At 61.3% G+C, this 458,041-nt stretch carries 401 protein-coding genes, 8 tRNA genes, 3 rRNA genes, 1 other RNA gene, 7 pseudogenes and 1 riboswitch (2 of these 421 cut by a window edge); of the genes and pseudogenes, 223 read left to right on the top strand and 197 right to left on the bottom strand.

Annotation, left to right across the window (positions count from 1 at the left end; genetic code table 11):
* From LOY67_RS24145 to leuS, 5 genes are all read right to left on the bottom strand, one after another.
* Positions 1-935, bottom strand: the 5' portion of a protein-coding gene (locus tag LOY67_RS24145; RefSeq protein ID WP_265064754.1) for a lytic murein transglycosylase. It extends 388 nt beyond the left edge of the window; 935 of the gene's 1,323 nt are visible here — the first part of the coding sequence; it begins with the start codon at positions 933-935; its stop codon lies beyond the left edge, outside the window.
* Between the two features lie 72 nt (positions 936-1,007).
* Positions 1,008-1,172: an alternative ribosome rescue factor ArfA gene (gene arfA, locus LOY67_RS24140; RefSeq protein ID WP_053151769.1), complete on the bottom strand. Its 165-nt coding sequence runs from the start codon at positions 1,170-1,172 to the stop codon at positions 1,008-1,010.
* 233 nt (positions 1,173-1,405) lie between these two features.
* Entirely contained in the window at positions 1,406-2,443 is a 1,038-nt protein-coding gene (gene holA, locus LOY67_RS24135) for a DNA polymerase III subunit delta (protein WP_265067822.1), read from the bottom strand.
* A 39-nt stretch (positions 2,444-2,482) separates the two neighbouring features.
* Positions 2,483-3,088, bottom strand: coding sequence for an LPS assembly lipoprotein LptE (gene lptE, locus LOY67_RS24130; RefSeq protein WP_265064753.1), 606 nt, complete (start codon positions 3,086-3,088; stop codon positions 2,483-2,485).
* A gap of 90 nt (positions 3,089-3,178) precedes the next feature.
* The gene (gene leuS, locus LOY67_RS24125; protein ID WP_265064752.1) at positions 3,179-5,785 is read right to left on the bottom strand and encodes a leucine--tRNA ligase; all 2,607 of its coding nucleotides are present in this window, start codon (positions 5,783-5,785) and stop codon (positions 3,179-3,181) included.
* A gap of 292 nt (positions 5,786-6,077) precedes the next feature.
* On the opposite strand from leuS, the gene LOY67_RS24120 reads away from it, so the two are divergent.
* Positions 6,078-6,398, top strand: coding sequence for a hypothetical protein (locus tag LOY67_RS24120; protein ID WP_265064751.1), 321 nt, complete (start codon positions 6,078-6,080; stop codon positions 6,396-6,398).
* A 115-nt stretch (positions 6,399-6,513) separates the two neighbouring features.
* Positions 6,514-7,275: a YdcF family protein gene (locus LOY67_RS24115; protein WP_265064750.1), complete on the top strand. Its 762-nt coding sequence runs from the start codon at positions 6,514-6,516 to the stop codon at positions 7,273-7,275.
* 179 nt (positions 7,276-7,454) lie between these two features.
* Here the strand turns inward: LOY67_RS24115 and lnt are convergent, their stop codons facing one another.
* The 5 genes from lnt to miaB all read right to left on the bottom strand — a co-directional run bounded on the left by lnt (position 7,455) and on the right by miaB (position 12,888).
* Positions 7,455-8,978: an apolipoprotein N-acyltransferase gene (lnt, locus tag LOY67_RS24110; protein WP_265064749.1), complete on the bottom strand. Its 1,524-nt coding sequence runs from the start codon at positions 8,976-8,978 to the stop codon at positions 7,455-7,457.
* A 26-nt stretch (positions 8,979-9,004) separates the two neighbouring features.
* Positions 9,005-9,844, bottom strand: coding sequence for an HlyC/CorC family transporter (locus LOY67_RS24105; RefSeq protein WP_025215634.1), 840 nt, complete (start codon positions 9,842-9,844; stop codon positions 9,005-9,007).
* Between the two features lie 40 nt (positions 9,845-9,884).
* Positions 9,885-10,343 (bottom strand): rRNA maturation RNase YbeY, encoded by a 459-nt coding sequence (gene ybeY / locus LOY67_RS24100; RefSeq protein WP_265064748.1) that lies wholly within the window; start codon positions 10,341-10,343, stop codon positions 9,885-9,887.
* Positions 10,336-11,343: a PhoH family protein gene (locus tag LOY67_RS24095; RefSeq protein ID WP_265064747.1), complete on the bottom strand. Its 1,008-nt coding sequence runs from the start codon at positions 11,341-11,343 to the stop codon at positions 10,336-10,338. Before LOY67_RS24095 ends, ybeY begins: the two co-directional genes overlap by 8 nt.
* Before the next feature lie 216 nt (positions 11,344-11,559).
* Positions 11,560-12,888: a tRNA (N6-isopentenyl adenosine(37)-C2)-methylthiotransferase MiaB gene (gene miaB, locus LOY67_RS24090; protein WP_265064746.1), complete on the bottom strand. Its 1,329-nt coding sequence runs from the start codon at positions 12,886-12,888 to the stop codon at positions 11,560-11,562.
* Between the two features lie 132 nt (positions 12,889-13,020).
* Between miaB and LOY67_RS24085 the strand changes: the two genes are divergently transcribed.
* Positions 13,021-13,350, top strand: a complete 330-nt coding sequence (locus LOY67_RS24085; RefSeq protein ID WP_024780849.1) for a DUF1820 family protein — start codon at positions 13,021-13,023, stop codon at positions 13,348-13,350.
* Between the two features lie 146 nt (positions 13,351-13,496).
* Here LOY67_RS24085 and LOY67_RS24080 read toward each other — a convergent pair whose 3' ends face one another.
* The 4 genes from LOY67_RS24080 to LOY67_RS24065 all read right to left on the bottom strand — a co-directional run bounded on the left by LOY67_RS24080 (position 13,497) and on the right by LOY67_RS24065 (position 17,031).
* Entirely contained in the window at positions 13,497-14,051 is a 555-nt protein-coding gene (locus LOY67_RS24080; RefSeq protein WP_265064745.1) for a tetratricopeptide repeat protein, read from the bottom strand.
* Positions 14,052-14,268: 217 nt separating this feature from the next.
* Complete coding sequence (hemL, locus tag LOY67_RS24075) at positions 14,269-15,552, bottom strand: glutamate-1-semialdehyde 2,1-aminomutase (RefSeq protein WP_265064744.1); 1,284 nt, start codon at positions 15,550-15,552, stop codon at positions 14,269-14,271.
* Between the two features lie 23 nt (positions 15,553-15,575).
* Positions 15,576-16,202 (bottom strand): thiamine phosphate synthase, encoded by a 627-nt coding sequence (gene thiE / locus LOY67_RS24070; protein WP_265064743.1) that lies wholly within the window; start codon positions 16,200-16,202, stop codon positions 15,576-15,578.
* 31 nt (positions 16,203-16,233) lie between these two features.
* A complete protein-coding gene (locus LOY67_RS24065; RefSeq protein ID WP_265064742.1) occupies positions 16,234-17,031 on the bottom strand; it encodes a hydroxymethylpyrimidine/phosphomethylpyrimidine kinase in 798 nt (265 codons plus the stop codon).
* 300 nt (positions 17,032-17,331) lie between these two features.
* Here LOY67_RS24065 and LOY67_RS24060 point away from each other — a divergent pair, with 300 nt between their 5' ends.
* The 5 genes from LOY67_RS24060 to LOY67_RS24040 all read left to right on the top strand — a co-directional run bounded on the left by LOY67_RS24060 (position 17,332) and on the right by LOY67_RS24040 (position 25,149).
* The gene (locus LOY67_RS24060; RefSeq protein WP_265064741.1) at positions 17,332-19,716 is read left to right on the top strand and encodes a hybrid sensor histidine kinase/response regulator; all 2,385 of its coding nucleotides are present in this window, start codon (positions 17,332-17,334) and stop codon (positions 19,714-19,716) included.
* Between the two features lie 72 nt (positions 19,717-19,788).
* Entirely contained in the window at positions 19,789-21,438 is a 1,650-nt protein-coding gene (locus LOY67_RS24055; protein WP_265064740.1) for an acyl-CoA dehydrogenase family protein, read from the top strand.
* Positions 21,439-21,754: 316 nt separating this feature from the next.
* Entirely contained in the window at positions 21,755-22,723 is a 969-nt protein-coding gene (locus LOY67_RS24050) for an IS110 family transposase (RefSeq protein ID WP_265063452.1), read from the top strand.
* A 217-nt stretch (positions 22,724-22,940) separates the two neighbouring features.
* Positions 22,941-24,440: an AMP nucleosidase gene (gene amn, locus LOY67_RS24045; protein WP_175363881.1), complete on the top strand. Its 1,500-nt coding sequence runs from the start codon at positions 22,941-22,943 to the stop codon at positions 24,438-24,440.
* 73 nt (positions 24,441-24,513) lie between these two features.
* A complete protein-coding gene (locus LOY67_RS24040; protein ID WP_265064739.1) occupies positions 24,514-25,149 on the top strand; it encodes a pseudouridine synthase in 636 nt (211 codons plus the stop codon).
* Here LOY67_RS24040 and LOY67_RS24035 read toward each other — a convergent pair.
* A complete protein-coding gene (locus LOY67_RS24035) occupies positions 25,144-25,353 on the bottom strand; it encodes a DUF2788 domain-containing protein (RefSeq protein ID WP_003185724.1) in 210 nt (69 codons plus the stop codon). The two genes, LOY67_RS24040 and LOY67_RS24035, sit on opposite strands and share 6 nt — an antisense overlap.
* 205 nt (positions 25,354-25,558) lie before the next feature.
* Positions 25,559-26,038, bottom strand: coding sequence for an Lrp/AsnC family transcriptional regulator (locus LOY67_RS24030; protein WP_024780290.1), 480 nt, complete (start codon positions 26,036-26,038; stop codon positions 25,559-25,561).
* 415 nt (positions 26,039-26,453) lie between these two features.
* Here LOY67_RS24030 and LOY67_RS24025 point away from each other — a divergent pair, with 415 nt between their 5' ends.
* Positions 26,454-27,473 (top strand): DUF6515 family protein, encoded by a 1,020-nt coding sequence (locus LOY67_RS24025; protein ID WP_265064738.1) that lies wholly within the window; start codon positions 26,454-26,456, stop codon positions 27,471-27,473.
* A 49-nt stretch (positions 27,474-27,522) separates the two neighbouring features.
* On the opposite strand, the gene LOY67_RS24020 is transcribed toward LOY67_RS24025, so the two are convergent.
* Together LOY67_RS24020 and LOY67_RS24015 are read right to left on the bottom strand one after the other, a co-directional pair.
* Entirely contained in the window at positions 27,523-28,416 is an 894-nt protein-coding gene (locus tag LOY67_RS24020) for a cation diffusion facilitator family transporter (protein WP_265064737.1), read from the bottom strand.
* A 28-nt stretch (positions 28,417-28,444) separates the two neighbouring features.
* On the bottom strand, positions 28,445-28,864 hold the full coding sequence (locus tag LOY67_RS24015; RefSeq protein WP_265064736.1) for a polyribonucleotide nucleotidyltransferase: 420 nt from the start codon (positions 28,862-28,864) through the stop codon (positions 28,445-28,447).
* Positions 28,865-28,959: 95 nt separating this feature from the next.
* Here LOY67_RS24015 and hrpB point away from each other — a divergent pair, with 95 nt between their 5' ends.
* Together hrpB and LOY67_RS24005 are read left to right on the top strand one after the other, a co-directional pair.
* Positions 28,960-31,476 carry an ATP-dependent helicase HrpB gene (gene hrpB / locus LOY67_RS24010; protein WP_265064735.1) on the top strand — a complete coding sequence of 839 codons (2,517 nt, stop codon included), beginning with the start codon at positions 28,960-28,962 and terminating at the stop codon, positions 31,474-31,476.
* A 494-nt stretch (positions 31,477-31,970) separates the two neighbouring features.
* Entirely contained in the window at positions 31,971-32,897 is a 927-nt protein-coding gene (locus tag LOY67_RS24005; protein ID WP_265064734.1) for a Fic family protein, read from the top strand.
* Here the strand turns inward: LOY67_RS24005 and LOY67_RS24000 are convergent.
* Together LOY67_RS24000 and LOY67_RS23995 are read right to left on the bottom strand one after the other, a co-directional pair.
* On the bottom strand, positions 32,874-34,817 hold the full coding sequence (locus tag LOY67_RS24000; protein ID WP_265064733.1) for an ATP-binding protein: 1,944 nt from the start codon (positions 34,815-34,817) through the stop codon (positions 32,874-32,876). The two genes, LOY67_RS24005 and LOY67_RS24000, sit on opposite strands and share 24 nt — an antisense overlap.
* A 59-nt stretch (positions 34,818-34,876) precedes the next feature.
* Positions 34,877-35,572, bottom strand: a complete 696-nt coding sequence (locus tag LOY67_RS23995) for a response regulator (RefSeq protein WP_265064732.1) — start codon at positions 35,570-35,572, stop codon at positions 34,877-34,879.
* 192 nt (positions 35,573-35,764) lie between these two features.
* Here LOY67_RS23995 and LOY67_RS23990 point away from each other — a divergent pair, with 192 nt between their 5' ends.
* Both LOY67_RS23990 and LOY67_RS23985 read left to right on the top strand, forming a co-directional pair.
* Entirely contained in the window at positions 35,765-42,466 is a 6,702-nt protein-coding gene (locus LOY67_RS23990) for a YDG domain-containing protein (RefSeq protein WP_265064731.1), read from the top strand.
* Between the two features lie 29 nt (positions 42,467-42,495).
* Positions 42,496-44,148, top strand: coding sequence for a ShlB/FhaC/HecB family hemolysin secretion/activation protein (locus LOY67_RS23985; RefSeq protein ID WP_265064730.1), 1,653 nt, complete (start codon positions 42,496-42,498; stop codon positions 44,146-44,148).
* Positions 44,149-44,287: 139 nt separating this feature from the next.
* Here the strand turns inward: LOY67_RS23985 and LOY67_RS23980 are convergent, their stop codons facing one another.
* Together LOY67_RS23980 and LOY67_RS23975 are read right to left on the bottom strand one after the other, a co-directional pair.
* Positions 44,288-45,367, bottom strand: coding sequence for an endonuclease/exonuclease/phosphatase family protein (locus tag LOY67_RS23980; RefSeq protein WP_265064729.1), 1,080 nt, complete (start codon positions 45,365-45,367; stop codon positions 44,288-44,290).
* On the bottom strand, positions 45,364-46,023 hold the full coding sequence (locus LOY67_RS23975) for a YciC family protein (protein WP_265064728.1): 660 nt from the start codon (positions 46,021-46,023) through the stop codon (positions 45,364-45,366). Before LOY67_RS23975 ends, LOY67_RS23980 begins: the two co-directional genes overlap by 4 nt.
* 177 nt (positions 46,024-46,200) lie before the next feature.
* Here LOY67_RS23975 and LOY67_RS23970 point away from each other — a divergent pair, with 177 nt between their 5' ends.
* The 6 genes from LOY67_RS23970 to LOY67_RS23945 all read left to right on the top strand — a co-directional run bounded on the left by LOY67_RS23970 (position 46,201) and on the right by LOY67_RS23945 (position 52,089).
* On the top strand, positions 46,201-46,971 hold the full coding sequence (locus LOY67_RS23970; protein WP_265064727.1) for a DUF2076 domain-containing protein: 771 nt from the start codon (positions 46,201-46,203) through the stop codon (positions 46,969-46,971).
* Positions 46,972-47,099: 128 nt separating this feature from the next.
* The gene (locus LOY67_RS23965) at positions 47,100-47,579 is read left to right on the top strand and encodes an NYN domain-containing protein (protein WP_030140338.1); all 480 of its coding nucleotides are present in this window, start codon (positions 47,100-47,102) and stop codon (positions 47,577-47,579) included.
* Between the two features lie 22 nt (positions 47,580-47,601).
* Positions 47,602-48,213 carry a PolC-type DNA polymerase III gene (locus LOY67_RS23960; protein WP_265064726.1) on the top strand — a complete coding sequence of 204 codons (612 nt, stop codon included), beginning with the start codon at positions 47,602-47,604 and terminating at the stop codon, positions 48,211-48,213.
* Positions 48,214-48,506: 293 nt separating this feature from the next.
* Positions 48,507-49,409: a drug/metabolite exporter YedA gene (gene yedA / locus LOY67_RS23955; protein WP_265064725.1), complete on the top strand. Its 903-nt coding sequence runs from the start codon at positions 48,507-48,509 to the stop codon at positions 49,407-49,409.
* A gap of 58 nt (positions 49,410-49,467) precedes the next feature.
* Positions 49,468-50,805 carry a DEAD/DEAH box helicase gene (locus LOY67_RS23950; RefSeq protein WP_265064724.1) on the top strand — a complete coding sequence of 446 codons (1,338 nt, stop codon included), beginning with the start codon at positions 49,468-49,470 and terminating at the stop codon, positions 50,803-50,805.
* A gap of 114 nt (positions 50,806-50,919) precedes the next feature.
* On the top strand, positions 50,920-52,089 hold the full coding sequence (locus LOY67_RS23945; protein WP_265064268.1) for an IS4 family transposase: 1,170 nt from the start codon (positions 50,920-50,922) through the stop codon (positions 52,087-52,089).
* Positions 52,090-52,249: 160 nt separating this feature from the next.
* Here LOY67_RS23945 and LOY67_RS23940 read toward each other — a convergent pair whose 3' ends face one another.
* Positions 52,250-53,485: a TIGR03862 family flavoprotein gene (locus LOY67_RS23940; RefSeq protein WP_265064723.1), complete on the bottom strand. Its 1,236-nt coding sequence runs from the start codon at positions 53,483-53,485 to the stop codon at positions 52,250-52,252.
* A gap of 281 nt (positions 53,486-53,766) precedes the next feature.
* Positions 53,767-54,687 carry a histone deacetylase gene (locus LOY67_RS23935; RefSeq protein WP_265064722.1) on the bottom strand — a complete coding sequence of 307 codons (921 nt, stop codon included), beginning with the start codon at positions 54,685-54,687 and terminating at the stop codon, positions 53,767-53,769.
* A gap of 83 nt (positions 54,688-54,770) precedes the next feature.
* On the opposite strand from LOY67_RS23935, the gene LOY67_RS23930 reads away from it, so the two are divergent.
* The 3 genes from LOY67_RS23930 to LOY67_RS23920 all read left to right on the top strand — a co-directional run bounded on the left by LOY67_RS23930 (position 54,771) and on the right by LOY67_RS23920 (position 56,897).
* Complete coding sequence (locus tag LOY67_RS23930; RefSeq protein WP_265064721.1) at positions 54,771-55,340, top strand: GNAT family N-acetyltransferase; 570 nt, start codon at positions 54,771-54,773, stop codon at positions 55,338-55,340.
* Between the two features lie 97 nt (positions 55,341-55,437).
* Positions 55,438-56,307 (top strand): acyl-CoA thioesterase II, encoded by an 870-nt coding sequence (tesB, locus tag LOY67_RS23925; protein ID WP_024780306.1) that lies wholly within the window; start codon positions 55,438-55,440, stop codon positions 56,305-56,307.
* The gene (locus LOY67_RS23920; RefSeq protein ID WP_265064720.1) at positions 56,304-56,897 is read left to right on the top strand and encodes an HAD family hydrolase; all 594 of its coding nucleotides are present in this window, start codon (positions 56,304-56,306) and stop codon (positions 56,895-56,897) included. Before tesB ends, LOY67_RS23920 begins: the two co-directional genes overlap by 4 nt.
* A gap of 125 nt (positions 56,898-57,022) precedes the next feature.
* Here LOY67_RS23920 and LOY67_RS23915 read toward each other — a convergent pair whose 3' ends face one another.
* Both LOY67_RS23915 and LOY67_RS23910 read right to left on the bottom strand, forming a co-directional pair.
* On the bottom strand, positions 57,023-57,970 hold the full coding sequence (locus LOY67_RS23915) for an alpha/beta hydrolase (protein WP_265064719.1): 948 nt from the start codon (positions 57,968-57,970) through the stop codon (positions 57,023-57,025).
* On the bottom strand, positions 57,971-58,858 hold the full coding sequence (locus LOY67_RS23910; RefSeq protein ID WP_265064718.1) for a neutral zinc metallopeptidase: 888 nt from the start codon (positions 58,856-58,858) through the stop codon (positions 57,971-57,973).
* A 182-nt stretch (positions 58,859-59,040) separates the two neighbouring features.
* On the opposite strand from LOY67_RS23910, the gene LOY67_RS23905 reads away from it, so the two are divergent.
* Positions 59,041-59,817, top strand: coding sequence for an IclR family transcriptional regulator (locus LOY67_RS23905; protein WP_265064717.1), 777 nt, complete (start codon positions 59,041-59,043; stop codon positions 59,815-59,817).
* A 45-nt stretch (positions 59,818-59,862) separates the two neighbouring features.
* A complete protein-coding gene (locus tag LOY67_RS23900) occupies positions 59,863-60,741 on the top strand; it encodes a DMT family transporter (RefSeq protein WP_265064716.1) in 879 nt (292 codons plus the stop codon).
* Positions 60,742-60,916: 175 nt separating this feature from the next.
* Here the strand turns inward: LOY67_RS23900 and LOY67_RS23895 are convergent, their stop codons facing one another.
* Positions 60,917-62,251 carry an MFS transporter gene (locus LOY67_RS23895; RefSeq protein WP_265064715.1) on the bottom strand — a complete coding sequence of 445 codons (1,335 nt, stop codon included), beginning with the start codon at positions 62,249-62,251 and terminating at the stop codon, positions 60,917-60,919.
* A gap of 272 nt (positions 62,252-62,523) precedes the next feature.
* Between LOY67_RS23895 and quiC the strand changes: the two genes are divergently transcribed.
* Positions 62,524-64,425 (top strand): 3-dehydroshikimate dehydratase QuiC, encoded by a 1,902-nt coding sequence (gene quiC / locus LOY67_RS23890; protein ID WP_265064714.1) that lies wholly within the window; start codon positions 62,524-62,526, stop codon positions 64,423-64,425.
* 102 nt (positions 64,426-64,527) lie between these two features.
* A complete protein-coding gene (locus LOY67_RS23885; protein ID WP_265064713.1) occupies positions 64,528-65,205 on the top strand; it encodes a TetR family transcriptional regulator in 678 nt (225 codons plus the stop codon).
* 107 nt (positions 65,206-65,312) lie between these two features.
* Here LOY67_RS23885 and LOY67_RS23880 read toward each other — a convergent pair whose 3' ends face one another.
* From LOY67_RS23880 to LOY67_RS23865, 4 genes are all read right to left on the bottom strand, one after another.
* A complete protein-coding gene (locus LOY67_RS23880) occupies positions 65,313-66,164 on the bottom strand; it encodes a shikimate dehydrogenase (protein WP_265064712.1) in 852 nt (283 codons plus the stop codon).
* 5 nt (positions 66,165-66,169) lie between these two features.
* Complete coding sequence (aroQ, locus tag LOY67_RS23875) at positions 66,170-66,610, bottom strand: type II 3-dehydroquinate dehydratase (RefSeq protein ID WP_047702651.1); 441 nt, start codon at positions 66,608-66,610, stop codon at positions 66,170-66,172.
* 310 nt (positions 66,611-66,920) lie between these two features.
* The gene (trmA, locus tag LOY67_RS23870) at positions 66,921-68,000 is read right to left on the bottom strand and encodes a tRNA (uridine(54)-C5)-methyltransferase TrmA (RefSeq protein WP_265064711.1); all 1,080 of its coding nucleotides are present in this window, start codon (positions 67,998-68,000) and stop codon (positions 66,921-66,923) included.
* Entirely contained in the window at positions 67,997-69,292 is a 1,296-nt protein-coding gene (locus LOY67_RS23865) for an NCS2 family permease (RefSeq protein ID WP_265064710.1), read from the bottom strand. The genes trmA and LOY67_RS23865 overlap by 4 nt, the downstream gene beginning before the upstream one ends.
* 213 nt (positions 69,293-69,505) lie before the next feature.
* On the opposite strand from LOY67_RS23865, the gene LOY67_RS23860 reads away from it, so the two are divergent.
* Entirely contained in the window at positions 69,506-69,949 is a 444-nt protein-coding gene (locus LOY67_RS23860) for a DUF4879 domain-containing protein (RefSeq protein ID WP_413776153.1), read from the top strand.
* Between the two features lie 149 nt (positions 69,950-70,098).
* Positions 70,099-70,665 carry a DJ-1 family glyoxalase III gene (locus tag LOY67_RS23855; RefSeq protein WP_265064709.1) on the top strand — a complete coding sequence of 189 codons (567 nt, stop codon included), beginning with the start codon at positions 70,099-70,101 and terminating at the stop codon, positions 70,663-70,665.
* Between the two features lie 6 nt (positions 70,666-70,671).
* Here LOY67_RS23855 and LOY67_RS23850 read toward each other — a convergent pair whose 3' ends face one another.
* Both LOY67_RS23850 and LOY67_RS23845 read right to left on the bottom strand, forming a co-directional pair.
* Entirely contained in the window at positions 70,672-70,959 is a 288-nt protein-coding gene (locus tag LOY67_RS23850; protein WP_092459784.1) for a HigA family addiction module antitoxin, read from the bottom strand.
* Positions 70,960-70,973: 14 nt separating this feature from the next.
* The gene (locus LOY67_RS23845; RefSeq protein WP_265067820.1) at positions 70,974-71,252 is read right to left on the bottom strand and encodes a type II toxin-antitoxin system RelE/ParE family toxin; all 279 of its coding nucleotides are present in this window, start codon (positions 71,250-71,252) and stop codon (positions 70,974-70,976) included.
* 202 nt (positions 71,253-71,454) lie between these two features.
* Here LOY67_RS23845 and LOY67_RS23840 point away from each other — a divergent pair, with 202 nt between their 5' ends.
* Genes LOY67_RS23840 through LOY67_RS23830 form a run of 3 tightly spaced genes read left to right on the top strand, consistent with a single transcriptional unit; the run spans position 71,455 to position 75,163 of the window.
* Entirely contained in the window at positions 71,455-71,979 is a 525-nt protein-coding gene (locus tag LOY67_RS23840) for a (2Fe-2S)-binding protein (protein WP_055129692.1), read from the top strand.
* Positions 71,976-72,962, top strand: a complete 987-nt coding sequence (locus LOY67_RS23835) for an FAD binding domain-containing protein (protein WP_265064708.1) — start codon at positions 71,976-71,978, stop codon at positions 72,960-72,962. The genes LOY67_RS23840 and LOY67_RS23835 overlap by 4 nt, the downstream gene beginning before the upstream one ends.
* On the top strand, positions 72,962-75,163 hold the full coding sequence (locus LOY67_RS23830; RefSeq protein ID WP_265064707.1) for a xanthine dehydrogenase family protein molybdopterin-binding subunit: 2,202 nt from the start codon (positions 72,962-72,964) through the stop codon (positions 75,161-75,163). The genes LOY67_RS23835 and LOY67_RS23830 overlap by 1 nt, the downstream gene beginning before the upstream one ends.
* Here the strand turns inward: LOY67_RS23830 and LOY67_RS23825 are convergent.
* Positions 75,141-76,391: an MFS transporter gene (locus LOY67_RS23825; RefSeq protein WP_265064706.1), complete on the bottom strand. Its 1,251-nt coding sequence runs from the start codon at positions 76,389-76,391 to the stop codon at positions 75,141-75,143. The genes LOY67_RS23830 and LOY67_RS23825 overlap by 23 nt on opposite strands.
* A 527-nt stretch (positions 76,392-76,918) precedes the next feature.
* On the opposite strand from LOY67_RS23825, the gene LOY67_RS23820 reads away from it, so the two are divergent.
* The 3 genes from LOY67_RS23820 to LOY67_RS23810 are packed head-to-tail and all read left to right on the top strand — an operon-like array spanning position 76,919 to position 79,555.
* Positions 76,919-78,358: a cytochrome ubiquinol oxidase subunit I gene (locus LOY67_RS23820; RefSeq protein WP_265064705.1), complete on the top strand. Its 1,440-nt coding sequence runs from the start codon at positions 76,919-76,921 to the stop codon at positions 78,356-78,358.
* Between the two features lie 3 nt (positions 78,359-78,361).
* Positions 78,362-79,369, top strand: a complete 1,008-nt coding sequence (gene cydB / locus LOY67_RS23815; protein WP_265064704.1) for a cytochrome d ubiquinol oxidase subunit II — start codon at positions 78,362-78,364, stop codon at positions 79,367-79,369.
* 21 nt (positions 79,370-79,390) lie between these two features.
* The gene (locus tag LOY67_RS23810) at positions 79,391-79,555 is read left to right on the top strand and encodes a DUF2474 domain-containing protein (protein ID WP_265064703.1); all 165 of its coding nucleotides are present in this window, start codon (positions 79,391-79,393) and stop codon (positions 79,553-79,555) included.
* A 51-nt stretch (positions 79,556-79,606) separates the two neighbouring features.
* On the opposite strand, the gene LOY67_RS23805 is transcribed toward LOY67_RS23810, so the two are convergent.
* The 4 genes from LOY67_RS23805 to LOY67_RS23790 all read right to left on the bottom strand — a co-directional run bounded on the left by LOY67_RS23805 (position 79,607) and on the right by LOY67_RS23790 (position 82,629).
* A complete protein-coding gene (locus LOY67_RS23805) occupies positions 79,607-80,113 on the bottom strand; it encodes a GNAT family N-acetyltransferase (protein ID WP_265064702.1) in 507 nt (168 codons plus the stop codon).
* A gap of 9 nt (positions 80,114-80,122) precedes the next feature.
* The gene (locus LOY67_RS23800; RefSeq protein ID WP_265064701.1) at positions 80,123-80,524 is read right to left on the bottom strand and encodes a hypothetical protein; all 402 of its coding nucleotides are present in this window, start codon (positions 80,522-80,524) and stop codon (positions 80,123-80,125) included.
* Positions 80,525-80,606: 82 nt separating this feature from the next.
* Entirely contained in the window at positions 80,607-81,737 is a 1,131-nt protein-coding gene (locus tag LOY67_RS23795; RefSeq protein ID WP_265064700.1) for a methyltransferase, read from the bottom strand.
* A 178-nt stretch (positions 81,738-81,915) separates the two neighbouring features.
* Entirely contained in the window at positions 81,916-82,629 is a 714-nt protein-coding gene (locus LOY67_RS23790) for an autoinducer binding domain-containing protein (RefSeq protein WP_265064699.1), read from the bottom strand.
* Between the two features lie 294 nt (positions 82,630-82,923).
* Here LOY67_RS23790 and LOY67_RS23785 point away from each other — a divergent pair, with 294 nt between their 5' ends.
* A complete protein-coding gene (locus LOY67_RS23785; RefSeq protein ID WP_265064698.1) occupies positions 82,924-83,700 on the top strand; it encodes a ferredoxin--NADP reductase in 777 nt (258 codons plus the stop codon).
* Between the two features lie 123 nt (positions 83,701-83,823).
* On the opposite strand, the gene mscL is transcribed toward LOY67_RS23785, so the two are convergent.
* Positions 83,824-84,237 (bottom strand): large-conductance mechanosensitive channel protein MscL, encoded by a 414-nt coding sequence (mscL, locus tag LOY67_RS23780; RefSeq protein WP_265064697.1) that lies wholly within the window; start codon positions 84,235-84,237, stop codon positions 83,824-83,826.
* Between the two features lie 280 nt (positions 84,238-84,517).
* Here mscL and katB point away from each other — a divergent pair, with 280 nt between their 5' ends.
* The 3 genes from katB to radA all read left to right on the top strand — a co-directional run bounded on the left by katB (position 84,518) and on the right by radA (position 88,095).
* On the top strand, positions 84,518-86,059 hold the full coding sequence (katB, locus tag LOY67_RS23775) for a catalase KatB (protein WP_265064696.1): 1,542 nt from the start codon (positions 84,518-84,520) through the stop codon (positions 86,057-86,059).
* 77 nt (positions 86,060-86,136) lie between these two features.
* Positions 86,137-86,685 carry an ankyrin repeat domain-containing protein gene (locus LOY67_RS23770; RefSeq protein ID WP_265067819.1) on the top strand — a complete coding sequence of 183 codons (549 nt, stop codon included), beginning with the start codon at positions 86,137-86,139 and terminating at the stop codon, positions 86,683-86,685.
* Positions 86,686-86,727: 42 nt separating this feature from the next.
* The gene (radA, locus tag LOY67_RS23765; RefSeq protein ID WP_265064695.1) at positions 86,728-88,095 is read left to right on the top strand and encodes a DNA repair protein RadA; all 1,368 of its coding nucleotides are present in this window, start codon (positions 86,728-86,730) and stop codon (positions 88,093-88,095) included.
* A 217-nt stretch (positions 88,096-88,312) separates the two neighbouring features.
* Here the strand turns inward: radA and LOY67_RS23760 are convergent, their stop codons facing one another.
* Positions 88,313-88,669, bottom strand: coding sequence for a PilZ domain-containing protein (locus tag LOY67_RS23760; protein ID WP_265064694.1), 357 nt, complete (start codon positions 88,667-88,669; stop codon positions 88,313-88,315).
* Between the two features lie 159 nt (positions 88,670-88,828).
* Between LOY67_RS23760 and LOY67_RS23755 the strand changes: the two genes are divergently transcribed.
* From LOY67_RS23755 to yjiA, 3 genes are all read left to right on the top strand, one after another.
* The gene (locus tag LOY67_RS23755) at positions 88,829-90,895 is read left to right on the top strand and encodes a carbon starvation CstA family protein (protein ID WP_265064693.1); all 2,067 of its coding nucleotides are present in this window, start codon (positions 88,829-88,831) and stop codon (positions 90,893-90,895) included.
* 16 nt (positions 90,896-90,911) lie between these two features.
* On the top strand, positions 90,912-91,109 hold the full coding sequence (locus LOY67_RS23750; protein WP_265064692.1) for a YbdD/YjiX family protein: 198 nt from the start codon (positions 90,912-90,914) through the stop codon (positions 91,107-91,109).
* A gap of 173 nt (positions 91,110-91,282) precedes the next feature.
* Positions 91,283-92,251 (top strand): GTPase, encoded by a 969-nt coding sequence (gene yjiA / locus LOY67_RS23745; protein WP_265064691.1) that lies wholly within the window; start codon positions 91,283-91,285, stop codon positions 92,249-92,251.
* Here yjiA and LOY67_RS23740 read toward each other — a convergent pair.
* The 6 genes from LOY67_RS23740 to LOY67_RS23715 form a co-directional block, all read right to left on the bottom strand.
* Positions 92,243-92,956: a GntR family transcriptional regulator gene (locus LOY67_RS23740; RefSeq protein ID WP_265064690.1), complete on the bottom strand. Its 714-nt coding sequence runs from the start codon at positions 92,954-92,956 to the stop codon at positions 92,243-92,245. The genes yjiA and LOY67_RS23740 overlap by 9 nt on opposite strands.
* Positions 92,957-92,978: 22 nt before the next feature.
* Positions 92,979-93,680: a FadR/GntR family transcriptional regulator gene (locus tag LOY67_RS23735; protein WP_265064689.1), complete on the bottom strand. Its 702-nt coding sequence runs from the start codon at positions 93,678-93,680 to the stop codon at positions 92,979-92,981.
* A 61-nt stretch (positions 93,681-93,741) separates the two neighbouring features.
* Positions 93,742-95,055 (bottom strand): C4-dicarboxylate transporter DctA, encoded by a 1,314-nt coding sequence (locus tag LOY67_RS23730; RefSeq protein ID WP_265064688.1) that lies wholly within the window; start codon positions 95,053-95,055, stop codon positions 93,742-93,744.
* A gap of 293 nt (positions 95,056-95,348) precedes the next feature.
* Positions 95,349-95,873 carry a hypothetical protein gene (locus LOY67_RS23725; protein WP_265064687.1) on the bottom strand — a complete coding sequence of 175 codons (525 nt, stop codon included), beginning with the start codon at positions 95,871-95,873 and terminating at the stop codon, positions 95,349-95,351.
* A gap of 198 nt (positions 95,874-96,071) precedes the next feature.
* Positions 96,072-97,325 (bottom strand): serine hydroxymethyltransferase, encoded by a 1,254-nt coding sequence (gene glyA / locus LOY67_RS23720; protein ID WP_265064686.1) that lies wholly within the window; start codon positions 97,323-97,325, stop codon positions 96,072-96,074.
* A gap of 224 nt (positions 97,326-97,549) precedes the next feature.
* Complete coding sequence (locus LOY67_RS23715; RefSeq protein WP_265064685.1) at positions 97,550-101,398, bottom strand: bifunctional diguanylate cyclase/phosphodiesterase; 3,849 nt, start codon at positions 101,396-101,398, stop codon at positions 97,550-97,552.
* 272 nt (positions 101,399-101,670) lie between these two features.
* On the opposite strand from LOY67_RS23715, the gene ettA reads away from it, so the two are divergent.
* The gene (gene ettA, locus LOY67_RS23710) at positions 101,671-103,335 is read left to right on the top strand and encodes an energy-dependent translational throttle protein EttA (protein ID WP_265064684.1); all 1,665 of its coding nucleotides are present in this window, start codon (positions 101,671-101,673) and stop codon (positions 103,333-103,335) included.
* A gap of 142 nt (positions 103,336-103,477) precedes the next feature.
* Here ettA and LOY67_RS23705 read toward each other — a convergent pair whose 3' ends face one another.
* The 6 genes from LOY67_RS23705 to LOY67_RS23680 form a co-directional block, all read right to left on the bottom strand.
* Positions 103,478-103,969 (bottom strand): GreA/GreB family elongation factor, encoded by a 492-nt coding sequence (locus LOY67_RS23705; RefSeq protein WP_265064683.1) that lies wholly within the window; start codon positions 103,967-103,969, stop codon positions 103,478-103,480.
* A 70-nt stretch (positions 103,970-104,039) separates the two neighbouring features.
* Entirely contained in the window at positions 104,040-104,393 is a 354-nt protein-coding gene (locus LOY67_RS23700; RefSeq protein ID WP_265064682.1) for a hypothetical protein, read from the bottom strand.
* A 112-nt stretch (positions 104,394-104,505) separates the two neighbouring features.
* Positions 104,506-105,075: a hypothetical protein gene (locus tag LOY67_RS23695; RefSeq protein WP_265064681.1), complete on the bottom strand. Its 570-nt coding sequence runs from the start codon at positions 105,073-105,075 to the stop codon at positions 104,506-104,508.
* Positions 105,072-106,334, bottom strand: coding sequence for an AAA family ATPase (locus LOY67_RS23690; protein ID WP_265064680.1), 1,263 nt, complete (start codon positions 106,332-106,334; stop codon positions 105,072-105,074). The genes LOY67_RS23695 and LOY67_RS23690 overlap by 4 nt, the downstream gene beginning before the upstream one ends.
* 113 nt (positions 106,335-106,447) lie before the next feature.
* Complete coding sequence (locus LOY67_RS23685) at positions 106,448-108,301, bottom strand: DUF4105 domain-containing protein (protein ID WP_265064679.1); 1,854 nt, start codon at positions 108,299-108,301, stop codon at positions 106,448-106,450.
* 89 nt (positions 108,302-108,390) lie between these two features.
* The gene (locus tag LOY67_RS23680; RefSeq protein WP_024780764.1) at positions 108,391-108,879 is read right to left on the bottom strand and encodes a DUF3015 domain-containing protein; all 489 of its coding nucleotides are present in this window, start codon (positions 108,877-108,879) and stop codon (positions 108,391-108,393) included.
* A gap of 294 nt (positions 108,880-109,173) precedes the next feature.
* Between LOY67_RS23680 and LOY67_RS23675 the strand changes: the two genes are divergently transcribed.
* The 4 genes from LOY67_RS23675 (at position 109,174) to LOY67_RS23660 (ending at position 113,680) form a co-directional block, all read left to right on the top strand.
* Positions 109,174-111,612, top strand: coding sequence for a Lon protease family protein (locus LOY67_RS23675; RefSeq protein ID WP_265064678.1), 2,439 nt, complete (start codon positions 109,174-109,176; stop codon positions 111,610-111,612).
* Positions 111,613-111,925: 313 nt separating this feature from the next.
* Positions 111,926-112,264 (top strand): hypothetical protein, encoded by a 339-nt coding sequence (locus LOY67_RS23670; protein ID WP_265064677.1) that lies wholly within the window; start codon positions 111,926-111,928, stop codon positions 112,262-112,264.
* Between the two features lie 114 nt (positions 112,265-112,378).
* Positions 112,379-112,867, top strand: a complete 489-nt coding sequence (locus LOY67_RS23665; RefSeq protein WP_265064676.1) for a TIGR00645 family protein — start codon at positions 112,379-112,381, stop codon at positions 112,865-112,867.
* A 195-nt stretch (positions 112,868-113,062) separates the two neighbouring features.
* Complete coding sequence (locus tag LOY67_RS23660; RefSeq protein ID WP_041022757.1) at positions 113,063-113,680, top strand: FKBP-type peptidyl-prolyl cis-trans isomerase; 618 nt, start codon at positions 113,063-113,065, stop codon at positions 113,678-113,680.
* A gap of 119 nt (positions 113,681-113,799) precedes the next feature.
* Here LOY67_RS23660 and LOY67_RS23655 read toward each other — a convergent pair whose 3' ends face one another.
* The 3 genes from LOY67_RS23655 to LOY67_RS23645 form a co-directional block, all read right to left on the bottom strand.
* On the bottom strand, positions 113,800-114,057 hold the full coding sequence (locus LOY67_RS23655; RefSeq protein WP_265064675.1) for a hypothetical protein: 258 nt from the start codon (positions 114,055-114,057) through the stop codon (positions 113,800-113,802).
* A gap of 203 nt (positions 114,058-114,260) precedes the next feature.
* A complete protein-coding gene (locus tag LOY67_RS23650; protein ID WP_265064674.1) occupies positions 114,261-114,602 on the bottom strand; it encodes a zinc ribbon domain-containing protein YjdM in 342 nt (113 codons plus the stop codon).
* Between the two features lie 117 nt (positions 114,603-114,719).
* Positions 114,720-115,688 (bottom strand): polyprenyl synthetase family protein, encoded by a 969-nt coding sequence (locus LOY67_RS23645; RefSeq protein WP_265064673.1) that lies wholly within the window; start codon positions 115,686-115,688, stop codon positions 114,720-114,722.
* A 239-nt stretch (positions 115,689-115,927) separates the two neighbouring features.
* Between LOY67_RS23645 and rplU the strand changes: the two genes are divergently transcribed.
* From rplU to LOY67_RS23620, 5 genes are all read left to right on the top strand, one after another.
* A complete protein-coding gene (gene rplU, locus LOY67_RS23640; protein WP_007950961.1) occupies positions 115,928-116,242 on the top strand; it encodes a 50S ribosomal protein L21 in 315 nt (104 codons plus the stop codon).
* A gap of 35 nt (positions 116,243-116,277) precedes the next feature.
* Positions 116,278-116,535, top strand: coding sequence for a 50S ribosomal protein L27 (gene rpmA / locus LOY67_RS23635; protein ID WP_003176049.1), 258 nt, complete (start codon positions 116,278-116,280; stop codon positions 116,533-116,535).
* Between the two features lie 190 nt (positions 116,536-116,725).
* Entirely contained in the window at positions 116,726-117,949 is a 1,224-nt protein-coding gene (gene cgtA, locus LOY67_RS23630; protein WP_265064672.1) for an Obg family GTPase CgtA, read from the top strand.
* 278 nt (positions 117,950-118,227) lie between these two features.
* Positions 118,228-119,346, top strand: coding sequence for a glutamate 5-kinase (proB, locus tag LOY67_RS23625; protein ID WP_265067818.1), 1,119 nt, complete (start codon positions 118,228-118,230; stop codon positions 119,344-119,346).
* 9 nt (positions 119,347-119,355) lie between these two features.
* On the top strand, positions 119,356-119,820 hold the full coding sequence (locus tag LOY67_RS23620; RefSeq protein WP_258627995.1) for a CreA family protein: 465 nt from the start codon (positions 119,356-119,358) through the stop codon (positions 119,818-119,820).
* A 278-nt stretch (positions 119,821-120,098) separates the two neighbouring features.
* Here the strand turns inward: LOY67_RS23620 and rpsT are convergent, their stop codons facing one another.
* Positions 120,099-120,377: a 30S ribosomal protein S20 gene (gene rpsT, locus LOY67_RS23615; RefSeq protein WP_020798646.1), complete on the bottom strand. Its 279-nt coding sequence runs from the start codon at positions 120,375-120,377 to the stop codon at positions 120,099-120,101.
* Positions 120,378-120,631: 254 nt separating this feature from the next.
* Here rpsT and murJ point away from each other — a divergent pair, with 254 nt between their 5' ends.
* From murJ to ispH, 6 genes are all read left to right on the top strand, one after another.
* Positions 120,632-122,170: a murein biosynthesis integral membrane protein MurJ gene (gene murJ / locus LOY67_RS23610; RefSeq protein WP_265064671.1), complete on the top strand. Its 1,539-nt coding sequence runs from the start codon at positions 120,632-120,634 to the stop codon at positions 122,168-122,170.
* A gap of 129 nt (positions 122,171-122,299) precedes the next feature.
* Positions 122,300-123,238 carry a bifunctional riboflavin kinase/FAD synthetase gene (gene ribF / locus LOY67_RS23605; protein ID WP_265064670.1) on the top strand — a complete coding sequence of 313 codons (939 nt, stop codon included), beginning with the start codon at positions 122,300-122,302 and terminating at the stop codon, positions 123,236-123,238.
* Positions 123,239-123,251: 13 nt separating this feature from the next.
* Entirely contained in the window at positions 123,252-126,083 is a 2,832-nt protein-coding gene (gene ileS / locus LOY67_RS23600) for an isoleucine--tRNA ligase (protein ID WP_265064669.1), read from the top strand.
* Positions 126,076-126,588, top strand: coding sequence for a signal peptidase II (gene lspA, locus LOY67_RS23595; protein ID WP_265064668.1), 513 nt, complete (start codon positions 126,076-126,078; stop codon positions 126,586-126,588). Before ileS ends, lspA begins: the two co-directional genes overlap by 8 nt.
* Positions 126,581-127,018, top strand: coding sequence for an FKBP-type peptidyl-prolyl cis-trans isomerase (gene fkpB / locus LOY67_RS23590; protein ID WP_047702610.1), 438 nt, complete (start codon positions 126,581-126,583; stop codon positions 127,016-127,018). Before lspA ends, fkpB begins: the two co-directional genes overlap by 8 nt.
* A gap of 186 nt (positions 127,019-127,204) precedes the next feature.
* On the top strand, positions 127,205-128,152 hold the full coding sequence (gene ispH / locus LOY67_RS23585; protein ID WP_265064667.1) for a 4-hydroxy-3-methylbut-2-enyl diphosphate reductase: 948 nt from the start codon (positions 127,205-127,207) through the stop codon (positions 128,150-128,152).
* Here ispH and LOY67_RS23580 read toward each other — a convergent pair.
* Complete coding sequence (locus tag LOY67_RS23580; protein WP_265064666.1) at positions 128,129-128,644, bottom strand: GspH/FimT family protein; 516 nt, start codon at positions 128,642-128,644, stop codon at positions 128,129-128,131. The genes ispH and LOY67_RS23580 overlap by 24 nt on opposite strands.
* Before the next feature lie 281 nt (positions 128,645-128,925).
* Here LOY67_RS23580 and LOY67_RS23575 point away from each other — a divergent pair, with 281 nt between their 5' ends.
* The 7 genes from LOY67_RS23575 to thiO are packed head-to-tail and all read left to right on the top strand — an operon-like array spanning position 128,926 to position 135,718.
* Positions 128,926-129,399: a GspH/FimT family pseudopilin gene (locus LOY67_RS23575; RefSeq protein WP_265064665.1), complete on the top strand. Its 474-nt coding sequence runs from the start codon at positions 128,926-128,928 to the stop codon at positions 129,397-129,399.
* The gene (pilV, locus tag LOY67_RS23570; protein ID WP_265064664.1) at positions 129,396-129,854 is read left to right on the top strand and encodes a type IV pilus modification protein PilV; all 459 of its coding nucleotides are present in this window, start codon (positions 129,396-129,398) and stop codon (positions 129,852-129,854) included. Before LOY67_RS23575 ends, pilV begins: the two co-directional genes overlap by 4 nt.
* Entirely contained in the window at positions 129,851-130,564 is a 714-nt protein-coding gene (locus LOY67_RS23565) for a PilW family protein (RefSeq protein WP_265064663.1), read from the top strand. The genes pilV and LOY67_RS23565 overlap by 4 nt, the downstream gene beginning before the upstream one ends.
* Before the next feature lie 11 nt (positions 130,565-130,575).
* Positions 130,576-131,055, top strand: coding sequence for a PilX N-terminal domain-containing pilus assembly protein (locus LOY67_RS23560; RefSeq protein ID WP_265064662.1), 480 nt, complete (start codon positions 130,576-130,578; stop codon positions 131,053-131,055).
* A complete protein-coding gene (locus tag LOY67_RS23555; protein ID WP_265064661.1) occupies positions 131,042-134,149 on the top strand; it encodes a pilus assembly protein in 3,108 nt (1,035 codons plus the stop codon). Before LOY67_RS23560 ends, LOY67_RS23555 begins: the two co-directional genes overlap by 14 nt.
* 11 nt (positions 134,150-134,160) lie before the next feature.
* Positions 134,161-134,562 (top strand): type IV pilin protein, encoded by a 402-nt coding sequence (locus LOY67_RS23550; RefSeq protein ID WP_265064660.1) that lies wholly within the window; start codon positions 134,161-134,163, stop codon positions 134,560-134,562.
* 55 nt (positions 134,563-134,617) lie between these two features.
* Entirely contained in the window at positions 134,618-135,718 is a 1,101-nt protein-coding gene (thiO, locus tag LOY67_RS23545; protein WP_265064659.1) for a glycine oxidase ThiO, read from the top strand.
* Between the two features lie 90 nt (positions 135,719-135,808).
* Here thiO and LOY67_RS23540 read toward each other — a convergent pair whose 3' ends face one another.
* Entirely contained in the window at positions 135,809-136,777 is a 969-nt protein-coding gene (locus LOY67_RS23540) for an IS110 family transposase (RefSeq protein WP_265063452.1), read from the bottom strand.
* A gap of 846 nt (positions 136,778-137,623) precedes the next feature.
* Positions 137,624-138,771, bottom strand: a protein-coding gene (locus LOY67_RS23535; protein ID WP_265063257.1) for an IS3 family transposase whose coding sequence is annotated in 2 segments (ribosomal slippage) — positions 137,624-138,516 and positions 138,516-138,771 — 1,149 coding nt in all. Because the reading frame shifts where the segments join, the coding sequence is not laid out codon by codon here.
* A 418-nt stretch (positions 138,772-139,189) separates the two neighbouring features.
* Between LOY67_RS23535 and LOY67_RS23530 the strand changes: the two genes are divergently transcribed.
* On the top strand, positions 139,190-139,555 hold the full coding sequence (locus tag LOY67_RS23530) for a DUF6124 family protein (RefSeq protein ID WP_265064658.1): 366 nt from the start codon (positions 139,190-139,192) through the stop codon (positions 139,553-139,555).
* A 205-nt stretch (positions 139,556-139,760) separates the two neighbouring features.
* On the opposite strand, the gene LOY67_RS23525 is transcribed toward LOY67_RS23530, so the two are convergent.
* The 4 genes from LOY67_RS23525 to LOY67_RS23510 all read right to left on the bottom strand — a co-directional run bounded on the left by LOY67_RS23525 (position 139,761) and on the right by LOY67_RS23510 (position 144,055).
* Complete coding sequence (locus LOY67_RS23525; protein WP_265064657.1) at positions 139,761-141,104, bottom strand: sigma-54-dependent transcriptional regulator; 1,344 nt, start codon at positions 141,102-141,104, stop codon at positions 139,761-139,763.
* A complete protein-coding gene (locus LOY67_RS23520) occupies positions 141,101-142,690 on the bottom strand; it encodes a two-component system sensor histidine kinase NtrB (RefSeq protein ID WP_265064656.1) in 1,590 nt (529 codons plus the stop codon). The genes LOY67_RS23525 and LOY67_RS23520 overlap by 4 nt, the downstream gene beginning before the upstream one ends.
* Positions 142,680-142,913, bottom strand: a complete 234-nt coding sequence (locus LOY67_RS23515; protein ID WP_265064655.1) for a PP0621 family protein — start codon at positions 142,911-142,913, stop codon at positions 142,680-142,682. The genes LOY67_RS23520 and LOY67_RS23515 overlap by 11 nt, the downstream gene beginning before the upstream one ends.
* Positions 142,914-143,038: 125 nt before the next feature.
* Positions 143,039-144,055, bottom strand: a complete 1,017-nt coding sequence (locus tag LOY67_RS23510; RefSeq protein WP_265064654.1) for an outer membrane protein assembly factor BamD — start codon at positions 144,053-144,055, stop codon at positions 143,039-143,041.
* 150 nt (positions 144,056-144,205) lie between these two features.
* Here LOY67_RS23510 and rluD point away from each other — a divergent pair, with 150 nt between their 5' ends.
* The 9 genes and pseudogenes from rluD (at position 144,206) to LOY67_RS28695 (ending at position 151,271) form a co-directional block, all read left to right on the top strand.
* Positions 144,206-145,168 (top strand): 23S rRNA pseudouridine(1911/1915/1917) synthase RluD, encoded by a 963-nt coding sequence (gene rluD, locus LOY67_RS23505; RefSeq protein ID WP_265064653.1) that lies wholly within the window; start codon positions 144,206-144,208, stop codon positions 145,166-145,168.
* Positions 145,165-145,890 carry a peptidoglycan editing factor PgeF gene (pgeF, locus tag LOY67_RS23500; protein WP_265064652.1) on the top strand — a complete coding sequence of 242 codons (726 nt, stop codon included), beginning with the start codon at positions 145,165-145,167 and terminating at the stop codon, positions 145,888-145,890. Before rluD ends, pgeF begins: the two co-directional genes overlap by 4 nt.
* Before the next feature lie 320 nt (positions 145,891-146,210).
* The gene (gene clpB, locus LOY67_RS23495; protein ID WP_265064651.1) at positions 146,211-148,775 is read left to right on the top strand and encodes an ATP-dependent chaperone ClpB; all 2,565 of its coding nucleotides are present in this window, start codon (positions 146,211-146,213) and stop codon (positions 148,773-148,775) included.
* A 309-nt stretch (positions 148,776-149,084) separates the two neighbouring features.
* Positions 149,085-149,160: transfer RNA gene (locus LOY67_RS23490), tRNA-Asn, on the top strand.
* Positions 149,161-149,167: 7 nt separating this feature from the next.
* Positions 149,168-149,244, top strand: a tRNA-Pro gene (locus tag LOY67_RS23485).
* Positions 149,245-149,249: 5 nt separating this feature from the next.
* Positions 149,250-149,325: transfer RNA gene (locus LOY67_RS23480), tRNA-Lys, on the top strand.
* Between the two features lie 94 nt (positions 149,326-149,419).
* A tRNA-Pro gene (locus LOY67_RS23475) sits at positions 149,420-149,496 on the top strand.
* Positions 149,497-149,606: 110 nt separating this feature from the next.
* Positions 149,607-150,416: pseudogene (locus LOY67_RS28700) on the top strand (MCP four helix bundle domain-containing protein); the annotation flags it as partial.
* Positions 150,408-151,271, top strand: a complete 864-nt coding sequence (locus LOY67_RS28695; RefSeq protein WP_413776229.1) for a methyl-accepting chemotaxis protein — start codon at positions 150,408-150,410, stop codon at positions 151,269-151,271. The pseudogene LOY67_RS28700 and the gene LOY67_RS28695, both read left to right, overlap by 9 nt.
* Positions 151,272-151,421: 150 nt before the next feature.
* Here the strand turns inward: LOY67_RS28695 and LOY67_RS23465 are convergent, their stop codons facing one another.
* The 3 genes from LOY67_RS23465 to LOY67_RS23455 form a co-directional block, all read right to left on the bottom strand.
* On the bottom strand, positions 151,422-152,720 hold the full coding sequence (locus tag LOY67_RS23465) for an NAD(P)/FAD-dependent oxidoreductase (RefSeq protein WP_265064649.1): 1,299 nt from the start codon (positions 152,718-152,720) through the stop codon (positions 151,422-151,424).
* A 79-nt stretch (positions 152,721-152,799) separates the two neighbouring features.
* Positions 152,800-152,973 (bottom strand): DUF3094 domain-containing protein, encoded by a 174-nt coding sequence (locus LOY67_RS23460; protein WP_003185543.1) that lies wholly within the window; start codon positions 152,971-152,973, stop codon positions 152,800-152,802.
* Positions 152,974-153,074: 101 nt separating this feature from the next.
* Positions 153,075-153,701, bottom strand: a complete 627-nt coding sequence (locus tag LOY67_RS23455) for a DUF1780 domain-containing protein (protein WP_024779575.1) — start codon at positions 153,699-153,701, stop codon at positions 153,075-153,077.
* A gap of 328 nt (positions 153,702-154,029) precedes the next feature.
* On the opposite strand from LOY67_RS23455, the gene LOY67_RS23450 reads away from it, so the two are divergent.
* The gene (locus LOY67_RS23450) at positions 154,030-154,716 is read left to right on the top strand and encodes an energy-coupling factor ABC transporter permease (RefSeq protein ID WP_265064648.1); all 687 of its coding nucleotides are present in this window, start codon (positions 154,030-154,032) and stop codon (positions 154,714-154,716) included.
* Between the two features lie 47 nt (positions 154,717-154,763).
* Here the strand turns inward: LOY67_RS23450 and yacG are convergent, their stop codons facing one another.
* From yacG to pilB, 5 genes are read right to left on the bottom strand one after another with little or no spacing between them, the layout of a single operon-like run.
* Positions 154,764-154,970, bottom strand: coding sequence for a DNA gyrase inhibitor YacG (gene yacG, locus LOY67_RS23445; RefSeq protein ID WP_265064647.1), 207 nt, complete (start codon positions 154,968-154,970; stop codon positions 154,764-154,766).
* Positions 154,967-155,590, bottom strand: a complete 624-nt coding sequence (gene coaE, locus LOY67_RS23440; protein ID WP_265064646.1) for a dephospho-CoA kinase — start codon at positions 155,588-155,590, stop codon at positions 154,967-154,969. Before coaE ends, yacG begins: the two co-directional genes overlap by 4 nt.
* A gap of 10 nt (positions 155,591-155,600) precedes the next feature.
* Positions 155,601-156,470, bottom strand: a complete 870-nt coding sequence (locus tag LOY67_RS23435; protein ID WP_265064645.1) for a prepilin peptidase — start codon at positions 156,468-156,470, stop codon at positions 155,601-155,603.
* Between the two features lies 1 nt (position 156,471).
* Positions 156,472-157,689 (bottom strand): type II secretion system F family protein, encoded by a 1,218-nt coding sequence (locus LOY67_RS23430; RefSeq protein ID WP_265064644.1) that lies wholly within the window; start codon positions 157,687-157,689, stop codon positions 156,472-156,474.
* A 2-nt stretch (positions 157,690-157,691) separates the two neighbouring features.
* Complete coding sequence (gene pilB / locus LOY67_RS23425) at positions 157,692-159,392, bottom strand: type IV-A pilus assembly ATPase PilB (RefSeq protein ID WP_265064643.1); 1,701 nt, start codon at positions 159,390-159,392, stop codon at positions 157,692-157,694.
* A 223-nt stretch (positions 159,393-159,615) separates the two neighbouring features.
* On the opposite strand from pilB, the gene LOY67_RS23420 reads away from it, so the two are divergent.
* Together LOY67_RS23420 and LOY67_RS23415 are read left to right on the top strand one after the other, a co-directional pair.
* A complete protein-coding gene (locus LOY67_RS23420; protein ID WP_265064642.1) occupies positions 159,616-160,026 on the top strand; it encodes a pilin in 411 nt (136 codons plus the stop codon).
* Positions 160,027-160,381: 355 nt separating this feature from the next.
* Positions 160,382-160,735, top strand: a complete 354-nt coding sequence (locus tag LOY67_RS23415; protein ID WP_265064641.1) for a BON domain-containing protein — start codon at positions 160,382-160,384, stop codon at positions 160,733-160,735.
* A 302-nt stretch (positions 160,736-161,037) separates the two neighbouring features.
* Here the strand turns inward: LOY67_RS23415 and LOY67_RS23410 are convergent, their stop codons facing one another.
* The 15 genes from LOY67_RS23410 to dksA form a co-directional block, all read right to left on the bottom strand.
* Positions 161,038-161,334, bottom strand: a complete 297-nt coding sequence (locus tag LOY67_RS23410) for a DUF2845 domain-containing protein (protein ID WP_265064640.1) — start codon at positions 161,332-161,334, stop codon at positions 161,038-161,040.
* 1 nt (position 161,335) lies between these two features.
* Positions 161,336-164,269, bottom strand: a complete 2,934-nt coding sequence (locus tag LOY67_RS23405) for a DUF748 domain-containing protein (RefSeq protein ID WP_265064639.1) — start codon at positions 164,267-164,269, stop codon at positions 161,336-161,338.
* 117 nt (positions 164,270-164,386) lie between these two features.
* The gene (locus tag LOY67_RS23400; RefSeq protein WP_265064638.1) at positions 164,387-165,403 is read right to left on the bottom strand and encodes a class I SAM-dependent rRNA methyltransferase; all 1,017 of its coding nucleotides are present in this window, start codon (positions 165,401-165,403) and stop codon (positions 164,387-164,389) included.
* A gap of 175 nt (positions 165,404-165,578) precedes the next feature.
* Positions 165,579-167,516 carry an acetate--CoA ligase gene (acs, locus tag LOY67_RS23395; RefSeq protein WP_265064637.1) on the bottom strand — a complete coding sequence of 646 codons (1,938 nt, stop codon included), beginning with the start codon at positions 167,514-167,516 and terminating at the stop codon, positions 165,579-165,581.
* 193 nt (positions 167,517-167,709) lie between these two features.
* On the bottom strand, positions 167,710-169,374 hold the full coding sequence (gene pgi / locus LOY67_RS23390; protein ID WP_144929973.1) for a glucose-6-phosphate isomerase: 1,665 nt from the start codon (positions 169,372-169,374) through the stop codon (positions 167,710-167,712).
* 355 nt (positions 169,375-169,729) lie between these two features.
* A complete protein-coding gene (panD, locus tag LOY67_RS23385; RefSeq protein WP_265064636.1) occupies positions 169,730-170,110 on the bottom strand; it encodes an aspartate 1-decarboxylase in 381 nt (126 codons plus the stop codon).
* A gap of 121 nt (positions 170,111-170,231) precedes the next feature.
* Positions 170,232-171,092, bottom strand: coding sequence for a pantoate--beta-alanine ligase (panC, locus tag LOY67_RS23380; RefSeq protein ID WP_265064635.1), 861 nt, complete (start codon positions 171,090-171,092; stop codon positions 170,232-170,234).
* The gene (gene panB / locus LOY67_RS23375) at positions 171,089-171,889 is read right to left on the bottom strand and encodes a 3-methyl-2-oxobutanoate hydroxymethyltransferase (protein ID WP_265064634.1); all 801 of its coding nucleotides are present in this window, start codon (positions 171,887-171,889) and stop codon (positions 171,089-171,091) included. Before panB ends, panC begins: the two co-directional genes overlap by 4 nt.
* Positions 171,890-172,252: 363 nt before the next feature.
* The gene (gene folK / locus LOY67_RS23370; protein WP_265064633.1) at positions 172,253-172,738 is read right to left on the bottom strand and encodes a 2-amino-4-hydroxy-6-hydroxymethyldihydropteridine diphosphokinase; all 486 of its coding nucleotides are present in this window, start codon (positions 172,736-172,738) and stop codon (positions 172,253-172,255) included.
* A gap of 3 nt (positions 172,739-172,741) precedes the next feature.
* A complete protein-coding gene (locus tag LOY67_RS23365; protein ID WP_265064632.1) occupies positions 172,742-174,142 on the bottom strand; it encodes a polynucleotide adenylyltransferase PcnB in 1,401 nt (466 codons plus the stop codon).
* An 813-nt stretch (positions 174,143-174,955) separates the two neighbouring features.
* Entirely contained in the window at positions 174,956-176,389 is a 1,434-nt protein-coding gene (locus LOY67_RS23360) for a sigma-54-dependent transcriptional regulator (protein WP_265064631.1), read from the bottom strand.
* 22 nt (positions 176,390-176,411) lie between these two features.
* Entirely contained in the window at positions 176,412-179,366 is a 2,955-nt protein-coding gene (locus tag LOY67_RS23355; RefSeq protein WP_265064630.1) for a sensor histidine kinase, read from the bottom strand.
* Positions 179,350-179,526 (bottom strand): hypothetical protein, encoded by a 177-nt coding sequence (locus tag LOY67_RS23350; RefSeq protein ID WP_003176118.1) that lies wholly within the window; start codon positions 179,524-179,526, stop codon positions 179,350-179,352. The genes LOY67_RS23355 and LOY67_RS23350 overlap by 17 nt, the downstream gene beginning before the upstream one ends.
* A 78-nt stretch (positions 179,527-179,604) precedes the next feature.
* On the bottom strand, positions 179,605-180,495 hold the full coding sequence (gluQRS, locus tag LOY67_RS23345) for a tRNA glutamyl-Q(34) synthetase GluQRS (protein WP_265064629.1): 891 nt from the start codon (positions 180,493-180,495) through the stop codon (positions 179,605-179,607).
* 206 nt (positions 180,496-180,701) lie between these two features.
* Positions 180,702-181,145 carry an RNA polymerase-binding protein DksA gene (gene dksA, locus LOY67_RS23340; RefSeq protein ID WP_024779597.1) on the bottom strand — a complete coding sequence of 148 codons (444 nt, stop codon included), beginning with the start codon at positions 181,143-181,145 and terminating at the stop codon, positions 180,702-180,704.
* 351 nt (positions 181,146-181,496) lie between these two features.
* Between dksA and LOY67_RS23335 the strand changes: the two genes are divergently transcribed.
* Both LOY67_RS23335 and sfsA read left to right on the top strand, forming a co-directional pair.
* On the top strand, positions 181,497-182,669 hold the full coding sequence (locus LOY67_RS23335; RefSeq protein ID WP_265064628.1) for a pyridoxal phosphate-dependent aminotransferase: 1,173 nt from the start codon (positions 181,497-181,499) through the stop codon (positions 182,667-182,669).
* On the top strand, positions 182,669-183,424 hold the full coding sequence (gene sfsA / locus LOY67_RS23330) for a DNA/RNA nuclease SfsA (RefSeq protein WP_265064627.1): 756 nt from the start codon (positions 182,669-182,671) through the stop codon (positions 183,422-183,424). Before LOY67_RS23335 ends, sfsA begins: the two co-directional genes overlap by 1 nt.
* On the opposite strand, the gene LOY67_RS23325 is transcribed toward sfsA, so the two are convergent.
* The 4 genes from LOY67_RS23325 to LOY67_RS23310 all read right to left on the bottom strand — a co-directional run bounded on the left by LOY67_RS23325 (position 183,380) and on the right by LOY67_RS23310 (position 186,549).
* Entirely contained in the window at positions 183,380-183,697 is a 318-nt protein-coding gene (locus LOY67_RS23325; RefSeq protein ID WP_265064626.1) for a Rieske (2Fe-2S) protein, read from the bottom strand. The two genes, sfsA and LOY67_RS23325, sit on opposite strands and share 45 nt — an antisense overlap.
* A gap of 382 nt (positions 183,698-184,079) precedes the next feature.
* Positions 184,080-184,352 carry a TfoX/Sxy family protein gene (locus LOY67_RS23320; protein WP_024779602.1) on the bottom strand — a complete coding sequence of 91 codons (273 nt, stop codon included), beginning with the start codon at positions 184,350-184,352 and terminating at the stop codon, positions 184,080-184,082.
* Positions 184,353-184,559: 207 nt separating this feature from the next.
* Complete coding sequence (locus LOY67_RS23315; RefSeq protein ID WP_265064625.1) at positions 184,560-184,901, bottom strand: pentapeptide repeat-containing protein; 342 nt, start codon at positions 184,899-184,901, stop codon at positions 184,560-184,562.
* A 91-nt stretch (positions 184,902-184,992) separates the two neighbouring features.
* Complete coding sequence (locus LOY67_RS23310) at positions 184,993-186,549, bottom strand: AAA family ATPase (RefSeq protein ID WP_265064624.1); 1,557 nt, start codon at positions 186,547-186,549, stop codon at positions 184,993-184,995.
* A 140-nt stretch (positions 186,550-186,689) separates the two neighbouring features.
* Between LOY67_RS23310 and mrcB the strand changes: the two genes are divergently transcribed.
* Genes mrcB through LOY67_RS23295 form a run of 3 tightly spaced genes read left to right on the top strand, consistent with a single transcriptional unit; the run spans position 186,690 to position 190,073 of the window.
* Positions 186,690-189,008: a penicillin-binding protein 1B gene (gene mrcB / locus LOY67_RS23305; RefSeq protein ID WP_265064623.1), complete on the top strand. Its 2,319-nt coding sequence runs from the start codon at positions 186,690-186,692 to the stop codon at positions 189,006-189,008.
* Positions 189,009-189,024: 16 nt separating this feature from the next.
* A complete protein-coding gene (locus tag LOY67_RS23300; RefSeq protein ID WP_265064622.1) occupies positions 189,025-189,744 on the top strand; it encodes a tetratricopeptide repeat protein in 720 nt (239 codons plus the stop codon).
* On the top strand, positions 189,744-190,073 hold the full coding sequence (locus LOY67_RS23295; RefSeq protein WP_265064621.1) for a YqcC family protein: 330 nt from the start codon (positions 189,744-189,746) through the stop codon (positions 190,071-190,073). The genes LOY67_RS23300 and LOY67_RS23295 overlap by 1 nt, the downstream gene beginning before the upstream one ends.
* Before the next feature lie 6 nt (positions 190,074-190,079).
* On the opposite strand, the gene LOY67_RS23290 is transcribed toward LOY67_RS23295, so the two are convergent.
* Positions 190,080-190,502 (bottom strand): DUF4124 domain-containing protein, encoded by a 423-nt coding sequence (locus LOY67_RS23290; protein WP_265064620.1) that lies wholly within the window; start codon positions 190,500-190,502, stop codon positions 190,080-190,082.
* 400 nt (positions 190,503-190,902) lie between these two features.
* Between LOY67_RS23290 and LOY67_RS23285 the strand changes: the two genes are divergently transcribed.
* The 6 genes from LOY67_RS23285 to msrQ all read left to right on the top strand — a co-directional run bounded on the left by LOY67_RS23285 (position 190,903) and on the right by msrQ (position 196,882).
* Positions 190,903-192,627, top strand: coding sequence for an acetolactate synthase 3 large subunit (locus LOY67_RS23285; protein WP_265064619.1), 1,725 nt, complete (start codon positions 190,903-190,905; stop codon positions 192,625-192,627).
* A gap of 2 nt (positions 192,628-192,629) precedes the next feature.
* On the top strand, positions 192,630-193,121 hold the full coding sequence (gene ilvN / locus LOY67_RS23280; protein WP_057450890.1) for an acetolactate synthase small subunit: 492 nt from the start codon (positions 192,630-192,632) through the stop codon (positions 193,119-193,121).
* A gap of 45 nt (positions 193,122-193,166) precedes the next feature.
* Positions 193,167-194,183 (top strand): ketol-acid reductoisomerase, encoded by a 1,017-nt coding sequence (ilvC, locus tag LOY67_RS23275; protein WP_265064618.1) that lies wholly within the window; start codon positions 193,167-193,169, stop codon positions 194,181-194,183.
* Between the two features lie 144 nt (positions 194,184-194,327).
* The gene (pssA, locus tag LOY67_RS23270; RefSeq protein ID WP_053153452.1) at positions 194,328-195,173 is read left to right on the top strand and encodes a CDP-diacylglycerol--serine O-phosphatidyltransferase; all 846 of its coding nucleotides are present in this window, start codon (positions 194,328-194,330) and stop codon (positions 195,171-195,173) included.
* Between the two features lie 75 nt (positions 195,174-195,248).
* Positions 195,249-196,262 carry a protein-methionine-sulfoxide reductase catalytic subunit MsrP gene (gene msrP, locus LOY67_RS23265; RefSeq protein ID WP_265064617.1) on the top strand — a complete coding sequence of 338 codons (1,014 nt, stop codon included), beginning with the start codon at positions 195,249-195,251 and terminating at the stop codon, positions 196,260-196,262.
* Positions 196,262-196,882, top strand: a complete 621-nt coding sequence (msrQ, locus tag LOY67_RS23260) for a protein-methionine-sulfoxide reductase heme-binding subunit MsrQ (RefSeq protein ID WP_265064616.1) — start codon at positions 196,262-196,264, stop codon at positions 196,880-196,882. Before msrP ends, msrQ begins: the two co-directional genes overlap by 1 nt.
* 79 nt (positions 196,883-196,961) lie before the next feature.
* Here msrQ and LOY67_RS23255 read toward each other — a convergent pair whose 3' ends face one another.
* Positions 196,962-197,288, bottom strand: coding sequence for a hypothetical protein (locus LOY67_RS23255; RefSeq protein ID WP_265064615.1), 327 nt, complete (start codon positions 197,286-197,288; stop codon positions 196,962-196,964).
* Positions 197,289-197,423: 135 nt separating this feature from the next.
* Between LOY67_RS23255 and LOY67_RS23250 the strand changes: the two genes are divergently transcribed.
* From LOY67_RS23250 to LOY67_RS23215, 8 genes are all read left to right on the top strand, one after another.
* Positions 197,424-198,960 (top strand): 16S ribosomal RNA (locus LOY67_RS23250).
* Between the two features lie 122 nt (positions 198,961-199,082).
* A tRNA-Ile gene (locus LOY67_RS23245) sits at positions 199,083-199,159 on the top strand.
* 10 nt (positions 199,160-199,169) lie between these two features.
* Positions 199,170-199,245, top strand: a tRNA-Ala gene (locus tag LOY67_RS23240).
* Positions 199,246-199,490: 245 nt separating this feature from the next.
* Positions 199,491-202,382 (top strand): 23S ribosomal RNA (locus tag LOY67_RS23235).
* A gap of 156 nt (positions 202,383-202,538) precedes the next feature.
* Positions 202,539-202,654 (top strand): 5S ribosomal RNA (gene rrf, locus LOY67_RS23230).
* The 16S, 23S and 5S rRNA genes sit together here with 2 tRNA genes alongside, the layout of an rRNA operon.
* A 149-nt stretch (positions 202,655-202,803) precedes the next feature.
* Positions 202,804-203,463: a paraquat-inducible protein A gene (locus LOY67_RS23225; RefSeq protein ID WP_265064614.1), complete on the top strand. Its 660-nt coding sequence runs from the start codon at positions 202,804-202,806 to the stop codon at positions 203,461-203,463.
* Positions 203,450-204,073, top strand: a complete 624-nt coding sequence (locus tag LOY67_RS23220; RefSeq protein ID WP_265064613.1) for a paraquat-inducible protein A — start codon at positions 203,450-203,452, stop codon at positions 204,071-204,073. Before LOY67_RS23225 ends, LOY67_RS23220 begins: the two co-directional genes overlap by 14 nt.
* Positions 204,066-206,369, top strand: a complete 2,304-nt coding sequence (locus tag LOY67_RS23215) for a PqiB family protein (protein ID WP_265064612.1) — start codon at positions 204,066-204,068, stop codon at positions 206,367-206,369. Before LOY67_RS23220 ends, LOY67_RS23215 begins: the two co-directional genes overlap by 8 nt.
* Positions 206,370-206,578: 209 nt before the next feature.
* On the opposite strand, the gene mksF is transcribed toward LOY67_RS23215, so the two are convergent.
* From mksF to mksB, 3 genes are read right to left on the bottom strand one after another with little or no spacing between them, the layout of a single operon-like run.
* The gene (mksF, locus tag LOY67_RS23210) at positions 206,579-209,419 is read right to left on the bottom strand and encodes an Mks condensin complex protein MksF (protein ID WP_265064611.1); all 2,841 of its coding nucleotides are present in this window, start codon (positions 209,417-209,419) and stop codon (positions 206,579-206,581) included.
* Positions 209,416-210,117 carry an Mks condensin complex protein MksE gene (gene mksE, locus LOY67_RS23205; RefSeq protein WP_265064610.1) on the bottom strand — a complete coding sequence of 234 codons (702 nt, stop codon included), beginning with the start codon at positions 210,115-210,117 and terminating at the stop codon, positions 209,416-209,418. Before mksE ends, mksF begins: the two co-directional genes overlap by 4 nt.
* Positions 210,107-211,384, bottom strand: coding sequence for an Mks condensin complex protein MksB (gene mksB / locus LOY67_RS23200; protein ID WP_139644713.1), 1,278 nt, complete (start codon positions 211,382-211,384; stop codon positions 210,107-210,109). Before mksB ends, mksE begins: the two co-directional genes overlap by 11 nt.
* Before the next feature lie 180 nt (positions 211,385-211,564).
* Between mksB and LOY67_RS23195 the strand changes: the two genes are divergently transcribed.
* Entirely contained in the window at positions 211,565-212,350 is a 786-nt protein-coding gene (locus LOY67_RS23195) for an energy transducer TonB (protein ID WP_265064609.1), read from the top strand.
* The gene (gene rimI, locus LOY67_RS23190; protein WP_047701427.1) at positions 212,343-212,795 is read left to right on the top strand and encodes a ribosomal protein S18-alanine N-acetyltransferase; all 453 of its coding nucleotides are present in this window, start codon (positions 212,343-212,345) and stop codon (positions 212,793-212,795) included. The genes LOY67_RS23195 and rimI overlap by 8 nt, the downstream gene beginning before the upstream one ends.
* Before the next feature lie 184 nt (positions 212,796-212,979).
* Here the strand turns inward: rimI and LOY67_RS23185 are convergent, their stop codons facing one another.
* Positions 212,980-213,384 (bottom strand): serine kinase/phosphatase, encoded by a 405-nt coding sequence (locus LOY67_RS23185; RefSeq protein ID WP_265064608.1) that lies wholly within the window; start codon positions 213,382-213,384, stop codon positions 212,980-212,982.
* Between the two features lie 131 nt (positions 213,385-213,515).
* Here LOY67_RS23185 and can point away from each other — a divergent pair, with 131 nt between their 5' ends.
* Complete coding sequence (can, locus tag LOY67_RS23180) at positions 213,516-214,160, top strand: carbonate dehydratase (protein ID WP_041023284.1); 645 nt, start codon at positions 213,516-213,518, stop codon at positions 214,158-214,160.
* Positions 214,161-214,171: 11 nt separating this feature from the next.
* Here the strand turns inward: can and LOY67_RS23175 are convergent, their stop codons facing one another.
* The 3 genes from LOY67_RS23175 to LOY67_RS23165 all read right to left on the bottom strand — a co-directional run bounded on the left by LOY67_RS23175 (position 214,172) and on the right by LOY67_RS23165 (position 217,603).
* Entirely contained in the window at positions 214,172-214,699 is a 528-nt protein-coding gene (locus LOY67_RS23175; RefSeq protein ID WP_265064607.1) for a lysine methyltransferase, read from the bottom strand.
* 213 nt (positions 214,700-214,912) lie between these two features.
* On the bottom strand, positions 214,913-216,073 hold the full coding sequence (locus LOY67_RS23170; RefSeq protein ID WP_265064606.1) for a hypothetical protein: 1,161 nt from the start codon (positions 216,071-216,073) through the stop codon (positions 214,913-214,915).
* 111 nt (positions 216,074-216,184) lie between these two features.
* On the bottom strand, positions 216,185-217,603 hold the full coding sequence (locus LOY67_RS23165; protein WP_265064605.1) for a short-chain fatty acid transporter: 1,419 nt from the start codon (positions 217,601-217,603) through the stop codon (positions 216,185-216,187).
* A gap of 95 nt (positions 217,604-217,698) precedes the next feature.
* Between LOY67_RS23165 and LOY67_RS28690 the strand changes: the two are divergent.
* From LOY67_RS28690 to LOY67_RS23145, 4 genes and pseudogenes are all read left to right on the top strand, one after another.
* Positions 217,699-218,598, top strand: a pseudogene (locus LOY67_RS28690) (PAS domain-containing protein); the annotation flags it as partial.
* Positions 218,599-218,706: 108 nt separating this feature from the next.
* Positions 218,707-219,138, top strand: a complete 432-nt coding sequence (locus LOY67_RS28685) for a methyl-accepting chemotaxis protein (RefSeq protein WP_413776228.1) — start codon at positions 218,707-218,709, stop codon at positions 219,136-219,138.
* 93 nt (positions 219,139-219,231) lie between these two features.
* Positions 219,232-219,786 carry a DUF2975 domain-containing protein gene (locus LOY67_RS23150; RefSeq protein WP_265064604.1) on the top strand — a complete coding sequence of 185 codons (555 nt, stop codon included), beginning with the start codon at positions 219,232-219,234 and terminating at the stop codon, positions 219,784-219,786.
* A 7-nt stretch (positions 219,787-219,793) separates the two neighbouring features.
* Complete coding sequence (locus LOY67_RS23145) at positions 219,794-220,012, top strand: helix-turn-helix domain-containing protein (RefSeq protein ID WP_265064603.1); 219 nt, start codon at positions 219,794-219,796, stop codon at positions 220,010-220,012.
* Between the two features lie 17 nt (positions 220,013-220,029).
* Here LOY67_RS23145 and ggt read toward each other — a convergent pair whose 3' ends face one another.
* From ggt to LOY67_RS23130, 3 genes are all read right to left on the bottom strand, one after another.
* Positions 220,030-221,871 (bottom strand): gamma-glutamyltransferase, encoded by a 1,842-nt coding sequence (ggt, locus tag LOY67_RS23140; RefSeq protein ID WP_265064602.1) that lies wholly within the window; start codon positions 221,869-221,871, stop codon positions 220,030-220,032.
* Positions 221,872-222,134: 263 nt separating this feature from the next.
* A tRNA-Met gene (locus LOY67_RS23135) sits at positions 222,135-222,211 on the bottom strand.
* A gap of 103 nt (positions 222,212-222,314) precedes the next feature.
* Entirely contained in the window at positions 222,315-224,372 is a 2,058-nt protein-coding gene (locus LOY67_RS23130) for a methyl-accepting chemotaxis protein (RefSeq protein WP_265064601.1), read from the bottom strand.
* 483 nt (positions 224,373-224,855) lie between these two features.
* Here LOY67_RS23130 and LOY67_RS23125 point away from each other — a divergent pair, with 483 nt between their 5' ends.
* Complete coding sequence (locus LOY67_RS23125; RefSeq protein ID WP_265064600.1) at positions 224,856-226,427, top strand: TerC family protein; 1,572 nt, start codon at positions 224,856-224,858, stop codon at positions 226,425-226,427.
* Here the strand turns inward: LOY67_RS23125 and gcvA are convergent.
* Positions 226,309-227,274, bottom strand: coding sequence for a transcriptional regulator GcvA (gene gcvA, locus LOY67_RS23120; protein WP_265064599.1), 966 nt, complete (start codon positions 227,272-227,274; stop codon positions 226,309-226,311). The genes LOY67_RS23125 and gcvA overlap by 119 nt on opposite strands.
* Positions 227,275-227,367: 93 nt before the next feature.
* Here gcvA and LOY67_RS23115 point away from each other — a divergent pair, with 93 nt between their 5' ends.
* From LOY67_RS23115 to LOY67_RS23105, 3 genes are all read left to right on the top strand, one after another.
* Positions 227,368-227,976, top strand: a complete 609-nt coding sequence (locus LOY67_RS23115; protein WP_265064598.1) for a LysE family translocator — start codon at positions 227,368-227,370, stop codon at positions 227,974-227,976.
* A 67-nt stretch (positions 227,977-228,043) separates the two neighbouring features.
* Positions 228,044-228,487 carry a DUF3592 domain-containing protein gene (locus tag LOY67_RS23110; protein ID WP_265064597.1) on the top strand — a complete coding sequence of 148 codons (444 nt, stop codon included), beginning with the start codon at positions 228,044-228,046 and terminating at the stop codon, positions 228,485-228,487.
* 2 nt (positions 228,488-228,489) lie between these two features.
* Positions 228,490-229,074 carry a hypothetical protein gene (locus LOY67_RS23105; RefSeq protein ID WP_265064596.1) on the top strand — a complete coding sequence of 195 codons (585 nt, stop codon included), beginning with the start codon at positions 228,490-228,492 and terminating at the stop codon, positions 229,072-229,074.
* Positions 229,075-229,257: 183 nt separating this feature from the next.
* Here the strand turns inward: LOY67_RS23105 and ychF are convergent, their stop codons facing one another.
* The 8 genes from ychF to LOY67_RS23065 all read right to left on the bottom strand — a co-directional run bounded on the left by ychF (position 229,258) and on the right by LOY67_RS23065 (position 236,164).
* Positions 229,258-230,358: a redox-regulated ATPase YchF gene (gene ychF / locus LOY67_RS23100; RefSeq protein WP_024778156.1), complete on the bottom strand. Its 1,101-nt coding sequence runs from the start codon at positions 230,356-230,358 to the stop codon at positions 229,258-229,260.
* A gap of 21 nt (positions 230,359-230,379) precedes the next feature.
* Positions 230,380-230,964 (bottom strand): aminoacyl-tRNA hydrolase, encoded by a 585-nt coding sequence (pth, locus tag LOY67_RS23095; RefSeq protein ID WP_024778155.1) that lies wholly within the window; start codon positions 230,962-230,964, stop codon positions 230,380-230,382.
* Positions 230,965-231,126: 162 nt separating this feature from the next.
* The gene (locus LOY67_RS23090) at positions 231,127-231,726 is read right to left on the bottom strand and encodes a 50S ribosomal protein L25/general stress protein Ctc (protein ID WP_265064595.1); all 600 of its coding nucleotides are present in this window, start codon (positions 231,724-231,726) and stop codon (positions 231,127-231,129) included.
* Between the two features lie 137 nt (positions 231,727-231,863).
* Positions 231,864-232,805 carry a ribose-phosphate pyrophosphokinase gene (locus tag LOY67_RS23085; protein ID WP_003205529.1) on the bottom strand — a complete coding sequence of 314 codons (942 nt, stop codon included), beginning with the start codon at positions 232,803-232,805 and terminating at the stop codon, positions 231,864-231,866.
* Between the two features lie 47 nt (positions 232,806-232,852).
* Positions 232,853-232,927 (bottom strand) — tRNA-Gln (locus LOY67_RS23080).
* 37 nt (positions 232,928-232,964) lie between these two features.
* Positions 232,965-233,816, bottom strand: a complete 852-nt coding sequence (ispE, locus tag LOY67_RS23075) for a 4-(cytidine 5'-diphospho)-2-C-methyl-D-erythritol kinase (protein WP_265064594.1) — start codon at positions 233,814-233,816, stop codon at positions 232,965-232,967.
* Position 233,817: 1 nt separating this feature from the next.
* On the bottom strand, positions 233,818-234,435 hold the full coding sequence (gene lolB / locus LOY67_RS23070) for a lipoprotein insertase outer membrane protein LolB (RefSeq protein ID WP_265064593.1): 618 nt from the start codon (positions 234,433-234,435) through the stop codon (positions 233,818-233,820).
* Between the two features lie 4 nt (positions 234,436-234,439).
* Complete coding sequence (locus tag LOY67_RS23065; protein WP_265064592.1) at positions 234,440-236,164, bottom strand: tetratricopeptide repeat protein; 1,725 nt, start codon at positions 236,162-236,164, stop codon at positions 234,440-234,442.
* A gap of 172 nt (positions 236,165-236,336) precedes the next feature.
* Here LOY67_RS23065 and hemA point away from each other — a divergent pair, with 172 nt between their 5' ends.
* The 7 genes from hemA to LOY67_RS23030 all read left to right on the top strand — a co-directional run bounded on the left by hemA (position 236,337) and on the right by LOY67_RS23030 (position 243,443).
* The gene (gene hemA / locus LOY67_RS23060; RefSeq protein ID WP_265064591.1) at positions 236,337-237,623 is read left to right on the top strand and encodes a glutamyl-tRNA reductase; all 1,287 of its coding nucleotides are present in this window, start codon (positions 236,337-236,339) and stop codon (positions 237,621-237,623) included.
* The gene (gene prfA / locus LOY67_RS23055) at positions 237,623-238,705 is read left to right on the top strand and encodes a peptide chain release factor 1 (protein ID WP_265064590.1); all 1,083 of its coding nucleotides are present in this window, start codon (positions 237,623-237,625) and stop codon (positions 238,703-238,705) included. The genes hemA and prfA overlap by 1 nt, the downstream gene beginning before the upstream one ends.
* 15 nt (positions 238,706-238,720) lie before the next feature.
* Positions 238,721-239,551, top strand: coding sequence for a peptide chain release factor N(5)-glutamine methyltransferase (gene prmC, locus LOY67_RS23050; protein ID WP_265064589.1), 831 nt, complete (start codon positions 238,721-238,723; stop codon positions 239,549-239,551).
* Positions 239,545-240,300 (top strand): molybdopterin-synthase adenylyltransferase MoeB, encoded by a 756-nt coding sequence (locus LOY67_RS23045; protein WP_265064588.1) that lies wholly within the window; start codon positions 239,545-239,547, stop codon positions 240,298-240,300. The genes prmC and LOY67_RS23045 overlap by 7 nt, the downstream gene beginning before the upstream one ends.
* Positions 240,293-241,084 carry a glutamate racemase gene (gene murI / locus LOY67_RS23040; protein WP_265064587.1) on the top strand — a complete coding sequence of 264 codons (792 nt, stop codon included), beginning with the start codon at positions 240,293-240,295 and terminating at the stop codon, positions 241,082-241,084. The genes LOY67_RS23045 and murI overlap by 8 nt, the downstream gene beginning before the upstream one ends.
* A 116-nt stretch (positions 241,085-241,200) precedes the next feature.
* Entirely contained in the window at positions 241,201-241,719 is a 519-nt protein-coding gene (locus LOY67_RS23035) for an acyloxyacyl hydrolase (protein ID WP_265064586.1), read from the top strand.
* Positions 241,720-241,925: 206 nt separating this feature from the next.
* Positions 241,926-243,443 carry a type III helper protein HopAK1 gene (locus LOY67_RS23030; RefSeq protein WP_265064585.1) on the top strand — a complete coding sequence of 506 codons (1,518 nt, stop codon included), beginning with the start codon at positions 241,926-241,928 and terminating at the stop codon, positions 243,441-243,443.
* A 4-nt stretch (positions 243,444-243,447) separates the two neighbouring features.
* Here the strand turns inward: LOY67_RS23030 and LOY67_RS23025 are convergent, their stop codons facing one another.
* From LOY67_RS23025 to LOY67_RS23000, 6 genes and pseudogenes are all read right to left on the bottom strand, one after another.
* On the bottom strand, positions 243,448-243,753 hold the full coding sequence (locus LOY67_RS23025) for a YkgJ family cysteine cluster protein (protein WP_265064584.1): 306 nt from the start codon (positions 243,751-243,753) through the stop codon (positions 243,448-243,450).
* A gap of 28 nt (positions 243,754-243,781) precedes the next feature.
* Entirely contained in the window at positions 243,782-244,540 is a 759-nt protein-coding gene (locus tag LOY67_RS23020) for an SDR family NAD(P)-dependent oxidoreductase (RefSeq protein WP_265064583.1), read from the bottom strand.
* Positions 244,541-244,661: 121 nt separating this feature from the next.
* On the bottom strand, positions 244,662-246,122 hold the full coding sequence (gene phrB, locus LOY67_RS23015) for a deoxyribodipyrimidine photo-lyase (protein ID WP_265064582.1): 1,461 nt from the start codon (positions 246,120-246,122) through the stop codon (positions 244,662-244,664).
* Between the two features lie 13 nt (positions 246,123-246,135).
* On the bottom strand, positions 246,136-247,074 hold the full coding sequence (locus LOY67_RS23010; RefSeq protein WP_265064581.1) for a MerR family transcriptional regulator: 939 nt from the start codon (positions 247,072-247,074) through the stop codon (positions 246,136-246,138).
* Positions 247,074-247,586, bottom strand: a pseudogene (locus LOY67_RS23005) (YbgA family protein); the annotation flags it as partial. The gene LOY67_RS23010 and the pseudogene LOY67_RS23005, both read right to left, overlap by 1 nt.
* A 237-nt stretch (positions 247,587-247,823) precedes the next feature.
* On the bottom strand, positions 247,824-248,810 hold the full coding sequence (locus LOY67_RS23000) for an NAD(P)/FAD-dependent oxidoreductase (protein ID WP_265064580.1): 987 nt from the start codon (positions 248,808-248,810) through the stop codon (positions 247,824-247,826).
* 196 nt (positions 248,811-249,006) lie between these two features.
* Here LOY67_RS23000 and LOY67_RS22995 point away from each other — a divergent pair, with 196 nt between their 5' ends.
* Together LOY67_RS22995 and hemH are read left to right on the top strand one after the other, a co-directional pair.
* Complete coding sequence (locus LOY67_RS22995; RefSeq protein WP_265064579.1) at positions 249,007-249,906, top strand: TIGR01777 family oxidoreductase; 900 nt, start codon at positions 249,007-249,009, stop codon at positions 249,904-249,906.
* Positions 249,907-249,919: 13 nt separating this feature from the next.
* The gene (gene hemH, locus LOY67_RS22990) at positions 249,920-250,945 is read left to right on the top strand and encodes a ferrochelatase (protein ID WP_265064578.1); all 1,026 of its coding nucleotides are present in this window, start codon (positions 249,920-249,922) and stop codon (positions 250,943-250,945) included.
* A gap of 171 nt (positions 250,946-251,116) precedes the next feature.
* Here the strand turns inward: hemH and LOY67_RS22985 are convergent, their stop codons facing one another.
* Together LOY67_RS22985 and upp are read right to left on the bottom strand one after the other, a co-directional pair.
* A complete protein-coding gene (locus LOY67_RS22985) occupies positions 251,117-252,391 on the bottom strand; it encodes a uracil-xanthine permease family protein (RefSeq protein ID WP_265064577.1) in 1,275 nt (424 codons plus the stop codon).
* A gap of 2 nt (positions 252,392-252,393) precedes the next feature.
* Positions 252,394-253,032, bottom strand: coding sequence for a uracil phosphoribosyltransferase (upp, locus tag LOY67_RS22980; RefSeq protein ID WP_265064576.1), 639 nt, complete (start codon positions 253,030-253,032; stop codon positions 252,394-252,396).
* Positions 253,033-253,207: 175 nt separating this feature from the next.
* Here upp and LOY67_RS22975 point away from each other — a divergent pair, with 175 nt between their 5' ends.
* Both LOY67_RS22975 and LOY67_RS22970 read left to right on the top strand, forming a co-directional pair.
* Entirely contained in the window at positions 253,208-253,765 is a 558-nt protein-coding gene (locus LOY67_RS22975) for a hypoxanthine-guanine phosphoribosyltransferase (RefSeq protein ID WP_265064575.1), read from the top strand.
* Between the two features lie 3 nt (positions 253,766-253,768).
* Entirely contained in the window at positions 253,769-254,242 is a 474-nt protein-coding gene (locus LOY67_RS22970; RefSeq protein WP_265064574.1) for a WbuC family cupin fold metalloprotein, read from the top strand.
* Positions 254,243-254,426: 184 nt separating this feature from the next.
* Here LOY67_RS22970 and dauA read toward each other — a convergent pair whose 3' ends face one another.
* Complete coding sequence (gene dauA / locus LOY67_RS22965) at positions 254,427-256,151, bottom strand: C4-dicarboxylic acid transporter DauA (protein ID WP_265064573.1); 1,725 nt, start codon at positions 256,149-256,151, stop codon at positions 254,427-254,429.
* 288 nt (positions 256,152-256,439) lie between these two features.
* Here dauA and LOY67_RS22960 point away from each other — a divergent pair, with 288 nt between their 5' ends.
* The 3 genes from LOY67_RS22960 (at position 256,440) to LOY67_RS22950 (ending at position 257,927) form a co-directional block, all read left to right on the top strand.
* A complete protein-coding gene (locus LOY67_RS22960; protein ID WP_265064572.1) occupies positions 256,440-256,925 on the top strand; it encodes a hypothetical protein in 486 nt (161 codons plus the stop codon).
* Between the two features lie 61 nt (positions 256,926-256,986).
* Positions 256,987-257,274, top strand: coding sequence for a PA4642 family protein (locus LOY67_RS22955; RefSeq protein WP_265064571.1), 288 nt, complete (start codon positions 256,987-256,989; stop codon positions 257,272-257,274).
* A 191-nt stretch (positions 257,275-257,465) separates the two neighbouring features.
* Complete coding sequence (locus LOY67_RS22950; protein ID WP_265064570.1) at positions 257,466-257,927, top strand: hypothetical protein; 462 nt, start codon at positions 257,466-257,468, stop codon at positions 257,925-257,927.
* Positions 257,928-257,985: 58 nt separating this feature from the next.
* On the opposite strand, the gene mqo is transcribed toward LOY67_RS22950, so the two are convergent.
* Positions 257,986-259,491: a malate dehydrogenase (quinone) gene (gene mqo / locus LOY67_RS22945; protein ID WP_265064569.1), complete on the bottom strand. Its 1,506-nt coding sequence runs from the start codon at positions 259,489-259,491 to the stop codon at positions 257,986-257,988.
* Between the two features lie 737 nt (positions 259,492-260,228).
* Positions 260,229-260,462 carry a hypothetical protein gene (locus tag LOY67_RS22940; protein WP_265064568.1) on the bottom strand — a complete coding sequence of 78 codons (234 nt, stop codon included), beginning with the start codon at positions 260,460-260,462 and terminating at the stop codon, positions 260,229-260,231.
* Between the two features lie 201 nt (positions 260,463-260,663).
* On the opposite strand from LOY67_RS22940, the gene LOY67_RS22935 reads away from it, so the two are divergent.
* A complete protein-coding gene (locus LOY67_RS22935) occupies positions 260,664-261,248 on the top strand; it encodes a YajG family lipoprotein (protein ID WP_047701387.1) in 585 nt (194 codons plus the stop codon).
* 133 nt (positions 261,249-261,381) lie between these two features.
* Here the strand turns inward: LOY67_RS22935 and LOY67_RS22930 are convergent, their stop codons facing one another.
* Positions 261,382-261,588 carry a hypothetical protein gene (locus LOY67_RS22930; RefSeq protein ID WP_041020607.1) on the bottom strand — a complete coding sequence of 69 codons (207 nt, stop codon included), beginning with the start codon at positions 261,586-261,588 and terminating at the stop codon, positions 261,382-261,384.
* A gap of 188 nt (positions 261,589-261,776) precedes the next feature.
* Here LOY67_RS22930 and LOY67_RS22925 point away from each other — a divergent pair, with 188 nt between their 5' ends.
* Positions 261,777-262,061, top strand: a complete 285-nt coding sequence (locus tag LOY67_RS22925; RefSeq protein ID WP_265064567.1) for a hypothetical protein — start codon at positions 261,777-261,779, stop codon at positions 262,059-262,061.
* Positions 262,062-262,261: 200 nt separating this feature from the next.
* Here LOY67_RS22925 and LOY67_RS22920 read toward each other — a convergent pair whose 3' ends face one another.
* Positions 262,262-263,428, bottom strand: coding sequence for a 1-acyl-sn-glycerol-3-phosphate acyltransferase (locus tag LOY67_RS22920; protein WP_265064566.1), 1,167 nt, complete (start codon positions 263,426-263,428; stop codon positions 262,262-262,264).
* Positions 263,429-263,568: 140 nt separating this feature from the next.
* Here LOY67_RS22920 and LOY67_RS22915 point away from each other — a divergent pair, with 140 nt between their 5' ends.
* From LOY67_RS22915 to LOY67_RS22905, 3 genes are read left to right on the top strand one after another with little or no spacing between them, the layout of a single operon-like run.
* The gene (locus tag LOY67_RS22915) at positions 263,569-263,751 is read left to right on the top strand and encodes a CPXCG motif-containing cysteine-rich protein (protein WP_265064565.1); all 183 of its coding nucleotides are present in this window, start codon (positions 263,569-263,571) and stop codon (positions 263,749-263,751) included.
* A gap of 11 nt (positions 263,752-263,762) precedes the next feature.
* Complete coding sequence (locus LOY67_RS22910; RefSeq protein ID WP_265064564.1) at positions 263,763-264,023, top strand: DUF2007 domain-containing protein; 261 nt, start codon at positions 263,763-263,765, stop codon at positions 264,021-264,023.
* A 35-nt stretch (positions 264,024-264,058) separates the two neighbouring features.
* Positions 264,059-264,682: an SOS response-associated peptidase gene (locus tag LOY67_RS22905; protein ID WP_265064563.1), complete on the top strand. Its 624-nt coding sequence runs from the start codon at positions 264,059-264,061 to the stop codon at positions 264,680-264,682.
* A gap of 130 nt (positions 264,683-264,812) precedes the next feature.
* Here LOY67_RS22905 and LOY67_RS28680 read toward each other — a convergent pair whose 3' ends face one another.
* Positions 264,813-265,556 (bottom strand): methyl-accepting chemotaxis protein, encoded by a 744-nt coding sequence (locus tag LOY67_RS28680; protein ID WP_413776227.1) that lies wholly within the window; start codon positions 265,554-265,556, stop codon positions 264,813-264,815.
* Positions 265,557-265,670: 114 nt separating this feature from the next.
* Positions 265,671-265,865, bottom strand: a pseudogene (locus tag LOY67_RS28675) (HAMP domain-containing protein); the annotation flags it as partial.
* Positions 265,866-267,167: 1,302 nt separating this feature from the next.
* Here LOY67_RS28675 and LOY67_RS22895 point away from each other — a divergent pair.
* Entirely contained in the window at positions 267,168-267,983 is an 816-nt protein-coding gene (locus LOY67_RS22895) for a M48 family metallopeptidase (protein WP_144927627.1), read from the top strand.
* A gap of 136 nt (positions 267,984-268,119) precedes the next feature.
* Here LOY67_RS22895 and LOY67_RS22890 read toward each other — a convergent pair whose 3' ends face one another.
* From LOY67_RS22890 to LOY67_RS22880, 3 genes are all read right to left on the bottom strand, one after another.
* Positions 268,120-268,704: a TMEM165/GDT1 family protein gene (locus tag LOY67_RS22890; RefSeq protein ID WP_265064561.1), complete on the bottom strand. Its 585-nt coding sequence runs from the start codon at positions 268,702-268,704 to the stop codon at positions 268,120-268,122.
* A gap of 90 nt (positions 268,705-268,794) precedes the next feature.
* Positions 268,795-268,913: riboswitch (yybP-ykoY riboswitch) on the bottom strand.
* Between the two features lie 51 nt (positions 268,914-268,964).
* On the bottom strand, positions 268,965-269,963 hold the full coding sequence (locus LOY67_RS22885; protein WP_265064560.1) for a class I SAM-dependent methyltransferase: 999 nt from the start codon (positions 269,961-269,963) through the stop codon (positions 268,965-268,967).
* Positions 269,964-269,996: 33 nt separating this feature from the next.
* Entirely contained in the window at positions 269,997-270,962 is a 966-nt protein-coding gene (locus LOY67_RS22880) for a 2-hydroxyacid dehydrogenase (protein WP_265064559.1), read from the bottom strand.
* A 268-nt stretch (positions 270,963-271,230) separates the two neighbouring features.
* Between LOY67_RS22880 and LOY67_RS22875 the strand changes: the two genes are divergently transcribed.
* The 6 genes from LOY67_RS22875 (at position 271,231) to LOY67_RS22850 (ending at position 281,145) form a co-directional block, all read left to right on the top strand.
* Complete coding sequence (locus LOY67_RS22875) at positions 271,231-271,860, top strand: LysE family translocator (protein ID WP_265064558.1); 630 nt, start codon at positions 271,231-271,233, stop codon at positions 271,858-271,860.
* Between the two features lie 248 nt (positions 271,861-272,108).
* Positions 272,109-273,791, top strand: a complete 1,683-nt coding sequence (locus tag LOY67_RS22870; RefSeq protein WP_265064557.1) for a fatty acid--CoA ligase — start codon at positions 272,109-272,111, stop codon at positions 273,789-273,791.
* Positions 273,792-274,123: 332 nt separating this feature from the next.
* Positions 274,124-276,016, top strand: a complete 1,893-nt coding sequence (locus LOY67_RS22865; protein WP_265064556.1) for a DUF1302 domain-containing protein — start codon at positions 274,124-274,126, stop codon at positions 276,014-276,016.
* Positions 276,017-276,040: 24 nt separating this feature from the next.
* Positions 276,041-277,405, top strand: a complete 1,365-nt coding sequence (locus LOY67_RS22860) for a DUF1329 domain-containing protein (protein WP_265064555.1) — start codon at positions 276,041-276,043, stop codon at positions 277,403-277,405.
* 351 nt (positions 277,406-277,756) lie between these two features.
* The gene (locus LOY67_RS22855; RefSeq protein ID WP_265064554.1) at positions 277,757-280,492 is read left to right on the top strand and encodes a LuxR C-terminal-related transcriptional regulator; all 2,736 of its coding nucleotides are present in this window, start codon (positions 277,757-277,759) and stop codon (positions 280,490-280,492) included.
* A gap of 152 nt (positions 280,493-280,644) precedes the next feature.
* Positions 280,645-281,145, top strand: a complete 501-nt coding sequence (locus LOY67_RS22850; protein WP_265064553.1) for a methylated-DNA--[protein]-cysteine S-methyltransferase — start codon at positions 280,645-280,647, stop codon at positions 281,143-281,145.
* 94 nt (positions 281,146-281,239) lie between these two features.
* Here the strand turns inward: LOY67_RS22850 and LOY67_RS22845 are convergent, their stop codons facing one another.
* Complete coding sequence (locus LOY67_RS22845; RefSeq protein WP_024778106.1) at positions 281,240-281,674, bottom strand: YhcB family protein; 435 nt, start codon at positions 281,672-281,674, stop codon at positions 281,240-281,242.
* Positions 281,675-281,822: 148 nt separating this feature from the next.
* Between LOY67_RS22845 and LOY67_RS22840 the strand changes: the two genes are divergently transcribed.
* The 3 genes from LOY67_RS22840 to zapE all read left to right on the top strand — a co-directional run bounded on the left by LOY67_RS22840 (position 281,823) and on the right by zapE (position 285,030).
* Entirely contained in the window at positions 281,823-282,452 is a 630-nt protein-coding gene (locus tag LOY67_RS22840; protein ID WP_265067816.1) for an alpha/beta hydrolase, read from the top strand.
* 25 nt (positions 282,453-282,477) lie between these two features.
* Positions 282,478-283,833 carry a tryptophan--tRNA ligase gene (locus LOY67_RS22835; protein ID WP_265064552.1) on the top strand — a complete coding sequence of 452 codons (1,356 nt, stop codon included), beginning with the start codon at positions 282,478-282,480 and terminating at the stop codon, positions 283,831-283,833.
* A 102-nt stretch (positions 283,834-283,935) separates the two neighbouring features.
* A complete protein-coding gene (gene zapE, locus LOY67_RS22830; protein ID WP_265064551.1) occupies positions 283,936-285,030 on the top strand; it encodes a cell division protein ZapE in 1,095 nt (364 codons plus the stop codon).
* A 172-nt stretch (positions 285,031-285,202) separates the two neighbouring features.
* Here zapE and LOY67_RS22825 read toward each other — a convergent pair whose 3' ends face one another.
* Complete coding sequence (locus LOY67_RS22825) at positions 285,203-286,099, bottom strand: GlxA family transcriptional regulator (RefSeq protein ID WP_265067815.1); 897 nt, start codon at positions 286,097-286,099, stop codon at positions 285,203-285,205.
* 243 nt (positions 286,100-286,342) lie between these two features.
* Here LOY67_RS22825 and LOY67_RS22820 point away from each other — a divergent pair, with 243 nt between their 5' ends.
* Entirely contained in the window at positions 286,343-287,479 is a 1,137-nt protein-coding gene (locus tag LOY67_RS22820) for an acyl-CoA dehydrogenase family protein (protein ID WP_265064550.1), read from the top strand.
* Positions 287,480-287,568: 89 nt separating this feature from the next.
* Here LOY67_RS22820 and LOY67_RS22815 read toward each other — a convergent pair whose 3' ends face one another.
* Positions 287,569-288,609, bottom strand: a complete 1,041-nt coding sequence (locus LOY67_RS22815; protein ID WP_265064549.1) for an NADP(H)-dependent aldo-keto reductase — start codon at positions 288,607-288,609, stop codon at positions 287,569-287,571.
* A gap of 244 nt (positions 288,610-288,853) precedes the next feature.
* On the opposite strand from LOY67_RS22815, the gene rplM reads away from it, so the two are divergent.
* The 8 genes and pseudogenes from rplM to LOY67_RS22775 form a co-directional block, all read left to right on the top strand.
* Entirely contained in the window at positions 288,854-289,282 is a 429-nt protein-coding gene (rplM, locus tag LOY67_RS22810) for a 50S ribosomal protein L13 (RefSeq protein WP_024781110.1), read from the top strand.
* A gap of 14 nt (positions 289,283-289,296) precedes the next feature.
* On the top strand, positions 289,297-289,689 hold the full coding sequence (rpsI, locus tag LOY67_RS22805; RefSeq protein WP_003228056.1) for a 30S ribosomal protein S9: 393 nt from the start codon (positions 289,297-289,299) through the stop codon (positions 289,687-289,689).
* A gap of 256 nt (positions 289,690-289,945) precedes the next feature.
* Positions 289,946-290,539 (top strand): ubiquinol-cytochrome c reductase iron-sulfur subunit, encoded by a 594-nt coding sequence (gene petA / locus LOY67_RS22800; RefSeq protein WP_265064548.1) that lies wholly within the window; start codon positions 289,946-289,948, stop codon positions 290,537-290,539.
* Positions 290,539-291,750, top strand: a complete 1,212-nt coding sequence (locus tag LOY67_RS22795) for a cytochrome b (protein ID WP_042732149.1) — start codon at positions 290,539-290,541, stop codon at positions 291,748-291,750. The genes petA and LOY67_RS22795 overlap by 1 nt, the downstream gene beginning before the upstream one ends.
* A complete protein-coding gene (locus tag LOY67_RS22790) occupies positions 291,750-292,532 on the top strand; it encodes a cytochrome c1 (RefSeq protein WP_265064547.1) in 783 nt (260 codons plus the stop codon). The genes LOY67_RS22795 and LOY67_RS22790 overlap by 1 nt, the downstream gene beginning before the upstream one ends.
* 148 nt (positions 292,533-292,680) lie before the next feature.
* A complete protein-coding gene (locus LOY67_RS22785) occupies positions 292,681-293,298 on the top strand; it encodes a glutathione S-transferase N-terminal domain-containing protein (protein ID WP_047701361.1) in 618 nt (205 codons plus the stop codon).
* A 16-nt stretch (positions 293,299-293,314) separates the two neighbouring features.
* Positions 293,315-293,728, top strand: a complete 414-nt coding sequence (locus LOY67_RS22780; protein ID WP_265064546.1) for a ClpXP protease specificity-enhancing factor — start codon at positions 293,315-293,317, stop codon at positions 293,726-293,728.
* 196 nt (positions 293,729-293,924) lie between these two features.
* A pseudogene (locus tag LOY67_RS22775) lies at positions 293,925-294,038 on the top strand (nucleoid-structuring protein H-NS); the annotation flags it as partial.
* A gap of 328 nt (positions 294,039-294,366) precedes the next feature.
* On the opposite strand, the pseudogene LOY67_RS22770 reads toward LOY67_RS22775, so the two are convergent.
* The 5 genes and pseudogenes from LOY67_RS22770 to LOY67_RS22750 form a co-directional block, all read right to left on the bottom strand.
* Positions 294,367-294,510, bottom strand: a pseudogene (locus LOY67_RS22770) (DUF6124 family protein); the annotation flags it as partial.
* 780 nt (positions 294,511-295,290) lie between these two features.
* Positions 295,291-295,869 (bottom strand): BON domain-containing protein, encoded by a 579-nt coding sequence (locus LOY67_RS22765; RefSeq protein ID WP_024781263.1) that lies wholly within the window; start codon positions 295,867-295,869, stop codon positions 295,291-295,293.
* Positions 295,866-296,459, bottom strand: coding sequence for a phosphoheptose isomerase (locus LOY67_RS22760; RefSeq protein WP_024781264.1), 594 nt, complete (start codon positions 296,457-296,459; stop codon positions 295,866-295,868). The genes LOY67_RS22765 and LOY67_RS22760 overlap by 4 nt, the downstream gene beginning before the upstream one ends.
* Positions 296,460-296,569: 110 nt before the next feature.
* On the bottom strand, positions 296,570-296,932 hold the full coding sequence (locus LOY67_RS22755; RefSeq protein ID WP_265064545.1) for a YraN family protein: 363 nt from the start codon (positions 296,930-296,932) through the stop codon (positions 296,570-296,572).
* A complete protein-coding gene (locus LOY67_RS22750; protein ID WP_265064544.1) occupies positions 296,932-298,743 on the bottom strand; it encodes a penicillin-binding protein activator in 1,812 nt (603 codons plus the stop codon). Before LOY67_RS22750 ends, LOY67_RS22755 begins: the two co-directional genes overlap by 1 nt.
* 357 nt (positions 298,744-299,100) lie before the next feature.
* On the opposite strand from LOY67_RS22750, the gene rsmI reads away from it, so the two are divergent.
* The 18 genes from rsmI to lpxC all read left to right on the top strand — a co-directional run bounded on the left by rsmI (position 299,101) and on the right by lpxC (position 318,545).
* A complete protein-coding gene (gene rsmI / locus LOY67_RS22745) occupies positions 299,101-299,973 on the top strand; it encodes a 16S rRNA (cytidine(1402)-2'-O)-methyltransferase (protein ID WP_265064543.1) in 873 nt (290 codons plus the stop codon).
* A 74-nt stretch (positions 299,974-300,047) separates the two neighbouring features.
* An RNA gene (rnpB, locus tag LOY67_RS22740) (RNase P RNA component class A) lies at positions 300,048-300,401 on the top strand.
* A gap of 307 nt (positions 300,402-300,708) precedes the next feature.
* Positions 300,709-301,164, top strand: a complete 456-nt coding sequence (gene mraZ / locus LOY67_RS22735; RefSeq protein ID WP_003205355.1) for a division/cell wall cluster transcriptional repressor MraZ — start codon at positions 300,709-300,711, stop codon at positions 301,162-301,164.
* Positions 301,161-302,108 (top strand): 16S rRNA (cytosine(1402)-N(4))-methyltransferase RsmH, encoded by a 948-nt coding sequence (gene rsmH / locus LOY67_RS22730; protein ID WP_413776152.1) that lies wholly within the window; start codon positions 301,161-301,163, stop codon positions 302,106-302,108. Before mraZ ends, rsmH begins: the two co-directional genes overlap by 4 nt.
* On the top strand, positions 302,105-302,398 hold the full coding sequence (ftsL, locus tag LOY67_RS22725; protein WP_041020575.1) for a cell division protein FtsL: 294 nt from the start codon (positions 302,105-302,107) through the stop codon (positions 302,396-302,398). Before rsmH ends, ftsL begins: the two co-directional genes overlap by 4 nt.
* Entirely contained in the window at positions 302,398-304,137 is a 1,740-nt protein-coding gene (locus LOY67_RS22720; protein ID WP_265067813.1) for a peptidoglycan D,D-transpeptidase FtsI family protein, read from the top strand. Before ftsL ends, LOY67_RS22720 begins: the two co-directional genes overlap by 1 nt.
* Positions 304,137-305,600 (top strand): UDP-N-acetylmuramoyl-L-alanyl-D-glutamate--2,6-diaminopimelate ligase, encoded by a 1,464-nt coding sequence (locus LOY67_RS22715; protein WP_265064542.1) that lies wholly within the window; start codon positions 304,137-304,139, stop codon positions 305,598-305,600. Before LOY67_RS22720 ends, LOY67_RS22715 begins: the two co-directional genes overlap by 1 nt.
* Positions 305,593-306,960, top strand: a complete 1,368-nt coding sequence (locus LOY67_RS22710) for a UDP-N-acetylmuramoyl-tripeptide--D-alanyl-D-alanine ligase (protein ID WP_265064541.1) — start codon at positions 305,593-305,595, stop codon at positions 306,958-306,960. The genes LOY67_RS22715 and LOY67_RS22710 overlap by 8 nt, the downstream gene beginning before the upstream one ends.
* The gene (gene mraY, locus LOY67_RS22705) at positions 306,960-308,042 is read left to right on the top strand and encodes a phospho-N-acetylmuramoyl-pentapeptide-transferase (RefSeq protein ID WP_265064540.1); all 1,083 of its coding nucleotides are present in this window, start codon (positions 306,960-306,962) and stop codon (positions 308,040-308,042) included. Before LOY67_RS22710 ends, mraY begins: the two co-directional genes overlap by 1 nt.
* A 5-nt stretch (positions 308,043-308,047) precedes the next feature.
* Positions 308,048-309,394, top strand: a complete 1,347-nt coding sequence (gene murD, locus LOY67_RS22700; RefSeq protein ID WP_265064539.1) for a UDP-N-acetylmuramoyl-L-alanine--D-glutamate ligase — start codon at positions 308,048-308,050, stop codon at positions 309,392-309,394.
* Complete coding sequence (gene ftsW / locus LOY67_RS22695; protein ID WP_413776151.1) at positions 309,391-310,608, top strand: putative lipid II flippase FtsW; 1,218 nt, start codon at positions 309,391-309,393, stop codon at positions 310,606-310,608. The genes murD and ftsW overlap by 4 nt, the downstream gene beginning before the upstream one ends.
* The gene (gene murG / locus LOY67_RS22690) at positions 310,598-311,668 is read left to right on the top strand and encodes an undecaprenyldiphospho-muramoylpentapeptide beta-N-acetylglucosaminyltransferase (RefSeq protein WP_265064538.1); all 1,071 of its coding nucleotides are present in this window, start codon (positions 310,598-310,600) and stop codon (positions 311,666-311,668) included. The genes ftsW and murG overlap by 11 nt, the downstream gene beginning before the upstream one ends.
* Positions 311,661-313,121 carry a UDP-N-acetylmuramate--L-alanine ligase gene (murC, locus tag LOY67_RS22685; protein ID WP_139644912.1) on the top strand — a complete coding sequence of 487 codons (1,461 nt, stop codon included), beginning with the start codon at positions 311,661-311,663 and terminating at the stop codon, positions 313,119-313,121. The genes murG and murC overlap by 8 nt, the downstream gene beginning before the upstream one ends.
* Positions 313,118-314,083: a D-alanine--D-alanine ligase gene (locus LOY67_RS22680; protein WP_265064537.1), complete on the top strand. Its 966-nt coding sequence runs from the start codon at positions 313,118-313,120 to the stop codon at positions 314,081-314,083. Before murC ends, LOY67_RS22680 begins: the two co-directional genes overlap by 4 nt.
* A 3-nt stretch (positions 314,084-314,086) precedes the next feature.
* The gene (locus LOY67_RS22675) at positions 314,087-314,953 is read left to right on the top strand and encodes a cell division protein FtsQ/DivIB (protein ID WP_265064536.1); all 867 of its coding nucleotides are present in this window, start codon (positions 314,087-314,089) and stop codon (positions 314,951-314,953) included.
* Positions 314,954-314,967: 14 nt separating this feature from the next.
* A complete protein-coding gene (gene ftsA, locus LOY67_RS22670; RefSeq protein WP_003205342.1) occupies positions 314,968-316,227 on the top strand; it encodes a cell division protein FtsA in 1,260 nt (419 codons plus the stop codon).
* Between the two features lie 100 nt (positions 316,228-316,327).
* Positions 316,328-317,521 carry a cell division protein FtsZ gene (gene ftsZ, locus LOY67_RS22665; RefSeq protein WP_047701346.1) on the top strand — a complete coding sequence of 398 codons (1,194 nt, stop codon included), beginning with the start codon at positions 316,328-316,330 and terminating at the stop codon, positions 317,519-317,521.
* A 112-nt stretch (positions 317,522-317,633) separates the two neighbouring features.
* Entirely contained in the window at positions 317,634-318,545 is a 912-nt protein-coding gene (gene lpxC / locus LOY67_RS22660) for a UDP-3-O-acyl-N-acetylglucosamine deacetylase (RefSeq protein ID WP_010452622.1), read from the top strand.
* Positions 318,546-318,797: 252 nt separating this feature from the next.
* On the opposite strand, the gene LOY67_RS22655 is transcribed toward lpxC, so the two are convergent.
* From LOY67_RS22655 to LOY67_RS22635, 5 genes are all read right to left on the bottom strand, one after another.
* Positions 318,798-320,291 (bottom strand): sensor domain-containing diguanylate cyclase, encoded by a 1,494-nt coding sequence (locus LOY67_RS22655; RefSeq protein WP_265064535.1) that lies wholly within the window; start codon positions 320,289-320,291, stop codon positions 318,798-318,800.
* A 136-nt stretch (positions 320,292-320,427) separates the two neighbouring features.
* A complete protein-coding gene (locus tag LOY67_RS22650; RefSeq protein WP_265064534.1) occupies positions 320,428-321,789 on the bottom strand; it encodes a heavy metal sensor histidine kinase in 1,362 nt (453 codons plus the stop codon).
* On the bottom strand, positions 321,782-322,456 hold the full coding sequence (locus tag LOY67_RS22645; protein WP_265064533.1) for a heavy metal response regulator transcription factor: 675 nt from the start codon (positions 322,454-322,456) through the stop codon (positions 321,782-321,784). Before LOY67_RS22645 ends, LOY67_RS22650 begins: the two co-directional genes overlap by 8 nt.
* Before the next feature lie 9 nt (positions 322,457-322,465).
* Positions 322,466-325,579, bottom strand: a complete 3,114-nt coding sequence (locus LOY67_RS22640) for a multidrug efflux RND transporter permease subunit (RefSeq protein WP_265064532.1) — start codon at positions 325,577-325,579, stop codon at positions 322,466-322,468.
* Positions 325,576-326,733, bottom strand: a complete 1,158-nt coding sequence (locus LOY67_RS22635; RefSeq protein ID WP_265064531.1) for an efflux RND transporter periplasmic adaptor subunit — start codon at positions 326,731-326,733, stop codon at positions 325,576-325,578. The genes LOY67_RS22640 and LOY67_RS22635 overlap by 4 nt, the downstream gene beginning before the upstream one ends.
* 243 nt (positions 326,734-326,976) lie before the next feature.
* On the opposite strand from LOY67_RS22635, the gene LOY67_RS22630 reads away from it, so the two are divergent.
* Complete coding sequence (locus tag LOY67_RS22630; RefSeq protein WP_265064530.1) at positions 326,977-327,207, top strand: hypothetical protein; 231 nt, start codon at positions 326,977-326,979, stop codon at positions 327,205-327,207.
* Positions 327,208-327,237: 30 nt separating this feature from the next.
* On the opposite strand, the gene LOY67_RS22625 is transcribed toward LOY67_RS22630, so the two are convergent.
* The gene (locus LOY67_RS22625) at positions 327,238-328,206 is read right to left on the bottom strand and encodes a LysR family transcriptional regulator (protein ID WP_265064529.1); all 969 of its coding nucleotides are present in this window, start codon (positions 328,204-328,206) and stop codon (positions 327,238-327,240) included.
* 331 nt (positions 328,207-328,537) lie between these two features.
* Here LOY67_RS22625 and LOY67_RS22620 point away from each other — a divergent pair, with 331 nt between their 5' ends.
* Genes LOY67_RS22620 through LOY67_RS22605 form a run of 4 tightly spaced genes read left to right on the top strand, consistent with a single transcriptional unit; the run spans position 328,538 to position 333,286 of the window.
* Entirely contained in the window at positions 328,538-330,019 is a 1,482-nt protein-coding gene (locus LOY67_RS22620) for an efflux transporter outer membrane subunit (protein WP_265064528.1), read from the top strand.
* A 10-nt stretch (positions 330,020-330,029) separates the two neighbouring features.
* Positions 330,030-332,222 (top strand): FUSC family protein, encoded by a 2,193-nt coding sequence (locus LOY67_RS22615; protein WP_265064527.1) that lies wholly within the window; start codon positions 330,030-330,032, stop codon positions 332,220-332,222.
* On the top strand, positions 332,212-332,412 hold the full coding sequence (locus LOY67_RS22610; protein ID WP_265064526.1) for a DUF1656 domain-containing protein: 201 nt from the start codon (positions 332,212-332,214) through the stop codon (positions 332,410-332,412). Before LOY67_RS22615 ends, LOY67_RS22610 begins: the two co-directional genes overlap by 11 nt.
* A 10-nt stretch (positions 332,413-332,422) precedes the next feature.
* Positions 332,423-333,286, top strand: a complete 864-nt coding sequence (locus LOY67_RS22605) for an HlyD family secretion protein (protein ID WP_265064525.1) — start codon at positions 332,423-332,425, stop codon at positions 333,284-333,286.
* A 430-nt stretch (positions 333,287-333,716) separates the two neighbouring features.
* Here the strand turns inward: LOY67_RS22605 and LOY67_RS22600 are convergent, their stop codons facing one another.
* Positions 333,717-334,541, bottom strand: coding sequence for an SDR family oxidoreductase (locus LOY67_RS22600; protein ID WP_265064524.1), 825 nt, complete (start codon positions 334,539-334,541; stop codon positions 333,717-333,719).
* A 36-nt stretch (positions 334,542-334,577) separates the two neighbouring features.
* Positions 334,578-335,042, bottom strand: a complete 465-nt coding sequence (locus LOY67_RS22595) for a multidrug transporter (protein ID WP_265064523.1) — start codon at positions 335,040-335,042, stop codon at positions 334,578-334,580.
* A 167-nt stretch (positions 335,043-335,209) separates the two neighbouring features.
* Here LOY67_RS22595 and LOY67_RS22590 point away from each other — a divergent pair, with 167 nt between their 5' ends.
* A complete protein-coding gene (locus LOY67_RS22590; RefSeq protein ID WP_265064522.1) occupies positions 335,210-337,912 on the top strand; it encodes an RHS repeat domain-containing protein in 2,703 nt (900 codons plus the stop codon).
* A gap of 66 nt (positions 337,913-337,978) precedes the next feature.
* Here LOY67_RS22590 and LOY67_RS22585 read toward each other — a convergent pair whose 3' ends face one another.
* The 13 genes from LOY67_RS22585 to yaaA all read right to left on the bottom strand — a co-directional run bounded on the left by LOY67_RS22585 (position 337,979) and on the right by yaaA (position 356,206).
* Positions 337,979-339,430 carry a mannose-1-phosphate guanylyltransferase/mannose-6-phosphate isomerase gene (locus LOY67_RS22585; protein ID WP_265064521.1) on the bottom strand — a complete coding sequence of 484 codons (1,452 nt, stop codon included), beginning with the start codon at positions 339,428-339,430 and terminating at the stop codon, positions 337,979-337,981.
* Between the two features lie 215 nt (positions 339,431-339,645).
* The gene (locus LOY67_RS22580) at positions 339,646-340,311 is read right to left on the bottom strand and encodes an alginate O-acetyltransferase AlgF (RefSeq protein WP_265064520.1); all 666 of its coding nucleotides are present in this window, start codon (positions 340,309-340,311) and stop codon (positions 339,646-339,648) included.
* A 14-nt stretch (positions 340,312-340,325) separates the two neighbouring features.
* Positions 340,326-341,501, bottom strand: a complete 1,176-nt coding sequence (locus tag LOY67_RS22575) for an alginate O-acetyltransferase (RefSeq protein ID WP_265064519.1) — start codon at positions 341,499-341,501, stop codon at positions 340,326-340,328.
* A gap of 11 nt (positions 341,502-341,512) precedes the next feature.
* Positions 341,513-343,078, bottom strand: coding sequence for an MBOAT family O-acyltransferase (locus LOY67_RS22570; protein ID WP_265064518.1), 1,566 nt, complete (start codon positions 343,076-343,078; stop codon positions 341,513-341,515).
* Between the two features lie 205 nt (positions 343,079-343,283).
* Positions 343,284-344,405 (bottom strand): mannuronate-specific alginate lyase, encoded by a 1,122-nt coding sequence (locus tag LOY67_RS22565; protein ID WP_265067811.1) that lies wholly within the window; start codon positions 344,403-344,405, stop codon positions 343,284-343,286.
* Positions 344,406-344,428: 23 nt separating this feature from the next.
* On the bottom strand, positions 344,429-345,877 hold the full coding sequence (locus tag LOY67_RS22560) for an alginate O-acetyltransferase (protein ID WP_265064517.1): 1,449 nt from the start codon (positions 345,875-345,877) through the stop codon (positions 344,429-344,431).
* Between the two features lie 11 nt (positions 345,878-345,888).
* Positions 345,889-347,478: a mannuronan 5-epimerase AlgG gene (gene algG, locus LOY67_RS22555; RefSeq protein WP_265064516.1), complete on the bottom strand. Its 1,590-nt coding sequence runs from the start codon at positions 347,476-347,478 to the stop codon at positions 345,889-345,891.
* A 26-nt stretch (positions 347,479-347,504) separates the two neighbouring features.
* Positions 347,505-348,989 (bottom strand): alginate export family protein, encoded by a 1,485-nt coding sequence (locus tag LOY67_RS22550; protein ID WP_265067810.1) that lies wholly within the window; start codon positions 348,987-348,989, stop codon positions 347,505-347,507.
* A gap of 5 nt (positions 348,990-348,994) precedes the next feature.
* Positions 348,995-350,503 (bottom strand): alginate biosynthesis TPR repeat lipoprotein AlgK, encoded by a 1,509-nt coding sequence (algK, locus tag LOY67_RS22545; RefSeq protein ID WP_265064515.1) that lies wholly within the window; start codon positions 350,501-350,503, stop codon positions 348,995-348,997.
* A gap of 9 nt (positions 350,504-350,512) precedes the next feature.
* Positions 350,513-351,682 (bottom strand): alginate biosynthesis protein Alg44, encoded by a 1,170-nt coding sequence (locus LOY67_RS22540; RefSeq protein WP_265064514.1) that lies wholly within the window; start codon positions 351,680-351,682, stop codon positions 350,513-350,515.
* Positions 351,683-351,717: 35 nt separating this feature from the next.
* Positions 351,718-353,199: a mannuronan synthase gene (alg8, locus tag LOY67_RS22535; RefSeq protein ID WP_413776150.1), complete on the bottom strand. Its 1,482-nt coding sequence runs from the start codon at positions 353,197-353,199 to the stop codon at positions 351,718-351,720.
* A gap of 100 nt (positions 353,200-353,299) precedes the next feature.
* Complete coding sequence (locus LOY67_RS22530) at positions 353,300-354,616, bottom strand: nucleotide sugar dehydrogenase (RefSeq protein WP_265064513.1); 1,317 nt, start codon at positions 354,614-354,616, stop codon at positions 353,300-353,302.
* 810 nt (positions 354,617-355,426) lie between these two features.
* Positions 355,427-356,206: a peroxide stress protein YaaA gene (gene yaaA, locus LOY67_RS22525; RefSeq protein ID WP_265064512.1), complete on the bottom strand. Its 780-nt coding sequence runs from the start codon at positions 356,204-356,206 to the stop codon at positions 355,427-355,429.
* Between the two features lie 331 nt (positions 356,207-356,537).
* On the opposite strand from yaaA, the gene LOY67_RS22520 reads away from it, so the two are divergent.
* From LOY67_RS22520 to LOY67_RS22490, 7 genes are all read left to right on the top strand, one after another.
* Positions 356,538-357,662: a polysaccharide deacetylase family protein gene (locus tag LOY67_RS22520; protein ID WP_265064511.1), complete on the top strand. Its 1,125-nt coding sequence runs from the start codon at positions 356,538-356,540 to the stop codon at positions 357,660-357,662.
* Between the two features lie 43 nt (positions 357,663-357,705).
* Positions 357,706-357,912 carry a hypothetical protein gene (locus tag LOY67_RS22515; RefSeq protein ID WP_265064510.1) on the top strand — a complete coding sequence of 69 codons (207 nt, stop codon included), beginning with the start codon at positions 357,706-357,708 and terminating at the stop codon, positions 357,910-357,912.
* An 86-nt stretch (positions 357,913-357,998) separates the two neighbouring features.
* A complete protein-coding gene (locus tag LOY67_RS22510) occupies positions 357,999-359,393 on the top strand; it encodes a PhoH family protein (protein ID WP_265064509.1) in 1,395 nt (464 codons plus the stop codon).
* A 183-nt stretch (positions 359,394-359,576) separates the two neighbouring features.
* Positions 359,577-360,050: a cyclic pyranopterin monophosphate synthase MoaC gene (gene moaC, locus LOY67_RS22505; protein WP_265064508.1), complete on the top strand. Its 474-nt coding sequence runs from the start codon at positions 359,577-359,579 to the stop codon at positions 360,048-360,050.
* Positions 360,047-360,289, top strand: coding sequence for a molybdopterin converting factor subunit 1 (moaD, locus tag LOY67_RS22500; RefSeq protein ID WP_265064507.1), 243 nt, complete (start codon positions 360,047-360,049; stop codon positions 360,287-360,289). The genes moaC and moaD overlap by 4 nt, the downstream gene beginning before the upstream one ends.
* Before the next feature lie 3 nt (positions 360,290-360,292).
* Positions 360,293-360,745 carry a molybdopterin synthase catalytic subunit MoaE gene (gene moaE / locus LOY67_RS22495; RefSeq protein ID WP_265064506.1) on the top strand — a complete coding sequence of 151 codons (453 nt, stop codon included), beginning with the start codon at positions 360,293-360,295 and terminating at the stop codon, positions 360,743-360,745.
* Between the two features lie 244 nt (positions 360,746-360,989).
* Positions 360,990-361,766 carry an ABC transporter substrate-binding protein gene (locus LOY67_RS22490; RefSeq protein ID WP_265064505.1) on the top strand — a complete coding sequence of 259 codons (777 nt, stop codon included), beginning with the start codon at positions 360,990-360,992 and terminating at the stop codon, positions 361,764-361,766.
* Between the two features lie 70 nt (positions 361,767-361,836).
* Here LOY67_RS22490 and LOY67_RS22485 read toward each other — a convergent pair whose 3' ends face one another.
* The 6 genes from LOY67_RS22485 to LOY67_RS22460 all read right to left on the bottom strand — a co-directional run bounded on the left by LOY67_RS22485 (position 361,837) and on the right by LOY67_RS22460 (position 368,341).
* Positions 361,837-362,805: an IS110 family transposase gene (locus tag LOY67_RS22485; protein ID WP_265064504.1), complete on the bottom strand. Its 969-nt coding sequence runs from the start codon at positions 362,803-362,805 to the stop codon at positions 361,837-361,839.
* A gap of 249 nt (positions 362,806-363,054) precedes the next feature.
* Positions 363,055-363,681 carry a transcriptional regulator gene (locus LOY67_RS22480; RefSeq protein WP_265064503.1) on the bottom strand — a complete coding sequence of 209 codons (627 nt, stop codon included), beginning with the start codon at positions 363,679-363,681 and terminating at the stop codon, positions 363,055-363,057.
* 88 nt (positions 363,682-363,769) lie between these two features.
* Positions 363,770-364,897, bottom strand: a complete 1,128-nt coding sequence (locus LOY67_RS22475) for an NAD(P)/FAD-dependent oxidoreductase (protein WP_265064502.1) — start codon at positions 364,895-364,897, stop codon at positions 363,770-363,772.
* Between the two features lie 149 nt (positions 364,898-365,046).
* Positions 365,047-366,000: an ornithine cyclodeaminase family protein gene (locus tag LOY67_RS22470; RefSeq protein WP_265064501.1), complete on the bottom strand. Its 954-nt coding sequence runs from the start codon at positions 365,998-366,000 to the stop codon at positions 365,047-365,049.
* Positions 366,001-366,126: 126 nt separating this feature from the next.
* The gene (gene rhlB / locus LOY67_RS22465; RefSeq protein WP_265064500.1) at positions 366,127-367,593 is read right to left on the bottom strand and encodes an ATP-dependent RNA helicase RhlB; all 1,467 of its coding nucleotides are present in this window, start codon (positions 367,591-367,593) and stop codon (positions 366,127-366,129) included.
* Between the two features lie 91 nt (positions 367,594-367,684).
* Positions 367,685-368,341, bottom strand: coding sequence for an alpha/beta hydrolase (locus LOY67_RS22460; RefSeq protein ID WP_265064499.1), 657 nt, complete (start codon positions 368,339-368,341; stop codon positions 367,685-367,687).
* A gap of 474 nt (positions 368,342-368,815) precedes the next feature.
* Between LOY67_RS22460 and LOY67_RS22455 the strand changes: the two genes are divergently transcribed.
* The 4 genes from LOY67_RS22455 to LOY67_RS22440 all read left to right on the top strand — a co-directional run bounded on the left by LOY67_RS22455 (position 368,816) and on the right by LOY67_RS22440 (position 372,977).
* Positions 368,816-369,847 (top strand): amino acid ABC transporter substrate-binding protein, encoded by a 1,032-nt coding sequence (locus tag LOY67_RS22455; protein WP_265064498.1) that lies wholly within the window; start codon positions 368,816-368,818, stop codon positions 369,845-369,847.
* Positions 369,848-369,912: 65 nt separating this feature from the next.
* Positions 369,913-371,094, top strand: coding sequence for an amino acid ABC transporter permease (locus LOY67_RS22450; protein WP_265064497.1), 1,182 nt, complete (start codon positions 369,913-369,915; stop codon positions 371,092-371,094).
* A gap of 10 nt (positions 371,095-371,104) precedes the next feature.
* On the top strand, positions 371,105-372,202 hold the full coding sequence (locus LOY67_RS22445) for an amino acid ABC transporter permease (RefSeq protein ID WP_265064496.1): 1,098 nt from the start codon (positions 371,105-371,107) through the stop codon (positions 372,200-372,202).
* A 10-nt stretch (positions 372,203-372,212) separates the two neighbouring features.
* Positions 372,213-372,977 carry an amino acid ABC transporter ATP-binding protein gene (locus LOY67_RS22440; protein WP_042730176.1) on the top strand — a complete coding sequence of 255 codons (765 nt, stop codon included), beginning with the start codon at positions 372,213-372,215 and terminating at the stop codon, positions 372,975-372,977.
* Between the two features lie 58 nt (positions 372,978-373,035).
* On the opposite strand, the gene LOY67_RS22435 is transcribed toward LOY67_RS22440, so the two are convergent.
* Entirely contained in the window at positions 373,036-373,518 is a 483-nt protein-coding gene (locus LOY67_RS22435; RefSeq protein ID WP_265064495.1) for a type II TA system antitoxin MqsA family protein, read from the bottom strand.
* Positions 373,515-373,826: a type II toxin-antitoxin system MqsR family toxin gene (locus LOY67_RS22430; RefSeq protein WP_265064494.1), complete on the bottom strand. Its 312-nt coding sequence runs from the start codon at positions 373,824-373,826 to the stop codon at positions 373,515-373,517. Before LOY67_RS22430 ends, LOY67_RS22435 begins: the two co-directional genes overlap by 4 nt.
* A 387-nt stretch (positions 373,827-374,213) precedes the next feature.
* On the opposite strand from LOY67_RS22430, the gene LOY67_RS22425 reads away from it, so the two are divergent.
* From LOY67_RS22425 to LOY67_RS22410, 4 genes are all read left to right on the top strand, one after another.
* Positions 374,214-375,542, top strand: coding sequence for a CynX/NimT family MFS transporter (locus LOY67_RS22425; RefSeq protein ID WP_413776149.1), 1,329 nt, complete (start codon positions 374,214-374,216; stop codon positions 375,540-375,542).
* An 88-nt stretch (positions 375,543-375,630) separates the two neighbouring features.
* The gene (locus tag LOY67_RS22420; protein ID WP_265064493.1) at positions 375,631-376,101 is read left to right on the top strand and encodes a nuclear transport factor 2 family protein; all 471 of its coding nucleotides are present in this window, start codon (positions 375,631-375,633) and stop codon (positions 376,099-376,101) included.
* Positions 376,102-376,142: 41 nt separating this feature from the next.
* Entirely contained in the window at positions 376,143-376,475 is a 333-nt protein-coding gene (locus tag LOY67_RS22415; RefSeq protein ID WP_265064492.1) for a GIY-YIG nuclease family protein, read from the top strand.
* Between the two features lie 57 nt (positions 376,476-376,532).
* A complete protein-coding gene (locus tag LOY67_RS22410; RefSeq protein ID WP_265064491.1) occupies positions 376,533-377,468 on the top strand; it encodes a glutathione S-transferase family protein in 936 nt (311 codons plus the stop codon).
* 188 nt (positions 377,469-377,656) lie between these two features.
* On the opposite strand, the gene LOY67_RS22405 is transcribed toward LOY67_RS22410, so the two are convergent.
* Both LOY67_RS22405 and yejK read right to left on the bottom strand, forming a co-directional pair.
* Positions 377,657-378,013: a glutaredoxin family protein gene (locus LOY67_RS22405; RefSeq protein ID WP_265064490.1), complete on the bottom strand. Its 357-nt coding sequence runs from the start codon at positions 378,011-378,013 to the stop codon at positions 377,657-377,659.
* Entirely contained in the window at positions 378,013-379,017 is a 1,005-nt protein-coding gene (yejK, locus tag LOY67_RS22400) for a nucleoid-associated protein YejK (protein WP_024777637.1), read from the bottom strand. The genes LOY67_RS22405 and yejK overlap by 1 nt, the downstream gene beginning before the upstream one ends.
* A gap of 396 nt (positions 379,018-379,413) precedes the next feature.
* Between yejK and LOY67_RS22395 the strand changes: the two genes are divergently transcribed.
* Entirely contained in the window at positions 379,414-379,698 is a 285-nt protein-coding gene (locus LOY67_RS22395) for an HU family DNA-binding protein (protein WP_024777638.1), read from the top strand.
* 77 nt (positions 379,699-379,775) lie between these two features.
* Here LOY67_RS22395 and rlmF read toward each other — a convergent pair whose 3' ends face one another.
* The 5 genes from rlmF to LOY67_RS22370 form a co-directional block, all read right to left on the bottom strand.
* Positions 379,776-380,801, bottom strand: a complete 1,026-nt coding sequence (rlmF, locus tag LOY67_RS22390; protein ID WP_265064489.1) for a 23S rRNA (adenine(1618)-N(6))-methyltransferase RlmF — start codon at positions 380,799-380,801, stop codon at positions 379,776-379,778.
* Between the two features lie 255 nt (positions 380,802-381,056).
* The gene (locus LOY67_RS22385) at positions 381,057-383,903 is read right to left on the bottom strand and encodes a valine--tRNA ligase (protein ID WP_265064488.1); all 2,847 of its coding nucleotides are present in this window, start codon (positions 383,901-383,903) and stop codon (positions 381,057-381,059) included.
* Between the two features lie 232 nt (positions 383,904-384,135).
* The gene (locus tag LOY67_RS22380) at positions 384,136-384,501 is read right to left on the bottom strand and encodes a DNA polymerase III subunit chi (RefSeq protein ID WP_265064487.1); all 366 of its coding nucleotides are present in this window, start codon (positions 384,499-384,501) and stop codon (positions 384,136-384,138) included.
* 7 nt (positions 384,502-384,508) lie between these two features.
* Positions 384,509-384,937, bottom strand: a complete 429-nt coding sequence (locus tag LOY67_RS22375) for a DNA polymerase III subunit chi (protein ID WP_047701300.1) — start codon at positions 384,935-384,937, stop codon at positions 384,509-384,511.
* 60 nt (positions 384,938-384,997) lie between these two features.
* Positions 384,998-386,488, bottom strand: coding sequence for a leucyl aminopeptidase (locus LOY67_RS22370; RefSeq protein ID WP_265064486.1), 1,491 nt, complete (start codon positions 386,486-386,488; stop codon positions 384,998-385,000).
* Between the two features lie 286 nt (positions 386,489-386,774).
* Between LOY67_RS22370 and lptF the strand changes: the two genes are divergently transcribed.
* The 8 genes from lptF to pdxJ all read left to right on the top strand — a co-directional run bounded on the left by lptF (position 386,775) and on the right by pdxJ (position 395,271).
* Positions 386,775-387,896 (top strand): LPS export ABC transporter permease LptF, encoded by a 1,122-nt coding sequence (gene lptF, locus LOY67_RS22365; RefSeq protein ID WP_265064485.1) that lies wholly within the window; start codon positions 386,775-386,777, stop codon positions 387,894-387,896.
* Positions 387,889-388,950 (top strand): LPS export ABC transporter permease LptG, encoded by a 1,062-nt coding sequence (lptG, locus tag LOY67_RS22360; protein WP_265064484.1) that lies wholly within the window; start codon positions 387,889-387,891, stop codon positions 388,948-388,950. Before lptF ends, lptG begins: the two co-directional genes overlap by 8 nt.
* Positions 388,951-389,205: 255 nt before the next feature.
* Positions 389,206-391,005 carry a translation elongation factor 4 gene (gene lepA, locus LOY67_RS22355; protein WP_265064483.1) on the top strand — a complete coding sequence of 600 codons (1,800 nt, stop codon included), beginning with the start codon at positions 389,206-389,208 and terminating at the stop codon, positions 391,003-391,005.
* A 5-nt stretch (positions 391,006-391,010) separates the two neighbouring features.
* Positions 391,011-391,865, top strand: a complete 855-nt coding sequence (gene lepB, locus LOY67_RS22350; RefSeq protein ID WP_265064482.1) for a signal peptidase I — start codon at positions 391,011-391,013, stop codon at positions 391,863-391,865.
* A gap of 168 nt (positions 391,866-392,033) precedes the next feature.
* Positions 392,034-392,723: a ribonuclease III gene (gene rnc / locus LOY67_RS22345; RefSeq protein ID WP_041022961.1), complete on the top strand. Its 690-nt coding sequence runs from the start codon at positions 392,034-392,036 to the stop codon at positions 392,721-392,723.
* On the top strand, positions 392,716-393,618 hold the full coding sequence (gene era / locus LOY67_RS22340; protein ID WP_265064481.1) for a GTPase Era: 903 nt from the start codon (positions 392,716-392,718) through the stop codon (positions 393,616-393,618). Before rnc ends, era begins: the two co-directional genes overlap by 8 nt.
* A 168-nt stretch (positions 393,619-393,786) precedes the next feature.
* Positions 393,787-394,476 carry a DNA repair protein RecO gene (recO, locus tag LOY67_RS22335; RefSeq protein ID WP_265064480.1) on the top strand — a complete coding sequence of 230 codons (690 nt, stop codon included), beginning with the start codon at positions 393,787-393,789 and terminating at the stop codon, positions 394,474-394,476.
* A gap of 51 nt (positions 394,477-394,527) precedes the next feature.
* Complete coding sequence (gene pdxJ, locus LOY67_RS22330) at positions 394,528-395,271, top strand: pyridoxine 5'-phosphate synthase (protein ID WP_265064479.1); 744 nt, start codon at positions 394,528-394,530, stop codon at positions 395,269-395,271.
* A gap of 200 nt (positions 395,272-395,471) precedes the next feature.
* Here the strand turns inward: pdxJ and mltF are convergent, their stop codons facing one another.
* The gene (mltF, locus tag LOY67_RS22325; RefSeq protein WP_265064478.1) at positions 395,472-396,932 is read right to left on the bottom strand and encodes a membrane-bound lytic murein transglycosylase MltF; all 1,461 of its coding nucleotides are present in this window, start codon (positions 396,930-396,932) and stop codon (positions 395,472-395,474) included.
* A gap of 288 nt (positions 396,933-397,220) precedes the next feature.
* On the opposite strand from mltF, the gene purL reads away from it, so the two are divergent.
* Together purL and LOY67_RS22315 are read left to right on the top strand one after the other, a co-directional pair.
* Positions 397,221-401,117, top strand: coding sequence for a phosphoribosylformylglycinamidine synthase (purL, locus tag LOY67_RS22320; RefSeq protein WP_265064477.1), 3,897 nt, complete (start codon positions 397,221-397,223; stop codon positions 401,115-401,117).
* 4 nt (positions 401,118-401,121) lie between these two features.
* Entirely contained in the window at positions 401,122-401,433 is a 312-nt protein-coding gene (locus LOY67_RS22315) for a YqfO family protein (protein WP_265064476.1), read from the top strand.
* A gap of 228 nt (positions 401,434-401,661) precedes the next feature.
* Here LOY67_RS22315 and LOY67_RS22310 read toward each other — a convergent pair whose 3' ends face one another.
* The gene (locus LOY67_RS22310; RefSeq protein ID WP_265064475.1) at positions 401,662-402,540 is read right to left on the bottom strand and encodes a hypothetical protein; all 879 of its coding nucleotides are present in this window, start codon (positions 402,538-402,540) and stop codon (positions 401,662-401,664) included.
* A 920-nt stretch (positions 402,541-403,460) separates the two neighbouring features.
* On the opposite strand from LOY67_RS22310, the gene LOY67_RS22305 reads away from it, so the two are divergent.
* Together LOY67_RS22305 and LOY67_RS22300 are read left to right on the top strand one after the other, a co-directional pair.
* Positions 403,461-403,913 carry a hypothetical protein gene (locus LOY67_RS22305; RefSeq protein ID WP_265064474.1) on the top strand — a complete coding sequence of 151 codons (453 nt, stop codon included), beginning with the start codon at positions 403,461-403,463 and terminating at the stop codon, positions 403,911-403,913.
* Positions 403,914-404,399: 486 nt separating this feature from the next.
* Positions 404,400-404,744, top strand: coding sequence for a DUF6124 family protein (locus tag LOY67_RS22300; protein ID WP_265064473.1), 345 nt, complete (start codon positions 404,400-404,402; stop codon positions 404,742-404,744).
* Between the two features lie 231 nt (positions 404,745-404,975).
* On the opposite strand, the gene LOY67_RS22295 is transcribed toward LOY67_RS22300, so the two are convergent.
* Together LOY67_RS22295 and LOY67_RS22290 are read right to left on the bottom strand one after the other, a co-directional pair.
* On the bottom strand, positions 404,976-405,482 hold the full coding sequence (locus tag LOY67_RS22295; protein WP_265064472.1) for a L,D-transpeptidase family protein: 507 nt from the start codon (positions 405,480-405,482) through the stop codon (positions 404,976-404,978).
* A 41-nt stretch (positions 405,483-405,523) separates the two neighbouring features.
* Positions 405,524-406,075: an NUDIX hydrolase gene (locus LOY67_RS22290; RefSeq protein ID WP_265064471.1), complete on the bottom strand. Its 552-nt coding sequence runs from the start codon at positions 406,073-406,075 to the stop codon at positions 405,524-405,526.
* 145 nt (positions 406,076-406,220) lie between these two features.
* Between LOY67_RS22290 and LOY67_RS22285 the strand changes: the two genes are divergently transcribed.
* The 3 genes from LOY67_RS22285 to LOY67_RS22275 are packed head-to-tail and all read left to right on the top strand — an operon-like array spanning position 406,221 to position 407,565.
* The gene (locus LOY67_RS22285; RefSeq protein ID WP_265064470.1) at positions 406,221-406,820 is read left to right on the top strand and encodes a CoA pyrophosphatase; all 600 of its coding nucleotides are present in this window, start codon (positions 406,221-406,223) and stop codon (positions 406,818-406,820) included.
* Between the two features lie 14 nt (positions 406,821-406,834).
* Positions 406,835-407,359, top strand: coding sequence for a gamma carbonic anhydrase family protein (locus LOY67_RS22280; protein ID WP_265064469.1), 525 nt, complete (start codon positions 406,835-406,837; stop codon positions 407,357-407,359).
* Positions 407,356-407,565: a DUF1289 domain-containing protein gene (locus LOY67_RS22275; protein WP_265064468.1), complete on the top strand. Its 210-nt coding sequence runs from the start codon at positions 407,356-407,358 to the stop codon at positions 407,563-407,565. The genes LOY67_RS22280 and LOY67_RS22275 overlap by 4 nt, the downstream gene beginning before the upstream one ends.
* A 161-nt stretch (positions 407,566-407,726) precedes the next feature.
* On the opposite strand, the gene LOY67_RS22270 is transcribed toward LOY67_RS22275, so the two are convergent.
* Entirely contained in the window at positions 407,727-408,359 is a 633-nt protein-coding gene (locus LOY67_RS22270) for a Pr6Pr family membrane protein (protein WP_265064467.1), read from the bottom strand.
* 3 nt (positions 408,360-408,362) lie between these two features.
* Positions 408,363-408,593, bottom strand: a complete 231-nt coding sequence (locus LOY67_RS22265; RefSeq protein ID WP_024780901.1) for a VF530 family DNA-binding protein — start codon at positions 408,591-408,593, stop codon at positions 408,363-408,365.
* 416 nt (positions 408,594-409,009) lie between these two features.
* Here LOY67_RS22265 and LOY67_RS22260 point away from each other — a divergent pair, with 416 nt between their 5' ends.
* Complete coding sequence (locus tag LOY67_RS22260; protein ID WP_265064466.1) at positions 409,010-411,424, top strand: glucose/quinate/shikimate family membrane-bound PQQ-dependent dehydrogenase; 2,415 nt, start codon at positions 409,010-409,012, stop codon at positions 411,422-411,424.
* Between the two features lie 157 nt (positions 411,425-411,581).
* Here the strand turns inward: LOY67_RS22260 and purT are convergent, their stop codons facing one another.
* The 4 genes from purT to LOY67_RS22240 form a co-directional block, all read right to left on the bottom strand.
* Entirely contained in the window at positions 411,582-412,763 is a 1,182-nt protein-coding gene (gene purT, locus LOY67_RS22255) for a formate-dependent phosphoribosylglycinamide formyltransferase (protein ID WP_265064465.1), read from the bottom strand.
* A gap of 102 nt (positions 412,764-412,865) precedes the next feature.
* A complete protein-coding gene (locus LOY67_RS22250; protein ID WP_265064464.1) occupies positions 412,866-413,333 on the bottom strand; it encodes a VUT family protein in 468 nt (155 codons plus the stop codon).
* A 241-nt stretch (positions 413,334-413,574) separates the two neighbouring features.
* Positions 413,575-414,360, bottom strand: a complete 786-nt coding sequence (locus tag LOY67_RS22245) for a siderophore-interacting protein (RefSeq protein ID WP_265064463.1) — start codon at positions 414,358-414,360, stop codon at positions 413,575-413,577.
* Positions 414,353-414,934 (bottom strand): PadR family transcriptional regulator, encoded by a 582-nt coding sequence (locus LOY67_RS22240; RefSeq protein WP_265064462.1) that lies wholly within the window; start codon positions 414,932-414,934, stop codon positions 414,353-414,355. The genes LOY67_RS22245 and LOY67_RS22240 overlap by 8 nt, the downstream gene beginning before the upstream one ends.
* Positions 414,935-415,352: 418 nt before the next feature.
* Between LOY67_RS22240 and LOY67_RS22235 the strand changes: the two genes are divergently transcribed.
* From LOY67_RS22235 to LOY67_RS22205, 7 genes are all read left to right on the top strand, one after another.
* Positions 415,353-415,838, top strand: a complete 486-nt coding sequence (locus LOY67_RS22235) for a fimbrial protein (protein WP_265064461.1) — start codon at positions 415,353-415,355, stop codon at positions 415,836-415,838.
* A 116-nt stretch (positions 415,839-415,954) separates the two neighbouring features.
* Positions 415,955-418,489 carry a CS1-pili formation C-terminal domain-containing protein gene (locus tag LOY67_RS22230; RefSeq protein ID WP_265064460.1) on the top strand — a complete coding sequence of 845 codons (2,535 nt, stop codon included), beginning with the start codon at positions 415,955-415,957 and terminating at the stop codon, positions 418,487-418,489.
* A 92-nt stretch (positions 418,490-418,581) separates the two neighbouring features.
* Entirely contained in the window at positions 418,582-419,838 is a 1,257-nt protein-coding gene (locus LOY67_RS22225) for a hypothetical protein (protein ID WP_265064459.1), read from the top strand.
* 44 nt (positions 419,839-419,882) lie between these two features.
* On the top strand, positions 419,883-421,130 hold the full coding sequence (locus LOY67_RS22220; RefSeq protein WP_265064458.1) for a hypothetical protein: 1,248 nt from the start codon (positions 419,883-419,885) through the stop codon (positions 421,128-421,130).
* A 52-nt stretch (positions 421,131-421,182) separates the two neighbouring features.
* Positions 421,183-421,926, top strand: coding sequence for a molecular chaperone (locus tag LOY67_RS22215; protein ID WP_265067807.1), 744 nt, complete (start codon positions 421,183-421,185; stop codon positions 421,924-421,926).
* 44 nt (positions 421,927-421,970) lie between these two features.
* Positions 421,971-422,453, top strand: coding sequence for a CS1 type fimbrial major subunit (locus tag LOY67_RS22210; RefSeq protein WP_265064457.1), 483 nt, complete (start codon positions 421,971-421,973; stop codon positions 422,451-422,453).
* 107 nt (positions 422,454-422,560) lie between these two features.
* Positions 422,561-423,055, top strand: a complete 495-nt coding sequence (locus LOY67_RS22205) for a fimbrial protein (RefSeq protein ID WP_265064456.1) — start codon at positions 422,561-422,563, stop codon at positions 423,053-423,055.
* A 12-nt stretch (positions 423,056-423,067) separates the two neighbouring features.
* Here LOY67_RS22205 and LOY67_RS22200 read toward each other — a convergent pair whose 3' ends face one another.
* Positions 423,068-426,175: a transglycosylase domain-containing protein gene (locus LOY67_RS22200; RefSeq protein ID WP_265064455.1), complete on the bottom strand. Its 3,108-nt coding sequence runs from the start codon at positions 426,173-426,175 to the stop codon at positions 423,068-423,070.
* A gap of 264 nt (positions 426,176-426,439) precedes the next feature.
* Complete coding sequence (locus LOY67_RS22195; protein WP_265064454.1) at positions 426,440-426,901, bottom strand: REP-associated tyrosine transposase; 462 nt, start codon at positions 426,899-426,901, stop codon at positions 426,440-426,442.
* A gap of 577 nt (positions 426,902-427,478) precedes the next feature.
* On the opposite strand from LOY67_RS22195, the gene LOY67_RS22190 reads away from it, so the two are divergent.
* From LOY67_RS22190 to LOY67_RS28670, 5 genes are all read left to right on the top strand, one after another.
* Positions 427,479-428,915 (top strand): amino acid permease, encoded by a 1,437-nt coding sequence (locus LOY67_RS22190; RefSeq protein ID WP_265064453.1) that lies wholly within the window; start codon positions 427,479-427,481, stop codon positions 428,913-428,915.
* Between the two features lie 308 nt (positions 428,916-429,223).
* Complete coding sequence (locus tag LOY67_RS22185; protein WP_265064452.1) at positions 429,224-429,598, top strand: GtrA family protein; 375 nt, start codon at positions 429,224-429,226, stop codon at positions 429,596-429,598.
* The gene (locus LOY67_RS22180; RefSeq protein ID WP_265064451.1) at positions 429,595-430,545 is read left to right on the top strand and encodes a glycosyltransferase family 2 protein; all 951 of its coding nucleotides are present in this window, start codon (positions 429,595-429,597) and stop codon (positions 430,543-430,545) included. The genes LOY67_RS22185 and LOY67_RS22180 overlap by 4 nt, the downstream gene beginning before the upstream one ends.
* A complete protein-coding gene (locus LOY67_RS22175; protein WP_265064450.1) occupies positions 430,545-432,065 on the top strand; it encodes a glucosyltransferase domain-containing protein in 1,521 nt (506 codons plus the stop codon). Before LOY67_RS22180 ends, LOY67_RS22175 begins: the two co-directional genes overlap by 1 nt.
* A gap of 146 nt (positions 432,066-432,211) precedes the next feature.
* Positions 432,212-432,394 (top strand): DNA repair protein RecO C-terminal domain-containing protein, encoded by a 183-nt coding sequence (locus LOY67_RS28670; RefSeq protein WP_413776226.1) that lies wholly within the window; start codon positions 432,212-432,214, stop codon positions 432,392-432,394.
* On the opposite strand, the pseudogene LOY67_RS28665 reads toward LOY67_RS28670, so the two are convergent.
* The 6 genes and pseudogenes from LOY67_RS28665 to LOY67_RS22145 form a co-directional block, all read right to left on the bottom strand.
* A pseudogene (locus tag LOY67_RS28665) lies at positions 432,346-433,368 on the bottom strand (FMN-binding glutamate synthase family protein); the annotation flags it as partial. The gene LOY67_RS28670 and the pseudogene LOY67_RS28665 sit on opposite strands and share 49 nt — an antisense overlap.
* A 763-nt stretch (positions 433,369-434,131) precedes the next feature.
* Positions 434,132-435,538 (bottom strand): ATP-binding protein, encoded by a 1,407-nt coding sequence (locus LOY67_RS22165; protein ID WP_265064448.1) that lies wholly within the window; start codon positions 435,536-435,538, stop codon positions 434,132-434,134.
* Positions 435,535-437,337 carry a DAHL domain-containing protein gene (locus tag LOY67_RS22160; protein WP_265064447.1) on the bottom strand — a complete coding sequence of 601 codons (1,803 nt, stop codon included), beginning with the start codon at positions 437,335-437,337 and terminating at the stop codon, positions 435,535-435,537. The genes LOY67_RS22165 and LOY67_RS22160 overlap by 4 nt, the downstream gene beginning before the upstream one ends.
* Entirely contained in the window at positions 437,334-438,293 is a 960-nt protein-coding gene (locus tag LOY67_RS22155; protein WP_265064446.1) for a cytochrome-c peroxidase, read from the bottom strand. The genes LOY67_RS22160 and LOY67_RS22155 overlap by 4 nt, the downstream gene beginning before the upstream one ends.
* 36 nt (positions 438,294-438,329) lie before the next feature.
* Positions 438,330-440,204, bottom strand: coding sequence for a GGDEF and EAL domain-containing protein (locus LOY67_RS22150; protein WP_265064445.1), 1,875 nt, complete (start codon positions 440,202-440,204; stop codon positions 438,330-438,332).
* Positions 440,201-442,492, bottom strand: coding sequence for an EAL domain-containing protein (locus tag LOY67_RS22145; RefSeq protein WP_265064444.1), 2,292 nt, complete (start codon positions 442,490-442,492; stop codon positions 440,201-440,203). The genes LOY67_RS22150 and LOY67_RS22145 overlap by 4 nt, the downstream gene beginning before the upstream one ends.
* 229 nt (positions 442,493-442,721) lie before the next feature.
* Between LOY67_RS22145 and LOY67_RS22140 the strand changes: the two genes are divergently transcribed.
* The 4 genes from LOY67_RS22140 (at position 442,722) to LOY67_RS22125 (ending at position 445,866) form a co-directional block, all read left to right on the top strand.
* Positions 442,722-444,089: an HD domain-containing phosphohydrolase gene (locus tag LOY67_RS22140; RefSeq protein ID WP_265064443.1), complete on the top strand. Its 1,368-nt coding sequence runs from the start codon at positions 442,722-442,724 to the stop codon at positions 444,087-444,089.
* A 207-nt stretch (positions 444,090-444,296) separates the two neighbouring features.
* The gene (locus LOY67_RS22135; RefSeq protein ID WP_265064442.1) at positions 444,297-444,725 is read left to right on the top strand and encodes an NUDIX hydrolase; all 429 of its coding nucleotides are present in this window, start codon (positions 444,297-444,299) and stop codon (positions 444,723-444,725) included.
* Between the two features lie 5 nt (positions 444,726-444,730).
* Complete coding sequence (locus LOY67_RS22130; RefSeq protein ID WP_265064441.1) at positions 444,731-445,369, top strand: LysE family translocator; 639 nt, start codon at positions 444,731-444,733, stop codon at positions 445,367-445,369.
* Positions 445,366-445,866 carry a GNAT family N-acetyltransferase gene (locus LOY67_RS22125; RefSeq protein WP_265064440.1) on the top strand — a complete coding sequence of 167 codons (501 nt, stop codon included), beginning with the start codon at positions 445,366-445,368 and terminating at the stop codon, positions 445,864-445,866. Before LOY67_RS22130 ends, LOY67_RS22125 begins: the two co-directional genes overlap by 4 nt.
* A gap of 128 nt (positions 445,867-445,994) precedes the next feature.
* On the opposite strand, the gene metR is transcribed toward LOY67_RS22125, so the two are convergent.
* On the bottom strand, positions 445,995-446,912 hold the full coding sequence (gene metR / locus LOY67_RS22120) for a transcriptional regulator MetR (protein ID WP_265064439.1): 918 nt from the start codon (positions 446,910-446,912) through the stop codon (positions 445,995-445,997).
* A gap of 109 nt (positions 446,913-447,021) precedes the next feature.
* On the opposite strand from metR, the gene metE reads away from it, so the two are divergent.
* Both metE and LOY67_RS22110 read left to right on the top strand, forming a co-directional pair.
* Positions 447,022-449,334, top strand: coding sequence for a 5-methyltetrahydropteroyltriglutamate--homocysteine S-methyltransferase (gene metE, locus LOY67_RS22115; RefSeq protein WP_265064438.1), 2,313 nt, complete (start codon positions 447,022-447,024; stop codon positions 449,332-449,334).
* Positions 449,335-449,630: 296 nt separating this feature from the next.
* Complete coding sequence (locus LOY67_RS22110) at positions 449,631-450,650, top strand: alpha/beta fold hydrolase (RefSeq protein ID WP_265064437.1); 1,020 nt, start codon at positions 449,631-449,633, stop codon at positions 450,648-450,650.
* 166 nt (positions 450,651-450,816) lie between these two features.
* On the opposite strand, the gene LOY67_RS22105 is transcribed toward LOY67_RS22110, so the two are convergent.
* Complete coding sequence (locus LOY67_RS22105; protein WP_265064436.1) at positions 450,817-451,698, bottom strand: LysR substrate-binding domain-containing protein; 882 nt, start codon at positions 451,696-451,698, stop codon at positions 450,817-450,819.
* A gap of 115 nt (positions 451,699-451,813) precedes the next feature.
* Here LOY67_RS22105 and LOY67_RS22100 point away from each other — a divergent pair, with 115 nt between their 5' ends.
* Positions 451,814-453,448, top strand: a complete 1,635-nt coding sequence (locus LOY67_RS22100; protein WP_265067806.1) for a 5-guanidino-2-oxopentanoate decarboxylase — start codon at positions 451,814-451,816, stop codon at positions 453,446-453,448.
* A 108-nt stretch (positions 453,449-453,556) separates the two neighbouring features.
* Here LOY67_RS22100 and LOY67_RS22095 read toward each other — a convergent pair whose 3' ends face one another.
* Positions 453,557-454,486, bottom strand: coding sequence for an AraC family transcriptional regulator (locus LOY67_RS22095; protein WP_265064435.1), 930 nt, complete (start codon positions 454,484-454,486; stop codon positions 453,557-453,559).
* A gap of 325 nt (positions 454,487-454,811) precedes the next feature.
* Between LOY67_RS22095 and LOY67_RS22090 the strand changes: the two genes are divergently transcribed.
* Together LOY67_RS22090 and LOY67_RS22085 are read left to right on the top strand one after the other, a co-directional pair.
* On the top strand, positions 454,812-455,156 hold the full coding sequence (locus tag LOY67_RS22090; RefSeq protein ID WP_265064434.1) for a putative quinol monooxygenase: 345 nt from the start codon (positions 454,812-454,814) through the stop codon (positions 455,154-455,156).
* A gap of 41 nt (positions 455,157-455,197) precedes the next feature.
* Positions 455,198-455,431, top strand: coding sequence for a hypothetical protein (locus LOY67_RS22085; RefSeq protein ID WP_265064433.1), 234 nt, complete (start codon positions 455,198-455,200; stop codon positions 455,429-455,431).
* Between the two features lie 51 nt (positions 455,432-455,482).
* Here the strand turns inward: LOY67_RS22085 and LOY67_RS22080 are convergent, their stop codons facing one another.
* A complete protein-coding gene (locus LOY67_RS22080; protein WP_265064432.1) occupies positions 455,483-456,103 on the bottom strand; it encodes a flavin reductase family protein in 621 nt (206 codons plus the stop codon).
* A gap of 156 nt (positions 456,104-456,259) precedes the next feature.
* On the bottom strand, positions 456,260-456,592 hold the full coding sequence (locus tag LOY67_RS22075; RefSeq protein ID WP_265064431.1) for a hypothetical protein: 333 nt from the start codon (positions 456,590-456,592) through the stop codon (positions 456,260-456,262).
* Between the two features lie 341 nt (positions 456,593-456,933).
* On the opposite strand from LOY67_RS22075, the gene LOY67_RS22070 reads away from it, so the two are divergent.
* On the top strand, positions 456,934-457,689 hold the full coding sequence (locus LOY67_RS22070; RefSeq protein WP_265064430.1) for a hypothetical protein: 756 nt from the start codon (positions 456,934-456,936) through the stop codon (positions 457,687-457,689).
* A 151-nt stretch (positions 457,690-457,840) separates the two neighbouring features.
* Here LOY67_RS22070 and LOY67_RS22065 read toward each other — a convergent pair whose 3' ends face one another.
* A protein-coding gene (locus LOY67_RS22065) for an MFS transporter (protein WP_265064429.1) crosses the window boundary here: on the bottom strand, positions 457,841-458,041 show its final stretch. 1,119 nt of this gene lie beyond the right edge of the window; the window shows 201 of its 1,320 coding nt (coding positions 1,120-1,320); the start codon falls outside the window, past its right edge — the gene reads right to left on this strand; it ends in the stop codon at positions 457,841-457,843.

The following is a 458,041-nucleotide window of genomic DNA, read 5'->3' as shown; positions in this document are numbered from 1 at the left end:
ACCTGGCCGCCATTGGGCAGGCTGACGCCCAGTTGCAGCCATTCGGACACAGGCTTGCGGATCGCGCCGTCGGCCAAGGGGTAGTTGAACCCCTCCTTCAGCCGGACCTCGAAGCCCCACGGTTGACCGCGCTGCCAGCCGGAACTTTGCAGGTAGTGCGCGGTGGAGGCCAGGGCGTCGGTAGCGCTGCCCCAAATGTCGCGGCGACCGTCGCCGTCGAAATCCACCGCATGGGTGTTGTAGGTGGTGGGAATGAACTGGGTCTGGCCCATGGCGCCGGCCCAGGAGCCGAGCATTTTTTCCGGGGCGATATCACCCTGTTGCAGAATTTGCAGGGCGGCGATCAGTTGCGCATGGGCAAAGCCCGGGCGACGGCCTTCATAGGCCAGGGTCGCCAGGGAGTTGATCACCGACTTGGTGCCCTGGAACTGACCGAAATTGCTCTCCATGCCCCATACCGCCACAAGTGCCTGGCGATCGACGCCGTAGCGCTGTTCGATGCTTTGCAGGATCTCGGCATGTTCCTGGATCAGGCTCTGGCCCTTGCGCACCCGCAGGGGCGACAGTGCGCCATCGAGGTATTCCCACACGGGCCGGGTGAATTCCGGCTGGCTGCGATCGGCCTTGATCACGCTCATGTCGGGGCTCACGCCGATAAAGGCGCGATCGAACAGGTCGGCGCGGATCCCGGCGGCCAATGCCTCCTTGCGAAACCCGGCCTGCCATTCGGCGAAGGTCTGGGTCGGCACGATGTCCAGGTTTTCACCGGTTGGCACTACCGGCGGCAGCATGGCCGGGGCGGTCACGGCTGGAACGGTCTGGAGGGGTTGGGCATCGGCGGCGGTGGGTTTTTCTGCGCAGGCGACAAGCAGCGCGAAGCTTGTGGCGGCAATCAATTGGCGCAGTGGCCAGCGGCGGGTAAGACAAAAGGGCATGCAGGGGTCCAGAAATACAAATCAGGTGCTGACCTTATCATGGGCAGGGTGCAAAGGGCTTGTCCGGATGTTTCAAGCCGCCATAAAGCAAGAAGCCTCCCAGTTGTCAGACTGGAAGGCTTCGCGGCGGTAGCTGCCTTTACCCTTGGCGGGCCGTTCCTGACGGCTGCGGAACAGGGGCTGGGCGATGATGGACTTGGCCTTGTTGGGGCCATGCCTGGATGGCTTTTTGCTCATGGCTGGATCTCTCGTGGGGGGAGTTTTGCGCGGAGAATCATGGGGCAGAGTTGGGGAGCTGTCCAGCCCCGGCGGCCTGCTTCAATTGTCAGCAAATCGGACAAAGTTGTGGCGAGGGGATTTATCCCCGCTGGGCTGCGCAGCAGACCTGAAACCTGCCACTGCGGTGCATCAGACCGTTCGAATGGGGCCGCTTCGCGCCCCAGCGGGGATAAATCCCCTCGCCACAGGGATCACTCGGCAGGCAACGCCAGCCGCTGGCCGGCCATCAGCAGGGACAGGCGACTGAGGCTCATCCATGGCGAGCCGGCCGCCTGGCCCTTGATCTGTGCGTCGATGCGCTGGGCCTCCAGCAGCAATTGTGCCCAGCGCGGCGCCGAGTAGCGTTGCAGCGCCTTGCTCATCAGTGGCTTGCGTTTGTCCCACACCGGCGGCCGGGCCTGGCTGAAGGCTTTGTCCAGCGGTACGCCCTGGCTGTATTGCAATGACAGGTTGGCCAGCAGGCGCAGCTCCCGGGCCAGGGCCCAGAGGATCACCGGCGGCTCGACGCCTTCGCCCCGCAGGCCTTCAAGCATGCGCAGGGCGTGGGCGGCTTCGCCGTTGAGGATCGCATCGGTCAGCCCGAAGACGTCGAAACGCGCGCTGTCGGCCACGGCCGCCTGTACCGTTTCCACGGTGATCTGACCGCCCTCGGCCATCAGCTTGAGCTTCTCGATTTCCTGGGCGGCGGCCAACAGGTTGCCTTCGACCCGGGCGGCGATCAGCTCCACCGCGTCCTGGCTGGCCGACAAGCCGGCCTGGGACAGGCGCTGGCGGATCCAGCTCGGCAGTTGGCTGACGTCCACCGGCCAGATCTGCACGAACTGGGTCTGCGGACCTTCGGCCAGGGCCTTGCCCCATTTGGTCTTTTGCGCGCTGCCGTCGAGTTTCGGCAGGCTGATGAGCAGCACTGTGTCCTCTGCCGGCCGTGAGCAGTACTCGATCAGCGCGGCAGCGCCCTTGTCACCGGGCTTGCCCGAGGGCAAGCGCAGTTCCAGCAAGCGTTTTTCGGCGAACAGCGACATGCTCGCCCCGGCCTGCAGCAACGTACCCCAATCGAAACTGGCGTCGGCGGCGAACACCTGGCGTTCGTCAAAGCCTTGCTGGCGGGCGGCAGAGCGGATGGCGTCGGCGGCTTCCTGGCAGAGCAGCGGATCATCGCCACTGATGACATAGACCGGCGCGAGGGCGCCTTGCAGGTGTTTGCCGAGTTGGGCGGGGGCGAGCTTCATAAGAGAAGGCATGCGGGGCGCCGGAGCGCCCCACGAAGCTTATTCAGCCGGGATTTGCATCGGTGACTGCTGCGGGGTTTCCGCCTCAGCCTTGCGTGCCGCTTCCAGCGCCTCGGCCTCAGCCTTGGCCCGGGCGTCGGCGGTCTGCTGCAACTGTTCCAGTTGAGCCGGGCTCAGCTGTTGCAGGCGCAGCATCATGCGCTGTACAAGGTCGCGGCGCATTTCGTCACGCACCTCGGTCGACTCCTGGTCGGAACCGGCGATGTTGTTGCCATCGTGCAGGTAGACCTTTTGCACCTGAAGCTTGTCGTCCAGCAGCAACAGGTTGTTCTGGCCGCGGATCTCATAGCTCAGCACGTTGTTGAGCTCGTACTCGGCCGAACGACCGGCACCGGCGTAGCTCAGGCTGCGCTGGTTCTGTAGTTCGCGGGTCAACACCAGCTTGTACGGCGCACCGCTATAGACCTTCACTCCGCTGTTTTCCAGCGTCTCGCGCAGCATCTTCACGGTGTCGCCGTAGGCGTCACGTGCGCTGAGGTCCAGTTCCTTGATGGCCAGTTCGGTGGTGCCGGTGCCGCGCAGCTGGAAGCCACAGGCGCTCAGCAGGACCGCCAGGCCCACTACCAGCAGATTACGTTTGATCATCTTGTTGCTCCCCTTGAAACCTATGGGCCGACAGTGCGGCCCCTGCAGGTCATATTCGGCGCCCGACCCGTGGCCGGGCGCCCGATCCCATTAGCTTGCGACGATGTTGACCAGTTTGCCGGGCACGACGATCACTTTACGGATCGTCAGGCCATCGACGAAGCGCAGCACGTTTTCATTGGTCCGTGCGGCAGCTTCGACTTCTTCGCGGGTTGCAGTGGCCGGCATGTCGATCTGGCCGCGCAGCTTGCCGTTGACCTGGATGACCAGGGTCAGGCTGTCCTGCACCAGCGCGCTTTCGTCCACCACCGGCCAGCCGGCATCAATCACCGGGCCAGCGTGGCCCAGCTGATTCCACAGCTCGTGGCTGATGTGCGGCGTGATCGGAGCCAGCAACAGCGTCACGGCTTCCAGACCTTCGTGAACCAGTGCGCGATCCTGTTCGGTCGCCTGTGCGGCTTTTTCCAGCACATTCATCAGCGTCATCACCTGGGCGATGGCGGTGTTGAACTTGTGATTCTGGCCGACGTCGTGGCTGGCCTGCTTGATGGCCAGGTGGATCGAGCGGCGAATGGCTTTCTGTTCGTCGTTCAGGCTTGCGACGTCCAGTTTCCCCGGCAGGCCCTGGGTGACATGGGCCTGAGCCAGACGCCAGACGCGTTTGAGGAAGCGGTGCGAACCCTCGACGCCGGAGTCGGACCATTCCGCGCTCATGTCAGGTGGCGAGGCGAACATCATGAACAGGCGGCAGGTGTCCGCGCCGAACTGGTCGATCATCGACTGAGGGTCGACGCCGTTGTTCTTCGACTTGGCCATCTTCTCGGTGCCGCCGATTTCTACCGGCAGGCCGTCTGCGATCAGTTTGGCGCTGATGACCTTGGTTTTGCTGTCGCGTTCGAGTTCGACGTCGGCCGGGTTGAACCAGGTGTAGGCACCGTTGGCTTCGCGACGATAGTAAGTCTCGGCGACCACCATGCCCTGGGTCAGCAGGTTCTTGAACGGCTCGTTGGAGCTCACCAGGCCTTCGTCACGCATCAGCTTGTGGAAGAAGCGCGCGTAGAGCAGGTGGAGGATGGCGTGTTCGATGCCGCCGATGTACTGATCCACCGGCAACCAGTGGTCGGCGGCGGATTTTTCCACCAGGCCGCCTTCATAGTGCGGCGAGGCGTAGCGGGCGTAGTACCAGGAGGACTCGACGAAGGTGTCCATGGTGTCGGTTTCACGCTTGGCCGGTGCGCCGCATTTCGGGCAGCTGCACTCGTAGAACTCGGGCATGCGGGCCAGGGGCGAACCGGCGCCGTCGGGTACGACGTCTTCCGGCAGGACCACGGGCAGTTGATCTTCCGGCACCGGCACGTCACCGCAAGCAGAGCAATGCACGATCGGGATCGGGCAACCCCAGTAACGCTGGCGGCTGATGCCCCAGTCGCGCAGGCGGAACTGGGTGCGGGAGGCGCCCAGGCTTTTCTTGATCAGGGCCACTTCGATGGCGTCGAACGCACCGGCGAAATCCAGGCCGTCGAATTCGCCGGAGTTGATCAGCTCACCGTGTTCACCGTAGGCGTCCTGCCAGGGGGCAGGGGTCTGGTCACCGGCACTGGTGCGGACCACGGTCTTGACCGGCAGGTTGTACTTGTGGGCGAATTCGAAATCGCGCTCGTCGTGGGCCGGTACCGCCATTACAGCGCCATCGCCGTAATGCATCAGGACGTAGTTGGCGACCCACACCGGGAGTTTTTCACCGGTCAGTGGGTGTTCGACGAACAGCGAGGTTGGCACGCCTTTCTTTTCCTGGGTGGCGACATCGGCTTCGGCGACGCTGCCGCCCTTGCATTCGGCAATGAATGCCTGCAACGCGGGATCGCTCTGTGCCGCCAGGGTCGCCAGATGATGCTCGGCGGCCACGGCCACATAGGTGGCGCCCATCAGGGTGTCCGGACGGGTAGTGAAGACTTTCAGGGTGCCGGCTTCGCCGATGGAGGCGACGTCGTACGGGAACTGCACTTCCATGCCCCGGGACTTGCCGATCCAGTTGCGTTGCATGGTCTTGACCTGCTCGGGCCAGCCGGTCAGTTCGTCAAGGCTCTCCAGCAGCTCATCCGCGTAGGCGGTGATCTTGAAGTAGTACATCGGGATTTCGCGCTTTTCGATCAGCGCGCCGGAACGCCAGCCGCGACCGTCGATCACTTGCTCGTTGGCCAGTACGGTCTGGTCCACCGGGTCCCAGTTCACGGTGCCGTTCTTGCGGTAGATCACGCCTTTTTCGAACAGGCGGGTGAACAGCCACTGCTCCCAGCGGTAGTAGTCGGGCTTGCAGGTGGTGACTTCGCGGGACCAGTCCACCGCCAGGCCCAGGCTGCGCAGCTGGGACTTCATGTAGGCGATGTTTTCGTAGGTCCACTTGGCAGGCGCCACGTTGTTCTTCATCGCGGCGTTTTCCGCCGGCATGCCGAAGGCGTCCCAACCCATGGGTTGCAGGACATTCTTGCCTTGCATGCGCTGGTAGCGGGAGATCACGTCGCCGATGGTGTAGTTGCGCACGTGCCCCATGTGCAGCTTGCCGCTGGGGTAAGGGAACATCGACAGGCAGTAGTAGGTTTCCTTGCCTGGCTGTTCACTGACTTCAAAGGACTTTTGCTCGTCCCAGAACGACTGGGCGGCGGCTTCGATTTCACGGGGCTGATAGTGTTCGTGCATGGCTACTTTTGTACTGAATGGGGTGGCCCAATCCTCTTCGTTGCCATGCTGGACGCAGACGACGCCGAATGCGGCGCTTTCGATGCCCAGCGGAGCTGGAAGTGGAGTTACAGGAAGCGCCGTAGCATACATGACCGCACTCCGCCGAGGGAAACCCTGATTGCGTGTCGGGCAGTGTCGACAGCCGGCGCCGCTGGGCGTTCAGGGCCGTTGGTCGCGGCGTCCTGCCGGTTTGCCCAACGAAGCTAAGCTTCTCAATGGGGAGTGAGTCTTATCTTCAATGAGGTGAGGGATGGTTGAATCACAACGAAAAGTCGCTACACCGGAGTTGTATGAAAAACTGATCGATCGTCTCGGGGTGGCCCTGGACGCTGCAAGAACCGCCGGACGCTTGCGTGATGAACGTCCGGCAGAGCTGGAGCTGCGTGGCTTGAGCCCCGCAGAGTTCGAACTGGTCAAGGCTTACCTCGAACAGGTCGGACATCAGGCCCGCACAAGCGGGGCCCAGGTACTCCAGCGTCTTGATGCGCCCCATTCGGCCAAGGTTGTCTGGCTCAAGGATCGGACGCCCGACAAGGATGCTGTAAAAGTCCGGTCACTGCAGTTCAAGTAAAGCCGGATTCACGGGTTTCGCTTCTTTGGTCCAAGCTTTTGATTCAGGCTTCTTTCGAATCTGTTGTCGCTTTGCGTCAACCCACCTAGGCTTCGGGCATCTATGGAGATGCCCGATGCCGTTTCGCTATTTCATCAAACAACTGTTACTGCCGCCCGGCATTCTTTTGCTGCTGCTGGCGCTTGCCTGGTGGTGGCGCAACTCCCGGCCGCGCCTGGCCCGGCTGTGTTTTATCGCCGGGTTGGGTGGTTTCTGGCTGATGAGCCTGCCCGTCGTGGTGCAATGGAGTGCCAGGATGCTGGAGCGTGAGCCGCCGCTGCCGAGCAGCGAGTGGGCGAGCCTGGCCCAGCGTGCCGATGCCATCGTGGTGCTGGGCGCGGGCCGCGAACGCGGTGACCGGGCCTGGGGCGCCGACCAACCCACCGGCATCGGGCTGGAGCGCCAGCGTTATGCGGCGCGGCTGGCCAAGGCGTCGGGGTTGCCCGTGCTGACCACCGGCGGCTTGCACTACGGCACGCCGCCCAGTGAGGCGAAGCTGATGGCCGATTCGCTGCGGGACGATTTCGGCGTCACCGTGCGCTGGCAAGAGGGACGCAGCCGCACCACCTGGGAAAACGCGCAGATGAGCGCCGAGATTTTGCTGCCGGAAGGGATCCGTCGTGTCGTGGTGGTAACCCAGGCGGGGCACATGCCGCGAGCGGTCTGGAGTTTCCAGCGATCCGGGTTTGAAGTGGTACCGGCGCCGGTGGGCTTCCTGGGGCAGGACAATGCCCGGCCGCTGGGCGGCTGGATGCCGGAGTTCAAGTCGATCTGGCAGTCGGGGCAGTTGATGAATGAGGCGGTGGGGTTGGTGGGGTATTGGGTGTTCTATCGTTAGCGGCTCAGAGGCGAGACTGTCCTTGTGGCGAGGGGATTTATCCCCGCTGGGGCGCGAAGCGCCCCCATTCAACCTGCCTGATACACCGCAGCGTCAGGTTTTTGGGACTGCTTCGCAGCCCAGCGGGGATAAATCCCCTCGCCACAAATGCGTTCACACAAACTTGGGGGGCGCGCGCTTCAGACCGTCTTGGCTATCCGGCTCGTCACCAACGCCCAGCCCAACAGCAACACGCACAGGATGATCAACGGCCACGAGCGCCATTGCAGGTACGGCGTCAGGTCATGCATCGGCACCACTTCGCCGTACAGGATGCCGCGTTCGAATTGCGGGATCCGCGCGGTGATCTGGCCGAAGGGGTTGATCAGGCCGGTCACGCCGTTGTTGGTGGCGCGGATCATCCAGCGGCCGGCTTCCAGGGCGCGCATCTGGGCCATCTGCAGGTGCTGCAGCGGGCCGATCGAGGTGCCGAACCAGGTGTCGTTGCTGATGGTCAGCAGCAGGTCGCTGCGCGCCGAGAGGCTGGCGGCAAACTCCGGGTACACCACTTCATAACAGATGAACGGCGCGATCTGGTAACCCTTGGCTTGCAGCAACGGCTGATCGGCCGGGCCCCGGGCGAAGTCCGACATGGGCAGGTCGAAGAAGGCGATCAGGCCGCGCAGCAGGTCCTGCAAGGGCACGTACTCACCGAACGGCACCAGTTTCTGCTTCAGGTAGGTGCCGTCACCTTCGCCGGTCACGGTGATGCCGTTGAAGTAGCGCTTTTCATGCCGCACCAGTTGGCGAATCGGCACGCCGGTGATCAGCGCCGAATGCCGCTCGGCGGCGAAGCTGCCCATCATGTCCAGGTAGCCCTGGGCAGACTCCTTGAGTACCGGGACCGCGGTTTCCGGCCAGATCAGCAGGTCGACGCGCTTGGAGGTGAAGCTCATGTCGCGGTACAGCGCCAACTGCGCGTTGAGCTGCTCCGGATCCCACTTCATGCTTTGCTCGATGTTGCCCTGGATGGCGGCGACGCTGAGCGGCTCGCCCGAGGGGCTGGTCCAGGCATGGCCCTTGAGCGCCATACCGGCCACCCACGGGCCGATCAGCAGGGCCACGCCCGCCGCGATGAAGCCTTTGCGTGCGGCGCGGAGCAAGCGGGGGGTGTTGTACAGCAGCGCGGCGGTCAGGGCCAGGGTGAAGGAAATCAGCCACATCCCACCCACCGGCGCGAGGCCAGACAGGGGGCCATCGAGCTGGCTGTAACCGGAATAGAGCCACGGGAAGCCCGTGAGGAACCAGCCGCGGAAGGCTTCCTGGCCCAGCCACAGCGCGGCGAATGCCAGGGCGTCGGCCAGCGGGGCTTCGTTGCGCCGCAGCCAGCGTGCCCAAAGCCAGGCGGGCAGGGCGAAAAACCAGGCGACAGCGGCCACGAACAGTAGCATTAACAGCCCGGCGAGCAGCACCGAGGCGCCACCGAAGTTATGGATGCTGACGTAGATCCAACTGGTGCCGGCGCCAAACAGGCCAAAGCCGAAGCACCAGCCGCGGCCCAGGGCCTGGCGCGGCGAGAGTTCGCGCAGCCCGGCATAGAACAGCCCGACCGCCAGCAATGCCAGCGGCCAGATGTCGAACGGCGCCAGGGCCAGGGTGGTGATCGCACCGGCCGCCACGGCCAGCAGGTTACCGGGCCAGCCGGGGCGGGTTATCCAGCGCATGTGTGTCCTTAGCGGTCTCGCAGGGGTTATCGGGCAATGGGCGACAGGCGCAGCAGGTGGATCCGGCGGCTGTCGGCGTTCAGGATGCGGAAGCGCCAGGAACCGATTTCCGTGGTTTCGTTGCGCTTGGGCAGGTGCCCGAAAGCACTCATCACCAGGCCGCCGACGGTGTCGAATTCGTCGTCGGAGAATTGGCTGTCGAAGAATTCGTTGAAGTTCTCGATCGGCGTCAGGGCCTTGATCAGGAAATCGCCGCTGGGCAGTGGCTTGATGTAGCTGTCTTCCTCGACGTCATGCTCGTCCTCGATGTCGCCGACGATCTGCTCGAGCACGTCCTCGATGGTGACCAACCCGGCCACGCCGCCGTACTCGTCGATGACAATGGCCATGTGGTTATGGTTGGCGCGGAACTCGCGCAGCAGCACGTTCAGGCGCTTGGACTCGGGCACGAAGGTGGCCGGGCGCAGCAAGTCCTTGATATTGAAGCTGTCGCCGTTCTCCTGAAGGATCAGTGGCAGCAGATCCTTGGCCAGCAGCACGCCCATGACGTCATCATGGCTCTCGCCGACCACCGGGTAGCGCGAATGGGCGGAGTCGACCACGGCAGGCAGGAATTCGCGGGGTGTCTGGGTCGCCTTGATGCTGACCATCTGCGAGCGCGGGACCATGATGTCCCGTACCTGCAGGTCAGCGACCTGGATGGCGCCTTCGACGATGGCCAGCGCTTCGCTGTCCAACAGTTTGTTCTGGTGTGCATCGCGCAGCAGCTCCAGCAGCTCCTGGCGGTTTTTCGGCTCATGGGCAAAAGCCTGGGTGAGCTTGCCCAGCCATGACTTCTGCCCGTTGCTCGATCGATCTTCGCTCATAGCGATTACTCTGAATCCTTTGTCGTTACAGGTTGATGTATCAATGTTCGTCGCCGGCGTAGGGATCGGCATGACCCAGCTCTGCTAGCAACGTTCGTTCCAGTGCTTCCATTTCTTCGGCTTCGTCATCTTCAATATGGTCGTAACCGAGCAGATGCAAGCAGCCGTGAATGACCAGATGGGCCCAGTGGGCCTCGCAAGGTTTGCCTTGTTCCGTGGCTTCACGCTCCACCACCGGGACGCAGATCACCAGGTCCCCCAGCAGCGGGATGTCGAGCAGTTCGTCGGGCACGTCGGCGGGGAAGGACAGCACGTTGGTCGCGTAGTCTTTCTGGCGCCAGGTATGGTTCAGTTCGCGGCCTTCGGGTTCGTCCACCAGGCGGATTGTCAGTTCCGAGTCGGCGCTGCGCTGGCGCAGGGCCAGCTCGCACCACTGGCGGAACTGGGCTTCGCTGGGGACGGCGTGCTCGCTGGCCAGTTGCAGGTCAAGTTCAAGCATCTTGGCGGCTGCCTTTGCTTTCCTGCTGGTCCTCGGCGCGCTGTTCGAAGCGCTCGTAGGCTTCGACGATGCGTTGCACCAACGGATGGCGCACGACGTCCTTGGGCAGGAAATGCGTGAAGCTGATGCCCGGCACATCCTTGAGCACCTGGATCACATGGTTCAGCCCGGACTTGGTGCCACGGGGCAGGTCGACCTGGGTGATGTCCCCGGTGATGACGGCGGTGGAGCCGAAGCCGATCCGGGTCAGGAACATTTTCATTTGCTCCACCGTGGTGTTCTGGCTTTCGTCGAGGATGATGAAGCTGTTGTTCAGGGTCCGGCCACGCATGTAGGCCAGTGGCGCGACTTCGATGACCTGGCGTTCGATCAGCTTGGCGACGTATTCGAAGCCGAGCATTTCATACAGCGCGTCATAGAGTGGGCGCAGGTACGGGTCGATCTTCTGGGCCAGGTCGCCGGGCAGGAAGCCGAGTTTTTCCCCGGCTTCGACCGCCGGCCGCACCAGCAGGATGCGTCGCACCTGTTCGCGTTCCAGGGCATCGACCGCGCAAGCCACGGCCAGGTAGGTCTTGCCGGTACCGGCCGGGCCGATACCGAAATTGATGTCGTTGCCGAGGATTTCCTTCACGTAGCGCTGCTGATTCAAGCCGCGAGGGCGAATCATGCCTTTCTTCGTGCGCAGGGCCACGGCGGGCTCCGCGGGGGCGTGGTTGTTGAGCTCTTCGACAGCCGACTCCTGCAGGAACAGGTGGACGGTGTCCGGCGACAGCTCGCTCCCCTTGGTTTCCCGGTAGAGGCGGCGCAGCAGGTTTTCCGCGGAGGTGGTGTGCTTGGGTTCGCCGATCAGCTCGAACTGGTTTCCGCGGTTGCGGATCTCGATGGCCAGGCGCTGTTCGATCAAGCGCAGGTGCTCGTCGAATTGCCCGCACAGATTGGCGAAGCGGCGAGCCTCAAAGGGCTCGAGAATGAAACGATGAGGTTCGATGGGTGCGTTCAAGGTCGTTTTTAGCCGCCCGGGGGCAATTGAGATGAAATCAAGGATAACGCCAGTAGGCTGGGTGCGAAAGGTCTTAAGCAGGGCAATCTGATCACAGGGCTTGGCGTGGTCATTGTGGGAGCGAGCTTGCTCGCGATGAGGGCGTCACATTCAACACAGATGCTGAGTATTAAACCGCCATCGCGAGCAAGCTCGCTCCCACAGGGCATTGAGGTGTTATTGGATCAACGAGCCGCGCAGCGAGTGCGGTTGCGCGGCGTCGATGTGCACGTCGGCGAACTGGCCGATCAGCGCCGGAGTGTCGCAGCGGAAATTGACGATCCGATTGTTTTCGGTCCGGCCTTGCAGTTCACCCGGGTCTTTTTTCGAGTAATCGGTGACCAGGATCCGTTGGACGGAGCCGACCATTTGTCGGCTGATCTCGAAACCTTGCTGGTTCAGGCGGTGTTGCAAGGCGTTGAGCCGTTCTTTTTTCAGTTCTTCGGGGGTGTCGTCCGCCATGTCGGCCGCCGGGGTGCCGGGGCGCTGGCTGTAGACGAACGAGTAGGAGAAGTCGAAACCGACGTCTTCGATCAACTTCATGGTCTGCTGGAAGTCTTTCTCGGTTTCGCCGGGAAAGCCGACGATGAAGTCCGAGCTGATGCAGATCCCCGGCACCGCCGCCCGCAGTTTGCGCAGCTTGGATTTGTATTCCAATGCCGTGTGGTTGCGCTTCATGGCTGCCAGGATCCGGTCGGAGCCCGACTGCACCGGCAAGTGCAGGTGCTTGACCAGCTCCGGGACCTCGGCATGGGCGCGGATCAGGCTGTCGGAGAACTCCAGCGGATGGGAGGTGGTGTAGCGAATGCGGTCGATGCCGTCCACCGCCGCCACCACCCGGATCAGTTCGGCGAGGTCCGCCAGGCGTCCGTCGTGGGTCAGGCCGCGATAACCGTTGACGTTCTGTCCCAGCAAGGTCACTTCCCGCACGCCGTTTTCCGCCAGGTGGATGATCTCGGCGATCACGTCGTCGAAGGGCCGGCTGACTTCTTCGCCCCGGGTGTAGGGCACCACGCAGAACGTGCAGTACTTGCTACAGCCTTCCATGACCGAGACATAGGCGCTCGGGCCATCGATACGCGGCTCGGGCAGGTGGTCGAATTTTTCGATTTCCGGGAACGAAACGTCCACTTGCGGCAGCCTGGTGACACGCGCCGCGTCGATCATCTCCGGCAGGCGGTGCAGGGTCTGCGGGCCGAAGACCACGTCCACATACGGCGCACGGTCCCGAATGGCGGCGCCTTCCTGGCTGGCCACGCAACCGCCCACGGCGATGACCATCTCCGGATTGGCCAGCTTCAGTTCGCGCCAGCGGCCGAGCTGGGAATAGACCCGGTCCTGGGCGCGTTCGCGGATCGAACAGGTGTTGAGCAGGATCACGTCCGCGTCTTCGGCGCGTGCGGTGACTTCCAGGGCCTGGTGCTCACCCAGCAGATCGACCATGCGCGAGCTGTCGTACTCGTTCATCTGGCAACCGTGGGTTTCGATGTAAAGCTTCTTGGCCATGGACGGGTCATCACGTGATTCAAAGAACCGCGCATTATAGGGAACAAGTCCCGCGGTTCCTACCGCTGTGCGAGCAGTGGCTATGCTATAGTTCGCGCCCTCATTTTTACCTGCCGATGTGTTTCGCCCGCCATGACCAAACGTGAAGCTCCAATCTACAAGGTGATTTTCCTCAACCAGGGCCAGGTGTTCGAAATGTACGCCAAGCAGATCTATCAGAGTGATCTGTGGGGCTTCCTGGAAGTGGAAGAGTTCGTCTTTGGCGAGCGCACGCAAGTGGTCGTCGACCCGAGCGAAGAAAAGCTCAAGGCGCAGTTCGAAGGCGTGGTGCGCAGCTTCGTGCCGATGCACTCGATCGTGCGCATCGACGAAGTCGAGCGCCTGGGTACGCCGAAAATCAGCGAAGCCCGGGGAACGGTCGGCAATGTGATGCCGTTTCCGATGCCGATGCCGGAAAAGTAAATCTGGCCTTTGTGGCGAGGGGATTTATCCCCGCTGGGGCGCGAAGCGGCCCTGACCCTGCCACTTCGATATTTCTGGTTGGCTTCAAGTTTTCTGGGGCTGCTGCGCAGCCCAGCGGGGATAAATCCCCTCGCCACAAGGGGCCGTCAGGGTAAGGGCGAGAAAGGCGTACGCCCATCGGCGTTCTGCAGTTCCATCAGGTATTTTCGGAAGATCTGCCCCAGCACCTGGGTCGCCACTTCCAGTTCGGCACGGGGCATCTGCTCGGCGACTTCGTCGGCGGTGTCCAGCGCATCTTCGGCGCCATTGACCGCCGCCATCTTCAGCACGATGTAGGCCTGGACGTTGTTGGCAGGTACGCCTTCGCCATGAAAGAACATGCCGCCCAGCTTGAATTGCGCCTGGGCATGGCCTTGCAGCGAGGCTTTTTCGAAATAGTTGAGGGCTTGCTTGAGGTCGCGCGGCGCAGACTTGCCTTCGTAGTAGAACTCACCCAACTCGTATTGTGCTTGTGCATCGCCTGCATCCGCCGCTTTTTGACAGGCGTCGAGGGCTGGTGCGAGATCTTGTGGCTGGGTGTTGAGCGTGCAACGGCCCATCGCCGGGATCAACAACGAGTTACCGCCTGCCTGTGCGTTCGCGAGCAGCGGCTGAAGGAGCAACAGGCAGCCCAGGGCAAGGGTGCGGCCGGTGCGGTTCATGGGAATCGACTTACCTCTGAGGGGCGCGCGGACCCTCCGGGGGATCCAATAAGCGCGCATTATGAAATAAGCAGGGGCTTCCTTACAAAGTCTTTACTCGTTTTTCTGCTGCCAGAGCGTGTCGATGGCTGCTTTATAGATCAATACGTAGGAAAAGAGGCGAGGCTTGTCGGTAATCACTGACGCTGGTGTCAGCCAGCGTCAGTTATCCACAGGTTTATTTCATTGCGGCGAAGGCTCGCTCAGCGGCGTCGAGGGTGATCTTCAGCTCGGCCTCGCCATGGGCGATGGAAGTGAAGCCGGCCTCGAACGCACTCGGTGCCAGGTAAACGCCGCCTTCGAGCATCAGGTGGAAGAAACGCTTGAAGCGATCCGCGTCGCTGGCCATCACGTCTTCGAAGGTCACGATGTCGTCGGCGCCACTGAAATACAGGCCGAACATGCCGCCGGCCTGGGTGGTCACGAACGGGATGCCGGCGGCGTCGGCGCGAATCTGCAGGCCGTCGAGCAGGCGGGTGGTAAAATCGGTCAGCTCGGCATGGAAGCCCGGGCGGCTGATCAGGCGCAGCGTGGTCAGGCCGGCGGCCATGGCCAGTGGGTTGCCCGACAGGGTGCCGGCCTGGTAGACCGGGCCCAGTGGCGCGATGCATTCCATGATGGCGCGCTTGCCGCCGAAGCAGCCCACCGGCATGCCGCCGCCGATGATCTTGCCGAAGGTGCTCAGGTCCGGCGTCACGCCGTAATGGGCCTGGGCGCCACCGAGGGCGACACGGAAACCGGTCATCACTTCGTCGAAGATCAGGACCACGCCGTGTTTGTCGCACAGGCTGCGCAAGCCTTCGAGGAAGCCCGGCGCCGGCGGTACGCAGTTCATGTTGCCAGCCACTGGCTCGACGATGATGCAGGCCACTTCCTGGCCGACGTCAGCGAGCATCTTCTCGACTTCTTCGAGGTCGTTGAACGGCAGGGTCAGGGTGTGTCTGGCGAACGCCGCCGGCACGCCGGCGGAACTCGGTACGCCCTGGGTCAATGCGCCGGAACCGGCCTTGACCAGCAGGCTGTCGGAGTGGCCGTGGTAGCAACCTTCGAACTTGATGATGCTGTCACGACCGGTGTAGCCCCGGGCCAGGCGGATCGCGCTCATGGTCGCCTCGGTGCCGGAGCTGACCATGCGCACCATCTCCATCGACGGCACGAGGGAGCAGACCAGGTCGGCCATCTCGGTTTCCATGGCGGTCGGGGCGCCGTAGGACAGGCCGTGCTCCAGTTGCTTGCGCACGGCATCCAGCACGTCCGGGTGGCTGTGGCCCAGGATCATCGGACCCCACGAGCCCACGTAATCCACGTAGCGCTTATCGTCTTCGTCCGTTACGTACGCGCCTTCGGCGTGTTTGAAGAACAACGGGGTGCCGCCGACGCTCTTGAACGCACGGACGGGCGAGTTCACACCGCCGGGGATATGTTTCTGGGCGTTGGCAAACAGGGTTTCGGAACGGGACATGGTCGGTCTCTCGAAAACGGAAATTATTTGATCTTCAACAGATCGTTGAATGCGCGGGCGCGGCGCGTCACTTCCTGAGTGCTGTCGGCGCCGAACAGGCCATGGACCACGGCCAGCAGATCGACGCCGTGGGCCACCAGCGGGGTGGCGTTGTCCAGGGTGATGCCGCCGATGGCGCACACCGGTACATGCAGTTTGAGGCGGGCCTGGTCGAGCAGTTCAAGGTTCGCACTGGGCGCGCCGGGCTTGGTGTTGGAGTTGAAGAAGCGGCCGAAGGCGACGTAGCTCGCGCCCTCGGCGGCGGCCTGTGCGGCCAGGTCCAGGCTGGAGTGGCAGGTGGACCCGATGATCGCCTTGTGCCCGAGCAATGCCCGTACCGGCGCCAGCGGCCCATCGGTCTGTCCCAGGTGCACACCGACGCCCAGGCGCGCGGCCAGTTCGGCGTCGTCGTTGATGATCAGTTGGGTTTTGTAGCGCTCGCACAGGTCGCGCAGGGCTTCGGCTTCCCGCAGGCGCCGGGCCTCGTCGCTGCTTTTATCGCGGTATTGCAGCAGGGTGACGCCGCCTTCCAGCGCCGCTTCTACATAGGCGAGGAATTTGCCGGCCAGCAACTGGCTATCAGTGATGGCATAGAGGCCACGTAATTTCATTCCACAGCCCTCCGGCGTACAGGCAAAGATGTTACGAACAGAAATCCAGCGGCAGGCGGCGTGGAACGAACTGGCCTTTGCCCAGTTGTTCGGCGTCGCGCAGGGTCCGCCAGGTGTAGTCCAGGGCTGTGCGCACGGCGCTGGCGAGCTGTTCGCCCTGGGCCAGTCGACCGGTCAGGGCGCTGGCCAGGGTGCAGCCGGAACCATGGTAGCTGCCGGGCAAGCGCTGGCAGGTGAATGTCTCGCGGCGACCGTCACGGCTGTACAGGCGATTATGGACTTCATGTTCGTCGCCATGCCCGCCGGTGATCAACAGGTGCTTGACGAAGGGCAGCAGTTTTTCCGCGCACTCGTCGGCGCTGCCCTCGGGCAGCTCGGCGAGGATGCGGGCTTCCGGCAGGTTCGGGGTGGCGATGATCGCCAGGGGCAGCAAGCGTTCACGCATGGCGTAGCCGACTTCATCCTTGCCCAGTCGCCCGCCACCGCCGGCGCGCAGTACCGGGTCGCAGACCATGGGCAGGTGCGGATGCGCCTGGAGCAGTTCGACCACCGTGTCGACCATCTCCAGGGAGCCGAGCATGCCCAGCTTGACCGCGGCGACCGGCGAATCGTTGAGCACGGCATTGGCTTGGGCCAGGACCCACTCGCGATCGAGTACACGGAAGTCGCTCACGTTCACCGTGTCTTGCACGGTCAGCGCGGTAACGGCCGGGGCGGCGTGGCAACCCTGGGCAAGCAGGGCTTCGATATCTGCCTGCAAGCCGGCGCCACCACTGGGATCATGGCCGGAGAGACAGAGGACAACGGGGCGAGAGCTGTAGATATTCATGGTGCGCGAGCTTACCACCAAACCCCTTCGGTCGGCGCCACCGATAAATTTCCCCGTCACGGGGAGAACGATGTTCCAGGGTTGCGCGACAACCTGACCAAAGCAACAGCTCTATCTCAATGCTTTACTCTGGAATGCCCGTTCTAGAGCCTTCTTCGAAAGAAATTTCAATGGTGCAAATTGGCCATCAACGGCTATGCTAAGGATGGATCCAACTCATAACAGGTAATGCCGGTTTTACGTCTACTCAGGGAATGGGGGGCTTCCTGACTCAACCGGACAGGCCACGCTGGGGCTTAAATGCGCTATTTGCTGATGTTGCTGCTGTGCTTGTCCCCCTTGGCAAGCGCCCTCGAATTCGACGAATTCACCCAAAGCCTGCCCCTGGGCCAGGCGCTGCAAGTGTTCGAAGACGCCAACGGCACCGCCACCATCGACGACGTGCTGGCGGAGGCTGCAACCGGTCGCTTCAAACCCCACGACAAGGAAACCCTGAACGCCGGTTACTCGCGGTCGGCGTTCTGGCTGAAGATCGACCTGCACTACCGCCCCCACAATGTGAATGCCCAGCGCACCTGGTTGCTGGAGCTGGCCTATCCGCCATTGGATCACCTTGATCTGTATCTGCCTGATGCCGATGGCGTTTATCGCCTGGTTCGGCAGACCGGCGATGCGCTACCGTTCAGTGCCCGGGAGATTCGTCAGAACAGCTACCTGTTCAGCCTGGATTTTCTCGCCGATCAGCGCCAGACCGTTTACCTGCGCCTGCAAAGCCAGGGGTCGATCCAGGCACCGCTGACGCTGTGGTCCAGCACTGCTTATCTTGAACAACAACCGGTGCGCCTGTACGTGCTGGGGATCATCTATGGCGTGCTGCTGGGCATGCTGGTGTACAACCTGTTCATCTACCTGAGCGTGCGGGACACCAGTTACCTCTATTACATCGTTTATATCGCCTCGTTCGGCCTGTACCAGTTGTCGGTCAACGGTGCCGCGGCCGAGTATTTCTGGCCGGACAACCCTTGGTGGACCAACGCCGCGACACCATTCTTCATCGGCTGCGCGGGCTTGTTCGGCAGCCAGTTTGCCCGCAGTTTCCTGCAAACCGCTCAACACAGCAGCTGGCTTGATCGCCTGTTGCTGGCTCTGATGGTATTCAGTGCGGTGGTGGTGGGCCTGTCGCTGATGGCCAGTTACGCCCTGGCATTGCGTCTGGCGACGGCGCTGGCGCTGGTGTTCACAGTGGTGATTTTTGCCGCCGGACTGCTCGCCTGGTGGCGCGGGCTTAGGGTGGCGCGTTATTTCATCATCGCCTGGTCGGCGTTTTTGCTGGGGGGCATCGTCAACACCCTGATGGTGCTGGGTTATCTGCCGAACGTATTCCTGACCATGTACGCCAGCCAGATCGGCTCGGCCATTGAAGTGGCATTGCTGTCCCTGGCCCTGGCCGACCGCATCAACGCCATGCGCGAACAACAGGCCCAGACCCTGCTGGACGCCGGGCAGAAGCTGGAATTGCTCAACCAGCAACTGGCCCACGGCAACAAGCTCAAGGACGAGTTCCTCGCGACCCTGACCCACGAGCTGCGCACGCCCATGAATGGCGTGATCGGCTCGCTGGAGTTGATGGAAACCGTCGAGATGGACGAGGAACTGACCCAATACCAACAGACCGCCGCCGGTTCGGCGCGGGACATGATGCGTATGGTCAACGGCATGCTCACCCTCACTGAGTTGCAGGCCGGCAAGCTCAAGGTCAATCCGAAGCCGTTCAGCCTGCGCGCGGTGGTCGATGTCTTGCAGGTGCAGTTCGCGGCCAATGCCCAGGCCAAGGGCCTGGATTTCAAGGTTGATGTGGCGCCGGGTCTGGCGGATCGCTTGCTCGGTGACAGTTGCAAACTGACCCAGTGCCTGGAATGCCTGCTGGACAACGCCATCAAGTTCACCCGGGTGGGCGGCCTGGCGCTGCGGGTCAGCGGCAAGCCGATGGAGCATGATCGCTGGAGCTTGTCCTTCGCCGTGATCGACACGGGGATCGGCTTCACCGATCTGGGCGAGGCGACCTTGTACCAGCGCTTTTTCCAGCTCGACGGTTCCATGACCCGTGCGTACGGTGGCCTGGGCGTGGGGCTGGCGATTTGTCGGCAACTGGTGGGGTTGATGGGTGGACGCTTGACCCATACCTCCGAGCCCGGTCGCGGCAGTCGTTTCCAGCTCGATATCGAGTTTGAAATGGCCTTGCCGATGGCGGTTCCCACGCCGTTTTCGTTCAGCGGAAGGCAAGATGCGCGTCAGCCTCAGGACTGCACAGTGTTGCTGGCCGATGATGACAGCATCGATCAATTGGTCATGCGCGGCATGCTGCTCAAGCTGGGCTACCGGGTGCGCACCGTCGACAGTGGTCGTGGGGCGCTGGAGATGTTGCGCGGCGAGAGTTTCGATGCGGTGGTGCTCGATTGCCAGTCGCCCCCGCTGGACGGTGTGTCGGTCTGCTGCCAGATCCGCACCCTGGTGGGCTGTGAGGACATGCCGGTGCTGGTGGTTGGCCCGAACCTGAGCCCGAATGGTTGCCCGGCGGGTGCCTTGGTCGATTACCTGGGCAAACCGGTGAAATTCGAGGTGTTGCAGGCGACTCTGCAACGCCGCGTACTCTGTCCGAAACAGGGTGAAAGCGCCGACATTTAGGCGGGTATGACACTTTGTTCAGCCAGGAGGCGGTGCTTAACTGGTTCCTGCTGGCCGACCGAGGACCCCGTCATGAACCTGCACCAGTTCGCCGAAACCCACGACGTCACCAATCAGCCGCTGTCCCTGGACGGTGCCAACCTGTATCGCATCGACCTGCCGCTGCAACAATGGTCTCAGCGTTTTGGCGCCGGCTGGGCCCAGGCGCGGATCGATGAGTATGGCGCGCTGGCCGGCGGGCCGCTGATGGAGGCGGGGTTCCTGGCGAACCAGAACAAGCCGGTGTTCTCCAGCCATGATCGTTATGGTCATCGCATCGACCTGGTGGAATTTCATCCTGCGTATCATCAGTTGATGCGTACTGCCGTCGAGCATGGCCTGCCCAGTTTGCCCTGGGCCCATCCGCAAGCCGGTGCTCATGTGGCCCGTGCTTCGCTGACTTATCTGCACAGCCAGGCAGAAGCCGGCACCGGTTGCCCGCTGACCATGACATTTGCCAGTGTCCCGGCGTTGCGCCTGCAACCGGATCTGGCTGAGCGTTGGCTGCCGAAGGTGCTCGCCACCGAGTATGACCCGCGCAATGTCGGCATGGCCCACAAGGCCGGCGTCACCCTCGGCATGGCAATGACCGAGAAACAAGGTGGTACCGATGTCCGGGCCAACACCACCAAGGCTTTTCCGGTGGGGGCCAGGGGGCCGGGCCAGGCCTATGAGCTGGTGGGTCACAAGTGGTTCTGTTCGGCGCCGATGTGCGATGCCTTCCTGACCCTGGCCCAGACCGACAAGGGCCTGACCTGTTTCCTGTTGCCGCGCCATCGCCCGGACGACACCCGCAACCAGTTCTACATCCAGCGGTTGAAAAACAAGCTGGGCAACTGTTCCAATGCGTCCAGCGAAGTCGAGTTCCGCGGTGCCCTGGCCTGGATGGTCGGTGAAGAAGGGCGCGGCGTGCCGACCATTATCGAGATGGTCGCCATGACCCGCTTCGATTGCATGGTCGGCTCCAGCGCCCTGATGCGCCAGGCGCTGACCCAGGCCAGTCATCACTGTGCCCATCGCAAGGTCGGCGGCAAGCTGTTGAGCGAGCAGCCGTTGATGCAAAACGTGTTGGCCGACCTGGCCCTGGAAAGCGAGTCCGCGTTGGCCTTGAGTTTGCGCATGGGCCGGGCGCTGGATCACCTGAGTGACGAGCACGAGGCCAAGTTCGCCCGGCTGGTGACGGCGGTGGGCAAGTACTGGATCTGCAAGCGCGCGCCCGCGATGATCAATGAAGCTGCCGAGTGCATGGGGGGCGCCGGTTATGTCGAAGACAGTATTCTGCCGCGCCTGTATCGGGAGGCGCCGGTCAATTCAACGTGGGAAGGCTCCGGCAACGTGCAATGCCTCGATGTGTTGCGGGCCCTGTCCAAAGAACCAGGGGTACTTGAGGTGCTGTTCAGCGAATTGGGTGACGGTCATGGCGATAAACGCTTGGCGGCCCATATCGATCAACTGCATGGAGCGTTCAAGGACACCGACGACATCCAGTACCGCGCCCGGCAATTGACCGAAGACATCGCCGTGGGCCTGCAAGCCAGGTTGTTGCTCGAAGCGGGCAACAGCGACGTCAGCGACGCCTTCATCGCCAGCCGCCTGGGTTCGACTGGTCGGGTCTACGGCGCCTTGCCGCGAGGTTTGAACGTGGAAGCCATCGTGACGCGCTCGACCCCGCAAGGGTTTTGAGAAGCCAGCGACAGACACCAGCCCAATGTGGGAGCGAGCCTGCTCGCGATGGCGCCGGCTCATCCAGCATCGATGCAAGCTGACCCACCGCCATCGCGAGCAGGCTCGCTTGTATGGTAGGACTTGAAGGGAGGAGGAGGGACAAGGTTCGCTTCTGACTGTTAGCCGCAGTACAGACCGTGGGAGATTTTACCCCTCCTCCTTTCACACCCAAGCGCCGATAAAGAATGCATCTGGCCTAGACCGACGATAGGAACAAGCCTGCGCCTCTGGGTGAACCCTTCAAGTGTTCAAACCTTAGCCCGGAGAGTTTTCAATGGCAATGCCGATTCCCCTCGTCAAGCCGATTGTGGGTGTGGATGTCGCCAAGGATGAGTTGGTGATGTATCACGCCGAAACCGATCAGCTTGAGATAGTCCCCAATAACAAAACTGCGATTAAGAAGTGGCTCAAGGCCTTGTCCATGCAGGTGGATATTGCCATCGAAGCCACCAATATCTATCACCTGGAGTTCGCCGATCTGGCTCACAAGGCCGGCTGCGTGATCTACATGGTCGGTGGCTATGAGCTCAGTCACTACCGCAAAGGCGTGAACGTGCGCGCCAAAACCGATGCACTGGATGCTCGCCTGTTGGCCCGTTACCTGAAGAACGAAGGCCAGGAACTGCATCCCTGGAACCCGCCATCGCCCTTGTATCGCCGGCTCGTAAGCCTTTTCCGACGCCGTGCGGCTGTGGTCCAGGCCCGTGTCAGCCTGAGCCAAAGCTGGGCGAACGAGCCGTTACTCAAAGCCGCGTTCAAACGCCAGATAGGCGCGATGCAACGGCTGGAAACCCTGGTCGAAAAAAAGATCCAGGATGAGCTGAAGGACGCAGGCTTGCTGGGTCAGCTCAAGCGCTGCATGAAAGTTGAAGGCATTGGCCTGTTGACCGGCGCCCGGTTGCTCACCTCGTTTCAGCGGGGGGATTTCAAAAATGCCGATGCCTTCATCGCTTTTCTGGGGCTGGACCTGCGCATATCGCAATCAGGGCGAAAACAGGGTCGCCGCTGCTTGACCAAACGAGGTGATCCAGAAGCTCGCCGACTGCTGCACAACGCAGCGATGTCGGCAAGGCGCACGGAGCGATGGAAGGGGTTCTATGAGGCGTTGCTGGCACGGGGACTAAGTACAACTCAGGCCATGGTGGCGCTGTCGCGCAAGCTTGCCCGCGTAGTATTCGCTCTGCTGCAGAATCAGAGCGAATACCTGCCAGAAAGGCATTTGAAGGCTAGTCATGCACCATAGAATCTCCCACAGGAGATTTGTGTCGAGCACAGATGTCTTGTTCAGCGAAGATCCCAATGTGGGAGCGAGCTTGCTCGCGATGGCGTCGGCACATCCAGCATCGATGCAGGCTGACCCACCGCTATCGCGAGCAAGCTCGCTCCCACATTGACTCTTCGGTGAGTGATCGACGGTGTCCAACACGCCACTGTTCCCGTCGGACGACGATGCAGGCAAGATGAAGGTCTGCAAGTCAGAACACAGGAAGCTGATCGTGACCGAAGCGTTTATTGTCGTTCAAACCGCCGAACAAGCTGTGGATCGCCTGGCGGCCCTGCACGAGCGTGCGACCACCGCGTTGAACCAGGCGCTCATGCGCTATCTCAAGGACCGCATCGAGCCGGATGCCGAGCAACGTGCGCTGTTCCGCTATCCGGCCCTGCGCCTGACCTACCATTGCCACGGCGAGGTCCCGCAAACCACCCGCGCCTACGCCAAGGTCCAGTTGCCGGGCACCTACAGCGTCACCGTCACCCATCCTGCCGCGTTCCGTAAATACCTGCTGGAGCAACTCGTCCCGCTGATGCACGACTTCACCGTCACCGTGGAAGTGGGTGTCAGCGAGCAGAACATTCCCTACCCTTACGTGGTGGAACAGGGCGATGAGCTGGCCGGTTCCGGTGTGACGGCGGCAGTGCTGGCGCGGGTATTCCCCAGCACCGACCTGTCGGCCGCCACCGATGGCATCGCCGATGGCCTGTATGACTGGGAAAACACCGACCCGCTGCCCCTGTCGCTGTTCGACGCGGCCCGTGTGGACTTCTCCCTGCGCCGTCTCGTGCACTACACCGGCAGTGACTGGCGCCATGTGCAGCCGTGGATCCTGCTGACCAACTATCACCGCTATGTCGACCAGTTCATCGTCCATGGCCTGGAGCAGTTGCGCAGTGACCCGCGTTTCGTGCGCATGGTCCTGCCGGGCAACGTGATCATCGACAAAAACATGGACCACAGCGAAGCCTCGGCCATCGCCGCCGGCGTGGTCTGGCACCGCTACCAGATGCCGGCCTATCACCTGCAAGCCAATGATGGTCATGGCGTGACTCTGGTGAACATCGGTGTCGGTCCTTCCAACGCCAAGAACATCACCGACCACCTGGCCGTGCTGCGACCTCATTGCTGGCTGATGATCGGCCACTGTGGCGGGCTGCGGCAGTCACAGACCATCGGCGACTATGTGCTGGCCCACGCCTACATGCGCCGTGATGGCATTCTCGACCGGGTGGTACCGCCGAATATCCCGATTCCCGCCTTGGCGGAAGTGCAGTTGGCGCTTCAGCAGGCCGCGGCGAACATCACCGGCGAAAAGGGCGATGAGCTGAAGAAACGCCTGCGCACCGGCACCGTGCTGACCTACGACGACCGCAACTGGGAATTGCGCTGGGCCCAGGAGCGTCCGCTGATCAACCTGTCCCGCGCCGTGGCGGTGGACATGGAGAGTGGCACCATCGCCGCCCAGGGTTATCGCCTGCGAGTGCCGTATGGCACGTTGCTTTGCGTCTCGGACAAACCGCTGCACAGTGAGATCAAGCTGCCGGGCTCGGCCAACGCGTTCTATGAGCGGGCGGTCAACCAACACCTGAAAATCGGCATCGAGGCGCTGGATCTGTTGCGCAACCAGCTCAATTCCTTGCATTCGCGCAAACTGCGCAGCTTCGATGAGCCGCCGTTCCGCTGATACCGTTCGGACGGTGGTCATTTAACGGTCGGGCCACTAGCATGGTCGGCCCTGACCGTTAGATGTTGCTGCCATGTCCCGTCCTCCACGTCCCGCTTCCCGCCGCCCTGGCGTGAAGCCCCCTGCATCCGCTTTGCGCCGGGTCGCGAAGGCACCCCCGGTCGAGCCGAAGCTGATCCTGTTCAACAAGCCTTTTGACGTGCTGACCCAATTCAGCGATGGCGAGGGGCGGGCGACGCTCAAGGATTTTATCGACATCCCGGGCATTTACCCGGCCGGGCGGCTGGATCGCGATAGCGAAGGGCTGTTGTTGCTCACCAATGACGGGCAATTGCAGGCGCGTATCGCTGATCCCAGGCACAAGCTGGCGAAGACCTACTGGGTGCAGGTGGAAGGTGAGCCGAGCGCCGAACAGCTCCAGCGTCTGCGCGAAGGTGTCGAGTTGAACGACGGCATGACGCTGCCCGCCGAGGCGCGACAGCTGGACGAGCCGCAGCTATGGCCGCGCAACCCGCCGGTGCGCTTTCGTAAAAGCGTGCCTACGAGCTGGCTGGAACTGGTGATACGCGAGGGACGCAATCGCCAGGTGCGGCGCATGACCGCTGCCGTGGGCTTGCCGACGCTGCGACTGGTGCGGGTCAGGATCGGCGACTGGACGATCGAAGGGCTCGATCAGGGCCAGTGGAAAGAGGTCCCGGCGCGTTTATAACGCCCCGGACTCGATCAGGCCGATCACCACGCTCTTGATGACGAACGCCGCCACGCCGAGTCCCAGCACGAAAAACAGGATGAACGAACCGAAGCGCCCGGCCTTGGACTTCTTCGCCAGATCCCAGACGATGAAACCCATGAAAATGATCAGGATGCTGACCAGGCCGGTCATCATCCACTCTTCGAAAACGGCAGGATCCATCGGAACACTCCGGCGTGGGCGGGGTTGAAAAGGCGGGGCGAGTATACGGCATGGGGGCAGGGCGAAGAGTTGACCTGCGGCGGTGTGTCGCAGCTATTCATCGCCTGGGAGGACGCTTTCGCGAGCGGGCTCGCTCCCACAGGGGATCGCGGAGCCTGCTTTCACTGCAATCCTTGTGGGAGCGAGCCTGCTCGCGATGGCGTAATCAGCTGCGCAGATGGGTCAACGGCAGCTCGGTACTGCTGAGCACCTGGTTCAGCACAAAGCTCGAGCGCACGCTGGTGACCCCGTCGATCCGGGTCAGGTGGCCCAGCAGCAGTTTCTGGTAGTGGTCCATGTCCGGCACCACCACCTTGAGCTGGTAATCCGCGTCCATGCCGGTCACCAGGCTGCACTCCAGCACCTGCGGCAGGTTGCGAATCGCGGCTTCGAAGTTTTCGAAACGTTCGGGGGTGTGACGGTCCATGCCGATCAGTACGTAGGCGGTCAGGCTCAGGCCGAGCATCTTGCGGTCGAGCAGGGCGACCTGGCGGGTGATGTAGCCGTCGTCCTCCAACTGCTTGACCCGCCGTGAACAGGGCGAGGGCGACAGGCCGATGCGTTCGGCCAGTTCCTGGTTGGAGATGCGTGCGTCGCGCTGCAATTCCGCCAGAATGCTCAGGTCGTAACGGTCGAGTTTGCTCATCGGTCAGGCCTTTATCTGGATAATTGCGGCAGATTATCTATCCTGAGTTAAAAATTGCGCAAGTGATGTTTATTTCCGCAATCTTAGCAATCCCCTGTCGGCGCCCCAGGCTTATTCTTATCACCAAGATCACTGCTCGGACAAACAGTCCAGTGCGGCCCGCCCAATCAGGCCGGCTGCGGTCGCGGCACCCACCGGTGTCGGCAGACCCCCGAGCTGCACACTGTCCAGAAGACGGCGTGAGGTGAGCCGACGTCAAAAGCGTCGAGCACGGACGAAGTTCTCAAGGGGAGGCCGACGGGTCTCCCTTTTTTAATGCCTGCGAAATAAATCTCGCGCCTGATAACCTGTTGCAGAACCGGCCTGGGCTTTTCCCAGTCTTATCATCAGGCCCTGAACCGTTGTGAGGAATAACATGAAGTCGCGCATCTGGCGTTTGGCAGGTGTTGGTCTGTTGTGGGCAAGTGTCAGTGCGCAAGGGATGGCCGATGATCAGCAAAACCGTGGTGGCCCGGACGGCGGGCGTGACCACGACCAGCGCGGCGGCAATAGCCAGGGTCATGCTGAACAACCCCGGCCTCGGAACAACGAAATCATCCGCGGTGACAACAGCCGCCAGTTCGAACCCGGCGCCCAGCGCCAGGGTGGGCAATGGCATGACCGATCACCTCAGGATCCCAACGGTCATGGTCGTCCACCGCAGCAGCAGCAACAGCAGCAGCCGGGCAATAACCTGCCGATCCAGGGCCGTCCCGACAGCGTGACCCAGACCCGTGAACCGCAACCGGGCTACTACCGCGATATCCCGCGCCGCAGCGACGGCTATCCGAGCAATCGACCACGCCCCGAGCATGACAATCGCCCCGACCAGCACTGGGCCGGTCGTCCGGACGGACATGGAAATGGTTGGGGACCGGGGCCGCAATATCGTCCCGGTTATGTGATCGACCGCTTCCCGGATCGCAATTACCGCGTGCCTTATCGCGGCCAGGACTATTTCTTCTCGGGCGGCTATTGGTATCGCCCACAAGGGCCGCGCTATGTCGTGGTGCAGCCGCCACGGGGCATCCGTACCCGTTACCTGCCCGATTATGCCCGGGAGGTCTGGATCGGCAGTTCGCTGTTTTTCCTCGCCGCCGGCGCCTATTACATCTACGAGGCCAACACCCAGGATTACGTCGTGGTCGACGCGCCGGTCGCCAACCCGCAGCCTCAACCCCAGGGCAATGGCTACGACGTGGTGGCGTATCCAGCCAACGGCCAGTCACCCGAGCAAGTCAACCAGGACGGCTACGACTGTTATCGCTGGGCGGTGCAGCAAAGCGGCTTCGACCCGCGCAACTACACCTACCCACCGGCGCCGGAAGTGGTGCAGACCTACCGGCAGGCCCAGGGGAGTTGCTTGAGCAGTCGTGGGTATCAGGTGAGTTACTGAGCATTCAGCCTGGAATGCAGTCCCCTCGCCACAATGACTCCTGCAGACATCAGGCGCTGGCCGCTTTCACCACCTCTGAAGGATCGGCATGCACCAGCACCTCGGCCTTCGGATAAGCACGATGAATCGCATCGGCCGCCTGGTCGCTGATGCCGTGGGCCACTGACAAGGTCAGTTCCCCAGGCAACTCCAGATGCAATTGCACGAACCAGTGGTTGCCCGAGATCCGCGTGCGCAGGTCATGGGCGCCGAGTACACCGGGCACGGCGCAGGCCAGTTCCAGCATGTGCTGGCTGACGTCGGGTGGCAGTTCTTCATCCATCAGCACGGCAAAGCTTTCCCGGCCAATCTGGATGGCGCTCCACAAAATGTACGCGGCGATGCCCAGGCCGAACCAGGCGTCGAGTTGATACCAGCCGAACCCGGCCAGCACCAGCGCCACCAGGATGCTGCCGTTGAGCAACAGGTCGGAACGGTAGTGCAGCGAGTCGGCGCGCACGGCGGTGGAGCCGGTAACGCGAATCACCCGATGCTGCAACGCCAGCAGCGCCAGGGTCAGCACCAGGGAAAACACGATCACGCCGACACTGAGCCAGGGCGCATCCACCGGGACCGGGTTCTTCAGGCGTTCGAAGGCTTGCAAGGCAATCAACACGGCACTGCCGCCGATGAACAGCGCCTGGGCCATGCCGGCCAGGGACTCGGCCTTGCCGTGACCGTAGCGATGATCGGCATCGGCGGGGCGCAGGGCGTAATGCACCGCCAGCAGGTTGAGCAGCGACGTGACGCCGTCCAGTGCCGAGTCGGTCAGGCCGGCGAGCATGCTCACCGAACCGCTCAGCCACCAGGCCAGTGCCTTGGCGATAATCAGGATCGACGCCACGGCCACCGAGGCGCGGGTGGCCAGGCGTAGCAGGCGAGCGTGTTCGGTGCCGGTGGTCATGGCGCGGTCGTTCCTTGCGTAGCGCCCGTTATGCGGCCGGTTTGAGTCCGAGGGCGGCCAGTTGCTGCGCGCTGCCCTTGTGCTGGATCAGCCGTGGATCGTCCAGGGGGAAGCTGCGGCCCAGTTCGCTTTCCAGGATGGCTTGCAGTTTATGGTTGTCGACGCTGCCGTCAGGGTTGACGGCCTGCTTGAGTTTTTCCGGGGCGACCTGGGCGGTCTTGCCCGGCTCGAAGTAAATGGCGCCGGTGGCGAAGTCCACCGCGAACGCGATCAGGCCGGGGATGATGTAGAACAGCAGGCCGACGGCGTCGAGCGCGGCAATGGTCGGGTCGATCTTGCCGTCGATCTGGCCGCGACGGTCAGGGTAGAAGATCGAGCCGCAGGCACTGATTTGGGTCAGCAGGGTGGCGACCAGAACGCCGCCGATCACGCGAAAGGGAATACGCATAACAATCTCCTGAGCAAGTAGAGGCGTTGTTGGTTTGAGTCCAGACCACGCCAAACAGTTCGCCGTTATACTCGGCCCTCTGTTTTGGAGCCAGCATGATTTCTTTGCCGATTGATGAAGTTTTACCCGCCCTGCGTCAAGCCTTGGCGTCGCGCCATGAAGCCGTGCTTGAAGCGCCGCCCGGCGCCGGTAAAACCACCCGCGTTCCGCTGGCCTTGCTGAACGAGTCCTGGCTGGCCGGGCAGACCATTCTGATGCTCGAACCCCGACGCTTGGCGGCACGGGCGGCGGCGGAGCGATTGGCCAGTGAGTTGGGCGAGAAGGTGGGTGAAACCGTCGGCTACCGGATTCGCCTGGACAGCAAGGTTGGCCCCAGGACCCGCATTGAAGTGGTCACCGAAGGCATTCTCACTCGCCGTTTGCAGGACGATCCGGCGCTGGAAGGCGTGGGGCTGCTGATATTCGATGAGTTTCACGAGCGCAGCCTCGACGCCGACCTGGCCCTGGCCTTGAGTCTCAACGGCCGGGAGCTGTTTCGTGAAGACCAGCCGCTGAAGATTCTGTTGATGTCCGCGACCCTGGAAGGCGAGCGCCTGGCCGGGTTGCTGGACGACGCGCCGATCCTGCGCAGTGAAGGCCGGATGTTCCCGGTGACCGTGCGCTGGGGCCGACCGTTCCAGCCTGGCGAGTTCATCGAGCCGCGGCTGGTGCAGACCGTGCTCGAAGCGCTGCACGATGAAACCGGCAGCGTGCTGGTGTTCTTGCCCGGGCAGGCGGAGATCCGTCGTGTCCACCAGCAACTGGCCGATGCCCTGGGCGAGGGCGGCAACGTGTTGCTCTGTCCATTGCACGGTGAATTGGACCTCGCGGCGCAACGTGCCGCCATCGACCCGGCACCTCCTGGCCTGCGCAAAGTGGTGCTGGCGACCAACATCGCCGAAACCAGCCTGACCATCAACGGCGTCCGGGTGGTGGTCGACGCCGGGCTGGCCCGTGTCCCACGCTTCGATCCGGGCAGCGGCATGACCCGCCTCGACACCCAGCGGATTTCCCGGGCCAGCGCCACTCAGCGGGCCGGCCGGGCCGGGCGATTGGAGCCGGGGGTGTGCTATCGATTGTGGTCCGAGGATCAGCATGAACAACTGGCGGCTTACGGCAGCGCGGAGATTTTTTCCGCGGACCTGGCCGGACTGGCCTTGCAACTGGGACGTTGGGGCGTGACGCCGCAGCAATTGATCTGGCTCGACGTTCCACCCGCCGCCGCTTACGCCCAGGCCCAGGATCTGCTGCAACGCCTGGGTGCGCTGGACGGCGAGCAACTGACCCGCCACGGCCAGGCCATGGCCGAACTGCCCGCGCATCCCCGTATCGCTCATTTGCTGTTGCGCGGGCAGGCGCTGGGGTTGGCGGACATGGCCTGCAGCGTTGCGGCGCTGTTGGGCGAACGGGACATTCTCAGGGGCGCCGGCGCGGACCTGCACAGTCGCCTGGCCTTGCTGTCCGGCGAAGAACGGGCGGCGCGAGGCGCGCAAGGCGGCGTGACGCGGGCGCGGCAACTGGCCCGGCAGTATCGCGGCTACCTGCGGGGCAAGGCCGAGGAGGCCGTGGCCGATCCCGATCACCCACGCTGGCTCGGTGCGCTGCTGGCGCTGGCTTACCCTGATCGTGTCGCGCAACAGCGCCGGCCCGGCGGCGCTGAGTACCGCCTGGCCAACGGTCGTGCGGCGTTGTTTGCCGAGGCCGACAGCCTGATGAAACAAGCCTGGCTGGTGATCGCCGATCTCGGCAGCCGCCAGGGCCAGCGGGAAGAGCGGATCTACCTGGCAACGGATTTCGACCCGGCGCTGTTCGATTCCGTGCTGGCCGAGCAGGTGCATGCGGTGGATCAACTGGACTGGGACGAACGCGAGGGCGTATTGCGGGCTGAGCGCCAGCGCAAGGTTGGCGAACTGGTGCTCAGCCGCGAACCGTTGACCGGCCTCGATGAGTCGGCGCGCAGCCAGGCGCTGGTCAATCTGGTCCGGCGCAAGGGCCTGGAACTGCTGCCCTGGACCCCGGAGCTGCGGCAATGGCAGGCGCGGGTAGCACTGCTGCGTCGGCTGGACCTGGACGCCAGGGGCGAAAGCGAATGGCCCGACGTCAGCGATGCAGCGCTGCTCGGAAGTCTTGAGCACTGGTTGATGCCGTACCTGGGACGGGTATCGCGGCTCAGTCATTTTGCCAACTTGGACCTGTCGAGCATCGTCCACAACCTGCTGCCCTGGCCCTTGCCGCAGCGGCTGGACGAGTTGGCACCCCACCACCTGAGCGTGCCCTCGGGCTCGTCGATCCGCCTGGACTACAGCGAGCACCCACCGATCCTCGCGGTACGCTTGCAGGAACTGTTCGGCCTGGCCGACACCCCACGCATCGCCGGCGGACGCCAGGTGGTCAAGCTGCACCTGCTGTCCCCGGCACGCCGGCCGGTGCAGGTGACCCAGGACCTGGCGAACTTCTGGCGCAGCACCTACGCCGAGGTGAAGAAGGATCTGAAAGGGAGATATCCCAAGCATTACTGGCCGGATGATCCGTTGGTGGCGGAGGCGACGGCGCGGGTCAAACCGCGTAAGTGAAGGGTTGCAGGTAATGCAAACTTCACATTTCCGGGGCCGATCGAAGGTGGGAAATTTCCCACCAGAAAATCCGAAATAATTTACGAAAAAAAATCCGAAATTATTTCTCGAAAAAATCTATAGTCCCACCACCCGGGCCAGGGAATAAAGGGGCTCTGGTTAGAACGGTTTCCGAATAGAAATCCGAATATAGCGCTGAAAAGTTTGAGGCCGGACAGATGCCGCAGGAGTTCATTTCAGGAGTTAGATGGCTCGAGCCTATTCTTCCCTCTCCCGCTTTCCCTCAAAGCTTACTGGATACTGCAGAGCGGCTGCCGATCCAGGCGGGACGGCTTAGCGGCCTATTGCCCTCAGCAACAGCCACGAGGTTGGCAGGGCTTATCCGTATTACGAACAGCTACTACAGCAACCTGATTGAGGGGCAGTACACTGAGCCGGCAGAACTCTCTCCGCGGGCACCCCGGCGTAACGCCAAGGAACTGAACGAGTTGGCCATGAGCCATATCGGTGCCCAAGAGGCATTTGAGCGCCTGTCTCGACAGGCCGGTGCCATTCTGGAATGGCGAGATTTTTTTGATCCAGGTCTGCTCAGTCGTGTGCACAGGCGTCTCTTCGAGACCGCCAGTCAGGATGATCTGAGGTTGATCGACGGAACGATGCTGGTTCCAGGGCAGCTTCGGGACGCGGCCCAGAGAAACGTACTGGTTGGTGATCATGCAGCCCCCCATTTCGACTCTGTGGTGTCAATGCTGGGTCGCCTGCAGGACGTATACGGTCGGCTGGGTGATCCTCGACAGAAAATATTGGCCTGCCTGGCCTATCATCATCGTTTGGCGTTCGTGCATCCCTTTGCAGATGGCAATGGGCGCGTGGTGCGTATGGTGACGCATCTGCAATTGCATAAGCTTGGGCTGGCTTCTCCGCTGTGGTCGCTCTCTCGCGGACTCGCTCGATGCCAGGACGAGTATTACGCCCGGTTGCGGGCAGCTGATCAGTCTCGACGAGGTGATCTTGATGGGCGGGACCTACTCTCACAGGCTGCACTTATCGAATTTGTCGAGTTCATGCTCCAGGTCTGCGTCGATCAGATGGGCTATATAGAGAAACAGGTGGATTTGGGCGAACTGCGTATGCGCCTTGAGAGGGTCATCGGCCTGGAGCCTCGCTTCATACAGGCGGGTATCAAGCAAGACGCAGCGAGGGCATTGCACATCTTGCTGACTCAGGGAGAGGTCAGCCGGGCTGATTTCAAGATCTACACAGGTCTCATCGACAAGACGGCAGGCGAGCAGCTAAAGAAACTCATCGAATTGGGTGTGGTAGAGGCGCCGTCCCCAAAATCTCGGCAAATTTATCCGGCTCTCCCCGTCTGGTTCGCACAAATAGTCTTCCCCGATCTACACAGACGATTTCACCCCTGACGCCAGCGGCAACCGCAGCATGAACCGCGTACCTGTTGCCCCGGACTCCCAGGCGACTGCTCCGCCAATGGCCTGGGCGCGGCGTTGCTGGTTGTGCAGGCCGCGTCCCGTGGCGGTTGCCAGGGCTTTTCTGACATCGAAGCCGTGGCCATTGTCCTCGATGCTCACTTGCACGCCCGTTGCTTCCAGCGCGGTGCTCACGCGGATCTCGGTGGCGTGGGTATGGCGCAGGATGTTGGCGATGCTTTCCTGGATGATGCGCAGGATGTGCAATGCGCTGGAGGGGTCGAGCCAGGTGAGCGTGGGAAGCTCCTGCACTTCCCACCGCAAACTGACGCCAGTGCCTTCCAGACGAGGTTCCAGGCGAAAGCGCAGGGTCGCCAGCAACAGCAGCAGATCGGCTTCGACCGGCTCCATTGAGTCGATGGTCAGCTTCAGGTCGTCCAGGCAGTCCTTGAGGACCTGGGAAACCCTGCTGTCGCTCATGCCGCCGCTTTCCACCGAGCGTATGGCGTTGATCAGCGACGAGCCCAGGCCGTCGTGCATGTCTTGCATCAGGCGCTGGCGTTCGTCGCTGATGGTTTGTCGCATCTGCGTTTCGCGCAGTTGCTGGTGGCTGAGTTCAAGCTCGGCTTCTCGCGCTTGCAGACGCTTTGCCAGGCTGGCGCTGGCCTGTTCCGCATCGTCAATGGCCTTGATATAGCGCCGATACATCAGGACCCCGAAGATGCTGAAGCAGACGGCATTGGTGTAGGCACCCAGGTACCAGCCTTCGGGGCTGATGAAGTTGTTCTGCAGCAGCCAGTCCGCTATGCCGAACAAGGTGCATGCGCCGATGCCCAGGGCCACCAGCCGTCCATCCCTGGAGCAGCGCCAGGCACTGATGCCCCCGACCAGGCCAACGGTGCTGCCCATCAGTGCTGCGATCATATAAATCAGCGGGGTGACCTTGGGAGTGTTCGGCAGCACTGCCAGCACCGGTAGCGTCAGCACGCCAAGCAGGACCGTGACGCCCACCAGGCTGCGAGACAGCCATTTAAGCGGACGGCCATGCAATTGGCAGAGGAAAAAGTGTACGACCATGACCAGCCAGAACAGGGAGTTGACCGTCAGCCAGGCAAACCAGTCGTTGGCGATCGGTAAATCCACATAGAAATGCAGGCCGCGCAAGAAAGACGTGGCGGCGAGGTTGAAAAAGAGCAGGTAGCCGGTTTCCTGGCGGCGCTTGAACCAGACGAACAGCGCAAAGATACCCACCGCCAGGAACGCCGAACTGAGCATCGCCGGCAACTCCCGCTGCAGCCACTGGCGCATGTAATAGCGACTGCGCAGCGACTCGGCGGAGCCCAGCCACAACGACGATACCGCCACCTGGGTTTTTTGCGTGTGCTCCAGGCGGATAAGTATTTCGCGCACGGGTGTGCCATCGGGCTCTTTTTCCAGGACCACCCACAGCGGGGTACGCGTGCCATTCCACAGCGGGCCTTGCTGCTGTGCCCGATGCACCAGGCGGCCGTTGACATAGACCGCGATGGTGCCATCCGTCTTGATGCGGGCAGCGTACAGCGCCAGTGGCCAGGAGGCGGTGGATACACCTTGGGGGGACAGTTTGAGCCAGGTGGTGCGGGTTGCGCCGGTCGCGGCATACGCATCGGCCTGGCGCAGCAAAGCGATGGACGGTGCCAGAGGCAGCTCGGCGGGTTGCCAGTTATCCGCCAGGGCCTTGCTGTCCAGCAGGGGCGGCGGCGGGTTGAAACCCGGCGAATCCGAAGCCTGCCATTGGGCTTGGGTCATATGCAGGCTGGCGGCGGGCGGCTGCCGGTCACCTGCATTCATGTACAGGACGCCCACCAAGGCCAGCAACGCCACGGAGAAGATGAGCACCAGATGGGCGAATAGCGGGGTGGAGCGGTTTTTCATGGGCAATGTGTCACTGGGTGGAAGTTGGCGCGCAAAGGTGAAACTCATCCGCGTGCCGTTCAGTCGGCCAATAGCCCCAGCGTCCTTGCCTCATAGATGGCTTGCGCCTTGGAGGTCACTTTCAACTTGCTGTAGATGCGTCGTACAAAAGATCGCACCGTGAAATGGGATAACTGCATGAGCCGGGCGATTTCATTCGCGGTAAAGCCCTTGGTGATGTAGTCCAGCACCTCTTTCTCCCGCACCGACAGCAAGGGCGCAGGTTCCGCGCCCGGTTCCTGGTCTGCGGCGAGAGGCGCCGGGGCTTGCCGGAAGCGGGCTAATATCTGCCGCGCGATGATCGGGCTGATCGGGCTGCCACCGCTGGCAAGGCTGCGGATTTCATCGAGTATTTTTGCCGGCGAGCTGTCCTTGAGCAGGTAGCCCGCCGCACCGGCCTCAATCGAGCGCATGACATGGGTTTCGTCGCCGAAGTTGGTGCTGACCATGATGTTGCAGCTCGGCCACAGCCGCGAGGCGGCCCGGATCACGTCGATTCCAGAACCATCGGGCAAACCGAGGTCAACCAGCAGCACGTCAGCCGGCGGGCCTTCGAGCATGGCAAGCCCTTCTGCGCAGTTGCCGGCCATGCCTGCCAGGCGCATGTCCGGAGCGAGGTGCACGATCTGGATCAAGGCTGTGCTGAAGCAGGAGTCGTCCTCCACGATGGCAACGTGGATGCGGGGCTGTTCAGAGTCGGTACGGGTGGGTAGCATAGGGCCATTATGCGCTGGGCGGGCATGAAAAGTCGGGCGAATTTTACCGGGCGCTGTAGCTCATTCGTTCTACAGACAGTCTTGCCCACCGTTAATACCATGCTTCGCGCAGCGGCACAGGAGAGGCGCAGCCAGGGATTAAAGGACTGAGTTTTCCCACTTTCTCACCTTCTTCCCAAGAAAGGCCTCGCTGTGAACCATACCTACCGCCTTGTCTGGAACGACTCTGTCCAGCGTTATGTCCCTGCTCCCGAAACGGCCAAGAGCCGGGGCAAGGCCGCCGGTCGTAGCGCCGTGGTCGTGGGTTTCACGGCGGCCCTGCTGGGCAGCGGTGCCTGGGCCAGTCCGGTCGGCGGTACGGTCAGTGCCGGCAGCGGCAGCATTGCCCAGAACGGAAGCAACACGACCATCACCCAGGGCAGCCAGAACCTGGCTATCAACTGGGCCAGCTTCGGCATCGCCGCCGGCGAGAGTGTGAACTTCATCCAGCCCAATGCCAGCGCCATTGCCCTGAACCGCGTGCTCGGTTCTGACGCCAGTTACATCAACGGCAGCCTCAGTGCCAACGGCCAGGTGTGGATACTCAACCCCAACGGGGTGCTGTTCGGCAACGGCGCCAGCGTCAACGTCGGTGGGCTGGTGGCGTCGACACTCTCCTTGGGCGACGCGGAGTTCATGGCCGGCAAGGCCCGATTTACCGGCGACGGCAAGCAAGGCAACGTCGTCAACCAGGGCAGCCTCACCGGTGGCTATGTCGCCCTGCTGGGCAAGCAGGTCAGCAACCAGGGCACGATCACCTTGGCCAATGGCACCGCCGCGCTGGCCGCCGGCGACAGCGTCACCCTGGATTTCAGCGGCAACAAGCTGCTGTCGGTGCAGGTCGACGCCGGCACTTTGAACGCCCTGGCCGAAAACAAGGGCCTGATCCGCGCCGACAACGGCACCGTGATCCTCACCGCCAGCGCCAAGGACGCGCTGCTCGATACCGTGGTCAACAACGAGGGCGTGATCGAAGCGAAGGGCATCGACGCCTCGGGCGGCACCATCGTTTTGCTCGGTGGCGCCAACGGCGGCACGGTCAAGGTCGCCGGCACCCTGGACGCCTCGGCCAGCGGCAGCCATGGGGGCGGCTTCATCGAAACCAGTGGCGCCCATGTGCAGGTGGCCGATGGCGCGAAGCTCAACACCCAGTCCGCCAAGGGCAAGACCGGCACCTGGCTGGTCGACCCGACCGACTTCACGATTGCCGCCGGCAACGCCGTCCAGACCAGCAGCGGCATCGGCGCGACCACGCTGGCGAACAACCTGGCGACCACCAACGTCACGCTGACCACCGACAACAGCAGTGGCAGCGACAGCGGCGACATCAACGTGAATGCCGCGGTGAACTGGGCCGCCAACACCACGTTGACGCTGAACGCGTATAACAATATCAACATCAATGCGGCCATCACTGCCACTGGGGCCAGCGCCGGGCTGGCGTTGAATCATGGCAACTCTGCCGCGACGGGCACCGCCAGGGCCGGCACCGATTACAACGTCAAAGCCCCCATCACCCTCAGCGGCGCCAACGCCATGCTGGCGATCAATGGCACCGGCTACACGCTGCTCCACAGCATGGCCGAACTCGATGCCATCGACAGCACCGGCCTGGGCGGCAAGTACGCGCTGGCGCAGAACCTGGATGCCAGCGGCACGACCTATACCAGTGCGCTGGTGGGTGACGGCAACAATGCGTTTACGGGTACGTTTGCCGGGTTGGGGCATACCCTCAGCAACCTGACGATCGACGCCAGTGGCGCGAGTAACGTCGGTCTGTTCGGTCTGGCCAGCAACAGCGTGATACGTGACGTCGGATTGCTGGGTGGCAGCGTGGCGGGCGACACGCATGTCGGCGCATTGGCGGGACAGAGCCAGAACAGCGCCATCAGCAATGCCTACGCCACCAGCAGCGTGAGCGGCACCTTCTATGTCGGTGGGCTGCTGGGCTGGAGTCAAGGCGACACGATCAGCGATGTTCACGCCACGGGCAGTGTGAGCGGTGAAAATACTGTCGGCGGGCTGGTGGGGCTTGGCGCAGGCAGCACTCTGACCAATGTCTATGCCACCGGCAACGTCACCAATACGAGCTTCGGTGGTAGCGCCTTTGGCGGTCTGGTGGGCTATGACCTGTTCAGCACCATCAACAGTGCCTATGCCGCCGGCAACGTGATTGGTAGCTATACCGATACTGACCCTGACAGCCCCACCTACGGTGCTGTCTATAGCATCGCTAATAATGTCGGCGGCCTGGTGGGCACTGCCGCCGGCAGCGTGATCAGCAACGCCTACGCCACCGGCAGCGTGAGCGGCTCGCGCAGTGTCGGCGGCCTGGTTGGCGAGGCCACCAACGTGGGCACTAAAATCAGCAAGACCTACGCTACCGGCAGTGTCACTGGCAGTTCCGATGTCGGCGGTCTGGTGGGTGTTAAAAACGGCAGCACCAGCGTCACCAACAGTCTCTGGAACATCGAAACCACCGGCCAGGCCAGCAGCGCCGGCGGCACCGGGTTCACCACGACGCAGATGATGCAGGCCGGCGGTTTCAACGGCTGGGACCTGGCCAGCAGTGGCGGCAGCTCTGCCATCTGGCGCATCTACGAAGGCCATACCGCGCCGCTGCTACGCAGCTTCATGACCGAACTGGCGGTTACCACCGATGACGTCAGCAAGACCTACGACGGCGGCACCGCCTTCAGCGGCGGCAGCTACACCATCGGCGACAGCAGCGCAAACCTCGGCCTCGTCTTCGGCACGGCGGCCTACGGCAACAGCAGCGGCAAGAACGTCGGCAGCCACAGCATCGACATCGGTGGGTTGTATTCCAGTCAATTCGGCTACGACCTGGACATCGTCGATGGCACCGCCACGATTACTCCTCTTGCGCTGACCAACACCGGCGCTACCGTCACCACCAAGACCTATGACGGCACGACGGCGGCCGTCGTAACCGGCGGCACCCTGAACGGCGTCATCAGCGGCGACACGGTGAACCTGAGCGGTAGCGGCGTCTTCGACAACAAGAACGCGGGCAGCGGCAAGACGGTGAGCGTCGGCCTCGACGGCGCCGATGCCGGCAACTACCTCGTCAGCACCACCGGCAGCATTACAGCGGCCACATTGACGCTCAACGGCGCCACGGCGGCCAGCAAGACCTACGATGGCACGACGGCGACCACCGTCACCGGCGGTACCCTGAGTGGGGTGCTCAGTGGCGATACCGTGGGCCTGAGTGGCAGTGGCGTCTTCAACAGCAAGAATGTGGGTATCGGCAAGAGTGTGACAGCAGGCCTTTCCGGCGCCGATGCGGGCAACTACGTCGTGGCGGCGGGCAGCACCACCGCCAACATCACGGCGGCCGCGTTGACGTTCAACGGTACCCTCTTCACGTTCAACAAGGTCTACGACGGCACGACCGCCGCTACTTCCTTCATCCCCGACCCGACGCTGGGTGGGGTTGTCAATGGCGATAGGGTGAGCCTGAGCGGCAACGTCACCTTTGCCGACAAGAATGTGGGCAGCAACAAAGCCTTGATCCTGGGCCTCACCGGTAGCGACGCCGGTAACTACACCTTGGGCGCGTACACCTCCACCGCCAGGATCACTGCCGCCGCACTGAACGTCAGCGGTACAAGCGCCGCCAGCAAGACCTACGACGGCACGACCGGCGCCACCCTCAGTGGCGGCAGCTTGAACGGCCTGTTCGGCGGCGACACGGTCAGTCTGAGCCAGAGCGGTACGTTCAGCGACAAGAACGCGGCGACCGGCAAGACAGTCAACTACACCAGCAGCATTTCGGGCAGCGATGCCGGCAACTACGTACTCATCCCCAGTAGTGGTACGACCACGGCCGATATCACGGCGGCGACCCTGACGGTCAACGGCACCACGGCGGCCAACAAGACCTACGACGGCACGACGGCCGCCACCCTCAGCGGTGGTGCGTTGAGCGGCATTGTCAGCGGCGACACGGTCACGCTCGCCCAGAACGGCACGTTCAGCGACAAGAACGCGGCGAGCGGGAAAACCGTCAACTACACCAGCAGCCTCGGCGGCTCCGGTGCCAGTAACTATGTGCTGGCGTCCGGCAGCGGCACGACCACGGCGAATATCTCCGCAGCGACACTGGCGGTCAGCGGCACGACGGCCACCAGCAAGACCTACGACGGCACGACCGCCGCCACGCTCAGCGGTGGTGTGTTGAGCGGTCTGTTTGGTGGCGACGCGGTCACCCTGGGCCAGAGCGGCACCTTCAGCGACAAGCATGCGCAGACCGGCAAGACGGTCAGCTACACCAACAGTCTTTCCGGCAGCGACGCGAGCAACTACGTGCTCGCCGCCGGCAGCGGCACGACCACGGCGGATATCACCGCAGCGACGCTGGCGGTCAACGGCACTACAGCGGCCAGCAAGACCTATGACGGCACGACGGCCGCTACCCTCAGCGGCGGTGCGCTGAGCGGTATCGTCAGCGGCGACAGTGTCATGCTCGGCCAGAGCAGCACGTTCAGCGACAAGAACGTGGCGACCGGCAAGACTGTCAGCTACATCAACAGCCTTTCCGGCGGTGATGCCAGCAACTATGTGTTGGCGTCTGGCAGCGGCACAACCACGGCCGATATCATGGCGGTGACGCTGGCGGTCAACGGCACCACGGCGGCCAACAAGACCTATGACGGCACCACGGTCGCGACCCTCAGCGGCGGCGCGCTGAGTGGCGTCATCAGCGGCGACAGCGTGACGCTCGGCCAGAGCGGTACGTTCAGCGACAAGAACGTGGCGACCGGCAAGACCGTGACCATCGGCAATAGCCTGGGCGGCAGCGATGCCAGCAACTACATCGTGACTGCGGGCAGCACCACGGCCGACATCGGTGCCGCGACGTTGACGGTCAGCGGCACCACCGCTGCGAACAAGATCTATGACGCCACCACGGGTGTCATCCTCAGCGGTGGCAGTTTGGGCGGGGTGATCAGCGGCGACAGCGTGACACTGAGCCAGATTGGCACCTTCAGTGACAAGAACGTCGGCACCGCCAAGACGGTGACCCTCGCCAACAGCCTGGGCGGCAGCGACGCCAGCAACTACATCGTCGCCGCAGGCAGCACCACGGCCAACATCAGCGCCGCGACGTTGACCGTCAGCGGCACGAGCGCTGCCAGCAAAACCTACGACGGCATGACAACCGCCAGCCTCAGCGGCAGTGTGTTGAGTGGTGTGATCGCGGGTGACACCGTCGGCCTCAGCCAAAGCGGCAACTTCAGCGACAAGAACGCAGCCACCGGCAAGACGGTCACTTATACCAACAGCCTGAGCGGCAGCGGTGCCGGCAACTACCTGCTCGCCTCGGGCAGCGGGACGACTACGGCGGATATCAGCGCCGCCACCCTGAGCGTCAGCGGCACAAGCGCGGCGAACAAGGTCTACGACGGCACCACTGGCGTTACCCTCAGCGGCACCAGCCTGGGTGGAGTGGTCAGCGGCGACAGCGTCACGTTGAGTCAGAACGGTTCGTTCAGCGACAAGAACGCCGCGACCGGCAAGACGGTGAGCTACACGAGCAGCTTGTCCGGACTGGACGCGAACAACTACGTCCTCACATCGGGCAGCGGCACGACGCTCGCTGACATCACCGCCGCCACATTGACGGTCAACGGCACAAGTGCCGCGAACAAGACCTACGACGCCACCACCGGCGTCATCCTCAGCGGTGGCAGCCTGGGCGGGGTGGTCAGCGGCGACAGCGTGACGCTGAGCCAGAGCGGTAGCTTCAACAACAAGAATGCCGGGACGGGCAAGTTGGTCAGCTATACCAACAGCCTCTCGGGCAGCGGTGCCAGTAACTATCTGCTGGCGACCGGCAGCGGCACGACCACCGCCGACATCGCGGCGGCTACATTGACCGTCAGCGGCACGAGCGCTGCCAGCAAAACCTATGACGGCACGACGACCGCCCTTGTCAGCGGCGGGGCACTGAGCGGTGTCATCAGTGGTGACAGCGTGGCGCTCGGCCAGAGCGGCAGCTTCAGCGACAAGAACGCCGCCCTCGGCAAGACCGTGACCGTCGCCAACAACCTGAGCGGCAGCGATGCCGGCAACTACGTCGTGGCCGCCGGCAGCACTACCGCCGACATCACCGCCGCGACGCTCAGCGTCAGCGGGACCACGGCAGCCAACAAGCGCTACGACGGCACCACTGTCGCAGCCCTCAGTGGCGGCGTGCTGGGCGGTGTGATCGCTGGCGACAGTATCCTCCTCAGCCAAAGTGGCAGCTTCAGCGACAAGAATGCCGGCACCGGCAAGACTGTCACCTACACCAATGGCCTCAATGGCGGCGACGCCGGCAACTACTTGCTGGCTTCGAACAGTGGTACGAGCACGGCCGACATCACCCCCGCGGCACTGACCGTGACGGCCAACAATGACAGCCGTCGCGTCGGCGGCGGTGCCTACAGCGGTGGCAACGGCGTGAGTTACAACGGTTTGGTGAACGGCGAGAGCAGCAGCGTGCTGGGCGGCAGCCTGGTCTACGGCGGCAGCGCCCAGGGCGCCAGCCAGGCGGGTCGCTACAACATCAGCGCGAGCGGCCTGAGTTCGGGCAACTACAACCTGACGTATGTGGACGGCACGTTGCTGATCAACGCGGTACCGGTACCGACTGTCAGTCCGGCGCTGGCCCAGGCCCAGCAAGGCCTGCAAGCCAGTCCGCCGGGGTCGCAACTGGAGCCTTCCGCGTCAGTCGCCAAAATCCCCGTCGTCGCTTCGAGAGGCCTGGCCCCGCTCGATGATGGCCACGGGATCGTGCGCATCCGCGACTGTGGTCTGCGCCTGGACGCTGGCCAGGTCTGCAACTGATTTCCTACTTTCCCAGAGCATACGTCTCGATGTGTTGCACATTCCGCCTGTCCCGTTTTCCACTGAGCTCGTTATCCGTGGTCCTGACCCTGGCGACCGCCCAGGCCGTCGCCGCCACCCCGGATGCCGGGCAGATCCTGCAAGAGCCGCGTCAGCCCCTGGTGGCGCCCAGCAGCGAAGCCCCCGCGCTGACCATCGACAAGCCCCGTTTCGGCAGTGTGCCCGAGGGTGGTCCCCGGCTGCGCCTGACGGCTGTTCGCTTCAGCGGCAACACGGCTTTCAGCGCTGAGGTGCTGCAAGGCGTGGTGACCGATGCCGTGGGCAAGGAGCTGACCTTTGCTGACCTGAGCCGCCTGACCGATCGCGTCAGCCGGTATTACCGGGATGCGGGTTACCTGGTGGCCCGTGCCTATCTGCCGGCCCAGGAGGTCAAGAACGGCGAACTGGAAATTGCCCTGCTGGAAGGCAACCTGGGCCAGGTGAGCGTCACCAATACCGCGGGTTTGAAGGACTCGGCGCTGGCACCCGTGCAGGCGTTGCCGCTCAATGCCCCGGTGCAGGAAAGCAGCCTGGATCGGGCGCTGCTTACCTTGTCGGACCTGCCCGGCACCCGCGTTCAATCGACCTTGCGTCCCGGTAGCACGCTGGGGGCTTCGGACCTTCTGGTCGAAGTCCAGAAGACCCGCAGCGTTCAAGGCAGCGCCGACGTCGACAACTTCGGCAGCACCTACACCGGCGAATACCGTGCGGGCACCAGCCTCTACTGGAACAATCCCCTGGATCGCGGCGACCAGCTCAGCCTGCGGCTGCAAACCAGTGATGCCGACATGCACTACGAGCGCCTGGGTTATCAGTTGCCCATCGGCAGCTATGGCACCCGCGTCGGTGTGGCGGTTTCGCATATCGACTATCGGCTGGGCAAGAACTTCGAAGCGCTGGACGCCGATGGAGCCGCCAACACCGCGAGCCTGTATCTGCGCCAGCCCTTGTTGCGCAGTCCGACGAGCAACTGGTATGGCCAGCTCCAGCTGGATGCCAAGAACCTGCGTGACACCGTGGGCATTACGTCTACCGTCACCGAGCAACGCTTGCGCAATACCGTGTTGGGCCTCAACGGTGACTGGCAGGACCGGTTGCTGGGCAGCAACAGCCTGGGCGTGAACCTGACGACGGGGCGTTTGCAACTGGATGATGACAGCCAGGCACAAGACGCCGCCAGCGCCAGGAGCGCCGGGCACTTCAACAAGCTTGGCTACCAGGTGCAACGGGTCCAGGCGCTGCTGCCGAACTGGTCGCTGGCTTTCAACTTCAGGGGGCAGAAGGCCGATGAGAACCTCAGCTCGGCGGAAAAATTCAGCCTCGGCGGCAGCGATGGCGTTCGGGCGTTCGCCCAGGGCGAGGCCATTGGCGACGAAGGCTGGCTGGCCAACCTGGCGCTGCGCTGGCAGCCGGCGCCGGGCTGGCAATTGCAGACGTTCTATGACGCCGGCACGGTGGCGATCAATCATCGCCGCTGGACTTCCGACGACAACCGCACGCACCTGGGCGGCGCAGGCCTGGGGTTGGGTTGGGGCACGGAAAAACTGGCGTTCTCGCTCACCTCAGCCTGGGCCACCGAAGGCAAGGACAGTGCCGATCAGCATGGCGCCAGGCTGTGGGCGCAGGCGGCGATAGGGTTCTAAGCGACAGTTCCAGGCTCAGCAATCCCCCTGTGGGAGCGAGCCTGCTCGCGATAGCGATATGTCAGCAACCTTGCGATTGACTGACACGCCGCCATCGCGAGCAGGCTCGCTCCCACATTTGTTTGTGGTGAGCTTCAGATCAAGGCGTAACCGGCAACAAAAAACGCGCAATCACCGGCAAATGATCGGAGATGCGCAAGGTGTCGTCCTGCCGCACCTGGGCCTCGACCCGTTTGATGCGCGGGCTGTAGAACAGGTAGTCGACGGTGCGGTCCGGGCCGTTGAGACCGGGGTCGTTCGGGTAGTGGGTCAGCCAGTGTGCACGGTCGATGCCGCTGGCCTCGTTGTTGGTGGGAATCATCGGGTACTTGTCCCACAGCAGGTGCAGCGGGCTGTCGGCGGCGTAGGGTGTGCGCTGTTCGGGCGGCAGGCGCAGGTACTGGCCCAGGGGCAGCAGGTTGAAGTCACCACCGATCAACCAGGGCATGCCTTGGGATTCGAACCGGTCCAGGGCCGTGGCCACGGCAGTGACTTGCTTGGGCAGGGTTTCGTCCGGCTGCATGGCCCGCTCCAGATGCGTGTTGAGCACGGCCAGTTGGCTGCCGTCGTTCAGCGCAATGTGGCTCACCAGCAGGGCATTCTTCGGTTGGAACTGACGGCTGATGAAGTTGGCCTCGGCCACCGGCAGTTGCACCCGTTCGGCGTGATCGATGCGGTAGCGGCTCAGCGTTGCCAGTTGCCGGCCGACGCTGCCGAAGATATGCGGGGCGGGTATGAAGTCGGCCTTCCAGTCAAAGGCGCTGGTGCTGCAGGGGTAAAGGTCGGCGAGCCGTTCCTGCAGTAGCTTGAGCTGGTTCTGGTAGTCGCTGGCCTTGGCGCCGTTGTCCAGTTCCTGCAACAGGACGATGTCCGGTTGCTCGTCGCGGATGACCCGTGCCACTTCGTCGAGGCTGAAAGCCATGTCTTCCAGGGTCGGGCTTTCATCGTTGCCCTGGGCCAGGTCGTGCCAGAACACGTAGCGCTTGCCGGCCAGGAACTGGACGTTCCAGGTCATCACCTTCACGGCCTGGCCGGGCATCAGCGGCGCGGCGTTGGCGGTGCAACTGACCGGCAGTGTTTCCCGGGCTTGGGGGCGCCAGGTCAGGCCGTAGATGGCCAAGGCGGCCAGGCAAAGGACCGATAACAGCGCCAGCAGGGTGTAGCGCAGTAAACGGGTCATGGCTCGGATTTGTCCCCGACCAGCATGAAGATCCGGAACAGCACCACGCTGGTGAACAGTTGCAGGAAGCTGTGAACGCTGTCGATCAACAGGCCGAGCAAGGGGTTCTGGGGCGGTGGATACACCGAGACGCTGACGCCCTTGAGCAGCCATAGCGGGCCCATCACGCCCATGATGCACAACAGGATCCGCCCGAACTGGCCGCGGCTCATGCGCAGGCTTTCCTTCATCGCCGACAGCGGTGCCAGGCCCCGGAGCACCAGCAGGTATTCGCTGAACGCCAGGGTCACCATCAGCCACAGGCCCGGCAGGATGTACAACGAAATACCCAGCAGGATCAGCAGTGTGTTGAGGGCGGTCAGCAACGCGAAGCGCGGCCAGAGGGTGAGGGACGCAGCGAGGAGGTCCCGGATGTGCGGCGATTCGCCGCGACTGCGGGCGTCGAGAAACAGGATCAGCGCAGCGGTGTACACCGGGTACACCAGCAGCCCGACGATCACGCTATAGCCGGGAAAACCGTCGGGGCCGACGGCGCTGTCGACGGCTTGTTGCAGCACGGCCTCGAGTATCACCAGTGGCAGGCACAGCTGGGCGATCCGGCCCAGATGGCGCTTGAAGAAATACAAAGAGTCGCGCAGCACGTCAAACGGATTCATGAGTCGGGATCGCAGGTCCAGAAGCGGTCCGACACTTTAACCGATCAGGCACCCGCACAAGCAAACGTAAACATCAGGTAAAGACCATTGAAACCTCCGTGGCAAGCCCCATTACTGGTGGGCACCGGTTCTGCGGAACCGGCTTGGTTTTCTACCCGGCAATCTGATGAGGTCGCCATGAACAGCGAAGAACAAACCCTGATCGATGGACTGTTTTCACGGCTGCAACAGGCCGAAAAGGATTCAGCCCCGCGCGACGCCCAGGCCGAGGCGCGGATCAAGGAGCACCAGGCCAATCAGCCTGCGGCCGGTTATTTCATGGCCCAGGCGATTCTGGTGCAAGAGGCGGCAATCAAGCGCCTCGATGAGCAGAACAGGCAGCTGACCGAGCAGGTCCAGCAACTGCAAACCGATCTGCAGAACGCCCGCAGCCAGCCTTCGGCGCCGAGCGGGGGCGGTGGTTTTCTCTCGAGCATCTTCGGTGGCAGCAGTCGCGATTCGCGGCCGGCTCCCGCGCCAGGTGCTCCGGCAACCGGTGGCGGCGGCTGGCGTGAACCGGCGCGACCTGCCTTCAACAATGCCCCGGCCCAGCAGGGCTTCGGCGCGCCGCCGGCGGGCTATGGCGCACCGCAACAACCAGCCCCGGCGGCGAGCAGCTTCCTGGGCGGCGCCCTGAAAACCGCGGCCGGCGTGGCCGGTGGTGTGATGCTGGCGCAAGGTATCAGCAGCCTGTTCCACAGCGGCCAGCAGCCCCAGGAGATCGTCGAGGTCATCAAGGAAGAGCCCGCCCAACCGGTCAATGACGTCGGCAGCAGCGGCGACAACGGTTGGGGCGACGACCAGCGCATGGCCGACAACGACAGCTACGGCAACGACCAGGGCGGCTTCAGCGACGCGGATTACAGCGACGACTCTTCCTTCTTCGGCGACGACGATTCCTTCGTCTGACCTGCCATTCGTCCGGGGCGTCCACGCGCCTCGGACCGATTATTCGCGGAAGCCTCCTTCGGGCTGGCATACTGGGTGCCTTTTCGGGCCTGGTGGCCTGTACGCTTGTGCATTCAAGAGGAACCGCGGTGAAGAAAATCGCAGTGTTCGCCGATGTCCAGAACCTCTATTACACCGTGCGCCAGGCCTATGGTTGTCACTTCAACTACGCCGCCTTGTGGGCCGATGTCAGCAAGCAGGGGCAGATCGTCGAGGCCTATGCCTATGCGATCGATCGTGGCGACAGCAAGCAGCAGCAGTTCCAGCAGATCCTGCGCAACCTGGGTTTCACCGTGAAGCTCAAGCCCTACATCCAGCGCAGCGACGGCTCGGCCAAGGGCGATTGGGACGTGGGCATCACGCTCGACATCATGGACGCCGCCGACCACGTCGACGAAGTGGTGCTGGCCTCGGGTGACGGCGATTTCGACATGCTGCTCGAGCGCATCATCAGCAAGCACGGTGTGCAGGCGGTGGCGTACGGCGTGCCGGGGTTGACGGCCAACTCGCTGATCCGTGCCGCCAGTCGCTACGTGCCCATCGAAGGCGCGCTGCTGCTCAAGAATTGATCGTTACGGAGTTCAGACAGGTTTGGAACGCATCGCAGTCATCGACTTTGAAACCACCGGCATCACCCCGAGCAGCAGTTGCCGAGCCACGGAAATCGCCGTGGTGATGCTCGAGCAAGGCCGGATCGTCGACCGCTACCAGAGCCTGATGAATGCCGGCGTGCGGGTGCCGGCGTTCATCGAGCAACTGACCGGCATCAGCAACGCCATGCTGCGCAGCGCGCCGCCGGCCGAGCGGGTGATGAACGAGGTCAACGAGTTCGTCGGCATCACGCCGCTGCTCGCCCATAACGCCGCGTTCGACCAGAAGTTCTGGGACTTCGAGCTGGGGCGGATCAAGCGCACCCGCCTGCAGAATTTTGCCTGTTCGCTACTGCTCGCCCGACGCCTGATGCCGGCCGCGCCGAATCACAAGCTCGGCACCCTCAACGCCTTCGCCGGCCTGCCCCATACCGGCCAGGCCCACCGGGCCATGGCCGACGCCGAAATGGCCGCCAACCTCACCGCGCACCTGGCGTCGGAACTGCGACAAAAGCATGGGCTGCGGGAGTTGTCCCATGATCTGCTGTGCAGTTTGCAGAAGGTCCCGGCGGCGAAGATCAATGAGCATCTCAAGCGCCATCGCGGATTCTAAGACCGCCGCGATCCCCCTGTGGGAGCGAGCCTGCTCGCGATAGCGGTGTGTCAGGCACCGCAAATATTGACTGACTTGACGCTATCGCGAGCAGGCTCGCTCCCACAAGTTAGGGCGTCTACTTCCCGTTGCCCTCCAACTGCCCCAATGGCACCCGCTTTCAATGGCGCTGGACAGCACGATCGAGGTTTTGCTGAGACCTGTATGGGTTGGATAAACAGGTTTTGTAGCTTATTTTTCGTTCGTCGCCTTTCTAGAATATCGCCTCTCATTGTCCTGACTTCGAGCTGACCATGCCTGGCCCACGCCGTTTTCCATTGCCGCTGATCGCTGCCTTCTTCGCCCTGTATGTCATCTGGGGATCGACCTACCTGGTGATCCGCATCGGCGTGGAACATTGGCCGCCGCTGTTGCTGGCCGGGATTCGTTTCGTGCTGGCCGGCTCGCTCATGTACGGCTTCCTGCGCTGGCGCGGGGCACCGGCGCCGACCTGGGCGCAGTGGAAGGCCGGGGCCATTATCGGCGTGCTGTTGCTCAGTTTCGGCAACGGCGCGGTCAGTGTCGCCGAGCACACCGGCGTGGCGTCCGGGGTGGCGGCGTTGGCGGTGGCGACGGTGCCGCTGTTTACCTTGCTCTGCGGCTATTTCTGGGGAACGCGTAATACCCGCCTGGAATGGGCGGGGATTGTGCTGGGGCTGATCGGCATTGCCATGCTCAACCTGGGTTCCAACCTGCAATCCAGCCCGCTGGGTGCAACCTTGCTGGTGTTCGCGGCGGCGTCGTGGGCTTTCGGGTCGGTGCTGAGCAAGCATCTGCCGCTGCCAGCGGGGGCGATGGCCAGTGCCGTGGAAATGTTGACGGGTGGTGTGGTGCTGTTGATCGGCAGCTTCGCCAGCGGCGAACACCTGGAGCGCATCCCGCCGTTCGAGGGCTGGTTTGCGCTGGCCTACCTGACCTTCTTCGGTTCGATCATCGCCTTCAACGCCTACATGTACCTGCTCAAGCATGTACGACCAGCAGCGGCCACCAGTTATGCCTACGTCAACCCGGCCGTGGCGGTGCTGCTGGGGATCGTGTTCGCCGGCGAAAGCATCGGCGTCGAAGAGTCCCTGGCGATGCTGGTGATCATCAGCGCCGTGGTGTTGATCGGGCTGCCCCAATGGCGCAAGCCCAAGCCTGCGCCGGTTGAATCCTGAATTGAGGTAAACTGCCGCGCATTGCACACCCTGCGCTGATTTTTCCTACGGTACTTCCATGACTTTCGCCACCCTTGGCCTGATCGAACCCTTGTTGCGCGCCCTCGAGACGCTCGGCTACCAGACCCCGACCCCGGTGCAGGCCCAGGCCATGCCGGCAGTGCTGGCCGGTCGCGACCTGATGGCGGCGGCCCAGACTGGCACCGGCAAGACCGCCGGTTTCGCCGTGCCGCTGTTGCAGTTGCTGACCACCGAAGGGCCGAAGGTTGCCGCCAACTCGGTACGGGCGCTGATCCTGGTGCCGACCCGCGAACTGGCCGAGCAGGTCCATGAAAGCGTGCGTCAGTACGCGCAGAACCTGCCGTTGAGCACTTACGCCGTGTACGGCGGCGTCAGCATCAACCCGCAGATGATGAAGCTGCGCAAAGGTGTCGACCTGCTGGTCGCCACGCCGGGGCGATTGCTCGATCTGTTCCGGCAGAACGCACTGAAGTTCAACCAGTTGCAGACCCTGGTGCTGGACGAAGCCGACCGCATGCTCGACCTGGGCTTCTCCGAGGAACTGGCGAATATCTACAAGGCACTGCCGAAAAAGCGCCAGACCTTGCTGTTCTCGGCGACCTTTTCCGATGCGATCCGCTTGCTGGCCGGGCAGATGCTCAACGATCCGCTGAGCATCGAAGTGAGCCCGCGCAACGTCGCCGCCAACACCGTCAAGCAATGGGTGGTGACGGTGGACAAGAAGCGCAAGCCGGAATTGTTCGTGCACCTGCTGCGCAAGAACAAGTGGAAACAGGTACTGGTGTTCGCCAAGACCCGCAACGGTGTCGATGCGTTGGTGGAAAAACTCCAGGGCCTGGGCGTCAACGCCGATGGTATCCACGGCGATAAGCCCCAGGCCACCCGCCAGCGCGCACTGGACCGTTTCAAGCTCGGTGAAGTGCAGATCCTGGTCGCCACCGACGTTGCCGCCCGTGGGCTGGATATCGAAGACCTGCCGTTGGTGGTGAATTTCGACCTGCCGATCGTCGCCGAAGACTACATCCATCGCATCGGCCGGACCGGTCGGGCGGGCTCCACAGGGCAGGCGATTTCCCTGGTGTGTGCCGATGAAGTGAACCTGCTGTCGGCCATCGAGATGTTGACCCGCCAGACCTTGACTCGCCAGATGGAACAGGACTTCGAGCCTGAGCACCGGGTGCCGGATACCGACGCCAGTGGCCAGGTGATCAAGAAGCCGAAAAAGCCGAAGAAGCCAAAAGCTTCGGGCGGTGGCGGCAAGCGCAACCTCGGCAAGTGGGTGGACAGCGGCGATTCGGGACCTGTGGAGCCTTCAGTCAAGCCGGTACGCAAAGTGCCGGTATTCAATACCGGGCCGCGTAAGCGCAAGCCTTGATCGTTCCCACGCGACGCGTCACTAGTGTCCGGTAAAAACTGAAGGGGGAGCTTGCTCCCCCTTGCTGTACCTGCCTTTGAGCGATACTCGGCTTTTTCAGACTCGATTCCGGCTATGTTCAGCAGCACTCGCTTTTCACAAATGCTCCAAGCACTCCCTCATCAGTTGTTCAAAAATGCAGTCAAACGCTGTGGCGCTGATCGTTATGCCAAGCAATTCAGCTCTTGGGATCTGCTCGTCACGCTGATCTTTGGTCAGATAACACAAGCCAGCAGCCTGCGCGCCTTGGCGACAGCATCGCAATCGCTGGAACCTCACCATTATCATCTCAACGCTCGCAGCATGGTTCGCTCAACGCTTTGTGATGCCTTGAGCAAACGCAGTTCAGAGCCTTTTCGGCTGGCCTGCGAGCACTTGCTGCAGGGCGTTGGCCGCAAGCAGCGCAAGTCCCTGGAAGCGATGGTCACGCTGATCGACTCGACCTCAATCACCTTGCGCGGTCCCGGCTTCGACGACTGGACCGCTGCGACGAAAACCCGCATAACACAAGGCCTGAAGGTGCATGTGGCAATTGATCCACGACAAACAGCACCCACTTACGTGAACATCACTGCCGCCAACGTCAATGACCTGAGTGACGCCCTGACCATGCCGCTTGAAGCAGGCATCACGTACGTTTTCGACAAGGGATACTGCGATTACAACTGGTGGCACCAGATTGATCAGGTGGGGGCGTTCTTCGTCACACGACTCAAAAAAAATGCCAATGTGAATCACGTAGAGGATCTGAACAGAGGGGAAAATGCCGACTTCATAGAGTCGGACGAAGCCGTGCGATTTGGCAAAAAACACCTGAATACACGACGGTTAAATCACTATCACGACCAAACCGTACGTCGGGTCCAGGTTCGTCGAGATGATCACGAAACGCCGCTGATCCTGGTGACTAATGATTTTTCACGCTCAGCTGAAGAAATTGCCGACCTGTACAAGCAGCGCTGGCAGATCGAGTTGTTCTTCAAGTGGATCAAGCAAAAACTCAAGCTCAAACGGTACTTCGGATTCTCTGAAAACGCGGTGCGTCTACAAATCTACAGCGCGCTGATCACATACCTTTTGCTGCTCCTGTATCAACAACGCTCGGCCTGCTCAGACTCACTTTCAAACTTCACTATCCGGCTGGCTCATAGCTTGTTTGAGCGCCCGCTCAGCGACACACACCGCGGATATCGAAGGCAAGAACGAACAGAGCTGAAGGCTGCCCAGGGTAGCCTTCAGCTATGAAAAGGTTTTACCGGACACTAGTGACGCTCCGCGTGGGAATGCATCCGGGGACGCTCTGCGTTCCATCCTCCGCGTGGGAACGCATCCGGGGACGCTCCGCGTCCCAAAAGCCGAACGCGGAGCGTCCGTTGAGGCATTCCCACGCAGAGCGTGGGAATGATCACTGCCTTAAGAACTCCAGCATCCCCAACCCCGCCGCCCGCCCACTGGCAAAGCACGCCGTCAGCAGATAGCCGCCGGTCGGCGCTTCCCAGTCGAGCATCTCCCCCGCGCAGAACACGCCGGGTATCCGCTTGAGCATCAGGCTTTCGTCCAGGGCTTGGAACATCACGCCGCCGGCGCTGCTGATGGCTTCGTCCAGGGGGCGGGTTTTCACCAGAGTGATGGGCAGTGCCTTGATGGCCTGGGCCAGGCGTGCCGGGTCGGCGAAGCCATCGGCAGGGGTGAGCTCGCGTAACAACGCAGCCTTGACCCCATCGATCCCCAACTGGCTGTGCAGGTGCTTGGCCATCGAGCGTGAACCGCGCGGTTTGCTCAGGGCCTGGAGTACTTTATCCACAGGTCGGCCCGGCAGCAGGTCCAGATGGATCGTCGCGCTGCCATGGCGATTGATGGCCTCGCGAATCGGTGCCGACAGCGCATAGATCAGGCTGCCTTCGACACCGGTGGCGGTGATCACGCATTCGCCGAGACGGGGGACGTCGTCGTTCAGGCCGATGGCGATGTTTTTCAGCGGGGCGCCGGCGAATTTGCTGACCAGCAGATCGCTCCAGGCCTGCACGTCGAAGCCGCAGTTGCTGGGTTGCAACGGCGCAAGGGCGACGCCGCGCTGTTCCAGCGCCAGCATCCAGGCTCCGTCAGAGCCCAGGCGCGACCAACTGCCGCCGCCCAGCGCCAGCAGCGTGGCGTCGGGCTGGAGCGTCTTTTCACCTTCCGGGCCGGCTATTCGCAAGCTGTTGTCGGGGTTCCAGCCGAGCCAGCGATGCCGCGTGTGGATCGTCACGCCGGCATCGCGCAGGCGCTTGAGCCAGGCACGCAGCAGCGGGGCGGCTTTCATGTCGGTGGGAAACACTCGCCCGGAACTGCCGACAAAGGTGTCGATGCCCAACCCATGAATCCAGGTGCACAGCTCATCCGCGCCGAATGCCCGCAACAATGGGGCGATATCCGGTGCGCGTTCGGCGTAGCGGGACAGGAACGCCGGGAAGGCTTCCGAATGGGTGATGTTCATGCCGCCGACACCGGCCAGCAGAAACTTCCTGCCCACCGAGGGCATGCCGTCATACAGGTCGACCCGAATGCCGGCCTGGCTCAACACCTCGGCCGCCATCAGGCCGGCAGGGCCGCCGCCGATGATGGCGATGGTTGGGGTGGTGGATGGGGCGGTCGAGGTCATGGCGTGGACTGCAGAGATGGGAATAAGCGCGGCATTCTATCAGCACAAAAATCCTGTGGGAGCGAGCCTGCTCGCGATTGCGGTGGATCAGCGACATCAATGTTGGATGGTCGACTGCTATCGCGAGCAGGCTCGCTCCCACAGGGGGATGAGGGTGTTGCTGAAATGTGGTTAAAAAACAGCCAGACCTCTACAAACTATACGCAGCATGGGCTACAGGCCGTTTCGCTCAGGTTATCCACAGGCCGCTCCACAGCGAATGTGGGTAACGCACCCAGGTTTCAATGACAACCTGATGACGTCCAGACCTTTTGTGCGCTGTGATGCAGGATCCCATGGCGCCGGGCCAGGGCCTTGCGGTCCTTGCTGTAGCCGCCGCCGATCACCCCGACCACCGGGATGTCGCGCCCCAGGCAATGGCGCATGACGCTCTCATCCCGGGCGGCGAGGCCTTCGTCTGTCAGCTTCAGGTAGCCGAGGGCGTCGTCCTTGTGAACATCGACACCGGCGTCATACAGCACCAAGTCGGGCTGGTAGAGCGGCAGCAGGTAGTTGAGGGCGTCGTCCACCACCTTCAGGTAGGCGGCGTCTTCCATGCCCATCGGCAATGGAATGTCCCAGTCGCTTTGGGCCTTGCGCGCGGGAAAATTCTTTTCGCAGTGCAAGGAAACTGTCACGGCGTCCGGGGTGTCATGGAGTATTCGGGCGGTACCGTCGCCCTGATGCACGTCGCAGTCGAAGATCAGCACCCGCGAGACCCGGCCAGTAGCGAGGAAATAGCGGCTGATCACTGCCAGGTCGTTGAAAATGCAAAAACCGGCGGGGTGGTCGTAATGGGCATGATGGGTGCCTCCGGCCAGATGACAGGCCAGCCCGTGTTCGAGGGCCTGCTCGGCCGCCAGCAGTGAACCGCCCACGGCGCGAACCGTTCGCCGGGCCAGGGCCTCGCTCCAAGGTAGACCGAGGCGCCGTTGGTCTTCGCGGGACAACTCACCACCCATGTAGCGTTCGATATAGACGCGATCATGGGCCAGGGCGAGGATTTCGGCTGGGCACAGCGACGGGCGCAACAGGTCCGCGTCGCGGGTCAGCCCGCTGTCCACCAGGTGGTCGCGCAGCAAGCGGAATTTGTCCATGGGGAAGCGGTGTTCCGCCGGGAATTCGGGACTGTAGTCTTCGTGATAGATAAGCGGCAGCGGCATGGTGTTTTCAGCGGTGATTGAGTGACGGATCCTACCAGCGATGTAGACTCTAGTGGCCCGTGTGGCATGGAAAGGGAGTGAAGATGGAGCCGATACTGGAACTGGAAAGTGCACGGCTGCTGATGCGGCAGTGGCGCGATGAGGATTTGCCGGAGTTTGCGGCCATGTCTGCCGATCCCCAGGTGATGCGTTACTTCCCGGCGCCCCTGAGTCGCCTTGAAAGCGCCGCGCTGATCGGACGCGTGCGTGGGCATTTTGCCGAACATGGTTTTGGCTTGTGGGCACTGGAGCGCAAGGACACCGGTGCCTTTATCGGTTTCACCGGGTTGGGTGTGGTGGGATTCGACGCGCACTTCACGCCGGCCATCGAGATCGGCTGGCGCCTGGCCCGGGAGCACTGGGGCCTGGGTTATGCCAGCGAAGCCGCCTGGACAGCGCTGCGCTGTGGGTTCGACCGCCTGGGGCTGGACGAAGTGGTGGCGTTCACCTCGACCGATAACCTGCCGTCGCAGAAGGTCATGCAGGCGATCGGCATGCACCATGACCCGGCTGACGACTTCGAACATCCAAAACTCGCGGTCGGTCATCCATTGCGTCACCATGTGCTCTATCGCATCAACCGCGAGCAGTGGTTGCAGACCCTGCACGGTTAACCCGACACGGACGTCTACACTGCCCGCGAGAAGTGGGCCAACAATTGATCCACCGTCGTAGCGCAGACTGCGCGGTGTGCTGTGTGAGGAAGTCTGAATGAGCCACGTGTTGGAAGATCTGGTCGACCTACTGACCCTGGAACCGATCGAAGAGAACCTGTTCCGCGGTCGCAGCCAGGACCTGGGGTTCCGCCAGTTGTTCGGCGGCCAAGTGCTGGGCCAGTCGCTATCGGCGGCCAGCCAGACCGTGGAAGAAGCGCGCCATGTACATTCGATGCATGGCTATTTCCTGCGTCCGGGTGACGCGGCGTTGCCGGTGGTCTATCAGGTGGACCGGGTGCGTGACGGCGGCAGCTTCAGCACCCGCCGGGTCACGGCGATCCAGAAAGGCAATCCGATCTTCACCTGCAGTGCCTCGTTCCAGTACGACGAGCAGGGTTTCGAGCACCAGAGCACCATGCCCCAGGTCGTCGGGCCGGAAAACCTGCCCTCCGAACTGGAGCTGACCCAGCAGCGGGCGCACCTGTTGCCCGAGCACATGCGCGAAAAACTGCTCTGCCCCAAGCCGATCGAGGTGCGCCCGGTCACGGAAAAAGACCCGTACAACCCGCAACCGGCCGACCCGGTCAAATACGTGTGGTTCCGCGCCGATGGCGCCCTGGCGGATTCTCCGGCGCTGCATAAATACCTGCTGGCCTACGCTTCGGACTTCGGCCTGCTGACCACCTCGATGCTGCCCCATGGCAAATCGGTCTGGCAGAAGGACATGCAGGTCGCCAGCCTTGACCATGCCTTGTGGTTCCATGCCGACCTGCGTGCCGATGATTGGTTGCTCTACGCCATGGACAGCCCCTGGGCCGGCAATTCTCGCGGGTTTTCCCGTGGCAGCGTGTTCAACCGCGCCGGGCAACTGGTGGCATCGGTGACCCAGGAAGGCCTGATCCGGCATCGCAAGGACTGGGCATGAGCCTGGTTGATATACGGCACTGGGTGTTCGACATGGATGGCACGCTGACCATCGCCGTGCATGATTTCGCGGCGATTCGCGTGGCCCTGGCGATTCCGGCCGAAGACGACATCCTGACCCACCTGGCGGCATTGCCGGCCGAAGAAGCCGCGGCCAAACATGCCTGGCTGCTGGAGCACGAGCGCGACCTGGCGCTGGGTTCGAGGCCGGCGCCGGGGGCGGTCGAGCTGGTGCGTGACTTGGCCGGGCGTGGCTATCGCCTGGGGATCCTGACCCGCAACGCCCGGGAACTGGCCCATGTGACGCTCGAAGCCATCGGCCTGGCCGATTGTTTCGCCGTGGAGGACGTGCTGGGCCGTGACGAAGCACCACCCAAGCCGCACCCGGGTGGCCTGTTGAAACTGGCCGAAGCCTGGAACGTGGCGCCCGCGGCCATGGTGATGGTCGGCGATTACCGTTTTGACCTGGATTGTGGTCGTGCGGCGGGGGCGCGGACGGTGCTGGTGAACCTGCCGGACAATCCGTGGCCGGAGCTGACGGATTGGCATGCCCGGGATTGTGGCGAGTTGCGGCGGATGCTTTCGGCTTGAGAGACAGGTTGACAGGTCAATCGCTATCGCGAGCAGGCTCGCTCCCACAATAGATCCGCTGTGATCGCAGGTTTTGTGACCGACACCGATCTTCTGTGGGAGCGAGCCTGCTCGCGATGAGGGCTTCACTGCCCGAATAAAGCCCTCAGCCCCTCAGCCGAATTGAACATCCCATCCCCATCATGCCCCACCCCCGGCACTTCGATCAGCCGCTGGTTCAGCCCCACAGGGTGGCGTCGGGTCAGGTAGTCGAAGAAGAAATGCCCGCGCAGCAACCGATACGGCCCCTGGGTCTGTGCTTCACAGCTTTTATCCAGCGCCGGGTGCTCGGGGTCGACGTCCTGTTGCCCGAGCAGGTAGGTGATGTCGCGCTTGATGTAGTTCTCTTCCAGTTGGGCGGCTGTCTGTCCGACGGCATAGGCGGGGAGGTTGTGCAGGCCGTATTTCCAGCGATTGAAACCGGGACAGCCGCCAGGGTCGAACGCCATCGGCCGTTGTGCATCGAAGTAGGCATAGGACGACGGGTTGGCGATGACGAAGCGTGGAGCGATCCGGTATTGCCCATGGGCGAGCAAGGCATAGCGCTGGGCCACCTGGGCACCGCCAGAATGACCGGCAATGACGATTTCCTTCACATCGGGAAACTGCTGCCGGTCGCTGACCCGCGCGACGATGTCGTCGAGAACCTGGTAGGCACTGACCGGTTTCGGCCCTGTGGATAAGCCACCGGCCATCCAGTCGTTACCTTGCCAGCGCAGCAGGTCGCTGGGGAGTTGATGGCGGGTGACATCCTGCTCGTTGAGAAACTGCGGAGCGATGATCAGTGTGGTGGATAGCTGTCCAGCCTGATTGGCCGCTTTCTCGGCGCTGTGCAGGTAGGTGTCGGCATTGCGCAGCCGCCCGTGGAGGACGATCAGCACGCGCTGGATAGACGCCGGGGGCGGGCTCACCCCGACCACCATGCTGCCGCCCTTGAGCTGCAGCCGCCCCTGCGCCACCGTGTTCACGCCGTGTTCGTCAGCCTGGGCGAAGAGGCTGTACAGCACCAGTGCGAGCAACGCTGCCCATTTCATCTACAGGTTTTTCGCCGCAAAGGTGTCGCATTGGCTGACCTGACCCTGGGCGAAGCCGGCCTTGAACCAGCGCACCCGCTGCGCCGACGTGCCGTGGGTGAAGGAGTCCGGCACCACACGGCCCTGGCCTTGTTGCTGCAAGCGATCGTCACCGATGGCGTTGGCGGCATTCAGCGCTTCTTCGACGTCTCCCGGCTCCAGCCAGTTCAGGCGCTTCTGCGCATGGTTGGCCCAGACGCCGGCCAGGCAATCGGCCTGCAATTCCTGGCGCACCAGCAAACCGCCGTCGCCTTCCATCTGCCGACCTTGCTGGCGAGCCTCCTGGATTTTCGCCGACACACCGAGCAACGTCTGTACATGGTGGCCGACTTCATGGGCGATGACATAAGCCTGGGCGAAGTCCCCGGCGGCGGAGAAGCGTTGGGACATCTCCTTGAAGAAGCTCATGTCCAGGTAGACCTGCCGATCCGCCGGGCAATAGAACGGCCCGGTTGCCGACGAGGCGAGGCCGCATGCCGAGTTGACCCGACCGCTGAACAGCACCAGTTTGGGTTGCTGGTATTGGCGTCCGGCCTGCTGGAAGACCTGGCCCCAGGTGTCTTCGGTGTCGCCGAGGATCGAACGCACGAATTCGGCCTGTTCATCGTTGGCCGGTGGCGCCTGGCGGGTTTGAGAAGAGGAGGGCGGGGACTGGTCCATCTGCCCGGCCAGTTGCCCGAGGATCTGCATCGGATCCTGGCCGGTGATCCAGCCGATGCCGACGATCAGCAGAATGGCCGTCAGGCTCAGTCCCTTGCCACCGCCAAAGCGCATCCCGCCACCGCCTCCGTCACCATCGCCACGGGCGTCTACCACGTTGTCACTGCGGCGACCTTTTTTCCATAGCATGTGGGAGTCCTCTGATTGACCGTGTGGACAGTGTTGCCGTTGAGTCGGAATGCCGCCAGTTTACTAACAGATTTCTGACATAAGCACCCTGTGGGAGCATCGGTCGATGAATGTGTACTTGGTTCCAGAATCTGAATTAGACTTCGCATATTCTGGAATCGACAACATTACATCAGGGTCCCATGGCCGGAAGTCAAATTGAACGGGTTTTCGATGTGCTGGAAAGTCTTGCCAGCGAACCTCGCGGCTGGCCGCTTCAAGGGCTGGCCGAACAACTGCAGATCCCCAAGAGTGCCACCCACCGCTTGCTCGCCGAGCTGATGCGCTTGGGCTACGTGCGTCAGAACCCCGAGAACCTGCGCTATCACGTGTCCACCCGGTTGATCGCCCTGGGCTTTCGCTACCTCTCGCGCAGCGGTGCCGACATCGTGCAGCCGGTGCTGGACCGTCTGGCCCGGGAAACCGGTGAGCTGGTGCGCCTGGGCGTCATCGAAGGGGATCGCCAGACCTGGATTGCCAAGTCCCAGGGGGCCCGGTCCGGTTTGCGCTACGACCCGGACATGGGCCGCGAGACGCCGCTGTTCTATACGGCGTCGGGCCATGCCTGGCTGGCGTGCATGAGCGATGCCGAGGCGCTGGCGCTGGTGGAGCGCCAGGCGGCGCAGGTACCTGCGGACGTGGGCCCAAACGCGCCCCACAGCACCCATGAACTGCTCGAATACCTGCGCTCGGCCCGCGTGCAGGGGTATGCCTGTGTCGAGGAAAGCTCGGCGGTCGGCACTTCGGCCATTGCCGCCGTGGTGCGACATCCGCTGGACGGCCGGATCGTCGGCGTACTCAGCGTTGCCGGGCCCAGCGCACGGATGACGCAGGCGCGGTTGCATGAGTTGGCCCCGACCTTGCTGATGTTTGCCGAGGAACTGTCGCAAGCGAGCCAGGCATCGGAGCTGTTCAACTGACACTCGCAGATATTGGCCCCTACATTACGTAACCCAGGATCCCCCATGACCGTCAGCACCCCGCTTTCCGGTGTCAATCAGGCCCTCAAGGGCATCCTGCTGATTGTCTTCGCGACGTTCCTGTTTTCCAGCCACGACGCGCTGTCGAAATACCTCTCGGGTTTCTATCCGATCATCATGGTGGTGTGGGCCCGTTACGTGGTGCACACGCTGCTGATGGCGGGCATCTTCCTGCCGCGCTCGGGGTTGCGGGTGCTGCGCACGAAGCGTCCGCTGTGGCAGTTGGCGCGGGCGTTGTGCCTGCTGGGCACCAGTCTGTTTTTCACCACGTCGCTGCTGTACATCCCCTTGGCCGAAGCGACGGCGGTCAACTTTCTGGCCCCCGTGCTGGTCACCGCGTTGTCGGTGCCGTTGCTGGGTGAACGGGTGACGCGTGGGCAATGGGTGGCGGTGATTTTCGGCTTCATCGGCGTGTTGATCATCGTCCATCCGGGCGGAGACCTGTTCACTCCGGCGGTGCTGCTGCCGTTCTGCTCGGCGCTGTTCTTCTGTTTCTATCAGTTGCTCACGCGCAAGCTCAGCGAAGTCGACAGCCCGACCACCAGCAATTTTTTCGCCGGCCTGTGCAACACCTTGGTGATGAGCGTGCTGGTGCCGTTCTTCTGGCAGGTGCCGAGCCTGTTGCATGGGGCGATGATGTTGGCGCTGGGGGCCTGTGGAATGACGGCGCACCTGATGCTGACCCAGGCCTTTCGCGTTGCCGCCCCGGCGCTGCTGGCGCCCTTCAGTTATTGCCAGATCGTGTTCGCCGGCCTGCTGGGTTGGCTGCTGTTCAGCCACACACCGACACTGACCACAGTGCTGGGTATTGTGCTGATCTGTCTCAGTGGATTGGCCGCTGCCTGGCAGCAGCGGCGCAAATGACCCGGACCACCTGTGGCGAGGGGATTTATCCCCGCTGGGCTGCGAAGCAGCCCCAAAATCCTGGGAATGCGGTGAGCCAGATCAATCGCGTTCTCAATTCTTGGGGCTGCTTCGCAGCCAGCGGGGATAAATCCCCTCGCCACAAAGACAGGGTGTCTGCTTGAGCTGACGGATATCAATCCAGCGTCGGAATCTTGCGCGGTGCCATGAAGTACAGCCAGATCAGGGCCGTGAAGTACATCGCCGGAATCAGGGTGAACAACACCGTGTAGTTGTTATTGGTCACCGTCAGGATGTGCCCCACCAGCTGGGTCATGAACATCCCACCGATGGCCGCGCACATGCCGCCGAAGCCGAACACCGTGCTCATCATGTGCTTGGGCGTGTAGTCCATCACCAGGCTCCAGATGTTGGCGGTCCAGGCCTGGTGCGCGCCGATGGCCAGGGAAATGGCGAACACCGCCATCCACAGGTTGCTGGCACCGGCGGCCATGATCACACCGACGATGCAGCAGGCGAACAGCAGCATGGAGACCAGTCGTGCCTTGATCGGATTGAGGCCACGGCCGATCAGGAACGAAGAGAGGATGCCGCCGCCCACGCTACCGAAGTCGGCGGTGAGGTAAATGATGATCAGCGGGATGCCCATCTGGGTCACGTTGATGCCCAGGCTGTATTGCTGGTTCAGGAACGGTGGCAGCCAGTAGAGATAGAACCAGAACACCGGTGCCGTGATCGAGTAGGCCAGGGCGAACGCCCAGGTGCCGCGCATGCGCAGAATGCGGGAGAAGGGCACGCGGGCCTGTTCCGGTTCGCTCTCACGTTGGATGTAGTCCAGTTCCGACTGTTTGACGCTGGGGTGGTCTTCAGGGTTGAAGTATTTCAGGCCCCAGAACAACAACCAGATCCCGCCCAGTGCAGCCATGCACAGGAACGCCGCCTGCCAGCCCCATACTTGCAGGACCAGTGGCAGCAGCATGGGCGTGAACATGGCGCCGACGTTGGTCCCAGCGTTGAAGATGCCGGTGGCCACGGCCCGCTCACCCGCCGGGAACCACAGCCGGGTGGTCTTCACACAGGCCGGGTAGTTGGCTGCTTCGGTGAGGCCCAGGATGAAGCGGCAGACCATGAAGCCCGCCGCGGAAGTCGCCAGGCCATGGGCGCCGGTCGCCAGGCTCCAGAGCAGCACGGCGAAGAAGAACACGCGCTTGACGCCGATCCGGTCGATCAACCGGCCCTGCAGGATGAAGCCGACGGCATAGCCGACCTGGAACCAGAAGTTGATGTTGGCGTAATCCATCGCCGTCCAGCTCATTTCCTTGGCGAGAATGGGCTGCATCACGCCCAGGGCGGCACGGTCGATGTAGTTGAGGGTAGTGGCGAAAAACACCAGCGCGAGCATGCCCCAACGGGTCTTGCCTACGGCGAGGGCGCCGCGGATCTTGTCGCCGACGCCGCCGGTCGTGGCACCCACGCCTGGGGTCAGGGAGGAACTTTGGGAAGGATTCATAGGGTGTACCCGTTTTTGAAATTCTTATGGGGTGGTCGGGGTTTCATCCATTGATGCCGGCGCTTTGGGCCTGCGTCAATGTGGTGCTGATGGTGCGCAGTGGACGAAAAGTCGTCAATTCGCCCCAGGGCATTTTGTTCGATAATCGCCCAAAAAACTAACTGGGTGGTACATATTAAATTGCTGAAAGGCTTTGGCGCCTCAATAATCTCTCCACTCTTTCAAAAGCGGCGAACCTTCTGTAGCCGATGCCTGTCCCGGGAGCCGAACCCATGCAGCGTTCCATTGCCACCGTATCCTTGAGCGGTACCCTGCCGGAAAAGCTCGAAGCCATTGCCGCCGCCGGTTTCGACGGAGTGGAAATATTCGAGAACGACCTTCTGTATTACGACGGCAGCCCTCGGGAAATCCGGCAGATGTGCGCCGACCTGGGCATTGCGATCACGCTGTTCCAGCCGTTTCGTGACTTTGAAGGTTGTCGCCGTGATCGCCTGTCCCGCAACCTCGAGCGTGCTGAGCGCAAATTCGACCTGATGCTAGAACTCGGCACCGACCTGGTGCTGGTGTGCAGCAACGCCGCGGCCGACAGCCTGGGCGACGAGCGGATTCTGGTGGACGACCTGCGGCTGCTGGCCGAGCGGGCTGGGGCGCGGGGCTTGCGCATCGGTTACGAGGCGCTGGCCTGGGGGCGGCACGTGAATACTTATCAACAGGTCTGGAACATTGTGCGCCAGGCCGATCACCCCAGCCTGGGTGTGCTGCTCGACAGCTTCCATACCTTGTCCCTCAAGGGAGACCCGAGTGCCATCGCCGAGATCCCTGGCGAGAAGATTTTTTTCGTGCAGATGGCCGACGCGCCGATCCTGGCGATGGACGTGCTGGAGTGGAGCCGGCATTTCCGTTGCTTCCCGGGGCAGGGCGAATTCGACCTGCCGGGCTTCCTGGCGCCGATCATCAAGAGCGGCTACACCGGGCCGCTGTCGCTGGAGATCTTCAACGACGGTTTCCGTGCCGCGCCGCCACGGGCCAATGCCGCCGATGGCCTGCGTTCGTTGCTGTACCTGGAGGAGAAGACCCGCCAGCGCCTGGCCGCGGAAGCTGCGCCGGTGGCCAACCTCGATACATTGTTTGCCCCGCCATCGGCCAGCGAATACGACGGCATCGAGTTTCTTGAGTTTGCCGTGGACGATAACCTCGGCGCCAAGCTGTCCCACTGGCTGGAACGGCTGGGCTTCGTCAAGGCCGGTCAGCATCGCTCCAAGAATGTGAGCCTGCTGCGCCAGGGCGATATCAACCTGATCCTCAACTGTGAACCGTATTCCTTTGCCCACAGCTTTTTCGAAGCCCATGGACCGTCGCTGTGCGCCACCGCGGTGCGGGTGAAAGACAGTGCCAGCGCCCTGAAGCGGGCGGTGGATTACAAGGGGCAGCCTTATCGCGGCCTGGTGGGGCCCAACGAGTTGGAGTTGGCGGCGGTGCGCGCACCGGACGGCAGCCTGATCTACCTGGTGGACCAGGAAGCGGACGTCTACGGAACGGATTTCAACCTGCAACCGGGTGCGGTCATCGGCGCGGGCCTCAAGCGTATCGACCACATGGCAATGGCACTGCCGGCCGACAGCCTCGACAGTTGGGTGCTGTTCTACAAGAGCCTGCTGGATTTCGAGGCCGACGACGAAGTGGTGTTGCCCGACCCTTATGGCCTGGTGAAGAGCCGTGCCCTGCGCAGTCGCTGCAGTTCGATCCGCTTGCCCCTGAATATTTCCGAGAACCGCAACACCGCGATCTCCCACGCGCTGTCGAGTTATCGCGGTTCCGGTGTGCATCACATCGCCTTCGACTGCGATGATATCTTCGCCCAGGTCAGCCGCGCCAAAGAGGCCGGCGTGCCGTTGCTGGATATTCCGCTCAACTATTACGACGACCTGGCGGCACGTTTCGATTTCGACGATGAATTTCTCAGCGAACTGGCCTACTTCAACGTGTTGTACGACCGTGACGCCCAGGGCGGCGAGCTGTTTCATGTCTACACCGAACCGTTCGAAGGGCGATTCTTCTTTGAAATCATCCAGCGCAAGAACGGTTATGCCGGGTATGGCGCGGCCAACGTCGCGGTACGGTTGGCGGCCATGGCCAAGTCCCGCAGCGGTGGCTTGCGGCACGCCAAGTTGTAGGGAAATCGTAAACGCGGCAGTAAACGGCAACCCTGTGCCTTCCTTCACTGCACGGCGCAGCCCATAATCGCCAGCCTGTGCAGTGATGGCCGTGAGCCCGCAATGACTATGAATCCAGAACTGTCCGCCGCCCTCGACGAGCCTCTCGTCGCGCCGCGCAAGAGTCGCAAGAACAACCCGGAAAAGACCCGGGAAAACATTCTTCAGGAAGCCATCGTCGAGTTTGTCCAGCAGGGCCTGGCCGGCGCCCGGGTCGATGCCATCGCTGAACGCATCCACACCTCCAAGCGGATGATCTACTACTACTTCAATAGCAAGGAGCAGTTGTACATCGAGGTGCTGGAAAAACTCTACGGCGATATCCGCAGCACCGAAAGCCGCCTGCACCTGGCAGAGCTGGCACCGGTCGACGCAATCCGACGCCTGGTGGAGTTCACCTTCGACCACCACGACCGCAACGTGGATTTCGTGCGCATCGTCTCTATCGAGAACATCCACAACGCCGAGTACGTCAAGCAATCAAGCGTGATCAAGGCGATGAACAGCAGCATCCTCGACGCCCTGGACCTGATTCTGCGCCGCGGCGCCGAAGAAGGTGTATTCCGTACCGGCCTCGAACCGCAGGATGTGCACCTACTGATCAGTTCGTTCTGTTTTCACCGGGTGTCCAACCGTCACACCTTCGGCGAGATTTTCCAGATCGATCTGTCGGACGCAGCGATCAAGCAGCGCCATCGCCAGATGATCTGCGAGTCGGTGTTGCGCTACCTGCAAGCCTGACGCCGAACCCTTTGTGGGAGCGAGCCTGCTCGCGAAGCGGTGTGTCAGTCATTGATATTTCGACTGACACACCGCTATCGCGAGCAGGCTCGCTCCCACAGGGTTTTTCAGTGATTCATGCTCTGGAAATGCTCCAGCATCCGCTGTGCATCCGGCGCGATACCGCTGAACAGTTCAAACGCCTTCACAGCCTGGAACACTGCCATGTTGCCGCCATCCAGCGTGCGGCAACCCAGGGCCCGGGCATTGCGCAGCAGTTCGGTTTCCAGCGGGAAGTAGACGATTTCCGCGACCCACAATTCGCCCCGCAAAAACTCCACCGGCACCGGCATGCCGGGCAGTTTCGCCATGCCCATCGGCGTGGTATTGACCAGGCCGTCCGCCTCGGCCATGGCCGTGGGCAAATCGTGCCCGGCACGGGCGCGACCGGCGCCGAAGTGTTGGTTTAAATTGTTTGCCAGTGCTTCGGCGCGGCTGAACTCGACGTCAAAAATGCTCAGCGTCTGCACTCCTTCCGCCAGTAGCGCATGGGCGACGGCTGCACCGGCACCTCCGGCGCCCATCTGCACCACGGATCGACGCGCAACATCGCTGAGGCCGCGGCGAAAACCCTCGGCAAACCCGAGGCAGTCGGTGTTGTGACCGATGCGCTTGCCGTCCTTGAGCACAACGGTATTCACCGCGCCAATGCCGCGGGCCTCGGCCGAGAGCTCATCCAGCAACGGGATGATTGCCTGCTTGCAGGGGAAGGTGATGTTCAGGCCGGTGAAGTTCATGCGCTCGGCGGCCGTCAGCAGATCGGGCAGGGCACTGCTGTCGAGTTTCAACGCGTCAAGGTCGATCAATCGGTACAGATAACGGATGCCTTGGGCATCGCCTTCATGCTCATGGAGCGCGGGGGTGCGAGACGCCTGGATGCCTGCGCCGATCAGGCCGGCCAGTACGGTGCTATTCGACATGCGCTTCAACCTTTCAACCGCTGACTGAAATGTTCCAGGGCCAGGCGATAGCCATGGCTGCCAAAGCCGCACATCACACCGATGGCGACGGATGAAACGAAGGAGTGGTGACGGAACGTTTCCCGGGCATGGACGTTGGACAGGTGGACTTCGATCACCGGTACTTCGCTGGCGACCAGCGCATCGCGGATCGCCACAGACGTGTGGGTCCAGGCTGCCGGGTTGATGACGATACCGGCACAGCGGCCACGGGCGCCGTGAATCCAGTCCAGCAACTCGCTTTCCTGGTTGGTCTGGCGAAACTCCACCGCCAGGCCGAACTCTTCAGCGGCACGGCCGCACAGCGCCGAGATATCCGCCAGGGTTTCATGGCCGTAGGTGGCGGGCTCGCGGGTACCGAGCAGGTTCAGGTTCGGGCCGTTCAGCACCAGAACGATCGGAGGCATTGCAGTATCTCCACATTGTTATTGTCGGCTTCGGTTGATTCAGCCGGTGGAGATAAATTGTACTAGATGGTTAATTTGGTCAAATAAACCCGACGTCCATAGCCATTAAGTGTTCGATGATCGAACACCAGCTCTCAATCAGGCAGGGGAGATTGTGGCGAGTGATGAAATGTGGCGAGGGGATTTATCCCCGCTCGAGTGCGCAGCGCTCGCAAGCTTTTGCTGGACTGAAGAGCTTGGGGCTGCTTAGCAGCCCAGCGGGGATAAATCCCCTCGCCACAGAGTAATCCTTCACCTCAAAAGGAAGGACTTACCGCCGGCTCAACAACACCCCGGATTCCATGTGGTGGGTCCATGGGAACTGGTCGAACAACGCGCAGCGCGTGATGCGGTGGGTGTCGTGCAGTTGCGCGATGTTCGCGGCGAGGGTGTCGGGGTTGCAGGAGATGTACAGGATGTTCTCGAAGCGCCGGGTCAGCTCGCAGGTGTCCGGGTCCATGCCGGCGCGGGGCGGGTCGACGAAGACGCTGCCGAATGCGTAGCTTTTCAGGTCGATGCCGTGCAGGCGACGGAATGGCCGGACTTCGTTCAAGGCTTCGGTCAGTTCTTCGGCCGACAGGCGCACCAGGGTCACGTTATCCACCGCGTTTTCGCTGAGGTTGCTCAGCGCCGCGTTCACCGAAGTCTTGCTGATTTCGGTGGCCAGCACTTTGCGCACACGGGTCGCCAGGGGCAGGGTGAAGTTGCCGTTGCCGCAGTACAGCTCCAGCAGATCGTCGCTGCGATCGCCCAAGGCTTCATAAGCCCAGTTGAGCATCTTCTGGTTCACGGTGCCGTTGGGCTGGGTGAAGGCGCCTTCCGGCTGGCGATAGCTGAAGGTGCGACCGCCCACGTCGAGTTTCTCCACCACATAGTCGTGGCCGATCACTTCGCGCTTGCCCTTGGAGCGACCAATGATGCTGACGCCCAGGTCGCTCGCCAGTTTCGTTGCCGCGGCGTGCCAGTGCTCATCCAGTGGACGGTGATAACACAGGGTGATCATCGCATCGCCCGCCAGGGTGGTCAGGAACTCCACCTGGAACAGCTTGTGGCTCAGGGGCGCGCTGGCTTGCCAGGCGGCCTTGAGTCGGGGCATCAACTGGTTGATGCGCAGGCTGGCGATGGGGAATTGCTCGATGAGGATCGGCGTGCGCTTGTCGTCCTGGGAGAACATCGCGTAATGCCGCTCGCCGGCCTCGCGCCAGAGGCGGAATTCGGCGCGCAAACGGAAGTTCTGCAGCGGCGAGTCGAACACGGCCGGCTCCGGTGCATCGAACGGCGCCAACAGGTCGCGCAAGCGGGCGACCTTGTCCTGGAGCTGGGCGGTGTAGGCCTGGGTATCAAAAGTCATGCGTTGAACCAACCCAACTTGATCACGAACAGGATCGACAGGATGACCAGCGCCGGGTTCAGCTCACGGCCACGGCCGGACACCAGCTTGATGGCGGTCCAGGCGATGAAACCGAAGGCAATGCCGTTGGCGATGGAGTAAGTGAACGGCATCGCCAGTGCGGTAATCACCACCGGAGCGGCGACGGTGATGTCGTCCCAGTCGATTTCCGCCAGGCCCGAGGTCATCAGCACGGCCACGAACAGCAAGGCCGGGGCGGTGGCAAAGGCGGGCACGCTGGCGGCCAGTGGCGAGAAGAACAGCGCCAGCAGGAACAGGATCGCCACGACGATGGCGGTCAGCCCGGTGCGGCCGCCGGCACTGACGCCCGCCGCCGACTCGATGTAGCTGGTGGTGGTGGAGGTGCCCAGCAGCGAACCGGCCATGGCGGCGGTGCTGTCGGCGATCAGCGCACGGCCCATCTTCGGCATGTGCCCGTCCTTGCCCATCAACCCGGCGCGCTTGGCGACGCCGATCAGGGTGCCGGAGTTGTCGAACAGGTCGACGAAGAGGAAGGCGAAGATCACGCTCACCAGACCGATGTCCAGGGCGCCCTTGATGTCCAGTTGCAGGAAGGTCGGGGCCAGGGAGGGCGGCATCGACATCACGCCGCCGAACGGGGTGAAGCCCATCAGGATCGAGACGATGGTCACCGCGAGGATGCCGATCAGCACCGCCCCGCGCACTTTCAGTGCTTCGAGGGCGACGATCAGGACAAAACCGAGCGTGGCGAGAATCGGTGCCGGTTGTTTCAGGTCACCGAGGCCGACCATGGTCGCCGGGTTCTTCACCACGATGCCGGCGTTGCCCAGGGCGATCAGCGCCAGGAACAGGCCGATGCCGGCGGCAATGGCCGAGCGCAGGGGCAGGGGGATGCTGTTGATGATCCATTCGCGGATGCGAAAGATCGACAGCAGGAAGAACAGCACGGCGGACACGAACACCGCGCCCAGCGCCACTTGCCAGGTGTGGCCCATGTGCAGGACCACGGTGTAGGTGAAGAAGGCGTTCAGGCCCATGCCCGGTGCGAGGGCGATCGGGTAGTTGGCGATCAGGCCCATGACCGTGGAACCGATGGCCGCCGCCAGGCAGGTGGCGACGAACACCGCGCCCTTGTCCATGCCGGTTTCGCCGAGGATGCTCGGGTTGACGAACAAAATGTAGGCCATGGCCAGGAACGTCGTGACGCCCGCCAGGATCTCGGTCCGCACGTTGGTGTTGTGTGCCTTGAGTTGAAACAGCCTTTCCAGCATGTCTGCTCCCCGTGGCGCGCCGGGCGCCGTGAATGTATCGACCTCAACAGCAAAGCACAGACGGCCAATGGCGTCCGGGAGTTTTCTGCGGGTCGGAAAAAGCCGCGCATCATACCAGCAGCGTGGCGATGTGACTGCGATCGTCGTCGATGTTTTACCGAAGCAAAAAGAGGGCCATACTGCGTGCGGTTCCCGGAGGTCGATAGGTGTCGCATGAAAAGAAATCTGCTGGCGATGGCATGTGCGTTGGGCCTGTGGCTGCCCGGGCAGGCCGTCAACGCCGCATCGGCTCCTCCCTTGAGCCAGGTCAAGGTGCTCAAGGTCGAATCGCCGACTTGTGGTTTTGAAGACATTACCGAAGGGCAGGCCCAGACCCGATGCGATCACAGCGGTCCGAATATCAAGGTCTACGTGCTGGAGGTTGGCTATGGCCACCAGCCCAACGTCACGCTCGACGGTTTTGAAGTCGACGGCACCCGTTCGCCGGTGTGTGCGTTCAGCAATGGCAATCTCAACGATTGTTCCACCCGGACCAAAGTGGTCGGCTACCTGTACATCTTCGATCTGAAGGGCAAGCAGGAAGGCACTTTCAGCTTCAGCAATACGTCGATCAACGCCCCGGGCAATCGCCTGTCGACCCAGCTGTACATCAAATAGCCCGCCGCACTCCGTAGGCGCTGTCGAGCGAAGCGAGGCTGCGATCTTTCCCCGGCCAGTTGAGTCCAGAGCGCAAGCTCAAGATCAAAAGATCGCAGCCTTCGGCAGCTCCTACTAGGCTTTCAGTAATCACCCAGCGGAGAGTCGCCATGATGCCTGGAACCAAGATCCCCAGGGCCCTGATCGCCGTTGCCGAAGGTGTCGACGACTTGCAGGCCGTTACCCTGATCGACGTGCTGCGCCGGGCCCAGGTCGAAGTCGTCGTGGCGAGCATCGAAGGGCGACGGATGCTGACCTGTGCCCGCGGCACGCGCCTGACGGCCGATGGGATGTTGGTGGACATGCTGGTGCAGGACTTTGACCTGATCGTCCTGCCCGGCGGCATCATCGGCGCCCAGCACCTGGCGGCCCATCAGCCCCTGCAACAGCTGGTCAAGGACCAGGCCGCCGCCGGGCGTTTCTTCGCCGCCATTGCCGAAGCGCCGGCACTGGCGCTGCAAGCGTTCGGCGTCCTGCGCCAGCGGCGCATGACCTGCCTGCCGGCGGTAAGCCAGCAACTGTCCGGTTGCAGCTTCGTCGATCAACCCGTGGTGGTGGATGGCAACTGCATTACCGCCCAAGGCTCGGCGGCTGCTTTGGCGTTTGCCCTGACGCTGGTGGAACAGCTCAGTGGCAAGGGCGTGCGGGCTGTGGTGGCGGCGGAGTTGCTGGCCTGACAGGCATCAGGCGTGTTGTAGGAACGGCTCGATAAGAGGTTGTTCGCGCTGTTCGGCTTGCCACAAATCATAGTCGGTCTGGACCCCCAACCAGACTCTGGCCTTGCCGATTCCTGCGCGTTCCAGGCGAACAGCCAGATCCGGGCTGACAGGCGCATGGCCATGCAGTACTCGCGAGAGATGAGGCCGGGCGAAGCCCAGGTGCCGCGCCAGTTCGGTGACGGTGATACCCAGTTCGGGCAGCACATCCATCAGGAGCGTTTCGCCAGGGTGTGGCGGGTTGTGCATGGGCATGTTCCAGCCTCCTGTCAGTGGTAATCCAGATAATCGACCAGTTCGATATCCGATCCGATAAAACGAAAAATGATTCGCCAGTTTCCCGAAACGCTCAGGGACCAGTATTCAGCCAGTTCTCCCCTGAGTGGGTGCAGACGCCATCCCGGAACATCAAGGTCGTTCGGTACTGTCGCCCTGTCCATGAACTGAAGCATGCGAGCCAGGCGCTTTCCATGGTCGGCCCGGATGCCACGAGTCGAACCCGTTTCATAGAAAATGCGAAGACCTTTGTGCTGGAAGGATTTAATCATGGAAACGAGTGTAAGGCGATACATTACACTCGGTGCGGTATCCATATACCGCACATGGCCGACAAATGTATGCGTCATGCCGCGTCAGCGCTTATACCCGACCTGCGCAATTACCTTGAACACTCACCCCACCCCGAAGTCGTACCCCTTATGACGGCGGTTTTTCAAAACGCCGCGTGTACGACTAACCGTGAGGTGTTCCATGAGCGCGACCCTGTCCGAAGCGACGCAGGCGTCCTTCGTCCGCCATCCGATCCGTCTGACACTCAATGGACAAGAGCGTGAGTTGCAAGTGTTGCCCTGGACCACACTGCTGGACCTGTTGCGCGAGCAGTTGGATCTGGTGGGCAGCAAGAAGGGCTGCGATCACGGCCAATGCGGTGCCTGTACCGTGTTGCGCGATGGCAAACGGATCAATGCATGCCTGACCTTGGCGGTGATGTGCGACGGCGTCGAGCTGACCACCATTGAAGGCCTGGCCGACGGCGATCGATTGCACCCCTTGCAGCAGGCTTTCATCAAGCACGACGCCTTTCAGTGCGGTTACTGCACGCCCGGGCAGATCTGTTCGGCGGTGGGGCTGGTCAACGAGGGGCGGGCGCAGACGAGCGCGCAGATCAGCGAGCTGATGAGTGGCAATCTCTGTCGCTGCGGCGCCTACAACAACATCCGTGACGCCATCGAAGAGGCGCTGCCGCTGTGCCAGCAGCCAGGGGATGACCAATGAACCCCTTCCATTACAGCAAGCCCGACACCGTGCAGGCGGCCATCGACTTGTCGAGCCCGACTTCACGTTTCATCGCCGGCGGCACCAACCTGCTGGACCTGATGAAAGAAAACCTCACCCGTCCCGGACATCTGATCGACATTACCGGCTTGCCCCTGGCGGACCTCAGTGAAACCCCTTCCGGCGGGGTGATGATCGGTGCCTTGGTGAGCAATGCCGACCTGGCCTGGCATCCGTGGATCGAACGCCGTTATCCACTGTTGTCCCAGGCGATCCTGGCGGGCGCCTCGCCGCAGTTGCGCAACATGGCCAGCACCGGCGGCAACCTGCTGCAACGCACCCGCTGTTATTACTTCTATGACGCCAACGTGCCGTGCAACAAGCGCCGGCCCGGCAGTGGCTGTCCGGCGCACGATGGCTTGAACCGGATCCATGCGATTTTCGGCGCCAGCGAACACTGTGTCGCGACCCATCCCTCGGACATGTGTGTCGCACTGGCCGCCCTCGAAGCGGTGGTCCATGTCCTCGGTCGAGGCGGGGCGCGGACCATCGAGTTCGCCGACTTCCATCGCCTGCCCGGCGATGCACCGGAACGAGACAATCAACTGGCCGACGATGAACTGATCACCGCCATCGAGTTGCCTGCCGCCGGTTTTGCCGAACACAGCCACTATCTGAAGATTCGAGACCGGAGCTCCTACGCGTTTGCGCTGGTTTCCGTCGCGGCGGCATTGGAGCTGGCTGGGCCGGTCATCCGCCAGGCGCGTCTGGTCCTGGGCGGCGTGGCCCACAAACCTTGGCGCGACCGGGCCGTGGAGAGTTGGCTGGCCGGCCAGACCGTCAGCCGCGAAACCTTCGCGGCTGCCGCCGATGCGCTGCTGCAGAACGCCGAGCCGTTGGAACACAACGGCTTCAAGGTCCGATTGGCGCGCCGGGCGATTGTCCGCGCCTTGAGTGATGCCGCACTGGGAGGGCACTCCTGATGAACGCTCCGAGCAAATCCATAGGACAACCGCTGGACCGGGTCGACGGCCTGCTCAAGGTGACAGGTCAGGCCCGTTATGCGGGCGAATACCCCGAGGACGGCCTGCTGCACGGCAGCGTTGTGTCCGGCACTGTCGCCCGTGGCCGCGTGTTGCGCATCGATTCCTCCCGAGCCCTGGCGCTGCCCGGCGTCGTCGCGGTAATCGACCATACCAACCGGCCCAGGATCGCCAGCTATGACGAGCCCTACCAGGACGCCGACGCAGCGGACGGTTCGCCGTTCCGGCCGTTGTACAACGACCAGGTGCGCTACAGTGGCCAGCCGCTAGCGCTGGTGGTGGCGGAAAATCTCGAACTGGCCCGTTACGCCGGCTCACTCATTGAAATTGAATATGAAGCCCAAGACCATCAGACCGATCTGACCATCCTGCAAAACGAAGCCCATCCGGCACCGGCCGAACTGCCCAAGCCTCGTGGGAATTTTCAGGGTGAGTACGCCAGTTCTGCGATCAATGTGGATGTCTCCTACAGCACCCCGGTGGAACATCACAACCCGATGGAGCCCCATGCCAGCACCGTGCTGTATCAACCCGATGGCAGCCTGCACATTCATGACAAGACCCAGGGCACGCAGAACTGCCAGGCCTATGTGCAAAAGGTGTTCGGACTCGAGAAAGAGCAGGTGCGCGTATTCGCCGCGTTCGTCGGCGGTGCCTTCGGTTCCGGGTTGAGGCCGCAATACCAACTGCCCCTGGCGGTGATGGCCGCGCTGGCGCTCCAGCGCTCGGTGCGGGTCAGCCTGACGCGCCAGCAAATGTTTACCTTCGGCTACCGGCCGCGGACCTTCCAGCGCTTGCAATTGGGCGCTGCGGCCAATGGACGGTTGCTGGCCGTGGCCCACACCGCCATCGGCCAGACGTCGCATTTCGAAGACTTCACCGAGCACGTGGTGGAGTGGAGCGGCATGCTCTATCACTGCGACAACGTGCAGTTGACCTACAAACTGGTGCCGTTGGATGTCTACACGCCGCTGGACATGCGTGCGCCCGGCGCGGCCCTCGGGCTGATCGGCCTGGAGTGCGCCATGGACGAACTGGCCTGTGCCCTGGCGATCGATCCGCTCCAGTTGCGGTTGATCAACTACGCCGAGCGTAACGAGAACGAAGGCAAGCCTTATTCCAGCAAGGCGCTGCGCGAGTGCTACGCCGAGGGCGCCCGGCGTTTCGGCTGGGACAAGCGCAATCCGGAACCGCGCAGCATGCGCACAGGCCGGCAACTGGTGGGCTGGGGCATGGCGGGTGGTGTCTGGGAAGCGATGCAGCAGAAGGCCAGCGCACAGGCTTCGCTGGCGGCTGATGGCAAGCTGACTGTCAGCAGTGCTACCACGGACATTGGCACTGGCACCTACACGGTCATGACTCAGATCGCCGCCGAGACGTCAGGGGTTTCCCTGGAAAATGTCAGTTTTATCCTCGGCGATTCGTCCCTGCCTACCGCGCCGCTGCAAGGCGGCTCGTTCACCGTCTCGTCGGTGGGCACGGCGGTGCAGCAGGCGTGTGAAGCCCTGAAGGAGAAACTGCTGGCCGTGGCCCGGCAGACCTGTCCGGCCTTCAGCGGTGCGACCCTTGAGCAAGTGACGTTCGCTGACGGTCAGTTGCGCCTGGGCGATGCCGGCGTGTCGTTGGCGGAGCTGGCGCAAAACAGTAGCGAAACACCGTTGCAGGCCCAGGTGACCGCCGAGCCGGATAAAAAACGCCAGGCCTATGCCACCGCCACGCACTCGGCGGTGTTCGTTGAAGTGTGGGTGGACGAGGACCTGGGGACGGTGAAGGTCAATCGGGTGGTCAGTGCCATTGCGGCAGGAAGGGTGATCAACCCGAAGACCGCCCGCAGCCAGATCCTCGGCGGTGTGGTCTGGGGCGTCGGCATGGCACTGCATGAAGAGACCCTGACCGATCATGCCCTGGGCCGGCACATGAACCACAGCCTGGCCGAGTATCACGTACCGGTGAATGCTGACATCGGCGAAATTAATGTGGTTTTCGTCGAAGAACAGGATGAAGTCGTCAACGCCCTCGGTTCCAAGGGCGTCGGTGAAATCGGTATCGTCGGTGTGGCAGCGGCGGTGGCCAATGCGATTTATCACGCCACCGGCAAGCGGGTGCGGGACTTCCCCATCACCCTGGATAAGTTGCTTTAGCGTCGTCCGCCGGTTCATGCATCCGGTCGCGGTTGGCCAGGGTCGGGAACAGTTTGATCCAGACCCCGGTCACCAGCAGCGTACCGACACCGCCCATGACCACCGCCGGCACTGTGCCGAACCAGTGGGCGGTCAGGCCGGACTCGAACTCACCCAACTGGTTCGAAGCGCCGATGAACAGCCCGTTCACCGCGCTGACCCGGCCGCGCATCTCATCCGGTGTTTCCAACTGCACGAAGGATGCACGGATGACCATGCTGATCATGTCCGCCGCGCCCAGCACCACCAGCACCGCCAGGGAAAACCAGAACGACGTGGAAAGGCCGAACGCAATGGTGGCGACCCCGAACACGCCCACGGCGGTGAACATCACCCGGCCGACCTTGCGCTCCACGGCGAACCGCGCCAGCCACAGTGACATCAGCAGGGCGCCGACCGCCGGGGCCGAGCGCAACAGGCCAAGGCCCCAGGGGCCAGTGAGCAGGATGTCCTTGGCGAACACCGGCAGCAGCGCCGTCGCGCCGCCCAGCAGTACCGCGAACAGATCCAGGGAAATGGCGCCGAGAATGTCCGGGCGGCTGCGGATGAAGCGAATCCCGGCCAGCAACGAATCCAGGGTCGCCTTGCCTTTGTTCAGCGGCGTCTGGCGAGCGGGCAGGTTGAGCATCAGGCAGCAGGCAATGAGGTAGAGCACCACGGTCGGCCCGTAGACCCAGACGCTGCCGAAGGCATACAACAGGCCACCGAGGGCCGGAGCGACGATGGTCGCCGATTGCTGGGCCGATTGCGCGGCGGCCACGGCACGGGGAAACAGCGTGGCCGGCACGATGCTCGGCAGTAGCGCCTGAGTGGTCGGCATTTCAAAGGAGCGGGCGGCGCCCAGCAGGAAGGCGAGGATAAAGATCATCTCGCGGGTGACGTGGTCGGTGGCGCTGCCGATGACTAGCGCCAGGGCGATCATCGCTTGCATCGACTGACAGATCGCCGCGACCTTGCGCCGGTCATAACGGTCCGCCACATGCCCGGTGTGCAACATGAACAGCACCCGTGGCGCGAACTCCACCAGCCCGACGAGGCCCAGGTCCAGGACGTTGCCGGTCAGTTGATAGAGGTTCCAGCCGATGGCCACGGTGAGCATCTGAAAACCGCTGGCGGTGAATACCCGGGCCAGCCAGAACGCGATGAAAGGGCGGTGGTGACGGAGCAGCAACGGCGCTTGGCTGGGCATCTAGACGGGTCCGGTGATGAAGGCAATGAGATTATCACCGAGCTGTAACTGGAGGTTGCGACCGGCGCAAAAATAGTTAGCCAAGCATCGATGTGGATCTGGATCTGGATCTGGATCTGGATCTGGATGTGATTTTTGTGGCGAGGGGATTTATCCCCGCTGGGTCGCGAAGCGGCCCCAAAATTTTTGGTAACCGTGAAATTTTGGCGAGTGCTGCGCACTCGAACGGGGATAAATCCCCTCGCCACAAAGATTTCCGTTGGCACACGGTTTCCTGCAACCGCACTGAGTCAACCTGTCACGCGACAAAAGACCACGCCGTTCATCGGCGAGAATGCGACTACTCTTTGAACATTGCTTGATCCAGATCAACTCCGCTTGGGGCGTCGATCTGGTGGCCATCCGGCCAGGCTCCTGCGTTGTGACGGTTTTAAAAAGAACGATTTGAAAAGCATCGCACTCCATATCCCTGGGGGCAGCGATGCAGGCCCCGCCCGCAGCCGGTTTTACCTGACAGAGGAAGACTTATGTTCGGTTTGGAGGCGCTCGATCTCGCCCGGATCCAGTTCGCATTCACGATCTCGTTCCACATCCTGTTCCCGGCCATCACCATCGGCCTGGCGAGTTACCTGGCGGTGCTCGAAGGCTTGTGGCTCAAGACCCGCGATGATACGTACCGCGATCTGTACCACTTCTGGTCGAAGATATTCGCCGTCAACTTCGGCATGGGGGTGGTCTCCGGATTGGTCATGGCTTATCAGTTCGGTACCAACTGGAGCCGATTCTCGGACTTCGCCGGTGCGGTGACCGGGCCACTGCTGACCTACGAAGTGCTCACGGCGTTTTTCCTCGAAGCGGGTTTCCTCGGCGTGATGCTATTCGGCTGGAATCGCGTCGGCCGTGGGCTGCACTTCTTTTCCACGGTGATGGTGGCGATCGGCACGCTGATCTCGACATTCTGGATCCTGTCTTCCAACAGCTGGATGCAAACACCCCAAGGCTACGAAATCATCGACGGTCGGGTGATACCGGTGGACTGGCTGGCGGTGGTGTTCAACCCTTCGTTCCCCTATCGCCTGCTGCACATGTCGACGGCGGCGTTTGTTGCCACGGCGTTCTTCGTCGGCTCGTCGGCGGCCTGGCATCTGCTGCGCGGGCGCGACAACCCGGCGATCCGGCGCATGCTGTCGATGGCGATGTGGATGGCCTTGGTAGTGGCACCGATACAAGCGGTCATTGGCGACTTCCACGGCCTCAACACCCTCAAGCACCAGCCGGCGAAGATCGCGGCCATTGAAGGCCACTGGGAAAATGTCGGCAACGAGCCCACGCCGCTGATCCTGTTCGGCCTGCCGGACATGAAGGCGGAGAAGACCCGCTTCGCCGTAGAGATTCCTTACCTGGGCAGCCTGATCCTGACCCACAGCCTGGACAAGCAGGTCCCGGCCCTCAAGGAATTCCCGCCTGAGGACCGACCGAATTCAACCATCGTGTTCTGGTCGTTCCGGGTCATGGTGGGCCTGGGGCTGTTGATGATTTTCACCGGCCTGTGCAGCCTCTGGCTGCGGCGCAACGACCGGCTCTATCAATCGCGGCCGTTCCTCCACCTGGTGCTGTGGATGGGCCCGTCCGGCCTGGTCGCGATCCTGGCCGGCTGGTTCACCACCGAGATCGGTCGCCAGCCGTGGGTGGTCTACGGCCTGATGCGTACGGCCGATGCTTCGTCCGGGCACAGCTTCGCCCAGATGAGCATCACCCTGGTGTTGTTCGTCGTGGTCTATTTCGCGCTGTTCGGTGCCGGCTTGAGTTACATGATGCGCCTGGTGCGCAAGGGGCCGGTGGCCCACGAGGCCGAGCCGACCGATGGCGGCCCGGGCCAGAAACGTACCCCGGCCCGGCCGTTGTCGGCCGCCAACGAGGGCGACGAAGAGATGGACCACAACGACCGCTCGAACAAGGGGAATTGAGTCATGGGTATTGATCTTCCGCTGATCTGGGCCGTGGTGATCATCTTCGGCATCATGATGTACGTGATCATGGACGGTTTCGACCTGGGAATCGGCATTCTCTTCCCCTTCATCAAGGGCGAGCGCGACCGCGACGTGATGATGAACACCGTGGCGCCGGTCTGGGACGGTAACGAAACCTGGCTGGTGCTGGGCGGCGCCGGTTTGTTCGGGGCGTTTCCATTGGCCTATTCGGTGGTGCTGTCGGCGCTGTACCTGCCGTTGATCCTGATGCTCATCGGGCTGATCTTTCGCGGTGTCGCCTTCGAATTCCGCTTCAAGGCCAAGGCCGAGAAGCGGCATCTGTGGGACAAGGCGTTCATCGGCGGATCGTTGACGGCCACCTTCTTCCAGGGCGTGGCGCTGGGCGCGTTCATCGACGGGTTCCCGGTGGTCAATCGGCAGTTCGCCGGCGGCTCCCTGGACTGGTTCACGCCGTTCACGATGTTCTGCGGCCTGGCCTTGATCGCGGCCTATGCCTTGCTCGGGTGTACCTGGTTGATCATGAAGACCGAGGGCAAATTGCAGGAGCAGATGCATGACCTGGCCCGACCGCTGGCGTTCGTGGTGCTGGCGGTGATCGGCATCGTCAGTATCTGGACACCGCTGGCCCACGCCGATATCGCTGCGCGCTGGTTCACCCTGCCGAACCTGTTCTGGTTCCTGCCGGTGCCGATCCTGGTACTGGTGACCATGTACGGGTTGTTCCGCGCGGTCGCCCGCAACGCACACTACACGCCATTCATCCTGACCCTGGTGCTGATATTCCTCGGCTACAGCGGTCTGGGCATCAGCCTGTGGCCGAACATCATTCCGCCTTCCATCTCGATCTGGGACGCCGCCTCACCGCCCCAGAGCCAGGGGTTCATGCTGGTGGGCACGTTGTTCATCATTCCGTTGATCCTGGTGTACACCTTTTGGAGCTACTACGTATTCCGGGGCAAGGTGACCCATGATGACGGCTACCATTGATCGACTGCGGGGTGTTTTGAGATGGCCAGGCCGGATTTGAAAGACATCGAAGCCGCCGAACGCAAGCCGCTCTGGCAGCGTCTCGGTTGGCTGGCGGGGATTTGGGCAGGTAGTGTGCTGGCGCTGTTCATCGTCGCCAGCCTGATGCGGATGTTCATGAATGCTGCGGGGTTGACGACTCATTGAGGAAGTAGTCGTGTGCGCAATGATGTTATTGGTTGGGTGTTTGGACTGAACTCAACCCTGCTTGAACGCCTGAATCAGAGTTGCGGTGGAAAGCAGCAGCCGCAGTGGGCTGTTTGTGGATGGTACAAAACCAAGCTTGTTCCGGTAGTAATCGGCGGCATCCAGATCTTTCGCGTCGACGACAATAAACGCCACACCTGACTGCTTGGAAACCGCGTACACGTGTCGGAAGAAATCAGACATCAGCCGCTGGCCAAGCCCCTTTTTTCTCATACCCTTGTCAACAGCCAGGCGACTCAGCAGCACCGCTGGCATAGGATACCGAGGCACCTTCTTTCTTTGTTCTTCGTTGAGCTCACTGAGGGCTACAGAGGTATTCGCCAAGCTATAGTAGCCTCGCAATACTCTGTCTTCGACGTACATGAGTGTGCGTGAGATATTGCGCTTTTCGTCTTGCCCAGCATGTTGGGCAATGTATGTGTTTAAAGCGGGATGTACTTCGCAGTCAAACGCAGAGCGATCAATCGACCTGTCGAAGTCGATGGTGATGAAATCCATTGAAAGCCCTTATCGCAAGGTAAGCAGGTTGCGAAGTGCCTCAGTGGGCTCTGGAGGGTTGTCGAGTAGTTGATATGCCGTATTGGCATCAAGCAGGGTCATCCCCTCGACGTCAAAGTCAAGAGCCTTTTCTTCATGCGCAACAGAGCGGACGGCCAGTGCCGCAACTACCCTCTTGAGCTCTGCAAGCTCGCGCTCAACGTCTGACAAGTGGAGCGCACGCGCTGAACGCCCCTTGGGTATCCCATGCCCTAGTATTCGACCTGCGAGGCTTTGTGTTGCATGCCGCTCAACCACGGCATCAGCATTTGACAAGAAAGCCGTCACCCTACCGTCCTTGTCTCGGATGGTAATTGACGTTTTTTTGCCCGCTGCGAGCCGCGTCGTTTTCCGTTGAGCTGGTTTGTTCACGCTGTGCCCCTCTAAATATGCTCTGGACTCTAGCATATTTCCCTTGAGGCTTAATTCCTTGCCCTCAAACAACAATGGCAAATTATTTCCGAGCCTTGAGAACCACGAACTTCGGCGTGGCGGCCACCTGCTCGACGCTGCGGAACAGCCGCGCCAGTTTGCTGTGATAGCCCAGGTGCCGGTTGCCGACGATGTACAGCGCGCCGCCGACCACCAGCGCTTCACGGGCCTGCTGGAACATCCGCCAGGCCAGGAAATCGCCCACCACCTGCTGTTGATGGAACGGTGGATTGCACAGCACCACGTCCAGGGACTGCGCCTGTTGTCCGGCCAGACCGTCGCCGGCCCGTACGGTTACCTCGCGCTCGCCCAGGGCGGCTCGCCAGTTCTCGGTGGCCGATTGCACGGCCATGAAGGATTCGTCGACCAGTGTGTAGCGAGCGTCGGGGTTGCGCAGGGCGCTGGCTATGGCCAGCACGCCGTTGCCGCAACCCAGGTCCGCGACCTGGGCCGTCCCCAGGTTGGCGGGCAGATGCGGCAGGAAAGCCCGGGTGCCGATGTCCAGGCCCTCGCGGCAAAACACATTGGCGTGGTTGAGCAGTTCAATCTTCGGTTCATCCAGCGAATAGCGAGTGGGGTAGGGCGACACGTGGATTGCCGGTGTGACGGTTTGCGGCGTGGCGATCAACAGGCGAGCCTTCTTCACCGCCAGCGAGGCCTGCACCGGGCCGACGTAACGCTCCAGCAGGTCGCCGGCTGCCCGGGGCAGATGTTTGATCATCGCGCCGGCAACCACTTGGGCGCCGGGGGCCAGTTGGCCTTGCAGGCGAATCAGTTGTTCTTCCAGCAGGGCCAGGGTTTTCGGCACTTTGATCAGGACCTGGTCGAAGGGCCCGGTCAACGGTTCGCTGGCCGGCAATATCGGCACCGCATCGAAGGGACGCCCGTTGCGGACCAGATTCTTCTGCAACGCTTGCAAGGCCAGGAACGAGTCGCTGCTGCTGATCACTTCAACCTGCCCGGCCAGGCTGGCGGCGAGGGCGCCGAAGCCGTCATTGAGCACCAGGACCCGCGTACTTGCAGTCGGTTGCTGTTCGGCCAGGTGGGCGAGCAGGTATTCGTCGGCTGCATCGAACGCTTGCAGCGGTTCGTTTGGCTGTTCGGGTTGGCGGATCAGATCGAGTTGGGCGAAAGGGCTGGCAAGCAACGGCATGGTTGGGACTCTGGCAATCGACGAATGTCCCGCTGCCCTGGGGCAGGTGTTTCAGCGGGGCCGCCTGAATGAACTGCGTCGGGTGCTGAGGGCGACATCATTCAAGTGGGGCCGTGATGGTACGTTTTTTTCTTGCGCATTACCCGAGGGTTTTCAACATCGACAAGGCTGGTCCGTATCAGATCACATGGATGTGAGCCGCCTTGGCCACGGCTGAAATCTTGTTGCTGACATTCAGCTTTCGCATGCAACTGCAAACATGGAAGTTCACCGTACGCTCGGAAAGACACAGAATCCTGCCCACCTCCGATGCGGTCTTTCCTTCGGCAGACCATCTCAGCACTTCGATCTCCCTCGGCGACAGATGGCATTTCTGCGTGGTTGCAGTGGTGTCGGCCATTTTCTTGCTTGCCAGGGCATGCAGTCTTTGACTGGCGAAGATGGCATAGCCGAGATTCCCATAATGTTCCTCGATATCGATGGGGCAGTGAGTCCTAGCGAGGCTGAAGAGACTGCAATAACCCCCATTATCGTCATGCACGGCTTGTGTCCAGCCATATCTGAGACCTTGTCGATTCAGTTCGAGCCATAACTTGGGCGCCTGGGCAAAAAGACTTTCATCCCAAAGAATGGGAAGAGGCGATTGATTGCAGTGTGCTACTACTGGGTCATTGGAGGCATAACCGTTCTGTTCGTACAGCCTGTCCCACCCATAGGGGTAGTTATTCAGGTTCACCTTGCTGGTATGTTTATCCGGACTGCCGAGATAAGCCGTAAATGCGCAAAACTCAAATCCTTGATTATTAAAGAAATTCAGGACCAGGCGATAGGCAGTCTGCAGGTCTTTTTCGCAAGATAACTTCCTCAACTGTAAGTCCTTCCACTTGTCCATCACCTTCTCCTGGATTGACGTTCAACTGCGTGGATCCAATCTGTGGTGCGAAGCACAGTGTAGGACTTTTCCTACGTTGTAGTTAGAATTTTTAATTTTACTTATACCAGGCGGTATTTACGAAAATAGGTCGTGGAGTTGTTTTCTGTTACAGGTTTTTTATATTTGTATAGCTTTGGTAGATGTTCTAAATGGGTAGTGGTGCAGCTGTAATTAAAGTGCCATTACTCATTGTCGGTGGTTAAGGTGCTGACTTTGCGGGACACTGTGATCCTCGTCCCCTTGGAGTGGCTCATGACCGACAACGCAGAGAAGTTCACCCGTCAAACCCTGCTGGACGTGCAGCCATTGACCTCCCATTTGTTTACTTTGCGTATCTCCCGGGATCGTGGCTTTCGTTTCCGGGCAGGCCAGTTCGCCCGGTTGGGGGTGGTCAAGGCGGACGGTAATACCGTCTGGCGGGCCTATTCCATGGTGTCCTCACCGTTCGACGAGTTTCTCGAATTTTTCTCCATTGTCGTTCCGGATGGCGAGTTCACCAGTGAACTCAGTCGCTTGAACCCGGGTGACAGCCTGTTGGTGGATCGCCAGGCGTTTGGTTATCTGACGCTGGACCGCTTCGCTGACGGACGGGATTTATGGCTGCTGGCCACCGGGACGGGTGTGGCGCCGTTTCTTTCGATTCTCCAGGATTTCGAGGTATGGGAAAGGTTTGAGCGGATCATCCTCGTTTACAGCGTCCGCGAGGCCGAGGAGCTGGCGTATCAGGACCTGATCGAAGGGCTGGGCCGACGCGACTACTTGGCCGAGCACGCCCATAAGTTTCGTTTCATCGCGACCGTGACCCGGGAGCAGCATCCTGGCGCGCTGAACGGACGCATCACGGCGCTGATCGAAAACGGCGAGCTGGAGCGTGAGGCCGGGGTCACGCTGACACCGGAGCATTCGCGGGTCATGTTGTGTGGTAATCCGCAGATGATCGATGACACGCGCAAGCTGCTCAAGGCCAGGGGGCTGCAACTGAGCCTTTCCCGGCGGCCGGGCCAGGTGGCGGTGGAAAACTATTGGTAGGCCAACCCATGAACCAAGGCCTGTGGCGAGGGCGCTTGCTCCCGCTGGGCTGCGCAGCAGCCCCAATCAGGGCCGCTTGATGCACAGATTCAGTCGCAACGAAACCATTCCGGTAAAGACCGCTCAGGACCTCTCGTTCTGGGCCTTGAGCAAATCGCGAATCTCGCCCAGTAGCAGTTCTTCCTTGCTCGGAACCGGTGGCGCACTCGGGGCGACGGCTTCTTCGCGCTTGAGACGGTTGATCGCCTTGACGCCCATGAAGATGGCGAACGCGACGATGATGAAATCAATGGTGCTCTGGATGAATTTGCCGTAGGCCAGCACCACCGCCGGGGCGTCACCTTGGGCAGCCTTGAGGGTGATGGCCAGGTCACTGAAGTCCACCCCGCCAATCAGCAGGCCAATGGGAGGCATGACGACGTCGCCAACGAATGACGAAACAATTTTGCCGAAAGCGGCCCCGATGATGATCCCGACGGCCATGTCGACGACATTGCCTTTGACCGCGAAGGCCTTGAACTCGCTTAGCACGCCCATGAGTTGTTCCTTGTGACAGATGAGTTTGAATGGCAGTGTAATTCAGCCAGATGGGTCCCGCTCGACACGTCTACTTACAAAGCTCCCAACTATCGACCCGGCGCCCTTCTAAAAGTTTACAAAGTGCCATCAATCGCGCGCGATACGCGGTTTCATGCGGTTTCCCCACAACGTTTTTTCTATCAGTGCGGTATGGCATTTCTATTTAGGTTTTGCTTTTTCGAGCACTAGCCTCTGAAAAGCGCACACGGATGCGCTCTATAACATCAGAGGAAATTCTATGAACACTTCCCTTGGCGGCGGGACTTTTCCCCAACGTCGTGCTCTTTTTGTGCTGACCGCTGGCCTGCTGTCCTTTTCCGTCAACGCTGCCACCCTGACCCGCGACAACGGGGCGGCCGTCGGCGACAACCAGAACTCGCAAACCGCCGGCCCCAACGGGCCGACCTTGTTGCAAGACGTGCAACTGATCCAGAAACTCCAGCGTTTCGACCGTGAGCGTATCCCCGAGCGTGTGGTGCATGCCCGTGGCACCGGCGCCCATGGCACCTTCACGGTGTCCAATGACCTCAGTGACCTAACCAAGGCAAAAGTCTTCGCGGCAGGGCAGGCCACTCCTGTGTTCGTGCGTTTTTCTGCCGTGGTGCACGGCAATCATTCGCCGGAAACCCTGCGTGATCCCCGTGGCTTTGCCACCAAGTTCTACACGGCTGACGGTAACTGGGACCTGGTGGGGAACAACTTCCCGACCTTTTTCATTCGCGATGCCATCAAGTTTCCGGACATGGTCCATGCGTTCAAACCCGATCCACGGACCAATCTGGACGATGACTCACGTCGTTTCGACTTCTTCTCCCATGTACCAGAAGCAACTCGGACACTGACCGAGCTGTACTCCAACTCCGGTACGCCGGCCAGTTATCGTGAAATGGACGGTAATGGTGTGCATGCCTACAAGTTGGTGAACGCCAAGGGTGAAGTTCACTACGTCAAGTTTCATTGGAAAAGTTTGCAGGGTCTGAAAAATCTCGATCCGAAAGAAGTAGTGAAGGTTCAAGGTCAGGATTACAGCCATATGACCAACGATCTGGTGAGTCATATCAACAAGGGCGACTTTCCGAAGTGGGACTTGTATGTCCAGGTCCTGAACCCGCAGGACTTGGCCAAGTTCGATTTCGACCCGCTGGATGCAACCAAGATCTGGCCGGGCGTGCCTGAGCGCAAAGTCGGGCAAATGGTCTTGAACCGCAATCCGGCGAATGTCTTCCAGGAAACCGAACAGGTGGCGATGGCACCGGCCAATCTGGTTCCGGGCATCGAGCCTTCGGAAGACCGTCTGTTGCAGGGGCGGGTGTTTTCCTATGCCGATACGCAAATGTACCGGATAGGCGCCAATGCCCTGCAATTGCCGATCAACGCCCCCAAGGTGGCGGTGAACACCGGTAACCAGGACGGTGCGATGAATCCGGGGAGCACCAGCACCGGCGTGAACTACCAGCCGAGCCGCCTGATGCCCCGCGAGGAGCTGCAATCGGCACGCTACAGCCAGACCGCGCTGAGCGGCAGCACCCAGCAGGCGAAGATTCAGCGTGAGCAGAACTTCAAGCAGGCCGGCGACCTGTACCGCTCGTTCAACCAGAAGGAACGCAATGACCTGATCGAAAGCTTCGGCGGGTCGCTGGCAACCACCGATGACGAGAGCAAGCACATCATCCTGTCGTTCCTCTACAAGGCCGATCCGGAATACGGCACCGGCGTGGCCCGTGTCGCCAAGGGTGACCTGTCCCGGGTCAAGGCGCTCGCGGAAAAACTGACCGACTGATCCATAGGCCTGGCAGATACATGCCCTGTGGGAGCAAGGCTTGCTCCCACAGTCTTGTGTCAAAAGGAGACACCATGATGCGTTATTTCCTGTGTTCGCTGCTCGCGACCTGGTCACTGGCCGCCTTGGCCGATCAGCCTCTGCCGACCGACCCGGCAGCCGTGCAAGAAGAGTTGCAGACCTATTATTTCGACGCCGCCCGTCGGGGTGACGTGTCCATGCTCGATGCCTTCATCGATGCGCATTATTCGCTCAATACCCAGGATGAGAAGGGCTACACCGCCCTGATCCTGGCGGCCTATCACGGCCACGGCCCTGCGGTGGAGCGGCTGTTGGCCGCGGGGGCCGATGCCTGTGTCCAGGACAAGCACGGCAACACGGCGCTGATGGGCGCCATTTTCAAGGGCGAAGTGCAGATCGCGCGGCGTCTGTTATCCACCGATTGCAGCCCCGACCAGCGCAACGGCGCCGGGCAGACCGCGGCGATGTACGCCGGTTTGTTCAAGCGTACGGAGCTGCTCGATGCCTTGAAGGCCAAGGGCGCTGACCTGCAGGCCGAGGACCCGTTGGGCAATACGGCGACGGATCTGGCGCGAGGTGAAATCAGAATGCCGGCCCCGCGCTGATGCCCGCCTGAGCTATCATCGCGATTTTTCCCCGGAGTTCAGATGGCCAAGGCAAAGCGCATGTACGGCTGCACCGAGTGCGGCTCGACCTTTCCCAAATGGGCCGGCCAGTGCGGTGAGTGCGGCGCCTGGAACACGTTGACCGAAACCATGGTGGAAAGCGGCGGTGCCGCGGCGCCCACCGGCCGCACCGGGTGGGCCGGCCAGCAGGCGCAGATCAAGACCCTGGCCGAAGTCAGCGTCGAGGAAATCCCCCGGTTTTCCACCGCGTCCGGTGAACTGGACCGTGTGTTGGGTGGCGGTCTGGTGGACGGCTCGGTGGTCTTGATCGGCGGCGACCCGGGCATCGGCAAATCCACCATCCTGCTGCAAACCTTGTGCAACATTGCCACGCGCATGCCGGCGCTGTACGTCACGGGCGAAGAGTCACAGCAGCAAGTCGCCATGCGCGCCCGCCGCCTGGGACTGCCCCAGGATCAGTTGCGGGTGATGACCGAGACCTGCATCGAAACCATCATCGCCACGGCCCGCCAGGAAAAACCCAAGGTGATGGTGATCGACTCGATCCAGACGATTTTCACCGAGCAGTTGCAATCGGCGCCGGGCGGTGTGTCCCAGGTGCGCGAAAGCGCGGCGTTGCTGGTGCGTTACGCCAAGCAGAGCGGCACGGCGATCTTCCTGGTGGGCCACGTCACCAAGGAGGGCTCGCTGGCGGGGCCACGGGTGCTGGAGCACATGGTCGATACCGTGCTGTATTTCGAGGGCGAGTCCGATGGCCGCCTGCGTTTGTTGCGGGCGGTGAAGAATCGCTTTGGCGCCGTGAACGAGCTGGGTGTGTTCGGCATGACCGACAGGGGGTTGAAAGAAGTCTCCAACCCTTCGGCGATCTTTCTGACGCGTGCCCAGGAAGAAGTACCGGGCAGTGTGGTCATGGCTACGTGGGAAGGGACTCGACCGATGTTGGTGGAGGTGCAGGCGCTGGTGGATGACAGTCACCTGGCGAACCCGCGCCGGGTCACCCTGGGGCTGGATCAGAACCGACTCGCCATGTTGTTGGCCGTGCTGCATCGACACGGTGGTATTCCGACCCACGACCAGGACGTTTTCCTCAACGTGGTGGGCGGTGTGAAAGTGCTGGAAACCGCGTCCGACCTGGCGTTGATGGCGGCGGTCATGTCCAGCCTGCGCAACCGGCCGCTGCCCCATGATCTGCTGGTGTTCGGTGAAGTCGGCCTGTCGGGCGAAGTCCGGCCGGTGCCCAGTGGGCAGGAGCGACTGAAAGAAGCGGCCAAACATGGTTTCAAACGTGCCATCGTGCCCAAGGGCAACGCGCCGAAGGAGGCGCCGCAGGGGTTGCAGATCATTGCCGTGACGCGATTGGAGCAGGCGTTGGATGCGTTGTTCGAATAGTGCGGCGGCTCCCTTGTGGCGAGGGGATTTATCTGTGGCGAGGGGATTTATCCCCGCTGGGCTGCGCAGCAGCCCTGAACCTGCCCCCGGTAAGTCAGATTAATCGAGTCGCTTCTTTTGGGGCTGCTACGCAGCCCAGCGGGGATAAATCCCCTCGCCACAATGAACCGCAACAGCCTAAAAAGAACAGCATGGCCTACCATCCAGGGGCCATGTGTCAGATCTGAATCAACGCCGCCAATTCCCGATCCAGCTCATCGGGGTCGGCGAGATTCAGCTCCACCAGCCGGCGCAGGTGCGCGATGGAGTCCAGGTCGATATGTTCGCAGGCAAACCCCAGGTGGCCGTTGTCGTCGTGGGCGAGCCGAACCTCCATTTTCACCTCGACGTCCTTGCCCAGGTGGATATCGGCTTGGAAAGGCTTCTCAGGATCGCCGAGCCATGGCTCGGGCTTCTCGATCAGCAGGCCTTTCAGGGACAGGTCCAGCAGCTTTACCGGCCAGATGTACTCGCCCTGGCTCAGTTCGGTCCTGGCATGAAACTCGATTCGTACGAAGCGGCGGCGTTCGCTCATTACCCAATCCCTCTGAAGATTCACTGACTATAGACCCAACTGGAGCGTCATCGTCACCGATCGACCGCTGACAGACGAATGTCGGGTATGGCCTTTGCTGTCGTTAGCGCTAAACTCCGGTAGCGGTCTTTCTTGTCCACCCCTGGCTGGAATATAAAAATGACAAACAATAATAGCCTGCTGCGCCATATACCCTGGCTCCTGCTGGCCGTTGTAGGAGCATGCGCCCTGGGCGTAGTGGCCTTGCGCCGCGGCGAACCCATCAACGCCCTCTGGATCGTCGTCGCAGCCGTGGCCATCTACCTGGTCGCCTACCGCTACTACAGCCTCTTCATCGCCAACAACGTGATGCAACTCGATGCGCGCCGGGCCACCCCCGCCGTGCTCAACAACGATGGCCTGGACTTCGTCCCGACCAACAAGCACATCCTCTTCGGTCACCACTTCGCCGCCATTGCCGGCGCGGGGCCGCTGGTCGGGCCGGTTTTGGCGGCGCAGATGGGCTACCTGCCCGGCACGCTCTGGCTGATTGCCGGCGTGGTGCTGGCCGGGGCCGTGCAGGACTTCATGATCCTGTTCCTGTCCACCCGCCGTAACGGCCGTTCCCTGGGCGACATGGTCCGCGAGGAAATGGGCCGTATTCCCGGCACCATCGCGCTGTTCGGCTGCTTCCTGATCATGATCATCATCCTCGCGGTGCTGGCGCTGATCGTGGTCAAGGCCCTGGCCGAGAGCCCGTGGGGGATCTTCACGGTGATGGCGACCATCCCGATCGCGATGTTCATGGGCATCTACATGCGCTACATCCGCCCGGGCCGCATCGGTGAAATCTCGCTGATCGGCGTGCTGTTGCTGCTGGGTTCGATCTGGCTGGGCGGGCAGATTGCCGCCGATCCGGTCTGGGCCAAGGCCTTCAGCTTCACCGGGATCCAGATCACCTGGATGCTGATCGGCTACGGTTTCGTCGCGGCGGTGCTGCCGGTGTGGCTGATTCTGGCCCCGCGGGACTACCTGTCGACCTTCCTCAAGATTGGCACCATCGTGGCCCTGGCGATCGGCATCCTGATCACCATGCCCGAGCTGAAAATGCCGGCGCTGACCCAGTTCACCAACGGCATGGGCCCGGTGTGGAAGGGCGGGCTGTTCCCGTTCCTGTTCATCACCATCGCCTGCGGCGCGGTCTCGGGTTTCCACGCGCTGATCTCCTCGGGCACCACGCCCAAGCTGCTGGATAACGAAACCAACGCCCGCTACATCGGCTACGGCGGCATGCTGATGGAGTCCTTCGTGGCGATCATGGCGATGGTTGCCGCGTCGGTGATCGAGCCGGGCGTGTACTTCGCCATGAACAGCCCGGCGGCGGTGGTCGGCGGTGACGTCGTGGCCGTGGCCCAGACCATCAGCGGCTGGGGCTTTGCCATCACCCCCGATGCGCTGCAGGCGGTCGCCCGGGACATCGGCGAAACCACCGTCCTGGCCCGTGCCGGCGGTGCACCGACCCTGGCGGTCGGTATCGCGCAGATCCTGCACTCGGTGCTGCCGGGTGAGAACACCATGGCGTTCTGGTACCACTTCGCGATCCTGTTCGAAGCGCTGTTCATCCTCACCGCGGTGGACGCCGGCACCCGTGCCGGGCGCTTCATGCTGCAGGACCTGCTGGGCTCGTTCGTGCCATCGCTCAAGCGCACCGAATCCTGGACCGCCAACCTGATCGCCACCGCCGGTTGCGTGGCGCTGTGGGGCTACCTGCTGTACCAGGGCGTGATCGATCCGCTGGGCGGCATCAACACCTTGTGGCCGCTGTTCGGCATCTCCAACCAGATGCTGGCCGGTATCGCCCTGATGCTCGCCACCGTGGTGCTGATCAAGATGAAGCGCCAGCGCTACATCTGGGTCACGCTGCTGCCGGCGGCCTGGCTGCTGATCTGCACCACCACGGCGGGCCTGATCAAGCTGTTCGACGCCAACCCGGCGATCGGCTTCCTGGCCCTGGCGCGCAAATACAACGAGGCCCTGGCGGCCGGCCAGGTCCTGGCCCCGGCCAAGAGCATCGAGCAGATGCAGCACGTGGTGTTCAACGCCTACACCAATGCGACGCTGACGGCGCTGTTCCTGTTCGTGGTGCTGAGCATCCTGTTCTACGCGCTCAAGGTCGGCGTCGCCGCCTGGGGCACGAAAGAGCGCACGGATAAAGAAGCGCCATTCCAGGCCCTGCCGGACGCCTGAAACGAGGATTGCAACGATGTTCAATGACTTGAGTCGCCTCGGTAAATACCTCGGTCAGGCCGCCCGCCTGATGGTCGGCATGCCCGACTACGACACCTACGTCGAGCACATGCAAACCAAACACCCGGACAAACCGCTGATGGACTACGAGGCGTTCTTCCGCGAACGCCAGGAGGCCCGTTACGGTGGCAAGGGTGGGCCGAAGTGCTGTTGAAGGCCTTGTAATACCCCCTGTGGGAGCGAGCTTGCTCGCGAAGGCGCCGGGTCAGTCGATGAGATGTCGACAGACCCACCGCTATCGCGAGCAGGCTCGCTCCCACAGTGTTATTTGGCGGGCTTGGGATGTGTGTCTGCCACCCACAAAAATCTGCATCAAGGAGATTCTGTTTGTCCGCTCCCATTCCCGTGACGATCCTCAGCGGCTTCCTCGGTGCCGGCAAGACCACGTTGCTGCGGCACCTGCTCAAGGCCGAGCACGGCCTGAAAATAGCCGTGATCGAAAATGAATTCAGCGACGCGGGCATCGACACACAACTGCTGGGCGACGAGCCGGTGCAGGTCATGACCCTGGCCAACGGCTGCGTGTGCTGCACCATTCACACCGACCTGACCAAGGCCCTGTACCTGCTGCTCGAGCGGCTGGACAGCGGTGAGATCGCCTTCGATCGCCTGGTGATCGAGTGCACCGGGCTGGCCGATCCGGCCCCGGTGGCCCAGACGTTTTTCATCGATGAGGAGCTGCGCGAGCGCTACATTCTCGACGGCATCCTGACCCTGGTGGACGCCGCCCACGCCGAGGTCCACCTGACCCAGGCCATCGCCCAGGCCCAGGTCGGGTTTGCCGACCGCCTGCTGCTGAGCAAGACCGACCTGGTGGACACGGCCCATGTCGAGGCGCTGGGTGAGCGCTTGACCCGCATCAACCGGCGGGCGCCTATCAGGATCGTGGAGCACGGCCAGATCGATCTGGCCGAACTGCTCGATATCCGCGGCTTCAACCTCAATGCGGACCTGGGCGCGGGGTTCAGCTTGCGCCCGGTCGCCAAGGCCGCCACGGCCGACCGCATCAGCAGCCTTGTACTGCGCACCGATAAACCGCTGGATATCGACAGACTCAGCGAGTTCATGAACCAGTTGCTGGAAGAGCATGGCAAACAGTTGCTGCGCTACAAGGGCGTGCTGAACATCGCCGGCGAACCCCGGCGCTTGGTGTTCCAGGGCGTGCTCAAGTTGTACGGCTTCGATTGGGACACCGAATGGGCTCCCGATGAGGCCCGGGAAAGCGTGATTGTGTTCATTGCCGACGAGCTGCCCGAGGAGAAGATCCGCGCGGGTTTCGAGGCCGCTTCAGTTTGACGTCGCCGTGCCTGCGACCATCAACAGCCTTTGCTCAAGATGGTCCAGGTGCTCATCCATCAGGCGCACGGCTTCATCTCTATTGCCGTTTTCCACGGCGTCCACGATCGCCAGATGTTCCTGCCAGGCGCAATGCCGGCGGGACTTGATCTCGTGCCGGGCCAGGGCCAGCGAGGTCAAGGGCACCAGGCTGCCGAGAAACTGCGCCAACGGCGCGTTGCCGGCCATGGCGGCGAGGTGCAGGTGAAACTCGCCGGAAAGGCGTATCGCCGGGCCGCGCTCGCCGCGTTCCAGGCACTGCTGCTCCCGTGCCACCAACTCCCGTAGATGCTGCAGGTCCTTCGGTTGCGGTGCCTTGCAGGCCAGCCGCACCAGCGTCTGTTCGGTCAGCCGGCGGGCATGCAGGATCTGCCGGGTCTGCTCCAGGTCCGGGGCCGCGACTTGTGGCCGGTGATTGGGCCGCAGGATCACCACTTGCTGGTGGGACAGGCGCGCCAGTACCCGACGAATGATGCTGCGGCTGACGCCGAACACATCCCCGAGGCCTTCCTCGGTGAAACGGCTGGCGGGAGCAATGCGCTGTTCGAGGATGGCGTCGAAGATCCGCGGATAGATATCGTCCACCGACGGCTTGCCGACTGCGCCCGGCAGCGGCAGGGCGGCCAGCACATTGCGTTGATGTTGATGGGACATGACGTTGTTCATGGCGGTCTCCGCAAGGTATGGCTCAGGTACCGAGGTTGTCGTCCGGAATATTCAGTTCGATGCCCATGCGCTGGCCTTCCCTGAGAATGTGCCGGCGCATTTCGGCGCTGGCCTGGGCGCTGTTCTTGCCACGAATGGCGCGTACCACGGCTTCGTTCTCTTCCAGTCGTTCGGCCAGGTGCTCGGGAGAATTGCGCAACACATCGGCACTTTGCTTGAGGGCATTGCTGGTCTGCTGCACCACACTGTGAAAGATCGGGTTGGACGTCAGGGCAAACAGTTCCTCGTGGAACGCGATGTAGGCGCTGGCGCAGGCATCGTTGTCGTTGGCTTCCAGGGCTTCGCGCATGTCCATGAGGGTCAGGCGCAACTGTCCGACTTCCTTGCTGCTGATGGACTGGGCGACCAGGCCGACGATGAAGGGTTCCAGGGTGTAGCGCAGTTGCAGTACGTCCTCCAGACTCGCACCGGCCACCGCGCTGCCTTCATGGATATCGCTGGCGCTGGCCTCCAGCACCACCACGCCTTTGCCGGGCATCGAGCGCACGAGCCCGAGGGTTTCCAGCACGATGACCGCTTCGCGCAGGCTTGGCCGGCTGATGCCCAGCTGTTCGGCCAACTCCCGTTGGCCCGGCAGCATGTCGCCCGAACGCCACTGGCCCCGGGCCAGGGCCGCGCGTAGTTTCTCTACCACGGAGTTGACGACGGTTGATGAACTGATCACTTTGGAGCTCCTTCAAAAATCAATCAGGCGCTGCCGGCCCGCTGGCCGGCAGCGCGGTCTTTCAGAATTGCTGCTGATGGGCGCTGCCCACCGGTTTTCTCGGTTGGAAGGTATAGCCCTGTTGGCCGGACAGTACCTTGCGCGCACGAGGCACATCGATATCTTTTTCCCAGCGGCCGATTGCCACGGTGGCCACGCAGTTGCCGATCAGGTTGGTCAGGGCGCGACCGATGCCCATGAACCAGTCGACCGCCAGCACCAGCACCAGGCCGACCACCGGAATCGCCGGGATCGCCGTCAGCGTGGCGGCCAGGATCACCAAGGCCGAGCCGGGAATCCCATGGGCACCCTTGGAGGTGATCAGCGACACCAGCAGGATGGTCAGCAGGTCAGTCAGGGCCAGGGGCGTACCAGTGGCGTTGGCAATGAAGACGATGGCCAGGGTCAGGTAGATCGAGAAGCCGTCCAGATTGAACGAGTAGCCGGTCGGGATGACCAGCCCCACGGTGGAGCTGCCGATCCCGAGGTGCTCGAGCTTGCGCATGACCTGTGGCAGCACGGCGTCGGAAGAAGCGGTGCCGAGCACGATGAGCAGTTCTTCACGCAGGTACTTGAGGAACGGCAACATCGGCAGGCCCGACGCCCGCATCACCAGGCCCAGGACCAGGGCAACGAAAGCAATGCAGGTCAGGTAGAACAGACCGACGAGGCTGCCCAGGTGTTGCAGCGAGTCCAGGCCATACTTGCTGGTGGTGAAGGCAATGGCACCGAAGACACCGATGGGGGCCAGGCGCACGATCATGCCCATGATGCGGAAGATCACGTGGCTGAGTTCGTTGATCAACCGGGAGATGCCGGAGGCGGCGTCGCCCACCAGGTTCAGCGCGCTGCCGAACAGCACCGAGAACAGCAGCACTTGCAGGATGTTGTTATCCGCGAAGGCACCGAGCACCGAAGTCGGGATCAGGTTCATCAGGAACTGCGTGGTGGTCACCATGTGCTGGCCGCGCTGGGCGATATCACCCATGTCGGCACTGGAAAACTGCTCCAGATGGATGTTCGCACCACTGCCGATACCGGTGCTGAAGGCCAGCACGAGGCCGATCACCAGGGCGATGGTGGTCAGCACTTCAAAGTAGATGACGGACTTGAGGCCGATGCGCCCGACCTTCTTGAGATCGCCGGCGCCGGAAATACCACTGACCACCACGCAGAATACGATCAGGCCGATGAGCATTTTGATCAGTTTGATAAAGCCGTCGCCCAGGGGTTTGAGCTGTGCGGAGTATTCGGGAAGGGTAAGCCCGCAGACGATGCCGAGCACCAATCCGAGGACAACTTGAAGGAAGATCGAACGCGAGCACCATTTGAGCATGGGAGGGATTCCTGGTCGGTGTCCTTGTTCGCCAGGGTCGAGAGCTGGCGTCGGGACTTCATTATTGTGGTCTTACCGGTTTGTCCAGTGCAGGCGCAGTCTAGGCGAGCTTTTCAGGAATTCGCAAGGCGATTCTTGATATTTGGCTTGACCGGTCTTACCAGTAGGGATGGAACCCTTGTTCTTGAGCCTTTCTTGCCCCGAAAAAAATTGCAGCGCCTGTGGCGAGGGATAAGCCCTCACCACAACGGCGCGCAGATCCATGCTGGTTGAAGGTGCTCGAGCACTTCTGTTCAAAGGATGCTGAATAGAAAGGTCAACTTTGAGCGTTCATCCGTTTCCGCCAGATAAACAAAAGGCGAACCACGGGTCCGTAAGCCACCTACATATTTATTGTTCTTCGTTCTGAGCGACAGCGGGGCGTGTTTGGCGGTTATGTTCTCCAGCGTAATCGCTCTGTTCTTGTGATCAACTAATGTGAAGACGGAGGGGGTACCCGTTTTTTTGGCGCCTAATACTTCAAGCCAGCTTTTGCCGATGAAGTTATCGTAGTGTTCGCCTTGGTTTTTTATCGACAGGATGTAGCCATCGTCCGTGTGACGAAAGTGCAACTTCAGTGGCTGCGGCAGGCCTTCTTTGGCTTTGGTCTGCATGCCCAGCAAGCTGGAATGATCATAGGTGTGTGCCTTGCCGCTGAAAAAGCCGCCGCTGAAAGCCGTAATGGTCGCCAGTGCCGGTTTCCCATGCAGCGTTCCAAGCAAATTGATGTTTTTGTCGGGCAGGCTGATCGCAGCGGTAAAAGAGAGTTTACTGTCCATGTAGTGATTGCATCCTTTATTGGGCGTTATTGATTGCCGTGAATGATGAAATCGATGCTAGGGGGTTTCCGGTTTTTTGTGTGGAGGGGTGTGTTTCAAAGATTGAAGTGTGTACTGGCTGGATCTTGTATTTTGATGCACAAACAAAAAGGCCCACATCTTTCGATGTGGGCCTTTGGCTGTAACTGAACGGGCTGATCAGGCGCCGTACACCGGCAGCTTCTTGCAGATCGCCTTGACCTTCTCACGAACGGCGTCGATCACCGCTTCGTTGTTCAGGTCGGCCAGGATGTCGCAGATCCAGCCGGCCAGTTCCTTGCACTCGGCTTCCTTGAAACCACGAGTGGTCACGGCCGGGGTGCCGAAGCGCAGGCCGGAGGTGACGAACGGGGAGCGTGGGTCGTTCGGCACCGAGTTCTTGTTCACGGTGATGAACGCCTTGCCCAGCGCCGCGTCGGCGTCTTTGCCGGAAATGTCCTGCTTGATCAGCGACAACAGGAACAGGTGGTTCTCGGTACCGCCGGACACCACGTCGAAGCCACGCTCGATGAACACGCCGGCCATGGCCTTGGCGTTTTTCACGACCTGCTGCTGGTAGGCCTTGAACTCAGGTTGCAGGGCTTCCTTGAAGCAGACGGCCTTGGCGGCGATGACGTGCTCCAGCGGGCCGCCCTGGGCGCCCGGGAACACGGCGGAGTTGAGCTTCTTCTCGATGTCGGCATTGGCGCGAGCCAGGATCAGACCGCCACGTGGACCGCGCAGGGTCTTGTGCGTAGTGGTAGTCACGACGTCGGCGAATGGCACCGGGTTCGGGTAGACGCCCGCGGCGATCAGGCCGGCAACGTGGGCCATGTCGACGAACAGGTAGGCACCGACCTTGTCGGCGATGGCGCGAAAACGCGGGAAGTCGAGGACCTGGGAGTAGGCGGAAAAACCGGCCACGATCATTTTCGGCTTGTGCTCGACGGCCAGGCGCTCGACTTCGTCGTAGTCGATCAGGCCGTTGCCGTCGATGCCGTACTGGATGGCGTTGTACAGCTTGCCGGAGGACGAAACGCTGGCGCCGTGGGTCAGGTGACCGCCGTGGGCCAGGCTCATGCCCAGGATGGTGTCGCCAGCCGACAGCAGCGCCAGGTAGACGGCCGCGTTGGCCTGGGAACCGGCGTGGGGCTGGACGTTGGCGTAATCGGCGCCGAACAGTTCCTTGGCCCGGTCAATGGCCAGTTGCTCGACCACGTCGACGTATTCGCAACCGCCGTAGTAGCGCTTGCCCGGATAGCCTTCGGCGTACTTGTTGGTCAGTACCGAGCCTTGAGCTTCCATCACCGCGGGGCTGGTGTAGTTTTCCGAAGCGATCAGCTCAATGTGCTCTTCCTGGCGCTGGGCTTCTTGCTCCATGGCGGCAAAGAGATCGGCGTCGTACTTGGCAATAGTCAAATCACGGCTGAACATGGCGGTCCTCAAGGATCGGGGGCAGAAAAGGGAGGCATTCTAACCCAACCGCTTTTGGAAGGGGTATGAAAGGACGTCATGTGGTGGACGAATGGGATTCACCCAGGTTTCGGCGTTGCCCGGACTGGCCTCATCGCGAGCAGGCTCGCTCCCACAGGGGAACGCATTTCAAAATGTGGGAGCGAGCCTGCTCGCGATGAGGTCGGTAGCAACCCCGCAAAGCCTCAGTCGAGCATGAACAACGCATCATTGCTGAACTGCGCTTCGAACCGGTGGGCGGGCATCGGGCGGCCGAACAGGTAGCCCTGGACTTCGTCGCAGCCGTGTTCGCGCAGGAAGTCGAGTTGTTCATGGGTCTCGACGCCTTCGGCGATCACCGCGAGGTTGAGGCTGTGGGCCATGGCGATGATCGCCCGGGCGATCTGCGCGTCCTGTTCGCCGGACGGCAGGCCGTCGACGAAGGTGCGGTCGATCTTCAGCACATCGATGGGGAATTGCTTGAGGTAGTTGAGCGACGAATAACCGGTGCCGAAGTCATCTACGGCGATGCTCAGGCCCAGGTTTTTCAATCCGGCGAGGATCTGCATCGCCTCACTGACTTCGCGCATCAGGATACTTTCGGTCAGCTCCAGTTCCAGGCACGCCGGCGACAGGCCGGTGGTGCGCAGGATATTGGCGATCCGCGTGCCCAACTGACCATCGGAGAACTGCCGGGCTGAAATGTTGACCGAGACTTTCGGCACCCGGACCTTGGCCTGGTGCCAGGTCTTGAGCTGCCGGCAGGCCTCGTCGATCACCCAATCGCCGACGTCCACCACCAGCCCGAGTTCTTCGAGCACCGGGATGAAGTCCCCTGGCGGCACCAGCCCGCGTCGCGGATGGCGCCAGCGCAGCAGGGCCTCGGCGCCGGTCAGGCGTTTGCCGTCGCCGCTGAACTGCGGCTGGTAATACAACACGAATTCGTTTTGCTCGAGGGCGTGGCGCAGGTCGCTTTCCAGTTCCAGTCGTTCCAGGGCACTGGCGTTCATGTCGGCCTGATAGAACTGGAAGTTGTTCTTGCCGCGCTCCTTGGCGTGATACATCGCCGTGTCGGCGTTTTTCATCAACTGGCTCAGTTCGTTGCCGTCCTGGGGGCTCAGGGCGATACCGATACTGGCCGTGACGAAGAACTCCCGGCCTTCGAGCACGAAGGGCCGGACCAGGCTGGCGAGGATCTGCTCGGCCACGGTAATTGCCCGGTTCAGCGCCATTTCCCGGCTGGCGCGCGGTTCCAGCAACAGGGTGAACTCGTCGCCACCCATGCGCGCCACGGTGTCGTCGTCGGTGACGCAGCCGAGCAGGCGTGTCGCCATGTCCTTGAGCATCCTGTCGCCGGCGGCATGGCCCAGGGAGTCGTTGATCGGCTTGAACCGGTCCAGGTCGAGGAACATCAGCACCACCCAGTTCTTCTGCCGCTCGGCCGATTGCAGCGCGGTGTGCAGGCGATCCTGGAACAGCGTGCGGTTGGGCAGGTGGGTGAGGGCGTCGTAATAGGCCAGGCGATGGATGCGTTGTTCGCTGGCCTTGCGCTCGCTGATGTCGCTGAAGAAGCACACGTAGCTGGCCAGGTCGCCTTCATCGTCCAGCACTGCGGTGATACCGACCCAGGCCGGGTAATGTTCGCCGTTGCGGCGCTTGAGCCAGACTTCGCCTTCCCAGGAACTGTGCTGTTGCAGTTGCTTGAGCACATAGCGCAGGTGGGCTTCCTGCTGCTCGTCCACGGTGAGCATGTTCGGCAACTGATCCAGCACCTGCGACACCGCGTAGCCACTGACCCGGCTGAAGGCTTCGTTGGCCTGGACGATGTAACCGGCCGGGTCGGTGATCAGGATCGCCGAGGTCGAATGCTCGAATACCGTGGCGGCCATGCGCAGGTCTTTTTCGGCGCGCCGTTGCTGGCTGATGTCGCGACCGACGCCCAGCACGCCTTCGAACCCGCCGAAATCATCCCAGACCAGCACCAGCCGCAGTTCGATGGGGATCTTGCGTCCGTCGGCACGCAGGCAGTCGAACAGGAACAACTGGGTCTGCATCTGGTTGCGCAGCTCGGCCAGTTGCCCGGGCTTGTCGAGGGCCTTGCTGACCCGGTCCATCAGGGTATAGATGCCGGTCAGTTGTTGCGGGTTGGCGATGGTCGACTGCCAACCGTTCTGGAAGATCCAGTCGGCGTTGTAGCCCAGCACCGCTTGCACCGACGGGCTGACGTAGTTGAGCGACAGTTTGCTGTCGGTGGAGAAAATCACGTCGCTGATGCTTTCGGCGAGCATCCGGTAGCGCTGTTCACTGTCACGCAGCGACTCGCTGGCCTCGATCTGCTCGGTGATATCCTTCGCCACGCCGATGATCCGCGTCACCTGGTCGTGCCGGTCCCGGGCCAGGGCCTGTTCACGGATGTCGAAACGTCGCCATTTGCCGTCGCGATGGCGGAAGCGCAGTTGGCATTGCAACAAATGCGCATACCCGCCCCGACGTTGTTCCTGGCGCAGCGTGTGGTAGTGGTCGGCGTCATCGCTGTGCAGCAGGATTTCCCAGAAGTACTCACCCATCTGGTGCAGTTCGGTGCGGTCATACCCCAGGGTCTGGCCCAGGTGGTGGTTGCTGAAGATCATCCGCTGGCTGATGACGTCCTGCACGTAGAGATGATCCGGCACGGTGCGCACCACGTCGGACCAGAAGCCTTCGCGTTCGAGCAGCGAGAGTTCGATCAGCTTGCGGCTGGTGATGTCGTTGATGCTCAGGATGACGGCGTTATAGTCCTGCTGTTTTTCCGGCAGACGCAGGACCAGCCAGAGGTGCTGGTCACGGCCATGGGCGTCCTGGAGCTTGATCTCCAGTTCCAGTTGCTTGTGCGGGTCAAGTAGCGCTTCGAGCAGTTGCGGGCCGACGGGGTTGTTGTCCTGGGGGCCTTTGCCCACCAGCAACTGCCAGGCCTGTTCACAGGAGTCGACGTTGAGCAACTGCAACGCCATCTGGTTGACTTCGGTGATGCGTACTTCCTGTTGCAGTTGTTCGAGCTGGTGCGGGACTTTCATCCACGCCCGCAATTGATCGCCATTGTGCAGGCCGGCCCGGGCAAAGAATGACTTGAGACTCGACAGGTCGAGTACACACAGGGCGACGCCGGTGCCTTCGAAAATGTCCTGGTAACGACGGCGCCCCTCGTGCAGTTGGCGCTGGCGCCGACGCATGTTCAGCAACGCGATCACCGGCAGCATCGAAAACGCCAGGCCCAGCAGGCATTTGCCAATGAAGGCCGGTAGCAGTTGCTCGAGCACCTGGCGACGGTCGAACAGCCCTCGCAGTTGCCAGTCGCTGCTGCTCAGGGGCACGGTCAGTACGGTGTTATCCAGGTCGTCCGTCGACAGGCGCGTGGGGCTGATCGACGGCAGGCTCTCGTCGCGGCTGACAATTTGCTGGTTGAGGCGGTTTTCCACCAGCCACAGCGGGCGCAAACCCGTATCGGCCTGTTTGATCAGGGTGGAAAAGAAATTCGGAGTCAGGCGCAGGGCCCAGTAGCCGCGAGTGCCGCCGCTGGCCTGGTGCAACAGCAGATGCACCACGGAGCCGTCGTCAGCGTTACTGAAGTAGTGCGCCTGGTCATGACTGCGCTGCACCAGCTCACTGAGATAGGGGGCGTCGTGGCTGTCGGGGTCGGTGTCGCCGAGCACCATGCCGGACGGGCTCAGCAAGGCCAGGCTGCGCAGCTGAGGCAACGATTGCTGGAGTTTGTGCAACAACACCTGCTGTTCGTCGGCTGTTTGCGGTTGTTCGACGATCGGTAGCAGGTTGAGGGCGATCTGCGCATTCAGGGCCATGTTCAGGCTGGCTTGCGCGGCCAGGTCGGCGGTGTAATCAATGGTGTACTGGCGCTGTTGCTGCTGGGTGACGCGCAGTTGGTCGAGCAACTGCCAGAAGAGCAATCCGAGCAACAGCAGCACCAGAGTGGCCAGCGCGCCCTTCAATGTCCCGCGCAGGGGCGAGCCGGGCACGGTATCCGGTGCGCGTGGGGACAGGGTCGGCGTGACGTTGGACAAGCTGTAATCCTGCGGTTTGCTGGACTGGCGCGACACGCACTATAAGCCGGACGCCCGAAGGGCGGCTAGCATGCCTTGAGTTGTGGCAAAGTGCCAGTCCCTGATGGCTGGACCTTGACGGACGGTTGAGGTAGCTTTGCCGGTCAAACAAGAGCGTTCCAGCTCCGGATTCCCAGGCTTTATCTGCCCCGCAGGCATTGATGACCATCAACTGCCGGTGCCGTGCATGGCCTGGCTCGTTCTTTTCACCTGTCACAGACGCTAGGTTCTCCATGGCTCAATACGTCTTCACCATGCATCGGCTGAGCAAAGTTGTTCCGCCGAAGCGGGAAATCCTGAAAAACATTTCGCTCTCATTCTTCCCCGGCGCCAAGATCGGCGTACTGGGCCTCAACGGTTCGGGTAAATCCACGCTGCTGAAGATCATGGCCGGCGTCGATAGCGAATTCGACGGCGAAGCCCGTCCGATGCCGGACCTGAACATCGGCTACCTGCCCCAGGAGCCGCAGCTGGATCCGACCAAGACCGTGCGTGAAGTGGTCGAGGAAGCGGTCAGCGTGATCAAGGACGCCCAGGCGCGTCTGGACGAGGTCTATGCCGCCTACGCCGACCCGGATGCCGACTTTGACAAGCTGGCCGCCGAACAGGCCAAGCTCGAAGCGATCCTGCAGGCCAGCGACGGCCACAACCTGGAGCGCCAGCTGGAAGTCGCCGCCGATGCCCTGCGCCTGCCGGCCTGGGAAGCGAAGGTCGAACACCTGTCTGGCGGTGAGAAGCGCCGTGTGGCCCTGTGCCGCCTGTTGCTGTCCGCCCCGGACATGCTGCTGCTCGACGAACCGACCAACCACCTGGACGCCGATTCCGTCGCCTGGCTCGAACACTTCCTGCACGACTTCCCGGGCACCGTCGTGGCGATTACCCACGACCGTTACTTCCTGGACAACGTCGCCGGCTGGATCCTGGAACTCGACCGCGGCGCCGGCATTCCGTACGAGGGCAACTATTCGGGCTGGCTGGAAGCCAAGTCCGATCGTCTGGCCCAGGAATCCAAGCAGCAGTCGGCCCATGAGAAGGCCATGAAGGAAGAACTGGAGTGGGTGCGCAAAGGCGCCAAGGCCCGTCAGTCCAAATCCAAGGCTCGTCTGCAACGCTTCGAGGAAATGCAATCCCAGGAATTCCAGAAGCGCAGCGAAACCAACGAGATCTACATCCCGGCCGGTCCGCGCCTGGGTGACAAGGTCATCGAGTTCAAGAACGTCACCAAGGGCTACGGCGACCGCGTGTTGATCGACAACTTGTCGTTCTCCATGCCAAAAGGCGCGATCGTCGGTGTAATCGGTGGTAACGGCGCGGGTAAATCCACGCTGTTCCGCATGCTGATGGGCAAGGAAACCCCGGATTCGGGCAGCATCGAAGTGGGCGAAACCGTGCAACTGGCCTGCGTCGACCAGAGCCGCGAAGACCTGGACGGCAGCAAGACGGTGTTCCAGCAGATCTCCGACGGTTCCGACCAGATCCGCATCGGCAACTACGAAATCCCGTCGCGCACCTACGTGGGTCGCTTCAACTTCAAGGGCGGCGACCAGCAGAAGTTCGTCAAGGACCTGTCCGGTGGTGAGCGCGGTCGCCTGCACCTGGCGCTGACCTTGAAGGAGGGCGGCAACGTCCTGCTGCTCGACGAGCCGTCCAACGACCTCGACGTCGAAACCCTGCGTTCCCTGGAAGAAGCCCTGCTGGACTTCCCGGGCGCCGCCATTGTGATCTCCCACGATCGGTGGTTCCTCGACCGCGTGGCGACCCACATCCTGGCGTACGAAGACGACTCCCAAGCGGTGTTCTTCGAGGGCAACTACACCGAGTACGAAGCCGATCGCAAGAAGCGCCTCGGCGAAGCCGCTGCCCAGCCGCACCGGGTACGGCACAAGAAGCTGGCCTGATTCCATCTGCCGGTAAGCCACAAAACCTGTGGGAGCGAGCCCTGCTCGCGATAGCGTCGGATCAATCAACATTCATGTTGCCTGACCCACCGCCATCGCGAGCAGGGCTCGCTCCCACAGTGGTTTATCGGCAGGGCAGGAGTCACTCCGGCTCTATCGCCACCACCTCAATCGCCATATCCCCCACCGGTCGCTTCCAGACCACCTCGTCCCCCACCTTGCTCCCCAGCAACGCCCGCCCCAGCGGCGAGCCCCAGTTGATCAGCCCACTGGCCGCATCGGCCTGGTCCTCACCCACCAATTGCACGCGTTGTTCATGGTCGTGCTCATCGACAAAGGTCACCCAATGGCCGATCCGCACCTGATCCGCTGACGTCGTCGTAATGACTTGGGCGCTTTGCAGGCGCTGATTGAAATAGCGCAGATCCCGTTCCAGGTCCGCGATGCGCTGTTTGTCCGCCAGGTCTCTGCGGGCTGTCTGCTGGCTGTGCAGCGCCTGCAACTCGGCGACCCGGGCCTGCAACTGGGCGAGCCCGGCGGGCGTGACGTAGTTGGGTTGCGCACTGACCTGGCGTTCGACCGGTTGATCGGCCTGGGCCGCGGCGCTGTCTTCGTTGACGAAGGCACGACTCATGGTGTTCTCCTCTATTGGAGTTTGGGCCATGGTCGCAGGCTTTTGGTTTCGATGGATATCTGTACGCGACTCACTGCGAACGATAGGCCCGGGCGGCATCGCGATCCTTTTCCTGCTGCCAGGCGCGTTCGCGCTCATCCCAGTGACGGTCGCGGTAGGCGTCACGGTCTTCACTTTCACGCATGGCCTGGCATTGCCGGAACCCGTCGCTCCAGCCTTCAGCGTAGCGTGCATCCTTGAGGTAGCGTGGGACGTCTTTCCTGAACTGGCCGGTGATCGCGCCGGCTGCTTGCCGGCCACTGCTGCAACCGTCATCGAAGCCGTCGGCGAATGCGGGTGGATATCCCCTCGCAATCAAGTCTTCGTGGGTGCTCTCACAGCCACCGAGCAACATCAATACACCCAGCACTACCGCGCACCTCATCTCGACTCCCAGCCCTTTAACGGATCTATAAGGGAAGTGTAGAAGTACCGTTGTCGATGGGCAGTGAAAGAATCATCAAAAAGGTCTGGCATCGTTGCCAATGACTGCGGGTTCAGACGCCCGCTTTCTCAACGGCATCTGCGATCAGTGGCGCAACTTCACGCAACCCCTCGAGGGGCAGCTTCTTTCTTTTGTACATGCTGTACCAGCTTTGACGCCAACGAATAATTCGTTCGCCATCACGCAAGTTGAGCCGCTTGAGGGTGTATTCGGCCTTGGCGCGATACGCTGCGGGGATGGCATCTGTGGTGCACATCTGAAGCGACGGCAAGATAATTTCAAACCAGCCCGCACCGACTTCATGTGGGTCGAGCACTGTGTCATCAGCCGTTTTCTTGATGGAATTGAGCGTCCCGGATGCGAAGCGGTAATTGCTCCACTCATACGCCAGTTCCGGATGATGTTTGTAGCTCAGGTAATGGTCGAGCGTTCCGCCGGTAGGGTCGAGCATGGCTGCATAGCCGCACAGGTTGGAGTAATGATCTGCCAACTCCGTAGCGCATTTGTTCCAGAACGGTGAAGGACGAGCGGCTCCAGGATTGTCCTTGAGCCATTGATTTCCAGGTGTCCTGACATTCTTTTCGAAGTCATCAGGTTCATCGGGCTTGGCCACCGGGATCATTGATCAGCACCAGGGCCGAAGTGTCTTACGCCGCCCTCGATCAGCCAGCGTGGCCAGAATTCATCATGGGCAGGAAGCAGCCTCTGCAGTGCCTTGTGAATGGATGCTCGGGTTCTAAGCCCTTCAGGCAGTTGCTTTTCTCCGCGCATGAATGCTTCGGCGGCCTCTATGGCTTTTTCTGCCTCCAGGGAGCGGGCCTGGTCCAGGCCAAAGGTGTCGGAGACCAGCCAACTGCTGGCGTCACCCTGTGCTGCCCAATGCCCTTGTGTCAACGAGACCTTGTGGTCCTGGATCGATAACTGGATCTGATCGTCCTGTTCTTCGTCGAATACAGGTTCGAGGGACGCTGCGACAAGCGGCGAATGCGTAGCGATCAGCAACTGCGGCGGGGCGGTGCCGTGGTGCTTGCGCAACGTCTTGATCGCTTGCAGCAGGCTGGGCATGAGCGTGCGTTGCCACCTGGGGTGCAAGTGGGTTTCCGGTTCATCGAACAGGATGACAAACCGGCGTTCGGGTTTTTTGTCGAGTATCGCGGCGGCTGCCTGGTGTTCATACCAGGCCCATACGAGAAAGTAAGCCAGCCCCAATATGCGGCGTACCCCGGCAGATGCCAGCGCGACAGGAATGTTCTGATTGCCGATAGTGAGTGTCGGTCGTTCTCGGCCTTCACCCAGATAGACTCTTTTGGGCTCTCCGATGCAGAGTGGCTCAGCGGCAGGGGAGAGATCGCGCAGCGCATTTGCCAATGCTTCGAATTGGGGTTTTCGGCCGTTTTGCCAATTGACCCAGTCGCGCTCCAGGCCTTCACAAACCCTTTGCCCGTTGACGTCGAGACCATCCCATACGGCGTCGGCAGAAAAGTGATACGCGGCGGGTCGATCCTTATCGGTGCGCCAGTAATTGCGTGCCGGATCCCATACGGAGAAGCCGCCGTCGATCCTGACGTAAACCACAATGCCGGGCATGGTGGGTCGGCTTTGCTTCAAGGGCCAGGAACTGTCTTCCCGTTTATAGGTAGATACAACGGGCTGCGCGACCCCCGATTTGCCTTTTACAACATATTCAATGGAGGACTTCCCCGGATTCACCGGCAAGGCTGGCGTATTGGCCCAGGTACGCGTCAGCGCCCACCAGGCCAGGTCCAGCAGAAAACTCTTTCCCAGTCCATTGTCACCAGTGATCAGATTGATTCGTGGCGCCCAATTGACTTCGAGCTCAGGAGCAGGCCCCACGTTTTTCATGTGCAGATAATCAAGCATCGCAGCATTCAATTCCGATTAAAGGTTTATCCCGGCCAATCTACTTGATTTCGGCTGACTTCGAAACGAGTCCGAAAACGCGTCCCGCCTTGGATTCTTCTTCGGCTCAGATATCAATAGTGATACCACTTCACCTCAAGCATCACCTCGTTCTCCGGTGAGGCCAGGTGGCTGAACTCCCGCTGGGCGCTCAGGCGCAGGCCGAGGTTGCGCGACAGTTCCCATTGTTGATTCAGGCTCAGGCTGCGGCGCACCTCGCCGTTGACGAAGTAGTCGCCCTTGGCTTCCAGGCTCAGGTTGCCCAGCGGATTTTTCCACAGCACGCCGCTGTTGAACCCGGTGGCCGGGGCGATGAATTGGGCGAAGTCGTTGTTGTGTTCCACCCGCACGGTGCCCAGGGCAAACCCCAGCACATCCTCGCCCAACGCCCAGGTACCGCCGGCGCCGCCATTGACGTGGCTGACCAGGGTTTCATCGTCGTGCTTGCCCGGCACCCGTTCCAGGCCCCCGGTGACCTGCCAGGACAGCGGTTGCAGCAGCTCGTTGCGCGGGGTCAGGGAGCGGATGGTCGCCAGGTCCAGTTGCTGCACCTGCCAGTCATTGCCTTCGTACTGGCGCAGCTTCAATTGCAGGATTTCTATTTGCGCCCCCAGCGGGAAACTTTCGCCGTTGTCGTTGAGGTCGTGATAGGCCATGCGCAAGCCGTATTCGCCGAACGCCCGGTCGCCCCGGGCACCCAGGCCGGCCTGCCAGGTGCGCGACTCATGACCGTCTTCGGGCAGGCCCGGTTGCGGGATGTCGAGTTCCGGCGCGGGGTTCTGGTTGATCGCCCGCAGCAGCTCGAAGCTGCGCTGGGCGCGTTGCGGGTCGCGCTCCTGGCCGTTGGCGCGGTAACGTTCCAGACGGTAGGCCGCATCGACAATCAGTGCCTGGCGTTCGCGGGGCAGAGCCTTGAATTCGGCGACCTGCAATTGCTTCTGGTCGGCGCTGACCTTCAGCACCCACTGTTGTTCGTCATCGGTGAGCGGCTCGGCGCGGCTGAGCAGTTCCCGCTCGCGGGACGGACGATATTCGATGCTCTCCACCAACCCGGCTTCCTTCACCGCCTTGACGGTGTCGGTGGGGATCGCCGTCAGCGGGAATTGTTCGGTCAGGCGCAGGCTCGGACGGGCCACTTGCAGCAGCTCAAGCAGGCGATAGGAGCAGTTTTCGTCGAAGAAAAAATAGTCGAACCGGATCTGCTTGAGTTCCCAGACGTGCTCGACCATGCGCTCGGTTTCCGCCTGGCTCAGGTTGAGGCGGTACTCCCACAGGTCGCGGTTCTCCAGGCTGCGGTATTCGGACAGTTTCTCCTGGTAGGGCACCAGGGCGAACAGGCCGGGATAGCCGCCCATCAAGCCTTTCCAGGCGTAGATGATGCTGTTGTCCGAGCCTTCGATGTAGGCGCCGAAATTGATCGCGTAGCTCAGCAGGGCAGTCTTGTCCCGTTGCACGTCGGCCTGGTCGATGCGCAACAGGGTATGGCCGAACATCGACGACGGGCTGTTCAGGTAGGCGGCCGGGAAAATCATCACCGCGCTGTGGGGCGAGACGTCCTTGAACCATTGGTTGAAGTCGCTGCAGTCGACGGCCGGTAGATCCGTCAGGTTGAGCTGCGCCTTGAGCCAGCGCGTGCGCGCCGGGTACACGCACTGGGCGTGTTGCTGGCCGGCGCTGGCCGGGCCGTAGAGGGCCTGTAGCGTGGCGGTCAGTTCATGGTCGGGATGTTCGTTGCCGTCGGGTGCGAGGAAAAATTTCCTGTCGCTGACATAGCTGCGCCAGCCGCCGAGCTTGGCGGTTTCGTAGTGGCCCAGGGAAATCCAGAAGCGGTCATTGGCCAGTTGCTGCAAACGTTGAGGGTCGACATGAGGTGCGGCGGACAATGGGGCGCACACACAGAGCGCCAGCCAGGCAAGGCGTTTGAGCATAGTCGGCTACTTGGAAAGTCGAAAAATAAAAGACCGGATGGGCCCAAAAAAGAAAACCCGCTCCCCGAAAGGAGCGAGTGGGGTCGAGCTTAAGCTTGAGTGGCGTACTTGGCCAGGCGAGGATCGTTTTTCAGCACGGCCAGGGTGTTGGTATGCACGTCTTCTGCGGTCACGTCAGCCTTGCTGAAGATCTGCTGGAAGTGCTCGTGGGTGACAGCGGAGAAGTGCGCGCGATCCTCCGGCGCCACACCCAGTACCACGGCATAGGTGGTCAGCGCTTCGCCCTGACCCTTGGCCATGTCTTCGGACAGCTCGTTCATCATGCCATTCATGGCCAGCCAGGACTTGCCACCGTAGGTCAGTGCCGCGTTGGTCGAGCAACCGTTGGTGCCCGAGGTCATGCCGAAGGTGGCGTTGCCGGAGGTGCCGTTGGTGGTGGAGGCGAGGAAGTGAGCCGGGGTGCCACGCTGACCTTCGAACAGCATGTTGCCCCAGCCGCAATCCGGACCGCCCGGCGCCTGAGCCATGGCGTTGAGGGATACAGCGGTGAAGAGAGTACCGAGAAGAATCCGTTTCATAGCTATGTTCTCTTTATGTGCATACCAATGGACAGGGTCTGACACCTTCGTGGCTTCAACCACTCGTGCCAGGGGGCCGGTTATTGTTCCAGCCGCGCAGTTTGGAGTTTAGGCACGATCCGAGGGTTCCGTGACATTTTGCAAAAACTATCCTCCAAGTCATGGAGTTACAGGCCTCGACTGCTGCTCGGACCTGGCCGGTTGACTATGCTTTGACCTGAGGCGCTCCTTGCCAGTCAGGTACGGGCGGCGCCAGAATGCCGTTATCTGCCCCGCCTGATGTAAGGAAGCCCGATGCCTGATCCTGTTGCTGCCAGCTTGCGTCTAGCGCCCGAAGCGCTGACCCGTCCGTTTTCCGCTGAACAGTTCAGCTTCTCTACCACCAATGATCTGGAGCCCTTCCGCGGTGTGCTTGGCCAGGAGCGTGCGGTCGAAGCATTGCAGTTCGGTGTGGCCATGCCGCGCCCCGGTTACAACGTATTTGTCATGGGCGAGCCCGGCACTGGCCGGTTTTCGTTCGTCAAACGCTACCTCAAGGCCGAAGGCAAGCGCCTGCAGACCCCGGCGGACTGGGTCTACGTCAACAATTTCGATGAGCCCCGTGAACCCCGTGCCCTGGAGCTGCCATCGGGCACCGCCGGTGCCTTCATCAGTGATATCAACGGCCTGATCGACAACCTGCTGGCGACGTTTCCGGCGGTGTTCGAGCATCCGTCCTACCAGCAGAAAAAAAGCGCCATCGACCGCGCATTCAACCAGCGCTACGACCGCGCCCTGGATGTCATCGAGCGCCTGGCCCTGGAGAAGGATGTCGCGCTGTACCGTGACAGCAGCAACATCGCCTTCACGCCGATGAGTGAAGGCAAGGCCTTGGATGAAGCGGAATTCGCCCAATTGCCGGAATCCGAACGCGAGCGTTTCCATGAGGACATCTCCGGCCTGGAAGAGCGCCTGAACGAAGAGCTCGCCAGCCTGCCGCAATGGAAGCGTGAATCCAGCAACCAGTTGCGTCAGCTCAACGAAGAAACCATCACCCTGGCCCTGCAACCCTTGCTCGCGCCGCTGTCGGAAAAGTACGCGGAGAACGCGGCGGTCTGCGGCTACTTGCAGGCCATGCAGGTCAACCTGCTCCGGACGGTGGTCGAGCAACTGGTGGACGACAGCAAGACCGACGCCATCGCCCGCAAGATGCTGGAAGAGCAATATGCGCCGAGCCTGATCGTGGGGCATCCGGCGAGCGGCGGCGCCCCAGTGGTGTTCGAACCGCACCCGACCTACGACAACCTGTTCGGGCGTATCGAATACAGCACCGACCAGGGCGCGCTCTACACCACCTACCGGCAGTTGCGGCCCGGTGCCTTGCATCGGGCCAACGGTGGCTTCCTGATCCTCGAAGCGGAAAAAATGCTCGGTGAGCCGTTCGTGTGGGACGCGCTCAAGCGTGCCCTGCAATCGCGCAAGCTGAAAATGGAATCGCCCCTGGGCGAACTGGGCCGCTTGGCCACAGTGACCCTCACGCCGCAGCACATCCCGTTGCAGGTCAAGGTCGTGATCATCGGCGCTCGCCAGCTCTACTACGCCTTGCAGGACCTGGACTCGGACTTCCAGGAAATGTTTCGCGTGCTGGTGGACTTCGACGAAGACATCCCGATGGGCGACGAGAGCCTGGAGCAGTTCGCCCAGTTGCTCAAGACCCGCACTTCGGAAGAAGGCATGGCGCCGCTGACCGCCGATGCGGTGGCGCGCCTGGCGACCTACAGTGCGCGCCTGGCTGAACACCAGGGACGCTTGTCGGCCCGTATCGGCGATCTGTTCCAATTGGTCAGCGAGGCGGATTTCATCCGTCAACTGGCCAGTGACGAGATGACCGACGCCGGCCATATCGAGCGCGCCCTCAAGGCCAAGGCCACCCGCACCGGGCGCGTTTCGGCACGGATCCTCGACGACATGCTGGCGGGGATCATCCTGATCGACACCGCCGGCGCCGCCGTGGGCAAGTGCAACGGGTTGACGGTGCTGGAGGTGGGCGACTCGGCGTTCGGTGTGCCGGCGCGGATCTCCGCCACGGTGTACCCGGGCGGCAGCGGCATCGTCGACATCGAGCGGGAGGTCAACCTCGGCCAGCCGATTCACTCCAAGGGCGTGATGATCCTCACCGGTTACCTGGGCAGCCGTTATGCCCAGGAGTTCCCGTTGGCGATCTCGGCCAGTATCGCCCTGGAGCAGTCCTACGGTTATGTCGACGGCGACAGTGCCTCCCTGGGCGAGGCGTGCACGCTGATTTCAGCGCTGTCGAAGACCCCGTTGAAGCAGTGCTTCGCCATCACCGGCTCGATCAACCAGTTCGGTGAGGTGCAGGCGGTGGGCGGGGTCAACGAGAAGATCGAAGGCTTTTTCCGTCTCTGTGAAGCCCGTGGGCTGACCGGCGAGCAAGGGGCGATCATTCCCCAGGCCAACGTCGCCACCCTGATGCTCGATGAGAAGGTGCTGGCCGCCGTGCGAGCGGGGCAGTTCCACGTCTATGCCGTGCGCCAGGCCGACGAGGCCCTGAGCCTGCTGGTGGGTGAGCCTGCCGGTGAGCCGGATGAGAATGGCGAGTTCCCCGAGGGCAGCGTCAACGCCCGGGTGGTGGAACGGCTGAGGGTGATTGCCGAGATGATCAGCGAGGACGATATCAAGGAAGCGGAGAAGGAGTTGGCGCAGGCGGCGTTGGCGGAGGCCAAGCCGGCTTGATGGAAGTGAAGACCTGAATGTGGGAGCGAGCCTGCTCGCGAAAGCGGTGGATCAGCATCATTGATGTTGACTGACCCAACGCATTCGCGAGCAGGCTCGCTCCCACATTTGGTTTCGCACAGATTCAAAAAATGCTTCAGCACGCCGCCGATTTGGCGCCAATATTCACACTATGACCATTCGGCGCATTCTGGTCTCGCTTGGCTTGCAAGCGGAACTTTTCTTCTATCCTCAGTTCAAGGATAACGAGAGTCATCATCGGATCGAAACAGCCTCCCCGGGGCTGAATACCGTATCACTGAGGGGCGCCGCCATGTCGCGCAACCTTTGCCTCACCCGCCAATGCCTGGGTCTTGTCACTCGTATCGAATGCGCTATCCGCCCGCTGGCGGGGGATACCGGCATGTGGACCCTGCTTTTCGCCGCCGGTATGGCCGGCGAACAACCTTCCGCCCTCAAGGCCCAGGGCCCTTTTCCCGGCCCGAACGCCGCCGAATCCATCCTCGACACCATCGTCCAGGCGTTGACCTTGCACGGTTATGAACTGGCTAACGATCCGCAGATCTGGTGCCTGCACATGCAAGCCCAATTGCGTGAAATCAACGGCGGGCGCAGTCACAGCGCAGGCTTCGAGTTCCGTCCGCCTCATTGAGGGCCGGCCCCTGGCATCAGGACCTTACACAAGGGGCAAGGATGGCCCTGGCGTTTGTGGGGCACGTGGTGGCTGATATACTCGCCGCCATTTTCAGCCCTGGTGTGAGATTCAATGGAACGCTTTATCGAAAATGCAATGTACGCCTCCCGTTGGCTGCTGGCGCCGATCTACTTCGGGTTGTCCCTGGGCCTACTGGCCCTGGCGCTGAAATTCTTCCAGGAAGTTTTTCACGTCATCCCCAACGTATTTTCCATGGCCGAGGCCGATCTGATCCTGGTGCTGCTGTCGCTGATCGACATGGCGCTGGTGGGCGGCCTGCTGGTGATGGTGATGATTTCCGGCTACGAGAACTTCGTCTCGCAACTGGACATCGATTCCGACAAGGAAAAGCTCAACTGGCTCGGCACCATGGACTCTTCATCGCTGAAGATGAAAGTCGCGGCCTCCATCGTGGCCATTTCCTCCATCCACCTGCTGCGCATTTTCATGGACGCCAAGAACGTCGATCCCGAGCACCTGAAGTGGTACGTGATCATCCACATGACCTTCGTGGTGTCGGCGTTCGCCATGGGTTACCTGGACAAGCTGACCAAGCACTGAAACCCCGTTGGCACAGCGCCCGTCTGTTGAGAAGCAGGCGGGCGTTGTCGTTTCCGGCGGGGCACTTTGACGTGGGCGCTCGTCATCCGTCATGGCATCTGTGCTAGTCTGCTCGCCCTTTTGGTTCCGGGCGCTCCGGGAGGCGCTGTGTCACCCACGGCCATTCTCGAGTCGTCCGCACAGCGGAGCAGCAGCATGTCCGAAGTTAACCTGTCCACCGACGAAACCCGCGTCAGCTACGGCATTGGTCGTCAACTGGGCGACCAGTTGCGCGACAACCCGCCACCGGGCGTCAGCCTGGACGCGATCCTGGCCGGCCTGACCGACGCTTTCGCCGGCAAACCAAGCCGTGTGGGCCAGGAAGAAATGTCCGCCAGCTTCAAGGTCATCCGCGAAATCATGCAGGCCGAAGCAGCCGCCAAGGCTGAAGCCGCCGCGGGCGAAGGTCGTGCGTTCCTGGCTGAAAATGCCAAGCGCGACGGCATCACCACCCTGGCTTCGGGCCTGCAATTTGAAGTGCTGACCCAGGGCGAAGGCGCCAAGCCGACCCGTGAAGACCAGGTGCGTACCCACTACCACGGCACCCTGATCGACGGCACCGTGTTCGACAGCTCCTACGATCGTGGCCAGCCAGCCGAATTCCCGGTAGGCGGCGTGATCCCGGGCTGGACCGAAGCGCTGCAACTGATGAATACCGGCAGCAAATGGCGCCTGTACGTGCCGAGCGAACTGGCTTACGGCGCCCAGGGCGTTGGTAGCATCCCGCCGCACAGCGTTCTGGTGTTCGACGTCGAGCTGCTGGACGTTCTGTAAGGCAATAGCAGGCCTTTGTGGGAGCGGGCTTGCTCGCGATGGCGGTCAGTCAGTCGATATTGATATTGATTGACACACCGCTTTCGCGAGCAGGCTCGCTCCCACAGGGTTTGTGCGCTTCATCCGTGAAATTTTCCGTTGAAATCACCCGTCGGGCGCAACGCCCGGGCATAGCAGAACAGGAACAGATTGCGCACCAGTTCCTTGAGCACCAGCGGTTCGCTGGAGTTCAGGCTGTTGAGGTCCAGGTCCCCCTGATCCTGTAGTTCGCTCAAGGCTTCTTCTTCAAGCACCGCGCAGACTTCCCCGGTTTCCCGATGCAGTATCCTGAGGTAGGGGTGTGGGCGGTCCAGCCAGGCATCGATCAAATAAGTCATGGTTCTCATCTCCTTGATGGATTTGATGAGAATAATTCTTATTATCGAAATAGCAAGGTTCTATTTGTATTCCGGTTTGTTTTCTGACGATGGGTTGTCGCAGCTCACGACGGCTGGCGTTTCGCTGGCATTTGCAAAGCGGGGCTGAAGCGGGGAGGGCGGGGCTCCATCCCACGCAAAGCGCGGGATGGGCTACAGAAGACTCAGACTTTTCTGACGAACTCGGATTTGAGTTTCATAGGGCCGATGCCGTCGATCTTGCAGTCGATGTCGTGATCGCCGTCGCACAGGCGGATGTTCTTGACCTTGGTGCCCACCTTGACCACCAATGACGTGCCCTTGACCTTGAGGTCCTTGATCACGGTGATGGTGTCGCCGTCTTGCAGGACGTTGCCGACCGAGTCTTTCTTCACGCTGTCAGCGGACGCCGCTTCAACTTCACCGCTGGCGGACCATTCGTGGGCGCACTCCGGGCAGACCAGTTGGGTACCGTCTTCGTAGGTGTATTCGGAATTGCATTTCGGGCAGGGTGGCAACGTGCTCACTAAGGTTCCTTGGGTATCAGGAGGGCAAAAGGGCGCACATTGTATAGGGTTTTACGTCGGGTAGGGGAGTGAGCCTGTAGCCAGGGAGCAAGCTCCCTAGCCAGAAAAGCCTTTGGATCAGTGGGTGCGGGCGACCGCAAACTCGCTCAGTTCCACCAGCGCATCGCGGTATTCGCTGGCCGGCAGGGCATCGAGGCATTTGATTGCGCGGGCGACGTAGTCCCGGGCCAGTTGCGCGGTGTAGTCCAGCGAGCCGGAAGCTTCGACCGCTGCGCGAATGCTTTCCAGGTCTTCGATCCCGCCTTTCTGGATCGCCTGGCGGACCAGGGCCGCCTGTTCAGGCGTGCCTTCGCGCATCGTGTAGATCAGCGGCAGGGTCGGCTTGCCTTCGGCGAGGTCGTCACCGACGTTCTTGCCCAGGGTTTCGGCGTCGCCCTTGTAGTCCAGCAGGTCGTCGACCAACTGGAAGGCCACGCCCAGGTGATCGCCGAAGGTGCGCAGCGCGTCGCTCTGCTTGGCAGTGGCGCCGGCCAGCGCGGCGGCGCTGTGGGTCGAGGCTTCGAAGAGCATCGCGGTCTTGCCGCGGATGACCTCCATGTAGGTTTCTTCCGTGGTGCTGGCGTCGCGCACCTTGGACAATTGCAGTACTTCGCCTTCGGCGATGATGCGAGTGGCCTGGGACAGGATCTTCATCACCGGCATCGAGCCCAGCTCGACCATCATTTCGAACGAGCGCGAATACAGGAAGTCGCCCACCAGCACGCTCGGGGCGTTGCCCCACATGGCATTGGCGGTCGAGCGGCCACGGCGCATGCCAGACATGTCGACCACGTCGTCATGCAGCAGGGTGGCGGTATGCAGGAACTCGATGGTGGCAGCCAGCAGGCGCAGGTCGTCGCCTTCGCGGCCCAGGGCCTTGCCGCACAGAAGCACCAATAAAGGACGCAAGCGCTTGCCGCCGGCCGAGGTAATGTAGTCGCCGATTTTCGATACCAGCGGTACTCGGGAAGTCAGCTGCTTCTTGATGATGCCGTCGACGGCACTAAAATCGTCCGCCACTGCGCGGTAGAAAGCTTGGGGTTGCATCAGCGACAGGCGCTCCAGAAGGGTTGCGCGGCATGCTAGGACCCACGTCCGGGGCTGTCAAGGCACGATGGACGGCTACTTGCAACGCCAGGACAGCTTGCGTACAATCGCGCACCCTGAACTTCCTGGGCAGCACCTGCCTTACGCAATTGCATCCGGGCCTTCCAGCCCATGCAGCCATGCCAGCCAATACCTCTTCTTCTAAAGCGCTGGGTGAGCAGGATTATCGGAGAAATACCATGTCTTATGCAGTAATCGTTACTGGTGGCAAGCAATACAAGGTCGCCCCAGGTGAATACCTGAAGATCGAAAAACTGGAAGTCGCTACTGGCGAATCCGTGACTTTTGATCGCGTTCTGTTGGTCGCCAATGGCGATGACGTGAATATCGGTGCTCCAGTTGTTGCTGGCGCGACCGTTGTGGCTGAAGTGATCTCCCAAGGTCGTCACGATAAAGTCCGCATCATCAAGTTCCGTCGTCGTAAGCACCACATGAAGCGTATGGGCCACCGCCAGTGGTACACCGAGATCAAAATCACCGGTATTCAGGCTTAATTTCAGCCTAATTCCTCACTAGGAGAATTGAACTCATGGCACACAAAAAAGCTGGTGGTAGTACCCGTAACGGTCGCGACTCAGAAGCCAAACGCCTTGGCGTGAAGATGTATGGCGGCCAGAAAATCATTCCGGGCAACATCATCGTGCGTCAGCGCGGCACCCAATTCCACGCCGGTTACGGTGTAGGCATGGGTAAGGATCACACCCTCTTCGCTAAAATCGAAGGCGTGATCAAGTTCGAAGTAAAGGGCGCGTTCAACCGCCGTTACGTGAGCGTTGTCGCGGCTTAATCGCGAGGATGCTGGAGAAGCCCTGTCTTGCGACGGGGCTTTTTCGTTTGTGGGGTGAGTCTCTTGCAAAGCTGTTTGTATGGGCTGCCGGCGCTGCTATCGGGCGCTTGATCTGGTCGCTGCGTTCATTTTTGCAAGAGTCTTATGTCTTGTTTTTTTCGACTCGTCCGTATGGCGAGAGGCGTGTGTCATGAAGTTTGTTGATGAAGTATCGATTCGAGTAAAGGCTGGCGACGGCGGCAATGGTTGCATGAGTTTCCGTCGGGAAAAATTCATTGAAAACGGCGGTCCGAACGGTGGTGACGGCGGCGACGGCGGCTCGATCTTCATGCTCGCCGACGAAAACCTCAACACCCTGGTGGACTACCGTTACACCCGGCACTTCGATGCCGAGCGTGGCTCCAACGGCGGCAGCACCGACTGCACCGGTAAAAAGGGCGAAGACCTGGTCCTGCGCGTGCCGGTCGGCACCACAGTGATCGACTCCGCGACCCAGGAAGTCATTGGCGACCTGACCAAGCCAGGCCAGCGTCTGCTGGTGGCCCATGGTGGTTGGCACGGCCTGGGCAACACCCGCTTCAAGTCCAGCACCAACCGCGCGCCGCGCCAGACTACGCCAGGCAAGCCGGGCGAGCAGCGTGACTTGAAGCTGGAAATGAAGGTGTTGGCCGATGTGGGCCTGCTGGGCTTGCCGAACGCCGGTAAAAGTACCTTCATTCGCTCGGTGTCGGCCGCCAAGCCGAAAGTCGCGGACTACCCGTTCACCACTCTGGTGCCGAACCTGGGCGTGGTCAGTGTCGATCGCTGGAAGAGCTTCGTGGTCGCGGACATTCCGGGGCTGATCGAGGGGGCTTCCGATGGCGCCGGCCTGGGGATTCGTTTCCTCAAGCACTTGTCCCGCACCCGTCTGCTGTTGCATCTCGTGGACATGGCGCCTCTGGATGAAAGCAGCGCTGCCGATGCCGCCGAAGTCATCGTCAGTGAACTGACCAAGTTCAGCCCGGCCCTGGCCGAGCGTGATCGCTGGCTGGTGCTGAACAAGTGCGACCAGATCCTCGAAGAAGAGCATGAAGAGCGGGTCAAGGAAATCGTCGACCGCCTGGAGTGGGAAGGTCCGGTCTACGTGATCTCCGCCATTGCCAAGGAAGGTACCGAGCGCCTGTGTCACGACATCATGCGCTACCTGGAAGATCGCGCCGATCGCCTGGCCAATGACCCTGTCTACAAGGAAGAACTGGCCGAGCTCGACCAGCGCATCGAAGACGAAGCGCGTGCGCAACTGCAGGCGCTGGACGACCAGCGTGCCCTGCGTCGCAGTGGCGTGAAGTCGGTCCATGACATCGGCGAAGATGACTGGGATGAGGAGGATGTGGATGACGAAGATGGTCCGGAGATCATCTACGTTCGCGACTGATCCTGAAAATGTTCGTCAGTTAAGCTGCAAAACCTGTGGGAGCGAGCCTGCTCGCGAATGCGTTATATCAGCCAATATCCATGTTGCTGATCCACCGCTTTCGCGAGCAGGCTCGCTCCCACAGGGTTTAAGTGGCTCGGCGCGGTGTTATCATCGCAGCCAGCCGGTTTCCAGGGCGCCGCTCATTCGAGCGGCGTTTTGGTGTCTGCAAAACGCAAATACGAATAATCCCATGGGCGGCGCTGGGTCGCGCCGTTCGCTGGCAAAGGTTGAAGATGATGCGGAGCAAGGTGACGGGTGCGCAGCGCTGGGTCGTGAAGATCGGCAGCGCACTGCTGACAGCGGATGGCAAGGGCCTGGATCGCAAGGCGATGGCGGTGTGGGTCGAGCAGATGGTGGCCTTGCATGAGGCCGGCGTCGAGCTGGTGCTGGTCTCTTCGGGGGCTGTGGCGGCCGGCATGAGCCGTCTGGGCTGGACGTCGCGACCCAGCGCGATGCACGAACTGCAGGCCGCTGCCGCTATCGGTCAGATGGGCCTGGTGCAGGCCTGGGAGTCCAGCTTTGCCGAGCATGGTCGTCATACGGCGCAGATTCTCCTGACTCACGATGACCTCTCCGACCGCAAGCGCTACCTCAATGCCCGCAGTACCTTGCGCGCGCTGGTGGAGTTGAAAGTCATCCCGGTGATCAACGAGAACGATACCGTGGTCACCGACGAAATCCGTTTTGGTGACAACGACACCCTGGCTGCGCTGGTGGCGAACCTGGTAGAGGCCGATCTGCTGGTGATTCTCACTGACCGCGACGGCATGTTCGACGCTGATCCGCGCAACAACCCCGATGCCAAGCTGATCTACGAAGCCCGCGCCGATGATCCGGCCCTGGATGCGGTGGCGGGCGGGACCGGCGGCGCGCTCGGGCGCGGTGGTATGCAGACCAAGCTGCGCGCTGCACGTCTGGCGGCACGCTCCGGCGCTCACACCATCATCATCGGTGGCCGCTTGGAGCGGGTGCTGGATCGCCTGAAAGCGGGCGAGCACATTGGCACCTTGCTCTCCCCTGAGCGTGGCATGTTGGCGGCGCGCAAGCAGTGGCTGGCCGGGCATCTGCAAACCCGCGGCACGCTGGTGCTGGATGCGGGCGCCGTGGCGGCATTGTCCCAGGGCAACAAAAGCCTGCTGCCGGTGGGGGTGAAGCTGGTCCAGGGCAGCTTTCGTCGTGGCGAAATGGTGGTGTGCGTGGCGCCGGACGGTCGCGAGATCGCCCGTGGCCTGGCCAACTACAGCGCACTTGAAGCACAGAAAATCATCGGTCAGTCGTCTGATGCGATTGTCGGTCTGTTGGGTTACATGGCGGAGCCTGAGCTGGTGCACCGCGACAACCTGATTCTTGTCTAAGGAAATCACATGGGTTTGGCAAAAGGATTGATCGGCCTGCTGTTGGCGATGCCGCTGCTGGCTTCGGCCGAGGAGATTGGCCAGGTGTCGACGGTATTCAAGTTTGTCGGGCCGAACGACCGGATCGTGGTCGAGGCGTTCGACGATCCCAAGGTGGATGGGGTGACCTGTTACCTGTCCCGGGCCAAGACTGGTGGCGTGAAGGGTGGCCTGGGTCTGGCCGAGGATCGTGCCGAGGCCTCCATCGCCTGTCGCCAGGTCGGGCCGATCAGCTTCAAAGGGGAGCTCAAGGATGGCGAGGAAGTGTTTCGTGAGCGCACCTCGCTGGTGTTCAAGACCATGCAGGTGGTGCGCTTCCTCGACAAGAAGCGCAATACGCTGGTGTACCTGGTCTACAGCGACCGCGTGATCGAGGGTAGCCCGCAGAACGCGGTGACGGCGATTCCGATTTTGCCGTGGGCTCGTCCTCAATAATCAGCACATAACCCCTGTGTGCTGCTTGTTTAAGGTTTATCGATTCATTGTGGCGAGGGGATTTATCCCCGCTGGGTCGCGAAGCGACCCCTGAACCTGAGTATGTGATGTGTCAGGTTGAGGGGACTGCTTCGCAGTCCAGCGGGGATAAATCCCCTCGCCACAGATTTAGCTACTTCCTTAAGTGGGCAGCATTACCCGCATAATTCTGCGTGGTGTGAAAAATCACAGGCAATAAAAAACCGACCCTGAGGTCGGTTTTTTAACGAGCGCGTCGCTTAGGCAGCAGCGGCAACGTTCAGGGCCTTTACGTGGCCATTCAGGCGGCTCTTATGACGAGCAGCCTTGTTCTTGTGGATGATGCCTTTATCGGCCATGCGGTCGATAACAGGCACAGCCAGAACGTAAGCAGCTTGAGCTTTTTCAGCGTCTTTTGCGTCGATGGCCTTAACTACGTTTTTGATGTAGGTACGAACCATGGAACGCAGGCTGGCGTTGTGGCTGCGACGCTTCTCAGCCTGTTTTGCACGTTTTTTGGCGGAAGGTGAGTTGGCCACCGTCGAGCTCCTCGAAAGACTTTTTGGGAAATAGCAAACAAAATAGGCCGCGAATCATGCCGATGAGTTGGGGTCTTGTCAAGGGCGGGTGACGCGTTCCGCTGAATGGCAGGTACAACGCACCGGGTGATTTCTTTCCGGCGTGTGACCTGTAAACTCGCGGGCTTTGGCGCTGTGCTGTTTAGCGGCGCGCAGTATCGCACAAGTGGGCGCGTTGTTCGCCTGCTGTTTATCGACAGGCTGAAACTCTTTTCATGAATCTGCTCAAATCGTTGGCTGCCGTCAGCTCTATCACGATGCTTTCCCGTGTCCTGGGATTTGTTCGCGACACGCTCATCGCACGGATATTCGGCGCCGGAATGGCCACCGACGCCTTCTTCATCGCCTTCAAGCTGCCCAACCTGCTGCGTCGGATCTTTGCCGAAGGGGCATTTTCCCAGGCCTTCGTGCCGATCCTGGCGGAGTACAAAAGCCAGAAGGGCGACGAGGCGACCCGCACCTTCATTGCCTATGTCACCGGTCTGCTGACCCTGGTGCTGGCGCTCGTCACCACAGCCGGCATGCTCGCCGCGCCCTGGGTGATCTGGGCCACGGCACCGGGCTTTACCGACACCCCGGAAAAATACCAGCTCACCACTGACCTGTTGCGGGTGACCTTTCCTTATATATTGCTGATTTCCCTGTCGTCCCTGGCCGGGGCGATCCTCAATACCTGGAACCGGTTTTCGGTACCGGCCTTCGTACCGACCCTGCTCAACGTCAGCATGATTGTGTTCGCGGTGTTCCTGACGCCGTATTTCAATCCGCCGGTGATGGCCCTCGGTTGGGCGGTGCTGGTGGGCGGCCTGGCGCAACTGCTGTATCAACTGCCCTACCTGAAAAAGATCGGCATGCTGGTGCTGCCGCGCCTGAATCTGCGCGACAGCGGCGTCTGGCGGGTGCTCAAGCAGATGCTGCCGGCGATCCTCGGGGTGTCGGTGAGCCAGATTTCCCTGATCATCAACACTATTTTCGCCTCGTTCCTGGTGGCCGGCTCGGTATCGTGGATGTACTACGCCGACCGCCTGATGGAGTTGCCATCCGGCGTGCTGGGCGTGGCGCTGGGTACGATCCTGTTGCCGACCCTGGCCAAGACCTATGCCAGCCGGGATCGCCAGGAATACTCGCGCATCCTCGACTGGGGCCTGCGCCTGTGCTTCGTGCTGGTGCTGCCCTGTGCGGTGGCGCTGGGGATTCTCGCTGAACCGCTGACCGTCTCGCTGTTCCAGTACGGCCAGTTCAAGGCGTTCGATGCCCTGATGACCCAGCGGGCCCTGATTGCCTACTCGGTAGGACTGCTGGGGATCATTCTGATCAAAGTGCTGGCGCCAGGTTTCTATGCCCAGCAAAACATCCGCACGCCGGTGAAGATTGCCATTTTCACCCTGGTGATGACGCAATTGTTCAACCTCTTGCTGATCGGTCCCCTGGCTCACGCCGGCCTGGCCCTGGCGATCAGCATCGGCGCCTGCCTCAACGCCGGGCTGTTGTTCTATCAGTTGCGCAAGCAGAAGATGTATCAACCGCAGCCGGGCTGGGGCAAGTTCGGTCTCAAACTGCTGGTGGCCGTGGGGGTGATGTCGGCGGTGCTGTTCGGGGCGATGCATTTCATGCCGGCCTGGGGCGAAGGGCAGATGCTCGAGCGTTTCCTGCGCCTGGGTGTGCTGGTCGTCGCGGGTGTGGTGGCGTATTTCGGCATGTTGCTGCTGATGGGGTTCCGCCTGAGGGACTTCAATCGCAAGGCCTTGAGCTGAGGGAATAGCGTCGTCAAGGCCGGGCCGGGCAGTGGTTTTGTCGGTTCGATCACTTTGGGTTACGGTGTTGCCTGTCGTTGGCCGCCGGGTGTGGTTATAATCGGCCACTTTATGAGCAAGAAGCGCGTTATGCAGCTGGTTCGAGGCCTCCACAACCTGCGTCCCCGGCATCGGGGCTGTGTCGCCACCATTGGCAACTTCGACGGTGTTCACCGTGGCCACCAGGCTATCCTGGCGCGGCTGCGCGAGCGAGCGCTGGAGCTGGGCCTGCCCAGTTGCGTGGTCATTTTCGAGCCGCAACCCCGGGAATTTTTCGCCCCGCAGACTGCCCCGGCCCGCCTGGCCCGTTTGCGGGACAAACTGCAACTGCTGGCCGCTGAAGGCGTCGACCGGGTCCTGTGCCTGGCCTTCAACGAGCGTCTGAGCCGGCTCAGCGCCGCTGAATTCGTCGAAACCATCCTGGTGGACGGGCTCGACGTGAAGCACCTGGAAGTCGGTGACGATTTCCGTTTCGGCTGCGACAGGGCAGGGGATTTCGCTTACCTGCAACAGGCCGGCCTTGCCCGTGGCTTTACCGTTGAAGCGGCGCAGACCGTCGAAATGGATGGCTTGCGTGTCAGCAGCACCCAGGTCCGCAATGCCCTGGCCGCGGCCGACTTCGAACTGGCCGAGCGCCTGCTCGGCCGCCCGTACCGGATAGCCGGGCGGATCCTGCACGGACAGAAGCTGGCGCGCCAATTGGGCACGCCGACCGCCAACGTGCAACTCAAGCGCCGTCGCGTGCCGCTGACCGGGGTGTTCCTGGTCAGTGTCGAGATCGACGGCAAGGCCTGGCCCGGCGTCGCCAATATCGGCGTACGACCCACGGTCCAGGGGGATGGCAAGGCCCATCTCGAAGTACATGTTCTGGATTTTGCCGGCGATCTGTATGACCGGCGTTTGACGGTGGTTTTCCACCAGAAGCTGCGTGAAGAGCAGCGTTTTGCCTCCCTGGAGGCGCTCAAGACGGCGATCCATGCAGATATCGCCGCCGCCCGTGCCCTTGTCGCAACCAGCGCCAATCGCTAATGAAGAGCCTTAAATGACCGACTATAAAGCCACGCTAAACCTTCCGGACACCGCCTTCCCGATGAAGGCCGGCCTGCCTCAGCGCGAACCACAGATTCTGCAGCGTTGGGACAGCATTGGCCTGTACGGAAAGTTGCGCGAGATTGGCAAGGATCGTCCGAAGTTCGTCCTGCACGACGGCCCTCCGTACGCCAACGGCACTATTCACATCGGTCACGCGCTGAACAAGATTCTCAAGGACATGATCATCCGCTCCAAGACCCTGTCGGGTTTTGACGCGCCGTATGTCCCAGGCTGGGATTGCCACGGCCTGCCGATCGAGCACAAGGTGGAAGTGACCCACGGCAAGAACCTGGGCGCGGACAAGACCCGCGAGCTGTGCCGTGCCTACGCCACCGAGCAGATCGAAGGGCAGAAGTCCGAGTTCATCCGCCTCGGCGTGCTGGGCGACTTCGCCAACCCCTACAAGACCATGGACTTTACGAACGAAGCCGGTGAAATCCGGGCCCTGGCGAAAATCGTCGAGGGTGGCTTCGTGTTCAAGGGCCTCAAGCCGGTGAACTGGTGCTTCGATTGCGGTTCGGCCCTGGCCGAGGCGGAAGTCGAGTACGAGAACAAGAAGTCGTCGACCATCGACGTAGCGTTCCCGATTGTCGATGAAGACAAGCTCGCCGCCGCTTTCGGCCTGGGCAAGCTGGCCAAGCCGGCCGCTATCGTGATCTGGACCACCACCCCGTGGACCATCCCGGCCAACCAGGCGCTGAACGTCCATCCGGAGTTCAACTACGCCCTGGTCGATGTTGGCGACAAGTTGCTGGTGCTGGCCGAAGAGCTGGTCGAGTCCTGCCTGGCCCGCTACAGCCTCGAAGGCTCGGTGCTGGCGACTGCGCCGGGTTCGGCGCTGGAACTGATCAATTTCCGTCACCCGTTCTATGACCGCCTGTCGCCGGTGTACCTGGCCGACTACGTGGAACTGGGCGCAGGCACCGGCGTGGTTCACTCCGCGCCAGCCTATGGCGTCGACGACTTCGTGACCTGCAAGAAATACGGCATGGTCAACGACGACATCCTCAACCCGGTCCAGAGCAATGGCGTGTACGCGCCGTCCCTGGAGTTCTTCGGCGGCCAGTTCATCTGGAAAGCCAACCCGGCCATCGTCGACAAGCTGACCGAAGTCGGTGCACTGCTGCACACCACCGTCATCGAACACAGCTACATGCACTGCTGGCGCCACAAGACTCCGCTGATCTACCGCGCCACCGCGCAGTGGTTCATCGGCATGGACAAGCAACCCACCAGCGGCGACACCCTGCGCCAGCGGTCGCTCAAGGCCATCGAGGACACTCAATTCGTCCCGGCCTGGGGCCAGGCGCGCCTGCACTCGATGATCGCCAACCGTCCGGACTGGTGCATCTCCCGCCAGCGCAACTGGGGCGTGCCGATCCCGTTCTTCCTGAACAAGGAAAGCGGCGAGCTGCACCCGCGCACCGTCGAACTGATGGAAGAAGTGGCCAAGCGCGTCGAAGTCGAAGGCATCGAAGCCTGGTTCAAGCTGGACGCCGCCGAGCTGCTGGGTGACGACGCGCCGCTGTACGACAAGATCAGCGACACCCTGGACGTCTGGTTCGACTCCGGCACCACCCACTGGCACGTGCTGCGCGGTTCGCACCCGATGGGCCATGAGACCGGTCCGCGTGCCGACCTGTACCTGGAAGGTTCGGACCAGCACCGCGGCTGGTTCCACTCGTCGCTGCTGACCGGTTGCGCCATCGACAACCACGCGCCGTATCGCGAGTTGCTGACCCACGGTTTCACCGTCGACGAGTCCGGTCGCAAGATGTCCAAGTCCTTGGGCAACGTGATCGCGCCGCAGAAAGTCAACGACACCCTGGGCGCCGACATCATGCGCCTGTGGGTCGCCTCCACCGACTACTCCGGTGAGATGGCGGTTTCCGAGCAGATCCTGCAGCGCAGCGCGGACGCCTACCGGCGCATCCGTAATACCGCGCGCTTCCTGCTGTCGAACCTGACCGGTTTCAACCCGGCCACCGACCTGCTGCCGGCCGAAGACATGCTGGCGCTGGACCGCTGGGCCGTGGACCGTACCCTGTTGCTGCAACGCGAATTGCAGGAACACTACGGCGAGTACCGTTTCTGGAACGTCTACTCCAAGATCCACAACTTCTGCGTGCAGGAGCTGGGCGGTTTCTACCTCGACATCATCAAGGATCGCCAGTACACCACCGGCGCCAACAGCAAGGCACGCCGTTCGTGCCAGACCGCGCTGTTCCACATCAGCGAGGCGCTGGTGCGCTGGATCGCGCCGATCCTGGCGTTCACCGCCGACGAACTGTGGGAATACCTGCCGGGCGAGCGCAACGAGTCGGTGATGCTCAACACCTGGTACGAAGGTTTGACCGAGCTGCCGCAAGGCTTTGAGCTGGACCGCGCCTACTGGGACCGGATCATGGCGGTCAAGGCTGCGGTCAACAAGGAAATGGAGATCCAGCGCGCGGCCAAGGCCGTCGGTGGCAACCTCCAGGCCGAAGTGACCCTTTATGCCGAAGAGGCCCTGGGCGTCGACCTGGCCAAACTGGGCAACGAGTTGCGCTTCGTGTTGATCACCTCCACCGCCAGTGTTGCGCCGTTGGTGCAGGCGCCAGCCGATGCCGTGGTCACCGAAGTGGCTGGCTTGAAGCTGAAAGTGGTCAAGTCGGGCTTCGTCAAGTGTGCCCGTTGCTGGCACTGCCGCGAAGACGTCGGCGTGAACCCGGAACATCCGGAAATCTGCGGGCGTTGCGTCGACAACATCAGCGGCACTGGCGAGGTTCGCCACTATGCCTAACGCAGCGGGCCGTTTCGGACGGCTGGGCTGGCTCTGGTTGAGCGTGCTGGTCCTGGTCATCGACCAGGCCAGCAAGTTCTACTTCGAAGGCTCGTTGACCCTGTACCAGCAGATTGTGGTCATCCCCGACTACTTCAGCTGGACCCTGGCGTATAACACCGGCGCGGCATTCAGCTTCCTGGCCGACAGTTCCGGCTGGCAGCGCTGGCTGTTCGCACTGATCGCCGTTGTGGTCAGTGGCGTGCTGGTGGTCTGGCTCAAGCGCCTGGGCCGCGACGAAACCTGGCTGGCCGTGGCGCTGGCACTGGTGCTCGGCGGCGCGCTGGGTAATCTCTACGACCGCATCGCCCTGGGCCACGTGATTGATTTCATCCTGGTGCATTGGCAGAACCGCTGGTATTTCCCGGCGTTCAACTTCGCTGACAGCGCCATCACCGTGGGCGCCATCATGCTCGCCCTGGACATGTTCAAGAGCAAGAAAACCGGAGAAGCCGTCCATGACTGAGCAGCGTATCGCTCAAAACACCGAAGTGAAGCTTCACTTCGCCCTGCACCTGGAGAATGGCGACACCGTCGACAGCACCTTCGACAAGGCCCCGGCCGTGTTCAAGGTCGGTGACGGTAACCTGCTGCCAGGGTTCGAGGCGGCGATCTTCGGTTTCAAGGCCGGCGACAAGCGCACCGTGGTGGTTACTCCGGAAAACGCCTTTGGTCAGCCCAACCCGCAAAACGTACAGACCATGCCACGCTCGCAGTTCCAGGACATGGAGCTGTCCGAGGGCCTGCTGGTGATCTTCAACGACGCCGCCAACACCGAGCTGCCGGGTGTGGTGAAGGCTTTTGACGACGCCCAGGTGACCGTGGATTTCAACCATCCGTTGGCGGGCAAGACCTTGAACTTCGAAGTGGAAATCCTCGAGGTCAAGGCGGTTTAAAGAGCTGGCAGGCAAGTCCTGCCACTACTCGGTTTACTGTGGGAGCGAGCTTGCTCGCGATTGCGGAATCACTTCCAGCAAAGAGGTGACTGATCCACCGCCATCGCGAGCAAGCTCGCTCCCACAAGGTATCTCCATTGTGTTCGAGCCCTTCGTTCGATCAACAGGCAAGACACGAGGCACAGCATGCAAATCAAACTCGCCAACCCCCGTGGCTTCTGCGCCGGCGTGGACCGGGCGATCGAAATCGTCAACCGCGCCCTGGAAGTCTTCGGGCCGCCGATCTATGTGCGCCACGAAGTGGTCCACAACAAATTCGTCGTCGAGGACCTGCGCAGCCGCGGGGCGATCTTCGTCGAGGAACTGGACCAGGTGCCGGACGACGTCATCGTGATCTTCAGTGCCCATGGCGTTTCCCAGGCGGTACGTACCGAAGCAGCCGGCCGTGGTCTGAAGGTGTTCGACGCGACCTGCCCGCTGGTGACCAAGGTGCACATCGAAGTGGCGCGCTACAGCCGCGACGGTCGTGAATGCATCCTGATCGGCCACGAGGGGCACCCGGAAGTCGAAGGCACCATGGGCCAATACGATGCCAGCAATGGCGGCGCGATCTACCTGGTCGAGGACGAGGACGACGTCGCAGCCCTGCAGGTACGCAACCCGGAAAGCCTGGCTTTTGTTACCCAGACCACCCTGTCCATGGACGATACCAGCCGGGTGATCGACGCCCTGCGTTCGCGCTTTCCTGCCATCGGCGGCCCACGCAAGGACGACATTTGCTACGCCACCCAGAATCGTCAGGACGCGGTCAAGCAATTGGCCAACGAATGCGACGTGGTCCTGGTCGTCGGCAGCCCGAACAGCTCCAACTCCAATCGCCTGCGTGAGCTGGCCGAGCGCATGGGAACCCCGGCCTACCTGATCGACGGTGCCGAGGACATGCAGCGCAGCTGGTTCGACGGCATCGAGCACATCGGCATTACCGCGGGTGCTTCGGCACCGGAAGTCCTGGTGCGCGGCGTGATCCAGCAATTGCAGGCCTGGGGTGCCATCGGTGCCGATGAGCTGGCCGGCCGGGAGGAAAACATCACCTTCTCCATGCCCAAGGAACTACGCGTCCGCTCCCTGCTTTAAGTTCTTTTCGCACAAAGCCTGTTCGGCGACCTTGTTGCGCAGGCTGACGCGACCGGTAGGTGACAGTACCACCTGATGATGGCTGACCGGTTCGTGCCGGGCGCACACGTGCAAAGTGCCCGCCTGAAAGGCACCGCTGGGCAGTAGTGCCGCACCGTGGCCGGCGAACGTTACCCGGTGCTTCACCGGCCAGTTACCCACCACCAGGGCGCGGCTGCTGCGCTGTTCCAGCAATGTCTGCTCATCGCCGTCCAATCTGATTTGCCACCCTTGGCTCCAATCGTTGTCTATCCCTTGAATAGTCACTGTCCGGTTACGCGTGATGGCTTCGCTGCGGGCACTGCGCAAGCCGCTGGCCAATAGTTGCGCGGTGTCATTGCGTTCCGTGGATTCGACCAGCGCCTTGAAGCTTGAACTGGCCCACGGCAGAACAATTGCGGCAATCGCCAGTCCCATGAGCAGTTCGATCAGGCTGAAACCCTGTTGGTGCATGGTGTTCTCCTCCCTGGAGAGTGTGAAGCGGTCCTTAAGACTTGTGAGTTTCATTGTGGCGAGGGGATTTATCCCCGCTGGGCTGCGAAGCAGCCCCAAAACAGTCAACACAATCTGTCTGACACACCGAGGTATCAGGATTTAGGGCTGCTGCGCAGCCCAGCGGGGATAAATCCCCTCGCCACAGGTCACTGCCCAGTGATGAACTGCATCAAGCACACGGCAATGGTTTGTTCTAGCGTTACAGAAGCAGGTATAGCCGACGGCAACGGAGGGCATCGATGGATCTTCGTACAAAAGGTTTCACGCTGATCGAGGTGCTGGTCGCCCTTGGCGTACTGCTGATCCTCATCACGATGGCGGTGCCGGCCTTCACCGGCTCGATGCAGAGCACCAAGGCGGACACCGAGATCGGCGATCTGCGTCGGGCCCTGAACTTTGCCCGCATGGAGGCGATCGACCGGGGTGTCACCACGCGCATTCGCCCCACCGCCCAGGGCAGCGTCTGGAGCGGAGAACTGACGGTGTACGACGGTACTGGCAATCCGGCCAATGTATTGCGGGTTGTTCCAGCAATGAGCAGTGGGACGACTCTGACGCTAACCTCAGACGTGACCAACATCGATTTCAACAATCTGGGTGGGTTATCGGCACCGGCCACGCCGGTGAGCTTCAATTATGTACGGGGGACGCAGAGCAGGACGCTGAGTGTTTGCCTCAATGGACGAATCGTATTGGGTGGAAGTTGCGGATGAAGGGTTGCAGTAGAAAGCCACAGGCGGGCATGACGCTGATCGAAGTGCTGGTGGCCGTGCTGATTCTCGGTGTGGGCTTGCTGGGGGCGGCGATGGTCCAGCTCAATGCCCTGAAGTACACCGACAGCTCGCGGATGACCAGCCAGGCCAGCTTCATCGCCTACGATATGCTGGACCGCATCCGCGCCAACTCCGCTGCCGATTACACCGTCACGCCGCCCAGTTCACCCAACCTCAACGTGACCCGGGACCAGGACCTCTACGATTTCAAGACCAACATCGTCAGCTTCGGCGGCGCCACGGCCACCGGGACCATCGCGCTGAACCAGCGGGTCTACACCATCACCATTTCCTGGGACGATGCCCGGGCCGCCAACACCACCAACGCGGCCGATGCACGGCGCAGTTTCGTGCTGACCAGCCGCGCCGCCGTCGATCCGGTGGGGACGCCATGAACAGACGTAGCCGGGGCTTCGGCCTGATCGAGTTGATGATCGCGCTGGTCATCAGTCTCATCGTGGTGCTGGGTGTGGTGCAGATCTTCATCGCCGCCAAGAACACCTACATCAGCCAGAGTGCGGCGGCGGTGATGCAGGAGGATGCACGCTTTGCCCTGAGCAAGATGGTCCAGGAGATTCGCATGGTGGGGATGTTCGGTTGCCTGGGTAGCATTACCGACGCGTCCTCGGCAGGGGACTTCAATGCCAGCCAGATCACGCCGATCCGCTGGGACAACGCCAACCTGAAAATGACCCTGGTGACGACGGATGTGGGCAACAGTGGCGGCGTGCCGACCTGGACCGTCCTTTCCGACTGCCGTACCTCGGCCACGGCCTACACTGGCGCACGGGCCCCGGCGGCCGGACAGTTGGTTTTTCCGGTACGCCGGTTGATCTACAGCTTCAGCAACAACCAGTTGTCGATGGGCACCGGGGCCGGCAACCCGACCCTGGCGGTGTTGGTGGACAATGTGCGCACATTCAACGTGACCTTCGGTGTGGCCGGCAGCTCGACGGACGTTGCGGCCGCGAGCTACAGCAGCAACCCGACTGACCCGGCACTGATCCGCAGCGTGCGCCTGACCCTGACGCTCTTCGATCCGAAGAACAACGTGCGCGACCAGACCTTCAATGTGGTTGCCGCCTTGCGTAACCGGCTCTTGTGAGGGGGCGCTTGATGAAATCCGGCCCCTTCGAGCACCGTCAGCGCGGCATGGCATTGCTGGTCAGCCTGGTTTTTCTGTTGTTGCTCACGCTGATCGGCCTGTCGTCGATGCAAAGCGCCACCCTCCAGGAAAAAATGACCAGCAGCGTCATGCTGCGCAACCAGTCGTTCCAGACGGCCGAGGCGGTGCTGAGAATGGGCGAGAACGCCGTGCAGGTGGAGACGTATGCGCTGGCAGTCTGCACCACTGTTATTCAATGTGCGCCACCGGCGGAGTCCGCCACGCTGACGGGGGCTGGGCGCAACTCATCGTCGGGGGTCACCTGGGTCGCCGCCGCGGGTGGGTTTTATGGCGTGCAGAACATTGGTACCACTCTCGCGGCGGTCAATGTGCCGAACGGTACCTCGGCGACGCTGTACCGGATCACAGCAGTAGCGGTGGTGGGGAATAACCAGCGCAGCGTGGTGGAGAGCATCTATGCGAAATATTGAAGCTCGCCACGGCTGGAGACAGGCGCTGTGGGGTGTATTGCTCAGCCTCTACCTGGCTGCCCCGGTCTATGGGTTCACGCCTTCGGATTCGCCGTTGTTGAGTGCTGCTGCGGTGACGCCGAACGTGATGCTGCTGATCGACGACTCGGGGAGCATGAACAACATTATCTGGGCGGCGGGGTTTGATCCGACGGTGACGCGGCCGACCATTTACACCTGCGACTCGAGCAATAACTGCAACAGCGTTAGTGAGCTGGATATGGACGATGGCAATGTCTTGCTGGCAAGCCTCACCCGTGGCGGCTGCTCGAACGGCGGCAACTGGTACGGTTTCTATCGAAATAATTTCGGGCGGGTCTGTCTGCGGTTGCCGGACCCGGTGGGCAACGGCAACACCCGCTACACAGCCAACTACCTGTCTTATCTGGTGATGCTGGCCAACAGCTCAAGTCGCGACTTTACCTCTGGCACGATCCCCAATGATTACCGAATCAATGTGGCCCGGGATGTCTCCAACGACCTGGTCGCCAGCAACCGTGCCCTGCGCATCGGCCTTGCGACCTTCAACCCGCCCAGCAGCAGTAACTCTGGCCCGGGAGGCTTTATCGCCCGCTCTGTCAGCGACCTGTCGCCCGTCACCGGCAGCGTTACCCAGACCCAGGCCAATAGCAACTACACCGCGTTGATCAACGCCATCAACGGCCTGGGCGCCATTGCCAATACACCGCTGGCCGAGAGCTATTACGAAGTCACCCGCTATTTCCGGGGCATGGCGCCGTACTACAACGGCACGCCCAGTACCTACACCAGCCCGATCCAGTACCGTTGCCAGAAAAACTTCGGCGTAGTGATTACCGACGGCTTCCCCACCTATGACCGGACGTTCCCTACCAACGACCCGCAGGGCGGCTCCCGCCTGCCAAACTGGGACGGTATCAGCACCAATGACGGCGACAACCCCAGTGGTGATGGCGAGGGCGACACGCTGTACCTGGACGACATCGCCAAGTTCGCCTTCGACATCGACATGCGCTCCACCGGTACCGATGCCACCGGCAAGAGCTGGGACACTGCGGATTTCCCCCGGCAGTACCTCAACACCTACACCGTCGGTTTCACCGCGACCAACCAGATGCTGTCCGACGCCGCTCGCTACGGTGCAGGCAGGTATTACCAGGCGACCGACAGCGAAGGCCTGAGCTCGGCCCTGTCGTCGGCCCTGAGCGACATCACCTCCAAGGCCGGGTCGGGTGGCGGCGGCGCCACCAACGGTGCGACGTTATCCAGCACCTCCAGCTTCTACCAGACCACCTATGACCCAAAGGACTGGCGCGGGATCATCCGGGCCTTTGGCTTCACTTCAACTGGCACTGTCGACAAGGCTGCGGTGCAGTGGAGCACCGACACCGCCATTGTTCCCGGTGCCACGGCACCGCTTTATCAATCGTGGAACACCACGACCAATACGCCGGTGACCCTGTCCTACGGCAACTTTTCAATGGCCCAGCAAACCAGCCTCAACCAGAACCTGCCCGCGGGAATCACCGGCAACGATCTGGTGGAGTGGAGCAAGGGCACCAACAAGACCGGCTTGAAGGTACGCAGTGTGTTGCTGGGGGACATCATCAACTCGCCGCTGGTGCTGGCGTCGCCCAATGACCAGACCGCCGCGGACCTGCTGAACGACACCAGCTACAGCACATACCTGGCGACCAAGGCGGCGGGTATGAACACCAGCCTCGTGGTGAACGCCAATGACGGCTTCTTCAGCGTCATCAACGCCGCCAATGGCACGCGGCGCTACGCCTACATGCCTTCGAGCGTGTTGCCGGCGCTGGATGACATTGCCGATATCAACTACATCAATGGGGTGAGCCACCGGTTCCTGGTGGATGGGCAGGTTGGCGTATTCGATACGCAGTCGGGCAGTGCCTGGAAAACGCTGGCCGTGGGGGGGACCGGGGCCGGGGGCAGGACCTTCTTTGCGGTGCAACTGTTCGATGCGACGGCCGGCAATACCATTCGAGCGTTATGGGAGATCAGCGCGCCGAGCGTTGCCAACACGACCAATACCTTCAACGACCTGGGCTACGCCTATGCCCGCCCCGAAGTCGCTCGGCTGGCGGACGGCCGTTGGGCGGCGTTCATTTCCAATGGCTACGGCAGCAATAGCGGTGTGGCGGCGTTGTACGTGGTGGATATCCGCGACGGTTCGCTGATCCGCAAAATCGTCATCAACAGCAGCGAGACCGATAACGGCCTGTCCTCGGTCAAGCTGCGGGTCAACTCCCAGAATGTGGTGCAGGCGGCCTACGGCGGTGACTTGAAAGGGCGGATGTGGAAGTTCGACCTCAGCGGCACGTCCCCAACCACCTGGGGGCTGGCGTTTGCCGGCCAGCCTTTGTTCACCACGTCCGGTGGAGCGACCCAGCCCATCACCGTTCAACCGTTGCTGGCAGACAATCCCCAGGGTGGGGTCCAGGTCTTTTTCGGTACCGGTAAATTCAATGAGGCAACGGACAAGCTCAACAAGGATCTGCAAGGCTTCTACTCGATCTGGGATGCCACCGGTGGTGCTGGGCAGATCACGGTGTCGAGCTTGCAGGCCCAGTCGATCACCGGCGTGTTCTCGGGCAGTACGGGGCAATTCGTGACCACCAGCCAGACTGACGTGACCTACCCGGCAAAAAAGGGCTGGTATCTGCCCTTGGTGTACAACAACGCGCTGACTGGGGAGCGGGTGATCAATCCGGCCAACCTGGTGCTCGGGCGCGTGGTCTTCACCACGGCAGCCGTGGACACTACCGACCCCTGCGCCAGCTTCGGCACCGGCAAATTGATCGAAGTGGATGCGTTCAGCGGTAAGATGCTCAACTATGCGGTGCTCGACACCAATGCTGACGGCAAGCTCAGTAGCCTCGACACGATCTCCGCCGGGGTGGTGTTCACTGGTGGTATCCCGACCTTGAGCGCCGTCGTCAACGCCAACGGAGCCACCAACATGATCGTGAACGACTCCAGTGGCGGTATCACCGACCTGGTGGGCAAATCCGTGGGCGGCAGTCGTCGCGTCATGTGGCGGCAAATACAGTGAGGGGTAAGGGAATGCGCAGAACCAACCGGGGCTTCACCTTGATCGAAATCATGATCGTGATCGCGATCATCGGTATCGTGGTCACCGTCGGCTACCCGAGCCTGACCGAGTACATGAAAAAAGGCCGACGCGCTGAAATCGCCGGGCTGTTGTCGGAGCAGGCGCAGATACTTGAGCGCTTCTATTCGAAGAACAACGTCTATACCAATGCGACTGGGCTGAGTAACGGTAATGACTTCTACACCATCAACCGGACATTGGCGGACCAGAGCTTTACCCTGACCGCGGTACGTAAAAGCGGCTCATCCATGGCGACGGACAAGTGCGGTGATTTCACCATCAACAATACCGGCGTGCGCAGCATGCTCAATGCCGCTTCCGGGCTGACCACCAAGGATTGCTGGGGCCGCTGAGTTTCCTTTTCGGGCGCCCTGTCGCGCCCTTCAGTTTTATGAGTCGAATCAGAACATGACCAGGCAACAGCAAGTGGTGATTGTCGGCGGCGGAGTCATTGGCCTGCTGACCGCGTTCAATCTGGCGTCCGAAGGGCAGCGTGTGGTGCTGCTGGAGCGCTCCAATGTCGGCAAGGAATCATCCTGGGCCGGTGGCGGCATCGTTTCTCCGTTGTACCCGTGGCGCTACAGCCCGGCGGTTACGGCGCTGGCGCACTGGTCGCAGGATTTTTATCCACAGCTGGGCCAGCGTTTGTTCGCGGCTACCGGGATCGATCCCCAGGTGCATGTCACCGGATTGTATTGGCTGGATCTGGACGACCAGGACGAGGCGCTGGCCTGGGCCGCGCGGGAAGGGCGGCCGCTGCGGGCTGTGGATATCTCGGCGGTCCATGACGCGGTGCCGGTACTGGGTTCAGGGTTCTCCCGGGCGATCCACATGGCTGACGTGGCGAACGTGCGCAATCCCCGGTTGGTGAAGTCCCTCAAGGCTGCGTTGCTGGCGCTGCCCGGGGTCACGCTGCATGAACAATGCGAGGTCAGTGGCTTCATCCGCGACGGCGGGCGTGTCGTGGGAGTGGACAGCTCGGCCGGGGCTATTCGTGGCGATCAGGTGGTGCTGGCCGCTGGCGCCTGGAGTGGGGAGTTGCTCAAGAGCCTGGGCCTGAAGTTACCGGTCGAGCCGGTCAAGGGGCAGATGATCCTGTACAAGTGCTCGTCCGACTTTTTGTCGAGCATGGTCCTGGCCAAGGGCCGTTATGCGATCCCGCGTCGTGATGGGCATATCCTGGTGGGCAGTACCCTGGAGCGCGAAGGCTTCGACAAGACCCCGACCGATGTTGCGCTGGAGAGCCTGAAGGCTTCGGCGCAGCAGTTGATTCCGGCGCTGGCCGAGGCTGAGTTGGTCGGGCATTGGGCGGGGCTGCGGCCGGGATCGCCAGAGGGTATTCCTTATATCGGTGAGGTGCCGGGGTTTGCGGGGCTGTGGTTGAACTGTGGGCATTATCGCAATGGGTTGGTGTTGGCGCCGGCTTCGTGTCAGTTGTTCGTGGATGTGATGTTGGGGCGTGAGCCGGTGATTGATCCTGCGCCGTATTCGCCGGCGGGGCGCTTGTAGGGTCTGGCTGTGGAGCAACGCCTGGTGACGAGGCGGCCTTACAGCCGGCCTGGCTCTTTCGGCTGTACTCCGATTCAAGTGTGGGAGATTCTATGGTGCATGACTAGCCTTCAAATGCCTTTCTGGCAGGTATTCGCTCTGATTCTGCAGCAGAGCGAATACTACGCGGGCAAGCTTGCGCGACAGCGCCACCATGGCCTGAGTTGTACTTAGTCCCCGTGCCAGCAACGCCTCATAGAACCCCTTCCATCGCTCCGTGCGCCTTGCCGACATCGCTGCGTTGTGCAGCAGTCGGCGAGCTTCTGGATCACCTCGTTTGGTCAAGCAGCGGCGACCCTGTTTTCGCCCTGATTGCGATATGCGCAGGTCCAGCCCCAGAAAAGCGATGAAGGCATCGGCATTTTTGAAATCCCCCCGCTGAAACGAGGTGAGCAACCGGGCGCCGGTCAACAGGCCAATGCCTTCAACTTTCATGCAGCGCTTGAGCTGACCCAGCAAGCCTGCGTCCTTCAGCTCATCCTGGATCTTTTTTTCGACCAGGGTTTCCAGCCGTTGCATCGCGCCTATCTGGCGTTTGAACGCGGCTTTGAGTAACGGCTCGTTCGCCCAGCTTTGGCTCAGGCTGACACGGGCCTGGACCACAGCCGCACGGCGTCGGAAAAGGCTTACGAGCCGGCGATACAAGGGCGATGGCGGGTTCCAGGGATGCAGTTCCTGGCCTTCGTTCTTCAGGTAACGGGCCAACAGGCGAGCATCCAGTGCATCGGTTTTGGCGCGCACGTTCACGCCTTTGCGGTAGTGACTGAGCTCATAGCCACCGACCATGTAGATCACGCAGCCGGCCTTGTGAGCCAGATCGGCGAACTCCAGGTGATAGATATTGGTGGCTTCGATGGCAATATCCACCTGCATGGACAAGGCCTTGAGCCACTTCTTAATCGCAGTTTTGTTATTGGGGACTATCTCAAGCTGATCGGTTTCGGCGTGATACATCACCAACTCATCCTTGGCGACATCCACACCCACAATCGGCTTGACGAGGGGAATCGGCATTGCCATTGAAAACTCTCCGGGCTAAGGTTTGAACACTTGAAGGGTTCACCCAGAGGCGCAGGCTTGTTCCTATCGTCGGTCTAGGCCAGATGCATTCTTTATCGGCGCTTGGGTGTGAAAGGAGGAGGGGTAAAATCTCCCACGGTCTGTACTGCGGCTAACAGTCAGAAGCGAACCTTGTCCCTCCTCCTCCCTTCAAGTCCTACCATACAAGCGAGCCTGCTCGCGATGGCGTCCTGACAGACGGCCAGGATGTTGTTGATCGGGTACATATCCGTTGCTGCGGCAACGGCCACTTAGGGTTCCGCTTTTACAGCGGGTCACTTTCGAAAAGCCGGAATGCCGGCCCAGGCGAAAGTAACCAAAGCGCTACATGCCCCACCACTCGGTGCCTCGCTAAGGCTCGGCATGCCCTCACTCCGGCATTGCTCCGTGGGCCCGCCGCGAAGGGCCATCCATGGCCCAGCGCGGCTATCCCGGCATCCATGCCGGGATGCCCACTACGCAATACCTGCGTTCGGCCAGCGTGGTTAACGGGGCGCCGAGATCAACGTCCACCGCGAGGCGGCCTTACAGCCGGCCTGGCTCTTTCAGGTGTACTCCGATCCAACTGTGGGAGCGGGCTTGCTCGCGAAGGCGGCCTTACAGCCGGCCTGGCTCTTCCGGTTGACTCAAGCCCACTGTGGGAGCGAGCCTGCTCGCGATGGCGTCGGTACATTCAACATGTATTCAAACTGACCCGCCGCTATCGCGAGCAGGCTCGCTCCCACGGGGATTGGCGTTGGCTGAGAAATAACCGGCCGCCACAGAGTGAGGTGGTCAACTTTTTCCGGACACCTCAATCGGTGTTTTTCAGGCTGCTTGCCGCTCATACTGATTGGGCGGTAAATAGCCCAAGGATGAATGGATTCGCCTTCCGTTGTAGAACCGCACGATGTAGTCCGTGATGTCCTTGATCGCTTCGCCATGGTTGGCGTAATCCTTGCGCCAAACACGCTCCATCTTCAGATTCAAGAAGAAGCGCTCCATGACCGCATTGTCCCAGCAGTTGCCCTTGCGACTCATGCTGCAACGCATTCCATGTCGCGTCAGCAAGTCCTGGTAATCCGTACCGGCATACTGGCTGCCTCGATCCGAGTGTGCGATCAGGCCCGGTTCAGGTTGCCTCTGCGCGATGGCCAGTTGCATCGCACTGCATACCAACTCTGCCCGCATGTGGGGTGCCATGGCCCAGCCCACGATTTTGCGTGAGTACAGGTCCATGACGGCCGCCAGGTACAACCAGCCGCTGCGGGTACGGATGTAAGTGATGTCAGCGACCCACGACTGGTTGATGCGCTCGGGGTTGAACTGGCGATTGAGCAGGTTTTCAGCCACCGGAAAATTGTGATTGCTGTCAGTGGTATGAACGAACTTGCGTTTCCAGATCGGGCGCAAATCCTGTTGTTTCATCAGGCGGCGGACCTTGTTCCGCCCAACGGAGACGCCAGTGTCACGCAGCGCTTTCACCAAACGACGACTGCCATAACAGTGTTCATTGGACACGAAGGCAGCCTTGAGCTGAGCGGCAACCGAGCACACAGGTTTTGGCTTCAAACGCCTCTGACGAGCTTCGTAAAACCCCGAACGACTGATCCGCAACACCCGGCAGATACGCGCCACCGGGTAGGCCTTGCATTGAATTTGGTGAACCAACTGGTGGATCACTTCAACTCGCGGGCAAAGAAGGCCGTAGCTTTTTTTAATATGTCATTATCCGTCTTCAGTTCGCGGACTTGCTGTTCAAGCTGGCGAATACGCTGCTGGTCGCTGGTCAATGGTTTGCCAATCCCCGTACCGCCCGACTGCTCGGTTTGATACTGCTGAACCCAGCGGCGCACGGCGGTGTCGCTCAGGCCTAAATCGGTACAAACCGAGTTCACGCTCAGACCTTGATCAACAATCATCTTGCAGACCTTCAGCTTGAACTCGGCGTCGAATTTTCTGTATTTCTTAGTCATGGAATATTCCTCAATGGGTGTAGTTTCACCCATTGAGGTGTCCGGGGCCATTAGACCAGCTCAGAGTCGTTGTGAGTGAGCTGACGGCTGTTCGAGATTTGTGGGAATGGTCGGACAACGTCCAAGCTTAAGCTGATTTTTCCGACGAGCTTTGGCGGTTGCCGGGTGGGAAGGCTTATCGCTAACCTTTTTCGGTCGCTGCCAATTCAGCGTCCGGGCGTCGCGGCCCGCTAACTTGGTGCATAATTCCAGCCTACGATGGTGCTTCGGCATCTATCGTTCTGTCATGGCTGGCTGTGCGTGGGATACCTTCGGGTATGCCGGGTACCAAGGTCTCGGTCCGCGAACCCGCGTACAGCTGCCACCTCCAATTGCGTCGCGGCGATCGGTGGCAGCTCCAAAACCTTGGAGATGCACGATGATCAAAGTCACACCCAATCCCCCTGAAACAGATTCCTCATCAGCCCATGGCGGGCTCGATCCTCAAAAGCTCGATGAAGCCGCCAAGCGGGCCCTAGACTATTACCTGGCCCCTGCACCTGAAGTCAAAAAGAAGCCAGCCTCGAACCAACTGTTCACCGTCGTAGAGGGCATTGACGCCGAATGCCTCCTCGCCAACCTAAGCGAAACCCTGGCATCCGCGAACGCAACGCTCAGCGACCTTGCTTTCGAGCTTGACGGTTCGCGCCGGCATGTTGCTTTGGGTGTGCAACAGCTGATCGAGCTGAGCGAATTGCTGGCCAATCGGGTGTTGGATGAGCGGGTGCCGGTGACGGCGAATTAGGAACTGATCAATAGAACTGGCGGGCTAAATACGATTGTGGCGAGGGGATTTATCCCCGCTGGGCTGCGAAGCGGCCCTAGATCCTTACATCTCGGTGTATCAGGCAGATTTGTATTGGCTGTCTTGGGGCTGCTACGCAGCCCAGCGGGGATAAATCCCCTCGCCACAGGGGCGGTGAGAGCCCAGCCATTGGTGGCGGCTTCCCTCAATCCAACCCCAACTTCTTCAACCGATACCGCATCGACCGAAACGACAGCTTCAATCGCTGCGCTGCGGCGGTGCGGTTCCAGCGGGTTTCCTCCAGGGCCTGGAGGATGACTTTGCGTTCGACGTCTTCCAGATAGTCTTCCAGGTTGTCGACCCGCATCAGATCGGGGTTGCTGGCATCGGTGATGCCATTGCCTTCGGCCAGGCGCAGGTCGTCGGCTTCGATCTGCTGGTGTTCGCAGAGGGTGTAGGCCCGTTCGAGCATGTTTTCCAGCTCTCGCACGTTGCCGGGGAAACGGTAGTTGCGAAGGGCTTCGAGGGCTTGGGGATGAAGCTTGGCCGCAGGGTTGCTGGTGGTGGCAGCCAGGCGCTGGAGCATGTGGTTGGCCAGCGGTTCGATGTCTTCGCGGCGTTCGCGCAGGGGCGGGACGCGCAGTTCGATGACGTTCAGGCGATAGTACAGATCCTGGCGGAAGCGCCCGGCGGCGACTTCGGCGTCCAGGTCCTTGTGGGTTGCGCAGAGGATGCGTACATCCACCACTTCCTCCTGCTGGCCGCCCACGGCGCGCACGGCTTTTTCCTGGATCGCCCGCAATAGCTTGACCTGCATTGCCAGGGGCAGGTCGGCCACTTCATCAAGAAACAGGGTGCCACCGTGGGCGGCCTGGAACAGTCCGGGCTTGTCCTCGATGGCGCCGCTGAAGCTGCCTTTTCGATGGCCGAAAAACTCGCTTTCCATCAGCTCTGTCGGAATCGCCCCACAGTTGACTGGCACAAAGCCTCGGCTGGAGCGGGGGCCTTGTTCGTGGATCAGTCGTGCCACCAGTTCCTTGCCGCAGCCGGATTCCCCGCTGATGTACACCGGCGCCTGGCTGCGGGCCAGTTTTTCGATCTGTTTGCGCACGCTGCGCATCGGCGGGGAGTCGCCCAGCAGGCAGCGTTCGAGGGTGGCCGGGGCGGCGGCGGACGGCAGACGCAGGGCGCTGGTGACCAGTTCCCGCAGCCGACCCAGGTCGACCGGTTTGGTCAGGAAGTCAAAGGCTCCGGCCTTGAGGGCGTCGATGGCGGTTTCCAGGCTGCCGTAGGCGGTGATCATCGCCACGGGGAGTTGGGCATAACGTTGCTGGATGTGTTGCACCAGTTCCAGGCCAGTGCCGTCGGGCAGGCGCATGTCGGTCAGGCACAGGTCGAAGGTTTCGTCCGCCAGCAGGGATTGGGCCTCGGCAAGATTCCTGGCGCTGCGGGTGTCGAGTTTCATCCTGCCCAGGGTGATGTCCAGGAGTTCGCGGATGTCCGGTTCGTCATCGACGATCAGGATTCGTTGCCGTGAGCGTGTATTCAAATCTGTTTCCGTCCGTGAGCAAAAGTGATGCGAAAGCAGCCGCCGCCTTGGCGTGGTTTGAAGTCTAGGCGGGCCTGGTTGCTTTCGCACAGCTCACGGGACAGATAGAGCCCAAGGCCGGTGCCCTGGCTGCTGGTGGTGAAGAACGGTTCAAACAGATGCGCCTGCTGGTCCGGTGTTACGCCGGGGCCGTTGTCGATGATGTCTAACGTGGATAAACGGCTGTGTGGGTCGACGAACAGGTTCAGCCAGGCCTCGGCCTTCTCATGGGCCAGTGCACTGTGACGCCAGGCGTTTCGCAGCAGGTTATCGAGCACCTGGGTGAGTTGGTCGGGATCCATGAGGGTGATGTAGTCCCCCGGTTCGATACTCAGGTGCAGTTGCTGGTGCTCGGCCGCGTGTTCATGGGCTTGCCTTGCGAACTGTTCGAGCCAGGCCCGCAGATCCAGGCGTTGGGGCGTGGTTTGCTGGCGCCGGGACAATTGCAGGACGTTTTCAATGACGCGATTCATTCGTTGGGAGTGGTCTTGAATAATCTGCGTCAGACGCCGGTCGGCGTCGTTCAGTTCCTCGGACTCGCGCAGTAATTGTGCCGCATGGCTGATCGCTCCCAGGGGGTTGCGGATTTCATGGGCGATGCCGGCCGTGAGGCGCCCCAGCGAAGCGAGTTTCAGTTGTTGGGCATGCTGGGCAACCTGGGCCAGGTCTTCGAGGAATACCAGGATCTGATGCTGTTCGTTGTACCCAAGGACGATGAAGCTCGGTTGCAGGGTCAGGCCCGTGCCGGCAATGGTCAGGCTTGACGGGCGCAGGCTGGGGTTGTTCAGCCACAGTTGCAGGCGTTCGACCAGGGCGCTGGAATAGTCATCGATTTGTTGGCCGATCAGGTCGTGCATGCCCAGCAGGTTCAAGGCGCTTTCGTTGGCCAGTTGCACCCGGCGTTGACGGTCGAGGACCAGGATGCCGGTGCGCATGCGCTGCAGGATCAGGGCGTTGAGGGTTTCGAGGCTGGTCACCTCGCTGGCCCGCTGCTCGGCCAGGGTTTCGCTGGCTTCCAGTCGCCGGGTCAGGCCCTGTACCAGCAGCGCGGCGGCGAAGCACAGCGCGCCCAGGGTGCCGGCCTGCAAATAACTGCCGGGAAGGCTCGAGTCGTTCAGGCCAAGGAAGAAACTCGATCCGACGATGCCGATTGTGGCGACGGCGGCGATCAACAGGCCGATCCGGCCGCGCAACAGCGTATTGCCGATGGCGACCGAGACGATGAGCAGGTTGCCGATGGCGCTGGGGGCGCCGCCCGCAACAAAGAACAGCCACGACAGCAGCAGCACATCGGTGAGCGCCAAGCCGAACAGTCGCGCAGGGCGCCGGGTGTTTTCCAGGAACACCACCAGCAGGATGTTCAGCACCAGGTATAGCCAGCTGCCACTGCGCAGCAGGTCATCGTTGGCGAACGCCAGCAGGCGGTTGTCCATGTTGCTGGAGATCAGCAGTACCAGGGTGATGCCGATACTCAAGCGGTACAGGTGATACAGGCGCAGCAACCGCTGCGTCTGTCTGACGCGAGGACTTGATGCCTCAGCGATCACGAGGGCCCGGGCCTTGCTCCAGATGAGCCTGGCTGCAATACCACTGTTGTTCGAGGGGGAGCGCCCGGTCGCGGGGCAGGTGCACGCCACAGTGGGCGCAACGCACCATGGGCGGCGCATCCTGCTCCCGGGAGGGCCTTGTTGCGGAGGCCTTGGGCTTCATGTTGCGAAAGATCCATATGGCAGAGGCGACGACGGCGAACAAGATCAATAGACGAAGCATGATGGGCGGCTTTCTGGCGAGAGATGAGGCAGTTTAGCCAAGGACTGGAGCGGCGCACAGTTCAATAGGATCCAGGCACAAAAAAGGGAGACCGTCGGGTCTCCCTTTTTGCTGGTGCCCTGTGCTCAGTCGAACAGGCCGAAGGTCATGTAGCTGAACCAGGAGCGGTCACCGGATTTGTTCTCAGGCTCCGGCTCTTCGATCACATCGCCATTCTCATCCTTGGGCTTGAGCTCATTAGGAATGGCTTCCTTGGCGTCCTGGAATTGACGCTGTATGTCCTGGTTGGCGCGGGTTTCGCCCGGTGGCAGGGGTGGACGAGACTCGATCAGGCCCAGGGTTGCCTTGCTCAGCCATGAACGGTTGTCGGCTTCTGCAACGCGTGGGGTGAACTGGCCGTCGGCCAGGGAAGGGTGATCCGGGTAGTTCAGCTTGAGGGTTTCCAGGCTGCTGGCCGCCAGTTCGTCCAGGTGCAGGCGTTGGTACGCTTCGGTCATCACCGCCAGGCCGTCGCCCACCGATGGGGTTTCCTGGAAGTTTTCCACCACGTAGCGGCCACGGTTGGCGGCGGCGACGTAGGCCTGACGGGTCAGGTAGTAGTCGGCCACGTGGATTTCGTAGGAGGCCAGCAGGTTGCGCAGGTAGATCATGCGCTGCTTGGCATCCGGTGAGTAGCGGCTGTTGGGGAAACGACTGGTCAACTGGGCGAACTCGTTGTAGGAGTCGCGCGCGGCGCCCGGATCACGCTTGGTCATGTCCAGCGGCAGGAAGCGCGCCAGCAGGCCGACGTCCTGGTCGAAGGAGGTCAGGCCCTTGAGGTAATAGGCGTAATCGACATTCGGGTGCTGTGGATGCAGACGAATGAAGCGTTCGGCAGCGGACTTCGCCGCTTCCGGCTCGGCGTTCTTGTAGTTGGCGTAGATCAGCTCCAGTTGGGCCTGATCGGCGTAGCGACCGAACGGATACCGCGACTCCAGGGCCTTGAGCTTGGCGGTAGCACTGGTGTAGCTGTTGTTGTCCAGGTCGTTCTGCGCCTGTTGGTACAGTTCGACTTCGCTCAGGTTTTCGTCTACGACTTCCTTCGACGAGCAAGCAGCAGTCAATGCGAGGATGGCGATCAGCAGCAGGTGTTTCACTTGCATGGCGGCTTGCGTCCCTATGACGGCCGCTGTCTTGGGCGGGGCCGTCCTGTTATGATGAGCGCCCCGTTGAAAGCCTCGGGGCAAAAGACGCCGTATTTAACCACAAGCGCGCAGCCGAAACCAAAGGCTGTGCCGACGCCCAGTCCGAGCATGTCCGATAAAATAGAACTTCGCGCAGAGGTGCCGTCCGAATTGGGCGGCCAACGCCTCGATCAAGTCGCTGCCCAACTCTTCACCGAGCATTCGCGCTCGCGCCTTTCCGCCTGGATCAAGGACGGCCGCCTGACGGTGGATGGGGCGGTCATCCGTCCGCGCGACATCGTCCATGGCGGCGCCATCCTCGAGCTGACGGCCGAACAGGAGGCCCAGGGAGAATGGGTTGCCCAGGACATTGCCCTGGACATCGTCTATGAAGACGACGACATCCTGGTGATCAACAAGCCTGCGGGCCTGGTGGTGCATCCGGCCGCCGGTCATGCCGACGGCACCCTGCTCAATGCCCTGCTGCACCACGTGCCGGACATCGTCAATGTGCCCCGGGCCGGTATCGTCCACCGTCTCGACAAGGACACCACTGGTCTGATGGTGGTGGCCAAGACCATCCAGGCGCAGACCCAACTGGTCGCACAACTGCAAAGCCGCAGTGTCAGCCGCATCTATGAATGCATCGTGATCGGTGTGGTGACCGCCGGCGGCAAGATCAATGCGCCCATCGGTCGTCACGGCCAGCAACGCCAGCGCATGGCGGTGATGGAAGGCGGCAAGCCGGCGGTCAGTCACTACCGCGTGCTCGAACGCTTCCGCTCTCACACCCATGTGCGGGTCAAGCTGGAAACCGGTCGTACTCACCAGATCCGCGTGCACATGGCCCACATCAACTTCCCGTTGGTGGGCGACCCGGCCTATGGCGGCCGTTTCCGCATTCCGCCGGCTGCCAGCGTGACCATGGTCGAATCCCTTAAACACTTCCCGCGCCAGGCGCTGCATGCGCGTTTCCTGGAACTGGATCATCCGACCACCGGTAAGCGCATGAGCTGGGAGTCGCCGTTGCCGGATGACTTCGTCTGGCTGCTGACGTTGCTCAAGCAGGACCGCGAGGCATTCATCGGATGAGTGACTGGCTGCTACCCGACTGGCCCGCGCCGACCCGGGTCAAGGCCTGCGTCACCACCCGTGCGGGCGGCGTCAGCCTGGCGCCGTTCGACAGCCTCAACCTCGGTAACCATGTGGATGACGACCCTGCGGCCGTTGCCGAGAACCGTCGCCGTCTCACCGATCGATTTGCCATGCGTCCGGCCTGGCTGCAGCAGGTCCACGGAATAGACGTGGTCGAGGCCGATCCGACCCAGGTGGTGACCGCCGATGCCAGCTGGACCGCCACACCGGGTATCGCCTGTACGGCGATGACGGCGGATTGTCTGCCTGTGCTGTTCTGTAATCGCGCCGGCACTCGCGTCGCGGCCGCCCATGCCGGTTGGCGCGGGCTGGCGAATGGCGTGCTGGAGGCCACCCTCGACAGCCTTGCGCTGCCTGCGGATGAAATTCTCGTCTGGCTCGGCCCGGCCATCGGCCCGCAAGCCTTTGAGGTTGGGCCGGAGGTGCGTGAGGCGTTCGTCGCGCAGTTGCCCGAGGCGGTGCAGGCCTTTGTGCCGAGCCACAATGCTGGCAAGTTCCTGGCCGACATCTATGCGCTGGCGAGTCTGCGGCTGGCGGAGCGGGGTGTCACGGCGGTCTACGGCGGCGGGCTGTGCACCGTGACCGATCCCCGCTTCTTTTCCTACCGTCGCAACCCGCGTACCGGCCGCTTCGCTTCGCTGGTCTGGATCGAACGGTAGAGGGTTGTTCGGCGTGCCGCCGCTATCGCGAGCAGGCTCGCTCCCACAAGTCCCGCGTTGTCCATAAGTACTGTATGCACCACAGACCCACTGTGGGAGCGAGCCTGCTCGCGATGGCGTCCTGTCAGCTTGCACGATGTTTTGAAGGCGCCACCGTCATCGCGGGCAATCCCGGCTCCTCACAGCCCCTCATCTGACTGATCTGAGTCAACGATTCGCGCTTGAATCTTCCATAATCGACCACATCTATATCGGTATCTGGCAGGTTTCTTCATTCAGGATGTTTTTCGGTCCGGCCTGCTCAATAGGAAGGTGACCTTATGCGTATTGACCGTTTAACCAGCAAGTTGCAATTGGCGCTGTCCGATGCCCAGTCCCTGGCCGTCGGCCTGGACCATCCCGGCATTGAACCGGCGCATTTGATGCAGGCCATGCTCGAGCAGCAGGGCGGCTCTATCAAGCCTTTGCTGATGCAGGTGGGCTTCGACGTCAACAGCCTGCGTAAAGAGCTGGCGAAAGAGCTCGACCACCTGCCCAAGATCCAGAATCCGACCGGCGACGTGAACATGTCCCAGGATCTGGCGCGGTTGCTCAACCAGGCCGACCGTCTGGCCCAGCAGAAGGGCGACCAGTTCATTTCCAGCGAACTGGTACTGCTTGCCGCCATGGACGAGAACAGCAAGCTGGGCAAATTGCTGCTCGGCCAGGGCGTGAGCAAGAAAGCCCTGGAGAATGCCATCAACAACCTGCGTGGCGGCGAAGCGGTCAACGACGCCAACCACGAGGAGTCCCGTCAGGCGCTGGATAAATACACCGTTGACCTGACCAAGCGTGCCGAGGAAGGCAAGCTCGACCCGGTGATCGGCCGCGATGACGAGATCCGCCGCACGATCCAGGTGCTGCAACGCCGCACCAAGAACAACCCGGTGCTGATCGGCGAACCTGGCGTGGGCAAGACCGCCATCGCCGAGGGTCTGGCCCAGCGCATCATCAATGGTGAAGTGCCGGACGGCCTCAAGGGCAAACGGTTACTGTCCCTGGACATGGGCGCGTTGATTGCCGGTGCCAAGTACCGTGGCGAGTTCGAAGAGCGCCTCAAGGCCCTGCTCAACGAACTGTCGAAGCAGGAAGGACAGATCATTCTGTTCATCGATGAGTTGCACACCATGGTCGGCGCCGGCAAGGGCGAAGGCTCGATGGACGCCGGCAACATGCTCAAGCCCGCGCTGGCCCGTGGCGAGTTGCACTGCGTCGGCGCGACCACGCTCAACGAGTACCGCCAGTACATCGAGAAGGACGCGGCCCTTGAGCGGCGCTTCCAGAAAGTACTGGTGGACGAGCCGAGCGAAGAGGACACCATCGCTATCCTGCGCGGCCTTAAAGAGCGCTATGAAGTCCACCATAAAGTGGCGATCACCGACGGCGCGATCATCGCGGCGGCCAAGCTCAGCCACCGCTACATCACCGACCGCCAGTTGCCGGACAAGGCCATCGACCTGATCGACGAGGCCGCCAGCCGCATCCGTATGGAAATCGACTCCAAACCGGAAGTGCTGGATCGCCTGGAACGGCGCCTGATCCAGCTCAAGGTCGAATCCCAGGCCCTGAAGAAAGAAAGCGACGAAGCGGCGAAGAAGCGCCTGGAGAAATTGCAGGAGGAAATCATTCGTCACGAGCGCGAGTATTCCGATCTCGAGGAAATCTGGAACTCGGAAAAAGCCGAGGTCCAGGGCTCGGCGCAGATCCAGCAGAAAATCGAACAGTCCCGCCAGGAGCTGGAAGCGGCCCGCCGCAAAGGCGACCTCAATCGCATGGCCGAGCTGCAATACGGAGTGATCCCGGACCTGGAGCGCAGCCTGCAGATGGTCGACCAGCACGGCAAGAGTGAAAACCAGTTGCTGCGCAGCAAGGTCACCGAGGAAGAGATTGCCGAGGTGGTGTCCAAGTGGACCGGCATTCCGGTGTCGAAAATGCTCGAGGGCGAGCGCGACAAACTGCTGAAGATGGAAAGCCTGCTGCACCAGCGCGTGATCGGCCAGGATGAAGCGGTCGTGGCGGTCGCCAATGCCGTGCGTCGGTCCCGAGCAGGTCTGTCGGACCCGAACCGTCCGAGTGGTTCGTTCATGTTCCTCGGCCCGACCGGTGTCGGTAAAACCGAGTTGTGCAAGGCATTGGCCGAGTTTCTCTTCGACACCGAGGAAGCGATGGTGCGCATCGACATGTCCGAGTTCATGGAGAAGCACTCCGTGGCCCGGCTGATCGGCGCACCGCCGGGTTATGTCGGCTATGAAGAGGGCGGTTACCTGACCGAAGCGGTGCGCCGCAAGCCGTACTCGGTGATCCTGCTCGACGAAGTCGAGAAAGCCCACCCGGATGTGTTCAACATCCTGCTGCAAGTGCTGGAGGACGGCCGCCTGACCGACAGCCACGGGCGCACGGTGGATTTCCGCAACACCGTGATCGTGATGACCTCCAACCTGGGCTCCGCGCAGATCCAGGAACTGGTGGGGGATCGCGAGGCGCAACGGGCTGCGGTGATGGACGCGATTTCTACCCACTTCCGGCCGGAGTTCATCAACCGGGTCGACGAGGTGGTGATCTTCGAACCGCTGGCCCGCGATCAGATTGCCGGCATTACCGAGATCCAGCTGGGTCGCCTGCGCAGCCGCCTCACCGAGCGCGAGCTGAAACTGCAACTGAGCGACGAGGCCCTGGACAAGCTGATTGCCGTGGGTTACGACCCGGTCTATGGGGCGCGGCCGTTGAAGCGGGCCATCCAGCGCTGGATCGAAAACCCGTTGGCGCAGTTGATCCTGTCCGGGCGCTTCATGCCGGGCGAAACCGTAACCGGAGCGGTGGAGAACGACGAAATCGTCTTCCACTGACAGGTCGCATCGCTGTTGACCGAATGGCCTCGCACTGCGAGGCCATTTTTTTCATCAGGCCGTTGAACTCAAAGGAAAAGGCTTGTAAAGTGCGCCCCGCAGTCAGTCACCCCAAGGGTCACTTCTCCCTGAGAAGGAATCCAAAATAAGTTGCAAATCATTGTCTTGAAAGCAATTTAAGGGGTTGACAGAGGTTTTTAAGATTGTAGAATAGCGCGCCTCAGACACACGAATGCAGCGATGCAGACGGGTAGAAGAGGTTGAAGCTGGACTCAATCGAGCTTCAAGGTTGTAACTTGAAATATCAGTTCCGTGATAGCTCAGTCGGTAGAGCAAATGACTGTTAATCATTGGGTCCCAGGTTCGAGTCCTGGTCACGGAGCCATTTCAATCGGGGTATAGCGCAGTCCGGTAGCGCGCCTGCTTTGGGAGCAGGATGTCAGGAGTTCGAATCCCCTTACCCCGACCATATTTGGGTCGTTAGCTCAGTTGGTAGAGCAGTTGGCTTTTAACCAATTGGTCGTAGGTTCGAATCCCACACGACCCACCATTTTTGAGACCAGTTCGCTGGAATCGAATCTTAAGATCAGAGGCCAAAAGCGCTGATCGAAGAAGGCGACTTGAAGAGGTCGCCTTTTTATTACCGGGGTATAGCGCAGTCCGGTAGCGCGCCTGCTTTGGGAGCAGGATGTCAGGAGTTCGAATCCCCTTACCCCGACCATATTAAGAATCCTCGTATCGAAAGATACGGGGATTTTTTTTGCGTGCGTGAAAAGCTGGCTGAAAGTCTTAAGTTATCGTACAACCTGCCGATAGCCCACCGACAGGGGCATGCCCCATTTCAGGCCAATAACAATAAAGGCGCCCGTTATGTTTCTTCGTCAACTGAATATCGCCCCTCGCGCGGCGCTGGGTTTCGCCTTGATCGCCGTGTTGGTGGCACTGCTCGGAATGTTTGCGCTAGGGCAGATGTCGAGTATCCGTGACAGCGAGGTCGCGGTGGAAACCCAATGGCTGCCCAGCATTCGCGGTGGTGACGAGATTCGCGAATGGATGCTGCGCATTCGCACCATCTCCCTGCGCATGGCCCTGGACCAGGACCCTAAGAACACCTCGGTCTACCGTGGGCAAATGGATGTCCGTGACAAGGAACTGAGCGAAAAAATCGCCAGTTACGAAAAACTCGTCGTGACCCCTGAAGGCAAAGCGCTCTACGATCAGTTCAAGCAGAATTTTGCCACCTACCGCGCGGGTATCGCGCAATCCTTCATCCTCGCGGAGCAGGGGCGCCGCGACGAGCTGATCAAGCTGCTGCTGGTGGATATGAAAACCGTGGTGGACGGTTCCGGCAAGCAGCTCAACGATCTGGCGGAGTTGTTCTCCAAGCAAGTGTCCCTCGAGAGCCAGAAATCCCAAGAGCACTACGCCAATTCCCGCATGATCGTCAGCCTCTTCATCGTGCTGGCCGCCCTGGCTACGGTGGCCCTGGCAATGTTGCTCACCCGCAGCATCGTCAAGCCCCTGGGTGAAGCGCTGAGCGCCGCAGAAAGCGTGGCTGAAGGTGACCTGACCCGGCCGATCGAAACCCATGGTAACGACGAAGTGAGCCGCTTGCTCAAGGCCCTGGCGACCATGCAGAAAAACCTGCGCGATACGTTGCAGAGCATCAGTGGTTCGGCGACGCAGTTGGCAACGGCAGCCGATGAGCTGAACGCCGTCACCCTTGACAGCACCCAGAGCCTGCAACAGCAGAACAATGAAATTGAACAAGCCGCCACGGCCGTCACCGAAATGACCACTGCCGTAGAGGAAGTGGCGCGCAACGCGGTTTCCACCTCCGACGCCACGCGTCAGTCCAGTGAGTCGGCATCCCTCGGGCAGCAGCGGGTCAGCGACACGGTTGACGCGATTGGTGCCCTCGCCAGCGACGTGAAGGTGACGGGTGGGCTGGTGCAATCCTTGGCCAACCAATCGCAGGATATCGGCAAGGTCCTGGACGTGATCCGGGCCATTGCCGAGCAAACCAATTTGCTGGCCCTCAACGCCGCCATTGAAGCGGCCAGGGCCGGCGAAAGCGGTCGAGGGTTTGCGGTGGTGGCTGATGAAGTGCGAGCGCTGGCTTATCGCACGCAGCAATCGACCCAGGAAATCGAACAGATGGTCCAGGGCATGCGCAGCGGCGCCGCCCAGGCCCTGGATTCCATGCAGGCCAGCTCGACACGCGCCGCCAGCACCCTGGCGATGGCGGAACGGGCGGGGGAGGCGTTGCAGACCATCACCGCGTCGGTCAGCGAAATCCACGAACGTAACCTGGTCATCGCCAGCGCCGCCGAAGAACAGGCACAGGTGGCCCGCGAGGTTGATCGCAACCTGGTGAATATCCGTGACCTGTCGGTGCGCTCGGCCACTGGTGCAGACCAGACCAGCGCGTCCAGCCATGAACTGTCGCAACTGGCGAATTCGTTGCGCACGATGGTGCAGCGGTTTCAGGTTTGAGGGCGGGGCTTTAAATCAGCATCGACGGCACTTCACTGCCGTCTTCGCGAGCAGGCTCGCTCCCACAGTTGACCGAGTATTCTCAGGAGAATGCGATCAATGTGGGAGCGAGCCTGCTCGCGAAAGCGGTATTTCAGGCAACCACTGTCTTCAGTGCAACTTGAGCCGCGGCTCGGTCCCACGTCCTATCTTGCTGCCCAGCATCAACATCGCCGTACGGAACATCCCATACAACGCCATCTGGTGCATGCGGTACAGCGACACATAGAACATCCGCGCCAGCCAGCCTTCGAGCATCACGCTGCCGGTGAGATTGCCCATCAGGTTGCCCACCGCCGAGAACTTCGACAGCGAGATCAGCGAGCCGTAGTCGGTGTACTTGTAATGCGGCAACGCCTTGCCTTCGATCCGCAGCTTCAAGGATTTGGCCAGCAGCGATGCCTGCTGGTGCGCGGCCTGGGCACGGGGTGGCACGTTGCGGTCACTGTCCGGTTGCGGGCAGGCGGCGCAGTCGCCGAAGGCGAAGATGTTCTCGTCGCGGGTGGTCTGCAGGGTCGGCAGCACGTGCAGTTGATTGATCCGGTTGGTCTCCAGGCCGTCGATGTCCTTGAGAAAATCCGGTGCGCGGATCCCGGCGGCCCAGACCTTCAGGCTGGCGTCGATCACCTTGCCATCGACGGTGATCAGGCTCTCGGCCGTGACCCGACTGACAGCGGCGTTGGTCATGACATTGACCCCGAGTTTCTCCAGGGTCTTGTGCACGGGCCCGCCGATCCGCTCCGGCAACGCCGGCAGCACCCGTGGCCCGGCTTCGATCAGGGTGATGTGCATGTTTTCCGGCTTGATCCGGTCCAGGCCATAGGCCGCCAGTTCATGGGCGGCGTTATGCAGCTCGGCCGCCAGTTCGACGCCGGTGGCACCGGCACCGACGATGGCGACGCTGATCCGCTCCACCGCATCGGTCTGACCGGCATGGGCGCGCAGGTAATGGTTGAGCAATTGCTGATGGAAACGCTCGGCCTGCTTGCGGGTATCGAGGAACAGGCAATGCTGCGCCGCACCCTCGGTGCCGAAGTCGTTGGTGGTGCTGCCGACAGCAATCACCAGGGTGTCGTAGCCCAGCACACGGGCCGGCAGCAGTTCCAGACCGGCTTCGTCGTAAGTGGCGGCCAGTTGGATACTTTTTCGTTCGCGGTCCAGACCGCTCATGCGCCCGAGCTGGAACTCGAAGTGGTTCCATTTCGCCTGGGCGACGTAGTTGAGTTCGTCTTCGGAAGAGTTCAGGGAACCGGCCGCGACTTCGTGCAGCAGGGGTTTCCAGATGTGGGTCAGATTCGCGTCGACCAGCATCACACTGGCCGTGCCACGCTTGCCCAGAGTCTTACCCAGGCGGGTAGCCAACTCCAGGCCGCCGGCGCCGCCGCCAACGATGACAATACGATGAGTCATGGGGATATCTCGCAAGGCTAAAGGAAATCGGTGCCGTTACCCTCGCGAGCGGTGTCGTGTGAAACGCGACACCCATGGCTCATAGCGTCAGGTAACTGATCAGTCGGCTCAGCAGGCCCAGGCCGATGGTCACGGCCAGTACCACCACCAGGAGCATCCACGGCCGAAAGGGCCGGCGCTCGACTCGGTGCTGGGACAGTTGCAGGTACTCTTCGACATGCTTCTGGTCGTCAGGGTTCAGGCGGCTGGTCATAAAGGCCTCGTCAGGTAGACGTTGCGAAGTGTGCACACGTTACAGGGGTTTGCTTGCGGCAGCGAACAGCATAGTCGTTCGGTGTTGGGCACGGTGATGATTCACAGGCTGATCCCCACATCGAATACGATGCTGCGCCCCAGGTTGCCCCGCAGGAAATCCGGCGCATCGGGGTGGGCGAACAGCACCCGGGCGAAGGTCGGTCCTACCAGCGACAGTGAGCGCCAGCCCTGGCGCAAGTATTCGGTGGGCGGTGGGAAATGGCTGTTGAGGTCCAGCACTTCACGCTTGAGGCTGGCGAAGGCGATGATGTCCAACTCGCCCAGGTCCATGCCGCGTTCGGTGTAGTTGTGGGCTTTCTTGCGCAGGGTCGGCGCCAGCCTCAGCAGGAACTCATTGGCCGGGATCCGCCTGGGCTTGGCTTCGCGGCGCACCAGTTGGCTCAGGGAGAATGCGCTGCGGCGGCGTTGCAATTCATCGCGCCATTCGTCGTTGAGCCGACGGCCTTCGTCGAGGACGAAGAATACTTCGAAGTTGGCATCCCGGAACAATACGTCCGGCGGCTCTCCGGCGGGGGTGAATTCATCGGCGCGGTAGGGCACGTTCAACCCTTGCAGCAGTCGTTGGCAGACCCAACGCTCACGCTCCCATTTGCGGGCATTGGAGAGAAAGGCGTTGGCTTGCTCGGCCGCGATGGTCAGCAGGCGTAAATAATCGGAATCATCCATGAGCTCAAGCTTAGCGTTCAATTGCGACAAGCTGGAAGCGTTGCGTTGATGAATGAGGCTTATGGGGAGGGGTGTAGACTCTGTGCGTCAATAGAGACATAAAGCTGTGCACAATTTTGTGGTGAGGGGATTTATCCCCGCTGGCGTGCGTAGTGCGCCCAAAAGGGTTGTAGGCGCTGGAGAAGCCTGCGATCTTTTAATCTTTCACTTGGGATTCAAGTGTCAGGGGAAAGATCGCAGCCTCGCTCCGCTCGACAGCTCCTACGCAGTCCAACGGGGACTGCGCTGTGCTGGCTGTTGGAAAAGGCAAGCGAAAAGGTGTAGTCCCATGATCGGAGCCGAACTGCTCTCACCCCAGACGCTGACGGTTGGCTGGCTGATCTATGTCCCGGTGCTGGCCTGGGCTGCGTGGCGAGCGCCGTGGGTGGAGCTGTTTACCGACAACCGTCGCCAGCACCTGCTGTTCGGCACGGTGCTGGCACTGTTCCTGTTGTGGCTCGTGCGCCGGGACTTCGACACCGGTGTGTCCTACCACTTCATCGGCATGACCGCCGTGACGCTGCTGCTGGACTGGCCGCTGGCGATCCTCGGCGGCCTCGTTGCCCAGCTTGCCCTGGTGCTGCTGGGGCGCCAGGACATGCTGGCGCTGGGCGTCAACGGGGGGCTGTTGATCCTGTTGCCGGTGCTGGTCACCGAATGCTGCGCGATCCTGGTGGAGCGCGCCCAGCCGCGTAATCTGTTCGTGTATATCTTCTGCTCGGGGTTCCTCGCCGCGGCCCTGTCGGCGTTGCTGTGCCTGCTGCTGGGGCTGGGTCTGTTGTGGTACGACGGGGTGTTTGTCATGCCTTACTGGCTGAGCGACTTCGTCGGCTATCTCTGGTTGATCATTTTTCCCGAGGCGTTCATCAACGGCATGGTGATCAGTGCGCTGGTGGTATTCAGTCCCGAATGGCTGGAAACCTTCAACCGCACGCGGTACCTGTCGGCACCCTGGAAGGATGACGACAAGTCTTGACTCGCACCCAGGCCGCGCCGGTGGAAGCGTTACAAGCTCTGGAAATTTCAGTGGTGTGAGCGGGGGTTGAAATCTTCGCTGAACAGTTCGTCCTCGGCATCCGGGCTGACGGGGATCTTGTGTTCCTCCGACGCCCAGGCGCCCAGGTCGATGAGTTTGCAGCGGTCGGAACAGAATGGCCGGAACTGGCTCTCAGGGCTCCATTCGACAGGCGCGCCGCAGGTCGGGCATTCAACGGTTGGGGTCTGGCTCATGATTGGCCTCCACGCAAGGTAAGGTAAGTGTGATGCAGGCGTTCGACCTCGCTGTGCAGCCAGGCGAGGTCGCGGTCGTTGACCACCACATCGTCGGCGTGGCTCAGGCGGTCCTGGCGGCTGGACTGTGCCTTGAGGATCGCCTGGACCTGTTGCTCGCTGATCTGGTCGCGCTGCAAGGTCCGTTCGATCTGAAGTTGTTCCGGTACGTCGATCACCAGGATGCGCTGGGTCATGGCGTACTGCCCCGACTCGATCAGCAGCGGCGACACGAGAATCGCGTATGACGATCGGGCCTGGGCCAGGTGGTGGGCAATTTCGTCGGCAATCAGCGGATGCAGCAGTGCCTCGAGCCAGCGACGCTCATCGGCGTTTTCGAAGATCAGTTTGCGCAGGGCTGCACGATCCAGCGTACCGTCGGCCTGCAGCACGCCGGCGCCAAAGTGTTCGGCGATTTCCGCCAGCGCCGGGCGCCCTGGTTCGACCACCCAGCGCGCCGCATGATCGGCGTCGATCAGATGTACACCCAGGTCGATGAAATGCTGGGCCGCCGCACTTTTGCCGCTGCCGATGCCGCCGGTCAGGCCAAGAATCCAGGGTTTTTCCACGGGATTGTTCATAAGGAAATCGTTAGAAACCGACAGAGTGCCAATAGAAGTCGGTTATTTGACCACCCCAGAGCAAGGCAATCCAGCCGGCAATGGCCAGATAGGGCCCAAAGGGGATCTGTGTCGAGGCGGGAGCATCGCGTATACGCAATACAACGACCCCGACGACGGCGCCCACCAGCGATGACAGCAGCAGCGTCAGCGGCAGGATCTGCCAGCCGCCCCAGGCTCCCAGCATCGCCAGCAGCTTGAAGTCTCCGTAGCCCATGCCTTCCTTGCCGGTGATCAACTTGAAGATCCAGAACACCGACCACAGCGCCAGATAACCGGCCACCGCCCCCCACATCGCCTGGTTCAATGAAACGAACAACCCGAAGCTGTTGACGATCAGCCCCAGCCACAACAAGGGCAGCACCAGGGTATCGGGCAGCAATTGATGCTCGGCATCGATCAGGCTCATGCCCAGCAGGCCCCAGCTCAGCACCATCACCAGCGCGGCTTGCCAGCCAAAGCCGAAATGCCAGGCGACGAAGGCCGACAGGGCGCCGCAGGCCAGTTCCGTCAAGGGATAACGCCGGCCAATCGGGGTGCCACAGCTGGAACAGCGGCCACGCAGCGCGAGGTAGCTGAACAACGGGATATTTTCCCAGGCCCGAATGCGGTGGCCGCAGTGAATGCACTGGGAATGAGGCAGCATCAGGTTGTAGGCCGGGCCGGGCGTTTCGGCCGGCAGGCCCAGCAGGTCGTGGGCCTGCAGCCGCCATTCCCGGGTGAGCATCTTGGGCAGGCGCCACACCAGGACATTGAGGAAACTGCCGACGATCAGCCCGAGCAATAACGCCGTCAGCACGAAGGCCAGGGGGTAAAGCACGAAAAATTCGGTCAGGGGCATGTCAGATCGCAGAGCCGAGTTGAAAGATGGGCAGGTACATGGCCACCACCAGGCCGCCGACGACCACCCCCAGGACCACCATGATGAACGGTTCCATCAGGCTGGTCAGGTTGTCCACCAGGTTGTCGACCTCGGCCTCATAGAAACTTGCCACCTTGTCGAGCATGTCGTCCAGTGCCCCGGACTCCTCGCCGATGGCGGTCATCTGGATCGCCAGGTTGGGGAATATGCCTGAGGCGCGCATGGAAAAATTCAACTGCATACCGGTTGAGACATCCTGCCGGATGCGCTGGACCGCACGTTTGAACACCACGTTGCCGGTGGCACCGGAGACCGAGTCCAGCGCCTCCACCAGCGGTACGCCGGCGGCGAAGGTGGTGGACAGTGTCCGGGCGTAACGGGCCACGGCGGATTTGTACATCAGCGCGCCTACCAGCGGCAGCTTGAGCAGCCACTTATCGCGCCAGTCACGAAAGCCCTGGGAGCGCTTGAGCGCATACTTCACGCCAAAAAACGCGCCCACTACCCCGCCCAGCAGCAGCCACCACCACTCCTGCATGAACTCCGACAGGCCGATGACCATCAGGGTGAAAGCCGGCAGTTGTGCGCCGAACCCGGAGAACACCGATTCGAACTGCGGCACCACCTTGACCAGCAGGATGCCGGTAACCACTGCCGCGACGAGCACAACGGCCGTCGGATAGGTCATGGCTTTCTTGATCTTGGCCTTGAGGGCTTCGCTCTTTTCCTTGTAGGTCGCGACCCGGTCCAGCAGGGTGTCCAGGGCGCCGGCCTGTTCACCGGCGTCCACCAGGTTGCAGTACAACTCGTCGAAATACTGCGGGCACTTGCGCAACGACGCGGCAAAGCTGTTGCCGGCGGCGACTTCCTGTTTCACCTCGTCCACCAGCTTGCGCATGTTGGCGTTATCGAAGCCTTCGCCAATGATGTCGAAGGCTTGCAGCAAGGGAACACCGGCCTTGAGCATCGTTGCCATCTGGCGGGTGAAGAGGGCGATATCCAGTGGCTTGATGCGTTTGCCCTTGCTGAATATCGAGGTGGATTTCTTGCGAACCTTGTCCGGGTTGATCCCTTGCTTGCGCAATTGCGCCTTGACCAGCGCCGGGCTCTGGCCGGTCAGCTCGCCGGACATCTTTGTGCCTTTGCGGTCCTTGCCTTCCCAGGTGTAGGTATCGGTTTTTACTGCCTTGACCGCCATGTTCAATCCTTGGTGACCCGGTTGATTTCTTCGAGGCTGGTCACGCCTTGCATCACTTTGAGCAGCCCCGAAGTGCGCAGGTCATTGAAGCCGTCCTTGCGCATCTGCAGATCGATTTCCAGGGAATTGCCTTCGGCCATGATCAGCCGTTGCAGCTCAGGCGTATTTTTCACCACTTCATAAACCCCCACGCGTCCCTTGTAGCCGCTGTTGCACTGTTCGCAACCGACCGGCTCATAGATCGTGAATGAGCCGATGCGTTCCTTGGGGAAGCCTTCCTTGAGCAGGGTTTCCTCGGGAATCTCCGTGGCTTTCTTGCATTGGTTGCACAGTTTTCGCGCCAGACGCTGGGCGATGATCAGGTGGACCGCCGTGGCGATGTTGAAGCCGGGGATGCCCATGTTCTGCAAGCGGATTAGGGTTTCGGCGGCGCTGTTGGTGTGCAGGGTGGAGAGCACCATGTGCCCGGTCTGGGCTGCCTTGATGGCAATTTCAGCCGTTTCCAGGTCGCGGATCTCACCCACCATGATCACATCCGGGTCCTGGCGCAGGAACGAGCGCAGGGCCTGGGCAAAGTCCATTCCCTGACGTGGGTTCACGTTGACCTGATTGATGCCTTCCATGTTGATTTCCACCGGGTCTTCGGCGGTGGAAATGTTGATGTCCACGGTATTGAGGATATTCAAGCCGGTGTAGAGCGAGACAGTCTTGCCCGAGCCGGTCGGTCCGGTCACCAGGATCAGCCCTTGTGGTTGCTTGAGGGCCGCGAGATAGAGGTCTTTCTGATCCGGCTCGTAGCCCAGGGCATCGATGCCCATTTGCGCGCTGGAAGGGTCGAGGATCCGGATCACCACCTTTTCGCCCCAGAGCGTGGGCAGGGTATTGACCCGGAAGTCGATGGATTTGGTTTTCGACAGGCGCATCTTCAGCCGGCCGTCCTGCGGTTTACGCCGCTCGGAAATATCCAGGCTGGCCATGACCTTCAGGCGCGCGGCGATGCGGGTGGCCAGTTGGGTCGGCGGCCTGGCCACTTCCCGCAGCATGCCGTCGGTACGCACCCGCACCCGATAGGATTTTTCATAGGGTTCGAAGTGCAGGTCCGAAGAGCCGCCCTTGATCGCGTCCAGCAGCATCTTGTTGACGAACCGCACCACCGGCGCGTCATCGGTGTCCTGGCCGGTGATGGCGTCCTGCTTGCGATCGTCGTCCGACTCGATGTCCAGGCCATCGAGGTCGACATCACCCATGCCTTCCAGGCCCGTGGTGCTGGATTCGAAAAACTTCTCGATGGCATCGCTGAGTTTGTCATCCTCCACCAGGATGGCTTCGGTGGTCAGGCCGGTACTGAACTGGATGTCGTTGATGGCCTGGTGGTTGGTGGGGTCGGAGATCCCCACGAACAGCTTGTTACCGCGCCGCCACAGCGGCAGGGCATGGTGTTGCCGGACCAGTTTCTCACTGACAAGGCCAGTGGGCTGGCTTTCCTTGTCCAGGCTGTTGAGGTCCAGCAGGGCGACGCCAAAATGCTCCGAGGCGATTTCCGCAACCTGGCGGCTCTGGACCAGTTTGTTCTGCACCAGATAGCTGACCAGGGGCATGCGATTGCGTTGGGCTTGCTGCTGCGCCTGCTGCGCGCTTTGCTCGGTGATCAGCTCGGCCAGCACCAGTTGCTTGGTCAAACCGCTGAGGGTGATGTCATTCATGGGGATACCAACTGCTGACAGTTCATGACTTATAGCCTAGTCAAGCATCGACGCCAAACCAGCGGGGCGGGGTGACAAAAAGTGTCAGATAGTGCGGATGTTGGGGTAGGACGTTGGGATTACGTGGACTCAAACCCCTTGCTGGCTGGGTGCCAAGGGTTGGCATATGCCGTGCAATACCCCCTCCAACCATGAGATTTCGCCTCATGTAATGGAGATGTCTATGAGCAAGCAGAATGGTTTTACTCTGATCGAGCTGCTGATCGTCGTGGCGATTATCGGCATTCTGGCGACATTTGCGTTGCCGCAGTATTCCAAGTATCAGGCGCGGGCCAAGGTAACGGCAGCGGTGGCGGAAGCGACCGCGTTGAAGGTGCCGTTCGAGGATATGATCAACCAGGGTACTGATCCAACCCTGGCGACCGTCGGTGGAACGGCAACAACCGGCAATTGCACCATGACCGCTTCCGGCACCGCCTCTACGGGCTTGGGTAGCATTGGCTGCACCCTGCTCAATGCTCCCGGCCCGGTGCTGGGCAAGACAATTACCCTCAGTCGTGATGGGAACGGCGTATGGACTTGCGCTACCACGGCGGCTAAAGAGTTCGCCCCTAAAGGGTGCCCAGGCGTATAAGGCCAACAGTCTGTGACGAGGGAGCGTACTCCTGCTGGGTCGTGTAGCAACCCCATAATCAGGGCCGCTGCGCGCTGAAGCGGCAACCAAGCCCCCGCGGGAGTAAGCCAAATTCCCTCGTCACAAAAAATCTCCTTATTTCATAAGGTTAGGGGTAGCCAAAACCCGCAAGTTGCATGTCTGGAATCAATAAGTCATGCATTTTGCATGATCAGGGAAATTAGCGTTTCGCTTAACTTATTGATTTTAAGGAAAATAATTTATTTCTCAAAACTGGCACACCCTTCGCACTACTCCTGATAACCCTGCCGGGAAGCACCTCCGGCAGTTTCTGAGAAAAACAGGAGTTACTCGTATGAAGAAGTTCGCTATCACTGCCGCTGCTGCTGCCGCACTGACCTTGACCATGGCTAACGCATTTGCCGAGACTGCTCAAGCGACCCAGGCTCCAATGATGTTGGCTGCTGGCGAAGTGACCAAGGCGAAGGAAGCCACCTCCGACACCTGGATCACCACCAAGGTCAAGGCTGACCTGGTTACCGAAAAAGGTATCCCTGGTTCCGATATCAAAGTTGAAACCAACAAAGGCGTTGTATCCCTGTCTTCGACTGTTGCCGTAACTGAGACTCAGAAAGACACTGCCGTGGCGATCGCCAAGAAAATCAAAGGCGTCAAAGCCGTATCGGCTGATGGCCTGAAGGCCGATTAAGGCCAAGACTTCTCGCCTGGACTGGGAGAGGGCACGGCAAACGGGCTGAGTCATACGTTTGCCGTTGCTTTGGAGTTCATGCGAAAGGCCACAGGGACGTGGCCGCCACAGGCCCTCGGTGTTTGCCGGGGGCCTGTTCTATTCCGGATGAAAGTCAGCCGACCCTTGTATTGACTGGTCTACCGCCATCGCGAGCAGGCTCGCTCCCACATTGGTTGTGGGTTGTCCTAAAAATGTACGGTCGGCGCCGATCCCTGTGGGAGCGAGCCTGCTCGCGATGGCAGTGTCACTGCCAGCCTCATTCAGGGCCCCCGCCGGCTGGTGATCTGCACCAGCCGATTGCCCTCGAAACGCAGGAACTGGTACATGCCGCTGTTGGGGCCGTAGGTCCATTCCTCCACCGGGTATTCCTCCCGACGATTGACGCTGCGTTTGTAGCCCAGGTCGTCTCGCGCAACGGGTTGCCCGCACTTTTGCAGCACTTCGCTCGAGCGGTCGCCGACACTGATCAACTGACTGCCGCAGCGCAATGTGTCGGCCGCCGATGCGGGGCCGGTGGCGAGCAGCAAGCCCAGGCCGAGCCAGTGGAGGTGCTTCATCTTATTCGGCATCCAGATGCAGAGGGGTGATCACACGCCCGTCGCTTTCGGCCTGGCCGAGGCTGGCGTCGATGAAGTAGACACGGTCATCGGCCAATTGGCCTTTGTCCACCAGGAAGTCCTTGATGCTGCTGGCTCGCTCCTGGCCCAGCTCGCGCAGCAATACATCGCTGCCGCTCCAGAACTTGATGACGCCTTCACGCAGTTTCTCGATGCGGGCCTTTTTATCCAGTTGTGTCCATTCGGCCGGCGGCTGGGTCTTGAGACGGGTTCGGTAGATGCCTTCCAGCAGCGGGGCCTTTTCATCTTCCGGTACTTGCAACAACGCCGCCTTGGCCGGAACCTTGTCGCCCCGGCGTTGCAGCATCTTGTAGTAGTTGTACTGGTATTCGCGCTCCAGGCGCTGGCCGGCGAGCAGTGGGCCATCGCTGCTTTCGGCGGCGGTGCCTTCGATTTCCAGGCGCAACTCAGGACGCTTGGCCAGTGCCTCGGAGAGTTTGAGCAGCACGCCTTCATTTTCCTGGCTCAGGTCGCTGGAGCCGGGTGCGAAGGCGACGCTGCCTAGGTCTTCCGAGCCACCGCCGGCCACCAGCCCGCCGATGAGTTTGAACGGCGCCTGGGCGGCCCGCACCACCAGGTTGCGCAGGGTCTGCCAGACAATCGGCATCACACTGAATTGCGGGTCGTTGAGGTTACCGGACACCGGCAGCTCGATGGAGATCCTGCCCTCGGAGTCCTTCAGCAGCGCGACGGCCAGTTTCAGTGGCAGGCTCACGGCATCCGGGCTGTCGACCTTTTCCCCCAGTTGCAATTGTTCGACCACCACCTTGTTCTCGGCCTGGAGCTGACCCTTGGTGATCCGGTAATGCAGGTCGAGATTGAGTCGGCCCTTGCGGATGCGATAGCCGGCGAACTTGCCGGAGTACGGTGTCAGGGTCGTCAACTCGACCCGTTTGAAACTGGTGGCGATGTCGAGGCTTTCCATCGGGTTGAACGGGTTGAGGGCGCCCTTGATGGTTACCGGAGCATAGCGGTCGACCTTGCCCTTGACGTCCACGCTGGCCGGTTTGGCCTGGCGGCTGTCGATGGTGCCGATCTGGCCGTTGAGCTGCTGGATGGCCGTGGCGAAATTCGGCGTCAGGCTGAAGTCGGCGAAGTTGGCCGAGCCGTCGTTGATCGCAATCGCGCCGATGTGGATACCCAGCGGCTTCTCCTGGGAGGCCGGTTTTGCTGCCGTGCTTTTCGTGCCGTTGTCCGGTGGCTGCGGGATCAGCAAGTCATCGACGTTAGTGGTGCGATCGTCGTTGATCATGAAGCGCGCATAAGGCTGGAACAGGTTGACCTTGTCGATGGACAGGCTGTCGCCATGCTGATAATTGAGGCCTTCGAGTACCAGGCTCTGCCATTTGACGAAGTCGCGGGTCTTGAGGGTGTCGAGGGTGTGCAACTGGTCGACCTGGGCGCGGCCGGTGACCGCGAAGGCCAGCGGCGCGGTGCTCTTGAGGTCGACCGCCAGGTCGCTGCCGAGCATCCCGGAGCGCAGTTCCAGGCGAATGAATGGCGTGATATAGGCCTGGGCGACGCGCAGGTCGATGTCCTGGGTCTTGACCTTGAGCCTGGCGGTGACCGGGTTCAGGTTGACTTCGCCGTCGGCCAGGAGCTTGCCCTGTTTACCCACGCCACTATCGAGCTTGAGGGTGAAAGGCGAGCCGTTGAGGGTGTCGTAGTTCTGCAGGTCGAGGTTCAGCGGACCGACGTCCAGTGCCACGGCGGGTTGCGCCTGGCGGTCGGCCAGGTGCACCCGATAATCGCGCAGTTGCACATCCTTCAACAGCACCTGCCACGGTTTATCCGGCGTCTTTGGTTCGGGTTTAGGGGAATCGGCCGCTGCCGGGGCCGAGGCCGGTTCGACCTTGACCTGCGGTTTTGCCGGCTGGCTGGCAAAGAGTTTCTGCCAGTCCAACTGACCATCGGCCTCGCGTGCGGCCCAGGTTTCGAGCTTCTGGCTGCGGATCTTGCCCACGACCACCTGTTGTTTGGCCAGGTCCACCGTGGTTTCGCTGACATCCAGGCGTTCGAGTTTCGCCAGGGGACGGCCATCGGGGGCCTTGATGGCGAACGGTGCGACGCTGACGGCCACGTTGTTGAGCAGCAGTTCGGTACCCTTGGCCAGGTTGAGCTTGTAATCGGTGCTCAGGTTGAGGATGCCGTTCTCCAGCACCAGGGGGACCGCATCGCGTACATAGGGCCACCAGAATTTCATCTGGCCATCGGTGACCTTGAGCTTGCCTTCGGACGCGATCGGCGAAAGGCTGAAATTGCCGGTCCAATCGATCTGCCCACCTTCGGGGCCGGCGGCCACCAGGGTCATGTCGGCGCTGTCGTCGGGCAGGGTGCTGAGGTGCTTCAGCTCGAAATCGAGGGCGTCGTAGAGAAATTCGATGGGCTCGCTGGGACGAAGGTCCTGGAAATGGACATAACCGGTGGCCAGCTTGATCCGGTCGACCCGCAGGGGAAACGGCTTGGCCTCGGGATCGGCCGGGGTCGGCTCGCTGGGCGGCAGCTTGAACAGGCCCAGCAGGTTCAACTGGCCGTCCTTGGCGAACACCACCTCGGTCTTGGGTTTGTCCAGCTCGATGTCGGCCAGGTGCAGGGCGCCGGACCACAGGCTGTCGATCTGCAGGTTGGCGTACAGCCGTTCGAAGCCGACCTGCTCCTTGCCCGGTTCACCGATATTCACGCCCCAGACGGTGACTTCAAGGCTGAAAGGATTGAGTTCGATGCGCTGGATCTGCGCCGGCACCGTGGCATGGTTGGCCAGTTGCTGATTGGCGATTCGCAGGGCGATGCCCGGCAGTATCAGAAAACCCAGCAGGCTGTAGAGGGCCAGTGCGGTGAACAGGGCGCCGAGGGCGCGCAGCAATCCTTTGGGCATGTGTGGCTTCATCTGATGGAATCGGAGTGCCTTGGAGTATGGCATGCGTTTACGGTTCCGAAGCCACTGGGATTTATGAGATTTGTCCGTTTTTTTCGTAGGAGTCCTGAGGTCGGCTTAGAACTGCAGGACCAGGGTCTTGAGCGGGGGATTACGGTCCATGGAAGGAAAGTCCTCGGCGGGCGTCAGCACGCTCCATTCGCGCACCGGCCGACCGGCTTTTTCCGCACAACGCAACACCTGCTCGCGCCAGTCGTCCATGGACACCTTCGCCAGATTGTTGCAGCAGATCAGCACGCCATTGTCGGCGGTAGTGAGCAGCGCCGGCTTGAGCAGGCTCTGGTAGTCGCGCAACAGGTCGACCGTACCGAAGGCGCTCTTGGCCCAGGCCGGTGGGTCGAGCAGCACCAGGTCGTACTGGCGTTGCTCCAGGCGTACGTAGCTGGGCAGTTTCTGCCCGCGTCGCTGGCTGATGGGCAGGCCGGCCAATTGGCGGATCGCCGGGAAGTAGTCCGATTGCACGAATTCCATGGGAGGTAACGCGGGGTTGAGCAGCCCGTTCTCGCGACCCACCGCCAGGTTGCCTTCGGCAAAGTCCAGGTTGCACACTTCCCGCGCGCCACCGGCTGCGGCGCTCAGGCCAACGCCGCAGGTGTAGGCGAACAGGTTCAGTACGCTTTTGTTGCGGCTGTGCGCCTTGACCCAGCCCCGGGCGTTGCGCAGGTCGAGAAACAGCAGCGGATCCTGCCCGGCATGGCGCCCGCGAACGCGATAGTTCAGGCCCCACTCGTGGCCGATCAGGTCTTGCAGGGCGGCCTCTTCGGCTTGATAGACCGTGTCCTGGCGGTCGATTCGCGAATTGCCCCGGGCGCGGTCGTTGTAGACCAGCAGGGTCTCCAGGCCGAGGGTTTCGTTGACGATGCCGTGCAACTGCAACAAGGCATCGCGTTCCAGCGATTGATGGAAGCTCTGCACCAGCAGTTGCGGGCCGTAGCGGTCGACGGTCAGGCCGGGCGCGCCTTCCTGGCTGCCATGGAACAGGCGGTAGCAATCGGTGCCTTGCTGGTGCAACTGGCTGAGCAGGTCCTGACGCTGGTCGAGGGCGGCGCGCAGCGCCTGATTCAAGGAAGACATGCCAAGCGCGCCTTAAGGAAATGAGGCGCGGGAGTTTAGCAGCTTCGAGAGGGATCGTTCCCACGCTCTGCGTGGGAACGCCGCAACGGACGCTCCGCGTTCGGCCTTTGGGGACGCGGAGCGTCCCTGGCTGCATTCCCACGCAGAGCGTGGGAACGATCAGTACGGTGGTCGTTTAGCGATTCAGGCGCTTGTCGATCAGCCCCTCCACCACGCTCGGGTCGGCCAGGGTCGAGGTGTCGCCGAGGCTGTCGAGTTCGTTGCAGGCGATCTTGCGCAGGATCCGTCGCATGATCTTGCCCGAGCGGGTCTTGGGCAGGGCGGGAGCCCACTGGATCAGCTCCGGTTTGGCAAAGCTGCCGATTTCCTTGCTGACCAGGGCCAGCAGTTCCTTCTTCAGGTCCTCATTGGCCTCGACACCGTTCATGGGCGTGACAAAGGCATAGATGCCCTGGCCCTTGAGGTCATGGGGATAACCGACGACCGCCGCTTCGGCGATGCTGTCGTGCAGCACCAGGGCGCTTTCCACCTCGGCGGTGCCGATGCGGTGGCCGGAGACGTTGATCACGTCATCGATACGCCCGGTAATCCAGTAGTCGCCGTCCTCGTCGCGACGGGCGCCGTCGCCGGTGAAGTAATAGCCGGGGTAGGGCTTGAAGTAGGTGTCGACCATGCGTTGATGATCGCCGTAGACGCTGCGGATCTGCCCCGGCCAGCTGGATTTGATCGCCAGCACGCCGCTGCCGGGGCCGCTGATTTCCTTGCCCGTTTCATCCAGTAATACCGGTTGCACGCCGAACATCGGGCGAGTGGCGCAGCCCGGTTTGAGCCGTTGGACGCTCACCAGCGGGCTGAGCATGATGCCGCCGGTTTCGGTCTGCCACCAGGTATCGACAATCGGGCAGCGTTGCTCGCCCACCGCGTTGAAATACCATTCCCAGGCTTCCGGATTGATCGGCTCGCCGACACTGCCGAGCAAGCGCAGGCTTTTGCGCGACGTGGCCTGCAATGGCCCGGCGCCTTCGCGCATCAGTGCGCGCAGGGCGGTGGGGGCGGTGTAGAAGATGTTGACCTGGTGCTTGTCGATGACCTGCCAGAAACGCGAGCTGTCGGGATGGCTCGGTACGCCTTCGAAGATCAGCGTGGTAGCGCCGTTGGCCAGCGGGCCATAGACGATGTAGCTGTGGCCGGTGACCCAGCCGACATCGGCGGTGCACCAGAACACTTCGTTGTCGCGATAGTCCAGCACGTACTTGAATGTCATCGCCGCTTGCAGCAGATAGCCGCCGGTGGTGTGCAGCACGCCCTTGGGTTTACCGGTGCTGCCGGAGGTGTAGAGGATGAACAGTGGATCTTCGGCGTCCATCGGTTCGGGTGGGCAGTCGTCGCTGGCGTCATGCATGGCCTGGTGATACCAGAGATCGCGGTCTTCGACCCAGCTCACTTCGGCCTGGGTACGCTCGACCACCAGGACCGTGCTGACGTTCGGGCAGCTTTCCAGGGCTTTGTCGACGTTGCGCTTGAGCGGGACGAAGCGCCCGCCGCGCACGCCTTCGTCGGCGGTGATCACGGTGCGGCAATCGGCGTCGAGAATCCGGTCACGCAACGAGTCCGGCGAAAAGCCCCCGAACACCACCGAATGCACCGCGCCGATGCGGGTGCAGGCGAGCATCGCGTAGGCCGCTTCCGGAATCATCGGCATGTAGATGCAGACCCGGTCGCCTTTCTTCACGCCACGGCTTTTCAGCACGTTGGCCAGGCGGCAGACATGATTGTGGAGTTTTCGATAGGTGATTTCTGCCGACTCGGCGGGGTTGTCGCCTTCCCAGATGATTGCCGTCTGGTCGCCGCGTTTTTCCAGATGACGGTCGATGCAATTGGCGCTGACGTTCAGTTTGCCCCCCGCGAACCAAGTGGCGTCGCCGTTCTTGAGGTCATAGCGCTGGACGGTTTGCCAGGGTGTCATCCAGTCGAGAAACCGGGTGGCCTGTTCAGCCCAGAAGGTGCTGGGGTGTTCGATGGATTCTTTGTAGAGGCGCTGGTATTCGTCCTGACTCAGTTGCGCAGCCCGGCGGACGGCATCGGCTTGGGGGTACTGGCTGATATCGAACATGACGGTTCCTTATTCTTGTTTTTGCGACAAGCCATAAAGATGCGCCGAGTAGCCGGAGGGTTCAAGTCATGCACAAATGACTGTGGGAGCGAGCCTGCTCGCGATGGCGGTGTGTCAGTCAATGGAGAGGTTGACTGATCTACCGCCATCGCGAGCAGGCTCGCTCCCACAGGGGGTAATGCAGGCCTATGGATCAGCCGCGATGGCGTCCACGGAAATAGTTGATCAGGCCCTGGGTCGAAGCGTCTTCGGCGGCGCTTTCTTCGCTGCCCACCAGACGGTTGTAGACACCCTTGCCCAGCTCCTTGCCCAGCTCCACGCCCCACTGGTCGAAGGCGTTGATGCCCCAGACCACGCTTTGCACGAACACTTTATGTTCATACAGTGCCACCAATGCGCCAAGGCGCCGCGGGCTGATGCGTTCGACCACCAGGGTGTTGCTCGGACGGTTGCCCGGGATGACCTTGTGAGAGGCGAGTTTCTGCACGTCCGCTTCGCTGGCACCCTTGTCCCGCAGCTCGGCTTCGGCCTCGGCGCGGGTCTTGCCCAGCATCAGCGCCTGGCTCTGAGACAGGCAGTTGGCGTACAGCCACTGGTGATGGTCGGAAACCGGGTTGAAGCTGACGACCGGCACGATGAAGTCGGCCGGGATCAATTGGGTGCCTTGATGCAGCAACTGATGGTAGGCGTGCTGGCCGTTGCAGCCGACGCCGCCCCAGATCACCGGTCCGGTGTCGGTGGACACCGGTGTACCGTCCTGGCGCACGCTCTTGCCGTTGGATTCCATGTCCAGTTGCTGCAAGTGCTTGGTGATGTTGCGCAGGTAGTGGTCGTAGGGCAGGATCGCGTGGCTTTGCGCGCCCCAGAAGTTGCCGTACCACACGCCCAGCAAGGCCAGCAGCACCGGCATGTTCTGTTCGAACGGCGCGCTCTGGAAATGCTGGTCCATGGAATAGGCGCCGGACAGCAGTTCCTTGAAGTTCGACATGCCGATGGCGAGGGCGATCGGCAGGCCGATGGCCGACCACAGCGAGTAACGCCCGCCGACCCAGTCCCACATCGGGAAGATGTTCTCTTCGCGGATGCCGAACGCCACGGCGGCCGCGTTGTTGCTCGATACGGCGATGAAGTGGCGATACAGTTCCGCTTCGGAGCCGCCCTGGGCGAGGTACCAGGCGCGGGCGGCCTGGGCGTTCTTCAGGGTTTCGAGGGTATTGAAGGATTTCGACGAGACGATGAACAGCGTGGTCTCGGCGCGCAGCTTCATGGTCAGCTCATGGAACTCGCTGCCGTCGATGTTCGCCAGGTAGTGGCAGCGAACGCCTTTTTGCGCGTAGGACAACAGCGCTTCGGACACCAGCTCCGGGCCGAGGAACGAGCCACCGATGCCGATGTTCACCACGTCGGTGATCGGCTTCTCGGTGTAGCCGCGCCACAGGCCGTCATGAATGCGGCCCACCAGGTCGGTGATCTGGTTCAGCACCTTGTGCACATCCGGCATCACGTTGACGCCGTTCACCAGCAACCGGTCGCCCACCGGCCGACGCAGGGCGGTGTGCAGGGCCGGGCGGTTTTCCGAGGCGTTGATGATTTCGCCTTCGAACAGTGCCTTGATCGCGCCCTTGAGGTCGACTTCATTGGCCAGGCCCACCAGCAGGTCGCGGGTCTGGGCGGTGATCAGGTTCTTTGAATAGTCGAGAAACAGGCCGCAGCTCGACAGGGTGAATTGATTGAAACGCTGCGGATCGGCATTGAACGCTTCGCGCATGCTGAAATCCTGCATGGCTTTGCGGTGGTCATTCAGCGCCTGCCAGGCGGGCAGGGCGGTCACGTCATGAGGGTTTCGGTAGTACGCCATCGCTGCGGGTTTCCTTTTACTTGAACGACCTTTTGTACACTAAAAATTCCGGCATGGCCCGCGGCGGGCGTCCGGACAACTGCGTCGACACGATCTGCGGGCGCAGGGCGACTACAGTAAACCTCGCGTTGCGATCTGTCTTGGCTTTGTCAGACCGGTTCCCGGTACTTTTTTATACAACGGGGCTGGGAAAGGTCCGACAGACGGGGGAGTGATGCGTTCTTTTGGACAAAGAATACCCACTGTGGGAGCGAGCCTGCTCGCGATAGCGGTGGTTCAGTCGACATTCATATTGACTGGCCCACCGCTATCGCGAGCAGGCTCGCTCCCACAGTTGTAGTGATGTGTAGGGCCGTCAGGCAACCTGCACCGCAATGGCATTGCTGGTATGGCTCAGTTCGTTGCCCGGGGCCATGTACAGCATGCGGGGCTTGAAGTTGACCAGTTCGGCTTCGCTGTAGTGGGCGTAGGCGCAGATGATGACGCGGTCACCCACCTTGGCCTTGTGGGCTGCGGCACCGTTGACAGAGATCATTCGCGAACCTTCTTCGCCACGGATGGCGTAGGTGGTGAAGCGCTCGCCGTTGTCGATGTTGTAGATCTGGATCTGTTCGTATTCACGGATTCCCGACAGGTCCAGCCACTCACCATCGATGGCGCAGGAGCCTTCGTAGTCGAGCACGGCGTGAGTGACTTCGGCGCGGTGCAGCTTGGCCTTGAGCATGATGGCGTGCATGGATGTTTCCTCTGGTCAGGTCCGAACGGCGGGCAGTTTGCCCGAAGGCTGCCGAGGCGGCAATAACACCTCTGGTCCCTCCGCCTTCGCGAGCAGGCTCGCTCCCACAGGGTTTTTATGTTCAGGCGGGTGCGTCGAGGTCCAGGTGCAGGTTGTCGATCAGTCGGGTGGTGCCGAGGAACGCGGCGACCAGGATCACCAGGTCGCGGTCTTCAGGCGTGGCCGCGCGCAAGGTCCGGGCCTGGCGGATTTCCAGGTAATCGGGGCGCATACCCGCGGCTTCGAGCTGCTTGATCTGCCCGGCAACCAGGGCCGGGAAGTCCCGCTGCCCTTGGCGGATCGCCTCGGCGATGCTGTTCAGGCTGCGGTAGACCACGGGCGCGACGGCGCGTTGTTCGGGGCTGAGGAAACCGTTGCGCGACGACAGCGCCAAGCCGTCTTCGGCGCGGACGGTCGGTTCACCGATGATCTGGATCGGCATGTTCAGGTCGTGGACCAGTGCACGGATCACCGCCAGTTGCTGGAAGTCTTTCTGGCCGAACACCGCAAGGTCGGGCTGGACCATGTTGAACAGCTTGCTGACCACCGTCGCCACACCCTCGAAATGCCCGGGACGGCTGGCGCCGCACAGGCCTTCTGACAATTGCGGCACGCTGACCCGGGTCTGCCCGGTCATGCCATCGGGGTACATTTCTTCGACGGTTGGCGCGAACAGCAGGTGGCAGCCCGCCTGGAGTAGCTTTTCCTGGTCGGCCGCGAGGGTGCGCGGGTATTTGTCCAGGTCTTCGCCGGCGCCGAACTGCAGTGGGTTGACGAAAATGCTCGTTACCACGAAGTCGGCCCGCTGCGTCGCCTTGGTCACCAGCGCCACGTGGCCGCTGTGCAGGTTGCCCATGGTCGGCACGAAGGCGATGCGTTTTCCTTCGCTGCGGGCGCGGGCCACGGCGGCCCGCAGTTCACGTACGGTCTTGACGGTGTTCATGCGGAGAATCCGTGTTCAGCGCCAGGGAAAGTGGCCGCTTTGACTTCAGCCACGTAAGCGCTCAGGGCTGCCTGGATGCTCGGTTGGCCGGTCATGAAGTTCTTCACGAACTTCGGCGCACGGCCCGTGAGCGACAGCCCGAGCATGTCGTGCAGCACCAGCACCTGACCATCGGTGGCGTTGCCGGCGCCAATCCCGATGACCGGGATCTTCACTGCCTGGGTGATTTCTTCGGCCAGTTCGCTGGGCACGCATTCGAGCAACAGCATGGCCGCCCCGGCCTGCTCCAGCGCGATGGCATCGGCGCGCATCTGCCGCGCCTGGTTTTCATTGCGGCCCTGGACTTTGTAGCCACCCAGGACGTTCACCGCTTGGGGTGTCAGGCCCAGGTGCGCGCACACCGGGATCCCACGTTCGGCCAGCAGCCGGATCGACTCGGCCAACCACAACGCGCCTTCGACTTTCACCATGTGGGCGCCGGCCTGCATCAGCAGGGCGCTATTGGTCATGGTCTGTTCGAGGGTGGCGTAGGCCATGAACGGCAGGTCGGCGAGGATCAGCGCATCGGTGTTACCGCGTTTGACGCAGGCCACGTGGTAGGCCATGTCGGCGGTGGTCGCCGGCAGCGTGCTGTCGTGACCTTGCAGCACCATGCCGAGGGAATCGCCCACCAGCAGCACTTCGACACCGGCCTCGTTGCAGGCGTGGGCGAAGGTTGCGTCATAGCAGGTCAGCATGGCGATCTTTTCGCCTTTCTGCTTGAGACCTTGCAGCGTGGTCAGGGTAATAGCTGGCATGAAAAAGTCCTCATTAGGCGCTCGTGAACTACTGCGAGTAACGCGCATGATTCGTCATTTATACAGGCGCACCTTCTATGCGTGGTGCTTGTAAGGCCTGGATTGCGCCCTTCAATGCCGCGTTGGCGGCAACGGGACGCCTATAGTCGTGAGGAGCACCCGGGAAGTCAATTGGATGTGTTACCGGCGGGTGTTACCGAGGTTACTGATGCGTTTCAGCCGGGAGAGGTATTCAGGATGTGACCGCCTGGTACCGGATCCTGTGGGAGCGAGCCTGCTCGCGATGGCGGTGTGTCAGTCAACATCTGCATTGATGGATCCACCGCTATCGCGAGCAGGCTCGCTCCCACAAGGGGGTCTGCGTCAGTGAGGCGGGAGGCGTTCCAGGCCGACAAACGGGCAGGCTGCGAGCAGGTCCTTGAGCAGGCGCCCGTCGGCCAGGCGCAGGTCGGCGGGTGCCAGTTCTGCCAATGGATACAGCACAAACGCCCGGGCTTGCATGTGGTAGTGCGGGACCTTGAGGCGGGGTTCGTCGATCAGTCGGTCGCCGAATAGCAGAATGTCCAGGTCCAGGGTGCGCGGCCCCCAGCGCTCCAGGCGTTCGCGGCCCTGGCCGGTTTCGATGGCTTGCAGCGCGTCGAGCAGGTCCAACGGCGCCAGTTGGCTGTCCAGCGTCGCTACCGCATTGGTGTAGCGTGGCTGGCCGGGCAACAGGGAATCGCTTTGATAGAACGCCGAGACTCCGACGAATCGGCTGTCGGGCAGGTTTGCCAGCGCCTGGAGGGCGCTGCGCAATTGCTCGGCGGGTTCGGCCAGGTTGCTGCCCATGCCGATGTAGATGCGTTCCATCGATTACTCGCCCGACTCGCTCGAAGCCCCGGCACGTTTACGCTTGGCACCGCCACTGCTGCGACGCCGCTTGCGTGGGCCGCTGGCGCCGTCTTCCTTGCCGCTGAGTTCGCGGATCATGTCGCGACGTTCGCTGTCGTTGGCGTCCTGGTAATCGGTCCACCACTCGCCCAGGCCATCGGTCTGTTCGCCGGCGCTTTCGCGCAGCAGCAGGAAGTCGTAGCCGGCGCGGAAACGCGGGTTGTCCAGCAACAGGTCGGCACGCTTGCCGCTGCGCCGTGGCAGGCGTTCCTGCATGTCCCAGATCTCGCGGATCGGCATGGTGAAGCGCTTCGGAATCGCGATGCGCTGGCACTGTTCGGCGATCAACTCGTGGGCGGCTTCCTGCATGGCCGGGATCGGCGGCATGCCACGGTCCTGCAGGCGCAGTACCCGGGCCGGCAGGGCAGGCCAGAGCAGAGCGGCGAACAGGAAGGCCGGGGTCACCGGTTTGTTCTGCTTGATGCGCAGGTCGGTGTTGATCAGCGCTTCGCTGATCAGGGTGTGGGTGTAGGTCGGGTTGTGCTCCAGCGCCTCGGCACTGGCCGGGAACAGCGGATCGAACAGCTGCAGGTCCACCAGCATTTCGAAGGTGTCCGCCGCGTTGCCCGACAGGAACAGCTTGAGCACTTCTTCGAACAGCCGTGCCGAAGGGATTTCCCGCAGCATCGGCGCCAGGTCGCGAATCGGCGCGGCGCTGTGTTTTTCGATGCCGAAGTTCAGCTTGGCGGCGAAACGCACGGCCCGCAGCATCCTTACCGGGTCTTCCTGGTAACGCTGCTGGGGATCGCCGATCAGGCGGATCAGGTGATTGCGGATGTCGTGTACGCCGTTGGCGTAATCGAGGATGCGCTCGCTGACCGGATCGTAATACAGGGCGTTGATGGTGAAGTCGCGGCGTTGCGCGTCTTCTTCCAGGGTGCCGTAGACGTTATCCCGCAGGATGCGCCCGCTCTCGTTGCGCGAAGACTGGTTGCTGTCTTCTTCTTCGTCGTTTTGCGGGTGGTTGGCGCGGAACGTCGCCACTTCGATGATTTCGCGGCCGAAGTGGATGTGGACCAGTTTGAAACGCCGGCCAATAATCCGTGCGTTACGAAACTCGGCCCGGACCTGTTCCGGCGTGGCGCTGGTGGCCACATCGAAATCCTTGGGGGTGATGTTGAGCAGCATGTCACGCACGCAGCCACCGACCAGGTAAGCCTGGTAGCCGGCGTTCTGCAGGCGTTCGACGATGTTCACCGCATAACGGCTGAACTGGGCCTTTTGCAATGAGTGCTGGCCGCTGTTGAGCACTTCAGGCGTGCTGCGGATGTGTTGCGTACGACGCAAGGGAGAACGGAATGACTGGAACAGCTTCTTCAGCATGGGATGCACTGTTTGAAGGAATGTTCGGCCAAAACGAAGAATGACCGCATGATGGGCGGGGATTCTAGCATTTAGTCAGGGGATCGTGTAGGACGCAGCAGATTTGAGCTGCAAGCTTAAAGCGACGAGCCTTGTAGGCTGTTGGAAACGGAAACGACAGAAACCACAAGGGGAGCCGAAGCTCCCCCAGAATTAGTTGCGTGCTCTGTTTTTATTATTGGTTTCGGGCTTCTTGTTTTTGTTGAGTGCCCGCGCCACGAGGTTTTCCCTGCGTGACCCTCCCAATCGGGAGCCAAGAGCAAACGGATTGCTTTGGTCGCTGTGTTGCAGTGATCGATCGATCCAACCAGTTCAGGCACCTGTCTTGAGACAGTTTTATTGTTCTCGGCCTGGTTGTGGGGCAAGCCCCAAATACAACGCCTCTCCAAAAGAATCAGTTAGCTACGCCTCTCGCCGTCTTGTTTTTATTGTGCGTGAGTCGATTCGTCTTATTCTTATTGTCTTGTGCATTGCTTGTTATTGTTCTTGTACCAAAGCTATAGCAGGGTGCGTGCCAACTTTTGCGAGACCCAGCGAAACCGGGCGTTCTAAGGTTATAGCCATTTTTCCAGGGCGAAAAAAAGCCGGGGTTTCGTTACCGTAAACCCCGGCTTCTGTTACGTGAAAAAGCTGGGGTAACAGTTTTTTCACATTCACGGCGTTGTAACCGTCTACCCCTGTGGGAGCGAGCCTGCTCGCGATTGGGGTGTGCCAGTCACCCGGAATGCAAGCTGACACACCGCCATCGCGAGCAGGCTCGCTCCCACCCTGATCTCAGCTTTCGCTGGCCACCCCGGTCTTGCGCCGTGGAATCCCCAGGCGCTGACGGCGTTCCCACAGGCACTTGCGACTCACCCCCAGCTTGCGTGCCAGTTCGGTCTCGGTCATGTGGTCCTGATGCTCCAGGACGAAATGCTGGAAGTAGTCTTCCAGGGACAAGTCCTCGGTAGGCTCGTGGCTGGTGTTGTTGGCTGCGCCACCCTGTTGAGGGGCCAGGCCGATGAACTCTTCGTCGTCGAGATCACTGAGCTCGATGTCGATGCCCAGCAGGTCGGCAGAGATTTCCGGGCTTTCGCACAGGATCACGGCTCGCTCCACTGCGTTTTCCAGCTCCCGGACGTTACCCGGCCAAGCGTAATGACGAATGGCCTGTTCTGCATCGGGAGCGAATTTCAGGTCGGTGCGGTTGACCCGCGCGCTCTGGCGGGCGAGGAAGGCATTGGCGATTTCGTTGACGTCCGCACCCCGTTCGCGCAGGGCCGGCAGTTTCAGTGCAATCACGTGCAAGCGGTAATACAAGTCCTCACGGAACTGGCCGATTTTCGCCAGGCTCTTGAGGTCTCGGTGGGTGGCGGCGATCAGTCGGACGTCGACCTTTTGCGACTGCACCGAGCCGACTCGGCGGATTTCACCTTCCTGAAGGACTCGCAGCAAGCGTGCCTGGGCTTCCAGCGGCAGTTCGCCGATTTCATCGAGGAACAGCGTGCCACCGTCCGCCGCTTCCACCAGCCCAGCGCGCCCGGCGCTGGCACCGGTGAAGGCACCTTTTTCATGACCGAACAGCTCGGACTCGATCAGGCTTTCCGGAATCGCCGCGCAGTTCACCGAGATCATCGGCGCCTTGGCCCGACGGGACAGGTTGTGCAGGGCACGGGCCACCAGCTCCTTGCCGGTCCCGGACTCGCCCTGGATCAGCACGTTGGAATCGGTGGGGGCCACCTTGCGGATCTTGACGTACAGGTCCTGCATGGGCGGACAGGAGCCGATGATGCCGATTTCGCCGTTATTATTGCTGGCGGTGCCTTTCGTGGCGGCAGCTTTACCGTTCGTCGGTTCCGACGGATTGCTGGTCGCCGTCTGTCGGTCACGCAGGATGCGCGCCACGGCCTGGAGCATTTCGTCGTGGTCGAACGGTTTGGCGATGTAGTCCACCGCGCCCATTTTCATGGAGTCGACCGCCGAGCGCAGGCTGGCGTAGCTGGTCATGATCAGCACTGGTGTGCCCTGGCCGAGCTTGATCAGCTCGGTACCGGGGGCGCCGGGCAGACGCAGGTCGCTGACGATGAGGTCAAACGTGGGGATGCTGAAACGCTCTTGTGCTTCCTGCACGGAACCGGCTTCGCTGACCTGGTACTGGTTGCGTTCCAGCAGGCGGCGCAAGGCGGAGCGGATAATTGTTTCGTCTTCGACGATCAAAATGTGCGGCATTGATTCGATTCTCTCGACGGTCTCAGTTCACAGCGGACGTCGCTTCGACATGACGCGGCAAGGTCACCCGTATACGGGTGCCGCGTTGGCCTTGAACATCGGCCGGGCTGTCGATGGTGATTTGTCCATAATGCTCTTCAACGATGGAATAGACCAGTGCGAGGCCCAGTCCGGTGCCTTCGCCAGGATCCTTGGTGGTGAAGAAGGGTTCGAACAACCGGTCCATGATGTTCTGTGGGATGCCGCTGCCTTCGTCTTCAACGATCAGGTCGATCGTGTGTTCGCTGGCTTCGCTCTTGACCCGCACCGCACTACCGGCCGGTGAAGCGTCGCGGGCGTTGGACAGCAGGTTGATCAGTACCTGGGCGAGCCGCTGGGGATCGCCGTCGACCCAATGATCCGGGTCGCACAGGTTGAAGAATTGCACTTCGAAGTTGCGCCGGTTGAGGGCCAGCAGGCCAATGGCATCCTGGGCCACTTCGGCCAGGCAGACGGGCTCGTCGTTGTGTTGGTGGCCGCCGGCGTGGGCAAAACTCATCAGCGACTGCACGATACGCGACACGCGGCGGGTCTGTTCAAGGATCTGGCTGCTGATTTCCGTCAGTTCGCCATCTTCTTCGCGCTCTTCGCGCAGGTTCTGCGCCAGGCAGGCGATACCGGTGATCGGGTTGCCGATCTCGTGGGCCACCCCGGCCGCCAGTCGGCCGATGCTCGCCAGTCGTTCGGAGTGGACCAGTTTGTCTTCGAGCATCTGCGTGTCGGTCAGGTCTTCCACCAACAGCACCAGGCCGCTGTTACCCGGGGCGAGCGGCTCGTCGATGGCCGCCTTGTGCAGGTTCAACCAGCGGGTCTGGCCGTCGAGGGCCAAGTGCTGCTTGTGCAGGTGCTCGTCCGGCAAGTCGATGAAGCCTTGCAACAAGCCTTTCCATGGCTCGCCCAGGGTGCTCAGGCGTGAACCAACCACACGCTGGGCGGCGATTCCGGTCAGTTCTTCCATGGCCTTGTTCCACATCAGGATTTCCTGATCCTTGGCCAGGGAACACACGCCCATCGGCAGTTCCTGCAGGGTTTGGCGGTGATAGCGGCGCAGGGCATCGAGTTCGGCGGCCAGGCCGGTGAGGCGTGAGTGGTAATCCTCGAGGCGGCTTTCGATGAAATGGATGTCTTCGGTGACGTAGTTTTCGCCGCCGGCCTTGTAGGGCAGGAAGGTCTCGACCATGTCCTGGGCTACGCTGGGGCCCATCAGGCCGGACAGGTTGGCCTCGATCCGGTCTCGCAGGCGGCGCAAGGCATAGGGGCGGCGCTCGTCGAAAGGCAGGTAAAGGTCGCGCAGGGCCTGTTCGACTTCCTTCTGCGCGGCCTTCGCACCCAAGGGCTTGGCCAGTTGCGTGGCGAACTCCTGGGGCGAGGCGGCGTGCAGCTCACGGCGTTGCGGGCGGCGAACGTTGTCCACCGCGCAGGCTTCGGCGGCGCTGGCTTCTTCGCTGCTGGCGTTGGTGAACAGCGAGATCAGGGTGAACATCAGCACGTTCGCCGCCAGCGAGGCGATAGCTGCCATGTGCCAACTGGTGTCGTCGAGCACATAGATCATGTTCAGCAGCGGAATGTAGAAACCTTGCAGGTTGCCCAGCAGCGGCAACAGCATGGCAACCAGCCAGACCAGGATGCCCGCCAGCAGGCCGGCGATAAAGCCACGGCGGTTGGCGGTCGGCCAGTACAGCACCGACAGCACGCCCGGCAGGAACTGCAAGGTGGCAACGAAGGCGACAATGCCCAGGTTGGCCAGGTCCTGTCCGTCACCCAGCATCAGATAGAAGCCGTAGCCGGCCATGATGATCGCGACGATCAGGGCCCGCCGGGTCCATTTCAGCCAGCGGTAGATATTGCCCTCGGCCGGTGGCTGGTAGAGCGGCAGCACCAGGTGGTTGAGGGCCATGCCCGACAGCGCCAGGGTGGTCACGATGATCAGGCCGCTGGCCGCCGACAGGCCACCGATATAGGCCAGCAGGGCCAGGGCCTGGTTGTTGGCGGCGATGCCGATGCCGAGGGTGAAGTATTCGGGGTTGGTACTGGCCCCCAGCTTCAACCCGGCCCATAGGATCAGCGGCACCGCCAGGCTCATCAGCAGCAGGAACAGCGGCAGGCCCCAGCTCGCGCTCACCAGCGAGCGCGGGTTGAGGTTTTCGGTAAAGGTCATGTGGTACATGTGCGGCATCACGATCGCCGAGGCGAAGAACACCAGCAACAGCGTGCGCCACGGGCCTTCCTGCAACGGCGTGTGCAGGGCCGCGAGGGCGGTCTGGTTCTGCAGCAGCCACAGTTCAAGCTGCTGCGGGCCGTTGAACACACCGTACAGCGCGTAGAGGCCGACGCCACCGATGGCGATCAGCTTGATCACCGACTCGAAGGCGATGGCGAACACCAGGCCCTCGTGTTTTTCCCGGGTGGCGATGTGCCGGGAACCGAAGAAAATGGTGAACAGGATGATCAACACGCAGAAGCTCAGCGCTACCCGGTGCTGCACCGGCTCGTGGGTGAGGATGCTGATGGAGTCGGCCACGGCTTGCATCTGCAGGGCCAGCAACGGCAACACACCCACCAGCATGAAGATCGTGGTCAGTGCGCCGGCCCAGGTGCTGCGAAAGCGAAAGGCGAACAGGTCGGCCAGGGACGACAGCTGGTAGGTGCGGGTGATTTTCAGGATCGGGTAAAGCAGCACCGGCGCCAGCAGGAACGCCCCCGACACACCGAGGTAACTGGACAGGAAGCCATAGCCGTACTGGTAGGCCAGCCCGACCGTGCCGTAGAACGCCCACGCACTGGCGTAGACACCCAGCGACAAGGTGTAGGTCAGCGGGTGGCGGATGATCGCCCGGGGGATCATGCCCCGTTCGCTGATCCAGGCCACGCCGAACAGCATGGCCAGGTAGGCCGCGCTGATCAGGATCATCTGGGTCAGGCTAAAGCTCATCGGCATCTTTTTGGCTCTGCAGGATGAAGGTCACGACGATCAGGATCAGCCAGAGCAGATACGGCCGATACCAGGCACCCGTGGCGTCGATCCACCAATCCATGATGGCCGGGGAGAACAGATAAATCCCCACTACCAGGAGCAGGACCAAGCGATAGATGTACATCCCGGCCTCTCTTTTTTTAAGCGCGTGCCCGAAAACGTGCGGCGATGGTAACGGATGGGCGCCAAGCTGCAAGGGCCGTCAACGTATTTGCGCTTCGGGCAGGGTCATTGTGCGCGGGATCTTGGCCGCATCCCAGTGGTGAACGCCCCACGCGAGCAACTCCCGGGGGCTGGCATCGAGCAGTTCGCGGCCTGGTTCCTGGCCCAGTGCTCGCAAGGCCCTGCCCAGCAGTGGCGTGGCCTGATCGGCCGCAAGCGGTGGCGAACGGTAGGATTTGCCCAGCTTGTGCCCGTCCGGCTGGGTGATCAATGGCACGTGCAGGTAACGCGGTTGCGGCAGCCCGAGCAGTTCTTGCAGATAGAGTTGGCGGGGTGTGGAGTCCAGCAGGTCGGCGCCGCGCACGATATCGGTCACTCCTTGCCAGGCGTCGTCCAGCACCACGGCCAGTTGATAAGCATAGAGCCCGTCGCGGCGACGGATGACAAAATCGCCGACCTCGCGGCCCAGGTGCTGGCGGAGCTCGCCTTGTACGCGGTCGATGAAGTGGTACTCGAGCTCGGGAACACGCAGGCGGATGGCGGCGTCTTCAGTGCCGTGCCCGGCGTTGCGGCACAACCCCGGATACACACCCTGATACGCCTCCAGTTGTTTGCGCGAACAGGTGCAGGCATACGCCAGGCCTTGGCTGAACAGGCGATTGATCACCTGATCGTAGGCCTCATGGCGCTCGCTCTGGCGGACCATTTCGCCGTCCCATTCGAAGCCGTAGCTTTCCAGGGCCTTGAGAATCGCCATCTGTGCGCCGGGTTCTTCCCTGGGCGGATCGAGGTCTTCCATGCGCAACAGCCAGCGCCCGCCGACGGCCCGGGCATCCAGGTACGACGCCAGCGCGGCGACCAGCGAGCCGAAATGCAGATGGCCGCTGGGAGTGGGGGCGAAGCGGCCGATGTAGGAGGAGGTGGCAGTCATAGGGAAATAATAGTGGAGGAACACTGTCCCTTGTGGGAACGAGCCTGCTCGCGATAGCGGTGTGCCTGTCACCGCAGAGGTGACTGATCCGGCGCAATCGCGAGCAGGCTCGCTCCCACAGGGGGTTCATATGTTCTAAATGAGAACTGATGCAAACAAAAAACGGAGCGTATGAACGCTCCGTTTTTTGGTAACAGCCCAGGCAATTACTTGCCGACCTGTTTTTCCTTGATTTCCGCCAGGGTCTTGCAGTCGATGCACAAGTCGGCCGTCGGGCGGGCTTCCAGGCGGCGGATGCCGATCTCGATGCCGCAGGACTCGCACCAGCCGTACTCTTCGTCTTCGATCAACTGCAACGTCTTGTCGATTTTCTTGATCAGCTTGCGCTCACGGTCACGTGCACGCAGTTCCAGGCTGAACTCTTCTTCCTGACTGGCCCGGTCGGCCGGGTCGGGGAAGTTGGCCGCCTCGTCTTTCATGTGATCCACGGTGCGGTCGACTTCCTGCATCAAGTCCTGTTTCCACTTGTTCAGGATCTTGGTGAAGTGCGCGCGCATGGGGGCGCCCATGTACTCTTCGCCCGCTTTAGGGACATAAGGCTCAAACCCGCTGAGCGACTGGTTTTGATTCTGCTTTGCTTGGGTGGGCATGAATGGACCGCCTCTACTCTTGTAATCCACTACGCAGGATTGCTCCATCACCGACACCTGCCGGCCCTGCGGCTGCAAGCGGGCGAACTTACCAGATCGAATCGGGCCGCGCCACTCCCGGTTGTCGAGCCTGCGGCGGGCGGGGCTTCGCAAAGCATGGCCGGGTTCAGTCCGGTGAAGAGGTCATCCTGCTCAATGCTTGATTCTAGTCAAGCCTGGGCCAATCGCCGGAGTCATTTCCTGCAATCCGCGGGCTATGACCATTTCAGGCTCGCGCTCGTTCCCACAGTTGTTTCTGACTTGGGCGGAGAGTTGGGTAGAATCGGTTCTTTTTTATGCGAAGGAAGGCTAATGGCTCAGCCCTACAGTGCGCGCAGTCGCGCCATCGAACCTTTCCATGTGATGGCGCTGCTGGCCCGTGCCAATGAACTGCAGGCCGCCGGACACGACGTCATTCACCTGGAGATCGGCGAGCCGGACTTCACCACGGCCGAGCCGATCATCCAGGCCGGCCAGGCCGCGCTGGCGGCGGGCAAGACCCGCTACACCGCCGCCCGTGGCATCCCCGAGCTGCGTGAAGCCATTGCCGGCTTCTATGGGCAGCGCTACGGGGTGAGCATCGATCCCCGACGTATCCTGATCACCCCGGGCGGCTCCGGTGCGTTGCTGCTGGCCAGTGCCCTGCTGGTGGATCCGGGCAAGCACTGGTTGCTGGCGGACCCTGGCTACCCCTGCAACCGGCACTTCCTGCGGTTGGTGGAAGGCGCGGCGCAACTGGTGCCGGTGGGGCCGGACGTGCGTTACCAGTTGACCCCCGAGCTGGTGAACCGTCATTGGGATCAGGACAGTGTCGGTGCGCTGGTGGCGTCGCCGGCCAACCCGACCGGAACGCTTCTCTCCCGGGACGAGCTGGCCGGGCTGTCGAAGGCAATCAAGGCCCGTAACGGCCATCTGGTGGTGGATGAGATCTATCACGGCCTGACCTATGGCACCGAGGCCGCCAGCGTGCTGGAAGTCGACGACGATGCCTTCGTCCTGAATAGTTTTTCCAAGTATTTCGGCATGACCGGCTGGCGACTGGGCTGGCTGGTGGCACCTTCGGCCGCCGTCAGTGAACTGGAAAAACTTGCGCAGAACCTCTACATCAGCGCGCCGAGCGTGGCCCAGTACGCGGCTCTGGCCTGCTTCGAGCCGGCGACCATCGAGATCTTCGAGCAGCGTCGGGCCGAATTCGCGCTGCGCCGTGATTTCCTGCTGCCGGCCTTGCGCGATCTGGGTTTCGGCATTGCTGTGGAGCCGGAAGGCGCGTTCTACCTCTATGCCGATATCCGCGCATTTGGTGGCGATGCCTTTGCCTTCTGCCAGCACTTCCTGGAAACCGAACACGTGGCGTTCACCCCCGGGCTGGACTTCGGCCGTCATCAGGCCGGGCACCATGTGCGCTTTGCCTACACCCAGAGCCTGCCGCGGCTACAGGAAGCAGTGGAGCGAATCGCGCGCGGACTGCGGAGTTGGCAAGGCTGATGCATTTTTCTCCTGCTCTGGAAGAAGGTCGACTGATTCGCCGCTACAAGCGTTTCCTTGCCGATATCGAAACCGCGGATGGCGAACTGCTGACCATTCACTGCCCCAATACCGGCTCGATGCTCAATTGCATGGCTGAAGGCGCACGGGTCTGGTTCAGTCGCTCCAGCGACCCCAAGCGCAAGCTGCCCGGAACCTGGGAAGTCGGCGAAACCCCGCAGGGACGGCTGGCCTGCATCAATACCGCGCGGGCCAATGGCTTGATCGAGGAGGCGTTGCGCGCCGGGGTGATCAGCGAGCTGAACGGCTTCATCGGGTTGAAGCGAGAGGTGGCCTATGGTGTGGAAAACAGTCGTATCGACTTTCGCCTGGATTACGAACACGGCTCGGCCTGGGTCGAAGTCAAAAGCGTCACGCTGGGTTTTGATGGCACCAACGTCGCCGCATTTCCTGATGCGGTGACCCAGCGCGGCGCCAAGCATCTTAGGGAACTGGCCTGTCTGGCCCGCGAAGGTGTGCGTGCGGTGCAGTTGTATTGCGTGAACCTGAACGGCATCGACGCGGTGCGCCCGGCCGAGGAAATCGATCCGGGCTACGCGGCTGCCTTGCGCGAAGCGGTGGCGGCGGGTGTAGAGGTGCTGGCCTATGGGGTCACGCTGACGCCCGAGCAGATGTGGGTGGACCGTGCGCTGCCGGTGTTGCTTGAGCCGTTACATCTTGATCCAGATGCCTTGCTCGTCCTCCCGGCTGTCTAGTGCCACCAGGAACTGACCGGCACAAGGACCGGCCACGCATTCGCCGCTTTCGATCAGGAACAGCGCGCCATGGGTGGCGCACTGGATCAGGCTGGCGCTGGCGTCGAGAAACCGGTCGGGTTGCCATTCCAGCGGTACGCCACGGTGCGGACAGCGGTTGAGATACACGTGGACCTGACCCGCACGCCTTACCGCCAGCACCTTGCGCCCCTCGATGTCGAAACCGCGACTGTCGTTGTCGGGCAGGTCGGCGTTGGTGCACAGAAGTTTCATGTATGTCTCGATGTTTATATATGGAATGCCCCTTGTGGGAGCGAGCTTGCTCGCGATGGCGTCGAGCCTGCCAACATCGAAGCGACTGACCTGCCGCCATCGCGAGCAGGCTCGCTCCCACAAGGGATTATTGCGTGCAAATGGGCGGACAGGTGAAAAAGCTTGGGTTTCGTGCAGGCAAAAAAAGACCCGGCAAAAGCCGGGTCAAATAACCGTGATTAGCCTGATGAGGAGATATCTGAGAGTCCGAACCAAGGGCTTTTCAAATATCGACCAGTCTCGCGACCGGATGTGGTAATCATAGCGATTCTCATTACCATGTCAAACCTTGTTTTCCATTTCGTCGAAATAACCGCGACGGCTACCTCGACCAATCAAAAGGTCAGGCTTTGTGACGTGTGGAAATAGCGTCCAGTTGCTTGTTCAACGCTTCCTTGCGTTCGGCGGGAATGTCGTTCCAGTGCATATCCATCAACGCGCCTTCAATCGCGTACAGCAACACCTTGGAAGCCCGGAAACCGCGGGTACGCACAGCACGGTAGGCGTCGACCGCTCCGAGCCGACGCAGATCCGAGGCGCTGTGGATGCCCACGGCGTGGAGCCATTGGGCCGACGTCTTGCCCAGATTCTTCAGGTGCTGCAGTTCATCATTCATCGAGCCTCCTTGCGACGGCCGACTGTTCAGTGGGCAAGCTTCTCAGGAGTGTAGCGCTCAGTAGGAAAAGCGTGATTCTTTGGCAGGATTGTCGCAAAAACTTCTAAGGCATAACGCACGATAAGGGGAAAACCAGCGGCAGCCCGCGACCATCCAGCGCGGGCGGGGGCGCTGGAATCAGTCGTGTGGGCTTGCCCTATCGGTGGGTCAGCGGGTGCGGTAGCGCAACCGGGTACCGAAGTTCATCGACATCAGGATTTCGTCGGCCGACAGCTCGGGTGGGAAATAGGCGCCGGAGATCTGCGCATGGGCCAGGCTGGCGCCTTCCAGCTTCGATTTGCGGAAATCCACGCCGCGCAGATCGGCGGAGCGGAAGTAGGCGTCCGTAAAGTCGATGTCGTCCACGTTCAGTTCCCGCAGGTCAAGGCCGCGGAAGTCACCGCCGCACAGGTCGACGGGACCTTGAGGGCGTTCTTTGTTGAAGCCTGAAATGTCGTCTTTGCGCAGCAAGGCATACAGCGGGGTGTTGAGAATCTTTGGACGGTTCATGTCATGTCGCCTGTTGGTTTTATGACGCCAGTATAGTGCCACTATTTGGCGGCCGTGAAGCCGGGTGTCGCTTCACGGTCGAAATAGTTGTTTACAGACCTGGCAGGCGCTGGCGGATTTGCGCAACCACGTTGTCGAGAGTCCCGCTTTCATTGGTCTGGACCGGTTTGCTGCACAGGATCTCTTCCGGTGTCAGGGCTTCGCGGCTGGCCTGCTGTGCAGCGATGACGGCCAGGGTGGCGTCGGAAGGATCCTTCTGGTCGGCCTGACGTTGCGCCAGCCTGTTTTCGACCACCGCTTGCGGTGCGTTGCAGTCCAGGATCAGGAACGGAGTGCCTGTCGCTTCGGCGATTTTCGCTGCGGCTTCACGCTGATCGCGCTTGAGGTAAGTGGCATCGATCACCACCGGGAACCCGGCACGCAGGATTGCGCCGGCGATTTCATGCAAGCGCGCATACGTGGCGCTGCTGGCATCGCTGCTATAAATGCCGGCCTGGGGATCGTTCGGCACTTGTTGCTCGCCGAACAGGCGCTTGCGCTCCACGTCCGAACGCAGGCGAATCGCACCCAGTGCCTCTACCAGGCGCATCGCGACGTGGCTTTTGCCCACGGCCGAAACGCCGTGGGTAATGGCCAGGAACGGCGAAGGAATGGTGCTGTAGCTCTCAGCCAGGTTGGCGTAGTTGCGGTACTGGCGCAGGGTGGTGGCGCGTTGCACCGGGTCGGCTTCGGCCGGCATGCTGAACAGCGCGATCTTGGCCCGGACCAGTGCCCGGTAGGCTTTATAGAAGTTCAGCAACTCCAGCCCCTGGTAATCGCCGGTCAGCTCCAGGTATTGGCTGACGAATCGCCGCGCCAGGGATTTGAGCCCACGGTCTTCCAGATCCATCGCCAGGAACGCCGTGTCGCCGTAGACGTCGGTGAAACGGAACGGTTCGTTGAACTCGATGCAGTCGAAAATCACCACGTTGCCATCGATCACGGTGGCGTTACCCAGATGAATGTCACCGTGGCATTCGCGGATGAAGCCTTCAGCCTTGCGCTGGATGAACAGCGGTTTGAGGCGTTCGAAACTGCTTTCAGCCCAGGCTTGCAGGGCGTCGAGTTGCGTCAGGTCAGCTTTGTCGCTGAGGAACGGCAGGATCTGCTCGAAATTCTGCCGCACCGGTGCCATCACGCTGTCCGGGGTGCCGGCCGGGTTTTCGGCGGGGACCTTGGGCGTGGAGAGGTGGAACCTGGCGATCTGCTCGGCCATCTCGTCGACATGGACGGTGGTCAGCTCACCGTTGGCCTGCAACGTGCTGAGCAGTTGGCTCTGCGGGAACTGCCGCATCTTCAGGGCATATTCGATCGCCGGCCCGTCACCGCCCAGTTGTGGCGCCTCGGCGCTGCCGGTGATCGGCAGCACTTCCAGGTACAGGTCCTGGGTCAAGCGCTGGTTCAGGCGCAGCTCTTCGCCGCAGAAATGCTTGCGGGCGTCGAGATCGGTGAAGTCGAGAAAGCCGAAATTGACCGGCTTTTTGAATTTGTAGGCGTAAGGACCGGTGAGCAAGACCCAGGAAATGTGGGTTTCGATGACCTGGAACCCTTCGACGGGGTGCGGGTAGAGGGCCGGGTTTTGCAGGGCAGCGATCAGGGACTGGCTCACAGGCGATCCTTCAGAGTCTGGAAAAATTCAAGGCCGTCATTATGGCGGCAAGCTGCGCTAACGCAAACCGGATGGACTATGCATCACGCAGGTTATCGGGCTCATGTTGAACCAGCACAAAGTGCGTATAATCCGCCGCCATGACTCGTACCCGAACCCCCCGTACCCCCAAGAAACCACCCGCCAGCCGCCTGCGGCCCTGGCTGGGCTGGGCCCTTAAACTCGGCCTGGTAGGCCTTGTCGTGCTTGCCGGTTTTGCCGTCTATCTCGATGCCGTGGTCCAGGAGAAGTTCTCCGGCAAGCGCTGGACGATCCCGGCCAAGGTCTACGCCCGGCCGCTGGAGCTGTTCGTCGGACAGAAGCTGAGCAAGGACGATTTCCTCACCGAGCTCGATGCCTTGGGCTATCGCCGTGAAAGCGTGGCCAACGGTCCGGGCGAGGCCTCTGTCAATGGCAACACCGTCGATCTCAATACCCGTGGCTTCCAGTTCTATGAAGGCATGGAGCAGGCGCAAGCGGTGCGCGTGCGTTTTTCCGGCGATTACGTGGCGGCGTTGACGGGGGCCAACAATGCGAGTCTTTCGGTGGTGCGCCTCGAGCCGCTGTTGATCGGCGGCCTGTACCCGAAGAACCTCGAAGACCGGATCCTGATCAAGATCGACCAGGTGCCGCCGTTCCTGATCGATACGCTGGTCGCTGTCGAGGACCGGGATTTCTATCATCACTTCGGCGTCTCGCCCAAGTCGATTGCCCGGGCGGTCTGGGTCAACACGTCCTCGGGGCATATGCGCCAGGGCGGCAGTACCCTGACCCAGCAATTGGTCAAGAACTTCTACCTGACCAACGAGCGCAGCCTCTCCCGCAAGCTCACCGAAGCCATGATGGCGCTGCTGCTGGAGTTGCATTACGACAAGCAGGAGATCCTGGAGGCGTACCTCAACGAGGTCTTCATCGGCCAGGACGGTCAGCGGGCGGTGCACGGTTTCGGCCTCGCCAGCCAGTTCTTCTTCAGCCAGCCATTGTCCGAGCTCAAGCTGCATCAGGTGGCGCTGCTGGTGGGCATGGTCAAGGGGCCGTCCTCCTACAACCCGCGGCGTAATCCGGAGCGGGCCCTCGAGCGTCGCAACCTGGTGCTCGACCTGCTGCAACAACAAGGCGTGGCGACGGCCGAGCAGGTCGAAGCGGCGAAGAAGATGCCGCTGGGCGTGACCAAGCGCGGCAGCCTGGCGGACAGCTCGTTCCCCGGCTTCCTCGACCTGGTCAAGCGTCAACTGCGTGAAGACTACCGCGACGAGGACTTGACCGAAGAAGGCCTGCGAATCTTCACCAGTTTCGACCCGATCCTGCAGATGAAAGCCGAAGCGTCGGTCGAGGACACCTTCAAGCGCCTGGGTGCGCGCAAGGGCGCCGAGGACGTGGAAGCCGCCATGGTGGTGACCAATCCGGAAACCGGCGAAGTCCAGGCCATGATCGGCAGTCGCCAGGCCAGTTTCGCCGGTTTCAACCGGGCCCTGGATGCGGTGCGCCCGATCGGCTCGCTGATCAAGCCGGCGGTGTACCTCACCGCCCTGGAAAAACCCAGCCAGTACACATTGACCAGTTGGTTGTCGGACGAGGTGTTCTCGGTCAAGGGCGCGGACGGCCAGGTCTGGAAACCGCAGAACTATGACCGGCGTTCCCACGGTACGGTGTTCCTGTATCAGGGGCTGGCGCATTCCTACAACCTGTCCACGGCTCGCCTGGGGCTGGAAGTCGGTGTGCCGAATGTGCTCAAGACGCTGGCGCGCCTGGGGGTGAGCCGCGAACTTCCTGCCTTCCCATCGATGCTGCTGGGGGCTGGTGGTCTCACGCCGATCGAGGTCGCGGCGATGTACCAGACGCTGGCCAACGGCGGTTTCAATACGCCGATGCGCGGGATCCGCAGCGTGCTCACCGCCGACGGCGAGCCACTCAAGCGTTATCCGTTCCAGATCCAGCAGCGTTTCGATCCGGGTTCCATCTACCTGATCCAGAGCGCCATGCAGCGGGTCATGCGTGAAGGCACCGGCAGTTCGGTCTATAACGTGCTGCCCCGGACCCTGACGCTGGCGGGCAAGACCGGTACCAGTAACGATTCGCGTGACAGCTGGTTCGCCGGCTTCAGCCAGGACCTGCTGGCGGTGGTCTGGCTCGGCCGCGATGACAACGGCAAGACGCCGTTCACCGGCGCCACCGGCGCATTGCAGGTCTGGACCAGCTTCATGCGCAAGGCCGACCCATTGCCGCTGGACATGCCGCAGCCGGACAACGTCGTCCAGGCCTGGGTCGATTCACGCACCGGACAAGGCTCCGATGCCAATTGCCCGGGCGCGGTGCAGATGCCGTATATTCGCGGCAGCGAACCGCCACCCGGTGCCGCCTGCGGCGGACAGAATCCAGCCGAGTCGGTGATGGATTGGGTCAAGGACTGGATGAATTAAGCAAAGAGGGTTTCACGTGAACAAGTGGTTGATTCCAGCGGTAACTGCCGTGGCTTTGCTCAGTGGTTGCTCGACCGTACAGCGCGGCTCGATTCCGGTTGTCGACTCCGGTACTGCCGTTTCCAACAGTGAGAGGGTGTCGGCCAACGGTGGTTTCCGGCAAACGACGGTGAAGCGACCGGTGCAAGGTCAGGCCCAGGCTATTCCTCAAGGCGACACAGGTGTGGTCGTGATGGTGCCCGGTGGCGGTGCCACGACCTCGGCGCCGATCAGCAGTACGCCGATCACGCCGGGCCCCATCACACCCGGCCCGATCGAAACCTCGCCGATCAATCAGGGCAGCTACAGCATGCCGCCGTCGCCAGGCAGCATTCCGTCGGCCGGCTCCGGTGGCCTGTCCGCCGATGAGCAACTGGACGGTCCGGTGTTGGCCCTGCTGACCACCGCGCAACAGCAACAGGCCAGCGGCGACCTCAACGGTGCGTCTTCCAGCCTTGAGCGTGCCCAGCGCGTAGCGCCGCGTGAACCCCAGGTTCTTTATCGCCTGGCTCAGGTGCGCATGGCCCAGGGCGATGCGCCGCAAGCCGAACAACTGGCCCGTCGCGGTCTGACGTTCACCAGCGGTCGTCCGGCCCTTCAGGCCAGCCTGTGGGAACTGATCGCCCAGGCTCGTGAGAAACAAGGCGATTCGGCCGGCGCGGCGCTGGCCCGTCAGAAGGCCAAGGTTTCGCTCTGATGGACACGCGTTTTCCCCAGATCGCCGATCAGTTGCTGCTGATCGAACGGGAGTTGCGGGTCCAGGGCTGGTGGGCCAGCGTTTCGCCTTCGGCCGAAGCGCTGGCCAGTGTCGAGCCGTTCGCGGTCGACACCCTGGACTTCGAGCAATGGCTGCAGTGGATTTTCCTGCCGCGGATGAAGGCCATCCTGGAAAATGACCTGCCGCTGCCCAACGCCTCGGGCATCCTTGCCATGGCGGAAATGGTCTATGCCCAGCGACCAGGGCGGGGCATCGAGTTGCAGCGGTTGCTGGCGCAGTTCGACCGACTGATCAGCGACGTCAGCTGACCGCCATCACTGGCAGTGTTCCTCGATCTGCTTGCGCGTTTCGTCGATTCGCTGGCGTCGTTCCTCGTCCGTAAGACGGCGCATTTCCCCCTCCACGTCCTCGCGAACCCGCGGGTTGTTTTTCAGCTGCGCCAGGTTGGTCCGGGCCTGCTCACAAAAAACCTTGAGCTGGGCTTCCTGGTCGGCAACCTGCTGCTTGACCTGTTCGTCAATGGCCTTTTGATCGCCGATGGTACCGGCCGGCGGTGGCGCGGGCGGTTTGCCGACGGACGGTGAGGACTTGATCACGGTCGCGTCGCCTGGGCCTTCGGGTGGCTGGGCGCCAAAATGGGTGACTCCCTGGGCGTCCACCCATTTGTAGATCTGACCGGCCATGCACATCGGGCTCAGGCCAGCCAGCAGGCTGGCCGTCAGTAGGAACATTCGCATGCTGTTTCCTTGTCATGGGTTGCGCAATTGAAGCTAACACAGTTGCCGTTTAAAGGTTTTTTCTTGCGTTCTCATGCGCTTACTTCGAATAAAGCACATAGACGACTTGACTTGCAGAAGGCGAAACAGAAGAATCCAAAGTCCGCTGTAGAGGGACTGCCAGAAGCAGGCCCACTCGGCAGATCATGAGGCGCATATCCGCGTCGACCTGTTACACCCGCAACGCGTTACCTCGCGCTGGGTGGGAAAGGCCCGCAACACTTGGGACGATCCCAATACTTGCTCAGTCAGTGCTGACGTAGTCGGCGACCACCGTCGCTCATGCTCTGCCGAGAAGTAAACCTATTAAGACCCGTCCCCTGCTGAGGGTCGGTATTCTGGCGTTTTAGAGGTGAACAACGTGGAGCTTTTATCTGGCGGTGAGATGCTCGTCCGCTTCTTGCGTGACGAAGGCGTCAAGTATATCTACGGGTACCCGGGCGGTGCTCTTCTTCATGTCTATGATGCCCTGTTCAAAGAACCGGAAGTGACCCACATCCTGGTTCGTCATGAGCAGGCGGCAACCCACATGGCTGACGGCTACGCCCGCGCCACCGGCAAGGCCGGCGTGGTGTTGGTGACTTCCGGTCCAGGCGCCACGAACGCCATCACCGGTATCGCCACGGCCTACATGGACTCCATCCCGATGGTGATCATCTCCGGTCAGGTGCCCAGCACCATGGTCGGTACCGATGCGTTCCAGGAAACCGACATGATCGGTATCTCCCGGCCGATCGTGAAGCACAGCTTCATGATCAAGCACGCGTCGGAAATCCCGGAGGTCATGAAGAAGGCTTTCTACTTGGCCGAATCCGGTCGTCCGGGCCCGGTGGTGGTCGATGTCCCGAAAGACATGACCAACCCGGCCGAGAAGTTCGAATACATTTTCCCGAAAAAAGCCAAGCTGCGCTCCTACAGCCCGGCCGTACGCGGCCACTCCGGGCAGATCCGCAAGGCAGCCGAAATGCTCCTGGCGGCCAAGCGCCCGGTGCTGTATTCGGGTGGTGGTGTAATCCTCGGTGGTGGCTCCGCGCCGCTGACCGAACTGGCGAAAATGCTCAACCTGCCGGTCACCAATACGCTGATGGGCCTGGGCGCCTTCCCGGGCACCGACCGTCAGTTCATCGGTATGCTCGGCATGCACGGCAGCTACACCGCCAACCTGGCGATGCACCATGCCGACGTGATCCTGGCCGTCGGTGCGCGTTTCGATGACCGGGTCATCAACGGTGCGTCGAAGTTCTGCCCGAACGCCAAGATCATCCATATCGACATCGACCCGGCGTCCATTTCCAAGACCATCAAGGCAGACGTGCCGATTGTCGGTCCCGTGGAGAGCGTACTGACCGAAATGGTCGCGATGCTCAAGGAAATCGGCGAGACCCCGAACAAGGAGTCCGTGGCCAGTTGGTGGAAGCAGGTCGATGAGTGGCGTGGCGACCGTGGCCTGTTCCCTTACGACAAGGGCGACGGCAGCGTGATCAAGCCGCAGACCGTGATCGAAACCCTCTGCGAAGTGACCAAGGGCGATGCCTTTGTGACCTCCGACGTGGGCCAGCACCAGATGTTCGCCGCGCAGTACTACAAGTTCAACAAGCCCAACCGCTGGATCAACTCCGGTGGCCTGGGCACCATGGGCTTCGGTTTCCCGGCGGCCATGGGCATCAGTTTGAGCTTCCCGGATGCCGACGTCGCCTGCGTCACCGGCGAGGGCAGCATCCAGATGAACATTCAGGAGCTGTCCACCTGCCTGCAATACGGTTTGCCGGTGAAGATCGTGATCCTGAACAACGGCGTGCTGGGTATGGTTCGCCAGTGGCAGGACATGAGCTACGGCAGCCGTCACTCGCACTCCTACATGGAGTCGTTGCCTGATTTCGTCAAGCTGGCCGAGGCCTATGGTCACGTCGGCGTGCGCATCACCGAATCGAAGGACCTGAAGTCGAAGATGGAGGAGGCGTTCGCCATGAAGGATCGCCTGGTGGTCATCGATATTTCGGTCGACACCAGCGAACACGTCTACCCGATGCAGATCAAAGACGGTTCCATGCGCGATATGTGGCTGAGCAAGACGGAGCGTACCTAATCATGCGACATATTATTTCCCTGCTTCTGGAAAACGAACCGGGTGCTCTGTCTCGCGTAGTGGGCCTGTTCTCGCAGCGCAACTACAACATCGAAAGCCTGACGGTGGCGCCAACCGAAGACCCGACCTTGTCGCGTCTGACGCTGACGACCGTGGGCCACGATGAAATCATCGAGCAGATCACCAAGAACCTGAACAAGCTGATCGAGGTGGTCAAGCTCGTGGACCTGTCGGAAAGTGCTCACATCGAGCGCGAACTGATGCTGGTCAAGGTCAAGGCCACCGGCGCCCAGCGCGCCGAGATCAAACGCACTACCGATATTTATCGTGGGCAGATCGTCGATGTCAGCGCCAGCGTCTATACCGTTCAGTTGACCGGTACCAGCGATAAGCTCGACAGCTTCATTCAATCGATCGGCACTGCCTCGATTCTGGAAACCGTACGCAGTGGCGTCACCGGGATTGCCCGTGGCGACAAAGTACTGAGCGTCTAAACCAAATTAGCGAATGGCCTGAACGGCCGGATATAGGGGAAATTCATGAAAGTTTTCTACGATAAAGACTGCGACCTGTCGATCATCCAGGGCAAGAAAGTCGCCATCATCGGCTACGGTTCCCAGGGTCACGCCCAGGCGTGCAACCTGAAGGATTCCGGCGTTGACGTGACCGTCGGCCTGCGCAAAGGCTCGGCCACCGTCGCCAAGGCAGAAGCCCATGGCCTGAAAGTGGCTGACGTGGCTTCCGCCGTTGCCGCTGCCGACCTGGTCATGATCCTGACCCCGGACGAGTTCCAGGGCGCGCTGTACCGCGACGAAATCCAGCCGAACATCAAGAAGGGCGCTACCCTGGCCTTCTCCCACGGTTTCTCGATTCATTACAACCAGGTTGTGCCACGCGCTGACCTCGACGTGATCATGATCGCGCCGAAGGCACCAGGTCACACCGTGCGTTCCGAATTCGTGAAAGGCGGCGGCATCCCTGACCTGATCGCGATCTACCAGGACGCTTCGGGCAACGCCAAGAACGTGGCCCTGTCCTATGCTGCCGGCGTTGGCGGCGGTCGTACCGGCATCATCGAAACCACCTTCAAGGACGAGACTGAAACCGACCTGTTCGGTGAGCAGGCCGTTCTGTGCGGCGGTACTGTCGAACTGGTGAAAGCCGGTTTCGAAACCCTGGTTGAAGCCGGCTACGCGCCGGAAATGGCCTACTTCGAGTGCCTGCACGAACTGAAGCTGATCGTTGACCTCATGTACGAAGGCGGTATCGCCAACATGAACTACTCGATCTCCAACAACGCCGAATACGGCGAGTACGTGACCGGTCCGGAAGTGATCAACGCCGAGTCCCGTCAGGCCATGCGCAATGCCCTGAAACGTATTCAGGACGGCGAATACGCCAAGATGTTCATCAGCGAGGGCGCAACCAACTATCCTTCGATGACCGCCAAGCGTCGCAACAACGCTGCCCACGGCATCGAGATCATCGGCGAGCAACTGCGCTCGATGATGCCTTGGATCAGCGCCAACAAGATCGTCGACAAAGCCAAGAACTGAGTCGCGAGCTTGATCGAAAAACGCGGCCTCGGCCGCGTTTTTTCGTTTGGGTAGCGGCTTCTGGTATAAAGCTGCATCGTTTGCGGCCGAACCGTTGGCCCAGACACCTGTCGAACTTTTTCAAACCGTTGCAAGGTACTGTCCATGAGCGAACGTCCCGACGAGCCAAACCAGGCTCCTGACGCCGAAAGCATGCTGCCCATCGATGAACACGTCGAGGAAGGTCATGACGCTGAAGGCCGCAAGGTCCGGCATCGTGGCATTTATCTGCTGCCTAATCTGTTTACCACCGCCAACCTGTTTGCCGGCTTCTATTCCATCATCAGCTCCATGAGCGCCCAGGCTGCATTGAGTGCCGGTGACAGCGCGGGGGCGAGCCGGTATTTTGCTTTCGCCGCCATTGCGATCTTTGTCGCGATGGTGCTCGACGGCCTGGACGGGCGCGTGGCCCGCATGACCAATACCCAGAGCGCGTTCGGCGCCGAGTACGATTCGCTGTCCGACATGGTCGCCTTCGGCGTGGCCCCGGCCTTGCTGGCGTTCGGCTGGGCGCTGGGGGATATGGGCAAGGTCGGCTGGATGGTCGCCTTCATCTATGTGGCGGGCGCGGCATTGCGCCTGGCCCGTTTCAATACGCAGGTTGGCAAGGCGGACAAGCGCTACTTCATCGGTCTCGCCAGTCCCGCCGCTGCGGGCGTTGTCGCGGGTGTAGTCTGGGCATTCAGCGATTACGGCATCCAGGGTTCGAAGATGTCTTTCCTGGTTGCGCTGCTGGTCGCGGCGGCCGGGATGCTGATGGTCAGCAACATCAAGTACAACAGCTTCAAGGAGCTGGATCTGAAGGGGCGCGTGCCGTTCGTTGCGATCCTGGCGGTGGTGCTGGTGTTCGCGGTGGTCTTCAGTGATCCGCCGCGTATCCTGTTGCTGGTGTTCCTCGCCTATGCCGCCTCCGGGCCGGTGCAATATTTGCTGCGTCTTCGCCGACGCTAAACGTTGCCTTAATGTAATTTCCCCCATACTCCGCAGTCTATTGGTGCACCTGCCCTCCAATACTGCGGAGTTGCCATGCTGATCAAGATCCCCAAGTCGTCCGACTGCCGTGAATCGGACGTAACAGCCGAATCCTTCTATCTTTCCCGTCGCCAGATGCTCGGTGCATCCATGGCTGGCCTTGCCTTGAGTAGCCTTCCCCGTTGGGCGAGCGCTGCCGATGCGGCACGCTATGCCGACGTGGAGCCTGGGAAGGCACCGTCCTGGTTTGCCGAAAAACTGCCGTCTACCCAGTGGGGCGCGGTGACGGTCAAGAATGAGCCGATCACGCCGTTCAAGGACGCCACCCACTACAACAACTTCTATGAGTTCGGAACCGACAAGGGCGATCCGGCGGCCAATGCCGGAACCTTGAAAACCGAGCCCTGGAGCGTGGTGGTGGATGGGGAGGTCGATAAGCCGGGACGTTATGGGCTGGAAGACTTCATGAAGCCTTATCAGTTGGAGGAGCGAATCTACCGGCTGCGCTGCGTGGAGGCCTGGTCGATGGTCATTCCGTGGCTCGGTTTCCCTATCTCTGCGTTGCTCAAGCAGGTCGAGCCGACCTCCAAGGCCAGGTACATCCGTTTTGAAACGCTGCAGGATCCGAAGACCATGCCCGGCCAGCGTTCCGGCTTCGCCTTGATCGACTGGCCTTATGTAGAAGGCTTGCGACTGGATGAGGCGATGAATCCGCTGGCCATTCTCGCGGTTGGCATGTATGGGCGCGAGTTGCCGAACCAGAACGGCGCACCGCTGCGGTTGGTGGTGCCGTGGAAGTATGGTTTCAAAAGTGTGAAATCCATTGTGCGTATCAGCCTGGTCAGCGAACAACCCAAGACGACCTGGCAAAGTATTGCATCGGATGAGTATGGCTTCTATGCCAACGTCAACCCGACGGTCGATCATCCGCGTTGGACCCAGGCCCATGAACGTCGCCTGCCGAGCGGGCTGTTCAGTCCCAATGTACGCGATACGTTGATGTTCAACGGCTATCAGGATGAAGTCGCTTCTTTATATGCAGGGATGGACCTGAGGAAGGACTACTGATGCGTTTTCCAGTGTGGCGGATTGGCGTCTTCGTCGCGGCGGCGATCTGGCCGCTGCTCTGGCTTTACGAGGCGTTGATGAATGCGTTGGGGCCCGACCCCGGCAAGGTGTTGGTGGATCGGTTGGGGCTGGGTGCGCTGATCCTGCTCTTGATCACCTTGAGCATGACTCCTTTGCAGAAGTTGACGGGGTGGGCGGGGTGGATCGCGGTCAGGCGCCAGCTCGGATTATGGTGCTTCACCTATGTGGTGCTGCACCTGAGTGGCTACCTGGCTTTCATCCTGGGGTTCGACTGGTCGCAGTTGGGTGTCGAGTTGAGCAAGCGGCCCTACATCATCGTCGGGGTACTTGGGTTTCTCGGCTTGTTGGCCCTGGCGGTTACGTCCAACCGATATAGTCAGCGACGCCTTGGTGTGCGCTGGAAGAAACTGCATCGCCTGGTTTATCTGATCCTCGGGCTTGGGTTGCTGCACATGCTGTGGATCGTGCGGGCGGATCTGAAGGAGTGGGCTATTTACGCCTTTATAGGTGCTGTCTTGATGATGTTGAGGGTTCCTTCGATAACACGCCGGATTCCCCGTTTGATGGGTAGGAAAGTTTCCTCTGCAACAAAAGTGTAATTAAGGGTTGACGGCAGATTCTGAGTCTCTATAATTCGCCCCACTTCCGGCGCAGTCGAAGCGGAAAACTCCTTGAGTTTCAATGAGTTAAACGTTTTAAGGCGGCGCAGGACTTCAGTTCATCGAAGTCCGGAAGGAGTTGGCGGGGCGTGTTGTTTGGCTCGGTTGACGGTTCGATCTTCTCGGTCGAAAGCGGTGAAAAAGAGGTGTTGACAGCAGCGAGTAACGCTGTAGAATTCGCCTCCCGCTGACGAGAGATCGAAAGCGCAAGTGGTTGAAGTTGAAAAGGAAACTTTGAAAACTTCTTAAAATAACCGCTTGACAGTAACGCCAGGCGCTGTAGAATGCGCGCCTCGGTTGAGACGAAAGACTCAGCCAGCCGCTCTTTAACAACTGAATCAAGCAATTCGTGTGGGTGCTTGTGGAGTCAGACTGCTAGTCAACAGATTATCAGCATCACAAGTTACTCCGCGAGAAATCAAAGATGTAACCAACGATTGCTGAGCCAAGTTTAGGGTTTTCTCAAAACCCAAAGATGTTTGAACTGAAGAGTTTGATCATGGCTCAGATTGAACGCTGGCGGCAGGCCTAACACATGCAAGTCGAGCGGTAGAGAGGTGCTTGCACCTCTTGAGAGCGGCGGACGGGTGAGTAATGCCTAGGAATCTGCCTGGTAGTGGGGGATAACGTTCGGAAACGGACGCTAATACCGCATACGTCCTACGGGAGAAAGCAGGGGACCTTCGGGCCTTGCGCTATCAGATGAGCCTAGGTCGGATTAGCTAGTTGGTGAGGTAATGGCTCACCAAGGCGACGATCCGTAACTGGTCTGAGAGGATGATCAGTCACACTGGAACTGAGACACGGTCCAGACTCCTACGGGAGGCAGCAGTGGGGAATATTGGACAATGGGCGAAAGCCTGATCCAGCCATGCCGCGTGTGTGAAGAAGGTCTTCGGATTGTAAAGCACTTTAAGTTGGGAGGAAGGGCCATTACCTAATACGTGATGGTTTTGACGTTACCGACAGAATAAGCACCGGCTAACTCTGTGCCAGCAGCCGCGGTAATACAGAGGGTGCAAGCGTTAATCGGAATTACTGGGCGTAAAGCGCGCGTAGGTGGTTCGTTAAGTTGGATGTGAAAGCCCCGGGCTCAACCTGGGAACTGCATTCAAAACTGTCGAGCTAGAGTATGGTAGAGGGTGGTGGAATTTCCTGTGTAGCGGTGAAATGCGTAGATATAGGAAGGAACACCAGTGGCGAAGGCGACCACCTGGACTGATACTGACACTGAGGTGCGAAAGCGTGGGGAGCAAACAGGATTAGATACCCTGGTAGTCCACGCCGTAAACGATGTCAACTAGCCGTTGGGAGCCTTGAGCTCTTAGTGGCGCAGCTAACGCATTAAGTTGACCGCCTGGGGAGTACGGCCGCAAGGTTAAAACTCAAATGAATTGACGGGGGCCCGCACAAGCGGTGGAGCATGTGGTTTAATTCGAAGCAACGCGAAGAACCTTACCAGGCCTTGACATCCAATGAACTTTCCAGAGATGGATTGGTGCCTTCGGGAGCATTGAGACAGGTGCTGCATGGCTGTCGTCAGCTCGTGTCGTGAGATGTTGGGTTAAGTCCCGTAACGAGCGCAACCCTTGTCCTTAGTTACCAGCACGTTAAGGTGGGCACTCTAAGGAGACTGCCGGTGACAAACCGGAGGAAGGTGGGGATGACGTCAAGTCATCATGGCCCTTACGGCCTGGGCTACACACGTGCTACAATGGTCGGTACAGAGGGTTGCCAAGCCGCGAGGTGGAGCTAATCCCATAAAACCGATCGTAGTCCGGATCGCAGTCTGCAACTCGACTGCGTGAAGTCGGAATCGCTAGTAATCGCGAATCAGAATGTCGCGGTGAATACGTTCCCGGGCCTTGTACACACCGCCCGTCACACCATGGGAGTGGGTTGCACCAGAAGTAGCTAGTCTAACCTTCGGGGGGACGGTTACCACGGTGTGATTCATGACTGGGGTGAAGTCGTAACAAGGTAGCCGTAGGGGAACCTGCGGCTGGATCACCTCCTTAATCGACGACAGCAGCTGCTCCATGAGCTCCCACACGAATTGCTTGATTCATTGAAGAAGACGATAGAAGCAGCTTTAAGCTCCAAGCTGATAGCTCACGCTAACAGTTACAAGCTCGAAATTGGGTCTGTAGCTCAGTTGGTTAGAGCGCACCCCTGATAAGGGTGAGGTCGGCAGTTCGAATCTGCCCAGACCCACCAATTTTGTTATGGGGCCATAGCTCAGCTGGGAGAGCGCCTGCCTTGCACGCAGGAGGTCAGCGGTTCGATCCCGCTTGGCTCCACCATAAACTGCTTCTGCTGCTGAAAGCTTAGAAATGAGCATTCCATCGACGATGGTGAGTGTTGATTTCTAGTCTTTTGATTAGATCGTTCTTTAAAAATTTGGGTATGTGATAGAAAGATAGACTGGATGGCACTTTCACTGGTGTTGTTCAGGCTAAGGTAAAATTTGTGAGTTCTCGTAATTGAGAAATTCGAATTTTCGGCGAATGTCGTCTTCACAGTATAACCAGATTGCTTGGGGTTATATGGTCAAGTGAAGAAGCGCATACGGTGGATGCCTTGGCAGTCAGAGGCGATGAAAGACGTGGTAGCCTGCGAAAAGCTTCGGGGAGTCGGCAAACAGACTGTGATCCGGAGATGTCTGAATGGGGGAACCCAGCCATCACAAGATGGTTATCTTGTACTGAATACATAGGTGCAAGAGGCGAACCAGGGGAACTGAAACATCTAAGTACCCTGAGGAAAAGAAATCAACCGAGATTCCCTTAGTAGTGGCGAGCGAACGGGGACTAGCCCTTAAGCTTCTTTGATTTTAGCGGAACGCTCTGGAAAGTGCGGCCATAGTGGGTGATAGCCCTGTACGCGAAAGGATCTTAGAAGTGAAATCGAGTAGGACGGAGCACGAGAAACTTTGTCTGAATATGGGGGGACCATCCTCCAAGGCTAAATACTACTGACTGACCGATAGTGAACCAGTACCGTGAGGGAAAGGCGAAAAGAACCCCGGAGAGGGGAGTGAAATAGATCCTGAAACCGTATGCGTACAAGCAGTGGGAGCCCACTTTGTTGGGTGACTGCGTACCTTTTGTATAATGGGTCAGCGACTTATTTTCAGTGGCGAGCTTAACCGAATAGGGGAGGCGTAGCGAAAGCGAGTCTTAATAGGGCGTCTAGTCGCTGGGAATAGACCCGAAACCGGGCGATCTATCCATGGGCAGGTTGAAGGTTAGGTAACACTGACTGGAGGACCGAACCGACTACCGTTGAAAAGTTAGCGGATGACCTGTGGATCGGAGTGAAAGGCTAATCAAGCTCGGAGATAGCTGGTTCTCCTCGAAAGCTATTTAGGTAGCGCCTCATGTATCACTGTAGGGGGTAGAGCACTGTTTCGGCTAGGGGGTCATCCCGACTTACCAAACCGATGCAAACTCCGAATACCTACAAGTGCCGAGCATGGGAGACACACGGCGGGTGCTAACGTCCGTCGTGAAAAGGGAAACAACCCAGACCGTCAGCTAAGGTCCCAAAGTTATGGTTAAGTGGGAAACGATGTGGGAAGGCTTAGACAGCTAGGAGGTTGGCTTAGAAGCAGCCACCCTTTAAAGAAAGCGTAATAGCTCACTAGTCGAGTCGGCCTGCGCGGAAGATGTAACGGGGCTCAAACCATACACCGAAGCTACGGGTATCACGTAAGTGATGCGGTAGAGGAGCGTTCTGTAAGCCTGTGAAGGTGAGTTGAGAAGCTTGCTGGAGGTATCAGAAGTGCGAATGCTGACATGAGTAACGACAATGGGTGTGAAAAACACCCACGCCGAAAGACCAAGGTTTCCTGCGCAACGTTAATCGACGCAGGGTTAGTCGGTCCCTAAGGCGAGGCTGAAAAGCGTAGTCGATGGAAAACAGGTTAATATTCCTGTACTTCTGGTTATTGCGATGGAGGGACGGAGAAGGCTAGGCCAGCTTGGCGTTGGTTGTCCAAGTTTAAGGTGGTAGGCTGGAATCTTAGGTAAATCCGGGATTCCAAGGCCGAGAGCTGATGACGAGTTACCCTCTGGGTGACGAAGTGGTTGATGCCATGCTTCCAAGAAAAGCTTCTAAGCTTCAGGTAACCAGGAACCGTACCCCAAACCGACACAGGTGGTTGGGTAGAGAATACCAAGGCGCTTGAGAGAACTCGGGTGAAGGAACTAGGCAAAATGGCACCGTAACTTCGGGAGAAGGTGCGCCGGTGAGGGTGAAGCACTTGCTGCGTAAGCCCACGCCGGTCGAAGATACCAGGCCGCTGCGACTGTTTATTAAAAACACAGCACTCTGCAAACACGAAAGTGGACGTATAGGGTGTGACGCCTGCCCGGTGCCGGAAGGTTAATTGATGGGGTTAGCTAACGCGAAGCTCTTGATCGAAGCCCCGGTAAACGGCGGCCGTAACTATAACGGTCCTAAGGTAGCGAAATTCCTTGTCGGGTAAGTTCCGACCTGCACGAATGGCGTAACGATGGCGGCGCTGTCTCCACCCGAGACTCAGTGAAATTGAAATCGCTGTGAAGATGCAGTGTATCCGCGGCTAGACGGAAAGACCCCGTGAACCTTTACTATAGCTTTGCACTGGACTTTGAATTTGCTTGTGTAGGATAGGTGGGAGGCTTTGAAGCGTGGACGCCAGTCTGCGTGGAGCCATCCTTGAAATACCACCCTGGCAACTTTGAGGTTCTAACTCAGGTCCGTTATCCGGATCGAGGACAGTGTATGGTGGGTAGTTTGACTGGGGCGGTCTCCTCCTAAAGAGTAACGGAGGAGTACGAAGGTGCGCTCAGACCGGTCGGAAATCGGTCGTAGAGTATAAAGGCAAAAGCGCGCTTGACTGCGAGACAGACACGTCGAGCAGGTACGAAAGTAGGTCTTAGTGATCCGGTGGTTCTGTATGGAAGGGCCATCGCTCAACGGATAAAAGGTACTCCGGGGATAACAGGCTGATACCGCCCAAGAGTTCATATCGACGGCGGTGTTTGGCACCTCGATGTCGGCTCATCACATCCTGGGGCTGAAGCCGGTCCCAAGGGTATGGCTGTTCGCCATTTAAAGTGGTACGCGAGCTGGGTTTAGAACGTCGTGAGACAGTTCGGTCCCTATCTGCCGTGGACGTTTGAGATTTGAGAGGGGCTGCTCCTAGTACGAGAGGACCGGAGTGGACGAACCTCTGGTGTTCCGGTTGTCACGCCAGTGGCATTGCCGGGTAGCTATGTTCGGAAAAGATAACCGCTGAAAGCATCTAAGCGGGAAACTTGCCTCAAGATGAGATCTCACTGGAGCCTTGAGCTCCCTGAAGGGCCGTCGAAGACTACGACGTTGATAGGCAGGGTGTGTAAGCGCTGTGAGGCGTTGAGCTAACCTGTACTAATTGCCCGTGAGGCTTGACCATATAACACCCAAGCAATTTGCTGACCCGAAAGGGCACCAGATTGCGGTGTGTGAAGACGAAGTGAACCGAAAGTTCGACTGACGCGCAAAACACCGACTGTCACATACCCAATTTGCTGAAGCGAGGCCAACCGGTCCCGACTCAGTACCCGAATTTCTTGACGACCATAGAGCGTTGGAACCACCTGATCCCATCCCGAACTCAGCAGTGAAACGATGCATCGCCGATGGTAGTGTGGGGTTTCCCCATGTGAGAGTAGGTCATCGTCAAGATTAAATTCCGAAACCCCTATCTGCTGACGCAGGTAGGGGTTTTGTTTTTGGCCGCAGGAAAAGCCTGCGAAAGCTCGCAATAAATTTGCACAGTTATTTTTGAGCTGGAGCACTAGAATAGCCCCACTTCAGTTGAGCCAGAGTTGTTTATGCCCGACCCGCTGGACACCCATCGGCTGTCAGAACTGCCTTTAGACGAGCTGGTAGCGTGCCATGAGTGCGACCTGTTGATGCGCAAGCCTCAACTGTCCCATGGCGAGAAAGCCGAATGCCCCCGTTGTGGATATGAGCTCTACGCCCACCGGCCCAATGTGGTCGAGCGCAGTCTTGCCTTGGTCATCGCTGCCCTGCTGTTGTATGTGCCCGCGAATTTTCTACCCATCATGCAGCTCAACCTGCTCGGTCAATCCTCCCAGGACACCGTGTGGAGTGGCGTGGTAGGGCTGTTCGATACCGGCATGCAAGGCATCGCGGTGGTGGTGTTCCTGTGCAGCATGGGTGTACCGCTGCTCAAGCTGCTTTGTCAGTTGGCTGTGTTGTTGACCATCCGCTGGAACATCGGCCGTAGCTACGGCTTGCTGCTGTATCGCATTTATCACCACCTGCGAGATTGGGGAATGCTTGAGGTCTATCTCATGGGCGTGCTGGTAGCCATCGTCAAGTTGGCAGACATGGCCGCCATTACCGTAGGCCTCGGGCTGGTATGTTTCATCAGTTTGCTGCTGGTTCAGGTCTGGTTGGAGGTGGTGATGTCGCCGCACCAGATCTGGCAAGCGTTATCAGGAGAGGATGCCCATGCGGGCGATTGATGCAGGCATTCTGATCTGTACCGAATGCCATGAATTGAATCGACTGGATACCGATGTCGACGCACAAGCCTGCACCCGATGCGGGGCGTGGATCCATCCCCGTCGCCCGAACAGCTTGATGCGTACCTGGGCGTTGCTGATCACCGCCGCGATTCTCTACATCCCGGCGAACATGCTGCCGATCATGACGATCAACTCGCTGGGCCATGGTGCCCCCAGTACCATCATGGCCGGTGTCATCGAGTTGGTGCAGCACGGCATGATCCCGATTGCCGCCGTGGTGTTCATCGCCAGTATCCTGGTACCCACCTTCAAACTGGTGGGTATTGCCTTGCTGTTGTTTTCCGTACAGCGGCACCAGCCCATGTCGGCGCGGCAACGCATTCTCATGTACCGCTTCATCGAGTTCATTGGCCGCTGGTCGATGCTGGATATTTTCGTGATCGCGATTCTGGTGGCGGTGGTGAATTTTGGACGGCTCGCCAGTGTCGAAGCCGGTCTCGGCGCGATTGCCTTTGCCAGCGTAGTGATTTTGACAATGATTGCCGCAGTAACCTTCGATCCCCGACTGATTTGGGATAACACGGAGTCGGATGACGACCATGACTGATTTGCCTACCGCTAAAACCCGACCGGCCTCGAACTGGTCGGCCATCTGGGTCCTGCCGCTGATTGCCTTGATCATCGGGAGCTGGCTCGGCTGGCGGGCTTACAATGACACCGGGATCGAGATCAGTGTGCGCTTCGAGAGCGGCGAAGGCATTCAGGTCAACAAGACTGAAATCGTCTACAAGGGCATGACCGTCGGTAAAGTGAAGAACCTCACGCTTGATGACGAAGGGAGCTCGAAAGGGGTGATCGCCACCATCGAGATGAACAAGGACGTCGAGCAATACCTCAAGACCGGTACGCGTTTCTGGTTGGTCAAGCCGAGCGTCTCGCTAGCCGGCATTACTGGCCTGGAGACCCTGGTTTCGGGTAACTATGTGGCGATCAGCCCGGGCGAAGGGGAGTCGACCCGCAAGTTCAAGGCGCTGGCCGAAGAGCCGCCGCTGTCGGACGCCAAGCCGGGTCTGCACCTGACCATCAAGGCTGACCGTTTGGGTTCGCTGGATCGGGGCAGCCCGGTGTTCTACAAGCAGATCCAGGTCGGACAGGTGAAGAGCTACCAGCTATCCGAAGATCAGAACACGGTAGAGATCAAAGTGTTCATCGAACCGACCTATGCCAGCCTGGTGCGTAAACACACGCGTTTCTGGAACGCCAGCGGCATCAGCATCGATGCCAATCTCTCTGGCGTCAAAGTCCGCAGCGAATCCCTGGCGAGCATCGTTGCCGGGGGGATTGCGTTCGCCACACCGGAAAGCCGCAAGGACAGTCCGCCGACGGATCCCAGCTTGCCGTTTCGTCTTTACGAAGACTTTGACGCCGCCGCCGCCGGCATTCGCGTGAAGGTCAAGCTCAGCGACTTTGAAGGTTTGCAGGCCGGCCGTACACCGGTGATGTACAAAGGCATCCAGGTAGGCAGCCTGAAGAACCTCAAGATTGACCCGGACCTGTCCAGCGCTACGGCTGAATTGACCATGGACCCACTGGCTGAGGATTACCTGGTAACCGGCACTCAGTTCTGGGTCGTCAAGCCGTCGATTTCCCTGGCGGGTATCACCGGCCTGGAAGCGCTGGTCAAGGGCAACTACATTGCCGTGCGGCCCGGTGACAAGGGCAGTGCCCCCCAGCGTGAGTTCGAAGCCAGGGCGAAGGCACCGCCGCTGGACTTGCGTTCGCCCGGCCTGCATCTGGTCCTGTTGACTGAAAACCTCGGATCACTGGAGGTCGGTAGCCCGATCCTCTACAAGCAGGTCAAGGTCGGCTCGGTGCAGAGCTACCAATTCTCCCGCAAGAAAAAACAGTTGATCGTCGGCGTGCACATCGAGAAGGAATACGAAGGCCTGGTCAACGGTTCGACGCGGTTCTGGAACGCCAGTGGCATTACCCTCACGGGCGGGTTGACGGGCGGAATCCAGGTCAAGAGTGAATCGCTGCAAAGCCTGATGGCCGGCGGTATTGCCTTTGAAACGCCGGAGCCGAATGTGCCGCTGAAGAGGCGCGTTCCTCGTTTCCGCCTGTTTGAGAACCGCGAAGCCGCGCAGCAGACGGGAACGGTGGTGACAATCAAGGTCGATCGTGCCGACGGTTTGCGCAGCGGAACACCGATTCGCTACAAAGGGCTGGACGTGGGCAAGGTCGAGGACGTCGATCTCAGTGCCGACCTGCAGTCGGTGCTGTTGACTGCGCGCATTACTGAAGTACCGGAGCGTATCGCCCGGGTCGGCAGCCAGTTCTGGGTAGTCAAGCCTGAATTGGGGCTGATCAAGACCTCGAACCTGGAGACACTGGTGACCGGTCAATACCTTGAAGTGCAGCCTGCGGCGAAAAACCTCGGGCCACAGAAGAACTTCGTGGCCCTTGCCAGCCCGCCGGAAACTGCGGTGCCCGAGGCCGGTTTGAGTCTGGTGTTGAGTGCTGCCCGCCGCGGTTCATTGAAGACGGGCGTTCCGGTGACCTATCGCGAGATTACCGTGGGCAAGGTCACCGGTTATGAGCTGGGCCAGACGGCGGACCGGGTGCTGATCCACATCCTGATCGAACCCAAGTACGCGCCGCTGGTACGCAGCGGTACGCGATTCTGGAACACCAGCGGTTTCGACATGGACTTCGGCCTGTTCAAGGGCGCGACGGTACGGACCGAGTCGTTGGAGACGTTGATTCAGGGGGGCGTGGCTTTCGCGACACCGGATGGCGAGAGCATGGGCAGCCCGGCACGGCCGGAACAGACCTTCCCGTTGTTCGATAAATTCGAGGATGAGTGGCTGACCTGGGCGCCGAAGATCAAGCTCGGTAAATAGAGGGCAGGCGGTGCCTGTTCCGACGTCATCGCGAGCAGGCTCGTTCCCACAGGATGTATTGGCATGGCAATCAGATACGACGCCATTCCAATGTGGGAGCGAGCCTGCTCGCGATGGCAGCGGTACAGTCGATACAAGTGCTTCAGACATCCCAATAAAAAGGCCGCGATCCAATGGATCGCGGCCTTTTCGTTTCCCCGAGACTTACCTCACACCGGATCCAGCTCCGGCTCATCGGCCTCTACATTCACCGTGGCCTTCACCACATCATGACGACGGATGTACTTCCAGTCCGCTTCGTCGATGTAGATACCGTTCGGGCCGCTGCCGCCTTCCAGGTCGATGGCGACACTGGCACAGACCTGCGGTTTCACGCTGGCGAGGATCGGCACGAAGCCCAGTTGCAGGCTGGTTTCCAGCAGCGCTGCCTGGTTCTTTTCATCGATGTCCGCCGCTTCATCCAGGTAGTACGGCAGGCGCACGCGACCGGCCTGCTCGCGGTCCATCAAGTGCAGCAACAGGTACATGTTGGTCAGGGCCTTGATAGTCATGGTGGTGCCGTTGGAGGCCGCGCCATCGATGTCGGTATGGATCACTGGCTGGCCGTTGACCTTGGTGATCTCGAAGGCCAGTTCGAACAGGTCCTTGAGGCCGAGCTGGTTGTGGTTCGCCGCCACCAGGCGCGCCAGGTACTCCTTGGCTTCTTCGTTCTTGTTGTCCTGCTCCGCGCTCTGGCTGAGGTCGAACACCGACAGGGTTTCGCCTTCCTCGTATTGACCGGCGCTGTGGATGATCTGGTCGATGTGCTTGAGCGCTTCCTTGTTCGGCGCCAGGACGATGCGGAAGCTCTGCAGGTTGGACACCTGGCGCTTGTTGATCTCGCGGTTGAACAACGCCAGCTGGTGCTCAAGGCTGTCGTAGTCGCTGCGGATGTTGCGCAGGGTCCGGGCGATGTCGGTCACCGCCGCACGGCGGGCCTTGCCCAGGGTCAGGGCTTCGTCGGTACGGTGGGCATAGGCGTTGATCAGCAGTTGCAGACGCCGCTCCATGTCGTCTTCGCTGTCGAACTTGGCCACGCCCTTGAGACGCACTTGGGCATACAGCGCTTCGATCTGGCCGTCGACCCGCAACAGGCCTTGCCAGCTGTCCTGGTAGTCATTGAGCAATGGCAGCAGGTTGTCCATGGAGTCGTCGACCGGGTCCATGAACGGCGTACCGAACGGCAGGTCCGCTGGCAGCAATTGACGGCGGCGCAGGGCGTCGTCGAGGGTGCGTTGCTTGGCTTCCATGTCGGCGATCTGCCGGCCCACCAGTTGCAACTTGGCGGAGAGCTGCTGGACGCGTTCGGTGAAGGCATCGCTGGAGCGCTTGAGTTCGTCCTGGGCGGCTTCCATCTGCGCCAGTTGCTCGAGCTTCTCGCCTTCTTCGGCACTCAGGGTCTGGCTGCGCCGGAAGTCTTCCAGGGCTTTCTGTGCGTCCAGGACCTGCTGATACAGCGCTTCGGTCTGGGTCTTGCTCGCCGCACGGTCGGCCGCCACGGCTTGCTGGGTCTTGAGCTGTTTGAGTTCTTTTTCCAGGCGCTCTTTCTGGTCCCGCAATGCGGCACGGTCGGCCAGGGCTTGCAGGGCCGGTGGCTCGATGTGGGACAGGTCGATGGACAGGCCCGGCACTTCGAAGCGCTCACCCTTGAAGCCGTCGAGGATCAACTCCATGGATTTGACCCATTCGCCGTTCTCGTCCAGCGCGATGCCGTGTTCGCCCAACGGCAGGCTGAACAGGGCGCTGTTGAACAGGCGCATCAGGCGTTCGACGTCCTGCTGCGAGAACTCTTCGCGCAGGCGGGCGTAGCTGTTGTTGTCAGCGTGATCGAGTTGCTGCTTGACCGACTTCAGGCGTTTTTCCAGATCCCGCAGACGCTCTTCCAGGTCTTCGGCGCTGAACTGCCGGGACTGGGCCAGGGCGCCGGCCAGTTCGTCGTGGGCGTCCTTGGCGGCGAGCAGTTGCTGCTCCAGGACCTTGACGTCATCCACCAGGGCGAACCGATGCTTGAGCACCGACAGTTCACCGAGCCAGCGCTGGATGCCAGTGATTTCCCGCTCCAGGCGCATCAGCTCCTGGGTACCGCCACGCTGGTCGTTTTGCAGTGAGTCCTGTTCGTTGCGGTAGTGTTCGGCCTGAATGGTCAGCTCTTCCTTGCGCGCCCCGGCGTAGTCCGACCAGGTGCCGAGCAGCGAATCGAGCAGCGGCGACAGGCGATGCAGTTTTCCGCGCAGGACATCGCGCTGCTTCACGCCATTGGCCAGGGCTTCCACCAGCGGGCCGGCGGCCACCAGGGAGTTGTAGTCCTGCTCCATGCGTCGTACGTCGCGGAAGGCTTCTTCGCATGCGGCGATGTAGTCCACGCTCCCGGAACGCAGGCTGTGCTCGAAGGCGTCGAGAAACAGCTGCTTGAGCTTGGCCGCGGTGATTTCGCGCATGTGCAGCAGGTTGATGAACAGCGCCCGGAACGTCTTGAGGCTTTGCTCGCTGGTGGAGCGCAGCGGAATCAGCGTCAGGTCCAGGGGAATCGAGGTGTGACCGCCCACCAGCAGGCGCCGCAGTTCATCAGGCTTGAGTTCGTAAGCCTTGAGACCTTCGCGCTCCAGGTTGGTGAACAGCTCTTTCTGGCGCAGGCAGGTGTCGTTTTTCTGGTAGTGGGCCAGGTCCAGTTTGCCGGCGTAGGCAAAGAACTGGTGACCGAAACCACCGCCGGGGCCGCGACCGACCACGCCGATCACATGCGGGCCGTGGGGCAGGGCGACTTCGACGAGGATGTAGCTGGTGTCCGACGCAAAGTAGAAACGCCGGGATTGTTCCAGGCTGTACTTGCCGAAGCTCATGTCCGACATGCGCGCCAGGATCGGGAACTGCAAGGCGTTGATCGAGGCGGATTTACCGAGGTTGTTCGCGCCGTACACCGATAGCGGTTCTTCCAGCGGGAACAGGCCGAGGCTGTAGCCAGCCGTGTTCAAAAGGGCGAAGCGGCGGATGCCGTAGCGTTCCTGGCTCATGCGTCGGTCTCCTGTTCTTCGGCAATGGCTCGGGCCAGTGCGTCTTCTTCGCTTTCGTCTTCAAACGGCGCCAGATCCAGTGGATCTTCGGTTTGCAGCAGCTTTTCGTCGCTGTCTTCGTCGATCAGTATCGGCGCCGGCAACGGCAGCACGCTGTGCACGCTGGCCGCCAGGTCGCGGTCCTGCTGGACCGACAGGCAGACGTCAAGGAAACGGTGCATCGGCGGCAGGAAGCGGTACACACCGTTGTCTTCGCTGGCGAAGCCCAGTTGGGTCATGCGACGCATGATTTTTTCTTCCAGCTCCTCCTGGGTCTGCACTTCGGCCTGGATGAACAGGTCGCGGTACTTCTCCAGCAGCGATGGCAGCTCATCGCGGCCCAGGCTGCCACCGTCGAGCACGGCAATCGGGTCGCGGCCCTGGTCGGCCAGGTGTTCGACGAGGATGAAGGTGAACAGCGCCAGGCGCTGGGCGGTCTTGTTCACCGCCGCAGCGGCCAGGTCCGGTACGAAGTAGTAGAAACCACGGGTATCGCACACCAGTTCGAAGCCCAGGGCTTTGAACAGCGTGCGGTACTGGTCCTGGAAATTCGACAGTTGCGCGTACAGCTCCGGGTCGCGGCGGCTGACGTGGTAACCCTTGAACAGCTCGCGAAAGATCGGCGCCAGCTGGGACAGTTCGGATAGATCAAGATGCATGGGGGATGCTCGCAGAATCCTCGGCAGCGTCGCGGGCCGAGAGCAGGGCGAAGGAGCGCAGGCTGACCTGATGCTCGTGGGTGTGGTATTCGCGGCGTTCCAGACGCTCGCGCTTGAAGCGTTTTTCCCGCGACAGGCGCGAGAACCAGTACAGCAATTCGTCGGTGGCGCCGTCCGGCTCCTGTTCCAGCAGCCAGACCATCAGGTCCGGCAACGGCAGGGCGTCTTCGCAGCGCTCGACCATCTCGCGCACGGTGCGCGGCGCCCGCGGGGCATCGCCGCCCTTGTGGGTCTTGTGGGACTTGGGGAAGCGCGCCGGTTTCGGTTCGAAACGGGCCAGGGCGTAGACATAGGCTTCAACCTGGCTGGCGCTGCCGAGGAAGGTGCTTTGCGGCCGGGTGAACAGCGGCATGGCTGCCTGGGGCACGGCATCGATGCCTTTACGGCGGATGGCGGCCAGGGCCAGGGCTGCGCCACGGGTCACGGCGTTGTGGCGGCGGGCCTCTTCGCGCAGCGGCAGGAGCAGTTCACGGGCATGGCGCAGGGTCAGCTGGGCGCTGGTCTGCATCTCGAGAATACGTGCGTGGGTACGCAGCAGCATATCGTCGTCCACCAGATGGCCGAGGCGCTGCTGCTCGGTGAGCATGCGCAACAGTACGTTCTCGACCTTGCGCACGCCTTGCTCGAACGCGCCATCGGCGTTCACCAACTGGATCATCGGCTCGACGTACTCGTCCCAGGTTGCCAGCACCTCAGCGTAGCGCTGACGCAGGGGGATCTGCCGGTCGCTGGTCTTGGCCCGTTCGGCCACGGCCACCAGGGCCTGCTCATCGTTGGCGAGCTTCTTCAGCACGTCGCGCACACGCATGTCCAGCAGGCGCAACTGGCGGGCAAGGTCGTTGCCGTCGCGCACGTCAAACGCATCCTGGATGTAGCCGGCCAGGCGTTCGAGGTGGCGCAGGTAGGCTTCGATCTCCAGGCACAGGCCCAGCCGGTGTTCGCGGCGCAGGTAGGCGAGGAAGTCATGGATCTGGGCGTTCAGCTCGAAGCGGTTCGGGCTTTTCGCCACCGGCACGAGGATGTCCAGGCGGATCCACACGTCCAAAAGGTTGGTGATGTCCTGGGGCGTGCTGTCCAGCTGTTGGGCGGCCAGTTGTGAACGCAATTCGTTGAGGCTCAGGGTGCCCTGGTCGAAGTGCTCGCACAAAGGTTCCAGCAATGCCCAGTGTTCAGCGAGGGCGCGCAAGACGCGCTTGGGTTCGATCATCGCAATGGCCGTCGGGTTGGCAATTAAAAGGGGCGATTGTACTGCATCGGGCCGGTTGCGATTCACCCCTGAGACGGACTGTCGTCTGTATTGCCCAACTATTGACTCAACAGGGAAGCGATCCGCGTCGAAGGGCGGTAGAATCCCTCCCACTTTCAGTTATCCACAAGTGGCCGACCCTTGCTTATCGAGTCCCGTCGCCGCGCTTATCTGACCGCCATGCAGGTGGTCAATTGGCTGCCGCGCACCGAATTGCCGTTCGCCGCCCCGTCGCGGCCCGAGCTGCTGGAAATGCCCGAGCCGGCAGAACTGGCGCCGGTTGCGGCGGCGCCTCTGGCCCGGACCGTTGCCGAGCCGGCAGCACCTGTGGCCGAACGGCCGAAAATCGAGGTGCCACGGCCGAGCCTGGCCTCGACCCGCACCGGTGCCAAACCGGTGGAAGAAGCGCAAGAGGCGCCGGCCCCGGCCAGGGTCGCCCCGGTCCCGCCGCCGCGTTTCGCCCTGCAATTGTTGCGTGCCGGACGCTGCCTGCTGCTGGTGGAACTGCCCACCGGCGAGCCATTCCAGAGCCGAGACCCCGCGTACCTGCTGCTCAAGGACATGCTGCGCGCCGCCGGTCTGCCGGACAGCCCACAGATAGTTGGTGAACCGGTGCGCTGGCCGCTGTTGTCCCGTGGGACGATGGACCAGGGACCGGAAGCGGCCCGGGATTTCGTCCAGGGTTTTGTTTCGGCGCGGCTCGAAGAGGCGCCCTGTGCGTGTCTGTGGCTGATCGGTCTGCCGGCGGTGAAATTTGCCGGCGAGGCGGACGCGCAAGCGTTCAATCGCGAATTGCAGGTCGAAGGGCTGGGAGTGGCCTGGGCAATACCGGGCCTGGAACTGTTAATGGAAACGCCACAGCACAAGGCTGAAGTCTGGCAAGCCATGCGCCGGCTGATGGCGCGCTGGAAAGAATCGAATGAGTGACGCTGTTTCGTTTCGCCCGATGACCGAGGCGGACCTCGATGCCGTGCTGAAGATCGAATACGCGGCCTACAGCCACCCCTGGACCCGAGGGATATTCCTCGATGGGCTGGGCAAGTACCAGATCTGGCTGATGTTCGAGGGGCAGCAGCAGGTAGGGCATGGCGTGGTGCAGATCATTCTTGACGAGGCGCACCTGCTCAACATTACCGTCAAGCCGGAAAACCAGGGCCGGGGGCTGGGACTGCGCCTGCTGGAGCAGCTCATGTCGATTGCCTACAAGGCCGAGGCCCGGGAGTGCTTCCTGGAAGTGCGCGACAGTAACCGCACGGCGTTCCGGTTGTACGAGCGCTATGGCTTCAACGAGATCGGCCGGCGGCGGGATTACTATCCGGCGGTGGGTGGGCGTGAAGATGCGGTGGTCATGGCTTGTACATTGGTGGATTGAGCTGACTGGTCTACTGCTTTCGCGAGCAGGCTCGCTCCCACAGGGGATTTCTGTGGGCCTTGAATAGCTGATCAACCCCGAGCCCTCTGTGGGAGCGAGCCTGTTCGCGATGACGGAGTGTCAGTAGACATACAGGTTCCTGACCCACCGCCATCGCGAGCAAGCTCGCTCCCACAGGCTTTCGTTACCGCTTGCCATCCAGTGGGTCGATATCAGCCATCTCGGCCTCGTCCAACCCGTCACCCCCGCCAATGTCATTTTCATCCACCACGCTCAGGTCCCAATCGGCCTGCTCGTCGCCGCCGGCCTCGTGGGCATCCCGGGCGCCGTCTTCGCGGATCAGCGTCTCGGGGCTCATGTCATCGTCGGTTGGTTGATGATCATCCGTCGACGCACCGGTCATGCCGGCCTCGCGGACGCGTTCACGGGGCATCAATTGTTCGCGTTCGTTTTCCGGCAGTTCGTCACCGATCTTCGCGCTGGGCTCATCCTCATCGAATTCCAGTTCATGCATCGAACCCATGCGGTCTTCATTGTCATCGATGGGCTCCGGTTGCGCCGCATCGAAAGGACGTCGTGAATCATTCATGGCTATTCTCCTACATTGGGCCTTACTGGATGGACCGGTAGCCGTGCCGAGAATTCCAACGGCATTATCGAAGTGACCTCGACAGCCACTGCGTTGTCAAAGTTGCGCACTGTTCTCGAGGGCAAGACAGCATGAACGAACTACAAGATCTGATTGATAACAACGCGCGCTGGGCCGATGCGATCAAGCAGGAGGATCCTGACTTCTTCGCCAAGCTGGCTCGTCAGCAAACCCCTGAATACCTGTGGATCGGCTGTTCCGATGCGCGGGTGCCGGCCAACGAAATCGTCGGCATGTTGCCGGGCGATCTGTTCGTGCACCGCAACGTGGCCAACGTGGTGCTGCACACTGACCTCAATTGCCTGTCGGTGATCCAGTACGCAGTGGACGTGCTCAAGGTCAAACACATCCTGGTCACCGGCCATTACGGCTGTGGCGGCGTGCGTGCCTCGATGCAGGATCGCCAGCTGGGCCTGATCGATGGCTGGCTGCGCTCCATTCGCGACCTGTATTACGAGCACCGCGAAGCGTTGGCCCAGCTGCCGACCGAAGAGGAGCGTGTGGACCGTCTGTGCGAACTCAATGTGATCCAGCAGGTCGCCAACGTCGGCCACACCAGCATCGTGCAGAACGCCTGGCATCGCGGGCAGAAGCTGTCGATCCATGGTTGCATCTACGGCATCAAGGACGGGCGCTGGAAAAGCCTGGACACCACGATCAGCGGTTTCGAGCAACTGCCGCCGCAGTATCGGTTGCGTCCGGTGGGCGCGCCCTGATCTGACTGGCGTCAGTCGCGATGACAGCGGCGGCGCCAGTGCTTCAGGAACTTCATGCCCTGTTCGTTGGGCGGTTCGTCATAGCCGGTGATCCAGCCATGGCAATTGGACGAACCGCACCGACAGGCAAACTGCCGATAGAGTTTCTGTTCGGTACTGGCGTGATCCATCGTCAGGCAGTCACCGGCGTGGATGGGCGTCAGCGCCCATAACCACAGTTCGCTCATGTCGAGAAAGACATTCGGGTTGCAGGAGTGCCGCAGCAACCCGGCGAAGTGCGGGTCATACATGTGTATGTCCGGCAGGATCTGCAATGTGTGCGGGCGGCGTCTTCCTACCAATAGCCCCGATACCCTGCACATCCGCTCCATGGGAGCGAACTTTTTCCGCGCGACAACCGCGTTGGCGCGCCCATTGGGCGTGCGCAGTACTTCGAAATCACGGACAGACGGGTAACCCAGGCGGAGGCTGAGTGCTTTTTCCGGGTAAATGCAGTTCTGGTCCTGCGAAAAGGCTTTATCTGCAATGAAGATGGTCATGACGGTCCTTGTCGGTGCTGGCCGACTTGCTGGCGTTGGCATCCTGCCAACGGTCGTGATTGACCCGCGTAGCTTCGTCCAAGTCGAGCGGGACATCTACTGTCAACTCTGACAGGCGCCAAAGGCGCTTTTCTGCGTGAGTGAAGGCTTACAACATCGAGGCGCAAGCCCGTGGCGAGGGGGCACGCTCCCTCGCTACAAAGCCTTTTGGGGTTATACCGGCTCAGATGGCAGCGGCATGGGCACCTTCAATTGTGGGAGTTGCGACTTGATTGCAGGCGTCTCGCATTTTTTCGCCGCGTCCGCCGGCGACAGCTTGCGAATCGAGGTGTAGAACAACTCGCAGGTTGTTTCCTTTTGCGTGACCTGCCAGGTCTGCGTGCACTGGTTCAGTTGAGTGGTTGGATCGCTGCTTGGCTTGCTGCCCATGCCGGCTTGCCAGCAGGCAGCGCTCAGGTCCTGGCCCATGACCTTCAGGCCCGCCGCATCTGCCTTGGCCTCGTCGCCGCCATAGCTTTCCGGGTCGGCGGCGTACCAGATGTAGCTCGGGTGGTTGGAACCCAGGACCGGAACCTTGACGCCCGCGGCGGGGGAGATGGTCGCCAGGCCGAGCACCGCCACGGTCTGGCCGTATTGGGTCTTGATCCAGTTCCGCACGGGGGCGCCAAACGCCACCATCGGCAACGCGGTCCCGCCGGCGCCCTGGCTGACTTGCTTGACCATGGTGGTCTGGTAGTCGTTGAAGTAATCGTAGACACCTTCCAGCGTCGTGCCGGCATTGGAGGGGGCCGCGATGGGGGCGATGTCGATGATGGTCTGGTAGGCCGGCGTCTGGTCGGCGGCAATGCCGTTGGCCGTCAGCAGGGTGGCCCAGCGATCCGTGGTGGCTGATTCCAGATAGTCCTGGGCCTGGGTCAGGGAGTAATCCGGCGGGAAGTGCAGCAGTTCGACACTCTTGCGGTTTTCCAGGGCCATGCCCAACGGCAGGAACAGGTACCAGTTGTAGGCCCATTTCTTGTCGTCGTTGAGTTTCGTGGCGCCCTTGTACGCCAGGTCACCGGCATCGAGCAGCTTGCTCAGCGGTTGGCCATAGGCCTTCGGCACGCCGCTGATGTGGGCGTAGATTTTACCGTTGTCGCGCTTGACGCTGACCTTGGCCGTGCCATAGCCGTCACGTTGAACGCTTTGGGTCAGGTAATGTTCGACGGTCTGTTCCAGCGTCCAGTTGCGGAAGCAGATGACGTTGCAGTTGTTGGGATAAGCGAAGAGGCGGGTGACGCGTTCGGTACTGCCAAGCTGTACATCGATGTCGGCCGCGTGGACGGTGGCACTCAGGGCCAGGGCGGCGAGGGGAAATACTGCGAGTTTAGACATGCTCAGATCCTTTTCAGCGTTGGAGCCCTTCGAACAGGGCGCCCCCATACTGAAACAGACCGAGCCGAAGAAAAAGTGGGCCGAGGTAAATATCGGCCCTTTTTTATGGCTTTATGGCATCACGGGCGGTAAATAGGTCAATGTCGTCCCCAGCGCCCATAACAACACCAGCACCAAGGGTGTATGCACCAGCAGTTGCACGAAGGAAAAACCGATCAAATCCCTCGCCTTCAGTCCCAACACACCCAGTAGCGGCAGCATGTAGAAAGGGTTGATGAGGTTCGGCAACGCTTCGGCGGCGTTGTAGATCTGCACCGCCCAACCGAGGTGGTAGTTCAGGTCGTTGGCCACCTGCATGACGTAGGGCGCTTCGATGATCCACTTGCCTCCACCGGAAGGAATGAAGAAGCCCAGGACCGCCGAGTAGACCCCCATCAACAAGGCGTAGGTGTCATGGGAGGCGATCTGTACGAAAAAGGTCGAGATATGGTGGGCGAGTGTCTGGGCATCGCTGCCCTTGACCGTGGTCAGCAGCGCGGCGATCGAACCGTAGAGCGGGAACTGGATCAATACGCCGGTAGTGGTCGGTACCGCGCGGGCCACGGCATCGAGAAAACTGCGTGGACGCCAGTGCAGCAACGCGCCGAGCATCAGGAACAGGAAGTTGTAGGTGTTGAGGCCCGAGATCGCGCTGATCGCCGGTTTGCTCGAAAACTCATGGAACAGCCAGCCGGCGGCCAGCAGCACCAGGGCAATGGTCAGCAGCGGGCTGTGCTCCAGCCATTCCCCGGGGCGGGTGCGGGGTTGCAGGGCTGGCATGCTGAAGCTGGGATCGATTCCGCATGCGGCGGCGTCACGGGCGCTGTTCGGGCCTGGAGCGGTCGCGTAGGCAACCAGCAGCGAAATGACGATCAGCGCCAGCAGCATCACCCCGGACTGCCAGAGGAAAATGGTCTGGGTGAATGGAATGACGCCGGTGATCGACAGGATCGACGGCGGCAGGCTGGCCGGGTTGGCTTGCAGTTGCGCGGCCGACGACGATAACCCCAAGGCCCATACCGCGCCGAGGCCCAGGTAAGCGGCGGCACCGGCGGCGCGATAGTCCATCTTCAGGTCGGTGCGGCGGGCAAGGGCGCGCACCAACAGGCCGCCGAAGACCAGCGACAGGCCCCAGTTGAGCAATGAGGCAACCATGGAGATCAGCGCCACCCAGGCCACTGCGGAGCGCCCGTTCCTGGGGATACGTGCCAGGCGATCGATCAGCCTGACGGCGGGCGGCGAGCTGGCGACCACGTAGCCACCGATCACGACGAAGGCCATTTGCATGGTGAACGGAATCAGGCTCCAGAAGCCATCGCCGAACGCCATGGCCGCGGCCGTCGGCGTGGCGCCGATGAACTGCGTTGCCAGCGCGACCACCAGCACCGCCAGCGCGGCGAAGACCCAGGAGTCGGGAAACCAGCGCTCGGCAAAACTGGAGCAGCGCAAGGCGAAGCGGGCGGAGCGGCTGTCTTGGATGTCGGTGGTCACGGCGATTACCTCGATGCTTATGATTGGTTTTATGGGGACGGGTATCTGGAGCGGTGAGCCCCGACAACGGTAGAACAAACCACTGACCATGAAAGATGGGCCAGGGTTCGCGAGCGCCCCACAAACGCCAGGCCGACCAATGGCACTCTTCAGAAAAAAGTCGCCGGGCCGATGGCATGAGAACAGCCTTCAACTCTCCTGCCAGTCGGAGCATGCCTATGTTCAATCACCGCTTGAAGCAGGAGCTGACGGCTCTTCGCCAAGAACTGTCGAGTCTCATGCAAGTAAAGGAAAGCCTGGACCGCGAAATGCTGGCGCTCACCCTCGATGCCGAGGGACGGGTGCAAACGGTCAATCAGAAATTTCTCGATGAAATGCACTACAAGAGCCAGGATCTCGTCGGCCGGACCTTGGAAGACCTGGTGCCGGCCTACTTGAAGTCCAACGAGTTCCAGCGTCGCTTCAAGTCGGCCTTGTCCCGTGGCGAGCATTTTTCCGGTGCTGTGCGCCTGCTGCGGGGCAACGGCAAGGAAGCCTGGTTGCGTTCGATTCTTCAGCCTGTAAAAGGGGCAGATGGGCGAGTCCGTTATTTCTCGATGTACTCCAACGACCTGACCCGCACCATCGAAGGTTCTCGCGAGCATGAAAACCTCATCGGTGCGTTGGTGCGTTCAACGGCGGTGATCGAGTTTGACCTGGACGGTCACGTCCTGACAGCCAATGATCGTTTCCTCAACGCCATGGGCTACAACCTGGCGCAGATCAAGGGCAAGCATCACCGCACCTTTTGCGAGCCGGAGGAATACAACAGTTCCGCCTACCAGCAGTTCTGGAAGCGCCTGAACAGCGGAGAGTTCGTCGCCGGCCGCTTCAAGCGCCTCGACAGCAGCGGTCGTGAAGTATGGCTGGAAGCGTCCTACAACCCGGTGGTCGACGCTAACGATCGACTGTACAAAGTGGTCAAGTTCGCCACTAACATCACCGACCAGGTCAACCAAGAAAAAGCCGTCGCCGTGGCGGCCAACATCGCCTACAGCACTTCCCTGCAAACCGACAACAGTGCCCAGCGCGGTACTACTGTAGTGACCCAGGCCGTGGACGTGATGCGCGACCTGGCCCGGCACATGCAGACCGCCGGCGAGGGCATCGAGGCCCTGAACGAACAATCCATGGTGATCGGCACCATCGTCAAGACCATCAGCGGCATCGCCGAACAGACCAACCTGCTGGCGCTCAACGCGGCCATTGAAGCTGCCCGTGCCGGCGAACAGGGCCGAGGCTTTGCGGTGGTGGCCGACGAAGTGCGGCAATTGGCGTCGCGTACCAGCCAGGCCACCGATGAAATCGTCGGGGTGGTCCGCCAGAACCAGGACATGGCACGCAACGCCGTGTCGTTGATGACGGACGGCCAACACCAGGCCGAACAAGGCCTGGCCTTGGCAGCCGAGGCGGGGACGGTGATTGTCGAGATCCAGGACGGGGCGAAGAAGGTGGTCGATGCCGTGAGCCAGTTTGCGAACCAGCTGTCGACCTGATGCATTCGTTATTGTTTTTTACATATTAATTATTGTTATGCGATAATTTCGTGGCTATGTTTGGCGCTCCCTTGACTCTATTGGAGCCCTGACATGTGTTCGAATCGTCTCGCCCTGTACAGCCAGCGCATGGCTGCCATCACGCTTGTTTTCATTGTCGCGATGATGGCCGTCAACGCTGCTGCCTGGCTGTTTCCTGATATTGCGTCAAAATACGGCCTGGGCTTTTCCCTGACCGAGCGGCAGTTGTCCAGTTTGCCCGGTGGAGCGATGGGGTTGACGGGCTGGCAACGTCTTGGCGGGATTCTGTTGTCCAGCGTACCGCTGCTGGCGCTGGCGGTCGGGTTGGTCAACCTGCGACAGCTCTTCAGGCGCTATGCCCAGGGGCAATATTTTTCCAGTGAAGCAGCGGTTTATCTGGGAAACGCAGGTCGCGCGGTCGCGCTGTGGGTGTTGCTGGATTTTCTGTGCGAGCCGTTTCTCAGCTTGCTGGTCACGATCAACGCGCCGGTCGGCGAGCGATTGCTGACCATCAGCATCACCGCGCCGTCCTTCGTCGCTTTGTTCCTGGCAGCCTGTATCGCAATCATTGCCCGGATACTGTCCCAGGCCAGTGAAGTCGACTCAGAAAACAGAACCTTCGTTTGAGATACCCATGCCTATCGTTATTCAACTGGATGTGATGCTGGCGACACGCAAGGTCAAATCCAAGGACCTTGCTGCGGCAATCGGCATTACGGAAGCCAACCTTTCCCTGTTGAAGCAGGGAAAGGTAAAGGGCATACGCCTGGCGACGCTAGAGGCCATCTGCTGCTACCTGCAATGTCAGCCCGCCGACCTGCTGGTGTATCAACCTGAGGACGAACAGTCATGAGGGAGCCAGGTAGCCGCTCAGTCCCCCAGTGCCTCCCCTTCACGCCGAGGATCCGCTCCCCCAGCGAGTGATGTTTTCCCTTGCGCGTCACGCACCCGGACTATCGCCTGGGTGCCGCTGGTCATGTCGATCTCGCTCACCGTGTGGCCTTTGTCTTTCAGTGCCTGGATCAATGCTGGACTGAATTGGCCCTGTTCCAGCTCGGTGGGGCCATTGCGACTGCCGAAGTTGGGAAGGTTGATCGCGGTTTGCGGGTCCAGGTTCCAGTCCAGCAGGCCGATCACCGATTTGGCCACGTACTCGATGATCTGCGAGCCCCCCGGCGAGCCGACAGCGGCCAGCAGCTCACCGTTCTGACGGTCGAAAATCAGCGTCGGTGCCATGGATGAGCGTGGGCGTTTGCCGGGTTCGACGCGGTTGGCGACTTTTTGTCCATTCTCTTCAGGGATGAACGAGAAGTCGGTCATCTGGTTGTTGAGCATGAAACCCTGGACCATCACATGTGAGCCGAATGCCGATTCCACTGTGGTGGTCATGGACACGGCGCCGCCCTGGTCATCCACTGCCACCACTTGCGAGGTGGAAATACGCAGCGGCGAGCGGTCTGGCGCGTAGGCTACCTTGATGCCCGGCGGCGTACCGGGTTTGGCGACGCCCATGCTGCGCGGGCCGATCAGACCGGCGCGGCCTGCCAGGTAACCAGGGTCGACCAGTCCCTTGACCGGTACGGGGATGAAGTCCGAATCGGCGACATACTGGGCGCGGTCGGCGTAGGCCAGGCGTTCGGCTTCGGCGATCAGATGCACCGCTTCAGGCACAGGTTCGATTCCGGCGGGTTTATCGCTCTTGATGGGTTTCAAGGGCGCGAGGGCGGCGTGGCTGTCGCGTTGTTCCAAGGCCTGCAAGGTCCCGAGAATCTGCGCTACGGCGATCCCGCCGGAAGAAGGTGGGGCCATGCCGCAGACCTGCCAGCGCTTGTAGTCGGTACACAGCGGCGCACGCTCCCGGGCGGTGTAGCCTTTCAGGTCGTTCAGCGAAAGGCTGCCAGGGTTGGTGTGACCCTGTACCTTGGCGACGATTTCCCGGGCCACCGTTCCTGCGTACAACGCGTCGGGACCTTCGTTGGCGATACGCTTGAGCACACCGGCCAGTGCCGGATTCTTCAGCCGTGTGCCGACGGCTTTCGGGCTGCCGTCGGCATTCAGGAAGTAAGCGGCCATGTCCGGCGAGCCTGGCAGCGACGGGTCATTGGCAATCATCGAGTGCAGCCGGGGCGAGATCGTGAACCCTTGCTCCGCCAGCTTGATGGCCGGTTCGAACAGCGTTGCCCATTTCAAGCGCCCGTGTTTTCGGTGTGCCAGCTCCAGCGCACGCAACACACCCGGCGTGCCGACCGAACGGCCACCGATCTGTGCGGCGGTAAACGGCATGGGTTTGCCATCGGCCTGCAGGAAAAGTCGCTCGGTAGCGCCGGCCGGTGCCGTTTCACGACCGTCGTAAGTACGCACGGCCTTGCCGTCCCACAGCACGATAAACGCACCGCCACCGATGCCTGAAGACTGTGGTTCCACCAGCGTCAAAACCGCCTGCATCGCAATCGCCGCGTCGATGGCCGAGCCCCCGCGCCGCAACATCTCCCGCCCGGCTTCGGCCGCCAGAGGGTTGGCTGCGGCGGCCATGTGTTTGGCGGCGTGGCGGGTCTGGAGGTCGGTGCGGTAGCCGGAGGCGATTTCCGGTGCGGTGGGTAATGTGGGTGTGGAGGAGGAGGGGGGAGTCTTACAAGCAACAAGGGTAAGAGCGACAGCCAGCAGCGAAACGGCTGACAGGCGATGCAGGTTCGGTTTGAGATTTGTAAGCATGTGTCGCTCCATCCGTGGGCCAGGGAATTGAGAGCGACTGTAGCGATGGGAGGCGTATGGCGCAAATCAACCGGATCCTTTGTGTAGGAGCTGCCGAGCGAAGCGAGGCTGCGATCTTTCTCCAGGCGATTGAGTCTCAAGCGAAAGATCAAAATCAAAAGATCGCAGTCTGCGGCAGGTCCTACATGGGAGCGGTGTGGTGCCGGTACTTTTCTCAAGGCATAAAAAAACGGCTTATCTTTCGATAAGCCGTTTTTAGTACTTGGTGGCTACACAGGGACTTGAACCCCGGACCCCAGCATTATGAATGCTATGCTCTAACCAACTGAGCTATGTAGCCAAGTGGCGCGCATTATTCGCCGGTAGCGAGGATGTGTCAAGCGTAAATCTGAAATATTTCTCTGCGCTTTCAACCGCTTATCCATCCTCGCCGCAAATGCCCATCAACTGAGCTGAAATCTCCCTGTATTCGCACTCAGCGCCTGGCTTCCCTGGCTCAGGGTATCCGCCGCGAGGTTCACCGCCCGTGCGCCGTCCAGCAAGCGCATGGCGGCCTGATCGACCTGCTGGATATTGCCGCTGACCTCGTCGGCCGTGCTGGCCTGTTCGTCCACGGCGGTGGCGATCTGCGCCAGGGTATCGGTGACGCTTTGCACGGCGCTGGCGATTTCTCCCAGGCGCTCGCCCAGGCTGGTGACAGCTTGCGCATCGGTCTGTGCCTGTTCGCAGGCGGCTTGCATCAGGCTGACCGCTTCATTGACCGTTGTGCGCAGGCTGTCGACTGTGCCCGCGATCTGCTGGGTGGAGGACTGGGTACGCTGCGACAGGCTGCGGACCTCATCGGCTACCACCGCGAAACCACGCCCCTGTTCCCCGGCGCGCGCCGCTTCGATGGCGGCGTTGAGGGCCAGCAGGTTGGTCTGCTCGGCCACGCCACGAATGGTGTCGACCACCAGTTGGATCTGTTGCCCCTGTTCGCTCACCCGGCCCAAGGCGGCGGCGGTGTCGTTGAGTCGCTGGTTGAGCTGCTGGATGCTCGCGGTCGTGCGCTGGCTGTCGCGGCTGCTGTCGGCGGCGATGCGCCGGGTCTGCTGGGCGCTGTCGGAGGCCTGTTCGCAACTCTTCGCCACGCCTTGGGAAGTTGCAGCCAGTTGTGTGGCGGCGGCGGCGATCTGGCTGATCTGCATCTGCTGGGCTTCGACTTCTCCCAGGGCACCGCTGGAGTGGGTGTTGAGGGTGCGCACGGCATTGCTTACCTGCGATGTCTCGTGATCGACCCCCTGCAGGCTGTTGCGCAATTGCACCACGGCGACGTTGAGGGCGGTACTGATCGCCGCCAACTCGTCGCGTCCTTGCACCGGCACTTGCAGGCTGAGGTTACCGTCACGCAGGGCTTCGGCCAGCAAGGTGATGCCGCTGGCGCTGCGGCGGATGGACGCTTGCAGGCAGATAAAAAGGTAGAGTGCCGCCAACACCAGGCAACCCAGCACTGTCGCCACCAGTGTGAACTGACGGATCGCCGTGCTGTGGTAATGATTCAGCCGTGTATCCAGGGCCACCAGGGATTGCTGGCGCAGGGCGGCCAGATCGGACAGCAGGGTGTCCAGGTGTTTCTCGAAGTCTTCCGGCTTGAGGCTGATGGAGCCGCCGAACACGCCGTCATCCAGCACTTTCAGTTCGGCGTCCAGGTGCTTGAGACTGCCTTGATATTGGCCGGCCCAGGTTTGCAGATCGCTGGGCAGGCGTGCCTCCAAAAGCCCACCGGTCTTGAGCAATTGATCCCGGGCGTCGCCGATGCGGCTGCGCAGGTCCCGCAGTTGCAGGCGGCTCTGCAGGGTGAACTGGCCCGACACCACCGAGGCCTGGCCGACGCTGGCCAGGCGTCCGACCCGCTCGATCAGTTCGGGGGTCTGCTGGGTCGAGATCTGGGTCAGCAGATAGGTTTCGAGCCAGGAGGCGAGGGTCAGGCGATTGTCCATCACGATCTGTTCACGCAGGGCCTGCAATGCACTGAGGGCCGCGGTGAAGCGGTCGTAACCGTCCGGCCACCAACCCACGGTGCCCAGGCTTTTCGAGTCCAGGCCCTTGAGGCTGTTCTGCAAGGCCTGGTAGCGGGCAAGGATGTCGGCTTCGGCGCCTTCGGCCTGCAAGGTGGCGTTCAGGTCATCGGCGGCCTGGTTGAGGGCCGGTTGCACGGCATCGAAAGCCGCCATCGCGGCAAGGGTGGCGGGCGTGGGTTGCCGATTGGTTTCCGTGGCTCGCCAACGGGCGGCGCGGTTGCGCTGGGCGGTGAGCAGGTTGTCCAGGTTATCCAGAGCCAGCAACTGGCGGACCCCGGCACGCTCCCCGGAAATCAGGCTGAGTTGATCGCGATAGTCCTGGCCGATGATCCACAGGCTGCCCATGAGCGGCAGGATGAAAAGCAGGAACAACAGCTGGAATTTACCGGCGAAGCCGAAACGTCCCAGTAATCCGATGCCCGGTGATAGAAAAGCCTGCATGCCCATACTCCCCTGAACACCCTTGCACCGATTTTGTGCGTTTCTACACAAATGCCGAAACAGGTGTTCTTTTAAAAGGCCTCGGAAGTTCGCCCTGGTTCGCTCTGTAGGCGGGCTCTGTAGCGAAACTTCCCATTCTCGGTCCCCTTTGTAAGAGGCCGCGTTATAACGATTAACAAGGCAAGATTCAGACCATGGCGTTGCGCTATCACCTTGTAAGCGGACAATTTTTCAAGGTGGGTAGCGAGCTAAGAGGATAGTCGCCGCACCAAAAAATGGCACAGCTCGGTTGGCAGCGCAGGGGGGGCTTGTCAGATCCTGTAATGATTCGCTTCGTATGAAGCATCCTGAAATTCTGTAGGATTTTTATCCCAAATCACTTTCAGGTCGATATGAACACCCCCATGGAGCCTCCCAGTAGCTTTTCGCCTCCCCTACGCTGCATCCATCTGACGAAATCCTTCCGAGGGGGCGAATAACCCCATGGAATGGATCGTTGACCCCACGGCCTGGCTTGGCCTGCTGACGCTGATCGTGCTGGAGCTGGTGCTCGGTATCGATAACCTTGTTTTCATTGCCATCCTGGCCGACAAACTGCCGCCCGAGCAGCGTGACCGTGCCCGTATCATTGGCCTGTCCCTGGCGTTGCTGATGCGTCTTGGCTTGCTGGCCAGCATCTCCTGGATGGTGACCCTGACCGAACCGTTGTTCGAGGTCTTCGACAAGACGTTCTCGGGCCGAGATTTGATCATGTTGTTCGGGGGTGTGTTCCTGTTGTTCAAGGCCACCATGGAGCTGCATGAGCGACTCGAAGGCCATGTGGCCCAGCGTTCGGGTAATGCGGCCTACGCGATGTTCTGGCCAATCGTGGCGCAGATCGTCGTGCTGGATGCGGTGTTTTCCCTGGATGCCGTGATTACTGCCGTGGGCATGGTGGAGCATTTGTCGGTCATGATGATCGCGGTGATCTTCTCCATAGGCCTGATGATCGTCGCGAGCAAGCCGCTGACGAACTTCGTCAACGGGCACCCGACCGTCATCATGCTCTGCTTGGGCTTCCTGATGATGATCGGTTTCAGCCTCACCGCCGAGGGCCTGGGTTTCCACATTCCGAAAGGCTATCTCTACGCCGCGATTGGCTTCTCGATCCTGATCGAACTGTTCAACCAGGTGGCTCGCTCCCGTCGCAAGAAGAGCCTGCAAGGTCGTCGTCCCATGCGCCAACGTACCGCCCATGCGGTGATGCGTTTGTTGGGCGGCCACCGGTTGGACGCCGATGAGGTGGGTGAAGAAATTGCCGACATGCTTTCGGGCGATGAAGCCGAGCCGGCGTTCGACCGACGCGAACGCGTCATGATCAGCGGCGTGCTTCAGTTGGCGGAACGCCCGATACGCGGGGTCATGACCCCGCGTGCGGAAATCGATCACCTCGATCTGGCCGATGATCCAGACGAGATCCGCACGAGGCTGATGCACTCGTCGTACTCCAGGCTGCCGTTGATTCGCAATGGTCAGGTTGATGAGCCGTTGGGGTTCGTCCACAAGAAAGAGCTGCTCAAGGAGCTGTTGGCGGGGCATGAGCCAGATCTGCAAGCCATGGCCCGCAAGGCAATCAACTTGCTGGACAGTTTCACGATTCTCAACGCCCTGGAACAGATGCGTAAGGAGTCGACGCACATCGCTTTTGTGGTGAACGAGTTCGGTGACTTCGTGGGCCTGCTCACCATGACCGACATCCTCGAATCCATCGCCGGTGAGCTGCCCGATGCCAGTGAAATCGAAGGTCCGAACATCGTGGCCGAGGAGGGTGGTTTTCTCATCAACGGTGCGCTGAACCTCAGCCAGATTCGCGAGCAAACGGGCTTCCAGGCGCAAGCCACCGAGGACTATCAGACCCTTGCGGGATTGGTCATGAGTCTGCTGGATCGCTTGCCGGTCATTGGCGATGAGCTCCGTTGGCAGGCATGGCGCATGACGGTGGTAGAGGTTCAGGAGCGCCGGGTGACGAGGGTGCTGTTGCGTCCTGATGGATATGAGACAGCATCCAGTCGATAAACACCTGGGTTTCGGCCGGTGCGTCCTGGGAGACGCCGTAGTAGTAACGGATCAATGGCAGGCGCAAGGAAGGGAACAGGCAGGTCAGTCGCCCTGTGGATAAATCCCTGCCCAGCAATGAGGCCGGACACAGCGCGGCACCCAGGCCATCGACGGCGGCTTGCAGCACCAGATGCATATGGTCGAACTGCAAGGTCGGTTGAGTGCGCAACTGAGCGATACCTGCGTACTTGGCCCAGTCCTGCCAGTCGCTGCTGCGAGTTCTGCCGGTCAGCAGCGTGTGCTGGAGCAGATCGTTGGGGCTGTCCAGCGGCTGGCTTTGCAGCAGCGACGGGGCGGCGACCAGTAGCAGTTCATCTTCCAGTAATACATGGGGTTGAACATTGGCCGACCACCCGGACTGTCCGCGGCGAATCACGACGTCAAATGCTTCGCGCGATTGATCCGGTGACAGGGTGCTGGTGATCACTTCAGGTTGAATATCCGGATACAGCGCCATGAAGTTTGGCAACCGCGGGATCAACCAGCGCACCGCGAACGATGGGCGCACATTGATCGTCACTTTGCGCCGTGAAGCGCCCCGGGTCAGGGCGGTCGCGGCATTGGCAATCTGCGCCAGGCCCATGCTGACCTGTTCATAGAACGTCTGGCCGGCCGGCGTGAGGACGGATTGACGGGTTCGGCGCTCGAAAAGTAGTACCCCCAGGTGCTCTTCGAGCAGCTTGATATGACGGCTGACAGCGCTGTGGCTGACATGCAGTTCTTCAGCCGCACGGCTGAAACTCTGATGGCGAGCGGCAGCGGCGAAGGCACGAACGGCGTTCAAGGGGGGTAGGTCGCAAATCATGTGTCTAATTTAGTCATATCACAGGTGCAATTAAAGCGTTTGTCAGCGACGCCCCTTCACACCACTCTGAGCGCCACTGCTTTGGAGTGTTTCATGGTTAATTACGGACTGTTTCTGATTCTGGCCACCCTGACCGTGCTCAGCCCGGGCCCGGGGGTGGTGCTGACGATTTCCAACGCTTTGCGCCATGGTTGGAGCGGTGCATTGCCCGGCATCTTCGGCATCGCGCTGGGGGCGTTTGTGGTAGCGGCTGCTTCCGCCACCAGTGTCGGACTGATCCTTGCTACATCCGCCACCGCGTTCACCGTCCTCAAATACGTCGGTGCACTGTACCTGTTGTACCTTGGGGTCAAGATGTGGCGCATGAGGCGTTTCATCCCGGAACTCAAGGTCACGTCGTCGCGTCCGTGGCGACGATTCGTCGGAGCGCTGTCGATCCAGCTGTTGAATCCCAAGGCTGGTTTCTTCTTTCTTGCCGTCTTCCCCCAGTTCATCAAACCGGGGGATGACTACTACAGCCAGTTCTTCCTGCTGGTGTCCTCCTATGGCTTGCTCGTCGTACTGGTTCATACCGGATATGCCCTTATGGCCAACGGTGTCAGGGGCTGGCTCTCCACGAAGAGGGGCGCAGGGATCGTTGGCAAGCTGTCGGGTACTACCTTTTTCTGCTTTGGAGTGTTGATGGCTTCGGCCAGCAAATGAGCGGACTTGGATAAAGCTTCTTGCTATCCTGAGCTCCCTCTTTCATGGACGAATACTGAGACCTGCCATGGCCAACCATCCCCCATCACGCCTCGGGAAGATATTGCGGGGCCTGCTGTTTGCCCTGATCGGTATCGGCTTGTTGGGCATTGCCGTCCACCTCACACTTGATCGACGCGAGTTCCTCGCTCACGCACAGATCGCCGATGGTGTCGTCAGCCACTTGAATGCCGGTGGCTCGCATCCCGAGATTGTCTTTACCACCGGCAGCGGTGAAAAAGTTTCCTACCCCCAGGGCGGTTTTATCTTCGGCTATCGACAGGACCAGCCGGTGCGGGTGCATTACTTGCCCGAGCAGCCGGCTGGCAGCGCCATCGTCGATGACCCGGCCGCACTCTGGGGCACCTCCGGGGTATTGGGCTGCATGGGCCTGGTGTTCGCCATTTTCGGTCTGCTGGAAGTCATCCGCCTGCGTGGTCGCGGTGCGGTTCATTCACATAAAGGACTTTGAACATGAGTTACAACATCCCGATCCCGGTCAATGAAAGCCGCTGGCAGTACCAGACCGCCAGCGGCGGCGGTCTGACCGTGGTGATGGTGGCGGGCAGTGGCGGTTCGATCATCCTGCGTTCGCCCCAGGGCGAGGACGTCAGCTACCGCTACGGCGGCGTAGGGGTGGGGGCCGGATTTGGCGCGCGACTGCCGCGTTTCGGCAAGATCAATATCCAGATAAAGGGCAAGAGCGTAGGTGCGGCCGGAGCGGCGGAGGCTTTCCCGAGTACCGGCAAGGTGTTTGTCAGCGACGCCCTGGTCGAGCGCGATCTGACCAGCGATGACATCACCGGGCCATGCATGTATACCGAAGTGGGGGCGGGTCTGGTGGTCGGCGGTTCGGCCACGGCGTTGTTGTTCGGGCTTGATCCCAAGTTGCTGGCGTTGTCGGTGGCGCTGAGTTCCAGCCCCGTGACCTCGATGGCTGCCACCATCGTCAACCGGCAATTGGTGCAGTCGGCGAAAGGGGCTCTGGTCATGGCGGGTATGAACGCTGGCCTGCAGGCCGGTGGTGGGGCGGCGATCTATATTGGCTATCTGTTCTAGTCAGCCATGACACCTGTGGGAGCGAGCCTGCTCGCGATAGCGGCGCAACAGTCAGCATCAATATCGCCTGACCCACCGCTATCGCGAGCAGGCTCGCTCCCACAGGGATGCTGCTCATGTCGGGCTAGTACAGCGCCCATGAAAAAGCCGCGAATCAACGCGGCTTTTTCGATACCCATAACGTCAGACGTTAAAGCGGAAGTGCATCACGTCGCCATCCTTGACGATGTATTCCTTGCCTTCCAGGCGCCATTTACCGGCTTCCTTGGCACCGGCTTCGCCCTTGTACTGGATGAAGTCGTTGTACGCGATCACTTCGGCACGGATGAAGCCTTTTTCGAAGTCGGTGTGGATCACGCCGGCGGCTTGTGGTGCGGTGGCACCGACGCGCACGGTCCAGGCGCGGACTTCTTCGACACCGGCGGTGAAGTAGGTCTGCAGGTGAAGCATTTCATAGCCGGCGCGGATCACACGGTTCAGGCCAGGCTCTTCCAGGCCCAGGGCCTCGAGGAACATGTCTTTCTCTTCGCCGTCGTCCAGCTCGGCGATTTCCGCTTCGATCTTGTTGCAGACCGGAACCACCACGGCACCTTCTTCTTCGGCGATGGCCTTGACCACGTCCAGGTGTGGGTTGTTCTCGAAACCGTCTTCAGCGACGTTGGCGATGTACATGACCGGCTTGGTGGTCAGCAGGTGGAAGCCCTTGATCACCAGCTTCTCGTCGGTGCTCATGTTCTTCATCAGGCTGCGCGCAGGCTTGCCTTCGGTGAAGTGAGCGATCAATTGCTCCAGCAGGCCTTTCTGGACCACGGCATCCTTGTCGCCACCCTTGGCGTTGCGGGCGACTTTCTGCAGTTGTTTTTCGCAGCTGTCGAGGTCGGCGAAGATCAGTTCCAGGTCGATGATCTCGATGTCGCGCTTCGGGTCGACGCTGTTGGAGACGTGAATCACGTTCTCGTCTTCGAAGCAGCGCACCACGTGGGCGATGGCATCGGTTTCACGGATGTTGGCCAGGAATTTGTTGCCCAGGCCTTCACCTTTCGAGGCGCCGGCAACGAGGCCGGCGATGTCGACGAACTCCATGGTGGTCGGCAGGATGCGCTTGGGGTTGACGATGGCCGCCAGTGCGTCCAGGCGCGAATCCGGCATCGGCACGATACCGCTGTTCGGCTCGATCGTGCAGAAGGGGAAGTTCTCGGCCGCGATACCGGACTTGGTCAGGGCGTTGAACAGGGTGGACTTGCCGACGTTAGGCAGGCCGACGATGCCGCAATTGAATCCCATGGTGTTTCCCCTCGGTAAGAGTCAGGCCTTCTGGCTGTGCAGGTTTTTCATCGCGCGGTTCCATTCACCGGCGAGGATATCCGGCAGCACGCCGAGGGCAAAGTCGATGCTGGCATCGAGTTTTTCCTGTTCGGCGCGAGGCGCGCGACCCAGGACAAAATTTGAAACCATGCTGGCGACGCCCGGGTGGCCGATGCCAAGCCGCAGGCGGTAAAAGGTATTCTGGTTACCCAGCTGCGCGATGATGTCGCGCAACCCGTTGTGACCGCCATGGCCGCCGCCCTGCTTGAGCTTGGCAACGCCCGGAGGCAGATCGAGTTCGTCGTGGGCCACCAGGATTTCTTCAGGCTTGATGCGAAAGAAACCAGCCAATGCCGCCACGGCCTGGCCGCTGCGGTTCATGTAGGTGGTGGGGATCAACAGGCGAACATCCTGACCTTGATGCGAGAAGCGTCCGGTCAGGCCGAAATACTTGCGATCGGCCGCCAGGCTGACGCCTTGTGCGTGCGCGATGCGCTCAACAAAAAGGGCCCCTGCGTTATGCCGGGTCTGTTCGTATTCGGTGCCTGGATTTCCCAGGCCAACGATCAGTTTGATGGCAGTCACGATAGGGGCCCTTCCTGGAGTGTGGATAACGTCGCGGTCAGACGGTGGCGACAGTGGACGAACATTGCGGATCTACCGTTAAGTAAACTTCGCGTGCCCGCCCGCTGTCTCGCTACGTTACAGTCCGCGATGTTTCCCGGTCACTCCGGCGACAGAGTGAAATTACTCTGCAGCGCCTTCGGTAGCTTCTGGAGCAACACGTGGAGCGTGGACGTTGGCAACAGCCTTGTCATCACCGTGTGCCAGGGCAACGAACTCAACGCCTTTAGGGGCCTTGAGGTCAGACAGATGAACGATGGTGCCGATTTCGGCGTCAGCCAGGTCGACTTCGATGAACTCAGGCAGGTCTTTCGGCAGGCAGGAAACTTCCAGCTCGGAAGTTACGTGCGAGATTTCGCCGCCTTTCTTGACCGGGGCAGCTTCGTTGATGAAGTGCACTGGAACGGTAGCGGTCAGTTTCTGACCAGCCACGACGCGAATGAAGTCGGCGTGCATGATGAACTGCTTGGCCGGGTGACGCTGCATCGCTTTAACGATGACGTTCTGCTTCTTGCCATCAACGTTCAGCTCGATTACGTGGCTGAAAGCAGCCTCGTCTTCGAACAGCTTGGCAACTTCCTTGGCCAGCATGGTGATGGACTCAGGGGCCTTGTCACCACCGTATACAACGGCAGGAACCTGGCTGGCGAGACGACGCAGGCGGCGGCTCGCACCTTTCCCCAGGTCGGTACGCGCTTGGGCGTTCAGGATGAAATCAGTCATTTTGTATCTCCAAAATAGCCATTCCGGGTGACGTCTGCGACCGACGTCAAAGCGGATGGGCAAAAAAGCCCCGCCCCAACATGAGTGTTGGGGCGGGGCGCTTTTCGTCAACGAGGTGTCATGTAAGGGCAGGGCCCTTAGCGGAACATCGCGCTGATCGATTCTTCATTGCTGATGCGGCGAACCGCCTCGGCAACCACCGGCGCGATATCCAGTTGACGGATACGGACACAGGCTTGTGCAGCAGCGGACAGCGGGATGGTGTTGGTCACCACCAGCTCGTCCAGCACGGAATTCTCAATGTTCTCGATTGCCCGACCCGACAGCACAGGGTGTGTGCAGTAGGCAAAGACCTTGGCAGCGCCATGCTCTTTCAAGGCCTTGGCCGCATGGCACAGGGTGCCGGCGGTGTCGACCATGTCGTCAACCAGGATACAGGTACGCCCTTCGACGTCGCCGATGATATGCATCACTTCGGAGTGATTGGCTTTCTCACGGCGTTTGTCGATGATACCCAGATCAACGCCCAGGGATTTGGCCACCGCACGTGCACGCACGACGCCGCCAATGTCCGGGGACACGATCATCAGGTTTTCGAAGCGCTGATCTTCAATGTCATCCACCAGGACCGGGGAGCCGTAGATGTTGTCCACGGGAATATCGAAGAAGCCCTGGATCTGGTCAGCATGCAGGTCAACCGTGAGCACACGGTCGATACCGACGACGGTGAGCATGTCAGCCACGACTTTCGCGCTGATTGCCACACGCGCGGAACGCGGACGGCGATCCTGGCGGGCATAACCAAAGTAAGGAATAACAGCAGTGATACGAGTAGCCGAGGAACGGCGGAAGGCATCAGCCATCACGACGAGTTCCATCAGGTTATCGTTGGTCGGAGCGCAAGTCGGCTGAATAATGAAGACGTCTTTACCGCGAACGTTTTCATTGATCTCGGCAGTGATTTCGCCGTCGGAGAACTTACCGACAGAAATGTCACCGAGAGGGATATGCAGCTGACGTACGACACGCCGAGCCAGATCGGGGTTAGCGTTCCCCGTAAAGACCATCATCTTGGACACGCGCAGTACCTGAAGGCTGAGGGTATACCTGGATGAGTATAGGAAAATGGCAGGGGCGGCTGGATTCGAACCAACGCATGGCAGGATCAAAACCTGCTGCCTTACCGCTTGGCGACGCCCCTGTATCTGTTGCTGCGAGTGCCTAGCACTCGATTCCTTTTAGAGCAGACTTTGCAGCTTGCGATGCAACATCGAAACGTTGCTTCCTTTCGCTACAAACCCTGTAAGGGTCTCTGTCAGAAGGGCCGAGACTTTATCAGCTTCAGCTTTGCTTGGGAAGCCCCCAAACACACAACTTCCAGTTCCGGTGAGTTTTGCTTCGGTAAATTTACCTAACAAATTCAAAGCGTTACGAACATCTGGGTAACGCCTTGCTACCACCGGCAAGCAGTCATTTCGACTGTTTCCCTTGGGAACGGGGCGCACTTTAATGGGAGGAGAGTTACGTGTCAACAGTGGATCTGAAAAAATTTCTGCTGTACTTACAGAGACTTGCGGCACCAGTACGAGGTACCAGGGTTCCTCGGGTTCCACCGGCGTGAGTTTTTCCCCGACGCCCTCGGCAAAAGCCGCGTGGCCACGCACGAAAACCGGCACGTCGGCCCCCAGCGTCAGGCCCAGCGCCGCCAGTTGATCCACGTCCCAATCCAACTGCCACAGGTGATTGAGCCCGAGCAGGGTCGTCGCCGCATTCGAGCTGCCGCCACCGATACCGCCGCCCATGGGCAGGATTTTTTCGATCCAGATGTCGATGCCCAGCGGACAACCGGATTGCTCCTGGAGTTTTTTTGCGGCCTTGACGATCAGGTTGCTGTCGTGGGGAACGCCTTCGAACTCGGTGTGCAGGCAAATGACACCGTCCTGGCGCACGGCGAAGGTGATTTCATCGCCGTAGTCCAGGAACTGGAAAATCGTCTGTAGCTCGTGGTAACCGTCCGGACGACGACCCAGGATGTGCAACATCAGGTTGAGCTTGGCCGGGGAGGGCAGGGTCAGGCGCACAGCGGTCATGTCATTGCCCCAGCTTGCGCGGCTGCCATTGCTTGATCACCAGCGTGACGTCGAGGTCGCTGCCGTGCAGCTTGATCCGCTCCGGCAGCCAGTAGCCGTTCTGCTGGGCATAGCTGAGGTATTCGATCTGCCAGTCGTCCTGTTCCAGGTTGGACAGGCGGCTGTCGGCGTCGAGGGTCAGGCGGCTTTTGCTGTCCGGCGCCGGCAGCCCGCGCACCCACCAGGTCAGATGGGAGACCGGCAACTTCCAGCCCAATTGCTCTTCCAGCAAGGCTTCCGGGGTAGGCGCCTCGTAGCGGCCCTGGTTGGCGACTTCCAGCGAAACCTGCCCCGGCCGGCCGGTCAGGCGCGCCGCGCCGCGCCCCAGTGGGCCGGACAGGCGAATGTCGTAGTAGTCCTGGCGTTGCAGCCAGAACAGCGTGCCGCTACCCGAATCTTTCGGGGCGCGGATGCCGATCTTACCGTCGATCTGCCAGCCATCCAGGCCGCTCAGTTGCTCTTTGTGCTCGCGCCACTGGGCCGGGTTACCGTGGCCCTGGACCGATTCGCGGGCACCGAAGCCCGCACAGCCGGCGAGCAGGGCGATGAAGCTGAAAACGATGAGGTGGCGCAAAAACATAATCTTAAAGGGTCTCTGATCCGGTCAGGCGTTTGATGGTGCTGCGCAGGATGGGGCTGTCGGGCTGGTCCTTGAGGAACTTGCTCCAGATCTGCCGGGCCTCGCGTTGTTTGCCGGCGGCCCACAGGACTTCGCCCAGGTGTGCGGCGACTTCCTGATCGGGAAAACGCTCCAGGGCCTGGCGCAGCAGGCGCTCGGCTTCTTCGAGGTTGCCCAGGCGGAAATTCACCCAGCCGAGGCTGTCGAGCACCGCCGGGTCTTCCGGGTTGAGCTGGTGGGCCTGTTCGATCAGGACCTTGGCTTCGGCGTAGCGGGTGGTACGGTCCGACAGGGTATAGCCGAGGGCGTTGAGGGCCATGGCGTTGTCGGGGTCGCGCTGGATGATCAGGCGCAGGTCTTTTTCCATCTGGGCCAGGTCGTTGCGTTTTTCCGCCAGCATGGCGCGGGTATACAGCAGGTTCAGATCGTCCGGGTATTGTTTCAAGGCCTGTTGCAGCACGTTCCAGGCCTTGTCGCTCTGATTGTTGGCCGACAGGGTTTCGGCTTCGATCAGGTACAACTGGATGCCATAGTCCGGCTGGGCGTCGCGCTGCACGGCCAGGCGGCTCTGGGCTTCGGCCGTCTTGCCGTTGCCCATCAGGATATCGGCCTGGCGCAACTGCGCCGGCAGGTAGTCGTTGCCTGGGCCGACCTGGGCGTACTCGAGCAGCGCGCTTTCCGGGTCGTTGCGTTCCTCTGCGATGCGCCCCAGGTTCAGGTGGGCCGAATCGACATGGCTTTCCCTGGCGATCAGGTCTTCCAGATAGCCCCTGGCCTCATCCCAGGCCTTGGCTTCCAGGCAGACCAGTGCCAGGGAGTAACGCAGTTCGTCGTCTTCGGGGTATTGCTGGACCAGGCTGGAGAACTCCACCTTGGCATCGTCCATGCGGTTGTTTTCCACCAGCATGCGGGCATAGGTGAGGCGCAGGCGCTTGTCGTCCGGATACTTCTTGATGCTTTTTTCCAGCAGCGGCAATGCTTCGTCGCCACGGTTCAAGCCTTGCAGCAGGCGAGCACGCAGCAGGATCGGCGCCACTTCGCCGGCTTCCGGCGGGTTGTCCTCCAGCAGGGTGAGGGCGCCTTGGGCGTCGCCATCCTGTTGCAGCAGCAGGGCCTTGCCGAAAATCAACTGACCGTTGTTCGGATGGCGTTGCAGCAGCCGGTCGAAGCTTTTCATCAAGCCGCTGCGGGTTTCCTGGTCGGTATCGGCAGCCGACAGCGCGAGGAAATCGAAGTGGGTGTCACCCTTGCCCTGCAGGACTTTCTCCATATAAGCCATGGAGTCGTCATAGCGCCCGGCGCGTGCCAGTTGCACGGCGGCGGCGCGTTGCGCTTCGAGGTCGTCCGGGGCATTGCGGGCCCAGATCATCGCGGTATCCAGCGCGGCCTGGTCGGCCCCCAGGTACTCGGCGATGCGGAACGCCCGCTCGGAGATGCCCGGGTCCTGGGTATTGATGGCCTGGGTCACGTAGTTGTCCAGCGCAATGTCGAAGCGATTGCGCTGGCCTGCCAGTTCGGCGCTCAACAGGCTGAAGATGGTTTCTTCGCTGAACGAGCCGTAGACCTTGGGTTTTTCAGGTGCCTGGGTGCTGTCATCGACCGGCGGCGTACCGTCCGTCGAAACGGGGGCCATGGACTGGCAGCCGCTGAGCAAGGCAAGAGCGAGGAGCAACGCGGAAGATCTATTCATATAGGAAGAGGGCGACTAACCTGCGGTCGGATCATCATGACACAAGCCTTCGGTCAAACATAACCGCCCCGTCGATTTACGGAGCGAGGAAGGGCGATAGAGATGCAGTGGTTGTTCTGGATCTGGCGAAGTAGGACAATTGCCGGCTTCACGTCACCATCAGCGACCTTGAATGGCCTTCCTTGCACTTGGTATCAACCACAAGACTGCTTCAGTAGACGTCCGCGAGCGCGTGGCCTTTACGCCTGAGCAGCTGGTGGAGGCCCTGCAGCAGCTCTGCCGACTCACCGAGAGCCGCGAGGCTGCGATCCTTTCTACCTGCAATCGCAGTGAGCTCTATATAGAACAGGATCACATTTCGGCCGACGCCGTGCTGCGCTGGCTGGCCGAATACCACAATCTGAGCCTTGAAGAGCTGCGCGCCAGTGCCTATGTGCATGAAGACGATGCGGCCGTTCGTCACATGATGCGCGTTGCCTCCGGGCTCGATTCGCTGGTGCTGGGCGAACCGCAGATCCTCGGCCAGATGAAGTCGGCCTATGCCGTGGCTCGCGAGGCCGGTACCGTCGGTCCGTTGCTGGGGCGGCTGTTCCAAGCCACGTTCAACGCCGCCAAGCAGGTCCGCACCGACACCGCCATCGGCGAGAACCCGGTGTCCGTGGCGTTTGCCGCCGTCAGCCTGGCAAAACAGATTTTCAGCGATCTACAACGCAGTCAGGCGCTGCTGATCGGCGCCGGCGAGACGATCACCCTGGTCGCCCGCCACCTGCACGACCTGGGGGTCAAGCGCATCGTTGTCGCCAACCGGACCCTGGAGCGGGCCAGTACCCTGGCAGAACAGTTCGGCGCCCATGCGGTGCTGCTGTCGGATATCCCGGCCGAGCTGGTGCACAGCGACATCGTCATCAGCTCCACCGCCAGCCAGTTGCCGATCCTGGGCAAGGGCGCGGTGGAAAGCGCCCTGAAGCTGCGCAAGCACAAGCCGATCTTCATGGTGGACATTGCCGTACCCCGGGACATCGAGCCGGAAGTCGGTGAACTGGACGACGTCTACCTCTACAGCGTCGACGACCTGCACGAAGTGGTCGCTGAAAACCTCAAGAGCCGGCAGGGGGCGGCCCAGGCGGCGGAAGAGATGATCACCGTCGGCGCCGAAGATTTCATGGTGCGCCTGCGCGAGCTGGCCGCGGTGGATGTGCTCAAGGCCTATCGTCAGCAGAGCGAACGCCTGCGTGATGAAGAGTTGCAAAAGGCCCAGCGCCTGTTGGCCAATGGCGGCAGCGCTGAAGAGGTGCTGGTGCAACTGGCCCGCGGCCTGACCAATAAACTGCTCCACGCCCCCAGTGTCCAGCTCAAGAAACTGACCGCCGAGGGCCGCCTCGATGCACTGGCCATGGCCCAGGAACTCTTTGCCCTCGGTGAGGGTTCACCGGATAGCTTTTCGGATAAGAAATCGTAATGAAAGCGTCACTGCTCAATAAACTGGACATCCTCCAGGATCGTTTCGAAGAACTGACCGCCTTGCTGGGCGATGGCGAAGTCATTTCCGACCAGAACAAGTTCCGCACCTATTCCAAGGAATACGCGGAAGTCGAGCCGATTGTCGCGACCTATAAACAGTTGCTCAAGGTGCAGGACGACCTCGCCGGTGCCCAGGCGCTGCTCAAGGACAGCGACCCGGACCTGCGGGAAATGGCGGTAGAGGAAGTGCGTGAGGCCAAGGAGCAACTGGTCGAACTGGAAAGCAACCTGCAACGCATGCTGCTGCCCAAGGACCCGAACGACGGGCGTAACGTGTTCCTGGAAATCCGTGCCGGTACCGGCGGCGATGAGGCAGCGATCTTTTCCGGCGACCTGTTTCGCATGTATTCGCGCTACGCCGAACGGCGTGGCTGGCGGGTGGAGATCCTGTCGGAGAACGAAGGTGAGCATGGCGGCTATAAGGAAGTCATCGCCCGGGTCGAAGGCGACAACGTCTACGGCAAGCTGAAGTTCGAATCAGGCGCTCACCGTGTGCAGCGCGTGCCGGCCACTGAGTCCCAGGGCCGTATCCATACCTCGGCCTGCACGGTGGCGGTATTGCCCGAACCTGACGAGCAGGAAGCCATCGAAATCAACCCGGCGGACCTGCGGGTCGACACCTACCGCTCCTCCGGCGCGGGCGGCCAGCACGTCAACAAGACCGACTCGGCGATCCGCATCACCCACTTGCCTTCGGGCATCGTGGTGGAGTGCCAGGAAGAGCGTTCCCAGCACAAGAACCGGGCCCGGGCCATGGCCTGGCTGTCGGCCAAGCTCAATGACCAGCAGACCAGTGCCGCGGCCAGTGCCATTGCCAGCGAGCGCAAGTTGCTGGTGGGCTCGGGTGACCGCTCCGAGCGTATTCGCACCTACAACTTCGCCCAGGGTCGGGTCACCGATCACCGGGTCAACCTGACCCTGTATTCCCTGGATGAAATCCTGGCCGGCGGTGTCGATGCGGTGATCGAACCGCTGCTGGCCGAGTACCAGGCCGACCAGTTGGCTGCGATTGGCGAGTAAACAAAGGGTAAGCACATGACCATCATCGCCAGTCTGCTACGCGCCGCCGAGCTGCCGGATTCGCCCACGCCAAAGCTGGATGCCGAGTTGCTGCTGGCGGCTGCGCTGGGCAAGTCCCGCAGCTTCCTGCACACCTGGCCCGAGCGGATCGTGCCCAGCGAGGCCGCGCTGCTGTTTTCCGAATACCTGCGTCGCCGCCGTTCCGGCGAGCCGGTGGCCTATATCCTCGGGCAGCAGGGCTTCTGGAAACTCGACCTGGAAGTCGCGCCCCACACGCTGATCCCGCGCCCCGATACCGAATTGTTGGTGGAAACCGCGCTGGCCTTGTTGCCGGCCACTGCGGCCAGGGTCCTGGACCTGGGCACTGGCAGCGGTGCGATTGCCCTGGCCTTGGCCAGCGAGCGTGCGGCCTGGAAGGTCACGGCGGTCGACCGGGTGCTGGAGGCCGTGGCCCTGGCCGAACGCAATCGCCAGCGCCTGGACCTGGTCAACGTCACGGTGTTGAGCAGCCATTGGTTCAATGCGTTGGATGGCGAGCGTTTTGAGTTGATCATCAGCAACCCGCCTTATATTGCCGCCGCCGATCCTCACCTGGTCGAAGGTGACGTGCGTTTCGAGCCGGCCAGTGCATTGGTCGCCGGCCAGGATGGGCTCGATGATCTGCGCACGATCATTGCCCAGGCGCCGGATCACCTGGCACCGGGCGGCTGGTTGATGCTCGAGCACGGTTACGATCAGGCCGAGGCGGTGCGGGATCTGTTGCAGGCCCAGGGTTTCTCCGAGGTCCACAGTCGCAAGGATCTGGGCGCCCATGAACGCATCAGTCTGGGGTGCCTGCCGTGCTGAACGATCAGGAGCTGTTGCGCTACAGCCGGCAGATCCTGCTGCAGCATGTCGACATCGACGGCCAGCTGCGCCTCAAGCAGAGTCGTGCATTGATCGTCGGTCTCGGCGGCCTCGGTGCGCCGGTGGCGTTGTACCTGGCCGCCGCCGGCGTCGGTGAACTGCACCTGGCGGATTTCGACACGGTCGACCTGACCAACCTGCAACGCCAGATCATCCACGACACCGACAGCGTCGGCCTGAGCAAGGTCGATTCGGCCCTGCGTCGCCTCACGGCGGTCAATCCCGAGATTCGACTGGTGCCGCATCCGACGGCCATGGACGAGGACAGCCTGGCTGCGGCGGTCGCGGCGGTGGACCTGGTGCTGGACTGTTCCGATAATTTCTCGACGCGCGAAGCGGTCAACGCGGCGTGTGTCGCGGCGGGCAAGCCGTTGGTCAGCGGTGCGGCGATCCGTCTCGAGGGCCAGCTTTCGGTGTTCGATCCACGCCGTCCCGAGAGTCCTTGCTATCACTGCCTCTATGGCCATGGCAGCGAAGCCGAGTTGACCTGCAGCGAAGCCGGGGTGCTCGGGCCGTTGGTGGGCCTGGTGGGCAGCCTGCAAGCGCTTGAAGCCTTGAAGTTGCTGGTCGGTTTTGGTGAGCCGCTGGTGGGGCGCCTGTTGCTGATCGATGCCTTGGGCACACGGTTCCGCGAACTGCGGGTCAAGCGCGATCCGGGCTGCAGTGTCTGTGGCGGTCAACATGAGTGAAGCGCCGGTCGGTGTGCTCGACTCGGGTGTCGGCGGGCTGTCGGTGCTGGGGGAAATCCGTCGGCTGCTGCCCAACGAATCGCTGCTGTACGTGGCTGATTGTGGGCATATTCCTTACGGCGAGAAAACGCCGGAATACATCCGACAGCGCTGCTCGATCATTGCCGATTTTCTCCTCGGTCACGGCGCCAAGGCGCTGGTGGTGGCTTGCAACACCGCGACGGTTGCAGCGGTGGCCGATTTGCGTCGCGATTTCCCCCACTGGCCTATCGTCGGCATGGAGCCGGCGGTCAAGCCGGCGGCCGCGGCTACCCGTAGCGGTATCGTCGGCGTACTGGCCACCACCGGCACTTTGCAAAGCGCCAAGTTCGCCGCCTTGCTCGACCGTTTCGCCACCGATGTGCGAGTCGTCACTCAGCCGTGTCCGGGACTGGTGGAGCTGATCGAGGCGGGTGACTTGTACAGTCCGGCGTTGCACCAGTTGTTGCAACATTACGTTGACCCGTTGCTGGCAGCCGGCTGCGATACGCTGATCCTGGGCTGCACGCACTATCCGTTCCTCCGACCATTGCTCAAGCAAATGATCCCGGACCACATCAGCCTGATCGACACCGGCGCAGCCGTGGCCCGGCAGCTTCAGCGCCTGCTGGCCGAACGGGCGTTGTTGGCCGAGGGGCCCGCCAGCGAAACTCAATTCTGGAGTAGCGCTGATCCGGCACATTTAAGAAATATCCTACCGATGCTGTGGCATTCGTCTGGCGTTGTGCAAAGCTTCAGTCTGTAATCAAAATGTGAAAAACATGTAAATGGTGCTGAACTTCTGTTTCAGCGCGGATTTCTATAGCTCTGTCTGTTTGTAACAAAAAAACTAACGATGTTTGTTCGGAAAGGGATGATTCTATGAAGTACTCATTCTGCTTGGCCGTACTTGCGGCTGCTTTGCTGGGGCACACCTACACCGCACAAGCGGCGGGTGTGGAGTTCGGGGTCGGCCAGACCAGTGACTCGACCATGACTTATCGTCTGGGGATGCAATTCGATTGGGACAAGAGCTGGTGGCAAAGCGACGTAGGCCGTTTGACCGGCTACTGGAGCGGTGCCTACACCTATTGGGAAGGGGACAAGTCGTCCAGTAACCAGAGCCTGTCGTTCTCGCCCGTCTTCGTTTATGAGTTTTCCGGCCAGAACGTAAGGCCTTACATCGAGGCCGGCATAGGCGTTGCGTTGTTCGACAAGACCGAACTGGAAGATAACAAGCTCGGTACCGCGTTCCAGTTCGAAGACCGCATCGGCTTCGGCCTGCGCTTCAATGGCGGACATGAAGTGGGCATTCGCGCCACTCACTACTCCAATGCGGGCATCAAGTCGGACAACGATGGCGTGGAAAGCTACTCCCTGCATTACACGATGCCGCTGTAACACCCGGCCCCGCCTCAAGGCTCACTTTCCCGGCCTGTCCAGGGGCTGTTCTCGTTTCGGCACGAGTTGCGAAACAAGAACGGTCCCTGGCCTGAACACAAAATTCATGATCGCCTCCGGAACTCTTTTGCTGCGCCTCCCACTCAGCAGGGAAGCAGTCCTTTGTATCCGGCATCATCGAATTGTTCTAGAGGCGGGAATGACCCATGAGCAGCATCAACAGGAACTACAATCCTACCCCCCAACTACATGCTCAGTGTGTCATCGCGCTATCTGACAGCCCCCAGCAGCCTGGTATGAAGACCGGCAGCAACAGCAACATGATTGACTTCAGCCCAACGCAAAAGATGCCTGGCATCCCATCGCCGCTCAATAGCTTCAGTTCCAAGGCTCAGTTTCCCGAGACACATACCTCTTTAAGTACGCTTGGCGGTGACGGCGGACAGTTACTGCACAAACTGGTGGCGGCTATCAGTCATGCCCTGCCGTGGTTGTTCGCTCTTTTGCGGGGGCTTCAACCGCAGAGCTCGGCACATCCCCAGCAGAGCCATCGCGAACAGGCTCCACCTTCCTCCCAGCCATCCTCGAGGTCTTCGACAACGTCACCTGCGACGCTGCCGGTAACACCCGAGAAGGCAGAAAAACCTTTTGTGGTGCAACACACTCACCCATCCGACAAGCCTGTGGTGCTGGCGACGCATAAATCGGCAACACCATCAGCCGTGCCCACGCCTGCTGTCGACAAAACCGATACGACGGCAAAAGTGACCAAACCTGCGCCTCGTGCCGCCCATGGTCAGGGTGCCGATATGTCCGGCATGGTGGGTTTCGCCAAAGAATCAAACACTACAGGGGGGAATAACGGCGAGGTGGTCACCGTCAATACCGTAGCGGACCTCAAGAAAAACCTGGAGGACGATACAGCCCGTACCGTGCGTCTCGGGGCTGACCTGTCTGCCGACAGTAAAGTGACGATAAAATTTGGTGCCAACAAAACCCTGCTGGGAACGGACGGCGGCAATAGCCTGCACAACATTTATCTGGCCAGTGGTAAAACCGCAAGCAACGATATTTTCCAGAACCTGAACTTCACCCACGACAGTCGTTACCGGGAAAACGGTGACATGCAGATGTTCATCAGCAGCGGTCAGAAGTACTGGATAGACCACAATACCTATTCCGGCACCAAGGATCAGAATCCCAAAGGGCTGGATAAACTGCTCTATGTCGGTGGAACGGCCGATAACGTCAGCCTGACCAATTCAAAGTTCCAGAACAATGAATATGGCGTGATCCTCGGCCAGCCGGACGACTCGGCGGCGGCGAAAGCTGCTTATGCGGGTTATCCACGCATGACCATCGCCAACAATTCGTTCAATAATCTCGATGTCCGGGCACCCGGCTTGATGCGCCATGGGAATTTTGACGTCTATAACAACCTGATCGACAACTTCCATCTGGGCTTCACCGCGACGGGCGATGCACACATCCTGTCGCAGGCTAACTATTTTGAGAACGGCGAGGACGTCGCCAAGAGAGCAAGTAATACAGGTGTACTGGATGACTACGGCGATGCTCACTTCAAGGACATCGGCAGCAACGTCAGTTTTAATCAGAAATCACCGGTCACCGTCTGGACGCCTAGCTATAACCGTGACGTAAAAACAGCGGAAGAAGCGAAGGCTTACGATTTGGCCAACGCCGGCGCAAAAAACGTGAAGTAGGACGCTAGCGATACGCCGTCGTAATCCCACGGCGTTCTTCAATGCACTCCGGCGCGCCCATTTCGAACTCCCGGCAGATCAGCGGGCGTTTTTCGTAGATGGTGCACTTCATGCTGTCGCGATCCAGCGCCGCACACCAGCCATCATCGAGGCGCAGCATCACTTCCCCGCCCCAATCGTCCATGGCGATGAAACGCTCCGGTACACCGGTGTCGGTGATCAGCAGTACTTCCAGTTGGCAGCAGCACGCCGCGCACGTTGAACACGTAACGGTCGGTGTGGTGAGGTCAGCGAGAGGGATGGTTTCCATGGCGCGCAGTGTAAGCCAACCGGGCCGATCAGGGTTGACCCTTGATCGGTGACCGGGCGCTTGCCTGGCAGGGATCGATGTCCGCCTGTATGGCCTGGTCCAATGGCGGTAACGGCCACAGCGCGGCCAGGGCCGTGACAGGGAGCACTACTTCACGGGGACGTTCGACCAGCTGGCTCAGGATGTAGGCGGCCGCTTCGTCTGCCGACCCAGGTGTGGCCGGAAAGTCCGCCAGGCTTCCAAGCTCGCTGTCGAAGTCCGGGCGAACCAGGGTTACGTCGATATTTTCGCAGGCGCGAGCCGATTCGAGCAGATAACGCATTCCCCCGTTACCGGCCTCGGTGTGGGACGGTGGCAGGTACGTTGCCGGGCTGATGATTCCCACCAGCAGGGGCGCGGTACCGGTGCGCAGCAATGGCGAAGCTGTTTCGATGCAGAGGCTTGCGACCAACAGATTGCTGCGCACGATGTGTTCGATGAGTGAAGCGTCGGGGAACTGGCCGTCGACGTACTCCGTGGTGCCGGCGTTCAGGATTACCGTGTCCAGGCCCCCCCACTGCCGAGCGATCCGATCGACGATGTCGCGTACCGTCTGGCCGTCGGTCAAGTCGCCGGGCATCGTCAATACCTGGCCTGGATAACGTGTCGTCAGGGCTTCGCATGATTGAGCCAAGCGTGAACTGATAGCCAGGTTCGCCCCGGTTTCGAGTATCGCTTCGGCCAACGAAGCGCCGACTCCGTTACCAGCCCCCGTCAGCCAATATCGCCGTGGTGGTCTCAGGCCCATTCCATACTCCTTTTGATCGGGACCGCAGTCCGCGGCTGGTGGGAGGCTTCCACGGCGAAGTCCTTGTGTTTAGTCTGACTATATCTCGTGTAACTGAAATTACGTCCCGATGTCAGTAATTTCATGTTCGCTGATCGCCCGGCTTTTCAGCCATTGCATGTTGTCGCGCCGACAGGTTCCTGAACGCTGCCAGCGCACGTTCCCGGGATTGGTCGAGATTGACGATCGGAGCGGGGTAATCGGTCGCGCCAAACAATCCGTCGAGGGATATTGGGTTATGGACCTGTTGCCTATCCAGATCGTTCAGTTCAGGTAACCAGCGTTTTATAAACAGGCCCTCACGGTCGAATTTCTCCGATTGAGTCAATGGATTGAAGATACGGAACCAAGGCGCCGAGTCGGTGCCGGTGGACGCGCTCCATTGCCAGCCGCCGTTATTTGCCGCCAGGTCACCGTCGATCAGGTGCTGCATGAAAAAGCGCTCGCCTTCGCGCCAGTCGACCAGCAGGTTCTTGGTAAGGAACATCGCCACTACCATCCGCAGACGGTTGTGCATCCATCCTGTTTCCAGCAATTGGCGCATGGCCGCATCGATGATCGGCAGACCGGTGCGTGCCTGCTGCCAGGCCGCCAGTTCTTCAGGCGCATTGCGCCAGGCCAGGGCTTCTGTTTCCGGGCGGAAAGCACGATGGCGGGACACGCGGGGGAAACCCACCAGAATGTGTTTATAGAACTCACGCCAGAGCAGTTCATTGATCCAGGTTACGGCACCGACGCTTCCGCTCTCGAATTCACCCTGGTTGGCTTGCAACGCGGCATGCAGGCACTGGCGCGGCGAGACCACGCCAGCCACCAGGTAGGCTGAAAGCTGGCTGGTGCCAGGCCGGGCCGGGAAGTCCCGTTCGCTTTGGTAAACGTCCAGGTGTTGATCGACAAAGGCGTCCAGGCGTCGCCGGGCTTCGTTTTCACCGGCGGGCCAGAGGGCACGCAGCGCATCACCGGGAGAAGCAAATCCTTCGACCCGCATCGGCACCGGGTCGCTGTGGATACCGGTCGGAGCCTGTCGGGACGGTGCGGGGACCAGGCTCGGCAGTGAGAGGTGCAGGCGGCTGTAGCAGACTTTGCGAAACTGGCTGAACACCTGGAAGTAAGTGCCGGTCCGGGTCAGTACGCTGCCGGGCTTGAACAGCAACTGGTCGAGATGGCTATGGAACTCGATGCCCTGGGCTTTCAAAGTCCGGGCTGCTTCGGTATCGCGGCGGGTTTCATTCACACCGTATTCTTCGTTGACATGAACGGTGTCGATGTTCAGTTCGCGGCACAGCGTGAGCAGTACCGACGGTGCCTGATGCCAGTGCGGCGCGTGGCGGATCAACAAGGGAATGTTCAGTTCACCCAAGGCTGTGCTCAACGACGCCAGGTTGCGCAGCCAGAAATCGATCTTGCACGGTGCATCGTCATGGGCGCGCCATTGCTCAGGACTTGTCAGGTACACCGCCACGCAGGGTCCTCGGGCCGCGGCGGCTGCCAGCGCGGTGTTGTCGTTGAGGCGCAGGTCGCTGCGCAGCCAGATCAGTTGCATGGGGTTTTCCATTTCAAAGAAGTGTTCTGCGATTCAGCTCGCGATAGGCCGATAAAGGGTCTTCGGCCCAGGTGATGTCCTTCATCGAGACGCCGGTGGATAACCTGGCGTGATGGATCGACGCAGCGGTGCCTGCAATGATGATCGGGCAATCGATTCCATTCAGCAGTCTGGGCAGTTGGGACAGATTGATGGCGTGACTGGAATACAGCAGCACGCCGCGGGCCTTGAGGCGTTCAACCGCCAAGGCCAGTTCGCCTGCCGGAATCGGCCCGTCGAAGACTTCCACCGGGCAATCGGCGCTGCTCGCCAGCCAGGCGGTGAGCCACAGGCGAGGTTCCAGGGGCAGGTCCGAATGATTGATCAGCAGCAACGGTGCGCCACGTAGCTGCCGGTTGTTGTGGTAGATCCGACTGCCGAATTTGCTGCGCAGCCAGGAGAACAGGAATACCCGTTCCAACTGCGCGCCGAACTGGCCCTGCCAGCGCAATTGCAGCTCGTCCAGCAGGGGCAGCAGCAACTGTTCGCACACGGTCCAGGGTGGGTACAAGCCCATGGCCTGGTTGATCAGGTCATCGATCTGGCGCTCGGCCAGTTGCGTCACCGCCAGGGCGAGGGCGTGGCGCTGGCGCAGCCAATCGTCGTCTTGCGGCTCGGTGGGTGGTAGCGGTGCGTCGAGCAGGGGCTTGATCTTGCTGACCGTCACGCCCCGGTCGATCCAGGTGAGGATACTCAGGATCCGCTGCACATGTTCGGCGCTGAACAATCGGTGACCCTTGGGCGTGCGCAGCGGCACGATCAGGCCATAACGGCGTTCCCAGGCCCGCAATGTGACGGCGTTGACACCGGTTCGCCGCGCCACTTCGCGTATGGGAAGCCAGCCGTCCGCCAGGGCCTTGGCGAAATCGGCACCCAGGTCTTCGCGAGCGCTGGAGTCGGTATCGCCCTTCATCAGATGGCATTCCGCAAACTGAGGTTTTCCGTGTGCGGGTGCAGGTAGACCTGCTGCGCCAGATAGGGATCGGGGTGCTGGCGAAGGTGATGCTTGAGCAGGGTCAGCGGCACTTCCAGCGGTACGATGCCGAGGCGGTACTGCTCAATGACATGTTGCACTTGCCGCTTATCTTCAGCGTTGAGGGTGCGTTTCAGATAACCGCTCAGGTGCTGCAGCACATTGGTATGGGTACGGCGGGTGGCGCATTTCTTCAAGGCGGCCATCAGCGCGTTGAAGTAGCGTGGGCCCAGCTCGTTGGGATCGGTCTTGCCCATGGTGCCCAACAACTTGCCCAGGATTTTATATTGCACCGGGTTGTGGGCCATCAGCAGGTACTTGTAGTGCGAGTGGAATTTGATCAGGTCCCCTCGGGTCAGGCTCTTGCGGTGCAGCGATTGCCAGGCGGCATAGGCGGACATCCGGAGCAGAAAGTTTCCCCGCAGCAGTGGGTCGTCGAGGTGAACATCTTCTTGCGCCCTCAGGCAGGCGCCGATGACGATCTTCGGTTGAGTGATGGTTTCGCTGGGCATCGGAACCTCTGATTGCGTAATCTTGTACAGATTATGTTATTTGTACAATTTTAAATATCATAGGTGCGCCGCTGTACAAGTCAATCCGGTTTTGCATGCAGGGGAAGGCAGCTCGCTTTCTTCACGGACAGGCTGCCGTCTCGTTCGACAGCAGCGGGTAGTGCAGGGTGACGCAATCTACTGGAGGCTGGCGTGCAAGCGCCGCGCGGCTTCCTGGCCGCTGAGCCAGGCGCCTTCGACCCGGCCGGACAGGCACCAGTCGCCACACACGTACAAGCCCAGGTCGGCATCGGCCAGGGCGCCCCATTCATGGTTGCCGGCAGGACGGGCGTAGAGCCAGCGATGGGCCACGCTGAAGCTCGGGGCGGGCATGGCGCTGTGCAGCAGTTCGGCGAAGGCGCCGTGCAGATGTTCGATCACCGCTTCCTTGGGCAGGTCGATGTGTTGCCGGCTCCAGTCGCTGGTGGCGTGCAGTACCCAGGTGTCGAGCTTGCTGTCGCGTCCCGGTTTGCTGCGGTTGCGGGCCAGCCAGTCGAGTGGGCTGTCTTGTACGAAGCAACCTTCCATGGGCGTATCCAGCGCCTGCTCGAAGGCCAGGGCCACCGCCCAGGTCGGGTCCATCTTCACGCCGGCCGCCACCCCGGCCAGTTTCGGCACGGCCGCCAGCAGTGCCGTGGCCTGGGGCGCGGGCGTGGCGATGACAACCTGGCCGAAGGGGCCATGGGTGAAGCCTTCCGCGTCCTGCAAGTGCCAGTGTTCCTGGCCGCGGTAGACCTCGGTGATCCGGCAGGAGAATTGCACCTGCAACTTGCCGAGCAAGGCGCGGGTGATGGCGCTCATGCGCGGGGTGCCGACCCAGCGGGTCTGTTCGTCCGGGGAGGGGGTCAGTTGCCCGCCCTGGAAGTTGTAGAGTTGCGGGTTCCACTCCGCGGCCCAGCCGTTGGCCTGCCAACGCTGGACTTCGGTGACGAAGCGGCGATCACGGGCGGTGAAATATTGCGCGCCCATGTCCAGTGTGCCAGCGTCGCTGCGTTTGCTGGACATGCGTCCGCCGCTGCCGTGGCTTTTATCGAAGAGTTGAACGACATGCCCGGCCTCCGTCAGGGCCTGGGCGGCTGAGAGTCCGGCGATGCCGGTGCCGATGATTGCGATGGGTACAGTCATGAGGGCCTCGTTTACCTTTCTGTACAGGCTACGCCGTCGTTTAAACCTGTACAGTTCGGGTTTTTGGTATAAGTTTTACCGTTCGCGTTTGGACAGGTTGACCTATTGTTAAACACAGACCCTGTCCGATACGAAAAATCCCTGCTTATAAAAATAGACTAGTGGGCCGGGTAAAACGCGCTGCGAGGAACATCTCATGCACATATTGCTGACCGGCGGTACTGGTTTGATCGGACGTCAGCTCTGCCGCCTCTGGCTGGAGCAGGGACATCGCCTGACGGTATGGAGTCGCCGCGCCGAAGAGGTGGCGAAGATCTGCGGGACGCAGGTACGGGGAATCGCCAGGCTCGATGAGATCGACGAGCCGGTGGACGCGGTGGTCAATCTCGCGGGAGCGCCGATTGCCGACCGACCCTGGACCCACAAGCGCAAGATGTTGTTATGGAGCAGTCGCGTCACCCTGACCGAGGTTCTGCTGGCGTGGCTGGAGCGCTGCGAGCGCAAACCCGCCGTGTTGATTTCCGGTTCCGCGGTGGGTTGGTACGGCGACGGCGGCGAACGGGAACTGACCGAAGCGTCAGGGCCGGTCAGCGAGGATTTTGCCAGCCAACTGTGCATCGCCTGGGAAGAAACCGCGCAACGGGCCGAGGCCATGGGCATACGCGTGGTACTGGTTCGCACCGGCCTGGTCCTGTCCGCCGAGGGCGGCTTTTTGTCGCGGCTGCTGTTGCCCTTCAAACTGGCGCTGGGCGGGCGTATCGGCAATGGACGGCAATGGATGCCGTGGGTCCACATCGACGATCAAATCGCCCTGATTGATTTTCTTCTGCACCGCGATGACGCCAGCGGTCCTTATAATGCCTGCGCGCCGAACCCGGTGCGTAACCGCGACTTTGCCAAGGCCCTGGGGCACGTGTTGAATCGGCCCGCCGTGATGCCGATGCCGGAGCTGGTATTGAAAATCGCACTGGGGGAACTGTCATTGCTGTTGCTGGGCGGCCAGCGCGCCACGCCGGCCCGATTGCAGGCGGCGGGTTTCACTTTCCGTTTCACGGATTTGCCTGCGGCACTGGACGACTTGTCCGGCCGCTTTTGAAATAGGACGTTGCATGACCGATCACGCGTTGCTTCTGGTGAATCTGGGTTCGCCTGCCTCCACTTCGGTGGCCGATGTGCGCCGCTACCTCAATCAATTCCTGATGGACCCATACGTCATCGACCTGCCATGGCCGGTGCGGCGTTTGCTGGTGTCGCTGATCCTGATCAAGCGCCCCGAGCAATCGGCCCACGCCTACGCCTCGATCTGGTGGGAAGAAGGTTCGCCGCTGGTGGTGCTCAGCCGCCGGCTGCAACAGGCCATGACCGCCCAGTGGACCCAAGGCCCGGTGGAATTGGCGATGCGTTATGGCGAGCCGTCCATTGAATCGGCGCTGGTGCGCCTGGCGAGCCAGGGGCACAAGAAGATCACGCTGGCGCCGTTGTACCCGCAGTTCGCTGACAGCACCGTCACCACCGTGATCGAAGAAGCCAAGCGGGTCGTGCGGGAAAAGAAGCTCAACGTGCAGTTCTCGATTCTCCAGCCGTTCTACGATCAGCCGGAATACCTCGACGCCCTGGTTGCCAGCGCCAGGCCCTATCTGATGCAGGATTACGATCACCTGTTGTTGAGTTTCCACGGCCTGCCGGAACGGCACCTGACCAAGCTCGACCCGACGGGGTTTCATTGCTTCAAGGATGCGGACTGCTGCAAGAACGCGCCGCCGGAGGTCATTGCCACGTGCTACCGCGCCCAGTGCATTCGCACAGCCGAACTGTTCGCTCGGCAGATGGGGCTCAAGGAAGGTCAATGGTCGGTGTCGTTCCAGTCACGACTGGGCCGCGCCAAGTGGATCGAACCCTATACCGAAGCGCGGCTGGAAGAATTGGCCAGAAGCGGGGTCAAGAAGGTGATGGTGATGTGCCCGGCGTTCGTGGCCGATTGCATCGAGACGCTGGAAGAAATCGGTGATCGTGGGCGCGAGCAATTCCGCGAGGCGGGGGGGGAGGAATTGGTGTTGGTGCCGTGCTTGAATGATCAGCCACAGTGGGCCGAGGCGTTGAGCACGTTGTGTGAGCGGGCACCGCTCGCGCTGTAGCATTCGAGGGCCCTATCGCGAGCAGGCTCGCTCCCACAGTGGATCTTTCATCGATCGTTCCCACGCTCTGCGTGGGAAAGCCTCTACGGACGCTCCGCGTTCGGCCTTTGGGGACGCGGAGCATCCCCAGGCTGCGTTCCCACGCGGAGCGTGGGAACGATCAAGCCTCAATCAGATCAGCGGCTCATCCGCCTTCTTCTGCTTCCAACCGTCATTACCCGGCAGCAGCAGGTTCAACCCGATCGCCACCACCGCGCACAGTGCAATGCCCTTGAGGCCGAAGTCATCCGGGCCGGTGCCGGTGCCCACCAGCACACCGCCGATGCCGAACACCAGCGTCACCGAAACGATCACCAGGTTGCGCGCTTCGCCCAGGTCGATCTTGTGACGGATCAGGGTGTTCATGCCCACCGCCGCAATCGAACCGAACAACAGGCACAGAATCCCGCCCATGACCGGTACCGGGATGCTTTGCAGCAGCGCGCCGAACTTGCCGATGAAGGCCAGGGCGATGGCGAAGATCGCCGCCCAGGTCATGATTTTCGGGTTGTAGTTCTTGGTCAGCATCACCGCGCCGGTGACTTCGGCGTAGGTGGTATTGGGCGGGCCGCCGAACAGGCCGGCTGCAGTGGTGGCAATGCCATCGCCGAGCAGGGTGCGATGCAGGCCGGGTTTTTTCAGGTAGTCGCGACCGGTCACGCTGCCCACGGCAATCACACCGCCGATGTGCTCGATGGCCGGCGCCAGGGCCACCGGCACGATGAACAGGATCGCCTGCCAATTGAACGCCGGTGCGGTGAAGGCCGGCAGGGCGAACCATGGGGCGGCGGCGATTTTGGCGGTGTCCACCACGCCGAAGAAAAACGCCATGGCAAAACCCACCAGCACGCCGGAAATGATCGGTACCAGGCGGAAGATGCCTCTGCCGAACACTGCGACCATCAGCGTGGTGAGCAAGGCCGGCATGGAGATCATCATCGCGGTCTGGTAGTGAATCAGCTCGGTGCCGTCGCCGGCCTTGCCCATCGCCATGTTCGCGGCAATCGGCGCCATCGCCAGGCCGATGGAAATGATCACCGGGCCAATCACCACCGGCGGCAGCAGCCGGTCGATGAAACCGGTGCCCTTGATCTTCACGGCCAGGCCCAGGAAGGTGTAGACGAAACCCGCCGCCATCACGCCGCCCATGGTCGCCGCGAGGCCGAACTGGCCCTTGGCGAGAATGATCGGGGTAATGAAGGCAAAGCTCGACGCCAGGAACACCGGCACCTGCCGGCCGGTGACGATCTGGAACAGGATCGTCCCCAGACCCGCGGTAAACAGCGCGACGTTCGGGTCCAGCCCGGTGATCAGCGGCATCAGCACCAGCGCGCCGAAAGCGACGAACAGCATCTGCGCGCCGGACAGCACCTGGCGCCAGAGCGGATCGTTGAACTCGTCCTGCATGCTCAGGCGTCCTTCTGCTTGGTGCCGAAGATCTTGTCGCCGGCATCGCCCAGGCCCGGGATGATGTAGCCGTGCTCGTTGAGTTTCTGGTCGATGGAAGCGGTATAGATGGTCACGTCCGGGTGAGCGTCCTGCACGGCCTTGATGCCTTCGGGCGCGGCAACCAGGACCATGGCGCGGATGTCGCGGCAACCGGCTTTTTTCAGCAGGTCGATGGTGGCGACCATGGAACCGCCGGTGGCGAGCATCGGGTCGATGATCATGGCCAGGCGCTCGTCGATTTCCGGCACCAGTTTTTCCAGGTAGGTGTGGGCCTGCAACGTTTCTTCGTTGCGCGCCACGCCCACGGCGCTGACCTTGGCACCCGGGATCAGGCTGAGCACGCCTTCGAGCATGCCGATGCCGGCGCGCAGGATCGGCACCACGGTGATCTTCTTGCCGGCGATTTTCTCGACCTGGACCTTGCCGGCCCAACCGTCGATGTCATAGGACTCCAGCGGCAGGTCCTTGGTGGCTTCGTAGGTGAGCAGGGCACCGACTTCCTGAGCGAGTTCGCGGAAGTTCTTCGTGCTGATATCGGCGCGGCGCATCAGGCCGAGTTTGTGTCTGATCAGCGGATGGCGGATCTCGAGGATGGGCATGGGGAAGGCTCCGGCGGCGGGCAAAAAAACCGGGCTAGATTAATCTATCCCGAAGGCTTGTCCTATAGACAATACAGAACGTTAGTCCACAAACCCTTGATCTGGCCGGACGGGATGCGTACCTTTGCCCGCTTTTCCGAACCTGTCCTTCCCCTCAACCTCCCTGGAGAGCGCCATGTCCGCTGATCTCGAGCATATCCGTCAAATCATGGCAGAGGCTGATTGCCTGTACACCGAAGCCGAAGTCGAAGCGGCCATCGCCCGTGTCGGTGCGCAAATCAACGAGCAACTGGCTGATTCCAACCCGGTGGTGTTCTGTGTCATGAACGGCGGGTTGATCTTCTCCGGCAAGCTGCTGACCTACCTGAACTTCCCGTTGGAAGCGTCCTACCTGCACGCCACCCGTTATCGCAACGAAACCAGCGGTGGCGACCTGTTCTGGAAAGCCAAGCCGGAAGTCTCGTTCATCGACCGCGACGTGCTGATCATCGACGACATCCTCGACGAGGGGCACACCCTTGGCGCGATCATCGACTTCTGCCGGCACGCCGGCGCCCGTGCCGTGCACACCGCCGTGCTGATCGACAAGGACCACGACCGCAAGGCCCGTCCCGACCTGAAAGCCGATTTCGTCGGCCTGCCGTGCATCGACCGCTACATCTTCGGCTATGGCATGGACTACAAGGGTTACTGGCGCAACGCCAACGGTATTTTCGCCGTCAAGGGCATGTAATCGATGAGTCGGCCGAGTTTTCTGGATCAAGCGTTGTTTGACGAATTGGCCGAGAAGGCTACGGCCAGTCCTCGTGGGCGGCAGCACCACAACTTCCATCAGATGGACGAACCCTGCCATCGCATGGCGGTGGGGTTGCAGCCTTGCACTTATATCCCGCCTCACCGGCATTTGAGCGCCGACAAGGCAGAAACCCTGCTGGTGCTCAGGGGACGTCTCGGTGTGTTGATCTTCGATGAGGCCGGTAGGGTGGTGGACAAGCGCATCCTGCAGGCCGGTGGCGATTGCCTCGGTGTCGACCTGCCGGCCGGGGTGTATCACGGCCTGGTGGTGCTGGAAGCCGACAGCTTGATGTTCGAATGCAAGGCCGGCCCTTACCGACCGGTGGGGGACGGTGAACTGGCCCACTGGGCGCCCCGGGAAGGAGAGGCGGGTGTTGCTGAGTACCATGCCTGGATGCGTGCGCAGTTCGATTGAGTCCTGTTTGGCGCGAGAGCAGCGTGAACCTGTGGCGAGGGGATTTAGCGAAACGTCGCACCGCCCCGCTGGGCTGCGAAGCAGCCAAAAAAATTTCAGGACATGATTTTTGTCTGACACACCGAGTGTTCAGGTTTCAGCGCCGCTTCGCGCCCCAGCGGGGATAAATCCCCTCGCCACAGGGTCAGGCAGGGCCGGCCTTAAGCCAATGCTCACTCTTGATCCGTGCCTGCTCCAACGTCTGCACATAGGCCAGTTGGCGCTGCTCGCGATGAATGCCGGCGCGGCGCAGCTTCAGGCGCACTCGCGGCGCAGTCGCTACCAGGATCAGGCCGATGCCGTGCCTGCGGTAGTCCTTCAGGATATTTTCAAACGCCGCCAGTGCGGTCATGTCCAGCATCGGCACGGCACTCATTTCCACCACCACGACGCGGACTCCCGGATCGAACCTGCGCAACACATCCAGGGCCTTTTCTGCCGCACCGAAGAATAGTGGGCCGCGAATGGCGTAGCAGCGCACATGCGCGGGCATGTCCAGCAAGGCTTGATGAAAGTGCCGCGGCAGTTCGGCGCTGTCGGTCAACTCGCTCATGCGTTTGATGAACAGCCCGGCTGCCAGCAGCAGGCCGACGGAGACGGCCAGAACCATGTCGAACAGCACCGTCAGGCCCAGGCAGGTCAGCAGTACCAACACGTCGCTGCGCGGGGCGATGCGCAAGGTGTGCAGCACATGCCCGGCTTCACTCATGTTCCAGGCGACCATCACCAGCAGCGCCGCCAGCGCGGCCATGGGCAGATAGCTGAACAGCGGTGCCAACAGCACAATCGCCGCCAGCACCACCAGGCTGTGGATGATTGACGCCAAAGGCGAAGACGCACCGCTGCGCACGTTGGTGGCGCTGCGGGCAATCGCGGCGGTGGCAGTGATGCCGCCGAACAGTGGCGCCACCAGGTTGCCCAGGCCCTGGCCCATCAACTCGGCGTTGGGATCGTGCTTGCTGCCGGTCATGCCGTCTGCTACCACGGCGCATAACAGCGATTCGATGGCGCCGAGCATGGCGATGGCGAAGGCGGGTGCCAACAATTGGCGGATCAGGTCGTAGGACAGCGTCAACGGACGACCTTGGCCGTCAGGCAGATTCCAGGGCCAGTCGAAGCGCGGCAGGAACGGTGGAATACCTGGGTGATTGATGCCATCGACGACGTAACTGAAGCGTTCCCCCAGTGTCGCCACCGACCACCCGCCGCGTTCCAGCACCAGCCCCAGCAATGCTCCGACCAGCAGGGCAACCAGGTGGCCTGGCACCCGCGGTACCCAGCGCGGCCAGACGATCAAGACCGCCAGGCACACGGCACCGATGAGGCTGTCACCGAGATGGGCGCCCGGCAATGCCACGATCAACTCGCCCAGTTGTTCGATGTAGTGCCGGGCCTGACCGGCAGTCGTCAGGCCCAGCAGGTCCTTCAGTTGCAGGGTGGCGATGACCACGCCGATACCTGCGGTGAAACCGAGGATAACGGGATAGGGGATGTACTGGATCAACCGCCCGGCGCGCATCAGCCCCAGAGCGATCAGGATCAGCCCGGCCAGCATCGTGCACAACAGCAGGCCACCCAGCCCGTATTGCTGGGTGATGGGCAGCAGGATCACCACGAAGGCCGCCGTCGGCCCACTCACGTTGAAACGCGAGCCGCCGGTCAGGGCGATCAGCGGTGCGGCCACCAGCACCGTATACAAGCCGTGCTGCGGAGGTACGCCCACCGCGATTGCCAGGGCCATGGCCAGGGGGATGGCGATGATCCCGACCGTCAGCCCGGCCACCAGGTCACCGCGCAGGCGCTCGAGGGTGTAGCCGGCGCGCCAGGACTGGCGCCAGGCGGCGAATAGCGGTGGGGCGGAGAAGGACATAGGCACTCCACAAGAAGAACGGGCAAAGACACCGGACCTGCCGGGCACCAATCCCTGTGGCGAGGGAGCTTGCTCCCGCTGGGCTGCGTAGCAGCCCCTGGCTGTTTTTGCGATTGCTGCGCAATCGAACGGGAGCAAGCTCCCTCGCCACAAAGGCATTGCCACTGATTTCAGGGTGATGGCCCTTTGAGTATGCCTCTAGCGGCATCCTGCCGTATTGACCCGGATCGTTTATTTTTACCGGCCATGCTCATGCTAGAGTGCCGGGCCAAGATCCCGGAGCCTGTCATGACTGTATCGATCCGCCGCCGCGCCGCCCTGTTTCTGATTTCCAGCCTGCCGCTGGTGGCCGTTGCCGCGCCGATGCACAGCCAGTTCCTGCCACCCGATGACCTGACGGTACGCCAGGAGCAGCCCGAACAGCAGCAGTTGCTGCAAGTCACCGAGTACTCGGTGGTACTGGGCAACCAGCGTCAGTCCAACCAGCAGCCAATACCGGTGACTTCGCCGCTGCTGGTGCGCCTCAAGGGCAAGCCATTGAACAAGGGCGCCACCATCAACCAGGTGATTCTCAACTTCGATGGCGAAAGCAAGAGCCTGAAAAAACCGCTGTTCGACGAGGCGAGCAAGACCCTGACCCTGTCTTATCCACAGGCGCATTATCGGGCGGTCATCGATCTGCTGCGCAACGATACGGTGTATGTGCAGTTCCTCAGCTACGCCAACGGCCACGTCTGGGCCGACCTGCATACCGGGGCGGTACGCCCGCGTTGAGCCGCGGGGCCTGCCGGGGGTAAACTGCCCGCCCCGTGAACTGTGCGAGTTGGAGCCGGCAATGCGTAAAGACAAGAAACAAGTGATTGGTGACGAGATTGGCGATGAACAGATCAAGCTGTTCCTCGATTTCGAACCGGCCGATGCCACCTCGCCGTCGCTGCACAAACTGATCAAGGGCTACCGTGGCCTGCGGGTCGATGATTTCGAGCGCTTCCTGACGTTCTTCGTCGAAGCCGGCCATGACCTCAATGGCAAGGACGAGCACGGTAACGATTTCGTTGCGTTGATCCAGGACCAGCGTAATGCCGAGGAATATATCGAGCTGTTCAACAAGGCGCGCGGCTGAGCGCGTTAGAACGGATTAACGCCTTTCGGGGCGTCTGATCGTTATTTCCTAGTTGTCAGAATTATCTTTTTAAGAAGCGTCCGAAAGGTTATGTCACCATTCGGACTGTTCTGTTTTGGTTTGATTTCCATTACGTTTGCGTTGAGATCAGTTGATTTCAATTCAATCGTTTAAATGGAGTTGTACTCATCATGGAAGATAAAGGCAAATGCATCGCTGGGGCGCTGTTGGTCTTGCTCGGCTGCCTGGAAAGTTCGGTTTCCAATGCGTTCGATGAGATCGTCAATGTGGAAATATTCAACGGGACGTCGGCAGTGATTGTCCCCGGCAGCGATTTCACCTGGACCCAGTCCCCGGCCAATGCGGGCCACAGCTTTGCGCTAAACCCTGGCGAGAGCCAGGAACTGACCTATTACCTGCCCCAATCGCGCGCCGAGCGGGAATCTTTTACCTACACTCAAGATGGCCGGAAGTGCCATTTCAGTTTCGGGCACATCGCTAAAGCGCCGGTGAGTGATGAGCAGACAATGCCTTATCGTCGCTGGGTGGATGCACAACCCGAGGGTTTCTGTGTCGCAGAGTTGTTTGAAGTGGATGACGACGATGATTACGTTCGTCATGGCGGTACACGTATCAAGTTCAGCATGAAGTAAGCGCGGAAAATAAAAAGCCTCCATCAGTTGGAGGCTTTTTATTTATAACAAGGCAGTATCAGGCGTAACTTTCAGCCTTGCTGTCTTCAACCAATCCCAGCGCGATGTTGTTCTGCGCGTTGATCTTGTGATACAGCGCCGCGTCGGTTTCCAGCACTTTTTCCCGGGCCGGGAAGATTTCCGCGAGCTTGGCGGCCCACTCACCCTTGGCCTTGTCCGGGAAGCAGCGCTCGATCAGGTCCAGCATGATCGAAACGGTCACCGAAGCGCCTGGCGATGCGCCGAGCAGGGCGGCGAGGCTGCCGTCCTTGGCGGCCACCAGTTCGGTACCGAACTGCAGGACGCCACCTTTCTTCGGGTCTTTCTTGATGATCTGCACCCGCTGGCCGGCCACTTCCAGGCGCCAGTCCTCGGCTTTCGCCTCGGGGTAGAAGCGACGCAGGGATTCCAGGCGCTGCTCCATGGACTGCATCACTTCGCTGATCAGGTACTTGGTCAGGTCCATGTTGTCCCGGGCTACCGCCAGCATCGGGCCGATGTTGCCGGCGCGTACCGACAGCGGCAGGTCCATGATCGAGCCGTGCTTGAGGAACTTGGTGGTGAAGCCGGCGTAGGGTCCGAACAGCAGGGATTTCTTGCCATCGACCACGCGGGTGTCCAGGTGCGGCACCGACATCGGCGGCGAGCCCACCGCGGCCTGGCTGTAGACCTTGGCTTGGTGATGCTTGACCACTTCCGGATTGTCGCAACGCAGCCACTGGCCACTGACCGGGAAGCCGCCGAAGCCCTTGCTTTCCTCTATGCCCGAGGCTTGCAGCAGCGGCAACGCCGCGCCACCGGCACCCAGGAAGACGAACTTGGCATCGACATCGCGGTTGCTGCCGGAATTGACGTCCTTGATGCTCACGGTCCAGCCGCTGCCGTTGCGCTTGAGGCCGGTGACGCGCTTGCAGTACTTGACCTGGGTGTCGGGGGCGCTGGTCAAGTGCTTGAGCAGTTGGTTGGTCAGGGCGCCGAAGTTGACGTCGGTACCGTTCATGACGCGGGTGGCGGCGATGACTTCGTCGGCCGGACGGCCCGGCATCATCAGCGGCATCCACTCGGCCATCTGGCCTTTGTTTTCGGTGTATTCCATGTCGGCGAAGGCGTGATGCTGGCTCAGCAGTTCGAAGCGCTTCTTCAGGAACGACACGCCTTTTTCGCCTTGCACGAAGCTCAGGTGCGGCACCGGGGCGATGAAGGACTTGGAGGAGCCGAACGTGCTTTTTCTGGTCAGATACGTCCAGAACTGCTTCGACACCTCGAACTGGGTGTTGATGTGCACGGCTTTCTTGATGTCGACACTGCCATCGGCGGCCTGGGGCGTGTAGTTCAGCTCACACAGCCCGGCGTGGCCGGTACCGGCGTTGTTCCAGGGGTTGGAACTCTCCGCGGCACCGGAATCCATCAGCTCGACGACTTCCAGCGAGATCGCGGGGTCGAGCTCCTTGAGCAGCACGGCCAGGGTGGCACTCATGATGCCGGCCCCTACCAGAACTACATCGACTGCTTCGTTATGCGCCATTTAACGCGTCTCCAAAATCTGCAGCACCAAATTGTCGGCATAGCGGCCAGGAGTGACGGGGCAGGTCGGTTGCGCCCCAGGTACCCATGGCCAGGATCGCCATGTCCGAATCTTCGCAATTTTTTGCAACTGCTACGGATGCATGCAGCCTGGCCTCAAGAGTCACATGAACTCATTTAAGCGCCGGGCGGGCAATTCGACTTATGGCCGAGACATCCGTTCGTGCAACCAAATCCGTAGCGGACAGGCTTCAGGCGCCGGTTCTTGAGCGATATCCGGTCCTGTGTCGTTGGGCTGTTCCAGACGCCAATGGTGCTTGTTCAGACGCAAAACTCTTCATTTGCTCGCCACACTCTTGTGAAGTTGTGAAAACCCGTTTTTTCACGCTCTTTTGAAGACGTGAACCTCAAAAAAGGGCTGTCCCAGCCAGGCACCGTGTCCGGATTGTTTGCCCCCATGCAATACATGACAGGCAAAACGGGCAGACAGCTCAGTGACCGAGCGTAATGACAGCTCTGCAGATTCGCGAAAAGTGGTGATTTTGCCCGGAAACAGTGGGCGCGCCAGCTTCACTCGATCTGTGTGGGCGGCTCTCTGTGGGCGATGCGGGTTGCCAATACAAGCGCATCAGCGGTGTTGCGAGGCCCGATCAGGAGACGTCCTTATAATCGGGGGGAGATTGTAACGAAGAAACGCAGGGAAATGGTCGTGTTTAATGACTTTTATTAGCCGTTCGGTCAGATGGCCAACAACTGACGGCTGCGCGCGCGACAGCGAAGCGGCTGTACGCGGGCGCTGGCGGGCAAAGGCTGGTGCAGCCAGTTGAGACGGATTTCTTCGATTTCCACCCAGCCTTCGCCCATGGGTTGCAGGCTGCATTGCTTGAACGCCTGGCAGTGACCGTTGCGATCCAGCAGAGCAAAGCAGCGGTGCTGTGGGCGCGGGGTGAACAGGGAGATGAGCAGGCGCATGGTCGGATTTCCGTGTCGGGGAAGTTATGAACAGCCTGACAGCGAGCCATGACATGCCGGTGTAAGGACCGTGACAAAGGGGTGACAGGAACCGGTATGGGCGGCACATGTCAGAAATTTCAGTATTCATTCGGCTGGTTCGCCGCGATGGCGCACCGCTATACTGCGGGTCTGTCAGTGCCCGATTCTGGAGAGAAGAGCATGTTGCAACGCCTGTTGTTCGGTTTGATCGCTGTGACCAGTCTGACCCTTGTCGGCTGCGCCCACAGCCCGCAACAACTTAACCCGGAACCCAAGCTCAACGCCCAGCTAGCGCCTGTGGGTCATGGCCAGCCGGTGGTGGTGCGGGTGGTGGACGGTCGTCCGTCGCCGACGCTCGGCACCCGTGGCGGGCTGTATCCGGAAACCAGCGTGATCACGGTGCAGGGCGCGCAGATCCTGCCCAAGCTGCAGGCCCAGGCTGAAGCCGCAGTGCGTTTGCTGGGTTTCACCCCTACCGCGAACGCGATGAATGCACCGCAACTGACCGTGACCCTGGCCGAACTCAAGTACCAATCGCCTAAGGAAGGCATGTACGTGACCGAAGCCACCATCGGCGCGACTTTCCGCTCCGACGTGCAGAACGCCAATCGCCGCTACAGCGGTCGTTATGGTGCTTCGCTGGACCAGCGTTTCGGCATGGCGCCTAACCAGGACACCAATACCAAGCTGGTCAGCGATGTGTTGAGCGACGCCCTGACCCGGCTGTTCAAGGACCCGACCATAGGTCAGGTGCTGGCTGAGTAAACTCCGCACTGGACGGACCCCACCTGTGGGAGCGAGCCTGCTCGCGATGGCGGTTTATCAGTCACATTGATTTCAAATGTGACACCGCTATCGCGAGCAGGCTCGCTCCCACAGGTTTTTTTTGCGCGTTTTTTCATGCGGCCTGTGAATACAGCTCCAGCACACTGATGCCGGTCAGCAGATCAGTCTCCGGCAGGTCGGCATGTTGATGGCCACCGAGGGCGCAATACACCAGCCAATGTGGGTCCTGTACGTTGAAGGACAGGCTGCCGACGAGGTTCTGCTGTTCGTCGCTCGGTGTGATGAGGTAGAGGCGATCCTGGTTCTCGGCGTGGAGCATGACGGGGTCCGTGCGGGTTTGAAGGGCGACAGGGTGGCCTATCCAGATGACGAAACCGTGACGGGGGAAATTAATCTGTAGCCCAGGCCTTGCTCCCACAGGTCGGAAAAAAACGCTCGGGGCGGCAGGCTTTCGGTAGAATCCGCGCCCTGTTCGAAGGTCCCGCCTGTTTTCCCTTGAGGTTTGTGATGTCGCTGCATCTGCTTTCGTTGTTCGCCGCCCACCCCGCCAAACTGATCAACCTGCTCGCGCTGCTGTTTGCCTGCCCGGGCGGCTGGGTACTGCATGCGACGCGCCGCCGTGAGCAACGAGCCCGAGCCTGCCTGCAAACGCGCAGCGGCAATGGCGAGGAACGCTTCGAAGCGCTGCTGGGCCTGGCGACCCAGCGCATGAACCGGTTCTTCTACCGGTTCGGCTTCGGCTGCCTGGCGCTGGCGTTGCTGGTGTCGTGGATCAGTACGCAGATCAGTTGAGATGACCTGTAGCAAAGTTGCTTGTGTGGCGAGGGGATTTAGCGAAACGTCGCACCGCCCCGCTGGGCTGCGAAGCAGCCCTAAAACCTGCCAACCGGGTGGGTCAGACAGATTGAGTCGATAGCGATAGGGCCGCTTTGCAGCCCAGCGGGGCGGTGCGACGTTTCGCTAAATCCCCTCGCCACAGGCCCTGCGTCGCGTTACAACGCCAACCCTGCCTTGACCCGATACTGATTACGCACCGGCGTCGCATATTGCAGGACCAGGAACGGCCGGTGTTCCGCCGGGCAGGCATCGAGCCGGCGTTGCCATTCTTCCTCGGCCTTGGCCAGTTCATCGGCACCGAATACCTCGGCCGCCTTCGGAACCTGCAATTGCGGATCGGCGTCGGCCCACTGGGCGTAAGCCAGGTAATGCACCGGGAACAGCCGATAACCGCCGAGAATCTGCCGATCCATCTCCTGGGCCAACTGCTTGGTGTCCTCGAATAGCTCGGTGATCGGCGCGGCAAAGTTCACGTGCACCCGGCCCTTGTAGCCGGTGATGCCCTTGGCGATGCTCACGTCATCTTCGCCCGGAGCCTTGGCGTAGGTGCCGGTGGTGGCGCGGATGTACAGCTCGCGGGCCTTGGCCTGGTCGCACGGGTCGTATTCGTAGCTGATCGACACCGGCGTGAGGTTCAGCGACTGGATAACCTCGCCGAACGGCTCGTCCTTGCGGCTCATGTGGAACATCTTGAGGATCGCCGATTCGGTACGGTCGTCGCCGTCCTTGGCCCGGCCCTCGGCCTGGGCGATCCAGATCGAGGCGCAGTCATTGCGAATCGAATGGTTGATGTACGCCGACAGCAACTGATACGCCGCCATCTTCTCCCGCCGCCCGGTAATGGAGCGGTGCACGATGAAGCTTTTGTTCAAGCGCATCAGGTCGCTGACAAAAGGTTTTTGCAGCAGGTTGTCGCCAATGGCGATGCGCGGGGTCGGCAGGCCGGCGTGGTACACCGCATAGTTGACGAAGGCCGGGTCCATCACGATGTCGCGGTGGTTGGCGATGAACAGGTACGCGCTGCCGGACTTGAACTGCTCCACCCCTGTATAGGTCACGCCGTCGGTGGCGCGCTCGATGGTGTGGTCGACGTAGAACTCCACTTTGTCCTGCAAAGTGGCGACCGACGTCACACCGGCGAACTCACGGCGCAATCTTTGCGCTATAAGAGGTTTGAGCATCCAGCCGAAGGCGCCGGCCAGGCGCGGGAAGCGGAAGTGGGTGAGGATATCTAGAAACGCCTTGTCGCCGAGCAGCCGGGCCAGCACCGCTGGGACTTCGCTGTCGTCGTAAGGTCGGATGGCATCGAATTCGCCCATCATGCTCTCTTGTTGGAAACGGCTAGGGTAAGTTAAAGGTTCGCTCGAAAAAACGACGGGGCACGGCCTGGAAAACAAGCCAGACGAAAATAGCCCTGCAAATAGACCGGCGATTATACGCACAAGTCACCTGGGAGACCGCGATGCTGGAAGCCGCTCATTATGATTGTCCCTATTGTGGTGAAGAGGTCGAGACGACCGTGGATCTGTCGGGGGGTGACCAGGAGTATGTTGAGGACTGTCAGGTGTGTTGCCGACCGATCAAATTCAGGTTGCAAGTGCATGACGAAGACTGGTTTCTCGAGGTCTTTAGCGAAAACGATTGATGGGGGCGCCCATGCAACGAATCTACGAGCTGGAAAACCTGATGGAGGGCGAGCTGCTGCAAGGCATGCTCGCCAGCGAGGGCATCACGGCGCATCTGGTCGGGCGTGACCTGGTAGGCGGGGCGGGCGAACTGCCGATGCAGGGCTTGCTGGGGCTGGCGGTGGAGGACGACCGGGCGCAATACGCCCGGGAGCTGATCGTTGCGTACAATGCCGCGCTACCGGTACCCGGTGATGAGCCGGAGAGTTATCCCGGCACGCTGGTCTGTTAGGCTGGCGGTCGTTTGATCAAGAGTTGTGTTGCCCCATGTGTGGACGTTATGCCCTGTTTCGCTGGAACCCCGCTTTCGCGGCCTTGCCCGGTTTTCCTGCCGACCAGAAGGCCCAATGGAATATTTCGCCCAACGATTCGGTGCTGATGCTGCGTGCCGGCGCCGACGGGCAGCGAGAGCTGGCCCGGGCGCGCTGGGGCCTGACGCCTGCCTGGCTGACCGATCTGTCCCGCACTCCGGCCCATGCCAGGGCCGAAACCGTGGCCGAGCAGCCGATGTTCCGCGAGGCCCTGCGCCTGCGTCGTTGCCTGCTGCCGGCCAACGGCTTTTACGAATGGCGCGGCGGCACCCGCAAGCGCCCCTACTGGCTGACGCCGGGAGAGGGTTCGTCGTTGTTTTTTGCCGCGATCTGGGAAGCGTATCCGGTGCAGGAACAGGTGTGGTTGAGCACCGCAGTCATCACCCAGCCGGCGGCGGGGCAGCGCCGGCCGTTGATCCTGGACGAAGAGGGCCAACGCCTGTGGCTCGACCCCGAAACGCCGCTGCACACCTTGCAAGGGCTGCTGGCAAGCGAACCGGCGCAACTGCGTGAGCGGGTGCTGGCCAACATGGTCAACGATCCCAAGCTCAATGGGCCGGAGTGCCTGACTCCGGCTTGAGGTCCGTGGTGCTTTTACTGCCGCCATCGCGAGCAGGCTCGCTCCCACAAGGGGCTGCGGGTGTTCACAAAAGGTGTGTCCACCGCAATGACCCTGTGGAAGCGAGCCTGCTCGCGATAGCGGTTTTGGATCAAACCCTGAACTGATTGATCAACCGCCGCTGCTGCTCCGCCAGTTTGGTCAGGCCGGCACTGGCCGCGCTGGACTCATCCGCGCCGCCCGCCACTTCGTTCGCCACTTGCCCGATGTTGATGACGTTGCGGTTGATGTCATCGGCCACGGCGCTTTGTTCCTCGGCGGCGCTGGCGATCTGGGTGTTCATGTCATTGATCACCGACACGGCCTGGGTAATGGTTTCCAAGGCCTGGGCCGCTTTCGCCGCGTGCTGCACGCTTTCATCGGTGCGGTGCTGGCTGTCCTCCATCACCCGCACCACATCCCGGGTGCCTTGTTGCAGCTGTTGGATCATCGACTGGATTTCTTCCGTGGCCTGCTGCGTCTTTTGCGCCAGGTTGCGCACTTCATCGGCCACCACCGCGAAACCACGGCCCTGTTCACCGGCCCGGGCGGCTTCGATGGCCGCGTTGAGGGCCAGCAGGTTGGTCTGTTCGGCGATGCCGCGGATGGCCGTGAGAATCGCGTTGATGTTCTCGCTGTCCTTGGCCAGGGTCTGCACCACGCCCACCGCCTTGCCGATCTCCACGGCCAGGACGCCGATGGCTGTCGAAGTATCCCGCACGATCCGCATGCCCTGGCTGGCGGCCTGGTCGGCGTGACTGGCCGCCTGGGCGGCCTGGGTCGCGTTGCGGGCCACGTCCTGGGCCGTAGCGGTCATTTCTTGCACGGCAGTGGCGACCTGATCGATCTCCGACATTTGCTTGTGCACGCCCTGGTTGGTGCGGATCGCGATATCGGCGGTGTGCTCCGATGAGTCGCTGACGCTCTGCACCGAGGTCACCACCTGGGTGATCATCCCCTGCAGCTTGCTCAGGAACGTGTTGAAGCCCCTGGCAATCGCGCCCAGTTCGTCGGCGCGGTCGCTCACCAGGCGACGGGTCAGGTCACCTTCACCCTGGGCAATGTCATCGAGCATCGCCACCATTTGTTTGAGCGGCCGGGCAATGCCGTGGCCCACCAGCCAGATCACCAGCAGACCGATGCCGGCAATCACCAGGCCCACCATCGCCATGCCGAAAATGTCGGACTGGCGCCGGTCGTTCAGGTCTTTCTGCAACGCTTGCAGGTCGGCCATCACCGCGCTCAGCGGCAATTGCAGCATCAGCGTCCAGCGGGCATCGGTCTGGCCGATGCCGAACGGCAGGTAGACCTCGATATGTCCTTGTGCCTCATCGATGTCGTAACGGACTTCGCCGATACCGAGTTTGCCGAGGTTGTTCAGGTCATTGGCATCGAGTACATCACTGGCCTTTTCTCCCAGTTTGGCCGGATCTTTCGTATAGGCCACCAGTCGGTTGTTATTGGACAGCAAGGTCATTTCCCCGGCGCCGTCGTACAGCTTGCCGTCGGCGGCGACGAGCATGTCCTGAATGAAGTTCACCGATAGGTCGGCCCCGACGATGCCCTGGAACTTGCCATCGACGAGGATCGGCTCGATGAACGAGGCGAGCATGGTCATGGTGTCGCCGACGCGGTAGGGCGCCGGGTCGATCACGCAGGCTTTGCGGCTGTCCTGGGAGCACAGGTAGTACTCACTGGCGCGGATGCCGGTGGACAGCAACTTCTGGTCGGTCACGTCGGCGAGTTTTTCCAGGCCCAGGGTGCCGTCCTGGTTGCGGAACCACCACGGCAGGAAACGCCCATTGGTTTCCATTCCCACCACGGGGCTGTTCACGTAGTTGGCGTCGTCGTGGTCGATGGCGTTGGGTTCCCAGGCGATGTAGGCGCCCAGGACTTTTGGATTGCGCACCACGGTTTCGCGCAGCAGGCTGATCATCTGCTCGCGAGCAATCTTCAAGGATGGGTTGCCGTCCGTGCCTTTCATGCCCATCAGCGCGTTGGTGGTGGCCAGCCCCTTGGCGAGCTGCAGCGGCGCTTCCAGTTCCCGTTGGATCAGGCTGGCCTGGGTACGGGCCAGGGCGCTGAGGCGCTGTTCGATGAGTTGTTCGAACTGCGCCTTGGTCCGTTGTTGCACCATGTCCTGGGTACGGGCCCCGGCGAACAACGCGTACAGCACCAGGGCAGCGACCACGCTGAGCACGATGGCACCGGCCAGGGCGGCCACGGAAAACTGGATCGACTTGAATTTCATAAAGGCTCCGGACGCGGAAATGACGTCTGGAGTTTGTATCGGCGTTGAGAGGGCCCGGCATGAGGCGCTGTTCGTCGGGTGACTGTTTTTGAATCGTGAGTGTCGCTAATGGCGTGGGGTGGGATCTGTCCGAAATAGCTGTAATCCCTCGTTGTATATCTGGCGCCGATACCAATCACCGCATAGGATACGACCACGTTTCCAGGGAGCTTTTATATGCACAAGACGTTGATGGTGAGTGTACTCGGCACGAGCTTGCTACTTGCCGGTTGCCAGTCGGTGAATACCACCAGTGGCGGTGCCGTGGGCGTGGAACGCAAGCAGTACATGTTCAGCATGCTGTCGACCGATGAGGTCAACCAGATGTACGCCCAGTCCTACCAGAAGACGGTGGGCGAGGCGAGCACCCAGGGCGTGTTGGACAAGACCAGCAGCGAAGCCAGGCGCGTCCAGGCCATTGCCGACCGATTGATTGCCCAGGCCCCGGTGTTCCGCCCGGACTCGGCGCAATGGAAGTGGGAAGTGAACCTGATCAAGAGCGACGAGCTCAACGCCAACTGCGGTCCTGGCGGCAAGATCATTTTCTACACCGGGTTGATCGACTCGCTGAAGCTGACCGACGATGAAATCGCTGCGGTCATGGGCCATGAAATCGCCCACGCCCTGCGCGAGCACGGGCGGGAAGCGATGTCCAAGGCCTACGGCATCGAGATGGCCAAGCAAGGCGCCGGTGCGTTGTTCGGCCTGGGTCAGGACAGCCTGGCCCTGGCCGATACCGTGGCCAACTACGGCATGACCTTGCCCAACAGCCGTGCCAACGAGAACGAAGCCGACCTGATCGGCCTCGAACTGGCCGCCCGCGCCGGCTACAACCCGAATGCCGCCATTACCTTGTGGAACAAGATGAGCAAGGCTTCGGAAGGCGCACCACCGGAGTTCATGAGCACTCACCCTGCGTCCAGCAGCCGGATCGCTTCGTTGCAGGCGGCGATTCCGAAGGTGATGCCGCTTTACCAGCAGGCCAGGAAGTAACCGTTCTCCGAGGTGAGGCTACTGACCTCATCGCGAGCAGGCTCGCTCCCACAGGGGATTTGCAGTGACCACATTTTTTGTGAGCACTGGCGCCCAATGTGGGAGCGAGCCTGCTCGCGATGAACGATCACACGGTTTAAACCCATCCACTGCTCTGCATCGCCTTGTACACCGCCACAATCGCCAGGACGAAAAATGCCGAGGCGGCCAGGCGGCGGATCAGGGTAAGGGGCAGTTTATCGGCGGCGAAATTGCCGGCCAGTACCACCGGCACGTTGGCAATCAGCATGCCCACGGTGGTGCCGATGATCACCAGCCACAGCTCCGGGTACTGCGCGGCAAGCATCACGGTGGCGATCTGGGTCTTGTCGCCGATTTCCGCCAGGAAGAACGCGATCAGCGTGGTCAGGAAAGGGCCGAACCTGCGGGCGGTGCTGGCTTCTTCGTCGTCCAGTTTGTCCGGCACCAGGGTCCACAGCGCCGTGGCGGCGAAGCTTGCTGCCAGGATCCAGTGCAACACCGCATCCGAGAAAATACTGCCCACCCAGGCCCCCACGGCTCCGGCTGCCGCATGGTTGGCCAGGGTCGCGGCGACAATGCCGGCGATGATCGGCCAGGGCTTGCGAAAGCGAGCCGCAAGCACAAGCGCGAGCAATTGCGTCTTGTCGCCGATTTCGGCCAGCGCAACGATGGTGGTGGGTACGAGGAAAGAGTCCAGCATCAGGTGATTCCTAGAGGGGCGGGTCGACACGGCTATGACACGTACAGCCTTCCCGCCCCGGGTAAGGTGTGCGTGTCATAGGTCTTGTCAAACCCTGCGACCGGTTCCGGACGCTTGGGCCGCATACGCCATGGTCTGCTGACCAAGTATGTTGACGTATGCCGGGCGAGCTGGGCGCTCGCGGGAGACTACTCCCCTAGGACGGAGCGGATTCTGCCTAGGCAAATCCGATTGGGCAAGTGCTGCGTCTTAAAAAGCTTTCAACCGCGCTTGGCCCGGTAGATGCGAAAACCCTGGCCTTCGGCCTTGATGGTGCACATGCCCAGATGCTCTTCGATCAGCGGCTGGTACTTGAGGAAGCTGTTCGCGACCAAGCGCAGTTCGCCACCGTTTTTCAGATGTTTGGCGGCTTTTCGCAGCAGGTTTTCCGTCGCGTAGTAATCGGTGTGAACGCCGACATGGAACGGTGGATTGCTCAGGATCGCGTTCAGGCCCATCGGCGCCGCATCGATACCGTCACCGGTCAACACCTCGGCTTCGAGCCCATTGGCAGCCAGGGTCAGACGGCTGCTGGCGGCGGCGAAAGCATCCACGTCCAGCAATGTGACAGTGTTGTGCGGGTAGCGACGCTTGACCGCTGCCCCGAGCACACCGGCACCACAACCGAAGTCCAGCAGATGACCGCTGGGCAGTTTGTCCAAGTGTTCGAGCAGCAGCGCGCTGCCGCGATCCAGGCGACCGTGGCTGAACACCCCCGGCAGGCTGATGACCTTCAACGGACCTTCCTCCAGGGGCAACTCGTAGGTCTGGGCCAGGCTTTCCAAGGGCTTGGCCTGCGGAGCGCTGGCGACGGTGACCTGCCACAGCTGGCAATGCCGGGCGCTGTCGAGCTTGCGCGGTTTGCCGAACGGGTTGAGCTGCTTGGAAGCGCCTTCGATGCCGCTGCGCTTTTCCCCCACCAGATACACCTCGCGACCGGCCAGCCGCGAGGCCACGGCATTGAGGATGTAGTCCGTCAGGTCCTTGGCCTTGGGCAGGAATACCACCGCGCTGTCGAACCCTCGCGAGGGGACGTCTACGCCAAAGTGGCTGCGCTCGGGGAAGCGGGCGTCCAGTGCGGCCTGATCGCCCGCGTGCCAGCACCAGCCATGGGCGTCGGGCAGGCGGCCGAGCAGGTCGTCGGCGGGCAGGCCGGCCAGCAGGACCGAACCCTGGAATAGCTCGGCCTGACGAAGCAGTACTTCACTGCGCGGATCCATGGTCTGCTCCTTGAAAAAAAGTGCGGCAGTTTATCAACTGACGACCCGTCGCGCTGTACCGCTGAAAAAGCCCTGGGCATTTTCCGTCAGTTGGCCGACGATCCGTTGTCGCGCCTCGCGGCTGCCCCAGGCGTTGTGGGGCGTGACGATCAGGCGGGGAATGTCGTTGGCCAGCAGCGGATTGCCCTGGCTCGGTGGCTCCACGCTCAGCACATCGGTGGCCGCGCCGCCCAGATGACCGCTGCGCAGGTAATCGGCCAGGGCTTGCTCGTCGATCAGGCCGCCACGAGCGGTGTTGACTACGAAAGCGCCGGGCTTGAGCATCGCCAGTTCCCGGGCGCCGATGAAGTGGCGGGTATGTTCATTGAGTGGGCAGTGCAGGGTCAGGGCGTCGACTTGTGACAACAGTTGCTCCAGCGGCAAGCGCTCCGGACGAGCAGGGCGTCCGGGAATCTGTCCCAACAGCACGCGCATGCCAAAGGCTTCCGCCAGCCGCCCGACGGCGCTGCCCAGTTCACCATGACCCAGCAGGCCCAGGGTTTTGCCTTGCAGTTCGACAATGGGGTAGTCCAGCAGGCAGAACTGCGACGCCTGCTGCCAACGCCCTTCGCCCACTGCCTTCTGATAATCGGCCAGCCGCGTCGCCAGGTTCAGCAACAGCATGATCGTGTGCTGGGCGACCGATGGCGTACCGTAGCCCTGGCAGTTGCACACCGTAATGCCGTGATGGCGAGCGGCCGCAAGGTCGACATTGTTGGTGCCGGTGGCGCTGATCAGGATCAGCTTCAATTCGGGGCTGGCGGCCATGGCAGCTGCATCGATCACGACTTTGTTGGTGATCGCCACGGTGGCGCCCTTGAGTCGTTCGATCACCTGCTCCGACGTGGTGCGGGCAAACAGTTGCAGCGCGCTGAAGCAGTGGCGCAGCGGCTCCAGGTCCAGGTCGCCAAGATCCAGGGACGGGTGGTCGAGGAAAACTGCGCGGCCGGTATTTGTCATCAGCTGTACCTTTTCTGTCTGGAACCGAAGGCGTAAGGTGGCGAGCCTATCAGATGAATTGTGGCTGTGGCCCACCCTGGGCTACACCTGCTGTAGGAGCTGTCGAGCGAAGCGAGGCTGCGATCTTTTGATCTTTCGCTTGAGATTCAAGCGTCAGTGAAAAGATCGCAGCCTCGCTTCGCTCGACAGCTCCTACGAAGCCCAGCGGGGATAAATCTCCTCGCCACAGAAGTCGATGTCTGTTTCGAAATTGCGTCCAGGAGCCTCCATGTACCTCACCGAATTCCTCACCGTCGCCCTGATCCACCTGCTGGCGGTTGCCAGCCCCGGGCCGGATTTTGCCGTGGTGGTGCGTGAAAGCGTGACCCATGGCCGCCGCGCCGGGACCTGGACGGCGCTGGGCGTCGGCACGGCGATTTTCCTGCACGTCGGGTATTCGCTGTTGGGTATCGGCCTGATCGTGTCGCAGTCCATCGTGCTGTTCAACGCGCTGAAATGGGCCGCCGCCGCGTACCTGCTGTACATCGGCTTCAAGGCGCTGCGGGCGCAACCGGCCAAGCCGAGCGAGGACAATCTGCACAAGGAGGCTGGCGAGCGGACCGCCCGCGGCGCATTCACTTCGGGCTTCGTCACCAACGGCCTGAACCCCAAGGCGACGCTGTTCTTCCTGTCGCTGTTCACCGTGGTGATCAATCCTCATACGCCGCTGGCGATCCAGGCCGGCTACGGTGTGTACCTGGCGCTCGCGACGGCTGCCTGGTTCTGCCTGGTAGCCATGCTGTTCAGCCAGCAACGGGTACGCGCCGGTTTTGCCCGCATGGGCCACTGGTTCGATCGGACCATGGGCGCGGTTCTGGTTGCTATTGGTGTGAAGTTGGCGTTTACCGAGATGCACTGACTGGCTCCGCCTCTCTTTTTTGCCGCCACTGCAGAAATCGCGATCTCCTTGACCTTCTGCAGCCTGGGCGTTGACGGGGACAGTCCTGGCAGGAATCAAGATTCAACGTATCTGAGAAGGGTGGGTTGATGGCTCCGGGCTAGCATTCGCTGGGCGATCAAATCATTCCTTTGGCTGATTTGAACCGTGTATAAGCGCTCTAGAGTGCTTACTTCCAGTCACGACCATGCAGTCAGAAAAGGATTCTTATGTTGCAGACTCGCGTTATTCCTCCCGCCGAAGGCGCTTATCAATATCCACTGCTGATCAAGCGGCTGCTGATGTCCGGTGTGCGTTACGAGAAAACCCGCGAGATCGTCTACCGTGACCAGTTGCGCTACAGCTATCCGACGCTGATCGAACGGGTGGCGCGGTTGGCCAACGTGTTGACCGAGGCCGGGGTCAAGGCGGGTGATACCGTGGCGGTGATGGACTGGGACAGCCATCGCTACCTGGAATGCATGTTCGCGATTCCGATGATCGGTGCGGTGATCCACACCATCAATGTACGCCTGTCACCGGAGCAGATCCTCTACACCATGAACCACGCCGAGGACCGCTTCGTGCTGGTCAACAGCGAGTTCGCCGGGTTGTACCAGGCGATAGCCGGGCACCTGACCACGGTGGAGAAAACCCTGCTGCTGACCGACCTGCCGGAAAAAACCGCTGACCTGCCCAACCTGGTGGGCGAGTACGAGCAGTTGCTGGCGGCCGCCAGCCCCGTCTACGACTTCCAGGATTTCGACGAAAACTCCGTCGCCACGACCTTCTACACTACCGGCACCACGGGCAATCCCAAGGGCGTTTACTTCACCCACCGGCAACTGGTGCTGCACTCCCTGGGCGAGGCGACCGTCATGGGCGCCATCGACAGCGTGCGGCTGCTGGGCACCAACGACGTGTACATGCCGATCACGCCGATGTTCCATGTCCATGCCTGGGGCCTGCCGTACGTGGCGACCATGCTCGGCCTCAAACAGGTCTATCCGGGCCGCTACGACCCCGAGTTCCTGGTCCAGTTGTGGCGCAAGGAGAAAGTCACCTTTTCCCATTGCGTGCCCACCATCCTGCAGATGCTTCTCAACGCCAAGAGTGCCCAGGGTACCGATTTCGGTGGCTGGAAAATCGTCATCGGCGGTAGCGCCCTGAATCGCAGCCTGTACGAAACCGCCAAGGCCAAGGGAGTCCAGCTCACCGCCGCCTACGGCATGTCGGAAACCGGTCCGCTGGTGTCCTGCGCCCACCTCAACGAGGAATTGATGGCTGGCAGCGAAGACGAACGCATCAGCTACCGGATCAAGGCTGGTGTACCGGGCCCTCTGGTGGAGGCGGCGATCGTCGACGCCGAAGGCCGATTCCTGCCGGCGGATGGCGAGACCCAGGGCGAACTGGTGCTGCGCGCGCCGTGGCTCACCGAAGGCTATTTCAACGAACCGCAGAAGGGCGCCGAGCTCTGGGCCGGCGGCTGGCTGCATACCGGCGACGTCGCCACGCTGGACAGCATGGGCTTCATCGACATCCGCGACCGTATCAAGGACGTAATCAAGACCGGTGGCGAATGGGTTTCGTCCCTGGACCTGGAAGACCTCATCAGCCGTCACGTGGCGGTACGCGAAGTAGCAGTGGTGGGCATTCCCGATCCGCAGTGGGGCGAGCGCCCGTTTGCCTTGCTGGTGATTCACGAAGGGCATCAGATCGGGGCCCGCGAGCTCAAGGAGCACCTCAAGCCATTTGTCGAGCTGGGGCACCTGAGCAAGTGGGCGATCCCGAGCCAGATCGCCCTTGTTACGGAAATTCCCAAGACCAGCGTCGGCAAGCTCGACAAGAAGCGCATCCGCCTCGATATCGTCGAATGGCAGAGCAACAACAGCGCTTTCCTGTCCACGCTTTAAGGTCTTCCTGCCGTGCCCGAAAGGGCACGGCAGCCCCACCAAGCAAGCGCTTGCCTTGTCAAACCGCAAATTTCAGCCATCCTTGCCGTGCCGATATCCGTCGGCCTGGCAAAGGACTGTTCCAGAATGGTCGGGGGCTGCAAATCACACTTTAGAGGGATCAAGCCGTACTACCTGCTGGCTATAGTCCGCTCAAGGATTTTCAAGAATGGGGCACCTGCACGAACGGGCGATGCGACTTTGAATGAGTGCCGCAACCCTGCCGTTGGCCGTCGAAAACGTTCTTTGAAGATACCCCCTGCCATAACAATAAAGAACATGGAGTAGCGTCGATGACCTCTGCAAACACGTTCTGGCGCCGGGCAAAACTGCCTCTGGCGGTCAGTCTCGCCTCGTCACTCGCCGGGCCTGCGTTCGGCGTCAGTTTCAACATCGGTGAAATCGAAGGCCAGTTCGATTCGTCCCTGTCGGTGGGGGCTAGCTGGTCCACGGCCAATGCCAACAAGGACCTGATCGGTGTCAACAACGGTGGCAGGGGCCTGTCCCAGACCTCCGATGACGGCCACCTGAACTTCAAGCGCGGGGAAACCTTCTCGAAGATCTTCAAGGGTATTCATGACCTGGAATTGAAGTACGGCGATACCGGTGTGTTTGTGCGGGGCAAGTATTGGTACGACTTCGAACTCAAGGACGAGAACCGTCTGTTCAAGGACATCAGCGACAGCAATCGCAAGGAAGGCGCCAAGTCTTCCGGCGGGCAGATTCTCGACGCCTTCGTTTATCACAACTACGCCATTGCCGATCAGCCGGGCTCCGTTCGTTTGGGCAAGCAGGTCGTCAGTTGGGGTGAAAGTACCTTCATCCAGGGCGGCATCAACTCCATCAACCCGGTCGATGTGTCCGCATTCCGTCGCCCCGGTGCCGAGATCAAGGAAGGCCTGATCCCGGTCAACATGTTCTATGTGTCCCAGAGCCTGACCGATAACCTGTCGGCCGAGGCGTTCTATCAGTTGGAGTGGGACCAGACCGTTGTCGATAACTGCGGGACGTTCTTTTCTCAGCCGGATGTGATTGCGGATGGATGTACGGATAATCTGCGGGTGCTGAGGAGTGCTTCTGCGATTCCTGCGTCAGTTATGCCGACGTTGAATGCGTTGGGTGTGAACATCAATGAGGAAGGTGCGCTGGTGCGCCGTGGCCCTGACCGTGATGCCCGTGACAGCGGCCAATTTGGCGTGTCATTCAAGTACATGTTCGATCCGCTGGACACCGAGTTTGGCGCTTACTTCATGAACTACCATAGCCGTGCTCCGATTTTTAGTGGTCATGGAGCGCCGGCGAGCGCTTATAACCCGGCGACATTGGTGGGTTCGCTGATCGGTGCTGGTATTCCGCCTGGTGTCGCGGTTGGTCTGGCTCCGACCTTGCTGCCCATGGTGGTGGCGGGTAATTCCAGCTACTACGTTGAGTACCCTGAAGATATCCGTCTGTATGGCCTGAGCTTCTCCACTACATTACCTACAGGTACCGCGTGGAGTGGTGAAGTCAGCTACCGGCCAAATGCACCGGTTCAACTCAACACCACTGACATTCTCTTTTCCGGCCTGACGCCACTGAATCCCAATGTTTCTGTACTTCAAGGGCAGCCTGGGCAGGATCAACAAGGGTATCGCCGCAAAGAAGTAACCCAACTGCAGACCACGTTGACCCACTTCTTTGACCAGGTCATGGGGGCTGAACGGCTAACCTTGGTAGGCGAGGTTGGCTTTACTCATGTCGGCGGTCTGGAGAGCACATCGAAGGCGCGTTACGGCCGCGATCCGAGTTATGGTCCCGGTCCGCTGCCAAATGGGCAGTGTGCGACATTGAACACTTCCACCCTGGCAGGCGGCGCGCAGAACAACGTTAGTCGTTATTGCGAAAACGACGGTTTCACTACCGCCAATTCCTGGGGCTACCGCGCCCGGGCTATCTGGGATTACAACGATGTTTTCGCTGGGGTGAACCTCAAGCCCAACGTCGCCTGGTCTCATGACGTCAGTGGTTACTCGCCTGGTCCAGGCGGCAACTTCGAAGAGGGACGTAAAGCTGTGAGCCTGGGCATCGATGCCGAATATCAGAACACCTACAACGCGAGCCTGGCATACACCAACTTCTTCGACGGCAAGTACACCACCGTGGACGACCGCGACTTCCTGGCGCTCAGCGTCGGCGTGACCTTCTAAGCACCGTATTCAGGACGACACACTATGAAAATAACCAAGAGTCTGTTGCAGGCCGGTGCCCTGGGGTTATCCCTGCTGGCCGCCAGCGTCATGGCGGCGGTGCCTGCGGGCGAGGCCGACAAACTGGGCAAGAGCCTGACGCCGATGGGCGCCGAAATGGCCGGTAATGCCGACGGTTCGATCTCTGCCTGGAAGCCCATGGCGAAGAACGCCGGTAGCGTGGACAGCAAGGGATTCCTCGCCGACCCGTATGCCAGCGAGAAACCGCTGTTCACCATCACCGCGCAGAACGTCGAGCAGTACAAGGACAAGCTCGCGCCGGGCCAGTACGCGATGTTCAAGCGCTACCCGGAAACCTTCAAGATGCCGGTCTACCCGACCCATCGTGGCGCCACCGTACCGGATGAGGTGTTCGCCTCCATCAAGAAGAACGCGGTCAACACCAAGCTGGTGTCCGGCGGCAATGGTCTGGAAAACTTCGAGACGGCCGTGCCGTTCCCGATCCCCCAGAGCGGCGTCGAGGTGATCTGGAACCACATCACCCGCTATCGTGGCGGCAGCGTGACGCGCCTGGTGACCCAGGCCACGCCGCAACCCAACGGTTCCTACAGCCTGGTGTACTTCCGCGACCAGTTCGTGTTCCGCGACAAGATGAAGGATTTCGATCCGGCCAACCCCGGCAACATCCTGTTCTACTTCAAGCAGCAAGTGACCGCGCCGGCGCGTCTGGCCGGTGGTGTGCTGCTGGTGCACGAAACCCTCGACCAGGTGAAGGAGCCGCGTTCGGCGTGGGTCTACAACGCCGGCCAGCGTCGGGTGCGTCGTGCGCCACAGGTTTCCTATGACGGGCCGGGTACCGCCGCCGATGGCCTGCGTACCTCCGACAACCTGGACATGTACAACGGTGCGCCGGATCGCTACGACTGGAAGCTGGAAGGCAAGAAAGAGCTATACATCGCCGCCAACAGCTACAAGATCGACTCGCCACAACTCAAGTACGCCGACATCCTCAAGGCCGGCCACATCAACCAGGACCTGACCCGCTACGAGCTGCGTCGTGTCTGGCATGTCACCGCGACCTTGAAGGAAGGCCAACGCCACATCTACGCCAAGCGTGACTTCTTCATCGACGAAGACACCTGGCAGGCGGCGGTGATCGACCATTACGACGGTCGTGGCCAACTGTGGCGCGTTGCCGAGGCCCATGCCGAGAACTACTACGACAAGCAAGTGCCGTGGTACGCCCTGGAAACCCTCTACGATTTGCAGTCCGGTCGCTACCTGGCCCTGGGCATGAAAAACGAAGAGAAATCGGCCTACGACTTCGGCTTCACAGCCACCACCGCGGACTTCACGCCGAACGCGCTGCGCCAGGACGGTATCCGCTAAACCGCTTTACCCCGAGGCCGCATCCTCGAATAAACGCCCCGACTGGTTCGGGGCGTTTGTTTTTGGGGGGTAAATACAAAATTGTGGCGAGGGGATTTATCCCCGCTGGGCTGCGAAGCAGTCCTGAAAAGGAAAAAGTTGTTCTTTCTGATTCACCGAGGTGACTGGCTTTGGGGGCGCTTCGCACCCCAGCGGGGATAAATCCCCTCGCCACAGAAGCGGTGTTTGCAGCGCCAGTCAATTTGTAGTCTTTTTGTAGCCATTTGTAGCACTCCCTTCAATACCTCTTCGTTTACGGCTAGTCTGCGGACATCTGCAACGCCGCCACCTGCATCTAAACAAGAGCCGGCCATGACTGATCTGTCTTCACTTCCGGATTCTGCCCGCGCAGCCATCGCGGTACAGGACGGGCGCTTCTACCGACCGCCTCTGCCCGACGGGCACGTCGTGCGGCCGCGGTTGTGCGAGCGGTTAAGTGCGGGTCTTGGCGGCAGGTTGCTGTTGGTCAGTGCGCCGGCGGGGTTCGGCAAAAGCTCCCTCGCGGTGGAGTTCTGCCAGAGCCTGCCAAGTCATTGGCAAAGCCTCTGGCTGGGGCTCAATGCCAGGGACAATGACCCGGGACGCTTTCTGGAGCGGCTGCTCGAAGGGCTCCAGGCGCTCTTTCCACTGCTGGGCGGCCGGGCAGCGGGGCTGTTGAAAATGCGCCAGCGCCATCAACCCTTCGCGTTCGAAGAATGGCTCGACGGCCTGTTGGATGAGTTGACCAGCCACCTGACGCCCCGCGATCCCTTGCTGCTGGTGCTCGACGATTACCACCTGGCCCAAGGCCCCGTGCTGGACCGCTGCCTGCAGTTTTTCCTCAATCACCTGCCCGATGGCTTGCTGGTACTGGTCACCAGCCGCCAGCGGCCGAACTGGCACCTGGCGCGCCTGCGCCTGTCGCGGCAATTGCTCGAACTGAACGAACAGGACCTGCGCCTGACCCATGGCGAAGCCCTGACACTGCTCGAACATCACAGCAGCTCATTGCGCGGTGAAGCGTTGGAAAACCTCATCCAGCGCAGCGAAGGCTGGGTGGCCGGGCTGCGTTTCTGGTTGCTGGCCGCCTCCGAAGCCGGGTCCGAGGGCCGGCTGCCCCAAGCGCTGCACGGCGGGGAAGGGCTGATCCGCGATTACCTGCTCGAAGAAGTCATCGATTGCCTGCCCGCCGAGGTGCAGGCGTTTCTCTACGACACCGCGCCACAGGATCGCTTTTGCAGTGAGCTGTGCGATGCGGTGCGTGATGCCCATGACAGTGCCGAGATCCTGCAATATCTGGCGGCCCATCAAGTGTTCCTTGTGCCCCTGGACGAGCACGGTCATTGGTATCGCTATCACCACCTGTTTTCCGATCTGCTGCGCAGCCGCCCCAGCGCACCGGCCATGGTGCCGGCCGCCACCTTGCATTTGCGCGCCTGTCGCTGGTTCAACGCCCGGGGCCTGATCGACGAAGCCGTGGAGCAGGCGTTGCGGGCCGGGCACCTGGATGTGGCGGCGAACCTGGTGCAGACCCTCTCGGAGGAACAGTTGCTGGCGGAGCAGAACGTCGGCATGTTGCTGCGCTGGAAGATGGACTTGCCCGACAGCCTGCTCATCAGTACCCCAAGATTGATCGTGCTCTACAGCTGGGCGCTGGGGCTGGCCTGTCAATTGGACGCTGCCGAAGAGCTGGCCGCGCACCTGAGCCGTTTCCTGCCGGCACCGTCGGCCACCGCGCAGAAGTCCATGCTCGCCCAATGGTTGGCCCTGAGCGGGATTGTCGCCCGTGGCCGTGGGGATCGTGAGGCCACGGTGCGTTATTGCACCGAAGCCCTGGAGAGCCTGCCGCACAAACGCTACGGCCAACGGCTGATGTGCCTGTCCACGCTGTCGAACCTGGCGATTGCCGATGGTGACCTGTGGCGCGCCCGTGGCTTGAACCGCGACTCCCTGGAACTGGCGCAGCGGGTCGGCAACCCGTTGTTCGAAGCCTTGGCCCACTACGACCGTGCCCGGGTCCTCCAGGCGCGGGGAGAAATCCTGCGGGCGCTGGATGAAGTACGCCAGGGCCTGCAACGCTTGCACAAACTCTCGCCCCAAAGGCTTTATGCGGTACGGGCGCGGTTGATTCTCTACGAAGGTTTCCTGCTGACCTTGCGCATGCAGCCCCAGGCCGGATTGGCCCGGTTGCAGGCCGGCCTTACCGAAGCGCGGGCCTGTCGCGACATCAGCGTGCTGCTCGGCCACTGTGTGATCGCCCGTATCGAAGGCAATAATGGCGAGTTCGCCCGGGCCTTTGCCGAACTGGCCGAAGCCGAGCGCCTGATGCACATCTGGGACGTTCCGCCGATCTACTACCTGGCGATGATCACCCTGGTCAAATGCGAGCTCTGGCTGGCCCAGGGCCGCACCGAGCTGGCCGAAGCCTGGCTGGCGCGGCTGGGACGGACCTACACCGGCGAGCAGGCCGCCGCACCACCGGAATTCCACCCGCAACTGCCGTTGCATGTCGAACTGCAACAGGCCGTGCTGGAGTCCATCCGGGGCCAACCGATGCTGGCGGAAGGGCGGCTCAACGCCTTGCTCGAACACGGCCAGCAAACCGGTCGGCAGATGCTCAGCGTGATGGCCCTCAACCAGAAAGTCGCCTTGCTGCTGAGTACCGGGCGCGAGCCGGCGGCCCGTAGTACCCTGGCCCAAGCTTTCGAAGCGGCCGCCGGCGGTGTACTGCAACCGTTCGAATGGCTGCTGGGCGACCCGCATCGGGAATGGCTGCGCGAGCAACTGCTGCACGCGCCATCCAGCACCTTGTGCCAGAATCTGCTTGAACGCCTGCCGACGTCGACGCAACCTGTCGACTCCCCTGCACCTGTTGAAAGCCTCAGCAGCCGTGAACGGGCGGTGCTGCAACTGATTGCCCAAGGCTGTTCCAACCAGGAAATCAGCGAGCAGTTGTTCATTTCGCTGCACACCGTCAAGACCCACGCCAGCCATATCAACAGCAAGCTCGGGGTGGAGCGTCGAACCCAGGCGGTGGCGAGGGCGAAGGAGCTGGGGTTGCTGGGCTGAACCGTGGCCGGTAGGAGCTGGCGAAGCCTGCGATCTTTTGATCTTGATCTTGATCTTTCGCTTGCGATTCAAGTGTCAGGGGAAAGATCGCAGCCTCGTTGCACTCGACAGCTCCTACGCAGTTCATACGCAACGCTTTTTGAGGAGTTCCGATGTTACCGCGGTACAAAACCATCCAATCCCCGGTTGGCCAGCTGATCCTCGTCGCCCGAGGCGCAAGACTGGCTGCCATCCTGTGGGAGAACGAGCGACTCAACCGTGTGCGCCTGGGCCCCCTGGAGGAAGACATTCATCACCCGGTGCTCAAGGACACCGAGCGTCAACTGATGGAGTATTTCGCCGGCCAGCGGCGCCGTTTCGAGCTGGAACTGGACTTTGTCGGCACTGACTTCCAGAAGCGGGTCTGGCAGGCACTGCTGACCATTCCCTTCGGCGAAACCCGCAGTTACCGCGACATTGCCATCCAGATCGGCCAGCCGACTGCGGTTCGGGCGGTGGGCGCAGCCAACGGGCGGAACCCCATTTCGATCATCGCGCCTTGCCACCGCGTCATCGGCACCTCCGGCAGCCTCACCGGTTTCGCCGGCGGGCTGGCAGCCAAGCAATTGCTGCTCAGCCTTGAAGGCCAGCAGAGCCTCCAGTTGGCGTTCTGATTCCGCTGGGCAGGCCTCGCCCATCGAAAACCTACACCCATGAAAAAGCCCGCCCGATCACAGGATCGGGCGGGCTTTTTGGGGCATTTGCGGCTTACTTCTTCAAACCGTAATGCTCATCGAGCATGCCGGGCGAATTCGGTGCCTTGGGCGCGTAGTCCCGAGGTGGCTCCTGATCCCTTGGCGGAGTCAGGCGTTCCCGTGGAGCCTGCGCCGAGTCGGCGTGCAGGGCAGCCAGCAGGCGCTGGCGAGTCTGTTCGTCCAGGGCCAGGCGATTGGCGCCCTCGGACAAATGATCCTGAACATCCTGGTAGCTCTGGGTGAGTTTCTTCACCAGAGAAGCGGTGGCGTTGAAGTGGGTGACCACCTCATTCTGATAACTGTCGAAACGTTCCTGGATGTCGTCCAGCTGACGTTGCGTGCTGTTGGGCACTGCGTTGGGCAGCAGTCGGGCAAGCAGGAATCCAATGGCGACACCGGCAACCAGGGCAAGAGTCGGCAACAACCAAACTAAGAGCGAGTGTTCCACGAGTCCTTCCTCTATAAACGGCTTTGCTTTACGTTAACGGCTCGGACCTGCGCTGTATACCGCGAAGAACATCGCAATCATGCCAGGCACAGACTTTTAGCTAGACGAGTCGACCCTATCCGGGGTCACGGAGTTCTTTCCCTTGCTTATGCGCGAAACCCCTGTAGTCATCGAAGGCCCGGTGGGCCAACTGGAAGCCTTGTACCTGGACAGCGAGGCGCCCCGTGGCCTGGCGCTGATCTGCCACCCCAACCCGGTGCAAGGCGGGACCATGCTCAATAAAGTGGTCTCGACCCTGCAACGCACCGCCCGGGATGCCGGCCTGGTCACATTGCGTTTCAATTATCGTGGTGTCGGCGCCAGTGCCGGCAGCCATGACATGGGCTCCGGTGAAGTGGACGACGCCGAGGCCGCCGCCACGTGGCTGCGGGAAAAACACCCGCAACTGCCTTTGTACCTCTTCGGCTTTTCCTTCGGCGGATTCGTCGCGGCCAGCCTTGGCGGGCGGCTTGAAGCCCAGGGGCAATCGCTCAAGCACCTGTTCATGGTGGCCCCGGCGGTGATGCGCCTGGACGCGCAATCGCCCTTGCCAATGGGGAGCGAGTTGACGGTGATCCAGCCGGAAACGGACGAAGTCGTCGATCCCCAGTTGGTCTACGATTGGTCCGATGCGCTCCAACGCCCCCATGAGCTGCTGAAAGTGGCAGAATGCGGACACTTTTTTCATGGCAAGCTGACCGATCTCAAGGATCTGCTCCTGCCCCGCCTTTCGAATTGACAGCAGTCTGAACAAGCGATAATCCATGACGACTCGTACCCGTATCCTGACCGGCATCACCACCACCGGCACCCCACACCTGGGCAACTACGCCGGCGCCATCCGCCCGGCGATTCTCGCCAGTCGCGACAGCAATGCCGATTCGTTCTACTTCCTGGCCGACTACCACGCCCTGATCAAATGCGATGACCCGCTGCGTATCCAGCGTTCGCGCCTGGAAATCGCCGCGACCTGGCTGGCCGGCGGCCTGGATGTGGATCGCGTGACCTTCTATCGCCAGTCCGATATCCCCGAGATCCCGGAACTGACCTGGCTGCTGACCTGTGTCGCCGCCAAGGGCCTGCTCAATCGCGCCCATGCCTACAAGGCCTCGGTGGACAAGAACGTCGAGACCGGCGAAGACCCGGACGCCGGTATCACCATGGGCCTGTACAGCTACCCGGTGCTGATGGCCGCCGACATCCTGATGTTCAACGCCCACAAGGTGCCGGTCGGTCGCGACCAGATCCAGCACGTGGAAATGGCGCGGGACATCGGCCAGCGCTTCAACCACCTGTTTGGCCAGGGCAAGGAGTTTTTCACCATGCCCGAGGCGCTGATCGAAGAAAGCGTCGCCACGCTGCCGGGGCTCGATGGCCGCAAGATGTCCAAGAGCTACGACAACACCATCCCGTTGTTCAGCAGCGCCAAGGACATGAAGGACGCCATTTCGCGGATCGTCACCGACTCCCGTGCACCGGGCGAAGCGAAGGATCCGGACAATTCGCACCTGTTCACGCTGTTCCAGGCCTTCGCCACCCCGGCCCAGTCAGCCGAATTCCGCAGCGAGCTGTTGCAGGGCCTGGGTTGGGGCGAAGCGAAGAATCGTCTGTTCCAGTTGCTCGACAGCGAACTGGGTGAGTCCCGCGAGCGTTATCACCAGTTGATCGAACGTCCGGCGGATCTTGAAGACCTCCTGCAACTGGGCGCGAAAAAAGCCCGGGCCGTGGCGACGCCGTTCCTCAACGAACTGCGCGAAGCCGTTGGCCTGCGTTCGTTCGTCAGCCAGGTTCAAGTAGCGGCCAGCACCAAGAAGAAAGCTGCCAAGGCGGCACGCTTCGTCAGCTTCCGCGAAGACGATGGCAGTTTCCGTTTCCGCCTGCTGGCAGCCGATGGCGAGCAACTGTTGCTGTCTCGTCATTTTGCCGATGGCAAGACCGCAGGCCAAGTGACCAAGCAACTGCAGGCCGGCCAGCCACTGGACGTACGCAACGAGGCGGCGGGTTTCAGCGTCTGGCTCGAAGGCGAATGCGTGGCGGACAGCCCGGCTTTTGCGGACGATGCTGCCCGGGATGCGGCCATCGATGCGTTGCGCGTGGCGCTGACACCCGCCCAGGACTGATCCGAAGCATCATCCGACCATCGGCCTCGAATAAGGGCCGATTGCCATTCCTGCGGGCCGTCGCTACAGTGACGGCCCGTTTTTGTTGCCTTGCTAACGAATATGACCCCCCTAGAACGATATCAAGCTGATCTGAAGCGCCCGGAGTTCTTCCACGACGCAGCCCAGGAAACGGCAGTGCGGCATTTGCAGCGCCTGTACGACGACCTGATCGCCGCGTCGAACAACAAGCCGGGCTTGTTGGGAAAACTGTTCGGCAAGAAGGACCTGGCACCGGTCAAGGGCCTGTACTTCTGGGGTGGCGTGGGCCGTGGCAAGACCTATCTGGTGGACACCTTCTTCGAGGCGCTGCCGTTCAAGGAAAAGACCCGCACGCACTTTCACCGCTTCATGAAGCGGGTGCACGAAGAGATGAAGACCCTGGGTGGCGAGAAGAACCCGCTGACCATCATCGCCAAGCGTTTCGCCAGTGAAACCCGGGTGATCTGCTTCGATGAGTTTTTCGTGTCCGACATCACCGACGCGATGATCCTCGGCACCTTGATGGAAGAGCTGTTCAAGAACGGCGTGACCCTGGTCGCCACGTCGAACATCGTGCCGGACGGCTTGTACAAGGACGGGCTGCAACGGGCGCGCTTCCTGCCGGCCATTGCGTTGATCAAGGAACACACCGAAATCGTCAACGTCGACAGCGGCGTCGACTACCGTCTGCGTCATCTCGAACAGGCGGAGCTGTTCCATTTTCCGCTGGACGCCGCGGCCGAGGAAAGCCTGCGCAAGAGTTTCCGCGCCCTGACCCCGGAATGCACCCAGGCGGTCGAGAACGATGTGCTGATGATCGAGAACCGCGAGATCCGCGCCATCCGCACCTGTGACGATGTGGCCTGGTTCGACTTCCGCGAACTGTGCGACGGCCCGCGCAGCCAGAACGACTACATCGAGCTGGGCAAGATCTTCCACGCCGTACTGCTCAGCGGCGTCGAGCAGATGAGCGTCACCACCGACGACATCGCCCGTCGCTTCATCAACATGGTTGATGAGTTCTACGACCGCAACGTGAAGCTGATCATCTCGGCCGAAGTCGAACTCAAGGACCTCTACACCGGTGGTCGCCTGACGTTCGAATTCCAGCGGACCTTGAGTCGTCTGCTGGAAATGCAGTCCCACGAGTTCCTGGCGCGGGCGCATAAGCCTTAGGCTGATTCGGAAAGTAAAAAGGGCCTGCGATTGCAGGCCTTTTCATGTGCACCGCATAACCCTGTGGGAGCGAGCCTGCTCGCGATAGCGGTAGACCAGTGGCATTGATGTCCACTGACACACCGCTATCGCGAGCAGGCTCGCTCCCACAGGGAAGTGTCGGTGCTCAATCTTACGCGGCCCGCTGAAACTGCTGCCGATACTGATTCGGCGACAGGTCGGTGTGTTGCCGGAACAGCCGTGCGAAGAAGCTCGCATCGTCGTAGCCGACTTCGTAGCTGATGGTCTTGATGCTCTTGCGGCTGCCGGACAGCAGGCCCTTGGCGGTTTCGATGCGCAGTCGCTGCAGATAATGCAGTGGTTTGTCACCAGTGGCGGTCTGGAAGCGGCGCATGAAATTGCGAATGCTCATGCCGTGTTCCCGGGCGACATCCTCGAAACGGAACTTGTCGGCGAAGTGCTCTTCGAGCCAGTGCTGGATCTGCAGGATGATCACGTCCTGATGGAGTTTCTGCCCGCCGAAACCGATCCTGCCCGGCGAATAATTGCGCTGCACTTCATACAGGATGTCTCGTGCTACCGCCTGGGCGACGTGGGCACCGCAGAAGCGTTCGATGAGGTAGATATAGAGGTCGCACACCGAGGTCGTGCCGCCGGCGCAGAACAGATTGTCGGCGTCGGTCAGGTGCTTGTCCTGGTTCAGGTGCACCTGGGGAAAACGCTCCCTGAAGGCGTTGAAGAAGCGCCAGTAGGTGGTGGCTTCCTTGCCATCGAGCAGCCCGGCTTCGGCCAGCCAGAACACGCCGGTGGCTTCGCCGCACAGTACGGCGCCGCGCGCGTGCTGTTCCCGCAGCCAGGGCAATACCTGGGGATAGCGTTGGCAAAGGGTGGAGAAGTCATCCCAGAACGCCGGCAGGATAATCACATCGGTATTTTCCAGGCCGCCATCCACCGGCATGATCACCTCGCTGAAGCTGTTCACCGGTTTGCCATCGGGGCTGACCAGGCGAATTTCGAACGCCGGTGTCAGGCCCTGGCCCAGTTGTTTGCCGTAGCGCAGGCTGGCCAGGTGGAAGAAGTCCTTGGCTTGCATGAGGGTGAAAGCGAAAACCCGGTCGACTGCCAGGATGCTGACGCGCCGCAAGGGCGTGGAGGGGTGCATAGACATGATTTCATCTTGTTTTTATAGGGGAAAGTGGTCACCAGACGGCTGGATCGTCTTATTTTTTGTCGGATGTGTCCAGTGTCCTGTGGCACATCGCGGGCTTAGGCTCTGTCGGATAACCCATCCAACAATAATCCAAGGTGCGCCATGATCCCGAGAACCCTGTTCAGCCCCGAGCACGAATTGTTTCGCGACAGCGTGCGAACTTTCCTGGAAAAAGAGGCCGTGCCGTATCACAGCCAGTGGGAAAAACAGGGGCATGTCGATCGCCGGCTCTGGAACAAGGCCGGGGAGGCGGGGATGTTGTGTTCACACTTGCCGGAGGCCTATGGCGGGCTCGATGCGGATTTTCTCTACAGCACGGTGGTGATCGAGGAGATCGGCCGCCTGGGGCTGACCGGCATCGGCTTCTCGCTGCATTCCGATATCGTTGCGCCGTACATCCTGCATTACGGCAGCGAAGCGTTGAAGCACAAATACCTGCCGAAACTGGTGTCCGGCGAAATGGTCACGGCCATCGCCATGACCGAACCCGGCGCCGGTTCCGACCTGCAAGGGGTGAAGACCACGGCGGTGCTGGACGGCGATGAATACGTCATCAACGGTTCGAAGACCTTCATCACCAATGGCTTTCTCGCCGACCTGGTGATCGTGGTTGCCAAGACCGATCCGAAAGCCGGCGCCAAGGGCACCAGCCTGTTCCTGGTGGAAGCGGGCACGCCTGGCTTCGAGAAGGGCAAGCGCCTGGAAAAGGTCGGAATGAAGGCCCAGGACACGTCGGAATTGTTCTTCCAGGATGTCCGGGTGCCGAAGGAAAACCTGCTCGGGCAGGCCGGAATGGGCTTTGCCTACTTGATGCAGGAGCTGCCCCAGGAACGCCTGACTGTCGCCATTGGTGGCCTGGCCTCGGCCGAGGCGGCGTTGCAATGGACGCAGGACTACACCCGTGATCGCAAGGCCTTTGGTAAAAGCATCGCGGACTTCCAGAACACCCGCTTCAAACTGGCGGAAATGGCCACCGAGATCCAGATCGGCCGCGTCTTCATCGACCGCTGCCTGGAACTGCACCTGCAAGGCAAGCTCGACGTGCCGACGGCGGCGATGGCCAAGTACTGGGGCACGGACCTGCAATGCAAGGTGCTCGACGAGTGCGTGCAGTTGCACGGCGGTTACGGTTTCATGTGGGAATACCCGGTGGCCCGGGCGTGGGCGGATGCGCGGGTGCAGCGGATCTATGCGGGGACCAATGAGATCATGAAGGAGATCATTGCGCGGTCGCTTTGATGATGGGGTGATCGTTCCCACGCAGAGCGTGGGAACGATCAGCAACCCTTGTGGGAGCGAGCCTGCTCGCGATTGGGTCTACGGGTCGGTCAAGGCGCTGGGTTAGGCTGATCCTTGTGAATCGCCTCGATCCCCGCCAGCACTTCGTCCGACAGCTTCAGGTCGAAGCTTTCGATGTTGCTGTCCAGTTGTTCCAGGGTGGTGGCGCCAATGATGTTGCTGGTCACGAACGGTTGTTGTGTGACGAACGCCAGGGCCATCTGCGCCGGGTCCAGGCCATGTTCACGGGCGAGCGCCACATAACGGCTGCACGCCGCTTCCGACTGTGGATTGAAGTAGCGCATGAAGCGGCTATAGAGCGTCAGGCGGCCCTTGGCCGGCCGTGCGCCGCCTTCATATTTGCCCGACAGGAAGCCGAACGCCAGGGGCGAATAGGCCAGGAGGCCGCACTGTTCGCGGATGGCGATTTCCGCCAGGCCGATCTCGAAGCTGCGGTTGAGCAGGTTGTACGGGTTCTGGATCGACACCGCTCGCGGCCAACCACGGGCTTCGGCCAGGGCGAGGAATTTCATGGTGCCCCACGGCGTTTCGTTGGACAGGCCGATATGGCGGATCTTGCCGGCACGAACCTGTTCGTCCAGGGCTTCAAGGGTTTCTTCCAGCGGGGTGAAGTCTTCATCAGCCTTGTGCTTGTAGCCCAGTTGCCCGAAGAAGTTGGTGCTGCGTTCCGGCCAGTGCAACTGGTAGAGATCGATCCAGTCGGTCTGCAGGCGCTTGAGGCTGGCGTCCAGCGCTTCGACGATGTGGCGGCGGTTGTGCTTGAGATTCTTGTCGCGGATGTAATCGATGGTGTTGCCGGGGCCGGCGATCTTGCTCGCCAGGATCCAGTCGGCACGGTCGCCACGGCGCTTGAAATAGTTGCCGATGTAGCGCTCGGTGGTGGCATAGGTCTCGGCCTTGGGCGGGACCGGGTACATCTCGGCGGTGTCGATGAAATTGATGCCGGCACCCTTGGCGCGTTCGATCTGGGCGAAAGCCTCGGCCTCGTTGTTCTGCTCGCCCCAGGTCATGGTGCCGAGGCACAGGGCGCTCACGTTCAGATCGGTACGGCCTAGCTGGCGATAGTCCATCGGGGACTCCTTGGCAAAACAATCATAAAAGCAGGTTGAAATATTTTTCGCAATCTGCATAATTGCGCACCTCTTTCTGCAGTGGAAGTGATGCGCCGCCGCCGAAGAATCTTGCCGTTGAACGGACGCGCCGACCCGAGCCCCCGAAAGCGTCTGTATCCGGCTGCCTTTGACTTGTCAAAGTACGCACTATTCAGTAAGATCCGCCGTCTAATTTACAGGGCGGCCCCTGAGGCTATAAAGAATGAAAACTTTTACTGCTAAACCGGAAACAGTACAGCGCGACTGGTTCGTCGTCGACGCTGCTGGTCAGACCCTGGGTCGTCTGGCCACCGAAATCGCGAGCCGTCTGCGTGGCAAGCACAAGCCTGAGTACACCCCTCACGTTGACACCGGCGACTACATCGTCGTGATCAACGCCGAGCAAGTACGTGTTACTGGCGCTAAAACCACTGACAAAATGTACTACTCCCACTCCGGTTTTCCGGGCGGCATCAAGTCGATCAACTTTGAAAAGCTGATCGCCAAGGCCCCTGAGCGCGTGATCGAGACCGCGGTTAAAGGCATGCTGCCTAAGAACCCACTGGGTCGCGACATGTATCGTAAGCTGAAGGTTTATGCGGGCGCTGCTCACCCTCATACTGCTCAGCAGCCCCAAGAACTGAAGTTTTAACGGAATAGTTCATTATGTCGGCGACTCAAAATTACGGCACTGGCCGTCGCAAGACTGCAACCGCACGCGTTTTCCTGCGTCCGGGCACTGGCAACATCTCCATCAACAACCGCTCCCTGGATAACTTCTTCGGCCGCGAAACTGCCCGCATGGTAGTTCGTCAGCCGCTGGAGCTGACCGAGACCGTCGAAAAATTCGACATCTACGTCACCGTTATCGGTGGTGGTGTAAGTGGTCAGGCTGGCGCAATCCGCCACGGCATCACTCGCGCCCTGATGGACTACGACGAAACCCTGCGTAGCGCCCTGCGCAAAGCTGGCTTCGTGACTCGCGACGCCCGTGAAGTTGAACGTAAGAAAGTCGGTCTGCGTAAAGCGCGTAAGCGTCCGCAGTACTCGAAGCGTTAATTTCGCTTCCGCTTTCAAAAGGCGCCCAGTTCCTCACGGAGCTGGGCGTTTTTTTATGGGCGAAATAAATGCTCTGTGACAACTTGCCACATTCGTAGAGCCCCTATACTACAAGGCTTGGCGGTAGGGCCGCTTGGTAATTACCTTGTCAGAATTGGGGGTTTTCATTACCATTCGGCAAAATTTTTATAAGTTCAGATTTTTACTTAGTAGACGCCTGATCTAACAGGCCACAAAGCTGATGGGAGAGGACTGAATGAGCAATGACGGCGTGAATGCAGGCCGGCGTCGCTTCCTGGTAGCAGCCACATCCGTGGTGGGTGCTGCAGGAGCGGTGGGGGCTGCGGTCCCGTTCGTGGGGTCATGGTTTCCCAGTGCCAAGGCGAAAGCTGCAGGTGCACCGGTGAAAGTGAATGTCAGCAAGATCGAGCCAGGCCAGCAGATGATTGCTGAATGGCGCGGCCAGCCGGTGTTCATCGTCCGCCGTACCGAGGAGATCCTGGGGAATCTGAAAAAGATCGAGGGCCAGCTGTCCGATCCCTCTTCCAAGAACTCGGTCCAACCGGAATACGTCAATCCTGAAACGCGCTCGATCAAGCCGCAGATCCTGCTGCTGATCGGGATCTGCACGCACCTGGGTTGCTCGCCTACGTTCCGTCCCGAAGTGGCCCCTGCCGATCTGGGCAAGGACTGGGTTGGTGGCTATTTCTGCCCTTGCCACGGCTCCCATTACGACCTGGCGGGTCGCGTCTACAAATCGCAGCCTGCACCTCTGAACCTGCCAGTTCCCCCGCATTCCTATGAGACCGACGACATCATTGTCATCGGCGTCGATACGGAGAAAGCGTGATGAGCAAACTTATGGATTGGGTTGATGCGCGCTTTCCCGCGACCAAGATGTGGGAAGACCATCTCAGCAAGTACTACGCTCCGAAAAACTTCAACTTCTTCTATTTCTTCGGCTCCCTGGCATTGCTCGTTCTGGTCAACCAGATCGTCACCGGTGTCTGGCTGACCATGAGCTATACCCCGTCGGCGGAAGAAGCGTTCGCTTCTGTCGAGTACATCATGCGCGACGTCGAGTACGGCTCGATCCTGCGCCTGCTGCACTCCACCGGCGCTTCGGCGTTCTTCATCGTGGTTTACCTGCATATGTTCCGTGGCCTGCTCTACGGTTCGTACCAGAAGCCCCGTGAGCTGGTGTGGGTCTTCGGCATGTTGATCTACCTGGCGCTGATGGCCGAAGCCTTCATGGGTTACCTGCTGCCGTGGGGCCAGATGTCCTACTGGGGTGCCCAGGTGATCATCTCGCTGTTCGGCGCGATCCCGGTCATCGGCAACGACCTGACCCAGTGGATCCGTGGTGACTACCTGATCTCGGGCATTACCCTGAACCGCTTCTTCGCCCTGCATGTGGTGGCCCTGCCGATCGTGATCCTCGGCCTGGTGGTGTTGCACATCCTGGCGCTACACGAAGTTGGCTCGAACAACCCGGATGGCGTGGACATCAAGAAGCACAAGGACGAGAACGGCGTACCGCTGGATGGCATCGCCTTCCACCCGTACTACACCGTGAAGGATATCGTCGGCGTGGTGGTGTTCCTGTTCATCTTCTGCTCCATCGTGTTCTTCTTCCCGGAGATGGGCGGCTACTTCCTCGAGAAGCCGAACTTCGAACAGGCGAACGCCTTCAAGACGCCTGAGCACATTGCCCCGGTCTGGTACTTCACGCCGTTCTACGCAATTTTGCGGGCGATCCCCGACAAGCTGCTGGGCGTTATCGCCATGGGTGCGGCCATCGCCGTGCTGTTCGTCCTGCCGTGGCTGGACCGCAGTCCGGTCAAGTCGATGCGCTACAAAGGCTGGCTGAGCAAGATCTGGCTCGTGGTGTTCTGCATCTCGTTCGTGATCCTGGGTGTGCTGGGCGTACTGGCACCGACTCCTGAGCGTACGTTGCTGTCGCAGGTCTGTACGTTCCTGTACTTCGCCTACTTCATTCTGATGCCGTTCTATACCAGGCTCGAGAAGACCAAACCGGTTCCGGAAAGGGTGACTGGCTGATGAAAAAGCTATTTGCTGTACTGATTCTTGCTGCCATGCCTGTCTTGTCCTTCGCGGCCGAACACGGTGGTCCAGAGCTGGAAAAAGTCGACATCGACGTTTCCGATAAAGCCGCCATGCAGGACGGCGCACGCACGTTCGCCAACTACTGCATGGGTTGCCACAGTGCCAAGTTCCAGCGTTACGAGCGTGTGGCCGATGACCTGGGCATTCCCCATGAGCTGATGCTCGAGAAACTGGTGTTCACCGGCGCCAAGCTGGGCGATCACATGACCGTCGGCATGCAGCCGGCAGATGCCAAGACCTGGTTCGGCGCTGCGCCGCCCGACCTGACCCTGGTCGCTCGTGTACGCGGTACCGACTGGCTCTATGGCTACCTGCGTTCGTTCTATGAAGATCCTGCGCGTCCATGGGGCGTGAACAACAAGGTCTTCCCGAACGTCGGCATGCCGAACGTTCTGGTCGGCCTGCAGGGTCGTCAGGTGGTAGGCTGCAAGCAGGTTCAGATCGTCGAGCATGGCAAGAAGCAATACGATCCGCTGACCGGTACCGCGTTGACTCACGAAGCCTGCGACCAGCTGACCATCGTGCCGAACAGCGGCGCCCTGACGCCTGAGCAGTTCGACGAGAAGGTCAAGAACCTGGTGACCTTCCTGGCCTATTCGGCCAACCCGGTGAAGCTGCAGCATCAGCGCATCGGTACCTATGTATTGCTGTACCTGGCGTTCTTCTTCGTATTCGCTTATCTGCTCAAGCGTGAATACTGGAAAGACGTACATTGATAAAGCTGTAAGCCGTTGCTGTTAATCGTGCGCGCCCAAGGGCGTCTCTGAAAGTGTAACGAGCCTGGTCGGCCAGGTGTTACGGGAGACGCCCTCTGGGCGCGCTCGTTTTTCTTTCCCAGAATTTCTACAAGCGAGGAGGATCGCCATGGGCGTGACCAATCGGTTGGCCTGTTACTCCGACCCCGCCGACCACTATTCCCACCGGGTACGTATCGTACTGGCAGAAAAGGGTGTCAGCGCCGAGATCATTTACGTCGAGGCCGGCCGCCAGCCGCCGAAGCTGATCGAGGTGAACCCCTACGGCAGCCTGCCCACGCTGGTCGATCGTGACTTGGCACTGTGGGAGTCGACGGTGGTGATGGAATACCTGGATGAGCGTTATCCGCATCCACCCTTGCTGCCGGTATACCCTGTGGCGCGTGCCAACAGCCGCTTGTTGATCCATCGCATCCAGCGTGACTGGTGCGGGCTGGTGGATCTGATCCTGGATCCGCGGACCAAGGAGCCGGCGCGGGTCGTGGCGCGCAAGGAGTTGCGTGAAAGCCTGACGGGCGTATCGCCGCTGTTCATCGATAAGCCGTTTTTCCTCAGTGAGGAACAAAGCCTGGTGGATTGCTGCCTATTGCCCATACTCTGGCGTTTGCCGATTCTGGGTATCGAACTGCCGCGGCCTGCCAAGCCGCTGCTTGATTATATGGAGCGCCAATTTGCGCGTGAGACTTTCCAGGCGAGTCTGTCTGGTGTCGAACGCGACATGCGCTAAGGCTTAGGGAGCCGCTATGAACTCCAGTCGACCTTATCTGGTCCGCGCGCTCTACGAGTGGATTGTGGACAATGATTGCACCCCGCACATGCTGGTCAATGCCGAGTATCCGTCGGTACAGGTGCCGCAGGGTTTTGCCAATGACGGGCAGATTGTCCTGAACGTTTCGCCGGCCGCCGTGCGCCATCTGCACATGGACAACGATGCCGTGAGCTTCGAAGGCCGCTTCGGCGGTGTGCCGCACACGCTGTACGTGCCTATTGCTTCGATCCTGGGGATTTATGCTCGGGAGAATGGTCAGGGTATGGTGTTTGAACTCGAGGCGCCGTTGGAAGGGGAGGATGAGTACGAGGCGGATGATGAGCTGCCGCCACCGGATGATGAGCCGCCGCGGCCTAGTGGGCGGCCTAGTCTGAAGGTGGTGAAGTAGGGGGTGGTGAAGTAAGGGTGGTGTGTAGATCCGTTTCTTCGGTAACGGCGACTTATGGTTCCGCTTTTACAGCGTCTCACTTTTGAGAAGCGCAAAAGTAAGCAAAACGCTTTTGCCCCACCACTCGGTGCCTCGCTAAAGCTCGGCATGCCCTCACTCCGGCATTGCTCCGTGGGCCCGCCGCGAAGGGCCATCCATGGCCCAGCGCGGCTATCCCGGCATCCATGCCGGGATGCCCACTGCGCAATACCTGCGTTCGGCCATCGTGGTTAACGGGGCGCCCGAGATCAAGAACCGGCGCGAGGCGGCCTTACAGCCGACCTGGCTCTTTCGGGTGTACGCCAGTCCCACTGTGGGAGCGAGCTTGCTCGCGAAGGCGGCCTGACAGCCGACCTATCTCTCCCGGTTGTGCTTCAGTCCCCTGTGGGAGCGAGCCTGCTCGCGATGGCGTCCTGACAGCCAACCTCTCTCTCGGCTGTACTTCCAATTTGTAGGGTTGAGCCTGGTGACGAGGCGTCCCCAAACCGCCCGCCTCGGGGTGTCAGACCTTATCAACTTGCTGTTCAGAGGCGCTTCGCACCCCAACGGGGCGGTGCGACGTTTCGCTAAATCCCCTCACCACAAAAAGGTTGTCCGACCTATCGTGGATCAACAACATCCAACGCTCGGTTTGCCAGCAACTCACTGAGTTCGACCATCTGCTGGACGCCGAAGGCTACATGCCGGTTGGAGCCTTCCAGGTTGAAAGCCAGATCGCTGAGCATGGCATTGGCGGAGGCCAGCTATACGCGGGCTGGAAACCGGAGTGAGGAGCCAAACCCGGCAGACTCGAAAGTCTCCCGCGCACAGCCGCCATAACGCAGAACTGCACACGCAAAAAAAGCGATGCAGTATCTCATGTGGCGTGCAGTTGCATCCTCACATATCGGGTTTCCAGGCCCGGTCGCTGAATTGCAGCGACCGAAAAAGGTTAGCGAGAACCCTTCCCACCCGGCAACCGCCAGGAATCGTCGGAAAATTCGGTCGGGCTGTCCGACCATTCCCACAGATGTAGGTTGGCTGCCAGGCCGCCATCGCGAGCAGGCTCGCTCCCACAGGGGATTGAGGTCAGCCGGAAGATACAAGTCGGCTATAAGGCCGCCTTTGCGAGCAAGCTAGCTCCCACAGTGGGACTGGCGTACACCCGAAAGAGCCAGGTCGGCTGTAAGGCCGCCTCGCGTCGGTTCTTGATCTCGGGCGCCCCGTTAACCACGATGGCCGAACGCAGGTATTGCGCAGTGGGCATCCCGGCATGGATGCCGGGTTAGCCGCGCTGGGCCATGGATGGCCCTTCGCGGCGGCCCACGGAGCAATGCCGGAGTGAGGGCATGCCGAGCCTTAGCGAGGCACCGAATGGTGGGGCAAGAGCGCTTTGGTTACTTTCGCGCTTTTCGAAAGTGACTCGGCGTAAGGCCGAAACCATAAGTCGCCGTTACCGAAGAAATGGATATACACCCAAACCCCACCCAAAAAAAACGGCGCTTCTCTCTCAGAGCAAGCGCCGTTCTACTACCCACGTACCATCAATCAATATATTCAAACAACTTGACGATCTTCTGCACCCCGGAAACCCCCTGCACCAGGTTGGTCGCCTGTGCGGCCTCCTTCTTGGTCAGCAGCCCGAGCAGATAAACGATGCCATTCTCGGTCACAACCTTGATACGCGAACCAGGAATGCTGGCATCGGTCAGCATCTGGGTCTTGATCTTGGTGGTCAACCAGGCATCGTTCTGCCGCGCCAGCAGCGAGGAGGGTTGCAGGACCTGCAGTTCGTTATGCACGGTCTTGACCCGTTGCACAGCGCTGGCCTCCTGCTCGGCCTTGGCCTTGAGGTCCTCGCGTGGAGTCTGGCCGGCCAACAGCACGACACCGTTGAAGCTGGTCACAACGATGTGCGAATTGTTGTCCAGGTCCGGGTCGGCCTTGGCGATGTTCACGCCGACTTTGGTTTCGATCAGGGAGTCATCGATCTTGCTGCCGAAGGTGCGGGTGCCGCGGTCGTCTTCAATCGGCTTTTCCCGGCTGGCGTTAACCACCGATGTGCAGCCGCTGATGCCGAGGCACAGGGTCAGGGCCAGAAGGCCCAGGCGATTAGGGGTCATTCTTCACTCCCGAATATTTGGCTGTCGATCAAGTCGCAAAGACAGTGGATCGCCAGCAGGTGGACTTCCTGAATACGTGCGGTGACTTTGGCTGGTACGCGGATCTCGACATCTTCCGGCAGCAGCAGTGAAGCCATGCCGCCGCCGTCGCGCCCGGTCAATGCTACGACAATCATTTCGCGATCATGTGCGGCCTGGATCGCCTGAATAATATTGGCCGAGTTACCGCTGGTGGAAATCGCCAGCAGCACATCGCCGGGTTGGCCCAGGGCGCGGATCTGTTTGGAGAAGACTTCGTTGTAGCTGTAGTCGTTGGCGATCGAGGTGATCGTCGAGCTGTCGGTGGTCAGTGCGATGGCCGGCAGGCTCGGGCGCTCGCGTTCGAAGCGGTTGAGCAGTTCGGACGAGAAGTGCTGGGCGTCGCCGGCGGAACCACCATTGCCGCACGAAAGCATCTTGCCTTCGTTGAGCAGGGCGTTGACCATCACTTGGCTGGCTTGCTCGATGTAGGGTGCAAGTACGTCCATCGCCTGTTGCTTGGTGTCGATACTGGCCTGAAAAAGCTGGCGAATTCGCGATTGCATGTCCATCTGGTGACCTTAAGTAGCGCGACTTATCGGCACAAACATGTGCGGCGCGCAAAGCAAAGAGCAAAAGTTGAGTGAAGGTGTCCGGCTCGGTTCGTCATGGACCTGGACGTTCAGCTGTCGAAGGCGTTCTGCAGCCAGTTCAGCTGACCGACACTGCTGTCGATGGCAACCACGTCGAAACGGCAGGGGTGATCGGCCCAGCGGGATTCGCGTTGCAGGAAGTACTGCGCGGCGAAAACCAGCTTCTGGCGCTTGCGCTCGTCGATGCTATCGAGCGCGCCACCCCATTGGGTATTTTTTCTGTAGCGGACTTCGACGAATACTACTGTATCGCCGTCAAGCATGACCAGATCAAGCTCGCCGCGTTTACACAACCAGTTCTGCGCCACCAGGCGCAGACCTTGCTGCTGGAGATGCACAAGGGCCTGGCCCTCGGCATCCCGTCCGCTTTGCTGGCGTGATCGTTCGGGCATCAGCGCTGGGTGTCCGGCAGGCGCTGTACCTGGCCGTTGACGAACTCGGCCCAAGGCAACTGGCGTTGAACCCGTTGGGACTGGGACACCGCCAGGCTACCCGACAGGCCTTCGATGCGGCTGTCCGGCAGTGTCTTGAGCTGGCCCAGGCGCGGTGCCAGGCGATAGGCATCGGCGCCCATCGCATACAGCCGGCCCAGGCTGCCGGCAGCTTGCGGCCACTGGGCAGTGACCTGCTTGCGCAGTGGGTCGTTGGCATCGAGCAGCCACGGGGTTTCGCAGAAGCGAATGCCGTTCATGTCGTTGTACTGGTTCTGGTCGCCGCTGGCGCTGAACACCTGGGACGTCGCGTAGACCGGCACGTCGCCAGCGTACTGGAAGTTCAGGGTCGGCTTGATCTGCTGGGCCTGTTGCGGGGTCGCCGCCAGGAAGATGAACTCGATGTCCTGGCGACGGGAAGGCTGGGCCGCCACCGTGGTGCCTACGGTGTTCTGCAGGCTCTTGGCACGACCTTCACTCTGGCGCAGTTGGAACATGTCGGCGATCTGCTGGGCCAGTTGCACCGGCTGGTCGACGCGCTCGATGGCGAGGATGCTGCCACCGGTGGCTTGCCAGTCCTGGCTGAAGGCTTTCAGTACGCGATCACCCCATTCGCCCTTCGGCACCATGACCGCTGCGCGGTGCAAGCCGTCGGCGCGGGCGCGGCGGGCAACTTCACGGGCTTCATCCTCGGGGGCCAGGCCGAACTGGAACAGTTGGGGTGGACCTTGCTCGCCTTCGCTGTAGTTCAATGCCAGGGTGGTGATCGGCAACTGCGGGCGCGTGCTGATCTGCTTGACCAATGGTTTTTCCAGGGGGCCGACCACCAGTTGCACGCCGTCGGCCTGGGCCTTGCGATAGAACTCGTCCATGGAAGTCAGGGTCGAGCTGTCGTAGAACTGGATGCTCGGTGGGTTCTGCCCGGCCTGCTGGGCCTGATAATGCGAGGCCATGAAGCCTTCACGCAGGGCTTTGGCGACTGCGGCCAACTGGCCATTCTGGGGCAGCAGCAGGGCGATCTTGCTCAGGGGCTGGCTTGCCAGTTCCTTGAGTTTGACCAGGGGCGTCGGCAGTTGGAGGGCGGCCGGGTGTTTCGGGTTCTGTTCGCGCCAGTGGTCGATGGCCGCTTGCTGCTGTTCCAGGGTGCCGGCGGTTTTCACGGCGCGGGCCAGGCTCAGCCAGCCGCCGAGGTCGTCGGTGGTGGTCGGTTGCAATTGATCGGTGGGCAGCGAGGCAATCAGCGACCAGATCGCTTCGTGGTTCTTGGCGGCGACTTCGTTCTCGAGCAGGGGCGCGATGAAGATGCGCTCCTTCGCGGCGGCCAGGGTCTGGCCATCGGCTTCAAGGGCACGGGCATGAACGGTCCCGGTGCGAATCTGCTGTTCCACCGGCATTTCGCTCAGGTGTTGCAGGCTCGGGTGGCTCAGGGCGGTCAGCGCGGCCTTGGGCTGGTTGCGCGTCATCGCCAGTTCCGCCGCCAGGGTGCTGGCGAAAATCTGCTGGCCTGGCTTGAGCTGTTCCAGCGGCACTTGTTGCAGGATCTGTGCGGATTGGCCGGCGTTGCCCTGGCGGTAGGCCAGGTCTGCCGCGCTCAGGCGCAGCAGGGCGGCTTTTTCCGGTGCTTTGCTTTGGGCGGCCTGTTCGAGCAGTTGCTCAATACTGGCATCCGGGGTCCGGGGGAGTTCGCCAAGGCTGGACGAGGGCGAGCTGGCGCAGGCCGCCAGGAGGGCGGCGAGGCAAAGGGCGGAGAGCAGCCGCAGGCAAGCGATCATGTAAATGTCCTGATACGAGATCAAATTAGCGTCGAATTGTACCCAAGCGCTGGCCGGGGCGCGATGTCAGTGGCGTGAATCGATCAATTTAGATGGTTCAAATGTTGTGGTGCAGCACAAAGCGTTGTTCACTCAGGTGGTGACACTAAAACCTGTGGCGAGGGGATTTATCCCCGCGGGGCTGCGCAGCAGCCCCAAAAGAAGCTCCCCCCCCGCTTTCCTGGCACACCGAGGCGGTAGTTCTTGGGGCTGCTACGCAGCCCAGCGGGGATAAATCCCCTCGCCACAATAGCTGATGTGAAGCTTGGACGGCCGACACGCTACAATGGCGGTTTTACCGATTGTGAGGTGCGCGTTTTGACTGCTCCAGGTGCTTTGAATTCCGCTGCGGGCTCGCTTTATGTGGTGGCGACGCCCATCGGCAACCTGGACGATATCAGTGCCCGGGCGCTGAAGATCCTGCGGGAGGTCGCCCTGATCGCGGCGGAAGACACCCGCCATTCCCAGCGCCTGCTGCAGCATTTCGGCATCGCCACGCCGCTGGCCGCTTGCCACGAACATAATGAGCGGGACGAGGGCAGTCGTTTTATCACGCGTCTGTTGGCGGGCGATAACGTTGCGCTGATCTCCGATGCGGGCACGCCACTGATCTCCGACCCCGGCTACCACCTGGTGCGCCAGGCCCGTGCGGCGGGCATCAGCGTGGTGCCGGTGCCGGGCGCCTGTGCCTTGATCGCGGCATTGTCGGCGGCCGGCTTGCCATCGGACCGCTTCATCTTCGAAGGCTTTCTGCCGGCCAAGGCCGTGGGGCGTCGGGCGCGCCTGGAGTCCATAAAGGAAGAGCCGCGCACACTGATTTTCTACGAGGCGCCCCACCGCATCCTCGAGTGCCTGCAGGACATGGAGCTGGTGTTCGGCCCTGAGCGTCCGGCGCTCCTGGCGCGTGAGCTGACCAAGACCTTCGAAACCCTCAAGGGGTTGCCGCTGGCGCAGTTGCGGGCCTTCGTCGAAAGCGACAGCAACCAGCAGCGTGGCGAATGTGTGGTACTGGTGGCGGGTTGGACCATGCCGGACAGTGAAGAGGCCGTCAGTAGCGAAGCGATGCGCATCCTGGATCTGCTGCTCGAGGAAATGCCGCTCAAGCGTGCGGCCGCCCTGGCTGCGCAAATCACTGGCGAGCGCAAGAACGTGTTGTACCAGGTCGCGCTCGACCGGCAGAAGACCCGGTAAAACCGGACAGGCAACATGGCCAAAGGCTTTTAGCGCTTGTTCTTCAGGCGCTCTGCCGTTAACCTTCGCGGCGGAGAGTCGATCGGACAGTCGCTGCCCTCTATGAGAATTAGGGGGGGGAGGAAAGTCCGGGCTCCATAGGGCGAAGTGCCAGGTAATGCCTGGGAGGCGCGAGCCTACGGAAAGTGCCACAGAAAATAACCGCCTAAGCGTTTCGGCGCCGGTAAGGGTGAAAAGGTGCGGTAAGAGCGCACCGCACGGCTGGCAACAGTTCGTGGCTAGGTAAACCCCACTTGGAGCAAGACCAAATAGGGTCCCAAGGCGTGGCCCGCGCTGGGACCGGGTAGGTTGCTAAAGATGTCCAGTGATGGCCATCGTAGACGAATGACTGTTCAAGACAGAACCCGGCTTACAGATCGACTCTCCACCTTTTCCCTCCCTGCCGAAATCACTGGCAGACGCATTTCCTAAGACCAAAAAAATCTTACTCTTAACAAATCACTTTAACTTGTGCGCGCAGCTTCCTGTGGTTGCTCGGGTTGAGGTGAAAAATCCTACGTCAGATTCTTGTTGCCCCTCCTGAAACGCTCCTAAATCTCCGATCTATAAGGCTTTTCCTTCAATCCGCGCCTTGACGGTGCGGTAGGCGCATTCCTATAGTGTGCGCGAGTGGAGGAAAGTGGCATGAAGTGGGTTTTTTGGACGTAAAACGCTAGATTTTGGAGAAACGCTGACGTGTTTCGCGGAGCCAACGCTATCAGTCTCGATGCAAAGGGCCGTCTCGCCATGCCGAGCCGGTACCGTGACGAGCTCGTTTCGCGTAGTTCCGGTCAGCTGATCGTCACGATCGATGCTGTTGACCCCTGCCTATGTGTCTACCCATTGGATGAATGGGAAATCATCGAAACCAAACTGCGCGCACTGCCTTCGCTACGTGAAGAAAACCGCCGGCTGCAACGCCTGCTGATCGGCAATGCCGTCGACCTCGAGCTCGATGGCAGCGGTCGTTTCCTGGTTCCGCCGCGCCTTCGCGAGTACGCCAAGCTGGACAAGCGCGCGATGCTGGTGGGCCAGCTGAACAAGTTCCAACTGTGGGACGAAGATGCCTGGAATGCGGTTTCCGCCGCCGACCTTGCTGCTATTCAACAACCGGGCGCCATGCCTGACGAACTGCGTGATCTGATCCTGTGACTATTGATAGCGGCTTCAACCACATCACCGTACTGCTTGACGAGGCCGTCGAGGCCCTCGCCGTACGTCCTGATGGCTGCTATCTGGACGGCACGTTCGGGCGCGGCGGGCACAGCCGGTTGATTCTCAGCCAGCTCGGCCCGGATGGGCGGCTGCTGGGATTCGACAAGGATCCTCAAGCGATTGCCACCGGGCAAGCGCTGGCGGCCGAAGACGGCCGCTTTGTCGTTGTGCAGCGCAGCTTTGCGGAGCTGGGGGCGGAGGTCGCCGAGCGTGGCCTGGCCGGCAAGGTCAGCGGGATCCTGCTCGACCTGGGCGTCTCTTCGCCGCAGCTGGACGATCCTGAGCGCGGCTTCAGTTTCCTCAACGATGGCCCGCTGGACATGCGCATGGATCCGTCTCGCGGAATCAGCGCCGCCGAATTCGTCAACACCGCCCCGGCGGAGGAAATCGCCCGCGTCTTCAAGGAATACGGCGAAGAGCGTTTCTCCGGGCGCATGGCTCGCGCCGTTGCCGAACGTCGCGACATCAAGCCATTCGAGCGCACCGGCGACCTGGCCGAGGTGCTGAAAGTCGCCAACCCGGCATGGGAGAAGGGCAAGAACCCGGCGACCCGTGCTTTCCAGGGTTTGCGCATCCACGTCAACAATGAACTGGGCGACCTCGAGGCCGGCCTTGATGCCGCCCTGGAAGCGCTGGAGATCGGCGGTCGCCTGGTGGTGATCAGCTTCCATTCCCTGGAAGACCGTATCGTCAAGCTGTTCATGCGTAAGCTCACCAAAGGCGAGGCCGATAACCTGCCGCGCAACCTGCCGGTGCGTTTCGAGGCCTTCGTGCCGAAAATCAAGATCCATGGCAAGGCGCAGTTCGCCTCCGAGGCGGAACTCAAGGCCAACCCCCGCGCCCGTAGCGCCGTCATGCGTGTTGCGGAGAAGTTGCGGTGAGCAAGCTCTTCGCCAAGCCCCTGCCGGGCGGCAGCTTTTTCATGCTGCTGCTGTTTATCGGCGTGCTCGTGTCGGCCATCGGCGTGTCCTATAGCGCGCACTGGAACCGGCAGTTGCTCAATACCCTTTATAACGAGCTGAGCGTGCGCGACAAGGCGCAGGCCGAATGGGGCCGGTTGATCCTGGAGCAGAGCACCTGGACTGCCCACAGCCGCATCGAAGTCTTGGCCACCGAACAGCTGAAGATGCGCATCCCCAATGCGGCCGAAGTGCAGATGGTGGCGCCATGATGAAGCTCGAAGGGGCACTGTTCCCATGGCGGTTCCGTCTGGTCCTGGGGTTGCTCGGGATCATGGTGGCTGCCATCTCGTGGCGCATCATCGACCTGCAGGTGGTCGACCGTGACTTCCTCAAGGGGCAGGGCGATGCTCGCAGCGTGCGTCATATACCGATCCCGGCTCACCGTGGCCTGATCACCGACCGCAATGGCGAACCCCTGGCCGTGAGTACGCCGGTGACCACCCTGTGGGCAAACGCCAAGGAAATGCAACTGGCCAAGGAAAAGTGGCCGGCCCTGGCCGCTGCGCTCGGGCAGGACCCCAAGGCCCTGGCCGAACGCCTGGAATCCCAGGCCAATAAAGAATTCATCTACCTGGTGCGCGGGCTGACGCCCGAGCAGGGCCAGAGCGTGCTCGACCTGAAGGTGCCGGGTGTCTATGGCATCGAAGAGTTCCGGCGTTTTTATCCGGCCGGTGAAGTGACGGCCCACATGGTCGGCTTTACCGACATCGATGATCGGGGGCGCGAAGGGGTCGAACTGGCCTACGACGAATGGCTCGCCGGAGTCGCCGGCAAGCGCCAGGTCATCAAGGACCGGCGCGGCAGGCTGATCAAGGATGTCCAGGTCACCAAAAACGCCAAGGCCGGCAAGCCCTTGGCGTTGTCCATTGACCTGCGCCTGCAATACCTGGCCAACCGCGAGCTGCGCAATGCCATCGTCGAGAACGGTGCCAAGGCTGGCAGCCTGGTGATCATGGACGTGAAGACCGGCGAGATCCTGGCCATGGTCAACCAGCCGACCTACAACCCGAACAACCGCCGCAACCTGCAACCGGCGATGATGCGCAACCGCGCCATGATCGACGTGTTCGAGCCGGGTTCGACCATGAAAGCCGTGTCCATGGCCGCCGCGCTGGAAACCGGACGCTGGAAGCCGAGCGACACCGTCGAGGTGTATCCGGGGACCTTGCAGATCGGCAAGTACACCATCCGCGACGTGTCCAAGACCGAAGGCCCGGTCCTCGACCTGACCGGCATCCTGATCAACTCCAGTAACGTGGGCATGAGCAAGATCGCCTTCGACATCGGCGGCGAGACCATCTATCGCCTGGCGCAGAAGATCGGTCTCGGCCAGGACACCGGCCTGGGTTTCCCTGGCGAACGTGTCGGCAACCTGCCGAACTACCGCGAGTGGCGCAAGGCAGAGACGGCAACCCTGTCTTACGGCTACGGCGTCTCCGTGACCGCGATCCAGTTGGTCCACGCGTTTTCGGCGTTGGCCAACAACGGCCGCATCGCGCCCCTGACGCTGATCAAGACCGACAAGCCGCCGCAGACCACCCAGGTGATCCCCGAGAACGTTGCCAAGACCATGCAGGGCATGTTGCAACAGGTCATCGAGGCGCCGCGTGGCGTCTTCCGCGCCCAGGTGCCGGCCTATCACGTCGCCGGTAAATCGGGTACGGCCCGCAAGACCTCCGTGGGCACCAAAGGCTACGCCGAGAATTCCTACCGTTCGCTGTTCGCCGGCTTCGGTCCGATGAGCGACCCGCGCTACGCCATCGTGGTGGTCATCGACGAGCCGAGCAAGGCGGGCTACTTCGGCGGCCTGGTGTCGGCGCCGGTGTTCAGCAAAGTCATGTCCGGCACCCTGCGCCTGATGAACGTCACCCCGGATAACCTGCCGCCGACCCAGCAGGCGAGTACCGCACCGGTCGTCCCCTTGAAAGCCGATGGAGGGCGTGGCTGATGTCCTTGAGCCTGAACAAGATTTTTGCCCATGCCGGTCACGATCTGCTGATTCGCGAGCTGGCCCTGGACAGCCGCAACGTCCGCGCCGGGGACCTGTTCCTGGCCGTCCCGGGCGCCCGGTACGATGGCCGCGCCCACATCGCCGATGCCTTACAGCGCGGCGCGGCTGCGGTGGCCTATGAAGTGGAAGGCGCGACTGTGCTGCCGATCACCGATGTGCCGCTGATTCCGGTCAAGGGCCTCGCGGCGCAACTATCGGACATCGCCGGGCGCTTCTATGGCGAGCCGAGCCGCCACCTGAACCTGATTGGCGTGACCGGCACCAACGGCAAGACCAGTGTCACCCAACTGGTGGCCCAGGCGTTGGACCTGCTGGGGCAGCATTGCGGTATTGTCGGGACGCTGGGTAACGGTTTCCACGGCGCACTGGCGAGCGGCCTGCACACCACGCCGAACCCGATTGCCGTGCAGGCGACCCTGGCCGACCTGAAAAAGGCCGGTGCCAAGGCTGTTGCGATGGAAGTCTCTTCCCATGGCCTGGACCAGGGGCGCGTCACTGCGCTGGCGTTCGACGTCGCGGTAATGACCAATCTGTCCCGGGATCACCTGGACTATCACGGCACCATGCAGGCCTATGGCGAAGCCAAGGCCAAGCTGTTTGCCTGGAACGACCTGAAGTGTCGGGTCATCAACCTCGACGACGCGTTCGGCCGGCAATTGGCGGCCAACCAGGGCGAGTCCCGGTTGATCACCTATAGCGTGGAAGATGCCGGCGCCTACCTTTATGTACGCCAGGCGCAGTTCGACGACGAGGGCGTGCGCGCCACGCTGGTCACGCCACAGGGCGAGCATCATCTGCGCAGCACCTTGCTGGGGCGCTTCAACCTGAGCAACGTGTTGGCCGCCATCGGCGCCTTGCTGGGGCTGGATTATGCGCTGGATGAAATCCTCAAGGTCCTGCCGAAGCTCGAAGGCCCGGCCGGTCGCATGCAGCGCCTGGGTGGCGGTACCCAACCGCTGGTGGTGGTCGATTACGCCCACACGCCCGATGCCCTGGAAAAAGTCCTGATGGCCCTGCGGCCTCACGCCAAAGGCAAATTGCTCTGCCTGTTCGGCTGCGGCGGCGACCGTGATCGCGGCAAGCGCCCGTTGATGGCCGAGGTGGTGGAGCGGCTGGCCGATGGCGTGCTCGTCACTGACGACAACCCGCGCAGCGAAGACCCGTCGCAGATTTTCGACGACATCCGCGCCGGTTTTTCGGCGGTGGACAAGGTGGCCTTCGTGGCCGGTCGCGGCCAGGCGATTGCCCAGTTGATCGCCAACGCTTCGGCGGACGATGTGGTCGTCCTGGCCGGCAAGGGGCACGAGGACTACCAGGAAATCAACGGCGTGCGCCATGCATTCTCCGATCTGGTCGAGGCCGATCACGCCTTGACCGCCTGGGAGGTGGCCCATGCTTAAAGCCTTGAAACTCAGCGAGCTGACCAACGCCCTGAATGCGCGTCTCATCGCTGCGGATGCCAGTTTCGACGGCGTCAGCATCGACAGCCGGGCCATTGCCCCGGGACAACTGTTCGTCGCCTTGGCCGGGCCACGTTTTGACGGCCACGATTACCTGAACGAGGTTGCGGCCAAAGGCGCCGTGGCGGCATTGGTCGAGCGCGAAGTGACCAACAGCACGCTGCCGCAGTTGCTGGTCGGCGACACCCGTCAGGCCCTCGGCCAGCTCGGCGCACTGAACCGTGCGGCATTCGGCAATCCGGTCGCGGCCATCACCGGTTCCAGCGGCAAGACCACGGTCAAGGAAATGCTCGCCAGCATCCTGCGCACCCGTGGTCCGGTACTGGCCACCCGGGGCAACCTGAACAATGACCTCGGCGTGCCGTTGACCCTGCTCGAACTGGCGCCGGAGCACAGCGCCGCCGTCATCGAACTCGGTGCCTCGCGGCTCGGCGAAATTGCCTACACCGTGGGCATGACCAAACCCCACGTCGCCGTGCTCAATAACGCCGGAACCGCCCATGTCGGTGAGTTCGGGGGGCCGGAAAAAATCGTCGAGGCCAAGGGCGAGATCATCGAAGGGCTGGCTGCCGATGGCGTCGCCGTGCTGAATCTCGACGACAGGGCTTTCGAAATCTGGAAGACCCGGGCGGGTGAGCGCAAGGTGCTGACCTTTGCCCTGAGCAACCTCGCCGCGAACTTCTACGCCAGTGACCTGGACCGCGATGCCCGTGGTTGCCCGGCCTTCAACCTGCACAGTCCCGACGGCGCGGAGCGGGTCCAGCTGAACCTGCTGGGCACCCATAACGTCGCCAATGCCCTGGCCGCCGCCGCCGCCGCCCATGCGCTGGGGGTGTCCCTTTCGGGCATCGTCGCGGGTCTTAACGCCGTGCAGCCGGTCAAGGGCCGCACAGTGGCGCAACTGGCCAGCAACGGCATGCGGGTGATCGACGACACCTACAACGCCAACCCGACGTCCATGTGCGCGGCGGTGGATATCCTCGCCGGTTTCTCCGGCCGTACCGTGCTGGTGCTGGGGGATATCGGCGAGCTGGGCGATTGGGCGCAACAGGGGCATCACGATGTCGGCGCCTATGCCCGTGGCAAGGTCGACGCGCTGTACGCCGTCGGCCCGATGATGGCCCACACCGTCGCTGCGTTTGGCGAACACGCACAGCATTTCACCACCCAGGCTGAACTGATCCAGGCCCTGGGTGCCGAGCAAGACCCGAACACCACCCTATTGATCAAGGGCTCTCGTAGCGCAGCGATGGAAAACATCGTCGCGGCGCTGTGCGGCACCCGTACGGAGAAACATTGATGCTGCTGCTGCTAGCGGAGTACCTGCAACAGTTCTACAAAGGCTTCGCGGTCTTCCAGTACCTGACCCTGCGCGGGATCCTGGGTGTGCTGACCGCGTTGTCGTTGTCGCTGTTCCTGGGCCCGTGGATGATCCGCACCCTGCAGAACCTGCAAATCGGCCAGTCGGTACGTAACGACGGACCGCAGTCGCATCTGTCCAAATCCGGCACCCCGACCATGGGCGGCGCGTTGATCCTGTCGTCCATCGGCGTCAGCACCTTGCTCTGGGCTGACCTGGCGAACCGCTATGTCTGGACCGTGCTGTTGGTGACCCTGTTGTTCGGCGCCATCGGTTGGGTTGACGACTACCGCAAGGTCATCGAGAAGAACTCCCGTGGGCTGCCGAGCCGCTGGAAATATTTCTGGCAGTCGGTGTTCGGCCTGGGCGCGGCAGTCTTCCTTTATATGACCGCTGCTTCGCCGGTGGAAACCACCCTGATCCTGCCGATGCTCAAGGACTACAGCATTCCGCTGGGTGCGGGCTTCGTCGTGCTGACCTACCTGGTGATCGTCGGTTCGAGTAACGCGGTCAACCTCACCGACGGCCTCGACGGCCTGGCGATCATGCCGACGGTCATGGTCGGCGGCGCGCTGGGGATCTTCTGCTATCTGTCGGGTAACGTGAAATTCGCCGAATACCTGCTGATCCCCTATGTACCGGGGGCGGGCGAGCTGATCGTGTTCTGCGGCGCGTTGATCGGCGCCGGCCTGGGTTTCCTCTGGTTCAACACCTACCCGGCCCAGGTCTTCATGGGCGACGTCGGCGCGCTGGCGTTGGGCGCGGCCCTGGGCACCATCGCCGTCATCGTTCGCCAGGAAATCGTCCTGTTCATCATGGGCGGTGTGTTCGTGATGGAGACCCTGTCAGTGGTCATTCAGGTTGCATCCTTTAAATTGACCGGCCGCCGCGTATTCCGTATGGCGCCGATCCACCACCACTTTGAACTCAAGGGCTGGCCCGAGCCGCGGGTGATCGTCCGTTTCTGGATCATCACCGTGATTCTGGTGCTGATCGGCCTTGCCACCCTGAAATTGAGGTAGAACGAGTGTCCCTGATCGCTTCTGACCACTTCCGCATCGTTGTCGGCCTCGGCAAGAGCGGCATGTCCCTGGTTCGCTTCCTGGCGAACCGGGGCGTGTCGTTTGCCGTGGCCGATACGCGGGAGAATCCGCCTGAGCTGGCCACGCTACGGCGTGACTACCCCCAGGTGGACGTGCGTTGTGGCGAGCTGGACGTCGAGTTCCTGTGCCGCGCCGACGAGCTCTACGTGAGCCCCGGCCTGGCCCTGGCGACCCCGGCCCTGCAGGCTGCGGCTGCCCGTGGGGTGAAATTGTCCGGTGATATCGAGCTGTTCGCGCGTAATGCGAAGGCGCCGATCATTGCCATCAGCGGCTCCAACGCGAAAAGCACCGTCACCACCCTGGTGGGCGAAATGGCCGCGGCGGCCGGCAAGCGGGTCGCCGTCGGTGGCAACCTGGGGACCCCGGCGCTGGACCTGCTCAGCGACGACGTCGAGCTGTACGTGATGGAGTTGTCGAGCTTCCAGCTTGAGACCACCGATCACCTCGGCGCCGAAGTGGCGACCGTGCTCAACATCAGCGAAGACCACATGGACCGCTACAGCGGCCTGCCGGCTTATCACCTGGCCAAGCACCGGATCTTCCGGGGTGCCCGGCAAGTGGTGTTCAACCGCCAGGATGCCCTGACCCGTCCGCTGCTGGGCGAGGGCATGCCGTGCTGGTCCTTCGGTTTGGGCGTACCGGACTTCAAGGGCTTTGGATTGCGTGAAGAGAACGGCGAGAAATACCTGGCCTTCGAATTCCAGAACCTGATGCCGGTGCGTGAGCTGAAAATCCGTGGAGCCCACAACCAGGCCAACGCACTGGCAGCCCTGGCCCTGGGCAATGCGGTCGGCCTGCCGTTCGACGCCATGCTCTCGGCGCTGCGTACCTTCGCCGGTCTCGAGCACCGCTGCCAGTGGGTTCGCGATCTGGATGGCGTGGCCTGGTACAACGATTCCAAGGCCACCAATGTGGGAGCCGCGCTGGCCGCCATCGAGGGCCTGGGCGCAGACATCGAGGGCAAGCTCGTGCTGATCGCCGGCGGCGACGGCAAGGGTGCCGACTTCAAGGACCTGCGCGATCCGGTGACGGCCAACTGCCGCGCCGTGGTGCTGATGGGCCGTGACCGCGAGTTGATCGCCGAGGCCATCGGCGACGGCGTACCACTGGTTCGCGTCGGTTCGCTGGACGAAGCCGTTCAGCAGTGCCGCGCCCTCGCTCAACCGGGCGATGCGGTCCTGCTGTCGCCGGCCTGCGCCAGTTTCGACATGTTCAAGAACTACGAAGAGCGCGGGCAGTTGTTCGCCCGGGCGGCGGAGGACTTGGCATGAGCCTGAGAAACGTCATCAAGCCGTACCCGTCGCCGCTGATTACCGGGCGTGGCATCGACCTGGATTTCCCGATGCTCGCCGGTTGCCTGGCATTGCTGGGCCTGGGCCTGGTGATGATCACTTCCGCGTCGTCGGAAGTGGCGGCCGTGCAGTCCGGCAACACCCTGTACCACATGATCCGCCACCTGATTTACCTGGTGATCGGCCTGGGCGCCTGTGTGGTCACCATGATGGTGCCGATCGCCACCTGGCAGCGCCTGGGCTGGATGATGCTGCTCGGCGCCTTCGGCCTGCTGGTGATGGTGCTGGTGCCGGGCATTGGCCGCGAGGTCAACGGCTCGATGCGCTGGATCGGTTTCAGTTTCTTCAACGTACAGCCTTCGGAAATCGCCAAGGTCTTTGTGGTGCTCTTCCTCGCCGGTTACCTGGTGCGTCGCCAGAAGGAAGTGCGCGAGAGCTGGATGGGCTTCTTCAAGCCGTTCATCGTGCTGCTGCCCATGGCCGGCCTGCTGCTGATGGAGCCCGACTTCGGCGCCACGGTGGTGATGATGGGCGCTGCGGCGGCGATGCTGTTCCTGGGCGGCGTCGGCCTGTTCCGCTTCATTCTGATGGTGGCGTTGGCGGTGGCTGCCGTGACGGTGCTGGTGCAGGCGCAACCGTATCGGATGGCGCGGCTGATCACCTTTACCGACCCGTGGGCCGATCAGTTCGGTTCCGGTTATCAATTGACCCAGGCGCTGATCGCCTTCGGGCGTGGCGAATGGTTGGGCGTGGGCCTGGGCAACAGCGTGCAGAAACAGTTCTACCTGCCGGAAGCCCACACCGACTTCGTGTTCTCGGTGTTGGCCGAAGAGCTGGGCGTGGTGGGGTCGCTGTGCACCGTGGCGCTGTTCGTGTTCGTCTGCGTGCGCGGCATGTACATCGGCTTGTGGGCCGAGAAGGCCAAGCAGTTCTTCGCCGCTTACGTGGCCTATGGTCTGTCGTTCCTGTGGATTGGTCAGTTCCTGATCAACATCGGTGTGAACGTCGGCCTGCTGCCGACCAAGGGCCTGACGCTGCCGTTCCTCAGTTACGGGGGCAGTTCCCTGGTGATCTGCTGCGCCTGCCTCGGCCTGTTGTTGCGCATCGAATGGGAGAGCCGGACCCACCTGGGCAGCGAAGAGATGGAATTCCAGGAGAGCGACTTCGCCGAGGAGCCGACTCATGGGCGCTAACGTGCTGATCATGGCCGGTGGCACCGGCGGGCATGTGTTCCCGGCGCTGGCCTGCGCCCGGGAATTCCAGGCACGGGGCTATACCGTGCACTGGTTGGGCACGCCACGGGGTATCGAGAACGAACTGGTACCCGGCGCGGGTCTGGAGCTGCATCGGATCAATGCCAGCGGCCTGCGGGGCAAGGGCAAGCTGTCGTTGCTCAAGGCACCGCTGATGCTGCTCAAGTCGGTCTGGCAGGCGCGGGCGATCATCCGTCGGTTGCGGCCGGTCTGTGTGGTCGGGTTCGGTGGTTATGTGACCGGTCCTGGCGGTGTCGCGGCCAAACTGGCCGGCGTGCCGGTGATCGTTCACGAGCAGAACGCCGTGGCCGGTACCGCCAATCGGTTACTGGTGCCGTTGGCCGCTCGGGTCTGTGAAGCCTTTCCCGACACCTTTACCCTGTCGGGCAGCCGCCGCACCACTGGTAACCCGGTGCGTACCGAGCTGTTTCTCGAGACACCGCGCCCGGCCCTGGCCGGACGCAAAGCGCGTTTGCTGGTCCTGGGTGGAAGCCTGGGAGCAGAGCCGTTGAACAAATTGCTGCCCGAAGCCTTGTCGCAGGTCGCTGCCGAACTGCGGCCGGAAGTCTTTCACCAGGCCGGCAAGAACCACGATGGAGTGACCGCCGAGCGCTACGGCGCCGTAGGCGTCGAGGCGCAAGTGCAGCCTTTCATCAAAGACATGGCCCAAGCCTATGGCTGGGCCGACCTGGTGATCTGTCGCGCAGGCGCGTTGACCATCAGTGAACTGGCTGCTGCCGGTCTGCCCTCGATGCTGGTGCCTTTGCCCCACGCCATCGACGATCACCAGACCCGCAATGCCGATTATTTGGCCCGCGAAGGCGCTGCCTTCCTGCTGCCGCAAAGAACGACTGGCGCCGCGGATCTTGCCGCCCGCCTGACAGAGGTCCTGATGCAACCGCAACGACTTGAAGACATGGCCCGCGCCGCGCGCCGCCTGGCCAAACCCGATGCCACGGCCCAAGTGGTCGATACCTGCCTGGAGGTGGCCCATGGTTGAGAATCGAAAAGCCATGCCACAGCCGGAAATGCGCCGCATCCGCCGCATCCACTTCGTCGGTATCGGCGGCGTGGGCATGTGCGGGATCGCCGAAGTGCTGCTGAACCTGGGCTATCAGGTTTCCGGTTCCGACCTGAAGGCTTCGCCGGTCACCGAGCGCCTGGAATCCTTTGGCGCCCAGATCTTTATCGGCCACCGTGCGGAGAACGCCGCCAATGCCGACGTGCTGGTGGTATCCAGCGCTGTGAACACCTCCAATCCGGAAGTCGCGACCGCCCTGGAGCGGCGCATTCCGGTGGTGCCGCGTGCCGAGATGCTGGCCGAGCTGATGCGCTATCGCCACGGCATTGCCGTCGCCGGTACCCACGGCAAGACCACCACCACCAGCCTGATCGCCTCGGTGTTCGCCGCCGGCGGCCTGGACCCGACCTTCGTGATCGGCGGTCGCCTGAATGCCGCGGGCACCAATGCCCAGCTGGGCACCAGCCGCTACCTGATCGCCGAAGCCGACGAGAGCGATGCGAGCTTCCTGCACCTGCAACCGCTGGTGGCCGTGGTCACCAACATCGATGCCGATCACATGGCGACCTACGGCGGCGACTTCAACAAGTTGAAGAAAACCTTCGTCGAATTCCTGCACAACCTGCCGTTCTACGGTTTGGCGGTGGTGTGCATGGATGATCCGGTGGTGCGTGAAATCCTGCCGCTGATCAAGCGCCCGACCGTGACCTACGGTTTCGGCGAAGAAGCCGACGTGCGTGCCATCAATGTGCGCCAGCAGGGCATGCAGACGTTCTTCACCGTGCTGCGTCCCGACCGCGAGCCACTGGATGTTTCGGTGAACATGCCGGGCAACCACAACGTGCTCAACGCCCTGGCCACCATTTGCATCGCCACCGACGAAGGCGTCAGCGATGAAGCCATCGTCCAGGGACTGTCGGGCTTCCAGGGCGTGGGCCGACGCTTCCAGGTCTATGGCGAGCTGCCGGTGGACGGCGGCAACGTGATGCTGGTGGACGATTACGGTCACCACCCGACCGAAGTCGCGGCGGTGATCAAGGCCGTGCGCGGTGGCTGGCCGGAGCGCCGCCTGGTGATGGTCTACCAGCCACACCGCTACAGCCGTACCCGCGACCTGTACGACGATTTCGTCCAGGTGCTGACCGACGCTAATGTGCTGCTTTTGATGGAAGTCTATCCGGCCGGTGAAGAGCCGATCCCGGGGGCCGATAGCCGTCAGCTGTGCCACAGCATCCGCCAGCGCGGTCAACTGGACCCGATCTACATCGAGCGCGGCGTGGACCTCGCGCCGTTGGTCAAGCCGCTGCTGCGCGCCGGCGACATCCTGTTGTGCCAAGGGGCCGGCGATATCGGTGGCCTGGCGCCGAAACTGTTGAAAAGTCCGTTGTTCGCCGGCGCCACCGTGGCCTCCAGCGAGGGGAAACTGAAATGACTGCTGCCTACGCCAACCTGGTTTCGACCCTTGAGCCGAAAGCCTTCGGCCGCGTTGCCGTGCTGTTCGGCGGCAAGAGCGCCGAGCGCGAGGTCTCCCTCAAGTCCGGCAAGGCCGTGCTCGAAGCCCTGCAAAGCGCCGGCGTCGACGCATTCGGCATCGACGTGGGCGATGACTTCCTGCAGCGCCTGCTGAGCGAAAAGATCGACCGTGCGTTCATCATCCTCCACGGTCGCGGCGGCGAAGACGGCAGCATGCAAGGCCTGCTCGAATGCCTGGGCATTCCCTACACCGGCAGCGGCATCCTGGCGTCGGCCCTGGCGATGGACAAGCTGCGCACCAAGCAGGTCTGGCACAGCCTCGGCATTCCGACGCCGCGTCATGCCGTGCTGGCTTGCGAGGCCGATTGTATTTCGGCGGCCACGGAACTGGGCTTCCCTTTGATCGTCAAACCGGCCCATGAAGGTTCAAGTATCGGCATGGCGAAAGTGAATTCGCTGCCTGAGTTGACCGCGGCATGGAAAGACGCCAGTTCCTACGATTCGCAAGTGTTGGTTGAGCAGTGGATCACCGGTCCCGAGTTCACCATCGCCACCCTGCGCGACCAGGTGTTGCCGCCGATCGCGCTGGGCACCCCCCACACGTTCTACGACTACGACGCCAAGTACGTGGCCAATGACACCCAGTACCGCATTCCCTGCGGGCTGGACAGCACCAAGGAAAAAGAATTGATGGACCTCACGGCCAAGGCCTGTGAGGCGCTGGGTATTGCCGGTTGGGGAAGGGCGGACGTGATGCAGGACGCCGACGGGCAGTTCTGGTTCCTGGAAGTCAACACCGCGCCCGGCATGACCGATCACAGCCTGGTACCGATGGCGGCCCGTGCCGCCGGTCTGGATTTCCAGCAACTGGTGCTGTCGATCCTGGCGGCCAGTGTCGGCCCGCAAGAGCCAAGAGGTTAAGCCATGCAAGGCGCATCGCTTCGTCATCAGCCATCCGCACCCGGTCGCAAGCCGGTGCCGCGGGGTGCCAGCCGAATGGTGGCCAAAGAGCCGATGTCGGCGCGCCTGCCGAAAGCCAACTTTGGTTTTCTCAAGAGCCTGTTCTGGCCGGTGCTGCTGGTGGCGTTGGGGTTCGGTACGTATGAAGGCGCCCAACGGTTGCTGCCTTACGCCGATCGACCGATTGCCCGGATCAACGTCCAGGGCGACCTGAGCTACATCAGCCAGCAGGCGGTGCAACAGCGGATCGCTCCTTACGTGGCGTCGAGCTTCTTCACCGTCGACCTGGCAGGCATGCGCACGGAGCTGGAGCAGATGCCCTGGATCGCCCACGCCGAAGTCCGGCGTGTGTGGCCCGACCAGGTGTCGATCCGCCTGGAAGAACAACTGCCGGTGGCCCGTTGGGGCGATGAGTCGCTGTTGAACAACCAGGGCCAGGCGTTCACGCCACGGGAACTGGCCAACTATGAACATTTGCCACAACTGTTCGGTCCACAGCGGGCCCAGCAGCAAGTGATGCAGCAGTACCAGGTGTTGAGCCAGATGTTGCGGCCGTTGGGCTTCTCCATCGCGCGCCTGGAATTGCGTGAGCGCGGCAGCTGGTTCCTGACCACTGGCGCGGGCAGCTCGGGGCCGGGCATCGAGCTGCTGCTCGGTCGCGGCAACCTGGTGGAAAAGATGCGCCGTTTCATCGCCATCTATGACAAGACGCTCAAAGAACAGATTACGAACATTGCGCGCATCGATCTGCGCTACGCCAACGGCCTTGCTGTTGGCTGGCGGGAACCGGTAGCGCCGACGACGGCCGTACCCGCCGTCGCGAAGAATTAAGAAGAGGCAGGACCATGGCAAACGTGCAAAGCGGAAAAATGATCGTCGGTCTGGATATCGGCACTTCCAAGGTGGTAGCGCTGGTAGGTGAAGTCGCGGACGACGGCACGCTGGTCATCGTCGGGATCGGTACCCATCCGTCCCGTGGCTTGAAAAAAGGCGTGGTGGTGAACATCGAGTCCACCGTGCAATCGATCCAGCGCGCCATCGAAGAGGCGCAGCTGATGGCCGGTTGCCGGATCCACTCGGCGTTCGTCGGCGTGGCGGGCAATCACATCCGCAGCCTGAACTCCCACGGCATCGTCGCGATCCGTGATCGCGAAGTCAGCTCCGCCGACCTCGAGCGCGTGCTCGACGCGGCCCAGGCCGTGGCGATCCCGGCCGACCAGCGGGTGCTGCACACCCTGCCGCAGGATTACGTGATCGATAACCAGGAAGGCGTGCGTGAGCCCCTGGGCATGTCCGGCGTACGTCTGGAGGCCAAGGTCCACGTGGTCACCTGTGCGGTGAATGCTGCGCAGAACATCGAAAAATGCGTGCGCCGCTGCGGCCTGGAAATCGACGACATCATTCTCGAGCAACTGGCTTCGGCCTACTCGGTGCTGACCGACGACGAAAAAGAACTGGGCGTATGCCTGGTGGACATCGGCGGCGGCACCACCGACATCGCGATCTTCACCGAAGGCGCCATTCGCCACACCGCGGTGATTCCGATTGCCGGTGACCAGGTGACCAACGACATCGCCATGGCGTTGCGCACCCCGACCCAGTACGCCGAGGAAATCAAGATCCGCTACGCCTGCGCCCTGGCGAAACTGGCCGGTGCCGGTGAAACCATCAAGGTACCGAGCGTCGGCGACCGTCCACCGCGCGAATTGTCCCGCCAGGCCCTGGCCGAGGTGGTCGAGCCGCGCTACGACGAGCTGTTCACGCTGATCCAGGCCGAACTGCGCCGCAGCGGTTACGAAGACCTGATCCCGGCCGGCATCGTGCTGACCGGCGGTACGTCGAAGATGGAAGGCGCAGTCGAGCTGGCCGAGGAAATCTTCCACATGCCGGTACGCCTGGGCGTGCCCCATGGCGTCAAGGGCCTGGATGACGTGGTGCGCAACCCGATTTATTCCACCGGCGTGGGCCTGTTGATGTACGGCCTGCAGAAGCAGTCCGACGGGATCTCGTTCTCGGGGATCGGCAGCCGTGACAGCTACAGCAGCGACGAGCCGAAGGCTCCGCTGTTCGAGCGGCTCCAGGCTTGGGTCAAAGGTAATTTCTGATACAGGTTCAAAGCTTCGGCGGCAGGTTTCAGGCCTGGCGCTGGAAGGCGGCAACAAACGCAGTAGGCGAAAAAAACTAGAGAATGTAAGGAGAGGGAAAATGTTCGAACTCGTAGACAACATCCCCGCCAGCCCGGTTATCAAGGTAATCGGTGTCGGCGGTGGCGGCGGCAACGCTGTCAACCACATGGTCAAGAGCAACATCGAAGGCGTCGAGTTCATCTGCGCCAACACCGATGCTCAAGCGCTGAAGAACATTGGCGCGCGGACCATCCTGCAACTGGGTACCGGCGTGACCAAGGGCCTGGGTGCCGGTGCGAATCCCGAGGTTGGCCGTCAGGCGGCCCTGGAAGACCGCGAGCGCATCGCTGAAGTCCTGGCCGGCACCAACATGGTGTTCATCACCACGGGCATGGGCGGCGGTACCGGTACCGGTGCGGCGCCGATCATTGCCGAAGTGGCCAAGGAAATGGGCATCCTCACCGTTGCGGTGGTGACCCGTCCGTTCCCGTTCGAAGGCCGCAAGCGCATGCAGATTGCCGATGAAGGCATCCGCGCGCTGAGCGACAGCGTCGACTCGTTGATCACCATCCCCAACGAGAAGCTGCTGACCATCCTCGGTAAAGACGCCAGCCTGCTGTCGGCTTTCGCCAAGGCCGATGACGTACTGGCCGGTGCCGTTCGCGGTATCTCCGACATCATCAAGCGTCCGGGCATGATCAACGTCGACTTCGCCGACGTACGCACCGTGATGTCCGAAATGGGCATGGCGATGATGGGCACTGGCTGCGCCAGCGGTCCGAACCGCGCTCGCGAGGCCACCGAAGCGGCCATCCGCAACCCGTTGCTCGAAGATGTGAACCTGCAGGGCGCCCGCGGCATCCTGGTGAACATCACCGCCGGTCCAGACCTGTCCCTGGGCGAGTACTCCGACGTGGGTAGCATCATCGAGGCGTTCGCTTCCGACCACGCGATGGTCAAGGTCGGCACCGTGATCGATCCGGACATGCGTGACGAGCTGCACGTGACCGTGGTTGCCACCGGCCTGGGCGCGAAAATCGAGAAGCCGATGAAGGTGATCGACAACACCGTTCAGACCACTATGGCCTCCCAGCCTCAGCAACAAGCCCCCGTTCGTCAGGAACAGCCTGCGGTGAACTACCGCGACCTGGACCGTCCGACCGTCATGCGCAACCAGGCCCAGGCCGGTGCTGCGACTGCCGCGAAGATGAATCCACAAGACGATCTGGATTACCTGGACATCCCGGCCTTCCTGCGTCGTCAGGCCGATTGATGAAATGTATCAGGGGTATTCGGGTGATTGGTGTTCAGCAAAGGTCTGGTCTGCTATCATCGCCAGCCTTTGTTGATACCAGTTCGCAATTTGCGCTGAAGCGGCCCATGCCATGATTAAACAACGCACCCTGAAGAATATTATCCGTGCCACAGGTGTCGGCCTGCACTCCGGCGAGAAGGTCTACCTGACCCTCAAGCCCGCGCCTGTCGACACCGGCATTGTGTTTTGTCGTGCCGACCTCGACCCTGTGGTGCAGATTCCTGCTCGCGCGGAAAATGTTGGTGAAACCACCATGTCGACCACACTGGTCAACGGTGACACCAAAGTGGACACGGTGGAGCATTTGCTCTCGGCCATGGCTGGCCTGGGCATCGATAACGCCTACGTCGAGCTCTCCGCGTCCGAAGTCCCGATCATGGATGGCAGCGCCGGACCCTTCGTATTCCTGATTCAATCGGCTGGCCTGGAAGAGCAGGACGCGGCCAAGAAGTTCATCCGCATCCTGCGGGAAGTGACAGTGGAAGACGGCGACAAGCGCGCCACTTTCGTCCCTTTCGATGGCTTCAAGGTGAGCTTCGAGATCGATTTCGATCACCCGGTTTTCCGTGACCGCACCCAGAGTGCAAGCGTGGATTTTTCCAGCACTTCGTTTGTAAAAGAAGTCAGCCGCGCCCGTACCTTTGGTTTCATGAGTGACATCGAGTACCTGCGCAAGCACAACCTCGCACTCGGCGGCAGTGTTGAAAACGCGATCGTGGTCGATTCCGATGGCGTGTTGAACGAAGACGGTCTTCGCTATGAAGACGAATTCGTCAAACACAAGATCCTCGATGCAATCGGCGACCTCTACCTGCTGGGCAATAGCCTGATTGGTGAGTTCAAGGGCTTCAAGTCCGGCCACGCACTGAACAACCAGCTGCTGCGCAAGTTGATTGAGCAGAAAGATGCCTGGGAAGTCGTGACGTTCGAAGACGCCAGTACCGCACCGATCTCTTACATGCGCCCTGTTGCGGCCGTGTAAGCAAAAAACCTCTCTAGTTTTTTAAGGGCTGCCTTCGGGTGGCCTTTTTTTATGGCTGTCAGAGAAGTATTTGTGGCGAGGGATTTATCTGTGGTGGGGGATTTATCTGTGGCGAGGGGATTTATCCCCGCTGGGCTGCGTAGCAGCCCTATCACTATGGACTCAATCCGTCTGACCCACCGAGTTGCCTGGTTTTGGGGCTGCTCCGCAGCCCAGCGGGGATAAATCCCCTCGCCACAGGGGGCCGGGGTATTACATCGCACAGACCACGCAATTGCGTCCGCTGGCCTTGGCCTGGTATAGCGCCTTGTCGGCGGCGAACAGGAGCTGTTCGAAGTCGCCATACGGTCCCTGGGACCAGGTCGCGATGCCGATGCTGACGGTCATGGGCGCGTCGCCCGGCTGGACGGGCAGTTGTTCCACCGCTACGCGAATGCTTTGAGCCATGGCAAAGGCCCCGGCGGTATTGGTTTCCGGCAGTACCACCGAAAACTCTTCGCCACCGTAGCGCGCGGCCAGGTCGGCTGGGCGACGGACACGTTCACCGATCAGTCGTGCCAGGGCTCGCAGGGCCTCGTCACCCTGTTGATGGCCATGGCGATCATTGAATGCCTTGAAGTGGTCGGCATCGACCATCAGCACCGACAGCGGTTGCCCCGAGCGTAGGGCCCGTAGCCATTCCCTTTGCAGCGTCTCGTCCAGGGCCCTGCGGTTGGCCAGGCCCGTCAGCGGATCGGTGGCCGCCCGCTGGGCCAGTTCCCGTTCAGCACGATGACGACGCCTCAATTCACGACGCAGCAGCCAGGTGAGCCAGAGCAGGCCGATGCACAGCGCGCCGGTAGCGCCGCTGACGATCAGCGTCGTGCGTTGCCATGACGCGAAGACTTCTTCGTAGGAGAGCGCCACCACGACGATCAACGGCAAGTTGCCGACCTGGGAAAAGGTGTAGAGGCGCTGTTTCTGGTCAAAACCGGAAATGCTGGTGAAACTGCCGTTACCTTCATGCAGGATGCGCACGAAATTCGGCCGGCTGCTGAAGTCCCTGCCGATCATGTCCTCGGCCAGGGGCGGCTCCTGTGCCAGTAGAATTCCGTCACGGCTGATCAGGTTGACCGTCCCGCCATGGCCGATGTTCAGGCTTTTGAACAACTGGCTGAAGTAACTCAAGCGCATCGTGGCTGCGGCCACGCCCAGGAAATCGCCTTGGTTGTTGCTCTGCCGGCGACTGAAACTGATACGCCAGTCTTGCTCGTTGTTTCTGGCACGCAATGGACGACTGATCATCATGTCCGGGGCTGGGTTCTGGACGTGGGAGCGGAAGTACTCCCGATCAGAAAAGTTATCCTGGCGTGGGTCGATCGAGGCAGAGTCAGCGATTACATCACCTTGTTTGTCCAGCAGCAGGATGTCGCCTTTGTAGGGAGCGGCGGTGGCACGGTCGAACAGGGCCAGGTGGCGGATCTCCGGTGAAACGTGTTTCAGGTCTTCGCGGCTGGCCGCGGCGATCAAGCCTTGCACCGACACGTCGTAGAGTTCGACGTTGCGCAGCACGTCGGCATCGATCAACTGCACGATATTGGTGGCCGCACGTGTCGCCGCCTCACGGGCGCTGGCATGTTCGCGAATCAGCAGGAAGGTCACGATGCCCAGGATGGCGATGACAACCAGTGAGCTGGCGAGTACGAGGACCCGCTCCGAACGTATCGAAAGGGGGGTGTTGCCGGGTGTCGCACTGCTGGTGCTCATGGTTCCGATGTCTATAGGGTCGATCCATTTCGAAGGGAGCATAGCTGGCAATTAAGCAGATGCTGGCCTTTTGCAGATTGTGCTTGGATCGGCGAGAGGGGGCAATCGATGTTCGCGCAATAATCGCTGCGAGGGATCAAGCCGGCAAACGGATCCCGAAGGTATTGACGCCCCGGTCACTGCGCACGAATACATCCCCGCCGTGCATCAGTGCGATCGCCTTGACGATGGCCAGCCCCAACCCATGGTTGGCGCCGCTGTTGCTGCGGGAGGCATCGACGCGGTAGAAGCGTTCGAACAGCCGCGATAGGTGTTCATCGGCGATAGGTTCGCCGGGGTTGGTGACCCCCAGGATTATCTGGTCGCCAAGGCTTTCGATGTGCACCTCGATTGTTTGTCCTGGCGCGGTGTGCTGCACGGCGTTGCTCAGCAGGTTGATCAGTGCCCGGCGCAGATGAGCGATCTCGATGCTGGCCTGGGCGTCGCCACTGACCCGGACCTGGACCTGGGCGTCTTCGAGGATGAAGTCCAGGTAGTCGAGGGTGGTTGCCACTTCGTCGGCCAACGACGTGGTGGTCAGCTTGGTGGCCTTGCTGCCCTGGTCGGCGCTGGCGAGGAACAGCATGTCGTTGATGATCGAGCGCAGCCGCTCCAGTTCCTCGAGGTTCGATTGCAGCACTTCGAAGTAATGTTCGGCCGAGCGGCCGCGAGTCAGCGCCACCTGGGTCTGGCCGATCAGGTTGGTCAGGGGCGAGCGCAGTTCATGGGCGACATCGGCGTTGAACGATTCCAGGCGCGAGTAGGCCTGTTCGACCCGGTCGAGGGTGGCGTTGAAGGAGCTGACGAACTGGCTGAGTTCCGGTGGCAACGGCGATAACTGCAGTCGCCCGGACAGGCGCGGAGGGGCCAGGCGCCGGGCCTCATCGGACAGCTTGATCAGCGGCTTGAGGCCGATCCGCGCCACCCAGTAGCCGAGCAAGGACGCCAGCAGCACCCCGACAATCGCCAGGCTCACCAAGGCCACCAGCAGTTGGTGTTGGGTCTGGTAGAACGTCTCGGTGTCGATGCCGATCATGAAGCGCAGCGGCGGCCGCTGATCCTTGGCCGGGAACTGGCTCACCAGCACTTTCATCGGGTAGTGGCGGTTGGGCAATTGCAGGTCGCGTTTACCCAGCGGCCCTTCGGTGAAAGCCCGGATCTGTGGGTCGGGGTCGCCATATTCGAAGTGTGGATCACCGCTGACGATCCAGAAGTGGATGCGCTTGTCTTCCTCGCCCAGCAATCGCAACTTGTTGTGGATCTTCACCCAGTGCTCGGGCGTGCCGTAACGGCCGACCGTGGATTCGAGCACGCTGTAGCGGGCATCGAGTTCGGCTTCGGGCAACAGGCCCAGGCCCTTTTCGACCTGCTGGTACAGGGCGCCGCCAATCAACAGGAACACCAGCGCGGCGACCAGTGTGAACAGGCCGCTGAGGCGTAGCGCGATGCTGTTACTCATTGCGATTTTCCAGCACATAACCCATTCCGCGGATGGTGTGCAGCAACTTCCGCTCGAATGGCCCGTCGAGCTTGGCCCGCAGGCGTTTGATCGCCACCTCCACGACATTGGCGTCGCTGTCGAAATTGATGTCCCAGACCATTTCGGCGATGGCGGTCTTGGAGAGGATTTCACCCTGGCGCCGGGCCAGGACACTGAGCAGCGAGAACTCCTTGGCCGTCAGGTCCAGACGTTGGCCGGCGCGGCTGGCCTTGCGGCTGATCAGGTCGATCCACAGGTCGGCGATGCTTACCTGCACCGGCTCATGGCCGCCGCTGCGGCGGGTCAGGGCTTGCAGGCGGGCCACCAGTTCCAGGAAGGAGAACGGCTTGCCCAGGTAATCGTCGGCGCCGTCGCGCAGGCCCTTGATGCGGTCTTCGACCCGCTCCCGGGCGGTGAGCATGATCACCGGCGTCTGCTTGCGGGCGCGCAAGGCCCGCAGCACGCCGAAACCATCCAGGCCCGGCAGCATCACGTCGAGCACGATCACTGCATATTCGCTTTCTAGGGCCAGGTGCAGCCCTTCGACGCCGTCGGGGGCCACGTCCACGATGTAGCCCTGTTCCGTCAGGCCGCGATGCAGGTAGTCCGCGGTTTTTTCTTCGTCTTCGATGATCAGAACGCGCATGGCCCCGCCTCAGTCTGTGGTCGCCAGCGCCGTGGCTGGCGCAGGCCCGGAATGCTGGGTGGGCCGATGGAACAACCGCTCGAGCCACAAGTATATGACCGGTGTGGTGAACAGCGTCAGCGCCTGGCTCACCAGCAGGCCACCCACCACCGCGATGCCCAGGGGCTGGCGCAACTCCGCGCCGGGGCCATGGCCGAGCATCAGCGGCAGGGCGCCGAGCAGGGCGGCCAGGGTGGTCATGATGATCGGACGGAACCGGGTCATGCCCGCCTGGAAAATCGCCTCCTGCGGGGTCAACCCGCCCTTGCGCTGCGCGTCGAGGGCGAAATCGATCATCAGGATGCCGTTCTTCTTGACGATCCCGATCAGCAGCACCAGCCCGATCAGCGCCATGATCGAAAAATCCTGGCCCAGCAACCAGAGCATGATCAGGGCGCCGAGGCCGGCCGAGGGCAGGGTGGAGATGATGGTCAGCGGATGCACGAAGCTCTCGTAGAGCACGCCGAGGATGATGTACACCGCCACCAGCGCGGCGAGGATCAGCCACGGCTGGCTGGCCAGGGAACTCTGGAACGCCTGTGCCGCGCCCTGGAAGTTGCCGCTGATGGCGGCCGGCATGCCGATCTCGTTCTTCGCCTGGTCGAGCATGCGCACCGCGTCTCCCAGCGCTACGCCAGGCGCCAGGTTGAACGACAGGTTGGCGGCCGGGAACATACCGTCGTGGGCAATGGACAGCGGGCCGTTGGTGGGCGGATCGACGCGGGCCAGGGCCGAGAGCGGCACCATCTCCCCGCTCAGGGGCGAGCGCAGGTAGAAGTAGGCCAGGCTTTCGGCCTTGCCCCGTTGCCGGGTGTCGAGCTCCAGGATCACGTTGTACTGGTTGGTTTCGGTCTGGAATTCATTGATCTGCCGCTGGCCGAACGCGTCGTACAAAGCCTGGTCGACATCGCTCGCGGTCAGGCCGAAGCGTGCCGCCGCGCTGCGGTCGATGTTGATGTGGGTAACGCTGCCGCCCAGTTGCAGATCGTTGGAGATGTCACGGAACGCCGGGTTGCTGCGCAGCTTGTCGGTGAGTTTCTGCGTCCAGGTGTTGAGGGTCGGCCCGTCGTTGCTCTTGAGGACGTACTGATACTGGGCGCGACTGGGACCGGAGCTGAGGTTGATGTCCTGTCCGGCCCTCAGGTACAGCACCACGCCGGGGATTTTCTGCAACTTGGGGCGGATCCGGTCGATGAAGCCGCTGGCCGAGACGTCACGCTTGCCCTGGGGCTTGAGGGCAATCCAGAAGCGGCCGTTGGCGATGGTCTGGTTGCTGCCCGAGACGCCGACGGAATGGGAGAATGTCTGCACCGCCGGGTCGGCGGCGACGATGTCGGCTAGGGCCTTGTGCTTGGCCACCATGTCCGGGAACGAGACGTCGGCGGCCGCTTCGCTGGTGCCCAGCACCAGGCCGGTGTCCTGCACCGGGAAGAAACCCTTGGGGATGAACACATAGCCTGTCACCGCCAGTGCCAGGGTCAGGCCGAACACGCCGATCATCAGCTTTTGATGGGCCAGTGCCTTGCGCAGGCCTTTTTCATAGCCGCCCAGCAGCCGTTCGCCAAAGCCCGGACCACGGTGAGCGTGATGCACCGGGGCACGCATGAACAGCGCCGCCAGGGTTGGCGCCAGGGTCAGGGACACCACCACCGAAATCAGGATGGTCGAGGTGGCGGTCAGGGCAAACTCCTTGAACAGCCGCCCGACCACGCCGCCCATGAACAGCAACGGAATGAACGCGGCCACCAGGGAGAAGCTGATGGACACCACGGTGAAGCCGATTTCGCCGGCACCCTTGATCGCCGCCTCGCGCATGCCGTCGCCGGCCTCGAGGTGTCGGTGGATGTTCTCCACCACCACGATCGCGTCGTCCACCACGAAGCCCACCGAGATGACGATGGCCACCAGGGTCAGGTTGTTCAGGCTGAAGCCCATCACGTACATCAGGGCGAAGCTTGCGGTCAGGGACACCCCCAGCACCGCCGAGACGATCAGCGTCGCCGAGAGCTGGCGCAGGAACAGCGCCATGACCGCCACTACCAGCAGCACGGCGATCAGCAGGGTGATCTCCACTTCATGCAGCGAGGCGCGGATGGTCTGGGTGCGGTCGATCAGCACCTTGACCTGCACCGCGGCGGGCAGCATGGCTTCCAGGGTGGGCAGGGCCGCCTGGATGCGGTCGACGGTTTCGACGATGTTCGCCCCCGGTTGCCGGAAGATCACCAGGTTGAGCCCCGGCTCGCTGTCGGACCAGGCCTGGACGTAGGCGTTTTCCGAGCCATTGATCACCTTGGCAATGTCCTTGAGATGTACCGGTGCCCCATCCTTGTAGGACACGATCAGGTCCCCGTATTCCTCGGGCTGGAACAATTGATCGTTGGTGGACAATGTCGAGATGCTCGAGTCGCCGTACAGCGCGCCCTTGGCCAGGTTGAGGCTGGCCTGCTGGAGTGTCGTGCGGATGTCGGCCAGGGTCAGGCCGATGGCGGCGAGACGGTCGGCGGAGGCCTGGACCCGGATCGCCGGGCGTTGCTGACCGGTGATGTTGACTTGTCCTACGCCGTCGATCTGGCTGATCTGACGGGCAAGCAGCGTTTCGACGTAGTCGCTCAGTTCGGTGCCGGGCATCAGGCTGGAACTGATACTGAGGATCAGCACCGGGCTGTCGGCGGGGTTGACCTTGCGCCAGGTGGGCAGGTTCGGCATGTCGCTGGGCAGTTTGCCGGCGGCGGTGTTGATGGCCGCCTGGACTTCCTGGGCGGCGGTGTCGATGCTCTTGTCGAGGCTGAATTGCAGGGTCAGGTTGGTTGAGCCCAAGGCGCTGCTGGAGGTCATCTGGGTGATGCCGGGGATCGCGCTGAATTGCACTTCCAGCGGCGTCGCCACCGAGGAAGCCATGGTTTCGGGGCTGGCGCCGGGCAGTTGGGCCGCGACCTGGATCGTCGGGAATTCCGCTTCCGGCAAGGGTGCGACGGGCAGGCGAGGGAAGGCGATGCTCCCCAGCAGGATCAGGGCGAACGTCAGCAGCACCGTGGCGACGGGGTGGTCGATGCACCACGCCGAAATCGAGCCGCGGCCCTTCATGGCTGCGGCTCCGTGGCCTTGGCGAGGGCCGGCGGGGCACTGAGCACCTGGACGCTGGCCCCTGGCCTTAGGCGTGACTGGCCATCGCTCACCAATTGATCACCGGCGCTCACCCCTTTGATGATGTTCATGCCGCTGTCCTGGTAAACCATTTCCACCGGCACGCTCTCGACCTTGTCGCCCTTGAGCCGGTATACGAAGTGCTGGTCCAGCCCGCGCTGGACCACGGTCGGCGGCACCACCAGAGCACCCTTGTCGACAGCGGTCTGGATTTTCAGCGTGACCAGTTGCCCGGGCCACAACCGTTGCCCGGCGTTGCTGAACTCAGCCTTGGCCCGCAGGGTGCCGGTGTTGGCGTTGATCTGGTTGTCGATGAGGCTCAGCCGACCCTCGCCAAGCATTTCCCCCGCCGTGCCATCGGCGCCGATATAGGCCTTGACCAACGCCTGCTCGGGCGCGGCGATCAGCCGTTGCAAGGTGGGCAGCATCTGTTGGGGCAGGGAAAACTCCACTGCAATCGGGTCGATCTGGGTCACGCTGAACAGGCCTGCGGTGTCGCTGGTGCGCAGGAAGTTGCCTTCGTCCACGTTGCGGATGCCGACGCGACCAGTCACCGGGGAGCGGATCTGGGTGTAGGACAACTGCACCTGGGCGGCATCGATGGCCGCCTGGTTGCCCTGGGCGGTGGCCTTGAGCTGATTGACCAGGGCCTGCTGCTGGTCGTAGGTCTGCTTCGAGACGCCATCGTCGACGCTCAGCAATTTGTAGCGCTTGAGATTGACCTGGGCCACCGCCAGTTGCGCCTGGCTTTCGCCAAGCTGGGCGCGGGCCTGGTCGAGGCCGGCGCGAATGGAGCGGTCGTCGATGGTCGCCAGCAGGTCACCTTTGCTGACCAGTTGGCCTTCCTTGACCAGCAATCGGGTGAGGATGCCGTCGATCTGCGGGCGGATCACCACGCTGTGCAGTGACAACACTGTGCCGATGCCGCTGGCGAAGCGCGGCACATCCTTCTGCTCCACGCTGACCACCTGTACCGGAACGGCGGCCGGGGCACTGGGCCTGGCGGTGATGGGCTTCACGACGAGCCAGAGGGCGAGGGCCGCGAGGGCGACCAATAGCGCGACGAGCAGGACGGTTTTTTTCTGGATGTGCATGGATGTGGGAAGCCGGTCCGGGACGAAGGGGGTTTCATGTTTCTTATATAGCGTTGCGAGACGGTCAGGAAGGTGACGGCTAACTGACAGGCTTGTCAGTTTTGTCCTGGGTTCCTGTCGGACAGATTGAATCTGCCCGATACGTTGCGGCAACGAGCGGATATACTCGCCCCACACCGCGTGGCGAAGGAGCTTGCTCCCTCACCACGGATTGATGTCCTACCTTGAGTGAACGGCATTTACATGACTTCCCCGAACGGCGAACAGGCCGACCTGCCTGACGGCGATGTTTCCAGCCCCGAGAGCGGCAAAGCGGCGATCCCGGCCTTCAAGTTTCCCTTCAAGCCCGGTGAGCTGGCCTCGGCCAAAGGCGCGGGGCAACTGCCTTGGTACAAGAACGGCGTAAAGGATGGTCACGCCAAGTCCCCGGGTGCCGCACCGCCCGGCACGCGTCGTTCGATGGGCAAGCGCTGAGACTCATTGCTCGATACGAGGCCGGCGATTTCAATTCGCGGCTCGCGCGCCCGTCAGACTTCCGCTCAACTCATACGCCGTCAGCTCCGCCTGGTGCGCTGTCAGGATTTCCGGCAGCGAACCTCGCAGGTACTCGACCCAGGTCTTGATCTTCGCATCCAGGTATTGGCGCGAAGGGTAGATGGCGTAGAGATTCAGTTCCTGGGAGCGGTAATTGGGCATTACCCGCACCAGCGTGCCGTTGCGCAGGCCTTCGATGGCCGCATAGACCGGCAATACCCCCACGCCCATGCCGCTGGTGATCGCGGTTTTCATGGCGTCGGCGGAGTTCACCAGGAACGGTGACTGGTTGATGGTGACCATTTCCTGGCCTTCCGGGCCGTCGAACACCCATTTCTCCAGCGGAATGACCGGGCTGACCAGGCGCAGGCAAGCGTGGTTGAGCAGCTCGACGGGCTTCTGTGGGCAACCGTTGGCCTTCACGTAGGCGGGTGAGGCGCAGACGATGCTGTAGGTGATGCCCAGGCGTTGGGAAACAAAACCCGAATCCGGCAATTCGCTGGCCAGCACGATGGAGACGTCATAGCCCTCATCCAGGATGTCCGGTACGCGGTTGGCCAGGGTCAGGTCGAAGGTCACGTCCGGATGGGTCTTGCGATAGCGGGCGATGGCGTCGATCACGAAATGCTGGCCGATGCCGGTCATGGTATGGACCTTCAACTGCCCGGCTGGTCGGGCATGGGCGTCGCTGGCCTCGGCTTCGGCTTCCTCGACATAGGCCAGGATCTGCTCGCAACGCAACAGATAGCGTTTGCCGGCTTCGGTCAGGGCAATACGGCGGGTGGTGCGGTTGAGCAGGCGGGTTTGCAGATGGGCTTCCAGATTGGAAACCGCACGCGAGACGTTGGCTGTAGTGGTATCGAGCTGCACGGCGGCGGCGGTGAAACTGCCGGCTTCGGCAACACAGCAGAACGCACGCATGTTTTGCAAGGTGTCCATGAAGGGCTCTCTTGGGCGATGGCAAATTGTGACACGAAGTTGCGGCGCTACGGGATCCAACTGACGGATTATCGCGTTTACGGTAACAAAGATTCGCAGAAAGATTGGCTTATCGCCGTTTGGATGGGTGCCTAGAATTGCCGCCAATGTAGGGGCGGCCTGTCTGGCACGGACCTCATGTGGGAGCGAGCCTGCTCGCGAAAGCGTTGGGTCAGTTGCCTGCGATAGGGCAGTTGCCACCGTCATCGCGAGCAGGCTCGCTCCCACAGGTTGTGTCATCGGCATGCACGCTCATCGCCTTTTATGCCCCTTTCCCAGGAATCTTGCGCCAGTGCCGCGTTGCATCAGCAGAGAGCTGAAGACTCTCAGTGTTTGGGCTTTATCGTTGACTCTCGGCGGGTGCATCGGGACGGGAGGAATCGCACCCCAGGGCGAGGCATTGTCAGCCAGTCAACTGAGCACCGATGACGCGATCCGCGAGGCCGTCCGCGATGCCCATTGGCCCACCCGCCAGTGGTGGAAAGCCTATGGCGACCCGCAACTGGACCGCTGGATCGACCTGGCCGTGCAGGACAGTCCGAGCCTGGCGATGGCCGCCGCCCGGGTACGGCAGGCCAGGGCCATGGCCGGTGTGGCCGAGGCCGCCGAGTCGCCGCAGGTCAATGGCCAGGCGACCCTCAAGCGCCATAACTGGCCCTCCGATCAGTTCTACGGCCCGGGCGAACTGGCCGACACCACCACCTGGGACAACAACGCCGGCCTGGGCCTGAGCTATGCCCTGGACCTGTGGGGGCGCGAGCGTAACGCCAGCGAGCGGGCGGTCGACCTGGCCCACGCCAGCGTCGCCGAGGCACGGCAGGCGCAGCTGGAGTTGCAGAACAACATCGTGCAGGCCTACGTCCGCTTTGCGCTGCACTACGCCCAGCGCGATATCGTCGCCGCGACCCTGCGCCAGCAGGAGCAGATTCTCGACCTGGCGCAAAAGCGCCTCGACGGCGGCATCGGCACGCATTTCGAAGTCAGCCAGGCCCAGGCACCGTTGCCTGAAACCCATCGTCAACTCGACGCCGTCGACGAAGCCATTGCCTTGAGCCGCAATCAACTGGCGGCACTGGCGAGCAAGGGACCGGGGGCGGGCGCGGGTCTGCAACGGCCGGCCCTGGTCCTTGGTGCACCGTTGAAGCTGCCGTCGGCGTTGCCCGCCGAGCTGCTGGGCCAGCGTCCGGATGTGGTTGCCGGTCGCTGGCAAGTGGCGGCCCAGGCACGGGGCATCGACGTCGCCAGGGCCGGTTTCTATCCCAATGTCGACCTGGTGGGTAGTCTGGGCTACATGGCCACGGGCGGCGGGGCGCTGGAGTTCCTGACGGGCAAGAAGCTGACCTACAGCGTCGGGCCGGCCGTCACCCTGCCGATCTTCGACGGCGGGCGCCTGCGTTCGCAGTTGGGCGAGGCGGCGGCCGGTTATGACGTCGCCGTGGCGCACTACAACCAGACGCTGGTGAACGCGCTCAAGAGCATTTCCGACCAGTTGATCCGTCGCGAGTCCATGGACAAGCAACAGGTCTTCGCCGCCGAGTCCGTGGCCGCTGCGCAACGCACCTACGACATTGCGTTGGTGGCGTTCCAGCGCGGGCTGACGGACTACCTCAACGTACTCAACGCCCAGAGCCTATTGTTCAAGCAGCAACAGGTGCAGCAGCAAGTGGAGGCTGCGCGCCTCAGTGCCCATGCCGGTCTGGTGACGGCGCTGGGCGGCGGACTGGAGGCCGGCAGTGATGTACCTGACACCACGACGCTGAGTCTCTCCCGGTGAGTGCCCATTCATGACCTCTTTGATGACCCCGGTACGCTGGCTCCACCGCCTCGAATGGCGCCGCGGTTTCTTCGACTGGGCCCGCAGCGATGGGGTGACCTGGGTCTACATCTTCAAGGTGTTGTTCGCCGCGTTCCTGACGTTGTGGCTGGCGATGCGCCTGGAGCTGCCGCAACCGCGCACCGCCATGATCACCGTGTTCATCGTCATGCAGCCCCAGAGTGGCCAGGTGTTCGCCAAGAGTTTCTACCGTTTTCTTGGCACGCTGGTCGGTTCGGCGGTGATGGTGGCGCTGATCGCGCTGTTCGCCCAGAACACCGAATGGTTCTTGGGCTGCCTGACCCTCTGGGTCGGTGTCTGCACGGCGGGCGCGGCGCGTTATCGCAACTTCCGGGCCTACGGTTTTGTGCTGGCCGGCTACACCGCGGCGATGATCGGCCTGCCGGCCCTGGCCCATCCGGAAGGGGCGTTCATGGCGGCGCTCTGGCGGGTGCTGGAGATTTCCCTGGGCATTCTCTGTGCCACCCTGGTCAGTGCCGCGATCCTGCCGCAAACCGCCAGCGCGGCCATGCGCAACGCCTTGTACCAGCGCTTTGGGGTGTTCGCGCTGTTCGTCACCGATGGTTTGCGCGGGCGCAGCCAGCGGGATGCATTCGAGGCCGCCAACGTGCGTTTCATTGCCGAGGCCGTGGGCCTGGAGAGCCTGCGCAGCGTGACGGTATTCGAAGACCCGCACATGCGTCGGCGCAATGGTCGGCTCAACCGTCTGAACAGTGAGTTCATGGGCATCACCACGCGCTTCAATGCCTTGCACCAGTTGCTCGAGCGCCTGCGAGCCAGTGCCGTCGATCATGGGGTGGACGCCATCAAACCCGGCCTGCAGAACCTCGCCGAATTGCTGGACGGCTTCAGCGGGCGGGCCTTGACCGACCTGGACGCGGCGCGTCTGGCCGAAGCCCTGGCCCGCTACAAGGCGGATTTGCCGGCACAGGTCCGCCAGTGGCGGGCGGTGTTCCAGGCAACAGACCCGAGCGACGCGCAGTGGCTGGATTTCCACACCGCCTGTGAATTGCTCTATCGCTTCGTCGATGATCTGCACGGTTACGCCTTGACCCATGCGTCCCTGGCCGAGCACCGTCACGAGCGCGAGCGTTGGGACGAGCCGTTCGTATCGCAGACCAATTGGCTGTCTGCCGCGGCTTCGGGGTTGCGCGCCGGCTTCATCCTGCTGGTGCTGGGCAGCTATTGGGTTGCCACGGCCTGGCCGAGCGGCGCGACCATGACGATGATCGCCGCCGCCACGGTGGGTTTGTCGGCGGCCACGCCGAACCCCAAGCACATGGCCTTCCAGATGGCTTGCGGGACGTTGCTCGGGGCGCTGGTAGGATTCGTCGAGATGTTCTTCATCTTTCCGCTGATCGACGGGTTCCCGTTGCTCTGCGTGATGTTGGCGCCGGTGATCATGTTTGGCTCGTTCCTCAGTTCCCGGCCGCAATACGCCGGGGTCGGGCTTGGGTTGCTGATCTTTTTCTGCACGGGCTCGGTGCCCGACAACCTGACGGTGTACAACCCCTACGCCTTTATCAACGATTACCTTGCGATGATCCTCGGCATGCTGGTGTGCGCGGCCGCCGGGGCGATCATCCTGCCGCCCAACAGCCGTTGGCTGTGGCGCCGCCTCGAACAGGATCTGCGCGAGCAAGTGGTGTTTGCCATCAGCGGCAGGCTCAAGGGGCTGGCGTCGGGCTTCGAGAGCCGCACCCGCGACCTGTTGCACCAGGCCTACGGGTTGGCGGCGGGACAACCCGAGGTGCAACGGGACCTGTTGCGCTGGATGTTCGTAGTGCTGGAGGTCGGTCACGGGATTATCGAGTTGCGCAAGGAGCAGGCGATCCTGCCGGTGCACCCGGCCTATGCCGAGAGCCAGCCGTGGCGCCAGGCCATCCGCCTGATGGGACGGGCGCTGGTGCGGCTGTTCCGCCAGCCGAGCCAGAGCAATCTGGAGCGTGCACTGGTGGCGGTGGACCAGGCCATCTGTCGCGTGCAGGCCACCGATGAACCGTTCGCCGCGCATTTCGACACCTCGGCCCTGCGCCGGGTGAAGAGCTACCTGCATTTCATCCGCACTTCGCTGTTGGACCCGCAATCGCCCATGGCGGCCTTCGCCGCTGCGCTGCCCCAGGACCGTCAACATGCCCCGTGAAATCGCCTTCCATGGCGTGTACATGCCCACCCTGACCTTGCTGTTTTTCCTCGCCGCGGCGCTGGCCTGGGCCCTGGATCGCTTCCTGTCGGGGCTGGACCTGTATCGCTTCTTCTGGCACCCGGCGCTGCTGCGCCTGAGTCTGTTTACCTGCCTGTTCGGCGCGCTGGCGCTGACGGTCTACCGTTGAGATCGATGCAATGAAAAAGTTTTTCAGCCTGCTTGCGACGCTGCTGGTGCTGGCCCTGGCGCTGTGGATCGGTCGTGCGCTGTGGGTGCACTACATGAATACCCCCTGGACTCGCGATGGCCGGGTACGCGCCGACATCATCAACGTCGCCGCCGATGTCAGTGGCGAGGTGGTGGACGTGCCGGTGCGTGACAATCAGCGGGTGAAACAGGGTGACCTGCTGATGCGCATCGACCCCGAGCATTACCGCATCGCGGTCAAGCAGGCGCAGTCCCTGGTGGCATCGCGCAAGGCCACCTGGGAGATGCGCAAGGTCAATGCGCACCGGCGCGCGGACCTGGACAGCCTGGTGATCTCCCGGGAAAACCGCGACGACGCCAGCAACATCGCCGATTCGGCGTTGGCCGATTACCAGCAGGCCCAGGCGCAACTGGAGGCGGCCGAATTGAACCTGTCGCGCACTGAAGTTCGCGCTGCCGTGGATGGCTACGTCACCAACCTCAACGTGCACCGCGGCGACTATGCGCGCATCGGCGAAGCGAAGATGGCGCTGGTCGATATGAATTCGTTCTGGGTCTATGGCTTCTTCGAGGAAACCAAGCTGCCCAAGGTGCGGATCGGTGACCCGGCACAGTTGCAGTTGATGAGCGGCGAGGTGCTCAAGGGCCATGTGGAAAGCATCTCCCGCGGGATCTACGACCGCGACAACCCGGTCAGCCGCGAGTTGATCGCCGACGTGAACCCGACCTTCAACTGGGTGCGCCTGGCCCAGCGGGTGCCGGTGCGGGTTCATCTCGACGAAGTGCCGGACGGCGTGCTGCTGGCGGCGGGGATGACCTGCACGGTGGTGGTCGAGCCCCAGGCCGGCAGTTGAGGCTGAGGACGCCATGAATCCCCTGTGGGAGCGAGCCCCACAATGTTTTGTGTCTGACCGAGAAACCTGTGTGCACCCCGAATCCCCTGTGGGGGCGAGCTTGCTCGCGAAAGCGGTGGGTCAGTCGATGAAGATGTTGACTGTGGCGACGCCATCGCGAGCAGGCTCGCTCCCACAATGTTCTGTGTCAGACCGAGAAACCTGTGTGCACCCCGAATCCCCTGTGGGAGCGAGCTTGCTCGCGAAAGCGGTGGGTCAGTCGATGAAGATGTTGACTGTGGCGACGCCATCGCGAGCAGGCTCGCTCCCACAATGTTCTGTGTCTGACCGAGAAACCTGTATGCACCCCGAATCCCCTGTGGGAGCGAGCCTGCTCGCGATGGCGGTGGATCAGTTGTAGATGATCCCCGTCGGGGCCATGCCATTTCGATCACAGCGACCCACCCAGCCCGAACCGTTTCATCAAGCCTTTTTCCAGTAACCCCTTGGGTAGTAATCCCGCCATCAACGGCAACGCCCGGCTGCCGTTGCCCAGGCGCAGCAGGCGTGGTGGCCTGGGTTGTTGCACGGCGTTGAGCAGCCCGGTGGCGAATTCGCTGGCTGGGGTGGGGTTGTCCTGGGAGGCCTTGGCCCGGGCGCGGATGCCGTCGCGCAGGGGCCACCAGGGCGATTGTTCGTGGATCAACTGTTCGGCTTCATGCCCGGCGTTTGTCGCAAAGCTCGAGGCAATGGCGCCGGGCTGCACCTCCATCACGCGGATGCCGAAGGGCGCCAGTTCCATGCGCAGCGCATCGCTCAAGGCATGCACGGCGGCCTTCGAGGCGCAGTACGCGCCGGCGAACGGTGTCACCAGCACACCGGAAACACTGCCGATATTCACCACCAGCCCCTTGGCCTGGCGCAGTACCGGGAACAACGCCCGGGTCACGCCGACGATGGCGAACACATTGGTTTCGAACTGCCGTTGCAGGGCCGGCACGCCACCGTCCAGCAGCGGACCCATGGCACCGTAACCGGCGTTATTGATCAGCACATCGAGACCGCCGTGCTGCTGGTTGATCCGTTCGCTCAATTGCGCCAGCGCCGGGCCATCGTTCACGTCCAATTGCACCGCGGTGAACCCGGCGGCGCTGAGTTGGGCGACGTCCTCGGCTTTGCGGGCACTGGCCCAGACCTGGAATCCGGCGGCCTTGAACGCATCGGCGAGGGCGCGGCCGATGCCGCTGGAACATCCGGTAATCAACGCAACGGGCATGGCGCGTTCCTTGTGCAGAAAAAGTAGAGACGGGGATCAGTCGGAAAAACTACCCTGCAATCGCTCGGCGCGAAACTCCAGGGACTGCGGGCGGTAGCCGGGTCGCAGGGACGGCAGGGGCAGGCAATCCTGCCAGTCCTTGCCCGCCTGCAAATGGCCGGGGCCCCGGTAGCGCGGTGCGCTGTAGGGCGTGTCGGCCAGGTTGATGGTATCGCCGGGGGCATAGGCCGCGATTCGCCAGCGCAGCTCAACCAACGGTACGTCGTTGCCGTTGTTCATGTTCAGCAACAGCGGGCGGTCGGCGGGGCAGCGTTCGGGGGCGTAGGTAATGCGCAGCTCCAGGCGTGCCAGTTGCCGGGTTTCACGGTTTTCCTGCCAGACCACCCAGGCGGCGACCAGCCCCAGGCCGACGAACGCTGCCAGGGACACCGGCAGTGCCTTGGCCGGATAGCGCAGCAGCAGGATCAGCCAGGTAATGACCAGCAAGACGCCGATAAGCATGTTCAAAACCTCCGTTACCGTCGCTCCATCCTACCGAAGGGGACGGGGCATGGATATGCTCCTGCATCCTGCTCCACCGGTCGTCACTGTTATCTCTGACAGTAGTCACCGCTGGCCACCCCTTGTTAGATGTCGGGCAGACCGCACCATGACAGGAGGCCCGAGGCATGAGCATGGATCACGGTACGCCGAGGCTGATTGCGGTTGATCCCAGGTTCCTGCCGGTCCGTTCGGTCGACTATTGCCGTGCGCTCGAACGGGAACCTGCGCAATCGCGGGTCAACCGCAGCCTTTTCGACCTGGCCGGACGCGAGGTCAAGCAGTGGGATCCACGATTGTGGGCCCTGCAACAGGACGATGCGGCGACGCCTGCCAGTCTCTCGACGGTGTATTCGCTGTCCGGTGTCGTGCTGCTTGCGATCAGCGTCGATGCGGGCCAGCAACTCGATCTGCCTGGGCTCGCCGGTGAAAGCTTGCGGGGCTGGGATGGGCGGGGTACGCAGCGCGACGTGATCTACGACGATTCGCTCCGTCCGGTGGCGGTGTTCGAACAAGGCAGCGGGCAACCGCGCGCCTGTGTCGAACGTATGAAGTATGGCGCTCCGGGCCAGGGCAACCACGATTTCAATCAATATGGGCAATTGATCCGTCACGATGACCCGGCGGGTACCTTGCTGCTGGAATCCTTTGCGCTGACAGGCCAAAGCCTTGTCCTGAACCGTCGTTTCAGCCTGGATGGGGCCATGCCGGACTGGCCGGCGTCGGAAGCCGATCGCGAATCCCTGCTCGAGCCTGGCGACGGCGCCTTGACGACGTGGCGCCTTGGTCCGCTGGGCGATGTGCTGGAGCAGATTGACGCCAGGGGTAATCGGCAGCGTCAGGCCCTGACCCGCGATGGCCGGCTGTCCCACAGCCAATTGCTGTTACAGGGCCAGAGCCAGTGGCAGTCGCTGGTGAGTGAGGTCGACTATAACGCCCAGGGCCAGATCGAACGGGAAATGGCCGGCAACGAGGTACAGACCACGCTGACTTACGCCCCTGAAGACGGATGGCTGATGGAGCGCCATGTCCGGCGTGCCGGTCAGTCGTTGCAACACCTGGTCTATGCCTACGACCCCATGGGCAACGTGTTGGGCATCGAGGACAAGGCCCTGTCGACGCGCTACTTCGCCAACCAGCGCATCGACCCGATCAGTCGTTTCCGTTATGACACCCTCTATCGACTGATCGAGGCCAGCGGATGGGAGGCGGGCGCTGCGAACCGAGGACCTGATTCCGTGGGGCGCGTCGACCCGGCCGCGCTCAGCAACTACCGGCAGACCTACCGCTATGATGCAAGCGGCAACCTGCTGGAGTTGACCCACGTCGGGGCGCAGAACCATGGCCGCCAGTTGCAAGCGGCTCGCTACAGCAATCGTTGCCTGCCGTACCGTAACGGCGTGCCGCCGACAGAAGAGGAGATCGCTGCGGCGTTCGATGCGCGGGGTAACTGCCTGGTGCTGGAGGGCGGCCGGACCCTGGCCTGGGACTTGCGCAACCAGTTGCGCTCGGTCACTCCGATCCAGCGTGAATCGGGGCTCAATGACAGCGAGGCCTATGTCTACGATGGCAGCGGCCTGCGCGTGCGCAAGCTTCGCACACTGCAAACCGCAACCCGGACCCTCGCCGCCGAGGTGCGTTATCTCCCGGGGCTGGAACTGCGCGCCGACAGCGGCACCGGGGAATCACTGCAGGTCATCACCGCCCAGGGCGGAGTCAACAGCGTTCGGGTACTGCACTGGGAAAGTACGCCGCCTTCAGGCACGAATGACCACTATCGGTATGGTTTTTCCGACCACTTGGGTTCGATCAGCCTTGAGCTTGACCACGACGGGCGGATCATCAGCCGGGAACACTTCTACCCCTTCGGCGAGACGGCGTTCCTGGCGGGGGAGGATGCGATCGAGGTGGGTTACAAGACTGTCCGATACTCGGGTAAGGAGCGGGATGCGACGGGGCTTTATGCCTATGGTTTCAGGTACTACGTACCGTGGTTGCAGCGTTGGCTGAATCCTGACCCGGCGGGGAGTGTGGATGGTCTGAATGTTTACGCGATGGTGGGAAATAATCCAGCCACGTTCCTGGATACCGACGGCCGTACGAGAGGGAGACTCGATGGCGTGGAACCTCCACCGGAGGAGAAGAAAGAAAACTCAGTAAGAGCTCGGGCCGCCATGTTCGGTGCAACCAGGACTTCGACTGAGCCCCCCGGGCGAACCAACACCCTTCCCCCGACTGAAAAGCCGCCGTCCGTATCGGTGCCCATGTTTGGTAGGCGCCTACCTGCGGATTTGAAACCGCTGGCCAGCGCAAGCGAGGGTTTTGCACAAGAGCAAAAAGAGGGGCAGGCGGGTGAGTTATCAACCGGCGACGTTTCGATCAGTTTCAAAAAGGCAACGATTGTCAGGAATCGGATGGAAGTAACGGTAGATCGGCTGACCGTGGTGTTCCACAGGAAATTCGAATTGGTCGAAGGGAAAAGGCTACCCCAATGGCCGACAGGGTATGAACTGCTTCCCAGTCAGGACTGGGCCAATGAAGAAGGGATCGAAGAGTACGAGAAATTTCACGTCCTGGAAGGCGCGGAACGTGAGAGGGCAGTGGCCTTGATCAAGGCGAAAGATCCAACGGCGCTCAAGGTCGGCTTGGGAACGCCTACCTTCGCCTACGACAGTGGTGCAAAAGTCATTACCCTGAAGGACGGTCATCATCGCTTCATCGCAGCAGCGAGACTGGGTCGGGCAATCGAATTGGACAGCTCTCTTGTACCGACTTCCAAGCTGAAGTGGCGAGATCTGAAGTTCAGTACCAAAAGGCCGCTGAAAGTCTGAAAAAAACCAACCCACTGCGGATAGGGGACGCAGTGGGTTGGTGGTGGAACCTCTTACCGCCGGTTGTTACTGCGCGATGGTTTTCACCGACACGCCGCGTTCGATCGGGGTGGAGCGACCGTAGATGTCTTCGAAGCGCTCGATGTCGTCTTCGCCCAGGTAGCTGCCGGACTGCACTTCGATGATTTCCAGCGGGATCTTGCCCGGGTTGCGCAGGCGGTGGACCGACGCGATCGGGATGTAGGTCGACTGGTTTTCGGTGAGCAGGAACACGTTCTCGTCGCAGGTCACTTCGGCGGTGCCGCTGACCACGATCCAGTGTTCGGCGCGGTGGTGGTGCATCTGCAAGGACAGGCACGCACCCGGCTTGACCGAGATGTGCTTGACCTGGAAGCGCCCGCCCATGTCCACCGAGTCGTAGGAGCCCCACGGACGATAGACTTCGCAGTGGTTCTGGGTTTCGGTGCGACCCTGGGCATTGAGGGTGTTGACCATCTTCTTGACGTCTTGGACCTTGTCCTTGTGGGCAATCATCATGGCGTCCTTGGTTTCGACCACCACGATGTTTTCCAGGCCGATCACCGACACCAGTTTGCCGTTGCCATGGATCATGCAGTTGCGGCTGTCCTGGACCACCACGTCGCCCTTGGTGACGTTGCCGTCGGCATCCTTGGGATTGACTTCCCACAGCGACGCCCAGCAACCGACATCGCTCCAGCCCGCCGACAGCGGCACCACACAGGCACGCTGGGTCTTTTCCATCACGGCGTAGTCGATGGAGTTATCCGGGCAGCAAGCGAAGGTGGCTTCGTCGAAGGTGATGGTGTCCGCGGTCTGCTCGCTGCGCTCCAGGGTCAGCAGGCAGGTGTCGTAGATGTCCGGATCGTGCTTTTTCAGCTCTTCGAGGAAACGGCTGGCGCGGAACAGGAACATGCCGCTGTTCCAGAAATAACCGCCGGCCTGGACGAACTCGGTGGCGCGCTTGACGTCGGGTTTCTCGACGAAGTGCGACACACGGCTCACGCCCTCAGGCAGCAGCGCATCGTTGGTCGACTTGATGTAGCCGTAGCCGGTTTCCGGTTTGGTGGCCGGTACGCCGAACAGCACCATCTCGCCACGCTCGGCGGCCACTGTGGCCAGGGCCAGGGCGCGTTGCAGGGCTTTCTGGTCTTCGATCACGTGGTCGGCCGGCAGCACCAGCATCAACTCGTCGCGACCTTCATTGACCAGCATCATCGCGGTCAGCGCCACGGCCGGCGCGGTGTTGCGGCCGAACGGTTCCATCAGGATGCGCTGGGCTTCGAGGTTGCGACTGTTCAACTGCTCGTTGACGATGAAACGGTGGTCTTTGTTGCAGACCACGATCGGTGTATCCATGCCTTCGAACACCAGGCGTTCGAGGGTCTGCTGGAACAGGGTGTGTTCGCCGGTCAGGGCCAGGAACTGCTTGGGGAATTGCTTGCGCGAAAGCGGCCAAAGACGTGAGCCGCTACCACCTGACAAGATCACCGGAATCATGTGTGTTACTCCTTTGAAGCGTAATGGTTATAGAGCTACTGCGTTCTGTCGTTTCACTCTTGTTGTTGTTCCGTACCCGAATGACGCCCCGGTTCAGTGTGGGAGTGGGCTTGCTCGCGAAGGCTGAGTGTCAGTGGACATCCATGCTGGATGTCCTACCGCAATCGCGAGCAAGCTCGCTCCCACAGGGGCACTGCGTCAGTCGAGTGAATCCGTCAGCGGGTTGACACTGGACGCTTTACCCAGACCGGCGACAAGCTGCTTCCGGAGCCGGTGACGTACAGCACGGCGGCTTCGCCGCGCTCCAGGGCCACAGGCTTGAGATCGCCGACTTTCTTGTCGCCCTCGAACAGCGCCAGGCTGACTTTCACCGGGTTGATCTCACGTTCGCCACGGCCCTTGGCTGCCACGTTCGGCACCACGTCGGTCTTGCCATCGGCGGTCTTGAGGGTCAGCGCCTTGTCGGTGAGGTTCTGCACACGTACCAGGGATTTCTGCTTGTTCTTGAACGGTGGTTCTTCGATCAGTTGCGGCTGGCCGCTCGCGTTGTTGACCAGGGTGTAGTAGTGATCGGCAGCCAGTTTAACCGGAACGGTCTGGCTGCCTACCTTGGCGCTGTAGTCGCCGCCGGGCATGAAGCTGAAGTCGCTGCTGGCCAGGGGGGCTACGTCATTGAGGTTGGTGCTGCCGACGGTGGCGCTGACTTCGGCGTTGCTGGCGTTGTAGATACGCACGAAGCTCGAGCCTTTTGGCGCGACCGGGCCGTACAGGGCCGAGTCACCGGCAAAGGCGGACAGTGAAAGGGCGCTCATGCTGGCGACGAGGGCAACAGCCTTGAAGGAGCGAGCGGCGAGACGGCGAGGAGTAGTGTTGAAAGTCATGGTGGACCTCTCTTTCAGTTTTGCGCCCGGTCGGGCGTCTCGGATTGAGTGTTGGCGGCAACGTTCTGTTGGCGCGCACCGGCTTGTTTGAGCTCTGCGACCCACTGCGGGTCGGCGTCGCCGATTTCGTTGTTCACGGGCAGATAACGTTCAGGAAACTCCCAGATCAGCACCTGCGGCGGGCTGTTCTTGAAAGCGTCGCTCTTGAGATAGCTGAGCATCGGCAGAATCGGGCCATGGCCGTCTTCGGCGTAGTTCACGACATCGCTGTGCAGGGCTTGCTTGAGCGCACCGACGAAGTTCCAGTTGGGGTTGGCGCTGTAGCTGGTGCCGATCAGGGCCACGGGAACCTGGGCGTCGGCAAACAGCGCGTCGTCGCCGGCCGGCTGGTCGTCGGCTTCGCGGGTGTTGCGCTTGACCAGCGGCTCCTGGGCCGGCATCAGGTTTTCGAACAATGGGTCCAGGGGCAGGAACTGGCGCAGGTCGCCCTTGTGGGTGATCTTTTCCGCCGGCTCAGTGACGAAGCGTTGCGGCTCGCCGTTGAGGGGCGCGCGCTCGGCAATGGCCTTGGCAATGTTTTCGGCGGCGACCTGGGCGCCTTCCGGGGTCCAGTGGGTGTCGGTGCGCAGGAACACTTGCTGGCCGCTCTGCTTGGCCTGTTGCAGCGGGCCGAGCAGGTCGGGGGCGAGGATCTTGTCGGCCGCCACGCGGGCATGGAAATCCTGGTAGAGGTTGGCGTGAATGCTCGCCGGCTTCACTTCACCCAGGTGCTCCGGATACAGCCGCGCCTTGGCCGGCACGATCGCCATCACCAGGGTGATGCCCTGTTCCTTGAGTTTCTGGCGCACGCCTTCGACCAGCGCGTAGTTGCCTTGCAGGTTCAGCTCTTCGTTGACGATCGGGTTGAACTCTTCGTCGCTGTACAGCCACTGGTCACGGCCGAGGACCACGCCTTTGCGGCCTTCGTTGAACAGCTTGTAGTCCAGCGCTGCCCAGATGTTGGTGCCCAGGCGCTTGATCGGGAACTCGTCGTCGTAGTGGGTTTCCACGGCCTTGGCCCAGCGACCGTTGAGCACGGTGGCATCGGGGTTGGTGCTGAAGCCGAAGAAACTGCGCATCGACCAGATACCCAGGGCCGTCAGAATCAACATAAACAGCACGATGTAGAAGATGCGTAATGAGCGGGTCATGTTCAGATCCCTCAGAACTGGAAGTAAAGGAACGGCGAGAAGCTCTGCGCCGAGAGTTTGAGAATCGAAGCGATGAACAGCAGCAGCACCAGGGCGCGCATCACGTAGCGCGACCAGTCCACGGTCCAGTAGGCCGGTTGCACCTGGGCTTCGACGCCGACGGTGTAGCCCGGTTCGTGGATCGTCGACGGGTTGTCACCCGGTACGGCCTTGATCAGCCCCGGTTGTGCGGTCGCCGGGCCATTGGCCTCGGTGTTGACCTCTGGCTTGGTCTTGACCGGCGGACGGTTGGTGTAGAAGTCCCGCAGGCCGAAGAAGGCCAGGGTGATGTAGGCCACCACCAGCGTGGCGATCTGCAGGCCGGTGAGGTTGGCGCGGGTCAGTTCCGACAGCGACCAGTCGCCGAAGCTGAACATGGCGCCGTACATGCGACCGGCCACGTGCAGGTTCTCGGAGCGGAAGATCACCCAGCCCATCACCACCAGCAGGAAGGTCAGCGCCCAGCGGATCGGGTTGATGCTGCGTGGGTTGGTGTTGATGCCCACGGCTTTTTCAATCGCCAGCCAGATACCGTGCCAGGCGCCCCAGATCACGTAGGTGATGTTCGCGCCGTGCCACAGGCCACCGAGCAGCATGGTCAGGAACAGGTTGCGATAGGTCATCAGCGTGCCTTTGCGGTTACCGCCCAGGGTGATGTAGAGGTAGTCCCGCAGCCAGGTCGACAGGCTGATGTGCCAGCGCCGCCAGAACTCGGTGATGGACTGGCTGATGTAGGGCTGCTTGAAGTTTTCCATGAAGCGGAAACCCATCATCAGGCCCAGGCCGATGGCCATGTCGCTGTAGCCGGAGAAGTCGAAGTACAGCTGCGCGGTGTAGGCCAGGGCGCCGAGCCAGGCGTCGCCAGTGGTCGGGTTCTGCAGGGCGAAGCAATGGTCGGCCACCACCGCCAGGGTATCGGCGATGAACACTTTCTTGATGAAGCCCTGCATGAAGCGCGTGCAGCCTTCGGAGAACTTGTCCAGGGTGTGGGTGCGGTTGTTGAACTGGTCGGCCAGGTCACGGAAACGCAATACGGGGCCGGCGATCAGGTGCGGGAAGATCGCCACGAATGCCGCGAAGTCGATCAGGTTGCGGGTCGCCGGGGTGTCGCCGCGATAGACGTCGATGATGTAGCTGATGGACTCGAAGATGTAGAACGAGATCCCGATCGGCAACAGCACGTGGGTCAGGATGAACGGTTCGAGACCGAAGCTGGTCATGATCGCGTTGAGGCTGTCCACGCCGAAGTTGGCGTACTTGAAGTAGCCCAGGATGCACAGGTCCACCGCCACGCCGAGCAGCAGCCAGCGCTGGGCCGGTTTGGTGCGCACGCCGGCGGCACCGACCTTCAGGCCGATCCAGTAGTTCCACAGGGTGACGGCGGCGAACAGCGCCAGGAAGTCCACTCGCCACCAGGCATAGAACACATAGCTGGCGATCAGCAGCAGCAGGTTGCGATAGCGTTGCCCGCTCAAGTAGTACAAGCCGAGAAAGATCGGCAGGAACAGGAACAGGAACACGTTGGATGAAAATACCATCCCGATCTCTCCATGTTGAATCAACAGTCAAGGGCCAGAGCCCCCCCAAACCCCCCCATGAAAACCGGGAGGTTTCATTACCTTGATGATCGTTCCCACGCTCTGCGTGGGAATGCCTCCACGGACGCTCCGCGTTCGGCTTCTTGGGACGCAGAGCGTCCCCGGCTGCATTCCCACGCAGAGCGTGGGAACGATCAGCGGTGAATCAGCTTCCTTTACCTTTCTCGTTGGCCGGGTCGTAGACCCGGGTCAAGTCCCCGCCGAGGCGGAAGGTCTTGAACGGTTGCATTTCATGTTTGCGCTCCAGCACATCGCCGGAGCAGGTGTAGAGGCTGCAGAACGGTTCGAGCCAGGCGAACTTCGAATCGACCTTCAGGTCCTTCATGTCCTGCTCTTCGCCGTTCTTCTCTTCGAAGATTTCCGGGTCTTTCACCCCGGCCAATACCCGGTCACCCAGGCGCTTGAGGGCGCCGTTGTTTTCCTGACGCAGATCCACCCCGTTGACCTGGGCGAAACTGGCGATCATCGCCAGCGGCGGCAGGGCATAGTTGTGGTAGGACAGGGCCCGTTGCTTGCGCTTGAGTTCGTTGGGCAGGAAACCGTCGGCATCGATCTGGTTGACGCCGACCTTGTATTCCTTGACGGCCCAGTCGAACAGGTCGCGGCGGTTGGTCGCGACCGAGGTGGCCATCACCGACCAGGCGGCCCAATAGGAGTGGTTGTTGGTCTTGTCCAGCGGCAGGTTGTCCCAGTCGCTGACCACCTGATCGGCCATCTTGCTGAACCAGCTTTCGATCAGTTGCGCCTGTTCCTGATGGTTCGCCAACGGATGGGAGTCGGAGAACTTCAGGCGCACATAGGCCGAAGCCATGCTGCCCAGCGCCCATTTGCGCATGGACTTGCCGGTGTGGTTGAAGTCCTTGGACATCAGCGCATCGGCCTTGGCCCAGGTGGTCAGCCAGTTCAGGGTGCAATCCAGTTGTTCGGGACGGCCGTCACGCATGAACTGCATCACTTGCTTGCTGACGCCGCGCTCGATCTTGGTGATGTCGGCGGTGCTGTCGCGAAAGGCTTTTTCCGATTGCACGTTCAACGTCGCCCGGGCCTTGTCCGAGCCCTCGTACTTGCTGCGGAACTGCAGGGAGCCGGTGTAAGGCGCCGGTACGGCGTCGCAGCCCTGGCCGGAGTCGCCGGCCTTGGCCTTTTCGATCGGTGCGAAGTAACCCTGTGGCGGGCGCAGCGGGGCCGCGGCCTGGGTGGCCCCGGCGAACATCGCCAGGGTCAGCAGGGACGGCGCCAGCAGCGTTTTCAACGTTCGGTTGCGCATGTTCCTGGTCATAAAGCGAGACCTCATTGTCCGATTTGAGCCGTTTGTTCGGCTTGCGGAGAGACATTGCGTTTACAGACTTTCGCTTCGACTTGCTGTGGTGCTGCACCGGCTTCGGGGCCCTGGACTTCAACGGCCAGCAGGTTCTGCGAAGCCCAGTCCTCATCGGTGCGCAACTGGAAGGCGAAACGTCCGTCGGTGTCCGAGGTATTCGGTTTTTCGATCTTGATGTCCTCGTGGCGCCCATTCATGTACCAGAGGGTGGCTTGCAACGTTTTCACCGAGGTATCGGCGAAACGGATATCGACCTGGTGACTGCTGTTACGCAGATCCATGTTCTTGCTATTGACCATCAATTCGTTCTTGCCCGGCTTGAGGGCGGTCTTGCTGCTCATCACTGCCGGCTTGCCTTCACAGCCGTTGTCGTCCAGCAGCGCCATCATCTGGCGATAGATGGTTTCCTGGTCCAGGCGATACAGCGGCGAGAATTCCCAGATCAGGATTTTCGGCGGGCTCTTCTGGAATTCTTCGCTGCCCAGGTACTGGATCATCGCGCCTTCGAAACCGCCGCCGGGGAAGGCGACGTTGAGGATGTCGGCACCGATGGCTTCTTCCAGGAACCCGGCGAAGTTGTAGTTCTTGCCGCTGTGACTGGTACCCACGAGGGTGATCTGCGGGTTGCCGGAATCGCCGAACAGATCGCCGTCACCGGCCTCGCCCTTGGGCTCGGTGGTGAACTGGTCCATGTACTGGATCGCGTAGCTGGTGCCGCACAGTTGCCCGGCCATGTTGTGCAGGGTGCCGGTCTTACCCATGCGGCCGGATTTCTTGGTTTCGAATTCACGCTTGGGAATGTCGGCGAAGGCCGGGATCTGCTTGACCTTCTCGGCGACGATCTTCGCCGTGCGCTGGGCTCCGTATGGGGTCCAGTGCTGGTCGCCACGGAAGTAGAAGTCGTGGGCCGGCAGGGTGTCGGGCAGGCTTTCGTTGGTCAGCGGCGACAGGTCCGGCACCACGTAGCCCATCTGCGCGAAACGGCCGAGCATGGTCTTGTAGTTGGCCAGGGCTTTTTCGTAGTCGAAGCCGGCCTTTTCCTGCGGGTTGAGCTTGTTGCGGTTCACCAGGCCCCGGGTCGGCTGGTAGACGATGACCAGTTCGACGCCTTTCTTCTTGAACGCATCGTGCAACTGTTGCATGCGCTTGTAGCCGGCCGGCGTGGTGTTGAATTCGGTGCGCAGGTCTTCCTGGGTACGGAACAGCCAGTCGCCCTGGGCCTGTACCAGCGTGGTGAAGTTCTGCTGATAGCGCGTGGTGTAGTTCTTCGCATCGTGAGCGGCGGGGCACAGGTTGCAGCACGGCTCTGCGGTGAAGGCAGGCGCCTTGATTTCGTCGGCGCGCGCGCCGCTTGCAGCGGCGAGAATGCCGGCAGCCAGGGCAGACAGGCCCAGGAGTTTGATCATCTGTGGGTTCATAAAGGTCATCCTCAGTCCCGCAATTCGGTCTGGCGTTCGACAGGGTCGATCAGTACGGCTTTCTGCTGGCGCACCAGCAGGTCGAGAATTTCGTCCTGGCGTTCGCCCAGGATCCCGGTGAAGCTGATGCCGCTGGATTTGGTCGGCGCGAGCATGGACACGCGGTACAGCTCGACGCTCAACGGCGAGTCGATGGACAGCGGGCCGCTGCCGTTGCCGGCCAGTTCACCGCCGACCACGATCAGCGAGACCTCGGCATCGAACGGGTCGAGCTTGATGTCCCGGTCGGTGTTGGACAGGTCCTTGATGTGGCCGTACAGACCCGTCAGGCCGTTGGCCATGGACACGTTTTCGTAGAGGCGGATGTTCACGCTGTTACGAATCCGGATGCCGTGGCGCTGGTTGCTGATCACTTTGTTGCCCCACAACAGGTTGTCGGCACTCTCGTAGAGGGTGATGCCGTCGGTGTGGTTCTTGTAGATCTCGTTGTAGGCAATCAGGTTGTTCACGCTGTTACGGTCGATCACCAGGCCCGAGAGCTTGTTGTCGTAGCTGCGGTTGTTGAAGATGAAGCTGTCGTTGACCTCACGGGAGATGATGATCCCGTGCTTCTTCTTCGTCCCGAAGACGGTGTTGTCGGCAATGATCAGCCGATGGGACCGGTCGTGGGGGTCGATGCCGTAGACGATGTTGTCTTTGTAGGTGTTGCCCTTGACCACGAAGTCGCGGGTCTCGTAGCAGTAGAAGCCGTACCACATGTCCGAGAATTCGGAACCGATGATCCAACCGGTCGGTTCCGGACGCTTGAGGACCTTGGCCATGTTCGGCGTGTACTGGGAAATACTCACCCCGTACGACTTACTGTTGGAGTAGCCGAAGCTGGTCATCCTGGTGTTGACGATGTAGGTCTCGGTGCCACCCCACGAGAGCAGGAACGGACGGAACTCCTTGGGCGAGCGGAACGTGGCGGGGCCGTTGTCCTTTTCACGCCAGCCGGTGACCTTGGTATCGCGGATGAACATCCGGCCATCGTTGACCAGGAACGCACCGCCTTCCTGGGACAGGCGCAGTTCCTGGGTCTGTTTGTCGATTTCCAGGATGCCTTTCTGGCCGACCACGATCGGAATCTTCGCCAGGTAGACACCCGGCGAGGTTTCGATGATGTACTTGGGCAATTTCTTGGCCAGGTCCTTGAAGTTCATGTAGCCGTCGTCGATGAAGATGGCCTGCGGGATGCCGTGCTGGCGCACCACCCACTCGGCCATCTTGTTGTCACCGCCGATGAAGTCCTTCAAGGCGTTTTCCTGCATCATCCGGCGCACGCTGATCTTGCCGGGCTTGGTCCGCACGATCTTGGCTGCCACCGCTTCGGCGGTGTAGCCCTTGAGGTCGGGCAGGGTCGGCTTGGCCAGTTCCAGCGGCTCGGTCGGCGCACTGCTGACGGTGTAGGTCTTGGCTCGTTGCAGTTCCTTGACCACGTTGCCCGGCTTGACCGCCGGTTCAACGTTGGCGAACGCCGGCGAGCCGGCCAGCAGCATCGCTGCGACCAACAGGCTGATCGAACCTTTCATCGCCTGGCTGTTCCTGAGGTAGCGGTTCATTTCGGGCACTCCCATGGTCATTCGCATCAGAAGCGCCAGATCACGTCGACAAAGGCGCGATGCATGTACGAATCGACCTCTTTGCCGTAGGCATCGCCTGGCTTGAACACACCGCCACGCAAGCGCACCAGCGCCGACGGTTCATCGATGGACTGGCTCAGTGCGGCCGGCAGAAGGCCTTGTTTGAAGTACTTGGTGACCACCAGGTCGACTTCCTGGCCGAGGTCCTTGTCGCCATCGCGCAGCGGCAGGGTCGAGGTGGACAGGATGGCGCCGGTCACGTCGTCGGTGTTGTTTTCCACGGCGTTGATGCCGTTGCTGCCCACCGGCTTGTTACCGTCCACGCGCCAGAACTTGTGGTACACCAGGCTGGCGTCGTATTCGTCGCGCAACTGCCAGGAGCCGAACAGGCTGGCGCTCTGGGTGTTGGCCATTTCGCCACGGAACGCTTCGCCGAAACGGTGGACCCGCGAACGGGTACCGGTGAAGTTCGAGCGGTTGCTCTGCAGGCCGTTCTGTTGGTATTCATCGCTGGCGCGGGCATAGGCCGCACCGACTTGCCATTGCGGATCGAGGCGCAGGCGGATACCCAGGTCGGTGGCCCAGCCGTTCAAGTCTTCGCTGCGCTTGGCTTGCGCAGGACGCGTGCCGTCGGCGTTGAGCGGGTTGACGGTGTCGAGGTCGCCGGTCATGCCGGTGAGGCTGGCCCAGTAGTTGACGGTGTTGGTGTTGCGCCAGTTGTAGGCGTCGCTGTTGGCTTCCAGGCCGAGCCAGGTCAAGTCACCGTTCTGGGTCTTGTCCAGGGTGTCGGTGGGTTCGCCCGGGGTCGGGTAATCGAGGCTGCCGTTGTCATGGGTGTGGTGGGCACGGATACCGGCCCACTGGCCTGGCATCCACTGGTAACCCACGTCGCCGTAGACGTGCAGGCGATCCTTGTCCTTGGGCGACAGTTCCTTGAGGTCGGTGCGGTATTCGCTGAATCGTTCGGCGACACCAAGGTTGGCGCGCAGCAACGTGGTGTCGAAAGTCCAGTTCAGGGCTTCGATGTTGGTGTCGCGCCATTGGCCGTCGTCGTTGCGCAGGCGCTGGCGACCGAATTTCAACTGCTCGCCCGGATAAGGCGTCAGGCCGCTGTAGCCAATCCAGAACTCACGCATGGCCAGGTAGTTTTTCTTGGCTTCGCGATCGCCGCTGTCCGTCTCCTGGGTGGCACCATCGGACTGTTGCAGGGTGTCGGTCTCGATGACATCGGTGGAGGTCACGGCCTGGGCCATGGCGTAGGCGCTCCAGTTACCGCTTTCGCCATAGACCCAGGGGCGCAGGTCCAGGCCCACGCCGTTGACGTCGCCACCGCTCTGGGTACCCAGGTCACGGTCGTCTTCGGATTGGCCGGTGATCTTCACTTCCAGGCCGAAATTCTTGCTTTCGGTCAGGGCCGCCAGGGTCGGGCACGACCAAAGCAGGGCGCACGTCAGGCCAATTCCAGCCTGCACAAAAGGATTGAGCTTCAAAGGCTTCATAGTTTTTCCTCGCCGTCATCTTCTTTTAGGGCTTGCAGTTCCAGCGTATCGGGGCTCATGACGCCACGAATGGCCTGCTCTTGTTGTAGCAGGCGTTTCGCTTGGGCAAGCTGTTCCGGCGGTAATTGTGCTTCGAGGGTCTGGGCAAGCTCGGTGGCCTGAGGGGTGTTCTGGACCTTGGCCAACTGGCTGAACACATAGGCGTTGACCGGGTTGGGCTTGGTGCCCTTGCCTTGGGAGAACAACTGGGCAATGGCGTAGTCGGCGCTGTTCTGGCCGTTGCGGGCGGCCTTGAGCAGGTGATCCAGAGCCTTTTGCGAGTACACCTGGCCCAGGTAGCCACGGCGATAGATCTGGCCGAGGTAGTAATCGGCGGCCACCTCGCGGCCGACGGCCTTCTGGAAATGTGCCTCGGCGGCCTTGGCGTCGGCCGGCACCCATTTGCCTTCGTAATACAGCTTGCCCAGCAACAGCTCGGCGCGAGGCTGATCGGCGGCGCGGCCGTTTTCCAGGTACTGCATCATCTTGTCGACGTCACCCAGTTCGGGGAAATCGTAGAGCAGTTGCGCCAGGCTGACCCAGGCAGCGGGGTAGCCCGGGGCGATGCCTTCGAGCAGCGACTGGGCGGTTTTCTCATCCGTCTTGCCCAGGCTGGCATCGGCCAGGACGCGGGCGACACTGTCCACGCGTTGTGCGGAAACCACGCCGCGAGCGTGACCGTCCTGCATCTGCTTGAGCAATGCAGCTTGCTGGTCCGCCTGGCCGCGTTTCTGATAGACCGTGGCCAGTTCGACGTAGCAGATATCGGTGGTGGCCAATGCGGCCTTGCAGACCTTCTCGACTTCGTCCAGGTGCTGGTCGTAGGTGCCCTGGGTGCGATAGAGCAGGATCTGCGCCAGGCCCGCTTCCGGGTAACCGGCGCTGCGCCATTGGCTGATCTGCTGCTGGGCGTTGATGTTCGGGAAACTGTGGGGATATTGCAGGTACAGCATCGCCAGCGGGATCAAGGTGTTGCCTTCACCGTTGGCGAAGGCTTTTTTCAGCAGGCCTTCGGCTTCGTGCTTTTCAGCCTCGGTGGAACCCGGCTTGGCCACCAGCAGGCGACCCAGGCGCGCCTGGGCCCGTGGCGAGATATCGGCGGCGGCGCGGTAAGTGGCCTCGGCCTTTTTCATCTGCTCGGGGTCGTGGCTGTCCACCTGGATATCGGCCAGGCCCACCTGGGCCTCGCTGTAGCCCAGGTCGGCCAGTTGCTGATAGTTCTGCTGCGCCAGTGTCGTGTCGCCACGCTTGAGGGCTTCATTGGCCAGGCGCTGGTCGGGCAGGCCGGCGCAACCGGCCAGGCTTACGGCCAATGCCAACGCACAGAATGCACCAGTGTGGGAGCGAGCCTGCTCGCGATGCGGGCCGCTCGATGCATCAGACACACCGCGCTGATCCCGTCGCGAGCAGGCTCGCTCCCACAGGGAATGCAGCGCGTTGTTGTTTTGTGGAGTCGTCACGGGCATGTCCTCCGCTTACTTTCCGACAGCCATGGCTTTTTCGACCAGCCAGTTCAGGTTCGGACCACGGTCGCTGTTGACTTCCACCGGACGGCCGGCCAGGGCGCTGTCCAGGGGCTCGTCGGGCTTGATCAGCACGCGGATATCCGATGACAGGTCTTCGCTTTTCAGGCTGGTGCTGCTGACGATCTTGCCGGTGCGGGTAGTGTCTTCGCCGGCGACCTGGAAGCTGACCGAGGTGCCTGGACGTACTTCGCCGAACTGGCGATAGGAGAAGCGTGCTTCCACGTTGGCTTCGGTGCCGCGCGGAACCAGTTGGAAGATCACGTCGCCCTTGCTGGCGTACTGACCGTTGGCGACCAGTTGCTGGGCCACGATGCAGTCGCAAGGGGAGGTCAGGGTGCCGGTCATCTGCTTGCCGAACAGCTCCTCGACCTTGGCCGGTTGCAGCTGGTTGTCGTCCAGGTGGCCCTTGAGCACGTCGAGCATGCTGGTGCTGAAGGTCGCCAGCGGGGCGCCTTTGGCCGCCACGCCGTCAGCCTTGACCAGGCTCTGCACGGTGCCGTCGCGCGGCATGGTGATCGCCATGCCCGGTACGTTCACCAGGCCTGCCTGGGCGTGGCTGACGAAGTACATGCCGTACACCGACTTGAAGATGAAGCCGAATGCCGCCAGGCCGACGATGAACACGCCCAGGCTGAAGGTCACGGCCCGCAGGCGACCCAGGGCGCTCATGCCATTGCCTTCGTCCTTCTGCTTGCGCGCCTTGGTGAAGTTGTCGCGTTGCAGGGTCGCCAGCACATCGCCGACGCCGACGATGTCGCCGGCCAGGTGCGAGGTGATGATGTGACGCAGTGTCGAGATGTCCCGAGGCTCCAGGTTCTGGAACTGGCAACCGGTGCGGCCGGTCTGGCGTTCGTGGGAACGGATCTGCAATTCCACGTCCATGGCCAGGCCAAGGTTGTCGATGACGAACTGCAGGCGCCCCTTGTAGGCCTCGCCGACCTTGAGCGGCAGCTGGCCGGCGTTGAAGCTCAGACCGCCCGCGGACAGGTCCAGGACCTTGACTTCCATGGGGGTACGGTCGGGGCCGAAGAAGCGCAACTTGGCCGGGATTTTCACTCGGGCGTGTTGGCGCTGGGCTTCGGATTCATGCACTACGTTGACGTTCACGGCGGTGTTCATAGGGGCGATTTCCTAGTTAATTCAGGCGAGTTCGGTCAGACCATCGTCAACAGCACGGCGACGAAAATACTGCCGGCAGAGAAGGTCATGGTCCGAGACGACCAGGTGTTGAACCAACGTTGAAAGCTGGCGAGATCACGGGTAAGAGAAGTGGGCTGGCGGGTCCAGGACTGTTGATCGAGGCGGAAGAACACATAGATCTTCACCATCGCGCCGACGATCTGGTTGTAATAGAGAATCGCCGGGTAAGCGGGGCCGATCCGGTGCCCGGAACACGACAGCAACAGGGTCAGGATCAACCGGGTGATGCCGATCCACAGCAGGTACACCAGGATGAACGCGGTGCCGTACTTGAAGCTGGCGATCAGTGCCACGGTCAGGCCCAGCAGCGAGGTCCACATCGACACGCGCTGGTCGAACAGCACCACCGAGGTAAACAGGCCCAGACGTCTCATGCCCAGGCCCAGTGCCCGGGAGTTTTGCCGCAGGTTGTTGCCATACCAGCGGAACATCAGCTTGCGACTGGCCTTGATGAAGCTTTTTTCCGGTGGGTGCTCAACGGTGTTGATCGCCGCATCGGGTACGTAGAAGGTGTCGTAGCCCAGGCGCATCAGGCTGAACCAGCTCGACTTGTCATCACCGGTCAGGAACTTGAAGCGGCCCAGGCGCCAGTGTTGCAGCGAGTCGCTTTCCACGTCGGCGATGAAGTCCGGGTTGGTCACCACGGTGGCGCGAAACACCGACATGCGGCCGGTCATGGTCAGCACGCGCTTGGACAGGGCCATGGAGCACATGTTGATGTGACGCTGGGCGAAACGCAGCTTGTGCCATTCGGCCATGACGTAGCCGCCGCGCACTTCGCAGAACTCGTTGGTGGTCAGGCCGCCGACATTGCCGAACAGCTGGAACCATGGGACGGTCTTGCGCACGACGCCTTCGGCGAGGACGGTGTCGCCATCGATCACGGCGACCACGGCGCGGTCGTCCGGCAGGTGGCGAGAGATCGCGCGGAAACCGTAGGCCAGGCCGTCACGCTTGCCGGTACCCGGAATGCGCACGAAGTCCAGCTTGACCCGCGCTGGCGGGTTGAGGCGGGCCCAGAGGCTCTTGACCAGCAGTTCGTCGGACATTTCCACGATGGAGCAGACCACGGTGGTGGGCAGCCCGCACTCGATGGCTTCGCGAATCACCGAGCCGTAGACCTGGGCAGTGGTCAGCGCGTCGATCCGGAAGCTGGTGACCATCAGGTAGACGTGGGAGGGATCCGCCGCCGCGCCCAGCTTGCGTACCTTGCGACGCAGGTGTGGGTAGACGATGTACAGGAAGATCATGCCACGCACGAAATGCGTTGCTCCCATGGAGTAACGCCAGATGCCCACGGCGCCGATCAGGAAAATGAAATCCTTGGATTCGGAGTCGAACGTGGACGTGGGCAACGCCATGGCGATGCCCATCAATAAACTCAAGTAAAACAGCCAACCGGCGGCCTGAAGCAGGCCGTGTTTTAGCCTGTGCATAATCTGCATCCGTCTCTATCTCGGGCGGGCCTTGTGGGCGGCCCGATGGGTTAAGGCAGGCGAAAGGCCGGCCGGGGCAGGCCCCGGCCGGCAAACAGACTTACCAGCAGATGCCTTCGGTCCGGCCATTCGATGAAGTGGCCTTGGACATGAAACCAACCAGGTCGATGACCTGTTTGCCTTCCGGTACGTTCTCGGTCAGCGCACGGAACTTCTCGTCGCGGTTGCCGAGGATGATGATGTCGGAGCTGTCGATGACCGAGTCGAAGTCCGAGTTGAGCAAGGACGAGACGTGAGGAATCTTCGACTCGATGTAATCCTTGTTCGCACCGTGGACACGGGCGTATTCGACGTTGCTGTCGTAGATGCGCAGGTCGTAGCCCTTGCCGATCAGCATTTCCGCCAGTTCTACCAGTGGGCTTTCACGCAGGTCGTCGGTACCGGCCTTGAAGCTCAGGCCCAGCAGGGCGACTTTGCGCTTGTCGTGGCTGGAGACGATGTCGAAGGCGTTCTGCACCTGGGATTCGTTGCTGCGCATCAGCGAGTTGAGCAGCGGCGCTTCCACGTCCAGGGAGCTGGCGCGATAGGTCAGGGCGCGTACGTCCTTGGGCAGGCACGAGCCGCCGAAGGCGAAGCCTGGGCGCATGTAGTACTGGGACAGGTTGAGGGCCTTGTCCTGGCAGACCACATCCATCACGACGCGGCCATCGACGCCCACGGCCTTGGCGATGTTGCCGATCTCGTTGGCGAAGGTCACCTTGGTGGCGTGCCAGACGTTGCAGGTGTACTTGATCATCTCGGCGACCGCGATGTCCTTGCGGATGATCGGTGCATCGAGTTCTTCGTACAGCGATTGCAGGACGTCGCCGGACGCCTTGTCGAATTCGCCGATAACGGTCATCGGTGGCTGGTCGTAGTCCTTGATCGCGGTGCTTTCACGCAGGAACTCAGGGTTGACCGCAACGCCGAAATCGACACCGGCCTTTTTGCCGGAGCAGTCTTCGAGGATCGGGATGACAACGTTTGCGACAGTGCCTGGCAAGACGGTGCTGCGGACCACGATGGTGTGGCGGGTGGTCTTTTCACGCAGGACAAAACCGATCTCGCGGCAGACGGCCTCGATGTAGTTCAGTTCCAGGTCGCCGTTCTTCTTGCTCGGCGTGCCGACGCAAATCATCGACAGGTCCGTATCGCGAATGGCTTCCGCAAAGTTGGTGGTGCCACGCAGGCGACCTGTTTGAATACCTTGTGCCAGCAACTCCCCAAGACCGGGTTCAACAATGGGCGATTTGCCGGCGTTGATCATATCGATCTTGTCTTTGGCGACATCCACGCCAACCACATCATGGCCCCGTGCAGACAGGCAACCGGCACATACTGCACCGACGTAACCCAAACCAAATATGCTAATGCGCATCGCATTTACCTCTGTTTTTCACGCCATTAAATGGCCGGAGTTAATAGTGTTCAGCGGTCATAGTGCACTCGGAAGTGTGGAATGCAGGCGCCACAGTGCCGTGTGCAGGCATACTAAGTTCCGAGTGTCTAAATAATTGCACTCAAGTTGTGCGCAGTGCGGCCTTGTTGTTATGACCTGCCCTGTTATGCAGCCAGTCCTCGTTATCCAGAACGTTCGTGCAAAGGTCGTTCACTTCTGATTTCTGGCAAAAAGCCCACAAAATCAGAAGCTTGTGTGTTCGGGTGAACACGTTATAGGGGCGCAGCCTTGGCCTTGTAGGGGATAGTGATGATGCCTTATCTCCTGTCCTTTTATCTTGGATCCATAAGGACGACCGTTTCGCTTAGTTGCTGTGACAACTTGGTTACTCTAGTCGACGTCCCTTGTAAGTTATCTCGTACACGCTCGGCGAGAATCGTTACGGGTGGTATGAGCCGTGCATTTGGACATAGTTCCTGCCCGCTCATCGTGATTTCTGAAATTTTTTGAAATATTGGCCGAGATGGCACTGCTCTCATATTGATAGCACTTGCGATTTCGCCCTTTAGTTACGGGGAGTTAAATGACCTAGATACTTTTTTGCCACTACCGTTGAAAATTTTCTGTGCCACTACGGAAAAAACTGACAATTGTCGAGTGAAAGAAAAGTTAGCCCAAGGGGTGGTTTGAATGTTGACGCCAATAAAGTGGCGAATTGGGTGGGAAAGTAGGATGAGTTGCCGGGGGCTGATCGAGGCCCCTGATCAGGGGCCCGGAAGAGGTGTTGCGTTATTGTGGGGCGTGGTCGCGCAGGAAAACCAGTTTTTCGGCCGAGGACTGTTCGACACTGTAACGATAGCCTTGCACATCGAACTGTTTGAGCAGTGCCGGATCGTTGATGCGTTCCTGAATGACAAACCGGCTCATCAGCCCGCGGGCTTTTTTAGCGTAGAAGCTGATGATCTTGTACTGGCCGTTTTTCAGGTCCTTGAATTCGGTATCGATGATGCGTGCGTTCAGAGCGCTGCGCTTGACCGCCGAGAAGTACTCGTTGGAGGCCAGGTTCAACAGCACGTCATCGCCCTGGTCGGCCAGGGCTTCGTTCAGCCATTCGCTGATACGGGTACCCCAGAACGCATAGAGATCCTTGCCCCGGGCATTGTCCAGCTTCGTGCCCATTTCCAGGCGATAGGGCTGCATCAGGTCCAGCGGCCGCAACAGGCCGTAAAGACCGGAGAGCATGCGCAGATGCCGTTGGGCGTGATCGAAGTCGGCTTCGTTGAAGCTCTGTGCGTCCAGGCCCGTATACACGTCACCCTTGAAGGCCAGCAGGGCCTGCTTGGCGTTGGCCGGGGTGAACGCCGGGGTCCAACTGCCGAACCGCGCGGCATTGAGGCCACCGATCTTGTCGGAGACGTGCATCAGCTCGCTGATCTGTGCCGGCGAGAGTTCACGCAATTGCTCGACCAGTTCCTGGGAATGGTCCAGGTACTGCGGCAGGGTAAAGCGTTCGGTGGCCGGCGGTGTTTCGTAATCGAGGGTCTTGGCGGGGGAAATCACCATCAGCATGCAATCGTCTCCTTTAAGGGTGCGGCGATTCTAGGGGGTTGTCCGGGTGGACTCCAGCTATTGGGGTGATAGGTGATCGGTGGGGTAAAGGAAATATTCAAAGCCCCTCAATTGTGGCGAGGGGATTTATCCCCGCTGGGCTGCGCAGCAGCCCCAACAAAGTGAAGCGAGATCAGCCTGAAGCACCGCGCGGGCGCTTTTAGGGCTGTTTCACAGCCCAGCGGGGATAAATCCCCTCGCCACAAAAGCCCTGTTCGAGCAATGAGATAAGCGGGCGTCGTTCCTGGATCAGCTATGATGCCGCGCGGGTTTCGTTATGGAGACATCCCTTTTGCGTATCGTGCTTCTGCTATCGGCCTGGCTCCTGAGCCTCAATGCCATTGCCGCGCCCACCGACATTGCCACCCTGGACCGCAGCACCTGGCCGGAACAGCTCACCAGCCCGACCCTGTTCGACGTTGCTTCACGGGCCGAGATCCTGATGTTCGCCCGGGTGTTGCTGGACACCGATGCCATGGACGAAATTGCCCTCAAGCAGTACCTGGGGCTGCGCTCGGTGAACATGGCGGCGATCACCGCCCTGCGTGCGCGGTTGTGGCAACGGTTGCTGGCCAACTACAACTTCGCCCAGCAGAGCTGTGATCAGGACGCCTCCTTCTGTTACCTGGTCGAGAACATGGCGACCTTGCGTGAGGAGGCGCGCAGGTTTCATCTCGATGACGATTCGTTCTATTTCAAATGGGCCGGGCCAAGCCAGATCTTTCATACCCAGTACCGGGATGAGTTGCTGCGAAAAGCCGCGCTTTTTCCGCAAACAAGCAGTGAAGTCGAACGTTTCGGCGATTACGAGCGCAACGGCGAGGGCATGCACGACCGGCTGTTTTTACTGACCTTCGACAGCGGCGCCAACGTTGCGCCAGACAACACTCCGTGGCTGGCGGATTACTTGCGCAAGTCGAACATGAACGGCACCTTTTTTGTATTGGGCAAGGACATCCAGGCGCGGCTGGTGGAGGATTCCGTCAACAGCCTCCAGTCGTTGTATTCAGAACAGTGCGTAGGTGTCCAGGGCTGGGAGTTCCGCTCCCATAGCTATTGGCAGGACTGGCAGGACTCGGTGCGGCGCAGCGTCGACCTGGTCAAGGGCAAGCTGCCGGAAAACTATGTGCCGCTGTTCCGTCCGCCCCAAGGCCAGCGGCGGGGCGATGCCGAGGCATTCTTCAGGCAACAGGGCCTGCAAGTAGCGCTGTGGGATATCGATCCCCAGGACGGTGCCAACCGCCTCAAGCCCGAGCAAAGCGCCCAGCGCGCGCTGACCTTGATGCTGCTGTGGCGCCACGGGGTGATCAACTTCAACGCCAAGCAGGATGCAGTGAAAACAGCGATGCCCTGGCTCATTACGCAGACGGCGCAAAGTGGAATCGGTTGGGAGGATTGTCAGGAGGCGTTTCGCTGAAACCGCAGAAGCCCCGGAAACATTAGGGGAGAGGGGGAAACCGGTGCGCATTCATGACGACCGGACTTCCGACTTTAACGGTGCGGCGGCGGTACGCCAAGGGCTTTTCGTCACTCTGAAAAATAAACTTCAAAAAAGCGTCAAAGTGCTTTTTCCTGTCATGGTTTTTGGAGTATCAAGAAGTCAGACCGCCGAAACCTGCAACACAGGTGGCGTCTTCCAAGACCCCGTTTGTGTGCAGTTCACCTGAATCCTCGCGGGTGAATCCGGTGGCTACCTCGAGGCGCAGCACTGTCATGGTATTGCGTCGAATGGCCCCCACAAAGGTGACCGAGTATGGATGACCACGGACGTAGCCCTTCCTCCAACCAGCCAATCCTCTATGTACTCGATACCAACGTATTGATCCACGATCCAAACGCACTGCTGAATTTCGAAGAACACCACGTTGCCATCCCAATGACCGTGCTCGAGGAGCTGGACAAGCTCAAGAGCGGCCATCACAGCGTCGCGGCCGAATGCCGGCAGGCGATCCGACTGATCGACAAGACCCTGGGCGATGCGTCTCCCGAAGACGTCGAGCTGGGTGTGCCGATCCAACGCGGCAAAAGCGGCCCCAAGGGCCTGCTCTCGATCCTGATGAGCAAGCGCACCGAACCCAACCTGGTTCTGCCCGAACACCTGAACGACAACATCATCATCAACCAGCTGATCGACCTGCACGCGCGCAACAAGGATCGCGCCGTGGTGCTGGTGACCAAAGACATCAACATGCGCCTCAAGGCCCGTGCCTGCGGGATTGCGGCGGAGGATTACAGCACCGACCAGTTGGTCGACGACGTTTCGCTGCTGCCCAACGGCTACCACAACATGACCGGCTCCTTCTGGGACCGCGTGAGCAAGGTCGACACTCGCCAGGACCATGGTCGCACCTGGCACCAGGTGCAACTGATCGACAACCTGCCGGCGGTGCACATCAACGAGTTCATCATCGACGAACAGGGATTCGTCGGCTGGATCAAGGAGATCGAGGACGACAAGCTGCTGATTCTCGACCTGCACCAGGAACCCTTGCTGCATCAGGAGGCCTGGGGCCTCAAACCCCGTGACATCTACCAGAGCCTGGCCCTGTTCGCCTTGCTCGACCCGGATATCCACCTGGTCAACCTGTCCGGTGCCGCCGGTTCCGGCAAGACCATCCTGGCCCTGGCCGCCGCCATCGAGCAGACCATGGTCAGCAAGCGTTACCGGCGCATCATCGCCACCCGCAGCGTGCAGGGCCTGGACCAGGAAATCGGCTTCCTGCCCGGCACCGAGGCGGAAAAAATGGAGCCTTGGCTGGGGGCCATTACCGACAACCTCGAAGCCTTGCACATGGATGACGAAAGCACCCATGGCAGCGTCGACTACATCCTCAGCAAGGTGCCGTTGCAGTTCAAATCCCTCAACTACATCCGCGGTCGCAGCTTCCAGCAGAGCTTGATCCTGATCGACGAATGCCAGAACCTCACCCCGCACCAGATGAAAACCATCATCACCCGTGCCGGTGCCGGTTCCAAAGTGGTGTGCCTGGGTAACCTGGCGCAGATCGACACCCCTTACCTGTCCGCGACCAGCTCCGGGCTGACTTACCTGACCGAACGTTTCAAGGACTTCCCCAACGGGGTCCACATCACCCTGCAAGGCGTACCGCGCTCGATCCTGGCCGAATACGCCGAATCCCATTTGTAACACCTGATAAAAACCGGGCGACCGCAAAGTCGCCCGGTTTTTTGTGCGCGACAAATAAACCCTGTGGGAGCGAGCAGGCTCGCTCCCACAAAGGAAAGTCATGCCGTTACAGGTGCGACAATCAGGCGTGCCGGAATTTGACTCACGGGTTTACAATCGACGCTCCTGATCAGGAGTAACCCTGTGCTCACCCATCTCGATTCCCAAGGTCGCGCCAACATGGTCGACGTGACCGACAAGGCCGTGACGTTCCGTGAGGCCACCGCCGAAGCCTTTGTGCGCATGTTGCCCGCTACGCTGCAGATGATTGTCAGCGGCGGTCACCCCAAGGGCGATGTATTCGCCGTAGCGCGCATTGCCGGCATCCAGGCGGCGAAAAAAACCAGCGATCTGATTCCGCTCTGTCATCCGCTGATGCTCACCAGCGTCAAGGTCGAACTCAATGCCGAAGGCGAGGACCGGGTACGCATCGTTGCCCGTTGCAAACTTTCGGGCCAGACCGGGGTGGAGATGGAGGCCCTGACCGCTGCCAGTGTCGCCGCGCTGACCATCTATGACATGTGCAAGGCCGTCGACCGGGGCATGACCATTGAGGGCGTGCGGGTGCTGGAAAAACTGGGCGGCAAGAGCGGTCACTTCCAGGCGGACGCACCATGAAAATCAATGTGAAGTTCTTTGCCCGTTACCGTGAGGCGTTGGGCGTGGACGCTTTGAGCGTCGATGATAAGTTCTCTACGGTAGATGACGTTCGCGCGCTGTTGGCGGCTCGCCCGGGCTTCGACGTACTGAGCGAGCAGAACCTGATGTGTGCCCGCAACGAAGAGCTGTGCCAGCTCGATGAGCCGCTGGTGGAGGGCGACGAAGTCGCGTTCTTTCCCACGGTGACCGGAGGCTGAGTCATGGCGATTCGTGTACAGGCCGATCCGTTCGATCCGGGCGCCGAAGTCAACGCGATGCACGCGGCCAATGTCGGCGTGGGCGCAGTAGTGAGTTTTGTCGGCTACGTGCGGGACTTCAATGACGGCCTGGATGTGTCCGGGATGTTCCTGGAGCATTACCCGGGCATGACCGAAAAAGCCCTGGGCAAGATCGCCATCGAGGCGCAGCAGCGCTGGCCGCTGCTGAAGCTGGAGGTGCTGCATCGCATCGGGGCCCTGGAGCCGGGCGAGCCCATCGTCTTTGTCGCGGCCGCCAGTGCCCATCGCCAGGCGGCATTCGACGCCTGCGCCTTTGTCATGGACTACCTCAAGACCCGCGCGCCGTTCTGGAAGAAGGAAAACACCGCCGATGGCCCGCGCTGGGTCGAGGGGCGGGACAGTGATCATGCGGCGGCGGATCGCTGGAAGCAGTAGACAGCCTGTTGTCTCTTTGTGGCCGATAGTCCGCTATCGCGAGCAGACTCGCTCCCACATTGGATCTGTGTCAGACCGGGGATCCCTGTGGGAGCGAACCTGCTCGCGATGGGGCCATCAGCCTTTCATCATTTCTTCAATTGACGATATGTACATTAAAGTCCAGTATGGATTTATAAGTACATAATCAGTCGCGCCTGCTTTTTCTCTGCCAAACCAACAACAATCCCGCGAGAGAACGATCATGAAGAAATTCCCCCTCATCACTGGCCTGGCCCTGAGCCTGCTGGCCTCCAGCAGCCTGTTCGCCGCCGAGAAAACCCTGCGCATCGGCATCGAAGCGGCTTATCCGCCGTTCGCTTCCAAGACCTCGGAAGGGAAGATCGAGGGTTTCGACTACGACATCGGCAATGCGTTGTGCGCGCAGATGAAGGTCCAGTGCGAGTGGGTCGAGGGAGAGTTCGACGGGCTGATCCCGTCGTTGAAGGTGAAGAAGATCGACCTGGCGCTGTCGTCCATGACCATCACCGAAGAGCGCAAGAAGTCGGTGGACTTCACCCACAAGTACTACTTCACCTCATCGCGGCTGGTCATGAAGGAGGGCGCAGTAGTGGATGACCAGTACGCCAGCCTGAAGGGCAAGACCGTGGGTGTGCAGCGAGCGACCACCACTGATCGCTATGCTACTGAAGTCCTCGAACCCAAGGGCGTGATCGTCAAGCGCTACAGCAACAACGAAGAAATCTACATGGACCTGGCGTCCGGTCGCCTGGACGCGATTTTTGCCGACACCATCCCGCTGGAAGATTTCCTATCGATGCCTCGGGGCAAGGGCTACGGGTTTGTCGGGCCTGAGCTCAAAGATCCGAAGTACGTTGGTGAAGGCGCCGGCATTGCAGTGCGCAAGGGCAATACCCAGTTGGTGGCGGATCTGAACAAGGCCATCGATGGGATTCGGGCCAGTGGGGAGTATCAGAAGATCGAGGCCAAGTATTTCAAGTCGGATATCTATGGCGACTGACTAATCGCCATCGCGAGCAGGCTCGCTCCCACAAGGGATCTGCGTTCAACGCGGTCTAATGTGGGAGATTCTATGGTGCATGACTAGCCTTCAAATGCCTTTCTGGCTGGTATTCGCTCTGATTCTGCAGCAGAGCGAATACTACGCGGGCAAGCTTGCGCGACAGCGCCACCATGGCCTGAGTTGTACTCATCCCCCGGGCTAACAACGCCTCATAGAACCCCTTCCATCGCTCCGTGCGCCTTGCCGACATCGCTGCGTTGTGCAGCAGTCGGCGAGCTTCTGGATCACCTCGTTTGGTCAGGCAGCGGCGACCCTGTTTTCGCCCTGATTGCGATATGCGCAGGTCCAGCCCCAGAAAAGCGATGAAGGCATCGGCGTTTTTGAAATCCCCCCGCTGAAACGAGGTGAGCAACCGGGCGCCGGTCAACAGGCCAATGCCTTCAACTTTCATGCAGCGCTTGAGCTGACCCAGCAAGCCTGCGTCCTTCAGCTCATCCTGGATCTTTTTTTCGACCAGGGTTTCCAGCCGCTGCATCGCGCCTATCTGGCGTTTGAACGCGGCTTTGAGTAACGGCTCGTTCGCCCAGCTTTGGCTCAGACTGACACGGGCCTGGACCACAGCCGCACGGCGCCGGAAAAGGCTTACGAGCCGGCGATACAAGGGCGATGGCGGGTTCCAGGGATGCAGTTCCTGGCCTTCGTTCTTCAGGTAACGGGCCAACAGGCGAGCATCCAGTGCATCGGTTTTGGCGCGCACGTTCACGCCTTTGCGGTAGTGACTGAGCTCATAGCCACCGACCATGTAGATCACGCAGCCGGCCTTGTGAGCCAGATCGGCGAACTCCAGGTGATAGATATTGGTGGCTTCGATGGCAATATCCACCTGCATGGACAAGGCCTTGAGCCACTTCTTAATCGCAGTTTTGTTATTGGGGACTATCTCAAGCTGATCGGTTTCGGCGTGATACATCACCAACTCATCCTTGGCGACATCCACACCCACAATCGGCTTGACGAGGGGAACCGGCATTGCCATTGAAAACTCTCCGGGCTAAGGTTTGAACACTTGAAGGGTTCACCCAGAGGCGCAGGCTTGTTCCTATCGTCGGTCTAGGCCAGATGCATTCTTTATCGGCGCTTGGGTGTGAAAGGAGGAGGGGTAAAATCTCCCACGGTCTGTACTGCGGCTAACAGTCAGAAGCGAACCTTGTCCCTCCTCCTCCCTTCAAGTCCTACCATACAAGCGAGCCTGCTCGCGATGGCGTCGGTCCTGGCAACGCAAGGCCTAGCCCTTCAATTCCTTCAGATGCTTGTACACCGTCGCCCGCCCCATGTTCAGCACATTGGCCACGTAGTTGGAGGCGCTCTTGCCCTTGAAGGCGCCTTCGGCGTGCAGCGCCAGCACCAGTTCGCGCTTATGGTCGCGGGTCAGCAGGTTCAGGCTCAACTGGCGCTCGCGCATCCAGGCATGCAGGAAGGTGTTGATGCGTTCCTGCCAGTCATCGCGAAACAGGGAGTCCGGCTGCGGGATCAATTTGCCCGGCGACAGGAACAGGTCCAGCGCGGCCTTGGCATTTTCGAACAGTGAAATATTCAGGTTGATGCACAGCACCGCCAGCGGCCGACCTTTGGCGTCGCGCAAGACGCTGCTGAGGCTGCGGATCTTCTGTCCGTCCCAGTTGAGCTTTTCATACGGGCCGATGTTCCGTTCGCTGATGTCCTCGCTGAGCATGTCTTCCAGGGACGAGTCATCGCCGATCTCGCGCTTGGAGAGATTATTGGCGATGTAATCGACTTTCTGCGTGCGCAGGTCGTGCAGTACCACCTCGGCGTGGGGGTAGAACAGCGTGGCGATGGCGTCGGCGATGGTGTGGAAATTGTCCATTGCCGGATCGGGTTGCAGGGCGGTCATGACAGGGCTCCAGGCAGCGTCGGCGCCCCGTGAAGCAGGGGCGCAGGGAGTGTGCCGCAATCGTGGCGATGCGTCACCTTCAGGACGGTCAGCCAAGTCGCGCCGGCGACAGCATTGCGCTGCTCAGGCCGAAGCGGGTCAGGGCTTCGGGCAGCGGTTCGCCGCGTACCAGCGCTGCGCTGGCCTGGCCCATCGCCGGGGAGGTCTGGATGCCATAGCCACCCTGGGCCGCAACCCAGAAGAATCCGGGCAACTGCAGGTCGAAACCGGACAGCAGATCGCCGTCACGAACAAAACTGCGCAACCCGGCCCAGGTACGGGTCGGGCGGCGAATGCTCAGGGTGGTGGCTTCTTCGATCTGGTAGATCCCCAGGGCGATGTCCAGTTCTTCCGGCTGCACATCGTGGGGCTCCACCGGATCGGCATTGGCTGGCGAGCCCAGAAACATGCCAGCGTCCGGCTTCATGTAGAAGGATTCGTCGAGGCTCACCAGCATCGGCCAGTCATGGATGTCCAGGCCTTCCGGGCCGGGAAAGATGAAGGCCGCCCGCCGCTTGGGTTGCAGACCCAGCGGCCGGGCACCGGCCATTTGCGCGACCTGATCGGCCCAGGCACCGGCCGCGTTGATCAGAATCGGCGCAGTGAAGGTCCTCTCGGCAGTCCTCACCTGCCATTGCCCCTGGTTGTCGCGAACCAGGTCCAGGACTTCGCTGTCGGTGTGTATCTCACCGCCGTTGCGGCGGATACCACGCAAGTAGCCCTGGTGCAGCGCATCCGTGTCGATGTCAGAGGCCGTCGGGTCATAGAGGGCGCCATGGACTTTTTCCCGGCGCAGGATCGGCAGTCGCACGCAGGCTTCTTCGGCGCTGAGCAATTGCATCTGCGGCACGGTGGCCTTGGCACTGAGGTACTGATTGTTCAGCTCGGCCGGGTCACCGGTGAAGTCCACGGTCATTTCGCCCCGGGGCGTGAGCAGGGGGTGTTCGCAGAAACCGGCGGGCGGTGCGTCGAAAAAGTCCCGACTGGCTTGGGTCAATGCCCTTACCTGAGGCGTGCCATAGGCGGCGGTGAACAGCGCCGCCGAACGTCCGGTGGAGTGGTAGGCCGGATGGGATTCGCGCTCGAGCACAATGACCCGGCCATGGGGGGCCAGCCAGTAGCCGGTGGAGGCACCGGCAATGCCGCCGCCGATGATGATGAAATCTGCTGAGGTCATGAAGCTCTCCTGTGGAGCGCAATGCCGGGGTATGCGGGGCCCCTTGTGGGAGCGAGCTTGCTCGCGATGGAGGCCAGCACATTCGACATAGATGTCGACTGCCATGCCGCCATCGCGAGCAAGCTCGCTCCCACAAGGGGATTGGTTCGTCAGTTGCGGTGATGCAACCGGTAAAGCGCATTCGCCAACGCCACATCCTCCAGCCCCAGGCCAATCGAGCGGAAGAACACGTGGCGCTCAAGGCTTGGTCGCGCAACCTGTCCGCTGAGCAGTTCAGGCAAGTCGCCGATGATGCTCGACGTCTCCCAGCCATGTTGTTCGGCGGCGATCAGCATCTCACCGGCCGAGCCCGGGGTGGTCTGACGATAGTCGCAGAACACGTCCATGTCGTTGAGGCTGTGGGGCGGGACTTCGTGGGCGCGTGGGGCGTTGGTGCTGATGGAGGTGATCAGCGCCGGTTTGCCCAGGCTCTTCGGCTCGAGCACCGCGTTGGCGGACGAGGTGCAGAGCATCACCACATCGGCGTCATGCACCGCCGCCGCAAGGCTGTCGGCAATCTCCAGGCGCGGATCCAGGCCGGTAATCGATGCGCGTTCCTGTGCCGTCTTGCCCGGTAGGCCCGGCGAGTAAAGGCGGATGGTCTTCCACTCTCGCAAGCCCTTGACGTAATGCACATGCGCCCGTGCTACCGCGCCGCTGCCGATGACCGCCAGGCGTTGGGCCTGGGGCAGGGCGAGGGCATCGACGGCAACTGCCGTGGTGGCTGCGGTACGGGCGGTCGTCAGTTCGCTGGCATCGCACAACAACAGCGGCTGGCCGGTGCGCATCGACATCAGCAATGTCCAGGCGGTGACCAGTGGACCCTGCTCGCCCACGATGTAGGGCGAGGTCTTGACGCCGTAGACCTGGTCCTCGGCCAACACCCCCAGGTAGTTGATGAAGTCCCCGGCACCCTGGGGAAACTCCACCCATTGCTGGGCCGGCTGCACTGCTTGCCCGGCAGCCAAGTCGCGAAACAGTTTGCGCAGGATCTGCGGCACATCGACTTGCCCGAGCAGTTCGCGAGCCTGGGCTTGGGTCATCACATAAGGCGTGCTGGACATCGGGACTCCGGGGTGCTTGTCGTAAACTAATTTGTCCATTATGGACTTTTAGTTTATTCGAGCAATATCCCGGGCAAAAAAAAGCGCAGCCGTCGAGGGCTGCGCTTTCGGCTGGCGGAGCGACGGTCAGTGACGTTTGCGCTCAACCGGCCGCAGCAGATGGGTCGGCGGCATTTCGCAACTGATCTTGCGGCCCAGCAGTGCCTCGATGGACGGCAACTGATAGGAGTCGTCCTCTCCGGCGAAGCTGATGGACACGCCCTCGGCGCCCGCGCGACCGGTACGGCCGATGCGGTGCACGTAGTCGTCCGGCACTTCAGGCAGGGTGAAGTTGATCACATGGCTGATGCCGTCAATGTGAATGCCCCGGCCGGCCACGTCGGTTGCCACCAGCACACGGATCTTGCCCTCGCGAAAACCTTCGAGCGTCTTGATGCGTTTGTGCTGGGGCACGTCGCCCGACAGCTGGGCCGCATTGACGCCGTCGCGCACCAGGCGTTCTTCGATGCGCCGCACTTCGTCCTTGCGGTTGGCGAACACCATGACCCGCTCCCAACCGTTGTCGTTGACCAGGTTGTAGAGCAGCTTGTATTTGTCGGCACCGGCGACGGCATAGATGTGCTGCTCGACGTTTTCGCTGGCGACGTTCTCGGCCTCGATCTCGACGACAGCCGGGTCGGTGGTCCATTGCTTGGCCAGGTTCATCACGTCTTCGGTGAAGGTGGCGGAAAACAACAGGGTCTGGCGTTCGCTTTTCGGCGGGGTCTGGCGAATGATCTGGCGCACCTGCGGGATGAAGCCCATGTCGAGCATGCGGTCGGCTTCGTCCAGCACCATGACCTCGACCATGTCCAGGTGCACGTCGCCGCGCTGGTTGAAATCCAGCAGCCGGCCCGGGGTTGCCACCAGGATGTCGCAGTGACGGGCTTCGAGGTGCTTGAGCTGCTTGTCGAAGTCCATGCCGCCGACGAACGTCATCACGTTCAGGCCGGTGTATTTGGTCAGGTCGGCGGCGTCCTTGGCGATCTGCACCACCAGCTCGCGGGTCGGCGCGATGATCAGTGCCCGAGGCTCGCCCATGTAGCGTTCCTTGGGCGGAGGCGTCTGCAGCAGCTGGGTGATGATGGAGATCAGGAACGCGGCGGTCTTGCCGGTGCCGGTCTGGGCGCGGCCGATGGCGTCCTTGCCGGCGAGGGTGTAACCCAGCACCTGCGCCTGGATCGGCGTGCAATACGGGAAGCCCAGGTCCTGGATGGCGTGCATCAGTTCCGGGGCCAGCTTGAAGTCGTGGAAGCGGGTCTTGCCTTCCTGGGGCTCTACGACGAAGTCCTCGATCTTCCAGGCGACGACCGGCGGTTTTGGTGCGCGTTCGCGGCGGGGACGGGGGGCATCGTTGCGCGGCTTGTCCGGCGCGGGCGCGGCGGCAGGCGAGGTCACCGGCTCTTGTTTCGGCTGCGCAGCTGCTGCGGGGCGACGCGATTGTTGTGGCGCTTCGGTACGGCTCGGGCCGTGGACAGGCGCGCTGGGGCCAGGCGCGAGCTGCTCGGCCTCGCTCTTACCGAACATCTTCTTGAGTGCTTTGAGCACGGTCATCTCATCGATTGGTTAAGGAATGTACGCCGGCCAGTGTAATGCAAGAAACGGGCGCGGCGTAGTGTGTTCGTCAAAGGCTTGGCGTGGCGATTCAGCGCAACCGTTCGGCCAGCCAGGTGCCGATGTCGCGAATCTCCTCGGGTAACACTTCGTGGCCCATTGGGTATTCCTGCCATGTCACGGTGACACCATGCTGCTTCAGATACTCTTTTGCGGTGCGGCCCATGGGGTTGAGCACCACTTCGTCGTATTGCCCGTGCAGCGCCAGTACCGGAATGCGTTGCTGGCTGGCGGACAATTGCAGTTCGTCACTGAACGTCGGCGCATAGGTAGACAGTGCGATCACACCACCCAGCGGCCCCTGCCATTTCACGAAGGCCGTGTGATAGACCACCGCCCCGCCTTGGGAAAAACCGGCCAGGAAAATCCGCGAAGCGTCTATTCCGCTGGCTCGCTGGGTTTCGATCAGGTCCATGACCCGTTTGGCCGACACCTCCAGTTGCTGCTCGTCAATGGCTCGCGCCGGGCTCAAGGCACGGATGTCGTACCAACTGGGCATGGCGTAGCCGCCGTTGATCGTTACTGGCTGGGTCGGTGCCTGGGGTAGAACGAAACGCGTGGTGTGCAGGCTTTGCTGCAATATTTCGGCGACCGGCAGGAAATCATAGCGATCGGCGCCCAGGCCGTGGAGCCAGATAACACACGCATCTGCGGTGCTGTTGGGCTCGAGAATCAAGGGATCGGTCATGGCTGTGCTCCAAATCTGTGCGGGCGCGCTCAATCAGTGCGTGATTACGGTGCGTGCCCGGTGTCTCAGTTAATTAGATGTCGCAAAATTACAACTTTTTGTCTTGACGTAATTCTCAAGGGCTAAGCGCGGCGGTCTGGTACGGGCTTTGCTATGAGGATGCTTGAGTGATGAATCTTACGCTGCGCGGTAACACTATCAGCTCGACGCGACGCATGGGATATCAGAAATCCGGTGATGGATGTTCGCCAATAGCCGCTACGGGCTTCGCGAACGTGAAGGGCTACAGCCCGTTCGGCCGATTGGTGAGAAGTGGGTATGGCTGCCAATGGCGCACCGTCCTCATTAATAGACTCATAGCGAAGGTCCAGACGTCGGTTGACCCTAAAAAAAGCCAACAAGGGTCGGCAATGCCCCAAAAGGGTGCGACAGGGCTCAAGCTCCGACACAACAAGAGCAAAACTGGAGGTTTGAATGAAGTTACTGAAATCCACCCTGGCTGTCGTGACCGCAGCAGCTGTCCTCGGTGTTAGCGGGTTCGCGCAGGCGGGTGCAACCCTGGACGCAGTGCAGAAGAAAGGTTTCGTACAGTGCGGCGTAAGTGATGGCTTGCCGGGTTTCTCGGTGCCTGATTCGACCGGCAAGATCGTCGGTATCGACGCTGACTTCTGCCGTGCCGTTGCCGCTGCCGTCTTCGGTGATGCAAGCAAGGTCAAGTTCAGCCAGTTGAACGCCAAGGAGCGCTTCACCGCGCTGCAGTCCGGCGAAATCGATGTGCTCTCGCGTAACTCCACCATGACCAGCTCCCGTGACGCGGGCATGGGCCTGAAATTCCCAGGCTTCATCACCTACTACGATGGCATCGGCTTCCTGGCCAACAACAAGCTGGGCGTCAAGAGCGCCAAGGAACTGGACGGTGCAACCATCTGCATCCAGGCCGGTACCACCACCGAACTGAACGTGTCCGACTACTTCCGCGCCAATGGCCTGAAGTACACCCCGATCACCTTCGACACCTCCGATGAAAGCGCCAAGTCGCTGGAATCCGGTCGTTGCGACGTACTGACCTCCGACAAATCCCAGCTGTTCGCCCAGCGCAGCAAGCTGGCATCGCCGAAAGACTACGTGGTTCTGCCGGAAACCATTTCCAAGGAACCACTGGGCCCGGTCGTGCGTAACGGCGACGACGAGTGGCTGGCTATCGTGCGTTGGACTGGCTACGCCCTGCTCAATGCTGAAGAAGCCGGCGTGACCTCGAAGAACGTCGAGGCTGAAGCCAAGTCCACCAAGAACCCGGACGTCGCTCGTATGCTGGGCGCTGACGGTGAATACGGCAAGGACCTGAAACTGCCGAAAGACTGGGTCGTGAAGATCGTCAAGCAAGTCGGCAACTACGGTGAAATGTTCGAGCGCAACCTCGGCAAAGGCACTCCGCTGGAAATCGACCGCGGCCTGAACGCGCTGTGGAACGCTGGCGGCATCCAATACGCACCACCAGTGCGCTGATGGTTCTATCACCCGGTGGGCCAACCACCGGGTGATGTTCTGTTCCATTCTTTGCGGGGCACTTCATGCAAAATTCAATCGGCGCACCAAAGCAGAGGCTCAGCCTCAGCGATCCAAAAGTGCGTGCGTGGGTATTTCAGATCGTCACTGTCGTGGCGGTCATCGCGTTGGGCTGGTTCCTGTTCGACAACACACAGACCAACCTTGCGCACCGGGGCATCACGTCCGGTTTCGGCTTCCTGGAGCGCAGTGCCGGGTTCGGCATCGCTCAACACCTGATCGATTACACCGAAGCGGACAGCTATGCCCGCGTCTTTGTCATCGGGTTGCTCAACACGTTGCTGGTCACCTTCATCGGGGTGATCCTGGCGACCATCCTCGGTTTCATCATCGGCGTCGCACGCTTGTCGCAGAACTGGATCATCTCCAAGCTGGCGACCGTTTACGTGGAGGTTTTCCGTAACATCCCGCCGTTGCTGCAAATCCTGTTCTGGTACTTCGCGGTATTCCTGAGCATGCCGGGACCGCGGGCCGCCCATAACTTCGGCGACACCTTCTTTGTCAGCAGCCGGGGCTTGAACATGCCGGCCGCGCTGGTGGCGGACGGGTTCTGGCCATTCATGGTCAGCGTCGTGCTGGCGATCGTCGCCATCGTGCTGATGGCTCGCTGGGCCAACAAGCGTTTCGAAGCGACCGGAGAGCCGTTTCATAAGTTCTGGGTCGGTCTGGCGCTGTTCCTGGTGATCCCGGCGTTGAGCGCGCTGCTGTTTGGTGCGCCGGTGCATTGGGAAATGCCGGAACTCAAGGGCTTCAACTTCGTCGGTGGCTGGGTGCTGATCCCGGAACTGCTGGCCTTGACCCTGGCGTTGACCGTATACACCGCGGCGTTCATCGCCGAGATCGTGCGTTCGGGCATCAAGTCGGTCAGCCACGGCCAGACCGAGGCGGCTCGTTCCCTTGGGCTGCGCAACGGTCCGACCCTGCGCAAGGTGATCATCCCGCAAGCCTTGCGTGTGATCATTCCGCCGTTGACCAGCCAATACCTGAACCTGGCGAAAAACTCCTCCCTGGCGGCCGGTATCGGTTACCCGGAAATGGTGTCGCTGTTCGCCGGCACGGTGTTGAACCAGACCGGCCAGGCCATCGAGGTGATTGCAATCACCATGAGTGTGTACCTGGCGATCAGTATCAGCATCTCCTTGCTGATGAACTGGTACAACAAGCGCATTGCGCTGATCGAGCGGTGAGGAAACGCGCATGACATCCCATACCTTCAAACCTGACATGCCTCCACCGAGCAATAGCATCGGTGTGGTGGCGTGGATGCGCGCCAACATGTTCTCCAGCTGGATCAACACGCTGCTGACCCTGTTTGCGTTCTACCTGATCTACCTGATTATCCCACCGCTGCTGCACTGGGCGATCCTGGATGCGAACTGGGTAGGCACTACCCGCGCCGACTGCACCAAGGAAGGCGCCTGCTGGGTGTTCATCCAGCAGCGTTTCGGTCAGTTCATGTACGGCTACTACCCGGCGGACCTGCGCTGGCGCGTGGACCTGACCGTGTGGCTGGCAGTGATCGGTGCGGCGCCGTTGTTCATCTCGCGCTTCCCGCGCAAGGCGATCTACGGCCTGAGCTTCCTGGTGGTGTATCCGATCGTCGCCTGGTGCCTGCTGCACGGTGGCGTGTTTGGCCTGGACGCCGTGGCGACCAGCCAATGGGGCGGCCTGATGCTGACCCTGGTGATCGCTACCGTCGGTATCGCCGGCGCGCTGCCGCTGGGCATTGTGCTGGCCCTGGGTCGACGCTCGAACATGCCGGCGATCCGCGTGGTCTGTGTGACCTTCATCGAGTTCTGGCGTGGGGTGCCGTTGATCACGGTGCTGTTCATGTCGTCGGTGATGCTGCCGTTGTTCCTGCCTGAAGGCATGAACTTCGACAAGCTGCTGCGGGCGCTGATCGGGGTCATCCTGTTCCAGTCGGCCTATGTGGCCGAAGTGGTGCGCGGCGGTCTGCAAGCCATTCCCAAGGGGCAATACGAAGCGGCTGCGGCGATGGGCCTTGGCTACTGGCGCAGCATGGGCCTGGTGATTCTGCCGCAAGCCCTGAAGCTGGTGATCCCGGGCATCGTCAACACCTTCATCGCATTGTTCAAGGACACGAGCCTGGTGATCATCATCGGTTTGTTCGACCTGCTCAACAGCGTGAAACAAGCTGCCGCCGACCCGAAATGGCTGGGCATGGCCACTGAAGGCTATGTGTTCGCCGCCCTGGTGTTCTGGATTTTCTGTTTTGGTATGTCGCGCTATTCCATGCATCTGGAACGCAAGCTCGACACAGGCCACAAGCGTTAGGAGTTGACTCATGAGTGAAGCAATCAAAAAGCCTGTGAGCCCTGAAGGCATTATTCAGATGCAGGGCGTCAACAAGTGGTACGGCCAGTTCCACGTGTTGAAAGACATCAACCTGAACGTCAAGCAGGGCGAGCGTATCGTGCTGTGCGGTCCGTCGGGTTCCGGCAAGTCCACCACCATCCGTTGCCTCAACCGGTTGGAAGAGCACCAGCAAGGCCGTATCGTGGTCGATGGCGTGGAACTGACCAACGACCTCAAGCAGATCGAAGCGATCCGCCGTGAAGTCGGCATGGTGTTCCAGCATTTCAACCTGTTCCCGCACCTGACCATCCTGCAGAACTGCACCCTGGCGCCGATGTGGGTGCGCAAGATGCCCAAGCGCAAGGCCGAGGAAATCGCCATGCATTACCTGGAGCGCGTACGCATTCCAGAGCAGGCGCACAAGTACCCGGGCCAGCTCTCCGGCGGTCAGCAGCAGCGTGTGGCCATCGCCCGCGCCCTGTGCATGAAACCGAAAATCATGCTGTTCGATGAGCCGACCTCCGCGCTCGACCCGGAAATGGTGAAGGAAGTACTCGACACCATGATCGGCCTGGCCGAAGACGGCATGACCATGTTGTGCGTGACCCACGAAATGGGCTTCGCCCGCACCGTGGCCAACCGCGTGATCTTCATGGACAAGGGTGAAATCGTCGAACAGGCTGCGCCGAACGACTTCTTCGACAACCCGCAGAACGATCGCACCAAGCTGTTCCTGAGCCAGATCCTGCATTGATCTTTTAGGCCGTGAAATAAACCCGGACTTGTCCGGGTTTATTTTTGTGCGGCGATACTCAGGAAGCCGTGAGGGTTTCGTGCTCCTTGTGCGCGGTGGTCTTGAATTGCCTCAAGTCCGCGCCTTCCGCCAGGGTTCGCGCATCTGCGAGCAGATGGGGATAGAGGTCAAGCAGGCGCATCAGCAGCATCAAGGGTTTTGGCGGCAATACCTCGCCGCGCTCGTAGCGGGACATCGCGTTGTGCCCGCCGCCTGACAAAAGCGATACGGCGTCTTTCTGCGACAGGTGCAGCTTGCGGCGGATGCGCTTCATCTCTTCGCCGATCATCTGTCTGGCGGCGTTGACCAGCTCATCCCCCGCGTTTGCATGGCGCTCCGCGCAGTCGGCATCGAGTTCGACTTCCCCGCACATCCGGCATTCCCAGCCCGACAGATCATCGACCCGACGTTCCATACCCTTGACGCTCAAGGTTTCGCCGCGACCTTCGAAATGCAACATGCCCTCCGGGGCACCACAGCTGAAACATTGCTGGGTCTTCATACGTTTTTCTCCTTGAAGGAGATCACCGGTGGGCCTCCGCTCGGACGGTAGGTCACCTTGATGTAGATCTCCAAACCGTGTGTGTTGGCGTGATAGACGTCGTGCCAGACTCGGTGATCGCCATAGGAGGTCATCGATTTATAGAACTGCTTTCGCTGGAGTCCCAAAATGACCTCCTGCATATCTGTAAGCGTCAGACCGAGCACCCATGCATTGTTTTTTGCGGTGCTGGTGAATGCATTGCCCCTGAGCCGTCTGACATCCGCCTGTATCACTGCCAGCGCGTAATGAGGTGTGTTCTTTTCCATAAGAAACCGTGGACCCTCGTCTCTAGAATTACCCTAAAAGGGTAGTTTTGACCAATCGAAAATTTCGCTTCATTCCTCTCCCAATGACCGTAGGCGGTTGCCGTCCTACATGAAGCTGACTAACATGTCAGAAAATTCATGCTGTGCTGGGCTAAAGAAGCGAGCCATTGACAGACATTTCTCGCTCAACTGGCCGTTCCGCTTTTTTTCCAGCTTGATCGGCGCGCAATTGCGTCAGAGATTTCCGTCTCATCCCTCGTCCCACGTCCATTAACACGTCCGATCCGTATCGGTGGCGAGTGGGTTTGCTTTCTCGTTGCCGAGGGATTTCGCGCCATGCAGTGAGCCATTACGCGTAGGGGTGGACCCTTTGTCGACAGTTGATCAATGAACCCTGAATCCGAGTTTTCCATGTCCCGCGACCTGCTTGACCCCACCTCCTCGAAGACGCCCAAGCGCGCCGCTGAGCTGGAAGAACTGTTGATCGACGCCGAAGCCGACGACGAACAGGCCCAGCAGGCCCATCCGTTGCTGCGCCGGCCCTGGCTGTTGCTGCTCGGGTTGATCCTGGTGGCGTTGAACCTGCGTCCGGCGTTGTCGAGCATGGCGCCGTTGCTCAGTGAGGTTTCGAAAAGCCTTGGCCTGTCGGCCGCCCAGGCGGGTTTGCTGACCACCTTGCCGGTGCTCTGTCTTGGCCTGTTCGCGCCGCTGGCACCCGTTCTGGCGCGGCGTTTCGGTGCCGAGCGCGTGGTGCTGGGGATCTTGTTGACGCTTGCCGGCGCGATTGTGCTGCGCAGTTCGTTCGGCCAGGTCGGCCTGTTCGCCGGCAGTGTCCTGGCCGGCGCGAGCATCGGTGTGATCGGTGTGCTGTTGCCAGGCATCGTCAAGCGTGACTTCGCCCGGCAGGCCGGCGCCATGACCGGTGTCTACACCATGGCGTTGTGCCTGGGGGCGGCGATGGCCGCCGGGGCGACGGTGCCGTTGAGCGAGCAACTGAACCATAGCTGGGCCCTGGGGCTTGGGTTCTGGGCGGTTCCGGCCTTGCTGGCTGTCGTGTTCTGGTTGCCGCAAACCGGCCGGAAACAGGGTGCCCACCAGGCGGCATATCGGGTTCGCGGGTTATTGCGCGATCCACTGGCCTGGCAAGTGACGCTGTATATGGGGCTGCAATCGTCCCTGGCCTACATCGTGTTCGGCTGGCTGCCATCGATCCTCATTGGTCGCGGCCTGACGCCGACCCAGGCCGGGCTGGTGTTGTCGGGTTCGGTCATCGTGCAGTTGATCAGCTCCCTGGCGGCGCCCTGGCTGGCGACCCGCGGCAAGGACCAGCGCCCGGCCATCGTGATTGTCATGCTCATGACCCTCGCTGGACTGTTCGGTTGTCTTTACGCGCCCCTCGACGGTTTGTGGGGCTGGGCGATCCTGCTCGGGTTGGGGCAGGGTGCGACGTTCAGCCTGGCGCTGACGTTGATCGTGCTGCGCTCGCGAGACGCCCATGTGGCCGCCAACCTCTCCAGCATGGCCCAGGGCTTCGGTTACACCCTGGCGTCCCTGGGGCCGTTCGCCGTGGGAGTGGTGCATGACTGGACCGGCGGGTGGCAAGCCCTGGGCTGGATCTTCGGCTTGATCGGCCTGGGGGCGATCATCGCCGGCATCGGCGCTGGTCGGGCGTTGTACGTCGGGGTCAGCAGCGAGAAAATCACCGACCTTCGCTGATGTTATTTTCATGGCGAATGACGATAGTGTTCCCGGCGGCGGCAGATTATTGTGGCGAGTCTACTGAAACGCTTTTCGGAGTCTGTCCATGAGTGATGCCCACAACGCCCTGATCAACCGGTTCTACCAGGCCTTCCAACGCCTGGATGCCGAAGCCATGAGCGCCTGTTACACCGACGACGTGGTCTTCAGCGACCCGGCGTTCGGTGAGCTGCGCGGGCGTGATGCCGGTGACATGTGGCGCATGCTCACCACCCGCGCCAAGGACTTCTCCCTGACCTTCGATAACGTGCGCAGCGATGAGCGTTCCGGTGGCGCGCATTGGGTGGCGACTTACCTGTTCAGCCAGACCGGCAACATCGTGGTCAATGACATCCAGGCGCGGTTCGTGTTTCGCGATGGCAAGATCTGCGAGCATCACGACAGCTTCGATCTGTGGCGCTGGTCCCGTCAGGCCTTGGGTGCCAAGGGCCTGCTGCTGGGCTGGACGCCGCTGGTGCGCAATGCGGTCAGGGCCCAGGCGCTCAAAGGGCTTCGGGCGTTCCAGGCCAGTCGCTGATAAGATCGCGGCCTACTTCCTACGCGTCTGTTGAACATTTCGTGACCACTGCCGAAAACACTCCCGAGCTGCCTGTGGAGGCTGCGACCGAACCGGGCAAGCCCTGGTTCGTCTACCTGGTGCGGGCCGCCAACGGTTCCTTGTACTGTGGCATCAGCGACGATCCGGTGCGCCGTTTCGCCAAGCACCAGAGCGGCAAGGGCGCCCGTTTCTTTCTCTCCAGCCCGGCGGTGGCGCTGGTCTATACCGAAGCCTGCCGTGACAAGGGCGAAGCCCTGCGCCAGGAGCGGTTGATCAAAAAGCTGCGCAAAAGCGCCAAGGAGTGCCTGGTGGCCAGCATCAACCGTGCTGATACACCTTTATCAGGCCAGTAGGCTGCTTCTACGTGGCGCGCTAAGCTGCAAGCCTTCATTCCTGCAGTGGCGAATCCCATGTCAGAGCTGATCCTTCATCATTACCCGACGTCTCCCTTCGCCGAAAAAGCCCGTCTGTTGCTGGGCTTCAAAGGTTTGTCCTGGCGCTCGGTCAACATCCCGCCGATGATGCCCAAGCCCGATCTGACGGCGCTGACGGGCGGTTACCGCAAGACGCCGGTGTTGCAGATCGGTGCGGACATCTATTGCGACACGGCTCTGATCGCCCGTCGACTGGAGCAGGAAAAAGCCTCGCCGGCACTGTTCCCCGAAGGCCGGGAAATGATCGCGGCATCCTTCGCGGCCTGGGCCGATTCGGTGGTGTTCCAGCATGGGGTGAGCCTGGTGTTCCAGCCCGAGTCGATGGCCGCGCGTTTCGCCAAATTGTCGCCTGAGGCGATCAAGGCATTCATCGCTGATCGCGCCGGGCTGTTCAGTGGTGGCACCGCCACGCGTCTGGCTGCCGAGCAAGCCAGGCATCAGTGGCCGACGATCATGGCGCGACTTGAGCAGCAGTTGCAGCGCGAGGAGGGCGACTTCCTGTTGGGGGAACCCTCGATTGCCGACTTCGCCATGGCTCACCCGCTGTGGTTCCTCAAGGGCACTCCGGTGACCTCACCGCTGGTGGATGCATATCCGGCGGTTTCGGCCTGGCTGGCACGGGTGCTGGGTTTCGGTCATGGAGCATCGAGCGCGATGAGTTCCGAGGAAGCTTTGGAAGTGGCACGCAACGCTACGCCGGCAGATTTGCCGGACGAGTCATTCGATGGGTCGAACGGGTTTGCGCAGGGGCAGCAGGTGACCATCGCTGCGACTGACTATGGCGTTGATCCGGTGGCGGGAGAACTGCTGTTTGCCGGACGCGAAGAGCTGATCCTGCGCCGTGAAGACGAGCGCGGCGGGGTGGTGCATGTGCACTTCCCGCGGTATGGGTTTCGTATAGAGGCTTGCTAAGCGCCCGATAACCTGTGGGAGCGAGCCTGCTCGCGATAGCGGTGTGACAGTCAGTGCAAATGTGACTGCAGTGCCCTCATCGCGAGCAGGCTCGCTCCCACTGGATTTGCGACGTTTCCGGGATCGCGGTCCGCCGCTGATGTGGGAGCGAGCTTGCTCGCGATTGGGGCCGGCAGATTCGCAGAGCGCTATGGTGCAGACAACGCCTTGAGAATCCCCTCGGGCTCATACCCACGAATCAACGTGCCATTCACGTCCAGGATCGGAATTCCCCGACCGCCCAGCGCTTCATAGGCCTTGCGCGCCTCGGGGTCTTTCTCAATATCGAACTCGCGATACGGTACGCCTTTCTCATCCAGGAACCGTCGCGTTGCCTTGCAGTAGCCGCACCAGTCGGTGGCGTACAGCACAACGCGGGCATTGCTGCGAATCTGCTGCGACAGCATTTGCGAGGGGTTGAACAACCGCTCGATCTTGCCCCAGTTCTGGTAGGCCACGACCACCAGCAAAATCAGCAGGAATTTCTTCAGGACTGCGCCGAGCATCAGTTTCGCCGTTTCAACTGGTCCGTCAACGACGTCGGCAACCCCTTGATGATCAACGTGCCGGCCTCTTCGTCATACTCGATCTTGGAACCCAGCAGGTGCGCCTCGAAGCTGATGGACAGCCCTTCGGCGCGGCCGGTGAAGCGGCGGAACTGGTTTAGGGTGCGTTTATCCGCCGGGATTTCCGGCGACAAGCCGTAGTCCTTGTTGCGGATGTGATCGTAGAACGCCTTCGGGCGGTCTTCGTCGATCAGCTCGGACAGCTCCTCCAGGCCCATCGGCTCGCCGAGCTTGGCCTGGCTGCTGGCGTAATCCACCAGGGTCTTGGTTTTTTCCCGGGCATCGTCTTCCGGCAGGTCTTCGCTTTCGACGAAGTCGCTGAAGGCCTTGAGCAGCGTGCGGGTTTCGCCAGGGCCGTCGACGCCTTCCTGGCAGCCGATGAAATCGCGGAAGTATTCCGAAACCTTCTTGCCGTTCTTGCCCTTGATGAAGGAAATGTACTGCCTGGACTGTTTATTGTTCTGCCATTCCGACACGTTGATCCGTGCCGCCAGGTGCAACTGGCCCAGGTCCAGGTGGCGGGACGGGGTGACGTCCAGCTCATCGGTGACCGCCACGCCTTCGCTGTGGTGCAGCAGGGCGATGGCCAGGTAGTCGGTCATGCCCTGTTGATAATGGGCGAACAGCACATGGCCGCCCACCGACAGATTGGACTCTTCCATCAGCTTTTGCAGGTGTTCCACCGCCACGCGACTGAACGCCGTGAAATCCTTGCCACCGTCCAGGTATTCCTTCAGCCAGCCACTGAATGGATGTGCCCCGGACTCGGCATGGAAAAACCCCCAGGCCTTGCCTTGCTTGGCGTTGTAGCTCTCGTTGAGGTCGGCAAGCATGTTCTCGATGGCCGTGGACTCTGCCAGTTCGGAGTCCCGGGCATGGAGCACGGCAGGGGTGCCGTCGGGTTTTTTGTCGATCAGGTGGACGATGCAATGACGGATCGGCATGGGCTTCTCGGCTGATGAAAGAGAGGAGGGCGCGCTCCCCCGAAAAGCGCCCAGTGTACCGCAATCACTGGTTTTGGAGCGTCGCGAAGGGGATTTCGGAGCCGTCCGACGGCCCGTATGCATTTTTTTACCGATTTAGCGCAATAAAGCTGACCAAATGGGTAGCTAAGGGCGGATATTTCACAGGCGTTGTGCTAGTTTTGCCCGGTCTTACGCGAAGGCACTGCGTTAAGCATGCATTCAGCATTTGTCAGGTCGAACCAAACCCGGATTTCGGCATCTATTACCCCGACCCGTCGTGGTGATGACCGAGGGTGTTCGATCCGAAGAGATCGGGCTCGATGGCTGACACTGCACTCTGCAATCCATATGAATTTGATAGGGAAGGAACACTACATGGCTCTTACTAAAGACCAACTGATCGCTGACATCGCTGAAGCTATCGACGCGCCGAAAACCACCGCGCGTAACGCTCTGGACCAGTTGGGCCAAATCGTTGCCGACCAGCTGGAAAGCGGCGGCGAAATCACCTTGCCAGGCATCGGCAAGCTGAAAGTCACCGAGCGTCCTGCCCGTACCGGTCGCAACCCTTCGACTGGCGCTGCCATCGAAATCGCTGCAAAGAAAGTCGTCAAGCTGGTTCCGGCCAAAGGCCTGGTTGATTCGATCAACGCCAAGTAAGACGCTTCAAAAAAAACCGTGCCGCGGAGCAATCCGGGCACGGTTTTTTGTTGTCCTGAATAAAGTGACCGGCCCGGTCAGTCCTTGCGGACCCAGCGTGCCTGGCGCCAGGCCTGCTGCTGTACCTCGGTGTGGAAGGTCCAGGCGACGAAGCGGCTTTGCTTTTGCCCTTGGGACATTTCCACCACCTGGCTGTGCACCGCGCCGGCCTTCTTCAGTGCGGCCTGAATCGCCGGCAGGTTCGAAACCTTCGACACCAGCGTACTGAACCACAGCACTTGCCGGGCCAATTGCGCGCTTTCACCGATCAGTTGGGTCACGAAGCGGACTTCTCCACCCTCGCACCACAGCTCGGCGGCCTGGCCGCCGAAATTCAGCACCGGCAACTTGCGTTTCGGATCGGCCTTGCCCAGGGCGCGCCATTTGCGCTGGCTGCCTCGGGTGGCTTCCTCCAGGGACGCGTGGAACGGTGGATTGCACATCGTCAGGTCAAACCGTTCAGCTTCGTCGAGCAGGCCCAGCAGGATCTGCTTGCGATTGGCTTGCTGGCGCAGTTGGATGACCTTGCCCAACCCGTTGGCCTGGACGATGGTCTTGGCCGAGGCGATGGCCGTCGGGTCGATCTCCGAACCCAGGAAGTGCCAACGGTAGTCGCTGTAGCCGATCAGTGGATACACGCAGTTGGCGCCGGTGCCGATGTCCAGCACCTTCACCGCCGCTCCCCGAGGAACTTCCCCTTCGTTATGGCGGGCGAGCAGGTCGGCGAGAAAGTGCACATAGTCCGCGCGCCCCGGCACCGGCGGACACAGGTAGTCGGCCGGAATGTCCCAGTGGGCAATGCCATAGAAGGATTTGAGCAGCGCCCGGTTGAACACCCGCACGGCTTCGGGGCTGGCGAAGTCGATGCTTTCCTTGCCATAGGGGTTGATGATCACGAACCTGGCCAGTTCCGGCGTGCCCTTGATCAATGCCGGGAAGTCGTAACGGCCCTGATGGCGATTGCGCGGGTGCAGGCTGGCTTTTTCACGGGGCACTACGGGCTTGGCTTCGGCGGTGGGCTTGGGCTTCTGGCGTGCGGGTCTGGGGGGGCGGGGCGCGGTCATGGGTGGGTCGATTCGGGGCTGGCTCAAAAAGTGGCGGGCATTGTCCCACATCCCGCTCGGTCTTGAGGGCTGCGCCGATTAAATGTGGGAGCGAGCCTGCTCGCGATAGCGGTGGGTCAGCTTGCATCAATGGCGAATTTGCCGCCGTTATCGCGAGCAGGCTCGCTCCCACAGGGTTTGCTCAGTGTTCGCAAGAAAAGGGCGGGCAGAAAAAAGGAGACCACCAGGGTCTCCTTCTTTCATTACGTCTTGCCGTTACAGACTGGCAATCCGCGCATGCTGCTCAGCCAGCTTGCCCAAGGCCTGTTCCGCCTCGGCCAGTTTGGCCCGTTCCTTCTCGATGACGTCGGCCGGGGCCTTGTCGACGAAGCCGGCGTTGGACAGCTTGCCGCCGACGCGCTGCACCTCGCCTTTGAGGCGCAGGATTTCCTTGTCCAGGCGCGCCAGTTCGGCAGCTTTGTCGATCAGACCGGCCATCGGCACCAGCACTTCCATCTCACCAACCAGGGCGGTGGCGGACAGCGGCGCTTCTTCGCCGGCAGCCAGGACCGTCACAGATTCAAGCTTGGCCAGTTTCTTGAGCAGCGCTTCGTTTTCGTTGAGGCGGCGCAGGTCTTCGGCGTTGGCGTTCTTCAGGAACAGGGTCAGCGGCTTGCCCGGGCCGATGTTCATCTCGGCGCGGATGTTGCGCAGGCCGAGCATGAAGGTCTTGAGCCATTCGATGTCGTCTTCGGCCGCCGGATCGATGCGGCTTTCGTTGGCCACTGGCCACGGTTGCAACATGATCGTCTTGCCTTCGGCGCCAGCCAGCGGTGCGATGCGCTGCCAGATTTCCTCGGTGATGAACGGCATGAACGGGTGCGCCAGGCGCAGGGCCACTTCCAATACCCGGACCAGGGTCCGACGGGTGCCGCGCTGGCGTTCGGCTGGGGCATTTTCGTCCCACAGCACCGGCTTGGACAGTTCCAGGTACCAGTCGCAATACTGGTTCCAGATGAACTCGTACAAGGCTTGCGCGGCCAGGTCGAAACGGAACTGGTCCAGCTGGCGGGTCACTTCGGCTTCGGTGCGTTGCAACTGCGAGATGATCCAGCGGTCCGCGAGGGTCAGCTCAAAGGCTTCGCCGTTCTGGCCGCAGTCTTCACCCTTGTCCAGCACGTAGCGCGCGGCGTTCCAGATCTTGTTGCAGAAGTTGCGATAGCCTTCGACGCGGCCCATGTCGAACTTGATGTCGCGACCGGTGGACGCCAGGGAGCAGAAGGTGAAGCGCAGGGCGTCGGTGCCGTAGCTGGCGATGCCGTCGGCGAATTCTTCGCGGGTGGCTTTTTCGATCTTCTTCGCCAGTTTTGGCTGCATCAGCCCTGAAGTGCGTTTCTGCACCAGGGTTTCCAGGTCGATGCCGTCGATGATGTCCAGCGGGTCGAGGACGTTGCCCTTGGACTTGGACATCTTCTGGCCCTGGCCATCGCGCACCAGGCCATGGACATAGACGGTCTTGAACGGGACCTGCGGCGTGCCGTCTTCGTTCTTCATCAGGTGCATGGTCATCATGATCATCCGGGCGACCCAGAAGAAAATGATGTCGAAACCGGTGACCAGCACATCGGTGGAGTGGAAAGTCTTCAGGAACTCGGTCTGCTGCGGCCAACCCAGGGTGGAGAAAGTCCACAGGCCCGAGCTGAACCAGGTGTCGAGCACGTCGTTGTCCTGTTGCAGCGCAACGTCCGGACCGAGGTTGTGCTTGGCGCGGACTTCGGCTTCATCGCGGCCGACGTAGACCTTGCCCGACTCGTCGTACCAGGCCGGGATGCGATGGCCCCACCACAGCTGACGGCTGATGCACCAGTCCTGGATGTCGCGCATCCACGAGAAGTACATATTCTCGTACTGCTTGGGCACGAACTGGATGCGGCCGTCTTCCACGGCGGCAATCGCCGGCTCGGCCAGGGGCTTGGTGGACACGTACCACTGGTCGGTCAGCCACGGCTCAATGATGGTGCCGGAGCGGTCGCCTTTCGGGACTTTCAGGGCGTGATCGTCGACGCTGACCAGCAGGCCGGCGGCCTCGAAGGCCGCAACGATCTGCTTGCGTGCCTCGAAGCGGTCGAGGCCGGCGTATTCGGTCGGGAGCTGACCGTCGATGCTCTCGTTCAGGGTGCCGTCGAGGTTGAACACCTGGGCGGCCGGCAGGACGTTGGCATTCTTGTCGAAGATATTCAGCAGCGGCAGGTTGTGGCGCTTGCCGACTTCATAGTCATTGAAATCGTGGGCCGGGGTGATCTTCACGCAGCCGGTGCCGAATTCAGGATCGCAATAGTCGTCGCCGATAATCGGGATACGACGGCCGACCAGGGGCAGTTCCACGAATTTGCCGATCAGGGCCTTGTAACGCTCGTCGTTCGGGTTCACCGCCACGGCAGCGTCGCCGAGCATGGTTTCCGGACGGGTGGTGGCGACGATCAGGTAATCCTGGCCTTCTGCGGTTTTTGCACCGTCGGCCAGAGGGTATTTCAGGTTCCACAGGAAACCTTTCTCGTCGTGGTTTTCCACTTCGAGGTCGGAAATGGCGGTGTGCAGCTTGGTGTCCCAGTTGACCAGGCGCTTGCCGCGATAGATCAGGCCGTCTTCATGCAGGCGCACGAAGGCTTCCTTTACCGCTTCCGAGAGGCCGTCGTCCATGGTGAAACGTTCGCGGCTCCAGTCCACGGACGAGCCGAGGCGGCGGATCTGCCGGCTGATGTTGTCACCGGACTCGTCTTTCCATTCCCAGACTTTTTCGAGGAATTTCTCGCGCCCCAGGTCGTGGCGATTCTGGCCCTGGGCTTCGAGGCGGCGCTCCACCAGCATTTGCGTGGCGATACCGGCGTGGTCGGTGCCTGGCTGCCACAGGGTGTTGCGGCCTTGCATGCGACGGAAACGGATCAGGGCGTCCATGATCGCGTTATTGAAGCCGTGGCCCATGTGCAGGCTGCCGGTGACGTTCGGCGGCGGGATCATGATGGTGTAGGAATCGCCCGCGCCTTGCGGAGCGAAATAATTCTCGGACTCCCAGGTGTTGTACCAGGAAGTTTCAATGGCGTGCGGCTGGTAGGTCTTATCCATGCGCGGCGGGACCCTATTGGCATTTATTCAGGAAAAGCCGGGAAGTATAGCGGGCGGGGCAGATGCAAGCCACTGGCGGCAAGCGCTGGGCGCAGAGTTTATGCCCGTCGCTGAATCCTGTGGGAGCGAGCCTGCTCGCGATGACGGTTGCACATTCGACATTGATGCCAGCTGACCCGCCGCTATCGCGAGCAGGCTCGCTCCCACAGGGTGATCAGTGTTCAGTCAGACTTTACTCGTACTGACTCAGCAGCCGCTCCATCCTGGCATCCAGTCGACGCTTGATCTCGGTCTCGATGTGCGGCGCGAAGTCGTCGATGACGTCCTGCATGATCAACTGCGCGGCGGCGCGCAATTCGCTGTCCAGGTGCAGCAGGGCGTCGGGGCCTTTGGGTTCGGCCTTGGGCGCCGGCTTGGGTTCGGGCTGGCCGGTGATCGGCTCGAACAGCAGGGGGATCTGTTCTTCGTGCACCGGCTCATGCACGACGGTGTCGGTCAGCAGCGGCGGTTGCAGGGTGTCGTCACCGAGCAACTGGCGGATCGACTCGAGGTCATCCAGCAGGTGTGGAGGCTTTTGCGGTGGTTTCGGAGTATCCATCGTAGGCTCAGAGTCGCTGTAAACGGTGGTCTTGCAGAGGATAGCCCTGTTCGCGGTAGAAACGGAAACTCTCCCGCGCGGCTTGCCGGATGGCCGGGTCCTCCACCACCACTTCCGCCACACGGGCGAAGCGCGGGGCGAAGGCTGGTACTTTCAGATCGAGGTTGACCAGCAGGTCCTGGTGCTGACCGCAGTCATCGCCCAACCCAAGCACGATCAGCCCTTCGGGTTCGCTTTCGGCCGGGCCATGGGGCACGAAGCTTTCGCCCTTGAATGCCCATAGGCGCGCATCAAGCGCCTCGCGCTGGGCGGCATCGCTGCAATGCAGGTAGATGCGGTGACCCATGCGCCAGGCCTTTTCCGTGAGCTTGCAGGCAAAATCCAGCCGCGCCGACGGATCGGCGCTGGGCAGGATATAGAAATCGACTTTGGTCATTGCAGTTCCTGAACCGCCGGTGACGCCGCTCGCAGACGACGCCATCGGCGGTCATGGTTGTCAGGCCTTGGCGCGGTCCAGCAGGTACTGGGTCAGCAGCGGAACCGGACGACCGGTGGCGCCTTTATCCTTGCCGCCGCTGGTCCAGGCCGTGCCGGCGATGTCCAGGTGTGCCCAGTTCAGGTTCTTGGTGAAGCGCGACAGGAAGCACGCCGCCGTGATGGTCCCGGCTTTCGGGCCGCCGATGTTGGCGATGTCGGCGAACGGACTGTCCAGTTGTTCCTGGTACTCGTCGAACAGCGGCAATTGCCAGGCGCGGTCGTCGGCCTGTTGGCCGGCGCTGAGCAGTTGGCCGATCAGTTCGTCGTTGTTGCCCAGCAGGCCCGAGGTATGGGCGCCGAGGGCGACGACGCAGGCGCCGGTCAGGGTCGCGATGTCGATCACCGCTTGCGGCTTGAAGCGCTCGGAGTAGGTGAGGGCGTCACACAGCACCAGTCGGCCTTCGGCGTCGGTGTTGAGGATTTCCACGGTCTGGCCGCTCATGGTGGTGACGATGTCGCCCGGGCGCGAGGCCGTGCCGCTGGGCATGTTCTCGGCGCAGGCCAGGATGCAGACCAGGTTGATCGGCAGTTTCAGTTCGAGCACGGCACGCAGGGTGCCAAATACGCTGGCGGCGCCGCCCATGTCGTACTTCATTTCATCCATGCCGGCGCCCGGCTTGAGGCTGATGCCGCCGGTGTCGAAGGTGATGCCCTTGCCGACCAGTGCGTACGGCTTCTCGGACTTCTTGCCGCCGTTGTATTGCATGACGATCAGACGTGGCGGCTGGGCGCTGCCCTGGCCGACGGCGTAGAAGGAGCCCATGCCCAGGTCCTTGATTTTCTTCTCGTCGAAGACTTCGACCTTCAGGCCCTTGAACTCTTTACCCAGGGCCTTGGCCTGTTCGCCGAGGAACGTCGGGTGGCAGATGTTCGGCGGCAGGTTGCCCAGGTCGCGGGTGAAGGCCATGCCATTGGCGATGGCGGTGGCGTGGGTCACGGCGCGCTGGACTTCGGCCTGGGCGGCCTTGATGGTCAGCAGGGTGACTTTTTTCAGGGCGCGGGGTTCGGCCTTCTGGCTCTTGAACCGATCGAACTGGTATTCGCCGTCTACCAGGGTCTCGGCCAACAGGCGGGTCTTGCCATAGCTGTCGCGGCCCTTGACCACCAGTTCATCCAGCGCCAGCGCGGCATCGCCGCCACCCAGGCCCTTGAGGGTACCCAGTACGCCGGCAATGATCTTGCGGAACGGACGGTCGCCCAGTTCCGCGTCCTTGCCGACGCCGACCAGCAGTACACGTTCGGCCTTGAGGTTGGGCAGGTTGTGCAGCAACAGGCTCTGGCCGACCTTGCCGGCGAGGTCGCCGCGCTTGAGCACGGCGCTGATGGCACCGCCGCACAGGGCGTCGAGCTGGGAGGCGACGACGCCGAGCTTGCGGGCTTCGCCGACGGCAACCACCAGGGTGGCGGTTTTCAACGTTTCTGGGCTAACGCTTTTTACAACCAGTTCCATGTCCGGATCCCTGAATGAATGGTCAAGATGTCGGGCGCTGACTGTGGCGAGTGAAGCAGTCGCGGTATCGCGCCGGCGACAAAGGCCGCAGTTTGAACCCCGGCCCCCGAGGCTGACAACCCTTGGTACCGTTAACTTTATGGCTTTAGGCACCGGTTTAAAGCGTGCGAAGTGACAGGCGCCTCCAATCACAGGATAATGCGGCTCTTTTTTCGGCGCCCGCGATGGCGGGCCGTCGATACGTTTGCTTGTTTGGCCCTAGCCTGACAATCCTGGAGTGTCTGGTTTGATCGTCTTTCGATATCTATCCCGCGAAGTCCTGCTGACCCTGAGCGCGGTCAGTGCCGTGCTGCTGGTCATCATCATGAGCGGGCGCTTCATCAAATACCTTGCCCAGGCCGCTTCGGGCGCGCTGGACCCAGGCTCCCTGTTCCTGATCATGGGGTTCCGCCTGCCAGGCTTCCTGCAACTGATCCTGCCGCTGGGCCTGTTTCTCGGCATCCTGCTGGCCTATGGTCGCCTGTACTTGGACAGTGAAATGACCGTCCTGTCGGCCACCGGCATGAGTCAGCAGCGCCTGTTTCGCATCACCCTGTTCCCGGCAACGCTGGTGGCGTTGGTGGTGGCCTGGCTGAGCCTGAGCCTGGCACCCCAGGGAGCCAACCAGTTCCAGTTGCTGATCAACCAGCAGGACGCCCTGACCGAGTTCGACACCCTGGTGCCGGGGCGCTTCCAGGCCTTGCGCGACGGTACGCGCGTCACCTACACCGAACAGCTTTCGGATGACCGGGTCGACCTCGCCGGCGTCTTCATCACGCAAAAGAACCTGTCGTCCGACACGAAGAAGGATCGCGGCATTTCCGTGCTGGTGGCCGAGAAGGGGCGCCAGGAAATCAATCCCGACGGCAACCGCTACCTGATCCTCGAAAACGGCTATCGCTACGACGGCAAGCCGGGACAGGCCGATTACCGGGCCATCAAGTACGACACCTATGGCGTGCTGCTGCCCAAGCCCGAAGCCAGCGAAGAAGTGACAGACCGCGACGCGATGCCAACCGCGAGCCTGCTGGGCAATGATGACATCCGCACGCGCACCGAGCTGCAATGGCGTCTGTCGCTGCCGCTGCTGGTGTTCATCGTGACCCTCATGGCGGTCCCGCTGGCCCGGGTCAACCCGCGCCAGGGCCGTTTCCTCAAGCTGCTCCCGGCGATTCTCCTGTATATGGCTTACCTGACCATTCTCATCACCGCCCGCAGCGCCCTGGAAAAAGGCAAGATCCCGCCGGCATTGGGCCTGTGGTGGGTGCATTCGATTTTCCTGGCCATCGGTCTAGGGCTGCTCTACTGGGAGCCGCTGCGCCTGAAACTGGCGAGCCGCCGCAGCGCGCTGGAGGTGGCCCGTGGTTAAACTCGATCGCTACATCGGCAGCAGCGTCTTCATTGCGATCCTCGCGGTGCTGGGGATCATCCTCGGCCTGGCGACCCTGTTTGCCTTCATCGATGAAATGAGCGACGTCAGCGATACCTATACCCTGGTGGATGTGGCGAGCTATGTGCTGCTGACCGCGCCGCGGCGCCTGTACGACATGCTGCCGATGGCTGCGCTGATCGGTTGCCTGATCGGCCTGGGCAGCCTGGCCAGTAACAGCGAGCTGACCATCATGCGTGCCGCTGGCGTTTCCATTGGTCGGATCGTCTGGGCGGTAATGAAGCCGATGCTGGTGTTGATGCTGGTGGGTTTGATGATTGGCGAATACATCGCCCCGGCTACCGAGAACACCGCCCAGGCCAACCGTTCCCTGGCCCAGGGCGGCGGCGACGCGCAAAGCGCCAAGCATGGCCTCTGGCACCGCCAGGGCGATGAGTTCATCCACATCAACTCGGTCCAGCCCAACGGTATCCTCTATGGCGTGACCCGGTATCGCTTCGACGAACAACGACACATGCTCTCGTCGAGCTTCGCCAAGCGCGCCGAGTTTGCCGAGGACCATTGGCAACTGAGCGATGTCACCACCACCCTGTTCCATGAAAAGAATACCGAGGTGGTCGCGACCCCGCAGGAACGTTGGGATGTAGCGATCAGCCCGCAGTTGCTCAGCACCGTGGTGATGGCGCCGGAATCCCTGTCGATCACCGGCCTGTGGGGATACATTCACTACCTGGGCGAGCAGGGCCTGAACAACGGTCGCTATTGGCTGGCTTTTTGGGTCAAGGTGTTGCAGCCGCTGGTCACCGCCGCCCTGGTGCTGATGGCCATCTCCTTCATCTTTGGTCCACTGCGTTCGGTAACCCTCGGTCAGCGGGTGTTTACCGGCGTGCTGGTGGGCTTCACCTTCCGCATCGCCCAGGATCTGCTGGGGCCATCGAGCCTGGTGTTCGGTTTCTCGCCGCTGTTTGCGGTGCTGGTACCGGCCGGTGTCTGTGCATTGGCCGGGCTCTGGCTGCTGCGCCGGGCTGGTTGATCGGAAGGCGAAGGCATGGCTGCTGGGCCCTGTAGGAGCTGTCGAGCGAAGCGAGGCTGCGATCTTTCCACTGACGCTTGAGTTTCAAGCGAAAGAGCAAAAGATCGCAGCCTCGCTTCGCTCGACAGCTCCTACGCAGCCCAGCGCCGAAAAACTCTCATCGACAGGCAAACGTGACGCTTGCGCGCTGTATCAGGTACAATTCCCGGCTATTTTTCGGCGGGCCTTGCCTGCAGCCTTTTTGAGTGTTGATCCGTGAGTGATTTGAGTCATATCCGCAATTTCTCCATCATCGCCCACATTGACCATGGCAAGTCGACGCTGGCTGATCGCTTCATCCAGATGTGCGGCGGCCTGACCGAGCGTGAGATGGAAGCCCAGGTCCTGGACTCCATGGACCTCGAGCGTGAACGCGGGATTACCATCAAGGCCCACAGCGTCACCCTCTATTACAAGGCCCGCGACGGCGTCACCTACCAGCTGAACTTCATTGACACCCCGGGCCACGTCGACTTCACCTACGAAGTCAGCCGATCCCTGGCGGCCTGTGAAGGTGCGCTGCTGGTGGTCGATGCCGGCCAGGGTGTCGAGGCTCAATCGGTTGCCAACTGCTACACGGCCATCGAGCAGGGCCTGGAAGTCATGCCGGTGCTGAACAAGATCGACCTGCCCCAGGCCGAGCCGGAGCGCGTCAAGGAAGAGATCGAGAAGATCATCGGTATCGATGCCACCGACGCGGTCACCTGCAGTGCCAAGACCGGCCTGGGCGTGGATGAAGTGCTCGAGCGCCTGGTCACCACCATTCCCGCGCCGACCGGCAACATCGAAGATCCGCTGCAAGCGTTGATCATCGACTCCTGGTTCGACAACTACCTGGGCGTGGTTTCCCTGGTTCGCGTGCGCCATGGCCGCGTGAAGAAGGGCGACAAGATCCTGGTCAAGTCCACCGGCAAGGTCCACCTGGTGGACAGCGTCGGTGTATTCAACCCGAAACACACTGCCACCGCCGACCTCAAGGCCGGTGAAGTGGGCTTCATCATCGCCGGCATCAAGGACATCCACGGGGCGCCGGTCGGCGACACCCTGACCCTGAGTTCCACCCCCGACGTCGATGTGCTGCCAGGTTTCAAGCGTATCCAGCCGCAGGTCTACGCCGGCCTGTTCCCGGTCAGTTCCGACGACTTCGAGGATTTCCGCGAAGCCCTGCAGAAGCTGACCCTGAACGACTCGTCGTTGCAGTACACCCCGGAAAGCTCCGACGCCCTGGGCTTCGGCTTCCGTTGCGGGTTCCTGGGCATGCTGCACATGGAAATCATCCAGGAGCGCCTGGAGCGCGAGTACGACCTGGACCTGATCACCACGGCGCCGACGGTAATCTTCGAGCTGCTGCTCAAGAGCGGTGAAACCATCTACGTCGACAACCCGTCCAAGCTGCCGGACCTGTCGGCCATCGAAGACATGCGCGAACCGATCGTGCGGGCCAACATCCTTGTGCCTCAAGAGCACCTGGGCAACGTCATTACCCTGTGCATCGAGAAGCGCGGCGTGCAGCACGACATGCTGTTCCTCGGCTCGCAAGTCCAGGTGACCTACGACCTGCCGATGAACGAAGTGGTGCTGGACTTCTTCGATCGCTTGAAATCCACCAGTCGCGGCTATGCTTCGCTGGACTATCATTTCGATCGTTACCAATCGGCTAATCTGGTGAAGCTGGATGTGCTGATCAACGGTGAGAAGGTCGATGCCCTGGCATTGATCGTGCACCGTGACAACGCGCACTACAAAGGTCGTGCATTGACCGAGAAGATGAAGGAACTGATTCCGCGGCAGATGTTCGACGTGGCAATCCAGGCCGCCATTGGCGGGCAGATTGTGGCGCGCACAACCGTCAAGGCGCTCAGAAAGAACGTATTGGCCAAATGCTACGGCGGCGACGTCAGCCGTAAGCGCAAGCTGTTGGAAAAGCAGAAGGCCGGTAAAAAACGCATGAAGCAGGTCGGCAACGTGGAGATTCCACAGGAAGCCTTCCTTGCGGTGCTCAGGTTGGATAGTTAGGTCCTATGTCGCTAAATTTCCCGCTGTTGCTGGTTATCGCCGTGTTTGTCTGCGGTCTGTTGGCGTTGCTTGATCTGTTGTTCCTGGCGCCTCGGCGCCGGGCGGCCATCGCCTCCTATCAGGGCAGCGTCAGCCAGCCTGATGGTGTGGTGGTCGAGAAGCTCAACAAGGAACCGCTGCTGGTCGAATACGGCAAGTCGTTCTTTCCGGTGCTGTTCATCGTGCTGGTGCTGCGCTCGTTCCTGGTTGAGCCGTTCCAGATCCCGTCCGGCTCGATGAAGCCGACCCTGGACGTGGGCGATTTCATCCTGGTGAACAAGTTCTCCTACGGGATCCGCCTGCCGGTGATCGATCAGAAAGTCATCGAGGTGGGTGACCCGCAACGCGGCGACGTAATGGTGTTCCGCTTCCCCAGCGACCCTAACGTCAACTACATCAAGCGCGTGGTCGGCCTGCCGGGCGACAAGATCCGCTACACCGCCGACAAGCGTCTGTACGTGAATGGCGAACTGGTAGCCGAACAACTGCTCGGCTCCGAGCCGGGTACCCTGGGCAGCGCCGAGCTCTATCGGGAAAAACTCGGCGAGGTCGAGCACCTGATCCGCAAGGAAATGAGCCGCTACCGTGCCACGCCGGATCATTCGTGGACCGTGCCGGCCGGGCACTATTTCATGATGGGTGACAACCGCGACAACTCCAACGACAGCCGTTACTGGGATGATCCGAACATTCCCAAGGACATGCTGGGCATGGTCCCCGACCGGAATATCGTCGGCAAGGCCTTCGCGGTCTGGATGAGCTGGCCGGAACCCAAACTCGGCCACCTGCCGAACTTCTCGCGGGTTGGCCTGATCAAGTAAACACACACGGCGCTGTTGAACACAGCGCCGAATGCATTTCTGGAGCCTGCACAAGGCGCCAACGATAGTCAGGACGTCATTTTTGAACACAGCGTTAATTGTCCCAAGCCAACGGCACGTTGCCGACCTGGCGGTGGAATCCAGCCACGAACTCAGCGTGGGTAAACCGTGAGCGTTTCTCTAAGCCGCCTCGAGCGTCAGCTCGGCTACACCTTCAAGGACCCGGAGCTGATGCTCCTGGCCCTCACTCACCGCAGTTTTGCCGGGCGCAACAACGAGCGCCTGGAATTCCTCGGTGATGCCATCCTCAATTTCGTCGCCGGCGAGGCGCTGTTCGAGCGCTTCCCGCTGGCCCGCGAAGGCCAGTTGTCGCGTCTGCGCGCGCGATTGGTAAAAGGTGAGACCCTGGCTGTACTGGCCCGTGGTTTCGACCTGGGCGACTACCTGCGCCTGGGCTCCGGTGAACTGAAAAGCGGCGGTTTTCGTCGTGAGTCGATTCTGGCCGACGCCCTGGAAGCCCTGATCGGTGCGATCTACCTGGATTCGGGCATGGAAAAGGCCCGCGAGCGCGTGCTGGCCTGGCTGACCTCCGAAATCGACAGCCTGACGCTGGTGGACACCAACAAGGATCCGAAAACCCGTTTGCAGGAATTCCTGCAATCGCGCAGTTGCGAGCTGCCGCGCTACGAAGTCGTGGACATCCAGGGCGAGCCGCACTGCCGAACCTTCTTCGTCGAATGCGAAGTGGTCCTATTGAATGAAAAAAGCCGTGGCCAGGGCGTGAGCCGTCGTATCGCCGAACAGGTGGCGGCCGCCGCAGCATTGATCGCCCTGGGCGTGGAGAATGGCAATGACTGATACAACCGTTACCCGTTGCGGCTATGTCGCCATTGTCGGCCGGCCGAACGTGGGCAAGTCCACCTTGCTGAACCATATCCTGGGCCAGAAACTGGCGATCACCTCGCGCAAGCCCCAGACCACCCGCCACAACATGCTGGGTATCAAGACCGAGGGCGAGGTGCAGGCGATCTACGTCGACACCCCGGGCATGCACAAGGGTGGCGAAAAGGCCCTGAACCGCTACATGAACAAGACCGCTTCGGCGGCGTTGAAAGACGTCGACGTGGTGATCTTCGTGGTCGACCGCACCAAGTGGACCGAAGAAGACCAGATGGTCCTCGAACGCGTCCAGTACGTGACCGGCCCGCTGATCGTGGCGCTGAACAAGACCGACCGCATCGAGGACAAGGCCGAGCTGATGCCGCACCTGACCTGGTTGCAGGAACAGCTGCCCAACGCCCAGATCATCCCGATCTCGGCCCAGCACGGTCATAACCTCGACGCGCTGGAGCGGGTGATTGCCGAGCACCTGCCGGAAAACGATCACTTCTTCCCCGAAGACCAGATCACCGACCGCAGCAGCCGTTTCCTCGCCGCAGAACTGGTGCGCGAGAAAATCATGCGTCAGCTCGGCGCCGAGCTGCCATACCAGATCACCGTGGAAATCGAAGAGTTCAAGCAACAGGGGAAGACCCTGCACATCCACGCGCTGATCCTCGTCGAACGTGACGGCCAGAAGAAAATCATCATTGGCGACAAGGGCGAGCGCATCAAGCGCATCGGCACCGAGGCGCGCAAGGACATGGAGCTGCTGTTCGACTCCAAGATCATGCTCAACCTGTGGGTCAAGGTGAAGGGCGGTTGGTCGGATGACGAGCGGGCGTTGCGTTCGCTGGGTTATGGCGACCTCTGATCCACCTGGATACATGCATTCCCTTGTGGGAGCGAGCCTGCTCGCGATGGCGGTCTGTCAGTCAACATCTGTGTTGAATATCAGTCCCTCATCGCGAGCAGGCTCGCTCCCACAGTGGTTTGTGGTGGTCAGTCATACTGTGTTTAGCCATTGAGAACAGCTCTCCCCATGTCCGGCACCCAACCCATCGCCCAATCCGCCTACGTCCTGCACTCGCGCGCCTACCGCGAAAGCAGCGCCCTGGTGGATTTCCTCACGCCGCAAGGGCGGTTGCGGGCGGTGTTGCGCGGGGCGCGGGGCAAGGCCGGGACGCTGGCGCGGCCGTTCGTGCCCCTGGAGGTCGAATTCCGGGGGCGGGGCGAGTTGAAGAATGTCGGGCGCATGGAAAGCAACGGGGTCGCCGCCTGGCTCAACGGCGAAGCCTTGTTCAGTGGCCTGTACCTCAATGAACTGCTGATCCGCCTGTTGCCCGCCGAAGATCCTCATCCCGCCGTTTTCGACCACTATGCTGCGACGCTGCTGGCCCTGGCTGAAGGTCGGCCATTGGAGCCGCTGCTGCGATCTTTCGAGTGGCGGCTGTTGGATGACCTGGGCTACGGTTTCGCCCTGGACGCCGACCTGCACGGCGAGCCCATTGCCGCCGATGGCCTTTATCGCTTGCAGGTGGACGCCGGCCTGGAGCGCGTCTACCTGCTGCAGCCCGGCTTGTTCAATGGCGTCGAGCTGCTGGCCATGGCCGAGGCCGACTGGAGCGCGCCAGGCGCCTTGTCCGCAGCCAAGCGTCTGATGCGCCAGGCACTGGCGGTTCACCTGGGTGGCAAGCCGCTGGTCAGTCGCGAGCTGTTTCGCAAGCCCTGATCAACCCGTATGCTGTGGGCCGAATCTCTGTCCATTCAAGGAGCGCTTTTCGTGAGCACCAGCAATCGCATTCTTCTCGGCGTGAACATCGACCATGTCGCCACCCTGCGCCAGGCCCGCGGTACCCGCTACCCGGATCCGGTCAAGGCCGCACTGGACGCCGAAGAGGCGGGCGCCGATGGCATCACCGTGCACCTGCGCGAAGACCGTCGCCATATCCAGGAGCGCGACGTGCTGTTGCTCAAGGATGTGCTGCAAACCCGCATGAATTTCGAGATGGGCGTGACCGAAGAAATGATGGCATTCGCCGAGCGTATCCGCCCGGCGCACATCTGCCTGGTACCGGAAACGCGCCAGGAGCTGACCACCGAAGGCGGCCTGGACGTGGCGGGGCAGGAAGCGCGGATCAGGGCGGCGGTGGAGCGCTTGTCGAAAATCGGCGCCGAAGTGTCGCTGTTCATCGATGCGGATGAACGGCAGATCGAAGCCTCCAAGCGCGTTGGCGCACCGGCCATCGAGTTGCACACCGGCCGCTACGCCGATGCCGAGACTCCCACGGATGTGGCCGATGAGCTGCAACGGGTGGCCGACGGTGTCACGTTTGGCCTGGCCCAAGGCCTGATCGTCAACGCCGGCCATGGTTTGCATTACCACAACGTCGAAGCCGTGGCGGCCATCAAGGGCATCAACGAACTGAACATCGGCCATGCGCTGGTGGCCCATGCGTTGTTCGTCGGGTTCAAGTCGGCGGTGGCGGAGATGAAGGCGCTGATCCTGGCGGCCGCGAAAGCCTGAGCCCACTACAAAACCCCATTATGGCTGCGATCTATTGTGGCGGGGGGATTTATCCCCGCTGGGCTGCGCAGCAGCCCTAAAACCTGGCGCCTCGGTGTGTCAGGCAGATTGAGTTGTGTGCTTTGGGGCTGCTGCGCAGCCCAACGGGGATAAATCCCCTCGCCACAGATTCATCACAGCATCAGGATGGTGTGGGGCTATCAGAGCGGCGGGGTTTCCTGGTTCGGCTTGCTCTTGTCGACACCCGGCACGTGCAGGTTGCCCTCGGCCACCTGGTTGCCTTCGAGCTGCGGCTGCGTGACCCAGGTCAGGATGTCGTAGTAGCGACGGATGTTCGCCACGAAATGCACTGGCTCGCCGCCCCGGGCGTAGCCGTAGCGGGTCTTGCTGTACCACTGCTTCTGGGACAGGCGCGGCAGGATCTTCTTCACGTCCAGCCACTTGTTCGGGTTCAGCCCTTCCTTGGCCGCCAGCTTGCGGGCGTCGTCCAGGTGACCGCTGCCGACGTTATAGGCGGCGAGGGCGAACCAGGTGCGGTCCGGCTCCTGGATGCTCTCGTCCAACTGGTCCTTCATGTAGGCCAGGTACTTGGCGCCGCCCATGATGCTCTGCTTCGGATCTAGACGGTTGGACACGCCCATGGCCTGGGCGGTGTTCTGGGTCAGCATCATCAGGCCGCGCACACCGGTCTTGGACGTGACCGCCGGTTGCCACAGCGATTCCTGGTAGCCGATGGCGGCCAGCAGGCGCCAATCGACCTTTTCCTGCTTGGCGTAGGCCTTGAAGTGCTGCTCGTACTTGGGCAACCGTTGCTGCAAATGCTGGGCGAAGGTGGTGGCGCCCATGTAGCCGAGGACGTCGACATGTCCGTAGTAGCGGTCTTTCAGGCGCTGCAGGGTGCCGTTCTTCTGGACCTTGTCGAGGTAGGCGTTGATTTCGTTGAGCAGGCTGTTGTCTTCGCCGGGCGCCACCGCCCAGCTCTGGCTGCGGGCATCGCCCAGGTCGAAGGCCACGCGCACGTTGGGGAAGTACACCTGGTTCATCGCCACTTCGTTGGAGTCCACCAGGGTCAGGTCGATCTGGCCCTCATCGACCATGCGCAACAGGTCGACCACTTCAACGGCGTCGGATTCTTCGTATTCGATGCCCGGATACTGCTGTTTCAACTGCGCCAGTTGCTCGGCATGGGTGCTGCCCTTGAGCACCATGATCTTCTTGCCCGCCAGGGCCGCCGCGTCGGTGGGGCGGGACTGGCCGTTGCGGTAGATGACCTGCGGGGTGACTTCCAGGTAAGAGTGGGAGAACCGCACCTGTTTCTTGCGCGCCTCGCTGCTGACCAGGCCGGCGGCCGCCAGTACCGGGCCGTTGGGCTTGCCGATCTGGCTGAACAGGTCGTCGAGGTTGTCGGCGGTCTCGATCTTCAGTTCCACCCCCAAATCGTCAGCGAAACGCTTCACCAGCTCGTATTCGAAGCCGGTTTCACCGTTGCGATCCTCAAAGTAGGTGGCAGGGCTGTTTCGGGTAACCACCCGCAGCACGCCATCCTCCTTTACGCGCTCCAGTGTGTTGGGTTTCTCAACACAACCACTGAGCACCAGGAAGAGTCCGGTTGCGATCAGCCATCTGGCGTACCGCGGACGCAAAGCCGTTGGGGAAGACATCTGCGCAGTATACGCAAACGGCCCTTACCGCCATATCTCGACAGCGAAAGGCCAGTCTGCTAGCGGTTGCAAAACATGTCTGCAACACAGGCCGGCCGGCGTGCGGCGGGTTTTGTGCCGATCAAAAAAATCTCGCCACGCACATTGGAACGGACGTTCGACCAGGGTTTTCCCGCAAAGACCGACATTCGGCCCGCATCGCAGGTGCCGTTTCGGGTGCCGTTGCCGACGGTTTAGGCTAGAATGCACGGCCTCAAAGCACACCCCCTTCCCGAGGCTGTCCCGAAGATGTTGATCCTGCGCGGCGCTCCTGCCCTTTCTGCCTTTCGCCACAGCAAACTCCTTGAGCAACTGAGCCAGAAGGTTTCGGCTGTCAGTGGCCTGTATGCTGAATTCGCTCACTTCGCCGAAGTCACCGGCGGTTTGACCGGCGACGAACAGCAGGTGCTCGCGCGCCTTCTGAAGTATGGTCCCAGCGTTCCCGTCCAGGAGCCGGCCGGGCGCCTGTTCCTGGTACTGCCGCGCTTCGGCACCATTTCGCCGTGGTCGAGCAAGGCCAGCGACATCGCCCGCAACTGCGGCCTGGCGAAAATCCAGCGCCTGGAGCGCGGCATTGCCTTTTATGTCACCGGTGAGTTCAGCGAGGCCGAGGCCCAGCTGATCGCCGACAGCCTGCATGACCGCATGACCCAGGTCGTACTGGGCAACCTGGAGCAAGCTGCCGGCCTGTTCAGCCACGCCGAACCCAAGCCACTGACCGCCATCGACGTGCTGGGCGGCGGCCGTGCCGCACTGGAAAAAGCCAACGCCGAGCTGGGCCTGGCCCTGGCCGAAGACGAGATCGATTACCTGGTCAACGCCTTCCAGGGCTTGAAGCGCAACCCCCACGACATCGAACTGATGATGTTCGCCCAAGCCAACTCCGAGCACTGCCGCCACAAGATCTTCAACGCCAGTTGGGACATTGACGGCCAGAGCCAGGAAAAAAGCCTGTTCGGCATGATCAAGAACACTTACCAGATGCACAGCGAAGGCGTTCTGTCTGCCTATAAGGACAACGCCTCGGTGATTGTCGGCAGCGTCGCCGGCCGTTTCTTCCCGAATCCCGAGACCCGCCAGTACGGCGCGGTCCAGGAGCCGGTGCACATCCTGATGAAGGTCGAGACCCACAACCACCCGACCGCGATTGCGCCGTTCCCGGGCGCCTCCACCGGTTCCGGTGGCGAGATCCGCGACGAAGGTGCAACCGGTCGCGGCGCCAAGCCCAAGGCCGGCCTGACCGGTTTCACTGTGTCGAACCTGCAGATCCCGGGCTTCGAACAGCCGTGGGAAAAGCCCTACGGCAAGCCTGAGCGCATCGTCAACGCCCTCGACATCATGATCGAAGGCCCACTGGGTGGCGCTGCGTTCAACAACGAATTCGGCCGCCCGGCCCTGACCGGTTACTTCCGTACCTTCGAACAATCCATCACCACCCCCCGTGGCGAAGAAGTGCGCGGCTACCACAAGCCGATCATGCTCGCTGGCGGCATGGGCAACATTCGCGCCGAACACGTGCAAAAAGGCGAGATCGTGGTCGGTTCCAAGCTGATCGTCCTCGGCGGCCCGGCCATGCTGATCGGCCTGGGCGGCGGCGCGGCTTCCTCCATGGCCACCGGCACCAGCTCGGCGGACCTGGACTTTGCTTCGGTCCAGCGGGAAAACCCGGAAATGGAGCGCCGTTGCCAGGAAGTCATCGACCGTTGCTGGCAATTGGGTGACAAGAACCCGATCAGCTTCATCCACGACGTCGGCGCGGGCGGCCTGTCCAACGCCTTCCCGGAACTGGTCAACGACGGTGGCCGTGGTGGCCGCTTCGAGCTGCGCAACATTCCGAACGACGAGCCGGGCATGGCCCCGCACGAAATCTGGAGCAACGAATCCCAGGAGCGTTACGTCCTGGCGGTTGGTCCGGCCGACTTCGAGCGCTTCCAGGCCATCTGCGAGCGCGAGCGCTGCCCGTTCGCCGTGGTCGGCGAAGCCACTGCCGAGCCGCAACTGACCGTCACCGACAGCCACTTCGGCAACAGCCCGGTGGACATGCCGCTGGAAGTGCTGCTGGGCAAGGCCCCGCGCATGCACCGTTCGGCCGTTCGCGAAACCGAGCTGGGCGATGAGTTCGATCCGTCCACCCTCGACATCGCCGATTCCATCGAGCGCGTCCTGCACCACCCGGCCGTGGCGAGCAAGAGTTTCCTGATCACCATCGGCGACCGCACCATCACCGGCCTCGTGGCCCGTGACCAGATGGTCGGCCCATGGCAGGTGCCGGTGGCCGACGTTGCCGTGACCGCCACCAGTTTCGACGTCTACACCGGTGAAGCCATGGCCATGGGCGAACGCACGCCGCTGGCCCTGCTGGACGCCCCGGCGTCGGGCCGCATGGCAATCGGTGAGGCGCTGACCAACCTGGCGGCCTCGCGCATCGGCAAGATTTCCGACATCAAGCTGTCGGCCAACTGGATGTCCGCCGCCGGTCACCCGGGTGAAGACGCCCGCCTGTACGACACCGTCAAGGCTGTCGGCATGGAGCTGTGCCCGGAGCTGGGCATCACCATTCCGGTGGGCAAGGACTCCATGTCCATGGCCACGCGCTGGAACGAAGACGGCGTGGACAAGAGCGTGACCTCGCCGCTATCGCTGATCGTGACCGGTTTCGCCCCGGTTACCGACATCCGCAAGACCCTGACCCCGCAACTGCGCATGGACAAGGGCACCACCGACCTGATCCTGATCGACCTGGGCCGTGGCCAGAACCGCATGGGCGCCTCGATCCTGGCCCAGGTGCATGGCAAGCTCGGTTCGCAAGCGCCGGACGTCGATGATGCGGAAGACCTGAAGGCGTTCTTCGCCGTGATCCAGGGTCTCAACGCCGACGGTCACCTGCTGGCCTACCACGACCGTTCCGATGGCGGCCTGCTGACCACCGTGGTGGAAATGGCCTTCGCCGGTCACTGCGGCCTGAGCTTGACCCTGGACAGCGTGGCGGAATCCGCTGCCGAGATCCCGGCCATCCTGTTCAACGAAGAACTGGGTGCGGTGATTCAGGTTCGCCAGGACGCCACCCCGGACATCCTCGCCCAGTTCAGCGCGGCCGGCCTGGACGATTGCGTCTCGGTGATCGGCCAGCCGATCAACAATGCTCACGTCAACATCACCTTCAATGGCGATACCGTCTTCGAAGGCCAGCGTCGCCTGTTGCAGCGCCAGTGGGCTGAAACCAGCTACCAGATCCAGCGTCTGCGGGACAACGCCGAGTGCGCCGATCAGGAATTCGACGTCCTGCTGGAAGAAGACAACCCGGGCCTGAGCGCCAAACTCAGCTACGACGTCAACCAGGACGTGGCCGCGCCTTACATCAAGAAAGGCATTCGCCCACAAGTGGCGGTACTGCGTGAGCAGGGCGTCAACGGCCAGGTGGAAATGGCGGCGGCGTTCGACCGTGCCGGCTTCAACGCAATCGACGTGCACATGAGCGACATCCTCGCGGGCCGTGTCGACCTGAACGACTTCAAGGGCATGGTCGCCTGTGGCGGCTTCTCCTACGGCGACGTGCTGGGTGCCGGTGAAGGCTGGGCCAAGTCGGCACTGTTCAACAGCCGTGCCCGCGATGCGTTCCAGGGCTTCTTCGAGCGCACCGACAGCTTCACCCTCGGCGTGTGCAACGGTTGCCAGATGATGTCCAACCTGCACGAGCTGATCCCGGGCAGCGAGTTCTGGCCGCACTTCGTGCGTAATCGTTCCGAGCAGTTCGAGGCCCGCGTGGCGATGGTCCAGGTGCAGGAATCGAACTCGATCTTCCTGCAGGGCATGGCCGGTTCGCGCATGCCGATCGCCATCGCCCACGGTGAAGGTCATGCGGAATTCGAAAGCGAAGAAGCGCTGCTCGAAGCCGACCTGTCCGGTTGCGTGTCGCTGCGGTTCGTCGACAACCACGGCAAGGTCACCGAAACCTATCCGGCCAACCCGAACGGCTCGCCGCGCGGGATCACCGGCCTGACCAGCCGTGACGGCCGTGTGACGATCATGATGCCGCACCCTGAGCGGGTATTCCGCGCGGTGCAGAACTCGTGGCGTTCGGACGACTGGAACGAAGACGCGCCCTGGATGCGCATGTTCCGCAACGCTCGCGTCTGGGTGAACTAAAGGCGTGTACAAGCTCTGCTTCTTCGTCCCGGCCAGTCATGTGGACGCGGTCAAGAATGCCGTATTCGCTGCCGGTGGCGGACGAATCGGTGACTATGACCACTGCGCCTGGCAAGTGCTGGGCCTGGGCCAGTTCCGCCCCTTGGACGGCAGCCAGCCGTTCATCGGTGAAGCGGGGCAGGTTGAGCAGGTCGAGGAGTGGAAGGTGGAGCTTGTGGTGGCCGACGGGTTGATCCGTCCAGTGGTGGAGGCTTTGAAACAGAGCCATCCCTACGAGACGCCAGCGTATGAAGTGTGGCGGTTGGAGGATTTCTGATCCTTCCCGTTGAAATGAAGAATCCGCTGATTGATTCAGCGGGTTTTTTATTGGGCTCGCAGTTTGTGGCAGTCAGTGCCGGCCCCATCGCGAGCAGGCTCGCTCCCACAGGGTAGGAGGCAGGTCACGACTTCTATGAGCACCGCAAATCCCTTGTGGGAGCGAGCCTGCTCGCGATGGGGCCCGATCAGACAATGACGTCCTGACCTGCAGCCACGCCCGGCCCATCTATTGATGCCGATGCTCCAGACGACAAACCTCTTTCTCGATACCGATGCATTCGACCGGCTCGCCCACATCTTTCTCGAACCGGCGCGCATTCATCAACAGCCCGCCCTTGATACCACCGATGAACGCGTAGGCGCCTTCACGGTTGCCGGTATAGCGCCCGGACAGATCCACCGCCACGCTGTTGGGCCTGACCTCATACACCCAGCCGCCGTTTTCCGCTTCGGTGACGGCCCAGATCTTGGCGTCGCTATAGTCGCGGAACGCCATGACGAGCGATCGCGTAAAAGGGGACTCCGGGTGGGTCGCCAGGCGCAGGTCCGGTGGCAAGGAGTTCCAGCTCCGTAATCCCTGGGCCAGCGCATCCGAACCCTGCACCGGGTTGATCTTCGCAGAACCCACCGCCCACAGGGATTGCTTGTTCGTTACCCAGGCCAACCCTTCAACCGGCGTGAGCTTGTTCCAATCGATGGGGGTCGCGGCAATCTCCTGCATCGTCTCGTGGCCGGTGGGTTCATGGTAGTTCGGGTTAGCGACGCAATCGCCCGGGTCGGTTTTCTTGCAGGCCTGCTTGATAAAGGTTCCCTTGACCCCGCCGGGGTAGCTGATCTCTTCCTCTGCGGGAATGGGCCCGCCTGATCGAGCCTGATCGATTCCATGGGGCGCCTTGAATTCGAATACCCATTCATTGGCGAAACTCTGGGCAATGCGCTGGCTGCGGGTCGTACTGCTATAGACCGACCGCGGAGCGCCAGCTCCATGACCGAACCAGTCATACATCCATGTGTCTACGGGGAAGGTGACGGATTTAGGCAACAGCCCTTGCTGAAAGGCCTCCAGCCCCTGGTTGGTGGTGTCGCCCCGATAGAGCGTGTCCATATCGGTTCGCCAGCGCAGTGAGGGGGTAGTGGCGCGGATGTCCACGCTCGAGTCTGCCGTAACCTGAAGCCAGGGCTGGTACCACGGCTGTTCTTTCTGTTCCGCCGAAACCTGGCTTGCTCCCCATGAAGGGGCCGGCTGCCAAGCGCCCGCCAATATCACTGTCGCGACAGTCGCCGCCCGTATAAAAGTAGTTTTTCTGCTCATGATTCGATGCCTTAGCTGGAGCGAGGAGCCAGTCGAATCACATACGTCATGACTGCCTATTCTTCGACGTGACAGGTTTAACTAACCGATTGCGGGAGGAGGACGCCGCCGGGGCGCACCTCGGTTCACCGCGTGAATTCTGAGGATAGATAACGGTGGGACCGAGAACTGAGTTTTAGGATCCAATCTTGTAACAAGCTGCTCCAGTGAGGGAGGTTAGGGGGATGCGCACAGGTTTTTCGGTTGTCCAGGCTGCTAAAACGAAAAGACCTTGAAAAGGATGGGTGTAAGGCCGAAACCATAAGTAGCCGTTGCCGAAGAACGGATACACACCAATCCTGACATCCCACTCCACGATCCGGCGCAGGGTCTGTCAGACGCACCGAAGTTTCCGACAAGCTTTTAAGGTTGTCCCTCGGAAGCGGTGGCTCTAGCTTCCAGAACTCACGGTTCCCCCGGACATGAGAGCCCCTTTTCTCCCGGACGTATGCAATCACTCACCAGCCATTGGCAAAGAGCGAGCGGCAGCTTCGCGTCCCGAGGAGCAACATCAGCATCTGAGGTCAATATGGAATTGCCGGACATGGTCACCCCCCGTCTTAACACGAAAACCGCACTGGGACAGGCTTTGGTTTCAATGTTCAAGTCCGGCAACAAAGAGCCTCCAATCTCTGCTTTAACCCATATTTTGCAAGACTACTTGGAGAGCACCGATGACGAAGCCCGCTAACTGCCACGTCCTCTCATCCGCTTTGGACACATTGGTCAAAAGCCCGTTGAGTCACGCAAATGACGCTGCGCTCGAAAGTGCAGCCAAAGCGGTCTGGTATTCCCATTCAGACTTGATGAGTGCAGCCCGGGCCTTTCTGAGCCAACATTCTGATGAGATCGAAGTTCGTCGCGCAGGCTACCTGCTCGAACGGTTCACCCGTTTTTCGTGTGTAACGGACAGCCGGGTGTCGGAAGTCTTCAAGGCGCTTGAATTGTTCTGGCGGTTGGTCCCTAAGCAGGAAGTGACTTCCCAGGCTGCTGTTTCACTTCGCAAACGCCGTGATGAACTCGCCTTCTCCTGGGGGTTGAGTGAAGGGCTTGGTTTGAAGGTTCAGACCCTCATGCCCTTTCAGACCCGACACTACGAGGCTGAACAGCGCGCGGGCCTTGTTTGAACCCTGATGTCCAATAAAAAACTGGCTGAGGCCTAATGCCAGTCAGTTACACAGCGGCCAGCGCACAGACCTGTGGCGAGGGGATTTATCGAAACGTCGCACCGCCCCGCTGGGCTGCACAGCAGCCCCAGAACAGTCAACCCAATCTGCCTGATGCACCGAGATATCAAGATTTAGGGCCGCTTCGCAGCCCAGCGGGGATAAATCCCCTCGCCACAAGTGTTATGTACAGCTCTTATTTCTCTTAACTGACTGGCATTAGGCTGAGGCCGGTTTTTTATTGTGCGAAACATCAACGATGCATCGCATGGTCTGTCAGACGCACCGAAGTTTCCGACAAGCTTTTAAGGTTGTCCCTCGGAAGCGGTGGCTCTAGCCTGTGGGTGTCGCTGCCAATTCAGCGATCGGGTTTGACCGTCCGAAAAATCACAGGGCACAGGCCCGGACGATTTGTCCTGGGCTCCATTAATTCAAGGAGTTTCCCCTTTGAAAAATGACAAACCCGCATCCAATTTCCCCTACGGCGACTACGCCCCCGAAAAGCTGCAAGAAGCCGCTGATCGTGCGCTGGACCATTACCTCAAACCCGAGCACACCCCGTCAGAACCTAAGCCCTCTCTACAGTTGTTCACCGTGACCGATGCTGTCGACACCGAAGTCCTGCTAGCCAACCTCAGCGAAACCCTGGCCTCGGCCAATGCCATGCTCAGCGACCTGGCCTTCGACCTCGACGGCTCGCGGCGGCATGTGGCGCTGGGGGTGGCGCAGATGATTGAGTTGGGTGCGCTGTTGGCGGACAAGGCGCTGGATCGGGTGGAGCTTCGGGCTTGATGGTGTAAGTGCTGGCGCCATCGCGAGCAGGCTCGCTCCCACAGGGGGGCACAGATATGTGGACCCCCCTGTGGCGAGGGGATTTATCCCCGCTGGGGCGCGAAGCGGCCCTAAAGCCAGACTACCCGGTGCATCAGGCAGATTGAGTTGATTGTTTTGGGGCCGCTGCGCAGCCCAGCGGGGCGGTGCGACGTTTCGCTGAATCCCCTCGCCACAGGACCGCAGTGGTCGCTACGGCCGAATCTCGATCAGCGTGCCGTCCGGCACCAGGTTCCAGACTTCACGCATGTCCACATTGCGCATGGCAATGCAGCCATCGGTCCAGTCCAGGGTGTGGAACAGCTGTTCAGGGTTTTCCTCGGAATCCGGCGTGCCGTGGATCATGATCATGCCCCCCGGCTCCACGCCTTCACGTCGGGCGCGGGCGGCGTCGCTGATGTTGGGGTAGGAAATGTGCATCGACAGGTTGAAACGGTCGCTGACCTTGCGCCAGTCGATCCAGTAGAAACCCTCAGGGGTGCGCTTGTCGCCCTCGATCAGCTTGGGGCCTTTCTTGGCGCCCTTGCCCAGGGAGATACGGTAGGTCTTGAGTGGTTTGCCGTCGTTGATCAATTGCAATTGATGGGCGGACTTGAGCACCAGCACTTTTTCGATGGGCTTGCCGTCGTAGACTCCCACCGCGGAAGCCTGGGACACAGCAGCGAACGACAAGCAGAACAGCACAAGCAACCAGCGCATTGAAACGGTATCCCTAGAGGTGTCGTGACGATAAGGTTTTTTCAGGTGTTGGCAGGCTGAGCCAGCGGTGGGATCGATTCGGATCGCACCGGGTACTGCTCGGTTCGGCGGTCAGCATAGAAGTATTCCAGGGTCCGACCCACTGTGCGAAAAGCCAGTTCGTCCCAGGGAATGTCCGCTTCTTCGAACAGTTGCACTTCCAGGCTTTCGGGCCCGGCGGCGAAATCTTCATCCACCAGCTCGGCGCGGAAGAATACATGGACCTGGCTGATGTGCGGTACGTCGATCAACGTATAGATGCGTAAATTTCGCACCCGGGCGCAGGCTTCCTCGGCGGTTTCGCGCTCGGCGGCCTGGGCGACGGTTTCACCGTTTTCCATGAAACCCGCCGGCAGCGTCCAGTAGCCGCGTCGCGGTTCGATGGCGCGGCGGCACAGCAGGACTTTGCTGCCCCAGGTCGGTACGCACCCGGCCACGATGTTAGGGTTCTGGTAATGGATGGTGTGGCAGGTGTCGCAGACAAAGCGCAGGCGTGAGTCGCCTTCGGGTATGCGCTGGGTCACCGGGTTACCGCACTGGCTGCAGAATTTCATGCTTGGGTTCCTGAATACTGCGCCTATCTTGGCGTGCGCGGCCAGGGTCGGCAAGTTGTCGTTTCGCGACACGACGCGGTGCGGGGGTTGGGCCGCTTGAACGATTGGTGCATGATGCAAGGTAGTGAATGAATCGAGAAGTCTCATGCTGGACGAGCTACTGCATCGAGTGAGCACCCATACCCCGCGTGATCTGCAGGCCGACCGACGTTTCCCTGAAGCCGCGGTGCTGGTGCCGATCACCCGCAGTGACGAACCGGAACTGGTGCTGACCTTGCGTGCCAGCGGGCTTTCGACCCATGGCGGCGAAGTGGCCTTCCCCGGTGGACGACGCGACCCGGAGGACCCGGACCTGATCTTCACCGCCCTGCGCGAAGCCGAGGAAGAAATCGGCCTGTCCCCCGGCCTGGTGGAAGTGATCGGCCCCCTCAGCCCGTTGATTTCGTTGCATGGCATCAAGGTCACGCCTTATGTCGGAGTGATTCCGGATTTCGTCGAGTACCAGGCCAACGATGCCGAGATCGCCGCGGTGTTCAACGTACCGCTGGAGTTTTTCCGCAGGGATCCCCGCGAACACACCCATCGCATCGACTATCAGGGCTGCAGTTGGTACGTGCCCAGCTACCGTTTTGGCGAGTACAAGATCTGGGGCCTGACGGCGATCATGATCGTCGAGCTGGTGAACCTGCTGTTCGACGCCGGCATCGACCTGCACAAACCACCCAGAAGCTTCATCAATACTTGAGCCCGAGGATTTTCATGAAATACCGCCTGGGCGATGCCCGTGTCGACACCCACCCACAGAGCTGGGTCGCGCCGAATGCCACGCTGGTGGGCAAGGTCCGCCTCGAAGAGGGCGCCAGTGTCTGGTTCAACGCCGTGTTGCGCGGCGATAACGAGTTGATCCTGATCGGCAAGGACAGCAACGTGCAGGACGGCACGGTGATGCACACCGACATGGGCTTTCCGCTGACCATCGGCACCGGCGTGACCATTGGTCATAACGCCATGCTCCACGGCTGCACGGTAGGGGACTACAGCCTTATCGGCATCAATGCGGTGATTCTCAACGGCGCGAAGATCGGCAAGAACTGCATCATCGGCGCCAACGCACTGATTGGCGAAAACAAGGAAATCCCCGACGGTTCGCTGGTGATGGGCTCACCCGGCAAGGTCGTGCGGGAATTGACCGAGGCCCAGAAGAAGATGCTCGAGGCCAGTGCGGCGCATTATGTCCACAACGCGCAGCGCTACGCCCGCGACCTGGCCGAGCAGGAATCATGAGCACCGCCGAACGCCCGGTGCCTTCGCCCTGCGTGAATATTTGCTCGCTGGACGATGACGATGTCTGCACCGGCTGCCAGCGCACCGTTTCCGAGATTACCCGTTGGCGCAGCATGGACAACGATGAGCGACGCAGTGTGTTGGCGTTGTGTCATGAGCGGGCGAAGGCCGGTGGGTTGGTGTGGATGCTGTCGGGCAAGCCTTAAGTACAAATCCTCTGTGGCGAGGGGATTTATCCCCGCTGGGCTGCACAGCAGCCCCATCACTGTGAATTCAAACTGCCTGACTCACCGAGTCGCCTGATCTTGGGGCTGCTATGCAGCCCAGCGGGGATAAATCCCCTCGCCACAGGGGCAGTAGCAGTCTTCTAATGCCGTCGCCCCGCCCACCGATCCAACCCCACCACCCCCAGCGCAATCCCGATAAACCCCAGCAATATCCCCCCGGCATTGATGAACACCTGTGGATAACCCAGGCTCGCCACGTCAATGAAAGGGTAAGGGTACGCCCCGAGGAAACTCCCGCGCAGCAGGATATGGGCGAAATACACCACGGGGTAAATCACCCACAGCCCGATGTGCCACAGGCGCAGGGTGCCTTTGGGCACGCACCACCACCAATAGGCGATGAACAGCAGCGGCATCACGTCGTGCAATAACTCGTCGGCCACGAACTGCCAGCCTTCGGGTTGCCAGAGATGGCGCAGCAGCAGGTTATAGGCCAGGCCGACCAGGGCGATGCTCACGGCGATACCGCTGCTGACCGCGGGCCGCAGGAACCAGCGCCGGACGGCCGATTGGCGCCGGGTCACTTCGCAGGTCAACACCACGGCCACCAGGGTGTTGGTCAGCACCGTGAAGAAACTGAAGACATTCACCAGGCCGCCCAGCAGGCTCGCGCCCAGTTCCCAACGCCCCAGCAGAATCAGATATAGCTGGATGCCCAGCCCCACCCAACCCAGCAGCGCCGCCACCGACACGAAGCGCTGTCGAATGTTCATGCTTCAGACCGGCCGCTTGGTACGCATCAGCTTGATGTACAACCGCTCGACTTTCTCCCGCGCCCACGGCGTCTTGCGCAGGAAGGTCAGGCTCGACTTGATGCTCGGGTCGCTCTTGAAGCAACGAATATCGATGCGCTCGGCCAGGCCCGACCATTCGTAGTGTTGCACCAGGGCGTTGAGGATCTGCTCCAGCGTCACGCCGTGCAGGGGGTTGTTGTGCTGTTCGGTCATGGAGGTATGTGCGTGAAGGGAATAGGCGCGCACCTTAGCCGAGGTGCCCATGGGTTGGAAGTCTAGTGGCAACACTGTTACCGGATTGGAAAAGATTCATGTCGGTAAAAGCGCTTTCTCTATCGGTAGCGGAACATTATTCTTGCGCCGTTTGCTGAAACGTTTCTTCTGACATATCAGAATTTTGAAAGATAGCGCTGTCTTGCGCTGAAGCCTTATGTGGGAGCGAGCCTGCTCGCGAAGGCGGCTTCACATTCAACATGCATGTTGGCTGACCCACCGCTATCGCGAGCAGGCTCGCTCCCACAAGGGTCTGCCACTACTGATCAGCTTTTTACTGAACCATGCCCGCACAGGATCGTCATCTACAGTGACTGCTTGCGCGGGACTCCTTAAATATCACGGAGAATCACACTATGAGCACTGAAGGTGCTTTGAATCGAGGCCGTCTGCTACCGAGCCTGCTCGGCATTCTGCTTCTGTTGATGGGCTTGGCCCTGTTGGCCGGCGGGGTCAAGCTGAGCACGCTTGGCGGTTCGTGGTATTACCTGCTGGCCGGTATCGGCCTGGCATTGACCGGCGTGCTACTGATCATGGCCCGTCGCGCGGCCCTGGGCCTGTACGCGCTGGTGCTGTTCGCCAGTACGGTTTGGGCGTTGTGGGAAGTGGGCCTGGACTGGTGGCAACTGGTGCCACGCTTGGCGATGCTGTTCGCCTTGGGCATCGTTATGTTGTTGCCCTGGTTCCGCCGTCCGCTGTTGACCGCCGACGCGTCACCGATGGGTACCCGCGCACTGGGCGCCGCCGTGGTCATCGCCGGTGTCGTCGCGCTCGCCAGCCAGTTCACCAACCCCGGTGAAATCAAGGGCCAACTGGACCGCGACAGCGTATCCGGCATGACCAACCCCGCACCGGCAATGCCTGATGGCGACTGGAACTCCTACGGCCGTAGCGCCCATGGCGACCGTTATTCGCCGCTGGCGCAGATCACCCCGCAGAACGTCAGCAAACTGGTGCCGGCCTGGACCTATCGCACCGGCGACCTGCCGGGACCGAACGACCCGGGTGAGACCACCGCCGAGAACACCCCGCTGAAGGTCAACGGCATGCTCTACGTGTGCACGCCCCACAGCCAGGTGATTGCCCTGGAGCCGGAAACCGGCAAGGAAATCTGGCGTTTCGATCCGAAGCTTTCCACGCAGAAGGCGGAAAACTTCAAGGGTTGGGCGCACATGACCTGCCGTGGCGTGACCTATCACGATGACGCCGTGTACGCCTCTGCCGAGCAAAGCCCTACCGGCGCCGCCAGCACCACGCCGGCCAGCACCGTGTGCCCACGTCGGATCTTCCTGCCGACCGCCGACACCCGCCTGATCGCCCTCGATGCCGACACCGGCAAGATGTGTGAAGACTTCGGTGACAAAGGCCAGGTCGACCTGAGCGCCAACATCGGTGGCTTCACGGCCGGTGGTTACTACTCCACGTCGCCTCCGGCCGTCACCCAGAACCTGGTGGTGATCGGCGGCCACGTCACCGACAACGTTTCCACCGACGAGCCCAGCGGCGTGATCCGTGCCTATGACGTGCACACCGGCCAGCTGGTGTGGAACTGGGACAGCGGCAAGCCGGACGACACCACGCCGATTGCCGAAGGCCAGACCTACACCCGCAACTCGCCGAACATGTGGTCCATGTTCAGCGTCGATGAAAAACTCGGCATGCTCTACCTGCCGATGGGCAACCAGACCCCTGACCAGTTCGGCGGGATGCGTACCCCGGAGTCGGAAAAATACTCCGCTGGCCTGACTGCGCTGGACATCGCCACCGGCAAGGTGCGCTGGTACTTCCAGTTTACCCACCACGACCTGTGGGACATGGACGTCGGCGGTCAACCGACCCTGATGGACATGAAGACCACCGATGGCGTGAAACCGGCCGTACTGGCCTCGACCAAGCAGGGCAGCATCTACGTGCTGGATCGCAGCAACGGCCAGCCGATTATCCCGATCAAGGAGATCCCGGTGCCGCAAGGCGCGGTGGAAGGCGACCATACCTCGCCGACCCAGCCGATGTCCGACCTGAACTTCGTGCCGCCGGTCCTCAAGGAACGCGACATGTGGGGCGTGACCCCGTTCGACCAGATGCTCTGCCGGATCGACTTCAAGTCGCTGCGTTATGACGGCATGTACACGCCGCCATCGTTGCAGGGTTCGATCGTTTATCCGGGTAACTTTGGCGTGTTCGACTGGGGCGGTATCTCGGTTGACCCGGTGCGCCAGATCGCCTTCGTCAACCCGAGCTACATGGCGTTCAAGTCCAAGCTGGTACCGGCGGCCGAAGTGGCCGGTGGCCCGGGCCGCAAGAGCGAAACCGAAGGCGTACAGCCGAACAAGGGCGCGCCGTATGGCGTGATCCTCGAAGCGCTGCTCTCGCCAATGGGCCTGCCTTGCCAGGCGCCTGCCTGGGGTTACGTGGCCGCGGTCGACCTGACCAACAACAAGACCCTGTGGAAACACAAGAACGGCACCGTGCGCGACAGCTCGCCGGTTCCGATCCCACTGAGCATGGGCGTACCGAGCCTGGGCGGCACGTTCACCACCGCCGGTGGCGTGGCGTTCCTGAGTGGCACCCTCGACCAGTACCTGCGTGCCTATGACGTGAAAAACGGCAAGCAACTGTGGGAAGGCCGCCTGCCCGCTGGCGCCCAGACCACGCCGATGACCTACACCGGCAAGGACGGCAAGCAATACGTGCTGGTCGTTGCGGGTGGTCATGGTTCACTGGGGACGAAGCAGGGTGACTATGTGATTGCGTACAAGCTGCCGGAATAAGCCAGGCCGGCGCTCATGAGCTTGTTGATCGTTCCCACGCTCAGCGTGGGAATGCAGCCCGGGACGCTCCGCGTCCCAAAGAGCCGAACGCGGAGCGTCCGCAGAGGCGTTCCCACGCGGAGCGTGGGAACGATCAACAGGGCGTTAGTGTGCAGCCTTACAACTCGATCTTCACCGCCTGCGAAGCCCGGGTCGCCTTGGCGCGGGCGGCTTCGATGGACTCGTCGCGGGCCAGGGCCACGCCCAGGCGGCGTTGGCCGTTGACTTCCGGTTTGCCGAACAGGCGCAGGGCGGTGTCCGGTTCGCTCAGGGCGACGCCGAGGTTGGCGAAAGCGGTCTGGGTCGACTGGCCTTCGACCAGGATCACCGCCGACGCCGACGGACCGAACTGGCGGATCAGCGGGATCGGCAGGCCGAGAATGGCGCGGGCATGCAAGGCGAACTGCGACAGGTCCTGGGAAATCAGCGTCACCAAGCCAGTGTCGTGGGGGCGTGGCGAGACTTCGCTGAACCACACCTGATCGCCCTTGATGAACAACTCGACGCCGAACATCCCGCGACCACCCAGGGCCTCGGTCACTGCCTTGGCGACGCGCTCGGATTCAGCCAGGGCCGCCGGGCTCATGGCCTGGGGCTGCCAGGATTCCTGATAGTCGCCTTTCTCCTGACGGTGACCGACCGGTGCACAGAAGGTCGTGCCGCCGACATGGCGCACGGTGAGCAGGGTGATTTCGTAGTCGAAGTCGATAAAGCCTTCGATGATCACCCGACCCTTGCCGGCCCGGCCGCCCTCCTGGGCGTAGTCCCAGGCTTTCTGCACGTCATCGCTGCTGCGCAACAGGCTCTGGCCTTTGCCCGACGAACTCATCACCGGCTTGACCACGCACGGGAAGCCCAGGGTCTCCACGGCTTTACGATAGTCTTCCACGGTGTCGGCGAAGAAGTACGGCGAAGTCGGCAGGCCCAACTCTTCGGCGGCCAGGCGCCGGATGCCTTCACGGTTCATGGTCAGTTGCGCGGCGCGGGCGGTGGGGATCACGGTGAAGCCTTCGGCTTCCAGTTCCACCAGGGTGGCGGTGGCGATGGCTTCGATTTCCGGCACGATGAAGTGCGGCTTCTCGGCCTCGATCACTGCACGTAGGGCGGCGCCGTCGAGCATGTTGATCACATGGCTGCGATGGGCCACTTGCATGGCCGGTGCGTTGGCGTAGCGGTCCACGGCGATCACTTCGACGCCCAGGCGCTGCAATTCGATTACCACTTCCTTGCCCAGCTCACCGCTGCCACACAACAAAACGCGGGTCGCGGTGGGCGACAAGGGAGTTCCGATACGGGTCATCTGAAGGTCCTCAAACAGGAGCGGATCATCGAGGGTTGCGCGCCGGGCGAGCTTCCCATAGGGAGAAAGCGCGGCATTTTACATGAACCACGGGGTTTGGCTTCAGCCGGCGACGGCCTGTTTGCGTAAACGCCAGGCCATGATCAGCCAGACGACGGTGACCCCGGCGAATTTCGAAGCCAGGGCGGTGATCACCACCGGAGGGGTCAGGGCGTCGATCAGGCCGAAGAAAATGAAGGTGTCGAGTGGAATGCTCAATGCCGAACTGATCCACAACCGATCGTGCAACGGACGCTTGGTGATGGTGAACACCAGCCAGTCGATGCATTCGGACACCGCGAACGCCGTGGCGCTGGCCAGGGCGATGGTCGGGTCCGAGGTGACGTAGGACAGCACCAGCGCTGCGAGCATCGCGACGATGGCGCCATGGCCGAAGCGGGTCTGCACCATGTCCCGCAGGATAAACACCAGGCCACCCCAGGCCGACCAGATGATGTCCAGGTGCGGCGCGGCGGAGAAGGCGTAATTGATCAGCACGACGCTGCTGATGTAGGCGATCAGGAAAAGCATGGGTGAGGGCACCTGTGAACTATCGGACGATTCCTGTGGCAAGGGAGCTTGCTCCCGCTGGACGCGCCTTGTAGGAGCTGTCGAGCGAAGCGAGGCTGCGATCTTTTGATCTTTTGATCTTTCGCTTGAGACTCAAGCGTCAGTGGAAAGATCGCAGCCTCGCTTCGCTCGACAGCTCCTACAGAGCCCAGCGAGAGCAGGCTCCCTCGCCACAGGATTTGTGTTGAATCTGTGGGGCTTTTTATTCTTCCTCGCTACCGTCCGCCTTCCAATAACCCGCAGCCTTCACAAAATCCTGATCCAAGCCTTTCTCCTCCAGCAACACCTTGCGAATCTGCCGCGATACCTTGCTTTCGGTGGCGACCCAGGCGTACAGCTTGCCGCCCGGCACTTCCAGTTGGCGCACGGTGGTCAGCAGGTTGTCCGGGCGACCTTCGCGCAGCACCCAGATCACATGCACCTGCGCCGGGCTTTGCAAGACTTGCTGCTCGGCGCCGTTTTCCACCTCCACCACCACCAGCGCACGCCGGTTGGACGCCAGGCCTTCGAGGCGGCGGGCGATGGCGGGGAGAGCGGTTTCGTCGCCGATCAACAGGTAGCTGTCGAAGATGTCCGGCACGATCATCGAGCCCCGCGGCCCACCGATGTTGAGGTATTGCCCGGGCGCAGCCTGGGCCGCCCAAGTCGCGGCGGGGCCGTCGCCGTGGAGCACGAAATCGAGGTCCAGCTCCAGGGTGTCCAGGTCATAGCGGCGCGGGGTGTAGTCGCGCATTTCCGGCAGCGCGCCCTGGGCCTTGCCGGCACCGGGATCGAAGGTTTCCAGGGCGACCCGTTCCTCGGCGGTCTGCGGGAAAAACAGTTTTACATGATCATCCGTGCCCAGGCTGACGAACCCGGCCAGCTCCGGCCCGCCGACGGTGATGCGGCGCATGCGCGGGGTCAGGTCCACCACCCGCAGGACTTGCAGGCGCCGACGCTTGATCTCGTGGCTGACACGGTGAATGGTGTTTGGATCGATTTCAGTCATCGCTTGACTCCGAAACAGGTGGCCGGTCAGGGCCGTCGATGATGGCTTTGGCGGTGCCGTTGAGCAGGTCGCGTATCCGCAGGATTTCTTCCGGGCTCCAGCGATCCTGGTGCCTCTGCAGGGCACGACGCAGGTTACCCACCGCTTCATGGATTTCCACCGGTCGATCCTGCTCGCGCAGGATGCGTTTGCTGGCTTCAATGCGTATCCGCACGCCGTCCAGCGCCTCGGCCTGGTCTTGAAGGCATCGACGTCCGACGTCGGTCGCGCTGTAGCATTTTTTCCCACCCTCGGCGTCTCCGCTGACCATCTTACTCATTTCCAGGTGGGTCAGGGTGGGGTAGATCACGCCGGGACTCGGGGTGTAGGCACCGTCGAACATGGCCTCGATCTGGCGAATCAACTCATAACCGTGACAAGGTTTTTCGGCGATCAAGGCCAACAGCAGCAATTTCAGCTCGCCGGCGGCGAACACCCGTGGGCTGCGCCCGCCGCGCTCACGGCCCGGCGGGCGTCGTTCGAAGCCATCGTGATGACCCTGTTCGCGAATGGAAGAAGAATAAGGAACTGGCATCTATCTGCTCTCTGTTCTGCATCAATAGAACCGAGATATATCTTTGACTTCAGATATATCTTCGACTATAGATATATCTTTGTTAAAAGATATATCGTAGTTACGTTTTGCATGAGGTGAAACAAGACCTTACCTGAATCCCTTATGTATGCGGGACGAAACCGGATGGGTGTCTGGGTGTTTTAACGGCAACTAGCAGAAATGTCGGAAGTCTCTTACATTCAAAGTTACGCTTTATCAAAAAACGCGTATTTTTCGTTGTTTTGTATGCGCGATTTACTACATGACTCTGCGAACTTTCCTGCTTATTTTTAATTAAAGAGCGACGATCATGCACCGGCGTTGAGGGAGCACGCCAAGCTGTATTGGCGGGCAACTTCGACCCTTCTCTCTTTATTGCTATGAACAGGTGTTAACAATGCTCATGAAAATCGTAACCGCCGCCTCCCTGACCGCCGCGGCCCTGAGTTCTTCGCTGGCCTTCGCCGCCGATGATGCACGCTCGGCGATCCACATCACCGCGAATATCCCGACCATGCAGTTTCATGTGCAGCCCCGTGACGCGAACTGGGGTAAGGATGAAACCATGACCTACAACACGGTCAACGGCACCCTGACTTCGCTGCGTCAGACCTACGACGTGAAGAACACCGAGGGTTCGGTCAATGCCTACATCGAAGGCGGTCCGGCTTCGCTGTACAACGGCCGCGATGCTATCGCCCTGACCACCTCCTTCAACGGCGTTACCCTGAGCGCCCTGTCCCAGGAAGTGGTCGACGACGCAACCTCCACCCCGGGCACCCAGGCCGAGATGACCATCGTTCCGGCCAAGCCGCTCGCCACCCAGAATGGCCTGTACACCGCCGACATGACCGTCATCTTCGACGCCGTGCCGCGCCCGTAAGGCTGTTCATTGCCCGGTGAGCCTCACCTCGCCAGCAGCAGGCCGACCGGTTCTCCCCAGCCGGTCGGCCTGAACCTGAAACACCCCGAAAGCTCGCTGATTATGAGAGTCCGTTGATGTTACCGATGACACCCATCGCGGGTGCGCTCGCGCTGTTGTTGTGCGCGAGCGCATTGGCCGCGCCGACTGCCCCCGGTACCACGCCGAGTAGCCTGCTGGCCCAGGCCAAGGGCCTGCCGGCGGAGTTTGAAGCGCACTTTTTCGATGTGCCTCTGGCCGTTCGTATTGAGCTCAATCAACAGTACCTCGGTGAAGCCATGGTGGTCTTGACGCGGGATGATCGCATTACCCTGCTTGAGTTCACCGACACCCACGACAGCACGATCAAGGCCGCCGAGCGGGACCAATGGGAGCAAACACTCAAACAAGGACAACTGCTAGGTGCCTGTGAAAAGAACTGCACCGCCGGTTTGCTTGCGGTGCACTACAGTCTTGAAAACTCACTCGTGTCGATCCTCACCCGGGATATCGAGCGCAGCACCGAAGCCCAGCGTTATCACGATCAGCCCCAGGGCGGCAGCCTCGGCCTGATCTTCAACAACCAACTCAACCTCAACGGTGGCCAGGAACAGGACACCGGGGGGCGCTATGGCCTCAACGCCAGTTCCAGCGTCGGCAACTGGAGCCAGTCTTTGGACCTCCAGCTCTCACGCCTGGGCGGGCCGGACGACAAGATCTACCACGCCGTCCATGAACTCTTTACTCAACGTGAGTTGGAAGGCAACTTTTTCCGCCTGGGTTATTTCACCCCCAGCTCCGATGGCTTGAACCGTCAGATCCGTTCGTTCGGTGCCAACCCGGACACCGCATTGGGCGTGATGTACGGCAGCTCCGACAGCCTGGTGATCGAAAATCCGAAACCCAGCGTCTACCCCATTTACGTCACCGCGAGCCGTCAGGCTTCGGTGGAGATTTATCGCAGCGGCCTGCTGATCAACACCCAGGCCGTCAGCGCAGGCTTGCAGAGCCTGGACACCCGTCCGCTGCCCGGCGGCATTTATGAAGTGGAAGTGCGGCTGATCGAGGACGGGCAAACCACCGCCACCAGCCAGGAACTGGTCTACAAACCGAACAATTGGAGCAGCACCGAGGAGCGCTGGCGCTACAACCTGTTCGCCGGCCGGGAAACCAGGCTCTGGAGCAACTGGGAAGAGCAACCCTCGGGGTTCACGACGGCGGGGCTCGGCGTCAACTACCTGCTGCACCCCCGGGTGATTCTCGGCGGCTCGACGCGCCAGGTGCAGGACAAGCTGCAAGTGGGCACGTCGATAGACTGGACGCTGGCCTCCCACACCAGCCTGTACGCCAACGTCTACCAGACCGAGCAGTACGGCAACGGCATGGACGTGCAAGGCCTGTACAGCTACGGCCAAGGCAGCCTCGTCGCCAGCCACAACCGCAGTTGGCTGGATACCCGCAACACTTACGAGACCCTGCCGGACGGCACCCGCATCCGGCAACGCAACGTCTTCGTCGGCCAGACCAGCAACTCGTCGCTGTCGGTCAATCATCGCCTGAGCAACAAGTCTTCGGTCAACGGACGGCTGGCCTACAGCGAAGGCAACGTCGAGGGTGCCGGCCTGGACCTGGGCTGGACCCAGCGTGGCAAGCTGCGCGGAAGCGATGCCAACTGGCGGCTGTCGCTGTTCGACCGCCCCGGCACCTCGAGCACCAACGACCGACGCAATCGCGGCGTGGACCTGAGCGTCAGCGTGGCCTTGGGTGGACCGGGCGAATACTGGTCCGGCAGCATCGGCACCCGCACCTCCCGCGAGGGGACGCGGGACAACAACGCGTCGCTGACCTATCGCCGTGACCTCCAGGACCACGTGTTGCAAAGCGTCTCTGGCACGGCACTGGCCGACACCTATGGCGTGGGCCTGTCCGGTATCGCCAGTTTCAGCACCGAATCGCTCTACGGCGACGGCTTCCTCCAGCGCTCGTCCTATAACGACAACCTCACCGGCGGCCTGAACCTGAGCAGCACGGTGGCGGTCGGCGGCCAGAAAGCCGTTTTCACCGGTGTGCCCCAGGGGCGTGGCGCGGGGATGATCGTCGACGTGGAAACCGACCTGGACAACATCATCCTGCGTGCCGATGACCTGACGGGCGGCAGCACCTTGTTGCACCCGGGCCGTAACTTTGTGCCGATCACCGCCTACCGAAACAGCATGGTGACCTTCGACTTCGAGGGCGTGCATCCACCGGCGGCGAGCATCGAGCCGGCACGCACCCGTTATCACCTGAACAAGGGCGGTGTCGACTACCGCAAGGTCAGCGTGATGAAAACCGTGACCGTGCTCGGACGCCTGCTGGACGAGCAGGGGCAGCCGCTCAAGGGCCATCACGTGATCAACCACGCCAGCCGCGGGGTCAGTGAGGCGGACGGATTCTTCTCCATGGAAATGAACGCCGCCTCGCCGACCCTGGAGGTGCGCTACGGCAACGAGTTGTTCTGTCGATTCCGCCTCGACCCGCAAAGCGCCAGCGTCGAAGGCGATGTGCTGATGATCGGCGACCTGCGCTGCACGCCGGACAGTCTGGCGGACAGTTCGCCAGCCGAGGCTGACCCGCTGAACCAGCGCTCATGAAGCTTTCGTGCGTGGGGGCAAGGTTGCTCCCACCGGTGAATGTCTTACCACTTAATTAGCAGGGAATGGCTTTGATGTATGAGGTTGTATAGATGAAACGTTTACCGGTGGCAGTGCGCTGCCTGGTTTCGGTGATGATGCTTGCTTGCGCGCCGGTGGCGAATGCCATGAGCCGGGACATTACTGCGATATTCAGGCCCGATGCCTCGAAGCCAAACCTGAATCAATTCACCAATACCACCCCGGTCACTGGTTACTGCACATTTTATCCGGCGGATTGCACAGCCTCCAAAATATTCAGCATTCAGTTGCCTATCCGCTTCGATTCGACCGCTCCTATCCAGGCGAATCATACCGACTACCGGCAAGGGGCGACGTTCAAGGTGCCCGCTGATTGGCGTACCGCACAAGTGACTCATGCAGGTACGGGTGAAACCGAAACTATTGAAGTGCGCTTTTCAGGAATCGGCTCCAGATACCGACTTCCAATGAATGTGCTTGATCTGATAGGCAACCCGGACATTGATCTTACGCTGGCACATAACCGGTTATGGGGTGGGTATGGGAATAGCTGGGTGAACCCTCCCTCACCTTGTGGATATACCGGTCATGGGGGGTTGAACGCGACTACTTACCGGTTTTTCTGGAAAACCCGGGTCGAAGCTGCGTGCTCCAAAAAGGCCAGTTTTTTGATCCCCAGCTTTACCTACGACTATCTGGACTTTGCCTACGAGTTGCGCACCCCAAACCCTCTGAAAATGTCGAGCGGTCTATACACGGGGTCGTTGACTTACAGCGTCGGGCCGGGTCAGGACCTCGACATGGGCGATGTCATGATCCCCTCCGACCCGATCATTACGTTTGATTTCAGGTTGACTGTCGAACACACCCTCAAGGTCGAAGTACCTCCCGGCGGCAACCGCGTCGAACTGGTGCCCCAGGAAGGCTGGCAAGCCTGGCTGAATAGCGGCCGTAAACCAACGCGGCTGTTTCGCGACCAGCGCTTCCATATCTCCGCCTCTTCGCGTTTCAAGATGGCGCTCGAATGCGAGCGTATCAGCGGCAACACCTGCGCAATCTACGAAACCGACACCGGCCATGCCGTGCCGGTGGACGTCAGCGTGACCCTGCCCGATGGCTTGACGGACGGCGCCGGGCAACCGGTCAACCGCCGCCGGTTACTGCGCGACGGCAGTGGCACCGAGTTGTTCCAACCCGGCTTATATGTGGACCGCAGGCTCGGGATGCTGCATTTCGAGGTGGGCCGCAACAGTGTCGAAGCGATGCTCGACACGGGCGCCACGCGCTATACCGGCGATGTCACGGTGATCTGGGATTCGGAAGTTTAAAGGGCATGGATTGGCCAGCCTGAGCGAAGGACGGTGAGGGATATATGAAGCTTTTACCAGTAGCAGTGCGGAGCGTGGTTTCGGTGATGTTGTTGGTCGGTGCATCGGCGGCCAATGCTCTGAGCAAGGAGATCACCGCTGTCTTCAGGCCCGATCCTTCGAAGCCCAACGAGACGACCTTTCGCAACACCACCCCGGTCTCGGGGTTCTGCGCCAATAACCCCGCAGTATGTGAACGGGAGAATATTTCCAGCATTCAGGCGGTGATGAACGTCAACTCCAGCGGACCTATCCAGGCGGGTCATGGGAATCCCCGCCAAGGGGCGATGTTCGAGGTGCCTTCCAATTGGCGTCTGGCGCAGGTGACCCACACCGGTACGGGCGAAACAGAAATCGTGCAGGTCCGCATAGGCGGCATCGGTTCGTACTACCAACTGCCGGTCAGCGCGGTGGAGTTGGTGGGTGGCGGTGTGGATTTCAGAACCGCTCATGCCAGGTTATGGGGCGGCTCTCCCTGGATGTATGCCCCCTCGCCCTGTCGATCCAGCGGTTATGGCAGCTTGAATGACATCGCCTACTTCTTTTTCTGGATAACCCCGGTCGAAGGTACTTGCGCCAAAAGAGCCAGTTACCTGATCCCGAGCATCTTTTACAACTCCCTGACTCTTGGCTACGAACTGCGCACCCCCAACCCATTGAAGATGTCGTCTGGCCAATATATCGGGTCTCTGGTCTACAGCGTCGGGCCGGGTCAGGATTTCGACATGGGTGATCTCATGATCCCCACCGACTCGGTGATCACCCTCAATTTCAAACTCGACGTCGAGCACAATCTCAAAGTGGAGGTGCCCCCCGGCGGCAACCGGGTGGAACTGGTGCCCCAGGAAGGCTGGCAAGCCTGGCTGAACAGCGGACGCAAACCGACGCGGCTGTTTCGCGACCAGCGCTTCCATATCTCGACTTCTTCCCGTTTCAAGATGGGACTCGAATGCCAATACATCAGCGGCAATACCTGCGCGATCACCGAAACCGGCACCGGTCATGCCGTGCCGGTGGATGTCCGCGTGAGCCTGCCTGAAGGGTTGGCAGATGCAGGCGGCCAACCGGTTGACCGGCGCCCGTTGTTGCGCGATGGCAGTGGGACCGAGCTGTTTCAGCCAAGTATTTATGTCGATCGTCGGTCCGGGATGCTGCACTTCGAAGTGGCCCGGGGCAGCGTCGAGCAGATGCTGGACACCGGCGCCAGGGCTTACTCCGGCAGTGTCACGGTGATCTGGGATTCGGAAGTCTGAATCCGGCCAATTTTCTAGTGAGTTGTGTTCAATGCATGAGGTTAAGCAAGTGATGAAACATCTATGGGCATGGGTTGGTTTTTCCCTGTTTTGTGGCGTGGCTCAGGCCAGTCCGCAGATCGGTGTCGGGGTGGTCTACGACTACCTGGATGGCAACAAGACCACGTACATGAAGCGGGTGTTCAACGGCGGCACGTCGACGGCTTTCGTCAAGGTGAACATCCTGGAAATCATCTACAACGAAGACGGCACCTACAGCGAGGTGCCCCTGCAGAACCAGGCCAGCGCCCAGGCCAAGGACGGTCTGATGGCCAGCCCGGCGCGCCTGATCGTGCCGGCCAACGGTGTGCAGGGCACGCGCTTGCTGTTCATGGGCGACCGTGACAAGGAGCGTTACTTCCGGGTGCGTTTCGTGCCGGTGGTGCCGGAAGCGGAAGACGAGTTTGCGGTCAGTGCGGAAGAGCGTGAGGCGTATAAAAAAGAGCGCGTGGGGGCCGGGGTCAAGGTACTGGCGGGATACGGCACGGTGTTCTTCGTGCGGCCCAGAAACACCCGCTTCGACACGGTGATCGATAACAGCGCCAATCGCTACATGCTGCGCAACAACGGCAACAGCGTGGTAGTGATCGATGAGTTCAAGGACTGCGAAGCGAAGAAAGAGAACGAATGCCGGCCGACCACCAAGCACCACGTCATGACCGGCCGCACGTTTTCCTTCGACAAGGAAGCGGGGCGGGAATATCGCTTCACCCTGATCGAAGGCGGCGCGACAAAAAACGTCGAGATCAAGGGCTGACGGTGACCGTCGCCGAGTCGTCGCTGACGCAAGAGGTAAATCAAATGATCAAGACACTGATACACCCCCTCGTATTGACCGCGCTGGTATTCCCTTGGGCCTTGGCCTGGGGAGCTGTCGAGCGGGAAACCTTCGAACTCTACGTGACCATTCCGACGGCCGACTTCTATGTGTTGCCCCTCGACCCGCAACTGGTCCAGCGCGAGCAGCGCTTGCCCTTCAGCACCATCACCTCGGACCTCATCCCGTTACGGGCGACCTACGAGGTGAAGAACAGCAACGGCTCCATTGGCGCACGCCTCGGGGAGGAGGCTTACCTGTCCAATGGTCGTGAGCGCATCGACCTGCGTGTGCGCTTCAACGGCGTGCTACTGACCCTGGACTCAACCCAGGTGGTCTCCGCCACCGAGGCCAGGCCCGGACGCCAGGTGCCGCTGGAAATAGCCGCCATCAAACCCGATGACGACTACAAGCCTGGCGATTACTACGGCACGGTGCACATGGTGTTCGATGCCACGGCGCCGTAAGCGATCAGCACACATCGAGCCGATACAGGTTCTGTGTTTTGACAGTGATGGTGGGGCACTGGCGTTGTTTCTCCGCTTTTCAAACAAAAAATAAAAGGATGTTAAGCATGTTCAAGCAATTCGTATCCGTTACTACCCTGGTCGCTGCGGCCTTGAGTCCTTCGCTGGCATGGGGGGCTGATGATGCACGTTCAGCCATCCATGTCAGCGCGAACATTCCGCCCCAGCAGTTTCATGTGCAGCCACGGGATCCGGAATTCGGTAAGGACGAATACATGTATTACGATCCGATCAAAAATAATCTGAGTGTTTTACGCCAGACCTTTGATGTGAAAAATACCGACGGCTCGATCCATGCGCATTTGCCGGAGGACCAGCCCGATCTGAGTAACGGTAATCAGGCTATCCCTCTGCGGGTCAAGTTCAACAATGTTCGCCTGAGTGCCGTGCCCGTCGAAGTGGTGGACGATGCCACGTCTACGCCAGGAACCCAGGCCGAAATGGTCATCAGTGCAGATGCCATTCCTACGAAGCTCACGGGGGGCTTATACACGGTCGGCTTTATCGTGATTTTCGACGCGGTGCCTCGGGTGACGCCGTAATCCGCACATCCGTTACTGGCGCGCCACCAACGGCGTGCACTGGGTATGGCTGCCCGGCTGCAAGTAGGGCGTGAGGAACGGCGCCATCCCCTTGAGCACCTGCACCGGCAAGGCCGAGGTGAACTTGAAATTCTGCGCCGAGGCCCCCGGTACATAAGCCGTAAGGGTGCCGAAATGGCTGTCGCCGATGTAGAACACGAAGGTGGCCGTGCGGTTGATCGACTTGGAACTGAGGATGCGTCCACCGGCGCCGATGGCTTCGATGCGGTTGTCGCCGGTGCCGGTCTTGCCACCCATGGCCAGCGGCGTGCCGTCGGCCAGTTTGAAACTGCCGGCCACCCGTTTCGCGGTGCCGGCATCCACCACCTGGGACAGCGCACCGCGCAGGGCCTGGGCCACTTCGGCCGGCATCACGCGCTTGCCTTTGTCCGGGTCATTGACCAGTTGCGTCTCGTAGGGTGTGTCGACGGCAAAGTGCAGGCTGTCGACCCGCAGCGCCGGTTGGCGGATGCCGTCGTTGAGAATGGTGCCCACCAGTTCCGCCAACGCGGCGGGGCGGTCGCCGGAACTGCCGATGGCGGTGGCCAGTGACGGCACCAGATGGTCGAACGGGTAGCCGACCTGCTGCCAGCGCTGGTGGATATCCAGGAACGCTTCGATCTCGAGCATGGTGCGGATGCGACTGTCGCGGGCACTCTTGTGCCGACTCTTGAACAGCCAGCTGTAGACTTCCTGGCGTTCGAACTCACTGGCCTTGACGATCTGGCTGAACTTGGCGTCGGGGTTGTTCAGCAGGTAACCCATCAACCATAGATCGAGCGGGTGGACCTTGGCGATGAAGCCCTGGTCCGGCAGGTCGTAGGCGCCGGGACCGTAGCTCTGGTAGAGCCGTTCGAGGCGTTCGTCGGTGAGTTTCTCGGCGTTCTTGGTCGATAGCAGGTGGGAACGCACGAAGCGATTGAAGCTGTCCTGGCTGTCGTTGGGAAAGAAATAGCGGTGCACGGCGGCCAGCCGGATTGCCGTGGGGTGCATGCTGTCGAGAAAGGTTTCGAGGCGCTGGCTGGTGTCCTTTTTCTGATACTTCTTCCAGAACCTGAGCAGGAACGAGGTGCCTTCGCGGTCAGCGAACTGGGCCAGGTATTCCTGGCGCCGCGGGTCACTGTCGTCCTTGAGCAATTCGGCGCTGTTGTTGGGGCCGGCATACGTGGCGTAGCGCACCAGGTCGCGCATCAGGCGAATGAACGGCAGGTTGATCGACTCGCGCAAGGCATCGCGCAAGGTGGGGTTGCGGCCGTTATCCTCGCTACGGAAGTTGTGGAAGGTGTGCAGTCCGCCACCGGTGAAAAATGCCTCGCCGGGGCTGGCTGAGTACGTGCGATCCAATGCCGCCTCGAGCATCTTCGGCAGGCTGCGGTCGCTGTTCTGGATCAGGTAGTCGACGGCCCAGCGGGACAGGCGATCCTGCTCGGCGACCTCGACTTTTTTCAGGGCCGCCGGGGTTTGCGCGCCGTAGCGGTCGTGCAGTTCGGCCATGATCTGCAGGTAGGTGGTGAGTACCCGCAGCTTGGCGGTGGAGCCCAGTTCGAGTTTGCTGCCTTCGTTGATGTCGAAAGGCTGGTCGGTGCTGTCGGTCTGCACCCGCACGCGCGAACCATCCGGGGTCAGTTCCAGCAGGGTAAAGCTGTAGCGTACCTGGGTGGTGCTGGTGGGGGTGAGCAGGCGTTCGCCCATCAGGCCGATCTCGGTCGCGAAGGCCGGGTCGGCCAGGCGCTTGAGGTACTCGGTGGCCTGGGTCTGCAAGTCGTTTTGCAAGGTGCTGGTGGCGGACAGGTCCAGGCGATCGAGGTCGTACAGCGGACGGTTGAGCAGCGTGGCGAGGCGACTGCGGGCGGCGCTGATGCCTTTGTTGGTTTCGTTGGGCTGGATCGTCGGTTGCTGCACCCAATCGCGATAACTGACCTTGCTCGCCAGGGCGGCATCGGCCAGGGCGCCGTCGATTACACCGTTCTGGGCCAGCAGCCGGAGGTGACTGTCCGTCAGGCTCGCCAGTTCGTCATGCCCCTTGGACAGGTAATGGGAAGGGCGGCGCTGGGCGATCATCAACGACAGCATTTCCCGCAGGGCCAGACCCTTTTCCGCCAGACTCCGTGGGTCGGTGGCGGTGCTGAACAACTGCTCGTTGGCCCGGTTGAAATCGGCGCCGTACCAGACCCGCAAGCCTTCAGCCATGCCATGCACTTCTCCGTGCCCCGGTACGGCAGAGAGCGGCACGCTGTTGAGGTAGTCGCGCACGATCCGCTGCCGTGCCTCGAGGGTCTGCGGACCGGCCTGATAGGCGCGCACGCTGGCGGAAATCATCTGGCGGATCTTCTCGCCTCCCGAAACGGTCAGGCCATCGGGGGAGTGGCGGTACTTTTCCAGTTGCGTCGCCAGGGTACTGCCGCCAGCGGACTGCCCCGGCAGGCTCAGCAACTTGGCCACTTGCGACCATGCCGCCATGCCAAAGCGTGGCCAGTCCACTGCCGGGTTGGCCTGAGGTTGCCGGGGATCGAGCAGGAAGCGGTTCTCGATGAACAGCAGGCTTTGTACCACCACCGGAGGGATGGCGTCGAAACTCGCATATAGCTGTTGTGGGTACTTGAACTGGTAGAGCGGCGCGGCGCGGCAATCGGTGATGGTCAGGCCGGCCTGGATCTTTTCCGGATAGGGCACGAACAGGCCTTTTGCGACGTAGTCCATCAGGGCTGGTGAGAAGCGCGTCTGGGCCTGGATCACGTAGTTGCGCTTGAGCAGTCGCGGCAGGAACTCCCCCAGCGAGCTGTAGCCCAGCCGCCGGTCGAACGGGCCTGCACCGGGATAAACGACGGCATCGCTGGGCCCCGGTTGCACCGAGTAGCTCAGGGATGCGGCGTATTTGCTGATCTCCCTGGCCTGGAACCGCGAGGTGCGCATTTCCTTGGCCACCGCGAGGCCGACCACCACGATGATAATCAGCAGCAGCAACCAGAACGCCCGCCAGCCATGCCGTGCGCGGCGTTTTTTTGGGGGTGTAGGCGCTTCTTCCATACGTTCAGTCGGGACCACAGGTTTGCTCGAATCGGTCTGCCACAAAGCGCCCATAGTCACTGATCCATTCATGCTGATTGATCGGACTTGCTTGAAGCTTAGACGGTGGTTTGCGTGGGAGGAGAGGAAATTGTGGACACTCAACCCAATGGCGTTCATCGATGCCAGGAGCCTGGTGGGCCTTCGTGGCGAGGGAGCTTGCTCCCGCTCGGCTGCGCAGCAGACGCAACAATGGAGGGGCTGAAGATCATCATCGGTTGAAAAAAGCAGGAACGGCTTCGCCCGAGGCGTCGGACCGTCCCAGCGGGGCAAGAGCACCTATAGCCAAATGGCATCCCAATGTGGGTAATCGCCAATGCGGTCCACCAACCCTGCACGAAGCGGATTGGCAACGATGTAGTGGGCGACGGCTTGCAGGTCTTCGTTGTCGCGTATTGCGCGGTCGTGGAAGCCGCTTTGCCAGAAGGCACCTTGTCTATTCATTGCCCGATTAATTGCAAGGGTGCTGCGAGATTTGACGGCCTGCATGACATGAGGGAGTCGGGCTTGCTCCAGTTGCATCAACCAGTGCATGTGGTCTGGCATCACAACCCAAGCCAACGAGTTGACATGGCCCAGGTCATGGGCCAGACGCAACTCTGCAATCAGCAGTCGAGCCAGTCGCCAGTCTCTGAACAGAGGGTTACGTTGGTGAACAACCGTCGTGACGAGATAGCCTCGCCCCTGTTCCGAAGCGCGGCCGTGACGCAAGCGATGAGAGTTTGGATGTGGAGGACGCATTCCTTGGCTTCCTGTGGCTGGAGTATTTATCTACGGTAGTCGCACCTACATTGCACCGACGCGTTGATGCTCGAACGACGTTTCCCAAAAAGAGGTAGGACCTGAGGCGAGGGAGCTTGCTCCCGCTGGTTCGGTCCGACGCTTCGGGTTAAGCCGCTCTTACTTTTTCCAACCGATGATGACCTTCACCCATTCCATTTTTGCGTCTGCTGCGCAGCCGAGCGGGAGCAAGCTCCCTCGCCACAGGGTATGGGATGGCTGAGCGTCTTGGGTTAGGGCTATTTGCTGAGGTGCAACCCCAACCGCCTCGTTTACCCATTCAATCCCCTGTAATCCCAGTCAATACATCTCCAAAAACCCAACTTTAGCTATGGCTTATCCCTGAATTTCCAAGTTTTTACAGTGAAACTCTCTATCCCGCACTTTTTATACTGCACGGCCCACCGACCTTGAAGTTCCGGCTTGCGGGACGGTCTGTCCACGAGACAGGCCCGGTTTCGGCAGGGTGGCAGGCTTATTGGCCTGTGGCCCTGGAAACCCGGTGGCTCATCCAATAACAACACGGAGTTGTATCCCTATGCCTGTCGGCAATCATCTGCCCCCTGGCGAGACCGCCCAGGGTGGTCCGCTCAAACGTGAGCTCGGCGAGCGGCATATCCGCCTGATGGCGCTTGGCGCCTGCATCGGTGTCGGGCTGTTCCTCGGTTCGGCCAAGGCCATCGAAATGGCCGGCCCGGCGATCATGCTGTCCTACATCATGGGTGGCCTGGCGATTCTGGTGATCATGCGCGCCCTCGGCGAGATGGCCGTGCACAATCCGGTGGCCGGTTCGTTCAGCCGTTATGCCCAGGATTACCTCGGCCCGCTGGCCGGTTTCCTGACCGGCTGGAACTACTGGTTCCTGTGGCTGGTGACCTGCGTGGCGGAAATCACCGCGGTGGCGGTGTACATGGGCATCTGGTTCCCCGACGTGCCTCGCTGGATCTGGGCCCTGGCCGCACTGGTCAGCATGGGCTCGATCAACCTGATCGCGGTCAAGGCCTTCGGCGAGTTCGAGTTCTGGTTCGCCCTGATCAAGATCGTGACCATCATCGCCATGGTCATCGGCGGCGTGGGCATCATTGCCTTCGGGTTCGGCAACGACGGCGTGGCCCTGGGCATTTCCAATCTCTGGAGCCATGGTGGGTTCATGCCCAATGGCGTGCAGGGCGTGCTGATGTCCCTGCAGATGGTGATGTTCGCCTACCTGGGCGTGGAGATGATCGGCCTGACCGCCGGTGAGGCGAAGAACCCGCAGAAAACCATCCCCAACGCCATCGGCTCGGTGTTCTGGCGGATCCTGCTGTTCTATGTCGGCGCGTTGTTCGTGATCCTGTCGATCTACCCGTGGAGCGAGATCGGCACCCAGGGCAGCCCGTTCGTGATGACTTTCGAGCGCCTGGGCATCAAGACCGCCGCCGGCATCATCAACTTCGTGGTCATCACCGCAGCGCTGTCGTCCTGTAACGGCGGCATCTTCAGCACCGGACGTATGCTCTACAGCCTGGCCCAGAACGGCCAGGCCCCGGCCGGTTTCGCCACCACCTCGGCCAACGGCGTACCGCGCCGCGCATTGTTGTTGTCCATTGCCGCATTGCTATTGGGCGTGTTGCTCAATTACTTGGTGCCGGAAAAAGTCTTCGTCTGGGTGACCTCCATCGCCACCTTCGGTGCGATCTGGACCTGGGTCATGATCCTGCTGGCCCAGCTCAGGTTCCGCAAAGGCCTGAGCGCGTCCGAGCGTGCGGCGTTGAAATACCGCATGTGGCTGTACCCGGTCAGCTCGTACCTGGCGTTGGCGTTCCTGGTATTGGTGGTGGGGCTGATGGCGTACTTCCCGGATACACGGGTGGCGCTGTATGTGGGGCCGGCGTTTCTGGTGTTGCTGACGGTGTTGTTTTATACCTTTAAGTTGCAGCCGACCGCGAGGGGCAGGGCGCAGTGCGTTCAGCTTCGTAAATTGAGCGTGAAATAAAAGAGAGCCCCGGTCGGATGATCGGGGTTTTTTGTGCGCCACCACCAACTGAACTACAGGACACCTGTTAGTTCTTACAGTAGATCGAGTATCGACAGATACCCTAGTGTCCTGTCTCGGAAATAAGCTGTTCATTTTTGGCGGCGTCTTGGGTGCCCGGCCAGCGTTACCACTCCTCGCCATAGCCCTGCTATGACTCGTCGCGGCGCCTTGGCCGAACAACCAAGCCACTCGCCAAAAGAGAACGTACTTCCGAGACAGGACACTAGATTAAGTCGCCTGAAGCACCGACACGGTCGGGAGTATTCATGAACGCGATATGGAAAGCTTTTCTCACTTACGCACTGGTTGGGCTGGCCAATACGCTGATCCATTGGCAGGTGTTTTTCGTGCTGCGGGTAGCGTTCGGCTTCAATCAAGCGATGAGTAATTTCGTTGCCTTCTATGTCGCGGCCTCATTCTCTTTTTATGTGAATGCGCTCTACACCTTCGAGGCCAAGACCTCAGTGTTCGGCTATGTTCTTTTCTTATGTGTCATGGGTGCCCTCAGCTTCTTAGTGGGTTACCTGGGCGATCGCTGGCATATCCACGGCCTGCTGACCGTGGCGGTATTTTCGCTGTTGAGCCTGGTGATCGGTTTCCTGTTGTCTCGTTTTGTAGTGTTTCGTGGACATCGCCAATGAACGTTTCGTTGATCGTTCCGGTATTCAATGAAGAACAGGCCATCCACCTGTTTTACGACAGTGTCCGTCGGCATCCGGCGTTGAAAGACCATGCCGTCGAGATTGTATTTATCAACGACGGCAGCGCCGACCAGACCGCCGCTATCGCCCGCGAGATCGCACTTGTGGACAGCCGGGTCCTATTGATCACCTTCTCCCGTAACTTTGGCAAGGAACCTGCCCTGTTTGCCGGCCTTGAGTACGCTAGCGGCGATGTGGTGATCCCGATGGACGTGGACCTACAGGATCCCATCGACGTCATTCCACGGCTGATCGCCGAATGGGAGAGGGGCGCCGAAGTGGTGCTGGCCAAGCGGCGCGATCGCTCATCGGACAGTTATCTCAAGCGCCGGGGAGCGGCACTGTTCTATGGTGTGCTCAATCACATTGCCAACCCGCACATCGAACAGAACGTCGGGGATTTTCGCCTGATGGACCGCAATGTGGTGGAAGTGATCAAGGCACTTCCCGAATACCAGCTGTTCATGAAGGGTGTGTTGTCGTGGGCCGGTTTCAACACCGTGGTCATCGAATATGATCGGCCCCGTCGCGTTGCCGGCAAGAGCAAGTTCAATGGCTGGAAGTTGTGGAACCTTGCGCTTGAAGGCATTACTTCGTTCAGCACGGTGCCGTTGCGGTTGTGGACTTACGTGGGCGGTTGCATTTCGTTGGTTTCGCTTCTGTATGCGATTTACATGGTGCTGGACAAAATTCTGTTTGGTAACGATATGCCGGGTTATCCATCGCTGATGGTTGCGATTTTGTTCTTGGGCGGTGTGCAACTGGTGGGTATCGGGGTGCTGGGTGAGTACATCGGGCGGATCTATCTGGAGACTAAGCATCGGCCTCGGTATGTCATCAAGGAAATGATCCGGGAAGGCAGGGTGAAATCCCGGGATGGGTCATGATGAGCGACTTTTTCTATCGCGAGCTCAATCGTCACCAGATCGCGTTGTTTTTCTTGACGGCAATCTTGCTCTACGTCCTGCCGCTGATTCTTGCTGATTTTCGCTATATCGACGATAACTGGCGGGCGCTGGAAGCGGGAATGGCCTGGACTGACCAAGGGCGCTGGTTCTCTGATCTGTTATATCAAGCGCTGTCCTTCACCCGCGCCGCGCCGGATGTCTTTCCGCTGCCGTTGTTGTGCGTCGCATTGGCCATGTCCATGGCTTTGACTCGCCTGACCTTTCATTACTTCCCTCAGCCGACACTGGCCTGTTGTTTGGTCTCGTTGCCCCTCTGGTACAACCCCTTTCTGTTGCAGAACCTGTCGTATCAATATGACGGTCCCGCTATGGCACTGAGTCTGGTTGCTGTCATTTACGCAGTGACCTTTCAGCAGACTTCGCGAATACGTCAATGGTGGTTGCCAGTCGGGTTGTTGGTGTTGGCATTCGGGCTCTATCAGGTCAGTTTCAATGTGTTCCTGGGCCTGTGTTGCCTGGAACTGCTCAGGGCGGCATATAAACGGGAACCGTACCCACAGTGGCTGGAAATATTGGGTCGGAAGCTGACTCAACTTGGCTTGGCCGTTCTGATTTATTTTGCCATCGCCGTGTTGATCATGGGAACGGAGCGCACTGCATTGTTGAATTGGAAAGCCGATCCGCTGCTGCAGATCGGCATCAATATCGGACGAGTGTCAGAGAAGGTCGCGTTACTGTTTCACGGCGGATACGCCTGGCTATTGGCCGCGCTGATTCTGTGGGCGTTTATAGGTGTCATGCGGTTGGGCTGCCGGATACTGGAGTGTGAGGAACAACGTTGGAGAACTGTCGTGATGGTCCTGGGGTGTTTGCTGACGTTGCCCTTATTGATCCTGCTGGTACCTGGCATCACGCTGTTATTTCGTGATTTCAACGAAGGCGCTCGCACCCTGATGGGCTTCGGCGTGTTGCTGATGTTGTTGTTTTATCTTGCTTATCTGGCCCTTGCACCGATCCATCCTCGTCTGCCGCTGCTGCTCATCATTCCGCTTTTGGCAACGCTTTCACTGTCCTTCGCTTATGGCCGGGTGCTGACCTTGCAAAAAACCTTCACCAACGGTGCGCTTTACAGTCTGGGGTATGACATTACTTCGCACCAGGAGCTGTACGAGGCCAAGCGGATTTATCTATCGGTCACCTATTCTGACTACTGGCTGGTAAGCGCTTGCGGCTCGTTCCAACAGCTGCCGGTTCTGCCTTATCTGTTGAACATCGATTACCTCGTGCTCTCGAAGAGCTTGCCGTTAATGGGCATCACCAACGTCGCTGTGGAACGTGAGCGGCGCAATGCGACGCATGTTGGCTATCTAGGCTATGTGCCCGTCGTGGACAACCAGTATTACCGGATTTATTTGTTGGGTGACTATGGTTTCATCGTTATGAAAGAGCCTGCGCGGATCAATCGTCGTGCGGTTAACTGCGGCGACTTGGCTCGATAGTCATGTGGCCGCTTGTTCTTACGGTTGCTTTGAAGTTGCGCAGCGTCGAAACGGTTCGCTGCGCGATTGCTCACGCAGCCCCCACCTCCAAAGGCTCAAAACTGTCCGCCCGCGCCATCTGCCACATCCGCGAGTAAAACGCGCCATTGACCTCGCCCGTCAGCAATTCCCCCGGCTTCAGAAACACATGCAACTGTGAAAACAACTTGATCTCAGTCGCTGACATCCGCCGGACCAGATGCTTGGGTTGCAGTTGCGAAGGGTGTTCGAGGCCGGCGGCGGCGAGCATTTCCGCCAGGGCCTTGAGGGTGTTGCGGTGGAAGCTGTAGACCCGCTGGGCCTTGTCCGGGACGACCAGGGCGCGTTGGCGCAAGGTGTCCTGGGTGGCGACGCCGGTGGGGCATTTGTTGGTGTGGCAGCTTTGCGACTGGATGCAGCCGATGGCGAACATGAAGCCCCGGGCGGCGTTGGCCCAGTCGGCGCCGATGGCCAGGACGCTGGCGATGTCGAAGGCGCTGACGATCTTACCGCTGGCGCCGAGCTTGATCTTGTCCCGCAGGTTCAGGCCCACCAGGGTGTTGTGAACGAACAGCAGGCCCTCGCGCAACGGCGCGCCGATGTGGTCGGTGAACTCGACCGGTGCGGCGCCGGTGCCGCCTTCCTTGCCATCGACCACGATGAAGTCGGGCAGGATGCCGGTTTCCAGCATGGCCTTAGCGATCCCCATGAACTCCCATGGATGACCCAGGCAGAACTTGAAGCCCACCGGTTTGCCCCCGGACAGCTCACGCAACTGCTGCACGAACCGCATCAACTCGATGGGCGTGGAAAACGCGCTGTGGCATGACGGTGAAACGCAATCCTCGCCCATGCGGATGCCGCGGGTTTCGGCGATTTCCCGGGTGACCTTGTGCTTGGGCAGAATCCCGCCGTGGCCGGGCTTGGCGCCCTGGCTCATCTTGATTTCGATCATCCGTACCTGTGGGTTCCGGGCCTGGGCGGCGAAACGCTCCGGGTCGAAGTGGCCGTCCGGGGTGCGGCAGCCGAAATAACCGCTGCCCAGCTCCCAGGTCAGGTCGCCGCCATGTTCACGGTGGTAGGGGCTGATGCTGCCTTCGCCGGTGTCGTGGGCGAAGTTGCCGAGCTTCGCCCCCTGGTTCAACGCCCGGATGGCGTTGGCACTCAGGGAGCCGAAGCTCATGGCGGAAATGTTGAACACCGAGGCCGAGTACGGCTGGGCGCATTGCGGGCCGCCGACCGTTACGCGAAAACCGCTGGGGTCGCTCAATGGGGCCGGGCGCATGGAGTGGCCGATGAATTCGAAACCGGCCTGGTAAACGTCGATCAAGGTGCCGAAGGGTTTGTCGGCGCTTTCGTTCTTGGCCCGGGAATATACCAATGAGCGTTGGGCGCGGGAGAAGGGCAGGGCGTCGCTGTCGGATTCGAGCAGGTATTGGCGGATCTCCGGGCGGATGCCTTCGACCAGGTAGCGGATATTGCCCAGGATCGGATAGTTGCGCCGCACGGCGTGACGGCTTTGCAGCAGGTCGAACAACCCCAGCAGGCTCAGCAGCCCGGTCAGCAGCGCAATCGGCCAGAGCCAGTCATGCGCAAGGAACGGCAGGCTGGCGAGGGTGAACAGCACACAGCCGGCAAAGAAGGCGTAACGGCTCAGTAGAGACAGGCTCATGCGGTTTCCTTGGGGTAGGGGCGAAGGGCTCTGTGGCGAGGGAGCTTGCTCCCGCTGGATTGCGAAGCGATCCTGAGGGCGGCTGCTGCGCACCCGAGCGGGAGCAAGCTCCCTCGCCACGGGGATTGGGGCATTCTGCGCTGGTGGCCAAACGCTGGGCAACCGGTGATGAGAGGATTTCATGTGGTGAGGGGATTTATCTGTGGCGAGGGGATTTATCCCCGCTGGGCCGCGTAGGAGCTGTCGAGCGAAGCGAGGCTGCGATCTTTCCAATGACACTTGAGTCTCAAGCGAAAGATCAAAAGATCGCAGCCTCGCTTCGCTCGACAGCTCCTACGCGCGCTCGCCACAGACGATTTTTCTCCGGGCTTTAGGGTCACTCCACCAACCTCATCTGCCGCACCGGCAATTCAACCCGGAACGTCGTACCCACGCCCACTTCGCTGCGCACGGTGATCTCGCCGTTGTGCTTCTTCACGATGCCATAGGACAACGACAGCCCAAGCCCCGTGCCCTGGCCGATGGGTTTGGTGGTAAAGAACGGGTCGAAGATTTTTTGCAGGGTTTCCGGCGGGATGCCCGAGCCGTTGTCGGCGACCTCGATCCACACGGTGTCACCGTCGACGCCGTTACGCAGGGTGATGGTGCCGCGTTCGGGGCCGATGGCCTGGGCGGCGTTGACGATCAGGTTCATGATCACCTGATTGATCTGCGACGGCAGGCATTCGACCTCTGGCAGCGGGCTGTACTCCTTGATCACGTCGGCCTTGTACTTGATTTCGTTGGCAACGATGTTCAGGGTCGAGTCCATGCCCTGTTGCAGGTTCGCCATCTGCCATTCCTGGTTGGAATCCACGCGGGAGAAGTCCTTCAGGTCCTTGACGATCTGTCCGACCCGGGCGATGCCGTCCTTGGACTCCTTGATCAGCAACGGAATGTCCTCGACGAGGAACTCCAGCTCCACCTGTTCGCGCAGCTTGGTCAGGTACATCACCAGTTCTGGCGAGGCGATGGCTTCTTCGGCGTTGCCATAGGCCAGGAGCATTTCCTCCAGTTTGCCGAAGTAGCCGTCCAGTGCCCCCAGGTTGGAAGAAATGAAACCGATCGGGTTGTTGATTTCATGGGCCACCCCGGCAGCCAACTGACCCAGCGAAGCGAGTTTCTCCGACTGCACCAACTGGGTTTCGAGCATCTTGCGTTCGTCGATTTCCATCTGCAGCAGGGTACTGGCCTGCTTGAACGCCTGGGTGCGTTGCTGCACCAGCTCTTCGAGCTTGCTCATCTTCAACTGCGCGCGCGAAGTCATTTCCCATTTGGTGGTCAGGGTGTTGGCCATCTGCTGGACTTCGATGTTGTCGAAGGGCTTTTTCAGGATCAACAGGCGATCATGGCCGTTCAGTCGATCCAGCAGTTCATCCCAGGAATAATCCGAATAGGCCGTGCAAACCACCACCTGCAACTGCGGGTCATCCTTCCACAGTTCTTCGATGGTCTTGGCACCGTCCCACCCCTCGGGCATGCGCATGTCGACGAAGGCCAGGGCATACGGGCGATCCTTTACCAGTGCGTCCTGCAATTTGCTCAAGCCTTCCTGGCCGCCATAGGCCGAGTCGAGCTCGAACACCGTGCCGACCGGTTTCGGTGCTTCGCCAAACAGCGCGCTTTCCATGTCCTGCAGGTCGGCGTTGCTGTCGTCCTGGGGGGTGAGAATCTTGCGAAAATCCTCATGAATGGCGGGCGTATCGTCGATCAACAGAATGCGCCGGTTATTCAAATTGTTCATGAATCATCTTCCGCGAGTTTCAGGGGAACGTGCAGTACGAACGTCGCCCCCTTGCCTGGCCCCTCACTGTGGGCGGTGAGGCGGCCGTTCATTTCGATGGCGGCCGTTGCACAGCTGTGCAGGCCGAACCCGTGGCCTTCCTTGCGTGTAGTAAAACCGTGGGCAAAGATTCGTGTCATGTTTTCTTCCGGAATACCTTCACCTTCGTCCTTGACACTGATCTGCAAGGTCTCGTCATTTACGACCGCCGCGCTCAGGGTCATGTTCCGCGCATGATTCGAAACCCCGGCCATGGCGTATTTGGCGTTGCTGATCAGGTTGATCAGGATCAGCAGCAAGCGGTGTTTGTCGCCCATGATTCGCGGCACGTTGCCGTACTCCTTGATCACCGTCACATGGTGCCGGGTCAGGGCTCCGGAGTTCATGCGCAGCGCGTCCTCGAGCAGTTCGCTGACCATCAGGGGCTCCATCAGGCTGTTGGCGCCGGCGTAGGATTGCTGCGTGGAAACGATGTCCTTGATGTGGTCCACGCTCTTGCTCAACTGGGCCAACTCGTCGATCAGGCTCTGCTGTTCGACCGTCATCGCTTCCACCAGTTGATTGAGGTAGCCGGGTAGCAGCTTGCCTTTCTCGTCTTCGGTGAGGAAATGCCCCAGGTCATGGGGGTGATCGTTGATCAGGCTCATCGCCTTGCCCAACCCCTGGGCCTTGCTGCTGCGCAGCTTGCGGCTGACCAGGTCGGCGGAAATGTTCACGCTGTTGAGCACGTTGCCGACGTTGTGCAGCACGTTGGTGGCGATTTCCGCCATGCCGGCCTGGCGGGCGGTGTCCATCAGTTCGCTCTGGGTATCCTTGAGCTGGCGGGTGCGTTCCTCGACCCGTTGTTCCAGTTCGTCGTTGGCGGTTTGCAGGGCTTTGTTGACGTGCTTGATCTCGGCGAAGCTGCGCACCAGCCGGACGGCCAGCCAGATCAGGATCAACACCAGGAGGGTGGCGAACACCAGCAGATACACGTGATTGCGCTGGTACTTGCTGGCGGCTATTTCCTGGTCCTTCTCGAGCAGGTTGGTGATGGCGTCCAGATGATCCGAGACGGGAACGGCTTCGATGCCTTCCAGCAACTCATTGACCCGCGGTTGTTCGCGCAGGATCAGGGCGATGTGCCGGCTCAGGATGTCGATGGAGTCATGCAGGCCTACCGGTAGGCGCTCCTTGTTGACATCGAGGCGATTCAGGCCAAGCAGCACCTCGGCGGCAATTTCACGGGTGGTGAGCAGCGAGAACTCCATGCTGCTGAGCAACAGGTCGTAGGTGTCGATGGCGACACTTTGCAACTGCAGTTTGTCGTCGTCGGGCAGTTGGGCGAACTCGGCCTGGATGTCGTCCTCGGCGGTGGGCAGGAACGCCAGGGAGTTGCGCAGCACCGAGTTGTGGGACTTGAACTGTTCCACCAGGCGGGTCTTTTCCTTGATTGCCTTGAGGTACTCGTCGCGCTGGGTTTCCCAGAGCGAGGGCCCGTGGCGTCCCTGTTCCGATTCAATGGCGTCGAGGCGTTGCCACAGGCGCGTCATTTCGTGCAGCGGGGAAACCAGCGGGTCGTAGTTGTGGCTCAGGGCGACCCGGGACTTGAGCACTTCGTTGTCCCAGATGGCGTCCTGCTGCTTGAGCAGGCGGATCAGGTCCCGGGACTCAATGTACGAGGCCGCCTGCTGTGCGCTCGAGTTGACGTACATGAACAGCAGGACCGAGGCGAGCAGTGCGCCGATGAAGAACAGGCCGAAGCGGCGAAGGGCCTTCATAGTGGCTTGCCCTCCCATTCGCCGGTCAGGGTCTTGAGGAATTCGACGATCAGCTCTGTATCGTTCTTCACGGGTTCACGGCCCAACTGGTACTTGAACATCACTTCCACCGCACGCTCCAGGGTGGGGGCGGAGCCGCTATGGAAATAGGGCGCGGTCACGGCCACGTTGCGTAGGCTGGGTACCTTGAAGACCTGGCGGTCGGACTCATCGCCGGTGATATTGAAGCGGCCTTCGTCGGCCGGGGTGGGGTTGCCCCGGTCCGCGATGTAATCACCCATGACGCCGAACTTCTGGAACATGTTGCCGCCGATGTTCACGCCCTGGTGGCAAGCAATGCAGCCGTACTCCTTGAAACGCTGGTAACCGAACTTTTCCCGGGGCGTGAGGATGTCGGTATTGCCCAGCAGATATTGGTCGAAGCGCGAGTTGGGCGTCAGCAGGGTGCGCTCGAAATCGGCCAGGGCACCCTGGATATTGGGCTGGGTGACGCCGTCGGGGTAGGCACTGGCAAAGTCCTTGGCATAGCCCGGATCATCGGCGATGCGCTTGACCACCGACTCCCAGGTGTTGCCCATTTCCGTGGGGCTGGTCACCACGGCATGCACCTGTTCTTCGAGGGTGTCGACGCGACCGTCCCAGAACTGGTGGAAGTTCAGGCTGGCGTTGAACACGGTGGGCGTGTTGACCGCCACCGGTTTGCCGTCGAAGCCCAGGGAAAGTGCTTTGTCGTCGGCGCCGCCCTTGTCCAGTCGATGGCAACTGGCGCAGGACAGGGTGTTGTTGACCGACAGCCGTGGGTCAAAGAACAGTCGCTGGCCCAACTGGACACGCTTGGGGTCCAGGTTCGGAGCGGGGGGCAGCGGTTTGAGCGGCTCGTCCAGTGGTGCGGCGTGAGCGGTCACGCCTAAGCCCATGAGCAGGCCGAGAGCGAATAACAGTCCAGATGACGCCATCGGATGCTTCCTTGAATCTCTTGGTTGATGGGTGTTTCACGAAAACGGATTCGGACGTCGTTCCCACTCGGCCATCCACTGGACAAAGGCATGTGGCTCCACTGCCTTGCTGAAGTAGTACCCCTGGGCCTCCTCGCACTGGTGGCGCTTGAGAAATTCCAGTTGCTCGAGGGTTTCCACACCTTCGGCGATGATGTGCAGGTTCAGGCCCTTGCCGAGGTTGATGATGGTGCTCACCAGCTTGGCGTCGTTGCTATCAATGCTCAGGTCGCCGACAAACGACTGGTCGATCTTCAGCACATCCACCGGGAATTTCTGCAGGTAGCTCAGGCTCGAATAGCCAGTGCCGAAATCGTCGATGGCCAGCCGGATCCCCTGTTGCTTGATGGCCCTGAGAATCGCGACGGTGGTATCGATGTTCTGCATCAGCACACTTTCGGTAATCTCCAGTTCCAACTGTGTCGGGCTGAGTCCGGTTTCCTTGAGGGTGCGGGCGATGCCTTCGACGAATCCGCGCTGGCGAAAGTCGATGGCCGAGACGTTGACCGACAGGTACAGCGGCCGCATGCCCTGGGCTTGCCAGGTGCAGGCCTGCTGGCAGGCTTCCTGGAGCACCCACTGGCTCAATGGCACGATCAGCCCGCTGTCCTCGGCCACCGGGATGAAATCCGACGGAGGAACCATCCCGTGACCTGGCCGGTTCCAGCGCACCAGCGCCTCGGCGCCGACCACCTTGCCGCTGCGCAGGTCCAGCTTGGGCTGGTAATGCAGCACGAATTCCTTGCGTTGCAGGGCCAGGCGCAAACCGGACTCGATGGTCTGTTGCTGTCGGGCCCGGCGGTTCATGTCTTCGGTGAAAAAGCGGTAGTCGTTGGGGCCGGTTTCCTTGACGTTGCGCATCGCCGTCTCGGCTTTTTTGATCAGCGCTACGGCATCGAAACCGTCGGCCGGATACACGCTGACCCCCAGGCTCGCGGTGACGCTCAGGTCATGGCCGTCGATGGGTTGGGGCGTATTGATGGCCGCCAGCAGTTTTTCCGCCACGCCCTTGATCTGCTGCGGGTCGGTGATGTCTCCCAGCACCACCACGAACTCATCGGAACCGTAGCGAAACACCGAGTCGGATTCACGCACCACCGTCGCCAGGGTGCGTGCCACGCGCTTGAGCATCTCATCGCCCACCGGATGGCCGAGGGCATTGTTGACGCGCTTGAAGCGATCCAGGCCGATGAACATCACCGCCAGTTGCCGGTCATGGCGCCGGCACTGGGCCATGGCCTGGGTCAGGCGATCGCCGAGCAGCATGCTGTTGGGCAGTTCGGTGAGTACGTCGTATTGCAGCAGGTGGGACACCTTGAGCAATTCCTGGACCCGTTCCTCGATCGTGCGCTCCAGGCTGCGCATTTTTCTCGCCGCATCCTGGGCCAGTTGCCATTTCCAGGTCATGGCGCTGGCCATCTGGCGGATTTCCAGGGTGTCGAAGGGTTTTTTCAGGATCAGCAGTTGATCGTCGAACTCGATGCGTTCGGACATGGTTTCCCAGGTGTAATCCGAGAACGCCGTGCACAGGGCGATCTGCAGGCGCGGGTCGGCTTGCCACAAGCGCTCGATGGTCTGCAGGCCGTCCCAGCCCGGCGGCATGCGCATGTCGGCGAACACCAGCGCGTAGGGCTGGCCTTCGGCCTGGGCGCGCTTGACCAGTTCCAGGGCTTCTTCGCCCTGATAGGCCGAGTCGATCTGAAATTGCAGTCGGTTGACCTGGGGCGTTCCGAACAACAGGCTCTCGGTGTCGTCCAGCGAATCGTCGCTGCCGTTGCCGGGGCTGAGGATCTTGCGGAAGTCCTGATGGATGGCCGGTGTGTCGTCCACCACCAGGATCCGCCGGTTGGCAGGTACCGACATGGGGTTCATGGGTTGCTCTCCGATAGCTGGCTCGCCGGCCGGGTCCAGTGGTCCACCGTGGGAACGATGGTACCGGCCTTGAGCAGTTCGGCGGCCTGGCCGCTGTCCACCACCGTGCTGAAATAATGCCCCTGGGCCTGCATCGCTCCGCCGGTGGACATCAATGTGGTGCGTTGTTCCTGGGTCTCGACGCCTTCGGCGATGATGCCGATGCCCACGTCCCGGGCAAAATTGATGATCGCCCGCAGGGTCATGGCGTTGTCGGGGTCGTCGTTGGCGCTGTCAAGCAGGCGTTGGGCGAGCTTGAGGTGGTTGACCCGATAGGTCTTGAGGTAGTCGAACGAGGAATACTCGGTACCGAAATCATCGATGGCCACCTGTACCCCCAATTCACACAGGCGCGGCAGTACGTCGTTGTGGGTCCATTTGGTCTGGGCGAGGGTGGCTTCGGTGACGTCGAAGCGCAGGTCCCAGGGGGCCAGCTCCCAGCGGGCCGTGGTGCGCAGAACATCGTAGATCAATTCCGGCCCGGTCTTGAGCTGGGTCAGGGACAGGTCGATGGCAATCACCGGGGGCGCCATGCCCTGGTCGCGCCACTGGCGCATCTGTTGGCAGGCCTGGTCCAGCACCCAGTGTCCGAGGGCAATGATGAGCCCGGTCTTTTCGGCCGCCGGCATGAACACCGACGGCTCCAGCCAGCCCCGCTCGGGGTGCTTCCAGCGCACCTGCACGCCCATGCCCAGGATCTTGCCGGTGCCGAGGTCGACTTCCGGCAGGTAATGCAGGTGCAGCTCGTGGTTCTCGATGGCCTGGCGCAGGTCGTTGGTCAGGGCGACCCGGTCGGTCACCTCCTGGTTGATCTCCTCGTTATGGAAGTGGTACTGGTTGCGGCCCTTTTCCTTGGAGCGGTACAGGGCCATGTCGGACTGCGCCATCAGGCTGTCGGCGCTCGGACTTTGTGGGGTGTACAGGCTGATGCCGATACTCACGGAGATCCGCACGTCGTTGCCGTCCAGGGAGTAGGGCGCCACCAGCGTATCGCGGATCTTGGCCGCCAGGGCCGCGCACTGGGTCGGTTCGTGGACATCCAGTTGCAGGATGGCGAACTCATCACCGCCCAGGCGCGCGACCACGTCGTTTTCCCGGGTGCAGCCCTTGATGCGTGCGGCGACTTCCTGCAACAACAGGTCGCCGATGGGATGGCCCAGGGTGTCGTTGATCCGCTTGAAATGGTCCAGGTCCAGGTAAAACATCGCAAACGGCGCCGCCCCCCGGCGAGCCGCGGCGAAGGCCTGGTGCAGGCGCTCGATCACGGTGGCGCGGTTGGCCAACCCGGTGAGGCCGTCGGTACGGGCCAGCAGGGCGATCTTTTCCTCGGCCAGCTTGCGCTCGGTGATATCGAGGATGATGCCTTCCACTTCCAGTAGCTGGCCCTGTTCATTGCGCACCGGAATATAGCGGTTTTCCACCCAGCGGAATGCGCCGTCGCCGGTGCGCATGCGGAACTCGATGGACGCCCCCGCCATATCGCGATCCAGCACGCGAACCATGGCCTGGTCGATCTTGGACTGGTCGTCGGGGTGGATCAGCGCTTGCGCCCAGTCCGGTGAGTTGACCAGTTGCGCCGCGACATGGCCGAACTTGGTGATGTTGTGGGAGATGTACATCAACGGGAACGGCGGTTCACCGCGCAATCGATAGAGGATGGTCGGGCTGTTCTGCACGATGATGTTGGCGTCGGCCAGCTCCCGGGTGCGTTCCTCCACCGCCTGTTCGAGCATGTCCATCTTCAGCGCCGCGTCTTCGGTCATCTGCCATTTGACGGTCAGGGTGCTGGCCATCTGGCGAATCTCGATGGCGTCGAAGGGTTTTTTCAGGATGAGCAGGCGGTCGCCCAGTTCGAGGCGGTCGGCGATGTCTTCCCAGGAATAATCCGAGTAAGCGGTGCACAGCGCGACTTGCAGCTTGGGGTCGGCGCGCCACAGCCGTTCGATGGTTTCCAGGCCATCCCAGCCAGGGGGCATGCGCATGTCGATGAAGGCCATGGCATAGGGCAGCCCCTGGGCCAGCGCTGTCTCGACCTTGTTCAGGGCTTCCATGCCCTGGAAGGCTGAATCGAGCACGAAACTCTGGGTAGCGACCGCGACCGGCGCGCCGAACAGGGCCTCTTCGGCACTGCTCAGGTTGTCTTCGACAGATGCCTGGGGACTGAGGATCTTCCGAAAATCCTCATGAATCGTCAGGGTGTCGTCGACGATCAGGATCCGCCGATTGGCTCTTTCCGACGGCAGGCTCATGGCCGTGCACCAAGGTGATGCTGACTACAGAACCGTGGGTACATCTGATATCCCTTTCGCTGGCATGAGTATTCTGGCCTGTACTTGGCCCTTCATGGGGTACAGCATAGTCGCCTGATCGGGATGCGCTCGTTCAGTGATGGCAAATCGTGCCTAAATTTATGCAATCTACTAGCCTGTCATTTGGGGGTAAGGTAGAACGGTTGTCGTCTTATAGGAGGGGGTAGTAATGGAAGATCAATCGCCGGACGTTCCGGTTACGAAGCCGACGGTGCTGTTGGTCGATGACGAAGAGTCGATTCTCAATAGCCTGCGTCGGTTATTGCGCAGCCAGCCGTATGAAATCCTGCTGGCCGACAGCGGCGCCAAGGCCCTGGAAATCCTCAAGGAGCGGCCGGTCGATCTGGTGATGACCGACGCGCGGATGCCCAACATGGACGGTGCGACGCTGCTGGCCCAGATCCGCAAGCTCTATCCGTCGACCCTGCGCATCCTGCTCACCGGTTACGCCGATGTGGACATGATGACCAAGGCCATCAACGAGGGGCAGCTCTATCGCTACCTCAGCAAGCCCTGGAACGATGATGAGTTGGTGCAGGCCCTGCGCCAGGCGCTGGCCCATCAGCATTCCGAAAGCGAACGCCAGCGCCTCGAAGCGCTGAACCGCGAGCAGAACCAGCAGCTCAAGACCCTCAATGCCACCCTGGAAAAGCGCGTGGCGTCGCGAACTTCCGAGCTGCAGCAGACCGCCGACATGCTCGACCTGGCCTATGAAGAGCTCAAGCGCAGCTACGTGACCGGCACCGAGGTATTCTCGCTGATCGCCAACCTGCGCCTGCCCAAGGCCAAGCAGACCAACCGGCAGATCATCGAGCTGATCCGGGTCTACAGTCGGCTGCACTTCCTCGACGAGTCCACCGACCGCGACCTGACCATGGCCGCCGCGCTCTACAACATCGGCAAGCTGAGCTGGACCGATAACATGATGATCACGCCGGCCGACATGCTGCATCACCATGAACTCGACCTGTATCGCTCCTATCCGAAGCAGAGCGAATCGCTGCTGATGACCCTGGACCCGATGAAGGACGCGGCGCGCATCATTCTTCATCACCAGGAGCGTTGGGACGGCAGTGGTTTCCCCGATCATCTCAAGGGCGAGGCGATTCCGTTCGGTTCCAGGCTGTTGAAGCTGGCGGTGGACTTCATCGAGTTGCAGCGCGGGTTGATTCTCGAGCGGCAGATGAACAGCGACGAAGCGCTGGTCTACATCCGCAAGTACGCCGGCAAGCTGTACGACCCGGACATGGTGGAGGACTTCATCAAGGCCTGTGCCGAGTACCTGGAAGACGTGACTCTGTCCGACCCGACGGTGAAGGTCATGACCACCCGCGAACTGGCGGCCGGCATGCTCCTGGCCCGCAACCTCAACGCCGACAACGGCATGCTGTTGCTCAATGCCGGCAAAGTGTTGAGCGCGCCGTTGGTGGAGAAACTCATCGCCTTCGAAGCGATGGAAGGGGCCCGGTACAGCGTGTTCGTCAAGATCCCCGAGGAAGAGCTGGATCCTTCGGCGCCGAAGCCGATGTTGGGGTGACGGGAGTCTGACTGACGAAACAGGATCAATTGTGGGAGCGAGCTTGCTCGCGATGGCGGAGTATCAGTCAGCGCCTTTTCAACTGACATACCGCCATCGCGAGCAAGCTCGCTCCCACAGTGATTTGTGTCGTACCCCGTATGCTTTGCTCCCAGCGTTTTGGTCTGTAATCTCCCCCTGGCATTTTTCCGCCAAGGCCGATCCTCCATGACCACTCCCCTCATCCACATCGCCGCCGCCCTGCTGCTCGGGCCGGACGGTCGAACCCTGCTGGTGCGCAAGCGCGGTACCCGGGCCTTCATGCAGCCGGGTGGCAAGATCGAGCCCCATGAGCAACCGGTCCAGGCCCTGGCCCGGGAGCTGGAAGAAGAGCTTGGGCTTTTGATCGAGCCGGAGCAGGCTCGCTACTTGGGCCCTTTCAGCGCTCCGGCCGCCAACGAGCCGGGTTTTGTCGTCCAGGCCGAGGTGTTCCTGCTGAACATCGATGCAACGGTTCTCCCCGCTGCCGAAATTGAAGAAGTTCGCTGGATCGACCCGGCCGGCGACGGCGGATTGCAGTTGGCACCGTTGACAGGCGAGGTGATCCTGCCGTTCTATCGGGCTGCAGACCTGTCGAACCCACGCCTCAAGGATTGACCCTCATGATTCCCTTGCCGGACCTGCTGGTTTTTGCCGCCGCCGCGTTGCTGATGGTGCTCACGCCCGGCCCGAACATGATCTACCTGATTTCCCGTTCGATCTGCCAGGGCCGTAAGGCCGGGGTCACCTCTTTGCTGGGGGTGGTGGCGGGGTTCTTCGTGCACGTGTTCGCGGCGGCGGTGGGGTTGACGGCGGTGTTCCTGGCCGTGCCCATGGCCTATGAAGTCCTGAAATGGGCCGGTGCGCTGTACCTGTTGTGGCTGGCCTGGCAAGCGGTGAAGCCCGGCGCGCGTTCGCCGTTCCAGGCACAGCAGTTGCCTGCGGATTCGACCCGCAAGCTGATCACCATGGGCTTTCTCACCAGTGCCCTGAATCCGAAGATCGCGGTGTTCTACCTGTCGGTATTTCCCCAGTTCATCAGCCCGGAACATGGCTCGCTGTTCACCCAGAGCCTGATCCTGGGGCTGACCCAGATCAGCGTCAGTTTCAGCGTCAATCTGCTGATCGCCCTGTTCGCGGCGGGCATTGCCTCGTGGTTCGTGCACAACCCGACCTGGCTGGCGGTGCAGCGCTATTTCATGGGTTTTGTGCTGGGCGCGCTGGCGTTGCGGCTGATGCTTGAGCAACGGCGGGCCGCGTGAGCATCCGACGGCTGCGGGCCGGCGATGCCCAGGCCTATCGTGAGCTGATGCTCCAGGCTTATGAATTGCATCCGCAGGCCTTCACCTCCAGCGTCAGCGAGCGGGCGGCGATGCCGATGAACTGGTGGGAATCGCGCCTGACCGGGCGGCTCGATGTGGTGCTGGGGGCGTTTGTCGAGGATGAACTGGCCGGTATCGTCGGCCTGGCCCTGGAACCCCGGCAGAAAGCCCGGCACAAGGCGACGCTGTTCGGCATGTACGTCGTCGAGGCCCATCGTCACCGTGGGCTCGGCCAGCAACTGCTGGAGGCCGCGCTCGATGAAGCCCGTCGCCACAGCTTCCTGCGCCTGGTGCAACTGACCGTCACCGCGGGCAACGACCCGGCGCTCAAGCTCTATCAACGTTGCGGCTTCGTACTCTACGGCCTGGAGCCGATGGCGATACGGGTGGACGACGAGTATTTCGACAAGATCCACATGTGGCGCGAGCTCCCGTAGGAGCGTAGGAGCTGTCGAGCGAAGCGAGGCTGCGATCTTTTGATCTTGATTTGATCGCTAAGTGTTCGCTGTCGATTCAATTGGCAGGGGAAAGATCGCAGCCTCGCTTCGCTCGACAGCTCCTACAGTCAGCGCACGGCACTGACCCCATCCAGCGTGGAGAACGAGGTGTCCTTGGCCGTCAGCAGGAAGTCGCGCATGTAGGGGGCGTCTAGCATGTCGGTGCGAACCGCTGCGTACAACGTGGCAAACAGACCTTTCTCCCCCAGTCGCTTGGCCTTCACGTAACCCCGTGAGCTGTATTCATGCAGGGCCCAATGAGGCATGCCGCAGACGCCACGGCCGCTGGCGACCAGTTGCATCATCATCACCGTCAGTTCGGACGTGCGGACCTGGGCCGGTTCGATGTCGGCCGGTTCCAGGAAGCGGGTGAAGATGTCCAGCCGATCCCGTTCCACCGGGTAGGTGATCAGGGTTTCGCTGAGCAGGTCTTCGGGCACGATGTACGGTTTGCCCGCCAGCCGATGCTGGTTGGCCACGGCGAGCATTGCTTCGTAGGTGAACAGCGGCACATAGGTGATGCCCGCCAGTTCCAGAGGATCGGAGGTCACCACCAGATCCAGGTCGCCACGGGCCAAAGCCGGCAGCGGGGCGAAGGCGAAACCCGAGGCCAGGTCCAGTTCGACTTCCGGCCAGGCATCGCGGAACTGGTCGATGGTCGGCATCAGCCATTGGAAACAACTGTGGCATTCGATCGCCATATGCAAGCGCCCGGCGGTACCACCGGCTAGCCGTGCAATGTCCCGCTCGGCGCTGCGCAGCAACGGCAGGGTGGCATCGGCCAGTTGCAACAGGCGCAGGCCGGCGCTGGTGAAGCGTACCGGTTTGGTCTTGCGCACGAACAACGGCATGCCCAGGCGTTCCTCCAGCTCCTTGAACTGGTGGGAGAGCGCGGACTGGGTCAGGTGCAGGCGTTCGGCGGCTTCTACCAGGCTGTCGGCTTCGCGCAGCGCGTGCAGAGTCTTGAGGTGGCGGAGTTCAAGCACCGGAATGGCTCCATGAATAAAACTTGTGATCAACACGAAAAGGTTGAGTTTGTCTCATGCAAGGTCGGCTGTCGACAATGGCGTCATCTTTTACAGGAGGACTCTTACCATGGCCCTGGCCCACACCCTCGGTTTTCCCCGCATCGGCGCCGACCGCGAACTGAAAAAAGCCCTTGAAGCCTACTGGAAGGGCGATCTGGCGCCGACCGCGCTGCAGACCGTCGGTCGTGAACTGCGGGCCCGTCACTGGCAATTGCAGAAAGACGCCGGGATCGACCTGCTGCCGGTGGGGGATTTCGCCTGGTACGACCAGGTGCTTGGCCACACCCTGACCCTGGGCGCGGTTCCGGAGCGATTCCGCAGCACGCTGAACCCGCAGGGCCGGCCGACCCTCGACACCCTGTTCGCCATGGCCCGTGGCGCCACCCCGAGCTGCTGCGATGTCGACCACGGCCAGACGCAACATGCCCAGGAACTGACCAAGTGGTTCGACACCAACTACCACTACCTGGTCCCGGAGTTTTCCGTCGACCAGACCTTCGCCCTGAGCTGGGAGCAACTGTTCGAGGAAGTGGACGAAGCCCATGCCCTGGGGCATCGGGTCAAACCGGTGATCATCGGCCCGCTGACTTATCTGTGGCTGGGCAAGGCCAAGGGTCAGGATTTCGACAAGCTCGACCTGCTGGAGCGCCTGCTGCCGGTCTACGGTGAAATCCTCAATCGCCTGAAGGCCCAAGGCGTGGAGTGGGTACAGATCGACGAGCCGATCCTCACCCTGGACTTGCCCGTGGCGTGGAGAAGTGCCTTCGAGCGGGCCTACCACATCCTCCAGTATTCGCCGCTGAAAAAACTCGTGGCGACTTATTTCAGTGGCCTGGACGACAACCTCGGCCTGGCTGTGAGCCTGCCGGTGGACGGCTTGCACATCGACGCGGTGCGTGCGCCGGAGCAATTGGGCCAAGTGCTGGACCGCCTGCCGACCTACAAGATTCTCTCGGTGGGCCTGGTCAATGGCCGTAACGTCTGGCGCTGCGAACTGGAGCAGGCACTGGCGCAGTTGCAGCCGGCCCAGGAGCGCTTTGGCGACAACCTCTGGGTCAGCACGTCGTGCTCGTTGCTCCACAGCCCGGTGGACCTGGAACGGGAAGACCGGCTCGACCCCGAGCTCAAGAGCTGGCTGGCCTTCGCGGTGCAGAAGTGCGGTGAAGTGGCGGTGTTGCGCGATGCGCTGAACGATCCGCAAGCTCCCGCCGTACAACAGGCGTTGGCCGTCAGTCGTGAGGTGCAGGCGAGCCGCGCCGCGTCGACGCGCATTCACAAGCCCGAGGTCCAGGCTCGTCTAGCGGCCATCAAGCCGCAGGACAGCCAGCGCCGTTCGGCGTTTGCCCAGCGCATCGAACAACAGCGAGCACGCCTGAAATTGCCGGCCTTCCCGACGACGACCATCGGCTCTTTCCCGCAAACCCCGGCGATTCGCCTGGCGCGTCAGGCCTACAAGCAGGGCAAGCTGTCGGCCAACGACTACCAGGACGCCATGCACACTGAAATTCGCCACGCCGTGCAGATCCAGGAACGCCTCGGCCTGGATGTGCTGGTCCATGGCGAAGCCGAACGCAACGACATGGTGGAATACTTCGCCGAGCAACTGGACGGCTACGCCTTCAGCCGTTTCGGTTGGGTGCAGAGCTACGGTTCGCGTTGTGTGAAACCGGCGATCATCTTCGGCGACATCAGCCGGCCGAAAGCCATGACCGTCGACTGGATCCGCTACGCGCAGAGCCTGACCGACAAGGTCATGAAGGGCATGCTCACCGGCCCCGTGACCATGCTGATGTGGTCGTTCCCCCGCGAAGACGTGCCGCGTCGGGTCCAGGCTCAGCAACTGGCCCTGGCCCTGCGTGACGAAGTGGTGGACCTGGAAGCAGCCGGGATCAGCATCGTGCAGATCGACGAGGCTGCGTTCCGCGAGGGCCTGCCGTTGCGGCGCGGCCAATGGCAGGAATACCTCGACTGGGCGGTAGAAGCCTTCCGCTTGAGCGCATCGGGTGTGCGCGACGAAACCCAGATCCATACCCACATGTGCTACAGCGAATTCAATGACGTGATCCAGGCCATCGCCGCCATGGACGCCGACGTCATCACCATTGAAACCTCGCGCTCGGACATGGAATTGCTGGAGGCTTTCGAAGCGTTCGACTACCCGAACGATATCGGCCCGGGCGTCTACGACATCCACTCGCCACGGGTGCCGGACACCGCTGAGATGGTCGGCTTGATGAGCAAGGCCGTGAAGCGGATTCCCGCCGGGCACCTGTGGGTCAACCCCGACTGCGGCCTGAAAACCCGGGCGTGGCCGGAAACCGAAGCGGCGCTGGTGAACATGGTGGCGGCGGCGCGGCAGTTGCGTGGGCAGTTGGCCTGAATGGTTTCCGATACTTGGTAGGTGAACACTTTGTGGCGAGGGGATTTAGCGAAACGTCGCACCGCCCCGTTGGGCTGCGAAGCAGCCCCATTACCGCCAACTCAATTTGCCGGACACACCGAGTTGCAGTTGGTGGGGCTGCTGCGCAGCCCAGCGGGGATAAATCCCCTCGCCACAGGGGTAGTGTCTGGCCTTTCGGCAATCTTCATCAAACTGTCACGCAACTGTGGCAGCGCGCTTGAACAAACTTCATCAGACTCGCGCTCTACTGGGGTTCTGCGTTTTGGTGTTTCTTCATGCGTGTGTTTATTTTCCTGGCCGTGCTGTTGTTCGGCCTGCCGTCGATTGCGGCGTCTCGTTGTGATGTCAATGTCCCGACCCAACGGGTCGACCTGGACCAGGTCAGCCTGGCGTACCAGAGCATCGGCCGTGCCTCCGATCCGGCGTTGTTGCTGGTGATGGGGCTGGGCGGGCAATTGATCCATTGGCCGGATGAAGTGGTGGTTGCCCTGTGCGAGCAGGGCTTCCGGGTGATCCGCTACGACAACCGGGACGTGGGCTTGTCCACCTGGCGCCAGGCGCCGGGCAGCGCCAACCTGACCTTCGAAGCGCTTCGCTACAAGCTGGGTTTGCCGGTGGACGCGCCTTATACCCTGACCGACATGGCCAATGACGGCCTGGGGCTGATGGATGCGTTGCACGTGCAGAACTTTCACCTGCTGGGGGCGAGCATGGGCGGCATGATTGCCCAGCACATGGCCGCCATGGCGCCGCAGCGGGTCGAAAGCCTGACCCTGATCATGACCAGCTCCAGTGCCGCCGGCCTGCCGGCACCCAGCGAAACGCTGGTGCGCTTGCTGTCCCGGCGCAGTGCGCCGAATCGCGAGGTGGCGCTGGAGCAGCAGGCCGACCTGTTGGCTGCCTTGGGCAGCCCAATGGTGATCGATGACCGCCAGGCGCTGCTGCATCAGGCTGCGCTCGCCTATGACCGTGCGTTCAACCCCGAAGGTGTGAAACGCCAGATCATGGCGATCATGGCCGAGCCGAGCCGGGTCGAACTGCTCAATCAATTGCAGGTGCCGACCCTGGTGGTCCATGGCACCGCCGACCCGTTGTTGCCGGTGATGCACGGCGTCCATCTGGCGGCGCATATCCACGGCAGCCAGTTGAAACTGATTCCGGGCCTGGCCCATCGTTTCCAGGAGGCATTCAAGGAACCGTTGCTGGGGGCGGTGTTGCCCTATTTGCAACAGCACCGCGAAGACACCTCGCACTGGGCGCAGGTCGAACCGGCGCAGGGGCCGAATTTGCTCTGACAAAACACCTGAAAACCGGCGCAGATCCTTTTGTGGCGAGGGGATTTATCCCCGCTGGGTTGCGCAGCAGCCCCAAAACAGTCAACTCAATCCGTCTGATGCACCGAGTAGCCTGCTTCAGGACTGCTGCGCAGCCCAGCGGGGATAAATCCCCTCGCCACAGCAATTACCGCGCCCGGGCCTGCTCCACCAGCCACCCCATCAATTCCTGCAACGGCCCCGACGCCTGGGCCTTGCGCGGGAACACCAGGTGATAACCCAACCCGGTCCTGACCTTCAGCTCGAACGGCATCACCAGCCGACCGGCGCTCAGGTCATCGCCAATCAGCGACCAGTCGCCTATTGCCACGCCCGTACCCTGGGAGGCCATGGACATCGCCAGATCCAGGGTTTCGAAATGCTGACCCTTGCTGACGTTGCTCAACTGCACCTCGGCGGCATCCAGCCAGGCCGTCCAGTCGCGTTCATCGCGAGTGGGGTGCAGCAGCAGGTGTTGTTGCAGGTCGGCGGGTTCACGCAGCGGCACGGGGCCGTCCAGCACCGGGCGGGAGCAGACCGGCGTCAGTTGTTCATCGAACAGATGCAGGCACGCCAATGAGGTGTCGGGTGGAGGGCCATAGACCACGGCCGCATCGAAGGCTTCGCGCTGGAAGTTCACGCCATGCCTGACCGTGGTGGTCAACTCCACCGGCACGTCCGGTCGTTCCTTCTGCCATTGCAGCAAGCGCGGCAGCAACCAGCGCATCACGCAGGTCGGCGCCTTGAGTTGCAGGCTCTGGCGCTTCTCGCCGATCTGTTCCACCGCGTCGCTGATCAGGCTGAACACCTGCTGCACCCGTGGCAACCACGCCGCCCCTTCAGGCGTCAGGCTCAGTCCACGGGCCTGGCGCTGGAACAGCGCGTAGCCCAGATGATCCTCCAGTCCGGCGATCTGTCGACTCACTGCGCCCTGGGTGATGTGCAGCTGTTCGGCGGCCCGGGTGAAGTTGCAACACTGGGCCGTGATCAGAAACGTGTGCAGCGTCGGAAGCGGAGGAAGTCGTTTCATGTGGATCCAAGCCATGACGTGAGGACATGGCTAGTATGACTTTTTATCCATTGTTGCCGCTATGGCCTGACCGTTCAATGAAGCCATTCCCAGACAGGAAATAAGGGCAGTGGCAATGGCAACGTGCGGCGAAGTATTGGTCAAGTTACTCGAAGGCTACGGCGTCGAGCAGGTGTTCGGCATTCCCGGCGTGCACACCGTGGAGCTGTATCGCGGGCTGGCCCGTTCAAGCATGCGCCATGTGACGCCGCGTCATGAACAAGGCGCAGGCTTCATGGCCGACGGTTACGCTCGCGTCAGCGGCAAGCCCGGCGTGTGTTTCATCATCACCGGCCCCGGCATGACCAACATCACCACCGCCATGGGCCAGGCCTACGCTGATTCGATCCCGATGCTGGTGATCTCCAGCGTGCAGTCGCGCAGCCAGTTGGGCGGCGGACGCGGCAAGCTGCATGAGTTGCCGAACCAGGCTGCGCTGGTGGGCGGGGTCGCGGCGTTTTCCCACACGCTGATGTCTGCGGCGGAATTGCCCAGCGTATTGGCCCGCGCGTTCGCGGTGTTCCAGGCCGGACGGCCACGGCCGGTGCACATCGAAATCCCGCTGGACGTGCTGGTCGAAGACGCCGATGCGTTGCTCGCCGGCACGCCAGTGAACATCAACCGCGCCGGCGCCGCGCCGAGTGCGGTGAAACAGATGACGGCGATGCTGGCGTCGGCCAGGCGGCCGCTGATCCTCGCCGGTGGCGGTGCCATTGAGGCCGCCGCCGAATTGACCGAGCTGGCCGAACGCCTTGGCGCACCGGTGGCGTTGACCATCAATGCCAAGGGCATGCTGCCGTCCCGTCATCCCTTGCTGATCGGCTCTACCCAGAGCCTGGTCGCCACCCGCGCATTGGTGGCTGAAGCGGATGTGGTGCTGGCTATCGGCACCGAACTGGCCGAAACCGACTACGACATCACCTTTGCCGGCGGTTTCGAGATTCCCGGTGCGCTGCTGCGTGTCGACATCGATCCGGACCAGACCGTGCGCAACTATCCACCGCGCCTGGCACTGGTCGCCGATGCTCGCACTGCTACCCACGCCTTGCTCGATGAGTTGAACCGGCAACCCTTGGCCGAGCGCTGCAGCGAGTGGGGCGCTGCCCGTGCCGGCCGCTTGCGTGCCGACCTGGAAGACAGTTGGGACGCGGCGACCCGCGCCCAGACTGTTTTTCTCGACAGTGTGCTGCAGACGTTGCCTGACGCGGTCTTCGTCGGCGACTCCACCCAACCGGTGTACACCGGCAACCTGACATTTAACCCGGAGCAGCCGCGGCGCTGGTTCAACTCGTCCACTGGCTACGGCACCCTCGGCTACGCGCTCCCGGCGGCCATCGGCGCCTGGCTCGGCGGCAAGGGCCAGGGCCATGGTCGCCCGCCGGTGGTGTGCCTGACCGGTGACGGCGGCTTGCAGTTCACCCTGCCGGAACTGGCCAGCGCCGTGGAGGCGCGTGTGCCGGTCATCGTCCTGCTGTGGAATAACCAGGGCTACGAAGAGATCAAGAAATACATGGTCAACCGCGCCATCGAACCGGTCGGCGTGGACATCTATACCCCGGACTTCATCGGCGTCGCCAGGGCGTTGGGCTGCGCCGCCGAAGCCGTCGACGGTGTAGACGCATTGCAGGTGGCGCTGCGGGCTGCCGGGGAGCGTCCCGGGCCGACGCTGATTGAAATCGATCAGGCCCGGTGGATGGCGGCTATGGCTTGAATGCGTGGGCCCCATCGCGAGCAGGCTCGCTCCCACAGGGGGAACGCGTTCCAATGTGGGAGCGAGCCTGCTCGCGATGGGGCCGGTACAGCCAACCCAAAAGTCCAGTCAAACCGTCAACCGCAACCGCGCCAAATCCCGCAACGGCGGCGCGCCGAACAACCGGCTGTACTCGCGGCTGAACTGTGAAGGGCTTTCATAACCCACCCGATACCCTGCCGCCGAAGCTTCCAGCCCTTCGGCCAGCATCAACCGTCGGGCTTCCTGCAGGCGCAATTGCTTCTGGTATTGCAGCGGGCTCATGGCGGTCATGGCCTTGAAGCGGTGATGCAGGGTCGAGACGCTGAGGTTCACTTCCCGAGCCAGTTCGTCGATGCGCAACGGCTGTTCGAAATGACTGTTGAGCCATTTGATCGCCTGGCCGATGCGATGGCTCTGGCTGTTGGCGATGGCGATTTCGTACAGTCGGTAGCCCTGGGGACTGCGCAGCAAGCGGTACAAAATCTCCCGCCGCACCAGGGGCGCGAGCATGGCGATGTCCTTGGGGTGGTTCAGCAGGCGTACCAGGCGCAGCACCGCGTCGAGCATCGAGGTGTCCAGGCGTTCGACATACAGGCCGCGACCGGCGGGGCGGGTCGGTACGCCCAACGGACCGGCATCGGCGATCAGCGCGGTGATTTCCGCCGGATCGATGTCCAGGCGCAGGGCCAGGATCGGGTGCTCGGGCGAAACGTCGGCGATGCACCCGCTCAATGGCATCGACACCGAGACCACCAGGTAATGGAGTGGGTCGTAATTGAACAGCTCGTCCGCCAGGCGCACCTGTTTGCTGCCCTGGGCCATGATGCACAGCGCCGGTTGCGCGAGCACCGGTGCAAAGTTATGGGGCTGGCTGTAGCGAGACAGATTCAATGAGCCGATGGCCGTGGCGTAGCTGCCGTCTTCGCGGGTATTGCGGTCGATGATCGACGCCAGTTCGGCGCGCTGTTGTTCCAGATGCGGGTCCAGGGGGGCGTGGGCGTGGTCGAGCGGCGACATGCCAGGATCCTCGGATATATAGGAGCGATGGACAAAGCTTATGTTTGTGCAAGGCGCGGTGGTAGTCACATCCTGTTGAAAGCTTGCCTGATCCTGCACAGCCATCGCGCTGGATCGTTGCAAGACTGCCGAAACTTGCTTGAAATCTTTCGTTTCAAATTAGCCGGTTTCTGTCGGGGTGCCACGGCTTTGCGATCCACTTTTACGCAGGATTGTGCAAGGCGTCGGCAGAAATCGACTAACGACCCTGGCGTCGCGGCGCTTAACCTTCAATCCTGTCGCAGCTGTCCCCGGCTGCACAATGGATGACCTGGGAGGGTTGAACATGACTACACAGATCCCCGTCAGTCACATGGCTTTCGTGCGGGCCCGCGCCGGAAGCTCCAAATCATTGGGGGCGCGCCTGAGCAGGCTCATCGCGCCTTCGCGCCAGGCCCCCGGTTGCATGCACTTTGCCTTGCAACAATCACAATGCGATGCCGATTTGTGGCTGATGTCCGGGCTCTGGGTCGATCAGCAGGCGATGGATGCGTATTTCAACTCCCCGGCCATGGGGATTTTCGCCGAGCTGGTGCAGGACCTGGTGGTGAGCAGTCTGGATTTCCACACCTTCAGGGAAGTGTCCGCCGCCCAGGCGACGCTGGCGACGGTACACAAACTGGCCGGATGAAGGTTTAATGACCGCCATTTCTCATTGCCAGGATGCGCAATATGGCACGTAAAGCCTTTGAAACCTTTGAAGCTGTCTCGGCGGTCGTTCCTCGGGAGGGTGGTGGCTACCATGCAGCCATTGCGACCAAAGCCATCGGCGGCTCCGGCGCGCCGCGTTTCAACAAGGTACTGGAGGAGCAGACGTTCGAGACTGCTACCAAGGCCGATGAAGCTGCTGCTGTGGAGCTGACCCGTCTGAAGGGGGTCGACGAAGAGGGTGGGTTGGTCTGGTAACTCCACCATCACCCGGAGAGCTTTCCTGTGGCGAGGGGATTGTGTTGGCCGCTATTGCGGGCGATGCATCTTGAACAGCGCTTCAGGCCCCAACTGGAAGTAATCCGCCGGCCCGCCACCGCGCAGGATCGGTTCGGCAGCGGCCGTGTCGTAGACCCCATCTTTCAACAGCCACTTGGCAATATGCACTGCAACCACTTCGCCGAGGATCAGCCAGCTCGGCACCAACGCCTGGTCCGCTCGCTGCAACTGAATGATCTGGGTGACCTTGCATTCGAAGGACACCGGGCTTTCGGCCACTCGTGGCACCTGGATTACCCGTGACGCTGCGGGCGTCAAGCCCGCCAGTTCGAATTCGTTGACCTCGGGCGCGACCATCGCGCAGCTCTGGTTCATCTGTTCGGCCAGCGGGCGGGTGGCCAGGTTCCAGGCGAATTCGCCGGTCTGTTCGATGTTGTTCAGACTGTCTTTGCGCCCGACACTGGAGAAACCGATGATCGGTGGAATGTAGTTGAAGGCATTGAAGAAACTGTAGGGCGCCAGGTTCAGGCGGCCTTCGGCGTCCTGGGAGGAGATCCAGCCGATAGGGCGTGGGCCGACGATGGCGTTGAACGGGTCGTGGGGCAGGCCATGGCCGTTGGCGGGTTCGTAGAAGTGGATGTCATCGGGCATGAAGTGCGCAGATCCTGGGGTTGAATGGGATTCGAGGATAGTGCCGGGCCTCGCCGGTTTTGTCAGCACTGCCGAATCTTGTAGGAGGAGGTTTTCCACAGGTCCATAAATGACTAAGCCCGGCCGAAGCCGGGCTGTAAGGACGCCTTGGGAGGGTTAGCTGATGGATGCGCCGCCGGTACGGTCAAAGCCATCTTCAGCAACAGTGGCACCGTTGGTACGGTCGAAACCATCTTCAGCGACGGTGGCGCCGTTGGTGCGGTCGAAGCCATCTTCAGCGACGGTGGCACCGCCAGTGCGGTCGAAGCCATCTTCAGCGACGGTGGCACCGCCAGTGCGGTCGAAGCCATCTGCCGCAACGGTGGCTGCGCCAGTGCGCTCATAACCATCAGCGGCGATAGCCGAACCGGTACGGTTGAAGCCATCGGCGGCGAAGGTGTTGGCAGCCAGTACGGACAGGGTCAGGGCAAGGATCAGTTTGGTTTTCATGGTCGTAGCTCCAAATCGTTGAGGGGGTGTGTCTTGCATGGGTTTAATTCTACGCATGCAAATTTGATTGAAAAGCGCAAAATAATGCTAAAAAGAATCGATTAATTCGATGTTAAGGCCGGCGCATGTCATCGCTTTACAAGCCACTGCGAAGGTCACGAACGTATCGATTCAAGTGAGATGAGGATGCCGGGCCAACATTAATCGGCGATTAATTCGATGTCGGACGGATGTGACAGATTTTTCATGTATTGCCGACCTGTTTTTCACCGTCGCAACCCCAGCCTTGCGCAGGGCCTGAAACCAAGGGCCGATCGCCTCACACTGGAGCTTCCCCTGTGATGAATAAACTGCCTCAAATCACCCTGGCCTTCTGGGTCATGAAAATCTGCGCGACGACCCTGGGCGAAACCGCAGGGGACCTGCTGTCGATGACCCTTAACGTCGGTTACGCCCTCAGCTCGCTGATCCTGATCAGCGTGTTCGTCCTGACCCTGGTGACGCAGTTGATGGCCAAGACCTACAAGCCGCTGCTGTACTGGATCGTGATCCTGTCCACCAGCACCGCAGGCACTACCATGTCCGATTTCATGGACCGCACCCTCGAACTGGGTTATGCCACCGGCTCGATGATCCTGATTGCCATCCTGCTGGGGATTTTCGCGGCCTGGCGCCTGAGCGGTGATTCGCTCAATGTCACCAAGGTGCAGACCTTGCGTGGCGAGATGTTCTATTGGATGGCGATTCTGTTTTCCAACACCCTGGGCACCGCGCTCGGTGACTACCTGGCGGATGATTCGGGCCTGGGATTTGGCGGCGGCGCGTTGCTGATCGGCTCGACCATTGCCGTGGTCGTGCTGCTCAAGTACTTCACCAAAATCTCGACGGTGGTGCTGTTCTGGATCGCGTTCGTGCTGACCCGTCCGTTGGGTGCGACCCTGGGTGACCTGATGACCAAGTCCCATGAGAAGGGCGGCCTGGACTTCGGCACCGTCGGTTCGTCGGCGGTGCTGGCGGGGATTCTGGTGGTGATGATCGCCGGGGCGGCGTATGCGCAGAGTCGTTATGGCAAGCAGGGTGCTGCCCAGTTGAGTTGAGACCGAGTTGCCCCTATCGCGAGCAGGCTCGCTCCCACAGAGGATCTTCAGTGAGCACAAATTTTCTGCTCACAGCCGATCAAATGTGGGAGCGAGCCTGCTCGCGATGGGGCCCTTGCAGTCACCGTTGCAGTGACTGCAAGCACACCTATCAGTCCGTCACAATCCGCGAATGCTTGCGGGTATCTTTCATGGTGATATACACCAGCAGTGACACGGCAATACACGCCGTCACGTACCAGTAGTAGCCAGTCTCCATCCCGATGCTCTTGAACCACAGCGCAATGTATTCAGCGGTGCCGCCAAAGATCGACACGGTCAGCGCGTACGGCAGGCCGACACCCAGGGCGCG

Origin of the sequence: Pseudomonas sp. B21-056, assembly GCF_026016325.1 — a bacterium.
Lineage (GTDB): Bacteria > Pseudomonadota > Gammaproteobacteria > Pseudomonadales > Pseudomonadaceae > Aquipseudomonas.
This window is presented reverse-complemented; position numbering and strand designations above follow the sequence as displayed.

What these genes read in the sequence shown, in the direction of transcription:
- arfA (WP_053151769.1), bottom strand. Translation starts at nt 1,172, where the DNA reads ATGAGCAAAAAGCCATCCAGGCATGGCCCCAACAAGGCCAAGTCCATC.
- holA (WP_265067822.1), bottom strand. Translation starts at nt 2,443, where the DNA reads ATGAAGCTCGCCCCCGCCCAACTCGGCAAACACCTGCAAGGCGCCCTC.
- lptE (WP_265064753.1), bottom strand. Translation starts at nt 3,088, where the DNA reads ATGATCAAACGTAATCTGCTGGTAGTGGGCCTGGCGGTCCTGCTGAGC.
- leuS (WP_265064752.1), bottom strand. Translation starts at nt 5,785, where the DNA reads ATGCACGAACACTATCAGCCCCGTGAAATCGAAGCCGCCGCCCAGTCG.
- LOY67_RS24120 (WP_265064751.1), top strand. Translation starts at nt 6,078, where the DNA reads ATGGTTGAATCACAACGAAAAGTCGCTACACCGGAGTTGTATGAAAAA.
- LOY67_RS24115 (WP_265064750.1), top strand. Translation starts at nt 6,514, where the DNA reads ATGCCGTTTCGCTATTTCATCAAACAACTGTTACTGCCGCCCGGCATT.
- lnt (WP_265064749.1), bottom strand. Translation starts at nt 8,978, where the DNA reads ATGCGCTGGATAACCCGCCCCGGCTGGCCCGGTAACCTGCTGGCCGTG.
- LOY67_RS24105 (WP_025215634.1), bottom strand. Translation starts at nt 9,844, where the DNA reads ATGAGCGAAGATCGATCGAGCAACGGGCAGAAGTCATGGCTGGGCAAG.
- ybeY (WP_265064748.1), bottom strand. Translation starts at nt 10,343, where the DNA reads ATGCTTGAACTTGACCTGCAACTGGCCAGCGAGCACGCCGTCCCCAGC.
- miaB (WP_265064746.1), bottom strand. Translation starts at nt 12,888, where the DNA reads ATGGCCAAGAAGCTTTACATCGAAACCCACGGTTGCCAGATGAACGAG.
- LOY67_RS24085 (WP_024780849.1), top strand. Translation starts at nt 13,021, where the DNA reads ATGACCAAACGTGAAGCTCCAATCTACAAGGTGATTTTCCTCAACCAG.
- LOY67_RS24080 (WP_265064745.1), bottom strand. Translation starts at nt 14,051, where the DNA reads ATGAACCGCACCGGCCGCACCCTTGCCCTGGGCTGCCTGTTGCTCCTT.
- hemL (WP_265064744.1), bottom strand. Translation starts at nt 15,552, where the DNA reads ATGTCCCGTTCCGAAACCCTGTTTGCCAACGCCCAGAAACATATCCCC.
- thiE (WP_265064743.1), bottom strand. Translation starts at nt 16,202, where the DNA reads ATGAAATTACGTGGCCTCTATGCCATCACTGATAGCCAGTTGCTGGCC.
- LOY67_RS24065 (WP_265064742.1), bottom strand. Translation starts at nt 17,031, where the DNA reads ATGAATATCTACAGCTCTCGCCCCGTTGTCCTCTGTCTCTCCGGCCAT.
- LOY67_RS24060 (WP_265064741.1), top strand. Translation starts at nt 17,332, where the DNA reads ATGCGCTATTTGCTGATGTTGCTGCTGTGCTTGTCCCCCTTGGCAAGC.
- LOY67_RS24055 (WP_265064740.1), top strand. Translation starts at nt 19,789, where the DNA reads ATGAACCTGCACCAGTTCGCCGAAACCCACGACGTCACCAATCAGCCG.
- LOY67_RS24050 (WP_265063452.1), top strand. Translation starts at nt 21,755, where the DNA reads ATGGCAATGCCGATTCCCCTCGTCAAGCCGATTGTGGGTGTGGATGTC.
- amn (WP_175363881.1), top strand. Translation starts at nt 22,941, where the DNA reads ATGAAGGTCTGCAAGTCAGAACACAGGAAGCTGATCGTGACCGAAGCG.
- LOY67_RS24040 (WP_265064739.1), top strand. Translation starts at nt 24,514, where the DNA reads ATGTCCCGTCCTCCACGTCCCGCTTCCCGCCGCCCTGGCGTGAAGCCC.
- LOY67_RS24035 (WP_003185724.1), bottom strand. Translation starts at nt 25,353, where the DNA reads ATGGATCCTGCCGTTTTCGAAGAGTGGATGATGACCGGCCTGGTCAGC.
- LOY67_RS24030 (WP_024780290.1), bottom strand. Translation starts at nt 26,038, where the DNA reads ATGAGCAAACTCGACCGTTACGACCTGAGCATTCTGGCGGAATTGCAG.
- LOY67_RS24025 (WP_265064738.1), top strand. Translation starts at nt 26,454, where the DNA reads ATGAAGTCGCGCATCTGGCGTTTGGCAGGTGTTGGTCTGTTGTGGGCA.
- LOY67_RS24020 (WP_265064737.1), bottom strand. Translation starts at nt 28,416, where the DNA reads ATGACCACCGGCACCGAACACGCTCGCCTGCTACGCCTGGCCACCCGC.
- LOY67_RS24015 (WP_265064736.1), bottom strand. Translation starts at nt 28,864, where the DNA reads ATGCGTATTCCCTTTCGCGTGATCGGCGGCGTTCTGGTCGCCACCCTG.
- hrpB (WP_265064735.1), top strand. Translation starts at nt 28,960, where the DNA reads ATGATTTCTTTGCCGATTGATGAAGTTTTACCCGCCCTGCGTCAAGCC.
- LOY67_RS24005 (WP_265064734.1), top strand. Translation starts at nt 31,971, where the DNA reads ATGAGCCATATCGGTGCCCAAGAGGCATTTGAGCGCCTGTCTCGACAG.
- LOY67_RS24000 (WP_265064733.1), bottom strand. Translation starts at nt 34,817, where the DNA reads ATGAAAAACCGCTCCACCCCGCTATTCGCCCATCTGGTGCTCATCTTC.
- LOY67_RS23995 (WP_265064732.1), bottom strand. Translation starts at nt 35,572, where the DNA reads ATGCTACCCACCCGTACCGACTCTGAACAGCCCCGCATCCACGTTGCC.
- LOY67_RS23985 (WP_265064730.1), top strand. Translation starts at nt 42,496, where the DNA reads ATGTGTTGCACATTCCGCCTGTCCCGTTTTCCACTGAGCTCGTTATCC.
- LOY67_RS23980 (WP_265064729.1), bottom strand. Translation starts at nt 45,367, where the DNA reads ATGACCCGTTTACTGCGCTACACCCTGCTGGCGCTGTTATCGGTCCTT.
- LOY67_RS23975 (WP_265064728.1), bottom strand. Translation starts at nt 46,023, where the DNA reads ATGAATCCGTTTGACGTGCTGCGCGACTCTTTGTATTTCTTCAAGCGC.
- LOY67_RS23970 (WP_265064727.1), top strand. Translation starts at nt 46,201, where the DNA reads ATGAACAGCGAAGAACAAACCCTGATCGATGGACTGTTTTCACGGCTG.
- yedA (WP_265064725.1), top strand. Translation starts at nt 48,507, where the DNA reads ATGCCTGGCCCACGCCGTTTTCCATTGCCGCTGATCGCTGCCTTCTTC.
- LOY67_RS23950 (WP_265064724.1), top strand. Translation starts at nt 49,468, where the DNA reads ATGACTTTCGCCACCCTTGGCCTGATCGAACCCTTGTTGCGCGCCCTC.
- LOY67_RS23945 (WP_265064268.1), top strand. Translation starts at nt 50,920, where the DNA reads ATGTTCAGCAGCACTCGCTTTTCACAAATGCTCCAAGCACTCCCTCAT.
- LOY67_RS23940 (WP_265064723.1), bottom strand. Translation starts at nt 53,485, where the DNA reads ATGACCTCGACCGCCCCATCCACCACCCCAACCATCGCCATCATCGGC.
- LOY67_RS23935 (WP_265064722.1), bottom strand. Translation starts at nt 54,687, where the DNA reads ATGCCGCTGCCGCTTATCTATCACGAAGACTACAGTCCCGAATTCCCG.
- LOY67_RS23930 (WP_265064721.1), top strand. Translation starts at nt 54,771, where the DNA reads ATGGAGCCGATACTGGAACTGGAAAGTGCACGGCTGCTGATGCGGCAG.
- tesB (WP_024780306.1), top strand. Translation starts at nt 55,438, where the DNA reads ATGAGCCACGTGTTGGAAGATCTGGTCGACCTACTGACCCTGGAACCG.
- LOY67_RS23920 (WP_265064720.1), top strand. Translation starts at nt 56,304, where the DNA reads ATGAGCCTGGTTGATATACGGCACTGGGTGTTCGACATGGATGGCACG.
- LOY67_RS23915 (WP_265064719.1), bottom strand. Translation starts at nt 57,970, where the DNA reads ATGAAATGGGCAGCGTTGCTCGCACTGGTGCTGTACAGCCTCTTCGCC.
- LOY67_RS23910 (WP_265064718.1), bottom strand. Translation starts at nt 58,858, where the DNA reads ATGCTATGGAAAAAAGGTCGCCGCAGTGACAACGTGGTAGACGCCCGT.
- LOY67_RS23905 (WP_265064717.1), top strand. Translation starts at nt 59,041, where the DNA reads ATGGCCGGAAGTCAAATTGAACGGGTTTTCGATGTGCTGGAAAGTCTT.
- LOY67_RS23900 (WP_265064716.1), top strand. Translation starts at nt 59,863, where the DNA reads ATGACCGTCAGCACCCCGCTTTCCGGTGTCAATCAGGCCCTCAAGGGC.
- LOY67_RS23895 (WP_265064715.1), bottom strand. Translation starts at nt 62,251, where the DNA reads ATGAATCCTTCCCAAAGTTCCTCCCTGACCCCAGGCGTGGGTGCCACG.
- quiC (WP_265064714.1), top strand. Translation starts at nt 62,524, where the DNA reads ATGCAGCGTTCCATTGCCACCGTATCCTTGAGCGGTACCCTGCCGGAA.
- LOY67_RS23885 (WP_265064713.1), top strand. Translation starts at nt 64,528, where the DNA reads ATGACTATGAATCCAGAACTGTCCGCCGCCCTCGACGAGCCTCTCGTC.
- LOY67_RS23880 (WP_265064712.1), bottom strand. Translation starts at nt 66,164, where the DNA reads ATGTCGAATAGCACCGTACTGGCCGGCCTGATCGGCGCAGGCATCCAG.
- aroQ (WP_047702651.1), bottom strand. Translation starts at nt 66,610, where the DNA reads ATGCCTCCGATCGTTCTGGTGCTGAACGGCCCGAACCTGAACCTGCTC.
- trmA (WP_265064711.1), bottom strand. Translation starts at nt 68,000, where the DNA reads ATGACTTTTGATACCCAGGCCTACACCGCCCAGCTCCAGGACAAGGTC.
- LOY67_RS23865 (WP_265064710.1), bottom strand. Translation starts at nt 69,292, where the DNA reads ATGCTGGAAAGGCTGTTTCAACTCAAGGCACACAACACCAACGTGCGG.
- LOY67_RS23860 (WP_413776153.1), top strand. Translation starts at nt 69,506, where the DNA reads ATGAAAAGAAATCTGCTGGCGATGGCATGTGCGTTGGGCCTGTGGCTG.
- LOY67_RS23855 (WP_265064709.1), top strand. Translation starts at nt 70,099, where the DNA reads ATGATGCCTGGAACCAAGATCCCCAGGGCCCTGATCGCCGTTGCCGAA.
- LOY67_RS23850 (WP_092459784.1), bottom strand. Translation starts at nt 70,959, where the DNA reads ATGCCCATGCACAACCCGCCACACCCTGGCGAAACGCTCCTGATGGAT.
- LOY67_RS23845 (WP_265067820.1), bottom strand. Translation starts at nt 71,252, where the DNA reads ATGATTAAATCCTTCCAGCACAAAGGTCTTCGCATTTTCTATGAAACG.
- LOY67_RS23840 (WP_055129692.1), top strand. Translation starts at nt 71,455, where the DNA reads ATGAGCGCGACCCTGTCCGAAGCGACGCAGGCGTCCTTCGTCCGCCAT.
- LOY67_RS23835 (WP_265064708.1), top strand. Translation starts at nt 71,976, where the DNA reads ATGAACCCCTTCCATTACAGCAAGCCCGACACCGTGCAGGCGGCCATC.
- LOY67_RS23830 (WP_265064707.1), top strand. Translation starts at nt 72,962, where the DNA reads ATGAACGCTCCGAGCAAATCCATAGGACAACCGCTGGACCGGGTCGAC.
- LOY67_RS23825 (WP_265064706.1), bottom strand. Translation starts at nt 76,391, where the DNA reads ATGCCCAGCCAAGCGCCGTTGCTGCTCCGTCACCACCGCCCTTTCATC.
- LOY67_RS23820 (WP_265064705.1), top strand. Translation starts at nt 76,919, where the DNA reads ATGTTCGGTTTGGAGGCGCTCGATCTCGCCCGGATCCAGTTCGCATTC.
- cydB (WP_265064704.1), top strand. Translation starts at nt 78,362, where the DNA reads ATGGGTATTGATCTTCCGCTGATCTGGGCCGTGGTGATCATCTTCGGC.
- LOY67_RS23810 (WP_265064703.1), top strand. Translation starts at nt 79,391, where the DNA reads ATGGCCAGGCCGGATTTGAAAGACATCGAAGCCGCCGAACGCAAGCCG.
- LOY67_RS23805 (WP_265064702.1), bottom strand. Translation starts at nt 80,113, where the DNA reads ATGGATTTCATCACCATCGACTTCGACAGGTCGATTGATCGCTCTGCG.
- LOY67_RS23795 (WP_265064700.1), bottom strand. Translation starts at nt 81,737, where the DNA reads ATGCCGTTGCTTGCCAGCCCTTTCGCCCAACTCGATCTGATCCGCCAA.
- LOY67_RS23790 (WP_265064699.1), bottom strand. Translation starts at nt 82,629, where the DNA reads ATGGACAAGTGGAAGGACTTACAGTTGAGGAAGTTATCTTGCGAAAAA.
- LOY67_RS23785 (WP_265064698.1), top strand. Translation starts at nt 82,924, where the DNA reads ATGACCGACAACGCAGAGAAGTTCACCCGTCAAACCCTGCTGGACGTG.
- mscL (WP_265064697.1), bottom strand. Translation starts at nt 84,237, where the DNA reads ATGGGCGTGCTAAGCGAGTTCAAGGCCTTCGCGGTCAAAGGCAATGTC.
- katB (WP_265064696.1), top strand. Translation starts at nt 84,518, where the DNA reads ATGAACACTTCCCTTGGCGGCGGGACTTTTCCCCAACGTCGTGCTCTT.
- LOY67_RS23770 (WP_265067819.1), top strand. Translation starts at nt 86,137, where the DNA reads ATGCGTTATTTCCTGTGTTCGCTGCTCGCGACCTGGTCACTGGCCGCC.
- radA (WP_265064695.1), top strand. Translation starts at nt 86,728, where the DNA reads ATGGCCAAGGCAAAGCGCATGTACGGCTGCACCGAGTGCGGCTCGACC.
- LOY67_RS23760 (WP_265064694.1), bottom strand. Translation starts at nt 88,669, where the DNA reads ATGAGCGAACGCCGCCGCTTCGTACGAATCGAGTTTCATGCCAGGACC.
- LOY67_RS23755 (WP_265064693.1), top strand. Translation starts at nt 88,829, where the DNA reads ATGACAAACAATAATAGCCTGCTGCGCCATATACCCTGGCTCCTGCTG.
- LOY67_RS23750 (WP_265064692.1), top strand. Translation starts at nt 90,912, where the DNA reads ATGTTCAATGACTTGAGTCGCCTCGGTAAATACCTCGGTCAGGCCGCC.
- LOY67_RS23740 (WP_265064690.1), bottom strand. Translation starts at nt 92,956, where the DNA reads ATGAACAACGTCATGTCCCATCAACATCAACGCAATGTGCTGGCCGCC.
- LOY67_RS23730 (WP_265064688.1), bottom strand. Translation starts at nt 95,055, where the DNA reads ATGCTCAAATGGTGCTCGCGTTCGATCTTCCTTCAAGTTGTCCTCGGA.
- LOY67_RS23725 (WP_265064687.1), bottom strand. Translation starts at nt 95,873, where the DNA reads ATGGACAGTAAACTCTCTTTTACCGCTGCGATCAGCCTGCCCGACAAA.
- glyA (WP_265064686.1), bottom strand. Translation starts at nt 97,325, where the DNA reads ATGTTCAGCCGTGATTTGACTATTGCCAAGTACGACGCCGATCTCTTT.
- ettA (WP_265064684.1), top strand. Translation starts at nt 101,671, where the DNA reads ATGGCTCAATACGTCTTCACCATGCATCGGCTGAGCAAAGTTGTTCCG.
- LOY67_RS23705 (WP_265064683.1), bottom strand. Translation starts at nt 103,969, where the DNA reads ATGAGTCGTGCCTTCGTCAACGAAGACAGCGCCGCGGCCCAGGCCGAT.
- LOY67_RS23700 (WP_265064682.1), bottom strand. Translation starts at nt 104,393, where the DNA reads ATGAGGTGCGCGGTAGTGCTGGGTGTATTGATGTTGCTCGGTGGCTGT.
- LOY67_RS23695 (WP_265064681.1), bottom strand. Translation starts at nt 105,075, where the DNA reads ATGATCCCGGTGGCCAAGCCCGATGAACCTGATGACTTCGAAAAGAAT.
- LOY67_RS23690 (WP_265064680.1), bottom strand. Translation starts at nt 106,334, where the DNA reads ATGCTTGATTATCTGCACATGAAAAACGTGGGGCCTGCTCCTGAGCTC.
- LOY67_RS23685 (WP_265064679.1), bottom strand. Translation starts at nt 108,301, where the DNA reads ATGCTCAAACGCCTTGCCTGGCTGGCGCTCTGTGTGTGCGCCCCATTG.
- LOY67_RS23680 (WP_024780764.1), bottom strand. Translation starts at nt 108,879, where the DNA reads ATGAAACGGATTCTTCTCGGTACTCTCTTCACCGCTGTATCCCTCAAC.
- LOY67_RS23675 (WP_265064678.1), top strand. Translation starts at nt 109,174, where the DNA reads ATGCCTGATCCTGTTGCTGCCAGCTTGCGTCTAGCGCCCGAAGCGCTG.
- LOY67_RS23670 (WP_265064677.1), top strand. Translation starts at nt 111,926, where the DNA reads ATGTCGCGCAACCTTTGCCTCACCCGCCAATGCCTGGGTCTTGTCACT.
- LOY67_RS23665 (WP_265064676.1), top strand. Translation starts at nt 112,379, where the DNA reads ATGGAACGCTTTATCGAAAATGCAATGTACGCCTCCCGTTGGCTGCTG.
- LOY67_RS23660 (WP_041022757.1), top strand. Translation starts at nt 113,063, where the DNA reads ATGTCCGAAGTTAACCTGTCCACCGACGAAACCCGCGTCAGCTACGGC.
- LOY67_RS23655 (WP_265064675.1), bottom strand. Translation starts at nt 114,057, where the DNA reads ATGACTTATTTGATCGATGCCTGGCTGGACCGCCCACACCCCTACCTC.
- LOY67_RS23645 (WP_265064673.1), bottom strand. Translation starts at nt 115,688, where the DNA reads ATGCAACCCCAAGCTTTCTACCGCGCAGTGGCGGACGATTTTAGTGCC.
- rplU (WP_007950961.1), top strand. Translation starts at nt 115,928, where the DNA reads ATGTCTTATGCAGTAATCGTTACTGGTGGCAAGCAATACAAGGTCGCC.
- rpmA (WP_003176049.1), top strand. Translation starts at nt 116,278, where the DNA reads ATGGCACACAAAAAAGCTGGTGGTAGTACCCGTAACGGTCGCGACTCA.
- cgtA (WP_265064672.1), top strand. Translation starts at nt 116,726, where the DNA reads ATGAAGTTTGTTGATGAAGTATCGATTCGAGTAAAGGCTGGCGACGGC.
- proB (WP_265067818.1), top strand. Translation starts at nt 118,228, where the DNA reads ATGCGGAGCAAGGTGACGGGTGCGCAGCGCTGGGTCGTGAAGATCGGC.
- LOY67_RS23620 (WP_258627995.1), top strand. Translation starts at nt 119,356, where the DNA reads ATGGGTTTGGCAAAAGGATTGATCGGCCTGCTGTTGGCGATGCCGCTG.
- murJ (WP_265064671.1), top strand. Translation starts at nt 120,632, where the DNA reads ATGAATCTGCTCAAATCGTTGGCTGCCGTCAGCTCTATCACGATGCTT.
- ribF (WP_265064670.1), top strand. Translation starts at nt 122,300, where the DNA reads ATGCAGCTGGTTCGAGGCCTCCACAACCTGCGTCCCCGGCATCGGGGC.
- ileS (WP_265064669.1), top strand. Translation starts at nt 123,252, where the DNA reads ATGACCGACTATAAAGCCACGCTAAACCTTCCGGACACCGCCTTCCCG.
- lspA (WP_265064668.1), top strand. Translation starts at nt 126,076, where the DNA reads ATGCCTAACGCAGCGGGCCGTTTCGGACGGCTGGGCTGGCTCTGGTTG.
- fkpB (WP_047702610.1), top strand. Translation starts at nt 126,581, where the DNA reads ATGACTGAGCAGCGTATCGCTCAAAACACCGAAGTGAAGCTTCACTTC.
- ispH (WP_265064667.1), top strand. Translation starts at nt 127,205, where the DNA reads ATGCAAATCAAACTCGCCAACCCCCGTGGCTTCTGCGCCGGCGTGGAC.
- LOY67_RS23580 (WP_265064666.1), bottom strand. Translation starts at nt 128,644, where the DNA reads ATGCACCAACAGGGTTTCAGCCTGATCGAACTGCTCATGGGACTGGCG.
- LOY67_RS23575 (WP_265064665.1), top strand. Translation starts at nt 128,926, where the DNA reads ATGGATCTTCGTACAAAAGGTTTCACGCTGATCGAGGTGCTGGTCGCC.
- pilV (WP_265064664.1), top strand. Translation starts at nt 129,396, where the DNA reads ATGAAGGGTTGCAGTAGAAAGCCACAGGCGGGCATGACGCTGATCGAA.
- LOY67_RS23565 (WP_265064663.1), top strand. Translation starts at nt 129,851, where the DNA reads ATGAACAGACGTAGCCGGGGCTTCGGCCTGATCGAGTTGATGATCGCG.
- LOY67_RS23560 (WP_265064662.1), top strand. Translation starts at nt 130,576, where the DNA reads ATGAAATCCGGCCCCTTCGAGCACCGTCAGCGCGGCATGGCATTGCTG.
- LOY67_RS23555 (WP_265064661.1), top strand. Translation starts at nt 131,042, where the DNA reads ATGCGAAATATTGAAGCTCGCCACGGCTGGAGACAGGCGCTGTGGGGT.
- LOY67_RS23550 (WP_265064660.1), top strand. Translation starts at nt 134,161, where the DNA reads ATGCGCAGAACCAACCGGGGCTTCACCTTGATCGAAATCATGATCGTG.
- thiO (WP_265064659.1), top strand. Translation starts at nt 134,618, where the DNA reads ATGACCAGGCAACAGCAAGTGGTGATTGTCGGCGGCGGAGTCATTGGC.
- LOY67_RS23540 (WP_265063452.1), bottom strand. Translation starts at nt 136,777, where the DNA reads ATGGCAATGCCGATTCCCCTCGTCAAGCCGATTGTGGGTGTGGATGTC.
- LOY67_RS23530 (WP_265064658.1), top strand. Translation starts at nt 139,190, where the DNA reads ATGATCAAAGTCACACCCAATCCCCCTGAAACAGATTCCTCATCAGCC.
- LOY67_RS23515 (WP_265064655.1), bottom strand. Translation starts at nt 142,913, where the DNA reads ATGCTTCGTCTATTGATCTTGTTCGCCGTCGTCGCCTCTGCCATATGG.
- LOY67_RS23510 (WP_265064654.1), bottom strand. Translation starts at nt 144,055, where the DNA reads ATGCAAGTGAAACACCTGCTGCTGATCGCCATCCTCGCATTGACTGCT.
- rluD (WP_265064653.1), top strand. Translation starts at nt 144,206, where the DNA reads ATGTCCGATAAAATAGAACTTCGCGCAGAGGTGCCGTCCGAATTGGGC.
- pgeF (WP_265064652.1), top strand. Translation starts at nt 145,165, where the DNA reads ATGAGTGACTGGCTGCTACCCGACTGGCCCGCGCCGACCCGGGTCAAG.
- clpB (WP_265064651.1), top strand. Translation starts at nt 146,211, where the DNA reads ATGCGTATTGACCGTTTAACCAGCAAGTTGCAATTGGCGCTGTCCGAT.
- LOY67_RS28695 (WP_413776229.1), top strand. Translation starts at nt 150,408, where the DNA reads ATGCAGAAAAACCTGCGCGATACGTTGCAGAGCATCAGTGGTTCGGCG.
- LOY67_RS23465 (WP_265064649.1), bottom strand. Translation starts at nt 152,720, where the DNA reads ATGACTCATCGTATTGTCATCGTTGGCGGCGGCGCCGGCGGCCTGGAG.
- LOY67_RS23460 (WP_003185543.1), bottom strand. Translation starts at nt 152,973, where the DNA reads ATGACCAGCCGCCTGAACCCTGACGACCAGAAGCATGTCGAAGAGTAC.
- LOY67_RS23455 (WP_024779575.1), bottom strand. Translation starts at nt 153,701, where the DNA reads ATGGATGATTCCGATTATTTACGCCTGCTGACCATCGCGGCCGAGCAA.
- LOY67_RS23450 (WP_265064648.1), top strand. Translation starts at nt 154,030, where the DNA reads ATGATCGGAGCCGAACTGCTCTCACCCCAGACGCTGACGGTTGGCTGG.
- yacG (WP_265064647.1), bottom strand. Translation starts at nt 154,970, where the DNA reads ATGAGCCAGACCCCAACCGTTGAATGCCCGACCTGCGGCGCGCCTGTC.
- coaE (WP_265064646.1), bottom strand. Translation starts at nt 155,590, where the DNA reads ATGAACAATCCCGTGGAAAAACCCTGGATTCTTGGCCTGACCGGCGGC.
- LOY67_RS23435 (WP_265064645.1), bottom strand. Translation starts at nt 156,470, where the DNA reads ATGCCCCTGACCGAATTTTTCGTGCTTTACCCCCTGGCCTTCGTGCTG.
- LOY67_RS23430 (WP_265064644.1), bottom strand. Translation starts at nt 157,689, where the DNA reads ATGGCGGTCAAGGCAGTAAAAACCGATACCTACACCTGGGAAGGCAAG.
- pilB (WP_265064643.1), bottom strand. Translation starts at nt 159,392, where the DNA reads ATGAATGACATCACCCTCAGCGGTTTGACCAAGCAACTGGTGCTGGCC.
- LOY67_RS23420 (WP_265064642.1), top strand. Translation starts at nt 159,616, where the DNA reads ATGAGCAAGCAGAATGGTTTTACTCTGATCGAGCTGCTGATCGTCGTG.
- LOY67_RS23415 (WP_265064641.1), top strand. Translation starts at nt 160,382, where the DNA reads ATGAAGAAGTTCGCTATCACTGCCGCTGCTGCTGCCGCACTGACCTTG.
- LOY67_RS23410 (WP_265064640.1), bottom strand. Translation starts at nt 161,334, where the DNA reads ATGAAGCACCTCCACTGGCTCGGCCTGGGCTTGCTGCTCGCCACCGGC.
- LOY67_RS23405 (WP_265064639.1), bottom strand. Translation starts at nt 164,269, where the DNA reads ATGCCCAAAGGATTGCTGCGCGCCCTCGGCGCCCTGTTCACCGCACTG.
- LOY67_RS23400 (WP_265064638.1), bottom strand. Translation starts at nt 165,403, where the DNA reads ATGTCTTCCTTGAATCAGGCGCTGCGCGCCGCCCTCGACCAGCGTCAG.
- acs (WP_265064637.1), bottom strand. Translation starts at nt 167,516, where the DNA reads ATGTTCGATATCAGCCAGTACCCCCAAGCCGATGCCGTCCGCCGGGCT.
- pgi (WP_144929973.1), bottom strand. Translation starts at nt 169,374, where the DNA reads ATGGCGTACTACCGAAACCCTCATGACGTGACCGCCCTGCCCGCCTGG.
- panD (WP_265064636.1), bottom strand. Translation starts at nt 170,110, where the DNA reads ATGCACGCCATCATGCTCAAGGCCAAGCTGCACCGCGCCGAAGTCACT.
- panC (WP_265064635.1), bottom strand. Translation starts at nt 171,092, where the DNA reads ATGAACACCGTCAAGACCGTACGTGAACTGCGGGCCGCCGTGGCCCGC.
- panB (WP_265064634.1), bottom strand. Translation starts at nt 171,889, where the DNA reads ATGCCAGCTATTACCCTGACCACGCTGCAAGGTCTCAAGCAGAAAGGC.
- folK (WP_265064633.1), bottom strand. Translation starts at nt 172,738, where the DNA reads ATGGAACGCATCTACATCGGCATGGGCAGCAACCTGGCCGAACCCGCC.
- LOY67_RS23365 (WP_265064632.1), bottom strand. Translation starts at nt 174,142, where the DNA reads ATGCTGAAGAAGCTGTTCCAGTCATTCCGTTCTCCCTTGCGTCGTACG.
- LOY67_RS23360 (WP_265064631.1), bottom strand. Translation starts at nt 176,389, where the DNA reads ATGCCGCACATTTTGATCGTCGAAGACGAAACAATTATCCGCTCCGCC.
- LOY67_RS23355 (WP_265064630.1), bottom strand. Translation starts at nt 179,366, where the DNA reads ATGCCGATGAGCTTTAGCCTGACCCAGATGATCCTGATCAGCGCGGCC.
- LOY67_RS23350 (WP_003176118.1), bottom strand. Translation starts at nt 179,526, where the DNA reads ATGTACATCTATCGCTTGGTCCTGCTCCTGGTAGTGGGGATTTATCTG.
- gluQRS (WP_265064629.1), bottom strand. Translation starts at nt 180,495, where the DNA reads ATGACTGCCACCTCCTCCTACATCGGCCGCTTCGCCCCCACTCCCAGC.
- dksA (WP_024779597.1), bottom strand. Translation starts at nt 181,145, where the DNA reads ATGCCCACCCAAGCAAAGCAGAATCAAAACCAGTCGCTCAGCGGGTTT.
- LOY67_RS23335 (WP_265064628.1), top strand. Translation starts at nt 181,497, where the DNA reads ATGGCTCAGCCCTACAGTGCGCGCAGTCGCGCCATCGAACCTTTCCAT.
- sfsA (WP_265064627.1), top strand. Translation starts at nt 182,669, where the DNA reads ATGCATTTTTCTCCTGCTCTGGAAGAAGGTCGACTGATTCGCCGCTAC.
- LOY67_RS23325 (WP_265064626.1), bottom strand. Translation starts at nt 183,697, where the DNA reads ATGAAACTTCTGTGCACCAACGCCGACCTGCCCGACAACGACAGTCGC.
- LOY67_RS23320 (WP_024779602.1), bottom strand. Translation starts at nt 184,352, where the DNA reads ATGAATGATGAACTGCAGCACCTGAAGAATCTGGGCAAGACGTCGGCC.
- LOY67_RS23315 (WP_265064625.1), bottom strand. Translation starts at nt 184,901, where the DNA reads ATGAACCGTCCAAAGATTCTCAACACCCCGCTGTATGCCTTGCTGCGC.
- mrcB (WP_265064623.1), top strand. Translation starts at nt 186,690, where the DNA reads ATGACTCGTACCCGAACCCCCCGTACCCCCAAGAAACCACCCGCCAGC.
- LOY67_RS23295 (WP_265064621.1), top strand. Translation starts at nt 189,744, where the DNA reads ATGGACACGCGTTTTCCCCAGATCGCCGATCAGTTGCTGCTGATCGAA.
- LOY67_RS23290 (WP_265064620.1), bottom strand. Translation starts at nt 190,502, where the DNA reads ATGCGAATGTTCCTACTGACGGCCAGCCTGCTGGCTGGCCTGAGCCCG.
- ilvN (WP_057450890.1), top strand. Translation starts at nt 192,630, where the DNA reads ATGCGACATATTATTTCCCTGCTTCTGGAAAACGAACCGGGTGCTCTG.
- ilvC (WP_265064618.1), top strand. Translation starts at nt 193,167, where the DNA reads ATGAAAGTTTTCTACGATAAAGACTGCGACCTGTCGATCATCCAGGGC.
- pssA (WP_053153452.1), top strand. Translation starts at nt 194,328, where the DNA reads ATGAGCGAACGTCCCGACGAGCCAAACCAGGCTCCTGACGCCGAAAGC.
- msrP (WP_265064617.1), top strand. Translation starts at nt 195,249, where the DNA reads ATGCTGATCAAGATCCCCAAGTCGTCCGACTGCCGTGAATCGGACGTA.
- msrQ (WP_265064616.1), top strand. Translation starts at nt 196,262, where the DNA reads ATGCGTTTTCCAGTGTGGCGGATTGGCGTCTTCGTCGCGGCGGCGATC.
- LOY67_RS23225 (WP_265064614.1), top strand. Translation starts at nt 202,804, where the DNA reads ATGCCCGACCCGCTGGACACCCATCGGCTGTCAGAACTGCCTTTAGAC.
- LOY67_RS23220 (WP_265064613.1), top strand. Translation starts at nt 203,450, where the DNA reads ATGCGGGCGATTGATGCAGGCATTCTGATCTGTACCGAATGCCATGAA.
- LOY67_RS23215 (WP_265064612.1), top strand. Translation starts at nt 204,066, where the DNA reads ATGACTGATTTGCCTACCGCTAAAACCCGACCGGCCTCGAACTGGTCG.
- mksF (WP_265064611.1), bottom strand. Translation starts at nt 209,419, where the DNA reads ATGAGCCAGGAACGCTACGGCATCCGCCGCTTCGCCCTTTTGAACACG.
- mksE (WP_265064610.1), bottom strand. Translation starts at nt 210,117, where the DNA reads ATGCATCTTGATCTATCCGAACTGTCCCAGCTGGCGCCGATCTTTCGC.
- mksB (WP_139644713.1), bottom strand. Translation starts at nt 211,384, where the DNA reads ATGATCGAACCCAAGCGCGTCTTGCGCGCCCTCGCTGAACACTGGGCA.
- rimI (WP_047701427.1), top strand. Translation starts at nt 212,343, where the DNA reads ATGAGTGACGCTGTTTCGTTTCGCCCGATGACCGAGGCGGACCTCGAT.
- LOY67_RS23185 (WP_265064608.1), bottom strand. Translation starts at nt 213,384, where the DNA reads ATGAATGATTCACGACGTCCTTTCGATGCGGCGCAACCGGAGCCCATC.
- can (WP_041023284.1), top strand. Translation starts at nt 213,516, where the DNA reads ATGAACGAACTACAAGATCTGATTGATAACAACGCGCGCTGGGCCGAT.
- LOY67_RS23175 (WP_265064607.1), bottom strand. Translation starts at nt 214,699, where the DNA reads ATGACCATCTTCATTGCAGATAAAGCCTTTTCGCAGGACCAGAACTGC.
- LOY67_RS23170 (WP_265064606.1), bottom strand. Translation starts at nt 216,073, where the DNA reads ATGTCTAAACTCGCAGTATTTCCCCTCGCCGCCCTGGCCCTGAGTGCC.
- LOY67_RS28685 (WP_413776228.1), top strand. Translation starts at nt 218,707, where the DNA reads ATGCGCGACCTGGCCCGGCACATGCAGACCGCCGGCGAGGGCATCGAG.
- LOY67_RS23150 (WP_265064604.1), top strand. Translation starts at nt 219,232, where the DNA reads ATGTGTTCGAATCGTCTCGCCCTGTACAGCCAGCGCATGGCTGCCATC.
- LOY67_RS23145 (WP_265064603.1), top strand. Translation starts at nt 219,794, where the DNA reads ATGCCTATCGTTATTCAACTGGATGTGATGCTGGCGACACGCAAGGTC.
- ggt (WP_265064602.1), bottom strand. Translation starts at nt 221,871, where the DNA reads ATGCTTACAAATCTCAAACCGAACCTGCATCGCCTGTCAGCCGTTTCG.
- LOY67_RS23130 (WP_265064601.1), bottom strand. Translation starts at nt 224,372, where the DNA reads ATGCAGGCTTTTCTATCACCGGGCATCGGATTACTGGGACGTTTCGGC.
- LOY67_RS23125 (WP_265064600.1), top strand. Translation starts at nt 224,856, where the DNA reads ATGGAATGGATCGTTGACCCCACGGCCTGGCTTGGCCTGCTGACGCTG.
- gcvA (WP_265064599.1), bottom strand. Translation starts at nt 227,274, where the DNA reads ATGATTTGCGACCTACCCCCCTTGAACGCCGTTCGTGCCTTCGCCGCT.
- LOY67_RS23115 (WP_265064598.1), top strand. Translation starts at nt 227,368, where the DNA reads ATGGTTAATTACGGACTGTTTCTGATTCTGGCCACCCTGACCGTGCTC.
- LOY67_RS23110 (WP_265064597.1), top strand. Translation starts at nt 228,044, where the DNA reads ATGGCCAACCATCCCCCATCACGCCTCGGGAAGATATTGCGGGGCCTG.
- LOY67_RS23105 (WP_265064596.1), top strand. Translation starts at nt 228,490, where the DNA reads ATGAGTTACAACATCCCGATCCCGGTCAATGAAAGCCGCTGGCAGTAC.
- ychF (WP_024778156.1), bottom strand. Translation starts at nt 230,358, where the DNA reads ATGGGATTCAATTGCGGCATCGTCGGCCTGCCTAACGTCGGCAAGTCC.
- LOY67_RS23090 (WP_265064595.1), bottom strand. Translation starts at nt 231,726, where the DNA reads ATGACTGATTTCATCCTGAACGCCCAAGCGCGTACCGACCTGGGGAAA.
- ispE (WP_265064594.1), bottom strand. Translation starts at nt 233,816, where the DNA reads ATGACCGCTGTGCGCCTGACCCTGCCCTCCCCGGCCAAGCTCAACCTG.
- lolB (WP_265064593.1), bottom strand. Translation starts at nt 234,435, where the DNA reads ATGTTTTTGCGCCACCTCATCGTTTTCAGCTTCATCGCCCTGCTCGCC.
- LOY67_RS23065 (WP_265064592.1), bottom strand. Translation starts at nt 236,164, where the DNA reads ATGAATAGATCTTCCGCGTTGCTCCTCGCTCTTGCCTTGCTCAGCGGC.
- hemA (WP_265064591.1), top strand. Translation starts at nt 236,337, where the DNA reads ATGGCCTTCCTTGCACTTGGTATCAACCACAAGACTGCTTCAGTAGAC.
- prfA (WP_265064590.1), top strand. Translation starts at nt 237,623, where the DNA reads ATGAAAGCGTCACTGCTCAATAAACTGGACATCCTCCAGGATCGTTTC.
- prmC (WP_265064589.1), top strand. Translation starts at nt 238,721, where the DNA reads ATGACCATCATCGCCAGTCTGCTACGCGCCGCCGAGCTGCCGGATTCG.
- murI (WP_265064587.1), top strand. Translation starts at nt 240,293, where the DNA reads ATGAGTGAAGCGCCGGTCGGTGTGCTCGACTCGGGTGTCGGCGGGCTG.
- LOY67_RS23035 (WP_265064586.1), top strand. Translation starts at nt 241,201, where the DNA reads ATGAAGTACTCATTCTGCTTGGCCGTACTTGCGGCTGCTTTGCTGGGG.
- LOY67_RS23030 (WP_265064585.1), top strand. Translation starts at nt 241,926, where the DNA reads ATGAGCAGCATCAACAGGAACTACAATCCTACCCCCCAACTACATGCT.
- LOY67_RS23025 (WP_265064584.1), bottom strand. Translation starts at nt 243,753, where the DNA reads ATGGAAACCATCCCTCTCGCTGACCTCACCACACCGACCGTTACGTGT.
- LOY67_RS23020 (WP_265064583.1), bottom strand. Translation starts at nt 244,540, where the DNA reads ATGGGCCTGAGACCACCACGGCGATATTGGCTGACGGGGGCTGGTAAC.
- phrB (WP_265064582.1), bottom strand. Translation starts at nt 246,122, where the DNA reads ATGCAACTGATCTGGCTGCGCAGCGACCTGCGCCTCAACGACAACACC.
- LOY67_RS23010 (WP_265064581.1), bottom strand. Translation starts at nt 247,074, where the DNA reads ATGAAGGGCGATACCGACTCCAGCGCTCGCGAAGACCTGGGTGCCGAT.
- LOY67_RS23000 (WP_265064580.1), bottom strand. Translation starts at nt 248,810, where the DNA reads ATGACTGTACCCATCGCAATCATCGGCACCGGCATCGCCGGACTCTCA.
- LOY67_RS22995 (WP_265064579.1), top strand. Translation starts at nt 249,007, where the DNA reads ATGCACATATTGCTGACCGGCGGTACTGGTTTGATCGGACGTCAGCTC.
- hemH (WP_265064578.1), top strand. Translation starts at nt 249,920, where the DNA reads ATGACCGATCACGCGTTGCTTCTGGTGAATCTGGGTTCGCCTGCCTCC.
- LOY67_RS22985 (WP_265064577.1), bottom strand. Translation starts at nt 252,391, where the DNA reads ATGCAGGACGAGTTCAACGATCCGCTCTGGCGCCAGGTGCTGTCCGGC.
- upp (WP_265064576.1), bottom strand. Translation starts at nt 253,032, where the DNA reads ATGCCCATCCTCGAGATCCGCCATCCGCTGATCAGACACAAACTCGGC.
- LOY67_RS22975 (WP_265064575.1), top strand. Translation starts at nt 253,208, where the DNA reads ATGTCCGCTGATCTCGAGCATATCCGTCAAATCATGGCAGAGGCTGAT.
- LOY67_RS22970 (WP_265064574.1), top strand. Translation starts at nt 253,769, where the DNA reads ATGAGTCGGCCGAGTTTTCTGGATCAAGCGTTGTTTGACGAATTGGCC.
- dauA (WP_265064573.1), bottom strand. Translation starts at nt 256,151, where the DNA reads ATGTCCTTCTCCGCCCCACCGCTATTCGCCGCCTGGCGCCAGTCCTGG.
- LOY67_RS22960 (WP_265064572.1), top strand. Translation starts at nt 256,440, where the DNA reads ATGACTGTATCGATCCGCCGCCGCGCCGCCCTGTTTCTGATTTCCAGC.
- LOY67_RS22955 (WP_265064571.1), top strand. Translation starts at nt 256,987, where the DNA reads ATGCGTAAAGACAAGAAACAAGTGATTGGTGACGAGATTGGCGATGAA.
- LOY67_RS22950 (WP_265064570.1), top strand. Translation starts at nt 257,466, where the DNA reads ATGGAAGATAAAGGCAAATGCATCGCTGGGGCGCTGTTGGTCTTGCTC.
- mqo (WP_265064569.1), bottom strand. Translation starts at nt 259,491, where the DNA reads ATGGCGCATAACGAAGCAGTCGATGTAGTTCTGGTAGGGGCCGGCATC.
- LOY67_RS22940 (WP_265064568.1), bottom strand. Translation starts at nt 260,462, where the DNA reads ATGCGCCTGCTCATCTCCCTGTTCACCCCGCGCCCACAGCACCGCTGC.
- LOY67_RS22935 (WP_047701387.1), top strand. Translation starts at nt 260,664, where the DNA reads ATGTTGCAACGCCTGTTGTTCGGTTTGATCGCTGTGACCAGTCTGACC.
- LOY67_RS22930 (WP_041020607.1), bottom strand. Translation starts at nt 261,588, where the DNA reads ATGCTCCACGCCGAGAACCAGGATCGCCTCTACCTCATCACACCGAGC.
- LOY67_RS22925 (WP_265064567.1), top strand. Translation starts at nt 261,777, where the DNA reads ATGTCGCTGCATCTGCTTTCGTTGTTCGCCGCCCACCCCGCCAAACTG.
- LOY67_RS22920 (WP_265064566.1), bottom strand. Translation starts at nt 263,428, where the DNA reads ATGATGGGCGAATTCGATGCCATCCGACCTTACGACGACAGCGAAGTC.
- LOY67_RS22915 (WP_265064565.1), top strand. Translation starts at nt 263,569, where the DNA reads ATGCTGGAAGCCGCTCATTATGATTGTCCCTATTGTGGTGAAGAGGTC.
- LOY67_RS22910 (WP_265064564.1), top strand. Translation starts at nt 263,763, where the DNA reads ATGCAACGAATCTACGAGCTGGAAAACCTGATGGAGGGCGAGCTGCTG.
- LOY67_RS22905 (WP_265064563.1), top strand. Translation starts at nt 264,059, where the DNA reads ATGTGTGGACGTTATGCCCTGTTTCGCTGGAACCCCGCTTTCGCGGCC.
- LOY67_RS28680 (WP_413776227.1), bottom strand. Translation starts at nt 265,556, where the DNA reads ATGTCGGAGATCGATCAGGTCGCCACTGCCGTGCAAGAAATGACCGCT.
- LOY67_RS22895 (WP_144927627.1), top strand. Translation starts at nt 267,168, where the DNA reads ATGCACAAGACGTTGATGGTGAGTGTACTCGGCACGAGCTTGCTACTT.
- LOY67_RS22890 (WP_265064561.1), bottom strand. Translation starts at nt 268,704, where the DNA reads ATGCTGGACTCTTTCCTCGTACCCACCACCATCGTTGCGCTGGCCGAA.
- LOY67_RS22885 (WP_265064560.1), bottom strand. Translation starts at nt 269,963, where the DNA reads ATGGATCCGCGCAGTGAAGTACTGCTTCGTCAGGCCGAGCTATTCCAG.
- LOY67_RS22880 (WP_265064559.1), bottom strand. Translation starts at nt 270,962, where the DNA reads ATGACAAATACCGGCCGCGCAGTTTTCCTCGACCACCCGTCCCTGGAT.
- LOY67_RS22875 (WP_265064558.1), top strand. Translation starts at nt 271,231, where the DNA reads ATGTACCTCACCGAATTCCTCACCGTCGCCCTGATCCACCTGCTGGCG.
- LOY67_RS22870 (WP_265064557.1), top strand. Translation starts at nt 272,109, where the DNA reads ATGTTGCAGACTCGCGTTATTCCTCCCGCCGAAGGCGCTTATCAATAT.
- LOY67_RS22865 (WP_265064556.1), top strand. Translation starts at nt 274,124, where the DNA reads ATGACCTCTGCAAACACGTTCTGGCGCCGGGCAAAACTGCCTCTGGCG.
- LOY67_RS22860 (WP_265064555.1), top strand. Translation starts at nt 276,041, where the DNA reads ATGAAAATAACCAAGAGTCTGTTGCAGGCCGGTGCCCTGGGGTTATCC.
- LOY67_RS22855 (WP_265064554.1), top strand. Translation starts at nt 277,757, where the DNA reads ATGACTGATCTGTCTTCACTTCCGGATTCTGCCCGCGCAGCCATCGCG.
- LOY67_RS22850 (WP_265064553.1), top strand. Translation starts at nt 280,645, where the DNA reads ATGTTACCGCGGTACAAAACCATCCAATCCCCGGTTGGCCAGCTGATC.
- LOY67_RS22840 (WP_265067816.1), top strand. Translation starts at nt 281,823, where the DNA reads ATGCGCGAAACCCCTGTAGTCATCGAAGGCCCGGTGGGCCAACTGGAA.
- LOY67_RS22835 (WP_265064552.1), top strand. Translation starts at nt 282,478, where the DNA reads ATGACGACTCGTACCCGTATCCTGACCGGCATCACCACCACCGGCACC.
- zapE (WP_265064551.1), top strand. Translation starts at nt 283,936, where the DNA reads ATGACCCCCCTAGAACGATATCAAGCTGATCTGAAGCGCCCGGAGTTC.
- LOY67_RS22820 (WP_265064550.1), top strand. Translation starts at nt 286,343, where the DNA reads ATGATCCCGAGAACCCTGTTCAGCCCCGAGCACGAATTGTTTCGCGAC.
- LOY67_RS22815 (WP_265064549.1), bottom strand. Translation starts at nt 288,609, where the DNA reads ATGGACTATCGCCAGCTAGGCCGTACCGATCTGAACGTGAGCGCCCTG.
- rplM (WP_024781110.1), top strand. Translation starts at nt 288,854, where the DNA reads ATGAAAACTTTTACTGCTAAACCGGAAACAGTACAGCGCGACTGGTTC.
- rpsI (WP_003228056.1), top strand. Translation starts at nt 289,297, where the DNA reads ATGTCGGCGACTCAAAATTACGGCACTGGCCGTCGCAAGACTGCAACC.
- petA (WP_265064548.1), top strand. Translation starts at nt 289,946, where the DNA reads ATGAGCAATGACGGCGTGAATGCAGGCCGGCGTCGCTTCCTGGTAGCA.
- LOY67_RS22795 (WP_042732149.1), top strand. Translation starts at nt 290,539, where the DNA reads ATGAGCAAACTTATGGATTGGGTTGATGCGCGCTTTCCCGCGACCAAG.
- LOY67_RS22790 (WP_265064547.1), top strand. Translation starts at nt 291,750, where the DNA reads ATGAAAAAGCTATTTGCTGTACTGATTCTTGCTGCCATGCCTGTCTTG.
- LOY67_RS22785 (WP_047701361.1), top strand. Translation starts at nt 292,681, where the DNA reads ATGGGCGTGACCAATCGGTTGGCCTGTTACTCCGACCCCGCCGACCAC.
- LOY67_RS22780 (WP_265064546.1), top strand. Translation starts at nt 293,315, where the DNA reads ATGAACTCCAGTCGACCTTATCTGGTCCGCGCGCTCTACGAGTGGATT.
- LOY67_RS22765 (WP_024781263.1), bottom strand. Translation starts at nt 295,869, where the DNA reads ATGACCCCTAATCGCCTGGGCCTTCTGGCCCTGACCCTGTGCCTCGGC.
- LOY67_RS22760 (WP_024781264.1), bottom strand. Translation starts at nt 296,459, where the DNA reads ATGGACATGCAATCGCGAATTCGCCAGCTTTTTCAGGCCAGTATCGAC.
- LOY67_RS22755 (WP_265064545.1), bottom strand. Translation starts at nt 296,932, where the DNA reads ATGCCCGAACGATCACGCCAGCAAAGCGGACGGGATGCCGAGGGCCAG.
- LOY67_RS22750 (WP_265064544.1), bottom strand. Translation starts at nt 298,743, where the DNA reads ATGATCGCTTGCCTGCGGCTGCTCTCCGCCCTTTGCCTCGCCGCCCTC.
- LOY67_RS22720 (WP_265067813.1), top strand. Translation starts at nt 302,398, where the DNA reads ATGAAGCTCGAAGGGGCACTGTTCCCATGGCGGTTCCGTCTGGTCCTG.
- LOY67_RS22715 (WP_265064542.1), top strand. Translation starts at nt 304,137, where the DNA reads ATGTCCTTGAGCCTGAACAAGATTTTTGCCCATGCCGGTCACGATCTG.
- LOY67_RS22710 (WP_265064541.1), top strand. Translation starts at nt 305,593, where the DNA reads ATGCTTAAAGCCTTGAAACTCAGCGAGCTGACCAACGCCCTGAATGCG.
- mraY (WP_265064540.1), top strand. Translation starts at nt 306,960, where the DNA reads ATGCTGCTGCTGCTAGCGGAGTACCTGCAACAGTTCTACAAAGGCTTC.
- ftsW (WP_413776151.1), top strand. Translation starts at nt 309,391, where the DNA reads ATGAGCCTGAGAAACGTCATCAAGCCGTACCCGTCGCCGCTGATTACC.
- murG (WP_265064538.1), top strand. Translation starts at nt 310,598, where the DNA reads ATGGGCGCTAACGTGCTGATCATGGCCGGTGGCACCGGCGGGCATGTG.
- murC (WP_139644912.1), top strand. Translation starts at nt 311,661, where the DNA reads ATGGTTGAGAATCGAAAAGCCATGCCACAGCCGGAAATGCGCCGCATC.
- LOY67_RS22680 (WP_265064537.1), top strand. Translation starts at nt 313,118, where the DNA reads ATGACTGCTGCCTACGCCAACCTGGTTTCGACCCTTGAGCCGAAAGCC.
- LOY67_RS22675 (WP_265064536.1), top strand. Translation starts at nt 314,087, where the DNA reads ATGCAAGGCGCATCGCTTCGTCATCAGCCATCCGCACCCGGTCGCAAG.
- ftsA (WP_003205342.1), top strand. Translation starts at nt 314,968, where the DNA reads ATGGCAAACGTGCAAAGCGGAAAAATGATCGTCGGTCTGGATATCGGC.
- ftsZ (WP_047701346.1), top strand. Translation starts at nt 316,328, where the DNA reads ATGTTCGAACTCGTAGACAACATCCCCGCCAGCCCGGTTATCAAGGTA.
- lpxC (WP_010452622.1), top strand. Translation starts at nt 317,634, where the DNA reads ATGATTAAACAACGCACCCTGAAGAATATTATCCGTGCCACAGGTGTC.
- LOY67_RS22655 (WP_265064535.1), bottom strand. Translation starts at nt 320,291, where the DNA reads ATGAGCACCAGCAGTGCGACACCCGGCAACACCCCCCTTTCGATACGT.
- LOY67_RS22650 (WP_265064534.1), bottom strand. Translation starts at nt 321,789, where the DNA reads ATGAGTAACAGCATCGCGCTACGCCTCAGCGGCCTGTTCACACTGGTC.
- LOY67_RS22645 (WP_265064533.1), bottom strand. Translation starts at nt 322,456, where the DNA reads ATGCGCGTTCTGATCATCGAAGACGAAGAAAAAACCGCGGACTACCTG.
- LOY67_RS22640 (WP_265064532.1), bottom strand. Translation starts at nt 325,579, where the DNA reads ATGAAGGGCCGCGGCTCGATTTCGGCGTGGTGCATCGACCACCCCGTC.
- LOY67_RS22635 (WP_265064531.1), bottom strand. Translation starts at nt 326,733, where the DNA reads ATGCACATCCAGAAAAAAACCGTCCTGCTCGTCGCGCTATTGGTCGCC.
- LOY67_RS22630 (WP_265064530.1), top strand. Translation starts at nt 326,977, where the DNA reads ATGACTTCCCCGAACGGCGAACAGGCCGACCTGCCTGACGGCGATGTT.
- LOY67_RS22625 (WP_265064529.1), bottom strand. Translation starts at nt 328,206, where the DNA reads ATGGACACCTTGCAAAACATGCGTGCGTTCTGCTGTGTTGCCGAAGCC.
- LOY67_RS22615 (WP_265064527.1), top strand. Translation starts at nt 330,030, where the DNA reads ATGACCTCTTTGATGACCCCGGTACGCTGGCTCCACCGCCTCGAATGG.
- LOY67_RS22610 (WP_265064526.1), top strand. Translation starts at nt 332,212, where the DNA reads ATGCCCCGTGAAATCGCCTTCCATGGCGTGTACATGCCCACCCTGACC.
- LOY67_RS22605 (WP_265064525.1), top strand. Translation starts at nt 332,423, where the DNA reads ATGAAAAAGTTTTTCAGCCTGCTTGCGACGCTGCTGGTGCTGGCCCTG.
- LOY67_RS22600 (WP_265064524.1), bottom strand. Translation starts at nt 334,541, where the DNA reads ATGCCCGTTGCGTTGATTACCGGATGTTCCAGCGGCATCGGCCGCGCC.
- LOY67_RS22595 (WP_265064523.1), bottom strand. Translation starts at nt 335,042, where the DNA reads ATGCTTATCGGCGTCTTGCTGGTCATTACCTGGCTGATCCTGCTGCTG.
- LOY67_RS22590 (WP_265064522.1), top strand. Translation starts at nt 335,210, where the DNA reads ATGAGCATGGATCACGGTACGCCGAGGCTGATTGCGGTTGATCCCAGG.
- LOY67_RS22585 (WP_265064521.1), bottom strand. Translation starts at nt 339,430, where the DNA reads ATGATTCCGGTGATCTTGTCAGGTGGTAGCGGCTCACGTCTTTGGCCG.
- LOY67_RS22580 (WP_265064520.1), bottom strand. Translation starts at nt 340,311, where the DNA reads ATGACTTTCAACACTACTCCTCGCCGTCTCGCCGCTCGCTCCTTCAAG.
- LOY67_RS22575 (WP_265064519.1), bottom strand. Translation starts at nt 341,501, where the DNA reads ATGACCCGCTCATTACGCATCTTCTACATCGTGCTGTTTATGTTGATT.
- LOY67_RS22570 (WP_265064518.1), bottom strand. Translation starts at nt 343,078, where the DNA reads ATGGTATTTTCATCCAACGTGTTCCTGTTCCTGTTCCTGCCGATCTTT.
- LOY67_RS22565 (WP_265067811.1), bottom strand. Translation starts at nt 344,405, where the DNA reads ATGCGCAACCGAACGTTGAAAACGCTGCTGGCGCCGTCCCTGCTGACC.
- LOY67_RS22560 (WP_265064517.1), bottom strand. Translation starts at nt 345,877, where the DNA reads ATGAACCCACAGATGATCAAACTCCTGGGCCTGTCTGCCCTGGCTGCC.
- algG (WP_265064516.1), bottom strand. Translation starts at nt 347,478, where the DNA reads ATGAACCGCTACCTCAGGAACAGCCAGGCGATGAAAGGTTCGATCAGC.
- algK (WP_265064515.1), bottom strand. Translation starts at nt 350,503, where the DNA reads ATGCCCGTGACGACTCCACAAAACAACAACGCGCTGCATTCCCTGTGG.
- LOY67_RS22540 (WP_265064514.1), bottom strand. Translation starts at nt 351,682, where the DNA reads ATGAACACCGCCGTGAACGTCAACGTAGTGCATGAATCCGAAGCCCAG.
- alg8 (WP_413776150.1), bottom strand. Translation starts at nt 353,199, where the DNA reads ATGCACAGGCTAAAACACGGCCTGCTTCAGGCCGCCGGTTGGCTGTTT.
- LOY67_RS22530 (WP_265064513.1), bottom strand. Translation starts at nt 354,616, where the DNA reads ATGCGCATTAGCATATTTGGTTTGGGTTACGTCGGTGCAGTATGTGCC.
- yaaA (WP_265064512.1), bottom strand. Translation starts at nt 356,206, where the DNA reads ATGCTGATGGTGATTTCCCCCGCCAAGACCCTCGATTACGAAACACCG.
- LOY67_RS22510 (WP_265064509.1), top strand. Translation starts at nt 357,999, where the DNA reads ATGGATGACCACGGACGTAGCCCTTCCTCCAACCAGCCAATCCTCTAT.
- moaD (WP_265064507.1), top strand. Translation starts at nt 360,047, where the DNA reads ATGAAAATCAATGTGAAGTTCTTTGCCCGTTACCGTGAGGCGTTGGGC.
- moaE (WP_265064506.1), top strand. Translation starts at nt 360,293, where the DNA reads ATGGCGATTCGTGTACAGGCCGATCCGTTCGATCCGGGCGCCGAAGTC.
- LOY67_RS22490 (WP_265064505.1), top strand. Translation starts at nt 360,990, where the DNA reads ATGAAGAAATTCCCCCTCATCACTGGCCTGGCCCTGAGCCTGCTGGCC.
- LOY67_RS22485 (WP_265064504.1), bottom strand. Translation starts at nt 362,805, where the DNA reads ATGGCAATGCCGGTTCCCCTCGTCAAGCCGATTGTGGGTGTGGATGTC.
- LOY67_RS22480 (WP_265064503.1), bottom strand. Translation starts at nt 363,681, where the DNA reads ATGACCGCCCTGCAACCCGATCCGGCAATGGACAATTTCCACACCATC.
- LOY67_RS22475 (WP_265064502.1), bottom strand. Translation starts at nt 364,897, where the DNA reads ATGACCTCAGCAGATTTCATCATCATCGGCGGCGGCATTGCCGGTGCC.
- LOY67_RS22470 (WP_265064501.1), bottom strand. Translation starts at nt 366,000, where the DNA reads ATGTCCAGCACGCCTTATGTGATGACCCAAGCCCAGGCTCGCGAACTG.
- rhlB (WP_265064500.1), bottom strand. Translation starts at nt 367,593, where the DNA reads ATGACCGTGCTCAAAGCACTCAAGAAGATGTTCGGTAAGAGCGAGGCC.
- LOY67_RS22460 (WP_265064499.1), bottom strand. Translation starts at nt 368,341, where the DNA reads ATGACCGATCCCTTGATTCTCGAGCCCAACAGCACCGCAGATGCGTGT.
- LOY67_RS22455 (WP_265064498.1), top strand. Translation starts at nt 368,816, where the DNA reads ATGAAGTTACTGAAATCCACCCTGGCTGTCGTGACCGCAGCAGCTGTC.
- LOY67_RS22450 (WP_265064497.1), top strand. Translation starts at nt 369,913, where the DNA reads ATGCAAAATTCAATCGGCGCACCAAAGCAGAGGCTCAGCCTCAGCGAT.
- LOY67_RS22445 (WP_265064496.1), top strand. Translation starts at nt 371,105, where the DNA reads ATGACATCCCATACCTTCAAACCTGACATGCCTCCACCGAGCAATAGC.
- LOY67_RS22440 (WP_042730176.1), top strand. Translation starts at nt 372,213, where the DNA reads ATGAGTGAAGCAATCAAAAAGCCTGTGAGCCCTGAAGGCATTATTCAG.
- LOY67_RS22435 (WP_265064495.1), bottom strand. Translation starts at nt 373,518, where the DNA reads ATGAAGACCCAGCAATGTTTCAGCTGTGGTGCCCCGGAGGGCATGTTG.
- LOY67_RS22430 (WP_265064494.1), bottom strand. Translation starts at nt 373,826, where the DNA reads ATGGAAAAGAACACACCTCATTACGCGCTGGCAGTGATACAGGCGGAT.
- LOY67_RS22425 (WP_413776149.1), top strand. Translation starts at nt 374,214, where the DNA reads ATGAACCCTGAATCCGAGTTTTCCATGTCCCGCGACCTGCTTGACCCC.
- LOY67_RS22420 (WP_265064493.1), top strand. Translation starts at nt 375,631, where the DNA reads ATGAGTGATGCCCACAACGCCCTGATCAACCGGTTCTACCAGGCCTTC.
- LOY67_RS22410 (WP_265064491.1), top strand. Translation starts at nt 376,533, where the DNA reads ATGTCAGAGCTGATCCTTCATCATTACCCGACGTCTCCCTTCGCCGAA.
- LOY67_RS22405 (WP_265064490.1), bottom strand. Translation starts at nt 378,013, where the DNA reads ATGCTCGGCGCAGTCCTGAAGAAATTCCTGCTGATTTTGCTGGTGGTC.
- yejK (WP_024777637.1), bottom strand. Translation starts at nt 379,017, where the DNA reads ATGCCGATCCGTCATTGCATCGTCCACCTGATCGACAAAAAACCCGAC.
- LOY67_RS22395 (WP_024777638.1), top strand. Translation starts at nt 379,414, where the DNA reads ATGGCTCTTACTAAAGACCAACTGATCGCTGACATCGCTGAAGCTATC.
- rlmF (WP_265064489.1), bottom strand. Translation starts at nt 380,801, where the DNA reads ATGACCGCGCCCCGCCCCCCCAGACCCGCACGCCAGAAGCCCAAGCCC.
- LOY67_RS22385 (WP_265064488.1), bottom strand. Translation starts at nt 383,903, where the DNA reads ATGGATAAGACCTACCAGCCGCACGCCATTGAAACTTCCTGGTACAAC.
- LOY67_RS22380 (WP_265064487.1), bottom strand. Translation starts at nt 384,501, where the DNA reads ATGGATACTCCGAAACCACCGCAAAAGCCTCCACACCTGCTGGATGAC.
- LOY67_RS22375 (WP_047701300.1), bottom strand. Translation starts at nt 384,937, where the DNA reads ATGACCAAAGTCGATTTCTATATCCTGCCCAGCGCCGATCCGTCGGCG.
- LOY67_RS22370 (WP_265064486.1), bottom strand. Translation starts at nt 386,488, where the DNA reads ATGGAACTGGTTGTAAAAAGCGTTAGCCCAGAAACGTTGAAAACCGCC.
- lepB (WP_265064482.1), top strand. Translation starts at nt 391,011, where the DNA reads ATGTCGCTAAATTTCCCGCTGTTGCTGGTTATCGCCGTGTTTGTCTGC.
- era (WP_265064481.1), top strand. Translation starts at nt 392,716, where the DNA reads ATGACTGATACAACCGTTACCCGTTGCGGCTATGTCGCCATTGTCGGC.
- recO (WP_265064480.1), top strand. Translation starts at nt 393,787, where the DNA reads ATGTCCGGCACCCAACCCATCGCCCAATCCGCCTACGTCCTGCACTCG.
- mltF (WP_265064478.1), bottom strand. Translation starts at nt 396,932, where the DNA reads ATGTCTTCCCCAACGGCTTTGCGTCCGCGGTACGCCAGATGGCTGATC.
- purL (WP_265064477.1), top strand. Translation starts at nt 397,221, where the DNA reads ATGTTGATCCTGCGCGGCGCTCCTGCCCTTTCTGCCTTTCGCCACAGC.
- LOY67_RS22310 (WP_265064475.1), bottom strand. Translation starts at nt 402,540, where the DNA reads ATGGACACGCTCTATCGGGGCGACACCACCAACCAGGGGCTGGAGGCC.
- LOY67_RS22305 (WP_265064474.1), top strand. Translation starts at nt 403,461, where the DNA reads ATGACGAAGCCCGCTAACTGCCACGTCCTCTCATCCGCTTTGGACACA.
- LOY67_RS22295 (WP_265064472.1), bottom strand. Translation starts at nt 405,482, where the DNA reads ATGCGCTGGTTGCTTGTGCTGTTCTGCTTGTCGTTCGCTGCTGTGTCC.
- LOY67_RS22290 (WP_265064471.1), bottom strand. Translation starts at nt 406,075, where the DNA reads ATGAAATTCTGCAGCCAGTGCGGTAACCCGGTGACCCAGCGCATACCC.
- LOY67_RS22285 (WP_265064470.1), top strand. Translation starts at nt 406,221, where the DNA reads ATGCTGGACGAGCTACTGCATCGAGTGAGCACCCATACCCCGCGTGAT.
- LOY67_RS22280 (WP_265064469.1), top strand. Translation starts at nt 406,835, where the DNA reads ATGAAATACCGCCTGGGCGATGCCCGTGTCGACACCCACCCACAGAGC.
- LOY67_RS22275 (WP_265064468.1), top strand. Translation starts at nt 407,356, where the DNA reads ATGAGCACCGCCGAACGCCCGGTGCCTTCGCCCTGCGTGAATATTTGC.
- LOY67_RS22270 (WP_265064467.1), bottom strand. Translation starts at nt 408,359, where the DNA reads ATGAACATTCGACAGCGCTTCGTGTCGGTGGCGGCGCTGCTGGGTTGG.
- LOY67_RS22265 (WP_024780901.1), bottom strand. Translation starts at nt 408,593, where the DNA reads ATGACCGAACAGCACAACAACCCCCTGCACGGCGTGACGCTGGAGCAG.
- LOY67_RS22260 (WP_265064466.1), top strand. Translation starts at nt 409,010, where the DNA reads ATGAGCACTGAAGGTGCTTTGAATCGAGGCCGTCTGCTACCGAGCCTG.
- purT (WP_265064465.1), bottom strand. Translation starts at nt 412,763, where the DNA reads ATGACCCGTATCGGAACTCCCTTGTCGCCCACCGCGACCCGCGTTTTG.
- LOY67_RS22250 (WP_265064464.1), bottom strand. Translation starts at nt 413,333, where the DNA reads ATGCTTTTCCTGATCGCCTACATCAGCAGCGTCGTGCTGATCAATTAC.
- LOY67_RS22245 (WP_265064463.1), bottom strand. Translation starts at nt 414,360, where the DNA reads ATGACTGAAATCGATCCAAACACCATTCACCGTGTCAGCCACGAGATC.
- LOY67_RS22240 (WP_265064462.1), bottom strand. Translation starts at nt 414,934, where the DNA reads ATGCCAGTTCCTTATTCTTCTTCCATTCGCGAACAGGGTCATCACGAT.
- LOY67_RS22235 (WP_265064461.1), top strand. Translation starts at nt 415,353, where the DNA reads ATGCTCATGAAAATCGTAACCGCCGCCTCCCTGACCGCCGCGGCCCTG.
- LOY67_RS22230 (WP_265064460.1), top strand. Translation starts at nt 415,955, where the DNA reads ATGTTACCGATGACACCCATCGCGGGTGCGCTCGCGCTGTTGTTGTGC.
- LOY67_RS22225 (WP_265064459.1), top strand. Translation starts at nt 418,582, where the DNA reads ATGAAACGTTTACCGGTGGCAGTGCGCTGCCTGGTTTCGGTGATGATG.
- LOY67_RS22220 (WP_265064458.1), top strand. Translation starts at nt 419,883, where the DNA reads ATGAAGCTTTTACCAGTAGCAGTGCGGAGCGTGGTTTCGGTGATGTTG.
- LOY67_RS22215 (WP_265067807.1), top strand. Translation starts at nt 421,183, where the DNA reads ATGAAACATCTATGGGCATGGGTTGGTTTTTCCCTGTTTTGTGGCGTG.
- LOY67_RS22210 (WP_265064457.1), top strand. Translation starts at nt 421,971, where the DNA reads ATGATCAAGACACTGATACACCCCCTCGTATTGACCGCGCTGGTATTC.
- LOY67_RS22205 (WP_265064456.1), top strand. Translation starts at nt 422,561, where the DNA reads ATGTTCAAGCAATTCGTATCCGTTACTACCCTGGTCGCTGCGGCCTTG.
- LOY67_RS22200 (WP_265064455.1), bottom strand. Translation starts at nt 426,175, where the DNA reads ATGGGCGCTTTGTGGCAGACCGATTCGAGCAAACCTGTGGTCCCGACT.
- LOY67_RS22195 (WP_265064454.1), bottom strand. Translation starts at nt 426,901, where the DNA reads ATGCGTCCTCCACATCCAAACTCTCATCGCTTGCGTCACGGCCGCGCT.
- LOY67_RS22190 (WP_265064453.1), top strand. Translation starts at nt 427,479, where the DNA reads ATGCCTGTCGGCAATCATCTGCCCCCTGGCGAGACCGCCCAGGGTGGT.
- LOY67_RS22185 (WP_265064452.1), top strand. Translation starts at nt 429,224, where the DNA reads ATGAACGCGATATGGAAAGCTTTTCTCACTTACGCACTGGTTGGGCTG.
- LOY67_RS22180 (WP_265064451.1), top strand. Translation starts at nt 429,595, where the DNA reads ATGAACGTTTCGTTGATCGTTCCGGTATTCAATGAAGAACAGGCCATC.
- LOY67_RS22175 (WP_265064450.1), top strand. Translation starts at nt 430,545, where the DNA reads ATGAGCGACTTTTTCTATCGCGAGCTCAATCGTCACCAGATCGCGTTG.
- LOY67_RS22165 (WP_265064448.1), bottom strand. Translation starts at nt 435,538, where the DNA reads ATGAACAATTTGAATAACCGGCGCATTCTGTTGATCGACGATACGCCC.
- LOY67_RS22160 (WP_265064447.1), bottom strand. Translation starts at nt 437,337, where the DNA reads ATGAAGGCCCTTCGCCGCTTCGGCCTGTTCTTCATCGGCGCACTGCTC.
- LOY67_RS22155 (WP_265064446.1), bottom strand. Translation starts at nt 438,293, where the DNA reads ATGGCGTCATCTGGACTGTTATTCGCTCTCGGCCTGCTCATGGGCTTA.
- LOY67_RS22150 (WP_265064445.1), bottom strand. Translation starts at nt 440,204, where the DNA reads ATGAACCCCATGTCGGTACCTGCCAACCGGCGGATCCTGGTGGTGGAC.
- LOY67_RS22145 (WP_265064444.1), bottom strand. Translation starts at nt 442,492, where the DNA reads ATGAGCCTGCCGTCGGAAAGAGCCAATCGGCGGATCCTGATCGTCGAC.
- LOY67_RS22140 (WP_265064443.1), top strand. Translation starts at nt 442,722, where the DNA reads ATGGAAGATCAATCGCCGGACGTTCCGGTTACGAAGCCGACGGTGCTG.
- LOY67_RS22135 (WP_265064442.1), top strand. Translation starts at nt 444,297, where the DNA reads ATGACCACTCCCCTCATCCACATCGCCGCCGCCCTGCTGCTCGGGCCG.
- LOY67_RS22130 (WP_265064441.1), top strand. Translation starts at nt 444,731, where the DNA reads ATGATTCCCTTGCCGGACCTGCTGGTTTTTGCCGCCGCCGCGTTGCTG.
- metE (WP_265064438.1), top strand. Translation starts at nt 447,022, where the DNA reads ATGGCCCTGGCCCACACCCTCGGTTTTCCCCGCATCGGCGCCGACCGC.
- LOY67_RS22110 (WP_265064437.1), top strand. Translation starts at nt 449,631, where the DNA reads ATGCGTGTGTTTATTTTCCTGGCCGTGCTGTTGTTCGGCCTGCCGTCG.
- LOY67_RS22105 (WP_265064436.1), bottom strand. Translation starts at nt 451,698, where the DNA reads ATGAAACGACTTCCTCCGCTTCCGACGCTGCACACGTTTCTGATCACG.
- LOY67_RS22100 (WP_265067806.1), top strand. Translation starts at nt 451,814, where the DNA reads ATGGCAACGTGCGGCGAAGTATTGGTCAAGTTACTCGAAGGCTACGGC.
- LOY67_RS22095 (WP_265064435.1), bottom strand. Translation starts at nt 454,486, where the DNA reads ATGTCGCCGCTCGACCACGCCCACGCCCCCCTGGACCCGCATCTGGAA.
- LOY67_RS22090 (WP_265064434.1), top strand. Translation starts at nt 454,812, where the DNA reads ATGACTACACAGATCCCCGTCAGTCACATGGCTTTCGTGCGGGCCCGC.
- LOY67_RS22085 (WP_265064433.1), top strand. Translation starts at nt 455,198, where the DNA reads ATGGCACGTAAAGCCTTTGAAACCTTTGAAGCTGTCTCGGCGGTCGTT.
- LOY67_RS22080 (WP_265064432.1), bottom strand. Translation starts at nt 456,103, where the DNA reads ATGCCCGATGACATCCACTTCTACGAACCCGCCAACGGCCATGGCCTG.
- LOY67_RS22075 (WP_265064431.1), bottom strand. Translation starts at nt 456,592, where the DNA reads ATGAAAACCAAACTGATCCTTGCCCTGACCCTGTCCGTACTGGCTGCC.
- LOY67_RS22070 (WP_265064430.1), top strand. Translation starts at nt 456,934, where the DNA reads ATGAATAAACTGCCTCAAATCACCCTGGCCTTCTGGGTCATGAAAATC.